This window comes from Haloplanus sp. GDY1 (genome assembly GCF_023703775.1).
Lineage (GTDB): Archaea > Halobacteriota > Halobacteria > Halobacteriales > Haloferacaceae > Haloplanus > Haloplanus halophilus.
Genome location: NZ_CP098514.1, coordinates 1 through 435,878, shown reverse-complemented (window position 1 = coordinate 435,878; position 435,878 = coordinate 1). Strand labels below are relative to the sequence as shown.

At 67.8% G+C, this 435,878-nt stretch carries 473 protein-coding genes, 9 tRNA genes, 1 other RNA gene and 3 pseudogenes (1 of these 486 running past the window's edge); 256 read left to right on the top strand and 230 right to left on the bottom strand.

Translation table 11 applies throughout. The features are described 5' to 3' along the window. Nucleotides 1–439: the final stretch of a DUF7847 domain-containing protein gene (locus NBT67_RS02400; protein ID WP_251343223.1), read on the top strand. Its footprint begins 473 nt before the window's first position; only the last 439 of its 912 coding nucleotides appear in the window; the start codon falls outside the window, past its left edge; it ends in the stop codon at nt 437–439. A 1-nt stretch (nt 440) separates the two neighbouring features. Here the strand turns inward: NBT67_RS02400 and NBT67_RS02395 are convergent, their stop codons facing one another. Then, nucleotides 441–938 (bottom strand): LabA-like NYN domain-containing protein, encoded by a 498-nt coding sequence (locus NBT67_RS02395; protein ID WP_251343222.1) that lies wholly within the window; start codon nt 936–938, stop codon nt 441–443. Nucleotides 939–1,032: 94 nt separating this feature from the next. Between NBT67_RS02395 and NBT67_RS02390 the strand changes: the two genes are divergently transcribed. The 3 genes from NBT67_RS02390 (at nt 1,033) to NBT67_RS17970 (ending at nt 2,054) form a co-directional block, all read left to right on the top strand. Beyond that, nucleotides 1,033–1,443, top strand: coding sequence for a DUF7548 family protein (locus NBT67_RS02390; protein ID WP_251343221.1), 411 nt, complete (start codon nt 1,033–1,035; stop codon nt 1,441–1,443). Between the two features lie 62 nt (nt 1,444–1,505). Beyond that, an RNA gene (gene ffs / locus NBT67_RS02385) (signal recognition particle sRNA) lies at nt 1,506–1,816 on the top strand. A 112-nt stretch (nt 1,817–1,928) separates the two neighbouring features. After that, nucleotides 1,929–2,054, top strand: coding sequence for a hypothetical protein (locus NBT67_RS17970; protein WP_256474681.1), 126 nt, complete (start codon nt 1,929–1,931; stop codon nt 2,052–2,054). A 65-nt stretch (nt 2,055–2,119) separates the two neighbouring features. Here the strand turns inward: NBT67_RS17970 and NBT67_RS02380 are convergent, their stop codons facing one another. The 3 genes from NBT67_RS02380 to NBT67_RS02375 all read right to left on the bottom strand — a co-directional run bounded on the left by NBT67_RS02380 (nt 2,120) and on the right by NBT67_RS02375 (nt 3,164). Then, nucleotides 2,120–2,509 (bottom strand): metal-dependent transcriptional regulator, encoded by a 390-nt coding sequence (locus tag NBT67_RS02380; RefSeq protein ID WP_251343220.1) that lies wholly within the window; start codon nt 2,507–2,509, stop codon nt 2,120–2,122. 10 nt (nt 2,510–2,519) lie between these two features. Beyond that, nucleotides 2,520–2,645: a hypothetical protein gene (locus NBT67_RS17965; protein WP_256474680.1), complete on the bottom strand. Its 126-nt coding sequence runs from the start codon at nt 2,643–2,645 to the stop codon at nt 2,520–2,522. Between the two features lie 192 nt (nt 2,646–2,837). Continuing rightward, entirely contained in the window at nt 2,838–3,164 is a 327-nt protein-coding gene (locus NBT67_RS02375) for a NifU family protein (protein ID WP_251343219.1), read from the bottom strand. A gap of 368 nt (nt 3,165–3,532) precedes the next feature. Between NBT67_RS02375 and NBT67_RS02370 the strand changes: the two genes are divergently transcribed. From NBT67_RS02370 to NBT67_RS02350, 5 genes are all read left to right on the top strand, one after another. Further along, nucleotides 3,533–4,174 (top strand): helix-turn-helix domain-containing protein, encoded by a 642-nt coding sequence (locus tag NBT67_RS02370; RefSeq protein ID WP_251343218.1) that lies wholly within the window; start codon nt 3,533–3,535, stop codon nt 4,172–4,174. A 158-nt stretch (nt 4,175–4,332) separates the two neighbouring features. Then, complete coding sequence (locus NBT67_RS02365; protein ID WP_251343217.1) at nt 4,333–6,642, top strand: MEDS domain-containing protein; 2,310 nt, start codon at nt 4,333–4,335, stop codon at nt 6,640–6,642. A 171-nt stretch (nt 6,643–6,813) separates the two neighbouring features. Continuing rightward, the gene (locus tag NBT67_RS02360) at nt 6,814–7,401 is read left to right on the top strand and encodes a HalOD1 output domain-containing protein (RefSeq protein ID WP_251343216.1); all 588 of its coding nucleotides are present in this window, start codon (nt 6,814–6,816) and stop codon (nt 7,399–7,401) included. A 109-nt stretch (nt 7,402–7,510) separates the two neighbouring features. Continuing rightward, entirely contained in the window at nt 7,511–9,388 is a 1,878-nt protein-coding gene (locus NBT67_RS02355) for a hybrid sensor histidine kinase/response regulator (RefSeq protein ID WP_251343215.1), read from the top strand. Between the two features lie 487 nt (nt 9,389–9,875). Beyond that, nucleotides 9,876–10,142 carry a hypothetical protein gene (locus NBT67_RS02350; RefSeq protein WP_251343214.1) on the top strand — a complete coding sequence of 89 codons (267 nt, stop codon included), beginning with the start codon at nt 9,876–9,878 and terminating at the stop codon, nt 10,140–10,142. Nucleotides 10,143–10,276: 134 nt separating this feature from the next. Here the strand turns inward: NBT67_RS02350 and NBT67_RS02345 are convergent, their stop codons facing one another. Beyond that, the gene (locus tag NBT67_RS02345; protein ID WP_251343213.1) at nt 10,277–10,924 is read right to left on the bottom strand and encodes a TetR/AcrR family transcriptional regulator; all 648 of its coding nucleotides are present in this window, start codon (nt 10,922–10,924) and stop codon (nt 10,277–10,279) included. A 493-nt stretch (nt 10,925–11,417) separates the two neighbouring features. On the opposite strand from NBT67_RS02345, the gene NBT67_RS02340 reads away from it, so the two are divergent. After that, nucleotides 11,418–12,803, top strand: a complete 1,386-nt coding sequence (locus NBT67_RS02340; RefSeq protein ID WP_343218038.1) for a COG1361 S-layer family protein — start codon at nt 11,418–11,420, stop codon at nt 12,801–12,803. Continuing rightward, a complete protein-coding gene (locus NBT67_RS02335) occupies nt 12,803–15,298 on the top strand; it encodes an efflux RND transporter permease subunit (protein WP_251343211.1) in 2,496 nt (831 codons plus the stop codon). Before NBT67_RS02340 ends, NBT67_RS02335 begins: the two co-directional genes overlap by 1 nt. 19 nt (nt 15,299–15,317) lie before the next feature. On the opposite strand, the gene NBT67_RS02330 is transcribed toward NBT67_RS02335, so the two are convergent. The 7 genes from NBT67_RS02330 to NBT67_RS02300 form a co-directional block, all read right to left on the bottom strand. Continuing rightward, nucleotides 15,318–15,812, bottom strand: a complete 495-nt coding sequence (locus NBT67_RS02330; RefSeq protein ID WP_251343210.1) for a DUF8154 family protein — start codon at nt 15,810–15,812, stop codon at nt 15,318–15,320. Then, on the bottom strand, nt 15,802–16,470 hold the full coding sequence (locus tag NBT67_RS02325) for a nucleotidyltransferase domain-containing protein (RefSeq protein WP_251343209.1): 669 nt from the start codon (nt 16,468–16,470) through the stop codon (nt 15,802–15,804). The genes NBT67_RS02330 and NBT67_RS02325 overlap by 11 nt, the downstream gene beginning before the upstream one ends. A 631-nt stretch (nt 16,471–17,101) precedes the next feature. Beyond that, nucleotides 17,102–17,172 (bottom strand) — tRNA-Gly (locus tag NBT67_RS02320). A gap of 49 nt (nt 17,173–17,221) precedes the next feature. Continuing rightward, nucleotides 17,222–18,250, bottom strand: coding sequence for an NAD(P)/FAD-dependent oxidoreductase (locus NBT67_RS02315; RefSeq protein ID WP_251343208.1), 1,029 nt, complete (start codon nt 18,248–18,250; stop codon nt 17,222–17,224). 66 nt (nt 18,251–18,316) lie between these two features. Further along, nucleotides 18,317–18,952: a class I SAM-dependent methyltransferase gene (locus NBT67_RS02310; RefSeq protein WP_251343207.1), complete on the bottom strand. Its 636-nt coding sequence runs from the start codon at nt 18,950–18,952 to the stop codon at nt 18,317–18,319. 45 nt (nt 18,953–18,997) lie between these two features. Beyond that, nucleotides 18,998–21,091, bottom strand: a complete 2,094-nt coding sequence (locus tag NBT67_RS02305) for a type II secretion system F family protein (protein ID WP_251343206.1) — start codon at nt 21,089–21,091, stop codon at nt 18,998–19,000. Then, nucleotides 21,088–22,713, bottom strand: a complete 1,626-nt coding sequence (locus NBT67_RS02300) for a type II/IV secretion system ATPase subunit (RefSeq protein ID WP_251343205.1) — start codon at nt 22,711–22,713, stop codon at nt 21,088–21,090. Before NBT67_RS02300 ends, NBT67_RS02305 begins: the two co-directional genes overlap by 4 nt. A 120-nt stretch (nt 22,714–22,833) precedes the next feature. Here NBT67_RS02300 and NBT67_RS02295 point away from each other — a divergent pair, with 120 nt between their 5' ends. After that, the gene (locus NBT67_RS02295) at nt 22,834–23,469 is read left to right on the top strand and encodes an RAD55 family ATPase (RefSeq protein ID WP_251343204.1); all 636 of its coding nucleotides are present in this window, start codon (nt 22,834–22,836) and stop codon (nt 23,467–23,469) included. On the opposite strand, the gene NBT67_RS02290 is transcribed toward NBT67_RS02295, so the two are convergent. Next, nucleotides 23,463–23,855: a DUF7522 family protein gene (locus NBT67_RS02290; protein ID WP_251343203.1), complete on the bottom strand. Its 393-nt coding sequence runs from the start codon at nt 23,853–23,855 to the stop codon at nt 23,463–23,465. The genes NBT67_RS02295 and NBT67_RS02290 overlap by 7 nt on opposite strands. 119 nt (nt 23,856–23,974) lie before the next feature. Between NBT67_RS02290 and NBT67_RS02285 the strand changes: the two genes are divergently transcribed. Next, nucleotides 23,975–24,376: a helix-turn-helix domain-containing protein gene (locus tag NBT67_RS02285; protein WP_251343202.1), complete on the top strand. Its 402-nt coding sequence runs from the start codon at nt 23,975–23,977 to the stop codon at nt 24,374–24,376. A gap of 20 nt (nt 24,377–24,396) precedes the next feature. Here NBT67_RS02285 and NBT67_RS02280 read toward each other — a convergent pair whose 3' ends face one another. Further along, nucleotides 24,397–24,735, bottom strand: a complete 339-nt coding sequence (locus NBT67_RS02280; protein WP_251343201.1) for a winged helix-turn-helix domain-containing protein — start codon at nt 24,733–24,735, stop codon at nt 24,397–24,399. A 152-nt stretch (nt 24,736–24,887) separates the two neighbouring features. Between NBT67_RS02280 and NBT67_RS02275 the strand changes: the two genes are divergently transcribed. Next, nucleotides 24,888–25,466 (top strand): response regulator, encoded by a 579-nt coding sequence (locus NBT67_RS02275; protein ID WP_251343200.1) that lies wholly within the window; start codon nt 24,888–24,890, stop codon nt 25,464–25,466. Nucleotides 25,467–25,525: 59 nt separating this feature from the next. On the opposite strand, the gene NBT67_RS02270 is transcribed toward NBT67_RS02275, so the two are convergent. Then, on the bottom strand, nt 25,526–27,067 hold the full coding sequence (locus tag NBT67_RS02270) for a bacterio-opsin activator domain-containing protein (protein ID WP_251343199.1): 1,542 nt from the start codon (nt 27,065–27,067) through the stop codon (nt 25,526–25,528). A 66-nt stretch (nt 27,068–27,133) separates the two neighbouring features. Beyond that, nucleotides 27,134–28,138, bottom strand: a complete 1,005-nt coding sequence (locus tag NBT67_RS02265; protein ID WP_251343198.1) for a sensor histidine kinase — start codon at nt 28,136–28,138, stop codon at nt 27,134–27,136. Between the two features lie 359 nt (nt 28,139–28,497). Here NBT67_RS02265 and NBT67_RS02260 point away from each other — a divergent pair, with 359 nt between their 5' ends. After that, a complete protein-coding gene (locus tag NBT67_RS02260) occupies nt 28,498–28,956 on the top strand; it encodes an RDD family protein (protein ID WP_251343197.1) in 459 nt (152 codons plus the stop codon). Nucleotides 28,957–28,960: 4 nt separating this feature from the next. On the opposite strand, the gene NBT67_RS02255 is transcribed toward NBT67_RS02260, so the two are convergent. Continuing rightward, a complete protein-coding gene (locus NBT67_RS02255) occupies nt 28,961–30,598 on the bottom strand; it encodes an ATP-binding protein (RefSeq protein WP_251343196.1) in 1,638 nt (545 codons plus the stop codon). Between the two features lie 345 nt (nt 30,599–30,943). Here NBT67_RS02255 and NBT67_RS02250 point away from each other — a divergent pair, with 345 nt between their 5' ends. Further along, the gene (locus tag NBT67_RS02250) at nt 30,944–31,897 is read left to right on the top strand and encodes a transcription initiation factor IIB (RefSeq protein ID WP_114449882.1); all 954 of its coding nucleotides are present in this window, start codon (nt 30,944–30,946) and stop codon (nt 31,895–31,897) included. Here the strand turns inward: NBT67_RS02250 and NBT67_RS02245 are convergent. Then, a complete protein-coding gene (locus tag NBT67_RS02245; RefSeq protein WP_251343195.1) occupies nt 31,894–33,522 on the bottom strand; it encodes a flippase activity-associated protein Agl23 in 1,629 nt (542 codons plus the stop codon). The two genes, NBT67_RS02250 and NBT67_RS02245, sit on opposite strands and share 4 nt — an antisense overlap. A gap of 82 nt (nt 33,523–33,604) precedes the next feature. Here NBT67_RS02245 and NBT67_RS02240 point away from each other — a divergent pair, with 82 nt between their 5' ends. From NBT67_RS02240 to NBT67_RS02230, 3 genes are all read left to right on the top strand, one after another. Beyond that, nucleotides 33,605–34,981 (top strand): phosphohexomutase domain-containing protein, encoded by a 1,377-nt coding sequence (locus tag NBT67_RS02240; protein ID WP_251343194.1) that lies wholly within the window; start codon nt 33,605–33,607, stop codon nt 34,979–34,981. Nucleotides 34,982–35,128: 147 nt separating this feature from the next. Continuing rightward, nucleotides 35,129–36,490, top strand: a complete 1,362-nt coding sequence (locus NBT67_RS02235; protein WP_251343193.1) for a geranylgeranyl reductase family protein — start codon at nt 35,129–35,131, stop codon at nt 36,488–36,490. A gap of 44 nt (nt 36,491–36,534) precedes the next feature. Beyond that, the gene (locus tag NBT67_RS02230; RefSeq protein WP_251343192.1) at nt 36,535–37,239 is read left to right on the top strand and encodes a hypothetical protein; all 705 of its coding nucleotides are present in this window, start codon (nt 36,535–36,537) and stop codon (nt 37,237–37,239) included. A 24-nt stretch (nt 37,240–37,263) separates the two neighbouring features. Here NBT67_RS02230 and NBT67_RS02225 read toward each other — a convergent pair whose 3' ends face one another. Continuing rightward, nucleotides 37,264–38,556: an amidohydrolase gene (locus NBT67_RS02225; protein WP_251343191.1), complete on the bottom strand. Its 1,293-nt coding sequence runs from the start codon at nt 38,554–38,556 to the stop codon at nt 37,264–37,266. Nucleotides 38,557–38,675: 119 nt separating this feature from the next. On the opposite strand from NBT67_RS02225, the gene NBT67_RS02220 reads away from it, so the two are divergent. Continuing rightward, nucleotides 38,676–40,214: a Na+/H+ antiporter NhaC family protein gene (locus tag NBT67_RS02220; protein WP_251343190.1), complete on the top strand. Its 1,539-nt coding sequence runs from the start codon at nt 38,676–38,678 to the stop codon at nt 40,212–40,214. Further along, nucleotides 40,211–40,471, top strand: a complete 261-nt coding sequence (locus NBT67_RS02215; RefSeq protein ID WP_251343189.1) for a DUF7513 family protein — start codon at nt 40,211–40,213, stop codon at nt 40,469–40,471. The genes NBT67_RS02220 and NBT67_RS02215 overlap by 4 nt, the downstream gene beginning before the upstream one ends. Nucleotides 40,472–40,474: 3 nt before the next feature. Here the strand turns inward: NBT67_RS02215 and NBT67_RS02210 are convergent, their stop codons facing one another. Further along, on the bottom strand, nt 40,475–40,807 hold the full coding sequence (locus NBT67_RS02210; protein WP_251343188.1) for an uS10/mL48 family ribosomal protein: 333 nt from the start codon (nt 40,805–40,807) through the stop codon (nt 40,475–40,477). A gap of 109 nt (nt 40,808–40,916) precedes the next feature. On the opposite strand from NBT67_RS02210, the gene NBT67_RS02205 reads away from it, so the two are divergent. Together NBT67_RS02205 and NBT67_RS02200 are read left to right on the top strand one after the other, a co-directional pair. Further along, nucleotides 40,917–41,381, top strand: coding sequence for a bis(5'-nucleosyl)-tetraphosphatase (locus NBT67_RS02205; protein ID WP_251343187.1), 465 nt, complete (start codon nt 40,917–40,919; stop codon nt 41,379–41,381). A gap of 52 nt (nt 41,382–41,433) precedes the next feature. Next, a complete protein-coding gene (locus tag NBT67_RS02200) occupies nt 41,434–42,453 on the top strand; it encodes a DUF5787 family protein (RefSeq protein ID WP_251343186.1) in 1,020 nt (339 codons plus the stop codon). 13 nt (nt 42,454–42,466) lie between these two features. Here NBT67_RS02200 and NBT67_RS02195 read toward each other — a convergent pair whose 3' ends face one another. Beyond that, the gene (locus tag NBT67_RS02195; protein ID WP_251343185.1) at nt 42,467–42,958 is read right to left on the bottom strand and encodes a DUF5797 family protein; all 492 of its coding nucleotides are present in this window, start codon (nt 42,956–42,958) and stop codon (nt 42,467–42,469) included. Beyond that, nucleotides 42,955–45,615 (bottom strand): heavy metal translocating P-type ATPase, encoded by a 2,661-nt coding sequence (locus NBT67_RS02190; RefSeq protein WP_251343184.1) that lies wholly within the window; start codon nt 45,613–45,615, stop codon nt 42,955–42,957. The genes NBT67_RS02195 and NBT67_RS02190 overlap by 4 nt, the downstream gene beginning before the upstream one ends. A 224-nt stretch (nt 45,616–45,839) precedes the next feature. Between NBT67_RS02190 and NBT67_RS02185 the strand changes: the two genes are divergently transcribed. Together NBT67_RS02185 and NBT67_RS02180 are read left to right on the top strand one after the other, a co-directional pair. Then, nucleotides 45,840–46,055 (top strand): heavy-metal-associated domain-containing protein, encoded by a 216-nt coding sequence (locus NBT67_RS02185; protein WP_251343183.1) that lies wholly within the window; start codon nt 45,840–45,842, stop codon nt 46,053–46,055. Between the two features lie 42 nt (nt 46,056–46,097). Continuing rightward, nucleotides 46,098–46,832, top strand: coding sequence for a DUF4396 domain-containing protein (locus NBT67_RS02180; RefSeq protein WP_251343182.1), 735 nt, complete (start codon nt 46,098–46,100; stop codon nt 46,830–46,832). A gap of 87 nt (nt 46,833–46,919) precedes the next feature. Here NBT67_RS02180 and NBT67_RS02175 read toward each other — a convergent pair whose 3' ends face one another. Next, entirely contained in the window at nt 46,920–47,339 is a 420-nt protein-coding gene (locus tag NBT67_RS02175) for a universal stress protein (RefSeq protein ID WP_251343181.1), read from the bottom strand. A gap of 108 nt (nt 47,340–47,447) precedes the next feature. Between NBT67_RS02175 and NBT67_RS02170 the strand changes: the two genes are divergently transcribed. The 4 genes from NBT67_RS02170 to NBT67_RS02155 all read left to right on the top strand — a co-directional run bounded on the left by NBT67_RS02170 (nt 47,448) and on the right by NBT67_RS02155 (nt 50,362). Then, nucleotides 47,448–47,681: an LSM domain-containing protein gene (locus NBT67_RS02170; protein ID WP_251343180.1), complete on the top strand. Its 234-nt coding sequence runs from the start codon at nt 47,448–47,450 to the stop codon at nt 47,679–47,681. After that, nucleotides 47,678–47,851 (top strand): 50S ribosomal protein L37e, encoded by a 174-nt coding sequence (locus NBT67_RS02165; RefSeq protein ID WP_049936239.1) that lies wholly within the window; start codon nt 47,678–47,680, stop codon nt 47,849–47,851. Before NBT67_RS02170 ends, NBT67_RS02165 begins: the two co-directional genes overlap by 4 nt. Before the next feature lie 158 nt (nt 47,852–48,009). Further along, nucleotides 48,010–49,488, top strand: coding sequence for an amidophosphoribosyltransferase (gene purF, locus NBT67_RS02160; protein WP_251343179.1), 1,479 nt, complete (start codon nt 48,010–48,012; stop codon nt 49,486–49,488). 94 nt (nt 49,489–49,582) lie between these two features. Continuing rightward, complete coding sequence (locus tag NBT67_RS02155; RefSeq protein ID WP_251343178.1) at nt 49,583–50,362, top strand: halocyanin domain-containing protein; 780 nt, start codon at nt 49,583–49,585, stop codon at nt 50,360–50,362. 66 nt (nt 50,363–50,428) lie between these two features. Here the strand turns inward: NBT67_RS02155 and NBT67_RS02150 are convergent, their stop codons facing one another. The 3 genes from NBT67_RS02150 to NBT67_RS02140 form a co-directional block, all read right to left on the bottom strand. Then, nucleotides 50,429–51,088: a helix-turn-helix domain-containing protein gene (locus tag NBT67_RS02150; protein ID WP_251343177.1), complete on the bottom strand. Its 660-nt coding sequence runs from the start codon at nt 51,086–51,088 to the stop codon at nt 50,429–50,431. A gap of 81 nt (nt 51,089–51,169) precedes the next feature. Beyond that, complete coding sequence (gene nirK, locus NBT67_RS02145; protein ID WP_251343176.1) at nt 51,170–52,264, bottom strand: copper-containing nitrite reductase; 1,095 nt, start codon at nt 52,262–52,264, stop codon at nt 51,170–51,172. Between the two features lie 184 nt (nt 52,265–52,448). After that, on the bottom strand, nt 52,449–52,853 hold the full coding sequence (locus tag NBT67_RS02140; protein WP_251343175.1) for a MoaD/ThiS family protein: 405 nt from the start codon (nt 52,851–52,853) through the stop codon (nt 52,449–52,451). 123 nt (nt 52,854–52,976) lie between these two features. Between NBT67_RS02140 and NBT67_RS02135 the strand changes: the two genes are divergently transcribed. Both NBT67_RS02135 and NBT67_RS02130 read left to right on the top strand, forming a co-directional pair. Beyond that, complete coding sequence (locus NBT67_RS02135) at nt 52,977–53,354, top strand: winged helix-turn-helix domain-containing protein (protein WP_251343174.1); 378 nt, start codon at nt 52,977–52,979, stop codon at nt 53,352–53,354. Continuing rightward, nucleotides 53,351–53,626 (top strand): DUF7521 family protein, encoded by a 276-nt coding sequence (locus tag NBT67_RS02130; protein ID WP_251343173.1) that lies wholly within the window; start codon nt 53,351–53,353, stop codon nt 53,624–53,626. Before NBT67_RS02135 ends, NBT67_RS02130 begins: the two co-directional genes overlap by 4 nt. A 5-nt stretch (nt 53,627–53,631) precedes the next feature. On the opposite strand, the gene NBT67_RS02125 is transcribed toward NBT67_RS02130, so the two are convergent. Both NBT67_RS02125 and NBT67_RS02120 read right to left on the bottom strand, forming a co-directional pair. Next, nucleotides 53,632–55,122 carry an outer membrane protein assembly factor BamB family protein gene (locus tag NBT67_RS02125; RefSeq protein ID WP_251343172.1) on the bottom strand — a complete coding sequence of 497 codons (1,491 nt, stop codon included), beginning with the start codon at nt 55,120–55,122 and terminating at the stop codon, nt 53,632–53,634. Between the two features lie 45 nt (nt 55,123–55,167). Further along, nucleotides 55,168–55,728 carry a DUF420 domain-containing protein gene (locus NBT67_RS02120; RefSeq protein WP_251343171.1) on the bottom strand — a complete coding sequence of 187 codons (561 nt, stop codon included), beginning with the start codon at nt 55,726–55,728 and terminating at the stop codon, nt 55,168–55,170. Between the two features lie 160 nt (nt 55,729–55,888). On the opposite strand from NBT67_RS02120, the gene NBT67_RS02115 reads away from it, so the two are divergent. The 6 genes from NBT67_RS02115 to artA all read left to right on the top strand — a co-directional run bounded on the left by NBT67_RS02115 (nt 55,889) and on the right by artA (nt 60,446). Beyond that, nucleotides 55,889–55,973 (top strand) — tRNA-Leu (locus NBT67_RS02115). Nucleotides 55,974–56,119: 146 nt separating this feature from the next. Further along, nucleotides 56,120–56,458 carry a DUF7471 family protein gene (locus NBT67_RS02110; protein WP_251343170.1) on the top strand — a complete coding sequence of 113 codons (339 nt, stop codon included), beginning with the start codon at nt 56,120–56,122 and terminating at the stop codon, nt 56,456–56,458. Then, nucleotides 56,455–56,970, top strand: coding sequence for a winged helix-turn-helix transcriptional regulator (locus NBT67_RS02105; RefSeq protein ID WP_251343169.1), 516 nt, complete (start codon nt 56,455–56,457; stop codon nt 56,968–56,970). Before NBT67_RS02110 ends, NBT67_RS02105 begins: the two co-directional genes overlap by 4 nt. A gap of 54 nt (nt 56,971–57,024) precedes the next feature. Then, nucleotides 57,025–58,314, top strand: a complete 1,290-nt coding sequence (locus NBT67_RS02100; RefSeq protein WP_251343168.1) for a DUF7405 family protein — start codon at nt 57,025–57,027, stop codon at nt 58,312–58,314. Nucleotides 58,315–58,372: 58 nt separating this feature from the next. Then, the gene (locus tag NBT67_RS02095; protein WP_251343167.1) at nt 58,373–59,452 is read left to right on the top strand and encodes an iron transporter; all 1,080 of its coding nucleotides are present in this window, start codon (nt 58,373–58,375) and stop codon (nt 59,450–59,452) included. Between the two features lie 49 nt (nt 59,453–59,501). Next, a complete protein-coding gene (artA, locus tag NBT67_RS02090) occupies nt 59,502–60,446 on the top strand; it encodes an archaeosortase A (RefSeq protein WP_251343166.1) in 945 nt (314 codons plus the stop codon). 301 nt (nt 60,447–60,747) lie between these two features. Here the strand turns inward: artA and dph5 are convergent, their stop codons facing one another. Continuing rightward, nucleotides 60,748–61,542 carry a diphthine synthase gene (dph5, locus tag NBT67_RS02085; protein ID WP_251343165.1) on the bottom strand — a complete coding sequence of 265 codons (795 nt, stop codon included), beginning with the start codon at nt 61,540–61,542 and terminating at the stop codon, nt 60,748–60,750. Nucleotides 61,543–61,569: 27 nt separating this feature from the next. Continuing rightward, complete coding sequence (locus NBT67_RS02080; RefSeq protein ID WP_251343164.1) at nt 61,570–61,725, bottom strand: DUF7563 family protein; 156 nt, start codon at nt 61,723–61,725, stop codon at nt 61,570–61,572. A gap of 95 nt (nt 61,726–61,820) precedes the next feature. On the opposite strand from NBT67_RS02080, the gene NBT67_RS02075 reads away from it, so the two are divergent. Together NBT67_RS02075 and NBT67_RS02070 are read left to right on the top strand one after the other, a co-directional pair. Continuing rightward, the gene (locus NBT67_RS02075) at nt 61,821–63,779 is read left to right on the top strand and encodes a protein kinase domain-containing protein (protein WP_251343163.1); all 1,959 of its coding nucleotides are present in this window, start codon (nt 61,821–61,823) and stop codon (nt 63,777–63,779) included. Between the two features lie 76 nt (nt 63,780–63,855). Beyond that, on the top strand, nt 63,856–64,293 hold the full coding sequence (locus tag NBT67_RS02070) for a universal stress protein (protein ID WP_251343162.1): 438 nt from the start codon (nt 63,856–63,858) through the stop codon (nt 64,291–64,293). Between the two features lie 222 nt (nt 64,294–64,515). Here NBT67_RS02070 and NBT67_RS02065 read toward each other — a convergent pair whose 3' ends face one another. Continuing rightward, a complete protein-coding gene (locus NBT67_RS02065; RefSeq protein WP_251343161.1) occupies nt 64,516–65,814 on the bottom strand; it encodes a hypothetical protein in 1,299 nt (432 codons plus the stop codon). A gap of 283 nt (nt 65,815–66,097) precedes the next feature. On the opposite strand from NBT67_RS02065, the gene NBT67_RS02060 reads away from it, so the two are divergent. Beyond that, a complete protein-coding gene (locus tag NBT67_RS02060) occupies nt 66,098–66,448 on the top strand; it encodes a nuclear transport factor 2 family protein (RefSeq protein WP_251343160.1) in 351 nt (116 codons plus the stop codon). A gap of 12 nt (nt 66,449–66,460) precedes the next feature. On the opposite strand, the gene NBT67_RS02055 is transcribed toward NBT67_RS02060, so the two are convergent. Both NBT67_RS02055 and NBT67_RS02050 read right to left on the bottom strand, forming a co-directional pair. Beyond that, complete coding sequence (locus tag NBT67_RS02055) at nt 66,461–66,739, bottom strand: HalOD1 output domain-containing protein (protein WP_251343159.1); 279 nt, start codon at nt 66,737–66,739, stop codon at nt 66,461–66,463. 182 nt (nt 66,740–66,921) lie between these two features. Next, nucleotides 66,922–67,341, bottom strand: a complete 420-nt coding sequence (locus tag NBT67_RS02050; protein ID WP_251343158.1) for a VOC family protein — start codon at nt 67,339–67,341, stop codon at nt 66,922–66,924. Between the two features lie 155 nt (nt 67,342–67,496). Here NBT67_RS02050 and NBT67_RS02045 point away from each other — a divergent pair, with 155 nt between their 5' ends. Beyond that, nucleotides 67,497–67,661 (top strand): ribbon-helix-helix protein, CopG family, encoded by a 165-nt coding sequence (locus tag NBT67_RS02045; protein WP_251343157.1) that lies wholly within the window; start codon nt 67,497–67,499, stop codon nt 67,659–67,661. A gap of 79 nt (nt 67,662–67,740) precedes the next feature. Here the strand turns inward: NBT67_RS02045 and NBT67_RS02040 are convergent, their stop codons facing one another. Beyond that, on the bottom strand, nt 67,741–68,097 hold the full coding sequence (locus NBT67_RS02040; protein WP_251343156.1) for a DUF555 domain-containing protein: 357 nt from the start codon (nt 68,095–68,097) through the stop codon (nt 67,741–67,743). Between the two features lie 149 nt (nt 68,098–68,246). Between NBT67_RS02040 and NBT67_RS02035 the strand changes: the two genes are divergently transcribed. Then, a complete protein-coding gene (locus tag NBT67_RS02035; protein ID WP_251343155.1) occupies nt 68,247–68,846 on the top strand; it encodes a DUF7344 domain-containing protein in 600 nt (199 codons plus the stop codon). Here the strand turns inward: NBT67_RS02035 and NBT67_RS02030 are convergent. The 11 genes from NBT67_RS02030 to NBT67_RS18255 all read right to left on the bottom strand — a co-directional run bounded on the left by NBT67_RS02030 (nt 68,837) and on the right by NBT67_RS18255 (nt 75,300). Beyond that, nucleotides 68,837–69,388, bottom strand: coding sequence for a hypothetical protein (locus NBT67_RS02030; RefSeq protein ID WP_251343154.1), 552 nt, complete (start codon nt 69,386–69,388; stop codon nt 68,837–68,839). The two genes, NBT67_RS02035 and NBT67_RS02030, sit on opposite strands and share 10 nt — an antisense overlap. Beyond that, nucleotides 69,381–70,448: a DUF3179 domain-containing protein gene (locus NBT67_RS02025; protein WP_251343153.1), complete on the bottom strand. Its 1,068-nt coding sequence runs from the start codon at nt 70,446–70,448 to the stop codon at nt 69,381–69,383. Before NBT67_RS02025 ends, NBT67_RS02030 begins: the two co-directional genes overlap by 8 nt. A 63-nt stretch (nt 70,449–70,511) precedes the next feature. After that, nucleotides 70,512–71,108: a rubrerythrin family protein gene (locus NBT67_RS02020; protein WP_251343152.1), complete on the bottom strand. Its 597-nt coding sequence runs from the start codon at nt 71,106–71,108 to the stop codon at nt 70,512–70,514. Between the two features lie 5 nt (nt 71,109–71,113). After that, the gene (locus NBT67_RS02015) at nt 71,114–71,437 is read right to left on the bottom strand and encodes a 2Fe-2S iron-sulfur cluster-binding protein (protein WP_251343151.1); all 324 of its coding nucleotides are present in this window, start codon (nt 71,435–71,437) and stop codon (nt 71,114–71,116) included. A 297-nt stretch (nt 71,438–71,734) separates the two neighbouring features. Beyond that, nucleotides 71,735–73,069: an MFS transporter gene (locus tag NBT67_RS02010; RefSeq protein ID WP_251343150.1), complete on the bottom strand. Its 1,335-nt coding sequence runs from the start codon at nt 73,067–73,069 to the stop codon at nt 71,735–71,737. 51 nt (nt 73,070–73,120) lie between these two features. Then, complete coding sequence (gene lysW, locus NBT67_RS02005; protein WP_157690977.1) at nt 73,121–73,285, bottom strand: lysine biosynthesis protein LysW; 165 nt, start codon at nt 73,283–73,285, stop codon at nt 73,121–73,123. 49 nt (nt 73,286–73,334) lie between these two features. Further along, nucleotides 73,335–73,622 (bottom strand): DUF4242 domain-containing protein, encoded by a 288-nt coding sequence (locus tag NBT67_RS02000; protein ID WP_251343149.1) that lies wholly within the window; start codon nt 73,620–73,622, stop codon nt 73,335–73,337. Between the two features lie 67 nt (nt 73,623–73,689). Next, entirely contained in the window at nt 73,690–73,893 is a 204-nt protein-coding gene (locus NBT67_RS01995; protein WP_251343148.1) for a DUF8132 family protein, read from the bottom strand. Nucleotides 73,894–73,918: 25 nt separating this feature from the next. After that, nucleotides 73,919–74,197, bottom strand: coding sequence for an acylphosphatase (locus NBT67_RS01990; RefSeq protein ID WP_251343147.1), 279 nt, complete (start codon nt 74,195–74,197; stop codon nt 73,919–73,921). Nucleotides 74,198–74,234: 37 nt separating this feature from the next. Continuing rightward, nucleotides 74,235–75,110 (bottom strand): DUF5794 domain-containing protein, encoded by an 876-nt coding sequence (locus NBT67_RS01985; protein ID WP_251343146.1) that lies wholly within the window; start codon nt 75,108–75,110, stop codon nt 74,235–74,237. Nucleotides 75,111–75,117: 7 nt separating this feature from the next. Then, complete coding sequence (locus NBT67_RS18255) at nt 75,118–75,300, bottom strand: DUF8099 family protein (protein WP_484494552.1); 183 nt, start codon at nt 75,298–75,300, stop codon at nt 75,118–75,120. Nucleotides 75,301–75,568: 268 nt separating this feature from the next. On the opposite strand from NBT67_RS18255, the gene guaB reads away from it, so the two are divergent. The 3 genes from guaB to NBT67_RS01970 all read left to right on the top strand — a co-directional run bounded on the left by guaB (nt 75,569) and on the right by NBT67_RS01970 (nt 78,151). Continuing rightward, complete coding sequence (gene guaB, locus NBT67_RS01980; RefSeq protein WP_251343145.1) at nt 75,569–77,065, top strand: IMP dehydrogenase; 1,497 nt, start codon at nt 75,569–75,571, stop codon at nt 77,063–77,065. 113 nt (nt 77,066–77,178) lie between these two features. Further along, entirely contained in the window at nt 77,179–77,763 is a 585-nt protein-coding gene (locus NBT67_RS01975) for a HalX domain-containing protein (RefSeq protein WP_251343144.1), read from the top strand. A gap of 178 nt (nt 77,764–77,941) precedes the next feature. Continuing rightward, complete coding sequence (locus tag NBT67_RS01970) at nt 77,942–78,151, top strand: hypothetical protein (RefSeq protein ID WP_251343143.1); 210 nt, start codon at nt 77,942–77,944, stop codon at nt 78,149–78,151. Here the strand turns inward: NBT67_RS01970 and NBT67_RS01965 are convergent. From NBT67_RS01965 to NBT67_RS01950, 4 genes are read right to left on the bottom strand one after another with little or no spacing between them, the layout of a single operon-like run. After that, nucleotides 78,148–80,268: a CHAT domain-containing protein gene (locus NBT67_RS01965; RefSeq protein WP_251343142.1), complete on the bottom strand. Its 2,121-nt coding sequence runs from the start codon at nt 80,266–80,268 to the stop codon at nt 78,148–78,150. The two genes, NBT67_RS01970 and NBT67_RS01965, sit on opposite strands and share 4 nt — an antisense overlap. Nucleotides 80,269–80,327: 59 nt before the next feature. Further along, nucleotides 80,328–81,044, bottom strand: coding sequence for a DUF7504 family protein (locus NBT67_RS01960; RefSeq protein WP_251343141.1), 717 nt, complete (start codon nt 81,042–81,044; stop codon nt 80,328–80,330). A 55-nt stretch (nt 81,045–81,099) separates the two neighbouring features. Next, nucleotides 81,100–82,239, bottom strand: coding sequence for a pyridoxal phosphate-dependent aminotransferase (locus NBT67_RS01955; protein WP_251343140.1), 1,140 nt, complete (start codon nt 82,237–82,239; stop codon nt 81,100–81,102). Then, nucleotides 82,236–82,724, bottom strand: coding sequence for an Lrp/AsnC family transcriptional regulator (locus NBT67_RS01950; protein WP_251343139.1), 489 nt, complete (start codon nt 82,722–82,724; stop codon nt 82,236–82,238). Before NBT67_RS01950 ends, NBT67_RS01955 begins: the two co-directional genes overlap by 4 nt. A 115-nt stretch (nt 82,725–82,839) precedes the next feature. On the opposite strand from NBT67_RS01950, the gene NBT67_RS01945 reads away from it, so the two are divergent. From NBT67_RS01945 to NBT67_RS01900, 10 genes are all read left to right on the top strand, one after another. Then, nucleotides 82,840–84,639 (top strand): vWA domain-containing protein, encoded by a 1,800-nt coding sequence (locus tag NBT67_RS01945; protein ID WP_251343138.1) that lies wholly within the window; start codon nt 82,840–82,842, stop codon nt 84,637–84,639. Continuing rightward, the gene (locus tag NBT67_RS01940) at nt 84,639–87,008 is read left to right on the top strand and encodes a VWA domain-containing protein (protein ID WP_251343137.1); all 2,370 of its coding nucleotides are present in this window, start codon (nt 84,639–84,641) and stop codon (nt 87,006–87,008) included. The genes NBT67_RS01945 and NBT67_RS01940 overlap by 1 nt, the downstream gene beginning before the upstream one ends. After that, nucleotides 87,005–87,643, top strand: coding sequence for a chromosome partitioning protein (locus NBT67_RS01935; RefSeq protein ID WP_251343136.1), 639 nt, complete (start codon nt 87,005–87,007; stop codon nt 87,641–87,643). Before NBT67_RS01940 ends, NBT67_RS01935 begins: the two co-directional genes overlap by 4 nt. Beyond that, nucleotides 87,643–88,593, top strand: a complete 951-nt coding sequence (locus NBT67_RS01930) for a DUF7502 family protein (protein ID WP_251343135.1) — start codon at nt 87,643–87,645, stop codon at nt 88,591–88,593. Before NBT67_RS01935 ends, NBT67_RS01930 begins: the two co-directional genes overlap by 1 nt. Then, complete coding sequence (locus tag NBT67_RS01925) at nt 88,590–89,540, top strand: AAA family ATPase (RefSeq protein ID WP_251343134.1); 951 nt, start codon at nt 88,590–88,592, stop codon at nt 89,538–89,540. The genes NBT67_RS01930 and NBT67_RS01925 overlap by 4 nt, the downstream gene beginning before the upstream one ends. After that, nucleotides 89,537–90,397, top strand: coding sequence for a DUF58 domain-containing protein (locus NBT67_RS01920; RefSeq protein WP_251343133.1), 861 nt, complete (start codon nt 89,537–89,539; stop codon nt 90,395–90,397). The genes NBT67_RS01925 and NBT67_RS01920 overlap by 4 nt, the downstream gene beginning before the upstream one ends. A 40-nt stretch (nt 90,398–90,437) precedes the next feature. After that, the gene (locus NBT67_RS01915; RefSeq protein ID WP_251343132.1) at nt 90,438–91,460 is read left to right on the top strand and encodes a PfkB family carbohydrate kinase; all 1,023 of its coding nucleotides are present in this window, start codon (nt 90,438–90,440) and stop codon (nt 91,458–91,460) included. Between the two features lie 44 nt (nt 91,461–91,504). Beyond that, complete coding sequence (locus NBT67_RS01910; protein ID WP_251343131.1) at nt 91,505–91,930, top strand: EamA family transporter; 426 nt, start codon at nt 91,505–91,507, stop codon at nt 91,928–91,930. Nucleotides 91,931–91,996: 66 nt separating this feature from the next. Further along, entirely contained in the window at nt 91,997–92,548 is a 552-nt protein-coding gene (locus NBT67_RS01905; protein ID WP_251343130.1) for a thioredoxin family protein, read from the top strand. Nucleotides 92,549–92,585: 37 nt separating this feature from the next. Continuing rightward, nucleotides 92,586–92,909: a thioredoxin family protein gene (locus NBT67_RS01900; RefSeq protein ID WP_251343129.1), complete on the top strand. Its 324-nt coding sequence runs from the start codon at nt 92,586–92,588 to the stop codon at nt 92,907–92,909. A gap of 13 nt (nt 92,910–92,922) precedes the next feature. Here the strand turns inward: NBT67_RS01900 and NBT67_RS01895 are convergent, their stop codons facing one another. Both NBT67_RS01895 and NBT67_RS01890 read right to left on the bottom strand, forming a co-directional pair. Further along, on the bottom strand, nt 92,923–93,354 hold the full coding sequence (locus tag NBT67_RS01895) for an RNA-binding protein (protein ID WP_251343128.1): 432 nt from the start codon (nt 93,352–93,354) through the stop codon (nt 92,923–92,925). A gap of 18 nt (nt 93,355–93,372) precedes the next feature. After that, a complete protein-coding gene (locus NBT67_RS01890; RefSeq protein ID WP_251343127.1) occupies nt 93,373–93,564 on the bottom strand; it encodes a DUF1918 domain-containing protein in 192 nt (63 codons plus the stop codon). 155 nt (nt 93,565–93,719) lie between these two features. On the opposite strand from NBT67_RS01890, the gene NBT67_RS01885 reads away from it, so the two are divergent. Genes NBT67_RS01885 through NBT67_RS01875 form a run of 3 tightly spaced genes read left to right on the top strand, consistent with a single transcriptional unit; the run spans nt 93,720 to nt 95,631 of the window. Beyond that, on the top strand, nt 93,720–94,247 hold the full coding sequence (locus tag NBT67_RS01885; RefSeq protein WP_251344401.1) for a TlpA family protein disulfide reductase: 528 nt from the start codon (nt 93,720–93,722) through the stop codon (nt 94,245–94,247). After that, a complete protein-coding gene (locus tag NBT67_RS01880) occupies nt 94,244–94,909 on the top strand; it encodes a cytochrome c biogenesis protein CcdA (protein ID WP_251343126.1) in 666 nt (221 codons plus the stop codon). The genes NBT67_RS01885 and NBT67_RS01880 overlap by 4 nt, the downstream gene beginning before the upstream one ends. A gap of 47 nt (nt 94,910–94,956) precedes the next feature. Continuing rightward, nucleotides 94,957–95,631 carry an SCO family protein gene (locus tag NBT67_RS01875; protein ID WP_251343125.1) on the top strand — a complete coding sequence of 225 codons (675 nt, stop codon included), beginning with the start codon at nt 94,957–94,959 and terminating at the stop codon, nt 95,629–95,631. On the opposite strand, the gene NBT67_RS01870 is transcribed toward NBT67_RS01875, so the two are convergent. Further along, on the bottom strand, nt 95,628–96,602 hold the full coding sequence (locus NBT67_RS01870) for an aldo/keto reductase (protein ID WP_251343124.1): 975 nt from the start codon (nt 96,600–96,602) through the stop codon (nt 95,628–95,630). The genes NBT67_RS01875 and NBT67_RS01870 overlap by 4 nt on opposite strands. 108 nt (nt 96,603–96,710) lie before the next feature. On the opposite strand from NBT67_RS01870, the gene NBT67_RS01865 reads away from it, so the two are divergent. Continuing rightward, complete coding sequence (locus NBT67_RS01865) at nt 96,711–98,201, top strand: cryptochrome/photolyase family protein (RefSeq protein WP_251343123.1); 1,491 nt, start codon at nt 96,711–96,713, stop codon at nt 98,199–98,201. 72 nt (nt 98,202–98,273) lie between these two features. Here NBT67_RS01865 and NBT67_RS01860 read toward each other — a convergent pair whose 3' ends face one another. The 3 genes from NBT67_RS01860 to NBT67_RS01850 all read right to left on the bottom strand — a co-directional run bounded on the left by NBT67_RS01860 (nt 98,274) and on the right by NBT67_RS01850 (nt 99,712). Beyond that, complete coding sequence (locus NBT67_RS01860; RefSeq protein WP_049938024.1) at nt 98,274–98,468, bottom strand: cold-shock protein; 195 nt, start codon at nt 98,466–98,468, stop codon at nt 98,274–98,276. A gap of 142 nt (nt 98,469–98,610) precedes the next feature. Continuing rightward, entirely contained in the window at nt 98,611–99,192 is a 582-nt protein-coding gene (locus NBT67_RS01855; RefSeq protein ID WP_251343122.1) for a peroxidase-related enzyme, read from the bottom strand. A 31-nt stretch (nt 99,193–99,223) separates the two neighbouring features. Beyond that, complete coding sequence (locus tag NBT67_RS01850) at nt 99,224–99,712, bottom strand: metal-dependent hydrolase (RefSeq protein WP_251343121.1); 489 nt, start codon at nt 99,710–99,712, stop codon at nt 99,224–99,226. Nucleotides 99,713–99,790: 78 nt separating this feature from the next. On the opposite strand from NBT67_RS01850, the gene NBT67_RS01845 reads away from it, so the two are divergent. After that, complete coding sequence (locus NBT67_RS01845; RefSeq protein WP_251343120.1) at nt 99,791–100,903, top strand: mechanosensitive ion channel family protein; 1,113 nt, start codon at nt 99,791–99,793, stop codon at nt 100,901–100,903. An 82-nt stretch (nt 100,904–100,985) separates the two neighbouring features. On the opposite strand, the gene NBT67_RS01840 is transcribed toward NBT67_RS01845, so the two are convergent. Beyond that, nucleotides 100,986–103,463 (bottom strand): DUF5059 domain-containing protein, encoded by a 2,478-nt coding sequence (locus NBT67_RS01840; protein ID WP_251343119.1) that lies wholly within the window; start codon nt 103,461–103,463, stop codon nt 100,986–100,988. Between the two features lie 162 nt (nt 103,464–103,625). Between NBT67_RS01840 and NBT67_RS01835 the strand changes: the two genes are divergently transcribed. Together NBT67_RS01835 and NBT67_RS01830 are read left to right on the top strand one after the other, a co-directional pair. Beyond that, the gene (locus NBT67_RS01835) at nt 103,626–104,228 is read left to right on the top strand and encodes a hypothetical protein (protein WP_251343118.1); all 603 of its coding nucleotides are present in this window, start codon (nt 103,626–103,628) and stop codon (nt 104,226–104,228) included. Nucleotides 104,229–104,275: 47 nt separating this feature from the next. Next, nucleotides 104,276–105,073: an RIO1 family regulatory kinase/ATPase domain-containing protein gene (locus NBT67_RS01830; protein WP_251343117.1), complete on the top strand. Its 798-nt coding sequence runs from the start codon at nt 104,276–104,278 to the stop codon at nt 105,071–105,073. Between the two features lie 205 nt (nt 105,074–105,278). Here the strand turns inward: NBT67_RS01830 and NBT67_RS01825 are convergent, their stop codons facing one another. The 4 genes from NBT67_RS01825 to NBT67_RS01810 form a co-directional block, all read right to left on the bottom strand. Next, a complete protein-coding gene (locus NBT67_RS01825; protein ID WP_251343116.1) occupies nt 105,279–106,088 on the bottom strand; it encodes a carbon-nitrogen family hydrolase in 810 nt (269 codons plus the stop codon). Next, complete coding sequence (locus tag NBT67_RS01820) at nt 106,085–106,510, bottom strand: SRPBCC family protein (protein WP_251343115.1); 426 nt, start codon at nt 106,508–106,510, stop codon at nt 106,085–106,087. Before NBT67_RS01820 ends, NBT67_RS01825 begins: the two co-directional genes overlap by 4 nt. A 37-nt stretch (nt 106,511–106,547) precedes the next feature. Then, a complete protein-coding gene (locus tag NBT67_RS01815) occupies nt 106,548–106,772 on the bottom strand; it encodes a DUF7123 family protein (RefSeq protein ID WP_114586681.1) in 225 nt (74 codons plus the stop codon). Nucleotides 106,773–106,845: 73 nt separating this feature from the next. Beyond that, a complete protein-coding gene (locus tag NBT67_RS01810; RefSeq protein WP_251343114.1) occupies nt 106,846–107,028 on the bottom strand; it encodes a DUF7525 family protein in 183 nt (60 codons plus the stop codon). 97 nt (nt 107,029–107,125) lie between these two features. On the opposite strand from NBT67_RS01810, the gene NBT67_RS01805 reads away from it, so the two are divergent. Next, a complete protein-coding gene (locus NBT67_RS01805; RefSeq protein WP_251343113.1) occupies nt 107,126–108,265 on the top strand; it encodes an acyl-CoA dehydrogenase family protein in 1,140 nt (379 codons plus the stop codon). A 43-nt stretch (nt 108,266–108,308) separates the two neighbouring features. Beyond that, on the top strand, nt 108,309–108,572 hold the full coding sequence (locus NBT67_RS01800) for a DUF7111 family protein (RefSeq protein WP_251343112.1): 264 nt from the start codon (nt 108,309–108,311) through the stop codon (nt 108,570–108,572). A gap of 67 nt (nt 108,573–108,639) precedes the next feature. On the opposite strand, the gene NBT67_RS01795 is transcribed toward NBT67_RS01800, so the two are convergent. Both NBT67_RS01795 and NBT67_RS01790 read right to left on the bottom strand, forming a co-directional pair. Continuing rightward, the gene (locus tag NBT67_RS01795) at nt 108,640–109,116 is read right to left on the bottom strand and encodes a GNAT family N-acetyltransferase (protein ID WP_251343111.1); all 477 of its coding nucleotides are present in this window, start codon (nt 109,114–109,116) and stop codon (nt 108,640–108,642) included. Between the two features lie 80 nt (nt 109,117–109,196). Further along, nucleotides 109,197–109,877: a protein sorting system archaetidylserine synthase gene (locus tag NBT67_RS01790; protein WP_251343110.1), complete on the bottom strand. Its 681-nt coding sequence runs from the start codon at nt 109,875–109,877 to the stop codon at nt 109,197–109,199. Nucleotides 109,878–109,974: 97 nt separating this feature from the next. Between NBT67_RS01790 and NBT67_RS01785 the strand changes: the two genes are divergently transcribed. Beyond that, nucleotides 109,975–110,394 (top strand): cupredoxin domain-containing protein, encoded by a 420-nt coding sequence (locus NBT67_RS01785; RefSeq protein ID WP_251343109.1) that lies wholly within the window; start codon nt 109,975–109,977, stop codon nt 110,392–110,394. Here the strand turns inward: NBT67_RS01785 and NBT67_RS01780 are convergent, their stop codons facing one another. The 5 genes from NBT67_RS01780 to NBT67_RS01760 all read right to left on the bottom strand — a co-directional run bounded on the left by NBT67_RS01780 (nt 110,395) and on the right by NBT67_RS01760 (nt 114,203). Further along, nucleotides 110,395–111,630 (bottom strand): ATP-binding protein, encoded by a 1,236-nt coding sequence (locus NBT67_RS01780; protein ID WP_251343108.1) that lies wholly within the window; start codon nt 111,628–111,630, stop codon nt 110,395–110,397. It abuts the gene before it with no gap. A gap of 83 nt (nt 111,631–111,713) precedes the next feature. Further along, a complete protein-coding gene (locus tag NBT67_RS01775) occupies nt 111,714–112,358 on the bottom strand; it encodes a 30S ribosomal protein S3ae (protein ID WP_251343107.1) in 645 nt (214 codons plus the stop codon). Next, nucleotides 112,351–112,587: a KEOPS complex subunit Pcc1 gene (locus NBT67_RS01770; RefSeq protein WP_251343106.1), complete on the bottom strand. Its 237-nt coding sequence runs from the start codon at nt 112,585–112,587 to the stop codon at nt 112,351–112,353. Before NBT67_RS01770 ends, NBT67_RS01775 begins: the two co-directional genes overlap by 8 nt. Beyond that, nucleotides 112,584–113,735 (bottom strand): exonuclease RecJ, encoded by a 1,152-nt coding sequence (locus tag NBT67_RS01765; protein ID WP_251343105.1) that lies wholly within the window; start codon nt 113,733–113,735, stop codon nt 112,584–112,586. The genes NBT67_RS01770 and NBT67_RS01765 overlap by 4 nt, the downstream gene beginning before the upstream one ends. After that, entirely contained in the window at nt 113,736–114,203 is a 468-nt protein-coding gene (locus NBT67_RS01760) for a 30S ribosomal protein S15 (protein ID WP_251343104.1), read from the bottom strand. A gap of 260 nt (nt 114,204–114,463) precedes the next feature. On the opposite strand from NBT67_RS01760, the gene NBT67_RS01755 reads away from it, so the two are divergent. Next, nucleotides 114,464–114,535, top strand: a tRNA-Ala gene (locus NBT67_RS01755). Between the two features lie 566 nt (nt 114,536–115,101). Here NBT67_RS01755 and NBT67_RS01750 read toward each other — a convergent pair. The 5 genes from NBT67_RS01750 to NBT67_RS01735 all read right to left on the bottom strand — a co-directional run bounded on the left by NBT67_RS01750 (nt 115,102) and on the right by NBT67_RS01735 (nt 120,143). Further along, entirely contained in the window at nt 115,102–115,500 is a 399-nt protein-coding gene (locus NBT67_RS01750) for a PIN domain-containing protein (protein WP_251343103.1), read from the bottom strand. After that, entirely contained in the window at nt 115,497–115,694 is a 198-nt protein-coding gene (locus NBT67_RS01745; protein WP_251343102.1) for an antitoxin VapB family protein, read from the bottom strand. The genes NBT67_RS01750 and NBT67_RS01745 overlap by 4 nt, the downstream gene beginning before the upstream one ends. Before the next feature lie 59 nt (nt 115,695–115,753). After that, nucleotides 115,754–115,864 carry an HNH endonuclease gene (locus NBT67_RS18135; protein ID WP_425498928.1) on the bottom strand — a complete coding sequence of 37 codons (111 nt, stop codon included), beginning with the start codon at nt 115,862–115,864 and terminating at the stop codon, nt 115,754–115,756. Nucleotides 115,865–116,181: 317 nt separating this feature from the next. Beyond that, the gene (locus NBT67_RS01740; RefSeq protein ID WP_251343101.1) at nt 116,182–118,794 is read right to left on the bottom strand and encodes an outer membrane protein assembly factor BamB family protein; all 2,613 of its coding nucleotides are present in this window, start codon (nt 118,792–118,794) and stop codon (nt 116,182–116,184) included. 566 nt (nt 118,795–119,360) lie between these two features. Then, nucleotides 119,361–120,143 (bottom strand): SIMPL domain-containing protein, encoded by a 783-nt coding sequence (locus tag NBT67_RS01735; RefSeq protein WP_251343100.1) that lies wholly within the window; start codon nt 120,141–120,143, stop codon nt 119,361–119,363. A gap of 245 nt (nt 120,144–120,388) precedes the next feature. On the opposite strand from NBT67_RS01735, the gene NBT67_RS01730 reads away from it, so the two are divergent. The 3 genes from NBT67_RS01730 (at nt 120,389) to NBT67_RS01720 (ending at nt 122,537) form a co-directional block, all read left to right on the top strand. Next, on the top strand, nt 120,389–121,585 hold the full coding sequence (locus NBT67_RS01730; RefSeq protein WP_251343099.1) for a cation:proton antiporter: 1,197 nt from the start codon (nt 120,389–120,391) through the stop codon (nt 121,583–121,585). Nucleotides 121,586–121,665: 80 nt separating this feature from the next. Further along, the gene (locus NBT67_RS01725; RefSeq protein ID WP_251343098.1) at nt 121,666–122,172 is read left to right on the top strand and encodes a cation:proton antiporter regulatory subunit; all 507 of its coding nucleotides are present in this window, start codon (nt 121,666–121,668) and stop codon (nt 122,170–122,172) included. Nucleotides 122,173–122,219: 47 nt separating this feature from the next. Continuing rightward, nucleotides 122,220–122,537, top strand: a complete 318-nt coding sequence (locus tag NBT67_RS01720) for a cupin domain-containing protein (RefSeq protein WP_251343097.1) — start codon at nt 122,220–122,222, stop codon at nt 122,535–122,537. Here the strand turns inward: NBT67_RS01720 and NBT67_RS01715 are convergent. After that, nucleotides 122,534–122,722, bottom strand: a complete 189-nt coding sequence (locus NBT67_RS01715) for a hypothetical protein (RefSeq protein WP_251343096.1) — start codon at nt 122,720–122,722, stop codon at nt 122,534–122,536. The genes NBT67_RS01720 and NBT67_RS01715 overlap by 4 nt on opposite strands. A gap of 177 nt (nt 122,723–122,899) precedes the next feature. Here NBT67_RS01715 and NBT67_RS01710 point away from each other — a divergent pair, with 177 nt between their 5' ends. Together NBT67_RS01710 and NBT67_RS01705 are read left to right on the top strand one after the other, a co-directional pair. Further along, nucleotides 122,900–124,513, top strand: a complete 1,614-nt coding sequence (locus NBT67_RS01710; RefSeq protein WP_251343095.1) for a long-chain-fatty-acid--CoA ligase — start codon at nt 122,900–122,902, stop codon at nt 124,511–124,513. A 42-nt stretch (nt 124,514–124,555) separates the two neighbouring features. Then, entirely contained in the window at nt 124,556–124,975 is a 420-nt protein-coding gene (locus tag NBT67_RS01705) for an OsmC family peroxiredoxin (RefSeq protein ID WP_251343094.1), read from the top strand. A 4-nt stretch (nt 124,976–124,979) separates the two neighbouring features. Here NBT67_RS01705 and NBT67_RS01700 read toward each other — a convergent pair whose 3' ends face one another. Beyond that, entirely contained in the window at nt 124,980–125,486 is a 507-nt protein-coding gene (locus NBT67_RS01700; protein ID WP_251343093.1) for a gamma carbonic anhydrase family protein, read from the bottom strand. A 108-nt stretch (nt 125,487–125,594) separates the two neighbouring features. Between NBT67_RS01700 and NBT67_RS01695 the strand changes: the two genes are divergently transcribed. Further along, nucleotides 125,595–126,080 (top strand): pyruvoyl-dependent arginine decarboxylase, encoded by a 486-nt coding sequence (locus tag NBT67_RS01695; protein WP_251343092.1) that lies wholly within the window; start codon nt 125,595–125,597, stop codon nt 126,078–126,080. A 15-nt stretch (nt 126,081–126,095) separates the two neighbouring features. On the opposite strand, the gene NBT67_RS01690 is transcribed toward NBT67_RS01695, so the two are convergent. Next, complete coding sequence (locus NBT67_RS01690) at nt 126,096–127,082, bottom strand: hypothetical protein (protein WP_251343091.1); 987 nt, start codon at nt 127,080–127,082, stop codon at nt 126,096–126,098. A 269-nt stretch (nt 127,083–127,351) separates the two neighbouring features. After that, nucleotides 127,352–127,846, bottom strand: coding sequence for a DUF309 domain-containing protein (locus NBT67_RS01685; protein ID WP_251343090.1), 495 nt, complete (start codon nt 127,844–127,846; stop codon nt 127,352–127,354). 91 nt (nt 127,847–127,937) lie between these two features. On the opposite strand from NBT67_RS01685, the gene NBT67_RS01680 reads away from it, so the two are divergent. Continuing rightward, on the top strand, nt 127,938–128,816 hold the full coding sequence (locus NBT67_RS01680; protein ID WP_251343089.1) for a M14 family metallopeptidase: 879 nt from the start codon (nt 127,938–127,940) through the stop codon (nt 128,814–128,816). Here NBT67_RS01680 and NBT67_RS01675 read toward each other — a convergent pair. Both NBT67_RS01675 and NBT67_RS01670 read right to left on the bottom strand, forming a co-directional pair. Then, nucleotides 128,759–129,208: a UPF0179 family protein gene (locus tag NBT67_RS01675; RefSeq protein ID WP_251343088.1), complete on the bottom strand. Its 450-nt coding sequence runs from the start codon at nt 129,206–129,208 to the stop codon at nt 128,759–128,761. The two genes, NBT67_RS01680 and NBT67_RS01675, sit on opposite strands and share 58 nt — an antisense overlap. Before the next feature lie 25 nt (nt 129,209–129,233). Next, a complete protein-coding gene (locus tag NBT67_RS01670) occupies nt 129,234–129,614 on the bottom strand; it encodes a DUF5820 family protein (protein ID WP_251343087.1) in 381 nt (126 codons plus the stop codon). A 418-nt stretch (nt 129,615–130,032) separates the two neighbouring features. On the opposite strand from NBT67_RS01670, the gene NBT67_RS01665 reads away from it, so the two are divergent. From NBT67_RS01665 to NBT67_RS01650, 4 genes are read left to right on the top strand one after another with little or no spacing between them, the layout of a single operon-like run. After that, complete coding sequence (locus NBT67_RS01665) at nt 130,033–132,099, top strand: PrkA family serine protein kinase (RefSeq protein ID WP_251343086.1); 2,067 nt, start codon at nt 130,033–130,035, stop codon at nt 132,097–132,099. Next, a complete protein-coding gene (locus tag NBT67_RS01660; RefSeq protein ID WP_251343085.1) occupies nt 132,096–134,345 on the top strand; it encodes a PrkA family serine protein kinase in 2,250 nt (749 codons plus the stop codon). Before NBT67_RS01665 ends, NBT67_RS01660 begins: the two co-directional genes overlap by 4 nt. Next, entirely contained in the window at nt 134,336–135,649 is a 1,314-nt protein-coding gene (locus NBT67_RS01655) for a YeaH/YhbH family protein (protein ID WP_251343084.1), read from the top strand. The genes NBT67_RS01660 and NBT67_RS01655 overlap by 10 nt, the downstream gene beginning before the upstream one ends. After that, nucleotides 135,646–137,652 carry a SpoVR family protein gene (locus NBT67_RS01650; protein ID WP_251343083.1) on the top strand — a complete coding sequence of 669 codons (2,007 nt, stop codon included), beginning with the start codon at nt 135,646–135,648 and terminating at the stop codon, nt 137,650–137,652. Before NBT67_RS01655 ends, NBT67_RS01650 begins: the two co-directional genes overlap by 4 nt. Here NBT67_RS01650 and NBT67_RS01645 read toward each other — a convergent pair. From NBT67_RS01645 to NBT67_RS01630, 4 genes are all read right to left on the bottom strand, one after another. After that, complete coding sequence (locus NBT67_RS01645; protein WP_251343082.1) at nt 137,649–138,236, bottom strand: DUF7344 domain-containing protein; 588 nt, start codon at nt 138,234–138,236, stop codon at nt 137,649–137,651. The two genes, NBT67_RS01650 and NBT67_RS01645, sit on opposite strands and share 4 nt — an antisense overlap. A 146-nt stretch (nt 138,237–138,382) precedes the next feature. Further along, nucleotides 138,383–139,096, bottom strand: coding sequence for a helix-turn-helix domain-containing protein (locus NBT67_RS01640; RefSeq protein WP_251343081.1), 714 nt, complete (start codon nt 139,094–139,096; stop codon nt 138,383–138,385). Between the two features lie 231 nt (nt 139,097–139,327). Further along, nucleotides 139,328–139,402, bottom strand: a tRNA-Glu gene (locus NBT67_RS01635). 151 nt (nt 139,403–139,553) lie between these two features. Further along, nucleotides 139,554–140,093, bottom strand: a complete 540-nt coding sequence (locus tag NBT67_RS01630) for a hypothetical protein (protein ID WP_251343080.1) — start codon at nt 140,091–140,093, stop codon at nt 139,554–139,556. A 156-nt stretch (nt 140,094–140,249) separates the two neighbouring features. Between NBT67_RS01630 and NBT67_RS01625 the strand changes: the two genes are divergently transcribed. Then, nucleotides 140,250–140,567: a hypothetical protein gene (locus NBT67_RS01625; protein WP_251343079.1), complete on the top strand. Its 318-nt coding sequence runs from the start codon at nt 140,250–140,252 to the stop codon at nt 140,565–140,567. On the opposite strand, the gene NBT67_RS01620 is transcribed toward NBT67_RS01625, so the two are convergent. Further along, nucleotides 140,564–141,010 carry a hypothetical protein gene (locus tag NBT67_RS01620; protein WP_251343078.1) on the bottom strand — a complete coding sequence of 149 codons (447 nt, stop codon included), beginning with the start codon at nt 141,008–141,010 and terminating at the stop codon, nt 140,564–140,566. The two genes, NBT67_RS01625 and NBT67_RS01620, sit on opposite strands and share 4 nt — an antisense overlap. A gap of 331 nt (nt 141,011–141,341) precedes the next feature. After that, nucleotides 141,342–141,412, bottom strand: a tRNA-Gly gene (locus tag NBT67_RS01615). 496 nt (nt 141,413–141,908) lie between these two features. Between NBT67_RS01615 and NBT67_RS18130 the strand changes: the two are divergent. The 30 genes and pseudogenes from NBT67_RS18130 to NBT67_RS01460 all read left to right on the top strand — a co-directional run bounded on the left by NBT67_RS18130 (nt 141,909) and on the right by NBT67_RS01460 (nt 162,019). After that, nucleotides 141,909–142,576 (top strand): annotated as a pseudogene (locus NBT67_RS18130) (RNA-guided endonuclease InsQ/TnpB family protein). A gap of 190 nt (nt 142,577–142,766) precedes the next feature. Further along, the gene (locus NBT67_RS01600; protein ID WP_251343076.1) at nt 142,767–143,615 is read left to right on the top strand and encodes an RNA methyltransferase; all 849 of its coding nucleotides are present in this window, start codon (nt 142,767–142,769) and stop codon (nt 143,613–143,615) included. Nucleotides 143,616–143,619: 4 nt separating this feature from the next. Further along, nucleotides 143,620–144,636 carry a 50S ribosomal protein L3 gene (locus NBT67_RS01595; RefSeq protein ID WP_251343075.1) on the top strand — a complete coding sequence of 339 codons (1,017 nt, stop codon included), beginning with the start codon at nt 143,620–143,622 and terminating at the stop codon, nt 144,634–144,636. 3 nt (nt 144,637–144,639) lie between these two features. Then, entirely contained in the window at nt 144,640–145,386 is a 747-nt protein-coding gene (rpl4p, locus tag NBT67_RS01590; protein WP_251343074.1) for a 50S ribosomal protein L4, read from the top strand. Continuing rightward, nucleotides 145,383–145,637 carry a 50S ribosomal protein L23 gene (locus tag NBT67_RS01585; protein WP_251343073.1) on the top strand — a complete coding sequence of 85 codons (255 nt, stop codon included), beginning with the start codon at nt 145,383–145,385 and terminating at the stop codon, nt 145,635–145,637. Before rpl4p ends, NBT67_RS01585 begins: the two co-directional genes overlap by 4 nt. A 2-nt stretch (nt 145,638–145,639) precedes the next feature. Continuing rightward, nucleotides 145,640–146,362, top strand: a complete 723-nt coding sequence (locus NBT67_RS01580; protein ID WP_251343072.1) for a 50S ribosomal protein L2 — start codon at nt 145,640–145,642, stop codon at nt 146,360–146,362. Beyond that, the gene (locus tag NBT67_RS01575; protein ID WP_251343071.1) at nt 146,362–146,784 is read left to right on the top strand and encodes a 30S ribosomal protein S19; all 423 of its coding nucleotides are present in this window, start codon (nt 146,362–146,364) and stop codon (nt 146,782–146,784) included. The genes NBT67_RS01580 and NBT67_RS01575 overlap by 1 nt, the downstream gene beginning before the upstream one ends. A gap of 3 nt (nt 146,785–146,787) precedes the next feature. Beyond that, a complete protein-coding gene (locus tag NBT67_RS01570; RefSeq protein WP_251343070.1) occupies nt 146,788–147,252 on the top strand; it encodes a 50S ribosomal protein L22 in 465 nt (154 codons plus the stop codon). Next, the gene (locus tag NBT67_RS01565; RefSeq protein ID WP_251343069.1) at nt 147,252–148,196 is read left to right on the top strand and encodes a 30S ribosomal protein S3; all 945 of its coding nucleotides are present in this window, start codon (nt 147,252–147,254) and stop codon (nt 148,194–148,196) included. Before NBT67_RS01570 ends, NBT67_RS01565 begins: the two co-directional genes overlap by 1 nt. Further along, nucleotides 148,196–148,408 (top strand): 50S ribosomal protein L29, encoded by a 213-nt coding sequence (gene rpmC, locus NBT67_RS01560; protein ID WP_251343068.1) that lies wholly within the window; start codon nt 148,196–148,198, stop codon nt 148,406–148,408. Before NBT67_RS01565 ends, rpmC begins: the two co-directional genes overlap by 1 nt. Then, nucleotides 148,408–148,791, top strand: coding sequence for a ribonuclease P protein component 1 (locus NBT67_RS01555; protein ID WP_251343067.1), 384 nt, complete (start codon nt 148,408–148,410; stop codon nt 148,789–148,791). Before rpmC ends, NBT67_RS01555 begins: the two co-directional genes overlap by 1 nt. Further along, nucleotides 148,782–149,108 carry a 30S ribosomal protein S17 gene (locus tag NBT67_RS01550; protein ID WP_251343066.1) on the top strand — a complete coding sequence of 109 codons (327 nt, stop codon included), beginning with the start codon at nt 148,782–148,784 and terminating at the stop codon, nt 149,106–149,108. The genes NBT67_RS01555 and NBT67_RS01550 overlap by 10 nt, the downstream gene beginning before the upstream one ends. Continuing rightward, on the top strand, nt 149,108–149,506 hold the full coding sequence (locus NBT67_RS01545) for a 50S ribosomal protein L14 (RefSeq protein WP_251343065.1): 399 nt from the start codon (nt 149,108–149,110) through the stop codon (nt 149,504–149,506). The genes NBT67_RS01550 and NBT67_RS01545 overlap by 1 nt, the downstream gene beginning before the upstream one ends. Continuing rightward, on the top strand, nt 149,503–149,859 hold the full coding sequence (gene rplX, locus NBT67_RS01540) for a 50S ribosomal protein L24 (RefSeq protein WP_305881852.1): 357 nt from the start codon (nt 149,503–149,505) through the stop codon (nt 149,857–149,859). The genes NBT67_RS01545 and rplX overlap by 4 nt, the downstream gene beginning before the upstream one ends. Beyond that, complete coding sequence (locus tag NBT67_RS01535; protein ID WP_305881851.1) at nt 149,856–150,569, top strand: 30S ribosomal protein S4e; 714 nt, start codon at nt 149,856–149,858, stop codon at nt 150,567–150,569. The genes rplX and NBT67_RS01535 overlap by 4 nt, the downstream gene beginning before the upstream one ends. Continuing rightward, the gene (locus tag NBT67_RS01530) at nt 150,566–151,087 is read left to right on the top strand and encodes a 50S ribosomal protein L5 (protein WP_251343064.1); all 522 of its coding nucleotides are present in this window, start codon (nt 150,566–150,568) and stop codon (nt 151,085–151,087) included. Before NBT67_RS01535 ends, NBT67_RS01530 begins: the two co-directional genes overlap by 4 nt. Beyond that, entirely contained in the window at nt 151,084–151,281 is a 198-nt protein-coding gene (locus tag NBT67_RS01525; RefSeq protein WP_251343063.1) for a 30S ribosomal protein S14, read from the top strand. Before NBT67_RS01530 ends, NBT67_RS01525 begins: the two co-directional genes overlap by 4 nt. Nucleotides 151,282–151,283: 2 nt before the next feature. Next, nucleotides 151,284–151,676 carry a 30S ribosomal protein S8 gene (locus NBT67_RS01520; RefSeq protein WP_114449696.1) on the top strand — a complete coding sequence of 131 codons (393 nt, stop codon included), beginning with the start codon at nt 151,284–151,286 and terminating at the stop codon, nt 151,674–151,676. A gap of 1 nt (nt 151,677) precedes the next feature. Continuing rightward, entirely contained in the window at nt 151,678–152,211 is a 534-nt protein-coding gene (locus NBT67_RS01515) for a 50S ribosomal protein L6 (RefSeq protein WP_251343062.1), read from the top strand. Beyond that, complete coding sequence (locus NBT67_RS01510; protein WP_251343061.1) at nt 152,212–152,928, top strand: 50S ribosomal protein L32e; 717 nt, start codon at nt 152,212–152,214, stop codon at nt 152,926–152,928. Beyond that, nucleotides 152,925–153,383 carry a 50S ribosomal protein L19e gene (locus NBT67_RS01505; protein WP_251343060.1) on the top strand — a complete coding sequence of 153 codons (459 nt, stop codon included), beginning with the start codon at nt 152,925–152,927 and terminating at the stop codon, nt 153,381–153,383. The genes NBT67_RS01510 and NBT67_RS01505 overlap by 4 nt, the downstream gene beginning before the upstream one ends. Beyond that, nucleotides 153,383–153,943, top strand: a complete 561-nt coding sequence (locus NBT67_RS01500; RefSeq protein WP_251343059.1) for a 50S ribosomal protein L18 — start codon at nt 153,383–153,385, stop codon at nt 153,941–153,943. Before NBT67_RS01505 ends, NBT67_RS01500 begins: the two co-directional genes overlap by 1 nt. Beyond that, nucleotides 153,933–154,589, top strand: a complete 657-nt coding sequence (locus tag NBT67_RS01495; protein ID WP_251343058.1) for a 30S ribosomal protein S5 — start codon at nt 153,933–153,935, stop codon at nt 154,587–154,589. Before NBT67_RS01500 ends, NBT67_RS01495 begins: the two co-directional genes overlap by 11 nt. Further along, nucleotides 154,589–155,053 (top strand): 50S ribosomal protein L30, encoded by a 465-nt coding sequence (gene rpmD, locus NBT67_RS01490; RefSeq protein WP_251343057.1) that lies wholly within the window; start codon nt 154,589–154,591, stop codon nt 155,051–155,053. The genes NBT67_RS01495 and rpmD overlap by 1 nt, the downstream gene beginning before the upstream one ends. After that, nucleotides 155,050–155,541, top strand: coding sequence for an uL15m family ribosomal protein (locus tag NBT67_RS01485; RefSeq protein WP_251343056.1), 492 nt, complete (start codon nt 155,050–155,052; stop codon nt 155,539–155,541). Before rpmD ends, NBT67_RS01485 begins: the two co-directional genes overlap by 4 nt. A gap of 4 nt (nt 155,542–155,545) precedes the next feature. Continuing rightward, nucleotides 155,546–157,015, top strand: coding sequence for a preprotein translocase subunit SecY (gene secY, locus NBT67_RS01480; RefSeq protein ID WP_251343055.1), 1,470 nt, complete (start codon nt 155,546–155,548; stop codon nt 157,013–157,015). Nucleotides 157,016–157,053: 38 nt separating this feature from the next. Beyond that, a complete protein-coding gene (locus NBT67_RS01475) occupies nt 157,054–157,674 on the top strand; it encodes a hypothetical protein (RefSeq protein ID WP_251343054.1) in 621 nt (206 codons plus the stop codon). Then, nucleotides 157,671–158,861, top strand: coding sequence for a tyrosine-type recombinase/integrase (locus tag NBT67_RS01470; RefSeq protein ID WP_251343053.1), 1,191 nt, complete (start codon nt 157,671–157,673; stop codon nt 158,859–158,861). Before NBT67_RS01475 ends, NBT67_RS01470 begins: the two co-directional genes overlap by 4 nt. Nucleotides 158,862–159,422: 561 nt before the next feature. After that, nucleotides 159,423–159,842 carry a hypothetical protein gene (locus NBT67_RS01465; RefSeq protein WP_251343052.1) on the top strand — a complete coding sequence of 140 codons (420 nt, stop codon included), beginning with the start codon at nt 159,423–159,425 and terminating at the stop codon, nt 159,840–159,842. A gap of 14 nt (nt 159,843–159,856) precedes the next feature. Next, nucleotides 159,857–162,019 carry an ATP-binding protein gene (locus NBT67_RS01460; RefSeq protein WP_251343051.1) on the top strand — a complete coding sequence of 721 codons (2,163 nt, stop codon included), beginning with the start codon at nt 159,857–159,859 and terminating at the stop codon, nt 162,017–162,019. A 95-nt stretch (nt 162,020–162,114) separates the two neighbouring features. On the opposite strand, the gene NBT67_RS01455 is transcribed toward NBT67_RS01460, so the two are convergent. Further along, complete coding sequence (locus tag NBT67_RS01455; RefSeq protein ID WP_251343050.1) at nt 162,115–162,279, bottom strand: hypothetical protein; 165 nt, start codon at nt 162,277–162,279, stop codon at nt 162,115–162,117. Between the two features lie 107 nt (nt 162,280–162,386). After that, on the bottom strand, nt 162,387–162,929 hold the full coding sequence (locus tag NBT67_RS01450; protein WP_251343049.1) for a hypothetical protein: 543 nt from the start codon (nt 162,927–162,929) through the stop codon (nt 162,387–162,389). A gap of 716 nt (nt 162,930–163,645) precedes the next feature. Between NBT67_RS01450 and NBT67_RS01445 the strand changes: the two genes are divergently transcribed. Together NBT67_RS01445 and NBT67_RS01440 are read left to right on the top strand one after the other, a co-directional pair. After that, a complete protein-coding gene (locus tag NBT67_RS01445; RefSeq protein WP_251343048.1) occupies nt 163,646–165,175 on the top strand; it encodes a hypothetical protein in 1,530 nt (509 codons plus the stop codon). Then, on the top strand, nt 165,172–165,897 hold the full coding sequence (locus NBT67_RS01440) for a hypothetical protein (RefSeq protein WP_251343047.1): 726 nt from the start codon (nt 165,172–165,174) through the stop codon (nt 165,895–165,897). The genes NBT67_RS01445 and NBT67_RS01440 overlap by 4 nt, the downstream gene beginning before the upstream one ends. On the opposite strand, the gene NBT67_RS01435 is transcribed toward NBT67_RS01440, so the two are convergent. The 3 genes from NBT67_RS01435 to NBT67_RS01425 all read right to left on the bottom strand — a co-directional run bounded on the left by NBT67_RS01435 (nt 165,824) and on the right by NBT67_RS01425 (nt 168,103). Continuing rightward, on the bottom strand, nt 165,824–166,687 hold the full coding sequence (locus tag NBT67_RS01435; protein ID WP_256474672.1) for a DNA adenine methylase: 864 nt from the start codon (nt 166,685–166,687) through the stop codon (nt 165,824–165,826). The genes NBT67_RS01440 and NBT67_RS01435 overlap by 74 nt on opposite strands. Further along, nucleotides 166,680–167,627: a DNA-methyltransferase gene (locus tag NBT67_RS01430; protein ID WP_251343045.1), complete on the bottom strand. Its 948-nt coding sequence runs from the start codon at nt 167,625–167,627 to the stop codon at nt 166,680–166,682. Before NBT67_RS01430 ends, NBT67_RS01435 begins: the two co-directional genes overlap by 8 nt. A gap of 125 nt (nt 167,628–167,752) precedes the next feature. Further along, nucleotides 167,753–168,103: a DUF7970 domain-containing protein gene (locus NBT67_RS01425; protein ID WP_251343044.1), complete on the bottom strand. Its 351-nt coding sequence runs from the start codon at nt 168,101–168,103 to the stop codon at nt 167,753–167,755. Between the two features lie 281 nt (nt 168,104–168,384). Here NBT67_RS01425 and NBT67_RS01420 point away from each other — a divergent pair, with 281 nt between their 5' ends. Continuing rightward, nucleotides 168,385–170,058: an aldehyde ferredoxin oxidoreductase family protein gene (locus NBT67_RS01420; protein WP_251343043.1), complete on the top strand. Its 1,674-nt coding sequence runs from the start codon at nt 168,385–168,387 to the stop codon at nt 170,056–170,058. 28 nt (nt 170,059–170,086) lie between these two features. Here the strand turns inward: NBT67_RS01420 and NBT67_RS01415 are convergent, their stop codons facing one another. Then, the gene (locus tag NBT67_RS01415; RefSeq protein WP_251343042.1) at nt 170,087–170,368 is read right to left on the bottom strand and encodes a ubiquitin-like small modifier protein 1; all 282 of its coding nucleotides are present in this window, start codon (nt 170,366–170,368) and stop codon (nt 170,087–170,089) included. 81 nt (nt 170,369–170,449) lie between these two features. On the opposite strand from NBT67_RS01415, the gene NBT67_RS01410 reads away from it, so the two are divergent. After that, entirely contained in the window at nt 170,450–170,686 is a 237-nt protein-coding gene (locus NBT67_RS01410; RefSeq protein ID WP_251343041.1) for a MoaD/ThiS family protein, read from the top strand. Nucleotides 170,687–170,734: 48 nt separating this feature from the next. Further along, nucleotides 170,735–171,466 carry an N-acyl homoserine lactonase family protein gene (locus NBT67_RS01405; protein ID WP_251343040.1) on the top strand — a complete coding sequence of 244 codons (732 nt, stop codon included), beginning with the start codon at nt 170,735–170,737 and terminating at the stop codon, nt 171,464–171,466. Here NBT67_RS01405 and NBT67_RS01400 read toward each other — a convergent pair. The 3 genes from NBT67_RS01400 to NBT67_RS01390 all read right to left on the bottom strand — a co-directional run bounded on the left by NBT67_RS01400 (nt 171,463) and on the right by NBT67_RS01390 (nt 175,764). Then, nucleotides 171,463–171,954, bottom strand: coding sequence for a macro domain-containing protein (locus tag NBT67_RS01400; protein ID WP_251343039.1), 492 nt, complete (start codon nt 171,952–171,954; stop codon nt 171,463–171,465). The genes NBT67_RS01405 and NBT67_RS01400 overlap by 4 nt on opposite strands. Before the next feature lie 40 nt (nt 171,955–171,994). Further along, on the bottom strand, nt 171,995–173,896 hold the full coding sequence (locus NBT67_RS01395; RefSeq protein WP_251343038.1) for an SLC13 family permease: 1,902 nt from the start codon (nt 173,894–173,896) through the stop codon (nt 171,995–171,997). Nucleotides 173,897–174,003: 107 nt separating this feature from the next. After that, nucleotides 174,004–175,764, bottom strand: coding sequence for a PAS domain-containing protein (locus tag NBT67_RS01390; RefSeq protein ID WP_251343037.1), 1,761 nt, complete (start codon nt 175,762–175,764; stop codon nt 174,004–174,006). A 137-nt stretch (nt 175,765–175,901) separates the two neighbouring features. Here NBT67_RS01390 and NBT67_RS01385 point away from each other — a divergent pair, with 137 nt between their 5' ends. From NBT67_RS01385 to NBT67_RS01365, 5 genes are all read left to right on the top strand, one after another. Then, nucleotides 175,902–177,131 (top strand): Tm-1-like ATP-binding domain-containing protein, encoded by a 1,230-nt coding sequence (locus NBT67_RS01385; protein WP_251343036.1) that lies wholly within the window; start codon nt 175,902–175,904, stop codon nt 177,129–177,131. 155 nt (nt 177,132–177,286) lie between these two features. Next, complete coding sequence (locus NBT67_RS01380; RefSeq protein ID WP_251343035.1) at nt 177,287–177,490, top strand: hypothetical protein; 204 nt, start codon at nt 177,287–177,289, stop codon at nt 177,488–177,490. Nucleotides 177,491–177,581: 91 nt separating this feature from the next. After that, complete coding sequence (locus tag NBT67_RS01375) at nt 177,582–177,923, top strand: DUF8159 domain-containing protein (protein WP_251343034.1); 342 nt, start codon at nt 177,582–177,584, stop codon at nt 177,921–177,923. 1 nt (nt 177,924) lies between these two features. Then, a complete protein-coding gene (locus NBT67_RS01370) occupies nt 177,925–178,833 on the top strand; it encodes an alpha/beta hydrolase (protein WP_251343033.1) in 909 nt (302 codons plus the stop codon). Nucleotides 178,834–178,875: 42 nt separating this feature from the next. Next, complete coding sequence (locus tag NBT67_RS01365) at nt 178,876–180,099, top strand: ornithine cyclodeaminase, nickel-pincer nucleotide-dependent (RefSeq protein ID WP_251343032.1); 1,224 nt, start codon at nt 178,876–178,878, stop codon at nt 180,097–180,099. On the opposite strand, the gene NBT67_RS01360 is transcribed toward NBT67_RS01365, so the two are convergent. Continuing rightward, nucleotides 180,096–180,494, bottom strand: a complete 399-nt coding sequence (locus NBT67_RS01360; RefSeq protein WP_251343031.1) for a universal stress protein — start codon at nt 180,492–180,494, stop codon at nt 180,096–180,098. The two genes, NBT67_RS01365 and NBT67_RS01360, sit on opposite strands and share 4 nt — an antisense overlap. Before the next feature lie 82 nt (nt 180,495–180,576). Between NBT67_RS01360 and NBT67_RS01355 the strand changes: the two genes are divergently transcribed. Then, entirely contained in the window at nt 180,577–181,590 is a 1,014-nt protein-coding gene (locus tag NBT67_RS01355; RefSeq protein WP_251343030.1) for a DUF7490 domain-containing protein, read from the top strand. After that, complete coding sequence (locus tag NBT67_RS01350) at nt 181,587–181,922, top strand: DUF8060 family membrane protein (protein ID WP_251343029.1); 336 nt, start codon at nt 181,587–181,589, stop codon at nt 181,920–181,922. The genes NBT67_RS01355 and NBT67_RS01350 overlap by 4 nt, the downstream gene beginning before the upstream one ends. A 1-nt stretch (nt 181,923) precedes the next feature. On the opposite strand, the gene NBT67_RS01345 is transcribed toward NBT67_RS01350, so the two are convergent. Next, on the bottom strand, nt 181,924–182,742 hold the full coding sequence (locus NBT67_RS01345) for a ZIP family metal transporter (RefSeq protein WP_251343028.1): 819 nt from the start codon (nt 182,740–182,742) through the stop codon (nt 181,924–181,926). A gap of 49 nt (nt 182,743–182,791) precedes the next feature. Beyond that, on the bottom strand, nt 182,792–183,484 hold the full coding sequence (locus NBT67_RS01340; RefSeq protein ID WP_251343027.1) for an SDR family NAD(P)-dependent oxidoreductase: 693 nt from the start codon (nt 183,482–183,484) through the stop codon (nt 182,792–182,794). 146 nt (nt 183,485–183,630) lie between these two features. Here NBT67_RS01340 and NBT67_RS01335 point away from each other — a divergent pair, with 146 nt between their 5' ends. The 5 genes from NBT67_RS01335 to cruF all read left to right on the top strand — a co-directional run bounded on the left by NBT67_RS01335 (nt 183,631) and on the right by cruF (nt 188,551). Further along, the gene (locus NBT67_RS01335) at nt 183,631–183,771 is read left to right on the top strand and encodes a hypothetical protein (protein ID WP_251343026.1); all 141 of its coding nucleotides are present in this window, start codon (nt 183,631–183,633) and stop codon (nt 183,769–183,771) included. A gap of 73 nt (nt 183,772–183,844) precedes the next feature. After that, nucleotides 183,845–185,266, top strand: coding sequence for an FAD-dependent oxidoreductase (locus NBT67_RS01330; protein ID WP_251343025.1), 1,422 nt, complete (start codon nt 183,845–183,847; stop codon nt 185,264–185,266). 87 nt (nt 185,267–185,353) lie between these two features. Further along, nucleotides 185,354–186,856, top strand: a complete 1,503-nt coding sequence (locus tag NBT67_RS01325; RefSeq protein ID WP_251343024.1) for a phytoene desaturase family protein — start codon at nt 185,354–185,356, stop codon at nt 186,854–186,856. Then, a complete protein-coding gene (locus tag NBT67_RS01320; protein ID WP_251343023.1) occupies nt 186,856–187,695 on the top strand; it encodes a prenyltransferase in 840 nt (279 codons plus the stop codon). The genes NBT67_RS01325 and NBT67_RS01320 overlap by 1 nt, the downstream gene beginning before the upstream one ends. Then, complete coding sequence (gene cruF, locus NBT67_RS01315) at nt 187,688–188,551, top strand: bisanhydrobacterioruberin hydratase (RefSeq protein ID WP_251343022.1); 864 nt, start codon at nt 187,688–187,690, stop codon at nt 188,549–188,551. The genes NBT67_RS01320 and cruF overlap by 8 nt, the downstream gene beginning before the upstream one ends. Here cruF and NBT67_RS01310 read toward each other — a convergent pair. The 3 genes from NBT67_RS01310 to NBT67_RS01305 all read right to left on the bottom strand — a co-directional run bounded on the left by NBT67_RS01310 (nt 188,548) and on the right by NBT67_RS01305 (nt 195,236). Then, nucleotides 188,548–189,549, bottom strand: a complete 1,002-nt coding sequence (locus NBT67_RS01310; protein ID WP_251344400.1) for a phytoene/squalene synthase family protein — start codon at nt 189,547–189,549, stop codon at nt 188,548–188,550. The two genes, cruF and NBT67_RS01310, sit on opposite strands and share 4 nt — an antisense overlap. A gap of 69 nt (nt 189,550–189,618) precedes the next feature. Then, complete coding sequence (locus tag NBT67_RS18050) at nt 189,619–189,738, bottom strand: HVO_2523 family zinc finger protein (protein WP_305881850.1); 120 nt, start codon at nt 189,736–189,738, stop codon at nt 189,619–189,621. A gap of 134 nt (nt 189,739–189,872) precedes the next feature. Beyond that, complete coding sequence (locus NBT67_RS01305; protein WP_251343021.1) at nt 189,873–195,236, bottom strand: LAGLIDADG family homing endonuclease; 5,364 nt, start codon at nt 195,234–195,236, stop codon at nt 189,873–189,875. A gap of 492 nt (nt 195,237–195,728) precedes the next feature. On the opposite strand from NBT67_RS01305, the gene NBT67_RS01300 reads away from it, so the two are divergent. Beyond that, a complete protein-coding gene (locus NBT67_RS01300) occupies nt 195,729–195,926 on the top strand; it encodes a DUF8029 family protein (RefSeq protein WP_251343020.1) in 198 nt (65 codons plus the stop codon). On the opposite strand, the gene trpG is transcribed toward NBT67_RS01300, so the two are convergent. Genes trpG through trpD form a run of 4 tightly spaced genes read right to left on the bottom strand, consistent with a single transcriptional unit; the run spans nt 195,907 to nt 199,809 of the window. Then, nucleotides 195,907–196,551, bottom strand: a complete 645-nt coding sequence (gene trpG / locus NBT67_RS01295; RefSeq protein WP_251343019.1) for an anthranilate synthase component II — start codon at nt 196,549–196,551, stop codon at nt 195,907–195,909. The two genes, NBT67_RS01300 and trpG, sit on opposite strands and share 20 nt — an antisense overlap. Next, nucleotides 196,548–198,176, bottom strand: a complete 1,629-nt coding sequence (gene trpE / locus NBT67_RS01290) for an anthranilate synthase component I (protein WP_251343018.1) — start codon at nt 198,174–198,176, stop codon at nt 196,548–196,550. The genes trpG and trpE overlap by 4 nt, the downstream gene beginning before the upstream one ends. After that, nucleotides 198,173–198,814 carry a phosphoribosylanthranilate isomerase gene (locus NBT67_RS01285; RefSeq protein WP_251343017.1) on the bottom strand — a complete coding sequence of 214 codons (642 nt, stop codon included), beginning with the start codon at nt 198,812–198,814 and terminating at the stop codon, nt 198,173–198,175. Before NBT67_RS01285 ends, trpE begins: the two co-directional genes overlap by 4 nt. Then, the gene (gene trpD, locus NBT67_RS01280; protein WP_251343016.1) at nt 198,814–199,809 is read right to left on the bottom strand and encodes an anthranilate phosphoribosyltransferase; all 996 of its coding nucleotides are present in this window, start codon (nt 199,807–199,809) and stop codon (nt 198,814–198,816) included. The genes NBT67_RS01285 and trpD overlap by 1 nt, the downstream gene beginning before the upstream one ends. A 233-nt stretch (nt 199,810–200,042) precedes the next feature. On the opposite strand from trpD, the gene NBT67_RS01275 reads away from it, so the two are divergent. After that, nucleotides 200,043–200,117: transfer RNA gene (locus NBT67_RS01275), tRNA-Val, on the top strand. A 251-nt stretch (nt 200,118–200,368) separates the two neighbouring features. On the opposite strand, the gene NBT67_RS01270 is transcribed toward NBT67_RS01275, so the two are convergent. Continuing rightward, nucleotides 200,369–200,680 carry a hypothetical protein gene (locus tag NBT67_RS01270; protein WP_251343015.1) on the bottom strand — a complete coding sequence of 104 codons (312 nt, stop codon included), beginning with the start codon at nt 200,678–200,680 and terminating at the stop codon, nt 200,369–200,371. A gap of 349 nt (nt 200,681–201,029) precedes the next feature. Next, entirely contained in the window at nt 201,030–202,154 is a 1,125-nt protein-coding gene (locus NBT67_RS01265; RefSeq protein ID WP_251343014.1) for a C45 family autoproteolytic acyltransferase/hydrolase, read from the bottom strand. Nucleotides 202,155–202,407: 253 nt separating this feature from the next. Here NBT67_RS01265 and NBT67_RS01260 point away from each other — a divergent pair, with 253 nt between their 5' ends. Next, nucleotides 202,408–203,553 carry a CBS domain-containing protein gene (locus NBT67_RS01260; RefSeq protein WP_251343013.1) on the top strand — a complete coding sequence of 382 codons (1,146 nt, stop codon included), beginning with the start codon at nt 202,408–202,410 and terminating at the stop codon, nt 203,551–203,553. Here the strand turns inward: NBT67_RS01260 and radB are convergent. Further along, nucleotides 203,548–204,282 carry a DNA repair and recombination protein RadB gene (gene radB, locus NBT67_RS01255; RefSeq protein ID WP_251343012.1) on the bottom strand — a complete coding sequence of 245 codons (735 nt, stop codon included), beginning with the start codon at nt 204,280–204,282 and terminating at the stop codon, nt 203,548–203,550. The genes NBT67_RS01260 and radB overlap by 6 nt on opposite strands. Nucleotides 204,283–204,404: 122 nt before the next feature. Here radB and NBT67_RS01250 point away from each other — a divergent pair, with 122 nt between their 5' ends. Further along, nucleotides 204,405–205,133, top strand: a complete 729-nt coding sequence (locus NBT67_RS01250) for a RuvC family protein (RefSeq protein WP_251343011.1) — start codon at nt 204,405–204,407, stop codon at nt 205,131–205,133. Here NBT67_RS01250 and NBT67_RS01245 read toward each other — a convergent pair. Next, the gene (locus NBT67_RS01245; RefSeq protein ID WP_251343010.1) at nt 205,130–205,513 is read right to left on the bottom strand and encodes a Rid family hydrolase; all 384 of its coding nucleotides are present in this window, start codon (nt 205,511–205,513) and stop codon (nt 205,130–205,132) included. The two genes, NBT67_RS01250 and NBT67_RS01245, sit on opposite strands and share 4 nt — an antisense overlap. A gap of 31 nt (nt 205,514–205,544) precedes the next feature. After that, nucleotides 205,545–206,852 (bottom strand): nickel pincer cofactor biosynthesis protein LarC, encoded by a 1,308-nt coding sequence (gene larC, locus NBT67_RS01240; RefSeq protein ID WP_251343009.1) that lies wholly within the window; start codon nt 206,850–206,852, stop codon nt 205,545–205,547. A gap of 186 nt (nt 206,853–207,038) precedes the next feature. On the opposite strand from larC, the gene NBT67_RS01235 reads away from it, so the two are divergent. Together NBT67_RS01235 and NBT67_RS01230 are read left to right on the top strand one after the other, a co-directional pair. Continuing rightward, nucleotides 207,039–209,267 (top strand): CDC48 family AAA ATPase, encoded by a 2,229-nt coding sequence (locus NBT67_RS01235; RefSeq protein WP_251343008.1) that lies wholly within the window; start codon nt 207,039–207,041, stop codon nt 209,265–209,267. Between the two features lie 241 nt (nt 209,268–209,508). Next, nucleotides 209,509–209,627 (top strand) — tRNA-OTHER (locus tag NBT67_RS01230). 29 nt (nt 209,628–209,656) lie between these two features. Here NBT67_RS01230 and NBT67_RS01225 read toward each other — a convergent pair. Continuing rightward, on the bottom strand, nt 209,657–209,815 hold the full coding sequence (locus tag NBT67_RS01225) for a DUF7563 family protein (protein WP_251343007.1): 159 nt from the start codon (nt 209,813–209,815) through the stop codon (nt 209,657–209,659). 86 nt (nt 209,816–209,901) lie between these two features. On the opposite strand from NBT67_RS01225, the gene NBT67_RS01220 reads away from it, so the two are divergent. Further along, a complete protein-coding gene (locus NBT67_RS01220; protein WP_251343006.1) occupies nt 209,902–210,441 on the top strand; it encodes a CBS domain-containing protein in 540 nt (179 codons plus the stop codon). Between the two features lie 111 nt (nt 210,442–210,552). On the opposite strand, the gene purM is transcribed toward NBT67_RS01220, so the two are convergent. Continuing rightward, on the bottom strand, nt 210,553–211,524 hold the full coding sequence (purM, locus tag NBT67_RS01215) for a phosphoribosylformylglycinamidine cyclo-ligase (protein ID WP_251343005.1): 972 nt from the start codon (nt 211,522–211,524) through the stop codon (nt 210,553–210,555). Nucleotides 211,525–211,607: 83 nt separating this feature from the next. Here purM and NBT67_RS01210 point away from each other — a divergent pair, with 83 nt between their 5' ends. Both NBT67_RS01210 and corA read left to right on the top strand, forming a co-directional pair. Continuing rightward, nucleotides 211,608–211,772 (top strand): hypothetical protein, encoded by a 165-nt coding sequence (locus NBT67_RS01210; protein WP_251343004.1) that lies wholly within the window; start codon nt 211,608–211,610, stop codon nt 211,770–211,772. Next, a complete protein-coding gene (corA, locus tag NBT67_RS01205; RefSeq protein ID WP_251343003.1) occupies nt 211,769–212,764 on the top strand; it encodes a magnesium/cobalt transporter CorA in 996 nt (331 codons plus the stop codon). The genes NBT67_RS01210 and corA overlap by 4 nt, the downstream gene beginning before the upstream one ends. On the opposite strand, the gene NBT67_RS01200 is transcribed toward corA, so the two are convergent. From NBT67_RS01200 to NBT67_RS01170, 7 genes are all read right to left on the bottom strand, one after another. Beyond that, on the bottom strand, nt 212,765–213,508 hold the full coding sequence (locus tag NBT67_RS01200) for a proteasome assembly chaperone family protein (protein WP_251343002.1): 744 nt from the start codon (nt 213,506–213,508) through the stop codon (nt 212,765–212,767). 43 nt (nt 213,509–213,551) lie between these two features. After that, nucleotides 213,552–214,961 carry an MATE family efflux transporter gene (locus tag NBT67_RS01195; RefSeq protein WP_251343001.1) on the bottom strand — a complete coding sequence of 470 codons (1,410 nt, stop codon included), beginning with the start codon at nt 214,959–214,961 and terminating at the stop codon, nt 213,552–213,554. Further along, nucleotides 214,958–215,551: a TetR/AcrR family transcriptional regulator gene (locus NBT67_RS01190; RefSeq protein WP_251343000.1), complete on the bottom strand. Its 594-nt coding sequence runs from the start codon at nt 215,549–215,551 to the stop codon at nt 214,958–214,960. The genes NBT67_RS01195 and NBT67_RS01190 overlap by 4 nt, the downstream gene beginning before the upstream one ends. A gap of 155 nt (nt 215,552–215,706) precedes the next feature. Then, nucleotides 215,707–215,904 (bottom strand): helix-turn-helix transcriptional regulator, encoded by a 198-nt coding sequence (locus NBT67_RS01185; RefSeq protein WP_251342999.1) that lies wholly within the window; start codon nt 215,902–215,904, stop codon nt 215,707–215,709. A 1-nt stretch (nt 215,905) separates the two neighbouring features. Further along, entirely contained in the window at nt 215,906–216,325 is a 420-nt protein-coding gene (locus NBT67_RS01180) for a DUF2178 domain-containing protein (protein ID WP_484494551.1), read from the bottom strand. Nucleotides 216,326–216,511: 186 nt separating this feature from the next. Further along, nucleotides 216,512–217,141 carry a zinc metalloprotease gene (locus tag NBT67_RS01175; RefSeq protein ID WP_251342997.1) on the bottom strand — a complete coding sequence of 210 codons (630 nt, stop codon included), beginning with the start codon at nt 217,139–217,141 and terminating at the stop codon, nt 216,512–216,514. Next, complete coding sequence (locus tag NBT67_RS01170) at nt 217,138–218,817, bottom strand: TraB/GumN family protein (RefSeq protein ID WP_251342996.1); 1,680 nt, start codon at nt 218,815–218,817, stop codon at nt 217,138–217,140. The genes NBT67_RS01175 and NBT67_RS01170 overlap by 4 nt, the downstream gene beginning before the upstream one ends. Nucleotides 218,818–218,869: 52 nt before the next feature. On the opposite strand from NBT67_RS01170, the gene NBT67_RS01165 reads away from it, so the two are divergent. From NBT67_RS01165 to NBT67_RS01155, 3 genes are all read left to right on the top strand, one after another. Continuing rightward, nucleotides 218,870–220,198, top strand: a complete 1,329-nt coding sequence (locus NBT67_RS01165; protein ID WP_251342995.1) for a glycerate kinase type-2 family protein — start codon at nt 218,870–218,872, stop codon at nt 220,196–220,198. An 89-nt stretch (nt 220,199–220,287) separates the two neighbouring features. Then, on the top strand, nt 220,288–220,587 hold the full coding sequence (locus tag NBT67_RS01160) for a DUF7552 domain-containing protein (protein WP_251342994.1): 300 nt from the start codon (nt 220,288–220,290) through the stop codon (nt 220,585–220,587). Then, nucleotides 220,584–221,357: a DUF7260 family protein gene (locus NBT67_RS01155; protein WP_251342993.1), complete on the top strand. Its 774-nt coding sequence runs from the start codon at nt 220,584–220,586 to the stop codon at nt 221,355–221,357. The genes NBT67_RS01160 and NBT67_RS01155 overlap by 4 nt, the downstream gene beginning before the upstream one ends. A 66-nt stretch (nt 221,358–221,423) precedes the next feature. Here the strand turns inward: NBT67_RS01155 and dpsA are convergent, their stop codons facing one another. Further along, complete coding sequence (gene dpsA / locus NBT67_RS01150) at nt 221,424–221,972, bottom strand: DNA starvation/stationary phase protection protein DpsA (RefSeq protein WP_251342992.1); 549 nt, start codon at nt 221,970–221,972, stop codon at nt 221,424–221,426. Between the two features lie 179 nt (nt 221,973–222,151). Here dpsA and NBT67_RS01145 point away from each other — a divergent pair, with 179 nt between their 5' ends. Genes NBT67_RS01145 through NBT67_RS01135 form a run of 3 tightly spaced genes read left to right on the top strand, consistent with a single transcriptional unit; the run spans nt 222,152 to nt 223,829 of the window. After that, entirely contained in the window at nt 222,152–222,784 is a 633-nt protein-coding gene (locus NBT67_RS01145) for an ArsR/SmtB family transcription factor (protein ID WP_251342991.1), read from the top strand. Nucleotides 222,785–222,827: 43 nt separating this feature from the next. After that, a complete protein-coding gene (locus NBT67_RS01140) occupies nt 222,828–223,289 on the top strand; it encodes a bifunctional nuclease family protein (RefSeq protein WP_251342990.1) in 462 nt (153 codons plus the stop codon). A gap of 57 nt (nt 223,290–223,346) precedes the next feature. Further along, a complete protein-coding gene (locus NBT67_RS01135; protein ID WP_251342989.1) occupies nt 223,347–223,829 on the top strand; it encodes an acyl-CoA thioesterase in 483 nt (160 codons plus the stop codon). Between the two features lie 3 nt (nt 223,830–223,832). Here NBT67_RS01135 and NBT67_RS01130 read toward each other — a convergent pair whose 3' ends face one another. Next, nucleotides 223,833–225,290, bottom strand: a complete 1,458-nt coding sequence (locus NBT67_RS01130; RefSeq protein ID WP_251342988.1) for an ATPase domain-containing protein — start codon at nt 225,288–225,290, stop codon at nt 223,833–223,835. A 123-nt stretch (nt 225,291–225,413) separates the two neighbouring features. Between NBT67_RS01130 and NBT67_RS01125 the strand changes: the two genes are divergently transcribed. Continuing rightward, nucleotides 225,414–226,910: a PAS domain-containing protein gene (locus tag NBT67_RS01125; RefSeq protein WP_251342987.1), complete on the top strand. Its 1,497-nt coding sequence runs from the start codon at nt 225,414–225,416 to the stop codon at nt 226,908–226,910. Here NBT67_RS01125 and NBT67_RS01120 read toward each other — a convergent pair. From NBT67_RS01120 to NBT67_RS01090, 7 genes are all read right to left on the bottom strand, one after another. Beyond that, the gene (locus tag NBT67_RS01120; protein ID WP_251342986.1) at nt 226,907–227,365 is read right to left on the bottom strand and encodes a DUF7992 family protein; all 459 of its coding nucleotides are present in this window, start codon (nt 227,363–227,365) and stop codon (nt 226,907–226,909) included. The genes NBT67_RS01125 and NBT67_RS01120 overlap by 4 nt on opposite strands. Before the next feature lie 74 nt (nt 227,366–227,439). Continuing rightward, nucleotides 227,440–228,126, bottom strand: coding sequence for a response regulator (locus tag NBT67_RS01115; protein ID WP_251342985.1), 687 nt, complete (start codon nt 228,124–228,126; stop codon nt 227,440–227,442). Further along, nucleotides 228,119–230,929, bottom strand: coding sequence for a PAS domain-containing protein (locus NBT67_RS01110; RefSeq protein ID WP_251342984.1), 2,811 nt, complete (start codon nt 230,927–230,929; stop codon nt 228,119–228,121). Before NBT67_RS01110 ends, NBT67_RS01115 begins: the two co-directional genes overlap by 8 nt. Nucleotides 230,930–230,963: 34 nt before the next feature. Further along, complete coding sequence (locus NBT67_RS01105; protein WP_251342983.1) at nt 230,964–231,344, bottom strand: DUF7522 family protein; 381 nt, start codon at nt 231,342–231,344, stop codon at nt 230,964–230,966. Next, nucleotides 231,341–231,553, bottom strand: coding sequence for a hypothetical protein (locus NBT67_RS01100; RefSeq protein WP_251342982.1), 213 nt, complete (start codon nt 231,551–231,553; stop codon nt 231,341–231,343). Before NBT67_RS01100 ends, NBT67_RS01105 begins: the two co-directional genes overlap by 4 nt. A 120-nt stretch (nt 231,554–231,673) precedes the next feature. After that, nucleotides 231,674–232,024, bottom strand: coding sequence for a helix-turn-helix domain-containing protein (locus tag NBT67_RS01095; RefSeq protein ID WP_251342981.1), 351 nt, complete (start codon nt 232,022–232,024; stop codon nt 231,674–231,676). Next, complete coding sequence (locus NBT67_RS01090) at nt 232,021–232,323, bottom strand: bacterio-opsin activator domain-containing protein (RefSeq protein ID WP_251342980.1); 303 nt, start codon at nt 232,321–232,323, stop codon at nt 232,021–232,023. Before NBT67_RS01090 ends, NBT67_RS01095 begins: the two co-directional genes overlap by 4 nt. A gap of 291 nt (nt 232,324–232,614) precedes the next feature. On the opposite strand from NBT67_RS01090, the gene NBT67_RS01085 reads away from it, so the two are divergent. From NBT67_RS01085 to NBT67_RS01075, 3 genes are all read left to right on the top strand, one after another. Continuing rightward, the gene (locus tag NBT67_RS01085; RefSeq protein WP_251342979.1) at nt 232,615–232,797 is read left to right on the top strand and encodes a hypothetical protein; all 183 of its coding nucleotides are present in this window, start codon (nt 232,615–232,617) and stop codon (nt 232,795–232,797) included. A 107-nt stretch (nt 232,798–232,904) separates the two neighbouring features. Next, the gene (locus NBT67_RS01080) at nt 232,905–233,072 is read left to right on the top strand and encodes a hypothetical protein (protein ID WP_251342978.1); all 168 of its coding nucleotides are present in this window, start codon (nt 232,905–232,907) and stop codon (nt 233,070–233,072) included. Nucleotides 233,073–233,078: 6 nt separating this feature from the next. Next, nucleotides 233,079–233,357: an amphi-Trp domain-containing protein gene (locus tag NBT67_RS01075; protein WP_251342977.1), complete on the top strand. Its 279-nt coding sequence runs from the start codon at nt 233,079–233,081 to the stop codon at nt 233,355–233,357. Nucleotides 233,358–233,429: 72 nt separating this feature from the next. Here the strand turns inward: NBT67_RS01075 and NBT67_RS01070 are convergent, their stop codons facing one another. Further along, on the bottom strand, nt 233,430–234,794 hold the full coding sequence (locus tag NBT67_RS01070; protein WP_251342976.1) for an aryl-sulfate sulfotransferase: 1,365 nt from the start codon (nt 234,792–234,794) through the stop codon (nt 233,430–233,432). Nucleotides 234,795–234,895: 101 nt separating this feature from the next. On the opposite strand from NBT67_RS01070, the gene ileS reads away from it, so the two are divergent. After that, nucleotides 234,896–238,087: an isoleucine--tRNA ligase gene (ileS, locus tag NBT67_RS01065; protein WP_251342975.1), complete on the top strand. Its 3,192-nt coding sequence runs from the start codon at nt 234,896–234,898 to the stop codon at nt 238,085–238,087. On the opposite strand, the gene aglM is transcribed toward ileS, so the two are convergent. Beyond that, nucleotides 238,088–239,380 (bottom strand): UDP-glucose 6-dehydrogenase AglM, encoded by a 1,293-nt coding sequence (gene aglM, locus NBT67_RS01060; RefSeq protein ID WP_251342974.1) that lies wholly within the window; start codon nt 239,378–239,380, stop codon nt 238,088–238,090. A 90-nt stretch (nt 239,381–239,470) separates the two neighbouring features. Between aglM and NBT67_RS01055 the strand changes: the two genes are divergently transcribed. The 4 genes from NBT67_RS01055 (at nt 239,471) to NBT67_RS01040 (ending at nt 244,333) form a co-directional block, all read left to right on the top strand. Further along, nucleotides 239,471–240,664, top strand: a complete 1,194-nt coding sequence (locus NBT67_RS01055) for a sugar phosphate nucleotidyltransferase (RefSeq protein ID WP_251342973.1) — start codon at nt 239,471–239,473, stop codon at nt 240,662–240,664. A 25-nt stretch (nt 240,665–240,689) separates the two neighbouring features. Next, nucleotides 240,690–242,495 (top strand): glutamine--fructose-6-phosphate transaminase (isomerizing), encoded by a 1,806-nt coding sequence (gene glmS / locus NBT67_RS01050; protein WP_251342972.1) that lies wholly within the window; start codon nt 240,690–240,692, stop codon nt 242,493–242,495. 36 nt (nt 242,496–242,531) lie between these two features. After that, nucleotides 242,532–243,722 (top strand): bifunctional sugar-1-phosphate nucleotidylyltransferase/acetyltransferase, encoded by a 1,191-nt coding sequence (gene glmU / locus NBT67_RS01045; RefSeq protein ID WP_251342971.1) that lies wholly within the window; start codon nt 242,532–242,534, stop codon nt 243,720–243,722. A gap of 62 nt (nt 243,723–243,784) precedes the next feature. Next, complete coding sequence (locus NBT67_RS01040; RefSeq protein ID WP_251342970.1) at nt 243,785–244,333, top strand: hypothetical protein; 549 nt, start codon at nt 243,785–243,787, stop codon at nt 244,331–244,333. Nucleotides 244,334–244,352: 19 nt separating this feature from the next. Here NBT67_RS01040 and NBT67_RS01035 read toward each other — a convergent pair whose 3' ends face one another. Then, nucleotides 244,353–245,570, bottom strand: a complete 1,218-nt coding sequence (locus NBT67_RS01035; protein ID WP_251342969.1) for an FAD-dependent oxidoreductase — start codon at nt 245,568–245,570, stop codon at nt 244,353–244,355. 228 nt (nt 245,571–245,798) lie between these two features. Here NBT67_RS01035 and NBT67_RS01030 point away from each other — a divergent pair, with 228 nt between their 5' ends. Next, a complete protein-coding gene (locus tag NBT67_RS01030) occupies nt 245,799–246,467 on the top strand; it encodes a phosphoglycolate phosphatase (protein WP_251342968.1) in 669 nt (222 codons plus the stop codon). Continuing rightward, nucleotides 246,464–246,985 carry an HPP family protein gene (locus NBT67_RS01025; protein ID WP_251342967.1) on the top strand — a complete coding sequence of 174 codons (522 nt, stop codon included), beginning with the start codon at nt 246,464–246,466 and terminating at the stop codon, nt 246,983–246,985. The genes NBT67_RS01030 and NBT67_RS01025 overlap by 4 nt, the downstream gene beginning before the upstream one ends. Here NBT67_RS01025 and cutA read toward each other — a convergent pair whose 3' ends face one another. Further along, nucleotides 246,986–247,297, bottom strand: a complete 312-nt coding sequence (gene cutA, locus NBT67_RS01020) for a divalent-cation tolerance protein CutA (protein WP_251342966.1) — start codon at nt 247,295–247,297, stop codon at nt 246,986–246,988. Next, nucleotides 247,294–247,500, bottom strand: coding sequence for an HEWD family protein (locus tag NBT67_RS01015; RefSeq protein WP_251342965.1), 207 nt, complete (start codon nt 247,498–247,500; stop codon nt 247,294–247,296). Before NBT67_RS01015 ends, cutA begins: the two co-directional genes overlap by 4 nt. A gap of 92 nt (nt 247,501–247,592) precedes the next feature. On the opposite strand from NBT67_RS01015, the gene NBT67_RS01010 reads away from it, so the two are divergent. Both NBT67_RS01010 and NBT67_RS01005 read left to right on the top strand, forming a co-directional pair. Beyond that, nucleotides 247,593–248,156 (top strand): class I SAM-dependent methyltransferase, encoded by a 564-nt coding sequence (locus NBT67_RS01010; protein ID WP_251342964.1) that lies wholly within the window; start codon nt 247,593–247,595, stop codon nt 248,154–248,156. 81 nt (nt 248,157–248,237) lie between these two features. Continuing rightward, on the top strand, nt 248,238–248,387 hold the full coding sequence (locus NBT67_RS01005) for a rubrerythrin-like domain-containing protein (protein WP_251342963.1): 150 nt from the start codon (nt 248,238–248,240) through the stop codon (nt 248,385–248,387). 10 nt (nt 248,388–248,397) lie between these two features. On the opposite strand, the gene NBT67_RS01000 is transcribed toward NBT67_RS01005, so the two are convergent. Then, on the bottom strand, nt 248,398–249,363 hold the full coding sequence (locus NBT67_RS01000; RefSeq protein WP_251342962.1) for a DUF368 domain-containing protein: 966 nt from the start codon (nt 249,361–249,363) through the stop codon (nt 248,398–248,400). Next, the gene (locus tag NBT67_RS00995) at nt 249,347–252,547 is read right to left on the bottom strand and encodes an oligosaccharyl transferase, archaeosortase A system-associated (protein WP_251342961.1); all 3,201 of its coding nucleotides are present in this window, start codon (nt 252,545–252,547) and stop codon (nt 249,347–249,349) included. The genes NBT67_RS01000 and NBT67_RS00995 overlap by 17 nt, the downstream gene beginning before the upstream one ends. Nucleotides 252,548–252,691: 144 nt before the next feature. Here NBT67_RS00995 and aglG point away from each other — a divergent pair, with 144 nt between their 5' ends. Continuing rightward, a complete protein-coding gene (gene aglG, locus NBT67_RS00990; protein WP_251342960.1) occupies nt 252,692–253,639 on the top strand; it encodes a glucosyl-dolichyl phosphate glucuronosyltransferase in 948 nt (315 codons plus the stop codon). A 261-nt stretch (nt 253,640–253,900) separates the two neighbouring features. On the opposite strand, the gene NBT67_RS00985 is transcribed toward aglG, so the two are convergent. The 4 genes from NBT67_RS00985 to NBT67_RS00970 all read right to left on the bottom strand — a co-directional run bounded on the left by NBT67_RS00985 (nt 253,901) and on the right by NBT67_RS00970 (nt 258,027). Beyond that, entirely contained in the window at nt 253,901–254,797 is an 897-nt protein-coding gene (locus tag NBT67_RS00985; RefSeq protein ID WP_251342959.1) for a glycosyltransferase family 2 protein, read from the bottom strand. Between the two features lie 104 nt (nt 254,798–254,901). After that, nucleotides 254,902–255,618, bottom strand: a complete 717-nt coding sequence (aglF, locus tag NBT67_RS00980; protein WP_251342958.1) for a UTP--glucose-1-phosphate uridylyltransferase AglF — start codon at nt 255,616–255,618, stop codon at nt 254,902–254,904. A 136-nt stretch (nt 255,619–255,754) separates the two neighbouring features. Next, a complete protein-coding gene (locus NBT67_RS00975) occupies nt 255,755–257,167 on the bottom strand; it encodes an oligosaccharide flippase family protein (RefSeq protein ID WP_251342957.1) in 1,413 nt (470 codons plus the stop codon). Between the two features lie 11 nt (nt 257,168–257,178). Continuing rightward, entirely contained in the window at nt 257,179–258,027 is an 849-nt protein-coding gene (locus tag NBT67_RS00970; protein ID WP_251342956.1) for a capsular polysaccharide export protein, LipB/KpsS family, read from the bottom strand. Between the two features lie 81 nt (nt 258,028–258,108). Between NBT67_RS00970 and NBT67_RS00965 the strand changes: the two genes are divergently transcribed. Further along, a complete protein-coding gene (locus tag NBT67_RS00965) occupies nt 258,109–258,447 on the top strand; it encodes a hypothetical protein (protein ID WP_251342955.1) in 339 nt (112 codons plus the stop codon). A gap of 224 nt (nt 258,448–258,671) precedes the next feature. After that, the gene (locus NBT67_RS00960; RefSeq protein WP_343218021.1) at nt 258,672–259,820 is read left to right on the top strand and encodes a glycosyltransferase; all 1,149 of its coding nucleotides are present in this window, start codon (nt 258,672–258,674) and stop codon (nt 259,818–259,820) included. A 233-nt stretch (nt 259,821–260,053) separates the two neighbouring features. Here NBT67_RS00960 and NBT67_RS00955 read toward each other — a convergent pair whose 3' ends face one another. After that, nucleotides 260,054–260,674: a formyltransferase family protein gene (locus tag NBT67_RS00955; protein ID WP_251342953.1), complete on the bottom strand. Its 621-nt coding sequence runs from the start codon at nt 260,672–260,674 to the stop codon at nt 260,054–260,056. A 202-nt stretch (nt 260,675–260,876) separates the two neighbouring features. Here NBT67_RS00955 and pseG point away from each other — a divergent pair, with 202 nt between their 5' ends. Together pseG and NBT67_RS00945 are read left to right on the top strand one after the other, a co-directional pair. After that, nucleotides 260,877–261,875: a UDP-2,4-diacetamido-2,4,6-trideoxy-beta-L-altropyranose hydrolase gene (gene pseG / locus NBT67_RS00950; RefSeq protein ID WP_343218020.1), complete on the top strand. Its 999-nt coding sequence runs from the start codon at nt 260,877–260,879 to the stop codon at nt 261,873–261,875. Nucleotides 261,876–261,911: 36 nt separating this feature from the next. After that, the gene (locus NBT67_RS00945; protein ID WP_251342952.1) at nt 261,912–263,162 is read left to right on the top strand and encodes a methionyl-tRNA formyltransferase; all 1,251 of its coding nucleotides are present in this window, start codon (nt 261,912–261,914) and stop codon (nt 263,160–263,162) included. On the opposite strand, the gene NBT67_RS00940 is transcribed toward NBT67_RS00945, so the two are convergent. From NBT67_RS00940 to NBT67_RS00915, 6 genes are all read right to left on the bottom strand, one after another. Then, nucleotides 263,153–263,836: a PIG-L deacetylase family protein gene (locus NBT67_RS00940; RefSeq protein ID WP_251342951.1), complete on the bottom strand. Its 684-nt coding sequence runs from the start codon at nt 263,834–263,836 to the stop codon at nt 263,153–263,155. The two genes, NBT67_RS00945 and NBT67_RS00940, sit on opposite strands and share 10 nt — an antisense overlap. A 94-nt stretch (nt 263,837–263,930) precedes the next feature. Beyond that, nucleotides 263,931–264,980 carry an N-acetylneuraminate synthase family protein gene (locus NBT67_RS00935; protein WP_251342950.1) on the bottom strand — a complete coding sequence of 350 codons (1,050 nt, stop codon included), beginning with the start codon at nt 264,978–264,980 and terminating at the stop codon, nt 263,931–263,933. A 73-nt stretch (nt 264,981–265,053) separates the two neighbouring features. Beyond that, the gene (locus NBT67_RS00930; protein ID WP_251342949.1) at nt 265,054–265,803 is read right to left on the bottom strand and encodes a cytidylyltransferase domain-containing protein; all 750 of its coding nucleotides are present in this window, start codon (nt 265,801–265,803) and stop codon (nt 265,054–265,056) included. A gap of 89 nt (nt 265,804–265,892) precedes the next feature. Next, nucleotides 265,893–267,080 (bottom strand): DegT/DnrJ/EryC1/StrS family aminotransferase, encoded by a 1,188-nt coding sequence (locus NBT67_RS00925; protein ID WP_251342948.1) that lies wholly within the window; start codon nt 267,078–267,080, stop codon nt 265,893–265,895. After that, nucleotides 267,077–268,021 carry a dTDP-glucose 4,6-dehydratase gene (locus NBT67_RS00920; RefSeq protein ID WP_251342947.1) on the bottom strand — a complete coding sequence of 315 codons (945 nt, stop codon included), beginning with the start codon at nt 268,019–268,021 and terminating at the stop codon, nt 267,077–267,079. The genes NBT67_RS00925 and NBT67_RS00920 overlap by 4 nt, the downstream gene beginning before the upstream one ends. Then, nucleotides 268,014–269,042 (bottom strand): SDR family NAD(P)-dependent oxidoreductase, encoded by a 1,029-nt coding sequence (locus tag NBT67_RS00915; RefSeq protein ID WP_251342946.1) that lies wholly within the window; start codon nt 269,040–269,042, stop codon nt 268,014–268,016. Before NBT67_RS00915 ends, NBT67_RS00920 begins: the two co-directional genes overlap by 8 nt. 416 nt (nt 269,043–269,458) lie before the next feature. Here NBT67_RS00915 and aglF (NBT67_RS00910) point away from each other — a divergent pair, with 416 nt between their 5' ends. From aglF (NBT67_RS00910) to NBT67_RS00875, 8 genes are all read left to right on the top strand, one after another. Beyond that, entirely contained in the window at nt 269,459–270,223 is a 765-nt protein-coding gene (aglF, locus tag NBT67_RS00910; RefSeq protein WP_251342945.1) for a UTP--glucose-1-phosphate uridylyltransferase AglF, read from the top strand. Nucleotides 270,224–271,590: 1,367 nt separating this feature from the next. Then, nucleotides 271,591–272,496: an S-layer glycoprotein N-glycosyltransferase AglJ gene (gene aglJ, locus NBT67_RS00905; protein WP_251342944.1), complete on the top strand. Its 906-nt coding sequence runs from the start codon at nt 271,591–271,593 to the stop codon at nt 272,494–272,496. 134 nt (nt 272,497–272,630) lie between these two features. After that, nucleotides 272,631–272,939, top strand: a complete 309-nt coding sequence (locus NBT67_RS00900; protein WP_251342943.1) for a hypothetical protein — start codon at nt 272,631–272,633, stop codon at nt 272,937–272,939. Between the two features lie 86 nt (nt 272,940–273,025). After that, nucleotides 273,026–273,631 carry a winged helix-turn-helix transcriptional regulator gene (locus tag NBT67_RS00895; RefSeq protein ID WP_251342942.1) on the top strand — a complete coding sequence of 202 codons (606 nt, stop codon included), beginning with the start codon at nt 273,026–273,028 and terminating at the stop codon, nt 273,629–273,631. A gap of 43 nt (nt 273,632–273,674) precedes the next feature. Then, complete coding sequence (locus NBT67_RS00890; protein WP_251342941.1) at nt 273,675–274,910, top strand: MFS transporter; 1,236 nt, start codon at nt 273,675–273,677, stop codon at nt 274,908–274,910. A gap of 50 nt (nt 274,911–274,960) precedes the next feature. Then, nucleotides 274,961–276,274: a phosphoribosylamine--glycine ligase gene (gene purD / locus NBT67_RS00885; protein ID WP_251342940.1), complete on the top strand. Its 1,314-nt coding sequence runs from the start codon at nt 274,961–274,963 to the stop codon at nt 276,272–276,274. Nucleotides 276,275–276,347: 73 nt separating this feature from the next. Continuing rightward, on the top strand, nt 276,348–277,157 hold the full coding sequence (gene dacZ / locus NBT67_RS00880) for a diadenylate cyclase (RefSeq protein WP_251342939.1): 810 nt from the start codon (nt 276,348–276,350) through the stop codon (nt 277,155–277,157). 1 nt (nt 277,158) lies between these two features. Continuing rightward, nucleotides 277,159–277,941 (top strand): mechanosensitive ion channel domain-containing protein, encoded by a 783-nt coding sequence (locus NBT67_RS00875; RefSeq protein ID WP_251342938.1) that lies wholly within the window; start codon nt 277,159–277,161, stop codon nt 277,939–277,941. On the opposite strand, the gene NBT67_RS00870 is transcribed toward NBT67_RS00875, so the two are convergent. The 7 genes from NBT67_RS00870 to NBT67_RS00840 form a co-directional block, all read right to left on the bottom strand. Beyond that, nucleotides 277,938–278,456 (bottom strand): acyltransferase, encoded by a 519-nt coding sequence (locus tag NBT67_RS00870; protein WP_251342937.1) that lies wholly within the window; start codon nt 278,454–278,456, stop codon nt 277,938–277,940. The two genes, NBT67_RS00875 and NBT67_RS00870, sit on opposite strands and share 4 nt — an antisense overlap. A 46-nt stretch (nt 278,457–278,502) precedes the next feature. Continuing rightward, nucleotides 278,503–278,676: a hypothetical protein gene (locus NBT67_RS00865; protein ID WP_251342936.1), complete on the bottom strand. Its 174-nt coding sequence runs from the start codon at nt 278,674–278,676 to the stop codon at nt 278,503–278,505. After that, nucleotides 278,677–280,374 carry a tRNA uridine(34) 5-carboxymethylaminomethyl modification radical SAM/GNAT enzyme Elp3 gene (locus NBT67_RS00860; protein ID WP_251342935.1) on the bottom strand — a complete coding sequence of 566 codons (1,698 nt, stop codon included), beginning with the start codon at nt 280,372–280,374 and terminating at the stop codon, nt 278,677–278,679. It abuts the gene before it with no gap. 45 nt (nt 280,375–280,419) lie between these two features. After that, nucleotides 280,420–282,501, bottom strand: coding sequence for a DHH family phosphoesterase (locus NBT67_RS00855; RefSeq protein ID WP_251342934.1), 2,082 nt, complete (start codon nt 282,499–282,501; stop codon nt 280,420–280,422). Nucleotides 282,502–282,554: 53 nt separating this feature from the next. Further along, nucleotides 282,555–283,148, bottom strand: coding sequence for a YIP1 family protein (locus NBT67_RS00850; RefSeq protein ID WP_251342933.1), 594 nt, complete (start codon nt 283,146–283,148; stop codon nt 282,555–282,557). 85 nt (nt 283,149–283,233) lie between these two features. Then, a complete protein-coding gene (locus NBT67_RS00845; protein ID WP_251342932.1) occupies nt 283,234–283,800 on the bottom strand; it encodes an NADPH-dependent FMN reductase in 567 nt (188 codons plus the stop codon). A 44-nt stretch (nt 283,801–283,844) separates the two neighbouring features. Next, nucleotides 283,845–284,627, bottom strand: coding sequence for a beta-ketoacyl-ACP reductase (locus NBT67_RS00840; RefSeq protein ID WP_251342931.1), 783 nt, complete (start codon nt 284,625–284,627; stop codon nt 283,845–283,847). Between the two features lie 145 nt (nt 284,628–284,772). Here NBT67_RS00840 and NBT67_RS00835 point away from each other — a divergent pair, with 145 nt between their 5' ends. From NBT67_RS00835 to NBT67_RS00815, 5 genes are all read left to right on the top strand, one after another. Further along, nucleotides 284,773–285,471 (top strand): DUF7124 domain-containing protein, encoded by a 699-nt coding sequence (locus NBT67_RS00835; RefSeq protein ID WP_251342930.1) that lies wholly within the window; start codon nt 284,773–284,775, stop codon nt 285,469–285,471. 41 nt (nt 285,472–285,512) lie between these two features. Next, nucleotides 285,513–285,767, top strand: coding sequence for a hypothetical protein (locus tag NBT67_RS00830; protein WP_251342929.1), 255 nt, complete (start codon nt 285,513–285,515; stop codon nt 285,765–285,767). After that, the gene (locus NBT67_RS00825) at nt 285,767–285,907 is read left to right on the top strand and encodes a hypothetical protein (RefSeq protein WP_251342928.1); all 141 of its coding nucleotides are present in this window, start codon (nt 285,767–285,769) and stop codon (nt 285,905–285,907) included. Before NBT67_RS00830 ends, NBT67_RS00825 begins: the two co-directional genes overlap by 1 nt. Further along, nucleotides 285,904–286,245 (top strand): hypothetical protein, encoded by a 342-nt coding sequence (locus NBT67_RS00820; protein WP_251342927.1) that lies wholly within the window; start codon nt 285,904–285,906, stop codon nt 286,243–286,245. Before NBT67_RS00825 ends, NBT67_RS00820 begins: the two co-directional genes overlap by 4 nt. A gap of 61 nt (nt 286,246–286,306) precedes the next feature. After that, a complete protein-coding gene (locus tag NBT67_RS00815; RefSeq protein ID WP_251342926.1) occupies nt 286,307–286,489 on the top strand; it encodes a hypothetical protein in 183 nt (60 codons plus the stop codon). On the opposite strand, the gene NBT67_RS00810 is transcribed toward NBT67_RS00815, so the two are convergent. Next, complete coding sequence (locus NBT67_RS00810) at nt 286,486–287,715, bottom strand: DUF7405 family protein (RefSeq protein WP_251342925.1); 1,230 nt, start codon at nt 287,713–287,715, stop codon at nt 286,486–286,488. The two genes, NBT67_RS00815 and NBT67_RS00810, sit on opposite strands and share 4 nt — an antisense overlap. Before the next feature lie 145 nt (nt 287,716–287,860). On the opposite strand from NBT67_RS00810, the gene NBT67_RS00805 reads away from it, so the two are divergent. From NBT67_RS00805 to NBT67_RS00795, 3 genes are read left to right on the top strand one after another with little or no spacing between them, the layout of a single operon-like run. Next, nucleotides 287,861–288,007 (top strand): hypothetical protein, encoded by a 147-nt coding sequence (locus NBT67_RS00805; protein WP_251342924.1) that lies wholly within the window; start codon nt 287,861–287,863, stop codon nt 288,005–288,007. Beyond that, on the top strand, nt 288,000–288,317 hold the full coding sequence (locus NBT67_RS00800) for a hypothetical protein (RefSeq protein WP_251342923.1): 318 nt from the start codon (nt 288,000–288,002) through the stop codon (nt 288,315–288,317). Before NBT67_RS00805 ends, NBT67_RS00800 begins: the two co-directional genes overlap by 8 nt. After that, complete coding sequence (locus NBT67_RS00795; RefSeq protein WP_251342922.1) at nt 288,310–288,552, top strand: hypothetical protein; 243 nt, start codon at nt 288,310–288,312, stop codon at nt 288,550–288,552. The genes NBT67_RS00800 and NBT67_RS00795 overlap by 8 nt, the downstream gene beginning before the upstream one ends. On the opposite strand, the gene NBT67_RS00790 is transcribed toward NBT67_RS00795, so the two are convergent. Both NBT67_RS00790 and NBT67_RS00785 read right to left on the bottom strand, forming a co-directional pair. Further along, the gene (locus NBT67_RS00790) at nt 288,549–289,175 is read right to left on the bottom strand and encodes a TorD/DmsD family molecular chaperone (RefSeq protein WP_251342921.1); all 627 of its coding nucleotides are present in this window, start codon (nt 289,173–289,175) and stop codon (nt 288,549–288,551) included. The genes NBT67_RS00795 and NBT67_RS00790 overlap by 4 nt on opposite strands. Then, nucleotides 289,175–291,307, bottom strand: a complete 2,133-nt coding sequence (locus NBT67_RS00785; RefSeq protein ID WP_251342920.1) for a hydrogenase iron-sulfur subunit — start codon at nt 291,305–291,307, stop codon at nt 289,175–289,177. The genes NBT67_RS00790 and NBT67_RS00785 overlap by 1 nt, the downstream gene beginning before the upstream one ends. Nucleotides 291,308–291,501: 194 nt before the next feature. On the opposite strand from NBT67_RS00785, the gene NBT67_RS00780 reads away from it, so the two are divergent. The 5 genes from NBT67_RS00780 to NBT67_RS00760 all read left to right on the top strand — a co-directional run bounded on the left by NBT67_RS00780 (nt 291,502) and on the right by NBT67_RS00760 (nt 297,397). After that, nucleotides 291,502–294,684, top strand: coding sequence for a formate dehydrogenase subunit alpha (locus tag NBT67_RS00780; protein WP_251342919.1), 3,183 nt, complete (start codon nt 291,502–291,504; stop codon nt 294,682–294,684). Between the two features lie 3 nt (nt 294,685–294,687). Continuing rightward, complete coding sequence (locus NBT67_RS00775; RefSeq protein WP_251342918.1) at nt 294,688–295,350, top strand: 4Fe-4S dicluster domain-containing protein; 663 nt, start codon at nt 294,688–294,690, stop codon at nt 295,348–295,350. Further along, nucleotides 295,351–295,731, top strand: coding sequence for a hypothetical protein (locus NBT67_RS00770; protein WP_251342917.1), 381 nt, complete (start codon nt 295,351–295,353; stop codon nt 295,729–295,731). Beyond that, nucleotides 295,728–296,720, top strand: a complete 993-nt coding sequence (locus NBT67_RS00765) for a cytochrome b/b6 domain-containing protein (protein ID WP_251342916.1) — start codon at nt 295,728–295,730, stop codon at nt 296,718–296,720. Before NBT67_RS00770 ends, NBT67_RS00765 begins: the two co-directional genes overlap by 4 nt. 311 nt (nt 296,721–297,031) lie before the next feature. After that, on the top strand, nt 297,032–297,397 hold the full coding sequence (locus NBT67_RS00760; protein WP_251342915.1) for a hypothetical protein: 366 nt from the start codon (nt 297,032–297,034) through the stop codon (nt 297,395–297,397). Here the strand turns inward: NBT67_RS00760 and NBT67_RS00755 are convergent. Continuing rightward, the gene (locus NBT67_RS00755) at nt 297,394–297,795 is read right to left on the bottom strand and encodes a hypothetical protein (RefSeq protein ID WP_251342914.1); all 402 of its coding nucleotides are present in this window, start codon (nt 297,793–297,795) and stop codon (nt 297,394–297,396) included. The genes NBT67_RS00760 and NBT67_RS00755 overlap by 4 nt on opposite strands. A 154-nt stretch (nt 297,796–297,949) precedes the next feature. Then, nucleotides 297,950–298,729: a helix-turn-helix transcriptional regulator gene (locus NBT67_RS00750; protein WP_251342913.1), complete on the bottom strand. Its 780-nt coding sequence runs from the start codon at nt 298,727–298,729 to the stop codon at nt 297,950–297,952. A gap of 256 nt (nt 298,730–298,985) precedes the next feature. Between NBT67_RS00750 and NBT67_RS00745 the strand changes: the two genes are divergently transcribed. Then, a complete protein-coding gene (locus NBT67_RS00745; RefSeq protein WP_251342912.1) occupies nt 298,986–299,516 on the top strand; it encodes a DUF7344 domain-containing protein in 531 nt (176 codons plus the stop codon). On the opposite strand, the gene NBT67_RS00740 is transcribed toward NBT67_RS00745, so the two are convergent. Beyond that, a complete protein-coding gene (locus tag NBT67_RS00740; RefSeq protein ID WP_251342911.1) occupies nt 299,513–300,160 on the bottom strand; it encodes a DUF2238 domain-containing protein in 648 nt (215 codons plus the stop codon). The two genes, NBT67_RS00745 and NBT67_RS00740, sit on opposite strands and share 4 nt — an antisense overlap. A gap of 1 nt (nt 300,161) precedes the next feature. Then, the gene (locus NBT67_RS00735) at nt 300,162–300,824 is read right to left on the bottom strand and encodes a hypothetical protein (RefSeq protein WP_251342910.1); all 663 of its coding nucleotides are present in this window, start codon (nt 300,822–300,824) and stop codon (nt 300,162–300,164) included. 84 nt (nt 300,825–300,908) lie between these two features. On the opposite strand from NBT67_RS00735, the gene NBT67_RS00730 reads away from it, so the two are divergent. Continuing rightward, nucleotides 300,909–301,172: a hypothetical protein gene (locus tag NBT67_RS00730; RefSeq protein WP_251342909.1), complete on the top strand. Its 264-nt coding sequence runs from the start codon at nt 300,909–300,911 to the stop codon at nt 301,170–301,172. A 32-nt stretch (nt 301,173–301,204) separates the two neighbouring features. Then, entirely contained in the window at nt 301,205–301,387 is a 183-nt protein-coding gene (locus NBT67_RS00725; protein ID WP_251342908.1) for a YegP family protein, read from the top strand. Between the two features lie 30 nt (nt 301,388–301,417). On the opposite strand, the gene NBT67_RS00720 is transcribed toward NBT67_RS00725, so the two are convergent. Continuing rightward, nucleotides 301,418–302,149 carry an SDR family oxidoreductase gene (locus NBT67_RS00720; RefSeq protein ID WP_251342907.1) on the bottom strand — a complete coding sequence of 244 codons (732 nt, stop codon included), beginning with the start codon at nt 302,147–302,149 and terminating at the stop codon, nt 301,418–301,420. Nucleotides 302,150–302,264: 115 nt separating this feature from the next. Here NBT67_RS00720 and NBT67_RS00715 point away from each other — a divergent pair. Both NBT67_RS00715 and NBT67_RS00710 read left to right on the top strand, forming a co-directional pair. Next, nucleotides 302,265–302,339, top strand: a tRNA-Glu gene (locus NBT67_RS00715). A 142-nt stretch (nt 302,340–302,481) separates the two neighbouring features. Continuing rightward, nucleotides 302,482–303,249 (top strand): DUF7847 domain-containing protein, encoded by a 768-nt coding sequence (locus tag NBT67_RS00710; RefSeq protein WP_251342906.1) that lies wholly within the window; start codon nt 302,482–302,484, stop codon nt 303,247–303,249. Nucleotides 303,250–303,313: 64 nt separating this feature from the next. On the opposite strand, the gene NBT67_RS00705 is transcribed toward NBT67_RS00710, so the two are convergent. Further along, complete coding sequence (locus NBT67_RS00705; RefSeq protein WP_251342905.1) at nt 303,314–303,640, bottom strand: DUF7521 family protein; 327 nt, start codon at nt 303,638–303,640, stop codon at nt 303,314–303,316. A gap of 1 nt (nt 303,641) precedes the next feature. Further along, nucleotides 303,642–303,989, bottom strand: a complete 348-nt coding sequence (locus NBT67_RS00700) for a winged helix-turn-helix domain-containing protein (protein WP_251342904.1) — start codon at nt 303,987–303,989, stop codon at nt 303,642–303,644. A gap of 240 nt (nt 303,990–304,229) precedes the next feature. On the opposite strand from NBT67_RS00700, the gene NBT67_RS00695 reads away from it, so the two are divergent. From NBT67_RS00695 to NBT67_RS00675, 5 genes are all read left to right on the top strand, one after another. Continuing rightward, nucleotides 304,230–305,171, top strand: a complete 942-nt coding sequence (locus NBT67_RS00695) for a DUF7847 domain-containing protein (RefSeq protein ID WP_251342903.1) — start codon at nt 304,230–304,232, stop codon at nt 305,169–305,171. A 97-nt stretch (nt 305,172–305,268) separates the two neighbouring features. After that, complete coding sequence (locus tag NBT67_RS00690) at nt 305,269–306,138, top strand: hypothetical protein (protein ID WP_251342902.1); 870 nt, start codon at nt 305,269–305,271, stop codon at nt 306,136–306,138. A 96-nt stretch (nt 306,139–306,234) separates the two neighbouring features. Continuing rightward, nucleotides 306,235–306,633, top strand: coding sequence for a hypothetical protein (locus NBT67_RS00685; protein WP_251342901.1), 399 nt, complete (start codon nt 306,235–306,237; stop codon nt 306,631–306,633). A gap of 59 nt (nt 306,634–306,692) precedes the next feature. After that, on the top strand, nt 306,693–307,745 hold the full coding sequence (locus NBT67_RS00680) for an outer membrane protein assembly factor BamB family protein (protein WP_251342900.1): 1,053 nt from the start codon (nt 306,693–306,695) through the stop codon (nt 307,743–307,745). A gap of 14 nt (nt 307,746–307,759) precedes the next feature. Next, nucleotides 307,760–308,221: a hypothetical protein gene (locus NBT67_RS00675; protein WP_251342899.1), complete on the top strand. Its 462-nt coding sequence runs from the start codon at nt 307,760–307,762 to the stop codon at nt 308,219–308,221. A gap of 88 nt (nt 308,222–308,309) precedes the next feature. Here the strand turns inward: NBT67_RS00675 and NBT67_RS00670 are convergent, their stop codons facing one another. The 4 genes from NBT67_RS00670 to NBT67_RS00655 form a co-directional block, all read right to left on the bottom strand. After that, complete coding sequence (locus NBT67_RS00670) at nt 308,310–308,699, bottom strand: DUF5658 family protein (protein WP_251342898.1); 390 nt, start codon at nt 308,697–308,699, stop codon at nt 308,310–308,312. 42 nt (nt 308,700–308,741) lie between these two features. Continuing rightward, nucleotides 308,742–310,388, bottom strand: a complete 1,647-nt coding sequence (locus tag NBT67_RS00665) for a S8 family serine peptidase (RefSeq protein ID WP_251342897.1) — start codon at nt 310,386–310,388, stop codon at nt 308,742–308,744. 6 nt (nt 310,389–310,394) lie between these two features. Next, nucleotides 310,395–311,003: an ArsR/SmtB family transcription factor gene (locus tag NBT67_RS00660; protein WP_251342896.1), complete on the bottom strand. Its 609-nt coding sequence runs from the start codon at nt 311,001–311,003 to the stop codon at nt 310,395–310,397. A gap of 70 nt (nt 311,004–311,073) precedes the next feature. Beyond that, nucleotides 311,074–312,231 (bottom strand): MFS transporter, encoded by a 1,158-nt coding sequence (locus tag NBT67_RS00655; RefSeq protein ID WP_251342895.1) that lies wholly within the window; start codon nt 312,229–312,231, stop codon nt 311,074–311,076. An 87-nt stretch (nt 312,232–312,318) separates the two neighbouring features. Between NBT67_RS00655 and NBT67_RS00650 the strand changes: the two genes are divergently transcribed. Together NBT67_RS00650 and moaC are read left to right on the top strand one after the other, a co-directional pair. Beyond that, a complete protein-coding gene (locus NBT67_RS00650) occupies nt 312,319–313,752 on the top strand; it encodes an NAD(P)H-hydrate dehydratase (protein WP_251342894.1) in 1,434 nt (477 codons plus the stop codon). Then, a complete protein-coding gene (gene moaC, locus NBT67_RS00645) occupies nt 313,745–314,242 on the top strand; it encodes a cyclic pyranopterin monophosphate synthase MoaC (RefSeq protein ID WP_251342893.1) in 498 nt (165 codons plus the stop codon). The genes NBT67_RS00650 and moaC overlap by 8 nt, the downstream gene beginning before the upstream one ends. On the opposite strand, the gene hflX is transcribed toward moaC, so the two are convergent. Beyond that, entirely contained in the window at nt 314,234–315,529 is a 1,296-nt protein-coding gene (hflX, locus tag NBT67_RS00640) for a GTPase HflX (RefSeq protein ID WP_251342892.1), read from the bottom strand. The two genes, moaC and hflX, sit on opposite strands and share 9 nt — an antisense overlap. A 177-nt stretch (nt 315,530–315,706) precedes the next feature. On the opposite strand from hflX, the gene NBT67_RS00635 reads away from it, so the two are divergent. Next, nucleotides 315,707–316,033 carry an FUN14 domain-containing protein gene (locus NBT67_RS00635; RefSeq protein ID WP_251344398.1) on the top strand — a complete coding sequence of 109 codons (327 nt, stop codon included), beginning with the start codon at nt 315,707–315,709 and terminating at the stop codon, nt 316,031–316,033. On the opposite strand, the gene NBT67_RS00630 is transcribed toward NBT67_RS00635, so the two are convergent. From NBT67_RS00630 to NBT67_RS00610, 5 genes are all read right to left on the bottom strand, one after another. Further along, a complete protein-coding gene (locus NBT67_RS00630) occupies nt 316,034–316,759 on the bottom strand; it encodes a ribosome assembly factor SBDS (RefSeq protein ID WP_251342891.1) in 726 nt (241 codons plus the stop codon). A gap of 180 nt (nt 316,760–316,939) precedes the next feature. Beyond that, nucleotides 316,940–317,392 carry a phospholipase D-like domain-containing protein gene (locus NBT67_RS00625; protein WP_251342890.1) on the bottom strand — a complete coding sequence of 151 codons (453 nt, stop codon included), beginning with the start codon at nt 317,390–317,392 and terminating at the stop codon, nt 316,940–316,942. Then, a complete protein-coding gene (locus NBT67_RS00620) occupies nt 317,341–317,754 on the bottom strand; it encodes a TrmB family transcriptional regulator (protein ID WP_251342889.1) in 414 nt (137 codons plus the stop codon). The genes NBT67_RS00625 and NBT67_RS00620 overlap by 52 nt, the downstream gene beginning before the upstream one ends. Before the next feature lie 410 nt (nt 317,755–318,164). After that, nucleotides 318,165–318,503, bottom strand: a complete 339-nt coding sequence (gene trxA / locus NBT67_RS00615; RefSeq protein ID WP_251342888.1) for a thioredoxin — start codon at nt 318,501–318,503, stop codon at nt 318,165–318,167. 98 nt (nt 318,504–318,601) lie between these two features. Further along, nucleotides 318,602–319,264 (bottom strand): 2,5-diamino-6-(ribosylamino)-4(3H)-pyrimidinone 5'-phosphate reductase, encoded by a 663-nt coding sequence (locus NBT67_RS00610; RefSeq protein ID WP_251342887.1) that lies wholly within the window; start codon nt 319,262–319,264, stop codon nt 318,602–318,604. A gap of 141 nt (nt 319,265–319,405) precedes the next feature. Here NBT67_RS00610 and NBT67_RS00605 point away from each other — a divergent pair, with 141 nt between their 5' ends. From NBT67_RS00605 to NBT67_RS00590, 4 genes are all read left to right on the top strand, one after another. Further along, nucleotides 319,406–320,677 carry a Single-stranded DNA binding protein gene (locus NBT67_RS00605; RefSeq protein WP_251342886.1) on the top strand — a complete coding sequence of 424 codons (1,272 nt, stop codon included), beginning with the start codon at nt 319,406–319,408 and terminating at the stop codon, nt 320,675–320,677. Beyond that, the gene (locus NBT67_RS00600; RefSeq protein WP_251342885.1) at nt 320,674–322,197 is read left to right on the top strand and encodes an RPA family protein; all 1,524 of its coding nucleotides are present in this window, start codon (nt 320,674–320,676) and stop codon (nt 322,195–322,197) included. The genes NBT67_RS00605 and NBT67_RS00600 overlap by 4 nt, the downstream gene beginning before the upstream one ends. After that, the gene (locus tag NBT67_RS00595) at nt 322,197–322,961 is read left to right on the top strand and encodes a metallophosphoesterase (RefSeq protein WP_251342884.1); all 765 of its coding nucleotides are present in this window, start codon (nt 322,197–322,199) and stop codon (nt 322,959–322,961) included. Before NBT67_RS00600 ends, NBT67_RS00595 begins: the two co-directional genes overlap by 1 nt. 66 nt (nt 322,962–323,027) lie before the next feature. Next, nucleotides 323,028–325,868 (top strand): DEAD/DEAH box helicase, encoded by a 2,841-nt coding sequence (locus tag NBT67_RS00590; protein WP_251342883.1) that lies wholly within the window; start codon nt 323,028–323,030, stop codon nt 325,866–325,868. Here the strand turns inward: NBT67_RS00590 and NBT67_RS00585 are convergent. Both NBT67_RS00585 and NBT67_RS00580 read right to left on the bottom strand, forming a co-directional pair. Further along, nucleotides 325,865–326,305, bottom strand: coding sequence for a GDP-mannose mannosyl hydrolase (locus tag NBT67_RS00585; protein ID WP_251342882.1), 441 nt, complete (start codon nt 326,303–326,305; stop codon nt 325,865–325,867). The two genes, NBT67_RS00590 and NBT67_RS00585, sit on opposite strands and share 4 nt — an antisense overlap. Nucleotides 326,306–326,314: 9 nt before the next feature. Then, entirely contained in the window at nt 326,315–328,498 is a 2,184-nt protein-coding gene (locus NBT67_RS00580) for an AAA family ATPase (RefSeq protein ID WP_251342881.1), read from the bottom strand. A 171-nt stretch (nt 328,499–328,669) separates the two neighbouring features. Here NBT67_RS00580 and NBT67_RS00575 point away from each other — a divergent pair, with 171 nt between their 5' ends. From NBT67_RS00575 to NBT67_RS00565, 3 genes are all read left to right on the top strand, one after another. After that, nucleotides 328,670–329,137 (top strand): NUDIX hydrolase, encoded by a 468-nt coding sequence (locus tag NBT67_RS00575; RefSeq protein WP_251342880.1) that lies wholly within the window; start codon nt 328,670–328,672, stop codon nt 329,135–329,137. Nucleotides 329,138–329,191: 54 nt separating this feature from the next. After that, on the top strand, nt 329,192–330,154 hold the full coding sequence (locus NBT67_RS00570; RefSeq protein ID WP_251342879.1) for a hydroxyacid dehydrogenase: 963 nt from the start codon (nt 329,192–329,194) through the stop codon (nt 330,152–330,154). Between the two features lie 114 nt (nt 330,155–330,268). Beyond that, nucleotides 330,269–331,087: a fumarylacetoacetate hydrolase family protein gene (locus NBT67_RS00565; RefSeq protein WP_251342878.1), complete on the top strand. Its 819-nt coding sequence runs from the start codon at nt 330,269–330,271 to the stop codon at nt 331,085–331,087. Here NBT67_RS00565 and NBT67_RS00560 read toward each other — a convergent pair. Next, nucleotides 331,084–332,376 carry a nickel pincer cofactor-dependent isomerase, group 22 gene (locus NBT67_RS00560; protein WP_251342877.1) on the bottom strand — a complete coding sequence of 431 codons (1,293 nt, stop codon included), beginning with the start codon at nt 332,374–332,376 and terminating at the stop codon, nt 331,084–331,086. The two genes, NBT67_RS00565 and NBT67_RS00560, sit on opposite strands and share 4 nt — an antisense overlap. A 192-nt stretch (nt 332,377–332,568) precedes the next feature. Here NBT67_RS00560 and NBT67_RS00555 point away from each other — a divergent pair, with 192 nt between their 5' ends. The 3 genes from NBT67_RS00555 (at nt 332,569) to NBT67_RS00545 (ending at nt 335,650) form a co-directional block, all read left to right on the top strand. After that, complete coding sequence (locus tag NBT67_RS00555; RefSeq protein ID WP_251342876.1) at nt 332,569–333,786, top strand: mandelate racemase/muconate lactonizing enzyme family protein; 1,218 nt, start codon at nt 332,569–332,571, stop codon at nt 333,784–333,786. Nucleotides 333,787–333,843: 57 nt separating this feature from the next. Beyond that, nucleotides 333,844–334,635 carry an SDR family oxidoreductase gene (locus NBT67_RS00550; protein ID WP_251342875.1) on the top strand — a complete coding sequence of 264 codons (792 nt, stop codon included), beginning with the start codon at nt 333,844–333,846 and terminating at the stop codon, nt 334,633–334,635. A gap of 76 nt (nt 334,636–334,711) precedes the next feature. After that, on the top strand, nt 334,712–335,650 hold the full coding sequence (locus tag NBT67_RS00545; RefSeq protein ID WP_251342874.1) for a hypothetical protein: 939 nt from the start codon (nt 334,712–334,714) through the stop codon (nt 335,648–335,650). Between the two features lie 198 nt (nt 335,651–335,848). On the opposite strand, the gene NBT67_RS00540 is transcribed toward NBT67_RS00545, so the two are convergent. Next, nucleotides 335,849–336,004, bottom strand: coding sequence for a hypothetical protein (locus NBT67_RS00540; protein WP_251342873.1), 156 nt, complete (start codon nt 336,002–336,004; stop codon nt 335,849–335,851). Between the two features lie 170 nt (nt 336,005–336,174). On the opposite strand from NBT67_RS00540, the gene NBT67_RS00535 reads away from it, so the two are divergent. Further along, the gene (locus NBT67_RS00535; RefSeq protein WP_251342872.1) at nt 336,175–338,565 is read left to right on the top strand and encodes an ATP-dependent DNA helicase; all 2,391 of its coding nucleotides are present in this window, start codon (nt 336,175–336,177) and stop codon (nt 338,563–338,565) included. Here NBT67_RS00535 and NBT67_RS00530 read toward each other — a convergent pair. The 4 genes and pseudogenes from NBT67_RS00530 to NBT67_RS00515 all read right to left on the bottom strand — a co-directional run bounded on the left by NBT67_RS00530 (nt 338,548) and on the right by NBT67_RS00515 (nt 343,439). Continuing rightward, nucleotides 338,548–339,843, bottom strand: a pseudogene (locus NBT67_RS00530) (RNA-guided endonuclease InsQ/TnpB family protein). The gene NBT67_RS00535 and the pseudogene NBT67_RS00530 overlap by 18 nt on opposite strands. A gap of 183 nt (nt 339,844–340,026) precedes the next feature. Beyond that, nucleotides 340,027–340,224, bottom strand: a complete 198-nt coding sequence (locus tag NBT67_RS00525; protein ID WP_251342871.1) for a DUF7576 family protein — start codon at nt 340,222–340,224, stop codon at nt 340,027–340,029. A gap of 58 nt (nt 340,225–340,282) precedes the next feature. After that, nucleotides 340,283–341,635, bottom strand: coding sequence for a CRTAC1 family protein (locus NBT67_RS00520; RefSeq protein WP_251342870.1), 1,353 nt, complete (start codon nt 341,633–341,635; stop codon nt 340,283–340,285). Nucleotides 341,636–341,720: 85 nt separating this feature from the next. Further along, complete coding sequence (locus tag NBT67_RS00515; RefSeq protein WP_251342869.1) at nt 341,721–343,439, bottom strand: MutS-related protein; 1,719 nt, start codon at nt 343,437–343,439, stop codon at nt 341,721–341,723. Nucleotides 343,440–343,581: 142 nt separating this feature from the next. On the opposite strand from NBT67_RS00515, the gene NBT67_RS00510 reads away from it, so the two are divergent. The 6 genes from NBT67_RS00510 (at nt 343,582) to NBT67_RS00485 (ending at nt 351,369) form a co-directional block, all read left to right on the top strand. Beyond that, nucleotides 343,582–344,343, top strand: a complete 762-nt coding sequence (locus NBT67_RS00510) for a hypothetical protein (protein ID WP_251342868.1) — start codon at nt 343,582–343,584, stop codon at nt 344,341–344,343. A 55-nt stretch (nt 344,344–344,398) separates the two neighbouring features. After that, nucleotides 344,399–346,495: a ribosome rescue protein RqcH gene (gene rqcH / locus NBT67_RS00505; RefSeq protein WP_251342867.1), complete on the top strand. Its 2,097-nt coding sequence runs from the start codon at nt 344,399–344,401 to the stop codon at nt 346,493–346,495. Between the two features lie 43 nt (nt 346,496–346,538). Beyond that, the gene (locus NBT67_RS00500; RefSeq protein ID WP_251342866.1) at nt 346,539–349,229 is read left to right on the top strand and encodes an outer membrane protein assembly factor BamB family protein; all 2,691 of its coding nucleotides are present in this window, start codon (nt 346,539–346,541) and stop codon (nt 349,227–349,229) included. 117 nt (nt 349,230–349,346) lie between these two features. After that, the gene (locus NBT67_RS00495) at nt 349,347–350,051 is read left to right on the top strand and encodes a DUF4013 domain-containing protein (RefSeq protein ID WP_251342865.1); all 705 of its coding nucleotides are present in this window, start codon (nt 349,347–349,349) and stop codon (nt 350,049–350,051) included. A gap of 77 nt (nt 350,052–350,128) precedes the next feature. Continuing rightward, complete coding sequence (locus tag NBT67_RS00490; protein WP_251342864.1) at nt 350,129–351,196, top strand: mRNA surveillance protein pelota; 1,068 nt, start codon at nt 350,129–350,131, stop codon at nt 351,194–351,196. Further along, nucleotides 351,196–351,369 carry a hypothetical protein gene (locus tag NBT67_RS00485; RefSeq protein WP_251342863.1) on the top strand — a complete coding sequence of 58 codons (174 nt, stop codon included), beginning with the start codon at nt 351,196–351,198 and terminating at the stop codon, nt 351,367–351,369. The genes NBT67_RS00490 and NBT67_RS00485 overlap by 1 nt, the downstream gene beginning before the upstream one ends. Here the strand turns inward: NBT67_RS00485 and NBT67_RS00480 are convergent, their stop codons facing one another. Together NBT67_RS00480 and NBT67_RS00475 are read right to left on the bottom strand one after the other, a co-directional pair. Then, entirely contained in the window at nt 351,370–352,371 is a 1,002-nt protein-coding gene (locus tag NBT67_RS00480; RefSeq protein WP_251342862.1) for an ornithine cyclodeaminase family protein, read from the bottom strand. It lies immediately after the preceding gene. A gap of 144 nt (nt 352,372–352,515) precedes the next feature. Beyond that, nucleotides 352,516–352,743, bottom strand: coding sequence for a DUF8015 family protein (locus NBT67_RS00475; protein ID WP_425498927.1), 228 nt, complete (start codon nt 352,741–352,743; stop codon nt 352,516–352,518). Nucleotides 352,744–352,977: 234 nt separating this feature from the next. Here NBT67_RS00475 and NBT67_RS00470 point away from each other — a divergent pair, with 234 nt between their 5' ends. Beyond that, nucleotides 352,978–354,225 (top strand): MFS transporter, encoded by a 1,248-nt coding sequence (locus NBT67_RS00470; protein ID WP_251344397.1) that lies wholly within the window; start codon nt 352,978–352,980, stop codon nt 354,223–354,225. Nucleotides 354,226–354,241: 16 nt separating this feature from the next. Here NBT67_RS00470 and NBT67_RS00465 read toward each other — a convergent pair whose 3' ends face one another. Together NBT67_RS00465 and NBT67_RS00460 are read right to left on the bottom strand one after the other, a co-directional pair. Beyond that, nucleotides 354,242–354,661: a DUF3054 domain-containing protein gene (locus NBT67_RS00465; RefSeq protein WP_251342860.1), complete on the bottom strand. Its 420-nt coding sequence runs from the start codon at nt 354,659–354,661 to the stop codon at nt 354,242–354,244. A 21-nt stretch (nt 354,662–354,682) separates the two neighbouring features. Then, nucleotides 354,683–355,375 (bottom strand): class I SAM-dependent methyltransferase, encoded by a 693-nt coding sequence (locus NBT67_RS00460; RefSeq protein ID WP_251342859.1) that lies wholly within the window; start codon nt 355,373–355,375, stop codon nt 354,683–354,685. A gap of 57 nt (nt 355,376–355,432) precedes the next feature. Between NBT67_RS00460 and NBT67_RS00455 the strand changes: the two genes are divergently transcribed. The 3 genes from NBT67_RS00455 (at nt 355,433) to NBT67_RS00445 (ending at nt 356,916) form a co-directional block, all read left to right on the top strand. Then, the gene (locus tag NBT67_RS00455; RefSeq protein ID WP_251342858.1) at nt 355,433–356,095 is read left to right on the top strand and encodes a GNAT family N-acetyltransferase; all 663 of its coding nucleotides are present in this window, start codon (nt 355,433–355,435) and stop codon (nt 356,093–356,095) included. A gap of 137 nt (nt 356,096–356,232) precedes the next feature. Next, a complete protein-coding gene (locus NBT67_RS00450) occupies nt 356,233–356,433 on the top strand; it encodes a dodecin (protein ID WP_251342857.1) in 201 nt (66 codons plus the stop codon). Nucleotides 356,434–356,514: 81 nt separating this feature from the next. Further along, the gene (locus NBT67_RS00445; protein ID WP_251342856.1) at nt 356,515–356,916 is read left to right on the top strand and encodes a universal stress protein; all 402 of its coding nucleotides are present in this window, start codon (nt 356,515–356,517) and stop codon (nt 356,914–356,916) included. A gap of 3 nt (nt 356,917–356,919) precedes the next feature. On the opposite strand, the gene NBT67_RS00440 is transcribed toward NBT67_RS00445, so the two are convergent. After that, on the bottom strand, nt 356,920–357,969 hold the full coding sequence (locus tag NBT67_RS00440) for a mechanosensitive ion channel family protein (RefSeq protein WP_251342855.1): 1,050 nt from the start codon (nt 357,967–357,969) through the stop codon (nt 356,920–356,922). 95 nt (nt 357,970–358,064) lie between these two features. Between NBT67_RS00440 and priS the strand changes: the two genes are divergently transcribed. From priS to NBT67_RS00425, 3 genes are read left to right on the top strand one after another with little or no spacing between them, the layout of a single operon-like run. Next, entirely contained in the window at nt 358,065–359,225 is a 1,161-nt protein-coding gene (gene priS / locus NBT67_RS00435; RefSeq protein WP_251342854.1) for a DNA primase small subunit PriS, read from the top strand. Next, nucleotides 359,222–360,193: a hypothetical protein gene (locus NBT67_RS00430; RefSeq protein ID WP_251342853.1), complete on the top strand. Its 972-nt coding sequence runs from the start codon at nt 359,222–359,224 to the stop codon at nt 360,191–360,193. Before priS ends, NBT67_RS00430 begins: the two co-directional genes overlap by 4 nt. Nucleotides 360,194–360,233: 40 nt before the next feature. After that, nucleotides 360,234–361,799: a M1 aminopeptidase family protein gene (locus NBT67_RS00425; protein WP_251342852.1), complete on the top strand. Its 1,566-nt coding sequence runs from the start codon at nt 360,234–360,236 to the stop codon at nt 361,797–361,799. Between the two features lies 1 nt (nt 361,800). Here NBT67_RS00425 and NBT67_RS00420 read toward each other — a convergent pair whose 3' ends face one another. The 4 genes from NBT67_RS00420 to NBT67_RS00405 all read right to left on the bottom strand — a co-directional run bounded on the left by NBT67_RS00420 (nt 361,801) and on the right by NBT67_RS00405 (nt 364,290). Then, nucleotides 361,801–361,950, bottom strand: coding sequence for an HVO_2901 family zinc finger protein (locus NBT67_RS00420; protein WP_251342851.1), 150 nt, complete (start codon nt 361,948–361,950; stop codon nt 361,801–361,803). A 256-nt stretch (nt 361,951–362,206) separates the two neighbouring features. Continuing rightward, nucleotides 362,207–363,625: a class II fumarate hydratase gene (locus NBT67_RS00415; RefSeq protein ID WP_251342850.1), complete on the bottom strand. Its 1,419-nt coding sequence runs from the start codon at nt 363,623–363,625 to the stop codon at nt 362,207–362,209. A 37-nt stretch (nt 363,626–363,662) separates the two neighbouring features. Next, entirely contained in the window at nt 363,663–363,932 is a 270-nt protein-coding gene (locus NBT67_RS00410) for a BolA family protein (protein ID WP_251342849.1), read from the bottom strand. A gap of 37 nt (nt 363,933–363,969) precedes the next feature. Continuing rightward, a complete protein-coding gene (locus NBT67_RS00405; protein ID WP_251342848.1) occupies nt 363,970–364,290 on the bottom strand; it encodes a ribbon-helix-helix protein in 321 nt (106 codons plus the stop codon). A gap of 88 nt (nt 364,291–364,378) precedes the next feature. On the opposite strand from NBT67_RS00405, the gene NBT67_RS00400 reads away from it, so the two are divergent. From NBT67_RS00400 to NBT67_RS00390, 3 genes are all read left to right on the top strand, one after another. Next, on the top strand, nt 364,379–365,293 hold the full coding sequence (locus NBT67_RS00400; RefSeq protein ID WP_251342847.1) for an HhH-GPD family protein: 915 nt from the start codon (nt 364,379–364,381) through the stop codon (nt 365,291–365,293). A 64-nt stretch (nt 365,294–365,357) separates the two neighbouring features. Then, on the top strand, nt 365,358–365,969 hold the full coding sequence (locus NBT67_RS00395; RefSeq protein WP_251342846.1) for a DUF1326 domain-containing protein: 612 nt from the start codon (nt 365,358–365,360) through the stop codon (nt 365,967–365,969). 12 nt (nt 365,970–365,981) lie between these two features. Continuing rightward, the gene (locus tag NBT67_RS00390; RefSeq protein WP_251342845.1) at nt 365,982–366,767 is read left to right on the top strand and encodes a DUF2182 domain-containing protein; all 786 of its coding nucleotides are present in this window, start codon (nt 365,982–365,984) and stop codon (nt 366,765–366,767) included. 39 nt (nt 366,768–366,806) lie between these two features. Here the strand turns inward: NBT67_RS00390 and NBT67_RS00385 are convergent, their stop codons facing one another. Both NBT67_RS00385 and NBT67_RS00380 read right to left on the bottom strand, forming a co-directional pair. Next, nucleotides 366,807–367,112 (bottom strand): GYD domain-containing protein, encoded by a 306-nt coding sequence (locus NBT67_RS00385; protein WP_251342844.1) that lies wholly within the window; start codon nt 367,110–367,112, stop codon nt 366,807–366,809. Nucleotides 367,113–367,147: 35 nt separating this feature from the next. Next, entirely contained in the window at nt 367,148–367,435 is a 288-nt protein-coding gene (locus NBT67_RS00380; RefSeq protein ID WP_251342843.1) for a DUF5789 family protein, read from the bottom strand. A 90-nt stretch (nt 367,436–367,525) separates the two neighbouring features. Here NBT67_RS00380 and fen point away from each other — a divergent pair, with 90 nt between their 5' ends. Further along, entirely contained in the window at nt 367,526–368,506 is a 981-nt protein-coding gene (gene fen, locus NBT67_RS00375) for a flap endonuclease-1 (RefSeq protein ID WP_251342842.1), read from the top strand. 51 nt (nt 368,507–368,557) lie between these two features. Next, nucleotides 368,558–369,712, top strand: coding sequence for an AI-2E family transporter (locus NBT67_RS00370; protein ID WP_251342841.1), 1,155 nt, complete (start codon nt 368,558–368,560; stop codon nt 369,710–369,712). Between the two features lie 162 nt (nt 369,713–369,874). On the opposite strand, the gene NBT67_RS00365 is transcribed toward NBT67_RS00370, so the two are convergent. After that, nucleotides 369,875–370,021, bottom strand: a complete 147-nt coding sequence (locus NBT67_RS00365; protein ID WP_251342840.1) for a hypothetical protein — start codon at nt 370,019–370,021, stop codon at nt 369,875–369,877. A gap of 83 nt (nt 370,022–370,104) precedes the next feature. On the opposite strand from NBT67_RS00365, the gene NBT67_RS00360 reads away from it, so the two are divergent. Beyond that, nucleotides 370,105–370,806 carry a DUF7117 family protein gene (locus NBT67_RS00360; protein ID WP_251342839.1) on the top strand — a complete coding sequence of 234 codons (702 nt, stop codon included), beginning with the start codon at nt 370,105–370,107 and terminating at the stop codon, nt 370,804–370,806. Here NBT67_RS00360 and NBT67_RS00355 read toward each other — a convergent pair. Next, on the bottom strand, nt 370,803–371,690 hold the full coding sequence (locus NBT67_RS00355; RefSeq protein ID WP_251342838.1) for a tetrahydrofolate dehydrogenase/cyclohydrolase catalytic domain-containing protein: 888 nt from the start codon (nt 371,688–371,690) through the stop codon (nt 370,803–370,805). The genes NBT67_RS00360 and NBT67_RS00355 overlap by 4 nt on opposite strands. Before the next feature lie 105 nt (nt 371,691–371,795). Here NBT67_RS00355 and NBT67_RS00350 point away from each other — a divergent pair, with 105 nt between their 5' ends. Together NBT67_RS00350 and NBT67_RS00345 are read left to right on the top strand one after the other, a co-directional pair. Next, on the top strand, nt 371,796–372,242 hold the full coding sequence (locus tag NBT67_RS00350) for a universal stress protein (protein ID WP_251342837.1): 447 nt from the start codon (nt 371,796–371,798) through the stop codon (nt 372,240–372,242). Between the two features lie 69 nt (nt 372,243–372,311). After that, a complete protein-coding gene (locus tag NBT67_RS00345; protein WP_251342836.1) occupies nt 372,312–373,055 on the top strand; it encodes a hypothetical protein in 744 nt (247 codons plus the stop codon). A 16-nt stretch (nt 373,056–373,071) separates the two neighbouring features. Here NBT67_RS00345 and NBT67_RS00340 read toward each other — a convergent pair whose 3' ends face one another. From NBT67_RS00340 to NBT67_RS00330, 3 genes are all read right to left on the bottom strand, one after another. Next, a complete protein-coding gene (locus NBT67_RS00340; RefSeq protein ID WP_251342835.1) occupies nt 373,072–374,211 on the bottom strand; it encodes a tubulin/FtsZ family protein in 1,140 nt (379 codons plus the stop codon). Between the two features lie 47 nt (nt 374,212–374,258). Continuing rightward, nucleotides 374,259–375,440: a tubulin/FtsZ family protein gene (locus NBT67_RS00335; protein WP_251342834.1), complete on the bottom strand. Its 1,182-nt coding sequence runs from the start codon at nt 375,438–375,440 to the stop codon at nt 374,259–374,261. A 113-nt stretch (nt 375,441–375,553) separates the two neighbouring features. Further along, complete coding sequence (locus tag NBT67_RS00330; RefSeq protein WP_251342833.1) at nt 375,554–376,801, bottom strand: serine hydroxymethyltransferase; 1,248 nt, start codon at nt 376,799–376,801, stop codon at nt 375,554–375,556. 164 nt (nt 376,802–376,965) lie between these two features. Here NBT67_RS00330 and tbsP point away from each other — a divergent pair, with 164 nt between their 5' ends. Together tbsP and NBT67_RS00320 are read left to right on the top strand one after the other, a co-directional pair. Next, nucleotides 376,966–377,784: a transcriptional regulator TbsP gene (gene tbsP / locus NBT67_RS00325; RefSeq protein WP_251342832.1), complete on the top strand. Its 819-nt coding sequence runs from the start codon at nt 376,966–376,968 to the stop codon at nt 377,782–377,784. A gap of 48 nt (nt 377,785–377,832) precedes the next feature. Further along, nucleotides 377,833–379,521 (top strand): YcaO-like family protein, encoded by a 1,689-nt coding sequence (locus NBT67_RS00320; RefSeq protein ID WP_251342831.1) that lies wholly within the window; start codon nt 377,833–377,835, stop codon nt 379,519–379,521. Here the strand turns inward: NBT67_RS00320 and NBT67_RS00315 are convergent. The 4 genes from NBT67_RS00315 to NBT67_RS00300 all read right to left on the bottom strand — a co-directional run bounded on the left by NBT67_RS00315 (nt 379,518) and on the right by NBT67_RS00300 (nt 383,271). After that, nucleotides 379,518–380,654, bottom strand: coding sequence for a DUF63 family protein (locus NBT67_RS00315; RefSeq protein WP_251342830.1), 1,137 nt, complete (start codon nt 380,652–380,654; stop codon nt 379,518–379,520). The genes NBT67_RS00320 and NBT67_RS00315 overlap by 4 nt on opposite strands. Nucleotides 380,655–380,705: 51 nt before the next feature. Then, on the bottom strand, nt 380,706–381,398 hold the full coding sequence (locus NBT67_RS00310; RefSeq protein WP_251342829.1) for a DUF4013 domain-containing protein: 693 nt from the start codon (nt 381,396–381,398) through the stop codon (nt 380,706–380,708). A gap of 47 nt (nt 381,399–381,445) precedes the next feature. Beyond that, nucleotides 381,446–381,853: a CBS domain-containing protein gene (locus NBT67_RS00305; RefSeq protein WP_251342828.1), complete on the bottom strand. Its 408-nt coding sequence runs from the start codon at nt 381,851–381,853 to the stop codon at nt 381,446–381,448. Between the two features lie 101 nt (nt 381,854–381,954). After that, on the bottom strand, nt 381,955–383,271 hold the full coding sequence (locus NBT67_RS00300; RefSeq protein ID WP_251342827.1) for a phosphoribosylglycinamide synthetase C domain-containing protein: 1,317 nt from the start codon (nt 383,269–383,271) through the stop codon (nt 381,955–381,957). Nucleotides 383,272–383,503: 232 nt separating this feature from the next. Between NBT67_RS00300 and NBT67_RS00295 the strand changes: the two genes are divergently transcribed. From NBT67_RS00295 to NBT67_RS00265, 8 genes and pseudogenes are all read left to right on the top strand, one after another. Further along, on the top strand, nt 383,504–385,177 hold the full coding sequence (locus NBT67_RS00295; protein WP_251342826.1) for a sensor histidine kinase: 1,674 nt from the start codon (nt 383,504–383,506) through the stop codon (nt 385,175–385,177). Between the two features lie 126 nt (nt 385,178–385,303). Beyond that, nucleotides 385,304–386,557, top strand: a complete 1,254-nt coding sequence (locus NBT67_RS00290; RefSeq protein ID WP_251342825.1) for an outer membrane protein assembly factor BamB family protein — start codon at nt 385,304–385,306, stop codon at nt 386,555–386,557. Beyond that, nucleotides 386,554–387,189 carry a hypothetical protein gene (locus NBT67_RS00285; protein ID WP_251342824.1) on the top strand — a complete coding sequence of 212 codons (636 nt, stop codon included), beginning with the start codon at nt 386,554–386,556 and terminating at the stop codon, nt 387,187–387,189. Before NBT67_RS00290 ends, NBT67_RS00285 begins: the two co-directional genes overlap by 4 nt. A 140-nt stretch (nt 387,190–387,329) precedes the next feature. Beyond that, nucleotides 387,330–387,641, top strand: a complete 312-nt coding sequence (locus NBT67_RS00280; protein WP_251342823.1) for a cupin domain-containing protein — start codon at nt 387,330–387,332, stop codon at nt 387,639–387,641. 181 nt (nt 387,642–387,822) lie between these two features. Beyond that, nucleotides 387,823–388,701, top strand: a complete 879-nt coding sequence (locus NBT67_RS00275; protein WP_251342822.1) for an SMP-30/gluconolactonase/LRE family protein — start codon at nt 387,823–387,825, stop codon at nt 388,699–388,701. A gap of 275 nt (nt 388,702–388,976) precedes the next feature. Further along, nucleotides 388,977–389,090 (top strand): annotated as a pseudogene (locus NBT67_RS18250) (GIY-YIG domain-containing protein); the annotation flags it as partial. Nucleotides 389,091–389,279: 189 nt separating this feature from the next. Then, the gene (locus NBT67_RS00270) at nt 389,280–389,849 is read left to right on the top strand and encodes a hypothetical protein (protein ID WP_251344396.1); all 570 of its coding nucleotides are present in this window, start codon (nt 389,280–389,282) and stop codon (nt 389,847–389,849) included. Next, nucleotides 389,846–390,160, top strand: a complete 315-nt coding sequence (locus NBT67_RS00265) for a hypothetical protein (protein WP_251342821.1) — start codon at nt 389,846–389,848, stop codon at nt 390,158–390,160. Before NBT67_RS00270 ends, NBT67_RS00265 begins: the two co-directional genes overlap by 4 nt. Before the next feature lie 412 nt (nt 390,161–390,572). On the opposite strand, the gene NBT67_RS00260 is transcribed toward NBT67_RS00265, so the two are convergent. The 7 genes from NBT67_RS00260 to NBT67_RS00230 form a co-directional block, all read right to left on the bottom strand. After that, a complete protein-coding gene (locus tag NBT67_RS00260; protein ID WP_251342820.1) occupies nt 390,573–390,845 on the bottom strand; it encodes a type II toxin-antitoxin system HicB family antitoxin in 273 nt (90 codons plus the stop codon). Between the two features lie 172 nt (nt 390,846–391,017). Beyond that, nucleotides 391,018–391,728 carry a GIY-YIG domain-containing protein gene (locus NBT67_RS00255; RefSeq protein ID WP_251342819.1) on the bottom strand — a complete coding sequence of 237 codons (711 nt, stop codon included), beginning with the start codon at nt 391,726–391,728 and terminating at the stop codon, nt 391,018–391,020. A gap of 8 nt (nt 391,729–391,736) precedes the next feature. Beyond that, the gene (locus NBT67_RS00250; RefSeq protein ID WP_251342818.1) at nt 391,737–392,753 is read right to left on the bottom strand and encodes a DUF7961 domain-containing protein; all 1,017 of its coding nucleotides are present in this window, start codon (nt 392,751–392,753) and stop codon (nt 391,737–391,739) included. A gap of 524 nt (nt 392,754–393,277) precedes the next feature. After that, complete coding sequence (locus NBT67_RS00245) at nt 393,278–394,390, bottom strand: tyrosine-type recombinase/integrase (protein WP_251342817.1); 1,113 nt, start codon at nt 394,388–394,390, stop codon at nt 393,278–393,280. Beyond that, the gene (locus NBT67_RS00240) at nt 394,387–394,557 is read right to left on the bottom strand and encodes a hypothetical protein (RefSeq protein ID WP_251342816.1); all 171 of its coding nucleotides are present in this window, start codon (nt 394,555–394,557) and stop codon (nt 394,387–394,389) included. The genes NBT67_RS00245 and NBT67_RS00240 overlap by 4 nt, the downstream gene beginning before the upstream one ends. Then, complete coding sequence (locus NBT67_RS00235; RefSeq protein WP_251342815.1) at nt 394,558–394,725, bottom strand: hypothetical protein; 168 nt, start codon at nt 394,723–394,725, stop codon at nt 394,558–394,560. Nucleotides 394,726–394,886: 161 nt separating this feature from the next. Beyond that, nucleotides 394,887–395,030, bottom strand: coding sequence for a hypothetical protein (locus NBT67_RS00230; RefSeq protein WP_251342814.1), 144 nt, complete (start codon nt 395,028–395,030; stop codon nt 394,887–394,889). Between the two features lie 62 nt (nt 395,031–395,092). Between NBT67_RS00230 and NBT67_RS00225 the strand changes: the two genes are divergently transcribed. Then, the gene (locus tag NBT67_RS00225) at nt 395,093–395,806 is read left to right on the top strand and encodes a DUF8102 family protein (RefSeq protein WP_251342813.1); all 714 of its coding nucleotides are present in this window, start codon (nt 395,093–395,095) and stop codon (nt 395,804–395,806) included. A gap of 37 nt (nt 395,807–395,843) precedes the next feature. Here NBT67_RS00225 and NBT67_RS00220 read toward each other — a convergent pair whose 3' ends face one another. Further along, nucleotides 395,844–396,296 carry a hypothetical protein gene (locus NBT67_RS00220; RefSeq protein ID WP_251342812.1) on the bottom strand — a complete coding sequence of 151 codons (453 nt, stop codon included), beginning with the start codon at nt 396,294–396,296 and terminating at the stop codon, nt 395,844–395,846. A 4-nt stretch (nt 396,297–396,300) separates the two neighbouring features. After that, nucleotides 396,301–396,540, bottom strand: a complete 240-nt coding sequence (locus NBT67_RS00215) for a hypothetical protein (protein ID WP_251342811.1) — start codon at nt 396,538–396,540, stop codon at nt 396,301–396,303. A gap of 185 nt (nt 396,541–396,725) precedes the next feature. Here NBT67_RS00215 and NBT67_RS00210 point away from each other — a divergent pair, with 185 nt between their 5' ends. From NBT67_RS00210 to NBT67_RS00180, 7 genes are all read left to right on the top strand, one after another. Next, complete coding sequence (locus NBT67_RS00210; RefSeq protein WP_251342810.1) at nt 396,726–397,373, top strand: SWIM zinc finger family protein; 648 nt, start codon at nt 396,726–396,728, stop codon at nt 397,371–397,373. Then, nucleotides 397,370–397,618, top strand: coding sequence for a hypothetical protein (locus NBT67_RS00205; RefSeq protein WP_251342809.1), 249 nt, complete (start codon nt 397,370–397,372; stop codon nt 397,616–397,618). The genes NBT67_RS00210 and NBT67_RS00205 overlap by 4 nt, the downstream gene beginning before the upstream one ends. Continuing rightward, nucleotides 397,611–397,832, top strand: a complete 222-nt coding sequence (locus NBT67_RS00200; RefSeq protein ID WP_251342808.1) for a hypothetical protein — start codon at nt 397,611–397,613, stop codon at nt 397,830–397,832. Before NBT67_RS00205 ends, NBT67_RS00200 begins: the two co-directional genes overlap by 8 nt. After that, entirely contained in the window at nt 397,829–397,966 is a 138-nt protein-coding gene (locus tag NBT67_RS00195) for a hypothetical protein (RefSeq protein WP_251342807.1), read from the top strand. Before NBT67_RS00200 ends, NBT67_RS00195 begins: the two co-directional genes overlap by 4 nt. Continuing rightward, nucleotides 397,963–398,205 carry a hypothetical protein gene (locus tag NBT67_RS00190; protein WP_251342806.1) on the top strand — a complete coding sequence of 81 codons (243 nt, stop codon included), beginning with the start codon at nt 397,963–397,965 and terminating at the stop codon, nt 398,203–398,205. Before NBT67_RS00195 ends, NBT67_RS00190 begins: the two co-directional genes overlap by 4 nt. After that, entirely contained in the window at nt 398,198–398,848 is a 651-nt protein-coding gene (locus tag NBT67_RS00185) for a hypothetical protein (RefSeq protein WP_251342805.1), read from the top strand. Before NBT67_RS00190 ends, NBT67_RS00185 begins: the two co-directional genes overlap by 8 nt. A gap of 80 nt (nt 398,849–398,928) precedes the next feature. After that, nucleotides 398,929–399,327 (top strand): DUF7718 family protein, encoded by a 399-nt coding sequence (locus NBT67_RS00180; protein ID WP_251342804.1) that lies wholly within the window; start codon nt 398,929–398,931, stop codon nt 399,325–399,327. 312 nt (nt 399,328–399,639) lie between these two features. Here NBT67_RS00180 and NBT67_RS00175 read toward each other — a convergent pair whose 3' ends face one another. From NBT67_RS00175 to NBT67_RS00160, 4 genes are all read right to left on the bottom strand, one after another. Then, a complete protein-coding gene (locus NBT67_RS00175; protein WP_251342803.1) occupies nt 399,640–399,921 on the bottom strand; it encodes a hypothetical protein in 282 nt (93 codons plus the stop codon). A 489-nt stretch (nt 399,922–400,410) separates the two neighbouring features. Next, nucleotides 400,411–400,839 carry an ASCH domain-containing protein gene (locus tag NBT67_RS00170; protein ID WP_251342802.1) on the bottom strand — a complete coding sequence of 143 codons (429 nt, stop codon included), beginning with the start codon at nt 400,837–400,839 and terminating at the stop codon, nt 400,411–400,413. Continuing rightward, the gene (locus NBT67_RS00165; RefSeq protein WP_251342801.1) at nt 400,817–402,313 is read right to left on the bottom strand and encodes a GNAT family N-acetyltransferase; all 1,497 of its coding nucleotides are present in this window, start codon (nt 402,311–402,313) and stop codon (nt 400,817–400,819) included. The genes NBT67_RS00170 and NBT67_RS00165 overlap by 23 nt, the downstream gene beginning before the upstream one ends. 152 nt (nt 402,314–402,465) lie before the next feature. Next, on the bottom strand, nt 402,466–403,551 hold the full coding sequence (locus NBT67_RS00160) for an endonuclease NucS domain-containing protein (RefSeq protein WP_251342800.1): 1,086 nt from the start codon (nt 403,549–403,551) through the stop codon (nt 402,466–402,468). 138 nt (nt 403,552–403,689) lie between these two features. Here NBT67_RS00160 and NBT67_RS00155 point away from each other — a divergent pair, with 138 nt between their 5' ends. From NBT67_RS00155 to NBT67_RS00115, 9 genes are all read left to right on the top strand, one after another. Beyond that, nucleotides 403,690–405,702: an N-6 DNA methylase gene (locus tag NBT67_RS00155; protein WP_251342799.1), complete on the top strand. Its 2,013-nt coding sequence runs from the start codon at nt 403,690–403,692 to the stop codon at nt 405,700–405,702. Between the two features lie 2 nt (nt 405,703–405,704). Next, the gene (locus NBT67_RS00150) at nt 405,705–406,550 is read left to right on the top strand and encodes a hypothetical protein (protein ID WP_251342798.1); all 846 of its coding nucleotides are present in this window, start codon (nt 405,705–405,707) and stop codon (nt 406,548–406,550) included. Next, entirely contained in the window at nt 406,550–407,200 is a 651-nt protein-coding gene (locus NBT67_RS00145; RefSeq protein WP_251342797.1) for an HFX_2341 family transcriptional regulator domain-containing protein, read from the top strand. The genes NBT67_RS00150 and NBT67_RS00145 overlap by 1 nt, the downstream gene beginning before the upstream one ends. A gap of 248 nt (nt 407,201–407,448) precedes the next feature. Continuing rightward, on the top strand, nt 407,449–409,008 hold the full coding sequence (locus NBT67_RS00140; protein ID WP_251342796.1) for a type I restriction-modification system subunit M: 1,560 nt from the start codon (nt 407,449–407,451) through the stop codon (nt 409,006–409,008). Continuing rightward, nucleotides 409,005–410,264 (top strand): restriction endonuclease subunit S, encoded by a 1,260-nt coding sequence (locus tag NBT67_RS00135; RefSeq protein ID WP_251342795.1) that lies wholly within the window; start codon nt 409,005–409,007, stop codon nt 410,262–410,264. The genes NBT67_RS00140 and NBT67_RS00135 overlap by 4 nt, the downstream gene beginning before the upstream one ends. After that, the gene (locus NBT67_RS00130) at nt 410,254–413,214 is read left to right on the top strand and encodes a type I restriction endonuclease subunit R (RefSeq protein ID WP_251342794.1); all 2,961 of its coding nucleotides are present in this window, start codon (nt 410,254–410,256) and stop codon (nt 413,212–413,214) included. Before NBT67_RS00135 ends, NBT67_RS00130 begins: the two co-directional genes overlap by 11 nt. Then, nucleotides 413,211–413,954, top strand: coding sequence for a M48 family metallopeptidase (locus NBT67_RS00125; protein ID WP_251342793.1), 744 nt, complete (start codon nt 413,211–413,213; stop codon nt 413,952–413,954). Before NBT67_RS00130 ends, NBT67_RS00125 begins: the two co-directional genes overlap by 4 nt. A 289-nt stretch (nt 413,955–414,243) precedes the next feature. Further along, nucleotides 414,244–414,837, top strand: a complete 594-nt coding sequence (locus tag NBT67_RS00120) for a site-specific integrase (protein WP_251342792.1) — start codon at nt 414,244–414,246, stop codon at nt 414,835–414,837. A 60-nt stretch (nt 414,838–414,897) separates the two neighbouring features. Beyond that, on the top strand, nt 414,898–416,076 hold the full coding sequence (locus NBT67_RS00115; protein ID WP_251342791.1) for a hypothetical protein: 1,179 nt from the start codon (nt 414,898–414,900) through the stop codon (nt 416,074–416,076). A gap of 595 nt (nt 416,077–416,671) precedes the next feature. On the opposite strand, the gene NBT67_RS00110 is transcribed toward NBT67_RS00115, so the two are convergent. From NBT67_RS00110 to NBT67_RS00060, 12 genes are all read right to left on the bottom strand, one after another. Beyond that, a complete protein-coding gene (locus NBT67_RS00110) occupies nt 416,672–416,968 on the bottom strand; it encodes a hypothetical protein (RefSeq protein WP_251342790.1) in 297 nt (98 codons plus the stop codon). Further along, nucleotides 416,965–417,354 (bottom strand): PEP-utilizing enzyme, encoded by a 390-nt coding sequence (locus NBT67_RS18125; RefSeq protein WP_425498925.1) that lies wholly within the window; start codon nt 417,352–417,354, stop codon nt 416,965–416,967. Before NBT67_RS18125 ends, NBT67_RS00110 begins: the two co-directional genes overlap by 4 nt. A gap of 624 nt (nt 417,355–417,978) precedes the next feature. Next, on the bottom strand, nt 417,979–418,200 hold the full coding sequence (locus NBT67_RS00105; RefSeq protein ID WP_251342789.1) for a cytochrome c family protein: 222 nt from the start codon (nt 418,198–418,200) through the stop codon (nt 417,979–417,981). Nucleotides 418,201–418,403: 203 nt separating this feature from the next. Continuing rightward, a complete protein-coding gene (locus tag NBT67_RS00100; RefSeq protein WP_251342788.1) occupies nt 418,404–418,817 on the bottom strand; it encodes a hypothetical protein in 414 nt (137 codons plus the stop codon). Between the two features lie 248 nt (nt 418,818–419,065). Further along, on the bottom strand, nt 419,066–422,770 hold the full coding sequence (locus NBT67_RS00095) for a hypothetical protein (RefSeq protein WP_251342787.1): 3,705 nt from the start codon (nt 422,768–422,770) through the stop codon (nt 419,066–419,068). A gap of 193 nt (nt 422,771–422,963) precedes the next feature. Next, nucleotides 422,964–423,038 (bottom strand) — tRNA-Val (locus NBT67_RS00090). A 41-nt stretch (nt 423,039–423,079) separates the two neighbouring features. Next, complete coding sequence (locus NBT67_RS00085; RefSeq protein ID WP_251342786.1) at nt 423,080–423,337, bottom strand: DUF7553 family protein; 258 nt, start codon at nt 423,335–423,337, stop codon at nt 423,080–423,082. Between the two features lie 57 nt (nt 423,338–423,394). After that, nucleotides 423,395–423,928, bottom strand: coding sequence for a cob(I)yrinic acid a,c-diamide adenosyltransferase (locus NBT67_RS00080; RefSeq protein ID WP_251342785.1), 534 nt, complete (start codon nt 423,926–423,928; stop codon nt 423,395–423,397). Further along, nucleotides 423,925–424,164, bottom strand: a complete 240-nt coding sequence (locus NBT67_RS00075; protein ID WP_251342784.1) for a glutaredoxin family protein — start codon at nt 424,162–424,164, stop codon at nt 423,925–423,927. Before NBT67_RS00075 ends, NBT67_RS00080 begins: the two co-directional genes overlap by 4 nt. Nucleotides 424,165–424,624: 460 nt before the next feature. Next, nucleotides 424,625–425,419, bottom strand: a complete 795-nt coding sequence (locus tag NBT67_RS00070) for a TrmB family transcriptional regulator (RefSeq protein ID WP_251342783.1) — start codon at nt 425,417–425,419, stop codon at nt 424,625–424,627. Between the two features lie 405 nt (nt 425,420–425,824). Continuing rightward, complete coding sequence (locus tag NBT67_RS00065; RefSeq protein ID WP_251342782.1) at nt 425,825–426,670, bottom strand: NAD(P)-dependent alcohol dehydrogenase; 846 nt, start codon at nt 426,668–426,670, stop codon at nt 425,825–425,827. 10 nt (nt 426,671–426,680) lie between these two features. After that, a complete protein-coding gene (locus tag NBT67_RS00060; RefSeq protein WP_251342781.1) occupies nt 426,681–427,196 on the bottom strand; it encodes a winged helix-turn-helix transcriptional regulator in 516 nt (171 codons plus the stop codon). A 149-nt stretch (nt 427,197–427,345) separates the two neighbouring features. Here NBT67_RS00060 and NBT67_RS00055 point away from each other — a divergent pair, with 149 nt between their 5' ends. The 5 genes from NBT67_RS00055 to NBT67_RS00035 all read left to right on the top strand — a co-directional run bounded on the left by NBT67_RS00055 (nt 427,346) and on the right by NBT67_RS00035 (nt 430,706). After that, on the top strand, nt 427,346–428,086 hold the full coding sequence (locus tag NBT67_RS00055) for an SDR family oxidoreductase (protein WP_251342780.1): 741 nt from the start codon (nt 427,346–427,348) through the stop codon (nt 428,084–428,086). 252 nt (nt 428,087–428,338) lie between these two features. Beyond that, nucleotides 428,339–428,839, top strand: coding sequence for an anthrone oxygenase family protein (locus NBT67_RS00050; RefSeq protein ID WP_251342779.1), 501 nt, complete (start codon nt 428,339–428,341; stop codon nt 428,837–428,839). 94 nt (nt 428,840–428,933) lie between these two features. Continuing rightward, nucleotides 428,934–429,509, top strand: coding sequence for a cupin domain-containing protein (locus NBT67_RS00045; RefSeq protein ID WP_251342778.1), 576 nt, complete (start codon nt 428,934–428,936; stop codon nt 429,507–429,509). Nucleotides 429,510–429,628: 119 nt separating this feature from the next. Continuing rightward, the gene (locus tag NBT67_RS00040; protein WP_251342777.1) at nt 429,629–430,345 is read left to right on the top strand and encodes a DUF4386 family protein; all 717 of its coding nucleotides are present in this window, start codon (nt 429,629–429,631) and stop codon (nt 430,343–430,345) included. 190 nt (nt 430,346–430,535) lie between these two features. After that, a complete protein-coding gene (locus NBT67_RS00035; protein WP_251342776.1) occupies nt 430,536–430,706 on the top strand; it encodes a DUF7838 family putative zinc beta-ribbon protein in 171 nt (56 codons plus the stop codon). A 6-nt stretch (nt 430,707–430,712) separates the two neighbouring features. Here the strand turns inward: NBT67_RS00035 and gcvH are convergent, their stop codons facing one another. From gcvH to NBT67_RS00005, 6 genes are all read right to left on the bottom strand, one after another. Beyond that, on the bottom strand, nt 430,713–431,096 hold the full coding sequence (gene gcvH, locus NBT67_RS00030; RefSeq protein ID WP_251342775.1) for a glycine cleavage system protein GcvH: 384 nt from the start codon (nt 431,094–431,096) through the stop codon (nt 430,713–430,715). Next, the gene (gcvT, locus tag NBT67_RS00025; protein WP_251342774.1) at nt 431,093–432,184 is read right to left on the bottom strand and encodes a glycine cleavage system aminomethyltransferase GcvT; all 1,092 of its coding nucleotides are present in this window, start codon (nt 432,182–432,184) and stop codon (nt 431,093–431,095) included. Before gcvT ends, gcvH begins: the two co-directional genes overlap by 4 nt. A 105-nt stretch (nt 432,185–432,289) precedes the next feature. After that, the gene (locus tag NBT67_RS00020; RefSeq protein ID WP_251342773.1) at nt 432,290–432,472 is read right to left on the bottom strand and encodes a hypothetical protein; all 183 of its coding nucleotides are present in this window, start codon (nt 432,470–432,472) and stop codon (nt 432,290–432,292) included. Then, entirely contained in the window at nt 432,469–433,593 is a 1,125-nt protein-coding gene (locus tag NBT67_RS00015) for an XdhC family protein (protein ID WP_251342772.1), read from the bottom strand. Before NBT67_RS00015 ends, NBT67_RS00020 begins: the two co-directional genes overlap by 4 nt. 52 nt (nt 433,594–433,645) lie before the next feature. Next, the gene (locus NBT67_RS00010) at nt 433,646–434,929 is read right to left on the bottom strand and encodes a VWA domain-containing protein (RefSeq protein WP_251342771.1); all 1,284 of its coding nucleotides are present in this window, start codon (nt 434,927–434,929) and stop codon (nt 433,646–433,648) included. Between the two features lie 6 nt (nt 434,930–434,935). Then, a complete protein-coding gene (locus NBT67_RS00005; RefSeq protein WP_251342770.1) occupies nt 434,936–435,856 on the bottom strand; it encodes an AAA family ATPase in 921 nt (306 codons plus the stop codon). Between the last annotated feature and the right edge of the window lie 22 nt (nt 435,857–435,878).

Here is a 435,878-nt window from a genome sequence, read left to right as displayed (position 1 = left end):
CGAGGACGCCGGTCCCGTCGACGCCGTCACCGAGAGCGTCGGCTTCGTGCGCTCGAACCTGGTCAGTACGCTCGGGTTCTCCGTCGTGACGGTCCTGCTCGGCGGCCTCGCGTCCCTCCCGGTGGCGGGCGTCGCGGCCTACCAGTTCGCCACCACCGACCCCGGGTCGGCGGGCGACGCTCCGGGGCCGATCGGCGGGGGGATGACCCCCGGGGGCGGCGCCGCGAACGGCAGCGGTGGCACGCCGCAGTTGGCCGACGCCCTCGCGAGCGGTGCCGGGCCGGGGCTCGGCCTCTCGACGCCGGAGGTGGTGGCGCTCTCGCTCGTCTCGGTGGCGGCGACGGCGGCGTTCGTCGCCTTCCGGCTGACCTACGCCACCGCGTTCTACCGCCGGAACGGACGGTCGGTCGAGGAGCGAGTCCTCGACGACGAGTGGTAGGCTACAGCAGGAACGTCTCCTCTCGTTCGGAGAGATCCATGAAGGAGTCGGCGGCGTCGACGAGTTCGTCCGCCGTCGAGGAGCCGAAGGCCATCACCTCGACGCGAACGCCCTCGTGGCGGAGGTGCGAGCAGAGCCGGGAGAAGTCGCCGTCGCCGGTACAAAGCACGACCACGTCGACGTGGTTCGCGAGCGTGACGGCGTCGAGGCTGATGCCGACGTCCCAGTCGGCCTTCTTCGTCCCGTCGCCGAACGTCTTGATGTCCTTGATCTTCCGCTCGAAGCCGATGTCCTCCAGCGCCTCGAAGAACCGTTCCTCCTCGGGCGAATCCGCGCGGATGACGTAGGCGATGGCCCGGACGAGTTCGCGGTCGGCGACGCCCTTCGAGAGCAGCGCCGAGTAGTCGATGTTCCGAGAGTAGAGGCTCTGAGCGGAGTGATAGAGGTTCTGCGCGTCCGCGAGCATGGCGACGCGCTGGTTGGCGTGGATGTCGGTCACGTTGGTGGACAGTGAACGCGTGCGACTAAATTCCTTGCTCATCCCGCGGCGACGATACGAGCGATTTAACCCGGCGGCGGCGACAGGAGCCGACATGCGCACCGAGCAGGCCGCCCCCGCGCTTGGCATCGCCGGCTGCCTCGCCGTCGTCGTCGCACTCGCCCTCCCGTTCGCCCTCTTCCCGGGGTGGGGGGCGGAACTGGCCCAGTACTACACGAGCGGCCCCCTCGGCGTCGGCGCCGTCCTCGCGTTCGCGCTCGTGGGCATCGTCGTCTTCCTCGCGGGCGCTCGCGGCCGAACCGATCCGACGACCGCGGCCGGCATCGCCGTCCCTCTCGGCGTCGTCGCTCTCCTCGTCGCGCTCTCGTGGGCGTTCATGGCACCACTCGATCCCCTCTTTGGCTTCCCGGCGTCGTGGATCAGGGACTTCCGGTGGGTCGTCGTCGCCGCCGCGGGGGTCGTCGCCGCCGCGGCCGCACTCTACGCTCGGGCCACGCTGGCCTGACCGACCGACGGCCCTCGAGGACCCGGAGTCGAAAGGCCCTTAAGAGGAACCGGCATAGGATCGGACGGACTAGGTCGGGCAGTTAGGCCCTGCTCCTCCGCCCGCACTACGGTCTTCAGCGGGGACCGAACCCGGGGGCGTCCGGTCAGACCGGATCGGGCCCCGGAAGCCAACGTGGAAGCCTCGTCCTTCGGGGACAGCGGTCCACGGCGCGCGTCTGCAGGGACGCTCCGTCGTGGTTCGTCGGCGGCACCGGGTCAGGCGCGGAAGCGAGCAGCCCATCGCCGGACGCCGGTCGCTCGAAGGATCGCGGGGTGGAGGAGGCGACTGGGACTCCCCGACCCGGAACGCCGGGCAATCCCGTCGTCCACATTCGTACCCGTTCTCCCACGGAGCGGCGTCCCCGTCACCGACACTGGCGAGCGTTGCCTCATCACTAATTATGAATCCAGTGGTACGCGTTACCAGTGCACGAGGAAACACGGATGAAACGAGAGGACATGGCGCTACTCCGCGACGAGTGCAGCGACGGAAACGACCGGGCCTGTGAGACGCTCGAACGACTCTGCGAGGACGGCCGCGACGAGGCGTGTCGATACGTGCCTCGCTGAGGCATCGAGTGCTCCGGGCCGTCGGCCGGTGACGCCGACCGGGGACGACCACGCCACCGGTCCGCTCACCCGTCGTCGGTCGACACCGACGTCGACTCGGCCTCGTAGGGAAGCAAGGCCGTGAGCCGGTTCGCGACCTCCGGGTCGATCAGCCCGGCCATCTCCATCGCCTCGGCCTCGTAGTCCTCCAGGTCCAGAACGTCCCGAAAGAACCACGAGAGGGTGACGTAGGTCTCGTGGAGGTCGGCCGCGCGGTCGCGTCCTGCCTCGGTGAGCGCCGCGCCCTCGTACGGTTCGTAGGTGACCAGTCCGTCGGCTGCGAGCCCCTGAAGCATCTGGGTCGCCGTCGCCTGTGACCGGCCGACGAGGTCGGCGACGTCGCCGGAGGAGACCGGGGGATCGCGTCGCTGTTCGACGATATAGAGCGCGAGGAGGTACCGGGCGGCGCCACTCATCGACCGGGCGCTACTCCCGCTCCCCGTTCCGGTCCGAGGCCGTCCCCTCGTCGTCCACATCCTCACGCCCCACGTCGAACACGCCGACGTAGAGCCCCGCCCATAGCCGCGCCCGTCGGCGACGTGGCCCGGTCATGGCCACGAATCCACCCCGGGCGCCAGCCCCCGATCCGTCGTGTGACAGCGCGCGATGCGCCTCGCCGTGACTACTCCGGCCATACTGAATGGGGCCTACCTAAACCGGAATAGGTTTTTCGGCTAGCCTAAAAACGTCGCGACGGATCCACGGCCGGGTGCGTGGTCCGCCGAAGGGATCGGGAGCGACCGCTCAGAACGGCGGCGAGTAGTCCTCGTACTCGTCCATCTCCTCCATCTCGTCGGTCTTGTCCGGCATGACGGCGGCACGCGGTCCGCCCGCCCGCCGAACCGTCACCGACGACACCTCGTCGAGTTCGTCCGGGAGTCGCCGCTCGATGGCCTTCATCGTCATCGGAGCGATCCCGCAACCGGAACAGGCGCCGCCGATGGCGACGGTCACCTCGCCGGTCTCGTGATCGACGTCCTCGATCTCGAAGTGGCCACCGTGTTCCTGAATCTGCGGGACGTTGTTGCTCAGGTAGTTCCGCGTCCGTCGTTCGAGGCTTTGAGCGCTCATACACGAGCCACTACGGACGGATATGTAATAAATCTGTGTTGTTTTACGAGCCTAAAATCCACGTAGAGAGTTTTTATCGGCCAAAAAACGCATATGCGAATATCCCTCGGCAGAAATCATGTCGTTCTGACAGTTCCCTCGGCGCCGACGGTCGTGTCCGCGCACGACTCGAACTACGCCGTCGTCGATGCCGATACTACGTCCCTTCCGTAAAACGACGGACTAACCGATGTTCACGTACGGTTAGTCACGCCGACCGAGTATCGCCGAACACCGATTCCGAGCGTTCGCCGTCGCGTGGAACCAACGTATCTAACCGCTACCGAACGGCCCGAAAGCACTTCCGCCCGTTCACCCATACAGCCGATATGGGTCTGGTGGCGGAGTTCGCCTTCCCCCCGGAGGCGTTCGCCCTGGGCGACGCGTTACGGCGTGACGGCGTCGAGCGCATCGAGTTCGTCTGCAACGTCCCGTCGCGGGCCGGGGTCGTACCCTACTGCTGGGTCCGGGGGTCGTCGTTCGACGGCTTCGAAGACGCCGTACGCGGGGAGCCGGCGATACGTGACCTCTCCGAGGTGGACGCCCTCGAACGCAGCCGCCTGTACCGCACCGAGTGGCGGCCCACGGGTCGCGGCCTCCTGAGCGCCGTCCGCGCCAGCGACGCGCTGCTCAGGAGCGCCGCGGGCGAGGATCACTGGGAGTTCGAAATCGTGTTCGACGAGCGCGACTCCCTGACGGCGTTCTCGGACCGCTGCTCGGAACTCGGACTGTCGTTCGAACTCCAGTACGTCCACTCGTTGAGGCGGCCGACCGAGGAGGACTACGGGCTGACCCCGGTCCAGCGACGGACGCTGATCCGTGCCGAGGAGGAGGGACACTTCGAGGAGCCCCGGAAGCTGACCGTCGAGGAACTGGCCGCGGAGATGGACCTCTCCCCGACGGCGGTGAGCGGGCGCCTCCGCCGGGGCGTCTCCAACCTGATACGGCGGACGATCCTTTCCACCGAGTGACAGTAGCGACCGAACCGCTCCGGGCGGACGACGCCCCGATCACACTTGAAGTGTTCAAGTGTAAACCCAAGCGTTCCTGTCCGGCCGTCGAGTACACTCGGTACCTCGCGGACTCGGCGGCACGGGGACGCGAGAGATGACAACTTCGTATCATTTGGATGGCTACCGAACACCACACGCACGAGCACTCGACTCTCGTCTACGAGTCGGCGTCCGAACTGGCCGACTCGCTCGGTCCGTACTTCCGACGGGCACTCGATTCGAACAGGAAGTGTCTCTACGTCACAGCCGACGGGCGGGACGGCACCCTCGTCGACGCGCTGTCGGACGTCGGCGTCGATTCCACCGACGTCTCCGTCCGTTCCGCGGAGCGGGTGTATCTCCGGGGGGGCGAGTTCGGCGTGGAGGCCACCATCGAGGGGTTCGAGCGACTGATCGACGAGGCGGTCGAACAGGGGTACGACGGGCTGTGTGTCGCGGCCGAGACGGCGTGGATTCCCGAACACGACGTGGACGTGGACGAGTGGTGTGAGTACGAGCGGCGGGTGAACAGGCTCTACCGAGACCACCCCGTGCGGGGTCTCTGTCTGTACGATCGATCCCGATTCTCCGCGGCGGTGCTCTCCGAGACGCTCCGTGCGCACCCGAAGCACGTGGACGGTGCGGCGGTGGGACCGAACGCCTACTACCAGCCGGGGACCGGGTCGTCGGGGCCGACCGCCGACGCCGACGCGCTCGATCGGAAGCTGCGGTCGCTCTCCCGGCACCGATCGCGGGAACGCTCGCTGAACGAACGCGAGCGGCGTCTCGCGGCCATCGATCGGACGATCGAGCAGGTCACCCGGGACGACGCGTTGCGGGACGCCCTCGGAGTACTGACGGACTCGCTGGACGTGTCGGCGGTCGCGGTGTGGACCTACACGGAGGAGACGGGCAGCCTCGAACCCCTCGCGGACGCGGCGTCGGATCCGCGGTTCGCGGAGGTTCCGCTCACCGACTCGCTCGCCGACACCCTCTGGAGCGCCTTCACAGAGGGCCGTCGGAAGACCGTCGATCGACTCACGAACGCGACCGGCGAGGCCCACGGGCTCGACGGCGTCGTGCTCCCGCTCGGGTCCCACGGCGTGTTGCTCGTGGCCGCCGACCCCGAACGGACCGTCCCCGGGACCGACCGCGACGTGTTCGATACGCTAGCCGGGGTCGTCGAACTGGCGCTCGACCGCCGATCGCGGGGGATCGACCTCCAAGACCGGGAGGCGGAACTGCAACGCCGGACCGAGCGCCTCGACCGCCTCGAACGGCTCACCGAGGTCTTCGACCGGGTCTGTGACGCGCTCGCGACGGCCGGCACGCGAGCCGAGATCCAGCGCGCCGTCTGCCGGGCGGTCGAGACGCTCGGCGACGTCGAGTTCGTCTGGACCGGCACCTACGACCGTGCCAGCGGCTCGCTGGAGCGGGTGTACGCGACCGGCGATCCGTCCGGCTACTTCGACGCCATCGGTCGGGAGCGGGCGATGGCCGGCAGCGAGCCGACCCGGACGGCGGCCGAGACGCGGGAGCGACAGGTCGTCGACGACGTCCGTTCGAGGACGCCGGCGGAACGGTGGGCCGGGGAGGCGCTGAAGCGGGGCGTGCAGTCCATCCTGAGCCTCCCGCTCCGGGACGACGGCGAACTGTACGGCGTCCTGACCGCCTACGTCGGCCGACCCGGCTGCTTCGAGGACGACGTCGAGGACGCGCTGGGGCGCATCGCCCGGCTGGCAGGCCGGACGATGAACGGGATCGAACGGAAGCGAACGCTCGTCGGGGGCCGGGTGACGGAACTGGAGATCAGGCTCCACGACACGGACCACGCCGCGATCCGGCTCGTCTCCGAACTGGACTGTCGGTTCGAACTCGAGGGGTTGGTCCCGGCCGTCGACGATTCGTTCCACGCCTTCGCCACCATCGACGCTCCTCCGGAACGGGTTCGGGAGGTCGGCAAGCGGACGCCGGCCGTCGACTCGGTGGAACTCGTCACCGAACACGACGGCGAGTTCCTCTACGAGTGTGCGATCACCGACGCGTGTTTCCTCGACGTCCTCCTCGAACACAACGTCGTTCCACGGTCGCTGACGGCGGCGGGCGACACCGCACACGTCGTCCTCGACGTGCCGGGCGAGAAACGACTCGGCGAGTTCACGGAGGCGTTCTTCGAGAAGTATCCCGACGCCGAACTCGTCGCGAAGAACGACCGCGAACGGGAGATTCGAACCCGAACCGACTTCAGGGCCGACCTCACAGCCGACCTCTCTGACCGGCAGCTGGAGACCCTGAAGACCGCGTACTACGGCGGCTACTTCGAGTGGCCCCGGGACAGCACCACCCAGGAGATCGCGGAGATGCTCGACGTGACCCACCCCACCATCAGCCGTCACCTCCGCGAGGCCCAGCGCAAGGTGTTCGCGGAACTCTTCGCGGAGCCGTGACCCGCCGTCGTGGCGGAGTCTCGGGGTGCCGGCAGGCCGATCCCCGTTCCGGGGTCGGCACGCGCCGTGCGGCCACGGGCTTACGAATGTAGAATGTCGGCTGGCCAAGGAACGTCCCACGTAGTGCCAACCGACTTTCGGTCGGCGCCACTCTCTCGGAGAATGGGACCGATGCACAGCACCCGTTCGATCCGACGGCGAGTCGAGACGGGGAGAGAAACGCCGACCGTCGTCGCGTCGGCCGTCGCCGACCTCCACGGGAGGGACGTGACCGAGATCGAGTCGCTGTACGAAGCCGTCGATCCCGACGCGCTCGGTCGGCTCTTCGCCCACCCATCGGAGCGCGACCGGGACGGAACCGGTCGCATCGTCTTCCCGATGAGAAGCGGGTGGGTCGCGGTTCGCGACGACGACTGGGTGGTCGCGAGCGACGACGACAGGGGGTTCCGGCCACCGAACCGGTCGTCGTCGGAGGGCGTCCATCGGACCCGGCACGACTGGGACGCCGGCAGGACCCTCTCGTCGTCCCTCCTGCTGGCCGTCGACGACGTTCCGGATACGGGCTCCCGGCAGGAACTGCTCCTGGAGGTGGTCGATCCGGACGCGCTCGACCGGGTCTTCCGACCGGTCGACGGGGACGTCCGCCGGGAGTCGGGGTGGCTGACCTTCTCCTTCCGCGGGTTCATCGCCACCGTGTCGGCGTGCGGACTCATCACCATCGCGCACGACCGTCGGGAGTTCACGGAGAGCGGATCGTGACCGTCACGATCCGACGCCCGGGGTCGGCAGCCCCGACCGAACCGGTGACCCCCGCATCGTTCGCGAAGCACCCGCTCCCCCACTGCGTTCTCCCCTCCGTCCCTCACCGATGTCCGATCCCTCACAGAGCGACGTCCTGGCGCTGGATATCGATCTCGAATCGCACGTCGATCCGCGGCCGGTCACCGTCCTCCACGTCGACGACGACACCGAATTCGCGGAGCTGACCGCCACGTTCCTCGAACGGACGAGCGAACGGCTGGAGGTCGTCGTCGAGACGAGCGCCGCCGACGCGCTCGACCGGCTGGACGGAACCGCGTCGGTAGACTGCATCGTCAGCGACTTCCAGATGCCGGGCACGAACGGCATCGAGTTCCTCAGGGCCGTCCGCGAGGACGACCCCCGTCTGCCGTTCATCCTGTTTACCGGCAAGGGAAGCGAGGAGGTCGCCAGCGACGCCGTCTCCGCCGGCGTAACCGACTACATGCAGAAGGGGTCGGGGACCGAACAGTACGAGATACTGGCCAACCGCATCGAGAACGTCGTCGAGGGCTACCGGTTCCAGTCCGCCGCCGCGGAGCGGGGCCGACGGCTGGAGACGCTCATCAGCAACCTCCCGGGGATGGTGTACCGCTGTGCGAACGAGCGGGGATGGCCGATGACGAACGTCGAGGGCGAGTGCGAGGAGATCATCGGCTACCCCCCGGCGGCGCTCGAACGCGGCGAGGTGTCGTTCGGCGACGACGTGATCCACCCGGACGACCGCGGCGTCGTCTGGGAGACCGCACAGGAGGCACTCGAAACGAACGAGCCCTTCGAACTCACCTACCGCATCGTCACCGACGACGGCGACGAGAGGGTGGTCTGGGAGCGTGGCCGCGGCCTGTACGACGAGGACGGCGACGTGACCGCGCTGGAGGGGTTCATCACGGACGTCTCGGAACGCGAGAACGCCGCGGACGGCCAGCGGAACGAACCGGACCGGCTCGCGACCCTCCGCCGGAACACGACGGACGCCGTCGTCTACTGTGAGTTCGACGGCGACGAACCGGTCGTCCGCGAGGTCGACGCCACGTTCGAGGACGCCTTCGGCTTCGACGCGGGGAGCGTCGTCGGCGAACCGCTCGAAGCGGCCATCGCCCCGCACGAGGGGTGCGACGAGATCCGCTCCATCTCCCGGCGGGTGAGACGTGGGGAGCGCGTCGAAACCGAGCTTCGATGCAGGACCGCCGACGGTCCCCGGACGTTCCATCACCGGGCCGTGCCGGTGGCCACCGACGGCGACACCGCCACCACCGCGTACGCCCTCTTCACCGACGCCGCGGAACAACGGGACGACGAACGGATCCGGAGACTCGAACACGTCGCCGAGCGCCTCTCGCACGACCTCCGGAACCCCCTGACCGTCGCGAAGGGGCGCCTCGAAGCCCTCCACCGGACGGGCGACGAGAAACACTTCGAGACGGCCGAGCAGGCACTCGCCCGGATCGACAGCCTGATCACCGACGTCCTCACCCTCGCCCAGACGGGCGAGCGGATCAGCCTGTGCCAGTGTGAATCGGTCGAGATCGCCGCCGTCGCGGACGACGCGTGGTCGCTGCTGCGGAGCGGCGACGCGACGCTGACCGTCGAGGGAACGACGACCGTCGAGGCGGACGCCAGTCGCCTCCAACAGGCCTTCGAGAACCTGTTACGCAACGCCATCGAACACGGCCCCGACGACGTCTCGGTGCGCATCGGCACCCTGCCCGAGGACAGCGGCTTCTACGTCGCTGACGACGGACCCGGGATCCCACCCGACCGACGGGACGTGGTGTTCGAGCCCGAATACTCGACGAAGGACGACGGGACAGGATTCGGCCTGGCGACGCTCATGCGCATCGTCGAGGCCCACGGGTGGCGCGTGCGCATCGTCGAGAGTCGGGCGGGCGGCGCGCGCTTCGAACTGTACGACGTCGACGGGGCAGGCGAGGAGTCGAGCGGGTGATCGCGTCGTTCGGTGACGGTTCGCGTGTGCGAGGCGAGTGGCCGGGCGTCCGGCGAGCGAACGAACCGAGCGAGGGGGACGTCGGTCGGCGGACGACGAGTGCGCCGGCCGGCATTTGAATCCGGGCCATGAGCTTGGAAGCCACCAACTATCAAAAATACGATATTTGACATCGCGTGGAAATTATTCCAAGATCGTGATCCTGAACCGAACTTGTGACCGGACATCCTAGCTTCTATCTCCCGCATTTATCCGATTTAGCGGGGGTGCTCCCGAATTCCCATAGTACTAGTCTTTCTTTATAAAAATCCGTACACTGAACCTCGGGCACATAGTCATCGAACCAGCCGTTTTCGGAGTGAAAACACACACAGTTCATTTCGTACACTGTTGTTCGTCCACTCCACAAGCCACGGGTTCCGCGACCTGTGACCGATGCACTAATATAGCCGCTTTGTAATTTACTAAGCACTCAGTCAAATACGAGATGACACGGAATTCCCCCTCAACCGGTTGTTCGAATGAGCCAGATGCCATCCTCGTCGAGATTACCGAGACTTTGGATGCGTGTGGAATCGAAGACGACACCTATCAGCTCTATGAGTACGTTGATGCAGAGGCGCTCGAACAACTGTTGGCGTCAGTAGATGGGGATATCGCCGTCCAGGTTACCGTCGAAGGGATTCGTCTTGAGGTGTCACCGGAGGGTGTGGATGTCCTCGTCGAGGATCACGCGGACTCCGCCGGGGAATAGTCAGTTCCGTTCCGAGAACACAGAGGCTTCGTGAGAGAAGGTGGAACCGGTCGTCGTAATGTGACCGATACTGGTCCGTCTCTTGATCGCCGGTAAGTTGAGCGATGGGGTAGCTACGGAGACTACGAAGTACTTCAAGAGGTGTCGTCTGACTCGTCTCCATTATGCCCGTGCTCCTCGTCGCGCAAGAGTCGGTACTGGATATAGTTATCCAGCTCTGATTGAATCGGTCGAGAGATGCCTGCCGTCACCCGATCAAATATTCCGCCACTAATGAGTGTTATCAGAAAGTCTGCGACCAGTTCCGGATCCGTCTCTCTAAAATCACCGGATTCGATGCCATCTCGTATTATTTCCTGTATCGTTTCACGGAAAACGTCTTGAGACTGATTGAAACACTCTCGAAATTCTTCGTCTTGTGCTGCCCGCATCCGCAATTCAGTCAGTACCCTTTCATAATCTCGGCTTTGTTGTTCGGTAGTTTCGGGGATGACCTGATCGAGGAGGTTTCGGAGTCGGGTTTCTGGATCTCCATCGTTAGAAACTGGCATTCCAACCTGTACGAACCGTTCAAGTAGGTAGTCAAGAAGATCCAAAAGAACGTCGTCCTTTCCATCATAGTGGTAGAAGACTAGTCCTTCAGACTTGGAAAAATGCTGGCTGATTCGGTCAATCGTGAGGTCAGCATATCCGTGTTCGGCAAGGGCATCAAACGTAGCTTTCAAGATCGCTATCTTGGTATCGTCAGGCTCATCGACAAAGAGCGGGCCCCGATTTTCCATACTGCCTGATTTCTCTTGCTCCTAATTAGCGATTGCCCTATCTGAATCACTTGGGTGTCGCGGTTGAGCCCATCTGGCCGTCTCCGTGGCGGAGATATCCACCTCCGGGAGCCGAAAGCCGTGTCTGACCCGACTAGCTCTCCCCTGCATGGCCACGCATTCTGCTGATCGAAACCGATACACTAATCCGTCCACTCAGTTTTTGATTGAATACTCAGTCAAATTCAAGATGACACGGAATACATCTCGTAACTCACGGTCGTTGGCCGTCGCTCTCACCACTGTTCTCGTCATGGGCTTCGTTGTCGGTGCGATCCCAGCTATTGCAACTGCTCAGGCATCACAGTCCGGAGATGTCGTTGGGCACCCGGAGATCACGTTTGCAGCTTCGTCCGGGACGCTTTCGGCTGGCACTACTGACGAACTCACGATTTCGGTCGTCAATCGTGGCTTGATCATCAAGCACGGTCCATCGCAGTACGAAGACGAGGTGATGACTGCGAGAGGGTTAACTTTCGAAGTCGATGACGAGAATGCACCAATCGACGTCCAAACCGGACAGGTATCCGTTGGAAACTTCCCACCAGGGAGTACGGAAAAAACACTCTCGATCACCGTTCCAGAAGATGCCGAACCGGGAACGTACCGACTCCCCGTCGAGTATGAGTATTCGCACACCCGTCACGTTCGCTATGGCCCCAGCGGACCCACCGAGGGAAGTGATTCTACGCGAACGAAGACGGACTCGATAACGATCCAAATCAAGGAAGACGCTCGGTTCGAAATCGTCGAAACGAACGCGGCGACCCAGGTCGGAGACGACAGCGATATTTCGTTCACGCTCCGAAATACTGGCTCGGACGTTGCGAGAGGTGCGAGCGTGAATGCAGAGTCCAAGAGTAGTTCCTTGACTTTCGAATCCGGCGACACGTCCTCGACGGCATCCGTCGGTGACTGGGAACCAGGCGAGAACCGGACTATCACGTACAATGCCGCGCTTGGTTCCGGCTCCGCCGTCCGCGCATACTCACTGGATTTGACGGTGAATTACGACGACACTGATGGGATTGGTCGTACATCCGACCCGATCACGACGACTGTCCAGTCGATTCCCGAGCAGTCGTTCGCCTTCTCGGACGTTTCCTCGTCGCTCCGAGTGGGCGAAGACGGAGCAATCACTGGCACTATCGAGAATACGGGCCCCAACACAGTACGGAGTGTGGCGATTCGTCCCGTCGACAATCCGGAGTCAGTCATCCCAAGCGAGGATTCCACTGCCGTTGGACCTCTCGATCCCGGTGAGTCCAAATCCTTCCGGCTCCCGCTGGAGATTACCAGTGAAGCCCAAGTCGGAGCGAAACTACTCAACGTAGATGTTCAGTATCGGGACGGGGACGGGGATCGACGGACCTACGACAAACTCGACCTCTCGGGCACTATCGAACCGGCCCGGGACGAATTCGAACTCGCAGTTTCGGACCGGACGATTACCGTGGGGAACTCACGGACCGTCTCGGTCGAGGTAACAAACAACCTCGATGAAACGGTCACCGACATCGAGGCGCGGCTGTTTGCCGACGACCCACTCAGCGCCGGTGCCTCGGACACGAGCTATATCGAGTCACTGGAACCCGGTGAGTCTGCGACGCTGGCTTTCCAAGTGACGGCGGCGTCCTCCGCGACAGCGGGGAGCACGTATCCGATCTCGTTCGACTTCCGGTACACGGATACTGATGGCAATACTCACCTATCGGATACGTTCAGGAAGCCGCTCGATGCGGCCCCTCAGAGCGGCGGGGGGCTGCCCATCCCACTCTTCCTGGGGTTGGGTTCGTTGGTGATCGTCTTCGGTGGTGTCGTCTACTGGAGGCGCAACTGATGTCACTGGCGGACGAGGTTGAAACGGCGACAGAACGCCTCAACACGACAATCGTGGACCGACCACGAGCGGTTATCGTCGTATTTCTGCTTGTTACGGGGGTCTTCATCGGCGGCTTAGGGTCTGTACAAGTGAGCGCCGGCGGCCTCGACTCGTTCACCGAAGGACTACCGGAACAGGAGGCCGAAGACGAAGTCACCGAGAAGTTCGAGGGGGCGTTTCAGGCTGACACGCAGGACACGACACAACTCATTCGGACGGACAGCAACGTCCTGACCAAAGGAGCACTCGTCCGTGACGCACGCCTTCTCGAGCGCGTTGCGGAACGTGATGACCTTCGGATGGAATCGGCTCGTGGCCCGGCTCCGATCATTGCACAGCATCTAAATCCGTCAGCGACAACGCCGGAAGCGTACCGGCGAACGCTCGAAGGTGCGTCCCCGTCCGAAATCAGACAGGCTGTTCGAGAGCTCGAAGGGGAGTCCCGACTTACCGGATTGGTCTCAAACGATTTCAATCCGACCAGCGTCTCGGCGTCTGCATCGATCACGACGATCTCGCATGACTTCCCCGAGAGTTTCGACGATCTGACTGCCGTCCAGACGGGTCTCCAAGCGGTTGCTAACGATATGCCGGGCGACGTTCGTGCGTTCGGGTCGGGGACTACCGAAGCGGAGATACGGCAATCGATGTCCGATTCGCTTCTGATCGTGATGCCAGTAGTGATACTACTGTTACTGTTCTTCTTGGTGGTCGCATACCGTGATCCCATCGACGTACTGCTGGGACTGGTCGCGCTCGTGATGACGATCATCTGGACGTTCGGATTCCTCGGATACGCAGGGATCCCGTTCAGCCAACAGATGATCTCGGTCCCGGTGTTACTGCTTGCTGTTGGCGTCGACTTCGGTATTCACATCATCAATCGCTATCGAGAAGAGACAGAACGCGGGTTCGAAGCGGTTGAAGCGATGCGAGAAGCGAACAACCAGCTCATCGTCGCGTTCATTATCGTCACCGTGACTGCAGTGTTCGGATTCGGTGCGAACGTTATCTCTACCCTGACACCGATTCGGAACTTGGGCATCGCTTCAGCAGTTGGTATTCTCTTCACATTCTTCATCTTCGGAGTGTTCCTCCCCGCGGCCAAGTTGGTGAGCGATGACGTCCGTACGCGTCTCGGGGTTCCGGAGTTCAACTCCACCCCGATTGCGTCTGAGGACTCCGTCCTCGGACGAGTGCTAGCGTTTCCCGCACAGGTGAGCCAGTACGCTCCGACGGTCATCGTCGTCGGACTACTCCTGTCAGGTGGTATCATGGGTGCGTATGGGTCCGGCGTCGGCACCTCGTTCGAAAACGAGGACTTCCTTCCGCCCGAGGAGATTCCAGCCTACCTCACGGAGTTACCTGAGGCCGTTAGTCCAGGTGAGTATACCATCACGTCGACGATCAACTTGCTCAACGACGACTTTGGGAGCGGCCAGAGTGACACTGTGACGATATATGTCGAAGGGAACTTCAAACAGGATCACGCCCTCGAAGCCCTCGCCGCTCCGAACGACAATCCTCCGGAGTCACTTGCAGTTGGACCCGGCGGGCAGGCAGAGACACAGAGCATCGTGACCGTCATCAGATCCCACGCGAATCGAAACGAAGAGTTCGCCGCCTTGGTCGCCCGGAACGACCAGAACGACAACGGGATTCCCGACCGGAATCTCGAACGAATTTACGACGAACTGTTCACCTCCTCGGCGAGTGAACGGGCCAAGCAATACCTGACCGAGGATTACCGGTCCGCACAGGTCGAATATCAGACTGACCCCGATGCCTTACAGACAGAGGTGACAACTGATGGGTCTACATTAGCAGACAGGCTCCAGTTCGAAGCGACGGCCACGGGGAGCGTCGTCGTCCTTGCGGCGGTGATGGATCGTATCTTCCAGTCGGCAATTCAGGGACTCGTCATAGCGGTCGGATTGACTGCTGGGTTCCTCGTGATCATCTACGGTGTCTTGGAACGGAAACCACTGCTCGGAGTGGTTAATGTCTTCCCGATCCTGATTGCAATCGCATTCTTGGTCGGGACGATGCGATATATGGGCATCACGCTGAACGCACTGACAGCAACGATCCTCTCTATCTCAGTGGGGGTTGGAATCGCCTACTCGGTCCATACGACCCACCGATTTATTGACGAATACGATGCGACGACAGGCGCACACGAAGCGATGATGGTAACGCTGACTGGAACCGGCGGCGCACTATTCGGAAGTATGCTGACAACCGCTCTGGGGACGGGCGCGCTCGCACTAGCCATTACCCCGATTCTCGGCAACTTCGGTGTCCTGATTGGCTTGAGCGTCACCTATTCGTTCTTGGCGGCGGTGATCGCACTCCCGCCTGCAGTGTTGCTCTGGGAACGAATACGTCAATATGATCTCGATCTATTGGTGCGTCTCCGTCCTAAAGCTCAATTCGATCGTGAGGAGGTGTAGTTCTGCGTTCACTGAGTTGTTATGATAGTGTACAGACGCATTCGTGGCCCTCTCCTGCGAGTTGGAGGACGTAGTGGTGAATCCCTTCGGCCAGTTCGAGCATCTTCTCGGCTCGGGCCTCGGTAGCTATGCCTTCTCGGTAATACGTGTCTGAACGGTTGTTCCGCCAGAGGTTCGTGAGCTTCCCGGCGAGTTCCTCGTCGTAGAGACCTGCATTCACGCCTCGGCTGTAGACGTTCTCGTGGTCGATATACTCGTCCTCGTGGAGAAGGTCGTTGTCGAGCAGGTAGAACTGGATCGTTCGCTCTATCGCAGCGAAGGAAGCCTCGACGATCACGGTGTAGTATCCGTCTTCTTCTCGGAGGAACTGTGCTGCGTCGATCAATCTACAGGCTTTCCGTAGCTGTAGGAGCGTGGCATCGTCTACGTCGAGCGCCTCCTCGAAACTATCGCCAGGTCTTTCGAAGAGGGTCTGCACGTCGTCGAGAATGTCCGCTATATCGCTATCTTCCACCGAAGACCGCCTCCCGTACGCCGTCGAGTTCGTCCGTCGAGTGCAGTACGATCCCTTCCGAGAAGATCTCTCGAAGCTTTTCGCCGTAGCTCGTGGCGCTTCTTGTGGACTCGACGAGGACCTGTAGTTCGTATCGTTCGCCGTCGAATTTCCGTTTCTCGATATCCTGCCGAACGTCTTGGAGGTCACGCCGGGCCGCCGTGAGATCGTCCGCTACTATGACTTGAATGTCGATGTCGCTAGCCCTGTCTGCGTTCCCGCGGGCGACGCTTCCGAACAGGACGATGCCGACCAAGTTCTCTCCCTGCCGATCTCTGGCTTCCCGTACGAATTCCCGTACCGGCTCTCTGAACGCTCGTTGTGGTATCTCGAGGTACTCATCGTCCGGTTTCTCGATACGCGAGTGGTCGATCCGAATCAGGGTTTTTCTCCCGTCGGTTTTTCTCTCGATGAGACCGAGGCCATCCAGCGTTTTTATCGCGTTGTCGACCGACTTACCGCCGTGACCCGTGACCTCTCGGAGCTCCGTCACTGCGAACTCACGATGCGGGTTTCGGTAAAGTAGTTCGAGGACGTCACCGGTTGCCCGGTACCGGAACACCTGTTCCTCCGGCAACGGCATCGTGAGAACGACACCCCACTCTTTTTCGTCACTCATAGAGACACGAGTCACTGTGAGTGACTTGAATTTAAATAGGTAAGGGATGGAATCGGTCGAGAGGTCAATTCAACGCATCCACTGTGTCCGGACGGATTCGATACGCTGCAGAACGGACACCCGAGTTCCTTCGTTTCGTCTTCGTCGTTTTCGAGGCCGTACTCTGCTTTGCTTCCGTTCTTGCTGTAGAAGCCGGAAACCAACCAGAAGACGCCGGTCTGCGGATGCGCCGGCCGGATTCGAACCACGGTCGTTCTGCTCACACCGTTCGCGTTCGCCGCGCGGGCTACGACTCGTTCCCACAGACGTAGCGAAGGCGATAGAGGACGACTTTGCTTCCGGTGTTCATCACGAACCTCGTTCGCTTGAATGCGGGATTGTACGCAACTCCCGTGGAAGCGAGGAAAAGATCGACGCCAACCATCATCGCGGCGATCTGGAACTCGCGGCTGGACTCGTTCGTTTCTTCGAAGCCTCACAGGAAGCCTCGATGAATCGTTGGGTAGGTTGAGTCCGAGTACCGCGAGCGAACGGAGTGAGCGAGCGGGCCGAGAGTCGACCATCGAGAGACTCGAAGGCTTTTGATCGAGCTTTTACAAGCGAGCGAAGCGAGCGCAGTAAAAGGTCGTAGTGCGCCGGCCGGGATTTGAACCCGGGCCATGAGCTTGGAAGGCTCAGGTCCTACCACTAGACCACCGGCGCCCAGGCGTCGCTTCAGGGTCGCGGAATAAGGCAGTTACGTTTGCCGCCGTCAGTCGTCCGCGGCCGCCTCGGTGGCTGCCTCCCGGAACGCCCGCGCGGTCTCCCGCAGCGACTCGGACATCGCCGGCACCTCGTCGGCGTCGACCGGACCCGCCGCCTCGATGTCGTCGACGCTCCGGGGGAACGGACGGAGGTCCATGTGGATCGCGATGCCGGCCTTCGCGCCCTGACCCATGGCCACGGGAATCTGGTTGTGGCCCTGCACCAGGTCGCCGACGGCGTAGACCCCGTCGACGCTCGTCCGGCCGTGGTCGTCGGCGACGACGGTGCCGTCGTCGTTCAGGTCACAGCCGAGGTCGGCCGCGAGGTCGTTGTTGTACTCGGACCCGTACATCGGGAAGCCGCCGCGGTACTCGCGGACGGTGCCGTCCTCGAACTCGAAGCTCTCCAGCCAGCCGTCGGGGCCGCGGTTCACGCCCGTCACGTCCTCGTGGATCACGTCGACGGGGTGGGCGCGGAGCATGCGGTCGGTCTCGTCGCCCCATGTGGGGTCGTCGCCGCGGGTGAGCAGGTCGACCTCGTCGGTGAAGTTGAGCATGATCATGGCGACGTAGGCGGCGCTGTCGCCGTGACCCATCACGTACACCGACTCGTCGACGAACATGTAGGCGTCGCAGTGGAGGCAGTAGTGGAGGCCGCGGCCGGTCGGGGGGAGCGGCGGGTCGGGTTTCGCGTCGGAGAAGCCGGTCGCGAGGACGACCCGGTCGGCACCGAACGTCGCGTCGTCGGCGTCGAGGGCGAACCGTCGGTCGTCGCCGTCGCCGATGGCGGAGACGAACCCGCGGTGGTAGGTCGCGCCGTAGGCCTGCACCTGCTCGCGGGCGGTCCGGAGGAACTCGACGCCGGAGACGTCCTCGGTGACGCCGATGACGTTGTGCGTGTCCTGCATCATCGCCGCGCGGCCGCCGCCGCGGTCCACGACGACGGTGTCCAGCCCGAGGCGGGTGGTGTAGAGTGCGGCGGTCAGGCCGGCCGGCCCGCCGCCGACGACCGCGACGTCGTAGTCGGTTTCGGTCATCGTGGCCCACTACCCCCGCCGGGGGGTTAAGTCCACCACGTCTGTGCGCGCTCCCGTCCCGACCGCTCACCCGCCGGGGCCGACCACCGCGTAGCAGTTGCCGCTCGACTCGAACCGCTCGTGGACGGTCAGGTCGCTCTCCCCCAGGTCGGCGTCGAACTCGTCGGGGTCGTAGATGTGGTAGTATCGCGGGACGGTTTCGCCGTCCGGCAGCGTCCAGTCGACGGCCGTGTCGAACCCCGTCGTCGCGTCGAAGCGGTCGTGGGTCGTACTCCAGACGCCGACGAGCGCCCGACCCCCCGGAGCGAGCACCCGCGCGAGTTCGTCGAGGCTGGCGACCCGCGTCGCCCGCGGGCGGAGGTGATGGAGCGTCGCGACGTACACCGCGAGGTCGACCCGGTCGGGACGGACCGGGAGACGTGCCGCGTCGCCCTGGCACAGGTCGGCGTCGAAGCCGCGCTCGACCGCCCGTCGGCGCGCCGTCCGCAGGAGGCCGCGGCTGGCGTCGAGGCCGACCACGCGGTCGGCGGCCTCGGCGAGCACCTCGGCGTGCCGGGCGTTCCCGCAGCCGACGTCGAGCGCCAGGTCGACCGCCGGCGCCTCGTCGACGAAGGACGTGATCTCCGGCCACGGATGCTCCCGCGTCGCGGCGAAGTGGTCCGCGATGCGGTCGTAGGTGTGCCGCGGATCGGGGCGGTCCATACGCGCCCCTGTACGTGGACGAGGATAAGGCCGTGGTGTCGTCGCTCAGAGCAGCGCGAGCGCGAACACGAGGTACGTCAGCGCGAGCAGTCCCGTCGCGTGTTTGACGCCGTCGGCGATCCCGCCCTCCGCGAGTTGGCCGGCGATGAGCCCCGAACAGACCGCCTGGATGGCGGAGATGTGGAAGAAGAGGAGTTCGTACGCGCCGGTGTTCACCTCGGTCCCCGTGAACGCGCCCGTCAGGCCGACGCTGGGGGCGTTCGACGGCGTCGTCACCGACGGGCCCGCGGCCTGCTGGACGGCGGGGATGAAGGCGACGGTCAGCGCGGCGATGATGCCGAGGAAGACGAACACGGAGATGTAGATGACGAGGATGTAGGTGAGCATCTCCTGGCGGCGCTCCCGGCGGAGGCGTCGCGTCTCCTGGGCCTCGTCGGCGGCGATGCGCAGCACCGGCGCGATGTCGCCGCTCGCGTTCATGGCGTTCGTGATCAGCGTGACCGCCTGGGAGACCATCCGGGCGCGGGTCCGGACGGCGAGTCGGCGGAGGGCGTCGGCGGCGTCCGCCCCCCAGCGGATGTCCCGCCAGGTGCGGTCGACCTCCTCCTCCAGCCCCCCGAGGTCGGTGCCGGCGACGCGTTCGATGCTCTCAACGACGGTCATCCCCGCCTCGTTGACGCTCGCCAGACGGTCGAGGAAGTCCGGCACGGCGCGCTCGATGCGCCGGATCCGGCGCTTGTGCGTCTCGTGAAGGAGGGCGAAGACGGCCATGACGAACACCGAGGCCTCGACGACCGGGTGGTCGAGGGTGCCGAGCGCCGACGGTCCGAGCGGGATGGGGACGGCCCGGTACAGCACCCAGCCGACGCCGAGCGGGACGGTCACCACGAAGCTGATCCAGGGTCGTTCGAGGACGCTCCGCACCGGATCCCGGAGCGACTCGCGGAGCGCGTGCAACCGGTCGTAGGCCGCGAGTCGCTCCGCGTTCCGGCGCTGTGCCGCCATCGCCGCCCCGCCGTCGGAGCGGGGCGTCGACGGTCTGCCGTCCGACGCGCCGACGCCCACGGCCGCGGCGACGTCGTCGCGAACGTTCGTCAGGGCGGTGTCGTGTTGCGTGAGGCTGTCGATGTAGACGACGAAGGCCGCCGACGCGAGCGGAATGCCGGCGTAGCCCACGATGCGGACGACGGTGAGCGTGTCCTCGATGACGAGGCCGATGACCACGAGGACGGTGATGAGAAAGAGCGGCCCGGCGACCAGCAGCGTGACGTACACCTCCGCCAGCGTCGAGACGAGTTCGAGATACTGCGCCTGCTGGGCCTCCGCCTCCTCCTGGTAGCGTTCGTACTGCTCGCGGAGAAAGGAGGAGAGGTTCCGGCCGCTGCCGAGGACGCTCGCCAGGTTGTCGGCGAACTCCTCCAGCCCCTCGCTGGGCGTCCGGTCGGCGGTGTGCCGGAGCGCGGTCAGGATGTCCGTCGAGAAGGCGTTCATGTCCCGCACCGCGACCCCGACCTCGCGGGCGGCCTCGCCGTAGATGTCGTCGTTGCGGGCGAGGGTGTCCAGCACGGACGGGAAGGGCATCCCGCTCCGCGAGAGCGCGTAGACGAACGCGATGGTCCGGGGGAGCGTCGCTTCGATCTCGCTCGCCCGCGCTTCGGCCAGTTGGCCGAGATACGCCCACCGCGCCCAGTAGGTGCCGAGCGCCAGCACCGATCCCAGGGTCGCCCCGAAGAACAGGAAGAGGACGAACAGGCCGAGCAGGGTCAGGTCCTGCAGGCGCGTCAGGCCGGCGAGAAAGGAGAGCGGCGGCGGAACGACCGCGAGGATGGCGGCCCGACTGATCGAGAAGACGTCGACCAGCCAGACGGCGGCGTAGACGCCGAGGATGGCGCCGACGACGCCCGCGAGGCCGCTGACGAACAGCGTCCGCGAGGCGAACACCCGGTGGGTGGTGCCGACGTGGGTGGCTCGCAGTCGCCTGACCTGCCAGGAGCGACGGGCACTCCCCCCCACGTAGTCGCCGAAGAGGGGGACGGCCAGTCGCGAGAGCAGCAGGTCCGCTCGCCGGCTCACCGGCGAGAGCAGGACTGGAAGCGCGAGAACGGCCACGACGACCAGGGGGAGGAGGGGAGCGATCACGACTCCGAGTCCGTCAGCCCGTCGAGTCGTTCGAGCACCCGTTCCGAATCCGCGTAATACTCGTTGACGAGGGCGGTGAACTGCCGGTAGTCGGTGATCCCCTGCTCCCGGAGGGCGGTGAGGAAGCGGCGCCGGTCACGCAGGTCCCGCAGCAGTTCGGTCCGCGACCAGCCGCGCTCGTCCTGGATCTCGTCGAGGAGGGAGCTGTCCTGCCGGTCGAAGGTGTCCGTGTCCGGCTCCCACCGGAAGGCGTTCGAGTAGTCGAGTTCGCCGGTTCGCTGGTCGATGCCACCGATTTCGCTGATGGCGTTGGACCGTCGCACCCGCTCGCCGTCGAGGCGGGTGAGCCGCTGGACACAGAGCAGGTCCAGCGACTGGATCATCGCCCGGGGCACGTTGATCGGCTCGTTCTCCAGTCGGTTGATCACCGTCTCGATGCTGTCGGCGTGCATCGTCGAGAACGTCGTGTGACCCGTGTTCATCGCCTGGAACAGCGTCACCGCCTCGTCGCCCCGAACCTCGCCGACGATGATGTACTCCGGGCGGTGACGGAGCGCCGAGCGCAGCAGGTCGTACATGTCGATGTCGGCGCCCTCGTGCATGCGTTCGCGGGTGACGCTGGAGAGCCAGTTGTCGTGGTACAGCGACAGTTCCCGGGTGTCTTCGATGGAGAGCACCTTCGAGCGCGGCGGGATGAACATCGACACCGCGTTCATCGAGGTGGTCTTGCCCGACGCCGTGCCGCCGGCGAAGATGAGCGACTTGTTGCTCTCGATGGCGAGCCAGAGGTACGCCATCTGTTCGACGTTGAAGGTGCCGTACTCGACGAGGTCGACGGGCGTGAACGGGTCGTCGGCGTACTGGCGAATGGTGAAGGCCGACCCCCGCGGGGTCACCTCCTCGCCGAGCGCGAGTTCGACGCGGGAGCCGTCGGGGAGGGTCGTCCCGACGACGGGGTCGCCGACGCTGATGTGACGGCCGGACTGCTGGGCGAGTCTGACCACGTAGTTGTCGAGTTCGTCGGGATCCTCGAAGATCACGTTCGTCTGGATGTCGGTGTACTGGTCGTGATAGACGAAGATCGGCAGGTCGTAGCCGTCACACGACACGTCCTCGATGTGCCCGTCGTGCATGAGGGGGTCGAGACGACCGAACCCGTCGAAGTCCCGGATCAGGTAGTAACGGAGTTTGTGGAACGTGTGCATGTCCACCTCCACGCCGTACTCCTCGAGGAGTGATTCGAGTTCGGCTTCGAGCACCGACTCGTCGGTGGGTTCGTCCGCCTCGGTGCGGAACAGGAGCGGGTCGCGGATGTCCTCCCGGACCCGCTCCAGGAGGGACTCCTCGAAGGCGTCCAGGTCGGGTTCGACCGCGTGGTACCTGTTCGCGCTCTCCTCGGAGTCGTGCGTGACGACGACGTACGCGAAGGGGGCGTTCACCCAGTAGCGGTCGAGTTCCTCGTGTCCCGAGGGGACGTCGAACGTCGCGAGCGGGCCGTCCTCGCCCGGACGAAAGGGACGGGCGTCGATCGTCGATCCGCGGAGCATCTCGTAGGTGCGGACGACCCGTCGCCGGAGTTCGTCGAGCGCCCCCTCGGTTCCCGACGCCGCGTCCCCTGACATCGTTCGTCGGCGCTATGCGAGGCACCGCCTTAAACGTGCGCCCGCGTGATCGGCCGTTCGGGGGCCGGCGGACGCGGACAACCCCAGTTTGAAGGCGCGGCGCGGCGTTGCCCACCCCAGATGGCATATTCGACTCCGGAGGTGTTGCCGGTCGACGAATTTGCCCCCGGTACCTCCCTGCTCATCTCTGGACCGCCGCTCACGCGCAAGCGGGAACTCATGATCCGCCTCCTCGGTGGCGACCCGGACGAGGAGACGATCATGGTGACGACGAAACTCGGTGCGGGCAAACTATTGGAACGCTTCCGCGAGTGGAACGGCGACCGACAGCCCGGACTGTTGCACGTCGTCGACTGCGTGACCAAGACGCGGGGCCTCGGGACCGTCCGCGAGACGGAGACCACCTCCTATCTCTCCTCGCCGCACGACATGACCGGCCTCAGCATCGAACTCTCGGGACAGTTCCGCCGAGCCCACGCCTCGGACCGGCCGATTCGGTTCGGCGTCCACTCGCTGTCGACGTTCCTGATGTACCACGACCTCCAGCGCGTCTACCGAATGTTGCACGTGCTGACCGGACAGATCGAGAGCGTCGGCGGGCTGGGCGTGTTCGTCGTCGACTCGCCGACCGACCGGGAGCAGAGCATCCTCACGCAGTTGATCGACGGCGTGGTCGAGACGCGGGAGACCGACGAGGACTGTGAACTCCGCCTGCGGGGCCTCGGCGGCCGCGCCGCCGGCTGGCGGTCCTACTGATCGCTCGCGCCGCCCCCGGACAGCGCGTCGAGGCCGACGTCGGCGAGGGTGTCGAGCGAGGGGGCGGCGGCGCTGTCGAACGTCACGGCGACGCCGGTGAACTCCTCGCGCGGGAAGTGGAGCATGATCGCCTTGTCGAACCGCCGGATGACGACGTTCATCTCGCCGTAGAGCCGAAACTGCTCCTGATTCGGCTGATCGCCGAGCCCCTCGACCACCAGCTGTTCGACCTTCGCGTCGAACTCCTCCGGCGAGTACATCTCGACCACGTCGTCCCGGGCGTAGACGACTTCGTGCTGGTCGCCCTCGTACCAGAGTGCCACCCGGAGCCGATCCGGTGCGACCCCTTGGTAGCGCTCGACGAGCGAGTTGACGGCGTCCTGCATGGCCGGGGCGACGGACGGTCGGAACTAATACCTTTGTGCCGCCGGCGGTCTCGCCGCGAAATTGTGTCATCTCTGCACAAACATTTTAACCGCGCGGCGTCTACCGTCCGGGGAGACCAATGCCGGATTCGATGGCCGAGCAACTCCAGCGGGATATGGAGTGTGAGGGGCTGTTGGAGTGTTTCCACGGACTCAAACAGCTCGACAGGGCGTGCTTCCAGGCCCTCGTCGAGGCCGAGGAGCCCATGACCGTCGACGAGATCGCGGAGGCGGTCGACCGGGAACGGTCCACGGCCTACCGCGCCGTCCAGCGCCTGCTCCAGACGGGATTCATCGGGAAAGAGCAGGTCAACTACGACCAGGGCGGCTACTATCACGTCTACTCGCCGACCGATCCCTCGAAGATCGCCGACGACATGCAGCGCATGCTCAACGACTGGTACGCCAAGATGGGCCAACTCATCCAGGAGTTCGAGGACAAGTACGAGGCCGCCGAGACGACACGGCCCGCCGAGGGGTGAGTCGCGCGGTGGGCGCGGCCTCAGTCCGCGACGCTGACTCGCGCAGCCATGTCGCCGTCGTCGAGGGTGATCGTGAGCGAGGTGGCGACGGCCTCGAACCGCTCCCGGTGGTGGCCGTCTTCGCAGATCGTCAGCTCGGTTCGGACGAGGCCAGCGTCGCGAAGGTCGTTGAGCCGGCGATAGGCGGTCGATCTCGAGACGTCGGCAGCGTCGGCAACGTCACGGCCGCTCCGTGGTCGCTCGGCGATGGCCTCGTAGACGCGCCGGGTGTACTCGTCGCCGAAGAGATCGAGTAGCTCGGCCTTCGTGAGGTCGTCGGTCGACCGCTTCGACTCGGGGATCGCGGGGTGAACGGACATACCGTTTGGGACGCCCTCCGTCCCCCTGGACACCGATGCTAGCTATGCAGACGTTCCTGCAGAGCAAACTCTAGGAGTGCAGACGTCCCGAGAGGCGAAAGGCATCAGTTATGTGGATTCGGCCACAACGCCCGCCCGAGCCAGCGACACAGATGCCCGGAAACGATGGCGCGGAGCGCGTACGTGCGCTCGTCGTCGACGACGAAAAGGAAGTGGCGGACGCGTACGCGTTGCGGCTGCGGGGACATTGTGAGGTCGAAACCGCATACGGCGGCGAGGAGGCGCTGTCGCTCGTCGACGACGTACCGATCGACGTCGTCCTCCTGGACCGGCACATGCCGGGCATGTCGGGTGACGACGTCCTCACGGAACTGGTCGAGCGGGGGTTCTACGGGCGCGTCGTGATGGTGACCGCGGTCGATCCCGGGTTCGAGGTCCTCGAGTTGCCCTTCGACGACTACCTGTGTAAACCGGTCGACCGCGAGGACGTGCGCGCCGTGGTGGATCAGCAACGCCAGATCCTCGCGTACGAAACGCTCGGCGAGTTCTTCAGCGCCGAAGCCAAACGCGCGGTGCTCGAAGCGGAGACGAGTTCGGAGAGGCGTCGCGACCACGAGGGGTATGCGGAGGTCGCGGAGCGAGCGGAGCAACTCGAACGACGGGCCCAGCGGCTGTTGTCCGACGACAGCATCCTCGCGCAGTTCGACCGAATCGAGCGCGAAGTGGTCTGAGCGACGGGGGCCGACGCTCCCGAAGCCGCGGGGCCGGCGCGGGTCCGATCCGGGGGCCGTCAGTCGGCGCCTGCACTCTCGTCGAGATACGCGTCGAGTAGCTTTCGCTGTCCGGCGCGGAGGTGGTGCAGGAGCGTCGAGCCAGCGATGTCGAGCGAGGCTGCGACTTCCTCCGCCGTGCTGCCCCTGGGGGATTCGAAGTAGTCAGCGAGGTAGGCGGTCCGGAGGACGGTCCGCTGTCGGTCGGTCAGCCGGTCGTCCAGCGCGTCCCGGAACTCGCGGGCGGTCGTGACCGACCGCTCCCGTTCCGCCTTCGCGACGAACTCCAGATCGTAGTCGCGGCTGACGGTATCCGCAATCCGCCGCACGTCGCCGTCGGGCGGAAGCTCGACGACGAGCTGTCCGGTTCCCCGCTCGAAGGTCGCACGCCGAACGGTTCCACCGAGGGACGAGACGGCGAGCAGCGGAGTCGACCCCAGTACCGAGAGTTCGACGGTACTCCCCGAATCGGACCCGCTGATGGCTCTGACGTCGCCGATACCGTCGATGTCGTCGGCAGCGGCCGCGACGGCGTCGGCGTCGGCTCCCTCGACCGAGACGAAACAGAGCAACGCGTCGTCCCCGAGGGGGACCGATCCGTCCAGCCGCACCGTCGAATCGAGCGCCCGACTGAGCCGGGACAGGACCGAGCTGTCACCGACCTCGAAGGTGAGCTCCGCGACGGTGTCGGAGAGCAGCAAATTCCGGTTGCGGGCGGCGGTGATCGCGAAGCCAGCGACGTCGCCCAGCGTCTCGAAGCTGGTTCGCTCGCGATCCGAGAACGCCGCCGTTCCGCTCGCGTACACGCCGACCACGCCGTGTACGTTCGTGCCGTACGAGAGTGGAATCGCCAGCGCGGATTGGACGCCGTCAGCAAACCCGGCCAACTGAACCGACTCGGGAACGTGAGCGTCGTCCGCCAGGGGTTGTGCGGTCCGGAGCCGGCCGGTTTCGACCGCCCGCTCCTCGGGCGTGGTCGCCGTATCGTCCGCGAGCGCGTCGCGGATGGCCGCGAAGGTCTCACCCGTCTCACCCGCCACGGCGTGGATGACAAGCTCGTCGCTGCCGATATCGCGCTCCCCGACCCAGGCGAATTCGTACAGGTCCGTGTCGCCGAGTTCCCGACAGACCGTCTCGGCGATCTCCTCGCGGGAGACGGCGCCGACGAGGTTCGCGAGGAGTTCCGAAAGCACGTCCTCGATGACGGCCGTTCGCTTCCGCTCTTGCCGTAGCCGTCCGAGTGACTGCTCGTGACGGCGCCGTTCCGTCACGTCCTGCACGTAGACGGCGACGCCGTCGTCACCGGGAACGACCGAGACGTCGAGCCACCGCTCCAGGTCGGGATAGTACTCCTCGAAGGACGTGTCGGTGACGGAGTCCCCCTCGAAGGCGATCAGGAGCGAATCTTCGACCGAGCGAGGAACGACCTCGGCGAGAGGGGCTCCGAGGGCGTCGTCCGAAACCCCGATCAGTGACCGAGCGACCTCGTTCACGCCGGTGACGGTCCCGTCCGGCGAGACGTCGAGTACACCGATGGGCGCGCGCCGAAGCCGGTCATCCATGGGTGATCGGAGGGTGTTCGGTCGACAATGGTCTGTCGGTTCCGGTGACAGGTTCGGGCATCGGTGCTAGAAACGGATCTCGAACCGCGCACCACCGTCCGTGGCCGTGGTGAGGGTGATCGTCCAGTCGTGGGCCGCCACGATCCGCTCGACGATCGCGAGACCGAGTCCCGTTCCGTCGTCCCGGGTCGAGTAGCCCGGGTCGAACACGGCCCCCCGCTCGTCCGGCGGGATGCCCGCCCCGTCGTCGGCGACGCAGAAGCCGTCCTCCAACGCGCCGACGGTAACGTGGACCCCGCTCTCCGGGGTCGCCTCCCGCTCCCGTTCCGCGGACCGGTCGTCGACGGCCGGTCCGTGTTCCACCGCGTTCCGGAACAGGTTCTCGAACAGTCGTCGAACGCGGTCCGAGTCGGCGGTGACGGTCGGGAGTTCGTTCGCCACCTCGAGAGTGGCTCGCCCGGTGTCGACGGACTCCCACGCGTCCGTGGCGGCGACGTCGATAGCGACGTCGTCCGAGGGATCCACGGCGGTACGGTTGCGCGTGATCGTGAGGACGTCCCGGATTATCCGCTCCATCCGGTCGTGGGCGGCGGCTACCGCATCGAAGTGTTCCGCGTCCCCGGTCTCTCGGGCGGCCCGGAGGTGTGCCTCGGCGACGTCGAGCGGGTTACGGAGGTCGTGGCTGATCACGCTCCCGACCCGGTCGATCGCAGGGGAGTCCGCGATTTCGGGGCAGTCGCTCACGTCCGAGAAGACGACGCGTCCAGTATCGTCGTCGGACGGGACGATCCGAGCGAAGAAGGGACCCACCTCCCCGACGCCGTCGAGATAGATGCCCGCGCAGTCGCCCCGGCGGAGATGCGTCACGGGATCCGCGTCGCCGGTCGAATCGACGACGCGACATCGCTCGAACACCACGCCGACCGGCTGACCGGCCGAGGGACCGTCGAAAGCCGCCTGGAAGGCGTCGTTCGTCGCCGTGATACGGGGCTCGTCGCCCTCGACGGCGTAGGCCAGGAGCGGATCGGGGTAGCCGTCGAACGTGATCGCCGCCCTATGCTCGTCGGTCATCGTCCCTCATCGACCTCCGGTGGCCTCGCAGCGAGTGTGCACCCATCGCGGTGACTGTTTCCCACGCCGACGACCGGAAGGGTTGTGGTATCCGCGCATACCGTCACGGTAGGTCGGAGACTGGTTTAGTGTTGCTTGCCGCTTCCGACTCGGAAACAGGGTGGCCGCGTTCTTCCCCGTCGGATCGGGGGCGAAGCCGCTCGGAACGGGCGTGGGCACGCAGGGCAGTCCGCGGGTCGACGGGCGTCGTCCCCACGTCGAACGGACGGTCCACGAGCCGTCGCGACGGGCGGCGTATGTCTGGGGCAGAAACGCTGCTCTCGGATGTTTATCCCCGATCGTCGACCTTTCGGGTAGGTATGGCAGCGACGGACCGTGCCGAATACTGCGGGATCGGTATTCGAGGTGTGGCTATCGGAATCGACTCGTTCGTCTGGTTCGCCCTCCTGTTCGTGGCGATCACCGTTACGGGGGTGGTCACCGGACAAGTCGAAACCGGGGCGCAGGGAGTACACACGAGCCTGAGCGGGACTCCCGGGTCGATAGCGCTTGGCCTGTGGGTCGTACTGACGCTCGGATACCACGCCCTCTGCGAGTGGCGATTCGGGAAGACGATCGGGAAAGCGCTCGTGAACATCCGCGTGGCGAGTACCGACGGCTCGGCGCCGTCGCTCGGGGCTGCGCTGATCCGAAACGTCGCGCGTCTCGTCGACTGGTTGCCCAGCCTGTACCTCGTCGGGATCGCCGGGATGGTTCTGTCGGATCGACGGCAGCGTCTCGGCGACAGGCTGGCCGGAACGACCGTCGTCAGCGACTGAGCGGCTACGGTGACGTCCCGTACAGGCGGACCGTGACGACGCTACCGGGATCGTTCCCCCGGAACTGAAGGTCGCCGCCGAGCTGCGTGACGGCCCAGTTGACGAACCAGAGTCCGAGTCCCCGTCCGTGTTTGAGCTGCGTCTCGGTTCCGGCGGCGAGGATCTCCTGTTCCCGTTGGGGGAGTCCCGGCCCGTCGTCCGCCACGACGAGTTCGGCTGCCGCGTCCGGACCGTCTCGGACCCGGACGTCGACCTGCGGCGTGTCCGCGTCCGAGTGGACGAGTGCGTTCTCGACCAGTTCGGAGAGAACCCGTCGGATCACGGTGCGGTGCGAGGAGATCCGCACCTCGTCGGGGCAGTCGAGCGTGATGTTACCGGAGTAGTCGTCGGTCCGGAACTGCTCGACCACGGAGGCTGCGACGTCCGCGATATCGACCGGCTCCGGCGGGTCGGTACTCGCGGTCATGACGTCTTCGGCGTCCCTGGCCTTGCTGCTGAGTTCGAGCAGGTCGGTCGCCCTCTCCCGGATGCCGGTCCGAACGTCGTCGTCGTCGATGTGGTCGGCGTACGAGAGCACCACGTCCAGATCGTTGCGCACGTTGTGGCGGAGCACCCGGTTGAGAACCGTGAGCCGCTGCTCTCGGGTCTGCCGGTCGGTCACGTCCCGGAAGAGCACCGTTCTGGCGACCTCGTCGGATCCCCCTTCGTCGACGGCGGAGACGCTGAACTGGAACTGGCGGCGGCCCTTCGTCGTCTGGAGGGTCACCGTGCCCGTGGCGTCGACGGGAAATTCGGTCCGATCGAGGCCGTCGATGACCGATCGGACCGGCTCGCCGATCAGCTCCGCCGCGGAGCGGTCGAACAACGCCACGGTCGCCTCGTTGAGGTCGAGAATGTGATCGTCCCAGTCGAGCACCACGACGGGCTCCTGGAGGGTTTCGACGACGCGGCTCCGCGCGACGTAGTCGGCCTTCGGAAAGCCAGTCATCACCGGATACCGCCGCATGGCGAGCGCCAGGAGGCCACCGGAGAGGACGAGCCCGACCGCCGCGCCGTTCGCGAGGCCGGAGTTGTTGCCCAGCAGACCGACGAGGTAGGGGGCGGCGACGCCGACCGTCAGCACCGCGATCTGGGTGTTGGACACGCGGGCGTGGCTGCCGCCGAGGTCGGCCAGGAGGTACGTCCCGTAGAGTGAGAGCGCCGACAGGTAGAGAATCTCGGTGCCGAGCATCGACGCGGCCACGTACTCGACGACCGATTCGGCGGGACCGACCGCGATGACGACGGCGATCACGAGAACCGGGAGCGCGATCCCGGCCAGCAGAGCGATCCGTCGCCACGTGAGCCCGGTTCCGCGGCCGGTGTAACTGAGTGCGTACACCGTCCAGATGCCGGGGATGACGAGGGCGGTCCCGAACTGGCCCAGCCCCAGGATCGTAGCGAGCAAACTGCCGTGGGACAGCCAGGGGAGATTCGCCCCGAACGCGAGGGCGGCCCACAGCGTCAGGGTGGCGAGGAGCGCGACGAACGGTTCGGCGCTCGGTTGCTCCCGGGACTGGAACGCCGTCCAGGTCAGCCAGCCGAGGAGGCCGACCGCCCCGGCGTTGAGAGCGAGTGCGCCCAGAGTGGCTACGAACGCCATTGCTCGAATCCTCTATGCGGGTCTACTCCCGAGGCGTTATGAACGCGGTGGTCGCTCGTCGCGCCCCGAGCGACCGGTGCGATTTCCGGCGCGACTGCGGCCGACCCGCCACCGCTTCGACCCCCCGATCCGGTACGAACGCCCGGAAGCCGGAACGCCGTCGAACGGAGCCGTCACAACGCGAACCGACGACCGAGGCAGTGCTCGAACGCGTCCGGTCACGCCGACCCGAGTCCCGCCGAACGGCGGTCGCGAGCGGTCGCCGCCCCACGGAGTCGGCCGATCCGGGCGCGATCTCTACAATCAGCCAAAGAATTAAATAGGAGGTTCGCCACGACACTTATAATGGAACGTCCGAGCCGCCAACGTCAGCGGAGCCAAGAAACCGAACAGGAAGCGGACGAATCCGTTGACTGCCCCGAGTGTGGATCCGACAACATCGTCACGGACGCGGACCAGGGGGAACTCGTCTGTGACGACTGCGGGCTCGTCATCGACGAACGACAGATCGACCGCGGGCCGGAGTGGCGGGCGTTCAACCACTCGGAGCGACAGAGCAAGTCCCGGGTCGGCGCGCCGATCACCGAGACGATGCACGACCGCGGGCTGACGACGACCATCGACTGGAAGGACAAGGACGCCTACGGGCGGTCGCTCTCCTCCGAGAAGCGCTCGCAGATGCACCGCCTGCGCAAGTGGCAGGAGCGGATTCGGACGAAGGACGCGGGCGAGCGCAACCTCCAGTTCGCGCTCTCGGAGATCGACCGCATGGCCTCGGCGCTCGGCGTTCCGCGCTCGGTCCGGGAGGTCGCCTCGGTCATCTACCGGCGCGCGCTCAACGAGGACCTCATCCGCGGGCGCTCCATCGAGGGCGTCGCCACGGCCGCCCTCTACGCCGCCTGCCGACAGGAGGGCATCCCCCGATCGCTCGACGAGGTGGCCGAGGTGTCACGCGTTCCGCAGAAGGAGATCGGTCGGACCTACCGCTACATCTCCCAGGAACTCGGCCTGGAACTCAAGCCGGTCGACCCCAAGCAGTTCGTCCCCCGCTTTGCCTCCGCCCTCGACCTCTCCGAGGAGGTCCAGGCGAAGGCGACGGAGATCATCGACGTCTCGGCCGAACAGGGGCTGCTGTCGGGCAAGTCGCCCACCGGCTTCGCCGCGGCGGCCATCTACGCCGCCTCCCTGCTCTGCAACGAGAAGAAGACCCAGCGCGAGGTGGCCGACGTCGCCCAGGTGACCGAGGTCACCATCCGCAACCGGTATCAGGAACAGATCGAGGCGATGGGCTTCCGCTAGCGGACGAACACGACGACGTCTCGGTTCCAGAGCGACAGGCGATACGTGCTCGTTTCGTAGCCGTCGAGGTGTGACGCGACCGTCGAGCGCTGGTCAGCGTCGGCGATCACGACCGGCGGCGGCCGCTCGACGTCCGCCAGTTCGTCCACGCCGCGGACGCCGTCGGTCTCCGCATCCAGCCGTTCGAGATACCACGACAGCGGGAGGCGATTCCCCCACGTGTCGCCCACCGGCGGCCGGTCGAAGTCCGTCTCGCCCGGGGGGACGAACGTCGAGCCGTAGAACAGCACGTCGGTCCCCTCGTTGCCCTCGATGGCGGCCGACACGTCGGCGACGAAGGGGTCGAGGTCGTCCGCCGGCTGGGCGTCGTGGACGAGCGGGTTCGCCGCACTCGTCGGCCCGTAGGCGGTGCCCGCGACGGCGACGCCGAGTTGTCCCACGACGGCGACGCCGATCAGTGCGGCGACGGCGACGCCCGTCGCGTCCGAGCGGTCGAGCGCGCGCGAGCCGTACCGGACGAGCATGCCGACGGCCACCGCCGCGGGGACGAGCAGCGGGGCGACGGTGTGGACGGCCAGCCACGCCCCGCTCTCCTCGGTGACGACGGGAAAGACGAGCAGCGACGCGCCCGCCCAGTAGGCGTGGAAGGCGACGACGGGGCGGGACGGCCCGCGGCCGTAGCGGTCGGCGAGAAAGCCCACGAGCGCGAGCGCGACGACGACGCCCGAGGCCGCGAGCAGCGTCTCCGCGTGGGCGCTCAGATACGGGAGGAGTTCGTGTTCGCCGCCCTGCCGCCGGCCGACCACGCGCACGCGATAGAACCTCCGAACCGATCCGAGGAAGGCCGCTTCCACCGTCGCGACCGAGGGGCGGATCGCCCCGCCCGCACGGGGCGCGTAGAAGAACAGGTGGACCGCCAGCAGGACGCCGAGCGCGCCGAACGCGGAACGGGTCGACCCGCGGAGGCGGTCGACGGCCCGTTCGAGCGCCCGGCGGGCGGAGGCCCCCTCGCCGACGAGGCGGTGGTGGTCCAGGGTGAGCGCCGCCGCGGCCAGCCAGCAGCCGAGGTAGCCGACGACGAACCCCGACGACGCCACCGCGAGGCCGAGGGCGGCGGCGCCGAGGTACCGGTAGCGCGGGCTTCCCCCGTCCAGCAGCCGGACCGCACACCCGACGACGACGAGGCCGAAGACGGCGAGAGGGACGTCGCCGCGGAGGAAGCGGCCGTAGTAGAGGAGCACGGGGCTGGCGGCCAACAGGGCGGCGACGGCCACCGTCTCGGCGTCGTCGAGGCGCGACCGGTAGAGCAGGGCCACGAGGGGCGAGAGCCCGCCGATCACCGCGACGGCGGCGCGGGCGGTGGCGTCCGTCGCCCCGACGAGCGAGAAGACGAATCGGTCGACGACGTAGAGGAAGGGACCGCCCGCCACCGGGCGGTACGCGAAGCGTCCGGAGTCGAGAAATCGGAGGCTCCAGTAGCCGACGCGGGCCTCGTCCCAGTGGAACGAGCGGGCGTCGAGGCCGACGAGACGGGCGACCAGGGCGACGACGGTGAGGGCGAGGACGGCGAGGGCGACGCGGTCGACCCGTGCCCTCCAGCCGTCCGGCGGCGCGGCCGCTGACATACCGGTCCATCCGCCGGGGCGCCGGTGAAGCTTTCGATACCGCCACCGACCGATACAAACCGGTGGCTCCCGGAGGGTCGGTATGGACCTGTTCGGGACGGCGGGCATCCGCGGCAGCGTGGAGACGGACGTGACGCCGGAACTCGCGGTGGCGGTCGGGCGGGCGGTCGGCCGCGACGCGGTCGACGGGACGGCGGCGACGGCGGAGGACCCCGAAGTGGTGATCGGTCGCGACGGCCGGACGACCGGCGCGGGCCTCGCCGCCGCCGTCGAGGCGGGCGTCCTCTCGGGCGGCGCCTCGGTTCGACGGATCGGCGTCGTCCCCACCCCGACGCTCGCCTTCGCCTCGCGGGGGCGGCGCGGCGTGATGCTCACCGCGTCGCACAACCCGCCCGGCGACAACGGCATCAAGGCCTTCGTCGACGGCGTGGAGTACGACGGCGACGCCGAGCGGGGGGTGGAACGGCGGGTCGAGGCCGGCGAAGGGCCGGTCGCGTGGGACGCGTGGGGCGAGCGCCGGGAGGCGTCCCCGCTCCCCGCCTACCGCGAAGCGGTCGTCGACTACGCCCGCGGGTTCGGCGCCTCCCTAGACGGCCTGCGGGTCGCCGTCGACTGTGGCAACGGCGTGGCCGCCCTCGCCACGCCGACGGTCCTCCGCGAACTCGGCGCGAGCGTCGTCACCCTGCACGCGAACGTCGACGGCCACTTCCCGGGCCGGGGGAGCAAGCCGACGCCCGACTCCCTCGCCGGCCTCCGGCGGTTCGTCGCCGACGGCGACGCGGAACTGGGGATCGGTCACGACGGCGACGCCGACCGGATCGTCGTCGTCGACGGCGAGGGGGAGGTGGTCCACGAGGACACGGTGCTTGCCGTCGTCGCCGAGCGCTACGTCCGGGCGAGCGACGCGACCGATCCGGTCGTCGTGACGACGCCCAACGCCTCCGCCCGGATCGACGAACGGGTCGCCGCGGCCGGCGGGCGGACCGAACGCATCGCCCTCGGCGCCCTCCACGAGGGGATCGCTCGCGTGCGGGCGGCGGGCGGAACGGTCGCCTTCGCGGCCGAACCGTGGAAGCACGTCCACCCCGACTTCGGCGGGTGGATCGACGGCGTGGTCAGCGCCGCCGTGATCGCTCGCCTCGTCGCCGCGGCGGGGCTCCCCGCGCTTCGGGAGCCGGTGACGGAACGCCCCTACCGGAAGGTGAGCGTCCCCTGCCCCGACGGGGCGAAGGCCGCGGCGATGGAGCGCCTGGGAACGGCGCTCCCGGAGGCGTTCCCCGAGGCGAGCGTCGACACCGCCCACGGGGTCCGCCTCGAACGACCCGACGGCTCGTGGCTGCTGGTCAGGCCGAGCGGCACCGAACCGTACGTCCGCCTCTACGCCGAGAGCGACGCGGTCGACGAACTCGTCGCCGAGGCACGCGCGGTCGTCGAGGCGGCGGTCGAGGCGGCGTCGTGAGCGCGTCGGGTGTCGCACGCCGAACGCGCGTTCCGTCGGATCACCGGCGACGAAACGGGATTGACATCCTCCCCACCCTGAAGGGCGGGGTTTTAGCCTTGCAACTTCCATAAAGAGTTTTCCCACCGCGGGCGCGACACCTCACCAATGACCACCCACGAGTGCGACGTCGTCGTCGTCGGGGCGGGGACGGCCGGCTGTTACGCCGCGGCCAGCCTCGCCCGCGACGGCCTCGACGTCGTCGTCGTCGAGCGGAAGGACGAGGCGGAGGCGGGGCACATCGCCTGCGGCGACGCCCTGAAGGGCGCCGACGCCTTCCCGGACGCCATCCCGAAGTCGCGGATCGAGGCCTCCTTCACCAACACGGGCGTCGATCACGGCCGGTTCGAACTCCCGGAGCACGACACGGTCCTCGATATCCCGGTCCCGGGCGAACTGGCCGTCATCGACCGCCACGAGTACGGCCGGCGGATCATCGACGGCGCCGAGAGCGCCGGCGCCGACTTCCACTACGACACCGTCGTGCAGGACGTCCGTCAGGACGGCGGTCGGATCACCGGCGTCCGCGCCGTCCGGCAGGGCGATCCCGTCACCTACGAGGCGGCGGTCACCGTCGACGCCGCCGGCGCCCTCTCGATCCTGCAGGACAAGGCCGACCTGGCGGACGCCACCTTCGACACCAACGTCTCCTACTCGCAGTTCTGCTCGGCCTACCGCGAGATCGTCGAGGTGCCCGAGGCGGTCGAGTGGGACGACGCCCTCGTGTTCAAGCCCACCCAGCGTGCGGCGGGCTACCTCTGGTACTTCCCGCGGACGAGCACGACGATCAACGCCGGCCTGGGCTTCCAGATGAACGAGGAACCCATGAAACTGGTCCAGGACCTCCGGGCGGACCTGCAGGACCGCCCCGAGTTCGCGGGCGCCGAGGTGCGGGACAAACTCGGCGCTGCGCTGCCCACCCGGCGCCCCTACGACTCGGCGGTCGCGCCGGGGTTCGTCGCCGTCGGCGACGCCGCCGGCCACGTCAACCCGACGACCGGCGGGGGCATCGCGGGCGCCGCCTACGCCGGCACCTACGCCGCCGAGGCCATCGTCGACGCCCTCGACGACCCCACCGAGGCGGCGCTCTGGGAGTACAACGAGCGCGTCATGGATCACTTCGGCGGGCGGTACGCCGGCCTCGACGTGTACAACGTGCTCTCGACGGCCGTGGACGTGGACGACCTGATGGGCCTGCTGGCGGCGCTCCCGGGCGAGAAACTCGCCGAGGCGCTGTACTCGGGGTCGACCTCCATGGGTCTCGGCCTCAAGCTCAAAAGCGCGATCAGGAGCTTCGGCTACTGGGGCACGATCCTGAACTTCTACCGGACGAAGAAGCTCGCCGAGGAGTTGATGGACCGGTACGACTCCTACCCGTCGGACCCCGCCGGCCTCGACGCCTGGCAGGCCGAGCGCGACGACCTGATGGACCGGGTGTACGAGACGACGGGCGCGGACCCGAAGTACTAGGCCCCGGCGGACAGCGTTACGTACCTGTGGATACTTTGTCACGTATGCGCCAGACACGACGGTGGTATCTCCGCGGCGTCGGCGGCGTCGGCCCCGCACTCCTAGCCGGTCTCGCCGGCTGTGCCGGCGAGGACCCCGCGCCGACCGACGGTGCCGACGATCCGGCCACGCCGACGGGATCGATCGACGAAAACGGGTCGCCGGGGCCGGACGCCGACGGCGTCCGTTCCTGTGGCGACGCCGTCGCCGAGACTCGACCGGCGGGGACCGGCGGCCCGGGCGTGACCCTCGTCGCCGTCGACGACTGTCCGGCCCTCCCGATCCGACCGGCCGTCGAGATCGTCCGCGAGGCCGCGACGCCCGAGCATCCGCCCCGACTCCGGACGCGGCTCGCGAACGCGGGCGACGAGCCGGTTCGCGTCGGCGAGGGGCGCGCGGTCCACTTCGAGTACGTCACGGACGACTCGGGCGCGCTCGTACTGCTCCCGGGCGAGCCCGGGCGCGACTACCCCGCCGATCCCGACTGTTGGCGGCTCACCGAGGGCGTCGCCGTCACCGAGGAGTACCGGACGTTCGAGGTGACCGCCGGCGGGTCGAGTAGCCGTCCGGTCGACCTCTACGCGACGCCCGACGGGGACGGCTGTCTTCCGGTCGGGGAGTATCGCTTCGAGACGACCGTCGCCGTGGTCTCCGACGCGGCGGAGCCGGAGTCGTCGGCACGGTGGGGGTTCTCGGTACTGCTGGAGTAGCTCCGGCGGCGTCCGCGCCCGTCGTCACGCCGACCCGGGTCGCTCGGCCCCGATCCGCTCGATGGCCTCCGACAGCACGTCGACCCCGATTCGGATCGTCTCCTCGTCCACGTCGAAGGTGGGCGTGTGGTGGCCGCCCGGGTGGTCGGTGCCGACGCCGACGTAGGCGGCGAGGCCGCCCCGCTCCTGGACGTGTCGCATCAGGTAGGTGGCGTCCTCGCTGCCCCCCAACTGGTCGCTGTCGAGAACCGACTCGACGCCGGCCGTCTCGGCGGCGACGGCGCCGACGACGGCGGCGAGTTCGTCGTCGCTCTCGCCGCCCGGTGCCCGACCCTCGTCGTGGATCTCCACCTCGCAGTCGTGCATCTCCGCGGCCGCGCGGAGCACGCGGGCCGCGTGGTCGTCCATGTACTCCATCAACTCGGTCGTCTCGCCGCGCACCTCGCCCTCGACGAACGCCGATTCGGGGACGATGTTCGAGGCGGTGCCGCCGCCGACGAGGCCGGCGTTGACGCGCGTGGCGCCGTCGTGGTGTCGCGGGATGCCGTAGAGGTTCTGCACCGCCGCCGCCATCGCCTGGACGGCGTTGCGCCCGCGCTCGGGGTGGCCGCCGGCGTGGGCCGAGGCGCCCGCGAACTCGGCGCGGAAGTGACTCACCGCGAGGAAGCCGTCGACGCCCGCGACCACCTCGCCGGTGGGGTGATCGAGCCCCACGTGGAGCGCGAGCAGGTAGTCCACGTCGTCGAGGTGGCCGCCCTTCGCCATCGGCTCGCCGCCGGCGATGGTCTCCTCGCTCGGCTGGAAGAACACCTTGAGCGTCCCCTCGAAGTCGCTCGCGGCGACGGCGTCGAGGACGCCCACCCCGATCGTCGCGTGGGCGTCGTGCCCGCAGGCGTGCATGAACCCCTCGTTCTCGGAGCGGAAGCCCTCGACCGCGGGGCGGTGGGGCGCCTCGTCGGCCTCCGTGATCGGGAGGGCGTCGATGTCGACCCGGAGGCCGACGGTCGGCCCCTCGCCCCGCCGGAGGACCGCCACGAGGCCGGTGTAGCCGCCCGCCAGCCGATCCACGACGTCGGCGCGGGCGCCGGCGTCGACGGCCCGCTCGGCCCACTCGTCGAGTTCGGCGTCGTCCGGCACGCCGCGGCGCTCCTCGGCGAGGACTTCCGGGCCGACGTGGAGTTCGTCGAGCGGTCGGGTCTCCAGTTCGTCGACGAGGCGGGCCGTGGTGTAGAACTCGCGCCAGCCCGGTTCGGGGTGTCGGTGGAGGTCACGGCGCAGGTCCAGTAGCGACTCGTACTCGGGGCCGTCTACGCTCATGTCCACCAGATGGCCGGCGGCGGGCATAAGTGGTCCCCCACACGGTGTTCGCGGTGGCGCGGCGGGCCGGGCGCGTTTCGGGCGTTTTAATCATCATGAATGATGACCCGCCGACCGGAATGAGCGACCCCGACCTCCCCGACGGTCCACCGACGGACTCGCGCATCGAGTTCTACGGCGGCCGGGCGATGAGCGCCCTCCCCCTCGCGGTCTTCATCGTCTGGGCCGTCGTCCAGAGCGGATTGCTCGGCATCGGCGACACCTCCGGCCTCGTCATCGGCATGCTCGTCGGCCTGATCGTCGGCATGCTGTTCGTGAGGGGCGACTGGAAGACCTACGCGGACGTCATCTTCGACGGGATGACCCAGCGCGTGGCCGCCACCGCGGTGGTGGCCTGGCTCTGGGCCGGCATGTTCGCCGACACCATCCAGGCCGGCGGCTTCGTCGACGGCCTCGTGTGGGCGTCGAGCGCCGCGAACGTCGGCTCGGCGCTGTTCCCGGCGCTCACGTTCATCTTCGCCGCCCTGCTGGCGACTGGCATCGGCACCGGCTACGGCACCGCCGTCGCCTTCACTAGCCTCGTCTACCCCGCGGGGATCCTGCTCGGGGCCGACCCCGTCCTCATGTTCGGCGCCATCCTCTCGGGCGCCGTCTTCGGCGACAACCTCGCACCCGTCTCCGACACCACCATCGTGAGCGCGGTGACCCAGGACGCCGACATCGGGGGCGTCGTCGCCTCGCGGTTCAAGTACGCCGTCGTGGCGGCCGTCCTCGCGCTCGCGAGCTACGTCGTCGCCGGGAGTGCGATGGCCGGCGAGCCCCTCGACGTGGGTGCGACGGCCGGCGCGGGGACCGGCCCCCTCGGCCTCGTCCACCTGCTCGCCATCGCCGTCGTCATCGGCACCGCGATACAGGGGCGTCACATCATCGAGGCCATCTCGTGGGGGCTGATCGTCTCCGTCGTCCTGAACCTCCTGCTCGGCCTCGCGCCCGCCTCCGCCATGCTCGTCTTCCGGTCGTCGGCCGAGTCGGGGGTCGCCGCGACGCTCGACGGCCTGCCCGTCGTCGGTGCGGTGATCGAGGTGTCGCCCGACGCCTCGGCGGCGGTGGGCGGCAGCCTCTACACCGGGGCGCTCGGCTTCTTCCCGCTGATCGTCCTCGTCCTCCTCATCGTCGGCGCCGCGCAGGTGATGCGGGCCGGCGGCGGCTTCGCCGCCATCGAGGAGTGGCTGCTGGAGAACGTCGCGACCACCGTCCGGCGCGCGGAGGGGACGATGGTCATCGGCACCGCCATCGTCAACGCCACCATCACGATCAACACGGCGGCGGAGATCGCCATCGCGCCCTTCATCCGCACGCTCGGCCAGCGGTTCAACATCAACGGCTACCGCCGGGCCAACATCCTCGACGCCAACACCTCCGCGCTGGGGTACATCTTCCCGTGGGGCGGCGGCGTGCTGGCGGGCTACGCGGCGATGACGCAGTTGCCCCAGCAGTTCGACTGGTTCACCGAGGCGATGCTCGCCAACCCCGCCGCGGTCTGGCCGTACGTCTTCCACGGCTGGTTCCTCGTCGCCGTCTTCCTCGTCGCGGCGGGGACCGGCTACGGACTCGAGTACGTCCCCGACCGCCAGAGCGAGGAGGTGGCCCGCGTATGAACGTCGGCAAGTTCTTCGAGGGCTGGACGTTCCGGACCAACCGGCCGACGTACGCGGCGGGGGACGAACTCACCGCGTTCGTCACCGGCTACGCCGACGGCGTCGCGCAGGTGCGGGTCGGCGACACGATCATCACCCTCCCCGACGCGGATCGGGGGCTGACCGATACGCTCGTCCGACTGCGGGTGACGGCGTTCGACGACGCCGAGTCGACGGGAACGGGCGAGTTGCTGGGCGTCGTCGACGCGGAGACGTAACCGCTACTCGGTTCGGTGGCCCAGCGGCTTCTTGCGGTCGACTTCGATCTCGACGTGGACGCTCTCGGGGAAGTCCATGTGCCCCACCCGTCGGGCCACCTCGTCGCTGCCGTGGATCTCCAGCCGCCGGGAGTAACTGGTGTACTCCCAGGGGTCGAACTGCTCGCCGGGTCCGAGGGTGCGATACTGCGGGACCGTGAGCCGTTCCGGCGGCGACGAGTGGGGGCCCTTGCACTGGGCGCCCTTGCGTTCGACCATCTCCTTCAGATCCGTGACGAGCGACTCCAGGACCTCCCGGTCGCCGCTCTGAAAGCTGAGTTTGGTGACGAAGGCCATCGTTACTACGCCCGTGTGCGCCCGAGACTCAAAAACGCACCCGTCCGTCCCCGCGGCCCGTTCGCCCCCGTCCGACATTCTATTAACCCGTGACCGTTTACTGCCGGCAATGACGGTCGAAGCGACCAGTGCTGGAGCCATCCTCTTCCGCGACACCCGTGGCCACCGGGAGTACCTGCTCCTGAAGAGCCGACCGGGGGACTGGGAGTTCCCCAAAGGCGGGGTCGAGGGGGACGAGGAGCTTCAGCAGACTGCGATCAGAGAGGTCACCGAGGAGGCCGGGATCGAGGACTTCCGGCTCATCGACGGCTTCCGCGAGGAGTACGACTACGTGTTCGAGGCCGGCGGCAACACCATCCACAAGACGGTCCACCTGTTCATCGCCCGCTCGTTCGAGGCGAGCGCGGAGCTCTCGAACGAGCACCGCGACCTCCAGTGGCGGGACTACGAGCAGGCGATCAACACGATCACACAGGACGGCCCCCGCGAGATTCTCGAACAGGCCCACGACTATCTCGACGAACTCGCGGCCGAGGCCGAGGCCGAGGAGGGCGAGCGGACGTACCTCGGGTGACCGCGCCGTCGTCACCGACACGCCTTAGCCCCCCGACCGCCCAGTCACGGCCGTGACCGGCTACCCCGGCGACGCCGAGTTCGGCTTCGAACTCGTCACCTGTCGGTGGGCCGAACGCGCCTGGCCCCCCGACCGCGAGGCCGACGCCGTGCCGGTCGTCGCCCGCCAACTCGGCACCCGGCGGCGCCGCTGGGACACCGTCGTGGTCGAGGCCGACCCCGAGGGGCTCGCCGCCCGCGCCGCCTTCGGGGCGGACACGCTCGACGCCGACCTGCTCCACGTCGTCCGTCACGCCCCCGCGGAGTGGGCGTGGTACCGCGACGCCCTCCCCCACCCCGGCTACCCGTGGCGCTACGTGCGCGCGGCGGTCCACCGCGCCGCCGACCGGGGCGTCGTCGAGAAGCGGCGGTCGGGCAACCGGATCGAGATCAGACGGATCGCCCCCTACCCCGACTGGGTGCGCCGGATCGTCGCCGTCGAGAACAAGCCCGACCTGGACGCGAGCGCGGCGCGGGCGCTCGCCGACCAGGTGACACACGACGTGGAGACGGCCCTCGCCGACGAGGTGTGGGTCGCCACCGCCGCCACGGGCGAGACGGTCGAACCCGTCCTGCTGGAGGACCTGCCCGTCGAGGCGGGCGTGCTGGCTCTCGACTTCGAGGGAGCGTGCGGGGACGGGGACGGCCGCGTCCCCGACGCGGCGGTGGTGTGGCACCCCGCGTCGCTCGATCCGGACGCGGACACGTCCCTGTCGGCCGACGAGAAGGCCGACAGGCGGCTCGAACTCGCCGAGCGCGCCTACGGGTCCGGTTGGCGGTCCTACGTCGACACGATGCGCCCCGACTGTCGGTGGTTCGAACTCCGGGAGCGCTCGGGGGCGTTCGTCCCCTGGTGCGTGGCCAAGGAGTGCCACCAGACCGCCGCCGAGTGTTCGGGGTCGTGTCCGGAGTTCCAGCCCGAACCGCCGGCCTGGCGCACCCGCGGGTGGCCCATCGGGGGCGGCCCCGGGAAGGCGATTCGGCGGCTGCTGGCGCGGCGACGGCGGCGACGGCGGCGCTACGGTAGCGACTGAAACGCGACCGCCACTAGACGACCTCCACGTCGACGTCGTCGCGCGCCACCGCGAGCTTGAAGGTGGGCACCGTGCGGTACACCACCTCGACGACGCCCTTGCGCCGGAGGCTCTGGAGCGCCTCGCGAACCGCGTCCACCTCGGGGTCGGCGTCGAACGACTCGCGGACCTTCTCGAGGACGCTCACGACGCTCTCGGAGCGTTCGTCGGGGCCGGCGACCACCTCGAACACCCACGCTTCGAGTTCCGGGACGCGGATCACCTGCGGGCCGTCCTCGCCGCCCTCCATGCCGGGTTCGACGCCGGTGAGTTCGGCCGCCTCGGGGGTCGCGCAGATGTAACTGTCGTCGTTGCGGTAGTAGTAGTCGCTCAGGTGGTCCTCCAGGTAGCCGTGGACCTCGCTGCCGCTGTCGAGTCCCCAGCGCTCCTGTAACTCCTTGTTCTTCGTCGGCTGGAGGCGGACGATATCCGCCAGTCGGTCGCGTTCCTCCGGGGACAGCGTCATCGGCCGGCGGTTCGGGAGTCTCCCATATCGGTGTTCCGTTCGCGGGTCGCGACGCCGCGGAGCCGACCGAGGAGCCGGTAGTCGTGGTCCGGGACGTACCGCCGGAACAGCAGGCTGTTGGAAAGCACCGAGACGCTGGAGAGGGCCATCGCACCCGCCGCGAGGACTGGCTGGAGCAGGCCCAGCGAGGCCAGCGGGATCATCGCGGTGTTGTAGCCGAGCGCCCAGACGAGGTTCTGCTCGACCTTCGCGAGGGTCGCCTCCGAGACCCGGACGGCCTTCAGGACGTCCAGCGGGTCGTCGCGCATCAGCGTCACGTCCGCCGCCTCGATGGCGACGTCGGTGCCCGAGCCGATGGCACAGCCGACGGCGGCGACGGCGAGGGCGGGGGCGTCGTTGACGCCGTCCCCGACCATCATCGCCGCGCGACCCTCCGCCTGAATCGCCTCGACGGCGTCCGACTTGTCCTCGGGGAGCACCTCCGCACGGACGTTTTCGGGGTCGATGCCCACCCGCTCGGCCACCGCGCGAGCGGTGCGCTCGTTGTCGCCGGTGAGCATCATCACGTCGATGCCCCGCTCGCGGAGCGCCCTCACCGCCTCCCTCGCGCTCGGCTTGACCGTGTCGGCGGCGGCGACGACGCCGAGCAGTTCGCCCTCGCCGTCCGCGGGCACGCGGGCGACCAGCATCGCCGTCTTCCCCTCGCGTTCGAGGCGTTCCATCACCTCGGCGGCCGGCGAGGGGTCGATCCCCGCGTCGCGGAGGAGCTTCCTGTTGCCGACGAACAGTTCGTCGCCCTCCACCGTCGCCCGGACGCCGTGTCCGGGCACGTTCTCGAAGTCGGCGGGGTCGTCGACCTCGACGCCGCGGTCCCGGGCGCCCTCGACGACGGCCCGGGCGAGGGGGTGTTCGCTCCCCCGCTCGGCCGTCGCGGCGACGCGGAGGACGTCCGCCTCGGTTCGGCCGCCGCGGGCCGCCAGCCGTCCGCCGTCGGCGGCGGCGTCGGGGACCGGTCCGTCGCCCTCGAACGCGACGACGTCGGTCAGTTCCATCTCGCCCTCGGTCAGCGTCCCCGTCTTGTCGAAGACGACCGTATCGACGTCCTTGGCGCGTTCGAGGACGTCGCCGCCCGTGAACAGGACGCCGTTCCGGGCGCCGATGGTCGTCCCCACCATCGTCGCCGCGGGCGTCGCCAGCCCCAGAGCACAGGGACAGGCGATGAGGACCGCCGAGGCGAAGACGACGACGGCGAACTCGAACCCCGAGACCGAGCCGCCGGCGACGGCGGGACCGCCGGCGACCAACCCCCACAGCGGGAGCCACTCGACGACGCCGGCGAGCGTCGCGGGGAAGAGGAACCAGGCGACCCCCCACAGGAGGGCGTTGGCGATGACCGCGGGCACGAAGTACGCCGAGATGCGGTCCGCGAGGGTCTGGATCTCCGGCTGTCGGGACTGGGCCTCCTCGACCGTCCGCACGATCCGCTGGATCGCCGTGTCCGCACCCACCTTCGTCGCTTCGACGACGAGGACGCCGTTCTCGTTGATCGTCGAGCCGATCACCTCGTCGCCCTCGCCCTTCCCGACGGGGACGGACTCCCCGGTGACCATCGACTCGTCGACGGCGCTCGACCCCTCGACGACGACGCCGTCCGTCGGGACCTTCTCGCCCGGGCGGACCCTCATCCGGTCGCCGACGGCGACGTCCTCCAGGGGGACCTCCTCCTCGGTGCCGTCCTCGCGGACGAGGGTGGCCGTCTCGGCCTCCATCTCCAGCAGTTCCCGCAGCGCGTCGCCGGCCTGCCCCTTCGACCGGGCTTCGAGGTAGTTCCCGAGCGTGATGAACACGAGGATGAGCGCCGCGGTGTCGAAGTAGAGGCCACCGGCGACCAGCCCGAGGAGGACGGCCACGGAGTAGACGTACGCCGTCGTCGACCCCAGCGCGATGAGGACGTCCATGTTGGCGCGGCCGTTCCGCACGAGCGCCGTGTAGGAGTTCCTGTAGAACGGCCGCCCGAGGACGAGCTGGACGGGCGTGGCGAGCAGGAACTCGACCCAGCCGAACCGGACGCCGAGGAGCCGGTCGGGGACGACGCCGCCGCCGAGCAGGAGTTTCTCCCCGAGGAGGAGCAACAGCGGAGCGGCGAGCGCGGCGCCGAAGGCGGTCAGCCGGAACTGCCTGCGGATCTCGTCCCGGCGCGCGACGTCGCGGGCGTCGTCCCCGCCCGCGTCCGCGTCCTCGCGAACCGGCGAGTACCCCGCGTCCTCCACGGCGGCGTAGAGCGCGTCGCGGTCGGTCTCCCCGGGGAGGTAGGTGACCCGTGCCTCGTCGGTGGCGTAGTTCACGTCGGCGTCGACGACGCCGGGGACGGCGTCGAGTGCCGCCTCGGTGGTCTCCGCGCAGTTCGCACACGACATGTCCGCGATGCCGACGGTCACCGACTCGGTGACCACGCCGTACCCCGCGTCCTCCACGGCGGCGACGATCTCGCGAAGCGACACCGCCTCGGGGTCGTACTCGACGGTCCCCTCGTCGGTGGCGAAGTTGACGGTCGCTCCGGACACGCCGTCGAGCGCCGACAGGGCGTCCTCGACCGTCGCCGAGCAGTCGGCACAGGACATCCCCGTGACGTCGAAGCGTGCGGTGCGAGCCTCCATGGTTGTTCACGGTAGGGGCTGCTCTCTTAGTTCGGTTGCGACTTCGACTGCGGTGATGTCTCCCCCTGTCGACTTTCGATTCGAAAGCGGCTCGCGCTGGCGGGCAGGCGTCGCCGCGCGGAGCGGCCGTCGGAGCGACGGACGGATCGGTCGCCGCGGTCCGCGGCGGGCTTGCACTCGAAACGGCAACTCACAAAGAGTGTCACCCCCTATCTCCCGTCGGGATGTCGCGAACGATCACCGTCGACGGGATGGCCTGCGCGAGTTGCGAACGGACGGTCGAGGGCGCTCTGGAAGCGGTCGACGGCGTCACGGTCGCGACGGCCGACGCCGACGCCGCGTCGGCGACCGTCGACGGGAACGTGGGTCGGGGCGCGCTCGTCGCCGCCGTGGAGGACGCGGGGTACGAGGCGTCGCCACCCTCGTTCTCGGCGCACTGAGCGGATCGACGGGCAGTCCCCCGCCACGCACACGGAGCAATCATGCCACTGGCACGCGTTCTCACGTGGATCGAGCGATCGTTCGAGCCGGTTCGTGAGCTACTGCGGCCGGTGCTGTCGGACCCGCTGGTGATCGGCGTCTGGGCGCTCCTGATCGTCACGTCCGTCGCCGTCCTCCTGTGGGACCTCCGCCGGCACAGCCGGGCGCTGCCCTCGCTGATGAAGGGCGTCTGGGCGCTCGTCGTGCTGTACTCCGGACCGTTCGGCCTGCTGCTCTACTGGTACGCCGGCCGGACGGGGATCAGCCACGACTCGCTGTGGCGCCGGGGCGTCCGCTCGACGGCGCACTGTTACTCGGGGTGTGGCGCCGGCGAAGTCGTCGGCATCACGCTGGCACAGGGCATCCTCGCCCTCGCGGTCGGGTGGGTCGCCGCCGTCACCTTCGGGTTCGCGTACCTCTTCGGCTTCGGGCTCACCGTCGGCCCCCTGATGCAGGAGGGCGTCGGGTTCCGCGAGGCGATGGCCGACGCGCTGTACAGCGAGACGCCGTCGATCACGGTCATGGAGGTGGTCGCCATCGGAGCCGACCTCCTGCTCGCGGCCGACACCCACATGGGACAGCCGCTGTTCTGGATGGCGCTGGCGCTCTCGCTCTCGCTCGGCTTCCTCGCCGCCTTCCCCGTGAACGTCGTCCTCGTCCACCTCGGCGTCAAGGAGGGGATGAAGAACCCCGCGGAGATGGACGCCGACGGCCGGTCGGGGGCGACGGCCGACTGAGTGATCCGACGCGCCGCCGCTCGCTCGTCGGACCCGAGCGGTTCTCGGCGCCGTCCGCCGGTGGTCACACGGTACCTGGACCCGGGGTCACCGAACGACGGTCACCGGGACGGGCGATCCGCGGACGACCTTCTCGGCGACGTTGCCGATGAACAGCCGATCGGACAGGCTGCCGCTGTGCGAGCCGATCACGACCGTATCGAAGTCCACGGCACGCTCGACGATGGTTCGGGCCGGATGTCCGAGTCGCACCTCGGTGTCGACGTCGACGCCGTACTCGGCTGCGACGTCGCGGGCGCGGTCGAGAGCCTCGCTCGCGCGCTCCTCCGCGGCCGCCTGCACGTCGTCGGCGAGCGCGAGGTCCGTCGCCGCCCCCATCATCGGCGACGGGCCGCCGCCGACGTGGAGGACCGTTATCTCGGCGTCGTCGAACGTCTCGAGCGCGTACCGGAGGGCGCCGGCGGCCATCTCCGAGTCGTCGACCGGGACGAGGACGCGAAAGGTCATAGGGGTGATACGCCGGACGGCGGAATAAGCGCTCCGACGGGGCCTCGTGCGGGCGATACGGTGTGACCTTCGGTACGTTTATTATTCCGACCCTCGGCCTTTGTGTGCATGGGCGGACGACCCCTCGACGTGCTGGAGGCCTCGTTGGACGAGGACGTGATGGTGTATCTCAAGGACGGCCGTGCGTTCCAGGGCGTCCTCGGCGGGTACGACCAGCACATGAACGTCGTGCTCGAACCTGGCGACGAGATCGACGAGGGCGCCCTCGGCGATCCGGACGTCGAGCAGGTCGACAACACAACCATTATACGCGGCGACAACGTCGTGACGATAAGTACATGACGGGAGCAGGAACGCCGAGTCAGGGCAAGAAGAACAAGACGACCCACGTCAAGTGTCGACGCTGCGGTGAGAAATCCTACCACGTCCGGAAGAAGGTCTGCTCGTCGTGTGGCTTCGGCAAATCGGCCAAGCGCCGCGACTACGAGTGGCAGAGCAAGGCCGGCGAGTAGCGTCGGTCCGACCGCGTCTTTCCCTCTCCTTCTCCGGACCTCGCGTGCCGTTCGGCGGTAGTAGACGCCCTCGAACGGCCGGTCGGCGATTTCGATGCCGATCGCCCGAACGGGCGCAATAGCGTGGCTTTTTACCCCGCGGTACACTACGAACGCCCATGGCAAACGGGCGGGACCACCGGACCCCGGACGGGATGACCGAGAAGTGTGGCGTCGTCGGGATTTCGCTCGCCGACCGCGACGCCGCTCGTCCCCTGTACTACTCGCTGTACGCGCTCCAGCACCGGGGACAGGAGTCGGCCGGCATCGTGACTCACGACGGATTCCAGCAACACAGCCACGTGGAGATGGGTCTGGTGGGGGACGTCTTCGACGCCGACGACCTCGGGCAGTTGAACGGGGCGGCGGGGATCGGTCACGTCCGCTACCCCACCTCGGGCGGCGTCAACGCCTGTTGCGCCCAGCCGTTCTCCGTCTCGTTCAAGTCGGGATCGCTCGGCCTCGCACACAACGGCAACCTCGTCAACGCCGCGGAGATCCGGGCGGAACTGGAGTCGCTCGGCCACGCCTTCACCTCCAACGGTGACACCGAGGTGATCGCCCACGACCTCGCGCGCAACTTACTGGAGGAGGACCTCGTCCGGGCGGTCAAGCGAACGATGAGCCGCATCCACGGCTCCTACGCCCTGACGATCATGCACGACGAGGCGGTGCTCGGGGTCAGGGATCCGGAGGGGAACCGGCCGCTGTGCATCGGGAAACTCGACGACGGCTACGTGCTGGCCTCGGAGTCGGCGGCCATCGACACGCTCGACGGCGAACTCGTTCGCGACGTGGCACCGGGGGAACTGATCGTCCTCGAACCCGACGGCTCCGGCTTCGACTCCTATCAACTCGTCGACCGCGACGCCACGGCCCACTGCTTTTTCGAACACGTCTACTTCGCCCGCCCGGACTCGGTCATCGACGACGGCCTCGTCTACGAGGTGCGCCGGAACCTCGGGCGCGAACTCTGGACCGAGAGCGGCATCGAGACGGACGTGGTGATGCCGGTCCCCGACTCCGGGCGCTCCTTCGCCTCCGGTTACGCCGAGGCCGCGAACGACGACGGCGCCGACGTCGAGTTCGCGGAGGGACTGATGAAGAACCGCTACGTCGGCCGAACGTTCATCATGCCGACACAGGACGAACGCGAGCGCGCGGTGCGGCTGAAGCTCAACCCGATCCGCAGCACCGTCGAGGGGAAGACGGTCACCATCATCGACGACAGCATCGTCCGGGGCACCACCTCGACGCAACTGGTCGACCTGATCCGCGACGCCGGCGCCGAGGAGGTCCACGTCCGCATCGGCGCCCCGCCCATCGTCGCCCCCTGCTACATGGGCATCGACATGGCGAGTCGCGACGAACTCATCGCCGCCGATCGGAGCGTCGACGACATCCGCGAGGCCATCGGCGCCGACAGCCTCTCGTATCTCTCCATCGACGCCATCGCCGGCGTCCTCGACCGCTCTCGGGGCGACCTCTGTCTCGGCTGTGTGACCGGCGAGTACCCCTACGACATCGAGGGCGAGCGGACGGACCGCGACGTCTCCCGGCCCGTCGTCGGGAGCGAGTCCGCGCCGGCGGACGACTGATCCGCCGTCGAGTCACCGAACTGACCGAAAAACCGGCAATTGGACGCGAAACCGGCAATATTTTTGAAGGGGTCGTGTGTAGGGGCAGGCGACCATGAGCGAGGAACGGAACGTGCGGCTGGGGCGACGGCGGCTGTTGCGGGCGGGCGCCGGTGCCGTCGGAGCCGGGCTGGTCGGTGCGGGAGCGGCCGGCCCCGCGGCGGCACAGTCCGGACCGTTCGGCGGCTGGATGAGCGACGTGAGCAACTACGATGGCGTCGTCGACATGACCGGTTCCGGCGAAGTGACCGTCGACGTCGGCGTCCAGGCCAACAACGCCGCGTACGGGTTCGGGCCGGCGGCCATCCAGGTCGACACCGGCACGACCGTCGTCTGGGAGTGGACGGGCGAGGGCAACCTCCACAACGTCGTCGCCGAGTCCGGCGGCGACTTCGAGAGCGAACTCACCCAGGAGGCCGGCTTCACGTTCGAACACACCTTCGAATCCGAGGGCGTGGTACAGTATTTCTGTCAGCCCCACCGCGCGCTCGGGATGAAGGGCGTGGTCGTCGTCGGCGACGCCGTCCCCGAGGGTGCCGAAGTCGTCGGCGGTGGCGGGGGCGGGGGCGGTGGCGGCTCCGGAAGCGGCTCCGGAGGCGGAAGTGGTAGCTCCGGCGGCTCCGGCGGCTCCGGCGGCGAGGGGAGCACCAGCGGCTCGGGCGACGGCGGCATGGGCGCGGGCGGCCGGATCATGTCCCTGACGATCGGCGGGTCGCTCGTCGCCGCGTTCCTCTCGCCCGTCGTCTTCGGCATCGTGTTGATGCTCAGGAACGCGGGCGGCGCCAGCCCGGAGGAGTCGGGCGTCGAGCACGGCGATCCGAGCCACGAGGACTGAGAGTAGCGATCGAAACGGGTCACACGTCCGATCGCAGTACGTCGTCAGATCCGTGTTGAGTGGCGTTCACTCGGTACTGTGGGCGCGCTCGTCGACGACGCTCGCGTCGGAGACGAACGCCCGGACGATGGCGCTCTCGGCCCGGTGGAGCCGTTCGCTGGCCGTCGACTTCGCGATGCCGAGATGCTCCGCGAGCGCCGTCAGCGTACACGTTCTCGGCGTGTCGTAGTAGCCCAGCTCGACCGCCGTCTCGAGCAGGTCGCGCTGGCGGTCGCTCACGACCGACTCGGGGTCCATCGAGGTGCGGACCGACCGCACGTCGAACTCCAGCCCGAAGGTGCGGAACTGCTCCGCGAGCGACGACAGCCGATCCCGGGAGGCGGTGATTTCGAGGTCCGCGACGCCGTCGACGATGGTGACGGGCGGTTCGAACGGCGCCCGCGAGTTGCGAACCGAGAGGAGAAGCAGCGGGTCGTCCGTCTCGAACTGGACCAGCGCCCGGTCGTCGCCGCGGTGGAGCACCTCGAACACCCGGACGCCAGCGGTCCGATCGAGCCGCGAGAGGACGGCCTCGAGGTCGGCGGCCGTGATTTCGACCAGGCCGACGCCCGTCTCGTCGTCGGGGAGCGCTGCGAGGACGCGGAAGGTCGCGTCCGGATACCGCGAGGAGAGGTCGGCGATCCAGACGTCCTCGGGGAGCGTCACCGCGAGTCGAGCCGTGGGCATGGCTCTCGGTAGACCGCCGAGGGGTTATATGCCCTCGGCTCGGCCGCCGACGGCGCGACCGGGGCGTCGCGCCCGGTCCCGTCAGGCGCTCGCCGTCCCACCCTCCCCGCTCTGCGGGTCCGGATCGAAGACGTCGGGGCGCTCCTCGCCCTCGGCGGTGACGATGGCCAGACAGCCGCGGCGGGCGACCCGACTCAGCGCGTGATCGACGAGCTTGAAGTTGCCCGGGACGGGGAAGGTCATCGTCGCGATGCACGTGCTCCCGGGGGCGACCGGCGAGGTCTGGATGTGGGTCTGGGGCTCGGTGGTGAGCGACCCCTGGGGCCAGAACTCCTCCCAGACGTTGCCGATGGGGTGGAAGCTGCTGGTGAGGTTCGGGCCGCCGGTGACGAAGTAGACCCGCGCGGTGTCGCCGGTCGACACCGTCGCCGCCGACCCGTGGACGCTCGGCGTCATGGCGTACTTCTCGCCGTTCATGACGACGTAGGTCGGGTCCTCCCGCTTCATCGCCGCCATGTCGAAGCTGTGGGTGCCCTCCTGTCCGGGTTGGCCGTCGGTGTAGATCTCGTGTTGGCCGAGGTAGAGTTCGTGGTCGACCGACGGCATCCCCTCCTCGGGTTCGACGAGGATGATCCCGAACATGCCGGCGCTGATGTGCATGTCGAGGTTCGGGACGGCGCAGTGGTAGATGTACGCGCCGGGGTAGGTGGCCTTGAACCGCAGGTGGGCCGTCTCCCCGGGTGCGGTCATCGTCGCCTCGGCGCCGCCGCCGGGACCCGCGGCCGCGTGGAAGTCGACGTTGTGCGGCAGGGCGTTGTTCGAGGGGTTCTCGAAGGTGAGGTTCACCGTGTCGCCCTTCCGGACCCGGATCATCGGCCCCGGCACCTGCCCGTTGTAGGTCATGTAGTCGAACGTGACGCCGGGTTCGATCTCGGCGGTCACCTCCTCGGGGCGGAGCGTCACGTCGACCTCCGCGGGTTCGCTCCGGTCGATCGGCTCCGGGATGTCCGTCGGGTCGGCCGCGATCCGGTCGACGCTCGGCGTGGACTGCTGCTCAACGCGGTCGCGCTGTTTCTCGGCGTCCGCCGTGGGCGCCCGAACGGTACACCCTGCCGCCGCCGCCGCACCGCCGACACCGAGCGCCTGAAGCGCCCGGCGACGGGTGGTTTCGAACATTGGGTGTCACCTCTATTCGGAGGATGGCAGGCCACGGGTATCAACCGCCGACCCGATTCCTGTGGGGTGGGTCCGTGGGCGAACCGGTTCGGGTCGCACGGAAAAAGGCAGGGGACGCGAGGGCGGAGACGGCCACACCGACGGGTGAGCCACCGACACCGAACCGCCGCGAGAACCCGCCGCGTCAGCAACAGAAGATGAAGGGGTAGACGAAGCTCACGCGGTCGCCGTCCTCGATCTTCGTGTCGAAGCCGTCGAGGACCTCGTTGAACTTCCCGTTGACCAGCACCCGGGCGTAGGGTTTGGTCTGCTCGCCCTCCGGGTTCTTGTGCCACGTGCCGGGGAGGTTCTCTGGCGGTTTCGCCCACCCGTCCGTCGTCGCCTCGGCCTCCGTCTCCGCGATCAGCATCTCCGCCAGCTCCGGGTGGTCGTCGAAGAAGGCCTCCAGCAGGTCACGGAGGGTGTCGCCCTCGAACGTGAACTCCTGGTGGGGTCGCTCCATGGCGTCGCGGACGTGCCCCGTCGCGCGCAGGTGGACCGTCGTCGTGTGCGGTTCGGCTCGGCGCTCCGACTCCGTGGTCGTGCTCATGACGACTGTCAGTACGCGCTCATCCACCGAAAACCTGTGTCCGAACATGTTCGACGGGGGTGTGAGCGGCGCTCGCGCCGTCCGCACCGGCGGGCCTAAGTGACTCCCTCGGCGAGGGTCGGTATGGTGCGCGATCCGCTGTCGGGCGACGACCCGCCCGACCTGCAGTCGGTGCTTGACGCGCTCGACGACGCCGACTGCCGGACCATCATCCAGCACCTCGACGAGCCGATGACGGCCACCGAGGTGTCGGAGGAGTGTGACATCCCCATGTCTACGACCTACAGAAAGCTCGACCTGCTGACCGAGGCGTCGCTGCTCGCCGAGGGGACGGAGATCAGACCCGACGGCCACCACGCGACCCGGTACGAAGTCGACTTCGACGCCGTCGCCATCGGACTGACCGAGGACCGGGAACTCGACGTGACCATCGACCGACCGTCCCGCACCGCCGACGAACGGCTCGCGTCGCTGTGGGGGGAGGTGCGCAAGGAGACATGAACCACCTCGACATCGCGCTCGTGGCCGTCAAGACCGGCACGCTCCTGCTCGGGAGCCTCATCACCTACCTCTCCCTGAAGGCGTATCGGCGGACGGGCGCGTCCTCGCTTCGCGCGCTCGCCATCGGCTTCGGGCTGGTCACCGTCGGCGCGCTCCTCGCCGGCGTCGGCCACCAGTTCACCGCGCTGTCGCTGGCCTCCTCCGTCGTCATCGAGAGCGGCCTCACGCTCGTCGGGTTCGCAGTCATCGTCTACTCCCTGTACGCCGAGTGACGCCCTCACTCGGGGTCGCCGAGCGCGTAGAGGCCGTCGTCGCCCACGGCGTAGACGCCCCCGTTCGCCACCGCCAGCGCGCCGAATCCCGTCGCCTCGACGTCGAAGGTCCACCGTGAACTCCCGTCGGCCGCGTCCAGGGCGTGGAGGCTCCCGGCCGTCGGATCGAGCGTTCCGGCGGTGCCCACGTAGACGGTATCGCCCGCCACCGCCGGCGCCCCGGGCGACCGGGACGTCTCGAACGCCCACCGCTCGCTTCCGTCGGCAGCGTCCAGCGCACACAGGCGTTCGCCCATCCCGACGTAGACGGTCCCGTCCGCCACCGCCGGCGCCCCGCCCACGCCCCCCGCCGTCTCCGCCGTCCACGACGTCGTCCCGTCGGCCGCGTCCAGGGCGCTGACGGCGCCGCGACAGGCCGCGTAGACGACGCCGTCGACCACGGCCGGCGGAATCAGGGACCGGTGAGCCATCTCGAACCGCCAGCGTTCGGCGCCGTCGGCCGCGTCCAGGGCGACGACCGCGCCGTTCGAGACCGTGGCGAAGACGCGCCCGTCGGCCACCGCCGGCGGGCCGCACACGGGCGCCCCGGCCCCGACCTCGGTCCGCCAGCGCTCGCTCCCGTCGGCCGCGTCGACGGCGACCACCGTCCCCGCCTCGTCGGTGGCGTAGACGACGCCCCCGTCCACCGCCGGCGGACCAAAGACCGCGTCCGGCGTCGCCGCCGTCCACTCGCGGCCGCCGTCGGCCGCGTCCAGGGCGAGCACGCCGTCCGGACTCGGGGCGTAGGCGGTGCCGTCGACCACCGTCGGGGTCGGCGTCACGTCGCCCCCGGTCTCGACCGTCCACCGCGCGCTCCCGTCGGCCGCGTCGGCGGCCACGACCGTCCCGCCGTCGCCGAAGTGGACCGTCCCCTCCGCGAACGTCGGGGACGCCTCCACCCCGCGGTGCCCGCCGGTGAGCGCGACGCGCCACCGGCCGGCGACGTCGCCGGTCGGTCCCGCCCCCTCCGGGGCGTATCCCGTGTTCCGCGCGTCGAAGCGCCACGCGGGCCACGTCCCGGCGGGTGGCGACGCCGTGCCGGGCGCGGGCGACGGCGTCGCCTCGGCCGTCGACTCGGACGCCGCCTCGGACCGACGGTCGGGGGCGACTCGCTCGTCGGCCGGCGCGGGGTCGACCGGGGTCGCGCCGTCGAGGGCCGAGAGCGCCTCGCGTGCGGCCTCGCTCACCGCGGGGTCGTCGTCGAGTCGCAGGTCGCCGAGGCGGCCCTCGGCGTCGACGAGGCCGAGGGTGGCGACCAGCCGACACGCCGCCGCCCGGACGGCGGGGTCGTCGTCGCCGAGGCGGTCACGGATCGCCGACGCCTCCCGGGCGACGTGGCGCGGACGGGTCTCGGCCAGCGAGGCGAGGCGGTCCATCGCGTCGCGGCGGGTCGCGGCCTCCGGCGACGAGAGCCGATCGGCCAGCGCCGACGGGGTCGGGTCCGTGTCGTCGGTCATCGGCCACCGATTGTGCCACCGCCGCCTTATGGGTCACGCCGCCGCTCAGTAGAGCACGTACAGCAGGGCGTAGACGGCGTTGCCGAGGACGAACGAGACCAGCCAGAGGCTCGCCGCCACGCGGCCGACGCGGGCGTGGGGCGTGTCGACGAGCGCCGAGACGGGGCGGGTCGTCGCGAGGAGGAGGACGTAGTACAGCAGCGGGATGCAGACCATCGCGAGGAGGACGTGGACGGCGAGGAGGGGGAGATACACCCACGTGTAGACGGCCTCGGGGCCGGGGAACGGGGCCGGTCCCTCTAGGATCACCTTGTAGAGGTAGAGCGCGAGGAAGGCGGCGAACAGGGCGGCCGAGGACAGCATCATCGCGCGGTGTTTCGCGAACTCGCGCCGGCGAGCGAAGACCACGCCGGCGAGGATAGTACCGACGGCGACGGTGCTGACGACGGCGTTGACGTGGGGGATGACCGCCAGCACCGTCTCGGGGGCGCGCGGAATCGCACCCCGGGGGATGGCACCGAGCGCCGCGCCGAACACCAGCGCGAGCGACGCGACGGTCAGGACCGCCGTGAGTTCCGGCACGCGGTTCCGGGCTCGTAGCGCCATGGGCGACCTTGGGCCGGCGAGCCACAAAACGGCAGCGGGTTCCGGCGGCCGGCGCCCGTCGACCGACGGCGGGCGACCGGAGGCGGGAGCGACGGGGAAAAGGAAAGCCATTTCAAATACCCCCGACAACGGTGGTATGCGTACCACAGAACCCGTGCGAGCGTGGGTAGCCAAGCTAGGCCAACGGCGCAGCGTTGAGGGCGCTGTCCCATAGGGGTCCGCCGGTTCAAATCCGGTCCCACGCATCGCATCGGCGCGAGCGAACGCGAGCGCCGACGGATGCAGGTGATTCCCGTTCGGGACATCACCCACGCACAACTTCTCCCGACGCAACGTCGCGAGCGGCCGCGCCGACGAAGCGTTCAGGTGGCTACGGCCCGAACGGGCGGGCATGTCGCTCCCGTTCGTGTCGTTACACGCCGTCGCGGGCGGCGTCGCGTCGGTCGGTCTCCTCGCCGTCGTCGCCGTCGCCGCCCTGGGGGCCGCCGTCCTCCTCGGGCTCTCCTTTGCCGCCTTCGTGCAGCGACGGTCCCGACCCTACCTCCTGATCGTCGCCGCCTTCGCCGCGTTGCTCGGCCGCTCGGCCGTCCTCGGGGTGAGCATGCTCGGCGTCCTCTCGCCGACGAACCACCACCTCTTCGAACACGGCCTCGACGTGGTGCTGGTGGCGCTGGTGGTCGCGGCGGTGTACTACGCCCGGACCGTCCGCCGGGAGGTGTCGGCGTCGTGACGAGGCAGCGCGAGCGCATCCGCCACCACGTCGCCGCCAACCCGGGCGTCCACTTCAACGAACTCGCCCGCGAACTCGACCTGGCGACGGGGCAGGTCCAGCACCACCTCAAGACGCTCCGGCGGGCGGACGACGTGGTCGCGGAACCGCTGTACGGCCGCACCCACTACTACACGCCCGAGTACGACGCGGCGGAGCGGGGCGCCATCGCCGTCCTGCGCCGCGAGACGGCGCGGGACGTGTTGCTCCACCTGATCGACGAGGGGCCCGGTCCGCCGGGGACGGTCGCCGACGACCTCGGAATCGCCCGGAGCACGCTGGAGTGGCACCTCGATCACCTGATCGAACAGGACCTCGTCGAGAAGCGCCGCGACGACCGCGACCGCGTGACGCTCGGGCTCTCGCGCCCCGAGGCGACCGCCCGGGCGCTGCGGGAGGTCGAACCCACCCTCCCGGAACGGCTCGTCGACCGGTTCACGCGGCTGGTGGACGGCCTCGTCTCGGAGGAGTAGCCTTCGAGAGCCGAACCACAATCCGCTTCCCGCCGAGGGCCGTAGTGGCGATGGATGTCCCCCGAAGGCGACCGCTCGCGACGGGCCGTCCTGAAGGCCGCCGTCGCGATGGGCGGCGCGAGCGCCCTGAGCGCCTGTCTGGACCGCGCCGGCGACGATCCGGTGCCGACCGGTGACCCCGAAGCCAAGCCGTCGAGCCAGCACGCCTGGCGCGAGTACGTCCGCCACGACGAACACGGCAACACGCAGCTTCCAGCCCACCAGATCCTCCTGTACCTCGACCTGCCGTTCGACGGGCCGCCGAACGCCGACGACCGGGCGGCGCTCGCGGCGTCGCTCGACGCGTTGGACCGAGCCTACGCGTGGAGCCACGAGGGGCTCCTCCACTCGATGGCCTACTCGCCGGCCTACTTCGACCGGTTCGACGAGTCGCTGCCCGAGGGGATCGACCTCCCGGAGCCGACGGCGCTGTCGCCGTTCGAGTCGCCGACCTTCGACCGGCAGGACGCGGTGCTCCACCTGGCGAGCGACCGGGCCGACGTCGTCCTCGCGGCCGACCGGGCGCTCCGGGGGGAGCGGGCGTCGGCAAACGGCGTGTCCGTCCCACCGCTCACCGAGGTGGCGACGGTGGCCTCCCGGCGGACGGGCTTCGTCGGCGCGGGACTGCCCGCCGAACACCAGGACGCCGCGGGGATTCCGGACTCGAAGCCCGTCCCCGAGGCGTCGCCGCTGTTCATGGGGTTCGAGGCGGGGTTCCGGGGCAACCAGGCGACCGAGTCGTACGTCACCATCGACTCCGGGCCGTTCGCGGGCGGGACGACCGAGGTGATCGCCAACCTCCGGCAACGGCTGGCCGACTGGTACGGCGAGCAGTCCTACGAGGAGCGGGTGATGGAGCTGTTCAGCCCGGGCCACGCCGCGGAGGGCCTCGTCGAGGGGGTCGGAAGCAACCTCGGGTCGTCGAGCGGGATCGACCGGTTCGTCGACGACGTCGCCGACCACGCCCGGGAGTACGGCCGCGTCGGCCACGCCCAGAAGGCGGCGCGGGCGAACCGCGACGACGAGGGGAACGTGCGCCTGCTCCGCCGGCACTTCGAGTCGACCGACGACATCGGCTCGGAGCAGGCGGTCGCGAGCCTGCATTTCCCGTCGCTCCAGCGACGCATCTCGGCGTTCGAGGAGGTCCGCCGCGCGATGAACGGAACGGACGTGACGGAGGTGACGCCGGCGGTGCGCCAGCGCGTCAACAACGGCATCCTGGAGTACATCTTCGTCCGCCGTCGGGGGTACTTCCTCCTCCCGCCGCGTCGACACCGGGCGCTGCCGACGCCGCGCCCGGCGTGAGGGCGGCGTTCGACGACCGGACCAGAACCGGTTTTCCCGGCGAGCCCCGAGCGGGGGTATGAAGCGCCGCGAACTGCTCCGAACGGGGGCCGCCCTGACGGGGGCGCTCTCGCTGTCGGGCTGTTCCAGCCTGGTCGAGACGCGGGCCGTGGGGGTGCCGCCCGTCCCGGAGGGCCGCCCCGACGGCGTCTACTACCCGAGTCACGTCGAGGGGATGTCGATGGTGGGGACCGCGACGAGCGGCGACTACGCGGCGGGGCTCATGTACAGTTACCCCCACCGGTTCTGGAACGTCACCGGGGAGGACGTCTCGCGAACCGACATCGAGAGCGACGACGCCGTCCACCTGATGGCGAGCGTCTGGGACCCCGAGACGGAGCAGGTCCTCCCGGACACCGGGCTGTCGGCGGAGATCTACCGCGACGGGTCGCTCGTCTCCCAGGAGGCCATCTACCCCATGCTCTCCCAGCCGATGGGCTTTCACTACGGGGCGAACTTCGGGCTGGAGGGCGATGGGACCTACGAGGTCAGGCTGAGCGTCGGGGCGATGGCCACGCGGCGGACGGGCGCGTTCGCCGGCCGGTTCGCGGAGCCCGCGACCCTGTCGATTCCCTTCGAGTACAGCCAGTCGGCGAAAGAGGAGATCAGCTTCCGCACCCTCGACGAGGAACGGGTCGCCACGTCCGGCGCGGTCGACCCGATGCCGATGGAGATGCTGCCCTCGTCGTTCGCGCCGCTCGAATCGAACCTGCCGGGACGGGTCCTCGGGTCGGGGACGAGCAACGACGCCCGGCTGGTCGTGACGGCTCTGGAGTCGCCGCCTGCGGGCGTCGACGCCGAGGGCACCTACCTCGCGGTGTCGGCACGCACGCCGTACAACCGCATGGTGATCCCGGCGATGGGGCTGTCCGGTCGCCTCGAACGCGACGGCGAAACGGTGTACGCGGGACCGCTCGACCGGACGCTCGACCCCGACCTCGGCTATCACTACGGCGCGGTCGTCGACGGCGTCCAGTCGGGCGACACCCTCACCGTCTCGGTGACGGTCCAGCCACAGACCGCCCGACACGAGGGGTACGAGACGGCCTTCGGCGGCCTGATGGGCGGCATGCCCGACGTGACGGTCCGCGTCCCCTGATCGCGTCGTAACGGCAAGGGATTTATCGATCCGCGCCCTTGTCCCGACCATGGCAGGCCCCTTCACCGACGCCCTCGCGTGGGTCGTCGTCGGTCTCTTCCTCGCCGGTGCCCTCCTCCGGAGTCGGGAGCGGTCGGGCGCCCGGGCGGTGACGGTCGCCGCGTGGGCGGTCTTCGCCGCCTTCTGGGCCGCGCTCGTTCCCCACTTCGCGTTCGAACAGAAGAGCTTCGTCGAGGGCTTCCTCTCGCTTGCGGCCGTCCCCGCGTCGCTGTACGTCGGCTGGCTCCTCCACGACGGCCGGGACTCGCTGTTCGTCCTGTCGAAGGCCGTCGCCGTCATGGGCGTGGTGTATCTCCCCTTCGAGACGATTCCGGCGCTCACGGTCGGCGGCCTCGCGCTCCCCTCGCCCCGTCACGCGCTCATCGCCGTCGTCACCGACCAGACGATGTGGGTGATGGAGACGCTTGGCTACTCGCCGACGCTCGTCGAGGGCGACCAGGGCTACCTCAACACGTTCAAGTTCGTCACCGACGGCGGACACGTGATCCTCTTCTCGCTCATCCTCGCGTGTACCGGCATCGGGAGCATCTCCATCTTCGTCGGCCTCATCGCCGCCGTCGACGCCCCCCTGGGTCGGAAACTCCGGGCGCTCGCCATCGCCGTGCCGATCATCTACGTCCTCAACATCGCGCGGACGACGTTCATCGGCCTGATGTTCGGCAAGCAGTACATGCAGTGGTTCGTCGACGAGGTCCTGTTCCTGTTCGGAGGGACCGACCCGTACAAGGTGTCCTTCTACCTCTCGGATCGCGTCATCAGCCAGGTGCTCGCGGTGGTCGCGCTGATCGGCGTCACCTACCTCGTCGTGCGCGAACTGCCCGAACTCCTGACCGTCGTCGAGGACGTCCTCTACGTCGTCACCCGCGAGGAGTACGACCTCCGGGAGGCGCTCGACCTGCCCGAGCGAAGCGAGGTCGGTCCGGGCGCGGACTGAGACGGGTCCCGGCGAGGGGGTCACACCGACCACGTCGGAAAAGAGGGAGACGGATACAACGCTTTCGTGGGCAGGGTGAAAGTTCCTGATCGCGATATGGCATGTCGCGGCGACGGGTGTCACCCGGCATCAGCGCCTGCCGACCCCGTCCGTCTCCCCAGTGGGGACGTCCGGGTTGAAATATTTAAATTTTTACTAAATTACCGGGGACCGAACACATGAATGTCGCCTATTTTCGTTATATTTCTACGATCGTCACGATTTGTTCCAGCAACTGTCGAACGGTCCGGACCGTCTCGGATCACGCGTCCGGAAGCAGGTCGGGCGGCGCCCCCGCGAGCGTCCGGAGCGCGTCGGCCTCGACGTGGTGGACCTCGCCCGGCAACACCAGCAGGTGCAAGGGGGAACCGAAGTCCCGATCCGCGAGCGCCCGGAGGCGGTCGGCGACGACGACGGGGTCGGGACTCCCCGCGCGGGCCACGGCCACGCCGAGGGAGTCGGGCCACTCCCCGGCCAGCAGGTCGGCGGCGACGTCGGCGGTCATGAACGTCTCGCCCGCGTCCGCCCCCCGGCCGTCGTCGACCTTGATGTCGAGGTAGACGAGGGTGTGGAGGCCGCGCTCCCGGTTGGCCTCGACGGCGTCGACGACGGAGGCCGGCACGTCGTCGCCGCCGTGGGCGCGCGGGAAGGGGAGGGTGACGGCCTTGCCGAAGCGGTAGTTCTGGAGGCCGGTGAGGCCGCTGGCGGCGGACTGCGCGGTGACGCCGTGGACCACTCGGGTGTCGATTCCCCGGTCGACCGCGCGCAGGCGGAGGTCGACGTGGGTGGTCGAGATCATGGCGTCGCCGGCGGTCATGAAGACGACGTCGTCCGACTCGGCGGCGTCGAGGATGGGCGCGGGGTCCCGCTCGACGCCCGCTCGGTCCCGCACCTCGATGTCGACGCCGTGGTGGGCTTCGAGGGCCTCGACGCTGGTGCCGACGAGGCGACTGGTGTAGAACTCGGCGAACGCGCGGTCGGCCGCGCGGAGGGCGTCGCGTCCCTCGACCGTGATCGACCGCTCGTCGTAGAGGCCGAGGCCGACGAAGGTGAGCATACGGGCCGTGGGACGCGGGCGAATAAATCAGGTGCGTCTCGCGCGTGCCTGTCGCACGTCCGCGCCGTCGCGGACCAGATCCTCACAGTTCGGACAGACACGCGGTTCGGTCATGCCGGTCGGGGCGAACACCCGGACGTAGTCGTCGGTGACGAAGGCGCCACAGTTCTGACAGCTCGGCATACGTGCGCATGAGTGCGGGGCACCGTCATGTACGTTACGGCCACACACGGAGACCGCGACGGAATTAATACGCCACGACCGCGAACGACGACCCCATGACGGATTCGCGGGTACCGGATCTCTCGACAGTGTCGAGTCCACCACGTAGGGAACTCACCTACGAAGACATCGAGATCGTCGAGCGGATCGGGCACGGGGGAGAGGCCGTCGTTTCGAGAGCCGACGTCGTCGGGGGCGATCCGCCGGAGCGGATCGCACTCAAGGAGCCACTGTCACCGGAGACGGTGACCGTCGACGCGGTCGAGGAGTTCCTCGCGGAGGCCGAACGGTGGGAGACCGTGGACTCGCGGGAGCGACGGAAGCCCCGTTGGTCGGAGTTCGAACACGTCGTCGGCGTGATCGACACGGGGGAGAGTCGGCCCTGGATCGCACTGGAGTACATGGACGGGGGGAGCCTCGACGGCCGGCTGGAATCCGCGCCCGACGGGCTCCCACTGCAGAAGGCGCTCTGGATCGGTGAATGTGTCTGTCGCGGTGTGGCGGTCGCCCACGGATACGGGATCGCTCATCTGGACCTCAAGCCGGCGAACGTGCTCTTCCGCGAGACCCCCGGGGACTCCTGGGACGTGCCGAAAGTCGCCGACTGGGGGCTCGCTCGCGTCCTCGCGGAGCAGAGCGGAGCGACGGACGGCCTCTCGGTCACGTATGCGGCACCCGAACAGTTCGAACCCGCGGACTTCGGCGATCCCGATACCCTGACCGACGTGTACCAGATCGGGACCCTTCTGTACGCGATGCTCACGGGCGACCCGCCGTACACCGGCACCCGACTCGGCGTACTTCGGGACGTCGTCGGATCCGAAGCGCCGCCGCCGCCGAGTGCCCACAGGGAAGACGTCACGGCGGCGATGGACGCCGCGGTCCTCCACGCGCTCGAACGCGACAAGACCGCCCGATACCGGTCGGTCGAGAACTTCGCGGACGCGCTCCGGGCCATTCGAACGGGGAACCGGCCGGATCGATTCCTTCCGAACTTCGACAGCGACGGATCGGAGCCATCGGGGGGCGCCGCCGGCGGGTCGGTGTCGACCCACCGGGACCGGGACCGGGACGCCGGGTCGGCGGTATCCCCGTCCGACACCACCATCACGACCGTCGGCGTCGGCGATGCCGGCAGCAACACGGTCGATCGGCTGGACAACATGGGCGTCGACGGCGTCGAGACGGTCGCGATCAACACCGACAAACAGCACCTGCAGACGATCGATGCCGACGCGAAACTCCCCGTCGGCAAGTCGCTCACGCGGGGGAGCGACGCCGGCGGGGAGCCGTCCGTGGGCGAACGCTCGGCCGAGTTGGCTCGGGAGACGATCGAGAACGTCCTCGACGGGACGGACCTCGTGTTCGTCACCGTCGGGATGGGCGGGGGGACCGGCACCGGTACCGCCCCGACCGTGGCCGAAATCGCGAACGAACAGGATGCCCTCGTCGTCGGGGTGGCGTCGACGCCGCTCGACGCCGACCGCGACGAGGTGGCACGGAGAGGGGTCACGGAACTCCGCTCGGAAGTCGATTCGCTCGTCGTACTCGACGACGACCACCTGATCGAGCACGTGCCCGACCTGTCGACCGACAGGGCTCGGTCCGTGATGGATCAGATCATCGCGGAGACGGTCAGGGACGTCGGCGGAGCCGTCGCCCAGACCTCGCTCGTCGAACTGGATCTCTCGGACGTGGCGACGGTGCTGCAGGATGACGGCGAGGCCGCGATCTTCGTCGGCGAGACCGAGAACGGGGACGAGACCGGAGCCGTGGACGATGCGCTGAAGCATCCCCTCGTCGACGCCGACTACCGGAAGGCATCGGCGGCGCTCGTCCACGTCACCGGCGGTCCCGACCTCACGGCCGGCGAGGCGCGGGACCTCGTGAACGAGATCGCCGACCGGGTGGATCCGGGCGGATCGGTAGTCTGGGGCGCCGAACGGCGGCCGGCGTACGAAGGAAAGACCCGTCTCTACGTGCTCCTGACCGGGATCGACGGAACGCCCGCGTGACGGGGATCGGTGGTCGCGCGAACGCGCCCTGCCGGGGCCGCCTCGTTTCAAGTGATCCCGCATCCAACGAACGATCATGTACGACGCGATACTCGTCCCCACGGACGGGAGCGAGGGAGTCGACCGGACGCTCGATCACGCGATCGAGATGGCGCGCAACCACGGGGCGACGGTCCACGCGCTCTACGTGGTCGACCGGCGGTTCGAACTCGCGGCCGACGAGGACCGCGAGGAACTGATCGCGCAGTTGACCGACCGGGGCGAGGACGCCGTCGCCGCCGTCGCCGAGCGCGCGGGCGAGGCCGGACTCGACGTCGTGACCGACGTGCGCGAGGGGGTGCCCTACAAGACCATCCTCGGCTACGCCGACGAGGCCGGAATCGACGTGATCGCGATGGGCACCCACGGGCGGACGGGACGGGACCGCCTCGCCCACCTCGGGAGCGTCACCGACCGCGTCGTCGAGAACGCCACCGTCCCCGTGTTCGTGGTCAACATCGGCGACGCGGACTGAGAGGGTCGGGGGACCGTCTGCCGGTCGCGCCGCCGGCCCGACTCGCGCCCCCCTGCGTCGACGACGGCCGCGCCGGGCGAGTCCGCCAGGCTCAGGTCGCGCCGTGTGCTCGTCGGGGTCGTCTCGATGGCGACGTTCCCCGGCGGATCGCACCGGTGGGAGCCGAGGGCGTCGTCGAGCCCCGTCCGTCGACTCGGCAGGGGTTCCGATACCGAGGGATCGCTACCCCCCGGAGGGCGGCGACGCGAGCCAGGTCGACGCGAGTCCGGCGGTCCACTCCGGCCGGCGCTCCCAGGGGACGTCCGCGGGGAGGGCGGTAATCACCGAGGCGCCCGCGCGGAAGCGGTAGGCGTAGACGGTGACGTCGTCCACGTCGTAGAACACCCGGTCCCACCGGCGGCCGGCGAAGGAGGTGGTGCCGGAGGCCGACACCGGTCCGTCCCCGGAGACGGCCGTCCGGGCGGCCTGGGGAGAGGCGAAGCGCTCGACGTAGAGCGGTTCGGCGGTGAACCCGGCGTCGATGGTGCCGACCATCATGGTGACGCCGTACTCGCGGCCCTCGGAGCGGACCGGCCCGAAGAGGTCCGTGAGGACCGGCCGGTAGTCGTCGAGTCGTTCGCGCCACGACGCCGTGTCCTCGAGGAGGGCCACCCCGTCGTCGCCGTAGGCGTAGAGTTCGTTGTACTGAGGCTCGTTCGAGTGCTCGTTGAGCGGGTGGGGCGTCGAGTGGTCGTGGGCGTGGGTGTACGTCCGGTGACCGCTCGGGAACTCGTGGGTGTGTCGGGCGACGCCGTCGGTGGCCGTCGACTCGGTGCGGTCGGGGTGGGCCCAGGTGACGAAGTCGTCCTCGGCGCTCGCGAGCGCGACGATGTGGTTGCCCGAGCCACCCGGGACCAGCATGTCGTACAGGGGCCCGTAGACGGGGCGCCGCGAGAACTCGTTGTCGACGTACGGGCCGGAGACGACCCGCTGGTAGAACGACCCGGCGCGGGAGATGGCGGCGTTCTGCAGGCGCTCGTCGCCGCGGGTGACGCCGCGTTCGAGGTCGCGGACGTAGACGTTGTCGCCGATCCGCAGGGCCGGCGGGACCGCGAAGTGGTCGACGAGGTTCGCCTGGACGTACTCCGCGACGTGGGTGGTCGCCTCGCGAAGCGCCGTCACGTCCGACTCGGTCAGTTGCTCGGCGGTTTCGAGGTCCTCGACGACGCCGAAGACGCCGCTGACGGCTCGCTTGAGCCCCAGGATGGCGTCGTCGTACTCCGTGCGGAACCACTCGAACTCGGCGAGGACGTTCCCGGTCGCCGCGGCGAGGTCGGCGTGGGCGACGGGCGTGGCCGTCGCCGTCGCCGTCTCGGTCGCCGTCGGTTCCGCGGCGGTGGGTTCGGGCGTCGCCGAGGGGGCGGAGCTGTCGGTCGGTTCGGTGTCGGCGGTCGTCCCCCCGGAGTCGCCGAAGCAGCCACCGAGGAGGCTCGACTGTGCGAGGGCGACGGTCGCGAGGATCCGACGGCGTGTGGGGGGCATTCGCCGAATCCAGAACCGGCGAGCAGTTAGCTCTGGTGGCAGAAGTATCATCGTTGAGAACCCGACGGCCGAGCGTCAACGTCTTGAATCGTGGTGCCGTAGGGCCGCGCATGACGTTCCCACCGATGACGACACCGGAAGGGCTCTTCGAGTACATGGTGGCGTTCCTGCTCCTCGCCGCGGTGCTCGCCATCTCCATCCTCTATTTCGCCTAGTCACCGACGGCGGCGGCCGGGCAACGTTCATGTCAGTGTGCCCGAAACGGGTGGTCGGTGAGACACCGATGACGACCACAGAAGACGTACTCGACCACCATCTCGACGCTTTCACCGCACAGGACCTCGAGGAGACGCTCGCGGACTACACGGACGACTCCGTGGTCATCACGAACGTGGGGACGTTCCGCGGCCTCGACGAGATCGAGGAACTGTTCGCCGGGCTGTTCGAGGAGTTCGCCCAGGAGGGGTCGCGGATCGACCTCGACCGGAAGACCGTCGAGGGGGAGTACGCGTACATCGTCTGGAACGGGGAGACACCCGACAACGACTACGAGTTCTGCACCGACACCTTCGTCGTGGAGGACGGAGTGATCCACCGGCAGACGTTCGCCGGCAAGATCGAACCGAAGTCGTAGCCGACGGGCGGGTCACGGCGGCCGGACGAGGATGCGGCCGTCGCCGTGGACGGTGACCGCGGCGTCCTCGACGTCGAACGTGACCGTCGTCGAGGGCGACGACCCGGCGACGAGGGCGTCCAGCGCGTCGGGGTCGACGTAGTCGAACAGCGGTCGGTCGCCCACCTCGACCGTCTCCGTCAGCGTCTCGGCGACGGCGACGCTCGGCGAGCGGTTCGTCCCGTCGAACCGGGCCACGTACGCGTCGCGATCCTCGTCCCAGCGGGCCGCCGCGGAGTCCGCCTCGCTCATCGGTGTCCGGAACGCACCCCTCGCGCGGGGGCGCGAGCGTCGGTGCGACTGGCGGGCGGGGCGATTCCGGCGGCGAACCGCCGTGGAGGACTGTGACTTTGGTGGTGCATGCTGTGGGGCGGGTCGGCTCTCCGTCGCCCGCCTAGCCGCTTCCCCGGGATATGTCTTTTGGCCAACGTGTCTCAGACCTCCAGAAGCTCGACGAGGTTCCCCTCCGGGTCGCGGAGGAAGCAGATCCGCGAGCCGGTCTCCGTCGTCCGGGGTTCGCTCAGGGTGGTGACGGAGGGATCGAGGTCGGCGTAGAAGGCGTCGACGTCGTCCACGGCGAGCCCGAGGTGTTTCGCGCCCGGCTGGTTCACCGCGTCGCCGGTGGCGTCGTCGCCCTCGGGGTCGTACTCGATCAGTTCGATCCGTGCGCCGTCGGCGTCGAAGTGGGCGAACCGGCCGGTGGCGCCGTCGACGTCGACGGCGTCCGCGAAGGCCTCGTCCGAGACGTCGAAGCGGTCGGGGGTGCCGAGTCCGAGAGCGTCGCGGTAGAACTCGACCACGCGGTCCAGGTCGGCCACGGTCACGCCGAAGTGGTGGGCTACGAGTCGGGTCACGTCATCGGGCGCGGCGGCCGGTGACATAGCGGCTTCGATACGGCGCCGCCACGGCCGGCGGCCGGTCCGTCGCGGGCGCGGGACACGGAGTCACACGAACGCCGGACGGTCGTCTGACGGAGCTATTTGTAGCCCTCTCGCGTGTCGACTACCACATGGACGAGGGAGACGGACTCGCGGAGATGGAGACGGTCACCGTCGAACTGGAGGAGGAGACGCTGGACGCCGTCGACGACATCGCCTTCGCGGACCACCGGGACAACCGGGCGGCGGCGATCAGGACCCTCCTCGACGAGTGGCTGAAGACACGCGACGAGTGAGGACGGGGAGCGGACGCCGACGTCGGCGCCGCTCGCGGGAAATCGGCGGACAGCGACGGGTGTGTGGCTGACCGGGAGGTCAGTCCTCCTCGGCCTCGGTCTCCACGACCTCGATCACCGACAGCGGGACGTCACGCAGGGCACCCCCGACCTCGCTTTTCGCGATGCGGGTGGCGTGGTTCTCGCCGTCGGCGTTGAACACCTCGATTTCGAGGAGGAGACCCACCAGCGCGGTGTCGGCGGCGATGAACGCCGAGTCGAACGGTTCGCCGCAGGCCGGACAGGGCGTGGCGCCGACCTCCACCTCGACGTACTCCTTGTCCTGTTCGTTGAGGCGCTTGCCGGCCTCGCTGACCGCGACGCCGATGGCGTCGTCGACGTCCTCGACGTCCCTGACCAGCCAGGCGGCCTCCATCGCGACGAGATAGTTGCTCATACGCCCGGCACGCCGCGGAGTACCTCGTGTCTTGTGGTTCGCGGCTCCCGGACCGGTCGCCGGTTCGGACGCCAAACGTGTCAAAGAATATGAATTTGGAGTACGAAGTTTAATTGCCCGGTAGCCACCAACGACGTATCGAATCACCGATGCGTGGACAGAGGGGGGCGGTGTCGATGGAGGACGACGACGCGGAATCGGCCGCCGAGCGGCCGGCGAAACCGACGGAACAGGAGGTGTTCGACATCCTGTCGAACCGACGTCGTCGGTACGCGCTGTACGCACTCCTGCGCGACGAGACGGCGACGATCGGCTCGCTGGCCGACCAGATCGCCGCTTGGGAGAACGAGTGTAATATCGGTGACGTGACGTCGGCGGAGCGAAAGCGCGTCTACACCGCCCTGCAGCAGTCCCACCTCCCGAAACTGGAGCGGACCGGGCTGATCAGTTTCGACCCCGACAGCGGCCGCGTCGAGCCCACCGAGGCCGTCGAGGAACTGGACATCTACCTCGAAGTCGTCGGCGAGGAGCAGCTCTCGTGGGATCAGTACTATCTCGCCCTCTCGGCGGTGTCGGCCGGCGTCGTCGTCGCCGTCTGGCTCGGCATCCCGCCGTTCGGCTCCCTCCCGCCGCTGTTCTGGATGACCGTCGTCGTCGCGCTGTTCGGCGTCTCCGCGGCCGTCCACAACTACCGCTCGACCGGCCTGGCCGGCGCCGCCGAGCCGCCCGAGGTGTCGCGTCAGTCCTGACGGCCGGCGACGAGGAACAGCCCACCGAGGAGGAGGAGTCCGGCCGCGGGCGTCGCGTACCGGAGGACGGGGAGGAGCGCCCCGGCCGCTCCCACGCCGAGGGCGAACAGGACGGCCGGCCCACAGCAGGTCGCCCCGGTCAGCAGGGCCGGAACGCCGGCGAGGGCGCCGGCCGAGCCCTCGACGCCACAGGCCGCCGGGGAGCGCCAGGCGACGAGGCCGACGGCGAGGTTGCACCCGACGAGGACGGCCAGGACGAGGGCGACGCCGACGTCGAGCGGCGACACCAGCAGCGCCACCGGTTCGAGCGCGACTCGCGCGACCGGTTCGAACGAGAACGGCCGGGTCGGCCGCAGCGCCCGCGAGAGCGGGTCCGCGACCACCCGAACCGAGTGCCCCCTGGCGCCGAGGGCGAGGTGCCCGACGGACGCGAGATACAGCGGCGGATAGCCGACCAGGCCGAGCAGGAACGCCGCCCGCCCGTCCGGTCGACGGAGCGCGGCGAACACGCCACGCAGGGTGGCCGACGTCCGGTCACGCATGGAGGACCGTCCCGGGGTAGAAGCCCGCCCACGCGAACCACATCGCCTCGACGGCCGGCCACCGCGCGAACGGGAGCGCGGCGGCCGGACGGGCGGCGCCGTCGACGACGACGCCGTCCTCTCCGGCGGTCACCGTCGCGGCCGGGGGCACTCGGTACCCGTACGCCGCGTCGAGGGCGTCGTCGTGAGCGATCACGAGGCGCTCCCCGTCGATCGAGAGGTCGACCACGCCCCGCCGTCGGAGTCGCGTCCGGGTGACCGCCGCGGCACCGTCGTGGGTTCGGACGCCGACGACGACCCGCTTGGCGGGGAGGCGGTCGTCGCTCGTGAGCGGCGGGAACATCGTGTCGTCCCGAGCGTAGTAGCCCCGCCTCGGCCCGTAGGACCCGTAGGGATCGACGCCGTAGTTGCGGACGTAGCCGGTCTCCCGAGAGAGCACCCCGCCGTCGGGATGCCGGGCGCGCCACCGCCCCCAGGTGGTCCACCGGAGGTCGAACTCCCGCAGGGGCCGACCGGCGAGCGGCCCCGAGACGGCGACCCCGAGCATCTGTGGCCACCGACTGTCCGTCGCCCGGTCGTACATCACGAGGTTGCTGTTGACCAGATCCCCCGAGACGCCGAAGGTGGTCGCTCCCCGCTCGAAGCCCATCGCCGTCCCGGTGAGCGGGCAGTACGTGACGCTCACGGGAACGCCGTCGAGGCGGTCGTTGACGATCTCGTGGTGGACGAGGACCGCTCGGGGGTAGGCCGTCGCCGTCCCGCCGCGGACGACGCCGAAGACGACGTCCTCGTCCCGGAGGAACGAAGCCGACGACGCGTCGACGACGGTCGGGTCGTCTATCGCGGGGATGCCGTCCTTGCTCACGCCGCCGGAGACGACACCCTCGCGGATCCGGTCGCGCTCGTAGGCGAGATGCGGGGATCGGTCGGCGGCCGGCGGTCCGCCGGCGGGCGCCGACGCCGCGGGCGCGTCCGACCCCGCCCCGAGACAGCCGGCCAGAGCGGTCGCCGCGCTCCCGGCGAGCGCCATCGCCCCCCGCCGCGTGGTTCGGTATCCCATACCACCACGAGGGCACCGAGCCCGAAAAGCGTATCACGGCGGTGCGCGCCGGGCACACAGCGGCTACGCGTCCCGCAGGTCGTCGGCCGCGAGGCGGACGGTGTAGCCCGCGACGGCCAGCGCCGCGTCCCAGTCCTCGCCGCCGGCGCGGGCGTCGAGGACGTCGAGTCCGTCGTCGAGACAGTCGGCCGTCTCCGCCCGCAGCGCGCGAAGCAGGGCCTCGGCGTCGGCGTCGCGTCCCTCGAAGAAGTCGAGGAGGGCGCCGTGGGTCCGGAGGCTGACGAGCGTCCGGCCGACCATTCCGCCGGCGACGCGGTGGATCGGCTCCTCGCGACCCCGGAGGTAGGCGTGCATCGGCCCCGGGCCGTCGGGGGGGTGGCCCCTCGGCTCGTCGAGGCACTCGCGAACCCGCCGGAGGTGGTCGTCCTCCCGGGCGGCGACGGCCGCGTACGTCTCCCGGAGGGCGTCGTCGGCGGCGGTGTCGGCCCACTCGCGGAACGTCTCGCGGGCGGCGTACTCGCTGGCGGCGGCGGCGCGGAGCAACGGCTCGGATCGGGGCTCGCCGCCCGAGAGCGCGACGAGCAGGTCGCGGGAGCCGAGCAGGTCGAGCGCTTCGGCGTAGTCGGCCTCGATCCGCGCCCGGAGGTCCGCGGCGTCCATGGGCGTCAGTCGTCGGCGGCGGCGGCCGCGTCGGTCGCGGCGTCCTCGATGCTCGGCGGGTACTTCCCGCGGTCGAGCACCAGGTCGCTCTGCGGGCGGGCCATGCAGGTCAGGGCGTACGACTCCGCCTCCTCCTCGGTCAGCGCCCGGGCCGCTGGCTGGGCCACCTCGCCCTCGACGATCTTCGCGGAGCAGGCCAGACACATCCCGACGCGACAGGAGTACTCCTGTGCGATCCCGGCGTCGATACACGCCTTGAGGATGGTCCGCTTGTCGGACACCCGAATCGTCTCGCCGGTGCCGACGAACTCGACGGTGTACTCGGTCATGCGCCGACCTACGCCGGACCCCGGCAAAACTCTTTATTCCCGTCCGGGCGCGCGGAGCCCCGACGGGAGCGCCGGTCGCCTACGTCGCCAGTCCGAGAGGACAGTTCGTCCGTGAGGACCACTCACACGCCGGCGAACCGGCGCGTACGACCTCCGTCTGACACAAGATATATACCAGTTCGGGCCGGGCTACGTAACGAGACGCAGGAGTTCGGGGGCAGTTGGTAGGGGTACTTTCGGCCCCCGGATGCCTGCGGGTGGTCTTTTATCGGTGTCACCCCGACAGCCGACGGCTCGTCACGCGTCCGACCCCGTCAGGTCGGTCGTCAGGAGGACGGCGGCGCTACAGCCGACGAGGAGGCCGGCGGCGCCGAAGGCGACGGCGTAGCCCGCAACGCGGGCGAGGGCGCCGCCGAGGACGCCGCCGACGCCGGCACCGACGCCGGAGAGCGCGGTGTAGACGCCGAGCGCCTCGCCCCGGAGGGGGGCGGGCGCGGCACGCGAGACGAGAGCGGCGCCGGTCACCGCGACGACGGCCCACGTGAGGCCGACGACGGCGAACCCGAGGGCGAGCGAGCCGGTTCTGAGCCACCAGGCCGCGAGGCCGCCGGCGAGCCCGAACGCGGGAAACAGGAGCGTCCGAACGCCGAGCGCCCGAACCTGGAGGGCGGCGGGATCGATCCGCGCCGTCAGTCGGCCGACGGGGACGAACACGATGGCGCTGACGGCGTTCGAGACGATGAACAGCCCGAAGATGAGGGTATCGGGATACTGGAGGTCGGCGAGGAAGACGGGCAGGGGGCCGAAGAACACCGAGAACGCGGTGCTGAACAGGGCGGCGACGAGGAAGTAGCGTCGCAGCCCCGACGGGAACCGGGACAGGAGCCGACGGGGCGACGGACGGCGGACGCGGACGGCCCGGAGGGGAACGAACGCGACGAGTTTTGCGTACCGACCGCCGGCGACCAGTCGGCCGAGCGCGCTCGACCGCCCGAGGCGGCGGGGGGACGTCGTCGTCTCCGGCGGGAGCCAGTAGAACGCGAGCGGGGTGGCGACGACGGACGCGGCGGCACAGAGGAGAAAGAGGCCCCGCTGGGCCGCGACGACGGACGGTCCGACGGCGCCGACGCCGAGCCAGAGGGTACCGCCGACGAGTCCGCCGACCCACCCGTACCGCTGGAAGGCGTTCAGCAGGCCGATCCGCTCGCCCCACTCGCGTTCGGGGGTGCCCTCGATCATGAACAGCGTCACGACGGGCGAGGCGGCGGAGACGACGAACCACAGGGCGGCGTTCAGGAGGACGACGGCCCGCGGCGAGGTCAGGCGGGGAAAGAGCGCGAGGACGACGCCGGCGCCGAACAGACCCCCGAGGACGAACCCCCGGCGGTTCCCGGTGCGGTCCGCGAGCCGACCCCAGACGAGCGCCCCGGGGACGCCCGCGAGCCCCGCCGCCGCCTCGACGAGGCCGACGACGAACGGGTCGGCGCCGAGGGCGACGGCGTACAGCGGCACGAGGAGGGAGGCGGCGCCGACGGCGGCGTAGCCGAGCGCCCAGGCGTACAGCCACCGATCGGAGGCGTGTCGGCTGAGTCCGGCGACGAACCGGCGAACGGCGGTGAGGGGGGTGGGCACGTCTCGATTGGCGGTGCCACAGAAGGAAGCGGGCAGGTCCGGCGGCCGTTACTACTCGCCCCAGTCCTCTTCGAGTTCCGGGGCGGCGTCCAGTTCGACGGGGTCGAGGCCGACGACCTCGAGTTCGGCACCGCAGGTCCCACAGTCGACGATCTCTCCGACTTCCAGATCCTCGTGCAGGGTCACGTCGGCCCCGCATTCGACGCACTCGGGCATGGTTCGCCCGACGCTTGGTCGTGGGGGGACTTGAAGGATGCCTTTCGCGTCAGTCCTCGCCCGCGAGGGGTTCGCCCCGCTGATCGATCCGCGTCGCCGGGAGGCCCGCCCGCTCGGCGTGTTCGCGCACCGCGTCCTCGCTCTCGGCGCGGTAGTGACAGAAGGTCCCCGTCACGTCGCCGTCGTCGTTCGTCAGTACCTCTGAGTCGACCCACTCGATGTCGACGCCCTCGGAGCGGAGTTCGTCGAGCGTCTCGCCCGACTGCTCCGCGGCGGCGTGGAGGTCGTCGCGGCTGATCGCCTCGTCGAGCTCACGGAGGATCAGGAAATCCTTCATGTACGACGAGGGGAGTCCGGGGCGACAATAAAACTACCCCCGGCGTCGGGGACGCCCGCACCCGCCCTCACAGTCGGGCGTAGCGGGTCGCGCCCCACGCCGCCACGGTGACGCCGACGACGAACGCGCCGAGGGTCGCGAGCAGCGCCCGCGGCGCCAGCGTGGGGCCGCCGAGGAAGGGGCCACGGACGACGAGATAGCCCGAGCCGAGGACCACGGCGAGTCCCACGACGCCGACGGTGCCGGCGACGAGTCTGACGACGGACGTCACCGTGACCGCTCCGGGAGTGGAAGACTCATCGGCGGACGGAGAACCCGGACTCGCCCGTCGGCTCCTCGTAGCGCACGTCGACGTCGCGAACGTCGGCCGCGGGGCTGCCCGTCCGACACCACTCGATCATGGACTCGACGGCGTCCTCGTCGCCCTCGAAGACGGCCTCGACGCGGCCGTCACGCAGGTTGCGCACCCAGCCGTCGACGTCCCTGGCCCGCGCGGCGTCGCGGGTGTTCGCCCGGTAGTAGACGCCCTGGACCCGCCCGGAGACGAACACGCGGGCCCGAACTCGGTCGGTCATGGATGCCCGTTCGAGACCCACCGGTAAAAATCCGAAGTCACAGCCACGGCGCGCGGGACTCCTCCTCGACGGGGAACGGCGAGGACCGCCCCTCGTCGTCGGCGGCGGGCGGCGCGTCGCCCCCCTCGTCGGCACCCGCGTCCTCGGCCGCGTCGTCGTCGTCGTCCTCGTCGCCGAGGGGCGAGCCGTCGGGGTCGAAGGAGAACACGGCCGTCACGCAGAGGACGCCGAGCGCGACGGGCGCCTCGGTCGGCATCAGGCCGAGTACGGAGAGCGCGAGCATGCCGAGGGCGACGGCGCTCCCGAACCGGAACAGGTCGAGGTCGACCGACTCCTGCAGGACCGGCCCGAGGGCCGCGACCAGCATGGCGAAGCCGACGCCGACGGCGGCGGCGGCGACGCCCCGGACGACGAGGCCCGGATCGCTGACGAACGCCACGGACGCCCCGGCGGGCTGGAAGCTGGCGATCAGTCCCAGACCGATGATGACGGCCGGGCGGGGGAGGTACTCGCCGACGCGGGCGCTCGCCGTCTTGGCCGCGACGGTCAGGATGACGAGGCCGGCGAAGCGCTGGAAGACCGCCATGTCGACGAGGTTCCGGACGGTGGGCGCCAGCGCCGCCTCGACGGCCGCCGCCGGGAGCAAGACGAGCCCCAGCAGCGCGATGGTGCGCATCCGCTCGCGGGGCGAGCCGTCCATCTCGGCGAGGACGACGGCCACGGTGGCCGAGCCGCCGAAGATGAGCAGGCCGGTTTCGAGGATGCCGAACGGGTAGGTGAGCGCGCCCGCCAGGATCAGGGCCGGGAAGATGCCGTCGATCAGCGGGAGCATCATCACCGTCGCCAGCAGCTTCGTCGCACCGCCCACCTGTCGCTCCAGGCGGAGTGCGACCGGGTGCTGAGAGACGCTCATACCACGGTCAGCGGCCGTAACCATCGGCCGACCGGTGGTGTAACGCCCTCGACCTGTCGCCGCGGTCGGTGACGTTTCCGTCGGTTCCGAAGCGTTTGAAGGTGGCCCGCGCTGTAAAGGAGATGCCGGAGTCCTGAACGGAACTCGTCCGAGCGGCAGTGCGCGTGGCGGTGGAACGCTTCGAAGCCATGTGGGAAACGTGGGTCACTGAGATATTAAACGTTGCGTGGGAGGGGGACACACGACCGCCGATTCGTCCACGGGAAGGCGTGTCACGTTGTGAGTCGCCGCGGAACCGGGACGGGGGGCGGACGCGTGTCCAGTCCGACGCCGGCTGAACGCGTGTGACGTCGACACACGCCCGTCTCACGGGGGGCAAGGAGGAAGCCCACGGCTAAAGCCGTGGGAGGAATCCGACGTCTCGCAACGCTTTTCCGGGCGGCGAGACGACGGATTACATGGCGAACGACGTTCCCGATTCGGACCCCTTCTCGTCCAAACTGCAGGTACCGGAGGCGCTGACCTTCGACGACGTGCTCCTCCGCCCGATGGAGAGCCACATCGAACCCGACGAGGCGGACGTGTCGACGCGGGTCTCCACGAACGTCACCCTCAACATCCCCATCCTGTCGGCCGCGATGGACACGGTGACCGAGAGCGACCTCGGGATAGCGATGGCCCGCAACGGCGGTCTCGGCGTCCTCCACCGCAACATGGACGTCGAGGAGATGGTCGTCGAGATCGAGCGCGTCAAGCGCGCCGACGAACTCGTGATCCGGCGGGACGACGTGGTGACGGCCAGCCCGGATCAGACCGTCCGCGAGGTGGACGAGATGATGGAACGCGAGGGGGTCAGCGGCGCGCCCGTCGTCGACGACGGGGACGTGGTGCTGGGGATCATCTCCGGGACGGACATCCGACCCTACCTGGAGGTCGGCGAGTCCGACGAGGTGCGCAAGGCGATGACCGACGAGGTCATCACCGCCGACGAGGGCGTGACCGCGCGGGACGCCCTCGAACTCATGTACGATCACAAGATCGAACGCGTCCCCATCGTCGACGACGAGGACCGCCTCGTCGGCCTCGTGACGATGCAGGGGATCCTCCAGCGGCGGGAACATGAGAACGCCGCGCGCGACGACGACGGTGCGCTGCGGATCGGGGTCGCCGTCGGCCCGTTCGAGGACGACCGCGCGGTCGCCGCCGACGACGCCGGCGCGGACGTGCTCTTCATCGACTGTGCGCACGCCCACAACCGGAACGTGATCGACAGCGCCCGCGCGATCAGCGAGACGGTGGCGGCGGACGTGGTCGTCGGCAACATCGGTACCCGTCAGGCCGCGGAGGCCGTCGTCGACTTCGCCGACGGCGTGAAGGTCGGCATCGGGCCGGGATCGATCTGTACGACGCGGGTCGTCACGGGCGCGGGCATGCCACAGATCACCGCCGTCTCGGAGGTGGCGGACGTCGCCAGCCGCCACGACGTGCCGGTGATCGCCGACGGGGGCATCCGCTACTCGGGCGACGCGATCAAGGCCGTCGCCGCCGGCGCCGACGCCGTCATGCTCGGATCGTACTTCGCGGGAACCGAGGAGGCACCCGGTCGCGTGATCACCATGAACGGCAAGAAGTACAAGCAGTACCGCGGCATGGGATCGGTCGGCGCGATGCGCTCGGGCGGCGGCGACCGCTACCTGAAGGAGGAGGACGACGACGAGGGGTTCGTCCCCGAGGGCGTCGAGGCGGCCACCCCCTACAAGGGGACGCTGGCGTCCGAACTCCACCAGCTCGTCGGCGGCATGAAGTCGGGGATGGGCTACGTCGGCGCGGCGACGATCCCCGAGTTCAAGCAGCGCTCCCGGTTCGTCCGCGTCTCGGCGGCCGGACAGACGGAGGGCCACCCCCACGACGTGATGATCACCGACGAGGCGCCGAACTACAGTCCCCAGGAGTGAGCCGGTGACGCCGTCGGATCCGGCGGCGTGGGGGGTTCCGCAAAGGGTATTTTGATATACTCCGACGATACATGAACAGTCGTGAGTGGTCGCACTCCCCTCCGGGAGGACACATGAGCGAGGAGAACCCGCTCGTCCTCGTCGTCGAAGACGAACGAGACCTGGCCGAACTCTACACGACGTGGCTCGCCGAGTCGTACCGTGTGCGGACGGTGAACGACGGCCGGGCGGCGCTGGATGCGCTCGAGGACGAGGTGCGCGTCGTCCTGCTGGACCGACGGATGCCCGACCTCTCGGGGGACGAGGTCCTCGATGCGCTCCGCGAGCGAGGGCTCGACTGTCGGGTCGCCATGGTCACCGCCGTCGAACCCGACACGGGCGTACTGGAGATGGGCTTCGACGACTACCTGGTCAAGCCGGTGTCGAGGGAGGAACTCACGCGGACGGTGTCGAACCTGCTCGTCCGCGACGAGTACGACGAGGGCGTGCGCCGACTCTTCTCGCTCGCCTCGAAGAAGGCCCTGCTGGAATCCGAGCGGAACCGGAAGGAACTGGAGGGCTCCGAGAAGTACCAGCAACTCCTCGACGACATCGAGCGGCTCCGGGACGAACTCGACGACAAGCTCGCACGCCTCAGCGAGACGGACGACCTGACACGCGTCTATCAGGACATCGCTCGCGACGACGGCGAAGAATAATTAGATACCCTATACGTTCGCGCTCCACTCCCCCGTTTTCCGCGTCTCCCTCCCCTCACTCCGTCGATCTGGGGTTTTCCTCATTTTATGTCAGTAGTCAATTGCTTTAATTGATTATATTTACTATCAGATATTCTCGAAAAATTATAATTCGTTGCCGGCGGACGGATGAGTTGCGATGTCCGAAAGTGATAGCGGCACGGTGGCAGCGTCCCGAGAAGAGAGCGGTACCGTCGCGGACGGCAACGGCGGTGGCATCTCCGGTCCCTACAACGCCGACGGCAACGGCGGCGGCATCTCCGGCCCCTACAACGCCGACGGTAACGGCGGCGGCATCTCCGGCCCCTACAACGCCGACGGCAACGGCGGCGGCATCTCCGGCCCCTAAAGATCGGACAGGTCCAGTTCGTCGCTCCAGACCAGCGAGCCGTCGATTTTCACCGGCACCGTCTCCAGGGAGAGAAACTGCTGCAGTTCCTCGCGGGAGAGTTCGAAGGTTCTGGAATCGCCCGACCAGAGGTGGTACTCGTCGACGTCGTCGATCCACGGGATCACGAGGCTCCCCATGCCGAACGAGGTGGAGGGGTGAGTCTGCCAGTTGAGTTCGTAGCCGTCCCCGCGGCTGTTGACCACACAGACGTTCGGGGGGCCGCCGTCGGTCTGGGCCAGCGACAGGCTACTGTCCCCGATGACGGTGTACTGCTCCCCGATGATCGAGTCGCCGCGTGCGACTTCGAGGGCGCTCCCGACGGTGAATCCCTGATTGAGCAGGCGCGCCAGCATCCGACCCATCCGGACGGCGCCGCTGTTGATGACGTCCGAGAGGGTGACGATGCCCGCGATGGCGCCCGCGTCGATGAGGGCCGAGCCCTGCTCGTAGGACTGGCACGCGTTGAGCAGGAAGGCGTCGAGCCCCGCGCGTTCGAGCGTCGTCGCGTCGAGTTTGCCGTCCGCACACTCGAAGCCCGCCGCGTCGATGTGCCCGATGTAGTGGAGGAGATCCGACTCCGCGGAGAGCACCTCGCGCAGATCCTGCCGCGTCAGGTCGTGGTGGACGGACACGTCGAAGGGGAGTTCCTCCCGCGAGCCGTACACCTCGTCGACCACGTCGCGTTCGTCGGCCATGCGCGAGTCGTTGCAGACGACCGTGATGCCGATGTCCCCGTCGGCGGGCGTCCGATCGAGTCGGTTGTAGAAGGCGGCCGTGGTGGCCTTGCTGGCGCCGATGGGGGCGCCCTCGCCCACCCACGACTGTTCGAGCGAGTCGGCCGTCTCCGGCTGGACGTACGACCGCGCGGACTCCTCGGCCGCCGCGCTCCGGGTGAACGTCGCGTCGCGGAAGAACTCGTCGGCGGCGGCCGTCTGGACCTCCGAACTCGGCTCCGGCTGATCCTGGGGCGTCCGGACCACCGCGAGGTCGTTCGTCACGAACGGCAGCAGTTCCACGTTCTCCGGTGTGGGCGCGACGTGGGACGTCAGCCGCCACTCCGGGAGTTCGTCCTCGACGGCGCCGAAGGGAACCGAGAGGTACTCCTCCAGTTGGGTCGCGAGCGGCTGGTCGTACAGCCACCCGAAGTCGAGGTCGAGGTCAGTCTCGACGGCCGACCGCTCGTGGAGGTCGACCGAGTAGTACCCCTCGGTCCGCGTCACGCAGTCGAGGAAGAAGGTCTGCTTGAGGACGCGTTCGACCTCCGTCTCGAACCCCCGCATCGTGTCGAGGTCGTGTTCGAACCCGGAGTCGGTCACGAGTCGCGGGCGGTCGCCCGGCACCACGTCGGCCGCCAGGTAGTACGCGAGCGGGGTCGCCACGTAGATCGATCGATACGCCGGCGGGAGTTCGAGCCTGATTCCCGTCTCGGGCGACACCACGCCGTCGGGGACCTCGAACCGGTCGCCGAGTTCGACCAGCGGCGGGTGCCCCCGGAGCGTCGGATAGGATCGCTCCGGCGAGACGGTCTTGAGCGCCGAGGAGAACTCCGAGACGGCGGCCATCACGTCGACGGGGTCGTCGGTCGTCGTGAGGGTGGCGGCCGGACCCTCGTGGTGCGAGCGGGCGCCCACCCGGACCTCGCGGGTGCCGTCGAACTCGATGTGGGTGCGTGTCACGTCCGAGGCGACCGTGACGGGACCCTCGATCCGGAGGTAGATCTTGATCGGGCCACAGAGTTCGAGGCTGTAACTCCCCGGCGGGAACTCCTCGTAGGCGAAGTGTTCGGTCTCGGCCAGCATCTCGCCGCTCTCGTCGCGGACGCAGACGGAGACGACGGTCGGCAGATCGATCTCCGCGGCGTCGACGGCCACGGCCGCGTCGATGGGGAACCGATGACCGGCGGGGTCCACCGGCGTCGGCGAAACCGGACGGTCGGTGAACAGCCGGAACTGGTTGCGCTCGATGAGGTCGGTGACGACCAGTCCCGGTTCGTCGTCGAGCGTGGTAAACGACACTTCGAGGGGGTCACCGTCCGTCTCGACGGCGGACCCGTTCGGCCGCTCGGTTCGACTCATCGTATGGTAGAGTCAGTCGTGGTACACAAAAGCATATTGTTGATTACTTGTCAATACTGTTACGTCGGATCGCCCACGGGGAGCCAGTCCGACGTGATGTCCCGATCCCGGAAGTGCCACCGCTGATCCAGGCTGCCTCCGTCGATCCGGAGTTCGACGGTGGCGTCGAACAGCGGCTGGAACAGCCTGACGACCTCCGCATCGACGTCGCGGGGGAGCCTGAAGTGGACCAGTCCGGACACCGCCCGGGCCTGTGCGACGACCACGTGCAGGAACCGAAACGCCGTCTCGCGGCCGTGGGCGGAGAGCAGGGTCGGGAGGCACTCGAAGCCCATCCGGAACTCCGCGGGGTCGAGGCCGCCCGCGAACAGGTCGAACTCCTCGATCACGTCGGCGATCGTCGTCCCGAGTTCGTGGATCGACCCGTCGATGACGTGCGTCCGGGGAGTCACCTCGTCGAGCGACGCTCCCCCCGCGGCGGCGCTTCGCGCCTGCTCCCCCCGGGTGATCAGCCGTGCGTACTCCGAGGAGAGCGGCCCGGTTTCGCGGAGTCGGCGCACCGCGCTCTCTCGGTTCGGCTCCGGCGTCACGACGAGTCGGCGCCGCGGGGGGTCGGCCGCCGGGTCGCCGAGCATCGTCGCCGACGCCTTCGCGAACATCTCGTCCGGAACCGTCCCGACGACGAGCAGCGCACTCCCCTGTTCTTTCAGCGTCGCTAACGCGTGCGCGAAGCTAATCCCCTCGTCGTCGGGTCCCATCCCACCACCCGCGACCATCACCTTCGTTCACGGAAGGGGCACTGATAATACTTCTTATGTCTCGAAACCGACCTCACCGACCGTCGAGGAACCGCTCGATGCGGTTCATCGCCTCCTTGAGATCCGACATGCCCGTCGCGTAGGAGACCCGGAGGTGGCCGTACCCCTCCTCGCCGAAGACGCGTCCGGGCACGACGGCGACCCCCTCCTCCTGGAGCAGGTCCTCCGCGAACTCCTCGTCGTCGTACGGGGCCTCGGGGAAGGCGTAGAAGGCACCGGTCGCCTCGAAGCAGTCGAGGCCCACGTCCCGGAACCGGGAGATGACGAACCGGCGCCGACGGTCGTACTGCGTCCGCATCTCCTCGACGTCGTCGTCGCAGGACTCCAGCGCTTCGAGCGCGGCGTACTGGGCGGTCGTCGGCGCCGAGAGCATCGTGTACTGGTGGATGCGGTTCATCGCGTCGACGACCTCGCTCGGCCCCAGCGCGTAGCCGAGTCGGAGGCCGGTCATGGCGTAGGCCTTCGAGAACCCGTTGAAGACGACGGTGCGCTCGCGCATCCCCGGCAGGGTCGCGATGGAGGTGTGGTCGTCCTCGTAGGTCAGGGCGGCGTAGATCTCGTCGGAGAGTACCGTCAGGTCGTGTTCGCGGGCGAAGGCGGCGATCTCCGCCAGTTCGTCCGCACTCGCCGTCGCCCCCGTGGGGTTGTTGGGGTAACAGATCATCAGGGCCTCGGCGTCCGCGGCCCCCGCCCGCTCCAGGTCGTCGTAGGTCATGACGAAGTCGTTCTCCGCGCGCGTCGTGACGGGGAGGGGGTCGCCGCCGGAGAAGCGCACGCCCGGCCCGTACGAGATGTACGCCGGCGACTGGACCGCCACGGCGTCGCCGGGGTCGACGAGGGCACGGAGGGCGAGGTCGACGGCCTCGCTCGCGCCCGTCGTCACGAGCACCTCCGTCTCGGGGTCGTAATCGAGGCCGTACCGCGGCACGTGGTCCGCGATGGCCTCGCGGAGTTCGAGCATCCCCCGGTTGGTGGTGTAGGAGGTCCGCCCCCGTTCGAGGGAGTGGATGGCGGCCGCCCGCGCCTTCCACGGCGCGCTGAAGTCGGGTTCGCCGACGCCGAGCGAGATGACGTCGTCCATCTCCTCGGCGAGTTCGAAGAAGCGGCGGATGCCGGACGGGGGCGTCGACCTGGCTCGCTCGGAGAGCTTCATGGGGAAACCGAGAGGCGGTCGTCCTCGTCGCTGTCGGTGAACTCCAGCCCGCGGTTCTTGTAGGTGTCCATGACGAAGTGCGTCACCGTCTGGGTCACCTCCGGAATCGGCGCGATCTGTTCGGAGACGAACATGGAGACGTCGCGCATGGAGTCGCCCTCGACGGTCACGTCGAAGTCGTAGTCGCCGGAGACGAGTCGGAGCGCCGTCACCTCGTCGAACTTCGCGATCCGGCCGGCCACGTCGGCGTACTTCGTCTCGCGGTCGAGTTCCAGGTTGAGTTCCACTTCGGCCTCGACGTGGTCTCGCTCGACGCGGCTCCAGTCGACGACGGCCTGATAGCCCAGGATCGCCCCCTCGCCTTCGAGGTCCTCGATCATCGCCTCGACGTCGGCCTCGTCACAGCCGAGCTGCCGCGAGATGGTCGCCGTGCTTTCACGGGCGTCCTCGAGGAGTATGTCGAGTAGCTCCAGCTTGTCGGCCATACGCTCCCGTCGGCGCCCTCCGTGAAAGGGTTTGCTTACGCGTCAGTATCCGTCCCGAACGATGGTGACGATGCCGCGGCGAAAGACCGATAGGCAGCGGTGACGTGGTGCGGATATGGCCCTCTCCGACGTGTTCCTCACGCCGCTGGGGCTGCTCGCCCTGCTCTCGGTGGTCCCCATCGTCGTCCTCTATCTCGTCCAGCCCGACCCGCGCCGGGTCGAACTGCCGACCCTCCAGTTCCTGCTCGACGACGACGAGCGGGACGCCTCGAACCCCCTGCTCGAACGGCTCAAACGCAACCTCCTCTTGCTCCTGCAACTGCTCGTCCTGGTCGCCCTCGCGGTGGCGCTCGCCGGTCCCTACGTCTCCGTCTCGGAGAGCCAAACGGTCGAGGAGACGGTGATCGTCCTCGACGGCAGCGCGAGCATGGGCGTCGAGACGGACGGCGGGACGCGCTTCACCGCCGCCGTCGCCGCCGCCCGGGAGGAGACGACCGGCACCAACGCCGTCGTCTTCGCGGGCGCCGAGAGCCGGATCGCGCTCCGGTCTGGCGGCGACACCGAGGTGCAGGCGACGCTCGACGAACTCGCCGTGACGGACACGACGGCCGACCTCGGCGCCGCCATCTCGCAGGCCGCCTCCATCGCCGGCGAGAACGCCCGGGTCGTCGTGTTCAGCGACTTCGCGGACGACGCCGGCTGGGCCGACGCCGTGCGGTCGGCCCGCGCCCGCGACCTGCAGGTCGACCTCCGGCAGTTCGCGGGCGGCGGCGACGGCAACGTCGGCATCGTCGACCGCTCCTTCTCGGGGCGGAACGTCACCGTCGCCGTCAAGAACTTCGGCGAGTCGACGGTCACCCGGTCGGTGTCGCTGGGCGGCCGCAGTCGCTCGCTCGAACTCGGCCCGGGCGGCGTCGAGCGGGTGAGCCTCGTCGTCCCCGCGGGCGGTGGACAGGTGCGGCTGACCCCCGGCGACGCCTTCCCCACCGACGACACCGCCTACGTCGCCGCCCCCTCGGACCCCACCGTGGACGTGCTCCTCCTGACGAACGACCCGAACCGCTATCTGACGACCGCGCTCTCGGTCGTCGAGGAGGTGGAGCTGACCGTCGACGAGCCCCCGACGACCGTGGCCGACGGGTACGACGTGATCCTCTACAGCAACCTCGAACCCGAGAGCCTCCTCCGGGGCAACGTCGAGGCGGGACGTGACGTGATCGAAGCCGGCGGCGGCGTCGGCGTCCTGGCCCAGCCGAGCCCGCCGGAGACCTACGGTGACCTCCTCCTGCTCGCACCGAACGGGACGGGGACGAACCCGTCGGTCGGGCGGGTGGCGACGACGGAACTCACCCGCGGCATCGACTTCCCGCCGCCGGGGACCTACCTCCAGGGGTCGCTGCGCTCGGGGACGGCGGTGGTGGGAACCGCCGGCGGGACGCCGCTGATCGCCACCGAGACCCGCGGCCCGGGGCGGGTCCTCTACTACGGGTACGTCACCAACGACGACCCGTTCCGGTTCAACTACCAGTACCCCGTCTTCTGGAAGCGGGCGGTGTTCCACCTCGCCGGCCGGGAGTCGCTGTCGGCGCTCAACCGCGAGGCCGGGAGCCGACTCCGGTTCGCCAACGAGACGCGGGTCGAGACGCCCGACGGGGCCGTCTCCGCGCGCGTCGTTCCGCTCGACGCCGTCGGCTTCTACGCCGTCGGCGACCGCCGGATCGGCGTCTCGCTGTACAGCGAGGCGGAGTCCGACGTGGACGCCGTCGCCCTCGACGAGCGCGCGAGCGAAACCGGGGTCACGAGCCGCGAGGAGGAGCGACAGGTGCCCCGCCCGCTGACCTGGCTCGTCGGGCTGGCGGCGCTGCTCGTGGCGCTCGGAGAGGTGGCCTTCCTCCGCCGGCGGGGTGATCTCTGATGTACGCGCTCGCCGTGCGGACGGCGCTCTCCGACGGCACCGTCGTCGGCCTCGAACGGCCGCTGGTCCTCGCCGCCCTCCCGATGGCCGTCGTCGCCCTCGCCCTGCTGATCCGCTATCGTGCCTCGGGGACCGCCTCGACCCGAAGCCGCCGCCTCCTGCTCGCCTCGCGGGTCGTCGTCGCGACGCTGATCGTCGTCGCGGCCGCCGGCCCCTTCACCGTCGTGACGATGGAGACGCAGGGCGACCCCCGGGTGTCGCTGCTGGTCGACCGCTCGAACAGCACCGCCGTCTCGCCGGACGTCGCCGCGGACCTCGCGACCGGCATCGAGGAGGAGGGCGTCCCGGTCACCGTCTCCACAGTCGCTCAGGGGACGAACTCCCGGATCGGCGACGGCATCGCCGCCAACCTCCGCGAGAACGGGTCGGTGGTCGTCGTCTCCGACGGGCAGGTGACCGGCGGCGGGAGCCTGACGGAGACGGCGGAGTTCGCCCGCTCGCTCAACGCCACGATCAGCACCGTCGCCACGGAGCCGACCCGCACCGAGCGGTACGTCACGCTCACCGGGCCGAACAAGGCGAGCGTCGGCGTCGAGAGCCGGTTCCTGGTTGAGGTCTCCGGCGTGGAGGCGACGGCGCCGGTGTCGGTGACCGTCTCCGTCGACGGCACCCCTGTCACCACCGAACAGGTCGACGGCACCGGGAGCGTCCCCGTCTCGTACACCTTCTCCGAGACGGGGAGCCACCGGATCACCGCCGAAATCGACGGACAGGACGTGTACGCGATCAACGACGTGGCCCGCAAGACCGTCCGGGTCGTCGACCAGCCGCGCGTCCTCTATGTCTCCCGGACCAACTACTCGCTGCGAAACTACCTCGACCAACTGTACGACGTGGAGACCGCGGAGTCCGTTCCGTCGGACCTCAGCCCGTACTACGCGGTGGTGGTCCAGAACGTCGCGGCCGGCGACATGGGCAACGTCGACGAACTCCAGCGGTTCGTCATCGACGGCGGTGGCCTCCTGATGGTCGGCGGACCCAACAGCTTCGAGAACGGCAACTACGCCAACTCCTCGGTGGCGTCGATGCTCCCGGTCACCTTCGGCCCGTCGGCGCCGGGGAGCGCCCGCATCGTCATGCTGATCGACGTCTCGGGGAGCGCGGGCAGCGGCATGCGCATCCAGAAGGCCATCGCGCTCGACGCCCTCTCGCAGCTCAACGACGACAACGTCGTCGGCGTCGTCGGCTTCAACTATCAGGCCTACGGCGTCGCCCAGCCCGCTCCCCTGAGCGACAACCGCGCCCGCCTCGAGGACCGGATCAGACGCCTGCAGGCCGGCGGGGCGACGAACATCGCCAACGGCCTCCGGGGCGCCGAGGAGATGCTCGGCGGGCAGCGCGGGACGGTCATCCTCGTCAGCGACGGCGGCGACACCGAGAGCCGGTCGGCCGTCGTCGCCAACGCCCTCGGCAGGGGGGGCATCCGAGTCATCGCCGTCGGCGCCGGTCGGAACGTCAACGAGCGAGTCCTGCGACGGATCGCCGAGGAGTCCGGCGGCAACTACTTCCGTGCGAGCGAGACGGACCGCCTGCGCCTGCTGTTCGGCGGCGGCAGCCGCCAGTTCCAGGGCGAGGGACTCACCGTCGTCGACTCGGGGCACTTCATCACCAGCGGCGTGACCCTGGAGTCCAACCCCGGATCGATCAACGACGTGTCGATGCGGCCGGGGGCGGACTTCCTCGTCGCGGGGCCGGACGGCACCCCCGCGGTCGCCGCCTGGCGGTACGGCCTCGGCCGGGTCGCCACCATCACGACCTACGGGCCGAACGGGGGGCTCGACGGCCTGCTCGGTCGGCCGGACTCCCTGATGATCACCAAGTCGGTGAACTACGCCATCGGCGACCCCGAGCGCAAGGCCTCGGGCGTCACGGACATCTCGGACACCCGGGTCGGCGAGCCGACGACGGTGATCTACCGCGGCGAGAGCCCGCCGAGCGGGGCCGACCTCGCCTTCAGCGCCGTCGACGAGGGCGTCTACCGGGCGCAGGTGACGCCGACCGAGGTCGGCTTCCAGTCGGTCGCCGGGGCGACCTACGCGGCGAACTACCCCGCCGAGTACGCGGGCTTCGGCACCTCGTCGGCGCTGACCGACGCGGTGCAGGCGACCGGCGGCCGACAGTTCCAGCCGGGACAGACCGCGGAAATCGCCGACTTCGCCCGCCAGCAGTCCACCCGGGTTCGCGACGTTCGCCAGTCCTGGGACTGGGCGCTGCTGACCGCCGCCCTCCTCCTCTTTCTGACCGAGGTGGTCGTCCGGCGGCTTCAAGTGTACAACGGTCGTACCCGAAGTGAGAGTGGTCTGCCATGAGCCTCATCGGCCGATCGATCAACGTCGCGCTCGCCCTCCTCGTCTGTCTGGCCGTCGCCGGCACCGCCGGCGCGACGCTGTACTACCAGGAGTCCGTCGAGGAACTCGACGCCGAGAACAGTCAGCTTCGCCAGCAGAACGACCGCCTCCGCGAGGACCTCCGAACGACCGAGAGTGACCTCCAGCGGGCACGGGAGCGGCTGCGCGAACTCAACGAGAGCCTCAGCACCACCCGGAGCGACGTGAGTCAGGTCTCCGAGAACCTCCAAGAGACCGAGGGGCAACTGGAGTCGACCCAGCAGGAACTCTCCTCGACCCGACAGGACCTGCAGGCCGCCCGACAGCGGGTCCAGGACCTACAGGGCGAGGTCTCCACCCTCGAGGACCGCAACCAGGACCTCCGCTCGCGGGTCGGGACCCTCGAAGCCGACAACGAGGACCTCCGCGAACAGCGGGACGAACTGCAGGCCGACGTCGAGGACCTGAACAGCGAGGTGAGTCAGCTGGAGGACGAAGTGAACAGCCTCGAAGAACGAAACGACGAACTGCAGGCGGAGAACCAGCGGCTTCGCCAGGCCTTGCAGGAGGCCTGTGCCGCGATCCCTCCGAACGCGAGTAGACCCGCGGAGTGCTAATGTCGGACGCGAACACCACCACGACCGGTCCGGAAGCGAGCGCCGACGGCGAGGCCGCTGAGACGGCCGCCCCCACCGAGCGAAAGCTCCGCCGCGCCCTCACCCAGATCCGCCGCGAGGGGCTGAAGGTGGCCGTCATCTACGCCGTCGCCGACGCGGCGCTCGCCACCCTGCTCGTGAACCTCGTCGCGTCGTTCGCCGGAGTCCCGTATCTGCCCGCGCGGCTGCCGATCCCCGAGGCGGTCCTCTCGGCGCTCCGGAGCGCGGGCGTGACCCTCGCGGAGCCGACGGTGTCGAGCGGCGCCGTCGTCGGCGCCGGCCTCGGCCTCCTCGTCTTCGCCACCGAGGTGACGTGGCGGAGTCGGCGGCCGCTCGTCGAGCAGTTCGCGGCCGCCAACCCGTCGCTCTCGGAGTCGCTGCGGACCGCCCGCGACGCCGTCGACCGCGGCCGGGAGTCGCGGATCGTCCTCCGACTCTACGAGCAGGTGCTCGACGAACTGCAGGAGGCGTCGAGCGTCGGCCTCATCAGCGTGCGCCGGGTGGCGGTGACGGTGGTCGTCATCTCGCTGCTCAGCGTCGCGACCATCCAGCTCGCCGTCGTCGACATCACCCTCGCCGGCCTCGGGGGGCCGGCGGAGCCGGAGGGGCCCGGCGGTGGCACCCAGCAGGACTACACCGGCCTCCAGGACGGCTCGTCCATCCTCGGCGAACCGGAGGACGTCCCCGCCGGCTCCGAGGAACTGGACGCGAGCATCGACACCACCGGCTCGGGGAGCGGCGAGGGCTCCGACGTGGATTCCGCCGCGGCCTACGCCGACAGCGGCTTCGACTCGTCGAGCCCCGTCGAGAGCCAGCGGGCGGGCTTCAGCGAGGGGGAGAACCTCGAAGACGCGGAGCTGATCCGCGAGTACAACCTGCGGATCCGACAGGAGACCGATTCCGATTCATGAGCGAACCCACGACCGACATCGACACGCTACAGGAACGTCTCGGCCTCGTCCGTCAGGAGGTCGGCAAGCGCATCGTCGGCCAGCGGGAGGTCCTCGAACGACTGCTCGTCTGCATCATCGCCGACGGCAACGCCCTCCTCGAGAGCAACCCCGGCCTCGGGAAGACCACCATGGTCCGCACCGTCGCGGACGTGACCGACCTCGACTTCTCCCGGGTGCAGAACACCCCGGACCTGATGCCGAGCGACATCACGGGCACGGAGATCATTCGCGAGGCCGGCGGCGAACGCGACTTCGTCTTCGAGAAGGGACCCATCTTCGCGAACGTCGTCCTCGCCGACGAGATCAACCGCGCGACGCCGAAGACACAGGCCGCGCTGCTGGAAGCGATGCAGGAAAAGCAGGTGACGGCGGCGGGCGAGACCTACCAGCTTCCGCGCCCCTTCTTCGTCCTCGCGACGCAGAACCCCATCGACCAGGAGGGGACCTACCCGCTCCCCGAGGCCCAGACGGACCGCTTCCTCCTGAAACTCGTCCTCGATTACCCCTCGTTCGAGGAGGAGCGGGACATCGTGAACCTCTACACGGAGGGCGGGACGGTCCCGCCGGTCGAGAAGGTGCTCACCCGCGAGGAGATCAAGGAGATCCAGTCGCTCGTCCGGGAGGTGCCCGTCGCCGACGACGTCCGCGACCGGGCGATCCGGCTGGTTCGGGCGACCCGCGAGGCCGAAACCGTCGACTTCGGGGCGAGCCCCCGGGCGAGCATGGGGCTCATCCTCACCGCGAAGGCCCGGGCGTTCCTGCGCGGGCGCAACCACGTCTCCTGGGAGGACGTCGAGGCGATGGCGCCGCCGGTGCTCCGCCACCGCATCCTGCTCGACTTCCGGGCGGAGCGCGAGGGGCTGACCACCGACGACGTGATCGCTCGACTGCTCGACGAGGTATGACCATCGACCCCGACTTCCTCGACGAACTCGACCGCTTCGAGGCCTCCCTGAACCAGCAGTCGACGGCGATCAAGAAGGGCGAACAGGAGTCGCCGAGCGTCGGGGAGGGGTTGACCTTCAGCGACTACCGGCGCTACTCCCCGGGCGACGACACCCGCCTCATCGACTGGCGGCTCTACGCCCGCACGGAGGAGTTTTTCATCAAGCAGTACGAGGAGGAGCGCAACCTGACGGTGCACGTCCTGCTGGACGCGAGCGCGTCGATGGACTTCGGCGACGGCGACGAACACAAGTTCGAGTTCGGCGCGAAACTCGGCCTCGGCTACGCCTACCTCACCGCCGAGGAACACGACGACTTCCGGTTCTCGCTGTTCCGGGATCGGACGGAGCGGATCGACACCGGGAAGTCAACCCGGGGGGAGGTGCTGGCGCTCGTCGACCGCCTCAACGAGACGGCGCCCGACGGCGAGGCGGACTTCGAGTCGGCGCTCGGGGAGTACGCGGGGTCGATCCGCTCGCGATCGCTGGTGATCGTCGTCACCGACTGCATCGGCGACCTCGACGGCCTGGAGACGGGAATCGCGTCGCTCGCGCGCAACGAGGTGGTCCTGATCCAGACCCTCTCGCCGGACGAACTCGACCCGGAGGTCGGCGGCGACACCATCTTCGAGGACCTGGAGTCCGACCTGACCCGGCGGACCTACTTCGGCGGCCGCCTCGCCGAGCGGTACCGCTCCCGCGTCGACGAGTTCGTCGACGACGTGGCCGACCGGGCACAGGACCTCGGGATCACGCACGAACTCGTGGCGACGGACGAGGACTTCTTCGACGCCTTCTCGTCGGTGTGGATCGGGTGAGGCCGTCGGAGTTTTGCGCCCGGACGCCGTAGCGCGGGGAGTGCCATACGCCGACCTCGTGACCCGTCTGCGTGCCGGCCTCGAACCGGTGACCGTCGGCGCCTTCCCCGACGGGAGCGTCGACGACTACTACCGCCTCCGCGACGGCGAGTCGACGCTCGCCTCGCGGGCGGCCTTCGCCGCCGCCGTCTCCGAGGGCCGCGACTCCTTCGGCCTCGACCACGTGACGACCGACGCGGGCGGACAGGCGGTCAACGCGGCGCGACAGGCGGCCGCCCTCGGCGACGACGTGACCCTCGTCGGCCACCTCGATCACCCCGTCTTCGACTTCGACTTCGAGACGGCCTCGATGGGCTCGCCCGCCCGCGTTCGGGTCTGCCTGTTCGACGCCGACGACGTGATGTTCGTCGAGGAGTCCGCAGACCTCGCGGCGTGGACGTTCGCGGACCTCCGGGCGGCCCTCGGGGAACCGATCGACGCGTTCCTCGAACGCGACGCGCTCTGCTGTACCAACTGGGCGTCGACGCCCGGACTCGGAGCGGCGATGCGGGACGTCGGCGCCCGTGACCCCGACGGCGGCGTCTGCTGTGTCGATCCCGGCCCGCTCACGACGGCCGGGGCGCGCGACCTCCTCGCCGCCCTCCCGGCGCTCGGCGACGCCTACGACCTGGTGTTGAGCGTCAACGACGCCGAGGCGGCGCGACTGGCCGAGGCCGTCGGCGACGGGGCGGGCGGGGAGCCGACCGACCCGGCGGCCCTCGACGCCGTCCGGACCGCGGCGGGCGCGGCGGGCGTCGTCGTCCACGGTGTGGAAGACGCCGTCGCGGCGACGACCGGCGGCCGGGTGTCGGTCCCGACGCTCGACGTCTCGCGGGCGCTGACCGAGACGGGCGCCGGCGACCGGTTCAGCGCCGGACTGGCGCGGTCGCTCGCCGCGGGCTGGGACTGGCCCCTCGCCGTGGCGGCGGGCAACGCCTGTGCGTCACACTACGTCTCGGGGCAGGGGACCGCCACGCCGGCGTCGCTGGCGGCCCACGTGTCGACCCACGGGCCACCGGCGTAGGCGGAATCGAAACCCTATACTGTCAGCCCCGCGGCGTAGTCGGCATGGGCTATCTCCAGTGGGCGCTCGTGGCGCTGTTGTCGTACTCGGCGGTGGCGCCGCTGGTGGGCTTCGCGACGACGGGCGATCCGAAGATCCACAGTTTCGTCGCCGCGCTCGTCACCAACGGCATCCTCCTCGTGGCCACCGTCGGCGTCGTCCTCTACGAGGGGCAGTCGGTGTCGTCGTTCGTCGGCCACCCCAAGGCGCCGTATCTCTACCTCGCGGGCGTCTTCCTCGCGGTGGGCATCCTCGCGTACTACCGCGCGCTCTCGCTGGGTCCCGTCAGCGCGGTGGTCCCCATCTTCGGGACGTTCCTCGTGCTCAGTTCCGTCCTCGGCATCGTCTTCCTCGACGAGTCGCTCACCCCCCGAAAGGTCGCGGGCATCGGCTGTGCCGTCCTCGGCATCTACCTCGTCTCCGTCGAGTGAGGGGCGTCGCGGTCGGTGGTTGCCGCTGGCGGGGAGTATTTGCGCGACGCGCCGTTATCCTCGCCCATGGCACTCCAGGAATCCGACTCGGAACTCGAACCCGGCGACCCGGCACCCGACTTCGAACTCCCCGGCGTCGACGGCGGGACGTACACGCTCGACTCCTTCGACACCGACGCCCTGCTGATCGTGTTCACCTGCAACCACTGTCCGTACGCGCAGGCGAAGTTCGACCTGCTGAACGACCTCGCGGCCGAGGCGGACGTGACCGTCGTCGGCATCAACCCCAACGACGCCGAGGAGTACCCCGAGGACTCCTTCGAGAAGATGCGGGAGTACGTCGCGGACGGCACCGTCGCCTACGACGCGTACCTCCGCGACGAGTCCGCCGACACCGCACGCGCCTACGGCGCCGTCTGCACGCCCGACCCGTTCCTCTTCCGGCGCGAGGGCGACGAGTACCGACTGGCGTACCACGGCCGCCTCGACGACGCCATGGGCCCCGACGAGGAGGCCACCGAGTGCTACGTCCGCGAGGCCATCGACGCCGTCCTCGCGGGCGAGGACGTGACCCTCGACCCCGGGCCGTCCCGTGGCTGTGGCATCAAGTGGCCGTAAGCGAACGACGTAGGTTCCTCGGTCACCTGGAACGGGTATGCAAGGGACGGGAACGGACGTGACACGCGTCCGGACGGCCGCCGAACTCGCCGCCGCCGTCGACGAACACGACCGCCTCCTCGTCGAGTTCTACACCGAAGGCTGTGGCGCCTGTGCCGCGATGGACCCGGTCCTCGGCATCGTCGCCCGCGCCACGGGCGTTCCCGTGGTGACGATGAACCCGCGCGACGACCCGGCCCCGATCGACGAGTACGGAATCGGGAGCGTGCCGACCCTGATTCGCTTCGAGGACGGCGACCCGATCCGACGGCTCTCGGAGGGGTTCGTCGGCGCCGAACGCGTGATCGAGTTGCTGGACTAGTCGCGGTGCCGGACTAGTCGCGGGCGGCCTCGAACGCCTCGCGGGCGTTCTCGACGGCCGACTCCCGCTTGGCGGGGTAGGCTTCGACCTTCCCGCGGAGGGTGATGCCGTCGCCCCGTCGCACCGCGCCGCGGAACGCGGCCTGCTTGTCGAGCGTGAGATAGAGCGAGCAGTCCTCCGAGACCCGATCGTCGAGTTCGGCGAGGAAGGCGTCGTACTCGGGGAGGTCGACGAGTTTGTCGAGGACGTACCGCACGTCGTCGGCGTTCTCGAGGCGGGCCGAGAGGACGACGATCCGGTCGCCGTGGTGGCCCGTCGTCACCTGTCGCTCGACGTCGTGCTCCTCGGGGAGGTAGGTGCGGAGCGCCTGCTCGACGCGCTTCTCGTCCTCGGTGGCGTAACGGAACGTTCGGAGGTCGACGTAGTGAAAGGGGACGTTCGACATGCGGGGCGGCCGTCCGGGTTACTCGTCGTCGGACTCGGCGAGTTCGAGGGCGTCCTCCGGGACGCCGGTCTCCTGTCCGTCCTCGAAGCTGACCGTGTACGTGGCGTCGCCGAACATCGTCTCCATCACCTGCGTGACCGTCCCCACGTCGCCGTCGTACTCGCTGTGTTTGTCGTGGAGGACGACCGAATCGTCTTTCTCGAAGCTCATGTGACGACGTTCCGCGGGCGCGCATAAAAGCGCGCTGATACCGGGTCGGGGGCGCTCGACGACGCGGGCGACGCCCTTCGACGGGCGCACCACGGCACACTTATTCGTCGGGGGCGAAGGCCGGGACGATGAGCGACGACGGCAACGGCCGGACGCTGGGCCGCCGACACCTGCTGGCCGGACTCGCGGGGGCCGGTCTCGTCGGCGCGGGCGTCGTCGGGACGGGCGTCGCCGGTCTCGGGGGCGGGAGCCGGGGCGCGAGCCTGCCGGTCGAAGTGACCACCCTCGACGCCCCCGGATCGACCGCCGGCACCCGGCAGGTGCCCGCCCCCGGGAGGCCGACCGTGATCGACTGCTTCGCGACCTGGTGTGGCCCCTGCGTCGAGCAGATGGCCGCGCTCGGGACCGTCCACGACCGCTACGCCGACCGCGCCGCCTTCGTCTCGGTCACCAACGAACGGCTCGGTGGCGGCCTCACCCGCGAGGACCTGCGGGCGTGGTGGCGCGAGAACGACGGCGACTGGTCGCTCGGCCACGACCCCGAGGGCGACCTGCTGGCGGCGCTCGGGGCGAGCGGTCTCCCCTACCTGGCCGTGACCGACGCGACGGGATCGGTGGTCTGGACGCACGGCGGCGTCGCGTCCGTCGAGACGCTCGACCGCGAAGTCGCGTCGACACTGTGACGACCGACGCCGGCTTCCTCGGCACGCTCACCTTCGCCGTCGGCGCCGGCCTGGCCACCTTCTTCGCCCCCTGTGCCTACCCGCTCCTGCCCGGGTACGTCGGGTACGCCATCCGGAGCGACGAAACCGGGATCGGGGGGGCGGCCGCCCGGGGCGTCGCCGCCTCCGCCGGCGCCGTCGTCGTCCTCGCGGCCCTCGGTGCCCTCCTCCTCTCGGTCGGCGGGCGACTGGCGCGTCACCTCCCCCTGCTCGAACCGCTGGTCGGCCTGGCGCTGGTCGGCCTCGGTGTCCTGCTGGTGACCGGCCGGGCGCCGACGCTCCACCTCCGGCTGCCGGCCCGCCGGACCTCGGTTCTCGGGTGTGCCGTCTTCGGCGGCGGGTACGCCCTCGCGGCCGCCGGCTGTGTCGTGCCCGTGTTGCTCGGCGTCGTCACCCAGTCGCTGACGCTCCCGCCCACGCGGGCGGCCGTCGTCCTCGGCGGCTACGCCGCCGCCACCGCCCTGCCGCTGACGGGCGTGACGCTGCTGTCGGCGGTGGGGAGCGACGCCGTCCGCGCGTGGAGCGACCGGGTCGGCGCCGTCAACCGCCTCGCCGCCGTCGTCATGATCCTGGCCGGCGTCGCACAGGTCGTCGCCTCGCTTCGCTACCTCGGGGTCCTCTAGACGGACGGACCACACGCGTTTTCACCGTACAGCCCCCGCGGTACGGTATGGACCGACGCACGTATCTCCGGGGGCTCGGACTGGCGGGGCTCGGAGCGACCGCTGGCTGTGTCGGCGGCAACCCGAACACGACGCTCGGGAAACCCGACCGGAAGGGCGGCGTGACGAGCGAGGCGCTGGCCTATCCGGCGTGGGGGGAGCGGGTCCCGGACGTCACCCTCCCCGACCCGCTCTCCGGGGAGTCGGTCGCCCTCCGCGAGGTCGAGGACCCGGCGTTCGTGAGCTTCTTCTACACCAACTGCATGAGCGTCTGCCCCCGCCTGGTCTCCGCGCTCCGCGAGGTCCAGATCCACAGCGTCCGAAACGACTACGCCGACGAGGTGCGCTTTCTCCCCATCACCTTCGACCCGCAACGCGACACCGCCGAGACCCTGCGAGCCTACGCCGAGGACATGAACGTCGCCCTCGACGCCGGCAACTGGAGTTTCCTCCGCCCGTCGGGCCGCGAGCGGGCGGCGGCGGTCCTCGAGGACGAGTTCGGCTTCGTCTTCCGCCGAACCGATCCCGAGGACGGGGGGAAGTACATGTTCACCCACATCGGCCTCGTCCTCCTGGTGAACGGCGACGGCTACGTCGAGCGCGCCTACCGCGGACAGGAGGGCCGCGAGGGGCGGTACATCGAGGACCTCCGGACGGTTCGGACGGGCGGCGGCCTCCTCTAGTCGTGCCCGGAGACGGGGACGGGTTCGTACGGCTCCTCCAGGTACTCGATGTCGCTGTCGCTCAGATCGATCTCCAGGGCCTCGACGGCGTCCTCCAGGTGCTCGACGGAGGTGGTGCCGACGATGGGTGCGTCCACGACGTCCTTGTGCAGCACCCACGAGAGGGCGATCTGTGCCATCTTCACGCCCCGCTCCTCGGCGAGTTGCTGGACGCGTTCGTTGATCTCCCGACCGCCCCCCTCGCGGTAGGGGTGTTCGTACAGGTTCTCCTCGGCCTCGCCGCGAGCGGTCGCGTCGACGTCCTCGGCCGGCCGGGTGAGGTAGCCGCGGGCCATCGGTGACCACGGCATGACGCCGATTCCCTCCCGCTCGCAGAACGGCAGCATCTCGCGTTCCTCCTCGCGGTAGACGAGGTTGTAGTGGTTCTGCATGGTGACGAAGCGGTCGAGCCCCAGACGGTCGCTCGTGTGGAGGGCGTCCGCGAACTGGTGGGCCCACATGGAACTCCCGCCGATGTACCGCACCTGTCCGCGACGCACCGCGTCGTCGAGGGCGCGGAGCGTCGTCTCGATGGGCGTGTCGTAGTCCCACCGGTGGATCTGGTAGAGGTCGATCGTGTCCATCCCCAGCCGGTCCAGCGAGTTCGACAGTTCCTGTTCGACGGCCTTCCGCGACAGGCCACCGGAGTTGGGGTCGTCCTCGTCCATCTGGAAGTAGCACTTGGTGGCGACGACCTGCTCCTCGCGTCGCCCCTCCAGTGCCTTCCCGAGGATGCGCTCGGACTCGCCCTTCGAGTACATGTTGGCGGTGTCGAAGAAGTTGATCCCGAGTTCGATCGCGCGGTCGACGAGTTCGATTCCCGCCTCCTCCCCGAGGACCCAGTCCCGCCAGTCGTCCGATCCGAAGCTCATGCAGCCCAGACAGAGGCGCGACACCTCCATCCCGGTGTCACCGAGAGTGGTGTACTCCATGTACCTGCCCTCGGCGGCGGCCGACAAAAACCTACGGCGTGAGCGACCCGGGCCACACCGTTTTGTCGGACAGGTCCCAAGGGCGGCCATGACCACGGGAGCGTCGCGGTGACCGTCTGGCTCCTCGGCGACCAGCTCCACCCCGAGCATCACGTCCTCGACGGCGCGGATCGCGTGCTCGTGATCGAGGCGGCGGCCTTCGCCGACCGCCGCCCCTACCATCCACAGAAACTCGGCCTGGTGTTCGCGGCGATGCGTCACGCCCGCGACCGGCTCCGCGAGGCGGGATACGCGGTCGACTACCGCCGGGCCGAGACCTTCGGCGACGCGCTTGACGAGCATTTCACGGCGCGCCCGGGCGACGACTTGCGGTGTATGCGCCCGCCGAGCCACGGCGCCGCCGATCGCCTCCGCGAACTCGTCGCGGCGCGGGGTGGCACCCTCTCGGTCGTCCACGACGACCGCTTTCTCTGTTCGCCCGAGGCGTTCGACGAGTGGCACGAGGGCGAGGGGTTCCGTCACGAGGACTGCTATCGCTGGCTGCGACGCCGCGAGGACGTGCTGATGGACGGCTCGACGCCCGCGGGCGGGGAGTGGAACTACGACGAGTCGAACCGGGAGACGCCGCCGGCGGACTGGTCGCCGCCGCCGGTGCCCCGGTACGAGCCGGACGGCCTGACCCGCGAGACCCTCGACTGGGTGGCCGAGCGGTTCGACACCTGGGGAGAACTGGCGGGGTTCGCGTGGCCGGTGACCCGGGCCGAGGCGCTCGACGCCCTCGATCACTTCGTCGAGCACCGTCTCGCGGAGTTCGGGCCGTATCAGGACGCGATGGTCGGCGGCGAGTGCGCGCTGGCACACTCCCTGCTGTCGTCGTCGCTGAATCTGGGGTTGCTCGGGCCCCGGGAGGTGATCGACGCCGCGGTGGCGGCCTACGAACGCGACGAGGCGCCCATCGAGAGCGTCGAGGGGTTCGTCCGACAGGTGCTCGGGTGGCGCGAGTTCCTGCGGCACGCCTACCGACGCACGATGCCCGACCTGACCGAGCGTGACCTGCTGGACCGGTCCCGGGACCTCCCGCCCCTCTACTACGACGCGGAGACGGACATGCGGTGTCTCTCGGAGGCGGTGGGGCACGTCCACGACCACGGCTACGCCCACCACATCGAGCGGCTGATGCTGCTCGCGAACTTCGCGCTGATCTACGGCGCCGACCCACACGAACTGAACGAGTGGTTCCACTTCGGGTTCGTCGACGCCTACCACTGGGTGACGGCGCCGAACGTCCTCGGGATGGGGACGTTCGCGACGGACGCGTTCACCTCGAAGCCGTACGCCTCCTCGGGCAACTACGTCGACCGGATGAGCGACCACTGCGCGGACTGTCCGTACGACGTGGATTCGACGACCGGGGCGGGAGCGTGTCCGTTCAACGCGCTGTACTGGGACTTCCTCGACCGTAACGAGACGCGGCTTCGCGGGACGGGACGGATGGGACTGATGTACGCCCACGTCGACCGCAAATCGGCGTCGGAGCGGGCGGAGATCAGCGAGCGTGCCAGGACGGTGCGCCGGCTGGCGCGCGAGGGTCGGCTGTAGCCGTGGCTCACCGGCGAATTAAAAAGGAAATTCTGATCCAGCGCCGTTTCGAGCGGTCGGGATGACCCGGACTTACAGTCGCTGGAGGTTGGTCGCCCGCGGGCCCTTGTCGGCCTGCTCGATGTCGAATTCGACTTCCTGTCCCTCTTCGAGGTCCGGGCCGCCGATGTCCTCCATGTGGAAGAACACGTCTTCGTCGGAATCTTCGGTCTCGATGAACCCGTAACCGCCAGTGTCGTTAAAGAACGCAACCGTACCAGTCGCCATTGCGTTACGAGTGACGAAAAGCAGAGGCATAAGGTTTCCGGCACGCGCCGAAAAACGGTAGAAATTCCAATGATTCGGCGTGAAAGACACGAATCCGGCCGTCGAGTGGGGGGTGGCGTGACGCGCGTTCGGATCCGGCCGCTCAGTCGTCCCGCTCCCCCCGGCCGAGCGTGTGGAACTCGTCGTTCGGGCGCATGTCGGCGAAACTCGCCAGCCGGTTGCTGAGGTTGAAGAAGGCGGTCACGGCGCCGACGTCCCAGATTTCGCGCTCGGAGTAGCCCGCCTCGGCGAGGGCGTCGAGGTCGGCCTCGGTCACCTCGGCCGGCCGTTCGGTGAGCTTCACGGCCACGTCGAGCATGACCAGGCGCTCGTCGCTCACGTCCGCGGTCCGGTAGTTGGCGACGAGCTGGTCCGCGAGGGTCGGATCGTCGGCGTAGAGGCGAACCAGCGCGCCGTGGGCGACGTTGCAGTAGTAACAGTGGTTGACGCCGGAGACGGCGACGACGATCATCTCCACCTCCTCGCGGTCGAGGCTCGTCCCCTCGACGAGGGCGTCGTGGTAGTCGACGAAGGCGCGGAACTGGTCGGGCGCGTACGCGAGCGCCGCGAAGACGTTCGGGGTGAAGCCCGCCCGCTCCGTCTCGGCGTCGATGCGTTCGCGCAGGTCGTCGGGCAGGTCCGCACGGTCCGGCACCGGGAAGCGGGTCATCGCGTCGTCGTTCATACCCCCCGCCTGGGGCGGGGAGGACAAAAACTCACGCCACCCGCAGGGCGACGACGCCCGCGGCCGCCGTCGCACACACTCCGACCGCGAGGAGGACGTAGTTGGCGAGGGCGTCGTCGGCGCGGGTGAGGGAGACGGAGTAGTCCCGACTCGACAGCGGCCAGAGGAGGGGGACGCCCGCGGGCGTCAGGGCGTCCGCGAGGAGGTGCGCGAGGATGCCGAGGGTCCCGATGCCGAAGCCGAAGGCGACGAACGTCGTCCGGTCGCCGCCGAGAACCGACGCGAGGCCGACGCCCGCACCGGCGCCGACGGCACCGACGAGGACCGCGAAGGCGAGGGTGTGGGTGGGACCGCGATGCGAGACGACCGGGAGGCGGTGGTCCACGTCGGGGAGGGTCGACAGCCAGAGCATCGCGCCGCCGCCGACGACCGCGAGGTCGGGGCGCCCGGCGAGGACGAGCGCCAAGCCGACCGGTGCGAACACGAGCAGGGAGACGCCCCAGTGGCCACGTCGGTACACGCCCGAACGTGGGACGGGGGCGACCAGAACCTTTCGGCCGAGGGATACCGTTATCGCTCCCGGGCGCGTCTCTCGACCGTGATCGACCGATTCGTGGCCGGACTCGACGCGCTTCCCGCCTGGCAGGCGACCGCCGTCGTCCTCGCCGTCTCCCTGGGGAGCGCCCTCCTCCTCGAACTGGTGGGCGTCCGACTCGCCCGTCGCCTCACCCGCCGCACCGAGACGGCGCTCGACGACGTCGTCTTCGAGGAACTCCGGGTGCCGCTGGTCGTGACCGTCGCCCTCGCCGGGGTGTACCTCCTGACGCGCGTCGACTCCGTCTCGACGACCACGCTCGTCGACGCCCGGACGCTGTCGCTGTTTTTCGGCCGCCCCTCGCTGTCGATCATCGTCCTCGTCTGGGCGCGGGCGCTCAACCGCGTCGTCAACCGCCTCGTCGAGGCGGTGAAGGACCGCGGCGACCGCTTCGACTTCGCGCCCGTCCTCTCGAACGTCTGGACGCTCGTGGTGCTGGTGGGAACCGTCGCCGTCCTCCTCTCGCTGTGGGAGTACGACGTGTCGCCGCTGCTCGCGGGCGCGGGCATCGCCGGCATCGCCGTCGGCTTCGCCGCCAAGGACACCGTCGCCAACTTCTTCGGCGGGATCGCCCTCTACTTCGACGACACGTACAAACTGGGCGACTTCGTCGTCCTCGACTCCGGCGAGTCCGGGACGGTCGTGAAGGTGGGCGTCCGCTCGACGACGCTGCTCACCCGGGACGAGGTGCTGGTGACGGTGCCGAACTCCGTGTTGAACGCGACCCGGGTCACCAACGAGTCCGCGCCGGGGCGTCGCCGGCGGGTCAGGGTGCCCATCGGCGTCGCCTACGGCACCGACATCGACGCCTTCGAGGAACTGGTGGTCGAGTTGGCGCTGGCCGAGTCGCTGGTTCTCGACGCACCCAGGCCGCGGATGCGGCTCCGCCGCTTCGGCGACTCCGCGCTGGAGTACGAACTCCTGGCGTGGGTGAACGGGCCGACCCGGGCGTCACGGGCGCGTCACGAACTCAACCGCGCCATCTACGGTGCGCTGGCCGACGCGGACATCGAGATTCCGTACCCGCGCAGCGACGTGACGGTCCGGTCGGCGGGGACGGCCGCGGCGGCGGACCCCGCCCTCGACGCCGACGGCGGCGCCGCTGGCGGTCGCTAGGTTCGAAGGAAGTGGAGGGAGTCACCGATTGCCCACGGTGGCGGGGAGTGGTTGTGACGGTCAGGGCCGGCCGTCGGGTCGGTCACTCCTCGACCGTGATCGATCCCTCCATCCCCGCCATCTCGTGTGGAATGCAGAAGTAGGCGTGTTCGCCGGCCGTCTCGAAGGTGTGGACGTAGGACTGCCCCGACGCGACGTAGCCCTGCCCCTCCTCCCACCCGGAGCGGGCGGCGTCCTCGGAGTCGAAGCCGCCGGAGGCCCAGTAGGTCGCGCCCTCGGGGACCTCCCCCTCGTAGGCGGTGACGCTGTGGGGTTCGCCACCGGCGTGAGTCCACGCCACGGTGTCGCCGACGGAGACGGTGAGTTCCGCCGGATCGTAGGCGACGGCCTTCATGTCGACGACGTGATCGGCGTCGTCGGGGACGCCGGAGACGACGTTGGGGCCGCCCTCGAAGTCACCGGAGCCGCCGCCGGCGTCGCCGCCACCGCCGGCGGTCATCTCCGGCGCCTCGCTCACGGCGCCGGCGACGGCGAAGAAGGCGGTTCGGGTCGCCCCCGCGAACCGTTCGGCCGCGGCGTCGACGTCGCCGCCCTCCTCCAGGGCGGAGACGTACCCCGTGAGCGCCGACTCGAAGGTCTCGTAGGCCTCGTGATCGCCCTCCTCTAGGTCCTCGTGGACGCGGGCGTTCTCGAAGCCGGCGAAGACGGCGCTCACGAGCGGCGCGACGCTCCCGCCGCCGCCACCGCCGCTCTCGACGACGGCGTAGACGGCCGCGGTCGCCTCGTCGGCGAAGGCCGTGGCGGCGTCGTAGGCGTCGGCGTCGCCGGTCGTCGCCGATCGAAGGGTGCCGAGTGCCTCCTCGAAGGCCTCGTAGCGCTCCTCGCTCGCCGACTCGACGGCCTCGTGGAAGCCGTTGGCGCCGCCCTCGAAGTAGCCGAAGGCGTCGCCGGCGACCGTCTCGGCGCGACCGGTCGCGCCGAGCGTCGCGAGGACGCCCGCGTCGCAGGCGCGGCCGGTCAGGTACGTCGCCGCGGCGGCGCCCGCGACGGGGGTCGATCCGGCGCTGGCCTCGAACTCGACGAGGGCGTCCATCGCGCCGGAGACGTGGGTGCGCACGGCCTCGTCGTCGCCCTCGCGGAAGGCGTCGGGGAGCGCCGCCAGGTGGTCCTCCTCGAAGGTGTGATAGAGGTCCTCGCTCGTCGACTCCAGGGCCTCGTGGAAGCCGGCCTCGTCGGCCTCGAAGAGCGCGAAGAGGTTCTCCGCGACGGTCGCCGCGACCTCGCCCTCGCCCTGGCGGTACCGTTCGTGGGCGTCGCCGAGGCGCGCACGGAAGAAGCCGGATTCGAGGACGGCACCGGACTCGCCGGCGAGCGTCGTGATGCCCGTCGTGAGGGCCTCGTGGACCGTCGTCACGGCCTCGTCGACGCCCTCGTCGTCGCCGTTCTCGACCGCCGAGACGAGCGACTGGAGCCCCTCGTTCTCGAACCGCTCGTACGCGGACTCGCTGGCCGCCTCCAGGGCCTCGTGGGCGCGGGCGCCCTCGAAGTGCTGGAAGATGGACTGGGCGGCCGCGCGCGCCGCCTCGGTCTCACCCGCGTCGTAGAGCCACGCGGCGTCGCGGACGCGGACCCGGTAGCCGTTCAGGCCGGCCGCGTGCGCGAGGTCGAGGCCCGGGCCGCCGAGGTCGGCCGCCACGTCGGCGTCGAAGCCGACCGCACCCATGAGCGAGAGGTGACCGATCCCCGCGATGGGTTCGGAGACGAGTTCGTAGGCGGCGTCGACGACGCCCCCCGAGGCGGAGAGCGCCGCCTCGTGAACCGCCTCGGCGTCGCCGGACTGGGCGGCGGAGATGGCCTCCTCCAGTCCGCCCTCGAAGGCCTCGTAGGCCTCGCCGCTCGCGGACTCGATGGTGTCGTGGACCGCCGCCTGCTCGAAGTCCGAGAGGACGGCCTGTCCGACCGTCGCCGCCGCGTCGGTCATGCCCACCCGGGCCAGCGCGTCGACGTTCCGGACCCGGGAGGCGTAGACGTACAGCGTGAAGACCTCGCCGACCGACTCGGTCGTCCGCGACTCCTGTGCCGAGCGGAGGTGGGCCGCCGCGGCGGACAGGGCGCCCGTCCCCTCGTCGACGGATCCGCCCTCGAAGGCCGAACGCGCGTTCCCGAGTTCCGTCTCGAAGGCCTCGTAGGCCTCGGCGTCCGTCGACTCCAGGCCCTCGTGAGCGCCGTACTCGCCGGCGGCCTCCTCGAAGCGGGCGAACACGTCGCCGACGAGCGTCGCCGCCGCGGCGGCGTCGCCGGCACGGCCGAGCGCGGCCGCGTCGTGCAGCCGCGCACGCATGACGGTCCACTGGGCCGCGAGCGCCGTGTCGGCGGACGCCTCCGCCGCTGCCGCGGTCGGCGTTTCCGTTGCGGTCGGTTCGGGCGTGTCCGTCGCCGTCTCGGTCGACGTCGCGGTCGGGTCGGACTCGTCGCCGCTCTGCCCGCCACAGCCGGCCAGTCCCACGCCGCCGAGGGCGACGCCGGTCGTCCTGAGCAGTCGTCTTCTCGTCTGTCGCATGGGTTTTAGGCTAGCCTAAACCCACAAAAGGGCTCCGGTTTTTAGGCCAGCCAAAAATCGTTGCTCGGTCGCACCGGATCGGCCGTCGCGGCGGCCCCGGCCGGCCGCAGGGGAACCGATCGGCCGAAAGCGTAAGGACGGGGGCGTCCCTGCACTCGGCCGATGAACGAGGTGGGCGGACGCGGGGACGGCGACCCGCTCGACGCCGGGGCGACGCACCACTGTTACGCCGGCGAGGACGTCGTCGCGGAGGCACCGCTCGGTGCCGGGTGGGCGGCCGTCACCACCCACCGGGTGCTCGCGTACAACCCCGCGGCCGACGGCCGCCGGTTCGAGGCGGTCGACCGGCCGAACGTCTCGTCGGTGAGCGTCGACGCCGCGGGCGACCGGCGACTCCTCGGCTGGGGGCTCCGTGCGCTGCTCTACGGACTGGCCGGCGTCGGCGGCGGGGGCGTCCTCCGGGCGACGAACCTCGTCGGGACGCTGTCGATGGAGGCGGGGGCGACGGGCGCGGCCCCCGTCGGGAGCGTCCTCGCGGTGACGGACGCGCTGGCGGCCGCGCTGGCGACCCTCGCGACGCTGCTGCTGGTCGGCGGCCTCGCGCTCGTCGCCGCGAGCCTCGGGCTGTTCGGCCAGTACCTCCGGACGCGCCAGCCGGCCCTGGTCGTCGAGCGCTTCGGCGACGACCCGGTCCGACTGTCCGCGCCCCGGGCCGACGGCGAGCGAGCGGCGCGCTCCCTGTCGGGGGCGCTGGAGGAGCGGTAGCCGGGCCGACCAATGATATATCCCTCCCGGTCGCGTACGGAGTGTCGATGGAAGTCAGGCGGTTCCTGCGCGGTCGGATCGACGACGACCGACTCGATCGGGTGATCGCGGAGGTCGCGGAGCGATACGGCCGCGAGGATCCGTCGGTCAGGTGTCTCGACGCCGACAACTGGCTGTCGACGCCGGTCGTCCTCGACGAGGACCTCTTCCTGAAGGTGATCTCCAAACAGAACTCGCTGGTCCACGCGCTCATCACCACCGGCCGGAACCTGGGCGTCTTCTCGACGGGCACCGAGGGCTTCTTCGAGCACTTCGGCACGCCGTACGGGATGGCCGAACACGAACTGGAGGCGACCGAGCGGATGCGCGACATCGGGCTGAACGCGCCAGAACCGCTCGAAGCGCTGGAAATCGACGGACTCGGGGTGGTCGTCCTCGAATATCTCCCCGAGTTCCGACCGCTCGACGAACTCGACCGCGAGGCGGAACTGGAGCTCGCACCCGAGCTGTTCGCCGCCCTTCGGCGGCTGCACGACCACGGGCTCGCCCACGGCGACCTCCGGGCGGAGAACGTCCTCATCCTCGACGGCGACCTCTACTTCATCGACGCGACGAACGTCGGGACCGGCGGCGAGGACGACGCCCGCTCCTACGACATGGCGTGTGGGATGGCGGCGCTCGAACCCCTCATCGGGGCGGCGGCGACGGTCGACGCCGCCGCGACGGCCTACACGACGGAGGAGCTGCTGGCCGCGCTCGACTTCCTCGATTTCGTCAACATCCGCCCGGATCACGACTGCGACGCCGCGGCGCTCAAGGGCGAAATCGAGAAGCGGGCCGCGTGATCGAACGGGTGGACGAGAGGGGGCGGGAGTTGTGGGCCGGAACGCCCCTGCCGGGCGAGGGGGTTCCGGCCCGAGGCGAGCGACGACGTGGTGGATTTTGGTTGCCGATTCTCGACGAGAAAAGCGTCGATACCTCGGCAGGCCAGGGTAACGCCCTCTCGGTGATAAAGGCACCGGCCCGGCCGCGGTGGGGCGGGTTCGGACCTCACTCGCGCCGGTCGCGCAGCGCCGGGAACTCCTCCCGGACCGCGTCGATCCGGTCGGGGTCCAGATCCGTGACGACGAGGGTGGACTCGTCGCCGGCACTCGCGAGCGTCGTCCCCCAGGGGTCGTAGACGGTGGAGCGACCGAGGAGGGTGGCGTCCTCGAACGTCGCGGCGCCGTTCGCGGCCGCGACGTAGGTGAGGTTCTCGATCGCGCGCGCCCGCGAGAGGGTCTGCCAGTGTTCGACGCGGGGGTAGGGCCACGCGCTCGGCACGCAGACGAGCGTCGCCCCGCGGTCCGCGAGTCGGCGATAGAACTCCGGGAACCGGAGGTCGTAACAGACGGACACGCCGACGGTGAACCCCTCGAACTCGACGGTCGCGAGCGTCTCGCCCGGCGTGAGCAGTCGAGCCTCGGCGGACTCGTAGCCGAAGAGGTGGTGTTTGCGGTAGACGGCGCGACGGTCACCGTCGCGGTCGTAGAAGACGGCGGTGTTGGCGAGGCCCTCGCTCGCGGGGGTGTCGGCCCCGGCGGCGGCGCTCTCCGCGAGGTCCTCGACGTGACTCCCCGCCAGCAAGCCGACGCCGTGGTCGGCCGCGAGGTCGGCGAGACGGGAGAACGTCGGGCCGTCGATCCCCTCCGCCGTCCGTGCGTAGGCGTCGAAGGCGAAGAAGCCGACGGTGAACAGTTCCGGGAGGACGACGAGGTCGGCGCCGCGGTCGGCGGCGTCGGCGACAGCCCGTTCCGCCCGGTCGACGTTCTCGTCGACGTCGCCCGCCGTCTGGTCGAGTTGGGCGAGCGCGAGTTTCATGCGGGCAGTTCCAGGTCCCGCCGGAGGGCGGCTTCGAGGTTGTCGAGTTCCGCGTCGAGACGACTCTTGAAGAAGCGCTCGACGCCCGGGAGGCGGCCGTCGACGACGAACTCGTTGTGGAGACGCACGCCCGCCGCCGTCTCCTCGATGCGGTGTTCGCCGGTGACCCGCATGACGCTCGACCGGCCGACGAACTTCACGTACCGGGGTTCGTCACGCTCAACGTCCTCGGTCTCGACCGTCGCGGTGCGGTCGACGAGCGGCAGGTCGAGGTCGATCTCCCAGGTGGCGCGGTTGCCGTCGACCTCGTAGTCGCGGACGACGCTGATCGCGGCGGCCCGCTTGCCGGGGTCGGCGATGAAGTTCCAGACCCGTTCGGCCGGTGCCTCGAACTCGAACGCCCGACGGACACGCACGGTCATACCCTGGAGTTCAGTCCGACGCTAAAAAATCCGGGGGTCACCCCTGCGTGACGCGCCAGGTCGTCGACCGGGCGCGTCCCCACTTCTCGATCTCGACGTCCTCGGACTTCTCGGCCAGACGCGGGAGCCGGGAGCCGACCTGTTTGGCCGTCAGCCCGATTGCGTCGGCGATGTTCTTCGCGCGGAAGTAGCGCTCACCCCGGGAAACGCTGTCGTGGAGGTACGCGAGGATTCGCCGTTCCTCTTCGGTCAGGGAGGTCATCGTTCACTCACGGTAGGGGATTCAGCGTCTTAACTCTTTCAAGCCCCCGCGAGGGCTGCCGGAATCGACGGGGTCAGGCGTAGGCCTGCACCGACACGACCGCCAGCAGGGCTGCGCCGACGGCGAGAGCGAAGCCGCCGGCCTTGGTCAGTCGTCCGGGCGCGGCGAGCATCGCCAGCGCGCCGACGAGCGCGAGGATGGAAAACAGCACGCCGAACCCGACCCCTCTGTCCGTCGCGGCGACGTCGTGTGCCATATCCTCCCCTCCGTCGGGGCGCACTTAGCTCATTCGACTCCGCCGTCCGACCGCGACACACGGACGATATAAGACGCCGGCGCCCCGTACGACCCGTATGGATTTCAGCCTCAGCGCCGAGCAGTCACAGATGCGGGACATGGTGGCCGACTTCGTCGACGAGGAGGTCGTCCCCGTCGCGGACGACATCGACGAGGCCGACGAGTTCCCGGCCGACCTCGTCGCGGAGATGGCCGACCTCGGCCTCATGGGGATGCCCTTCGACGAGGAGTACGGTGGGGCGGGGCTCGACTACCACGCGTACGCCGCCTGTCTCGCGGAGATCAGCCGCGGGAGCGGCGGCCTCGGCACCGTCGTCGCGGCCCACACCAGCCTCGCCGGCGGGATGCTCGACGCCTTCGCGTCACCCGAGGCGAAAGCGCGGTTCCTGACGCCGCTGAACGAGGGGACCGACGTCGGCGCCTTCGCGCTCTCGGAGGCGGGCGCCGGGAGCGACGTGCCCGCGATGGAGACCGCCGCCGTCCGCGACGGCGACGAGTACGTGATCGACGGCGAGAAACTCTGGATCTCGAACGGGTCGGTCGCCGACACGGTGATCCTCTTCGCGAAGACCGACCCGGATGCGGGCCGGAAGGGCATCTCCTCGTTCGTCGTCCGCCCCGACGAGGACGAGGGCTTTCACGTCGAGGGCACCGAACACAAACTCGGCGACAAGGGCTGCCCGACGGCGGAACTCCGCTTCGACGGCCTCCGGATCCCGGCCGACCGACGGATCGGCGAGGAGGGCGAGGGGTTCGTGCAGGCGCTGAAGACGCTCAACGCCGGCCGTATCACCATCGCCGCCCGCGGCGTCGGCATCGCGCAGGCGGCGCTCGACGAGGCCGTCGCGTACGCGAACGAGCGCGAGCAGTTCGGCCAGCCCATCGGCGACTTCCAGGCGATCGGCCACAAACTCGCGGACATGGACACGAAGCTCCAGGCGGCGCGCCTGCTGATGCACCGCGCGGCCGATCGGAAGATGCGCGGCGAGCGGTTCGTCAAGGAGGCCGCACAGGCCAAACTCTACGCGAGCGAGGTGAGCCGCGAGGTGGCCAACGAGGCCATCCAGATCCACGGCGGCTACGGCTACACGAAGGACTTCCCGGTCGAGCGGTTCTACCGCGACGCCAAACTCAACGAGATCTACGAGGGAACCAGCGAGGTGCTCCGCAACACCATCGCCGACGAACTGCGGTGAGACAGGTCGAAAGGTTCGACTTGCCGGGGTCCCAGGGTCGCGTATGACCGAAGACGACGACGTCACCGCCCGCTACGACGAGACGGGCGGCGAGCGCGTCCTGACGTTCGAACGCGACGGGCGGCGGGCCGTCCTCGCCCAGAACGGCGAGGGGTACGCGATGGTGGCGGTGCGCCGCGCCCCCGAGGGCGAGGAACTGGAGCGGTACTACGGGTTCGACATGGCGCTCGACCACGCGGCGGAACTACTGGGGGTTCGGGTCGCGGACCTGCCGGTCCCCGAGGCGGCGGCCGACATGGGGATGTGAGGCCGTCGAGCGGTGAGTTCGGGCAAGCCGTTCCTGGGACCGCCGCCGAACCGGCCACGGAGACCACCTACAGCTCCTTCGTCAGTTCGATGGCCGGAATCTCGGGGGCGTCGGGACCGCTCGCGTCGATTTCCCGGCGCCGCTCGAACCCGAGGGCTTCGTAGAAGCCGACGGCGTTCAGCGACGCGGGAACGCGAAGCCGCTCTACGCCCTCCCGGCGGGCGATCGCTTCGAGTTCGTCAACGATCGCCCGTCCGATCCCCCGTCCGGCGTAGTCGGGATCGACGAACGTCGCCGCCAGGACGTTCTCGTCGAGGTGGACGCTTCCCCAGCCGACGATCGTCCCGTCCGCTTCGGCGACGATCGGACGGGTCGACTCGCCGGCGAACTCGGCGTCGAGGACGGCGGTGTCCGGTTCGGCCGGTGCCAGGTGAGCGAGCTGTGCCTCCGTGTAATGTTCCCGTGCGTTCCGCCGGAGCGACGCCGACTGGATGCGGGCCATCTCGTCGGCGTCCGCCGCCACCGCCTCCCGAAGAGAGACCATGACGGGAGACTACCGAACGACTACGGAAAAAATCCCCGCGGTCGGCGTCCGAACGCGGGCGCCGACGGGGGCGGGTCCGCCTATCCGGTCCAGTAGAACCGCGGACCGAGCGCGAGGTACGCGAGCGAGAGAAAGAGGAGCGCGAACGCGAACACCTCGCCGGGACGTCCCCGGAGGAGGATGGCGAGGGCCTGCACGAGTCCCATGACGAGGGCGTCCTGCGGGTGGAGGTCCGGATACGTGATTTGTGTCACCATGAGCACCGCGAGGAGCCCGGAGAGCGCGACCAAGAGGGCGGGGCCGACGAAGCCCGCGAGGACGCCCGCCGAGAGGATCGTCGCCGCGAGCGTCGAGGGCGCCCCCTTCGTCTCCGAGGCGTCGCTGTCGTAGGCGGTGTAGAGACCGAGGCGGGTCACCGCCATCGCGACGTAGACGGCCGGGAGGAGGAGGCCGAGGGCGTAGAGGAGCGGCCGGTCGGCGAGCGTCCACGCGTCGGCCGCCCGCGACGCGATGAGCATGGCGGGCGCGACGCCGAAGGAGGCAACGTCTGCGAGCGAATCGAGGTACGGACCGGCGGGCGTTCCCCCGCGCTTGCGGGCGATGACGCCGTCGAGGCCGTCCGCGACGGCCGCCAGGAGGACGATCCGGGCGGCGAGCGGAGCGTTCCCAGTCGCGACGAACGCGGCCAGGAAGCCGAGCATCGCGTTGCCGACCGTCACCGCGTCGGCCAGCCCCAGACGCCCGACGAACCGCGGTTGCATAGCCCCAACCTCTGCCACCGAGAATTTACGTCTTTATATCGGTGGGCTTCGACCGTCGAACCAGTCGACATTTATTCGTCGCCCTCCACCGTCCGATATGCGCAGACGCCGGCTTCTCGCCACGCTCGGGTCGGGACTCGCCGCGGTCGGAGCCGGGTGTACCGCCCTCGGCACGGTCGGCGGGGGCGTCGACGGCGACGTGGGGATGACCGCGGAGGCGTTCGAACCGGCCCGCATCACGGTCGCGCCGGGCGAGGAGGTCGTCTGGTACAACAACAGCGTCCGCGCCCACTCCGTCACCGCCTACGACGAGGGCATCCCCGAGGGGGCGGAGTATTTCGCCACCGGCGGGTACGACTCCGCGGAGGCCGCCCGCGAGGCGTGGGACGGCATGCACGGCGCCATCACGAACGGTCAGACCTACCGCCACACCTTCGAGGTGCCCGGCCGGTACAACTACTTCTGCATCCCCCACGAGCGGGCGGGGATGGTGGGGACCGTCGTCGTCGAGGAGTGATCACGCAGCGGGCAGTTCGAGGACGACGGTCGTGCCCTCGTCCCCGGTCTCGACGTCGATCCGGCCGCTCGACACCCGAACGATCCAGTTCGTGAGCCACAGCCCCAGCCCGGTGCTGTGGGTGAGTTGTGTCTCCACGCCGGTTTCGAGGACGCGTCGCTCGACCGGCGGGAGTCCGGGACCGTCGTCCGCGACTCGGAGGGTGACCCGGTCCCCGCCGCCGGTCGAGAGGTCGACCGTTACGCGAGGCGTCGCCGAGTCGGCGTGTTCGACGGCGTTCTCGAGGACGTTGTCGAGGGCCTGCGGGAGGAGTTCGTGGGCGCGAACGGCGGCGCCGTCGGGGAGCGACGTCCGCACCACACACGCCGGATGCGCCCGCCGCAGTCGGTCGACCCGGTCGGCCACCACCTCGGGCAGGTCCATCCGAACCGTCTCCGCCCGGTCGGCGTCGGCCACCCGCTCGATCCGCCGGGCCGTGTCGCTCAGGTCGACGATGGCGTCGAGTCGCCGGCGGGCGACCCGCAGGCTCCGCCGTGCCTCGTCGTCGTCGGACACGTGGTCCGCCAGCCGGTCGACGTGACCCCGGACGACGTTCACGTCGTTCCGGACGTTGTGACGCAAGACCCGATTGAGGACCGCGAGACGCTGCTGGCGGCCGCGCCGGGCCGTCACGTCGAGAACGACGAACGCCGCGCCGGGGTCGCCGTCGTGGAGCGGCGCGGCCCACACCCGGGTGTCGACGAGCGAGCCGTCGGGGCGGCGGTGACGGGCGTCCTCGCCGACGATCCGCTCGCCGTCGTCGAGTCGGTCGAGGAAGGTGTCGAAGTCCGCGGTGTCCGTGTCGTCGGCCCAGGTGACGCCGAACGACTGGCCGAGGGCCGCCGACCGCTCCAGGCCGAAGGTGCGCTCGGCGGCGGGGTTCCAGAGCTGGATCCGCCCCGCGCCGTCGACGGCACAGATGGCCACGGGCGCCGCGTCGATGACCGTCGAGAACTGCTCGACGAGGTCCTCGACGGCTGCCGTGAGCACGTCCACCTGCTCGTCGCTGTCGAGGTGGCGGTCGAGCGCGGTCAGCAACTCCGCGAACACCGTCCGGGAGAGGCGTTCCCGGTCCGTCGCTTCGGCCTCGTCGACGGCCGCGTAGGCGTCGAGGGCCGCCCGCTCCACCTCGGCGTGGCCACGGCGAGTCAGCGCCCGAAACACCGCGCCGGCGATCTGATCCGTCGGCCCATCCATTTAGGGACACCTAAAAACTGGTCGGCGATAAGCGTTCGGCTACGCGGTCGCGGCGCCCGTCGAAAAAGATCGCGGCTCGGACCTCAGTCCTCGTCGACGGCGACGTCTTCCTCGTCGACGTCGACCGCCGCCTCCTCTTCCGCGGCGACCTCCTCGGGTCGCGCTTCGAGGGTGAGCTTCTGGACCTCGACCCGGCGAAGCGGGTAGATGGTCTTGGCCTCGCCGTAGATGGCCGAGGAGAGGCGCCCCTCGACACAGCTCTCGACGAAGGACTCGAAGTCGCGCTCGGCCGCCGCCTCCTCGACGAGGTCGATCATGACCCGCCGGATGGCCTGCTCCTGGCTGCGGTCGGCCTTCTTCGTCGTGAACGCGACGGGCTGGACGCGAACGCGGTAGTCGTCCGTCGTCAGGACCGTCACGGTCGCGTCGATCTTCGAGGCGCCGCGGCGCACGAGGCTCCGCAGGTAATCCCGCGTGAGTTCGTGCTTCACGAACTCCGTGTAGGCGGAGTCCGACCCCACGTCCGTGATCTTGAACGTGAGCTTGGTGTTGTTCGCCCCGGCGTCGTCGTTGAGTTCGCCGAGGGTCGTCTCGATGGTTCGTCCGATGATCTTCTCCGGTTCGTCGGCAACCGTCTGGCCGAGTTCCGCCCGGTCGTACTGCTCCGGGGCGAAGATGGTGTACCAGCGCTTGCCGCGTTTCTGCTTGGATACTGAGCGTTCACTCATGGTTGTGTCCGTGTTCGCGTGCCGTTCGTGCGACGGTCTCCGCGACCGTCAGGTTCACCACGTAGTCGTCCACGGTCGACTGCAGACCGCCCGCAGTCTCGCGCTCGACGACCGTGCGGACGACGTCGTCCGCCACGCTCGTCGACATCGACGGCGTGTTGTCCGGCCGGAGTGCGGCCGCCACCGTCGAGGCGTCGTCGTGGGTCGTCTCCACGCAGGCGCGTCTCATTCCAGCGCCTCCCTGAACGCCGTGATCAACCGCGATACTTCGACCGCACCGCCGAACCGCGCCGTCGCCCGCCGGGAGCCACCGACGCTGCGTCCGTCCGCGTCGACCGCTCGCACCGCCTCGGCCATCGCCCGGTCCAGGGCGGCGTCCGCCGTACTCGCCGCCGCGGCCGCGTCGTCTCCGACGGCCAGGGCGACGGGTTCCGGCGATCGAAAGTCCCGACAGAGTCGAGCGACCGTCCCGAGTCGTCCCGGATTACCCTCCTCGACGCGGGCGACGAAGACGCCGTCGTATCGGCCCGTCGTCGCGTCCGCGAGCGCTCCGTGGACCGCACGACCGTGGGCCCGCCAGGCGTCGAGGGTCGCCACCCGCGCCGCGTCGCCGTCGCGGATGGCGAGGGCGACGCCCGACCCCGGCCGCTCGCGCGCGGCCGCGTCGAGGGCGTCGCCGAAGCCGCCGACCGTCGCGAACCGACCGTCGGGGGTCGCGTACGGGTGGAGCGCCCGCTCGACCGCCTCGGCGGCCCGCGCCGACGACGCCGACGCCTCGACCGCCAGCCACGAGGCGAGGCGGCGACGCTCCTCGTCGCTCGGCTCCGCCGACACGCCCAGGTCCGCGAGCGTCGCCTCGGCCGCTTCGGGATCTCCGGACGGCGACGCCGAGACCAGCGTCGAGTGTGCGAGCCCGTCCGCCGGATCGGGCGTCGGAATCGCCACACCCGGTCGGCGCTCGACCGCGGTTCGTCGCTCCGCGGATTCCAGCAGCGACGCCGCGTCGCCGACGGGGCGGCCCGCGGCGGCGACGCCGGCGAGCGCCAGAACCGGATCGGGGTCGACGCCGAGTTCGCGCGCCGCCGCCGCGGCCCCGACGCTCACCGGCCGGTCGTCGCCGGCGAGTGAGAGGTCACCCCCGCCCACGCCGAGGCCGACGACGAGGTCGTCGCCGTCGCCCGGCAGCGGGTCGGGCACCGGATCGACGCGCACCTGGAACGGGGTGGATCGCTCCCCGAGCGCCCGCGCGAGGACGCCGCTGGCGGCCAGCGAATCGCCGTCCGCGGCCGCGACGACCCCGACGAAGGGGGCCTCGCGGACCGCGGCGGCGAGTTCGCCGGCGTCGGCGTCCTCGACGGTGGCGGGCGCGGTGGACATCTACTCCTCCAGCAGTTCGACGGCGACGTCGTAACTGTAGGTGAAGTCCTCGTCCAGCGCGTCGCCGCGGTAGTAGTCCACCAGGCGACGGATCTTCGACTCCGTGTTCTGGAGCGCGCGCTTGTTCTGGTGGTCCTGGGGGTTCTCGTCCATGTGCTCGCGCAGGCGAATCGCCCGCTCCATCAGGTTGCGCAGGTCCTCGGGCAGCTCCGGCGCGGCGTCGTGGGCCTCCAGGATCTCCGTGATCTTCCGGCCCGTCGCCAACTTCACGTCGGGGATCGGCGTCCCCTTCACGCCCTCGTCACGCAGTTTCATCCCGATGACGCTCGGGTCGTGCCCCTGCTCGGCGAGTTCGACCACGCGCGCTTCGATCTCTTCCTCGTCTACGTCGCTCCACTCCGGAGGGTCGTCTGCCACCGGCTTGTCCGAACCGGACGAGCCACGGCGGCGGGTGTGCATTCGTGCCATAGATTGATTGGAACCGCACAGACCGCAGAAGCGTATCCGTGACCGGCGGCTGCCGGTACACGCACTACCGCAATCCCAAGCCCTGCGGGCGAGTCGGATTTGCGGTCGTGCCGTTCCCGTCTGACCCTTTACGGTCGCGCACTAAACGGTTTCGAATCCGCGGGGATTCGACACCAACGCGCCCGTGCGACGGCGTCTCGAACGCGACGGCCGATCCGAAGGCCTTATTATCCGGACCGCGGTACGGTTCGATGCGACGCGGGCTCGTAGATCAGGGGTAGATCACTCCCTTGGCATGGGAGAGGCCCCGGGTTCAAATCCCGGCGAGTCCATCGGAGTGACCGAGTTTTACGAGGGAGTGAGAATGGTCGAGCCGGGATTTTAATCAGGGAAGTCGGAGCGCCGAGCGGAGCGAGGCGACCGTCTTCCCGTGGTTCACAATGCCGGCGAGTCCATCCACCTTCGGTGGTCAGCGGATTGGACGGACGGCGTAGAGTTCATTTTAAAGAAACCACTCTCCAAGCGCCGCTCAACCGCCAACGTCCGGCAATATTTGCACCCGCGATTTCCTACCGTCTCGGTGGTGCCCCCCATGCCGTATGCGAGTTACATCCAGTGAAATAAGCGAAATGACAATAAACGTACGGTACGCGATATCGCGCTAATCATTTGTCAACTGCGTCAGTATGGATGTAAGTGGCTGGTTCCTCATTGAGGAGCGTCTGATTCCATATCCGTTACTGCGACGAAAGATCGGAACTACTGGTGAGATCCGTCCTGCCCTCTATGCCAACTCAACTCCGATGGTATTCCGCGGCGACGGCGGCTTCCGAGGTGACACGACATGCTACAATCCCACAGGGGTAGCTCTGGAACAGGTTTCCAACTGGCGCCGTTCTCAGTCTTCAGCGCGGAGGTTCGTCACGTCCATCACGTCGGATAGGTGTCTGGTTTCGAAGTCGCTGTCGGCGACGATGAGTTCATCTCCCGTGGACCGCGCAGTCGCGGCGATCAGGAGGTCGCGGGCAGCCATTCGTTCGCCGTCGTCCAGCAGCCTGTCTTGCATCCGGCCGGCCTCCATGGCGATCCGCTCGTTCAGGTCAAGTGAGCGAACGCCACCGAACTCCTGCCGAACGCCGACAACATCGGGTTCTCCCGAGCCGACTTCCCCGTCGATCACCTCGAAGACGCAGAGCGACGACGTAAGGTAGGGCTGCCCGCGGTCTTCGACGTACTCGACGACATCCGGGACGCCTTCGAGCATGTCGACGATAACGGAGGAATCGAGGAAGGTCACCGTTCGAAACTCTCCCGAGAACGCTCCACAGCCTCCCGTGCGCGGTCGGCTTCCTCTTCACTCCACGCGCCGACGTTGATGGGTTTCTCGCTCTGTGCGAGTCGTTCGAGAAGCTCATCAAACGTCTCGTCATCACGCTTCAGGCTCTCCAGCATCTCTTTTGTGTCGTCCGAGACTCGAATGGACGTACTCATGTGTATGCAGACTGCATACAGACGCATCTAACTTACGCCGGTCGGCGGTGAAAGGTCGGTTAGAGCCAGTCGACGTTCTCCTTCTCGGCATGACATTCGCGACAGAGTGTGATTAGGTTCTCTGGGTCATTTGCTTCCTCGAACGAATCACACACCGCTTTTGGCTTAATGTGGTGCTACAATCCCACAAGGGTAGCTCTGGAACGCGAAGATACCTCGTCTGGAGAGCGTCGAGTCCCGTTTAAACAGACGGGTGAATTCGCGACACTCAGTGCCGGTTTTTCGACGGGAGCTGCTTCCGGGAGTGACTCCCTCGATACGGGTCGATCGCCGGATCCAGAGGGGTTACGAGCGATCCGAATCGTCGACCGACGACCGATTCAGGTCGCCGAGCGGGTATAGCGATTCGGATGGTGCCCGCTCCCGGTGCCGGTCCCGGCCTCACAGACGAATTCCGACAATCGTCGTGCGGAGTCGTGCCGGGAGGTCACCGTGATGCCGATGCCGACCTCCGTTCGCCGCCCGCCTCCGCGAGCGCGTACAGGGAACCGTCCCAGGTCGCCGCGTAGACGGGTCCGTCGGAGACGGTCAGGCCGACGACAGCTGTTCCGTCAGTGCCGAGGGACCATCGCCGCTCCCCGTCCTCCGCGCCGACCGCGTACACGCCCTCGTCGGTGCCGACGTACACGCCGGTAGTGCCGACTGCGGGCTGACTGACGACCCGCCCGCCCGGTTGCACCCGCCACCGTGGCTCGCCCGTAGCCGCGTCGAGCGCGTGGAGGCCAGCCGCGCCACATCCGACGTAGACCGCCCCGTCCGCGACCGCGGGGGAGACATCGACGGCGTCGTCGAACTCCGTCCGCCAGCGCGACGTGCCATCGTCCCCGGCCAGAGCGACCACCGTTCCGGCGACCGTCCCGAGGGAGACCGTGCCCCCGGCGTATGCGGGCGGCGATCCCACCGGCTCCCCGAGGTCGTGCCGCCACTCCTCCGCGCCACTCGCTGCGTCGACCGCCACCAGTCGTCCACCTCCGGTTCCGAGGTAGACGGTGTCGTCGGCCACGGTCGGGAACGCCTTCCCGTCGTGATCGAACGCGGACCGCCATCGGACGGTGCCCCCGGCCGCGTCGATTCCGTACAGGACGCCGGCCCCGTTCCAGACGGCGACGGTGCCGCCAGCGGCGGCGAGTCGGGTGTCGGGCGCCGCCCGGTCGTCGGGATCGAACACCCACCGGGTCGTACCACTCTCGGGGGCCACGGCCACCACCCGCCCGTCCCGACAGCCGACCAGGAACGGCCCCGCGGCCGCGGTGACCGCGGACGGCTCCGTCGGGTCCAGTTCCCGCCGCCATTCGGACTCGCCGCTGTCCGCGTCCACCCCCAGCAGGTCGCCGCCGTCGGTCGCGACGCAGGCCCGCCCTCCGGTGACGGCCAACCCGCCCGGAACGGGCCTCCGAACCGGGGTCCGCCACACCTGTCTCGGCACGCCGAGTCGCTCGCGAGCGGCAGCCGGAACGGACGACCGCGTCGCCCCCGGTGCCGGCTCGGCGTTGCCGATCGTCGTGAGTGTCTCGCGGGTCGCCTCCTCCACGGACTCGGACGGTGGCTGCTCCGCGAGTCGAGCCAGCGGCTCGATGGCCGGGCCGACTTGGCCGGGAGCCGCCTCGCCCAGACGCTCGATGGCCCGCGCCGCGTCGATGACGGTGACAGCATCGTCGGCGTCGAGCGCCGCGACGAGCGCGTCGACGGCGGGTGCGACCGCCCGGGGATGCTCGGCGGCGACCCTCCGGAGGGCGGACGCGGCTGCCGCCGCCAGCGGCTGTTCGGGGTTCACTGGATCCCCCACGGCTGGTGGTTCGGGGGGGTCCCCGTCACGGACCTCACTCGCCAAACTGTCCCCGAGCGCCCCGACGGCTGGTACCGCCTGTTCGGGGGCTGCCGCGGCGACCCCCGTCAATCCCTCGGCAGCGTACGTGCGCACGTCGTGATGGTGGTCGGTGAGCACCGCCGAGAGCGCGCCGACGATGCCGGCGTCGGCGAGCCGGTCGTCGGCTACCGCCCCGATGGTCGGCGCCGGTGGACTGGGACTTCGCGATATGGAGCGCTCCACGTCGAGGTCGTCCGGGCCCGGTACCTCGATCGTCGCGAGGGTCGCGGCAGCCGTCCGGCGGACCTCGTCAGCCGGATTCGACTCCAGTGCCGTTCCGAGCGTGGCGAGGGCCGTAGTGGCCCCGGCCGCGTCGGTCGCCGCGATCTCCCCGAGCGCCGCGACAGCCTCGGTACGCACGTCGGTGGCCTCGTCGAGGAGCACGAGTCGAAGGGTCCGGAGCGCCGGCGGGGCGTGCTCGGGTGCCGCGGTCGCCGATGTCCCGAGCGCGTCCACGGCTGCCCGACGGACCGCGGATGACTCGTCGGCGAGCGCCGGCCGGAGGCGACGCCGAGCCTCGCGGGCCGCTGCCGCGTCGATCGTCCCGAGGGTCCCCAGAGCACCGAGACAGTCCGTCCGCGTCGACTCGGTCCACCCCCGCGACGGCGTCGGTTCGAGCGCCCGGGCCACGACCGATCGCCGTTCGGGTGCCGCCTGGGCGACCGTCACCAGTCCTTTCGCCGGGACGGTCCCGGCCCTCTCCGGTTCGACATCGATCCGGTCGACGAGAGCCTCGATCGCTGTCACGGCGGCGGTGTCGGGGGCGTCGGCGGCGAGCACGGAGAGCCCCCTGATCGCCCCGTGCCGAACCCGGGCCAACTCGGCGTCGAATAACTCCCGAATCAGGCCGACGGCAGCGGACGCCTGAGCGGGGGCCACGGTAGCGAGGCGGGCGGTGACGACCGCCGCGGCTGTCCGAACCTTCACCAGGTCGTCGTCGAGTGCGTCGGCCAGTAGCGACAGCAGTGACTCGGCGCTGGCGTCGAGTTCGAGGGACGGAGCCTCATCGAGAATCGCGTTCATCGCGACGAGTCCGCGCTTGCGGATCACCGGCTCGGAGTGAGCGAGTAGCGAGCCGAGCGTGCGCAGGTCGTCCACGTCACCGCTACGTGGCTCCTCCGCCGCTCGCTCCATCGCGGCCCGCTGTTCGGGTGTCAGGTCGTTCCGGGGCATCCTTCTCGGCTACCGTGGATTCGCCCCGGCACGTTAGAAGCACCGCTCACCGGGACGCGATCGGTCGGGGACCGTCGACGCCGGCTCCGACGCGAGCGCCGATGAAGGACCGGGAGTCGACGAGGGGATGCTCGGGAGCGCGACCAGAACGCCGCTCGACACGCTGGCCCATGCCGCCGGAGCGCTGGCACTGGGTTGCCCTCGCTGCTATGGGCGGGGCTGTAGTGATCCAGGGTGCGCTGGATGTGACTGCCGGCACATCGTTTCCCAAGGCCGCTGTAATGGTGCTCGCGGGGTCGTCCTCGTCGGAAGTGGGATCGTCGGGGTCGTCCGTCCACACGAGACATCGTTCCGGTCGCACCCATCTCGGCTCGCAAAATCGGGGAGTTGGGCTCTGTAGCCATATGTCAGAGGCACCCGTCCCCCCGTATCGACCATCTCCCGCTAACCGGATATAACGACCTGTCCCCCGGATAATCAACAACCCAAACGAATGCCCTCCTCGTTCCGGAGGACCGCAGCGACGGGGGGACCTCGGGCGAGTGGGAGCGGGTCGGGGAAACGGCTCACTCGCCCGTCGCGTTCCCCTCGGGTCCCGCCTCGTACACCACCCGAACGGTCGTCCGCACGGTGACCGGCCCCGATTCGATGTCCGTCGGCGGGGCGCCGGTGGCGGCGGGCGTCGCGGTCATGTAGGCGGCCTCGTCCACGGGCCGGGGAACGCCGGCCTCGGTCGTCTGGATCACGTTCACGCCGGTGACGGAGAGGTCGGCGTCGGCCGCGAGCGACTCCGCCTTCGCCCGCGCGTCGGCCATCGCGGCACTCCGGGCCCGGCGTTCGAGTTCGCGACGGCGCTCGGTGGAGAGCGTGAAGGTCACGTCGTCGATTTCGGTGGCACCGTTCGCGACGGCGGTGTCGACGACGCCGCCCACGCGGCCGGGGTCGGTCACGGTGATCTCGAAGGAGTGCGAGGCGCGGTACTGGATCCGGGGTTCGGCGCCCTCCTCGGGCGGTCGGCGCCGATCCTGGTAGATGTCGTATCGCTGCGTGACGATCCGATCCTCGTCGACGCCGGCCTCGCGGAGGGCGGAGCGCATCCGCGAGGTGTTGGCGGCGAGTCGCTCGCGGGCGGTCGCGGCGGTGTCGCCGGTCGCGACGACGGACACCCGGACGACTGCCTGGTTCGGTTCGGCGTCGGCGCTGCCGGTGCCGGCGACCTCGATGGTGCTGTCGGAGTCCGGGGTCGTCGGCGAGTCGGCCGTCGCGGCGGGCGAGGAGGTCCCGGCCGAACAGCCGGCGATCACGAGCAGGACTGCGAGTCCCACGGTGAGGAGTGCGTGTCGTTGCATCACGGATCGGGCTCCGTCCCGGGACCACAAAGCCTTCGTGAAGACACAAACGGCTCTTTGAGAGTCGCCGCGCCGGCGGTCGACGGGAGATTGATACGGGAGGGCCGGTTCGAGTGTACGCATGGAGACGGCGTCCGCCGGCGGGTCGAAGCGAAGCCGGCACCGCACCGGTACCGCGTTCCCGGGCGCCGGGGCCCGGACGACGTCGGGACGGCTCGGAGTGCCGACGGAAGGGGGGCGCGTGGATGGCTGAGACGGCGCTGCTCGAAGTCGGGGTGATGTTCGCGGCCATCGGGGCCGTGGGCGTGCTCGCCGCTCGCGCGAACCTCTCGCCGATCCCCTTCTACATCGTCGCGGGGATCGGACTGAACGAGTTCGTCCTCGGCCGGGTCGGCCTGCCCGCCGTCTCGGCGGGCGAGTTCGTGACCGTCGGCGCCGAACTCGGCATCGTCTTCCTCCTCTTTTTCCTCGGCCTGGAGTTCAACCTCGACAGGCTGCTCGCGGACCGTGCCCGGATCGGCGCGGCGGGCGTGGCCGACTTCGTCGTCAACTTCGGGGTCGGGCTGGCGCTCGGCCTCGTGCTCTTCGGCGGCCTCCTGCCCGCGCTGTTGGTGGCGGGGATCGTCTACATCTCCTCCAGCGCCGTCATCACCAAGTCGTTGCTCGATCTGGGGTGGATCGCCAATCCCGAGAGTTCGCCGCTGCTCGGCGTCCTCGTCTTCGAGGACCTCGTGATCGCGGTCTACCTCGCCGTCGTCTCGGCGCTGGTTATCGGCGGGGGGAACGTGGAGGCGGCGGCCCGGTCCATCGGCCTCGCGCTCGGGTTCATCCTCCTGCTCGTCGCCCTCGCGGCCCTGGGGACGCGCTTTTTCGAGCGCCTGCTCGACACCCCCTCCTCGGAGTATTTCGTCCTGCGTGCGGTGGCGGTGACGGTCCTGCTGGCGGGGGCGGCACTCGCCGTCGGCGTCAGCGAGGCGGTCGCCGCCTTCTTCGTCGGGATGGCCTTCAGCGCGACGGAGTACGTCCACGACCTGGAGGCGTCGCTTTCCTCCCTCCGGGACACCTTCGCCGCCGTCTTCTTCTTCTGGATCGGCCTCGTCACCGACCCGTTCGTGATCGTCGGCGCACTCGACGTGATCGCCGTCGTCGTCGCGGTGACGGCCCCCACGAAACTCGCGAGCGGCTTCTACGGCGGCCGGGTGTACGGCCTCGACGACCGCCGGTCGCTCCGGGTGGGGCTGGCGATGGTCACGCGCGGGGAGTTCTCGCTGATCATCGCCGCAGTCGCGCTCGCGGGCGCGGGGACGACGCTGCCCCCGGAGACGGCACGGACCATCTACGCGGTGGCGGTCGGGTACGTCCTCGTCATGAGTACGCTGGGCACGACGCTGATGGGGGCCTCGGATCGGCTCGAACGGCTGCTGCCGTCGGTGGGGAGCTGACGCGACGGGGGACCGGCCGACGTGACGACGGCGGCTCGACCCGACGACAGGTTTAGGCATCGAGGGGGCGGAGTGTCGGTATGCGGGTGTACGAGTCGGAGGTGCCCGGCGTCGGCCGCAAGTTCGAACTCGAACTCACGGGCGAGCGAAGCGTGGTGGTGGTCGTCCACCACGACGGCCGCTGTGAGCTCTTTCGTCGGGACGGCCCCGACGCCGACGGCGAGAAGATCCTCGACCTGAAGGGCGAACAGGCCAACCGACTCGGCTCCATCCTCGAGGGGGCGTACTTCGAGTCCGTCGACGTGGAGTCCCTCTCGGTGCCCCTCGGCGAGGCCATCATCGAGTGGGTGGAGGTGACGCCGTCCTCGCCGGTCGCGGGCAAGACGCTCGCGGAGTCGCGGATCCGGAGCGAGACGGGGACCTCCATCATCGCCATCCAGCGGGGGGAGCGGACCATCTCGAACCCGCCGCCCGAGACCGAACTCGACGCGGAGGATCTGCTCGTCGCGGTTGGTACCCGGGAGGAACAGGCCGAACTCGTCGACCTGGTGGAGGGCGCGTCCGACTCGGAGTCGCCGCCGGAGTGAGGGCTGCCGACGGCGGACTTTTGTCGTCGCCGACCCAACGCTCCTCCATGGCACACACGCTCGTCGATTACGAGGACGTCGACCCGGTCGGTGGCGGTCTCCACTTCCTGCGCGACGCGCTCGACTGTTCGAACCTCGGCGTCTCGGTGCTCGACGTCGAGGCGGGCTGGAGCGGCAAACCCCACGACCACGAGGACGACGGTCAGGAGGAGGTGTACGTCCTGGTCGAGGGGGCGGCGACGGCGACGGTCGAGGGGGAGACGGTGTCGATGTCGGCGGGGGACGCCCTGCGCGTCGACCCCGGGGCGACCCGGCGACTCGACGCCGAAGAGGACTCCCTGTTCGTCGTCGCGGGCGCGCCCTAGAGGCGCGCCTCCAGGTCGACGAGGGTCCCCTGGTCGTCCACGTCGGCGTCGACGAGGTGCCGCCGGCTGATCGACCGGGGGCGCTTGGCTCGCCGGCGGCCCAGCCACCGCCAGCCGAGGTCTCGCAGCTGCCGACGCTGTGCGCGGTCCAATCGTGATCCGTGGGTGTCGCTCGTATCGTTCATGGCTCGGTCGCCCGGACCACCTCGTCGTCGGTCGATCCGGGCCGGACGTCGCCCACTCCGGACCCGATCGACTTGAATCTGTGGGTAACTGTCACACGGTATCAGTGATCGGTGTCGGATGGCCGTTCCGGTGTGTACACAAAAACAATTATAGACTCGCGCGGACACCTTCTCGTCATGCAGAAACCGCTCCTGGTGACCGACTTTCTCGACAGAGCCCGGGACTACTACGGCGACCACGAGGCGGTGGTCGCGACGACGGGCGAACGGTACACGTACGACGAGCTCGGCGCGCGGGCGGATCGGTTCGCCGCCGCCCTCCAGAGCCGCGGCATCGAGAAGGGCGACCGAGTGGCAGTCCTCGATCCGAACACGCACTTCCACCTCGAGGCGGCCTACGGGATCATGCAACTCGGCGCCATCCACACGCCGCTCAACTACCGTCTGACACCCGAGGACTTCGAGTACATCCTCGGGGACGCGGACGTCGACGCCATCTACGCCGACCACGAGTACGCCGGAAAGGTGGAGGCCGTCCGCGACGACGTGCCGACGGAGACGTTCGTCACGAACGACCCCGAGGCCGTCGACGGCGACTGGGAGGACTTCGAGGACCTGCTGGCGGCGGCGGAGAGCGACTACGACCGCCCGGAGATGAGCGAGGACGAGGTCATCACCATCAACTACACTTCGGGGACGACCGGCGACCCCAAGGGCGTGATGCGCACCCACCGGTGTGAGACGCTCCACGCCTACCTGACGACGATCCACCAGGACATCTCGGACGACGACGTCTACCTCTGGACGCTCCCGATGTTCCACGTCAACGGCTGGGGGCACATCTTCGCGATCACGGGCATGGGCGCGAAACACGTCTGCACCCGCGGGATCGACGCCGAGTGGATCTTCGACACCGTCGTCGAGGAGGACGTCTCCTACCTCTGTGGCGCGCCGACGGTGCTGAACATGCTGAGCGACTACTACCGCGACGCCGACGTGGCGACGAGCGGCGACAACGACGTGCGCATCGCCACCGCGGGGTCGGCGCCGCCGGAGGCCACCATCCGCACCGTCGAGGACGAGTTCGGCTGGTATCTCACCCACGTCTACGGCGCCACCGAAACCGGTCCGCTGGTCACCACCTCCGACGCCCGGCGCTTCTTCGACGACGACAGCGCCGACCGCTTCGCGGTCAAGAAGCGACAGGGGCTCGGCTTCCTCGGCACCGAAATCCGCGTCGTCGACGAGGACGGCGAGGACGTGCCCCGGGACGACGAGACCATCGGGGAGGTGGTCGTCCGCGGCAACCAGGTGATGGAGGGCTACTGGGAGAAACCCGAGGCGACCGAGGAGGCCTTCAGCGAACGCGCCGAGGGCTACTACCACATGGGCGACCTGGCGACGGTCGACGAGAACGGCATGATCGCCATCCAGGACCGGAAAAAGGACATCATCATCAGCGGCGGGGAGAACATCTCCAGCATCGAACTGGAGGACACGCTGTTCGAGCACCCGGCGGTGTCGGACGTGGCGGTCATCCCCGCGCCGAGCGAGCGGTGGGGCGAGGAGCCGAAGGCCTTCGTGGTCCCCGAGAGCGGCGACCCGAACGACCCGGGGGTCACCGCCGAGGAACTGATCGAGTTCACCCGCGACCACCTCGCGGGCTTCAAGGCCGTCAAGCGGATCGAGTTCGTCGTCTCCCTCCCCACGACGGCGACGGGAAAGGTCCAGAAGTACGAACTCCGGTCCCAGGAGTGGGAGGACGAGGATCGGATGATCGGCGAGGGGTGAGGGAAACTAACTTGAGTCGACCGGGAGTAGGGGCGGGACGCCATGCCAACCAGAACCGCGGAAGCGACGTGGGAAGGCGACTTGCAGACGGGCGGCGGGACGGTCGCCCTCGGCAGCGGCGCGTACGAGGGACCCTACTCGTTCGGCTCCCGGTTCGAGGACGCCGAGGGGACGAACCCCGAGGAACTGATCGGCGCCGCCGAGGCGGGCTGTTTCGCCATGGCGCTCGCGAACGCCCTCGCGGAGGACGGCTTCACGCCCGAGCGCATCGACGCCGAGGCGAGCGTCCACCTCGACGCCGGCGACCTCACCATCGACGAGATCGAACTCGTGGCCGAGGGGACCGTCCCCGACGCCTCCGAGGCGGAGTTCCGCGAGTACGCCATCGACGCCAAGAACAACTGCCCGGTGTCGAAGGCGCTCGCCGGCCCGAACATCGAACTGACCGCCGACCTGCGCTGAGCGGTCAGTCCTCGTCGACGACGGTCGACGTCTCGGCGTAGACGTCGGCCTTCTCGACGTAGCGGTCGGCCGCCTCCGACCACGACGAGTCGGGAATCTCCTTGATGACGTCGGCGGGCGTCCCCGCGACGAGCGTCTCCGGCGGGACCTCGGTCCCCTCGGTGACGACGCTCCCGGCCGCGACGATGGCGCCCTCGCCGACCGTCGCGTCGTCGAGGACGACCGCCCCCATCCCGACCAGTCCGCGCTCCTCGACGGTCGCCGCGTGGACGATGGCCGTGTGACCGACGGTGGCGTAGGGGCCGACGACCGCGTCCTCGTGACAGACGGCGTTGTCCTGGACGTTGGCTCCCTCGCTGATCACGATGGGCTGGTCCCCCCGGAGCGTGGCGTTCGGCCAGACCGAGGCGTCGCGCTCGACGGTCACGTCGCCGACGACGACCGCCGCGTCGTCGACGTAGGCGTCCTCGTGAACCGTCGGTTCGACGCCGTCGACTGCTCTGAGTACCATGCGTACGCGTCAGTCGGGGGGCGTTAAAGTCCCCCCGACCGACGGCGGGGGCGCCGACCGACGACGGGGACGGCAACCCCTTTCACCCCCCGATACCGAAGCGTCGGTATGAGCGACGCCATCGAGGTCGTCTGGGGCCGCGGCGACGCCACGACGCCGCTGAGCGCGTTCGACGCGGCGCTCGCGGACGCCGGGATCCACAACTACAACCTCGTCACCTACTCCTCGATCGTCCCGCCCGAGCGGTCGGTCGTCCGCCCCGGCCGGAGCGAGGCCGACTACGGCGTCGGCGCGCCCGTCGGAACCGTGCTCGCGGCCGCCGAGACGGCGCAGTCGAACGAAACCGTCGCCGCCGGTCTGGGTTGGATCCGCGCCGAGGAGGGCGGGGTGATGATGGAGAGCACCGCGGGATCGGCGGCGGCCGTCCGGTCGGACCTCCGGGAGAAACTCGCGGACGCCCGCCGACTGCGGGACTGGCACTGGGAGGACGAGGAACGGCTGGAGGTGCGCGAACACGCCGCCGACCGGACGGGCGCGGTGGTCGTCGCGGCCGTCTACGGCGCGCTCTCGTACGCCGACGCGGACGTCCGGTAGTCGCGGCCACGGGTCTCACGGGGCGGACCGGTCCTGCATGGCGTCGAGCGCCTCCCTGGCCGCCCGACTCACGGCCGGATCGGGGTCGAGCCGGAGGTCCCGCAGTCGGTCGACCGCGTCGGTGCGGTCGAGCAACTCGGGGCGCTCTCGACCGGCGGCTCCGAGGAGGCGGACCGCCTGATCGAGGTCCGTGCCGTCCGCCAGCCGATCCACCAGCGTCGACACGTCGGCCGGATCGAGGTCGGCGGCGACGGCGGTCCGCGTGTCGTCGAGCGGGTCCGCGCCGTCGTCTGGCGTCGTCCGCTCGTCGTCCCGAGCCGCGGCGACGGCCGTCTCCTCCCCGCCAGTCGCTCCGGGTGCGCGCTCGTCCCCGTCGGCGCCCCCGGCGCCGGTCACGACCGCCTCGGACTCCCCTTCGCCGACCTCGATCCCCGAGTCGGTCGCGGTCGGGGGCGTCCGTTCGTCCACGTCCGGGCGGTCGTCCACGTCTGGGCGGTCGTCCACGTCCGGGCGGTCGTCCACGTCCGGGCGGTCGTCCACGTCCGGGCGGTCGTCCACGTCCGTCCGCGTCGGGGTCGCGCTCGATGCCGGCGCGGACCCCTGGCCATCCGACCGGCCGTCGGCCGCGTCCGGTGACGGGGTCGTCCCCCCGTCGATTTCACCGGGCGGTGGCGTCAGTCCCCCGTCGACGGTTCCGACCGCCCCGTCGTCGCGCGTGGACGCCGCCCCGTCGTCGGACACGGACGCCGTCCCCTCCGTCCGCCCCGGCGCCGACGACGCCCCGTCCGACGGGGGCTCCCGCGCCGCCGACAGCTCCGAGCGGTCCTCGTCGGTCGCGCTCGGGGCCGGCGTCAGCCCGTCGGCGTCGGCCGCGTCTCCGGAGGTGCCCGCGGAGACGACCACGATCGCCGCCGCGACTACGAAGAGCACCATCAGGAGCAAGACGGAGCCCGCCGACTGCAGGGGCACCATCGGAAGCCCCGCCACCGGCGATCCGGTCACGGCTCACCCCCGAGTGGGCCGACGGCCGACCCCGGAGTGGGGGCGCGTGCCGACCGTCGAGTGCGGTGAGTGGAGACGATGCGAACCGGCGGCGGAGCCGTCCCGTCCATCGTGAGACGTGTTCGAACCTCGGAAGTTATAACTTTCCCAATACGTGGGCGTACCGACGGTCGGGTGCGTGATCGACCGCTCCGACGGATCGCCGTGAGTTGGGCCCGGCCGACGAGCGTGTGATCGGCGACGGCCAGCGAACGGGACGGCGGTCCGCCTCACTCCAGCCGCTCGGCGTACTCGTAGTCCGCGTCGGTCGCCTCGGGACGCCCCCCGTCGAGCGTGATCCGCCACCCGTCCACGGCCGCGGGGTCCGAGAGCGCCGCCCGGAGCCGCGTCCGCACGTCGTCGACGTCGACGCCGTAGTAGTCGCCCGGTACCCCGTGGAGGTACTCGAGTGCCGTCTCGAACAGCGAGCGCATCCCGTCGTCGTTCTCGAAGTCGACGTGTTTGTACGCGCCGGCGGCGACCTGCACCATCCCGTGCAGGAAGGCGCTCTCGGTGGTTCCGCTCCCGTAGTTGTACCACTCGTCCTCGAAGCAGTCGTGCGACTCGTGGAAGGCGCCGTCGTTGTAGAGCCGGACGCCGTGGACCACGGCCCGTCGGAGCGTCCCGTGTTCCCAGCCGTTCGACTCGCCCCGAGCCGCGCTCCACCCGGTCGGATCGCCGGAGACCGGCGGCCCGACGCTGTGGTCCCGGGTGTGGTCGTCCATGGAGGCTCCAAGACGAGCCACGGGCCTAACACCTGCGGTGGGACGTGACGCGACGGAAACGCACTTCAACGCCCGCGACTAGGGGCCTGTAATGAGGATACGAGAGTTCGGCGACGACCCGGACGTGGCGGTCGTCGCGGCGGTTCACGGCGACGAGCCCTGCGGCTCACGGGCGGTGGAGGCGATCCTCGACGACCCCCCGGCGTTCGAGCGTCCGGTGAAGTTCGTCGTCGCCAACGAGCGCGCCCTGCAACGCGGGGTGCGCTACCTCGACGACGACCTCAACCGGGCGTTCCCCGGGGACTCGGCGGCGGAGAGTCACGAGCGACGACTGGCGGACAGGCTGCTGGCGGAACTCGACGGCTGTACGACCCTCGCGTTGCACTCGACGCAGTCGTACGCCGACCCCTTCGCCCTGGTCGACGCCGTCGACCCGGAGACGGCGGCGCTGTGTGCGCACCTGCCCGTCGACGCGGTGGTGGAGACGGCCGCCTACGCCGGCGGTCGGCTGATCGACTACCCCGGAACCGTCGAGGTGGAGTGTGGGCTCCAGTGGTCCGAGGCGGCCGCGGAGAACGCCCGCCGGCTGATCGACGCGTTCCTCGTGGCGACGGACGTCCTGCCCGCGTCGTCGGGGATCGATCCCGACCCCGACCCCGACCTCGACGTGCCGATATTCCGTCTCACCGGGCGGGTGCCGAAGGCGCCGGCCCAGGAACACGAGGTGTTCGTCGAGAACTTCGAACGCGTGCCCGCCGGCGTGCCGTTCGCGTCGGCCGACGGCGACGACCACGTGGCCGACGAGCCGTTCTACCCCATCCTGATGTCGGCCGAGGGCTACGAGAGCGTGTTCGGGTACGCGGGGGAGCGGGTCGGGCGCCTCGCGGACGTGATCGGGGACGACCCGGACCGTCACTCCTCGCGTGGTGCGAGTTCGACCAGCGTCAGATCCCGGTCGAGCATACAGTAGTCGTGGGGCGGGTCCCCGACCACCTCGTCGATGCGGTACTCGACGTCGAAGTCGACCCCGTCGGGGACGCAGTAGGCGTGGCTCGGACAGTCCGTGTAGGGACACGACCCCGCGAGTTTCGCCTTGCTACCCGCGTAGGCGACCTTCGAGGGCACGTTCGCGGGGACCGACGCGGGCTCCACCTCGACGGCACGCACGCCCCCGTCGTGGACCGCGCAGTCGAGCGTCTGGGCGTTCTCGCGAACGTCCGTGATCCGGTAGCGGGTACCGGGGGAGAGGTCGAGACACTGCCCGCGGTACGGACAGCCCTCGCAGGCGCTCGATTCGCCGCGGAAGACGAACTCGCGGCCCACCTCCGCGAGGCGCGTTCCGATGAGCGTGACCTCGGACATGGACGGGGGTTCTCGTCCCTGGCGGTTAAGCCTCGCGACCGAGCAGGTCGTCGAGGCGGTCGAAGTACGCCTCGCGGGGGACCTGATAGGCCTCGCGGTAGTCGACGTCGCCCGCGGCGAAGGCCCGGGCGAACTCGACGGCCGTCTCGACGGCGTCGTCGCGGCTGTCGGCCGTCCCCGTCCGCGCCTCGATTTCGGGTTCGAGATACAGCGTGATCGTCCAGCCCTCGTCCCCGCCGGCCCCCGGGCGGCGCCGGGGCGACCCCGGCGAGAGGTAGACGGTCGGGAGACAGGGCGCCGGAAAGGCGTCGGTGTCGAACACGTCCGGACGGTACGCCAGGATCGCCCGCCCCCCGGGTTCCTCGTGCCACACGGTCCAGCCGTCGGGGAGCGATTCGAAGGTCATGTCCGTCTCTTCGTCCCGACGAACCTATAGGTCGGTGATCGGCGGCGACCGTCGGCGGCGCCACCGTCCCCGGGGACCCTCCTTCACCGTTCGTCCGGGTGGACGCCCGATCGAACGGGGTCGACCGCCGTCGTACCGGCCGTGACCGAGCGCCCCGGAGCGGGCGCGCCCCCCGTGGACGTGGGGGAACCCGCCACCTTAGCAACAAGACTTATGTACGTGTATTACTGACATGGTTTATAGTCTCGGTTACCAGCGGGCCGAGCAGCCGTCGACCGAACTCCCCCGCCGCCCCCACGTCTCCCGACGACACTGCGACCACCCCGTGGTCGCTACCGGGTCGTGGTACGTGTACCCATATCACGGTATCGGCGGAGGTCGCTCGGCGACGCTCCCGGAGCCGAGACACGAAGAGACAATGACGAAGGAAACCCTCGAAGACCTCAGCCAGCACTACAAGGAATCGGTTCCCGCGGACCTGCGCGAAGCGAAGCGCTTCGACTGGTATCTGGACGAGGTGTACGACGATCCGCGGATCGCTCGCAACGCCCACCAGCGCGTCGCCGACATGTTCGACTACTACGGGACGGAGTACGACGAGGACGCCGGCGTCGTCGAGTATCTCATGGCCTCGGAGGACCCGTTACACGACGGGGAGAACACCTTCTACGGCCGCGAGGTCCACGAGTCGATCCACGAGTTCGTCAACAAGGTGAAAAGCGGCGCCCGCGGGCTGGGACCGGAGAAGCGCATCAAACTGTTGCTCGGGCCCGTCGGCTCCGGGAAGTCGCACTTCGACTGGATGGTCCGTCGGTACTTCGAGGATTACACCATGCACGACGACGGCCGGATGTACACCTTCCAGTGGGTGAACCTCTGTGACATCGTCCGCGACCAGGACCCCGCGGACGACACCGTCGTCTCGCCCATGAACCAGGATCCGCTGGTCCTCCTCCCACAGGAACAGCGCGACCGGGTGCTCGAGCGGCTGAACGGCGCGCTCGACGCTCCCTACACGATCCGCAACGAGCAGTCGCTCGACCCCGCGAGCGAGTTCTACATGGATCGGCTGCTGGCCCACTACGACGACGACCTGAAGGCCGTCCTCGACAATCACGTCGAGGTCGTCAGGCTGGTCGCCTCGGAGAACAAGCGCCAGTGCATCGAGACGTTCGAACCCAAGGACAAGAAAAACCAGGACGAGACGGAGTTGACCGGCGACGTCAACTACTCGAAGATCGCCATCTACGGCGAGAGCGATCCGCGGGCGTTCGACTACTCCGGGGCGTTCTGTAACGCCAACCGCGGCCTGTTCAGCGGCGAGGAACTGCTGAAACTCCAGCGGGAGTTCCTCTACGACTTCCTGCACGCCTCCCAGGAACAGACGATCAAGCCGAAGAACAACCCCCGGATCGACATCGACCAGGTGATCGTCGGCCGCACCAACATGCCCGAGTACCGGGACAAGAAGGGCGACGAGAAGATGGAGGCCTTCAACGACAGGACGAAACGGATCGACTTCCCGTACGTCCTGGAGTACAGCGAGGAGGCCGAGATCTACCGGAAGATGCTCCGGAACGCGGACGTCCCCGACATGCACATCGAGCCCCACGCGATGGAGATGGCGGGGTTGTTCGGCGTCCTCACCCGCATCACGGAGCCGGACGGCGAGAACGTCACGCTCGTCCAGAAGGCCAAGGCCTACAACGGCGAGATCGACGAGGCCGACGACGTCGACGTCAAGAAACTCCGCGAGGAGGGCGAGAAGCGGGCCGACATCGCGGAGGGGATGGACGGCGTCTCCGCGCGGTTCATCGGCGACGAGATCGCGGAGGCCATCATGGACGCCACCCACCGCGACCGGGGGTACCTCTCGCCGCTCTCGGTGTTCACCCACTTCGAGCGCAACCTCGAGAACCACGGTTCGATCCCCGAGGAGAACGTCGAGCGCTACCACCGCTACCTCGAACTCGTCCGCGAGGAGTACAAGGAGCGGGCCATCGAGGACGTGCGCCACGCACTCGCGTACGACGTCGACGAGATCCGTCGGCAGGGCGAGAAGTACATGGATCACGTGATGGCGTACATCGACGACGCCACCGTCACCGACGAACTCACCGGCCGGGAGCAGGAGCCGGACGAGACGTTCCTGCGCTCCGTCGAGGAGAAGTTGGAGATTCCGAGCGACCGCAAGGACGACTTCCGCCAGGAGGTGTCCAACTGGGTGAGCCGTCGCGCCCGCGAGGGCGAGGGCTTCGACCCGCAGGACAACGACCGCCTGCGCCGCGCCCTCGAACGGAAGCTCTGGGAGGACAAGAAACACAACATCAACTTCTCGGCGCTGGTGTCGGCGAACGAGCTCGACGACGACGAGCGCAGCGCGTGGGTCGACGCGCTGATCGAACAGGGTTACTCCCGCGAGGGAGCCACCGAGGTGCTGGAGTTCGCGGGTGCGGAGGTCGCAAAGAGCGAACTGGAAGGATGACGAACGACTACATCCGCGCGGGCGACGAGGAACTCTCGGGCGCCTACGAGGAGCCGATGAGCCTCGCCGAGTACGTGGACGCGGCGATCGAACAGCCGTCCATCGCCTCCCACGCGCCGAAGTACCTGCTCGAGGCCATCGAGTCGATGGGCACCCGGACGGTCATCGAGGAGGGGGAGGAGCGCGAGCGCTACCGCTTCTTCGACGACCCCGCCAACGACGGCGAACACGCCATCCTCGGCAACACCGAGGTGCTCAACGGCTTCGTCGACGACCTGCGGACCATCGCCGCGGACCGCGGCAAGAGCGAGAAGATCATCTGGTTCGACGGCCCGACCGCGACGGGGAAGTCGGAGCTCAAGCGGTGTCTCATCAACGGGTTGCGGGAGTACTCCAAGACCGACGCCGGGCGTCGCTACACCGTCGAGTGGAACGTCGCCAGCGGCACCGAGGAGCGGGGGCTGAGCTACGGCGACGAGATCGACCGCGAGGACGACTGGTACGAGAGCCCCGTCCAGTCCCACCCGCTGTCGGTGTTTCCGGAGGGCGTCCGCGAGTCGATCCTCGACGACCTGGAGGGATCGCTGCCGACGCGGGTCGACGCCGACCTCGACCCGTTCTGTCGAGAGGCCTACGACCACCTGGAGGAGCGCTACCGCCGCGCGGGGGGGACCAACCTGTTTTCCTCCATCACCGACCCGCGACACCTGCGGGTGAAAAACTACGTCGTCGACGTGGGGCGAGGGATCGGCGTCCTCCACTCGGAGGACGACGGCTCGCCGAAGGAGCGGCTGGTCGGGTCGTGGATGCCCGGGATGCTCCGCGAACTCGACTCCAGAGGTCGAAAGAACCCGCAGGCCTTCTCCTACGACGGCGTCCTCTCGCAGGGCAACGGCCTGCTGACCGTCGTCGAGGACGCCTCCCAGCACGCGGACCTCCTGCGGAAACTGCTGAACGTCCCCGACGAGGGACGCGTGAAACTGGACAAGGGCATCGGGATGGACATCGACACGCAGTTGCTCATCATCTCGAACCCCGACCTCGACGTGGAACTCGACAAGTACGCCGACCGCAACGGGCGCGACCCGCTGAAGGCGCTGAAGCGGCGCCTCGACAAACACGAGTTCGGCTACCTCACCAACCTCTCCCTGGAGGCGGAGCTGATCCGCCGCGAGCTGACGGCGGAGACGGCCGTCTGGGAGGCCGAGGGGTACGCGGACCTCGAATCCCGCGTTCGCGAGGGGCTGACGCTGTCGATGCGCGACGGCACCGGCGGGGTCGTCGAGCGGGAACTCGCCCCCCACGCCGTCGAGGCGGCGGCGCTGTACAGCGTCGTCACCCGCCTCGACGGCGAGGACGTGCCGGGGAACCGGAGCCTCGTCGAGAAGGCCCTGCTCTTCGATCAGGGCTACCTGCAGGAGGGCGACGAACGGGTCGACGCCGACGAGTTCGAGTTCGACGGCGACGACGGGAGCCACGGGATTCCGGTCACCTACACGCGCGACGTCGTCGCCGACCTGCTCCAGACCGACGCCGACCGGCACCACGACGGCCTCCCCGTCGAGCGGGTGGTCATGCCGGACGACATCCTCGACGCGATGGCCGACGGCCTGAGCGACGCCCCCGTCTTCTCGCGGGCCGAGGCCGCCGAGTACGAGAACCGGCTCGCGGTCGTCAAAAGCTACGTCTTCGACCGGCAGGAGGCGGACGTCCTCGACGCGCTGCTGGCCGAGAAGGGGGTCGACGAGGAGACGGTCGCCGAGTACGTCGAACACGTCTTCGCGTGGGCGAACGACGATCAGGTGGCGACCGACCGCGGGGCGGTCGACCCCGATCCGCTGTTGATGAAGGTGTTCGAAACCGAACACCTCGGCCGGTTCGGAACCGGCGCGTACGACGGCGCGGAGCCCGTCGAGCGGGTCGAGGAGTTCCGCCGCGAGAAGGTGATCACGGCCATCAACCGCTACGCGTGGGAGAACCGCGACGAGGACTTCGCCATCGAGAACGTCGACGTGGCGGACATCCCGGTCATCCGGGCGGTGCTCGACGCGCACGACTGGGGCGACGTGAAGCGGCTGTTCGAGGAGTTCGACCCCGCACAGTGGACCGACCCGCCCGCGGGGACGGAGACCGAACGGCTCAAGGAACGCACGCTCGCGCACCTCCGCGAGAACGGCTACTCGCCCGCCTCGGCGGAGTTGACGGGCCGCAAGGTGATGCGTGAGGTGAGCTACCGATGGGACTGAGGGAGGACCTCGACCGGTTCCGCGAGGTCGGCGAGCGGCGCCGCGAGGACCTGGAAGAGTTCATCCGCTACGGTGACCTCGGCGGGAGCGGCCCCGAGAGCATCCGGGTGCCGATCAAGGTGGTCGACCTGCCGGAGTTCGCCTACGACCCCCGGGACCGCGGCGGCGTCGGGCAGGGACAGGACGGCACGCCGGACGTGGGACAGCCGGTCGGCGAGCCCCAACCCGACGACGAGGGCGACGAGGACGGCGACCCCGGCGAGGAGGGTGCCGACCACGAGTACTACGAGATGGACCCCGAGGAGTTCGCCGAGGAACTCGACGAGGAACTCGGTCTCGACCTCGAACCGAAGGGCAAGGAGGTCGTCGAGGAGGTCGAGGGCGACTTCACGGAGCTGACACGCGCCGGGCCGAACAGCACGCTGGACTTCGAGCGCCTGTTCAAACAGGGGCTGAAGCGGAAGCTGGCGATGGACTTCGACGAGGAGTTCGTCCGCGAGGCGATGCGCGTCGCGGGGGCCACGCCCGGCGAGGTGTTCCGGTGGTGTCGCGGGGAGAACGTCCTCGTCTCCCGCGCGTGGATCGAAGACCAGTGGGACTCGATCCCCGACGAGGAGCGCGGCCGGTGGGAGAGCTTCGAGGAGATGACCGAGACCGTCGAGCGGACCACCACGCTCGAACGCATCCGCCGGGAGGGGCTCCGGGAGGTGCCCTTCCGCCGCGAGGACGAGCGCTACCGCCACCCCGAGGTGATCGAGAAGACGGAGAAGAACGTGGTGGTGGTGAACATCCGCGACGTATCCGGAAGCATGCGCGAGCAGAAGCGCGAACTCGTCGAGCGGACCTTCACGCCGCTGGACTGGTATCTGACCGGCAAGTACGACCGCGCGGAGTTCGTCTACATCGCCCACGACGCCGAGGCCTGGGAGGTCGAACGCGAGGACTTCTTCGGCATCCGCTCGGGCGGCGGCACCCGCATCTCCTCGGCGTACGAACTCGCCGCGGAGGTCCTGGAGGAGCGCTATCCGTGGGCTGAGTGGAACCGCTACGTCTTCGCCGCCGGCGACTCCGAGAACTCCAGCAACGACACCCGGGAGAACGTCGTGCCGCTGATGGAATCGATTCCGGCGAACCTGCACGCGTACGTCGAGACCCAGCCCGGGGGGACGGCGATCAACGCCACCCACGCCGAGGAGGTCGAACGCGCCTTCGAGGACGACGGCGCCGTCGTCGTCGCCTACGTCTCCGACCCGGCGGACGTGACCGACGCCATCTACGACATCCTGAGCACGGAGGACCAATGAGAGACGACCGCATCGACGCACGGAAGGAAGCGAACCGGCTGACCGAACCGGTCGAGGAGGCCGCGGCCCTCGCCCGGAAACTGGGGCTCGATCCGTATCCGGTCAACTACTGGATCGTCGACCACGACGAGATGAACGAACTCATCGCCTACGGCGGGTTCCAGCGGCGCTACCCCCACTGGCGGTGGGGGATGGCCTACGACCGCCAGCGCAAACAGGATCAGTTCGGCATGGGGAAGGCCTTCGAAATCGTCAACAACGACAACCCCGCCCACGCCTTCCTCCAGGAGTCGAACTCGCTGGCCGACCAGAAGGCGGTCATCACGCACGTCGAGGCCCACGCCGACTTCTTCGCCAACAACGAGTGGTTCGGCCTGTTCGGCGACGGCCAGGGCGACGAGCGCGCCGATCTGGACGCCGCGGCCATGCTCGAACGCCACGCCGAGACCATCAGAGGGTACGTCGAGGACCCCGAAATCGACCGCGACGAGGTGGAGCGATTCATCGACGCCGTCCTCTGTCTGGAGGACACCATCGACCAGCACCGGGCGTTCGCCCGGGCCGACGAGCGACGCGAGCGCGACGCCCCGACGGACCTCCGGGAGCGACTCGACGAACTCGACGTCTCGGAGGACGTGCGCCGGCAGGCCTTCGACGAGGAGTGGCTGGAGGAACTCGCCGAGTCGGAGCGGGCGGCGGCCAAACTGGAGGAGCCACACACGGACGTGCTGGCCTACCTCCGTGAACACGGCAAGCGGTTCGACGAGGAGTCGGGCAAGGCCGAGGCGTTCGAACCCTGGCAGACGGACGTCCTCGACGTCCTGCGGACGGAGGCGTACTACTTCGCGGGCCAGAAGATGACGAAGGTGATGAACGAGGGGTGGGCGGCCTTCTGGGAATCGACGATGATGAGCGACGAGAACTTCGCCGGCACCGACGAGTTCGTCACCTACGCCGACCACATGGCGCGGGTCCTCGGCTCGCCCGGCCTCAACCCCTACAAACTCGGGATGGAACTCTGGGAGTACGTCGAGAACGTCACCAACCGCCGCGAGGTTGCGGATCACCTCCTGCGGGTCGAGGGCGTCACGTGGCGGAACTTCCACGACGTGATCGACTTCGACGAGGTCGAGGACCTGCTGGCGCCCGACCCGGCGGTCGCCACGATCACGCCGGAGACGCTCGCCGACCTCGACCCCGAGGATCCGCGGGTGGACGCCGAGTCGCTGGAGCGGGCGCGGGCCGGCGAGGTGGACGTGGAGCGCTACCCGTGGAAGGTGCTCACGACCGAGGGGCTGGCCGAACGGCACTTCTCGCTGTGCAAGCCACAGAACCGCGGGTTCCTCCGTCGGATCCGGCGGTCGGAACTCGAACGCCTGGCGCGGTACATGTTCGACGACGCGAAGTACGACACCGTCGCCGAGGCGCTGGCGGACGTGGACTACGGCGTCGGCTGGCGGCGTATGTTCGAACACCGGGAGAGCCACAACGACGTGACCTTCATCGACGCCTTCCTCTCCGAGGAGTTCGTGACCGAGAACGACTACTTCACCTACGAGTTCTCGCAGGCGACCGGCGACTTCCGCGTCGCCTCGGACGACCCCGAGGACGTGAAAAAGAAGCTCCTCCTGCAGTTCACCAACTTCGGGAAGCCGACCGTCGCCGTCTACGACGGCAACTTCGACAACCGCAACGAACTCCTCCTGGGCCACCAGTACAACGGCATCGACCTCGACGTGGAGCAAGCCAAGCGCGTGCTCGAACGCACCTACGAACTCTGGGGCCGGCCGGTCAACCTCATGACCATCGTCACGGAGTACGACGAGCACGAACTGGAGATCGCCAGACGGCGTAACCGCGAACCGACGCCGACCGAGGTCGGCAAGCGCATCCGGTACGACGGCGACCGCTTCGAGACCCACGACCTGGATCCAGAACTGGAGGAGCGGATCGCCGCCAACGACATCGACTACGACACGAAACCGGACGACTGGCTGAGCTAATCGTCGTCGCCGAACACGTCGAGGGGGGTGTTGCGGCCGCCGATCCGGTTGCGGCGGGCGAGATACGAGTTGGCGCCGGCCGAGACGACAAAGAGGATCACGATGACGCCGGCGAAGGCCAGATCCGGGAGCGCGGAAAACGGGAACACGTCCAGCCACGCCGCGAGGAGAAAGAGCAGGGCGACCGCCGAGAGGCCGAGATAGAAGTCACACCACGGAACGTCGTGTTCGCCGACCACCTCCAGATACACGTCGAGTTCCGACGCCCGGTCGGCGAGGCTGATCGTCCCCCGGTCCCGGTCGTAGTCGACGATGCCGGCCTCGTCGAGTTTCGGCAGGTGTGTCTGGTGGAGCGACGTGTAGACGCGCTTGCGCTGCTTGTAGTTCAGGTCCGCGACCGACACGTCGTTCTCCCAGGCGGCGATCCGTTCGGCGAGGTCCCGAAGCTCGACCGTCCCGGGGTTCCGGTGGAGGTAGTAGAGCACGTATCGCCGGCGCTGGTTGCTCAGCATCGAGAAGATGGTGTCTTTCGACAGCCGGTCCGGCTGCGAGCGTTCGCGACGACGAGGTTCTTGTGCAGACATGTGTGGCATCCGGGAGACGAGGCTCGAATTCCAGCGAACGAGCGGGTCCTGCGTGTGCAAGTCTCGACCGCGTCACGTACCTCATAGTTTCGTTCCGTTGATAAAGTCACTCCTTGACCGTCCAGAGTGACAGCCGAATCCGAGCGTCAGGCCGAAGAGGGGGCGGTGCTGTCCTCGGCGAAGACGGTGACGAGCTTTCGCTCGGCCACCCGGAGGTGTTGTGACAGCGTCGCGGGGCTGATGTCGAACTCGTCCGCGAGTTCCTCGCAGGTCGTCTCGCGCGGCCGCTCGTAGTGACCGGCCTCGTAGGCAGCGAACAGGATCTCACGCTGTCGATCCGTGAGCCGGTCGTCGACGGCCATCCGGAGTTCCTCCGTCGTGAACAGCGGGGCCGAGGACTCCTTCGTCCGCTTGGCGATCAGTTCCGCCGACGGGTGGTCGTCGAGGAAGTCGTCGACCACCTCGGCCGCGTCCCTGTCGGCGGGGACGTCGGCGGCGATCCGTCCCTCCCCGTCCTCGCTCACCACCGCCTGGGGAATGGCACCCAGTTCCGCCAGCCGCCGGGCGGGACAGAACCCCGACACGAGGAACTCGAACAGGCCGCCGGACTCGTACCGGGAGAGCAGACTAGCTTCGACGAGGTCGTTCGACCGGGCGAGTTCCAGAACCCGGTCGGCGTCGGCACCGATCACGCTGAAAAACTCCGCGTAAGTGCCCGATCCCCGCGGGAGCATCCGCTCGAGTTCCACCCGACAGTCCTCCTCCCGCGTGATTCCGACGAACGGATAGGCCGGATCGGAGACGGAAAACCGGACCTCGACGGGGTTCCGCGGGTCGGAGGGTCGTTCGGTATCACTCATCAAGCGACGTTGACGCCGCGAGCTAATAGAATTATCCATCGCCGTAATTACGTAACGAAAGGGGGGAGACGGGGACCGGTGTCGCACGAAACTGTCGTGGTGCGCTTCGCCCGCTCACGGACGTTCGCTCGCAGGAGTGCTCGGTCAGGGATTTGAACCACGGTCGCGGCGAAGCCGCTCCCTGATTCAACTCCTTCCCTGCGTGTGCTTCACTCACTCCGTTCAGAATCATGCTCGGTCAGGGATTTGAACCCTGGTCGTCGGCTCGAAAGGCCAACATGATTGGCCGGACTACACCAACCGAGCGCGTTTTCGAGGATGGGACGGCTATTGATAAATCCGTCTCTTTCCGTCGACCGGTCCGGGTATCGGCGTCACGAACCGACGCGTTCGGCGGCGTGAACCGCCACGCTGCAGCGGATAGGTCGGGGTCGTGCGGCCGCGCCCGCGGGGGCGTCTACGCGGAGACGAGTTCGAACGTCGTCGTCAGGGAGTCGGAGGTCCGGTGCAACTGGAGTTCGCCGACCGCCACCGACGCCGTCAGGTCCCCGGTCGGCCACGCGTCAGTCTCGAAGGCCATCGCGTCCTCCCAGGTGTAGAGCCCGGCCGCATCCACGCGCCGGTCGACGTCCCGGAACCGCCTGACGACGAGGTCGTCGTCGTGAATCACGTCGACGCCCTCCTTCAGGTTGATCGTCCCCTCGGGGATGCGGATTCGATACCGGAAGGCGACGACGGCGGGCTGGCCGCGCTGGAGCCGGTCGATCCGGTTCGCGGTCAGGTCGCCGGGCTCCGACCACGTGGAGACGAGCGCCACGGCGAGCAACTGGGGCTGGTACCGGCGCTCCGGCGGCGTTCGCGTTGGCGTGGCAGTCACGGTGGGGGTGGCCGTCGCCGTCCGCGTCGGCGACCCGGTCGCCGTCGCGTCCGTCTCGCCGGTCGAGCCACACCCCGCCAGCCCCGCACCCGCCGCCGCCAGGAACGCGCGCCGATCCATGCCCGTCCCTGTGGGAGTGAGGGGCATAAGGGTCACTACCGACGACGGGCGGGCGACGACGGGCGGGAGGCGACGCGGACGTGCCACACGACCCCGCGACCGTCCCCCTGCGAGTGCAGGCAGAAGCGACAGCAGTGCGGACGGCGTCGTTCGGCCGTGCTCGTATACCTGCATCAGTACCGCGAGGACGACGCGAACGAGACGGTCCGCTCGGGGTCGGAGGTAGCCCCCGAAATCGACGAGGAGGAGTACTTCGACGTCGACGACCTCACTCTCGACGAGTGGGAACGCGTCGAGCGCGGCGACCGGATACTCCAGCGACGAACGCTCGACTACGAGGACGTGACCGCCGTGTCGGTGCCACGGGACGGCGACGGCGACCTGCCGGGCCGCACGCTCCAGCTTCGAACGGGGACCGAGACGGAGTACGTCGACAACGCCGTCCTGATCGAGGCACAGGACAACGATCCCTAGGGCGACGTGCGCGTGAACGACCACTCACAGCGGTCGTGCTCGCGGCTCGGATCCGGAATGCACTGCCCCACCAGCATGTGACCCGGCGACACCTCCACCGTGATCCCGAAGTTGGCTCCCGGCGGGAACCGCACGCTCCGGTTCGGCCCGAACGAGAACTGGACGGGACAGGAGTTCGCGGCGATCACCAGGTCCCCCGAGACGTCCAGTTCGTTGCCGGTGGTGTTCGCGTGAAGCGGGAGCGGATCCGTCGGACACTTCTCGACCTCCTGTCCGCGCACCGTGTTGCCACCCTTCGTATCGAGGGTGGCGTCGTCCGTCGCCGCCGCCACGTCGATGGGTGACGGGGCGAGTTCACCGGCCCGAATCGCGACGGGAACGCTCGGCGTCCCTCCCGCGTAACAGCCACCGTCCGTCAGCGATACCGTCTTCTCTTCGGTCATTGTGGTTCCTCGACAGAACGAATTCTGCCGAAACCACTTCGCTCCGGGACGTATTAGTTGTTTCGTCTACATTTCGGCGGCCGACGGGTCGGGGGCAGGCCGATCGCCGCGTGGGCCGTGACTCGTCCAGTTCAGATCCCGAGGAGACGGTCGGAACCGATCGCGTCGCTCGCGGTCGTTGGGTTCCCGAACATGCGCTGGCCGGGATTCGAACCACGCCGAGACGTTCCTGCTCGCATCGCTCGCTCTACTCGCTGATTCAAATCCACAGGAGACGATTTTGAGGATTCGGGACGGCTCGCTACGCTCGCCGTCTGTCGAATCCTGAAAATGCGCTGGCTGGGATTTGAACCCAGGTTGTGACCATGGCAAGGTCACGTGATACCACTACACTACCAGCGCGATGCCGTCGTTTGTGCGACGTGATCGGGTGCAGTACGTCGCGTATCACACAGTAGGAGGATGGTCATATAAAAATCCGTCCTTTGCGACCGCCTGTGTCAGCGCGACCCAATCACATGATCGAGGAGGTAGTCGAATAGATGAACACCCCAATAAAGGCCAACTGATTGAAATACAGTAGATAACGGTGATTGGGTATTAAATTCCCAACGAGAAAACAGACCCCATAGCCGAACATGAGTCCCTTCATTGAGACGCTTGAACGAGTCCCCTCTACTGGATATGCGACAGGGATACTGATTGCCACACTCGTCTATTGGCAGATCCATGCTCACTTCCGAACGCGCCGGTTTGACAGAGAGCCTTTTATAGGAAGTGCGAGGCGAAACCCCACGGCATTAGCCGTGGGATGAAGTCGACAACTGGAAATCAAACCACGCGACAGTGGCAGGCTTACTCCCCAATGCTCAAGAAGTAACAGTCTCACAAATAAGATATGGAGGTGCGGCGTACCGTCGCCGTTGCGCTTGATGTGGGCAGGGACGATGCCGTACTCCCCGAAGACACCGTCGACACCTTTCTCTGGTCGGCGCAGTACGTCGTTGATCACGCGTTCGAAGGCGAGTACGTCACCACCAGCAAGACGACGCTGGACAAGGAAACCTACGACGACGTGCGAGAGAAAACGGACGGCTTCAACGGTGGGCTGGTACAGGCCGCTCGGAACAAAGCGGCTGAAGGTTTGAGGACCTGACCGACATCCGTGAGCGAACTGGTGCGTCGTGGGGACACAAATGGGCGTTCGACCGCCTGTACGACTACGTTGAGTACAAAGCCGAAGCACACGGCATCACGGTCGATCAGGTAGACCCCGAGAACACATCGCGTCGTTGCTCGCACTGCGGGTTCACACACCCCGACAACCGCGACAACGAGGACTTCGAGTGTCTGAAGTGTGGGTACGAGAACCACGCGGATTACAACGCCGCGAAGAACATCGGTTTGCGGTATCTCCGTCGGAACCAAACTGGGAACGGCGGAGGCGCACCCTCGGGCGTGCGCTTAAACAGCGGGACGTTGAACGTGAACGGAGGCTATTCTCCTGCCTCATCCGAGGCCAGAACGGGAGTCCATGCTGAATCCCACGACTGGAGTCGTGGGTAGCTCGATAAGGGTTCCGGAATCCGGGCCAACCAGGGGGCAGCGTGGGGACGGCCCTCGTGAGAGAACCTCCCACGAATCGGCGTCTCGGGCAGTGTGACGGCCTCACAGCCGCCACGAGTTTCGCTACCCTTTTACCGGAGGATACGGTACGACTCGCACAGTCTAGTGACGTGACGCGGAAAGGCCCGGCATGACGCTCAGCGTGCTCGTGCCGTCTTCCCTCGTCCGGGAAGCCGAGGACAAACGCGAGGCGACTCGCAAACTCGGTTACGTCGCCCGCGCGGCGACGGTGTTCCGGGCGGATCGGCTGGTCGTCTTCCCCGACGCGGAAGGCGAGCGGCGCTGGGGAGGCGGGTTCGTCGAGGTCGTCCTCCGGTACGCCGCCACGCCCCCCTACCTCCGAAAGGACGCGTGGGGGACGCGGGACGAACTGGAGTACGCCGGCGTGTTGCCGCCCCTCCGCGTCTCGTCACGGACCGGCTCCGGACCCGAGCGTCCGGGGTCGTTACAAGAGGGAATCGTGACCGAGGTCGGACCTGACGGCCGCGTTCGGGTCAATTGCGCACTGCAACACCCGATCTCCCTCCTCCTCCCCGACGGGATGGAGGTGAGCGAAGGAGAGCGCGTCGCCATCAGGATCTCTTCGAGAGAGCCGGTCCGCGCCCGGATCGTGGACGAACCCCCACCGGGGTTCGGGATCCGGCGTGCGGACCTGTCGGAAGCGCTGGCCCGCCCCGACGCGGGGCTACGGATCGCCACGTCCCGCCACGGGACGTCGCTGTCGGTCGAGCGGTTGGCCGATATCGTGGGCGGCTCCGGGGGCGACATGACCGTCGCCTTCGGGGCGCCCGGGCGCGGGCTTCCGGCCATCCTCGACGTGCCTGTCGAGGACGGGGTCGCCGTAGCCGGCGACACGGACGTCGAACCCGGACCGGGGTTCGACCTCTGGCTGAATACGATTCCGCGACAGGGAAGCGAGACGGTGCGAACGGAGGAGGCGATGTTCGCGTCGCTCGCACCCCTGACACTCACGGAGTAAATCCATGCCACAACCAAGCAGACCACGAAAAGGCTCGATGGGATTCGGCCCGCGCAAGCGCGCGGCCAGTGAAGTCCCGCGTATTCGCTCGTGGCCCGACGACGACGGCGCCCCCGCGCTGCAGGGCTTCGCCGGCTACAAGGCCGGAATGACCCACGTCGTCATGGTCAACGACGAGGCCAACTCCCCCCGCGAGGGGATGGAGGAGTCGGTTCCGGTGACCGTCGTCGAGACGCCGCCGATGCGGGCAGTCGCCCTGCGAGCCTACGAGGATACGTCGTACGGACTGAAGCCGGCAACCGAAGTCTGGACCGACGAGTTCCACCCGGAACTCGACCGGACGCTCGACCTGCCGGCCGAAGACAGCTTCGAGGCCGACGCCGACGCGCTCCGCGAGGCCGTCGAGAGCGGTGCGGTCGACGACCTGCGGATGATCACCCACACGGTGCCGAGCGAACTGGCGAACGTCCCGAAGAAGAAACCCGACGTGATGGAGACGCGCGTCGGCGGCGGCTCGCTCGACGAGCGCGTCGACTTCGCGCTCGACCTCGTCGAGGCGGGCGGCGAACACGACATGTCCGACGTGTTCCGCGCCGGCGAGTTCATGGACGCGAGCGGCATCACGAAGGGGAAGGGCACCCAAGGCCCCGTCAAGCGCTGGGGCGTCCAGAAGCGGAAGGGCAAGCACGCCCGCCAGGGGTGGCGCCGACGGATCGGCAACCTCGGGCCGTGGAACCCGTCGCGCGTGCGTTCGACCGTCCCCCAGCAGGGGCAGACGGGCTACCACCAGCGGACGGAGCTCAACAAGCGCCTGATCGACATGGGCGACGGCGACGAGGCGTCCGTCGAGGGCGGCTTCGTCAACTACGGCGAGGTCGACGGCCCGTACGCGCTCGTCAAGGGCTCGCTGCCGGGTCCGGACCAGCGGCTCCTCCGCTTCCGCCCGGCCGTCCGACCGAACGAACAGCCGCGCCTCGACCCCGAGGTGCGCTACGTGTCGACCGCATCCAACCAGGGATAACCAATGCAAGCAACAGTACGCGATCTGAACGGCGAGGATGCGGGCACGGTGGACCTCCCCGAGGTCTTCGAGACGGCCTACCGGCCGGACCTCATCAAGCGTGCCGTCCTGGCCGCACAGGCGAACCGAAAGCAGTCGTACGGTGCCGACCCCTACGCCGGGCTCCGAACCCCGGCGGAGTCCTTCGGCAGCGGCCGCGGCATGGCCCACGTCCCCCGGGAGAACGGGCAGGGCCGCCGCGTGCCCCAGACGGTCGGCGGGCGCAAGGCGCACCCGCCGAAAGCCGAGAAGGACCAGGGGAAGGGAATCAACGACAAGGAGCGAAAGCTCGCGATCCGCTCGGCCGTCGCGGCGACGGCCGACGTCGAGCGCGTGGCCGAGCGCGGTCACGAGTTCGACGAGGACCTCGACCTGCCGCTCGTCGTGAGCGACGAGTTCGAGGACCTGATCAAGACCCGCGAGGTCGTCGACCTGCTCGAAGCGCTGGGCGTCCACGCGGACGTCGAACGCGCCGACGACGGCCGAACGGTCAAGGCCGGGCGCGGCAAGACCCGCGGCCGGAAGTACCGCGAGCCGAAGTCGATCCTGTTCGTGACGAGCGAGGAGCCGTCGAAGGCGGCACGCAACCTCGCCGGCGCGGACGTGACGACGGCCCGCGAGGTCAACGCCGAGGACCTCGCGCCCGGCACGGACGCCGGCCGGCTCACGATCTGGACCGAGAGCGCACTCGCGGAGGTGGCCGACCGATGAGCGGGATCATTCGGAATCCGCTGGTGACCGAGAAGGCGATGGACCAGATGGACTTCGACAACAAGCTCCAGTTCATCGTCGACATCGACGCCACCAAGCCGGAGATCACCGACGCCATCGAGTCGCGCTACGACGTGACGATCACCAAGGTGAACACGCAGATCACCGCCCGCGGCGAGAAGAAGGCGGTCGTCTCCCTCTCCGAGGACGACGACGCACAGGAAATCGCCTCGCGAATCGGGGTGTTCTAACGATGGGACGACGCATTCAGGGCCAGCGGCGTGGTCGCGGTGGGCCGACGTTCCGTGCCCCCAGCCACCGCTACAAGGCCGAACTCGAACACAAGAAGGACGAAGAGCGCGACACGATCTCGGGAGAGATCGTCGACATCGAACACGACCCGGCCCGCTCGGCGCCGGTCGCGGCCGTCGAGTTCGAGGACGGGGACCGACGCCTCGTCCTCGCGCCCGAGGGCGTGACCGTCGGCGAACGGATCCAGGTCGGCGTCTCGGCGGAGATCAAGCCGGGCAACACGCTCCCGCTCGCCGAGATTCCGGAGGGTGTCCCGGTCTGTAACGTCGAGAGCAGCCCCGGCGACGGCGGCAAGTTCGCCCGGGCCTCCGGCACGAGCGCGCAGCTCATGACCCACGACAAGCGCGTCGCGGTCGTGAAGCTGCCGAGCGGCCAGGTCAAGCGGCTCAACCCGCAGTGTCGCGCCACGGTCGGCGTGGTCGCGGGTGGCGGACGCACGGAGAAGCCGTTCGTCAAGGCCGGCAACAAGCACCACAAGATGAAGGCCCGCGGCACGAAGTGGCCGCGGGTCCGTGGGGTCGCGATGAACGCCGTCGACCACCCGTTCGGTGGCGGCGGCCGCCAGCACCCCGGCAAGCCCAAGTCCGTCTCGCGGAACGCCCCGCCGGGACGGAAGGTGGGCGACATCGCCTCGAAACGCACCGGACGCGGAGGTAACAACTGATGAGTTCCGAATACCGAACCGGCCGCGAGGGTGAGTTCACCTACCGCGGTCACACGCTCGACGAGCTGCAGTCCATGTCGCTCGACGAGGTCGCGGAACTGCTCCCCGCTCGACAGCGGCGAACCATCACTCGAGGCCTGTCCGTCGAACACGAGAAGCTGCTCGACCAGGCCCGCGAGGCCGGGGAGGAGGAGACGGCCAACGACCCGATCCGCACCCACCTCCGGGACATGCCGATCCTCCCCGAGTTCGTGGGGCTGACCTTCTCGGTCTACAACGGCCAGGAGTTCAACCGCGTCGAGGTCGACCCCGAGATGATCGGCCACTACCTCGGCGAGTTCCAGCTCACCCGCACGTCGGTCGAGCACGGACAGGCCGGCATCGGCGCGACGAGATCCTCGAAGTTCGTGCCACTCAAGTAACACATGGGAATCAACTACAGCGTCGAGGCCGACCCGGAGACGACCGCCAAGGCGATGCTCCGAGAGCGGCCCATCAGCATCAAGCACAGCAAGGCCATCGCCCGCGAGATCAAGGGCATGACCGTCGCCGACGCCGAGGAGTACCTGAACGACGTGATCGACGAAAAGCAGTCGGTCCCGTTCAGACAGCACAACTCGGGCGTGGGTCACCGGAGCGACATCGACGGCTGGGACGCCGGTCGCTACCCCGAGAAGGCCAGCAAGGACTTCCTGAGCCTGCTCGAGAACGCGAGCAACAACGCGGACGAGCAGGGGTTCGACGGCCAGTCGATGTCGATCAAGCACGTCGCCGCCCACAAGGTCGGCGAGCGGGAGGGTCGCAAGCCCCGCGCGTTCGGTCGCGCGGACCCGTGGAACACCACGCTCTGTGACGTCGAACTGATCATCGAGGAGGAGGAGGAGGACTAATGGCCGACGAACACCAGTTCATCGAGAACGGACTCCAGCGCTCCCAGATCGACGAGTTCTTCGCGGACGAACTCGGCCGCGCGGGCTACGGCGGCATGGACGTCGCCAAGACCCCGATGGGGACCCAGATCGTCCTCAAGGCCGAGAAGCCCGGCATGGTCATCGGCAAGGGCGGGAAGAACATCCGCAAGGTGACCACCGAACTCGAGGAGCGGTTCGACCTCGACGACCCCCAGATCGACGTACAGGAGGTCGACGAACCGGACCTCAACGCCCGCATCGTCGCGGACCGACTGGCCAACGCCCTCGAGCGTGGCTGGTACTTCCGCAAGGCGGGGCACACGACCATCGACCGGATCATGGAGGCCGGCGCCCTCGGCGCCGAGATCGTCCTGTCCGGGAAGGTCACCGGCGCGCGGAGCCGCGTCGAGAAGTTCAACCGCGGCTACATCAAGCACAACGGCGAACCCGCCGAGTCCATCGTGGACGAGGGCCAGGGCGTCGCCGTGATGAAACTCGGCACCATCGGCGTGACGGTGAAGATCATCCCGCCGGGCGCCGAACTGCCCGACGACTTCGAGATCGCCGAGGACGCCGACGTCGAACCCGTCGAGCAGGCCGCGGAGACCGGCGGCGGCGTCGAGGAACTCCTCGAGGAGGAGCCCGAGGAAGTCCCCGAGGTCGGCGCCGACGAGGAGGTCGAGGTGCCGACCGAGACCCCCGAGGACGTCGACGAGGGCCTCGACGAGGAGATCGTCGAGGAGGTCGTCGAGGAGGAACTCCCCGACGAGGGGAAAGCCGAGACCGCCGAGGTCGAAGACGAGGACGCCGCCGACGACTTGGACGAGGCGGTCGACGAGGAGGTCGACGAGGAGACGATGGACGAGGCGGCCGACCTCGTCGAGGAGATGGAAGCGGAAGACGACGAGGAGGGTGACGCGTAATGGCGATCCTGCACGTCGAGGAGATCCGCGACATGACGCCGGCCGAGCGCGAGGCGGAACTCGAGGATCTCGAGACGGAACTGCTGAACGCGAAGGCGGTCCAGGCGGCGGGCGGGATGCCCGAGGACCCCTCGCGGATCGGCGAACTGAAAAAGACCATCGCGCGGATCAAGACGATCCAGCGCGAAGAAGGCGACCTCGACGGAGACTAATGCCACTCACACCCGAGACCCTACCCCGACACGAACTCGTCGGCCTGCGCGTGCGGGTCGTCGAGTCGACGAACCCCGACAGCGTCGGGATCGGCGGTCGCGTCGTCGACGAGACGATGCGAACGCTCGTGATCGAGGGGGATCGGGTGCGGCGCGTCCCCAAGCGTGGGACGACATTCGAGTTCGCCCTGCCGCGCACAGATGAAGCCGCCGACGCCGAGAAGGCGTCGGGGACCACGCTCGAACTCCCGTCGGAAACTGCCGGCCGAACCGGTCAGTCTGCCGGTTGCGAGGGCGTGGCCTACGTTACGGTGGATGGCGCACGACTGCTCTCACGACCCGCCTTGCGAACCGAGAAGGCAGGTGTATCCACATGGCGATAGGACTGAACGTAACCGAACCGGAGGAGGCCTGCGCCGACCAGCACTGTCCGTTCCACGGCTCACTGTCCGTGCGCGGGCAGACGCTGGAAGGCACGGTCGCCTCCACAGCGATGGAAAAGACGGTCGTCGTCGAACGCGAGTACGACGTTCGCGTTCCCAAGTACGACCGGTACATGAAACGCCGGAGTCGCATTCCGGCCCACGCACCCCCGTGTCTGGGCCTCTCGGAAGGCGACCGGGTCCGCATCGCGGAGACGCGACCCCTCTCGAAGACCAAATCACACGTGGTCGTCGAGATTCTGGGAGGTGACGAGTGATGGAGGCGCTGAAGGCCGACGTCACCCGTGGCCTCGCCAAGGGGTCGCTCGTCAACTGTGCGGACAACACCGGAGCCCGCGAACTGAAGATCATCAGCGTCGCGGGCTACTCCGGAGCGAAGAATCGACACCCCAAAGCGGGAATCGGCGACAAGGTGACCGTCTCGGTCACCAAGGGCACGCCGGAGATGCGCCGGCAGGTGCTGGAGGCGGTCGTCGTCCGCCAGCGCAAGCCCATTCGCCGCCCCAGCGGCACGCGCGTGAAGTTCGAGGACAACGCGGCCGTCGTCATCGACGACATGGAGGAGCCTCGCGGGACCGAGATCAAGGGTCCCGTCGCGCGTGAAGTCGCCGAACGCTTCGGGAGCATCGCATCGACTGCGACGATGATCGTATGACTCGACAGCCACACAAAGAGCGCACACGGAAGCGAAACGCGCCCCTGCACGAGCGTCAGGACCAGGTTCGGTCGACCCTGTCGACGGACCTCCGCGAGGAGTACGGCCAGCGGTCGGTCCGCGTCAACGCGGGCGACACCGTCGAGGTGCTCCGCGGCGACCACGCCGGCGAGGAGGCCGAGGTGCTCGCGGTGGACCTGACCGACGAAGTCGTTCACGTCGAGGACGTGACCGTCGAGAAGGCCGACGGCGAGGAAGTGCCCCGGCCCCTCGACGCGAGCAACCTCCGCGTGACGGAACTGAACCTGGACGACGAGCGCCGGCAGGCGCGCCTGGAGGCAGATACCGAATGACTCGACACCAGAAACGACTCTCGGTCCCGAAGTCCTGGCCGGTCGAACGGAAGACCGCGACCTGGACGGTCAAGGCCGGCGCCGGCCCGCACGGCGAGGCGGGGGTTCCCCTGCTGATCGTCCTGCGGGACGTGCTCGGCTACGTCGACTCGCGGAAGGAAGCGAACTACGCCCTCAACCAGGACAGCGTCCTCGTCAACGGGGACGCCGTCTCGGACGTCGAGCGCCCGATCGGGATGTTCGACATCCTGGCGTTCACGCAACGCGAGGAGTTCTACCGCGTGTTCCCGGACGAGGGCGGTCGGCTGGCGCTGACCCCGATCGACGCCGACGCGGCCGACAGCCGCCTCGGCAAGGTCGTCCGGAAGACGCAGGTGTCCGGCGGCGACTTCCAGTTCACCCTCCACGACGGCACGAACGTGCGCGTCGGCGAGGACGAGGCTGGCGAGTACGCCACCGGCGACTCCCTCGTCGTCGACAACGAGACCAAGGAGATCGTCGCCCACTTCGTCTACGAGGAGGGCGCCCTGGTGACGGCCGTCGCCGGCGGTCACGCCGGCGAGATCGGCGAAATCGACACGATCACCGTCACGCCCGGGAGCGGCGACAACGTCGTCACCGTCTCCCAGGACGACGGTGGGTTCGAGACCGTCGAGGACTACGTCGTCGTGATCGACGAGAACTTCACCGACGGGGAGGATGACGAATGAGCGAAACCGCCGAATTCCACGAGATGCGCGAACCGCGGATCGAGAAGGTCGTCGTCCACATGGGCGTCGGCGAAGGCGGTCGCGAACTCGCCGACGCCGAGGACATCCTCGAGGACGTCACCGGACAGCAGAGCGTCCGGACGACGGCACGGGGGACGGTCCAGGAGTTCAACGTCCGCGAGGGCGACCCCATCGGCGCGAAGGTCACCCTTCGGGGTGACGACGCCGCCGAGTTCCTCGAGACGGCACTCTCGCTGGTCGACCTCTCGGCCTCGCAGTTCGACGACACGGGCAACTTCAGCTTCGGCGTCGAGGAGCACACGGAGTTCCCGAGCCAGGAGTACGACCCGAACGTCGGCATCTACGGGCTTGACGTGACGGTCAACCTGGTTCGGCCGGGATACCGCGTCTCCAAGCGGGACAAGGTGTCGCGCTCCATCCCGTCGAACCACCGACTCGACGCGTCGGACGCGGTCACCTTCGTCGAAGCCACCTTCGACGTGGAGGTAACGGAATGAGCGAAAGCGAAAGCGAATCAAGTCAGGACGGACGCGACGTGACCGGAGAACACGCCACGCCCCGCACGGACGAGCGCCACCAGTGCCGTCGGTGCGGCCGCAAGCAGGGACTCGTCGGCAAGTACGACATCTTCCTGTGCCGGCAGTGTTTCCGGGAGGTCGCCCGCGACATGGGATTCAAGAAGTATCGATAACAATGGCAGGGAACGATCCCCTCTCGAACGCGCTCTCGGGGCTCGACAACGCCGAGAGCGTGGGACATCTGTCCCACACGGTACAGCCCGCCTCGAACGTGATCGGCTCCGTACTCGAGGTCTTCTACGACCGCGGGTACATCGACGGATTCGAGTTCGTCGACGACGGCAAGTCCGGTCGCTTCGAGATCGAACTGAAAGGCGCGATCAACCAGTGTGGCGTCGTCAAGCCCCGCTACTCCGCGGGCGCGGACGAGTTCGAAAAGTGGGAGAAGCGGTATCTCCCCGCCCGCGACTACGGGGCGCTCGTCGTCACGACCAGCCACGGCGTCATGAGCCACTACGAGGCCCGCGAACAGGGCATCGGTGGCCAGGTGATCGCATACGTATACTAACATGAAAACGGAAATCGAGATTCCGGACGACGTGTCCGCCGAGGTCGACCACCTCGATCTGACCGTCGAGGGACCGAACGGGAGCGTCACGCGACGCCTCTGGTACCCCGACGTGTCGGTCGCGGTCGAGGACGACCACGTGGTCATCGAGAGCGAGGCCGACGACGCCAACACGCGCGCGACGGTCGGCACCTTCGAGAGCCACGTTCGGAACATGCTCCACGGCGTGACTGACGGCTGGGAGTATCGGATGGAGATCTTCTACGCTCACTTCCCGATGCAGGTGAACGTGGACGGCGACGAGGTCGTCATCGAGAACTTCCTCGGCGAACGCGCGCCGCGGACGGTGCAGATCCGCGGCGACACGGAGGTACAGGTCGACGGCGAGGAGATCACCCTGACCGGCCCCGACAAGGAGGCCGTCGGACAGACCGCCGCCGACATCGAACAGTTGACGCGGGTGCCCGACAAGGACACCCGGGTCTTCCAGGACGGCGTCTACATCACGCAGAAACCGCAGGCAGGTGGGGCGTAGATGAGCGAAAGCGAAGACGACATCGAGTCCATCGAGGACATCGGCGGCGTCGGCCCCTCGAAGGCCGAGGCGCTCCGCGAGGCCGGCTACGAGTCCATCCAGGACCTCAAGGCCGCGAGCCAGTCGGAGCTAGCGGACATCGAGGGCGTCGGCAACGCGCTGGCCGCCCGGATCAAGGCCGACGTCGGCGGCCTCGAAGTCTCCGAGGAGACCGACGCGGAGGTCGAAGAGGAGACCGAACCCGAAGAGGGAACCGAGGAGACGGAGACGGAACTCCGGCCCCGCGGTCACGCCGACAAGACGCCGGACCTGGACGACGAGGCCGCCCGCGCGCTGGTGCAGAAGCGCCGGGAGGGCAACCCGCAGTTCAACCGCCAGGACCACCACAAGAAAAAGCGCGTCGACCCCTCGTGGCGGCGCCCGCGCGGCCAGCTCTCGAAGCAGCGCCGCGGGATCAAGGGCAAGGGCGCGACCGTCGAGGCGGGCTACCGCTCGCCGACGGCCGCCCGCGGCCTGCATCCCAGCGGCTTCGAGGAGGTCCGTGTCCACAACACGGACGACCTGGAGGGCGTCGACCCGGCCACCGAGGCCGTTCGCATCGCGAGCGGCGTCGGCGCGCGCAAGCGCGAACGCATCGAAGACGTCTGTGAGGACCGCGAGATTCGCGTCCTCAACCCGACGTACATCGAAGTCGAAGTCGAGGAGGAAGCCGAATGACGGATCTGAGCGCACAGAAACGGCTCGCCGCCGACGTCCTCGACGTGGGCAAGGACCGCGTCTGGTTCGATCCGGACGCCCAGAGCGAAATCGCGGAGGCGATCACCCGCGAGGACATCCGTGACCTGGTCGATCAGGGCACGATCCAGCAGAAGGGCTCCTCGAACAACTCGCGCGGCCGCGCCCGCGAACGGGCGGAGAAGCGAGCCTACGGTCACCGAACCGGCGCCGGCTCCCGACGCGGGACCGCCGGTGCCCGGAAGGACAGCAAGGAGGACTGGACGAGTCGCATCCGCGCCCAGCGGCGTCGCCTGCGCGAGTTGCGCGACGACGGCCCGCTGGACCGCTCCCAGTACCGCGAGCTCTACAACAAGGCTGGCGGCGGGGAGTTCGACAGCGTGGCGCGACTCGAAGCGTACATCGAGAACAACTACGACGTGGAGGTGAACGACTGATGGCAACAGGCCCACGATACAAGGTCCCCATGCGGCGTCGCCGCGAGGACCGAACCGACTACCACCAGAGGTTGCGCCTGCTGAAATCCGGCAAGCCTCGCCTGGTCGCTCGCGTGAGCAACAGGCACGTCAGGGCGCAGCTGATCACCCCCGGTCCCGACGGCGACGAGACCCACGCGGCCGCGTCCTCGGAGGACCTCGCGGAGTACGGCTGGGAGGCCCCCACGGGCAATCTCCCGAGCGCGTACCTCACGGGGTTCCTCGCGGGGAGCCGCGCCGTCGACGCCGGCCTGACGGAGGCCGTCCTCGACATCGGGCTCAACACCGCGACCCCCGGGAACAAGGTGTTCGCAGTACAGGAAGGCGCTATCGACGCGGGACTGTCGATTCCGCACAGCGAGAGCGTCCTCGCGGACTGGTCGCGAAACCGCGGCGAGCACATCGCCGAGTACGCTGCCGAGCGGGACGAACCGCTGTACAGCGGCGACTTCGACGCGACGGAACTCCCCGAGCACTTCGATACCGTGCTCGAAGCACTGATGGAGGACAATGAGCAGTAACGACTACGGCGACGGCTGGGAACCGCGTACGCGGCTCGGCCGCAAGGTACAGGACGGCGACGTAACGTCGATGAAGGAGGCCCTCGAGTCGGGGCTCCCGCTGAAGGAAGCCGAAATCGTCGATCAGCTCCTGCCGGGGCTGGACGACGAGGTGCTGGACATCAACATGGTCCAGCGCATGACCGACTCCGGACGCCGGGTGAAGTTCCGGTGTGTCGTCGCGGTGGGCAACCGCGACGGCTACCTCGGCTACGCCGAGGGCCGCGACGATCAGGTCGGCTCGGCCATCCAGAAGGCCATCGACGTGGCGAAGCTGAACATCATCGAGGTGGACCGCGGCTCCGGGTCCTGGGAGGACCGCGCCGGCGGCGTCAACTCCCTGACGCGGAAGGCGACGGGCAAGGCCGGCTCCGTGACCGTCGAGGTCATCCCCGCCCCGCAGGGGCTGGGGCTGGCGGCCGCGCCCACGGTGCGGAACATCCTCGAACTCGCGGGCATCCAGGACGCCTGGACGAAGTCGACGGGCAACACCCGGACGACGGTCAACCTCGCGAAGGCGACGTACAACGCGCTGCGGAACGCCTCGCAGTCGCGGACCCCCCAGCGGGCCCGCCGGAAGCAGCGCGAAACCGAGGTGAGCGAGTGATGGAGGCGCTCGTCCAGCTCCGCGGCGAAGTCAACATCTCCGGCGACGTGCAGGACACGCTGCAGATGCTCAACCTGCACGCCGTCAACCAGTGTACGCTGGTTCCCGAGACTGACGCCTACCGCGGCATGATCACGAAGGTCAACGACTACGTCGCCCACGGCGAACCGTCGGCCGACGTGGTCGCGACGCTCATCCGTCGGCGCGGCGAACCCGAGACGGGGACCGCCGACGTCACCGACGAGTGGGTCGCGGACAACACCGACTACGCCGACGTCGACGCGCTGGCGACGGCGCTGGTCGACGAGGAGACGACGCTGCGCGAGCAGGGTCTCGCCCCGTCGATCCGGCTCCACCCGCCGCGCGGCGGCCACGACGGCCTGAAGCACCCGACCGTCGAGAGCGGGCAGATCGGCAAGCACACCACCGAGGAGATCGACCGACTGCTGGAGGCCATGCGATGAGCGACAAGAAAAAGCGCCAGCGCGGCTCGCGGACCCACGGCGGCGGCAGCCACAAGAACCGGCGCGGCGCGGGTCACCGTGGCGGCCGCGGGCGTGCCGGTCGCGCCAAACACGAGTTCCACAACTACGAACCGCTCGGCAAACACGGCTTCACGCGCCCCGACGAAGTGCAAGACGAGGTGCGCGAGGTGACCGTCCAGGAACTCGACGAGGACGTCGCGCTCTACGCGGCGGAGGGCCTCGCCGAGGAGACGGACGGCGGCTACCGCCTCGACGCCCGCGACGTCGCCGACGACGGCTACGACGCGGACGTGGTGAAGGTGCTCGGCGACGGACAGGTCCGTAACGAACTGTCCGTCGTCGCCGACGCGTTCACCGCGAGCGCCGTCGAAAAGCTCGAATCGGCCGGCGGGAGCGCCGAACTCTCGGACCGCGCCGAGACGGCCGACGACGAAGCCGACGACACCGAGGAGTCGGACGAGGAGTAAACCCATGGGATGGAAGGAGACCGCCGAACCGGTGCTGACGCGGATGCCCTCAGTCACGCGGCCGGAGGGGCACGTCCCCTTCCGGCGAAAGCTCGGCTGGACCGCCGGCATCCTCGTGTTGTATTTCTTCCTGACGAACGTGCAGCTGTTCGGGCTGAACGCCGGGGCGTCGAGCGACCTGTTCGGCCGCTTCCGGTCGATCCTCGCCGGATCCCAGGGCTCGATCCTCCAGTTGGGGATCGGTCCCATCGTCACGGCGAGCATCGTTCTGCAGTTGCTCGGCGGTGCGGATCTGCTCGGGCTCGACACGGACGACCCCCGCGATCAGGTGCTGTATCAGGGCCTCCAGAAGCTGCTGGTGGTCGTGATGATCTGTCTGACCGGGCTGCCGATGGTCTTCGCCGGCAACTTCCTGCCGGCGGATCCGGCGGTCGGGCAGGCGCTGGGGATCGGGGTCGGCGGCGTGCAGACACTCCTGTTCTTCCAGATCGCCGTCGGCGGAATCCTCATCCTGTTCATGGACGAGATCGTGAGCAAGTGGGGCGTCGGCTCCGGGGTCGGGCTGTTCATCATCGCCGGCGTGAGCCAGCAGCTCGTCGGCGGACTGTTCGCGTGGGAGGGCCTGGGCGGCACGCCCGGCTTCTTCCCCACCTGGTTCGCCATCCTGACCGGGAGCCAGGAGATCGCCTCGCCGCTCACCGGCGAGGGGCTCCAGGCGCTCCTGCTCGGTCAGGGGCAGTTGCTCGCGCTGGTGACGACGGTGCTCATCTTCGCCATCGTCGTCTACGCCGAGAGCGTCCGGGTCGAGATCCCCCTCTCGCACGCCCGCGTCAAGGGCGCCCGCGGTCGCTTCCCGGTGAAGCTCATCTACGCGAGCGTCCTGCCCATGATCCTCGTCCGCGCCCTGCAGGCGAACATCCAGTTCGCCGGGCGCATCCTCAACAGGACGTGGCAGCAGATGCCGGCGTGGCTCGGCACCTACAGCAACGGCCAGCCCGTCTCCGGGCTCTTCTACTACCTGGCGCCCATCCAGACCCGAACCGACTGGATGTGGTGGCTGGCCGGCACGGCAGCCGAACCCTGGCAGATCATGATTCGCGTGAGCGTGGACCTCACGATCATGGTCATCGGCGGCGCCATCTTCGCCATCTTCTGGGTGGAGACCACCGGGATGGGCCCGGAGGCGACCGCCCAGCAGATCCAGAACTCCGGGATGCAGATCCCCGGCTTCCGGCGTAACCCGCAGGTCATCGAGAAGGTCATGGAGCGGTACATCCCGCAGGTGACCGTCATCGGCGGCGCCCTCGTGGGCCTGCTCGCGGTCGGCGCCAACATGCTCGGCACCATCGGACAGGTCTCCGGGACCGGTCTCCTGCTCACCGTGAGCATCACGTACAAGCTGTACGAGGAGATCGCCGAGGAGCAGCTGATGGAGATGCATCCGATGATGCGCCAGATGTTTGGGTCTGATTAAAACGAGATTTTAATATCTCATCCCTCCTCTGGAGGGTCATGGCAGACCCGGAGGATGACGACGCCCAATCCTATATCGGATTCAACATTCGAGAATCCAAGAAAAAAGACTGGAAAGACTGGCTCGACGAGCACGAGCTCCACGCGGGATACACCGACCTCATTATCACGGCAGTCAACGAGTATATCCGACGCTTCGACGAAGGCGACTTCTCCCAAAAGGCCAGTCCACCAGCTGATGCAGTAGAGGTCGACCTCGACCCGGTACACGAACGGCTAGACCGACTTACTCTCACGGTCAATGAACTGGCCGAGGAAATCCGCGAACTCGACACAGCCAGTGGCTCGGTGGGAGGGGTTGACCCGAGCAGCGAAGCGATACTTGAATTGATGAGTGACATTGAGGGACTCCTTCCTCAGGCTGAGGATGAAGAGTCATTCATCGTCACGATGGAATCACCCCGGCCTCTTACTGACGACCCCGCTGAGCAAGCACAGTTCACGGGTGACCCGTCTGATATTCTGACCGCTCTTCAACAGGAAGGGTATGATAATCTCACTGAGAGCGACGTGAGAACTGCATGTGCCCGACTGGCGCGTGAAGACCGAATCAAATCAATTGTACACGAAGGAACCCGGCATTACGTGGAAATCCTATGACTGACCTGAGTGATAGAGCTAACAAACTCAAAATTCGGACGGACGAGGAATCAGAACTCTTCACGGAACTAAAAGAGAAGAACGGGTCCAAGCAGTGGGAAAAACAGGAACTCGATGAGGATGTACTGAAGCTGCTGACGAAGTACCTGACCAACATTCGGATTCGCGACGATGCCCTCGACTACAATAACGACAATACGTACAACACGCGCAAGTCGTGTATTATCACGTGGGCACGCTGGTGTGCCGGTCAGGGTGTCGATATCTGGGCTCCAGAGTGGGAGAACATGGCCGAGTACGTGGACTCAATGTACGACAGTGTTTCACACCCGTATCTGGGGTCTCGGGTCACCACGGTAGTCGTCTTCTATCTCTGGGCGTCCACAAGAGGTTACGTTGCCGAGAATCCATACGACGGCTATGAACTTGATGAGCACTACAATAAGCCAGTATACCGGAACACGCCAAAACAAATCCTCGTCCTGAGGTCTAGGGGAGAAGTTGAAGAAGAAGAAGTCGTCGCAGTTTCTCCTGAGACAGTACGCAAGATATACAACAACGCGGTAGCGCCGAAGATACAAAACGAGCTCATCATCCGGTTACTCTGGGAGACAGGTATCCGCAGCTCCGAATTATGTAATATCCGTATCGGAGCCGACGAAGATTGGGACTGGGAGGAGAACGAGCTCAAAGATATTGACCGAAAGAAACGAAAAATCAAAATCAAGACAGCGAAGCGGAAGCCGGACGATACAGATATCTGGCGGGATGTGTACTACTCCGAACAACTGGACTACTTACTCCACCGGTACATTCACGGCCCTCGTGATTCCCACAGAGATAGCGACAGCCAGTACCTCTTCATCACCGACCAGAAGCCCCAGATGCGCCCCTCATTCGTCTCGCGCAAAGTCAAAGAATCCGCGTATAATGCCGGCGTGAACGAGGTGCTGTACACGGATGCAGCGGAGAAAAGACGGCATCTAATCACGGGTCACACTCTCCGACACTCGTACGCAACTTTTCGAGCGAACAAAACATCGATGAAGTTGCATATTCTGGCACAGCTCATGGGTCACAGAAAAGTTGACACGACAAGGAAGTACATCAGCAAAGACCCGGACGCGGAGCAACAACAGAGTAAGGACGCCTTTGCCGACCTCCGTGCCCACCTCGGATATAGATAGCCTCAGCATCGCGAAACCTGTTTATGCCAGCGCAAGTCCCCTTACTACCTCTTACTAGGCGATTATGTAGTACATGTACATGAGAGGATGTACATTGTACTGGTATCTGGAGGAAGGGACCCCTCCGCTATCTCTCCCCATCAGGAGCTAAGGCAGTCGATTGTCCCATGGTGGGACAACGCCTTTAGTCGGCTGCATCATCTATATTATACGTATAAAATGAAATTGAAAGAAACGGATATCAAGGAAAGGACTCGAAAAGACCTCACCGACAATCGTCCTCGACTCCCGCACGACTGGATGTCCAATTGGGCAGAGGCGTCAAGCTACGTCTTCGACCTCGTAGAGAGTGCCGATGGCGAGAGGATGATTCTCATCAGTTTTGAGTGATTAATATGCGATTTCAAAAGGCTTGGAACCCAGTAGAAAGTGCGACAGAAGGCCACATAGCAGTATCGCCAACCAACGGTGCTAACCGTGTCTGAGCAGATGCGGTTCGACGCTCGGTCCGAGTTACAGAAGCAACAATTCAGGCGTGCGTGTGACGCGGCTGGTGTCAATATGTCCGACGTACTCCGGGATGCGATGGATGCGTTCATCGATATGCACTCGCTCGGTACTGACCCGGAGTCGCTTGAACGGCAGGCGATTGAGCTGGAACAAGAGGCTGAGGAACTCCGCTCCGAAGCGCACGAGCTTGACGCCGAGCGCGAGCAAGCGTTGATGGACGCGGAGTCTGCACGTCGTGAGGCTGACCAACTACGTCGTGAAGCATCCGAACTCCGCGCGTCTGCGAACAAGTTTGAGGATGACGTACTCGACCTCGCTGACCTCCTCTGTGAGAATCCGAACCTAAAGGTATTCAGCGACCACGCTAAGGTTGTCGAAATCGCGGACGCACATGAGAAAACTCCGGAACAAGTGTTCGAAGCGCTCGTTGAGGCTGGTGTATCTGAGACCCGTGTAGTCGGTGGTGTCTGATGGCTCGACCAAGTATGCAAGACCTCCGTGCTGTCCGCTGGGATAGCGAGGAAGACCCTGCTGAGCCAACGATGGGCATTGCTGGTTACTTAGCGAATGAGTGTGCTGAGGATATCGTCGACATATTCAATGGTGAATCGTTGGTCCTGAAAGTCTCGTATGCGGAGATGAAGCCGTATATCGATTCGCTTCCGGATGACGCTCAGAAACTCATCTCTGAGTCACGTGACATCCGGGATGTCGTCTGGCACGCTATGCACGAGCTCGTCAAGGTCAATCGATGGGCAACGTCTCATGGTCTGAATATCAAGCACGAGGACCTGATTGTTAGTCATGCAAGCATCAAGACAACACCTCTCCACGATGAAGTATCGGTCATCTTGATTGATGAGCCGCCGGTTACTGATTTAGGAGCAGACTTGTCGCGCCGTATCGGTGATTATGTGTCGGTAGAGGGTATTGTGCGGCACATCAGCGACCCCGCTGGGCGAGTCACGACGTACTCTTTCTATTGTGCGTGCGGCAATGAGGTGAGGGTCAAACCTGTTGGTCGGTTTGCCGCGCCGAAGGCGAATAGTATCGAGCAATGCTCAGTTTGTGAGAAGAGTGGCAAGTGGAGCGTACACCTCGGAGATTCGCGGACGGAGAGCTACCAGCAACTGAAGGTGCAAGAGGCTCCGGAGTCTTCTCGCGCGACTAACCCGCGCGAAATCAGTATTGACCTTCTCGGTAACGACCTGATTGACGTGTGCAGCCCGGGGGACCGCGTAAAGGTATCCGGGAGAATTCGCGGGGAGCTCTCAGCGAAATCAAATCTCGTTGAGGTGTGGCTTGAGGCTGAGTCTGTCATTACGCAGGACGGGTCGTTTGAGGAGGTCAAACCGACTGATGAGCAGGTCGAGCTCATCGAGACTATCGCTGCACGTGAGGACCTCATCGATGTGCTGACGCGGTCTATCTCACCGAGTATCTATGGGAACGAGATGCCCAAGCTGGGGATTATCGCGACTCTCGTTGGCGGCCAGACGTGGTGGACTGTCGATGGGGAACGTCAGCGCGGAGAGTCCCACCTGATGTGTATCGGTGACCCTTCAACGGGGAAATCTGAACTCATCAAGTTCGCCCACGATATCGCGCCGCGAGCGATGTTCGCGAATGGGAAGAACAGCAGTGCTGCTGGGCTCACGGCGGCGACTGTTCAACGGGATATTGGTGGTACGAGTGAGTGGACGCTCGAAGCCGGTGCACTGGTGCTCGCAGACCAAGGGGTAGCTGTCATAGACGAGCTCGACAAAGCCGATGAGGAGGACGTGTCGGCTCTCCACGAAGCCATGCAGCACGGGCAGGTCCACATCAGTAAGGCAGGTATCAACGCGGACTTGCGCACTCGCACAACGGTGGTCGCGGCGGCGAATCCGAAGTATGGTCGGTGGGACCAGTCTCAGCCTCTTGCGGACCAGTTCGACCTTGACCCATCGCTGATTTCAAGGTTCGACCTTGTGTTCGCATTTTCTGACTACACGGACAATGACCGTGATGCGAAGATTGCCCGGAGTCAACTCCGTGCGCGCAAGAATGGGTCGACTGAGGCTCCGGTGTTTGACCCGGATAACCCGACGATGCCTGAGCCAGATGCGGATATCCTGCCGAAGGACTTCCTCCGGCTCTACATCGCCCACGCTCGGTCCCTTACGCCAGAGATGGATGACGACGCAATGGACCTCCTCGAAGACTTCTACGTCGAATTGCGGAACAGTCAGACTCACCAGAGCATACCAGTTACGGCGCGGAAAGTCTCAGCGATGGCCCGACTCGCTGAGTCGATTGCTCGGCTCTATCTATCTGAGACAGTAACAGTTGAGCACGCATCACGTGCAATCGATTTAATCGTCCACTCCCTCCGTGATGTCGGCATTGACCCGGACACCGGGATGCTTGATGCGGCTATCATCGAGTCTGGTGTGTCCACGTCTCAGCATGAACGGTTCGAACTCGTGGAAGAGATTCTCCGTGTGCTTACTGATGACGGTCGTGAAGCTGTCTCGCGAGATGCGGTCGTCGCATACGCCCGCGAGGAACTCGAAATCGAGGAGAAGAACACTGCTCATGTACTCTCGAAACTCGCTGAACAGGGAGAAATCTTCGAACCCTCTGAGGGACAGGTCGCGTTGGCCTGATTCCGAGCAGCACTAAGTCTTTGCTCGGGCTGTCCGTTTTAGAAACTCTATTCGATATCAAAGGCGGGGCTGCCGTCCCTCCGATTCCTGCTTGCTCACACGTCCATATGACTGATGTCGACGCTGTCGAAACCGTGCTCGCGCATTAGGTGCATGACTGCGCCCATGCTGTTGTAGGTCTCGTCACAGTGTCGGCAGTAGTGTTTCCCCGGTGCTCGGAGGTCGTAGTAATCATGATACCAGTCTTCGGTTTCTAACATACCTTAGCCGACACTGAGCGTACGCTTTGGTGTTCGGTCGTGGATTGAGTATTGGAGCCGCCTGTTGCGCCCTCCCAGTCTCCCACAGAGCTCACCAGACGTGTTCCTCACTCCAGAGTGACCGAGTGATGTTTCTTCGCGCTCTCGTCAAACTGCTTGATTTCGTCCTTTTCGATATCAAACTGGTCAAGGTCAATAGCAAGGTCTCCAGAGAGCGCTCTGTTATGCCGGATTGACTCGGCCCGAAGGGCACGAACGATGGGAATCAGATAAGATGACAGCCATTCTTGCGTGCCGGCAAGCTCCTTCGCGAGGGCATCGTTCTCGGCTTTGACCTCGTCAAGTTCTTCGGCGAGTTCAGTGTTGTCTGGGGCGAGCTTACGCTTGTACGGCTCGCCTTGGAGAAACCCTTTATTGATTTCTTCGTACGCCTTCTCAGTCAATTTCGCGACCTTCATTCCCGCACCGTTGTTGCCCATCATATCTGTTTTCTCAACCGTGATGAAGTCGTGTTTTTCCAACTTGCTGAATTGATGATGGCGCTGGTTCTCGGAGAGGTCAGTGGCGAGGCGGATTTGGCGCATCGATGCGACTCCATCGTTCTCGTAGACGGCCAGAACGAACGCTTTCGTCTCTTCTGTCGTTCTCATACTCTAAGTCTGCTGGCAGATTGCAAAGGATTATCGAGGCTGTCAAGGCACGGTCTGACAGGGTCAGCAAGTCTGTAATTTCGATGGACGAATCCAGCCCGTCACACGGTCGATATTATTTATCGACAAGCCCCCGTAGGGGCACCCCCGTCAATGCTCGTCTACCACGACATGAGTGAGCGTGAGTAGAGACAAGTCCGGTAGAACGACGAAATCCATCATCAGGTATCTCTCGATTAGCCATCATCAGGCCATCGACGAATACCCATCATCTGGTATCCAACGTACTCAGGACAGTCCTCCTTGCGCGATGACCATGTTGTGAGTTCAAGCTTAGGACGGGGGTGTGTAGCCCGGAGGGGGCGCAGTCGGAAATCCAGCGCGTGTGTCGCAATCGACGAACAGGCCATAGTCGAGAGGCTCATTGATGGAATAATGGCTGACGAGGACCCGAATCGACTCCTGTCAGACGACCTCTGTGAGGCCCTTGCGTAGCCTCCGATGAGGAAAAATCAGCGACAGAGTTGCTTCGCGAACTCCGTGAGCGTAACAGGAAGAGGTTATCACGGTTCCTGAACCGGGATGGGTAGTGCCGACCATACCTGATGAGCAAATGGGTGGGTGCTCGGCTGGAAGGCCATTTTCTACTTACTCAGCACAAGGTATCGGGCGTTCGCAACGCCATATTTATCAGATGAAGATATGACAATGCCGATATGGGTCAACATCTGCTTGAAGAAGAGTCAGTTTTCGCTTTTCGCGTGTACGGCGACAATATCCTTGAAACAGAATTAATCCCAGACTGGATTCGCGAATGTCCGGATGGACTCGAATTTCACGAGAAACTACCGCCCACGGATAGGCCGATTTACCTCTTCTCCGAATCGAATGACTCCGAGCCATTCTATGCGTTCCAATTATGTCCCGGTTACGACCGTTGGTCGAGGTCTCCGCTACAGGGGCAATTCAGCGAGAAGCCCGACATTCTGGTAAATCAAGTAGAAGAAGATGGGTCAGAGGGCGATACTGTCCTCGCAATTGAATCCTGTGATGCTATTCAAGCTGGTAATCAGGCATGGCAACGGTTTCGACGAGCCGCGGATGCAGCTGAGGCAGGCGTTCCCTATCTCTATGTTGCTCCACTTCTTGACTGGGAACACGACTCTGAAGGATTTGAGCTAAAAGGTCCGAGGTATCAAAGCTCTCAAATCACTCTTGGCCAATTGACTTTGTCCAATTATCTCGGAGTGCCCTCTCTGCAAGTTTACGAAATTAGCAGTTGGTGTGATTACGCTGCACAAGAAGGCTATCCGCTTCCGAGAGGATATGACGATTTTAACGGTTTACAAGCAGGACAGGAGTTCATCGTATCTTTATTTAGACAAATAGCCGGAGAGGAAGACACGTCTAGTGCGTCTTATGAATCGGCAATCGAATCTATACTGACGGACATGTTTGAAATTGCTCAGAAGTACGTTGATTACAATCAGACATTCCTACCCATTCATAAGTATCAACCTCTAATTGCTGGAAACCCCGAAGAATCTGCAGAAATCGTCGGAGAAGCACTAGCAGAAAATCGACCAGTCCGAGACGAACACGCTCTGCATAAGATTTCTCTTGAAGACTTTGCTAATGATGGTGTTGTTTTCCGAAAGGCAGCACAAAGTCGAACATGTACAGATAGATTCTACGACAAGTTCCTTAGCAAGATAAACTGGAAAAGCTCGGAGACGAAGGACTACAAGATTGAGTATTTAGATACATGGGGTGTAGACGCGACCAAATCCGACTATACTTCGGACGAGCTTGATTCATTAGCTGAGAGTTCTCTTGGAGATATTCCGGTCAGTTATAAAGAAGCACCATCGGAAGCAGCAGCCATTGGGGCCCGGGAAAGCTTTCGAGCACTCGTTGAGGAGGTTTATCCAGATATTAATACCCCGATTCTTGACTGGATAACCCGAGACGACCGCATTGACGACCCTATCTTCTTCGTCCCCTTGTACGGGTACAAGCCATCGGGAGACTCACGTCCGGACCGAGGTCTTCTCCCACTCCTCCACGCAATGTTCCCACAGGTCGCGACACAAGAAAATACGTTCATCATCATGTATAGCACGAATACTCCTGAGAACTGGAGAGATTTGCTTGAAAGAGGCCGGAATGAGCTCTGGAACGTAATCTCCGAGTACGCAGGGGCAATTATTGTTGACCCCACGGAATCGGGGGTGGTTCTTGAATGACGGATTCAATCGACACACTCCGTGATTATATTCCGGAAAGACACGGGGAACAAGGGGTTGATGCCGCTATCCATGGCGCTATTGAAGGGACTACAGAGATACACGAGGTCTTCTGTAATCCACCGGGGGGTTCGTGGACCGAATTCGATATAATCCATCCTCCTGATGGAATTGTTTCACGCTGGGACCATATTCCCCGGCGACCTCCACGTGTAAAGAGGCCAGACCAAGTGTTCCAATATGTTGATGAGGACACCTTATCTCTCCTAACAATCGAATCAAAGTACGATAAGAGTGACCTCACCGAGGATATCGGAAGTCGGCTAGTCGGCTATTTTGAAGGCCACGAAAACTATACCGGGCTCCGAGAGCGCCCCTGCTGGCACAAGCAAGATTCACGAGGTAAATGGAAAGTAGTGCCAGAGGATGCCTCGGATGATGAGAGATATTGGTTTCGCGACTACCCCGATGTCGAATACTGGTCGGGATTTATGTTTGCCAATTCTCCCATAGGCTTGAACGATACGAGTGAAATAACCGTGGCTCTTGACGACACTCTGTCGGACTCAGACGTTGACGTAGCCCTCAGCGTTTCTTGGGTTGATGAACACCAGTATCCCAAGCTATACTTGAAAGGGACTGACGAATTCAGAAAGAGTGCAATTTCGACTGCTCTTCAGGAGACTCTGGAAGCTCATAATTCAGATATAGAGACTCTTTGACCTCGGCCACCTCCTGTCCCATGACTTTCTTGAATGATGAGTTCCCTGAAGTCAATAGTAAATGTTCTTCAAAAGCCCATTCAGGGAGGTCTACGGTATAATCTGTGTCACCAGACTCTCCATCGTACGAGAGTGCGTAGTTGACCCCTCTCTCATTCAGGTCTTTTAGATAATCTATGAATCGGTCGTAATCAATCGAACCGTAGTAGCGGCTTGTTGTATTAAAATACGGAGGGTCGAGATAGACAAAATCATCTTTAGAAGCGCTCTCAGTAGTTTCTTCGTAATCTGTGTGATGGAATCCGACGTTCTGGATTTTTCTGGACCATTCTGTAATAATTGGCCCGAGCCGCTTTGGGTTTATGCCCGGTCGTGAGAGGTGGAAGGAGTTGTTGAATTCACCATCGCTATTGAAGCGAATTAACCCGTTAACGCAGGTTCGCGAGAGAAAGAAGAGATGCTGGGGTTCCCGTGTCTCATTGAACTTGTCACGAATTTCGTAGTAAACATCCGGACCTTCATCTTGGAGACGCCTCCACTCCCGGCGGTAGTACGAAATCAATTCATCAGGGTCATCGCGAATCAGTTTCCAAATCCCGATTAGTGGTTCACAGATGTCACCACAAATAGCGTCAGAAGGGTCCAGTTGATACAGAATTGACCCGCTTCCGATGAAGGGTTCAAAGTACGTGTCGAATTTGTCAGGGAAGGTTGACACGATTTCCTCGGAGATAGTTCGTTTACTACCGGTCCATTTTATTACTGGTTGGAAGTTAGTTGAGCTAGTCATACTGGTCGAGAGTTCCTTGATTCTCCGAGGTCGCGTTCTGTAGTTGTTCCGGCTTATCTTCCGCGTTTTTGAGACGAGTGCGGGCGAGCTCGGCGTGTTCGGATTCTACCTCATATCCAAGATAATCCCTACCATTCAGTTTAGCAGAGACACACGCGGAACCTGACCCCGCAAACGGGACCAAACATAGGTCACCTTCATTGCTTGCGGAGATGACGAGTCGCTCCAATACACGTAGGGGTTTCTGCGTCGGGTGCTTACCGAACTCCAGTTCTTCTTTCGATTTATTGTTCGGGATATCCCATACTGTTCGAACCTGCTTGTCCTCATCGTTGATGTTATCCTCCGGAAATTCACGGGCTTTCATCAACTCATAATTGAAGGTATACTCCCTGTTATCGGGGCCGCCAGTATGACCCCAGAGAAGTGTCTCATGACTAGCGGTGAAGCGCCTTCCTGAAAGATTCGGGAATGCATTTCGCTTGAACCAGATAATTTCGTTTATAATTTCTATTCCTAACTTTTGGTAGAGTACGTTCACAACCCCGATGTTGTGATATGAGCCGAATGTCCAGATTGACCCGGTTGGTTTCAGCACACGCCTGACCTCCGACAACCAACTCCGGGTGAACGCTGCGTACTCCTCTAATCCCATATCATCCCAGTGTTCCATCGTCTTGTCCCACTCACCACCGAAACCATCTAAATCGGCCTCGTTGTCCCAACTCCAATCTGCCCCTTTCGAGAGATTATAAGGCGGGTCTGCAATAACTAAGTCAACTGAATCCGCAGGCAATTCAGCCATCCCCTCTATACAACTCTGCTCCTGTATGGTGTTTCGTAACCGCTCTGGAACAGCTGAAATAGAATCACTCATGATGTGGGGGTCTTGGCTAAGAAAGAGGGTGGTTGTTTCATAAATATGCCCTTCCGAGAGCACCGACGAGTGCTAAGTGAGCAGACCAGTTCAGATTTTCTTATGTCCGAAGGTTCAAGCGAATCAATCATCTCAGCAAGCTCAGGAACGGTTTCTCATCCCTTCAGTGAAGTGCGCTTTCGAGCCGTTTATCCCTCTCGTGCTTTGGTGACGGCTTCTTCGGGTGAGATTCCGAAGCCAACATCGGCCGCAACCTCGGGGAGCTCATCGATGTGGCGGAGCGCGAGCATGATAAGCAACTCACCTGTATCCGCCTTGTAGACTTTCTGGTCAAACCCGGAAGAGAGTTTGTGGTGGATTTCTTCGAATCCGCGAGAAACATTCCCTCTGAGGTGGAGGTGGTGCTGCTCTCGACCATCATGAGCGCCAGACCGGTTAAGCTGGTATGTCGGTTCTATACACGCGTCGTATAGCTCGGTTCCAACATCGATTTTGAGTTGGCCGTTTTCATCACCGTTTGGTCCAGTTTCTGAAGCCATCACGATTGAGGTGGTTACGTAGTAACTTAATTACCGATGGTGAACCTTTGGAATATTAGTGTAGCTGCAATACAGTATTTAAACAAGATTTTAATTGAGACATATGATGCGCCAGATGTTCGGCTCGGAGTAACCCCTCCCCCTTCCTCGATTCCGCCGACGCCGCCCAGCGGCCGCGCCGTCGGCGCTCTCGCACGAGCGGCGTCGTGGCCCGCGACGGGGGCGAGCCGACCGCCCGCCGCCGCACAACCTTTTACCGAACGGGCCGAAACGTGGGCACGATGAACCACGCGAAGGGACCGCTTCTCACCATCGACGTCGGCGCCCGACGGACTGCAGTCGACGACGTGACGACCGTTCGGGAGTCGTTCGTCGGTGGCCGAGGGCTCTGTACGAAACTCGCACACGACCGCATCCCGTTCGACGCCGACCCGTTCGGGCCGGAGAACCGCGTCTACTTCGCCAGCGGCCCGCTCCAGCAGTCGGAGATGTCGTTCACCGGGCGGATGAACTGCACGGGGCTGTCGCCGCTGACCGACGGCCTCCTCTCGACGAACGCCGGCGGATATCTCTCGCGGAACTTCGTCGACACGGGGTACTCGGCGGTGGAACTCGCGGGGGCGGCCGACGAGTTGCTCGTGATCCACGTGACCGACGACGGCGTCGAGTTCGTCGAGGCGCCGGAACTGGAGGGGGCGACGGTTCCCGAGGTGACGGGGTACGTCGACCGGGAGCGCGACCTGGGCGCCGAGAACGTCCTCTGTATCGGTCCCGCGGGCGAGAACCGCGTCCGCTACGCCTGCGTGATGACCTACGAGAGCCGGGCGTTCGGCCGGGGCGGGATGGGGGCCGTCCTCGGCTCGAAGAACGTGAAGGCGATCACCTTCGAGGGCGACGCCGCGCCGGCGGTGGACCTCCCCGAGGACGTCCAGCGGGAGGTCCACGGCGCCGCGGCCACCTCGGACGACCTGATGCGACGGCAGGGGACCACCGGCGGGACGGAGTTCATCAACGACAACTTCTCGCTCCCGACGCGCTACTTCGAGAAGTACGGCTTCGAGCACGCGGATCGGATCGGCGGCGACGCCGTCGAGGAGAAAAAGTACAAGAAGGGGTCGTGTTCGATGTGCGCCTTCGCCTGCAAGCTCCCGACACGCGACGAGGAGACGGGACTGGAGACCGAGGGGCCGGAGTTCGAGACGGTCTTCTCCTTCGGGAGCAACTGCGAGGTGGACGACGTCGTCGACGTCATGAAGTCGAACGAGCTCTGTGACGTCTACGGGCTGGACACCATCTCCTGTGGCAACGCCGTCGCGGCCTACCTCGCGTCGGAAGACGAGTTCGGCAACGCCGAGTTGGTCCACGAGACGGTCGAGAAGATCGCGACCCGCGAGGGGATCGGCGACCTCCTCGCGGAGGGCGTCTCCCGCGCCGCCGACGAACTCGGCGTCCGGAACTACACGGTCAAGGACATGGAGTTCGCCGCCCACGACGGGCGCGTCCTCCACGGGCAGGGACTCAGTTACGCCGTCGCCAACCGCGGCGGCGACCACATGTACTCGACGACGCTCCGCGTGGAGTACAGCGGCGACGTCGACCCAGAGACCCTGGAGGGGAAGCCGGAACTCGTGATGCGCCGCGAGAACCACGCGGCCTTCCGCGACTCGGGGATCGTCTGTGCCTTCGCGGGCGGCACGGACCACGTGACCGAGGAGACCCTGGAGCGACTCTTCGAGTGCGACTACGAGGACCTCCAGCGGGTCGGCGCGCGGACGGTCGAACTCGAACGGCACTTCAACAACGAGCGGGGGATGGACCGCGAGGCGGACACGCTCCCCTACGACCTCACGGGGATCGAGGCGGCGCTGGACGAGTATTACGAACTCCGCGGGTGGAATCAGGACGGGACGGTCCCCGACGGCGGGGGGAGGGTGGAGGCCGTCGCGGACGACTGACGGGCGGGGCGCGACCGCCCGGGTCGGCTCATCCCCCGACGACCGGTGGGGCGACCCGGACGACGTCGCCGTCGGAGAGCGCCGTCCCGTAGCCGTCCAGTTGCCGGACGTTCCGGCCGTCGACCGTCACCGTCACCCGCCGGGCCCAGTCGCCGTCGTCGTCCCGGAGTGCGTCCGCCAGGCCGTCGAAGCTGGCACAGAGGGCGTCGAACGCCTCGCCGACGGTCGGCGTCCCGTCGAACGTCCGGGTGACGCGCTTTCGCCCGACGGCGTCGCGCATCGGCCCGAAGAAGTCGAAGTGGACCTCCATCGTCGGGAGGAGGAGCCCGGACCGCCTTGTAACTGTCCCCGTGGCGGGCGACTTATGGTCGACGGCCGCCCAACCAGGGCCGTGCGAATCGAGGTCCGATGCTACGGCGAGGTGGCGGCGGCGGTCGGGGAGTCAACGGTTTCGCTGTCGCTCGGATCGGGGGCGAGCGTCGGCGACGCCGTCGCGGAACTCGGCGTCGACGAGGCGGACCCGTCGGGCGGCCTGGTCGTGATGCGGAACGGGCGACACGCCGACCCGGACGAGGCGCTGTCGGACGGCGACACCGTCGCGCTGTCGCAGGCGCCGATGCGCGAGTGATCCGAGCGGGCTGGTGGGTTTATGACTCCCGCGCGCCAGTGGCGAGGCATGACGGCCACGGTCACGCCACGGTGCTGTGGATCGATTTCGATGGACGCGAGCGTGCTGGTCGAGGGGTCCGAGGGGGTCGTGGAGGCGCCGTCGACGGTCTTTCTCGTGGAGGGGGCGGAGACGCTGCTGATCGATACGGGGTTCGGCCCGGTCGAGTTGATGGCCGAACGCCACCCCGCGTTCGACTGTCGGCGCGAACCCGGGCAGTCCCTCGGCGCCATCCTCGACGACGAGGGGTACGCGCCCGCGGACCTCGACGGGGTGGTGTTGAGCCACCTCGACTGGGACCACTGTTACAACCTCGACCGCTTCGACGGCGTGACGGACGTCTACGTCCAGCGGCGCGAACTGGAGTACGCCATCGCCCCCTATCCGATGCACGCCGACCGCTACGAGGCCAAGTCGCTGGGGCGGGAGCCGCCGTGGCTGACGGTGGATCTGACGCCGCTGGACGGGGAGACGGAGCTCTGTCCGGGCGTGACGGCGTTCCCGACGCCGGGACACACGGTCGGTCACCAGTCGGTGGCCGTCGAGACGGACGCGGGGACGACGGTCGTCGCCGTCGACGCCGTGCCCACCTTCGAGAACGCGCCCGACGACGGGCCGCCGACCCGGGGGCTGGCGATGGACGACTTCGCGTGGTGGGAGAGCGCGACCGAGGTGCTCGACCGGGCGGACGAACTCCTCCCGGGCCACGAGTGGGGGATCCTCGACGCCGACCCGCCCTAGGCGATCCGTTCGAGCGTCCCGTAGTCGTCTTCGGAGTAGGCGATCACCCGCACGTCGTCGAGCGTCGTCGGCTCGTAGTCGCGGATCACCCCGCAGACGAGTTCGGCTCCCCGCTCGAAGTCGAAGCCGGCGGCGCCCGTCCCGAGGACGGGGACGACCAGCGACTCACAGCCGAGTTCGTCCGCCCGCTCCAGCGCGTTCCGCGTCGCCTCGCGGATGCTCTCGACGGTTGCCCGCCCGTCGCCGTAGTGGGGCATCGCGGCCGCGTGGATCACGTGATCGGCGTCGAGGTCGTAGGCGTCGGTGACGGCGACGGCGCCGAGGTCTATCGGTCCCTTCGAGACGGCGTCCTCGTTGATCGGACCGTTCGCCCCCCGACGGAGCGCGCCGGCGACGCCGCTGCCCATGCGGAGGCTGGTGCCGGCGGCGTTCACCAGCGCGTCGGCGGACTGTGCGGCGATGTCGCCCTGGACGACGGTGAACTCCATACCGGGCCGTACGCGGCGGGCGAGCAAAAGTCCGGGGCCGTCAGACCCCCCAGAAGAGGGCGATACCGACGACGGTGACGACCGAGAGGAGAAGCTGGAGCGGCGCCCCGACGCGGATGTAGTCGGAGAACCGGTAGCCGCCCGGCCCGTAGACGAAGAGGTTGGTCTGGTAGCCGACGGGCGTGAGGAACGCCGTCGACGCCGCGAAGGTCACCGCGAGGACGAACGCGAAGGGGCTGGCGTCGACGCCGTTGGCCGCCTCGACGGCGACGGGAAGCATCAACACGACGCTCGCGTTGTTGGAGATGACGCCGGTGAGCAGCCCCGTCGCCATGTAGAAGACCCAGAGGACGCCGACGACGGGGAGGAAGGCCCCCGTCGCGGCGACGAGGCCGCCGAGGAAGTCGGCGCCGCCGGTCTGTTCGAGCGCGATGCCGAGGGGGATGATGCCGGCGAGCAGGAAGATCACGTCCCACTCGACGGCGTCGTACATCTCGGTCGGCTTGAGCACGCCGGCTCCGACCATCGCGACGACGCCGGCGAGGGCGGTCACGAGGATGGGCATCGAGAGCGCGGCGAGCGCCGCGAACGCGTCGACGCCGGTCAGGCGGGCGAGGGCGCCACCGACCGTCCCCCAGGGGACGGCCGCGAGGCCGACGACGCCGGCCATGATGGCGGCGGCGTGTGGGATCCGATCCGTGCGGTAGTCGGGGTGGTCGGGTTCGTGGGCGACGATGAAATCGTCGGTGCTCGCGAGGCGGTCGACGCTGTCCGGCGCCGCCTGGACGAGGAGGGTGTCCCCGACGCGGATGCGTCGGCGGTCCATGTGGTCGCGGATCGTCTCGCCGCGACTGCGGAAGGCGAGGACGTTGGCGTCGTAGCGCTGCCGGAACGTCGAACTCGCGAGCGACTCGCCGGCGAGCGGCGACCCCCGGGGGATGACGACTTCGACGAGCGTCTGGACCGCCTCCTCGGGGTCGAGTTCCGCCTCGGTCCGGGGTGGGTCGCCGGTGAGGGTGACCGTCTCGCGGTCGAGCAACTGCTGGACGGTCGCCCGGTCGGCGCGGAGGCGAAGCAGGTCGCCCGCACGAATCCGCACCCTGCCGTGAGGTTCGACGAACTCCTCGCCCTCGCGGACGACCTGGAGGATGTCGGCGTCGAACTCGACGCCGTCGAGGGCGGTGTCGACGGTCTTGCCGACGAGCGGCGACGCCTCGCCGATCGCGATTTCGGTCAGGTACTCCTCGATGGCGTACTCCTGTACGTAGTCCTCCTCGACGGGGACGCGCTCGGGGAGGAGGCGGTGACCGACGGTCAGCAGGTAGAGGCTGCCGACGACGAGGACGACGACGCCGAGTTTGGTGAACTCGAACATGCCGAACGGACGTCCGAGGAGACGGGCGGAGACGTCGCTGGCGAGGATGTTCGTCGAGGTTCCGATGAGGGTGAGCATGCCCCCGAACATGGAGGCATAGGAGAGCGGGAGGAGGAGTTTCGAGGGGGAGGTCTTGCCCGCGTGGGCGAGGTCCGTGATGACGGGGACGAGGATGGCGACGACGGGAGTGTTGTTGATGAATCCAGAGACGGGACCGGCGACGCCGATGGTCGCGAGTAACTGCCGGTCCCGGTCCTGACCCGCGAAGGCGGCCATCTTCCGGCCGAGGATCTGCACGAGCCCCGTCCGGCTGATCCCCGAACTGAGGATGAGCATCGCGAGGACGGTGATGGTCGCGGGGTTCGAGAAGCCCGAAACCCCCTCCGCGGTCGAGATGTGAGTGAAGTTGACGACGCCGTCGTCCCCCAGCACCATCAGGACGACCATCACGAGGACGGCCGTCACGTCGACCGGGAGCAGTTCCGTCACGAACAGGACGAGCGCGAGGACGACGATGCCGAACACGACGAGGGTATCGGTCGTCAGGGTACCGGCGTCCGTGACCACGGCGAGCGGACCGGCGGGGACGGATCCCGCGGGGGTTGGGGCGGGGACGGACACGTCTGCGAGGAATCGAGGCGGGCGACGGGTTTCAAGATGTCGAAGGCCCGGGGTCAGGATTCGGTCGCGTTCGGTCCCTGGCGAGCCCCCTCGACGCCCCGGAACTCGAAGCGTGCGCCGCCGTCGGGACTGTCGACGATCTCGACGCTCCAGCCGTGGGCGTCCGCGATCTCCCGAACGATCGAGAGGCCAAAGCCAGTTCCCGAGGGAAGCGTCGAGTAGCCGTCGTCGAACACCTGATCGCGTCGCTCCGCGGGGATGCCGACGCCGTCGTCCGCGACGTAGAAGCCGCTCCGGGACTCCCCGTCGGCGGCGGCCGTCGCCCCCCGAGCGAAGTCGCCGAGGACGCCGACGGTGACCGTCACGCCGTCGTCGGTCTCCGACCGACTGTTCGTGGAACCGTGTTCCACGCTATCGCCGGCCGCCGGCCGGCTGTCAGTCGAGCCGTGCTCGACACTATCGTCGGTCTCCGACCGACTGTTCGTGGAACCGTGTTCCACGCTATCGCCGGCCGCCGGCCGGCTGTCAGTCGAGCCGTGCTCGACACTATTCCGAAACAGATTCTCCAGCAGTCGGCGCAGCCGACCCTCGTCGGCCAGGACGGTGCGAGTGCCCACGACTCGCAGGTCGGCGTCGAGCGTCTCGACGTGCTGCCAGCAATCTCGGGCGATCCGCGCCAGATCGAGCGCCTCGGCGTCCTCGTCGGTCACCGTCCCACCCTCGCGGGCGAGCGTGAGGAGGTCGTCGATCAGCGCGGCCATCCGGTCGTGGGCGCGGGCGACCGCGTCGAGGTCGTCACTGTCCCGCGTCTCCCGCGCCAGTTCCAGGCGGCCGCGGGCGATGCCGAGCGGGTTGCGGAGGTCGTGAGCGACGATGTTCGCGAACCGCTCCAGGCGCTCGTTTCGGCGCTGGATCGCCCGCTCGGATTCCAGTCGCGACACCGCGCCGGCGACGAGTTTCGCGAGGACGCCCGCGATCTCCAGGTCGGTGTCGTCGAAGGCGGCCGGGTCGGTGTCGCCGATGCTCATGACCCCGTAGTCGCCGACGGGAATGTACATCCCGGTCCGGAGGTCGCCGCGGTCGTACCCGTCGTCCGTCTCGTCGAGTTCGTCGTAGATCAGGGGCTCGCCCGTCCGGTACACCCGTGCCGCGGGCGTGTCGCCGTCGATCCGGTAGTTGGGTCGCTCGCCGGCCTCGGCGATCGACTCCTCGGTCGCCACGGCCGTCCGCAGGATTCCGTCGGCCTCGTCCGCGAAGCGCAGGGTGGTGATCGGGTAGCCGAGCGTGTGTTTCGCGGCGTCGGTCGCGATCCGAGCCACCTCGGTCGACGAGTCGGCGTTCATCAGCTCCCGGCTGGCGTCGTGGAGCGTCTCGAAGCGACGCTGGCGCGCCGCGAGTTCGCGCTCGCGCTCCTTCAGTTCGGTCACGTCGTGCTGGAAGCCGACGAAGTGCGTGACCGTCCCGTCGTCGTCGGTGATGGGCGTGACCTCGACGTGGTTCCAGAAGGGAGTGCCGTCGCGACGGTAGTTGCGAAGCACCGTCGAGACGGGCTCCGCGGCCTCGATCCCCGCCCGGAGTTCGGCGACGCGCTCCGGGTCCGTCTCGGGACCCTGGAGGAACCGACAGTTGCTCCCGAGAACCGCCTCGGGATCGTAGCCGGTGAGGCGATAGAACGCCTCGTTGGCGTAGACGATGGGATTGTCCGCGGCCGTCGGATCGGTGACGACGACGCCGAGCGGGGCGGCGGCGAGTGCTCGCCGCTTGACCGCGTCGCTCACGCCATCGCCCGCCGACACGGAGTCGCTCCCGTCCATTCGTCCTACACTGGTTCGAGTCGTTTGATAAGCCTTGGCCCCCGAACCTCGCGTCTGAGACTCGCGGCGTCCGAGGCCACTGACTTTTTCCTCGGGGGGCCGTTGGTGTGACCGACCCGCGGGAGGGACGAACACGCATGAGCATCGTCATCGTCGGCACGCTGGACACGAAAGAGGAGCCGCTCGGGTTCGCCCGAGAGGTGATGGAGCGGGCCGGGGCCGAGACCCACGTCGTCGACGCGGGCGTCCTTGGTGACCCGGGGGTCGAGCCCGATACGACGGCCGCGACGGTGGCGGCGGCGGGCGACGCCTCGCTCGACGCGCTCCGGACGGCTCGCGACCGGAGCGACGCGATGGCGGCGATGGGGCGGGGCGCGGCCCGAATCGTCACTCGCCTGCACGCCGAGGGGCGCCTCGATGCGGTGTTCGGCCTCGGCGGGTCGGGAAACACCTCGGTGGCGTCGCGGGCGATGCGGGCCCTGCCGGTCGGGGTCCCGAAACTGATCGTCTCGACGATGGCCTCGGGGAACGTGGCGCCGTACGTCGGCACCCGTGACGTGGCGATGCTGCACTCCGTGGTCGACATCGAGGGACTCGACCCGATCTCGCGGACCGTCGTCGAGAACGGGGCACGGGCCGTCGTCGGGATGACGGGGACGGACGCGAGCGTCGAGACCGACCGTCCGACCGTCGCGATCACGATGTTCGGCGTCACCACGCCCTGCGTCCGGACGGCGCGGGAGTACCTCGACGACCGCGGATACGAGACGCTCGTCTTCCACGCCACCGGAACGGGCGGTCGGGCGATGGAGGAGCTGATCGCCGACGGCGTCGTCGACGGCGTCCTCGACGTGACGACGACCGAACTGACCGACGAACTGGCAGGTGGCGTCCTCTCGGCGGGACCGGACCGCCTCCGGGCCGCGGGACGGCGGGGGATCCCGCAGGTCGTCGTCCCCGGCGCGACCGACGTGATCAACTTCGGCCCGCCGGAGTCGGTGCCCGCGTCCCTCGACGACCGCCGGCGGGTGGCCCACAACCCACAGGTGACGCTGGTGCGCACGGCGGCGGACGAGGCCGCGGCGGTCGGCGCCGACATCGCCGCGAAACTCGGCGACGCGACCGGACCGACGGCGCTCGCCCTGCCGCTCGGAGGCACCTCGGAACTCGCCGTCGAGGGCGGACCCTTCCACGACCCCGAGGCGGACGCGGCCCTGTTCGACGCGCTCCGGGACGGCATCGACGACGACGTGGAGCGAATCGAGATGGCGACGGACGTCAACGATCCGGCGTTCGCGCGACGGATCGCCCGCCGACTCGACGCCTACCTCCGGTCGAGCGGAGCGGCTCCCGCGTGTGATTCGTAACCGTGTGACGCGGTCGTTTCCCAGTAACGATCATGAAGATTTATTATCGATGGCTGCTATGGTGGATTCACGATGCAACGCGTCGTACTCGTATGCTGATTTCGGCCCCGCGAAGCAGTGACGCCCGGCAACCGACCCAGCATACGACACACCCAATGAGCACGTCCCGACGCACGACACGGAAGAACCGCTCGACCATCACCATCGACCCCGTCATCCCGCTCCAGCCGCGGTCCGGATCGGGTCCGACGACCGACGGCCGGCGCGACCGGCCGGAACCGACGCGCGGGCCCGAACCGGCGACGAAGATCCCGCTGATCGACGGTGGCGGCCTCGGCCCGAAGCCCGGCGCGAACTGACCGATCGTCACGTCTCCGTTTTTCGACCCGCGAGCGACGCGTCCGCCCCGGATCCGGCAAGGGTTTTGACCGCCGAGTGCGAGAGACGACCATGGACGAATCCGAACTGGAGGAGGAACTGCGGAACGTCGGGGTCGACGTCCACGACATCGAGACGGTCGATCCGGTGGACCTGTCGTACATCACCGCCTATCCGGGCGAGGAGGTCAACCACATGGAGATGGGGAAGGTGTTGAACGGCTTTCTCGACCTGGCGCGGGAGGACGAGTGGGAGCCGAAACGGGTCGAGGCGACGGTCCTCCGGTTCGAGGACGAGGCGATGAACACGTGGTACGCGAAAGCGGAGTGGTTCGAGGGACTGCTCGAGTATCGTCTCTCGGAGACCGAGTTCTCGACGCACGTCCTCGAGACGCTCGACGAGGACGTCGACTGAGATGTCGGCGACGGCCACCGATCGGTTCGCGTTCGCGACGACGGCCCTCGAATTCGAGAGCGAGGGGCGGACCTGCCGGGGGCGGCTCTACCGCCCGGACCGGCCGTCGACCCCGCCGGTGATCGTTCTCGGACCGACGTTCGCGGCGGCGGCCACCTTCGGCTACCCGCGGTACGCCGAGCGGTTCGCCCGCGCCGGCTACGCCGCCTTCGCCTTCGATCACGGTGGCTTCGGGGAGAGCGAGGCGGACGGCCCGCGCAACCTCGTCGATCCGGCCGCGCAGGTGGCCGACTGGGGCGCGGCGGTCGACCGGGTCCGAACCCTCGGCGGTGAGCGCCGCCCGGTCGTCCTGTGGGGGTTCGGCCTCGGCGGCGGACACGTGATCCGCGTGGCGGCCGACCGCCGGCGGGTCGCGGCGGCCGTCGCCGTCTCGCCGCTGGTCGACGGACGGGCGTTCGCCCGCGCCCGGTCGTCGCGCTATCTCGCCCGGGCCGTCGCCGCGGGCGTCGGCGACCGCCTCGTGGCACCGCTCGGTCGCTCGCGGTCGGTCCCCGTCGTCGGCGGCCGCGACGAGTTCGGCGTCGTCCCCCGGGACCCGACCGGCGAGGCGTACCTCGACCTCGTCCCGCCGTCGAGCGACTGGCACAACGAGACGCCGGCGCGGAGCCTGCTCTCCCTGTTCCGGTATCGCCCGATCGAGGACGCCGCCGACGTGACCTGTCCGACCTTCCTGCTGGCGGCCGGCGCGGACGACGTCGCCCCGCCGGAGGCGGTCGCGGCCGCCGCGGACCGCATCGACGGCTCGACTTACCTCCGGATGCCGGTCGGCCACGTCGACCCCCTCGGCGCCGCCTTCGAGACGGCCGTGGCCCACCAACTGGCCTTCCTCGACGACGCCGTCGGGGCGTGACGCCCGCAACGCCCATACCCCGGACGGGCGTAGTCGGTGACAATGACCCACACACGGACGGTCGAACTGGAGGGGCACATCATCGACTCGGGGACGATGGGCCGGTGTTTCGCCCTCGTGATGGAGATGGGCGGGGAGTTCGAGGTGGAGCAGTTCGACGTGGGCCGCCGCGAGGACGAGGAGTCGTACTGTCGATTGCAGGTGTCGGCCGCGGACCCCGACCGCCTCCAGTCGATCCTCCACGAACTCCACCAGAACGGGGCGAACCTCACCGACCCGGTCGACGCGACGCTCGAAGCCGCGCCCGCCGACCGGGTGGTGCCCGCCGGCTTCTACTCGACGACCAACCACCCGACGCAGGTGCGATACGAGGGGGCGTGGCTCGACGTCGAGAACGTCGAGATGGACTGTGCGGTCGTCGTCGACCCCGCGGAACCGCGGGCGTACACGGCCGTCCTGAACGCCGTCGAGGCGGGCGACCTCGTGGTGACCGGCGAGGCGGGCATCAGGGTCGACCCGCCGGATCGACCCCGGAGCGGCGGCGGCCACTTCGGGTTCATGCAGGGGGGCGTCTCCAGCGAGCGCCCCTCGGAGTCGCTCATCGAACGAGTGGCGGGGGCCGTCGTCGAGACGACGGAAAGCGGGGGGACGGTGCTGGTCGTCGCGGGGCCGGCGGTGATCCACTCGGGGGCCGGCGACGCCCTCGCCCGCCTCGTCCGCGAGGGCTACGTCGACGCGCTCAGCGCCGGCAACGGCTTCGCCGTCCACGACATCGAGCGCGCGCTGTACGGGACGTCGCTCGGGATGGACATCGAGACGCTGGAACACCCGCGCAAGGGTCACAAACACCACATCTACACGATCAGCGAGGTGATCCGCGCGGGCGGTATCGCCGAGGCCGTCGCGGAGGGACTGGTCGACGAGGGCGTGATGTACGAGTGCGTGGTGAACGACGTGCCCTACGTCCTCGCCGGGTCGATCCGTGACGACGGCCCGCTCCCCGACACGATCACCGACGCCGTCGAGGCACAGAACGCCATCCGGGAGCAGGCCCACGAGGCGGACCTGGTGGTGATGCTCTCGACGCTCCTGCACTCGGTCGCCGTGGGCAACTGCCTCCCCTCGACGACGAAGGTGGTGTGTGTCGACATCGACCCGGCGACGGTGACGCAGTTGCTCGACCGCGGGAGTTCGCAGGCCATCGGCATGGTGACCGACATCGGGACGTTCGTGCCGACGCTGGCCGAGAAGATCCTGGACGACTAGCCGCCGAGCGGGACGACGGCGACGGGCCGCGACGACCGGAGCAGGACCGACTGCGCCGTGCTCCCGAAGACGACCTTCCCGGTGGGGTTGCGTTTCCGCACGCCGACGACGAGTTCGTCCGCGGCCACCGACTCGGCGTGCGCGAGGAGGTCCTCGGCGGGGTCGTTGCCGCGGACGAACTGGTGGGTCTCGACCGCCGCGCGGGCACCGAGGCGCGACGCCACGACGTTGAGGGCGTCCTCGCCGTCACGGACCGCCTCGGCGTCGGTGCGCTTGCCGCCCCACAGGGAGTTGACGGCGTGGACCGTATCGTCGGGGGCGAGACGCCCGTCGAGGTAGTCACACAGCGCGGCGCTCGTGTCGACCGTGTCGGTCCCCAGGACGTACGTTCGCATGGGGGAGCTACGTCGCCGGGAGGCATAAATGCGGGTTTCAGCCTCCCCAAAGCATTTGCTCGGTCCCCGAGTTTCCCCGTCCATGCGTCGCGAAACCGCGCTGGCCGCGGGGGCGGTCGGCGTCGTCCTCCTGGCCGTCGTGGCGGCGGTTCTCGCCCCCGGTGCCCTCGCCGACCCCAGCGAGGAGCGACCGGTTCGTCCCGGGCCGGTCACCATCGCCGACATGGACATCTCGGCGGGTGACGTGACCGGCGACACGGTCGCCCTGAACGTGACGACGCGCCTCTCGCACCGCGGGCCGCCGGCACGGAACGTCAGCCTGCGGGTGCAGGCCGTCGACACGGAGTCCGGCCTGGTCGAGACGGCCCGAACGGTTAGCGTCGGCAACCTATCAGCGGAGCGCGAGGTGGCGGTGCCGACGACCCTGACCGTCGAACGCGAGGGGGGCTACCGGATCCACGCGGTCGTCTACCGCGACGGCGAGCGGATCGACAGCGGGGCGCGAGAACTCCGCGGCCTCGAGGCCCTCCAGCCACCCTACGCTCGGAGCGACGTCCGGTTCGCGTCCGCGGACGCGCTCCCGCCGGTCTCCTTCTCGGTCGCCGAGGCCGAGGGGAACCGGACGACCCTCGCCGTGCAGTCGGCACTGACCAACGGCGGCGACGAACAGCCGGAGGACCTCCGGGTCACGGTGACGCTCCGACAGGCCGACTCGAACATCGTCGCCAACCGCACGTCCGTCCAGGTGGGATCGATCCGCCCCGGACGCACCGAGACGGTCGAGACCCGGCTGACCGTCCCCGCGGGCTACAACTACTACATCGACGCGGTGCTGTGGAAGGACGGCGTCGTCATCGACAGCGCCCGCGGGGCCGCGAACCTCGACCCCACGGAGACGATCAGCGTCAACGAGACGCGCCGCGAGGTGGAACTCGAAGTCGGCGACTTCACCCGCGGCGAGGGTGCCGACGGCGACCGGCCCGTGCCCGAGGGGACGGGGATGCCGACCGCCAGCGGTGGTTCCGGCTTCGGCGTCGGCGTGGCCCTCGTCGCCGTCGTCGCCGCCGCACTTCTCGCACGGAGGAAACGTCAATGAGCGAGCGCAACACCGACACCGAGACGAGCATCGACGACGACACCGACGACCGTTCGGAAGCGTCCCGGACGGGTGACGGAGGATCGGAGACGGGCGGCGACGAAGACTCGGGCGCCCGGGTCCGGCGATACGCCAACTACGCGGTGCTGATCGTTCTCGGCTTGCTCGCGTTCGTCGCCGTCGTCCGACTGTACCTCAGCGTGTCGAACGTCATCGCGACGTGGATCACCGACGAGTACCGCTCGCTGTTCCAGGCGGCGTTCAACCTCGTGGTGTTGCTGGCGGCGGGCGTCGGCATCTCGTATCAGCTTCGACGGCTCTACGGCTCGTAACCTACGAGACCAGGAGCCACGCGACGAACACCGCGACGCCGCCGAGGCCCGTACTGAGGACGGCGTGGACCCGCAGTCGGTCCAGCAGGGCGTGAGCGTCGCCCGACACCGTCAGCAGTTCGTGGACGTCGCTGCCGAGTTCGCACCGCGGCAGGAAGTCCATCGCGACGTGGAGGAAGATGCCGGCGGCGAACCCGAAGACGACGCCCCGGACCGTCGGGACGGTGGGCAGGGCGACGGCGCTGGCGAGGATGGCCGCGATGCCGACGCCGGCGGCCGGCAGGAGCAGGACGGTCGGGTCGCGGTCGTTCGTCACGAGGCGGCGCGCGGCCGCGTAGCCCGCCGGCCCCTTGTGGGAGACGATGGCGAGGCCGAGGATCGGACCGAGCTCGGGCATGTTGCCGTAGACGACGCCGATGATGAGTCCCGCCGAGAAGGCGTGAGCGGTGAGTTCGGTCACGGTGCGGTCGAAGGGCAAGTCGAGGTGGGCGAGTCGGTGGCCGACGGTGTGACCCGCGAAGCCGATCAGCAGACCGGCCGCGACGCCGAACCCGCCGAAGGTGGCGTCGTGGGCGATGGCCTGCGGGACGAGGAAGACGGCGGCACTGGTCACCATCGCGCCGCTGGCGAGGCCGTATCCCCAGACGAGGGTCCACGGCCGCCCGCCGAGCGACCGCCGGCCGAGCGGGATGCCGAACGCCATCGCGGCGAAGGCGACCCACGAGATGCCCAGCAGTTTCCAGGTCCCCTCGGTCACCGCGAACCAGGACAGCCCCACGAGCGCCGCGGTGGCGACGGGACCGACGAGTGAGCGTCGCATATTAACAACGAAACCAATGATATTAATAATACGTTCGGTTCGCCGATCGCTACCGCGTCGCCGACTTCCACGCCCGCAGGTCGACGACTTCGCCGTCGACGGCCTCCGCGTCGGCGTCGCGGGCGGCCCAGACGAACATCGGCGCCACCTCGTCCGGGTCACGTCCCGTGCCGTCGCTCAGGTCCGTGGCGACGTAGCCGGGGTCGACGACGCCGACCGCCTGCTCCAGGTCGGCCGCGAACCCCCGGACCAGCGCCTCGGCGCCCGCCTTCGAGACGGCGTAGGCGCCCATCCCGGCCGTCGACTCGCGGGCGACGGCCCCCGAGGGAACGAGGATCCGACCGTCGGGAGCGAGGTGGGGCAGGGCCTCCCGAACGGTCGCGAAGACGCCCCGGAGGTTCGTCCGCACGGTGTCGTCGAAGCGGGAGTACGACGCCTCGTGGAGCGGACTCGCCCCGGGGTCGCCGTGGTTGACCGCGGCGTTCGCCACCACCACGTCGATGCCGTCGACCGCCCTGGCGGCCGCCTCCATCAGGCGTTCGACGTCGAACTCGTCGCGCACGTCCGCCCGAACGGCGCGGGCCCGACCGCCAGCGTCCGCGATGTCCGCGACGACCGACTCCAGGGCGTCGCGGCGTCGCGCACAGCAGGTGACGTCCGCACCCTCGGCGGCGAACGCCGCCGCGACGCTCGCCCCGATTCCGCGACTGGCGCCCGTGACCACCGCACTCGTGTCGTCCATGTCCGATCGTTGGACGGCACGGGTATGAATCCGTGGACGGGTGGCGGTGGTCGCGTGTGAACGTTGCTCAATAACGGAAGTTAATTTGCTATACGCAAAGTTAAATTCAGAATTTTTAAACCAGTGCGGCCCCGAGTCGGGAATACATGAGCAACGCACCCAACACGGGTAGCGGCCGACGTGCCGACGACGGTCCCTACCTGCCCGGGATGCCCCGTCTCTCGAACACCCCCGGTCGCGTCGAGCGGTTCCTGACGCGGCTGTTCCGCCGCCGCGGTCGGTTCTGAGGTCGGTTCTCGGTCGCGCACGCTCGGTGCGCACGCGGTACACGTTTTTGACGGCCGTCGCCCAACGACGGGTATGGCACGCGATCCCTTCGTCGTCGTCGGTGGCGACGCCGCCGGTCTGAGCGCGGCGAGCAAGTTCCGACGCGAAACCGACCGCGAGGTCGTCGTCTTCGAACAGGGGCGGTGGGTCTCCTACGCCCACTGTGGGGAACCCTACTTCGTGAAGGGATCGGTCGAGCGGCTGACCGACCTCCTCTCGCTGTCGCCGTCCGAGATCGCCGACCGGGGCATCGACCTGCGCCGCGAACACGAGGTCGTCTCGGTGACCCCCGAGGACCGCACCGTGACGGTCAGGGGGCCGGGGGAGCGGTTCGAACAGCCCTACGGCGAGTTGCTGGTGGCGACGGGCGCGAGCGCGTCGACCGGGCCGTTCGACACCTCCCTCGACGGCGTCTTCACGATCCACGGCCTCGACTCCGCCGCCGCCCTCGACGCCTATCTCACGCCGCCCGCGGCTTACGACCGGGAACGGCTCGGCGACGGCCCCGTCGACGAGGCCCGCGTCGAACGCAACGCGGCGCTCGACCCGCCGGAGCGGGCGGGGATCGTCGGCGGCGGCTACGTCGGCGTCGAGATGGCCGAGGCGCTGACTGCCCGCGGCCTCGACGTCCACCTCTTCCAGCGCTCCGATCGCCTCCTCGGCCCGTTCGGCACGGCCGTCGGCGACCGCGTGGCCGCCCACCTCGAAGAGCAGGGGGTGACCGTCCACACGGGCCGCCCGGTCGAGGGGCTGCGCGGCGACGGACGGGTCGAGGCGGTCGAACACGACGGCGACCGGCTCCCGGTCGACGCGGCGGTCGTGGGCATCGGGGTCGAACCGAACACGGGACTGCTCGACGGCACCGGCGTCGACTGCGGCCCGTCGGGCGCGGTCCGCACCGACGCCTACGGCCGGACGACCCTCCCCGCCGTCTACGCCGCGGGCGACGTCGCGACGGCACGGCACGCGGTGACCGGCGAGGAGACGTGGGTGCCGCTCGGACTGACCGCGAACCGCGCCGGCCGGGCGGTCGGGGCGACGGTCGCGGGCGATCCCACGCCCGTCGGCGACGTGGCCGGGACGGCGGTCGTGAAGGCCTTCGAACTGGAGTGTGGGCGGGTCGGCCTCACCGACGAGTCGGCGGCCGAGGCGGCCGGCTTCGACCCCGCGAGCGAGACGATCACCGCGGGGTCGCGCTCGGGGTACTACCCCGGCGGCGACGAGACGACGGTCACGCTCGTGGCCGACCGGACGACCGGTCGGGTCCTCGGGGGCGCCATCGCGGGCCGCGACCGGGCGGCGATCCGGATCGACACGCTGGCGACGGCCATCGAGAGCGACCTGACGGTCGGCGAACTCGAACGGCTGGATCTGGCGTACGCCCCACCGTTCAGCCCGGTGTGGGATCCGGTACTCGTCGCCGCCAAGGTCCTGCACGGCCGACTGGACGGGTGACAGGCATCCGGGACGCGGCGCGGGCGGGCGATCACCGTCGCGGTCGGCGGCGGGCAGTATATACGGATCACGTCCATACGGGAGGGCATGAACGACAGCGCGCCGGTGGGCGACGCCGACGGTCGGTCGGTCGTCGTCGTCGGCGGCGGGTTCGGCGGCCTCTCGACGGCCTGTTACCTCGCGGACGCCGGGGCGGACGTGACCGTACTGGAGAAAAACGAGCAACTCGGCGGCCGCGCGAGCCGCCTCCATGCGGACGGGTTTCGGTTCGACATGGGGCCCTCCTGGTATCTCATGCCCGACGTCTTCGAGGACTTCTTCGGCGACTTCGGGCGGCGCCCGGAGGGGTATTACGGTCTCGAACGCCTCGACCCCCACTATCGCATCTTCTTCAAGGACGGCGACCGGGTCGACCTGGTTCCCGACCTCGAGGAAAACCGGGCGACCTTCGAGGCCTACGAACCCGGCGCGGGCGAGGCGCTCGACGACTACCTGGCGCAGGCGGCCTACACCTACGAGGTGGGCATGGAACACTTCGTCTACGAGGACCGCTCCCGCCTCCGCGATTTCGTCGACCCCGACGTGCTCCGCTACGCCCGCGGTCTCTCGCTTCTGGGGACGATGCAGGACCACGTCGAGGACTACTTCGACCACCCCAAACTCCAGCAGATCGTCCAGTACTCGCTGGTCTTCCTCGGCGGCGCGCCGAACAACACGCCCGCGCTCTACAACCTGATGAGCCACGTCGACTTCAACCTCGGCGTCTACTACCCCGAGGACGGGATGGGGGGCGTCGTCGACGGCGTCGTCGCCATGGCCGAGGAACTCGGCGTGGACTTCCGGACCGACCACCCCGTCGCCGAGATCAGGGGCCGGGAGGGCGCGTTCGCCGTCCGCACCGAGGACGGCCGGGAGTTCTTCCCCGACGAGGTGGTCTCCGACGCCGACTACGCCCACACCGAACAGGAACTCCTCGTGCCCGAGGACCGCCAGTACGACGCCGACTACTGGGACTCCCGCACCTACGCGCCCTCCGCGTTCCTACTCTACCTCGGCGTCGAGGGTGACGTCGAACCGCTGGCCCACCACACGCTCGTCCTCCCGACGAACTGGGACGACCACTTCGAGACCATCTTCGGCGACGACCCCACGTGGCCCGAGGACCCCGCCTACTACCTCTGCGTTCCGAGCGAGACGGACGACACCGTCGCCCCCGAGGGCCACAGCAACCTGTTCGTTCTCGCGCCCATCGCGCCCGGCCTCGACGACGGGCCGGAGCGCCGGGCGGCGTTCCGCGACCTGCTGCTGGAGGACATCGCCGACCACACCGGGGTCGACCTCCGGGACCGGATCGTCGTCGAGGAGACCTTCTCCGTCTCCGAGTTCGCGGACCGGTACAACAGCACGAAGGGCACCGCCCTCGGCCTCGCGCACACGCTCCGTCAGACCTCGTTGCTCCGGCCGCCACACGCCTCGACCGAGGTCGACGGCCTCTACTTCACGGGGTCGTTCACAACCCCGGGCATCGGGGTTCCCATGTGCCTCATCAGCGGCCGCCTGACGGCGGAGACGATGGCGAACGCCCGATGATGCCGGACGACCGCCTCCGCTACCTGCTCCGGACCTCGCGGCCGCGGTTCTGGCTCTATCTGGCCGGCCCGGTGGCGGTGGGGGTCGTCTACGGCGCACGCTCGACCGCGGCCCTGTTCACCCCCGCGACGCTCGCGCTCTTCGCGTACTTCCTGCTCCCCGCGAACGTCCTGCTGTACGGCGTCAACGACGTGTTCGACGCCGACGTCGACGCGGAGAATCCGAAGAAGGAAACCCGGGAGGTTCGGTACGGCGGCGACTCCCTGATCCCCGCGGCCGTCGCCCTGTGCGGCGCGCTCGTCGCCCTCCCGCTCGCCCTGGTTCCCCGGGTCGCGTGGCTCTGGATCGGCGGCTTCCTCGTCCTCGGCGTCGCCTACAGCGCACCCCCACTCCGCCTGAAGACGCGGCCGCCGCTGGACTCGCTCTCGAACGGCCTGTACGTCCTGCCCGGCGCCGCCGCCTACGCCGCCGTCGCCGGCTCCCATCCTCCCGTCCTGGCCGTCGGCGGCGGCTGGCTCTGGTCGATGGCGATGCACACCTTCTCCGCGATTCCCGACATCGAACCGGACCGCCGGGCGGGCATCGAGACGACCGCCACCCGCCTCGGCGAGCGGCGGACCTACGCCTACTGTGCCGCCTGCTGGACGCTCGCCGCCGTCGCCTTCGGCCTCCTCGACCCCCGACTCGGCCTCCTGCTCGGCCTGTACCCCGTTGCCGTCGCCCTCGTGGCGGGGACCTCGGTCGACGTCTCGCGGGCCTACTGGTGGTATCCGGCCGTGAACACCGCGGTGGGCGCCGTCCTCACGATGGGCGGGCTCTGGAGGCTGGCGCATGGGTAGCGAGGACGGCGGCGACGGGGCGGTCGCCGCCCCGACGACGGCGGCTCGGTCGACGCGGCCCGAACTGCAGGCCCGACTCGACGACCTGATCCGGGAGAATCGGGTCACCGTCGCCGTCGTCTTCCCCGTGGTCGGGGCCGTCCTCCTCGTCGCCAGCGCGGAGAGGCTGCTCCCGCCCCCGCTGGCGTTCGATCCCCTCCTGATCCTCCTGGGGACGCTCGTCATGCGCTCGCCGCTGCTGGTCGGCGTGGCGCCGCTGATCGACCGCCGGGGCGCGATCGGCGTGGCCGGGCTCGCGCTCTACGCCTACGCCGTCGAGTTCGTCGGCCTCCGGACGGGGTGGCCCTACGGCGACTTCCACTACGCCGTCGACCTCGGACCGACCGTCGCGGGCGTCCCCATCGGTCTGCCGGTCTTCTTCCTGCCGCTAGTGTGTAACGCCTACCTGCTCTGCGTGCTCCTGCTCGGGGCGCGGGCGGGAACGGCACGGGTGCGCCTGCCCGCGGTGATCGGCACCGTCGTCGCCATGGACCTCGTCCTCGATCCGGGGGCCGTGGCGCTCGGGTTCTGGACCTACCCGGGCGGCGGTCCCGTCTACGGCGTCCCGCTGTCGAACTTCGCGGGGTGGGTGCTGTCCGCGACGGTGACGGTCCTCGTCCTCGACGCCGTCCTCGACCGGGCGGCGCTGCGCGCGCGCCTCGAAACCTGCGAGTTCGCCCTCGACGACCTGGTGAGTTTCGTCCTGCTCTGGGGGGCGATCAACGTCTACTTCGGTAACTGGGGTGCGGCCGCAGTGGGGGGCCTGTTCGGGGTCGGCCTGCTCCGCACCGACCGCTTCGACGTGCCGACGGGCTAGGTCAGCCGGCGGATCCCCTCGACCGCCCCGTGAACGAGGCGCCGCCCGAACCCGCGGTTCGTCCCGCGGTCGCGGTCGGGGTCCGGATCACCCGTCGCGTCCGACACCGCGCTCACGCGCCGGAACACGGTTTCGGGGTCGCGGTTCCACGCCCAGTGCCAGCGCGTCCGGGCGACGAGCGCCAGCTTCCGGACCCGGCCGATGCTCGGCGTCGCCGAGAGCACGTCGTAATCCCGTCCGCGGATCAGTCGGTGGTGGTCCGCGTACAGCACCGCGGCGACCAGCACCGGGAACTGGCAGTCGTCGGGGAGATACTCGATGCCGGCGACGCCCTCGCGGTAGCGCGCCTCCGTCCGCCGGAGTTCCCGCTCCATCGCCCGCCGGAACTCGTCGGTCGCCTCGAAGTTCCGGAGGTCCGCCTCCGAGACGCCGTATTCGTCCAGCGTCTCCTGTGGCAGGTAGATCCGATCCCGTTCGACGATGTCCTCGCGAACGTCACGCAGGAAGTTGGAAAGCTGGAACGCCTCGCCGAGCGCCGTCGCGTGGGGGAGCGCCCGCTCCGGGCGCTCGGGCGCCATCACCGCCGTCATCATCCGACCGACCGCGGCCGCCGAGCCGTCCATGTACGCCCGAAGTTCCTCGAAGGTCTCGTAGCGGTCCTTGGTCACGTCGGTCAACATCGCGTCGACGAACGTGTTCACGTCCGCGTCGCTGATGCCGTGTCGCTCGCGAAGGTCGGCGAAGGCCGCGAGGACGGGGTCGTCGGTCGGCTCCTCGCCGAGCGCCGCCGCGCGCAGCCGCTCCAGCTCCGCGCGTTGCTCCGCCGGCGGGACGCCCTCGGCGTCGTCGACCACCTCGTCGGCCACCCGGAAGAAGGCATAGAGGACGTACGTCGCCTCCCGGACGCGTTCGGGGAGGAGTCGCGTCGCGAGGTGGAACGTCTTGCCCGTCCGCCGCTGGATCGCCTTCCCGCGAGCGACGCCGTCGTCGCTCACCATGGGTTCGCTCCGGTCGGCGCGCACGCGCACCAGCGGTTCCCGGGTTGGGAGTGTTCTCGGCTCGTCATGTCACCAGAACGTGTCGCTGCAGTCGTAGACGACCCCGTGGTTCGGACAGACGTACTTGCAGTGACGACGGCGCATCGCCGTCTCACAGCGAGGGCAGGGACGTCCACCTGACGCTGACATGTCACTCCTTCAGGTCCACATCGACATGACTGTTCCGCCGGCGTCGCCCGGACTGTCGGGGTCGGAACGTTCGATCCCCGGCGGTGCCCGTTTCGGAACCCGATCCCGTCGGGAGGTGCGGTCAGCCGATCAGGTCAACACTCCGACCAGCCACAGGACTCGCAGGTCTTGCAGCCCTCGGAGTAGTAGAGGCTCATCGCGCCACACTCGGGACACTCGGGGCTCTCGCCGGCGGCGAGGAGGTCCGCGGTGTCGTCGTCGGCCGCCGCGGCCGCGCCGCCGTCGGCCTCGGGGCCGCCGTCCATCGCCTCCGCCTCCGCCTTCTCCAGTTCGGTGAGGTTCTGCTGTTTCGGGTACGGCTTGTCGATTTCGCCGTCGAGGTAGCGCCGCATCGCCGTCCCGATGGCGTCGGGGATGGAGTTGATCTGTTCGCCCTTGTCCCAGGCCACCTTCGGCGACCGGATGCCCTGGAGTTCCGAGGCGATCTCCCGGGGGTCGACGCCCGAGCGCAGGGCCGTCGAGATGGTCTTCGCCAGTGCCTCGGTGAAGGAGGCGGTGAAGCCACCCGAGTTGCCGATGTTGGCGAACAGTTCGAACGGCCGACCGCCCTCGTCCTCGTTGATGTTGACGTAGAGCTTCCCGTAGCCGGTGTCGATCCGCTGGGTGACGCCGTGGAGGACGTCCGGACGCGGCCGCTTCGTGCCGAGTTCGCGCTCGCCGTCGGCGGCCGCGAGCAGGTCCGAAAGCTGGGTGTCGAGGGCGGCCTGCACGTCCTCGTTGTCGAGGAAGCCCTCGATGCCGCCGAACACCTCCTCGATCTGCTCGACCAGCGCCTCCGCGGCCTCGCTCTCGTCGGCGAACTCCGTGTTCTTCGCGCGGGTGGTCAGCACCTGCTTCGAGCGCGTGCCGTCGCGGTAGACGGTGACGCCCTTCCCGCCGTGGTCGTAGATGTAGCGGTACACCTCGTCCATGTCCTCGACCGTGGCGCTGTTGGGGAAGTTACAGGTCTTCGAGATGGCGGAGTCGACGCCCTCCTGACACGCACACTGGACCGCGGCGTGTTCCTTCCCGGAGAGGTCGCCGGTGACGACGAACAGTTCGCCGATGGCGTTCGGGACGGTGTCCAGCCCCTCGACCCCGTCGAACTCGTTTTCCGCCATCTGCTCCTGGGCCTCCTCCTTCACCGCGTCGATGTCGAGGTCGTTCGCCTCCAGCGTCCGCAGGAAGTAGTCGTCGAACTCGACGAGCATCTCGTCGCCCTGCACGTCGTCGGAGACGTTCTTGTAGTAGGCGACGTTGTAGATGGGTTCACAGCCGCCGGTGGTGTTGCCGACCATCGACGTCGTCCCCGTCGGTGCGATGGTGGTGGTGTTGTGGTTGCGGATGGGGAAGCCCTCGGCCCACTCGTCGGCGTCGAGGCCCGTGTGGTGTTCGAACCACTCGCGGTAGCGGACGGGGTCGGCGAACTTCGAGTCCCCCCAGTCCTCGAAGGCGCCGCGCTCCTCGGCGAGTTCGTGGGAGGTCCACTTCGACTCGTGGTTGATGTGGGTCATCAGCTGGCGGGCCACCTCGTTGCCCGTCTCGCTGCCGTAGCGGATGCCGAGCTGGACGTACAGCTGTGCCAGCCCCATGACGCCCAGCCCGATCTTGCGCATCTCCCGGACCTTCCGCTCGATCTCCTCGACCGGGAAGTCCGACATCGTGACGACGTTCTCCAGGAAGCGCGTGCCGTACGCGATGCGGTGGTCGAAGGCCTCCCAGTCGACTGCCTCGTCGAGGAACGCCTCGACGGCCGCGGACTGGGAGTCGTACTCGTCGGCGTGCTCGTCGGCCCACACGCGCCAGTCGGGCGCGTCCAGATCCGCGAGCGTCGAGAGGTTGATGTGGCCGAGGTTGCAGGCCTCGTACTCCTCCAACGGCTGTTCGCCGCAGTTGTGGACCACGAGCCCGTTGGCGACGAAGGAGTTCGTGTCCGGTTCGGTCAGGTCGTACACCGCCTCGTGGCCGTCTCGGTCGACGGACTCGACGGTCGCCTCGAATCGCTCGCTGTACGGCCCGCGGTCGTAGCCGTCGAGCCGCTCGTCGAGCGCCTCCGTCTTGTAGTCCAGCAGGAAGCCGATCTCGTCGCGGAACCGTTCGAGGTTGTCCTTGACGACGACGAGTTCGTGCTGGGCCTGCGTCTCGTACTCCTTCGTCCCCCCGCGACCGTCCGAGAGTTCCGTCGTGCCCGCGTCCTCCCGGTTCTCGTACACCTTGCTCGCGATGCCGAAGTTCAGGAGGAGTCGCTGAACGTCGCCGAGCAGGTCGGCGTCGGCACTCCACAGCCGAACGGAGACGCCCTTCTCGACGGTGCCCTGGACGCTCCCGTCGGCGGTGAACAGCGCCCGCAGGAAGCCACGGGCCATCTCCTCGCTCCCTCGCATCACGGCGTCGGGAACGCTGAGTTTGTCCTCGACGAGCCCGGCCTCCTCGGCGTACTCGTAGAGCCGCGCCGAGCGAATCCGCTGCTCGACCGCTCGCGCCCCGCGATAGTCGTCGCCGCGACTGATCTCGTTGACGCCGACCTCGTAGTCGGCGTTTCCGGTCGGTTCCCGGACGACCGCGTTCACGTCCTCGGCGAACGCCTCGGACACCTCGGCGTCCTCGTCGTAGAAGTTCAGGACGGCCCGCTCCTCGTCCCCCTTCAGGTGTCCGTCGCCGACGAGCCAGCCGAGGACGCGGCCCTCTTCCGCGCTCCCGTGGCGACCGAACGCACCCTTGCGGTTCTGGATGTGAACCGTGTCGCCGGCGTCGAGGTCGACCGCCTCGGTCCAGCCGTCGTCGGTCATGACGCGGTGATCGGCGGTGAGGCGGAGGGTGTACCCCTCCTCGGTCGTCAGTTCGTACACGTCCTTCTCTCCGGTCTTGTAGACGCTACTCGCCTCCTTCAGCGTCTCCTCGTCGAGTCGGCCGTCGACGACCACGTCGCGGGCGACGCCGCTCTCGTACAGTTCCTCGGCGGTGACCAGCCCGTTCTCCGTGCTGACCAGCGTGTCACCGGTCACACAGGGGTTGGTGGCGAGGATGCGGTGATCCGGGTTCTCCTCCACGTCGAACGAATGCTGCTTGTTCACCCGCTCCAGATAGATGACGCCGGGTTCGCCGTTCTCGTGGGCGCCCTCGACGATGTCCTCCCAGAGGACTTCGGCGGGCATCGACAGTTCCTCGCCCACCTCGACGTACTCGCCGAGGCCGAACATCTCGTACAGTTCCTTCGTCTCGGGCGTCGCGACGTGGGGGTCGCCCGTGCGCGGGTTGGTGAACGTGAACTCCTCGCCCGCATCCAGGGCCGCCATGAAGTCGTCGGTGACGCCGACCGAGATGTTGAAATTCGAGAGATGGCCCTCGACTGCGTTGCGGAGGTGTTTCGGCACCTTGCCCTCGTCGTCGATGAGTTCGCGGGCCTCCTCCAGGGCGTCGGCGAAGGTGGTGTGGGTGTAGTCGTCGGGGTCGTTGAGACGGAGGGTGTGGGCCAGCGAGACGTCCTTGTTCTTGGCGTGAATGAACTGGATGACGTCCGGGTGCGAGACCCGCATGACGCCCATCTGGGCGCCGCGGCGGGCGCCGCCCTGGGCGATGGTCTCGCAGTTGTGGACGACCACGTCCTCGGCGACGTAGGTGTGGGTCCCGTCGACCTCGACGTTGTGGACCGACCCCTCGTACGCGACCCGCTCAACCGAGTCGACTGCGACGACCTCGCGACCGTGTGCCCGCTGCGTCCGGTCACGCGGCTGGAAGTCATCCGGAACGTCATCGAACAGGGGTTCGAGCGGGGTGCCGAGCGCCGTGCTGACGCTCGCGCTCACCCAGTAGGACGGCTTCCGATCCTCGGGGGTGCGGCTGTGGCGGGAGAACTGGACGCCACACCGGAGGCCAGCTTGGAAAACGAAGTCGACAACCTCCTCACAGGTCAGTTGGAGCTTCGCCCGCTGGCTCTTGCCACGGGTTTCGAGCGTGCCGTCACCGTCGAACAGCGCCTCGATGACCCGCGCCTGCGTCTCGACTGGAGCGTTCCACAGGAAGTCGGGGACCCGCTTTTCCGACGCGCCGGTGCCGAACAGCCCCTCGACGAGCTGGGCGAGGCTCGAACTTTCGGCGTGGACGTGGAGGGTGTTGCGCTCCTCGACTCGTTCGGTTCGCGCCGTCACGCCGAAGGACACGAGGGCGTCGAGTATCTCTTCGGCCGCCTCGCCCTCGTCGGCATGGAGGGTGAACGTGACCTCGTTCGGAATCCCGCGCCGGTAGACGACACACCCCTCCGCGAGGTACCAGCCGGCGAGCGTCGCGAGGTCGGCGACCGGGACCTCGGTCTCCACGGGATCCGGACGCGGCCCCCTGTCAGCGGCGTAGTACTCGCCGTTGATGCTCACGCCGCCGTCGGCGAACGTCATCGGGCCGGACGCAAGCGTCGATAGGTCCGCGGTCGCGTCGAGCTCAAGGTCGTTGCTCTCGGTCGCGTGACCGAGCACGAGCAGATCTCCCTCGTCGAGATCGCGGGCGTCGACCCACTCCACCCCGTCGTCACGGGCCACCTTGAACGGGTGTTCGCTCGTCGCTCGGATGGGCTCGTTCAGCCGGTCCGGCGTTACCTCGACGAGCTCCTCGTCGACTCCGCGTTCCATCGTCTCGACGACGGGCTGTGTCTCGCCCGTCTCGTCGATCACCAGGTCGCCGACGCGGAGGTCCTCGACGTTCCGCTGGCCGTCGGGCGTGAGCACGCTCGTCCCCGGCGGGAAGCACATCTGGTCGAAGGTCCGCATGAAGGTGATCGGTCCCGACGCGATGCCGCCGGTGGAACCCACGGGGTCGCCGTAGGGGCGAAGCCGCCAGAAGGCGTAGCCCATGCCGCCCCCGGACTGGAACACCTGGGCGGCCTCCTTGGCGGTCTGGTGGATGTCGTCGATGTCGTCGTCGGGCGAGTCGACGAAGCAGGCCGAGAGCTGCTGGAGTTCGTCCCCGGCGTTCATCAGCGTCGGCGAGTTGGGCATGAATGAGAGGTCGCCCATCAGCCGTTCGAACTCCTCGCGGGTCTCCTCGACGGCCGACCGGACCTCGTCGGGGAGTTCCGGCACGACCGTCTCGTAGGCGAACTTGTTGACGTTGTACTCCGAGAGGGTCGTCTCGGCGTCCGCGTCGGCGGTGGTCCCCGCACCGAACACCTCGGCCGCGAGTTCGTCACGGCGCGGGTGATCGGGCTTCAACTGGTCGGGCGTGACCGTGATCTCGACGTCCTGCTTGCGCGCCTCGAACACCGCCTCGGCGAGGGCGATGTTCTTGGCGACGCGCGGGAAGAGGTCCTCGGGGTCCTCGATCAGGTCCCCGTCGGCGTCCTTCCGGAGGTAGCGCGCGGGCAGGATGTTGTGGTAGGCGTTGGCAGTGAGACGCTCCTCGAGCGTGTCCCCGTCGGTGCGTTTGATCGGTAACTCCAGTTCGTCGGTGTCGATGTCGTACGTACTCATGTGTCGGTCGTCCTCGTCGCGTCGCGGTTCCCCCCACCCCGAACGGGCGTCGGGCGTGGTCCGGTGACTGGTTCGAATCGGCTCATCTGTGACGGTTGCTGTAAGTGGAATCGGCGGGTAAAGGCTTGCGTTCGGGTCGCCAAACTATCCGATTCCTGTCTACTTCACGGTATCGGCTACGGCGGCGGTGCCGCGTACACGCCTCCATCATCACTTCCCGACACACATAACGGTGTGTAGACCGGAGTGGAAGTGAAATATTTCGGATCGAATCGCCCGATGGGAGCGGGGAATCCACCCGAACGGAAGGGGGGTTTCGACGGGCTCCGATCGGCGTCGCCTGACAGAGAGGTGTCACGGTACCGTCACGCACGTGCCCGCTGCGGGCGAGACGGCGCCGGAGATCCCTCCAGATTCTGATAATCCGAATCCGGTGGCGGAGTCGAGTGGCCGCCCACAGACTTATGCGCCCGCTGTGAGTCCATGTCTGATATGTCGCTCACGCCGCAGGTACTCCTCCAGTTGGGCGGTGCGCTCGGCGGACCGCTCGGACAGATCCTCCTGACAATCGTCGCGGTCGGCGTCGTCATCCTGGTCGGTCGCGTCGTCCTGAAGATCGCGTGGCGGCTGGTGACCATCGCCGCCGTCCTGATCGGTCTCGCGCTGCTGGTCACGACGTTCCTGCTGTAGCGTCCGGCGTCCGCGCCGCCCGCAGGAAGTTGTCGATCACGTCGTGGCCGACGGCGGTCAGGACGCTCTCGGGGTGGAACTGCACGCACTCGATGGGGTACTCCCGGTGGCGGATCCCCATGACGAGTTCGTGGTCCGCCCCCTCGGCGTCGGTGTGGGTGGTCGTCGCCGTCACCTCGAAGGCGTCGGGGACGCTCGTCGCCACGAGCGAGTGATAGCGGCCGGCCCGGAATCCCTGATCGAGGCCGGCGAAGACGCCCTCGCCGTCGTGGTCGACGGGGAAGGCCTTGCCGTGGATCGGTTCCGGAGCGTGCCCCACCGTCCCGCCGTAGGCGTAGACGGCGGCCTCAAGGCCGAGACAGACCCCGAGTGTCGGGACCTCCCGGCTCACCTCCCGGAGGACGGCGTTGGTCACGCCCACGTCGCGGTCGTTCTTCGGGTGGCCGGGGCCCGGACTGACGACGATAGCGTCGGGGTCGACCGCCCGAACCTCGTCGAGCGTCGCGGTGTTTTTCAGCACCTCGACCGTGATCGGCCCGCCCGTCAACGGGTCGGGGTGATCGGAGATGTACTCGACCAGGTTGTACGTGAAGGAGTCGAAGTTGTCGATCACGAGGACCTTCATCGGCCGGCCTCCGGTTCGGGGGCGGTCGTCTCGATGCGTTCGAGGGCGTCGAGGACGCCCCCCATCTTCTGTTCGGTCTCCTCGTACTCGCTCGCGGGGTCGCTGTCTGCGACGATGCCCGCGCCCGCCTGCACGGTGATCCGATCCTCGGCGCCGCGTTCGACCGTCGCCGTCCGGATGACGATGGCGAACTCGGCGTCGCCGGACCAGGAGTAGTAGCCGACGCCGCCGCCGTAGACGCCGCGTGGATCGCGCTCCAGCGCGTCGATTATCTCCATCGCCCGCACCTTCGGCGCGCCGGTGAGCGTCCCCGCGGGGAACGTCGCCCGGGTGGCGTCGAAGGCGTCGAACGGGGGCGAGCGCTCGCCGCCCGCGCCCGGGTCCGATCCGGTGGCGAGCGTGCCCGTCACCGTCGACTCGATGTGCTGGACGTGGGAGTACTTCAGCACGTTCATGAACTCCTCGACCCGCACCGACCCCGGTTTCGAGACGCGGCGCACGTCGTTGCGCGCCAGGTCGACCAGCATCGTGTGTTCGGCGCGCTCCTTCGGGTCGGCGAGCATCTCGCCGGCGAGGCGTCGGTCCTCGACCGGCCCCGACCCGCGGGGACAGGTGCCCGCGATGGGGTTCGAGACGACGCGCGTGCCACGCACCGACACCAGCGTCTCGGGGCTGGCGCCGACGATGGAGCGGTCGCCGTGGCGCAGGAGGTACATGTACGGCGAGGGGTTGACCGTCCGGAGCGACTCGTACAGGCCGAGCGGGTCGACCTCGCCCGTGAGTTCGCGCTTCCGGGAGACGACGCCCTGGTAGATGTCGCCGTCGAGGACGTGCTCCTTCGCCCTCCGCACCGCGTCCTCGTACGCCTCGCGCGGGCCGGCGGTCTCGCCGGTCTTCTCGAACCCCCCGGTCTCGGGGGCGTCCGCGTCCGCGAGCGCCGACTCGACGTCGGTCGCCTCGTCGAGGAGCGCGTCGTACACGGCGCCGGGGTCGGCGTCCGGATCCACGACCGGCGTGAAGACGAGTCGGACCGTCCCCTCGGCGTGGTCGAAGGCGAGCGTCCGCGTCGTGAGGACGAACTCCGCGTCGGGAACGATCGGATCGGGGCGCTCCACGCCCACCTCGTCGAGCCAGAGGTCGTAGACGGCGTCGTACGCGAGAAAGCCCACCAGTCCGCCGTCGAGGTGCTGGCGGTCGGCCGCCGGGAAGCCCACCCGATCCAGGTCGGGGAGCGCGGTTCGGAGCGCGTCGAGGACGTCCGCGTCGGCGTCGTCGCCCGCGACGCCCGCCGTCTCGGCGACGACGTCGGCAGCCGACCCGCCCAGCGACTCGACCGTCACGTCGGTGCCGGTGACCGAGACGACGGCGTCGGGGTCGTAGCCGACGAAGGAGAACCGGGCGTGGCGGTCCGTCCCCTCGCCGGAGGTGAAGGCGCCCTCGGGGTCGCTGGAGGGGGTCTTCTCCGCGCTCTCCAAGAGGAAGCCGTAGTCGCTGCGGTCGTCGAGGGCGGCGTAGGCCGACAGAGGCGTCGTCTCGACGTCGAGCGTGACGGCGAGACGGGCGACGACCGGGTCGTCGCCCCCGATCCGATCGACGAAGGTCGCCCGATCGGTGTCGGGCGTCACGCCGGCACCTCCACGTCGGCGTTGCGGACGAACGCCCGGACCGCCTCGTGATCCTTCTCGCCGCCGCGGCGCTCGACCCCGCTCGAGACGTCGACCGCGTACGGACCGACCGTCCGGGCCGCCTCGGCGACGTTCTCGGGCGTGAGGCCGCCGGCGAGGACGACCGGCGCCGAGAGGTCGTCGACCAGGTCGGCGGCGGCGCCCCAGTCGTGGGTCTCGCCCGTGCCGCCCGCACCCGAGTCGGTCGTCGAGTCGATCAGGACCGCGTCGGCCACGTCGTCGTGCGCGCGGGCGCGAGCGATGTCGGCCGCGTCGACGGCCGTGATCACGTCCGTCCGGGCCTCACGGCGGACGTACCGCACGTCCTCGACGTCGAAGCCGCCGTGGATCTGGACCGCGTCGGGGGTGACGGCGCCGGCGAGTTCGACCGCCCGGGACGGCGAGTCGGGCATCGTCACAAGCACCGTCGAGAGGAAGGGGGGTGCGGCGGCGACGAGGTCGGCCGCCCGGTCGGGAGCGACCTCGCGGGGCGTGTCGACGGACACCTCGGTGACGATCCCCACCGCGTCCGCCCCCGCCTCCGACACCGCCCGCAGGTCCGCCTCGGTCGTCACGCCACAGATCTTCGACCGGACCATCAGACACCCCGCAGGTCGTCGAGTTTGGCCGCCGCGGCGCCCGAGTCGATGGCCTCGCGGGCCGCGTCGACGCCGCCCGGCAGGTCGTCGGCGACGCCCGCGACGTAGAGCGCCGCCCCCGCGTTCGCGAGGATGATGTCGCGTTTCGCGCCCGTCACCTCGCCGGCGACGATGCCGCGGAGGTCGGCCGCGTTCTCCTCGGGGCTGCCGCCGGCGACGGCCTGGATGGGCGCCCGCTCCAGCCCCAGGTCGGCCGGCGTCAGCGTGTACTCCGTCACCTCGTCGCCGTCGACCTCGGCGACGGTCGTGACGTCGTGAATCGTGATCTCGTCCATGCCGGAGCCGTGGACCACCATCGCGCGGTCGACGTCCATCTGAGCGAGCGCGCGGGCGAGGACGGGCACGAGGTCCGGATCGTAGACGCCGACAACCTGCGCGTCGGCGCCGGCAGGGTTCGTCAGCGGCCCGAGGACGTTGAACACCGTCCGCATCCCGAGTTCCTTCCGCGGGCCGATGACGGCCTTCATCGCCGGGTGAAAGACGGGAGCGAGCATGAAGCCGATGCCGTCGCGCTCGATGGCCGCCTCGACCGCGGGCGGTTCGGCCTCGACGTTCACCCCCGCCACCTCCAGTACGTCGGCGCTTCCGGACGTCGAGGAAACCGAGTAGTTCCCGTGTTTGGCGACGGCGGCGCCCGCGCCCGCGGCGACGACGGCGCTCGTCGTCGAGACGTTGATCGTGTCGTAGTCGTCGCCGCCGGTGCCACAGGTGTCGACCAGCGGCGTCCGGTCCGGGGAGATGGTCCGCGCCGCGTCGCGCATCCCCTGGGCGAAGCCCGCGATCTCCGTCTCCGTCTCGCCTTTCGACCTGAGCGCCGCGAGCAGCGCCCCGATCTGGGCCTCGGTCGCCTCCTCGAAGACGGCCCGGGCCGCCGCCCGTGCCTCCTCCCGTGTCAGATCCTCGCCGTCGGTGACGCGCTCGATGTAGTCCTGCATGGATGAACACCAGTGTATTAGTTCGGGTTACAATGGACAAATCTATACATCATCTTAACCCTTTCGTCCGGCGGACGTCGGGAGCGGCGTCCACTCACGACTCCCGGACGGCGGCGCGCTCCGTTCGAACCCCGCGTTTAGTTCCCCCGAAATCGCCGCGCCGGGCGGCGTTCCGAAAGGTTCAATTACCGGCCGCCGGTACGTGTGAGTGCGTCCGAAAGCACGTCACGACCGGGTTGGTGGTCTAGTCTGGTTATGACACCTCCTTGACATGGAGGAGGCCGGCAGTTCAAATCTGCCCCAACCCATTCGGATTCTATCGATTTCGGAGGAGGCCGGCATTCTCGGCGAGCGAAGCGAGCCGGGAAGCAGCGGACGACCCGAGGGAGTCCGCCAGCGTTCAACTCTGCCCCAACCCATTCGGATTCTATCGATTTCGGAGGAGGCCGGCATTCCCGGCGAGCGAAGCGAGCCGGGAAGCAGCGGACGACCCGAGGGAGTCCGCCAGCGTTCAACTCTGCCCCAACCCGTCTTCGTTGTTCACACCGGCGAGCCGCGGCTATCCACCCGCCATCTCCTGAAACACGGTGGGTGGAAGCTGTAACTGCGTCAGCACGAACGCCGAGAGGGCGACGATGGCGACGACGCCCGCGACGAGGACGGCGTCGACGGTTCGGGTCCACGCCCGTCGGGCGGTGACGTAGCCGGCGGCGAGTTCCAGTCCGCCCGCGAGGTAGCCGACGGCGCCGCTCCCGGCGGAGCCCGCGGCGATGGCTCGTATGCCGAGCGTGAGCGCACCCGTCGCGGCGACGAGTCCGATCCACGGGCACAGGTGACGCAGAACCCGCCGCCGTCGCTCGTCGGAGTCCATCACCGACACGTCGCCCCGTGCCGCAGTAAAAACGTTGGCCCGATTCCCCGTCCGGAGCCGACCGGCGACCCCGACGTCGAAAGGGAGGTCCCACATGGGACGATGGTGCAGGGAGTAGTTGGGACCCGGACGACGGTTCGTCGGATGAGTGCTTCGTGGGCGATGACAATACGTTCGCCGACCCACTCGGGCGGAGTCCCGTGGGCCGGTCGGTCCGATCCCCCTCGAAGGTCCCAGGTCACCGGGGCCGAGCGACGACGGCGAGGCGGGAGCCGATCCGTTCGTGTGGGAGGGTTCGACGTCGTTCGGGGCGAGGTCGGGGGGAACGAAGCACCGCTGGCCAGCGGAGCTAGCCCCCGACCTGGAACTCGACGTACTCGTGCCCGCAGGGCGGACCGTTGGTGCCGAGCAGGCGCTTCTCGGTGAGGTCCATGACGAAACTGCCGCCGGTCTCGAGGCGATCCAGTTCGTGGTCGTCGCCGTCGGGATGGCGGCAGATGCTGTTCGGGTGGCCGAAGTGATCCCGGAGCGCGTTCCGGATGGTCGCCTCGTCGATCCGGTCGGTGCCCTCCGTCAGCAACCGCCGGAGTCTGGGTGCGCGACACAGCGTATCGGGGAGGAGTTTCTCGAACTCGCTGTCCATCGAACTGGTGTCTTCGACGTGGTTGGTGTGAACCAGGACCCCGTCGTCGGGGTACAGGTAATTGGCCCTCTCGGGGGCGAGTTCGAGGTCGATCAGCTCCCCGCTCTCGTGGCCGACGATGACGTTCGCCGAACAGACCCGGTCCTTGACGAGCACCGCTTCGATGGCAGCGTCCATCCGCTCGGATTCGAGGACCTCCCGGAAGCGGACGTGGTACGGCTTCCGGAAGGGTTCCTCGCCGTCGCGTTCGGTGATGAGGCCGTTGACCGTCATGCCGAGTCCCGCGTCGTTCACGCCGATCTTGCCGCCGACGATCCCGGCCTCGGTCATGGCGACGTGATCGGCACCGTTCTCGGGTTCGACGTCCATGACGAACGTTTCCAACCCCGGCATCCAATCCCAGTTCTGGCCGAGGTACGTGTGCCCGGTTTCGGACCGTGAGTTCCGAATCCCGAACGCGGTACACGCGTCCGGTTTGTCCTCGTTGAGTTCGTCCGCGGCCTGCTTGAACGCGCTGTACATCACCTCGTAGCGTGCGTTGAGGATCGTCACGTCCTCGATCGAGAGGCCGCTCCCCTCGGCGACGCCGCGCATCTCTTCGGCGTACGCCTCGTTTTCGTCCTCGATCAGCGGGACGAACTCCTCGGCCTGTTCGTAGACGGTCGCCTCGTCGGTGCCCTTGTGCTCGAACACGTCGAGGTAAATTTCGAGGTTCGTCTCGATTTCGTCGGCGAACGCCTCGCCGTGGGTGATGCCCCGTTCGCGCGGTGGTCCGGTGAGTTTCAGTCCCCGAAGCGGCCCGTATTTCGACGGGTCCGTTTGCTTGGACATTACACACCACACGCCCATCCGAAGTCAAAAAACTTCGGAGTAGCGACCCTGTCTAGCCGGAGCGTCCCGCAGCCTCGGCTCCGATCGACACCTCACGGCAGGTCGGTGCCCCGGCCCGTTCCGATCCCGCGAGGCCGTTTTCGGTGGGGTGGACGGATCTCGACACGGAGGTTACCACGGGTGACGCCACCGGTTACCACGGCGCCACGCTGAAGAAACAAGTTTCAAGCCACCGGATGATCCACGTGTACCTATGGATATTGCCGATATTGCGACCCCCGAGTACATCGAAGTCGACGCGGACGAGCGGTTGGGAAAGGTCCGCTCGATTTTCGATCGCGAGAACCCGAAGGGACTCATCGTCACTCGGGACGGCGAGTACGCGGGCGTCATCGGCGAGCGCGACCTGATTCGATCCCGGATCGAAGACGACACGAAGGCCAGCGTGCTGATGAAGTCCGCCCCGCGGGTGGACCGCACCGAGGACGTCCGCGAAGTCGCGCGGGTTCTCGTCGAGGGCGGCACCAAGGTCGCCCCGGTCTACGAGGGCGAGAACCTGTGGGGGATCGTCACGGCCGACGCCATTCTGGAGGCGGTGCTCGACAGCCTCGACGCGCTGACGGTCGAACAGATCCAGACCGAGGAGGTGATCTCCGTCGGCGAGAAGTCCCACGTCGGGCAGGCGATCAACCGCCTGCGCGAACACGGCATCTCGCGGCTCCCCGTCGTCGACGACGACGGTTCCCTCGTCGGCGTCCTGACCACCCACGACATCGTCGACTTCGTCGTCCGCGACGCCGACCGGCAGGGCCGCGGCGACCGGCGGGGCGACCTCGACCGGATGCTCGACCTCCCCGTCTACGACCTGATGACCAACCCCGTGTTGACGACCACGTCCGACGCCACCGTCGAGGACGCCGTGCGGACGATGCTCGACAACGACGTGTCGGGGCTGATCGTGACCCCGAGCGAGGAGGAGGACGACCTCGTGGCCGGCGTGTTGACGAAGACCGACGTGCTGCGCGCGCTCACGTTCACCGAGGAGGGGCAGATGGACGTCCAGATCACCAACGTCGCCCTGCTCGACACGATCGCCCGCGAGGAGATCGTCGAGGGCATCACCGACGTGGCCGACAAGTACCAGGAGATGCAGGTCCACCACGCCCACGTGCGGTTCCACGAACACAAGGAGAAGCTCCGCGGCACGCCCCTGATCCAGTGTCAGATCCGCCTGCGGACCAACCGCGGCCAGGTCGCCGGCTCCGGCGAGGGGTACGGCGCCGATCACGCCTTCCACGTCGCCGCCGACACGCTGGAGCGCAACGTCCTCGAGCTGAAGGGCCTCATCGCCGACGAGCAGTACCGCGGGCAGTTGCTCCGGAAGCTGGGCGAGCTATAGGCTCTCCTCGCCTGCCGCCAGCCCGTCGCCGGTGATGCGGAACGAGGCCGTCTCGCCGGCGGGCCTGGATCGGTGTTTCTCGAGCGTCGCCCGGCGGTTGCCGCCGCGGAACCGGTCCAGTCGGAGCACCGTTCCCGTCCAGTGATTCAGGGTGTGACCGCCGAGCGCCCGCGCCCGGTCGGCCTCGGGATCGGTGAACACCTGGTTCGTGACGACGGCCGCGAGGTCGTGTTTCCGCGCGAGCGACAGCAGGTGGGTCACCTGCCGGCCCACCCGTCGGAGGGTCTCGCCCTCGTCGCCGTCGGTGCGTTCGAGCCGGTAGAAGCCGGTGGCGCTGTCGAGGACGATCAGCTCCGCCCGCGGCGCGAAGTCGGCGGCGTCGCGGACCGCCTCCTCCTGTTCGGCGAAGTCGTGGACCTCGGTGACGACGATGCGGGAGGTGATCGCCTCCAGGTCCTCGTCGGGCACCGACGACGGCCCCGAGGTGCGGCGCTCGCCGTCGGTCACCGCGGCCGCCGCGAGCTGTCGGAACCGGTCGACCGAGAGCCCCTCGGTGTCGACGTACACCGCGGTGCCCCCCTCGGCGGCGACCTGGACGGCCGCCGAGAGCGCGAGGTTCGTCTTGCCGGCGGCCGGCGGGCCGTACACCTGGGTCACGGTCCCGCGCTCGAGGCCGCCGCCGAGCAGGTCGTCGAGCGGTTGACAGCCGGTGGAGACTGGCTCGGACACACCCCCAATCGGTCGGTCCGGATCATAAACCCTCGACACCGACCCCAGGCCGATCCCGACGCCGCCGTCGGCCGACGGCTCGGGCACGACACGTTTTACCGCCCCGACGGCGAAGGTGAGCCGTGATCGTCGTCGCCACCGCGGATTTCGAGCTGTACCACGAGGTCGTCGACCGCCTCCGGGAGCGCGGCGTGACGTTCACGACGGTCGAACCCGACGCCGAACTCCCGGACGGCGCGTCGGTCGTCGTCACGGCGCCGGACGACGACCTGGCCGACCGGTCCGCGGCCGACCGGGTCACCGCGACGGCGGACGAGGCCAGACGCGCCGTCGACGAGGCGCTCGCGCTCCTGCGCGGCAGCGAGGGGCGAACGGTGGTCGGCGTCGACCCCGGCACCCGCCCCGGCATCGCCGTCCTCTCCGGCGAGACGGTCGTCGCCGCCTTCCACGTCCCCCTCGCGGACGCCGTCGACGCGGTCCGCCGGGAGGTGGCGGACGCGGTCGACCCCCTCGTTCGGATCGGCGACGGCGCCCGCTTACAGGGCGCTCGCCTCGTCAACGACCTCGACGACGTGCCGGTCGAACTCGTCGACGAGACGGGCACGACCCCCTACCTCGGCACCGGCGCGCGGGGCATGGGCGACGTACTCGCCGCGGTCAACATCGCCCGCCTGGAGGGCGAGCGGATCGACTCCCGGGAGATCGAACCCACGGCCGGCGAACTCCAGCGGATCAAGGATCGCTCCCGCCGCGTCTCGACGGACGACCGCACCATCGACGACGCCCTCGCCCGGCGGGTCGCGGCCGGCGACCTCACCGTCGAGGAGGCGCTGGACGAACACCGCGACTAGAGCCGGGCCGTCGCCTCCACCTCGACCAGCAGTTCCGGCTCGATCAGCCGCTCCACCTGCACCATCGTCGTCGCCGGCCGGGCCGCGTCGAACGCCTCGGCGTGGGCGCGGCCGACCGCCTCCCAGTTCTCGACGTCGGTGACGAACAGCCGGGTCCGGACCACGTCCGCGAGCGACGCGTCGAGCGCCGAGAGCGCCGCGGCGACGTTCTCGATCGCGCGCTCGGTCTGGGCGTAGGGGTCGCCGACGCCGACCACGTCGCCGCCGTCGTCGGTCGCCGTCGTCCCGGAGACGTGAACCTCGTCGCCGACGCGGACCGCCCGCGAGTAGCCCACCGTCGACTCCCACTCGGTTCCCGAGGTGTAGCGTTCGCGCTCCATGACGGGTCGTCGACGGGAACGCCCGAAACGCTTACTCCGGGCGGACCGCCGCCTCGGCCCGCCGCATCACCTCGCGAACCGGAAGGTCGACCTCGCGGGCGACCGCGAGGGCGTCGTCGTACTCCGCGCTCACGTCGTAGGTCGCTCCGTCGGCGTCCGTCGCGACCTTCACCGCGACGTCGTACGCCTCGCCCGCGACGGTCAGCGACGCCGTCTCGAGGGTCCGGTCGGCGACCCAGCGGTGGCCGGCGCTCGCCTCCCGCACCCCGAGGGTCCCCGTCTCCTCGGCGAGGCGGCGGGCCACCCGCTCGGCGTCCGCCGGATCGACGACGACCTTGACGAGGTGGCCCGGCCGCGACTTCTTCATCGTCGTCGGCAGGACGGACACGTCGAGCGCACCGGCCTCGGCGAGCGTCTCCTGGAGGCTCCCCAGCACCTCGGGCGTGGCGTCGTCGAGGTTCGTCTCCAGGACGGCGATGGACTCCCGGCGCAGGCCGCCGGCCCCGTCGCCCACGAGCGCCCGGAGGACGTTCGGGGTGTCCGGAACGTCGGCGTCGCCCGCCCCGTAGCCGACGGCGTCGGCGTCGAGGGTCGGCAGGGAGTCGACGCCGTCGGCGAGTTCGGCGAGGATCGCCGCGCCGGTGGGGGTGAGGAGTTCCCGCTCGACGGGGCCGCCACGGATCGACCAGTCGGCGTCCGCGACGATCTCCGTCACCGCGGGCGCCGGCACCGGGTAGGCGCCGTGACTCATCGACACCGTCCCCCCGCCGACCGCGACGGGCGTGGTCACGACCCGCTCGACGCCGAGGTCCGCGAGGAGGAGACAGACCCCCACGACGTCCGCGATGGCGTCGTCCGCACCCACCTCGTGGAAGGCCGTGTCGTCGAGGTCGGTGCCGTGGACCGCCGCCTCCGCCTCGCCGAGACGGCGAAAGACCGCGAGCGCGTCGCGTTCGACGTCCGACGGAAGGCCCATCCCCTCGACGACGGCGACGACCTCGGGGTAGGTCCTGAGGGGACCGGCCCCCTCGGCGTGAGTGTGGTCGTGGTCGTGGTCGTGACTGTGGTCGTGGTCGTGACTGTGGCCGTGATCGTGACTGTGGTCGTGATCGTGCGCGCGCGTCCTCCCGCGCTCGTCGTCGTCGGCTCCGTCGTCGAGGACCACGTCGACGGTCGTCGCGTCGATGCCGGCCCTGGTCGTCGCCCCGACGACGTAGCGAACGTCGAGTGCGGCCTCGACGGGGTCGAGTGCGGCCGGATCGGCGCCGGCGGCGATCAGGGCCCCGAGGACCATGTCGCCGCTCGCCCCCATGCGACCGTCGAACGCGAGCGTGTGCATACCTCGTCGCTCGGGTTCGACGGGCAAACGGCTTGCGACCGCCGCCGGATCGGCAAGGGTTTGTACCGCCGCGCACGTATGCTACATCATGACACAGTGTGCCGCGAAACCGGCCCCCCGGATCCCGGGTAACAACAAACTTATCCCCCGCCACCGCCCAAACATCACCATCCTCGCGGGTACATCATGAACGAAGTGCAACTCGAAGTGGCGAAAGCGTACCCGAACGACTCGGGACGCGGCATCGCCAGACTGGACCCCGACACGTTGCTCCACCTGAAGCTGTCTCCGGGTGACATCATCGAAATCGAGGGGGCCGACACGACGGCTGCGAAGGTGTGGCGTGCCGACCGACAGGACTGGAACACCGACACCGTCCGGATCGACGGCTTCACGCGGCAGAACGCCGACGTGGGGATCGGCGAGCGCGTCACCATCCGGAAGGCCGAGGCGACGAAGGCCGAGAAACTCGTCCTCGCGCCGCCGGAGGAGGCGAGCGTCCAGTTCGGCTCCGACGCCGCCGGCATGGTCAAGCGACAGATCCTGAAGCGCCCGGTGGTCGAACGCGACATCGTGCCCGTCATGAGCAGCACGAACCACCCGTTCATGCGCTCGCCCGGGCAGGCCATCCCGCTGATCGCCGTCGAGACGGACCCCGACGGGGTCTGTCTGGTCACCGAGGACACGGAGGTCGAACTGCGGGAGGAACCCATCTCCGGGTTCGAGAAGACCGGCGGCGGCATCACCTACGAGGACATCGGCGGCCTGCAAAACGAGATCCAGCGGGTCCGGGAGATGGTCGAACTCCCGATGAAGCACCCGCAGATCTTCAAGAAGTTGGGGATCGAACCCCCGCAGGGCGTCCTCCTCCACGGCCCGCCGGGGACGGGCAAGACCCTGCTCGCGAAGGCCGTCGCCAACGAGACGTCCGCGAGTTTCTTCTCCATCGCGGGCCCCGAGATCATCTCCAAGTACTACGGCGAGTCCGAACAGCAGTTGCGGGAGATCTTCGAGGACGCCAAAGACGAGTCGCCGTCGATCATCTTCATCGACGAACTCGACTCCATCGCGCCCAAACGGGAGGACGTGACCGGCGAGGTAGAGCGCCGGGTCGTCGCCCAACTGCTGACGATGATGGACGGCCTCGAAACGCGGGGCCAGGTCATCGTCATCGCGGCGACGAACCGGGTCGACAGCGTCGATCCCGCCCTGCGCCGGCCGGGTCGCTTCGACCGCGAGATCGAGATCGGCGTCCCCGACGAGGAGGGCCGGAAGGAGATCCTCCAGATCCACACCCGCGGGATGCCGCTCTCGGACGACGTGAGCCTCGATCACCTCGCCGACGAGACCCACGGCTTCGTCGGCGCCGACATCGAGAGCCTCACCAAGGAGGCGGCGATGAAGGCGCTGCGGCGCTACCTCCCCGAGATCGACCTCGACGAGGAGGACATCCCGCCGAGCCTGATCGACCGCATGATCGTCAAGCGCGACGACTTCGGCGGCGCGCTGGGCGAGGTCGAACCCTCCGCCATGCGGGAGGTGCTGGTGGAACTCCCGAAGATCACGTGGGACGACGTGGGTGGGCTGGAGGAGCCGAAACAGAACGTCAAGGAGGCCGTGGAGTGGCCACTCTCCTCGCCCGAGAAGTTCGACCGCATGGGGATCGAACCCCCCAAAGGGGTGCTCCTGTACGGCCCGCCGGGGACGGGCAAGACGCTGATGGCGAAGGCCGTCGCCAACGAGACCAACGCCAACTTCATCAGCGTTCGCGGCCCGCAACTCCTCTCGAAGTGGGTCGGGGAGAGCGAGAAGGCGATCCGGCAGACGTTCCGGAAGGCCCGACAGGTGGCCCCGACGGTCATCTTCTTCGACGAACTCGACTCGCTCGCCCCCTCGCGGGGGAACGAGGTCGGGAACAACGTCTCCGAGCGCGTCGTCAACCAGCTGCTGACCGAACTCGACGGGCTGGAGGAGATGGGCAACGTGATGGTCATCGGCGCGACCAACCGGCCGGACATGATCGATCCCGCGCTCCTCCGCTCGGGGCGGTTCGACCGCCTCGTGTTCATCGGCGAGCCCGAACAGGAGGGTCGCGAGCAGATCCTGAAGATCCACACGCAGCACTCGCCGCTGGCGCCGGACGTGAGCCTTCGCGAGATCGCGGAGATCACCGACGGCTACGTCGGCTCCGACCTGGAGAGCATCGCCCGCGAGGCGGCGATGGTCGCGCTCCGCGAGGACGACGACGCCGAGGAGGTGGAGATGCGCCACTTCCGGCAGGCGATGGAGAACGTCCGCCCCACGATCACCGACGAGATCATGGACTACTACGAGCGCATCGAGGAGCAGTTCAAGGGCGGCGGCGGCGAGAGCTTCGCCGAACGCGGGAGCGGCGGTCGCATCGGCTTCCAGTAGGGTCGCTCCGTGGGGGCACCGGCGCTTTCCCCCTCTCCGGGATCCGGGACGCCACCGCTGCCGACCCGGTGTTCGTCGGCGCCGACGAGACTCCGCTGAAACACGCCGGCGACCGCGACGGCACCGACGTGGGTTCGACCGTCGAGACAGCGGGGGCGACGAACACCGAGTCGGGTCGCGGACGACGGCCCCGGATCCCCCCGGCCGGTGCGTATTAGTGACTCGTCGCCGTAGCGGGGATGGAAGGGTGGCTCAGTGGTAGAGCGCACGCCGTCGGCGGCCCCCCGCGGGTCGGCGACGGGGTTGTCGGCCGTTCAGGTCGGCGCATGGCTTCGCGTGGTTCGATTCCCGCCCCTTCCATCGTAGACGGGAGCGCGGCGACGACGGAGCTAGGAGTTACGGGGAGAGCGGGCATCGCGGACGTCCGCACCGTCACGGACCATATCTTCACAGCGGGGACAGACGCGCGGGTCCTCGACGCCGTTCGGCGTGAACACCCGGGCGTAATCTCGCGTGACGAAGGCACCACAGTTCTGGCACTCGGGCATCGGAGTGAAATCGCGTCAGATTTTACATAAGTCTTGGGGGCCCGTCGGTCGAAAGTAATTTTAATAACCGGTGGTTATTCGGTTTCATGGACCTCCCTACGCCACAGGATCTGCGGGAACGGCGGACGTCGCTGGACCTGACACAGAGTGCGCTCGCGGAGATGGCCGGCGTCTCCCAGCCGTTGATCGCGCGCATCGAGGGCGGGGACGTGGATCCCCGACTCTCGACGCTCAGGCGCATCGTCGACGCCCTCGACGAGGCCGAGGGCAGCGTCGTTCGGGCCGAGGACCTGATGAACGAGGAACTGGTCAGCGTCGCGCCGGACGACTCCGTGGCCGACGCCGAACGGCGGATGGAGGAGGCCGCCTTCTCGCAGTTGCCCGTGTTGCAAAACGGACTTCCCGTCGGATCGATCAGCTTCAGCGACATCCGACACGAGGGGGAGAACGTCGGCCAGAAGGCCGTCGCCGAGATCATGAGCGAGCAGTTCCCCACCGTCTCCCGCGAGGACTCGGTCGACAAGATCAGCAACCTGCTCGACTACTACAAGGCGGTCATCGTGACCGAGAGCGGGGAGGCGGTCGGCATCATCACCGAGGCGGACATCGCGGCCGCACTTTCCTGAGGTTTTTGAGCGGAGGCGGGGCCACGGCGGGACGTGTCCTGACCGCTCGTCCGGGGCCGGTCCGCCGTCGCGTGTCGATCCCGTCCCGGAACCGCCGCCGACACCTGCTCGCTACAGCTCCAGTCCCCGGATCGAGACGCCGTCGCCCGCCTCGACGCGGCCGATCACCCGCCCGTCGACCGCGTCGGCGAGGGACTCGGCGTCGTCCGGATCGAGCGCCGCGACGAAGCCGGTCCCCATGTTGAACGTGCGGTGCATCTCCTCGTCGGAGACGTTGCCGGCCTCCTGGACGAACCCGAAGACCGGCTGCGGATCGAACGGGTCGTCGATCACGTAGCGCGCGTCGCCGAGACGCTCCAGGTTCGTCCACCCGCCGCCGGTGACGTGGGCGGCCGCGTGGACGCCGTGGTCCCGCATCGGGTCGAGGAGGTCCGTGTAGATCCGCGTCGGTTCGAGCAAGGCGTCGCCGAGGCGGTCGTAGTCGCCGAACGGACAGGGATCGGTGTACGCGCCCCGGCGCGTGACGGCCCGACGTGCCAGGGTGAGGCCGTTGGAGTGGATGCCCGACGAGGGGACGCCGACGAGGGCGTCGCCGACCTCGGCGCTCCCCGGAAAGATCCCCTCCTTGGCCGCGAGGCCGGCACACGTTCCCGCGAGGTCGAGGCCGGAGACGACCTCCGGCATCACCGCCGTCTCGCCGCCGACGAGTTCGATCCCCGCCCGGTCGGCGCCCGCCGCCAGCCCCTCGCCCACCTGCTCGGCGAAGCGCTCGTCGGGTTCGTCGACAGCGAGGTAGTCGACGAACGCGACCGGCCGGACCCCGGCAGCGACGAGGTCGTTCGCGTTCATGGCGATGCAGTCGATGCCCACGGTTGAGTAATCGGAGAGCGCCTCGGCGACGAGGAGCTTCGTCCCGACGCCGTCGGTGGCCAGCCCCAGATACCGGTCGCCGATGTCGAGCAGGCCCGCGTAGTCGCCCTCGCTCTCGCCGACGGCGCCGACGAGGGCGGCCGTGGCCGCCTCGCTCTCGGCGATGTCGACGCCCGCCGCCGCGTACGTGAGTTCCTCGTCGTCGTCGCTCATGCGCCAGACCCCGTGGGCCGACGGCAAAAGCACACCGCTTGCGGCGGCCGACCTATTTGGTGGTCGCCGTCCGAGGGAGAGCCATGGATCGAACGTTTCCCGCCGGCGCCGTGCTGTCGGTCGCCGGCATCTGTGGATACCTGACGGGAGTGGTCGTCGCCTACCCGGGGCGGGCCTTCTCGCTCACCGCGATCATGGTCGGCATCACGCTCGCGGCCATCGGCGACCGGCGGGAGGCGGACGGATGACCGTCCGGGCGGTGATCTACGACCGGGGGATCGTCGAGACCCGCGGGGGAACGGACGCCGACTCGCTTCACGAGGCGCGGACCGCGACGGGAACGACGTGGGTCCGCGTCTCGGCGCCGACCGACGACGAGCTCGACCGGGTGAGCGCCGCCTTCGACCTCCACCCCCTCGAAATCGAGGACGTGCGGAGCGACGTCGGTCCCAAAGTCGAGGTGTTCCCCGACCACACGTTCGTCCTCGTCAAGACGGCCCGCCTGCGCGGCGGCGAGACGACGTTCGAGGAGGAGATCCGCGACCAGCCCGTTGGCCTGTTTTTCGGCCACGACTGGATCGTCACGGTGGCCGCCGAGGAGACGGCGGCCGTCGGGGCGGTCTGGGACCGGGTGAACCGCGAGGAGCCGCGGCTGCTCGAACGCGACGCCGACTTCACCGCCTACCGGGTGCTCGACGCCATCGTCGACGAGTACTTCGGCATCCTCGACGAGATCGGGCGCGACATCGAAGCCGTCGAGGATCGCATCATCGACGACCCCGACACGGAGACCCTGGAGATCCTCAACAGCCTCCGGCGCGAACTGCTCTCGATCCGGCGGATCGTCTGGCCGACCCGCGACGCGGTGAGCGTGCTGGCGCGCGGCGACGCCGACCACGTCCGGGAGTCGACGGAGAAGTACTTCCGCGACGTGTACGACCACCTCGTCCAGCACGTCGAACTCGTCGAGACCTACCGGGACCTGGCGAGCGGCGCACGCGACATCTACCTCAACACGCTCTCGCAGTCGACCAACGAGGTGATGAAGCGCCTGACCGTCGTCGCGACGATCATCCTCCCGCTGACGTTCGTGGTCGGCGTCTACGGCATGAACTTCGGCGGCGGGCCGTACAACATGCCCGAACTCGGCTGGCGCTTCGGCTACCCGGCGGTGTTGCTGGGGATGGCGCTCACGTCGGGGATCATGCTCCAGTACTTCCGGTCCGAGGGCTGGCTGTGATCACATGTACATCCGATCCTCGGGGATCTGCCGCTCGTCGACGTCGGCGAGGCGGGCGGCGAGGTCCTGGTAGTACTGCTCGACGGTGTGAGCGAACTCCTCCAGCGGGGCGGCGTCGACGCCGAGGTCGTAGACGCGGTCGAAGGCCTCGATGAGACGGATCGCGGCGGGGACGTCGGGCACCTGGGCGTGGACGGGCGTGATGAACACGGCCGTCCGGAGGTTGGACTCGATGCCGCGGTACATGAGCGCGCCGTTGACGCCGTCGAGAAAGCCCTTGCCCATCGGTTCGATACCGGCGTCGGCGAGCCGTCGCTCGCGGTAGTCCTCCGAAGCGACGTAGAAGGTGTCGTGAGCGTCGGGGCCGTGCGCGTAGGGAATTCCCGAGAGCACCACGATTTCGGTCACGCCGTGTTCGTCGGTCCAGTCCAGCAGCGCCTCCGCGAAGGGGTCGGCGGCGGGCGTCGGCAGAAACAGTTCGTTGACGAAGACGGTCAGATCGAGGTCGGGCCGGGAGAAAAACCGCGAGTGGTGACGCGGCTGACCGTTCTCGAAGGGGGTGATCGAGGGCAACGAGTCGGCGGTGACGTGACCCGTCTCCTCGAGTTCGAGGTGCTCGACGAGGTAATCCGCGGCGGTCAGGCCGGCGAGGCCGAACGCGGAGAAGCCGGCGACGACCGTCGTCGACGGTGCTGTGCGGTCGGAGATGTGAAAGGAGTGATCGTGTGGTGTCCCATCTGACATGTACGGGTCGTACGGCGGAGTCGCACTTAGACGTTACCGGCGGTCAGTCGTCGGCGGGATCGTCGACGAACTCGACGGCCGGGCCGCGGGCGTCACCGGAGCGCCAGGTTCCCCGTCGGAACCAGACGTAGGCGATGACCGCGCCGACGACGTTCGAGATGAGGAAGGACACCCAGATGCCCGGCGGACCCATGAACCGGGAGGCGACCCAGGCGATAGGGAGACGGACCCCGCCGAGCATCGTCACCGCGATGGCGGCGGCGGTGAGCGTCCGGCCCGCTCCGCGGAAGCCCCCGTTGTACGACCGCATGATGCCGATGAATCCGAAGGAGGGAGCGACGTAGCGGAGGAACGTGGCACCCACCTCGATCACGGCGTCGTCGTCCGTGAAGAGCGCGACGATGGGGTCGGCGAAGAGGAAGGTGATCACGCCCGCGACGGCGAGGACGACGAACGTCGTCCGCGCGGCGACGCGGGCGGTCAGGGCCGCGCGGTCCGGCTTACCGGCGCCGATGTTCTGTCCGGACATGGTCTCGACGCCGCGGGAGACGGCGATGGCGGGCAGGAAGATGACCGAGAAGACCCGGACGCCGATGCCGAACGCCGCCACGACGGGCGTGGAGAAGGTGCCGACGATGAACATGAGCAGGTTGATGGCGACGGCCTGTCCGGTGCCCTCGACGGAGGCGGGGACGCCGATCCGAACCAGTCGCCGGCCGTACCCGAGGTCGGGGACGACGTTCCGGAGCCGGATCCGGACGCCGCGCCGGCCGGTGAGCATGATCCACAGGCCGACGACGAGCGCCAGCCCCCGGGAGAAGACGGTGGCGATGGCCGCCCCCTCGATGCCCCACTGCGGGAACGGCCCCCATCCGAAGATGAGGATCGGGTCGAGGACGACGTTGAGCGCGACGGAGCCGAGCATGACCAGCATCGGGGTGATGGTGTCGCCGTACCCCCGCATGAGCGAGATGAAGACGAAGAAGCCGAACATGAAGAAGATGCCCAGCGAGATGATCTCCATGTAGCCGGTGGCGAGGCGCAACACGTCGGGGGCGGGACCGAGGAGGGCGAGGACGTCGCCGACGAAGACGTAGGCGACGGCACCGAGGAGGAGGGAGGCGACGCCGGCGAACCCGACGGTCTGGGAGGCGGCGTACTCGGCTTCGCGCTCCTCGCCCGCGCCGGTGTACTGCGCGACGAGGATGCTCCCCGCCACGGCCAGCCCCATCCCGAGCGAGATGATGAGAAAGACCATCGGGAAGGCGAAACTGATCGCGGCGAGGGCGTCCGTGCTGTACTGCCCGATCCAGAAGGTGTCGGCGAGGTTGTAGGCCGTCTGGAGCAGGTTCGTGACGACGATGGGGAGGGAGAGATAGAGGAGCGGCCAGCCAACGTCGCCGTCGGTCAGGTCGAACTCCTCGCGGGACTTGAACAGGTCGCGAAGGTTCATCGGTCGGCCTCCAGGGAGTCCGCGACGAAGTCGTCGATGGCCGCGCGGACGCCGTCGTCGGCGCCGAGGGCGACCCGGCGGGAGTGGGCCCCGTTGACGAGGGTCACGAGGAGCGTCGCCGCAGTCTCCGGGTCGGCGTCGGTGCGGAAGGCCCCGGCGTCGACGCCCTCGGCGACGAGGCGGCGAATCTCGTCGGCGAGGTGGGTGTCGAAACGCTCCAGTCGCTCGCGAAACGCCTCGTCGTGGGGAGCCTGGGCTTTCACCTCGAACAGCGCCGTGCGGAGTTCGCGGTGCGCGTCCGTCCGCGGCGGGTCGAGGGCGGCGTCGATCAGCGCGTCGAGACGGGCACGCGGCGAGCCCTCCTCGGGGGCCGCGACGCGGTCCGTGTAGGCGTCGTAGAGGTGGTCGAGGAAGGCGAGCAGGAGGCCGCGCTTCGTGTCGTAGTGGTAGTGGAGGGCGGGCTTGCTCTTCGACCACTCGTCGGCGATGTCCTGCATCGTCAGGTCGGCGTACCCGTGGCGACAGAGGGCTCGATAGGTCGCACACATGATGTCGTCGGTCGGTTCGGGGACCGGGTCGTCGCCGCTCACAGCATAACTGACCGGTCAGTCAGCAAAAGGCTTCGGAAACGGGACCGGAGCCGGGTCGGCAGCCGTCGGCGGGTGCCGACGCGTGAGGGAGCCGCCCGGATAGCCCGCCGACCGCCGCGAGAGCCACGCGAGACGCGGTTCGTCGCCGCGGCGGTTCAGTCGAGCGAAGGGTCGAAGATGTCCTCGATGTGGCAGTCGAAGTACGCCGCGAGTTCGAACGCGAGTTCCAGCGACGGGTCGTACCGGTCGCGCTCGATGGCGTTGATCGTCTGCCGGGTGACGTCGACGGCGTCCGCGAGTTCCCCCTGACTCAACCCCTCGTCCGCACGCCGGGTCGAAAGATCGTTCCGCATGCTAGGCGCCCCGCTGTACGAGTCCAAAGCAGAACCCGTACAGGAGAAACAGAGCGGAGGCGACCAGTATCCCGCCACCGGCCGCTCCCGTGAGTTCGACGTACCCGCCGGCATCGAGAACGTAGAGCGGCGGCACGATGCCGATGCCGAGTGCCATGGTGATCCCCATCGCCAGACCACTCGCACGGTTGTGCAACTCGTAGTCCCGTTCGTCCTGAAGCCGGCTGTCGCTCACTCGCGGGGCCGCGAAGGCGATACCGCCGCCGATCCACGCGCCGAGCAGGTAGACGACCGTTCCGGCGAGGTATCGGTCGATCACCATCCCGACGAGCAAGCCGAGGATCCCGACCCCGATCACACCGTAGACGACTCGTCTGTACGTTCGGCGGGAAAATCCCGTATCAGTGTTCGTCGCGGACATGTGTAAAGTACCTTTTACAGTAAAACGTACTTTACACCCGATGTTAAGCGTTCCGCCTCGTCGGTCGGGCGGGACGCCCCACACGAAGGCGTCGCCGTCGGTCCGGCAGGGACGAGACCCGCGGCCGGCACGCTCGTCGAAACACCGTTCGTTCGGGGGCGTGGAGTCCGCGCGCGCCGCCGGGGGTCAGAACCCGATGCCCAGCACGAACACCACGAACACGGCGGCCGCGGCGGCGGGGAGGAAGGTGAGCGCGAAGACGCCCTTGCTCCAGTCGAGGACGGTGCGGCCGTCGAGCCCCCCGAAGGGGACGAGGTTGAACGCCGCCAGGAAGAGGTTGATGGCGACGCCGCGGGCGCCGAGCAGCGAGAGGAGCGGCGACCCGGCGAGGAGGCCGGCGACGTAGACGGGCGCGAAGACGAGGGCGAGGAGGCCGTTCGTGACGGGGCCGGCGAGGGCGATGAGCCCGTGTTCGCGCGCGGTGAGCCGGCCACGGTGGTGGACGGCGCCGGGCGCGGCGAAGAGGAAGCCGACGAGCGCGCTCATCACGGCCAGAAAGAGCATCCCGTAGTCGGCACGGAACTCGGCGATCTGATCGAACCGGACCGCGACGACCTTGTGTGCGAGCTCGTGGAGGAGGAAGCCGAAGCCGGCGGTGACCAGCGAGACGAGCAGCGGCCCGACCACCCCCTGATCGAGCAGCATCGAGACGGCGCGGCTCCCGCCGCCGGCGAAGAAGATGGCGAAGGCGACGCCGAGGACGACCCACGCGACGGTCAGGTCGCGGAGCTCGTGGGAGCTGAACCGCAGGTTCACGAGACGGTCCTCCAGAGGAGTTCGGCGCTGTTGCGCGCGCCCTCGACCATCAGCCGCGTGACCCCGTCGATGCCGCCGATCTCGGTCGCGAACAGCGGCAGGACGTAGACGGCAAAGAGGAGGCTGGCGATCATGCTGCCGACGTTCGTCATGGCGACGATCATGATGAGCCTGAACAGGGGGACCTCGAACATCTCGCCGACGAGCTGGCGGATCGGCTTCTCCTCGTCGCTGAGGAGTTCGTTCAGCCGGCCGATGTCGGCGACGTTGACGGGGGTGTGACGGAGTTCGACGTAGCCGGTGAACCACCCCGGCGCGAGCAGGGGGTTGACCGAGGTCATCCAGGCCACGAGGCCGCCGACGGCCGTCGACGACCACCGGGCGCCGGCGAGTCTGGCGAGGCCGGCCGCGAAGACGCCGTTGACGACGAACCACGCGGCAAAGAGACGCAGGAGAAAGCCGTCGCGAACCCCCGCCATGGCCAGCAGGACGAAGAAGGCGACGAAGCCGACGGAGACGAGGACGCCCGCGGCCTTCAGCCACGGCACGCCGCCGCCGGAGTCGGTGCCGACGAGGGACTCCCAGGGTGGGAGCGTCTCGGGGGCGTCGAGGTAGGTCTCGATCCCCTCGCGGTGGCCGGCGCCGACGATCGCCACCACGTCCTTCCCCGCGTCCCGCAGGGAGACGAGTTCGTGAGCGATGTAGGCGTCGCGCTCGTCGATGAGCGCGCGGGCGCCGGCGGGGCTGAAGGAGCGGAACTCCTCCATCATGACGCTCACCACGTCGGCGTCGGTGAGTTCCTCGACGTCGAAGTCGTCGAGGTCGTCGGACTCGGCGGCGCCGTAGCCGGCGCGGTCGGCGAGAACGCCCGCGAGCAGGCCGACGGACACGCCGCCGAGGAGGCCCAGGGTGAGGCTCCCGACGACGCGGGGGAGGAGGGAGCCGAAGGAGGCGACGACCCCGTCCGCGAGTCCGAGACCGACGCCGCCGATCAGGCCCGCGGCGGCGCCGCTGCCGGCGGCCGCGACGAGCGCCTCGTCGGGGCCGAGGGCGACGTCGGCGAGGGTGTGGACGACGAGGCCGACGACGACGGCGATCAGGACGCCCCCCGTGATCCGCGAGAGGAGGGGCGCCGAGACGCCGAGCGAGGGGCCGAACAGGCCGAGCAGCGGGCCGGCGATCACGCCGGCGAAGACGCCGAGCGCGAGGCCGATCCCGCGGGCGTCCGTCACGCCGAAGGCGAGGCCGCCGACGAGGCGCAGTTTTTCGAGGACGCCCATCCGCGCCCAGAACCGCTGGATCGTCGTCTGGATGTCCCGGTCGACCAGGGCCACGTCGATGCCGAGTTCCTCGGCGGTGTCGACGGCGGCCATCATGTCCGCGCCGGGTTCGATGTCGAACCGCTCGCCGAGTCGCGACTGGACGTAGGAAAGCATCCAGTAGGCGAGAAACTGGAAGACGGTGTTGCCACGCAGGAGGTCGCCGGGTTCGATGTCGTCGGGCGTTTCGCCCTGCATCTGGCGGTAGCGGCCCTCGTCGAGTTCCACCGCGACCACGTCCGGCCGCTCGGCCTCGATGGTCTCCTCGACCTCGCGGACGCTGTCGGCCGAGACGTGAGCCGTGCCGACGACGCGAACGCGGCCCTCCCGGCCGGTCGACGTCCCGTGGTCGCTCATTACCGGCCGCTACTGGGGCACGCTTTTTACCCTTGTCGGAGAGAGGCGGAGTATGGTCTCCATAGAGAACGAAGCCGCGCTGGCATCGACCGGCGGCCGAGAGACGGCGCTCGCCTGTATCCGCGCCGGCATCGAGGCCGCCAGACCCGAACGCGTCGTCGCCGAATCCGTCCACGTCGACGAGGAGGAACGACTCCGCGTCGGCGAGGCGACCTACGACCTGTCCGGGGTGGACCGCATCGTCGTCGTGGGCGGCGGCAAGGCGGCCGACGGCGTCGCGGCGGCGCTGGAGGACGTCCTCGGCGACCGGATCGACGCCGGCGCCATCGTCACGCCCGACGCCGGCGACGACGGCCGGATCGAGCGGTGGCACGGCGAACACCCCGTCCCCAGTCAGGAGGGCGTCGAGGGGACCGACCGCATCCTCGATCTCATCACCGAGACGGACGACCGGACCCTGGTGCTGGCGATCATCACCGGCGGCGCGAGCGCGCTCCTCCCCTCACCGGCGGAGGGCATCTCGCTCGACGACCTCCAGACGACCACCGACGCGCTCCTCAACGCGGGCGCCGAGATCGGCGACCTCAACGCGGTGCGCAAACACCTCTCGACGATCAAGGGCGGCGGCCTCGTCGAACTCGCGGCGCCCGCCCGCGTGGTCGGCCTCGTGTTCAGCGACGTGGTCGGCAACGACCTGAGCGTGATCGCCAGCGGACCGACGGCACCGGACGAGTCGACCTACCAGGACGCCCTCGACGTCCTGAAACGCTACGACGTCGACCCGCCGGCGCCGGTTCGCGACCGACTGGAACAGGGGGCGGCCGGCAACCTGCCCGAGACGCCGCGGACGGACGACCCCGTCTTCGACCGGGTGCGGAACCACGTCATCGCGGACGCCTTCACGGCGATGGACGCCGCCCGCGAAGTGGCCGAGGATCGGGGGTACGACACCTGCATCCTCTCCTCGTCGGTGCGGGGCGAGGCCCGCGAGGCGGCACTGACCCACGTCGCCGTCGCGGAGGAGATCGGCGCGACGGGCAACCCCGCCGAGGCGCCGGTGGTCGTCCTCTCGGGAGGCGAGGCCACCGCCACCGTCCGCGGCGACGGCGTCGGCGGGCCGAACGCCGACTTCGCGCTGGCGGCCGCCGTCGAACTCCCCGAGTCGACGACGCTCGCCTGCGTCGACACCGACGGCCACGACGGCAGCAGCGACTTCGCGGGCGCCATCGTCGACGCCGACACCGTCGACGACGTCCGGGCCGCGCGCCGGGCGCTCGCGAACAGCAACGCCTACGGCTTCCTCGGGGGGCGCGGAGCGGTCCTCAGCACCGGCGCGACGGGCACGAACGTCAACGACATCCGCGTCATGGTCGTCGAGTAGTCGGGCCGACGAAACGCTTATCATGTTTTAGGTTAGCCTAAACCATATGGTCGAGGCGTGTCCCGGCGTACCGAACCGGAGGGAGGACCGTGGCGCTCCGTGAGACGCGGTGTCGAATCGAGGCGCTGGCCGAGGGCGGTCGCTACCGCGTGGCGTCGGCCCGCACCGGCGAGGAGCCGGTCCCGGTCGTCGGACTGCGGTATCCCGACCGCGAGACGGCCGCGCGGGCCGCACGGCTGACCCGCGCGTACCGCGCGGCGCTGCGGCGGTGGGATCCCGCGTTGGCGTGGGTCGAGCCGGTCGTCCACGAGTGTCGGCCGACCGACGAGGGCGAGCGGTCGACCGCGGGGACCAGACGGGAGGCGGCGTCGACGGGGGGCGAGCCGTGACCGTCGAGACGCACGTCCCGGCGGCCAGGGAGCGCGTCGCGGACGAGCGCGAGGCGGTGCGGGCGAAACTGGCCGCCTACGACGACTTCGTCGACCGGGTTCGCGACGTGTCGACCGGCGGGACCGGCGGCGAGGCGCCGAGTTCGGTCGGGACGACGCTCGCGGCGACGACGCGCCAGCGAGGCGGGTGTGCGGCCGTCCGCGAGGCGTTCGACACGACGGTTCGGGGGGTGGACGGCGTCGACGACGACGAGTCCGTCTTCGAGACGCTGGCTGCCGAACTCGGCGAGGAGATCGCGGTGGCGCTGGCGCCGACGACGGGGTCCGCGCTCACCCCCCAGTACAGGGAGCAGGTGATCGAGGCGGCGACCGATCGACGGTGGCAGCTCCGGACGATGGCGACGGCGCTGGAGCGCGAGGCCGCGGCGCTCGACGCCGCGAGCGAGGCGTTCGCGGCGCTCCGCGAGTGGTTGATCGAGGCCGACGAGACGCCGCTGACGGCGCTCGGGTTCGACGACCTGCGGGAGCGACACGCCCGCCTCGGCGACCACATCGACCGGTGTGAGGCCCAGGCCCGGGAGCGACAGGCGTTTCTCGACGGATCGACGAGCGAACACGCGAAGGTCGGCCTCGGCCACCGCTGTCTCGTTTCCTTCCTCTACAGTGACCTTCCGGTCGAGTACCCGGTTCTGGACGGCGTGGCGACGGCGGTGGCGACCTGCAAGCGGTGTCGGCGCAACGTGCGGGCACAGCTCACCCGGTGTGCGTAACCGACACCGACGAAGAGAATCGAGAACGGAACGGCCGGTCGCCGTCCGTCAGCAGGGGCGCCGATCTCAGTTCGTGGCCGAATCGAGGACGAGCGTGTCGTCTTCGAGGTAGTGTTCGAGGTGGTGGGCGTGTTCCTCCATCTCCACGAGCTGCTCGCGGAGCATCTCGGCGGTGGCGTGGTCGCCGAAGCCCTCGGCGAGTTCCACGTGTTCGCGCACCGTCTCGATGATGTCGCCGTACATCTCCATGTCGTGCCGGAGCGAGGTCCGGATGTCGTAGACGTCGTCGTCCTCGGGCTCGACGGGCGCGTTCTCCTCCAGCCGCTTGCCGCCGGCGAGCGGGACGCCGCCGAGCGCCTGGGCTCGCTCCGCGAGTTCGTCCGCCGCTTCCTCGGCGTCCTCGGCGGCCTCGCCGAGGTACTCGTGGATGTCGAGGAACTCCGCGCCCTCGACGTTCCAGTGGTGCTTTTTCAGCTGGTGGTAGAGGACGTACGTCGCCGCGAGGTCGGTGTTGAGCGCCTCGACGAGCTGTTCGACCTTCTCCTGTTCGAGGCGGAGCGCTTCGCTGGCTTCGACCGAATCGGCCTGCCGTCGGACGGATTCTTGCGTGTTCATCGCGGTTTCGCGTAGGGGCTCCACCCACTTACCCTTTTTCGCTGTGAGCCGTTGTCACGATTCGAGACGCCGGATATCGGCCGATTAGAGCCATCTCCACGGCGATCCGCGTCGGGGGGTCGAGGGACCGATCGGACGGGAGAGGAAGCTTTGTACCCCGGGGAGTCGTAGCGGCGTCCATGGCAGATTTGCTGCCCTCGCGTCCCGACACCTCCGCGGCCGAGCAGACCGATCCGCGCGTCGTCGGTCTGGACAGCGAGGACGCCGACGACCTGTTGTCCGCGCTGTCCTCGGACACCGCCCGCGAGGTGCTCGCGACCCTCCACGACGAACCGGACACGCCCGCCCGCGTGGCCGAGCGCGTCGACACGTCCCTCCAGAACGCACAGTACCACCTCGGCAACCTCGAAGAGGCGGGGCTCATCGAGGTGATCGACACCGCCTACTCCGAGAAGGGCCGGGAGATGAACGTCTACGCCCCCGCGGACCGCCCACTCGTGGTGTTCGCCGGGAGCGAAGACGAGAGCAGCGGCCTCGAGAGCGCGCTGAAGCGCCTGCTGGGCGCGGTCGGCCTGCTCGGCGTCGCGAGCCTCCTCGTCCAGTGGCGCTTCGGCGACCTGCCCGGGCTGGCACGGACCGGTGGCGCGGGCGCCGCCGACGGCGGCGACGGCGGCATGGGCACGATGAGCACCGAGGCGACGACGACGGCGGCCGACGCCGCGGCCGCGGGGCTCCCACCGGGGCTCGTCTTCTTCCTCGGTGGCCTCGCGGCCATCGTCCTCGTGGCCGCGGCGTTCTACGTCCGTCGCTAGGTGGCCCCGTAGCTATTCATACTCCGCGTACGAACGGGCGGGTATGGAGCACACCGCCGAGGTGAGCGGCATCGGCGTGGGCACGAGCGAGGACGGATCGAACGTCCCCGCGGTTCTCCTCGCCGCCAGATCGGAGTACCTCCCCATCGTCATCACGGCCGACCAGGCGCGCGCGATCCAGCTCGGACTGTCGGGGGAGCCGTTCGAGCGACCGCTCACACACGACCTGCTCGTCGAGATGCTGACGGAGTTCGGCGGCGCCGTGGACGGCATCCGCATCGACGACCTGGCGGACGGCACCTTCTACGCCAAGGTCGACGTCGAACGGTACGAGGAGGGCGAGCCCCGGAAGTTCGTCTTCGACGCCCGCCCGAGCGACGCCATCGCGCTGGCCGTCCGGGTGGACTGCCCCATCACCGTCACCGACGGCGTCCTCGACCGGGCCGGCCGCCCGGAGGACGAGTTCGAACCCGAGCGGATCGACGACTTCGACGACGAGCGGTGAGCGGGCCGCCCCGACGAACCGGGGGGACTTTTGACGCCCCCCGACGACCCTCACGCCATGACGGAGACGGCGACCCTCGCGGAGTCCCACACCGAGATGACGGAGATCGTGCTCCCGAACGACACGAACACGCACGGCCGGGCGCTCGGGGGCGCCGTCCTGCACTGGATGGACGTCTGTGGCGCCATCGCGGCGATGCGGTTCGCCAACGAGGGGGTCGTCACCGCGTCGATGGAACACGTCGACTTCAAGAGCCCGATCGACATCGGAGAGGTGGTGGTCGTCGAGGCGTACGTCTACGGGACCGGGCGGACGAGCATCGAGGTGAACGTCGAGGTACGGGCGGAGAACCCGCGGGAGGACACCGAGCGCGACACCACCTCCTCGTTTTTCACGTTCGTGGCCGTCGACGACGACGGCGACCCGACGCCCGTCCCCGACCTCGGCTGCCCGACCGAGGCCGAGCGCCGACTTCGGGACGCCGCGCTCGACGACCGGGCGACACAGCTCGAACGGCTCGTCGAGCGGATGGAGTCCTGAGGGTCAGCCGTCGTCGGCGTCGTCGATGAGCTCCGGGGTTCCGCGAAGGATCCCGCGCATCCGCGAGAGCGGCTCGCCGACGCGGATGCCGTCGCCGGTGATCTCGAACTCCCGGAGGGTCCGCTCGAAGTCGCTCGTGCGCTTTTTCAGGACGCCGATGGCCTTCCGGAGTTCGCCGTGCAGTTCGAGGTGGCGCAGGAAGACGAGGTTGTCCGCCAGGTAACTGATGTTCTCCTGGGTCGCGGTGAACTCGCCGGTGATGGCGCTCGTCTCGTCGACGAAGATGGTGGTCACGCCCGCGTTCTTCAGGTAGCGACCGAGCGCGTGCATCCGCTGCAGGACCACGTCGCCCTCGCCACGGAGCGTCAGGCGGTAGCCGGCGATGCCGTCGACCATGACGATCCGCGTGTCGTTTCGCTCGACGTCCTCGCGGACGGTGTTCGCGAACTCCTGGGGTGACAGTTCCAGCGCCTCGACCTCGCGAACCGAGAGCGTGCCTTCCTCGATCATCTCCTCGACGGGGATGCCGACCGACTCCGACCGCTCGACGAACGTCCGGGTGGTCTCCTCGAAGAGGTAGATCACCGACCGCTCGCCGCGACTGGCGGCTTCCTTCATGAACTGGGTGCCGAGCGTCGTCTTGCCGACGCCGGTGGGGCCGCTGATGACGCTGACCGTCCCGCGTTCGAGGCCCCCGTGCAGGAGGTCGTCCACCTCCGGGATGCCCGCGGAGAGCTGTTCGAACGGGTAGTCGGCGGCGTGGTCCCCCGGCTTCAGCGTCGGGAAGACGTGGATGCCGTCGTCGGCGATCCGGTAGGCGTGGTCCCCGCCTCGGGTGCTCGACCCGCGGAACTTGGGGACGGTGACCGTCCGTCCGTGCGGGGCCGACCCCAGTTTGATCGTACCGTCGGCGATGAACTCCAGGTCCTCGGTCGGCAGGTCGGGGAGGTGCTGTACGGTGAAGGCGACGGTCGCCCCCTGTCGCTTGAGATAGCGCATGAACCCGACGACCTGCTTGCGGAACTGGTACTGATCGGACGTGAGATAGCGGAGTTGCGTGAGCGGATCGACGACCACCCGATCCGGGTCGACCGACGACACCGCGTCCACGATTTCGGTCGTGACCGGTTCCTGTTCCACCTCGGCCGCCGCGAACACGTCGTAGGTGTCGTCCTCGGTGAACGCCTCCGCGGTCGGGCTCAGATCGAGAAACTCGATGGCGTCCGTCTCGAAGCCGAGCGCGGCCGCGTTCGCCCGCAGGTCGTCGAGGTCCTCCTCCAGGTTGACGAACAGCCCCGTCTCGCCGTTCGCGAGGCCCGCCTCGAGGAAGTGAAACCCGAGGATGGTCTTCCCGGAGCCGGCAGGCCCACGGAGCATGTAGTTGCGCTCCGGAATGAACCCGCCGTGCAGGATCTCGTCGAGTCCCTCGATGCCCGTCGAGAGCCGACTGGTCGACGCCATGGATGTGCCGGATACGGCACTCGGCCTCATAAAGGACAGGAGTGGTGACAGCGGAGTATCAGAAGCCAACAATTACGGAGCCGTGGCCCATGAGAGTCGATACCACCGCTTTCGTCTGCCAACATGTCACAGGAACTAGGCCATGGGGACACGGCCGATCGGGGAGGCGGTAGCCGGCGGGCGGGCGACGAGCCACGCGTGTTGCTGTTCATGGGCCCCGGTCGCAACCGTGACCTGCTGGCGGAGACGCTGGGCCGCCGGTACCGGATCGAGACGGCGACCGATCCGGCAGCGCTCGGGGCGGAGTACGACTGCTGCGTGTTCGACCGGGGTGGGATCGACCGGACCGAGTTCGACCGCATCGCGGACGTCGCCGAGGCCGGTCGCGGGACCGAAGACGCCTTCCTGCCGTTCGTGCTCCTGGTGTCCGCCGACGCCGCGGACGCCGTCGGCCCGGCCGTCTGGGAGTACGTCGACGACGTGATCGAACTCCCGGTCGGGAAGGCCGAACTCCTCTCCCGGATCGACAACCTGATCCAGCGACGACTGACCGCGGTCGAACTCGAAGCCCGGTCGCGGGAACTCGAGGAGACGGTCGCCGAACTCCGCCTGAAGGAGCGGGCGATGGACAAGGCCCCGGTCGGCATCACCATCACCGATCCGGACCGCGACGACAACCCGATGATCTACGCGAACGAGCGGTTTCAGGAGCTGACCGGGTACGACGAGGAGGAGGTCGTCGGCCGGAACTGTCGCCTCCTGCAGGGCGCGGACACCGACCCGGAGACGCGCCGGACGCTCCGGGAGCACATCGCCGCCGAACGGCCGGTCTCCGTCGACATCGTGAACTACCGCAAGAACGGCCGGCGGTACTGGCAGAAACTCGACGTCGCGCCCGTCCGCGGCGACGACGGCACCGTCCGGAACTTCGTCGGCTTTCAGACGGACATCACCGACCGCAAGATCAGGGAGCGACGGCTCCAGGTGTTGAACCGCGTCCTCAGCCACAACCTGAAGAACAAGATGAACCTGATCGAGGGCCACGTCGCGTTGCTGCGGGAGGAGGCGGACGTGGACGGCTCCCTGGACTCGCTCGGGGTGATCGAGCGGGCGGCCGTCGACCTCATGGAGCTCGCGGAGTCGGTGCGGCGGATCGACCGGGTCATCTCGATGGCCGAGTCGGCCGGCGAGCCCGTCGTCCTGAACGACCGCATCGAGCAACTGGTGAGCATGTTCGAGGATCGCTACCCCGAGGCGACGTTTTCGGTCGCCCTCCCGGACGAACCGGTCGAGGTGGCCGTCGGCGGACTGACGACCGCCATCGAGGAGGCGATGGAGAACGCCGTCGAACACAACCGCGGGCGACACCCCTCCGTCGAGGTCCGGATCGGGACGCGCGGCGGGGAGTGGGTCGACGTCGAAATCGAGGACGACGGCCCCGGCATCCCCGACCGCGAGGTCGAGGTCCTCGACGGCGGCGAGACGCCGCTGAACCACGCGGAACGGTTGGGCCTCTGGCAGATCCACTGGATCGTCAGGAAGGCCGGCGGGGAGTTCTCGGTGGCCGAAGCGGACGCGGGCGGCACCGTCGTCACGCTCTCGGTGCCGCTCGGCGACTAGTCGAAATCCGGCAGGTCGTCGGGCGCCTCGTACTCCGTCTCCCAGTCGATGTAGTCGTCTTTCAGCACGTCACACACGATCTGTCCGAGTTCCGTCATCGCCGCGTTGATCCCCGAGACGGTCCCCCACGAGTCCAGGTCGGGGTGGTAGTTCCGCTCCTTCCAGTCCTCGGGGATCCCCGGCGCGTGGTAGCCGACGCGCTCCGCGAAGGAGTCCCAGAAGAAGTCGAACTGCGCGATCATGTCCAGGTCAGTGACGACGTCGAACTCCGACTCGTCGAGGGGCGTCCCGTCGGCCCACTCGGCGAACGCGTCCGCCCACGCCCCATCCCGGAGGAGCGCCTCGATCTCGTCCCGCTTGTAGTCCGTGTCCCCGACCACGTCGGCGTCCTCGTACTCGTTCGGATCGATCTGTTCGAGTTCTGGTGGATCGGGAACCGCCACGTCGAGGGACATGGCTCACGTTCGTCGACCGCGGGCATAAAGCTGTTCGGCGTCCGCTCGGTCGAGGCTCCCCGGAGCCCCGACACTCACGCCGCGTCCGACCCCTCCGACGGATCGGCGGCCCTCACGACGGCCCCGCAGCCGAGACACTTCACGGCGGCGGGGCCGAGTTCGACGACTCCGACGCGCTCCGCGTCGCCGCGACGCCGGCCACACTCGGGACAGGCCTCGATCCCGTGTCGGGACGCCGCGGTCCGCAGTTCGGCGCCGAGGCGGTCGAGTCGCCGGTCGATGCGGGTTTCGAGGGCCGCGTACCCGGGATGGGAGTCGAGTTCGGGGGCGGCGTACGACTCCTCCAGCGCCAGTTTGCGGGAGACGAGCGCCAGGAGGGTGCGCGTGTCCTCGTCGGTTCGCCCCCGGAGGAGGAGGTCGATCACCGTCTCCGCCAGCGTCTCCCGGAAGACCGGTTTGGTCAGATACGCGTCGGCCGGCAGGTCGTCGTCGGGATGCGGTGCCACGCAGGTGACCATGGCGACCCGGCAGTCCTCGTGGGCCCTGATCCACTCCAGCACGTCGTCGCCGGAGCGTCGCGGCAGTCGGCGGTCGAGAAGCGCCACGTCGACGTCGCCGTCCATCCGATCGATCGCCTCCCGACCGTCCGCGGCGGTGCGTACCTCGTGTCGGTCGGACAGCCACGTGCGGTACAGGTCGACGAGACCCGGTTCGTCCTCGGCGATCACGACGGTCCCCGACAGGGGTGTGGCCTCACGCACCGCCGCCACCCCCCGTCGGCGTCCCGCTCCCGCCCGCGGCCCGCGTGGGGACGGCCGCCGTCGGCGCGTCCGGCGAGTCGTTGGCGACGGGGAGGGTCACCGTGACGGCCGTTCCCCGGCCGTCGGTCGTCTCGAAGTCGAGGAATCCCCCGACCGACGACACGAGCCAGTTGACGACCCAGAGGCCGATCCCGCTCCCGTGTGACAGGGCCGCCTCCTCGTCGCGCCGGAGCGCCTCGAGTTCGTCGCTCGGGATGCCCGACCCCCAGTCGACGACGTCGAGCGCGACGTGATCGGCGCTCACCCGCTCGCTCCGCACCGCGACGTCGGGGTCGGCCGACTCGGCGTGGACGACGGCGTTGTCGAGCAACTCCCGGAGGACGAAGACCACCGCTTCCAGGGACGCCTCGACGGCGGCCTCCGGGAGGTCGTCGACGTCCACGTCGACCGACGGGTGGTCCGACTCCACGTCGGCCACGGCGGCGTCGACGGCGGCCGACACCCGGCAGACCGAGTCCTCCCCCGAGTCGCCGGTGATCAGTTGCCGGATGCGGTTGGCCTTGTCCCCGATGGACACGAGGCCCTCCGTGGTCTCCCGGATCCGGTCGGTGTACGTCCGCAGTTCGTCGACGGACTGCTCCACCGCCCCGTCGCTCCCGGGGGCGGCGTCGAGGCGGTCGAGTTCCCGGTCGATGGCGTCGGCGAAGCCACGGACGACGTTGAGGTCGTTCCGCAGGTTGTGTCGCAGGATGCGATGGAGGACCGACAGCTGCTGTTCCCGGTGTGTCCGGTCGGTGACGTCGCGGATGGCCCCGGCCAGACGGACCACGTCGCCGTCAGACACGATGGCCTCGCCGGCCACCTCGACCCGCCGCTCGTGTCCCGTCGCGGTGACGAGGCGCGCCTCCAGCTCGTACGGCGCCCCCGTCGCCCGACACCGTTCGAGCGCCTCTGTGACGTCCGACCGGTCCTCGGGGTGGAAGAAGTCGACGGCCTCCTCGAGGGTGGGCTCGTAGTCGTCGTCGGTCCCGTAGATGCGCCGGGTGCCGTCGGTCCACGTCAGCGCCTCAGTCTCGACGTCGAGTTCCCACCCGCCGACGGTGGCCAACTGCTCGGTCCGCGCCAGCCGCTCCCGGCTCCGTTCGAGTTTCCGCTCCCTCGACAGTCGCTCCAGCGCCGCCTCGACGGTGTTCGCGAGGCCGTCGAGTAGCTTCCGGACCTCGTCGTCGAACCCCGAGGCGGAGTGGACGCCGACGTGTAACTGCCCGAACTCGCCGAGTGGCGCGATCAGGAGCGCCCCGAGCGGCGTCTCCGGGTGGCCGGTCCCCTCGGCGGTCCCGTAGTCCTCGACGACGGTGGTCTCGCCCCGCCGGAAGGCCGCCATCTCCGTCGTGTCGTCCGCGATGGGGTCGATGTCGTCCGCCCGGAGCGACCCGTCGAGCGCCGTCGCGGCGTCGGACGCCGCCAGCGGGACGAGTTCGTCGTCGGACTCGTCGTACGACCACACGACCGCCAGCCCCTCGTCCAGCACCGTCTCGACGACGTCGACGGTCACCTCGGCCAGTTCCGCCTCGGACTCGGCCTCCCAGAGCCGCCGGTTGGCGTCCGTGAGCGCACGGAACCGCGCCGCGTGTTCCTCGCGTTCGGTGACGTCCCGCCCCTCGGAGACCAGCAGGGTGACGGTCCCGTCCTCGTCGGTGACCGGACGGATCGACAGGTCGATGACGGTCTCGCTGTCCGCGCCGCGAACCGTGAGTTCGTCGCGGACGTACTCGCCGTCGGCCGCCCGGTCGACGGCCTCGCGCGCACGCCGCCGGGTCCCCTCGGAGCCGCTGAACCAGTACGTGTCCCACAGCTTCCGGCCGGTCACCGCCTCGCGGTCGACGCCGCCGAACTCCAGGGCCGCGCGGTTGGCCTCGATCAGCGTCCCGTCCGGCTCGAGCAGCCCCATGAACCGGGCCGTGCCGTCGAAGACCGCCGCCATCCGCCGCTCGCGAGCCTCGCGTACCCGACGCCCGAGTTCGTACGTCACCCACCGACCCGCCAGTTCGAGGAAGAGACGCTCCTCGTCGGACGGCGATCGGTCGCGGGAGCCGGTCGAGACGAAGGCGAGGGTTCGGTCCGGACCGCCGTCGACCCCGATCCGGGGGCCGAGCGAGACGGTCGCGTCGTCGCCGAGGTCGACCGCCGACACGGCACGGCCGCCCTCCGCGGCGGCGCCGTCGAGCGAGAGCCGTTCCTCCGCGGCGAAGGGGCCGTCCTCGGCGCTGGTGTACTCGATCGCCGCCCGATCCGCCCCGGGGTCGTGCCGGGCGAGGAGGCCGACGTCGTGGCCGAACCGCTCGCAGCCGAGGTCGAACAGCGAGTCGAGGCGCTCCGCGAGCGGCCGGCTTCCGCCGGCCACGACGTCGGCGAGTCGGGAGAGCCACCGCGCGGGGTCGGCGCTCGACGTGACCTCCTCGGGAGCCCAGACGACCGACGAGGGCTCGCCGTCGTCGCCGGGGATCGGGGCGCATCTCGCCTCGACGGTGCGGGTGCGCCCGTCGGTCGACAGGTCGTACGTCAGCGTCCGGACCGCGTCCGCCTCGACCGCCGCCCGGATCGTGGCGAGCCATCGCTCGGCCGTCCGCTCGGGCCACACGTCGAACACGGTCCGACCGAGGAACCGCTCCGGATCGGCGTCGACCGCGCCGTCGCCGAGGACCTCGAGGAACCGGCCGTCGGCGTCGAGGACGAACCCGCGGTCGGGGAGCGCTCTGACGAGCCCGCGGCTCAGCGCGTCGGCGGATGGCTCCCGACTCATCGGTCGCCCCCGCCCGATGCTCGCCGACGCCGGTTCACGGTTCCACCACCCGCTCCGACTGCTGCGGTGCTCCCGCCTCGACGATGGCCTCGCACGCCCGCACGAACCCGGGTTCGACGGCGGTGTGCGGGTCGAGGCTGACGAGCGTGCCACCCTCGTCGTGGGGGAACCTGACGATCACCGCGTCCTCCGGGACGTGGAGCGTCGTCTCCGCGGCGGTCCGCTCGCGGTCCCGCAGGCGCTCGGCGAGCGCGTGGAGCGCCAGGTCGGTCCGATCCCCGTTCGCGAGGTCGGGTCGCAGGGAGAGCCACGCACTGCCCTCGTCCCGGTAGCGAACGATCCCGCGCAGGGCGCTCCCGACCTCCCCCTCGACGAACTCGACAAGCGAGACGTCACCGACGTCGGACACGGTCACTCACCCCCGCCCTCCTGTGCGCCCGCGCCACCGTCGTCGACCGTCGCGAGACGGACGATGTCGACGCCCCAGTCGTGGTCGCCGGGACCGCGACAGGGCCAGTCACGCTCCACGACGACCCCGTTGCGATGCGCGGTGCCGACGACGGTTTCGAGTGCCTGGCGAAGCGATTCCTCGTCGGTCGGCTCGTCCGGTGGTGTCCAGTCCATGCGTAGCGGAGCTCGGCCTCCACGGGTCCCGACGGCCGACGACGTGTGAGGGTCCGAGTCACGTCTCCGTGGTATCGCCGCTTCCGGAAGGTGTCGCGGGTTACACACGTCAACCCCTTTTTACCTGGACCGGGTCGTCCGGAGCGTGTGGTCGACCACGGCCTCGACGGCCCGGCGAATCCGTTTCGACGCGGCCTGTGGCGAGACGTCCAGTTCCGCCGCGAGTTCGGAGACGGTGGTCTCGCGTGGCACCCCGAAGTAGCCCGCGTCGTGGGCCAGTCGGAGGATCTCGCGCTGTGGGTCGGTGAGGCCGTCCCGCGTCTCGGCGGGGACGTCGGAGCGTCGGATCGTCCGGACGGTGATCGAGACGCCGCTCTCCGTACAGGCCGACTGGAACTCGCGGAGGTCCTCGGTCTCGCTCGCGAGCAGTTCGAACTCCCAGCCGTCGGGGGTGCCGCTGGCCTCGGTCACCAGACAGTCCCGACCATGAGGATCGAGAGGAGGTCGTCGAAGGGCGCGACCCACTCGATTTCGTAGAGCGCGCGGCCGGCCCGTTCGTCGAACCGCGTCGTGTCGCCGACGCGCGGGTGGTCCGCGAGACACGACTCGACGGCCGAGAGGTCGTCGGCCTCGATCCAGACACAGGGGATGAACTGCTCGTCCGTGGGGACGAACTGCGTCAGTTCCGCGTAGTAGTCGTCGAGGTCCGAGAGGACGCGCCCGAGGACGAACTCCTCGGCGGGGAGGTCGAACCGCGCCACGACCGTCACCGGTGCCACCCCCGGGAGGCCGAGGCCGCGCGGTGCCGTCGCCGCCGCGAGGGGGGGCGACCGGCGCCGGACCCGCGGTGTCGGCGTGGATTCCGGGGAGTGCCGAAGGAGGGCCTGTGAGTCAAGTTACACACTCCGTTGTCCCGGAAACGTGTGTCCAATCTTATCAATGCTCGCATGCCGGCATTCGATACCGACAGCGTCCGAACGTCCGGCCGGGACGGGCGAGGCCACGGGAGCGGAGAGCCGGCACTCCGAAACCGATTTAACGGTTTAGGTGAGCCTAAAATCATGATCACCGAACCGAGCGGGGCCGGCGCACCGACGCGACTGTCTGCGGTACGGCGGGGCGACGCTCAGTGGCGGGTTGCTCGCGGGCTGTGCGGGGGCGTCGCGCTCGCGGTCGACGCCGAGGTGGAACGGACGGATCACGGGCCGCGGGTGACCCCGCTCCGGGCCCGGGAGGGGGGCTGATCCCGGACGAGCGAGCCGTGGCCCACGGCGCAACCGGTACGGGGTCCAGCGGCCCACGCCGACCCGAACCGCACCCTTTTTGTTTTAGGTATGCCTAAACGCCACCGATGGACGTCGACCCCCGGTCACACGCCGACGGAGAATCGGAACGGGACCAGCCATCCGGCCCCGAGATCGCCGTCTGTGAGGGCGGTCCCGAGACGGCGGTGTTCCTCGAATCGGGGAACACGGACGGCTGGATCGCGAGCGACGTGACCGTCGACGTGCGTCGGTGATACCTCATGTCTGACACCGAGCGAACGACGATCAGAGCCGGCCGCGAGTTCGAACAGGAGTACCGCCTCGACGCGAGCGAAGCGGGGGCGTTCCTGATCGACCTCGGCGAGCAACTCCGCGACGGCGACGAACTGACACTCGGAACCGACGAGTGGGAACTGCCCTTCGCGTTCGGCGACCCCGTCGAACTCGAGATCGACTTCGAGGGCGTCGGCGACCCCGAACTCGAGGTCGAACTGACGCTCCCGGGACGGACCGACGAGAAGGCGCCCGACGTCGAGTAGTGCTGCGGCCCCGATCGGCGGCGGACGCTCGCCGGCCCCTGGTGGGCGGACGTGTCGTCTCCGGCGTCGCCGTCAGCCGCGACGCCCCGCGGTGACCCGCCCGCCCCACCGCCAGTACGCCTCCGTGGCCAACCAGGCGATGCCGACGCCGGCGGCGAGGAGGGCCGCGAGGAACCCCCAGGGCGACAGCCAGACGGGGCGGAACCACGGCGCCCGGTGTCCCCACCACGCCGCGAGGTGGGTCCCCGGCGCTTCGACGGGCGTCCCGTCGCTGACCCGGTCGAGCCACGCGTCGGGGGTTCGGCTCCCCGCGCCGGGGGACTCGCCCGCGCCACCGTGGACGACGTGGGTTCCCGTCGCGTTCAGTTCCCGGGTAGTCGGCCCGTTCGACCCGTCGCCGGTCCCCAGTCGCTCGGCGTCGTAGGGCGCCCAGGTGGCGTAGAACTCCCAGACGACCTCCCCGGTCGGCGTCACCTCGATCACCCGGTGGCCGAGGCTGTCGACGACGAGCGTGTTGCCGTTCGGCAGGCGGTCGGCGTCGCGGGGCCACGTCAGGTTGCCGGTGAGCGTCCACGTCCGCTCCCAGTCGTCGCCGCGGCGGGCGTACTCGACCACGCGGTCGTTCTCGCTGTCGGCGACGAGGACCGTCGGGGTGCCGTTCCGGCCGCGCAGGTAGTCGGGGTTGTGCTGGGCGTGCAGGACGTCGGTCTCCCCGTCGCTCCCGAGGCGCCACTCGATCTCGCCGGTGGTGCGGTCGAGCATGAGCACCTGATCGAAGTTCCGCGGCGAGACCAGGAGGCGGTCCTCCCCGACGGGGTCGACGTCGTTGACGTGGGTCCAGTCCGGGTCGTCGACGCCGCCGGCGGTGTCGTGCGGGAAGTGTTCCGCGAACCGCCACTCCCACGTGACCTCGTCCCGGGAGCGGTTCCAGACGACGACCCGGTCGCCGCTGGTGCCGTTCGTCACGTTCGCTCGCATGTGGGCGACGACCAGGCGGCCGTCGTCGAGGCGGTCGACGTCGTGGGTGTCACGGAAGGGGAGTCGCTCGGTCCAGACGCGTTCGCGCGTCTCGCGGTCGAGTTCGTAGACGAGCGTCGTCCCGCCGCGCGGGTTCACCACCAGCAGATTGCCGTTCGGCAGCGGGTCGACGTCGTAGAACCAGCCGGGGTTCTCGCGACTCGACCGGCGCTGCCACGCGAGCGAGCCGTCGGGCTGGATCGAGAGGAGCCGTGGCGGACGCGCGAAGTCGTAGGTGCCACCGAAGTGGACGCCCTGCGTGCTGACGACCGTCGCGTTCCGGGGTTCGCGCTCGACGGTCCCGGGACCGAGCGCGCCGTCGTCGACCGGGTCGTAGGCGAGGGACGAGCCGGCCGAGGCGAGGAGCAACACGAGGAGGGCGAGCGCGAACGCCTGCCGGGGACGGAATCGACTGTCCACGGTCCGGCTGTGGGCTGCCGGTACCTGAAACCTGTGGTCGTCGCGACGGCCGACGGGACCGTGACCACCGTTTTGATATACGCGCGGAAACTGGGTCGGGTATGGACGACGTCAGCGACCAGTACGCCCCCGAGGACGTGGAATCCTCGGTGAACGACTACTGGGACGAGCACGACGCCTACGAGGCGGCCAAGGAGGCCCACGCGGACGATCCGCCCTTCTTCTTCGTCGACGGGCCGCCGTACACGAGCGGGCAGATGCACCTCGGAACGGCGTGGAACAAGACGCTGAAAGACGCCATCATCCGCTACAAGCGGATGGAGGGGTACGACGTGACCGACCGGCCGGGCTACGACATGCACGGCCTCCCCATCGAGGTGAAAGTCGAGGAGGAACTCGGCTTCGACTCGAAGAAGGACATCGAGGAGTACGGGATGGAGGCGTTCATCGAGGAGTGCAAGTCCTTCGCGGAGCGCAACCGGGAGAAGATGGACGAGGACTTCCAGTCCATCGGCGCGTGGATGGACTGGGAGGACCCCTATCGAACCGTTTCGCCGGAGTACATGGAGGCGACGTGGTGGGCGTTCAAGCGGGTCCACGAGAACGGCCTCGTCGAGCGCGGCAAGCGGGCGATCAACCAGTGTCCCCGGTGTGAGACCGCCATCGCCGACAACGAGGTCGAGTACCACGAGATCGAGTCCCCCTCCATCTACGTGAAGTTCCCCCTCCGGGAGCGCGAGGGGTCGCTGGTCGTCTGGACGACGACGCCGTGGACGATTCCGGCCAACGAGTTCGTCGCCGTCGACGCCGAGATGACCTATCGGGCGGTGGAGGCGGTGAAGGGCGGGGAGACCGACCGACTGTACGTCGCCGACCCCTGCGTCGAGGACGTCCTCCGCGAGGGGCGCTACGAGGAGTACGAGGTAATCGAGGAACTGACCGGCGAGGAGATGCTCGGCTGGGAGTACGACCACCCGCTCGCCGCGGAGGTGCCCGACCACGCCGACGGCGAGGGAACCGGGCAGGTGTACGCCGCCGACTACGTGGAGGCGGACCGCACGGGGCTCGTCCACTCCGCGCCCGGGCACGGAGAAGTGGACTTCGAGCGCGGGCAGGAACTCGGGCTGGAGGTGTTCTCCCCCGTCGCCGGCGACGGCACCTTCACCGACGAGGCCGGCGACTACGCCGGCCAGTTCGTCCGCGACGCCAACGACGACATCATCGCCGACCTGGAGGCCAAGGGCCTCCTGCTCGCCTCGGGCACCACCACCCACCGCTACGGGCAGTGCTGGCGCTGCGACACCGACATCGTCTACCTCGCGACCGACCAGTGGTTCATCACCGTCACCGACGTCAAAGACGAGTTGCTCGAGAACATCGAGGACAGCGAGTGGCACCCCGACTGGGCGCGTGACAACCGGTTCCGGAACTTCGTCGAGGACGCCCCCGACTGGAACGTCTCCCGGCAGCGCTACTGGGGCATCCCCCTGCCCGTCTGGGTTCCCGAGGGCGACCCCGATCCCGACGCCGAGGACATCCTCGTCGTCGGGACGCGGGAGGAACTGGCCGACCGTGCGGACCAGGAGGTCGACCCCGAGACGGTCGACCTGCACCGGCCGAGCGTCGACCCCATCACCATCACGGAGGACGGCACCACCTACGAGCGCGTCCCCGACGTGTTCGACGTGTGGATCGACTCCTCGGTGGCGACGTGGGGCACGCTCGGCTACCCCGGCGAGGCGGACGACTTCGAGGAACTCTGGCCCGCGGACCTCATCGTCGAGGCCCACGACCAGACCCGCGGCTGGTTCTGGTCGCAACTGGGGATGGGGACGGCCGCGCTCGGCGAGATCCCCTACGAGGAGGTCGTCATGCACGGCTTCGCCAACGACAGCGAGGGCCGGAAGATGTCGAAGTCCCTCGGCAACATCGTCACGCCCCAGGAGGCCATCGACCGCTACGGGCGCGACCCGCTCCGGGCCTACCTCCTCGGTCACGACCAGCACGGGGTCGACCTCTCCTTCGAGTGGGAGGGCCTGGAGGAGACCCAGTCGACGCTCAACATCTTCTGGAACGTCTTCCGCTTCCCGCTGCAGTACATGGCCCTCGACGGCTACGACCCCGCCGAGGCGAGCCTCGACGACGGCGAGTTGACCGTCGTCGACGAGTGGGTGCTCTCCCGGCTCCAGTCGGTGAAAGCCGAGGTCGACGACGCGTGGGACGAGTACGCCGTCCACGACGCGCTCAACGCCGTCCTCGAGTTCGTCACGGAGGACGTCTCCCGCTTCTACGTCAAGGCGACCCGCGAGCGGATGTGGGAGGCGGCCGACTCGGCCGGCAAGCGCGGCGCCTACGCGACGCTTTCGACCGTGCTGGACGAGACGATCCGGCTGCTCGCGCCGATCACCCCCTACCTCACCGAGGAGATGTACCGGACCCTCGACGGGAGCGCGACGACGGTCCACCAACTGTCCTACCCGACGGTCGACGAGGCCCGCCACGACCCCGAACTGGAGCGGAACGTGGCGGTCCTCCGGGCGGTCGAGGAGGCGGCGGCGAACGCCCGCCAGCAGGGAGGCCGGAAGCTCCGCTGGCCCGTCCCGCGGATCGTCGTCGAGACCGAGGACGAGGCCGTCGCGTCGGCGGTTCGCTCGCTCTCCGACCTGCTCGCCGACCGGGTGAACGCCCGGTCGGTCGCGGTGGTCGACGCCTTCGACGAACTGGTCGAGCGGGCCGACCCCGAGATGGGCGAGATCGGCCCCGCCTTCGGCGGCGACGCCCAGGAGATCATGGCGGCCGTCGAGGGGCGCCGCCGCGAGGACCTGGCGGCAGACGCCGGCGAGGAGCCCTACGCCGTCACCGTCGACGGCGAGCGCTACGGCCTCTCCGAGGGGATGGTGTCGTTCCGCGCGGAACCGCCCGAGGACGTCACCGGGACGGACTTCGACCTGACGGTCGACGACGAGGACCGCGTCGGCGGCACCGTCTACGTCGACACCTCGCTCACCGAGGACATCGAGGCCGAGGGCTACGCCCGGGACGTGGTGCGGCGGATCCAGGAGATGCGCAAGCGCCTCGATCTGGACGTGGACGAGCGCATCCGCACGCGGGTCGACGTCGCCGACGACCGGGTCGCCGGCTTCGTCGACGAGCGGCGCGACCTGATCGCGGAGGAGACCCGGACCGCGGAGTTCGACGCCGACGCCGACGATCTGACCGAGGAGTGGGACGTGGAGGGCGTCGCCGTCACCATCGGCATCGAGCGCCTGGAAGCCGAACAGCGGGCGGCGTAGCTACCAGGTCAGCCCCTCGTAGGTGATCCCGTCGCGGCGCTCGATTATCCGCCGGCCGTCGATCACCACGTCGCCGGACATCAGGTCGAACTCCAGGTCGAGGTCGGCGAACGCCGGCCAGTCGGTGACGACCAGGGCCGCGCGCGCCCCCGAGAGGGTGGGCGACGCCGAGGCGAGATACTCCACGTCGGGGAAGCGCTCGCGCATCTCGTCGACGGCGCCCCGGTTCGGGTCGTAGGCGATGACCTCTGCACCCCGCTCCTGCAACCCCTCGATGATCGGAATCGCGCGGGAGTTGCGCACGTCGTCCGTGCCCGGCTTGAACGCGAGGCCGAGGACGGCCACCCGCTCGCCCTCGACGTCGACGTGGTCGTCAAGCAGGTCGAGCATCCGCCGGGGCTGGCGGTCGTTCACGTCGATTGCGGCCTGCAGGAGGGCGGGCTCGTACCCCGTCTCGCGGGCGGCGGCGACGAGCGCCGCCAGATCCTTCGGGAAGCAGCTTCCCCCCCAGCCGACCCCGCTCCGGAGGAACCGCTCCCCGATGCGGTCGTCGAGGCCGATGGCGTCGGCCACCTCGTAGGCGTCGACGCCGTACTCCTTGCAGATGTTCCCGAGTTCGTTGACGAGGCTGACCTTCGTCGCCAGGAAGGCGTTGTTGGCGTACTTGATCATCGCGGCCTCGCGGGGGCCGGTGCGAACGACGGGGACGTCCTCGATCAGCGGGGCGTACACCGCCTCCAGCGCGTCGAGCGCGCGGTCGTCGGCCGTCCCGAAGACGAGTTTGTCCGGGTTCCGGAAGTCCTCGACGGCGCTCCCCTCGCGCAGGAACTCCGGGTTGACCGCGACGGAGAAGTCCTCGCCGGCCCGCAGCCCCGACTCCCGCTCCAGCGCCGGCCGGATCACGTCCTCGGTCGTGCCCGGGAGGACCGTGCTCTTGACGACGACGGTCGGGGGGGACTCGAAGTCGGGGAGGACCGCCCCGAGCGACTCGGCGCCCGCCTCGACGTAGGCGGTGTCGATGCTCCCGTCGTCGTTCGCGGGGGTGGGGAGCGCGAGGATGACGACGTCCGCGGTCGCCAGATCCTCGTAGTCGGTGGTCGCCCACAGCGACTCGCCGGCGTGACGGTCGAGCAGGTCGTCGAGGCCGGGTTCGGAGATCGGCGACTCCCCCTCGTTCAGCCGCCTGACCACCGACTCGTCGACGTCGACGTTGATCACGTCGTGGCCGAAGTCCGCGAGACAGGCCGCGACGGTCGTTCCGACGTATCCGCTACCGACGATACCGATCTTCATCACCTACGCAGTGAGACGGCGGAGCAAAGAGGATTCGGATGGACGACCGTGCGGATCAGTCTTAAGAGGAGCCACCGTGAACGGGTGTTCATGCAACTCGACTCCGCGGTGGTCCTCGCGGCTGGGGAGGGGACCCGCCTGCGGCCGCTGACGAAATATCGGCCGAAACCCCTGTTGCCCGCCGCGAACCGCCCGATCCTGGAGTACGTCCTCGACGCGCTGGTCGACGCGGGCGTCGAGGACCTGCACGTCGTCGTCGGCTACCGGCGCGACCGGGTGCAGGACCACGTCGGGGCGACCTACCGCGGTCGCTCCGTCACCTATCACGTACAGGAGAAACAGCTCGGGACGGGCCACGCGGTGTTGCAGGCCCGCAATGCCCTCGACAGCGACTTCCTGGTCGTCAACGGCGACGAGGTGGTGACGGGGGAGATGGTGGAGGCGGTGATCGACGCGCACACGAGAAGCGACGCCGCGACCCTCGCCGTCGTCGAGAGCGACCGGGCCCCGGAGTACGGCGCCGTCCGCCTCGACGGCGACCGGGTGGTCGAACTCGTCGAGCGTCCGGACGACGACTCCTACCGCCTGCTGAACGCCGGCATCTACGCCTTCGGGCCGTCGATGCTGGCCGACATCGAGACGACCGAGCGCCGGGCGGGGGAACTCCGTCTGACGGACACGCTCGCCGAGCGGATCCGGGGGGAGAACGCCGTCCGCGGCGTTCGGATCGGCGGCCTGTGGTCGACCGCCACGTACCCGTGGGACCTGCTGACCGTCGCGCGCGACCTGCTGGCGGAGGGGCTGGTCGACGAGCCCGAACGCCGGCGGGGAGTGTACGTCGACGAGACGGCGAGCGTCCACGACGACGCCGTCCTCCGGCCGCCGGTCGTCGTCGGCCCCGACGCGGTCGTCGGCCCCGGATCGGTGATCGGCCCGGACAGCGCGCTCGGCCGGCACACGACCGTCGGCGCGGGCGCCGTCGTCGAGGGGTCGGTCCTCGACATCGACACACGGATCGGGCCGAACGCGACGGTCGTCGACGCCGTCACCGGACAGGGCGCGGTGGTCGGCCCGGGGGCGACGGTCCCCGGCGGCGAAGCCGATGTTCGCGTCGGGAGCATGATCCACGAGAACCGCCGTCTGGGCTGTGTCGCCGCCGACCGAGCACACGTCGCCGGCGGGGCGAGCGTCGCGCCGGGCACGCTCCTCGGCACCGGCGTGCGCGTCGGCGTCGGCGCGCACGCGAGCGGCGTCGTCCCCGAGGGGACGGAGGTGCGGCGATGAGCCTCGCCACGGGAGGGGGTCGCTGATGTGCGGCATCGTCGGCTACGTCGGCGACTCCGGGTCGACGCTGGACGTGCTCCTCGGCGGCCTCTCGAACCTCGAGTACCGCGGCTACGACTCCGCGGGCGTGGCCGTGGGCGGCGAGACCCTCAGGGTCGAGAAGCGGGCGGGCGAACTGGAGACCCTGGAGGCGGCGGTCGGCAGCGCGGACCGGCGGCGATTCGAGGGGCCAGTCGGCCTCGGTCACACCCGCTGGAGCACGCACGGCCCCCCGACGGACGAGAACGCTCACCCGCACACCGACGAGGACGGCCGGGTCGCGGTCGTCCACAACGGGATCGTCGAGAACTACCGCGACCTCCGGGACGAACTCGAGGCCGAGGGCGTCGCGTTTACCTCGGAGACGGACACGGAGGTGGTCCCGCACCTGATCGCCCGCGAACTCCGCGGGGAAGCCGACCCCGAGGCGGCGGTCAGGGCAGCGACCGAACGACTGGAGGGGAGCTACGCGCTCGCCGTCGTGATCGAGGGGATCGACGCCCTGTTCGCTGCCCGACAGGACTCGCCGCTCGTCCTCGGGGTCGGCGAGGGGGAGTCCTTCGTCGCCAGCGACGTGCCCGCCTTCCTCGACCACACCCGCGACGTGGTCTACCTCGACGACGGGGAGTTCGTCCGACTCGACCCCGGCGGATGGACGGTCACCGACGCCGAGGGGCGGCAGGTCGAGAAGCCCGTCCACACCGTCGAGTGGGAGGCCGAGGAGACCGGCAAGAGCGGGTACGACCACTACACGCTGAAGGAGATCCACGAGCAGCCACGCTCGCTCCGGCAGTGTCTCAGCGGCCGTCTCGACGAACTCGGCGGCCGAGTCACGGTCGAGGAACTCGACGGGATCGACGCGCCCGCGTCGGTGCAGTTCGTCGCCTGCGGAACCTCCTATCACGCCGCGCTCTACGGCGCGCAGTTGCTTCGCGACCGGGGGACTCCCGCGACCGCCCACTACGCTCACGAGTACGCCACCGCGCCGGCACCGATCGCGGACGGGGACCTGGTGATCGGCGTCACCCAGAGCGGGGAGACGGCGGACACGCTGAGCGCGCTCCGGGAGGCCGCGGGTCGCGGCGCCGAGACGCTCGTGCTCACGAACGTCGTCGGCAGCACCGCCGCCCGCGAGTGCGACCACGCCGTCTACATCCGCGCCGGGCCCGAGATCGGCGTCGCCGCGACCAAGACCTTCACCTCGCAGCTCGTCGGCCTGAACCTGCTCGCCGCGCGCCTCGCCGGCGGCGACCGACAGCGCGACCTCGTGGACGCGCTCCGGCGCGTTCCGGACGACGTCCAGGCGGTCCTCGACGAGAGCGGGGCCGCTTCCGTCGTCGAGGCGTTCGCCGACAGTGAGGCCTTCTTCTTCCTGGGTCGCGGACTCGGCTACCCCGTCGCGCTGGAGGGCGCGCTCAAGTTCAAGGAGATCACCTACGAACACGCGGAGGGGTTCGCGGCCGGCGAGCTGAAACACGGGCCGCTGGCGCTGGTCACCGGCGAGACGCCCGTCTTCGCCGTCGTCACGGGCGACGGCGAGGCGGCGCGCAAGACCATCGGCAACGTGAAGGAAGTCGAGGCGCGGGACGCGCCGGTGGTCGTCGTCACCGACGGCGCCGCCGAGGCCGGTCGCTACGCGGATCACGTCCTCGAAATCCCCGAGACCGACCCGCGGCTGGCACCCCTGCTGGCGAACGTCCAGCTCCAGCTCGTCGCCTACCACCGGGCGGCGAGGCTGGATCGCTCCATCGACAAGCCCCGACACCTGGCCAAGAGCGTCACCGTGGAGTAGAGAAACCCCTTTGTCGGCGCTCGCCCTCTCACCGCTATGCAGACAGTCGTCCTCGCGGCCGGCGAGGGGACGCGGCTGCGCCCGCTCACCGACCGTCGGCCGAAACCGACCGTTCCGGTCGCCGACCGCACGCTCGTCGAACACGTCGTCGACGCGGCCGAGGCGGCGGGCGCCGCTCGGGTCGTCGTCGTCGTCGGCTACGGCGCCGACGCCGTCCGTGACGCCCTCGGCGACCGCACGACCGTCGAGTTCGTCACGCAGGAGCGCCAGCGCGGCACGGCCGACGCGGTCCGGGCGGCCCGCGACCGCCTCGACGACGCCCCCTTCGCCGTCCTGAACGGCGACGTGCTCTACGACCGCGCGTCGCTCTCGCGGCTCTACGACGCCGGCCCCGGGGTCGGCGCCGCACGGGTCGACGATCCGAGCAACTACGGCGTGCTGGAGACCGACGGGGACGGCCGCGTCCGCGGCGTCGTCGAGAAGCCCGACGACCCCGCCTCGGACCTCGTCAACGCCGGCGCGTACGTCTTCCCGGCGGCGGCGCGGGACTGGCTGGACGTGGGCGAGAGCGACCGCGGCGAGTTGGAACTCACGGACGTGCTGACCAGGGCCTGCGGCGCCGTCGAGATGCGAGCGGTGACCGTCGAGCGCTGGCTCGACGTGGGGCGGCCGTGGGAACTCCTGGCGGCCAACGAGTGGAAGCTGGGCGAGTTGGATCGCCGGATCGAGGGGGAGGTCCACCCGGACGCCGACCTCCGGGGCCCAGTCGTCGTCGAGGACGGGGCGTCCGTCGACGCGGGGGTGGTGATCGAGGGGCCGGCGCTCGTCCGCGCCGGCGCGTCCGTCGGCCCGAACGCCTACGTCCGCGGCGCGACGCTCGTCGGCGAGGGGGCGACGGTGGGCCACGGCGTCGAGGTGAAAAACAGCGTGCTGATGGCGGGCGCGACGGTCGGGCACCTCTCGTACGTCGGCGACAGCGTCCTGGGGCGGGACGTGAACTTCGGCGCCGGAACGACCGTCGCGAACCTGCGTCACGACGACCAGCCGGTGGTCGTCCGCGTGAAGGGCGACCCCACCTCGACGGGCCGGCGGAAGTTCGGCGTCGTCTGCGGCGACGACGCCAAGACGGGGATCGAGACGGCGCTGAACGCGGGGGTCGTCCTCGGCACCGGCGCGCGGACGACGCCGGGCGAGACGGTTCGACGGGACCGCGATCGGTCGGCCTGAGCGAGCGGCACGAACGTTTATTGACAGGTAGGGAATACGTGGACGGGAGAGCCGACACGCCCATGGCTCAGTACGAACCGTTCGAGGAGGGGGTCGAGGCCCGCGGGAGAGTCATCATCGCCATCGAATCGGGGCTCTCGCGGTTCCGCGAGGAGTACCGAACCCGGGTGCGGGCGGCGCTGTCCGAGAAGGGCATCGACGATCCCAATCCCGACGACTGGTATCCACAGGGGGCCGAACTCGACGTGCTGGCGACGATCGCCGAGGAACTGGAGCCACACCTGCTGGATCGGCTGGGCGAGCAGATCCCGGCGGTCGCGAGGTGGCCGAGCGGCGTCTCGGGCGTCGCCGAGGGCCTGCGCTCCATCGACGACGCCTACCACCGCAACCACCGCGGCGGCGAGATCGGTCACTACCGGTTCGAGAAGGTCGCGGACGGGCGCGGCCGGGTCGAGTGCCGGAATCCGTATCCGTGCCCGTTCGACCGCGGGCTGATCCGGGCCGTCGCGAGGCAGTACTCCCCCGTCGAGTCGTTCGTGTTCGTCGAGGAACGGGGGGAGCGCTGTCGTCGGGAGGGTGCGGACCGCTGTACGTACGTGGTCCACTGGTGAGGGCGGCGGCCGCTCGCGGTCAGCGGGGCGTCCCCTCGCCCACGCCGTCGGCCGGCGCGTCGACGCCGAATTCGCCGACGAGGTCGTCGAGGCGGTCGGGGTCGTCGTGTCCGGGGAGCGGCCGGTCCGCGGTGCGACAGGTGGCCGAGACGCCGAGGCGGTCACACACCCGGTCGGCCGTCGCCTCGGCCATCCGACGGTAGGTGGTGAGTTTGCCCCCGACGACCGTATAGAGCCCCTCGGCGCCGTCGGCGGCGTGATCCAGCAGGGCGAACCCGCGGGAGATGGCGCGGGCGTCGTCGGGGTCGTCCGGGGCGTACAGCGGCCGGACGCCCCAGTACGTCCGGACGGTCGGCGCGTCGGCCACGGCGGGGCACATGGCCGCACACTCCGACACCGTGCGCTCGACCTCCGCGGCCGACCGCTCGAAGTCGTCGGGGTCGTCGACAGCGACGCTCGTGGTGCCGAGTACCACCTCGTCGGGGCGGGGGACCACGATGTCGCCGTCGGCCGGCGGCCGACACCGGTTCAACACGGCGTCGACGCCGGGGTTCTCGACGGCGACCATGACCCCCCGCGTCGGGCGCATGGGGACCGAGACGCCCGCGAGGCGGGCACACCGCTCGGCCCACGGGCCGGTCGCGTTCACGACGGCCGCCGCCTCGACCGTCGCGTCGAGGTCACCGCCCACCTCGACGCTCCGGACCCGACCGTCGTCGACGCTGATCGACTCGACCGGCGCGCCCGTGTGGATCGTCGCGCCCGCCTCGCGGGCGTCGACGGCGTTCGCGACGACCAGTCGCGCGGGCGAAATCACGGCGTCGGGGACGGCGAGGGCGCGGGAGACGGCGGGACTCGCCGCCGGCACCCGGTCGCGGAGTTCGTCGCCGTCGAGGACCGTCGCCCCCATGCCGAGGTCGGCACAGGCCCGGCGCTTTCGCTCGAAGTAGTCGGGGTCGTCGCCGTCCAACTGGAGGAAGTAGCCGCCGGTCTCGCGGACGCAGGCGGGCGCCACCTCCCGGAGGATGCGGTTCTCGGCGAGGCAGGCGGCGGCGTCGTCGGGGTCGGCCTCGGCGTACCGGGCGCCGCTGTGGAGGACGCCGTGCGAGCGGCCGGTGGTGCCGGCCGCGAGGGGACCACGCTCCACGAGCGTCACGTCGACGCCGCGGAGCGCGAGGTCCCGGGCGACGCCGACGCCCGTCGCGCCGCCGCCGATCACGAGGACGGTCGTTCGCATACGCGAGCGTGGGGGTGCCCCTCACTTCACGGCACCGGTGGGGCCACGGCACTGGCGGGACCACGGCACTGGCGGGACCACGGCACTGGCGGGACCACGGCACTGGCGGGACCACGGCACTGGCGGGACCACGGCACTGGCGGGACCACGGCACTGGCGGGACCACGGCACCGACGGGGGCGAGTCCGTGACGCGTCGCTTATCACGCCCCCGGCGCAGAGTGGGGGTATGGCTCCGCCGCTCGTGCTCGACATCGACGGGACGCTGACGAGGCCCGAGGGAGGGATCGATCCGCGGGCGTTCGAGGCGCTTCGCGGGTGGGACGCGCCCGTCGTCCTCGCGACGGGCAAGGCGTTCCCGTATCCGGTCGCGCTCTGTCACTTCGTGGACATCCCGGAGCGGGTGATCGCGGAGAACGGCGGCGTGGTCTACGCCGACGACGAGGTGACCGTGACGGTGGACGAGGCCGACCGCCCCCGGACGGCCGCGCGGGCGTTCGTCGACCGGGGCGGTGACCTCGGGTGGGGGGCGGCCGACACGGTCAACCGGTGGCGTGAGACGGAGGTGGCGATCCGTCTCGACGCCGACGAGGCGCTCCTCCGGGCCGTCGCCGAGGAGTTCGGCCTCGAGGTGGTCGACACCGGCTACGCCTACCACCTCAAGGCGCCGGGGGTCGAGAAGGGCGACGGCCTCCGGTCGGTCGCCGAGACGCTCGGCCGCGACCCCGCCGAGTTCGTCGCCGTCGGCGACAGCGAGAACGACGTCTCCACGTTCGAGGTCGCCGGGCGGTCGTTCGCGGTGGCGAACGCCGACGACCGGGCGCGGGCCGCCGCGGATTCGGTCACCGAGGGGACACACATGGACGGGACGCTCGAAGCCCTCGCGGCGTGTTCGTGACGCCGAGCCGTCGCCGCCTCGGGACCAGCCTCTACGCCGGCGTCCTGTTCACCGTCCTCGGCGCCGTCACGTGGGCGAGCGGCCAGCCGTTCGTCTTCCCGAGCCTCGGCCCCTCGGCGTTCGTCCTCGCGTTCGAGCGCCGGGGCGAGCGCACCCGGACCTACCGGGTCGTCGGGAGTCACCTGATCGGCGGCGTCGCCGGCCTGCTCTCCTACACCCTGTTCGGCGCCGGCGTGACGCTCACGACGACGCCCGCGGCGCTCTCCCCGGGCGCCCTCCACCTCGTCGGCAGCGGCGTGCTGTCCATCGTCCTGACGGCGTGGGGGATGATCGCCACGGACACGACCCACGCCCCCGCGTGCGCGACGACGCTCATCGTCTCCCTGGGCCTCCTCTCGACGCCCCGGCAGGTGGCCATCATCGTCGCCAGCGTCGTCGTCCTGGTCGAGGTCCACGGGGTCGCCATCCGGGCGTTCGAGCGACTGGTCGGCGACACCCACCCGGCGTACGCCGAGTGATCACTCCTCCGCGACGGCCTCGGCACACCACGACGCGAACGGTTCGTGGGCGTCCGCGACGTCGACGCGCTCGACGCAGGGTACGTCGTAGGAGTGCCACTCGACGATCCGGTCGACGAGTTCGTCGAACCGGTCCTCGGTCGTCTTCGCGAGGAGGATCGCCTCGTCGTCCTCCGCGACCGAACCCTCCCACCGATAGATCGAGGTGCAGGGGACGAGGTTGACGCAGGCGGCGAGTCGCCGGTCGACGAGTCGGCGCGCCAGTTCCCGCGCCTCCGCCGGCGGCGCGGTGACGAGGGCGGTGGTGGTCACGCGTCGGCGTCGGCGGCGTCCCCCTCGATGGGGACGAACGTGCCGTTGATGTCCCACTCGTGGATGCAGTACACCTCGCCGACGAGTCGCTCGCCGCCGTCGTCGACGGCGATGCGCCACGTGCTCGTCGCGTCGTTCCAGACCTCCCGCCGGCCACAGTCCTCGCACTGGCGGGCGGTGGGTTTCCTGATGGTCACGCCCATGGCCGAAAGAGCGGTTGGCGGGGATTTAACCCTACCGTCGGGGCACCGTCGCCGCACGTGGGACTTATGCCCACCCGGACGCAGCGGGGCGTATGGGCTTTCACACCTTCGACAGCGACCGGGCCGACAAACTGGAGGACGCCGCGACCCGGTACCGCTACTGCTCGCGCGAGGAACTCCACGCGCTCCTCGCGCCGGATCCGGGCATGCGGGTGGCGGACCTCGGGAGCGGCACCGGCTTCTACACCGACGACCTGGCCCCGCACGTCGGGACGGCCTACGCCGTCGACGTGCAGGCCGAGATGCACGACCGCTACCGCGAGAAGGGCGTCCCGGACGGGGTCGAACTCGTCGAGGCGGACGCCGCCGACCTGCCGTTCGGCGACGGCGAACTCGACGCCGCCGTCTCGACGATGACCTTCCACGAGTTCGCGGATCCCGAGGCGATGGCCGAGGTCGCTCGCGTCCTCCGCCCGGGGGGCCGCCTCGTCACCGTCGACTGGGACCGGGCGGGCGCCGGCGAGGCCGGCCCGCCGCGCGAGGAGACCTACGCCCTCGGCGACGCCGTCGCCCTCCAGACCGACGCCGGCTTCGCTATCGAGCGCGCGGCGTCCCGCCCCGAGACGTTCGTCTGTGTCGCCCGCCTCGACGACTGAGCAAACGTCCGTCGACTCGTCCACGTTCACTACTCCGATCGAAACAGTAATTTGACTGTACGGTGTACGACCGTCGTGAGTATGAGTCACAATCGCATAGATCCGTACACTCCGGCGGGCGGCTACTACGAGTGCCGGTCGTGTGCCCACCGGGAGGCGAGCGAGCAGCGCCTGACGGTCTGTCCGGAGTGTGGGGCGGAGGTGCGGAACCTGGCGGTCACGCGGGAGTGAGCCGTCGGGATCAGATCTCGATGCCGTCGGTGTAGCGTTCGAGCGCCGCCACGAGGACGACGCCGACGACGGCCGCGAGCGCGAAGGCGAGGATCGCGTCGGTCGTCCACCCCCCGGGCGCCAGCGCCTCGCCCGCCTCGACGACCGGGGCGCGGAGCGCGCCCACGACGAGGCTCACGAGGAAGGCGAGCGTCGCGTGGCGGTAGCAGTCGAGTGCCCAGCGGACGGCGTGGGCGACGGTGAACAGGCCGACCAGGGCGCCGACGCCGAAGGCGACGACGGTGGTCGCGGGGCCGACGGCGGCGGCGACGGTGCCCCCGACGACGAGTCCGAGGAGCGCGTCGACGAAGGCCGTCAGCCGCTCGATCAGGAACTCGTACTGTCCGAGGATGACGAGGATGAGCGACCCCGAGATGCCGGGCAACACCATCGCGCTGATGGCGACGGCGCCGACGGCGACGGTGACCAGCGGCGTCGAGGGGAGCGCCGTCCCCGCGCGCCCGGCCGAGAGGAAGGCCAGGAGGAAGCCGGCGACGGCGGCGCCGACCCGTCCCGGCGTATCGAGGGTCGCCTCGCCCGCGAGGACGACGGCCGAGGCGGCGATCAGGCCGAAGAAGAAGCCGAACGTGACGACCGGTTCGGCGTCGAGGGCGACGTGGAGCACCCGCGTCGCCACGAGGACGGCCGTGAGAACTCCACCACCGAGTGCGCCGAGAAACCAGCCGTCGACCGCCCGGAAGGCGGCCCGGGCGTCGTCGCGGCGGCCCGGCAGCGGCGCGGCCAGGAGCGACCACACCCGTTCGGGCGTGACGGCGGTGATGGCGGCGATCAGGCGCTCGTAGATGCCGGTGATGAGGGCGATGGTGCCCCCCGAGACGCCCGGGACGGCGTCGGCCGCCCCCATGCAGATCCCCTTGAGGTAGACGACGACCAGGGGACGGAGGCGTCGCTCCATCCCGTCAGGTCCGGACGGCATCGGGTGCGCGGAGCGCCGACGGTCCGGTCGGCGACGCGTCACTGTCGGTCGATCCGTCGGGATCCTCGCCGTCGGTCGACCCGTCCGCCGGCGCGACCGGTTCGGCCGGGTCGAGCGACTCGGCGGAGTCGTTGCCGGGACTGAGCGAGATGTTCTGGAGCGGGTTGCGCGCCTCGAACGTCACCGGCTTCGGCTCGGCGACGTCGCCGTTGACCCGGCCCTCGCTGACGTTGACCTGGGCGCGGTACTGGACGAGCGAGCCGTTGTCGTTCAGCAGCGCCGTCTGGAGCAGGTACGGCCCCTCCGCGCGGACGCTGACGTTCGTGTACCCGTTCTCGGGGCCGTACTCGTCGTACCCCGTCGTGGAGTAGGGGAGCGTCATCGAGAGTTCCCCGTCGGCGTTCGTCCGGGCCTCCTGGCGGTAACTGAACGTCTGGTTGGTCGTCGGGACGTGCATCGGCACCGTCGCGCGAACCGTCGTGTTCGGGGGCAGGTCGTCGGCCGTGACCGTCGCTCCCGGCACCTTCTCGAAGGTCTTCACCCACGAGGGCTCGTAGATGGTCTGCGAGGACGGCGGCACGCCCGTCGTGGCGAAGGTGCGACGCGCCGACGCCTGGTACTGCGAGGAACTGGTGGCGTTCGACTCGCTCACCGTCACCAGCCGGTAGTGTTCGAGCGCCGGCACCCGCTCGGTGGGGTAGTGGCCGACGCCACCGATCTGTGCCGAGCCGTCCTGCTCGACGTACGACCGCGCGGCCGACACGTTGTCGAACTGGCGGAGCAGCGTCCGGTTCTGGCCCTGCGGGCCGGCGCGGATGGAGACCGTCTCGCCGGCCTGGGTCTCGGCGCGTCGCTGCTCCCAGTCGACGACGACCGGTTGCGGCTGCATCGCGCTCCCGTGGTAGGCGTACAGGCGCACCATCAGGCTCTCGTAGTACCGCTGGCTACGCATGTAGAACAGGCTCCGGAGGTTGCTGGAGTACACCGGGCCGTAGAAGTCGGCCTGGGAGACGTTCCCCCGGTCGTAGAAGACGACCGGCGCCCCGAACTTCGACTGCGGGTTGACCATCTGCCAGTCGACCATCACGTACCGCGTGCCGGCCGCCTCCTGATCCCGCTCCCCGAGCGCCTCCTGGGCGGCCGACTCGTTCGCCGCGAGCAGGAAGTTCGCGGCGTCGGTGGCGCCCTGCTGGAACGGGTTGGCGTTCGGGATGCGGTGGCCGCGAACGGTGATCCAGTGGCCGTAGTCCCACCACGACTGGACGCCGTAGGCACCCGCCGGGTAGTCGTAGTCGTCCGTCAGGTCGTAGGTGCCGTAGTACTCCATCTCGTTGTTCGCACCGCCCAAGGTGCCGGGCGCGGGGGTGTTCGACTCCATCCACTGGAGCGACCCCTCCCACTCGGTGATGGCCCCGGGACCGCCGCCCTGTGCCGCCTGCCAGGCGGTGTTGCTCCGGTCGAACGACGGGTTGCCGGAGTTGCGCACGTTCATCGGCACGAGCAACACCGGGGTGATCATCAGCATCGCGGCCGCGAGCACCGCGAGCACCTGATACCCCTGCAGGTTCCGGAGCGCGTCGACGGAGCCGACTCGCAGGTCGAGCGAGTTGAGTAGCTGGCCGATCAGGTAGGCGTTCGCGACGGCGACGACCGGCGCGAGGTAGTAGTTGAACCGGATCTGCGTGAACGCCGCCGAGGTGATGAAGGCCGCCCAGACGACGAAGAGGAGCTTCTCGGCGTCGTAGTTGGTCTGGAGGACGGCGCCCAACAGGATCAGCGCCACCAGCGCGACGCCGACGAGTTCGGAGACGACGCCGACGGCGTCGGCGACGGCCTGGAACGGCGCCGGGACGACGAACAGCAGTCCGAGCAGGGCGAGCGAGCCGGCGGCGTAGGCGACACGTTCCGTCTCGCCGTCACGCACCAGCGGTTTCGCGAGCAGCCAGATGACGCCCACGACGCCCGTGAAGAGGGTGAAGCCGTAGTCGGCCATGATCCGGCCGGTCGGCGTCATCGCGTTCTGCTGGAGGGAGTCGGGCGAGAGGTACGGCTGGGCCTCCGCGATGGTCCGGGTGGCCGCGCCGGCGCTGAAGCCGATGAAGCGGAGGGCGTTGGTGCGGATCGTCCCGAACAGGTCGGGGAGGGCGACGGCGACGACGCCCACGGCGACGCCGATCAGGCCGACGACGGCGACCGGGTAGTACTCCCGGTCGAGGTTCCGGTCGTCGAAGACGCGCGCCAGCCCCGCGAGGAAGGCGGCGCCGGCGGCGACGCCGAGCGCCACGACCGGCTGGAGGAGGCCGAAGTCCGTCGGGCCGAAGCTCGCCTCCTCGAACTGGAGGAGCATCAGGATCGCCGCCACGACCATCGACACGACGCCGACGAACGCGACGGGTTCGGGGGAGCCGCCGGTGACGTAGTCGCTGACGAGCTGGTAGACGAGGTAGGTGCCGAAGATGCCGACGAGCAGGACGCCCGGCGGCCAGACCCACATGTAGACCGCGACCGCCGCGCCGGCGGCGACGCTCCAGACGAGCGGTCGGCGGAGCGCGTCCAGGTCCCGGTCGACCACGAGCTCCCAGACGGGTTTCTCGCGCGTGGCCACGGCGAGGGCGATCATCAGCCCCAGGACGGCGATGGTCTGGAACAGCGGCTCGGCGACGTTGTGGTCGGCGAAGCCGACGAGGCCGCGCTGGAGGAACTGGCCGGGGAGGAGCAGGAGGACGACGGCGCCGAAGACGCCGGCGGTCCGGCCCGCGAGGCGCTTGCCGACGGCGTAGACGGGCACGGCACAGAGCGCGCCGAACACCGCCGGGGCGACCAGCAGCGTCTTCGCGATCAGGTCGCTCGACGGGCTGCCGAGGCCGACGACCAGCGCCGCCGTCGCGATGATCTGGTCGTACAGCGTCCCGAACTGGGCGGCGTTCGTGCCGTACGGGAAGTTCGTCCACGGATCGTACGGCATCGTGAACGGCCAGTGACGCACCGTGTACTCGACCGTGCGGAGGTGATACCAGGCGTCGTTGCCGGAGAAGTACACCGTTCCGTCCCGGACGTAGCTGTCGTACTCCTGGAGACGGATGGCGAGCATTCCGGCGACGACGAGGACGAGCGTGGGGACGTGATACCAGTCGAAAAAGAGGTCTGCGACCGACGAGGACCCCTGACTCTGATCGTCGCTCATTGGCCGAACGGACTTGGATTACGGGCATAAACCTTGTTATCTTTCGATGGCCGGAACGGCTTTGGGTGCCGAATTGCGGCCGTGAGAGGACGGCTCGACCACCAACGAAAACGCTTATTCTCGCCTCGGCGGAACGTCCGGGCGATGCAGGTGTCGGTCGTCGTCTGTACGTACGCGATGGATCGGTACGAGGCGTTCACCGAGGCCGTCGAGAGCGCCCTCGCACAGACGTACGATCCGCTGGAGGTCGTCCTCGTCGTCGACGGCAACGAGGCCGTCTACGAGCGGGTGCTGGAGGACTTCGGCGACGTCGAGAACGTGCTCACACACTGCAACGAGGAGAACCACGGCATCTCCTACTCCCGGACGAAGGGCGCCGAACTCGCCTCCGGCGAGGTCGTGGCGATGATCGACGACGACGCCGTCGCCCACGAGGACTGGATCGCCGAACTCGTGTCGACCTACGAGGAAACCGACGCCGTCGCCGTCGCCGGCGACGTGCGCCCCGACTGGCAGACCGAGAAACCCGACTTCTTCCCCGCCGAGTTCTACTGGCTCGTCGGCTGCGTCGAACCCGGCTTCGCCGACGACGGCGAGGAGGTGCGCAACGGCTACGGGTCGAACATCTCGTTCCGACGGGACGTCTTCCTCGAGGCCGGCGGCTACGACACCCACACCGGCCGCCGCGGCGACAAACACATCCAGGCCCACGAGGCGCCCGTCTGTATCCGGATCCGCGAGTTGACCGGCCAGGGCGTCGTCTACACCGACGACGCCGTGGTGGATCACAAACTGTTCGACTACCGCGGGGAGTTCACCTGGCTCGTCGCCCGGTCGTTCTGGCAGGGCTACTCCAAGCGCGTGATGAGCCTGCTGTATCCCGACGAGGACGGCGACGAGACCGACTACCTTCGCTTCCTGTTTCTGGATCGGGTGCCGCGGCGGGTGAAGGGCTGTGTGACGAAGCCCTCCGTGGCCGCCGTGTTGCAGATTCTGACGATTTTCGTTTTTACTGGAGCGGTGGGACTAGGGTATCTCTACGCCTTCCTGACGCCCGGGTTGCTGGAGAAGGTGGAGACGGTCGAGGAGTAGGTCGTACCGCTGTCGATCACTCCCTCAACGAGCCGGGCCGCGTTCACACTTTCGTGCTCGCGTCACGATGCGCCGTCTCGCTCGACGTACAGCCGGTAGTATCAATCGACGGTTCGTTCGAGACGCCTGGCGTTGCGGTCGCGGGCCACTCCGATGGCTTCGCGTGTCTTCGTCGCCGTCTCCGCGCTCCACGCGTTCCAGAAGTCCGCGATGTCGCTCATGCAAGCAAACACGGCCCGACCGACAAAGCCGTACCGTTCGCTACAGCGACGGCGGCCCGTCCACGTCCGCCCCGGTGTCGGACGGCGACAGGAGTTCTCGTGCGTAGCCGCTCGCCCGGGCCGCCGTCATCGCCGTCGAAAGGGCGCCGAAGGCGAGGCGGTCGTCGATCGACAGGTCGGCCGTCTCCACGTCGAGAGGCTCGTGTCGCGGGGGGATCGGCGGCTCGCCGTACCGCTTGGGATAGTACCGCTGGAGCTGGCAGTGACCCCGTCCGACGCGGACGTTCTTGCCGTAGAGGGAGCGAAGGGAGGTGCGAACGGGGTGGGAGGCGACGGCATCGGCGCAGTAGCCCATATCATACTCCGTGGCGTCGACCCGGTTCCCAAACTCCATGTCACCGCCCGAGATCAGGCGCGGGTCGAACAGGCCTACGTCCGCGAACACCTCGCGGCGGACGAACAGGGCGCAGGTGGGGACGTAGCGGTGACGGTCGAGGTACTGCTGGATCGGAAAGCCCGTGTGGGCGTTGTATCGGGCGGTTCGGGTGTGTTGGCCGTCGGGAATGGTGAGGTCGACGCGGCAGCCGAGGTAATCGAGGTCGTTACGCTCCAAGTGTGCAAGCGCGCGGTCAAAATAGTTGTCAGCCACGGTCACATCGGCGTCAAGGAAAGCGATCACGTCCGCGTCGACGTGGCGGATGCCGGTGTTGCGGGCGGCGTAGGAGGACTGGATGGTCGATTCGGAGCGACAGCACAGGTCGATGTGAGTCGGGGCGAAGTTCTTGACGACGCGGTGAGTCTCGTCGGACGATCCATTATCTACGACTGCCACGGATATGTCAGGTACCCACTGCGAATCTAGAGAGTGTAGCGTTCGCTTGACCCCTTCCGGGTCGTTGTACACCGGAACGACGATAGTGAGCGGCCGACCACTCATATCGACTCCCGGCTTGACAACACTCGTCCCATTGGTTCGTCGAGTCGTTCGCCGAAGATTCTTATTAGGCTGCTGGTACCGCCGTAACCTGCGTCGGATCGGTCTTACTCCTCGTTCTCGATCCGTCGCTCCGCTTCGTCGCGATCCTCGGGGTAGCCGATGTCGATCCGCCACCCTTCGATGCCGATGGCGTCGATGGTCCGGCCCGAGCGGATGAGCAGGTCGATGGCCTCGCTGATCTCGTACTCGCCGCGGTTCGAGGGCTGGACGAGTTTGCAGGCGTGGAAGATGGCCGGCGTGAACGTGTAGAAGCCGGTCATCACCAGGTTCGAGGGCGGGTCCTCGGGCTTCTCGACCACCTCCGTGATCTCGCCGTAGTCGTTGGTGACACAGACGCCGTAGCGGGAGGCCTCCTCCCACGGCACCTCCTCAACGAGGAAGGCGGCGTCGGCGCGATCTTCGCGCTGACGGCTCACCACGTCGCCGAGGTTCGCCCGGAAGACGTTGTCCCCGAGCATGAGCATGAAGTCGTCGTCGACGTGCTCCTCGACCGTCAGGAGGGCGTGGGCCAGTCCCTTCTGCTCGCGCTGGTGGGTGTAGGTGATGGGGACGTCACCGAAGGAGTCGCCGTAGTGGCTGATGATGTCCTGTTTGCGGTAGCCGACGACGACGACGAGTTCCTCGGCGCCGAGGTCGACGAGCTGTTCGAAGCAATGTGTGAGGATCGGTTTGCCCGCGACGTCGACCATGCCCTTGGGTTTGTCCTCCGTGAGGGGGCGGAGGCGGGTGCCCTCGCCGGCGGCGAGTACGACTGCTTGCATGTCCCCATCTCACTATCTCACGGGGCTAAATAGCTTTCAGTTCGACGCTCGATTGGGCGGCAACGGTGGCGACGGTGACTCGTGGGGATTCGATGACAGAGAACTGAGATCAAGATCACTCGCATGATAACGGGTACTACACATCCGAGGAGAGGACGTTGCTGACAACGGCCGTTCGGAACGTATCGGAGAGGGCCAGCAACACGAAGAGATACACGATTGCTCCCAGACAGATCAGTCCAAGGTTCCAAATCAGTGTGGACGGGACAAGACCCATCCCAACGAAGACGACGACGCCCATAATCACCGCTGAACCAGCCTGCCGGGCAAACTCATCGAACGGGATGACGAACGGGACTTCAGAAACTGCCAGGGAATATGCGTATCCGCCGCTCAGGAGTACCGCAACCGTTGTTCCTGCTGCCGCCCCCATGATTCCGAACTGGTCGATCAGCACGACGTTTGCGACGGCGTTCGTCCCAACGAACAGGAGGTTCGACCGCATCGTGAGTTCAGGACGGTCAACGGCGTTGAGCGTGTTTGTGAACTGAGATTCGAAGCTGGCAACCAACCTTGAACAAACAAGCACGATAAGCGTGGTGTAGCCGGCAGTGAACTCGGCACCGTAGAGAGAGAGAACGAATTCGCCGAGGAGCACGCTCCCGACAAGTCCTGGAATGATGAACAACCCCGAAAACGAGAGCGAGAGTTCGGTATAGGTCGCGATCCGGTCGCCGTCATTCTCTGTTGAGGCTTGACTCATTTCGGGAAACATGGCGCGGCCGACCGAAGCGGTGAAGATAGCGAAGATCGCAGCCACATTCCACGCAATCTCGTAGACGCCGATCTGTGAGTTGGCGACAAACCATGCTAGAATGATCGTGTCCATGGAGAGAAACGACCGCCCCTTGACGGGCGAAATCCACGAGAACTTCGCGAAGTCGATCAATCGTCGAAAGTCCGTCCGGTTTGGGGTCGTGACTCGCTTTGTTACGAATTTCAATCCGATGACGAGGGCGATTATCTCTCCGAGCACGAAGCCGAAAAAGAGACCGAAGAGACGATAGCCAGCGAAGGTAAATACAATCTGCACGACCGAGCGAACCCCCACGTTTGCCGGATCAAGAAGACTCGATATGTGAACCTTGTGACCACCGTCGAGAGTTGCCTTGACGAACTCGAAAGCGACGTTCGTCCACAGGGCGACGAGTACGATCATCGCGATCGGTGCACCCACGTACCGGTTCAAGGAACCGCTGAATAGAACGACGCCCGCGGAGAGTACGACCAGCGTGGCGAGTTGCAGGACGACCGACGCGGTCCACACGTGATCAGACCGGCATCCTTCGCTCAACCGCTTTTTCAATGCGTTGTGGATCCCGATATCCCCCAGCACGCTCAGCCAAATGATAATGGAGACGGACAAAAAGTACGTCCCGAGGACCGACGCACCCAAGACGTTGGCCAGATAGAGATTCGCTAAGAACCCCATGAGAGAGAGGGAGAGTTGCGAAAGAAAATGAACTGCGGATGTCTGACCGATTTTCATCGTAGCGGAAGTTACGCGATGTACTCAATAATGGAGGTGGCTAGACGTCTCACGTTTCCATCCGCAGGATCGCCCCACACCCCGGGAACGCTTCCCGAGAGGATACCGTGAGCGAATTCGACAACTTCGGATTCGGTCAGCCCGTCTGATGCTACCGCATCTGCTAGGGTTTCGGGCAGAGATGTCATATTATTTACGTCGTACGTGTATCCCCGGTGGCTGTAGAAGGCATCGCCCAACGTGACGACGGGTTTTCCGTGAATGAGTGCCTCATATCCGACGGTATTGTTCAGCGTGACGATTGCTGACGCCTCCTCAACGACGTCGTGGGCGTTCGTGCCCGGATGGAGTGCCGTCGAGTGACGGGCGATCGCATCGATGCACGAACGCGGCTGTGAGCCCAGTTGCTGTGGATGGTCCTTCACAGCGAGTTCATATCCCGCGGGTACCGAGCGAAAGAGGTACTCCACTAGCCAACTTTGATTGTAGAACGGCTTTGCCCGAACCGTGACACGTGACTCTCGAAAGAACTGCAGCGGGAAAAACACGAACTCTTCAGAGTCTATGAATTTGGTCGATTCGTCCGCAGAGAGATACCGATAGTTTGCGTACCTCTTTAGCAGTTGCCTGACGACGTTGTGCTGGAGCCAGTGTTTGATCTCTGGAACGACTTCCTTCCTCTCGGCAGTGATACGTTTAATTTTGTTGTAGACATCCACTGCTACCGAACCGTCGTCGCCATCCAAGTTACCTTCGTTGCTCCCCACGACGGGTGAGTCCGTTCTCGTATTCCGAATCAACTCGCGAGCACGCTCCCTCTCATCTGTCGTCAGTTCTTCGAACGGCTTCGTTTCGAACATGTCCCAAGTTACCGATTCATCTCGATAGAGGCTCGCTCGTCCTGGTATCGGAGAGAATCCAACCCACACTGATGCTACGTCGTGTGCGTCCGCGACGCGCTGGAGGGCTCGTCTGAGCACCTCCCCACCTACGTGTTGCACTGGGAGGCCGGCGTCGGTCCTCGTATAGTACTCAACCAAATAGTCAAGCGACTTGTGGAGCAGCCGTCTGTATCGGTTGAAGTCCAAGTCGGCGCGTCCGGCGAGAGGATCGGCGCGATAGCTCGGGACAGAGTAGGCAAAGTCATACACCATCTGCGGGAACACTTCATCTCGGACGCTCGAAATGCCAACCTTATCACAGATTTCTTCAAGCGACCGTTGAGGTTCGTGGTCCAGATAGTCAGCGAGAATCCGAGACTCTGGGACGTATTCGGCTAGCTCACGGAGAGCACGGTCGTTTTTCGGAAGATAGTCAATCTCGAATCCCCTTTCTTCAAGAGCGGTCCCTAGGCGCCCCACGAACGAGGGATCCCGATGGGGCATAACGGGGATCAATAACCGCCGAGTCATGGCTACAGCATGTCGAACGATATTGAAGACTGTTGCTTTTCTGTTCAGATCTGACGAACTCGTGTCCTGACGCTGGCGACGATAGGTCCAGGATGCGAGCGATAGAAATAGCTCCGAACCATTCGGCGGGACAGAGAATGCATCTCGCTATATCGACGACATCGTTGCGAGTCGGGGGGGCTGAACGTGTCGCAGTGAACCTCTCGACGGGGTTGGTGGAGCGTGGGCACGATGTCGACCTCGTCCTCGTGAGCGCCGAAGGACAGTTACTCGGTGAACTCCACGAGGATGTGAACGTCGTCGACCTCTCCGCGCGTCGAGTCCTCACCGGTGTGCCCTCGCTACACCGATACCTGCGGCGTGCAGAACCGGATCTCCTCTATTCGATGATGCCCCACAACAACGTCGCAGCGGCCATGGCGCTTGCCACGAACGAGGACATCCCGTTCGTTCCGAGCGTCCACAATATGCCGTCGAGTGAGCTTGGATCGACGAAGGACGTGCTGCTGTTCCTGGCTGCCCGATCCGTTTACCAGAACGCAGACCACTGTGTCGCGGTGTCCGCAGGTGTACGGAACGATCTAGTGCGGACCATGGGACTCTCTCGGGAGGATATCACCGTCATCTACAATCCGATCGTCTCGGATCGCCTCAAACGGCAGGCAAGCCGGGATCCGGAGCATCCCTGGTTCGACGAAGCCGACGTGATTCTCGGGGCTGGCCGTCACATCGAACAGAAGGGATTCGAGACGCTGCTTCGTGCGTTCGCTATCGCACAGGAAAACGTATCGCGGGAGCTACGATTGATAATCTCCGGTCAGGGACCGAAGACGGAGGAATATTGTCGGCTTGCCGATAGTCTGGGAATCGTCGAGGATATCGATTTTCCTGGGTTCGTCGACAACATTTATGCGTATTTGGCCTCGGCAGATCTGTTCGTCTTGCCCTCGCGCTGGGAGGGGTTCGGAAACATCCTCGTTGAGGCGATGGCCTGCGGGACACAAGTCGTCGCGACCGACTGTCAGAGCGGTCCAGCTGAAATCTTAGAGGAGGGTGCGTACGGACGTCTTGTACCTGTCGACGATGTCCATGGCTTGGCAGATTCGATGGTGGCGCAGTTGGAAGACGACAGATCGTTCGACGTCCGAAAGCGGGCATCGGCATTCGGGATCGATACAGTGGCCGAAGCGTACGAGGACCTATTTGCGGACCTGGTTGAGAGGAAGCCACGAAATGGGTAACCGACAATCCTCGCGGCGAGACGCTAATAGATTGTCCTTGCGGTACCCAACCAAATACAACCTGGAGAATCTACCAGATGGTGTTCTGGACCGTCGGATTTGGATTCGTGCGAGCTTGAGGGATAGACGAGGGTCTCTCCTCCCTCAGCCCCGGTGCTTGGATGGCTGTTTCCGTGCTGGGGAGCAACGGACCACTTCACGAAACCCTCGTCGCCTCCAGGAGTGCATCTCTGTCAGTAGGATTCGAGGAATCCTTCTCGTGCCTCCTCGTCCCCTTCCTCAGCGGGTCGAACGTCGATGTCAACGTAATACCGCTCCCCGTCGATTTCTACGGTGGCGTTGTCGAACGGCGGGAACGTCAACGCCCGGAGTCGGGTCAGAAAGTCCCCGGCGCGAACCTCCTCGTCGGGGTCGATTTCGCAGAGTCGCTGAAAGTCCTCGATGGTGTGGTACGTCCCCTCGGCGTCCGTCTGCGGTGTCGACTCCACGTCGCCAGCGACGAGGTCGGGCCAGACGTCCGTGAACAGATCGAACTGTTCCGCTTCGAGTCGTCGATAAAGATCTTTCCCGGTGTCGGAAAACGACGTGTCGACCTCGCGGCGAGCGATGATCTCACCGGTGTCGAAGTCGGCATCCATGTAGTGCAGGGTGACGCCGGCTGGCGTGTCCTCGACGATGCTCCATACGTTCGGACTCATCCCCCGGTTGTACGGCAGATACGCCGGATGGAGATTCACACAGCCGTGGTCGGGGATATCGAGTATTTCCGCCGGAACGAGGTGATCGAACCCAACGGACACGACCATATCGGGGGCAAGTTCACGGACGAGGTCGAGTTGCGTCCGCTCGGTCACGAGAGCCGCGACGTCGGCATCCTCGCGGTCACACAACCACTCGTAGATTCGGAAGCCGACATCGTTGAGTCCGAGGAAAACGACATCCATAGCCGACGTTGCAGAGCGGCGGGTTTAGCTATTCTGCTCTCGGTGGTGCCATAACAGGGGTTGAGGAGCGGAATCCCACCGGCTTATACTTGCCGCCGTCGAACGGTGAGACGTGCACGTGGTGATTCGAGCGGACGGCGGCCCCAATATCGGGTATGGACATCTCGTCCGGACGAGCGCACTCGCGGGGGAGGCACGCTCTCGCGGGCACGAGGTGACGTACGCGACGACGACGCCAACTGCTGTCAAGGACACGTGTCCAGACGGCGTCTCGGTGGTGGCGCTCCCGACACGGGGAGAGCCCGGACCGTTCGTCGACTGGATTCGCGCCGTCGATCCGGACGTGGTGTACGCCGACGCCTATCCGGTCAACACCAGATATCAACGCGCCGTCCGACGGCACGTCCCTCTCGTAGTCGCTGGGGACGACGCTCGACACACCATCTGTGCGGACGCGTTCGTAAACGGGAACATCTACGCCCCGGACCTTGACTACGACTACACCGGTGCCGAACCGACGTGGTGTCTCGGGAGCGAGCATCTGCTCCTGCGGGACGAGGTGACGCGCCTCGCTGGTGAAACGCCACCGTGGCGCGAGACGGTGTCCGAGGTGCTCGTCACGATGGGTGGGAGTGACATTCGCGGGCAGACGCCCATGGTGATCCGAGCGCTCGACGGATTGGACGCGTCCGTGACCGTCGTGATCGGCCCGGGGTTTTCCAACGGCGACGCCGTTCGGCGAACCGTCGACGACGTCGCCCTCAACTGCACCGTGGTTGAGACGCCACCGAACCTGCCGGAACTGATGTTCGACGCCGATATGGCGGTGACCGCCTGCGGGAGCACGAGCTACGAGTTGCTTGCATTAGGGGCGCCCTCCGTCGCCGTCGTCCAAGCGGAGAATCAGCGACTGATCGCGGAGGCCCTTGCCGAGCGGGATCTCGCGACCGTACTTCCCATGAATGCCGACGCGTCGAATCTGCGAACTTCGATCGACGGCCTGATTGACGACCCGGTTCGGCGGCGTCGATACAGAGAACGGGGGCAAAGTGTCGTCCCCGGAACCGGACGGAAGACCGTCTGTGACGCCGTACTCGGTGCCGTGGAGTGATCAATATTTAACTGTGTTGCCGCCTCCGATCGGAGCATGCGGACCGTCATCGTCGGGAATCGGGCACTCGCGCGACACGTCCTCTCGTTCTGTCTTGACACCGGCTGGAATATTGTCGGCGTGGTGACGCCGGATGAAGACGCTGCTCGAAGGCAGGCGAACTTCAGATCAGTCGCAGATCTCGTTGCCGAGGTGGACTGCAAACTGATCAAGACGGACGACATCAACGACGAGCGTACGTACCGTCGACTAGACGCGTTGGACTCCGATGTGTGTCTCTGTCCCGGTTGGGAAGATATCCTCAACGAACGAACCTTGGAGATACCGACGATCGGGTTCTTCGGGTTTCATGCGAGTCGATTACCTGAAGGACGTGGCGGCGCACCGGTCAACTGGAGCCTCATTCACGGTGCATCCGAAATCTGGCTCTCGTTTTTTTATTACACGGCTGGTGTCGATGCTGGCGACGTGGTGACACAGCGATCCGTACCCGTCGATGCTCGTGATGACATCGGAACCGTCTTGGACGCACTCGCGGTTGCCGCCCGCGACATCCTTGAGGAGATCCGTCCCTCGCTTGAACGAGAGAGAATCGATGCGACGCCACAGAACCCTGCTGAAGCGACTTACCGCCCTCGTCGCCAACCGCAGGATGGACTCATCGATTGGACGCAGTCACCGAGTGAGCAGACTGACTGGGTACGTGCCCAGACACGCCCCTACCCGGGTGCGTACACCTTCTATAACGGCCGCCGGATTCGAGTCTGGCAGGCTGAGCAGGTGCGAAAAACATCCGACAACGGCAGCCAAGGTGAGGTCCTCGCTATCACGGAGGGAAGCGGCATCGATGTGGCCACGGGCGACGGGGTCTTTCGAATTGAACGACTGCAACCTGAACGAGGTCCGGAACGGTGGGCGGACAGGTATGCAGCCGACACCGGAATCGAGGTAGGGAGCCGATTCGGTCGCCATCACGCACCATCGGACTGGATCTACACCGGAATTCGGGGTCCGGACGGGGGGACCAGCTACCGAACCAACCTCAACGTTGGGGAATTCGGTGAACTAACACTTATTTGTCATACTAGCACTCAACGCGAGCTGGAGGTGTCAGTGACATTCGACGGGGAGGTGCAGTTGACTGACGCGACGACAGTGGCGGACACGTACGATACTACCGTTTCGTACGCGCATACGACCTCCGGAACGTACACGCTCAAGGTGACGTACGTGATCGACGGACAGCAGGTCGATACGCGAGTTCTCAAAGTGTTCGTTCAGGAGTAGTGTCGAACTTCCCGGAGGAGTTCAAGCGGTTCCGCGGCAGGAACCCCACTTTTCGCTCCCCAGACCGACGCGTTCTGGTGGACGGTTCGGGGCGTGCGCGGATGCGGCGGTGTTCGAAGTTCGTTCTCGTACTCGTTAAGAGCCGTCAGCTTCCGGTCAAGATGCTCCGTCACATCCACGAACGTCGTTGGCTGAAAAGCGTTAGTCGACTCCGGGACGGACCACTCGGTCGCAGAGAGCGTCTCGAATGCGTACACTCGGTTGACTCCTGACTCCTTGAGTGGTCTAGTCGCGGTGACCGTCGCGCGGCAGGTCAGTTCGTGATCGACGTTCAGATCACCGTAGTGATGCGTGTAGAGGACGTTCGGATCACAGCGTTCAATCTCCGCTTCGACGGTCTGTACCATGTCGAGCAAGGGTGCAGTATCGAATCGGTTGTCGGGAAAGCTGTGGAAGGTCACTGTCGCACCGAGGTGGTCGCATGCCCGGCGGGCGTTGTTTCGTCGCTGGTCAATCTCGGCCGACGCAGCCTCCGTATCGTCGTAGCGTGATGTTACGCCATCCGAAAGGATGCAGACGTGGACATCCTCGCCGGCGTCGGCATGGCGGGCAAGTGTTCCACCGATACCCAAGACTTCATCGTCGGGGTGAGCGACGACACAAAGAATGGTCATGCAACCTTTATCGCTACAAATGAGTAAAATCTACGGGTTGTGACAGGGGGCGCCGCGACGACTCCCGTCTCAAGAACGCGATGCAGCTATGCAATCAGTTCGCCACGTCGTCCCAGGAGATACCTTCGTCTTTCGAGACGAGTCTTGCCGCCGTCTCACCGAGGAGTTCGTCGTAGAACTTCGGATGCAATCCCTTCGATCGCTGGCCGGATCGGAGGACGCCGATGTTGTCTTCGGTGAATTGGTCCCCTGCCTCGATGTCGGCCGTCGCGTGAATCCGCCGCCGGGCGATGTCGTACAGCTCTGTCTCCACATCGAGGACGCTCTTCTCGTCGCTGCCCAACACTCGCTCCGTGTCTCGAATCGCCGTCACCATCGCGTCGAGCTCGTCCGGTTCGAGAGCGAACTGGTGGTCGGGGCCGTCCATCGTCTTATCGAGCGTGAAGTGTTTCTCGACGACGCTCGCTCCCAGAGCGACGGCCGCCGAGGGTGCAGTAACTGGATCGAGAGTGTGATCGGAGAGCCCGGCTGGCACGTCGAACTCTTCGCGGAGCGTCTGGATAACTCGGACGTTGATCTCTTCGAGCGGTGTCGGATACGCCGCGACGCACTGCAACAGAGCGAGTTCCGTTGCGCCCGCGTCCCGGAGCGTCGCCACCGACTCCCCGACCTCGTCAAGGTCGTGGGCGCCCGTCGACATGACGATGGGCTTGTCCGTCTCCGCGAGGTGGCGCAGAAACGGGTGGTGACTGCTCGTGTACGACGCGACTTTCCACGCGGGGACATACTCGGCCAATTCCGCCGCGGAGCGTTCGTCGAACGGAGTGGACATGAAGTAGATGTCGCGGTCCCGGCAGTAGTCGTGGAGTTCCGGAATCCACTCGTACGGCATCTCCATCGACTCAATGACGTCGTAGATGCTCCGGTCGTCGTCCAGGTACTCGACGCCGCCGCTGTCCTCGACGTACATATCTGACGCCCTGAACGTTTGGAACTTCACGGCGTCGGCCCCGGCCTCGACGGCGACGTCGATGAGTTCCTTCGCTGTTCCCAGGTCGCCGTTGTGGTTCGAGCCAGCCTCGGCGATGACGAAGGTCGGTTCGGTCGGACCGACGGAGCGGTCGCCGATGTCGAAAACTCCCATAGCTAATGCAGTGTCGATGGAGAGCAAAAATCCTCGTACTCGTGCCGGATCGTTGCGTGGCCCCTACGAACGCTCAGACCTCTTTCTGTTCGATGGCCGAATTCAGCTCGCTGAGCTCCTCGCTGTCGATGTATCGAATGGCCTCACGGACCGGTAACACGCCGTCGAACGAAACGCTCTCGTAGACGGCACGCAGAAGTTCGTAGTCGTCGGCCTCGTCGAGAGTCAGTCGCAGATCGGTCCGGTCACGCATCCATGGTTCGTCGAACACGGCGTCGGACGCTACGTTCACCAGATCGAACTGGTCCTCATTCTGGTGGTAGTACGGGGTGACGTGTTCGAGCTGTGACGGCGTGCTCGCTTCGGTATGAACCCGTTCGAAGCTCTCGGCGGTGAACGCCTCAACGTCGAGTCCACGCGGGAAAGAGCGGTTGAGGATGTTCGCGGCGTAATCGGCATCCGTATTTACGAGACACTCGACTACGGTGTCGACGGTTTCTGGATCGAGAAGTGGACAGTCGGCCGTGATGCGGACGACGATATCGGCGTCGGTAGCGGTGGCCGCCTTGAACAGTCGGTCGAGCACGTTAGTCTCGCTGCCCCGCGTGACTGTCGCCCCGGAACGAGCCGCGTATCGAGCGACGATGTCGTCCGCACCCGCCGTAGAGGTAGCGACGACGACTTCGTCGATGGTCCGGGCTGTCTCGACCCGCCGAACGTCGTGTGTGAGAACGTGATCGCCGGCCAACGGGAGCATCACTTTCCCGGGAAGACGGGTCGAACCCATTCGGGCTTGGATCGTGGCGACGACCTTCTCATCCATACCTCCGAACTTCGAGACAGGAGTGATAAATCGTTTCGGTACGGTCGGAATCCCCCGTCTCGAACGCTCCCGTCATGCGGCGCTCGGGATCAAGCCGTGTGATGCCGATGAATCCGCCGGACTGCCCGAACCACGTCCTCAACGTCTTCGTCCGACATCTCCGGGAAGAGCGGTAGACTCACTAGTCCCTCGTACACTCGCTCGGCTTCGGGGAACATCCCGCGTTCGTAGTCGTACTCGCGCTGAAAGAACGGATGGTAGTGGAGCGGCACGTAGTGAACCTGGACACCGACGTTCTCCGCGTGCATCGCGTTCACGAACTCGGTGCGGTCGCAGCCGAACCCGTCGCGAATTTCGACGGCGTACAGGTGGTACATCGGATCGGCAGTCTCACAGTTGGGGGGCGTCCGAAGCCCCTCAATGTCGGCGAACGCCTCGTCGTAGCGAGCGGCGATTTCGTCGCGCCGCCGCTTGAACGCCGACAGCCGGTCGAGTTGTGCCAGCCCGAGCGCGGCCTGCATATCGGTCATGTTGTAGTTGTAGCCGACGCCGTCGACGACCTGATACCACGGTTCGTCTTCGTGGCCGGGAACGTCGTACGACATGTCGAAGGTCCGAAGGCTTCGGACGCGTGCGGCGAGTTCGTCGTCGTCGGTGACGACCATTCCGCCCTCTCCCGTCGTGATGTTCTTGACCGGGTGGAAACTGAAGATGCTCAGATCCGCCTGAGCGCCGATGGGGTCGCCGCGCCACGTTCCGCCGAAGGCATGGCAGGCGTCCCAGAGGAGCGTCAAGTCGTGGTCGTCGGCGATGTCGAGGAATACGTCGATGTCGGCCGGGTACCCGGCGTAGTGCATGGGCACGATGCCAGCCGTATCCGGACCGAGTCGCTCTCTGACCGCATCCGGATCGAGCGTCCGCGTCTCCGGATCGATGTCAGCGAAGACCGGCGTCGCACCGGTGTATGTCGCCGCGTGAGCCGTCGAGGCGAACGTCAACGGCGTCGTCACCACCTCGTCTCCGGGGCCGAATCCGGCCGCCAGCCCGGAGAGGTGGAGTGCCGCTGTGCCGGACGTGACGGCGACGGCGTGGTCGATGCCGACGTGAGCCGCGACGCGCTCTTCGAACTGATTGACGGTCGGTCCGCGTGTGATGTAGTCGCCGTCAAGTGCGTCGACAACGGCCTCCTTCTCGGCGTCGGTGATGCTCTGCCTCCCGTAGCCGAGAACGTCCGTTCGGACCGGTCGCCCACCGTACTTCGCCGGAGACTCGGTCATGGTTCACCGTTCCGCATCCACGTCCGCAAACGATCGACACCCTCTTGCAGCGACACCTCCGGTGTCCATCCGAGCAGGTCACGTGCCTTGCTCGGATCGCACTGGAGGCGCTGGACTTCGCTCTGGGGATGGTGATGTTCGACGTGTTCGATATCGGTGCCCTCCGTAGCCACGAGGTCAGCGAGGTCGTTGATGGAGATCTCCTCGCCAGTTCCCGCGTTGATCACCTCACCGACAGTGTCGTCGCTGAACGTCGCATCGACGATGAACCGAGCACAGTCGGTCGCGTAGAGGAGGTCCCGGGTCTGGGTCCCGTCGCCGAAAATCTTCAGGGTCCGGTCGTCTAAGTCACGGTCGACGAAGATGGAGACCACCCCGCCTGCCATCCCCGTCTTCTGGAACGGCCCGTACGTGTTGAAAGGACGCAGAATAGTCACTGGAAGGTCGTAGCCGTGATAGTAGGACTCGGCCATGTTCTCACTGGCCAGCTTCGACCCGGCGTACGGCGAGGCGGGTTTCACAGGGTGGTCCTCGTCAATTCCCTCGCCCGCGTTGAGCATGTCGTAGACCATGCAGGTTCCCACGAGGCCGAGCCGGGTTTCCTGCTCTCGACAGGCTTCAAGGACATTCTGGGTACCGACGACGTTCGTCTGGAAGTGATCCATTGGGTCGTCGAGACTCTCTTGTACGTCAATTTCGGCCGCGAGATGGATACAGGCGTCCACCTCGTCGTCGAAGAGCGATTCGACAACAGTCCGATCACGTACGTCTCCATCGACGATCGAGAACCGCTCGTCGTCGAATTCAGCAATATTCTCACGGCTCCCGTTAGAGAAGTCGTCCAGTCCTCGGATGGTGACACCCCGATCCAAGAGTTCGCTTACGACCCAGCGGCCGATAAACCCTGCAGCGCCAGTGACGACGACAGTACGCTCACTCATCGGTTGGAACCTCCATCTCTCGCTTAAGAATCGCAACGATTTCGTCTTTCGTCAGCGGTTCCGCGTTCTCTGAGGAGCGAACGATAGTCTCTGCCGAGTCGAATCCCTCAATCCCCGGATAGTCCAGATAATCCGTTCGTTCGCTCGTCTCCGGAGGGATCGCGTACAGTTCGTCGTTCTCCAGCGCGCGAGCCGCTTCGCGCTCGGTCATGAGCTTCTCGTCCAGCGTCTCCCCGATTCGCCGGCCAATTATCTCGACATCGATGTCTTCCGGATCGTGCCCATAGTGCGGTCCGAGCCACGAGATCATCGCCTCCGCGAGGTCCTCGATTCGAATGGCCGGCATCTTCCGGACGAACACCTCGCCACCCTGCGTGTACTCCGCCGACCGCAACACGAGATCGGCGAGGCTCTTGAACGAGAGGAAAAATCTGGTCATTCGGCGGTCGGTCAACTTGACTGGACCGCCCTGTCGGATCTGTTTGTGGAAGATCGGAATGACGGACTGCGAGGAGTTGAGGACGTTGCCGAAGCGCACCGATGCGAGTGAGAGGTCGACGTCGCCACGGTACTTGTTCCCGGCCGTCACGAGTTTTTCACCGAGGAGTTTAGTCGTACCCATGGTGTTGGCGGGATTGACCGCCTTGTCACTGCTAGTGAACACCAGCCGTTCGACTTCGGCGTCGATGGCCGTGTCGACGACGTTCTGCACCCCCAAAACGTTCGTTTTGACGGCCTCGAAGGGGTTGTACTCCGAGATGTCGACGTGTTTCATCGCGGCCGTGTGAAGCACCACGTCAACGTTCTGCATGGCCCGCATGAGACGGTCTTTATCACGTATGTCGCCCGCGAGGAACCGGCACCGGCCGTCGTCGAATTCGGCGCGAAGGTCGGCGAGTGCGGGTTCGCTGTTGTCGAGCAGACGGACCACGTTCGGATCTTCGTCAAGGAGGTTTCGTGTCAACACGCGGCCGACCGACCCGGCTCCGCCAGTTATCAACACGTTCTTGCCGTCGAACATCTCTTGTCTGGCGATTTGAAGGCGACCGAATTAGGGGTGTCGGATCAATCATCGCGGACGAGACCATTCCGTTATACTGGAATCAGTGAGATGAGTAGACTCACCAAACTTCTTCACATACGAATGACAATCACGGCTACGGATGCGAACCTTTCGACTCATGTGTCGTCAAAACCTCACCCACAGTGACGGAAATTGACGTTCCCAGAGGGTCGTCGCTATCGACGACGAGCTTCAGGCGATTCCAGACACCCGGTGCATCCTTTCTCGAACATTCGCAAAGAAGCCAGGTCTGCTTGACAGGGGTGAGGACCAAATCCCCACTCGATTACGACTGACTCGTTGGCACGGATCGTGGATTCCTAAAGCAGATTCTGACGTAGCGAAAGATCAAGTGGATTCGCTCGACATATCACATGAAAGCAGTCATCCTCGCCGCCGGCAAGGGCACCCGTCTCCGCCCCCTCACCGAGGACAAACCCAAAGTCCTCGTCGAAGTCGACGACAAACCCCTGATCGAGTACGCCTTCGACTCCCTCATCGACATCGGCGTCTCCGAGTTCGTCGTCGTCGTCGGCTACAAGAAAGAGCAGATCATGGAGCGCTACGACGACGAGTACCGCGACGTCCCTATCACCTACGCCCACCAGCGTGAGCAACTCGGCCTCGCCCACGCGCTCCTCACCGCGGAGCCGTACGTCGACGACGACTTCATGCTCATGCTCGGCGACAACGTCTTCGACGCGAACCTCGGCGACGTCGTCAACCGCCAGGCCGAGGACCGCGCCGACGCCGCGTTCCTCGTCGAGGAGGTTCCGTGGGAGGAAGCGTCCAGATACGGCGTCTGTGACACCAACGAGTACGGCGAGATAACCCGCGTCGTCGAGAAACCCGACGACCCGCCCTCGAACCTCGTGATGACTGGCTTCTACACGTTCACGCCAGCCATCTTCCACGCCTGCCATCTCGTTCAACCCTCCGACCGCGGCGAGTACGAACTCCCCGACGCTATCGATCTCCTGATCCAGAGCGGGCGCACCATCGACGCCATCCGGATGGACGGCTGGCGCATCGACGTCGGGTATCCAGAGGATCGTGAGAAGGCCGAGGAGCGCCTTACTGGTGCGGATAGCGGAGTGGAAGCAGGCGACGACGTGAGTGCTGAACCCGGCACTCAGTAGTGGAGACCAAGGGTACATCCGCAGACCAACACACGAGCGGAACGAGTCGAATAGGCTCATCCCGGCCGTTGCAGTTCGGTGGATGAGTCACGAACCCACCAGTCCTCTGCGCTACCCCGTCGTATGCTGACCGCCAGCGCGGTCGCTGCAGAATCGAATAGCCGGACCTGCTGCTCGCTGGTGACTGTCGAAGAAAGTCGCCATACTGAGATCCCAGGCGGAGCTGCAGCTAGAGGCGATCTCTCTGCGGCAGGACGTCGGGGCGGGGGGTCCTAATCGGGGGGCTGTGCCCGCAAGTTAGGGCTAGGCGGGTTGCTAAGATAGCTATGAAGATGTTCCGGAGGTCGTGTGTGGGGACGCAACGGCCGAAAAATCGGTAGAAAGTGATGTGCCGCCAGGGATTGGGACGGAGGTACTCCGAGCGGACTGGGCAAGCGACGGCTGTTGAGCGGTTCATAATCGGGTCCCGTCTGCTGATTGGGGACGGTAACGGTGACACCGAACGTTGGAGTGGGTTGCAGTTCAGTGTGCACCCCCTCCACCAAATCGGATTCAGAGTGCCTGGGTCTGCGCGACGGCACAGGTATGCAGCCTGCAGCGAGACGCAACAGCGTGGTGAAGCGTGCGTGAGTACTGGCGGATTGCGATGTGTGCAGTCCTGGGACACGCTTGCCGACACGTGGAGCCAGATGTGAACTGTACGGGAATCACCGTGGTGGGTGGGGACACGTGGCCGGTACCACGGGTCCGACAGCAGTGAATACGATTGCGTTGCCGAGGCGGTGGGGGGCCTTCAGCAGGGGCTCTCCCGAAGAGCGCCTGGATGCTCCCCAGATTGGCGTTCGCTGGGGCCTCAACCAGGAGCGAAGACCGCTGAGGGGGTTTGCGTTTCGCCTGTTCGCCAGCGATCTGGTCGCTCCATAGCCATCCAAAACACAGAGACAATACCTCCTTGCGGCCGTATAGGCCGATTATGAAGAGATCCTAACGCCTTCTCTCCGGACTAGGAACTGTCTCGACGACGGAGCACGCCCTGTCCAGAGTAGGATACTCCTGAACTGAGAGAGACACGACCAACGACACCGCCAACGGATCGGTGTTGCAGACACGACCCAGGGACGGTGGGATCCACGGAGTCAACGCCGAAAACTGCAACAGGATTCGGATCACGGTGTCAAATCACTCTCACCGGCTGCTGCGTCATAGTCGGGCCTCGGCCACAGCCAAAGCCACGATTGGGCCTCACGTTCCTGTCAATCGGTCTTCGACAGCGCTCTCAAAAACTCGCTAGCGCACATGCTATGAACGATGCGGCAAGACAGGATGGGAACGATTTTTGCACTCCCCCGGAGAGGCCAAGTATAACGATGCCCGACCTCGACGCCGTCACCGTCCTCGTCCCCACCCTCGACGAGGCCGAGACCATCGGCGACGTCGTCGCGGACTTCCGCGACGCTGGTTTCGCGGACGTCCTCGTCGTCGACGGCGGCTCCACCGACGACACCCGTGAACGCGCCGCGGAGGCCGGCGCCCGCGTCGTCGAGCAGACGGGCACGGGCAAGGGCCAGGCGGTCCGGGAGGCGGTCCGCGAACACGTCGACGCGGAGTACGTCCTCATGCTCGACGGCGACGGCACGTACCGCGCCGCGGACGCCGACGCCCTCCTCGAGCCCCTGCGCTCGGGCGAGGCGGCGCACGTCATCGGGGACCGCTTCGCCGACATGCGCCCGGGGGCGATGACGCGGCTCAACCGCGTCGGCAACCGGCTCATCAACGCGGCCTTCGGGTTCATCCACGGCGAGTCCTTCGGTGACATCCTCTCGGGCTACCGCGCGTTCACCGTGGAGTCCTTCGAGCGGATGCACCTCACGGCCGACGGCTTCGGCATCGAGACGGAGATGGCGGTCGAGTGTGCCAAACGCGGGATTCCGACGACGGTGGTGCCGATCACGTACCTCCCCCGACCCTCGGGGTCGAACACCAACCTCCACCCCATCCGCGACGGGGGGATCATCGTCCTCGAACTCTACCGCCGGGCCAAGACGAACAACCCCCTCTTTTACTTCGGGAGCATCGGGACGGTGTCGACCGTCTCGGGGGTCCTGATCGCCGCCTACGTGGGCGTCGAGTGGGTCACGCGCCGCGTCTCCCACGAGGTGATGGCCGTCGTCGCCGCCTTCGCCATCCTGGTCGGCGTCCAACTGCTGATGTTCGGCGTCCTCGCGGATCTGATCCTCTCGCTGCACCGCGAGCGCCTGCGCGAGGGGGAGTGAACGGGGCGAATCGACCGGCTCCGAGGGGTCGCGGAACACCGATTAAACCGGTTCAAACCGGGTTAAACGACCGGGGTCGTTTTCACGTCCACACGTTTGATTAGGCTGACAGGAGTAGCGGCGGCGGGACCGAAATGGTGCAGCACACGACGCTTGCGGCCGTGGTGGTGCTCGTCGCCGTGATACTGCTGGCTGTGGCGGGTGGGAGAGCGGTCGGGACCGGAACCCCGGGCGACGAGGAGGGTGCGAGCGACGAGGCGAGGGCGGAGGACGGGGCGGCCAGGGGGACCGACGGGCGCGAGGGGCGGCGAATCACCGAGGCCGACCGCGAACGGATGCGGCGGCATCTGGCCAAGCCCCAGCGGCGACGGAGCCCGGACGACCTGTTGCCGGCGGAGAGCGAGGAGGCCGACGCCGCGGAGGCCGACGCCGAGGAGCCGTGACTTCTCCCACGACTAAAGTCGTGGGCTTCCCTCACGGAGGGTAATGCGACCGAAAGTACAACCCCCTGCCGGTCGTTCCCTCCGGCATGCGCGAACTCGACGAGACCGATCTGGAGATCCTGCGCTCGCTGATGGGCGACGCCCGGAAGCCGTGGGCGGAGATCGCCGAGGACGTCGACCTCTCCCCGCCCGCGGTGTCGGATCGCGTGGATCGCCTCCGGGAGATGGGCGTCATTCGGCGGTTCACCGTCGACGTCGATCGCTCGAAACTCCGGGAGGGCGTGCCGGTGCTGGTGCGCATCGAGGCGCCGACCGCCGCGGTGGACGACGCGCGGGCGTCGTTGCGGGACGCCGAGGCGGTCGAACACGTCTTTCTCACCGCCGAGCGCGACCTGCTCTGTCACGCCCGCATCCCGGACGGGAACGTCCCACGGTGGCTCGACGCGACCTTCGCGGACGACGCCGTCGACGACTACGAGGTGACGCTCCTGACGGACGGCGAGTGGACGCCGTCGGTCGGAGGGACCGGCTTCGCCCTCTCGTGTGCGGAGTGTGGAAACACGGTGACGAGCGAGGGGACGAGCGCGCGGATCGGCGGGGACCTCCACCTGTTTTGCTGTCCCTCCTGTGAGAGCCGGTTCGAGTCGCGATACGAGCGGTTCGAGGCGGGGGCGGCGGACGGCGCCGAGTAGCGTCCCGAACCGTTGATTACGGTGCCGTCCGTCGGCCCGGGCGATGACGGACGACGGCGACGTCCCGTGGCGATCCCCGAGACTGTATCTCCTGTTGGCGATTGCGGCGGTGGGGCCCCTCGACGTCAACATCATCGGCCCGGTGCTCCCGGCCATCGCCGAGGCGTTCGACGTCTCCAGCGCGCGGAGCGGCCTCGTGATCACCGCCTTCGCGGCGCCGGGTGCCGTCCTCGCGCCCGTCGTGGGGATGTACGCCGACCGGTTGGGCCGTCGGCGGGTGATCGTCCCCTGCCTCCTGATCTTCGGCGTCGCGGGCGTGGCGGTGACGCTGACGACGGAGTTTTGGACCGTCCTCGCCCTCCGGGTGGTCCAGGGCAGCGTCGGCGGGAGCATCCTCGCCTCGCTGGCGATGGCGCTCGTCGGCGACTACTACGACGGCACGCGGCGCAACGCCGTGATGGGCGTCGTCAGCGCCTGCGTCTCCGTCAGCGCCGCCGCGGGGCCCGTCCTCGGCGGGGTGCTCGCCGTCCGGTCGTGGGACACCCCCTTCTACCTCTACGGGACGAGCGTCGTCGTCGCGGTGCTGGTCTACGGCTACCTCGACCCGCCGACGGAGGCGGACGGCGGGGGAACGGGCGCGGAGTCGGGGACGACGTCGGAGGGCTCCTATCTCCGGGCCGCGGCCGCGTCGCTCCCGACGCGGGAGGCGCTGACGGTGTACGGCGCGACGCTCGTCGGGTTCGCGCTCTTCTTCGGCGGCGTCCTCACCGCCGTCCCGTTCCTGCTGGAGGGACGGTACGGGCTGGCGTCGGGTCGGGTGGGTGCGCTGGTCACGGGCGCGCTGTCGCTCGCGGCGGTCGTGGCGGTGTTCAACGGCCGGTTCGCGCGGTACCTGTCGAACCTGGGGCTGATCGCGGCCGGCTTCGTCGGCTACGCGGTCGGCCTCGTGGGCGTGTGGGCGGCCGGGTCGGCGGCCGGCGTGCTCCTCGCGCTCTGTGTGTTCGGCGTGGGTCACGGCCTCGTCCTGCCGTCCGTGGCGTCGGCGCTGTCGGCGCTCGCCGGCCCCGAGTTCCGCGGGGGCGTCATGAGCCTGCGGACGAGCGTCGTCCTCGGGGCGGGGGCGCTCGGGCCGCCGCTCTTTACCCTGCCGGCGGCGCGGGTGGGGTACGGACTCCCCCTGGGCGTCGCGGGCGTCGCCGCCGGCGTCGTCGCCGTCGCCCTCTTCGTCGCCGCCGGCGGGCGGTCGGGGGTCGCCGGATCGCCGGCGAGCGGTCGGTGAGCGGCGCGGCGAAGGGCAACGCTTAGGCGGCTTCGCGGGGGTCAGCCTGTATGTCCGAGACAGTGCTCCTCGTCGGCGGCGGCGGGCGCGAACACGCCATCGCCCGCGCCGTCGCGCCGGACTGTGAGCTCTACGCCTGTGCGAGCAACCGCAACCCCGGCATCGCCGACCTGGCCGAGGGGATGCGAACGGTCGACGAAACCGACGCCGACGCCATCGTCGACGTCGCCACGGAGGTGGGCGCCACGCTCGCGGTCGTCGGCCCCGAATCGGCGCTCGCGGCCGGCGTCGCCGACGCCCTGAACGACGCGGGCGTCTACACCTTCGGCCCGACGGCCGAGGCGGCGCGCATCGAGACGGACAAGGCCTATCAGCGCCGGTTCATGCGCGAAGCGGGGATTCCGGGCTGTCCGGAGTTCGAGACGTTCGACGACGTGGCGGCCGCCTGCGAGTACGTCGACGCCTACGACGGCGACCTGGCGGTCAAGCCCGCGGGCCTCACCGGCGGCAAGGGGGTCCGCGTCACCGGCGACCAGGTGACGAAGGCGGAGGCCAAGGCCTACCTCCGCGAGTCCGACTACGACCGCGTCGTGCTGGAGGAGCGCCTCGTCGGCGAGGAGTTCACCGTCCAGGCGTTCGTCGCCAACGGCGACGTGCGCACGACGCCAGCCGTGCAGGACCACAAGCGCGCCTACGAGGGCGACGAGGGGCCGAACACCGGCGGCATGGGGAGTTACAGCGACGCCGACCGGACGCTGCCGTTCATGGACGACGCGGACTACGAGGACGCGGTCGCGGTACTCGAGGCGACGGTCGACGCGCTCGACGACTACACGGGCGTCCTCTACGGCCAGTTCATGCTCACCGCCGAGGGCGTGCGGGTCGTGGAGTTCAACGCCCGCTTCGGCGACCCCGAGGCGATGAACACCCTGCCGGTCATGGAGACGCCGTTCCTCGACGTGCTGACGGCCGCCCGGGACGGCGACCCGCTCCCCGACCTCGAGTTCTCGCCGCGGGCGACGGTCTGCAAGTACGCCGTCCCGGCGGGCTACCCGACCGATCCCGAGGCCGGCGCCCGGATCGAGGTGGACGAGGGGAGCGTCGAGCGGGCGGCCGCCGAGAACGGTACCGAGGCGGGCGAGGCGCTGCTGTTCTACGCGAGCGTCGACGCCCGCGCTGACGGCCTCTACACCACCACCTCGCGGTCGTTCGCGGTCGTCGGCGTCGACGGGACCATCGCGGACGCCGAGGCCATCGCGGACGCGGCGCTCGCGGCCGGGGGCAACGGCCTGCGCGTCAGGGAGGACATCGGCAAACCGGAACTCGTCCAGCGGCGGATCGATCACGTCGAGCGACTGCGGTAGCGGATCGAGAAACGCATGACGGGCGTGTGACGGTCCGCAAACCTTTATTTCGCCGCGTCTCGACGTTCCGTCAATGGCGACGTTACGGGATGCTCTCGACGACCTCGTGGCGGACATCGACGGTCTGTTTCTGTTCTCCCCGTCGACCTCCTACTACGAGCGGTTCGACGACGTGGACGTGAGTCGGGTGGTGATCGCCGCCGCGAACGACGTCGGCGCGGACACCTTCGTGGAACTCCCGCTGGCCTTCGACAACACGCGCGACCGGATCAAGTTCGGCGTCGAAGGGGCGATGGAACGGGGGTACGTCGCGGAGGGGGACACCGTCGCCTGCACCGTCGAGATGTTCGGCGAGGACGCCGACTGTCTGGTCCGGGTGCGCGTCGACGAGACGATGCGCTCCGGCATCTACGACCTCTTCACCGACTCGCGGGCCGAACCCGGCGTCATCCGCGACGTGTTCGAGGTGGCCATCGACCTCGGGAAGAAAGGCCAGAAGGGCAAGCCCGTGGGCGCGCTCTTCGTCGTCGGCGACGCCGGCAAGGTGATGAACAAGTCCCGCCCGCTCAGTTACAACCCCTTCGAGAAGTCCCACGTCCACGTCGGCGATCCCATCGTGAACGTGATGCTCAAGGAGTTCTCGCGGCTGGACGGTGCCTTCGTCGTCTCCGATTCGGGGAAGATCGTCTCGGCGTACCGCTATCTGGAGCCGTCCGCGGAGGGCGTCGACATCCCGAAGGGACTCGGCGCGCGCCACATGGCCGGCGGCGCCATCACCCGGGACACCAACGCCATCGCCATCGTCCTCTCCGAGTCCGACGGGATGGTCCGGGCGTTCAAGGGCGGCGATCTGATCCTGGAGATCGATCCGGAGGAGTACTGAGATGCAAGGCGGTTCGGTGCGGGAGGTCCTCGCGGCCGTCCCGCTTCGCTTCTGGCTGGCCGTGGCGACGCTCGTGCTCGGCCTCCTGTTGGGGTGGTTGACGCGGGTCGTCACCCGCCGGCTCCTCCGGCGGGCGGGCGTCCCCGGCGCCATCGAGGGGACGGCCTTCGAGCGGACGGCCCGCGAGTTCGGCACCTCGACGGTGTCGATCCTCGCGGCCATCGCGGGCTACTTCGTCTTCGGCATCGCGGTGTTCGCCGCCGTCGCCGTCGCCGAAATCGAGTACGTCGCCCAGTTCTGGAACGCCGTCGCCGGCTTCCTCCCGCAGCTGTTTTTCGCCATCATCGTCCTCATCGTCGGCGTCGTCCTCGGCGACAAGGTGGAACTTCTCATCTCCGAGCGGTTCCGCGGCGTGAAACTCCCGCAGATCAACGTCCTCCCCCTCGTGGCGAAGTACAGCGTCTTCTATCTGGCCGTGCTGATCGCCCTCGGCCAAGTGGGCGTCGCCACCGCCGCCCTGATCGTCCTGCTCGCGGCCTACGTCTTCGCGGTCGTCTTCCTCGGCGGCCTCGCGTTCAGGCAGTTGCTCGCGGCCGGGGCGGTCGGCTCCTACCTCCTGCTCCACCAGCCCTACACCATCGGCGACGAGATCCGCGTCGGCGAGGTCCGCGGCATCGTCCAGGAGATCGACCTGTTCGTCACGCACGTCGAGGCGGACGGCGAGGAGTACGTCCTCCCGAACAGCAAGGTGTTCGCGGACGGGTTCGCGCTGATCCGGGACTAGTCGCCGACGCCCCCCTCGACCGGGGTCGCGGGGACGCCCGCAACCGTCGTCCCCGGCGGCACGTCCTCGGTCACCAGCGAGTTGGCGGCCACCTTCGCGTCCGCGCCGACCTCGACGCCGGGGAGGATAACCGCCCCCGCGCCGATCAGCGCGCGCTCGCCGATCACCACCTCGCCGGTGCGGTACTCGTCTTGGAGGAACTCGTGACAGAGCAGCGTCGCGTCGTAGCCGACGATGGCGTCCGCCCGGAGGGTGATCAGTTCCGGCCAGAACACGTCGGGGGTCGCCTCCAGGCCGACCGCCACGCCGGAGTCGACCGTGGCGCCGAGTCGTCGGAGGACCCAGTTTTTCAGCCGCAGGCTCGGGGCAACCCGGATCAGCCAGACGGCGAGGTAGTTCACGACGACCCGGAGCGGCCCCTTCGCGTCCGTCCAGCGCCACAGCGAGTTGTGGGGGCCGGCCGTCGGGGTGCGGTCGAGGCGGTCGTGTCGCCGGCCGGCGTCCGAATCGGTCACGGCCGCCCTTCGGGGGCCGCCGCCTTGAATCCCGTTGCCCCGCCGCTCAGTCGCGGGCGAACGCCCCGGCGAGGAGATACGCCGACGGCAGCACGCCGAGGAGGACGCCGAGCCCGACGACGATCCAGGCGTAGGGGTCGGGCGGCCCGAGGGCGACCGCGACGGCGGCCGGCACCGCCGAGAGCAGGAGCGCCCGCAGGAACCGCTCGGACGAGGGCATCTACCGCGCCGACGGGCGACCCCGGCGGCCGAGGTCCTTCGACACGTACGGGCCGTCCTGGTGGTAGCCGAGCTTGTCGCGGTAGTACCGCCGGACGCCGATGCCGCTGATGACGCTCACCTTGTCGTAGCCGGCCTCGGCGGCCAGTTCCTCCGCGCGGGCGAGGAGGCGGCGCCCGTAGCCGCGGTGTTGCCAGTCGCCCTCGCCCTCCTCGCGGATGCCCGCCTCGCTCCCGTAGACGTGGAGCTCGCGCACGAGGGCGGCGTCGTCGAGTTCGCGACGGACGGGGTCGTTCGGAAAGCGGAGGCGACAGAAGCCGATCAGGAGGTCCGCCTCGGGGTCCTCGAAGCTGAGGAAGTGTTCGGTGCCGCCGCCGGCCTCGTAGGTCAGCACGTCGAGTTCGACCCGCTCGGGGTCCGGATCGGCGTCGTTGTGCCCCACCTCGCGGGCACGGATGTCCCGTTGCGTGATGCCCTTCTCCGCGGCCCGCTGGGCGGCCAGTTGCCGGAGGTTCGACTTCCAGACGCCGGCGTCGATGTGGTCGGCGGGGATGTCCCGCTGCACCCGCTGGAGGCGCGTGTACTTGGGGATCATCCCCATCACCTCCGCCACGAGGTCGGCGGCGGCCTCGTTGTCCAGCGGGTCGAACTCGTCGCGGCGCCACATGTCGTAGGTCCGGGTGCCGCGGACGACGAGCGTCGGATAGATCTTCAGGTAGTCGGGGCGCCACCGGGGGTCCTCGAACAGTTGCCGGAAGTCCTCCAGACACATCGCCTCGGTCATGCCGGGCTGGCCCGGCATCATGTGAAAGCCCACTTTGAACGCGGCGTCGCGCAGGCGGCGGTTGGCGTCGATGGAGGCCTGCACTCCGTGGCCGCGGTGCATCTCGCGGTTGATCCGCTCGTAGGTGGTCTGGACGCCCACCTCCACCTTCGTCCCCCCCAGCCGGAGCATGCGGTCGATCTGTTCGGGGCCACACCAGTCGGGCTTGGTCTCGAAGGTGGTGCCGACGTTGCGGACGTCGGCCGTCTCGTTCTCGGCGATCACGTCCTCGAGGTAGCGGAACTCGACGGACTCGGGGTCGGGCGCGAAGCTCCGCCCCTCGGCCGGGTTCGGCGTCGAGTCGGCGTCGTAGTCGTTCAGCGCTTCGAGCGCCCGCTTGACGAACCACTCCTGGTAGTCGTGGCTCCGCGCGGTCATCGTCCCGCCCATCAGGATGAGTTCCACCTTGTCGACCGGGTGGCCGATGTGTCTGAGCTGTTCGAGGCGGAGCGTGACCTGGCCGTAGGGATCGTAGTCGTTCTGTTCGCCCCGGGCCGCGGCCGGTTCGTGGCCCGTGTAGCTCTGGGCGCTGTCGAACTCGGAGGCGGGGCCGCCGGGACAGTAGAGACACTTCCCGTGGGGGCACATGTGCGGCGCGGTCATGATGGCCACGGGCGAGACGCCCGACGCGGTGCGGACGGGCTTGCGGCGGACGACCGCCTGCACCTCGTCGCGGCGCTCGTCGGGCGCGTACTGGAGGATGTGGGCGTTCTTCGGTACCTTCGAGGCGCCGTGTTCGGCGCAGGCGTCGAGTTTCGCCGACTCCAGGTCGTCGCGGTCCAGGTCGCCCGAGAGGATGCGCTCGACGAGGTCCTCACACACCCGGTCGAACGCTTCGTCGGTCGTGGCGGCGACGCCCTCCCCGGAAGCAGTCATCGTCCCCGTGTCGTCGGGTCGCGAGGTTAAGCGTGTCGCTCGGCCCTACAGTCGGTCGACCGCGGCGTCGACGACGGCGTCGACGGCGGCGTCGCGGCGGCCCGACAGGAACTCGATCCGGCCGTCGCGGACGCTCGCGGCCGTGATGCCGGCGTCGGGGGCGCGATCAGCGGCGTCGCCGGCGACGCCCCGCACGTCCAGGTCGTCGTCGCTCCGCAGGTAGAGTTCGTCCGTGCCGACGCCGACGGTCAGGTGCGCGCCCGCCTCGCTCCGGCGGCGGTGGAGTTCGTCGAGCAGCAGGCTCGTGGGCGGGAAGTCGAAGCGGTGGGTGTAGGCGTCGGTGTCGAGGACGTCGACGGTGACGCCGCCCTCCTCGCGGCGGTCGAGGTTCGCCGTCGCGGTGTCGACCTCGGCGTCGAGTTTCTGCCGGAACTGCTCGCTGATGTGGCCGGCGAGGCCGCCGGCGTCGTCGAACAGCAGGTCCGTGATGAGTTCGCGCTTGTCCTCGTAGGACTGGTAGTACGCCTCCAGCGCGATGGCCTCGCGGAGTTCGCGCGTGCGGTCGGCGTCGTACCCCGCCTCGGCGGCGAGGTCGACAGCCGACTCGGGGGCGTCGTCCCAGTAGGAGATGGCCGGCAGGTGCGAGAGGTCGTCGGCCACGTCGGGGCCGACCGTCGCGGCGAGGGTGGCCGCGAGCGCGCCGGTCGAGAGGTCGGCGGCGGGGACGCCGGCCAGGCCGGGGTTGACGATGGCGTCGCAGTCGTCGGCGACGGCGGCGTCGGCCACCTCGGCGTCGACGACGACGCGCCGGGCGCCGTAGATGCCGAGCAGTCCCAGCCCGTCGCTGGACTCGACCGTGCTCCCGGTGCCGACCAGCAGGACCAGCGGGAGTTTCTCGTCGTGGCGGTCGCGGTCCTGGAGCATGCGGGTCACGTCGTTGGTGGCGTCGTCCATGTCGTAGACGGAGCCCTCCAGGGGCCGGCGGGTGAAGTAGTGGTACTCGGCGTCGGCGGCGGCGTGTTCCTCGCGGATCAGGGGGAGGACCGCGCGCTCGATGGCGGCGCCGGCGACGTAGCCGTCCGCGGTGGCGGCGTGACGGACCACCACGGGACGCGATTCGAGGACCGCGCGTCGGATCGTCTCGGCGGCGTCGATCAGCGACTCCTCGACGGCGTCGAGGGCGTCGTGCTCGATCAGCGTCGTCACCGACTCGGGGCGGGCCTCGGCCGTCAGCGCGTCGGCGAGGCGTTCCTCGACCGCCGCGGCCTCCTCGTCCTCGAGGATCGTCAGCGCCTCGGTCTCGACCTGGAGTTCCTCGTAGCGGCGTTCGACCTCGCCGTCGAGGCGGACGACGTTCCCGACTTCGGCGTCGGGGTAGGCGCGGACGCCCGCCTCGACGAACGCCGCGCAGTCGACGACGCCCGTGCCGTCGCGGAGTTCGAACACCGTCGGGCCGCTGGTCTGGCGGACGCCGACGAGTTCGCCCTCGAGGCGAACCGTCTCGCCGACGCGATCCTCGAGCGACTCGACGGGGACGCGGTCGGGGGTGGCGTCCGCCTCCGTCGCGTCCGCTCCCCTCGGGTCCGCGTCGGCGGCGTCCGACTCGCCGGCGTCCGACTCGCCGGCGCCCGTCTCGGCGGCGCCGTCAGTGGCCGACGCCGCGTCGTCGTCGGACGCCTCGGTGTCGTCGGACGCGTCCTCGCCGTTCAGCGCCTCGTCGTCGCGGGGGGTCGGCGTCGTCCTGACGGGGCCACCGTCGTCGGCGTCGTCGGTCGATTCGTCGATCCGTTCGCCGTCGGCGTCGCCCTCGGGGTCGTGGACCTTCGCGCCGCGGAACTCGCTGCCCGACTGGCGGATCGACCACGCGAGGTCGACGTTGCCGTTGTCGCGAACGTTCTTCACCTGGACGAACACGGTGTCGCCGGGCTCCCAGTCGAGGCTCTCGAGCCGGCGGTCGAGTTCGCTCCGGTGGAGCAGGCCGGTCACGCCGGGGGAGAGGTCGACGAACACGCCGAAGTCGGCGAAGCCGTCGACCGTTCCCTTGTAGTACCGTCCCGAAACCAGTTGGTCCGGGCTGGAGCCGCGGAAATCAAACCAGACGTCCTCTTCGTGGGTGATCCAATCCATTGGAGGAATCGAACAGCCGCAACCTAAAACGATTGTCGAAACTACTCGACGCGTTAGATGATGTACCAGGCCCGCAGCAGGGCGGCGAGGGCGCCGAAGCCGCCGAAGCCGTACCCGAAGAGGAGCGCGGCCGGGAGCGCCCCCGCGAGGGTCGCCCGCCCCACCGTCGTGTCGTGAACGACCGCGAGGCCGACGACCAGCAGCGCGGCCCCGTAGAGACAGGCGGCAACCCGGAGTTCGAGGACCGGAACCGCCGCGAGCGGCGCGGGCGCCGTCGCGTAGGCGATGACCTGTACCGTCTCGCTCACGCCCGCCCGGTCGCGGACCGTCGCCATCAGCGCGAGCGTCTGGAGCGCCGCGAGCAGGTGGAGGACGGCGGGTGCGACCAGGAGGGCCACGAGGAGGACGACCACGGCGGCCCGGAGCGCGCCGGTCGCGGGGAACCGCGCCGGGTCGAGAAGGGCGAGGCCGAGGGCGTAGGCCACGGCCGTCACGACGGCGAAGACGAGGCCCGGCGCCTGATCGCCGGGCGCGACCCCGTGACTGAAAAAGCGCCGGGGGCGCACCACCACCTCGACCCACGCGCGGGCGACGCCGCGCGGCCCGCGGTCCCGCCCACCGCGGGGGTTCTCGACCCACGTCGTCACGGACGTGTCTGTGCGGGCGCCCGACAAAGGGATTCCCATTCGGACGGCCGGTGAGCGCCGGCGGCGACGGGCAGGAGCGTGTGCATCAACCCCCCACGTTCTGGTCGCTCTCGAAGGTCGCCGGGTCGGGTTCGATGGCGGCGTACTCGACGACGCGGCGGCCGAGCGTGGCGACGCGCGTCTCGAGACGCTCGTCGACGAGGGCGCCGTCCTCGAACGCCGCCGACGCGTTGGGGACGGCCGCCTGATGGGGGAGGACCCACGCGTCGAGGGCGCGACAGACGGAACGGAGGTGTTCGAGCGCGGTGATGGGGAAGGCCCCGCCCGCGACGCCGAGCAGACCGACCGTCTTGCCCTCGAACTCGTCGAACCCGCAGTGATCGAGGGCGTTTTTCAGCACGCCGGAGTAAGAGCCGTGGTACGTGGGCGTGCCGAGCAACACGGCGTCGGCCCCGCGAACCCGGCGGGCGAAGGCGTCGGCGTCGCCCCGGTCGTCGACGTCGGGGTTCAGGGGCGGCAGGTCGAAGGTCCGGAGGTCGAGCATCTCGGCCTCGGCGCCGACCGCCTCGGCGGCGTCGAGGGCGCGGGCGAGCGCCAGGCGCGTGTAACTTCGCTCCCGGAGGCTGCCGGGAATCGCGGCGACGGTGACCATGGGTCACCGTGGCACGCCACGGGCAAAGGTGCCGCGGTGGGTGGTCACCACTCCAGGCCGCCGTTGACGCCGAGCACCTGGCCCGTCATGTAGCTCGCGTGATCGCTGGCCAGAAAGCGGACCATGCCAACGATGTCCTCCGGTTCGGCGAACCGGTCGAGGGGGATCTTCGATCTGATCCGCTCCTGGACGCGTTCGGGGACCTTCTCCAGCATGTCCGTCTTGACGAACCCGGGGGCGACGCAGTTGGCCGTCGACCCGTCGCCGGCGAGTTCGAGCGCCAGAGTCCGCGTGAAGGCGAACAGCCCGCCCTTGGAGGTGGCGTAGTTCGCCTGGCCGTAGTTCCCCTGCTGGCCGACCACGCTCGAGATGTTGATGAGGCGGCCGTGCTCCGCCGACCGGATGTCCTCGAAGAAGGCCTTCGTGCAGTTGAACGTCCCGCCGAGGTTGACGTCGATCACCTGCTGCCAGTCCTCGTGGGTCATCTCCTCGAACTTCCGGTCGATGGTGATGCCGGCGTTGTTGACGAGGACGTCGACCGATCCGAGTTCGTCGTGGACCTCCTCGGCCATCCGCCCGACCTGCGTGGGGTCGGAGACGTCCCCCTGGGCGGCCATCGCCGTCTCGCCCGACTCCTCGATCCGATCCACGACCGCGCGGGCCTCGGCGTCGGAACTGCGGTAGTTCACGGCGACTTCGCCCCCACAGCGCGCGAGTTCGAAGGCGATCGACCGACCGATGCCCCGGGAGCCACCGGTGACGACGCAGGTTCGACCCGCCAGGGGTCGGGGGTCCAGCGGTTCCAGCCGTTGAGTCGTTTCGGACATGCGTTCCACAATGGATCGTAATGCTTGTTAACTATTTGCGACATCCGGGGGGCCGTCGGGCGATAGCTTTTATTGTGGTGACTGGTAACGTGTGGCTAGCACGGCTCTGCGGTGGGGGAATCCGCGGACGGGTGACTTCGAGACTATGACCGACCGCATCGACCTAGACGACGTCGACACGGAGGAGGAGGGATCGGCCGAGGAGCCGAACCGCGGGGACTGGTTCTGGCGGGGGGAGGGCGACCCCGACGAGGAACCGGCCGGCGGGTTCGCGACGGCGGACACGCCGCGGGCGGACGAGGCCGACGGCCCCGCGGCGACGCCGCGGGTGCCCCGACAGGGTGACGACAGACCCGTCGGCATCCCCGTCGAGGGCGGCGGCGCCGGGAGTTCGCCGGCCGGGGACCGCGAGGCCGCCGAGGGGGGCGTGCCGGACGACGAACCCCGGGCGACGACGGGCGCGGCCCCGCACGGCGACGACGCCGACGACATGACGATGGCGCTGACCTACCGGGCGGCGAAGCGACTCGCGCACCCGGCCGCGGCCTTCGCGGACGCGGGGCGGTGGGCGGACTGGGTCGGCATCGTGGGCCGGGTGGAGACGCCGGTCATCAACCGCTTCCAGCGCGACCACGGCGTGGACGCCGACTTCTTCAGCGGCACCGGCACCGGGCCGGGCGAGCGCCTCTCCGAGGTCGGCCCCCGGTCGATGTTCTACGCCGACCGGATGGTGGTGGTCGGCGTCGCCGGCGAGGACGAACGCGTCGCCGCCGAGGCCGACTGGGAGTTCGTCCCGCTGGCGGAGGCGGCCGAGAAGGCCGGCTGGGACCTCGACGGGGAGTAAGCTTTTGACGGTCGGGATACAATTCCGTGTGTCGAGTTACCATGGGACTCAGAACGGCGTTCTCACAGGCGGGCATCGTCACCGTCGGCGTCCTCGCCGCGGGCGTCTGGATACTCCTGACGATCCTCCAGGTGTACGAGCGACTCGGGCCGCTGTCGAGCGGCGGCGTCGGTCAGACGCCGATATCGGGGCTCGTCGGCCTGGCCGTGATGGGCGGCCTGCTGGTGGTGATGGCGCTGCTCTACAGCGAACTGGGCGAGACGGAGCCGTCACCCGATCCCTGGCCGCCCGAGTGATGCGCTACGAGTGTCGCGAGTGCGGGCACTTCGCCCGCTTCGAGTTCGCCGAGCGCGACGTGTTCGCGACGACCTGTCCCGCCTGTGAGTCGTACGCGGAGTTCGAACCGGCGTTCCAGGGGGAGGGCGTCTCGTTTTGAGCCTGACCGTCGAGATGAGCGACCGCTTCCTCGACGCGGCCGACGAGTGGGCCGAGGCGCGGATGGAGGACCGCGAGGCCGCCGTCGAGACGAAAGTCGAGCAGGCGCTGCTCGAAATCGAGTATCTGGTCACGGGCGCCACCGAGATCGCGTTCGACGTCGACGTGGAGCGCGAGGTGATACGCTACACGCCGAGTGCCGACCTCGCGGACCTCCTCTCGGAGCAGGCCGCCGAGACCGGCCTCGACGAGAGCACGATCCTCGGCCTCCACGTCGACCTGTTCGTCGGCGCCTTCTCCGGCGACGACGACCGCCCGCCGAACGCGCCGCCGGTGTAGGCGACGGTCGCCCACCCCGGCGACAACTTTACTATCGCGGCGCCACGAGATGTGGTATCGCATGGCACGAGAAGACCTGAACTGGCGTCCGAAGGGTGCCGTGGAGACGTACAAGGGGGAGGAGGTCTGGGAGTACAACATCGGCCCCCACGAGCGCAACGTGGGCGAGGTCGACGGCGACATCGCGCTCGAGGACATCGTCGAACCGGTGGAGCAGGACTCCGTCATCAAGGACGTCGACTAGAGCAGGGGAAAGGCGCGCTCGTCGCGCGGCGGAACGTAGAAGTTCGCCCGCGACTGCACGTCGACGAAGTTCAGAATGCCGTTGTTCTCGCGGTCGGTGATGGCCTCGCTGTCGTCGCGGACGTACCAGCCGTTCATCGCCCGGCGCGTCCGCCGGAAGTGGTCGAGCGTCCGCTGGAGCGAGAGGAAGTGGACGCCGGCGTGGCCGCCGTCGGTCGTGTTGAAGTCACGCCGGAGGAGCAGCGGTTCGCCCTCCCGTCGGACCTGCGCGACCTTCTCGTGGTGTCCCACCACGTCGAACTCGCGGGCGTGCTCTCGGACGGCGTCGGTGAAGGGGACGTTCGCGCCGAAGTCGGCGATTTCGGCGGGATCGAACTCCGGCGAGAACATCCGCGCGACGCGGCCGGCGTCGTCCAACCCCTCCCACCACGTGTCGAGGTCCTGTGTCAGGTGTGCGACGTGGAGGGTGGTCCCGCCGTCGAAGCGGCCGCCGTCGATGGCGACCCGGTCCTCGCTCGCCTGCGTGCCCTGCCGGTCGGAGAAAAAGCCCATGAACGTCGGGTCGTCGGCCGAGAGCGCGCCGGCGGGGATGCCCTCCACGTCCGCGTGTTTCGCCGGGAGCCCCTCGCCGAGGAAGCCGGTGCGGCGCTCCGCGACCGAGAGGACGTCACCGAGGGGATGGTCGACGGGCTGGCCCTGCAGCGTCGTCGCGGCCCCGAACATGGCGTTCTCGACGGCCGAGAGGTGAGAGGGGACGTCGCTCTCCAGCACCAGCACGGCGTCGAACGAGAGGAGCGCGGGGTCGTCGGTGCGGGAGACGACCCGTGGCTTCGAGATGGGCGCCCGTCCCAGTTCGCCGATGCGCTCGAAGTAGTCGGTCCCCCAGGCGAGGAGGTGAAACAGGCCGTCTCCACGCCAGTCGAAGGCGGCCTCGACGGTTCGCATCGCGCGCTCGACCGTTCGGGCCGCCTCGACCGAAGGGTCGACGTCGAGGCGCAGGAGCAACACGCGCCGGTATCGCGGCTGCAGGTCGTTGCCCGCCGCGTCGGTCGGCAGGTAGGGGCCCTGGACGTACTGTCGGGCGGGCAGCGAGTCGGCGTGGGGGTTGGGCGGCAGGCCCGTGTCGACGCCGTCGCTCGCCGATCCGAGGACCCGCGCACACCCCGAGAGACCGAGGGTGCCGGCCACCGCCCCGAGGCGTGCGAGTGCCGACCGTCGGGAGGTCATAGGCGTGCCCCATGCAGGGCGCCGAGCGTATTAAGACTCCCGCGTCCGAGGCCGTCCGTCCCCGCCTCGACACGCCTCGCGGGCGGATCGACCCGAGGCTATTTACCGCTGAGCGCCCCAGTATCCGGTCACGAGGAGAGTTCACATGCACCAGAGTTTCGGTGCCACGTACGGTCCACTGCCGCTTCGGCTCGCCGTCCCGCTGTTGCTGGTGGGCGCCGGCGTCGCGGCGGTCGTCGTCTACGACATGTACCGAACGTACGCACCGGCCATCGGGGGTGAGGATGGCTGAGACCGAGTCGGGCGAGCGGGACGCCGTGGGGGCGACGGGCGGCGGCGCGGATGCGGCGGGCGGGTCGACGCCGGCGCGCGCGCTCGGCTACCTCCGCGGCGTGACCTACGGGCTGGGGACGCTGCTGGTGCTGGCGCTGCTGACCGTCGGGACCGTGGGAATCATCGCCGAGATCAAGGGCACGTGGCACTGGGCCATCCACCTGGAGTCGACGATCAGCTTCATGGGCGTGTTCGTCGCCGGGGTGCTGGCGCTGTTGCTCCCCTCGGCGGCCCTCCTCCTGATCGGGCGGGTGGTGATCGATGACTGACCTGTCCCGACCGGCGACGCTCCTGCGGCGCCTGACCGTCCTGTCGGTCGGGAGTCTGGTGCTGGTCGTCCTCGGCGCGGCGACGGTGGCCGTCCTCGCCGAGTTCGCCAAGACCTGGCGGTGGTACTTCAGGATGGAGCAGGCGATGGCGCTGGCGGCGCCGGCGGTGCTCGTCCTGCTCGGCCTCTCCATCGTCGGGCTGGTCGGCGTCGTCGCCCTCGCCGACCGCGACTAGCCCAGCTGGGCGACGAGTTCGTCCTCGAAGGCGAGCAGTCCCTCGTAGATGCCCGCGACCGCGACGTAGAGCCGGCTGTCGGTCTGCTCGCGTAGCTCCGTCGTGAACGGCTCGACCCACCGCAGGGCGTGTTCCTCGAGGAAGACCCGCTCGAAGCCGACCGCCTCCTCGGCGCCCGCCCGCTGCCTGTCGATCAGGTGGCGGAGGAAGGCGAGTTCGACGGCGACGAAGTCGTTCTCCTCGGGGTAGTCCTCGGGCGGCGACCAGCCGGCGGCGCCGTAGCTCGCCTCCACGTCGGCGAGGCCCTCGCCCATGAAGTCGGTGTCGTCGCGGTAGTACGTCTCGTGGGCGACCACCGGCGGTCGCGGGCCGACGAACACGCGCGTGTACTCGCGTTCGACGTCGTCGTGGACGGCCCCGGGGTCGCGGCCCTCGTTCTCGGCGACGAAGGCCCGCAACTCCGCGAAGCCGTGGTCCAGGGGCTCGTTCACCTCGCCCTCGGGCGTCCGGAACTCGCCGGAGAGCAGGCGTTCGACGAACGCCTCGTCGGGGACGTCGTGGAGCGCCTCGATCAGGAAGTCGACGAGTTCGAGTCGCGAGGCGTAGAGGGCGTCGTCGTCCATCAGCGGCCACCCTCCTCGAACAGCAGGGCACCCCGACAGTCCGCACAGTAGTCGAAGACGCTGTGGTCGCCGTCCGGCGCGATGCCCTCCACCAGGCCGCCGACCTGGTCGGCGACGTGTTCGGCCGTCCCCTCGCTGGCGAAGGGCTCGCCACAGCGGACGCAGGCTCGCATCTCGCCCTCGTAGACCGTCTCCCAGCGCTCGCCGCCGCGGTTCTCGGGCAGGCGCGTCAGGTCGAGGCCGTCCCGCATGGTGATGGCCGTCTCCGGACAGCCGTCCTCGCAGAGCCCGCAGTTGACGCAGTCCTCGTGGCTGAACTCGAGGTCGGCGTCGTCGGTGCGGCGGATGGCGTCGGTCGGACACAGGTTCGAACAGGTGGGCGTCAGGTTGCAGGCGTCGGACACCTCCATCCAGCCGAAGTCCGTCAGGCCGCGGATCACGTCGCGTTCGGGGTCGACGTGGTCGAGGACGGCGCGCACGCTCTCCAGGGTCCAGTCGTGACTGTTGAACGGCGGGTTGGGCTTGTCGTCCCTGACGGTCCCCGTCGCCTCGTGGTCGCCGGGGGGGACCGGCGTCGCGTCGAGGCCGACGACGAACCGGGAGAGGTCCTCGACGAAGGCCCCGGGTTCGGCGGGGTCCGGCGCGAGGAAGGTGACGCGCTCGCCCAGGCCGAGGTCGGTCGTCGCCCGGTCGAGACGGCGGACGAGGTCCCGCTTGGGGTCCGGGCCGGCGTGGAGACAGTCGCCGCCACAGCCGACGACCGCGACGCCGTCGGCGCCGGCCGCCAGGGCGTGGAGGACGTGCGCCTCGCCGACGGTGTCGGTGCAGGTCACCCGCACGGGCAGGATGGGGGGGTAGCGCAGGTCGTCGTCCTCGCGGGCCAGGCGGCCGCACCGACGGAGGGCGTCGGCGGCGCGTTCCGAACAGACGAAGGCGACCACGGGCGTGTCGATGCCCGCGTCGGCGCCGCGGCCGCCGAGGAGGCCGCCGCCGTCCGCGTCGGCCTCGGGGTCGAGGAGCGCCTCCACCTCGCGGGCGATGCGCTCGTTCGAGGGGTCACGGAGGGTCGTCGCCCCGGTGGGACAGGCGCTGGTACAGGCGCCACAGTCCTGGCAGGCGACGAGGTCGAAGGACACCTCGTCGATCCGGGGGCGGGAGACGGCGCCGTGGGGACAGGCGTCGACGCAGGCGTTACAGCCGACCTGACTCGACTCGCCGGCGGCACAGACGGCCATGTCCAAGTCGAGGTGCTGGGGCTTCTCGATCCCGCCGAGCAGGTCCTCGACGGCCGCGATCGTCGCGCCGTCGACGGGGCCGGTGTAGAGGCCGACCCGGCCGCCCCGGGTGGTGCCGGTCGCGGCCGGGTAGATCACCTGATCGGCTTCGAGCGTCCGCTCGACGCCGTCGAGGTCGATGGCGTCGACCGGACAGCAGTCGACCCACTCGCCGTCCGGCGCCTCGGGGGCGATATCGACCGGGCTGCGCGTCACCGTGCCGTCCGGCCCCTCGCGGACGCAGTCCAGACACGAGATGCAGTCCTCGGTGACCCGGGCGCGCAGTTCGAGTTCGAAGCCGCCGTACTCGCCGACCACGTCGACGACGCGGCCGCGGGCCAGGTCGACGCCCGAGAGGTCGGCGTCGGCGTCGTCGAAGTCGGCGCCGTCGGCGACGAGCGTCACGTCGGCGGTGTCCGCGAGGGCGGCCGCCGTCTCGGGGTCGCCGACGACGGCGACGGCGTCGCCCGCGTCCCGCGAGACGGTCCGGGAGACGGGTTCGTGGTCGATGCCGGCCCGGCGGGCGTTCAGCAGGCGGGCGGTCTTGGCCGTCGCGGCGTCCCGGTCGTGGACCCACGCCGCGCCCTCGCGGTGGTCGACGAACGCGGTGGCGTCGGGGTGGAGTCCCTGCTCCACGGCTGCCTCGCGGATGCGCTCCTGACAGCCCGAGTCGGGCGTCGTCACCAGGAGTTGGTCGAGGTCGTACTCGTCGATGAGGTGGACCATCCCCGGGAGCCCCTCGCCACAGAGGTGCGAGGAACTCGCGACGACTTCCACGTCGCGGACGCCGTCCCTGACGCCCTCCAGGTCGATGTCGCACGTGTCCACACAGGAACACACCATCGCGCCGACGTTCATACCCGTGTCAAATGGTACCACGGACATAAGAGTTGCTGCGAACCAAACTTCACTTTCAGTTTCCGTAACCACCACTTTCGTTCGAACAATTTAGGTCAACCTAAAAGCATTAATTTATATAATGTCATCCCTATGCCTCATAGTATATGCACGTGTGTGAATGACACGCGCATACCGAGGGGACGATACACACCATGAGCACTGAACCAGTCTCGATAGACCTCGACAGGCGCTCGTTCATGAAGGCGAGTGCTCTGGCCGGTGCCGTCGCTCTCGGCGGTGGCGGTGCGGGACAGGCGCTCGCACAGACGGGGAGCGAAGACCAGTCGGCCGCCGACACGGAGGGGGAGCTCACGAAGACCATCTGTAACTTCTGTGCCGTCGGCTGTGGCTTCAGAGGCGAACGGGTGGGCGACGCGTTCGTCGGCCAGGAGCCCTGGGAGGAACACCCCGTCAACGCGGGATCGCTCTGTTCGAAGGGCGCGGCGATCCTGGGTAGCGAACACTCCGACCGTCGCCTGAAACACCCGATACGGAAGGTGGACGGCGAGTGGGAGAAGGTCTCGTGGAACGACGCCTACGAGCAGATCACCAGCGAGGTGGAACGGGTCTGGGAGGAGCACAGTCGCGAGAGCGTCATGCTGCTCGGCAGCGCCCACCACGCCAACGAGGAGGCCTACGCCAGCCGGAAACTGGCGGCCTTCATGGGTACCAACAACATCGACCACCAGGCGCGGATCTGTCACTCCACGACCGTCGCGGGGCTGGCGAACACGTGGGGCTACGGCGCGATGACGAACACCATCAACGACTATCGCAACTTCGAGATGGATCTCATCATCGGCCAGAACCCCGCCGAGGCCCACCCCATCGCGATGCAGCACATCCTGGAGGGGCAGAAACGCGGCGGCACGGTCGTCGTCGTCGAACCCCGATACACGAAGACGGCGGCCCACGCGGATCACTTCTTCCGGATGCGCCCCGGCACCGACGCGGCGCTGATGATGGGGCTGATCCGCTACATCCGCGATCAGGGCGAACTCGACCAGGACATGCTCCAGGGGCGGGTGATGGGCTGGCCGGACCTCGAAGCCGAACTCGACCGCTACGACCTGGAGACGGTGTCGGATATCACCTGGCTGTCGGTCGACGAACTGGAACAGCTCGGCGACCTCGTCATCGAGAACAAGCCGCACGTCCAGATCGAGTGGGCGATGGGCGGCACCCAGCACAACAACGGCACCCAGCACATCCGCTCGTACGCGGCGCTGTCGCTCGCCACGGGGTCGGCGGCCCGGTCCGGCGGCGGCCTGCAGGTGATGCGCGGCCACTCCAACGTCCAGGGGGCGACCGACCTCGCGGTGGCGAGTCACATCCTCCCGGGGTACTACGCGAACAGTTCACCCGGGTCCTGGCGCTACTGGGCGGACGTCTGGAATCAGAGCCCGTACACGAGCGGGTCGACCTCGTTCCCGGACCTCTACGACCGGTTCGAGAAGATGCCGGCCGAGAAGTACGTCCGGCAGAGCCCGACGACCGAAGGAGTCGACGACATCGACGAGGCGATGCCGAGCGAGCGGTCGATGATGTTCCAGAACGGGCTCACGGTCGCGCGGTGGTTCGAGGCCGCCCTCGACCAGGAGGACCGGCTCCAGCAGACGCCGATCTACCAGCCGGACAAGGTGAAGATCGCCTTCTTCTGGGGGCACTCGGTCAACTCCATCAGCGAGATGGAGAAGGCCAAGATGGCGATGGAGGAACTCGACTTGCTGGTCATCGTCGACATGTTCCCCTCGGGGGCGGGCGCGCTGCCGGAACGCGAGGACGGCGTCATCATCCTCCCGGCGGCGAGCCAGTACGAACACTGGCGGTCGGTGACCAACTCCCACCGGTCGGTACAGTGGTCCGAACCGGTGCGACCCCCGTCGCACAACAGCCGGCCGGACATGCGGATCATGCAGGAACTCGCGGACCGCCTCGGCTTCGGCGAGCACTTCGACTGGGGCTCCGGTCCCGAACTCTACAACGGCAAGAGCACCTACGAGGAGTGCCTCCGCGAGATCAACATCGGCGTGCGGACCATCGGCTACATCCAGGACCCCGAGCGCCTCGAACTCCACCGCGAGTACGACTGGGCGTTCAGCCAGGAGGACCTCAAGGGGGCCACCGGCACCCCCGTCGAGGACGAGTTCTGGATGCTGCCGTGGCCGTGCTGGGGCGAGGGCCACCCGGGGACGCCGATCATCTGGAACGACGACATGGATCCGCGCGACGGCGGCCAGGACTTCCGCGCGCGGTGGGGGGTGCAGGCGCCGACCCCCGACGAGTGGGCCGGCGACGACTACCCGATGCAGGAAACCGTCGATCAGCAGGGCGAGGAGGGACTCGACCTCCTGCGCGATCCGTACGAACCGGACTGGTACGACGGCACCATCCAGGGGGTCCCACAGTATCCGGGCTTCGCGACGACGATGCCCGACGACCTCACCAACCCCGACGCGCTGACGCTCCCCTACGAGTACGCGTTGCGCGAGGACAAGTCCGTCTACGACACCGCGGTCGACATGAACGAGAAGTACGAGTGGGCGGACTTCGACGAGGAGTTCTACGAGCAGTACGACTACAAACAGCCGGACGCGCCGACCGGCAGGGGGCGGGCGCGGGGCGTCGTCTGGAACTTCCTCGACACGGTGCCGGTCCACCGCGAACCCCTGGAGAGTCCACGGCCCGACCTGGTCGAGCAGTGGCCCGCGAACGGCCAGCAGATCAACTTCTACCGCCTCGACCAGAACAACGCCCGCGAGCAGACGCGGGTGATGCGGACCATCCAGGAGCAGGGCCTCAACACCATCATGACCAGCGGCCGGCAGGTCGAACACCAGGGCGGCGGCTCGGAGTCGCGCTCCAACACCTACCTGGCGGACCTCCAGCCACACATGTACGCCGAGATCCATCCGTCGATGGCGGAGAACCTCGGGATCGACGGGGGTGATCTGGTGGTCGTCTCCTCGGCCGACCGGGGCTCGATCCTGGTGAAGGCCCGCGTGACCTACCGACCGAGCGAGCGCGAGACGTTCCTCCCCTTCCACTGGGCGGGGATGTTCCACGGGGAGAGCATGGAGGAACGCTACCCCGAGGGGAACATGCCCTTCGCCATCGGCGAGAGCGTCAACACCATCACGTCGCGCGGCTACGACGTCGAGACCCAGATGCAGGAGACGAAGGCCGCGATGGTGAAAGTTCAGCCCGCCACCCAGTCGCTGGTGGACGAACTGAACATGGACGTCGACCTGTCCAGCTTCACGTTCCCGCAGGACGAGGACGGGTTCGGCCAGCAAAAGGAGTTCGACGTCCGCGACTACAACGCGGTGCAATAACTCATGTCCACGAACCAAGAGCGGATGCGCGAGGGCGTGATGAGTACGGGCGACGGCGCCCGTATCTTCCCCGACGTCGAGGCCTGCATCGACTGCGGCGGCTGCGTCGTGGCCTGCAACCGGACGTGGGACACGCCGAAGGACGAACAGCGGATCAGCGTCTCGACGATGCTGGAGGGTCAGGAGGGTGCCCAGGGACTCAACGCCCACAGCGCCCGCGCCCTCGAACAGAACCGATCGCCCGGCGAGACGAGCGTCCCGATGCAGTGTTACCACTGCGAGAACGCTCCCTGCGTGTCGGTCTGTCCGACGGACTCGCTGTTCAAGAAGGAGGACGGCTTCGTGCAGGTGCAGGACGACCTCTGTGTCGGCTGTCAGTACTGCCTGTCGGCGTGTCCGTTCGGCGCCCCGCAGTTCCCGGAGTCGGACGACGGCGCCGCACGGATCTTCGGCACCGGCGGCACGATGGACAAGTGTACGATGTGCGAGGAGCGCCAGGACGTCGGCAAGGGACCGGCCTGTGCCGAGGAGTGTTCGACCGACGCCATCCTCGTCGGCGACGCCGACCAGATCTCGTCCGAACTGGAGCGGCGGGACAGCGGCACGTTCTTCAACGACGTCGCCATGGAGATCATCTTCGGACAGGAGGACGCGGAGGCGTTCTGAATGAGCTACGAAAGTGACCTTCCCGAGACCAGCAGTTACAGTCCGACGGCCGTGGCGATCAGCGCCGTGGGCGGGATCGCTCTCGCGCTGGTGTCCGTCTGGTGGGCCGCCGGAACGGCCGTCTTCTACGAGGGGCTGTTCCGCATCTCGCCGACGGTCGACGGCGGCGGCGTCGGCACCGACTGGGTCGTCGGGAACACGGTCCCCTGGCTCGACTTCCTGATCGCCTTCATCCACGCCGCGGACGTGCTCATGGGACTGTTCATCCTCCTGATGGTGTTCGTCCACTGGGGTGCGTTCCGTCGCCTCGCCGCGCAGATGCAGGACCCGGAGGAGGAGCGTCGGGAGGCCGTCGCGACCGACGGAGGTGAGACCGAATGACCAACCTCGATCACGGCAAGTTCACGCGGGTGACGACCACGTTCCACTCGCTGCTGGCGCTCGACGTGTTCCTCCTCTTTTTCACCGGCTACAGCCTCACCTTCAACGACGAACTCTGGTGGCTGCTGACGCTGATGGGGGGCGCAGAGGGCGTCACGGCCCTGCACCGGGTCGCGGGGTTCGGCCTCATCTCGCTCATCGGCTTCTGGGCCATCCTCATGCTCACGACCGACACCGGCCGGAGCAACTTCCGGGCGATCGTGCCCACCGGCGACGACGTGCGGGCGTTCATCCAGGACGTGCAGTTCGTCCTCGGCAACGCCGACGAACGCCACCCGAACGCCAAGCAGTTCGCCGGCGGCGACCACGAGTCGATCCCCCTGCTCTCCTACATCGGCAAGGGCGTCGTCTTCATCTTCGCCATCGAACTGTTCCTCCTGACGATCAGCGGCCTGCTCATCTGGAGCAAGACCGGCCTGATGCAGTACTTCGGCACGAAGACCGCCGCGATGGCGTTCGTCGTCTTCCACGGCCTCCTGGGGGTCATCATGCTGATGGGGGTCATGTTCCACGTCTTCGAACACGGCTTCCACCCGGCCTTCTACCCGGTCGAACCGAAGGCGTTCATCCCCCGCGAACTGATCCCCGAGACCCACGCCGACGGCGACATCTCCGACCTCACGCTCGCGCCGTCGTGGAACACCGTCAGCAACGTCATGGGCGCGCTCACGGTCGTCGGCATCGTCAGCGTGATGATCGGCTCCATCTTCGACGAGGGGTATCCGGTGCCACGGGAACTCACCGTCGGCGGCGGGCCCGAACACCTCCTGCTCACCGTCGGCATCAACGCCGGCATCTTCGTCCTCTTCGTCGGCCTCGTGCTGTCGATGTACGGCAACCTCCTGCGCGTGCGCTGGGAGCGCCGCCTCGAGGAGGAACGCGAGAGCGGCCGAACCACCGCCACCGACGGCGGCACGCCGGACGACTAGCCGACGCCGTCCCGCCGGCCCCGGCCGCCCGTGAACGATTTCGTGCGTCCGTTGTCGACTCTCGGGGCGTCGGTCATGTCCCGCCGGTTCGTCCTCCCTCTTGCTCGCCGCGCTCGCGCTCACCGCCGGCTGTGCGTTCCTCGGGCCGACCCCGGAGAGCTACGCCAGCAGTTACGAGTACGGCGTCGGCGTCGACGCGACGGGGACCCTGGAGGACGTGACGATTCGTCCCGCTCCCCCAGGTCGGCGGCGCCGCGACGTACGACCCCGCCGACCCCGACCACCAGAAGGTCGACCGGCGGACGGTGAGCGTGAGCGTCACCCGGACGGCCGACTACCCCATCGAGACGCGGACGCCGGTCGGCGAGTCGCCGACGTTCTACGGGACGGGAGCGGTGACGCGGGACCTGACCGAATGTCCGCTCCCGAACCGTGGCGAGACGACCTGTTTCGCCTACGACGCGCCGGCGTATCTCTCGTACGACGCGCCCGCGAACGCGAGCGTCGCCGGGAGCGTCGTCCTCGTCGGCTCGAACGAGTGGTTCGCCGGCGGGTGGACGGGGAACGGCTACGCCGACCGGGTCTCGTTCGACGTCACCGGGCCACGCGACGGCTGGGTGACCGCCAACGGGACGACCGAAGTCGGCAGGGGGACGTACCCCTCCCCGGAGCGTTAGGCCGAGAGCAGTTCCGCCCCCTCCGTCGAGAGGTCGACCGTCACGTCCTGTCGGGTCTGCTCGCTCATCTGATCGATGTTGCGGGTCAGGACTTCGAGGATGTCCTTCGGCTCCGGGTAGACGAGGAAGTTGCCGTCGTCGTCCTCCATCACGAGCTGCGTGTCCGAGAGGCTGATCCGGTCGTCCTCGATGCTCGCGACGACGACGGGGAGCGCCTCGGCGCCGCCGGGGTCGCCCTCCGACACCATCGTGATGTGGAGTTCGTCGAGGCCGATGAGGTCCTTGTACTCGCGGACCCGACGCGCACAGCGGACCATGTCCCGCGTCACGGCCGTCTTTCGCTCGTTGCCGTGCTCCCCCTCGTGACACAGCTTGCAGACCCGGAGTTCCATGCGCATGGTACACACGGAGTGGGGCAGAAAAATAAACCCTCGGCGGGGAGCGTCGGCGAGCCGCGCGACCGCCGGAGGGCGTCGCCGGCCCCGCGTCCGGGAGCCCCGGACGCGGCACTCCCCGGCGCCGTCGGCACGAGAGGTTCCACGCGCTCCGCGGTCACCGCCCGGTGAGCCGCGACGACCGCTCGCGGACGTCACGGAGCGTGCGCTCGGCCCAGCCCACCGCCTCGGGGCGGTCGGTGCCGAGTAGGGCGCGAACCCGGTCGGTCGTCTCGTCGTGGATGGACAGCCGCACGCTGGCGTCGCCGTCGGTTTCGAACAGATACAGCCCCGAGTGGAGCGGCTCGGCGTACTCCCGGACGGTGACGCGCTCCAGTTCGAGGACCTGCTCCAGGTCGGCCCCGTGATAGGAGCGCAACACGGCCACGGAGTCCGGACAGAGGGTCGCGTCGACGGCGAGCGACCCGTCGACCATCCGCTCGCGGACGTCGGCGGAGAAGGCCGGTCGGATGGACCCGCGGACGAGTCGGCACCGATCCGCGTCGAGGAACGCGTCGATCAGGCGTTCGCCGGGGGCGTGGGCGTCGTCGTCGGCCGTCACCACCTCGGTCGCGCCGAAGAACGTCGGCGGCGGGCGGATGGGTTCGTCGAGGCCCTCGAGATACGGCGCCAGCGACAGCAGTTCGTCGACGCTCGCCGCCGCGTCGCGGTAGAGCGCCGCGATCAGGTCGCCGGCGACGGTCGAGCGAATCCGACCGTCCGTCTCCGCGACGAGACCGAGCGTCGAGAGCTCCGCGACCGCGCGGTCGACCGTCGACCGCGAGACCGACAGCGCCGACACCAGCGCCCGCTTCTCCCGTGGCCCGTCGCGCAGTTCCCCGAGCAGGTCGGCGCGCCGAACCACGAGGTCCCAGACCTCCGAGGGGTCGCTGGACATGGATCGTTCCCGACTGCCGGCCCCACGGGCATAACCCTTCCCTCCGTGCGTGACGTGCGGCGCATCGCTCACGTGACGCACACCGACCGGGTGATCGTGCACGCAGTGAGCGGCGAGCGGTGTCGAGCGGACGCCGTGAGAGAGCCGCGACGGCGAGGCAGGAGATAACACTATGGCGCCCGAACGCGGGTGTAAGGGTATGTATCGAGGGGACCGGGGAGCGATCGGTGGCGGTGGGGAGCGAGCCGGGTGATCGATGTCACCGCAACTCTTTCCGGCCGACACCGACGAACTCACCAGGGACGCGCTGTTCTCGATGTTGCGAAACGAGCGCCGCCGGGAGGTCATCCACTACCTCCGGGACCACGAGGGACCGGTCGACCTGCGGGAGTTGAGCGAGTACATCGCCGCCATCGAGAACGACTGCGAGCGGAGCGCGGTGACGTACAAGCAGCGCAAGCGGGTGCAGACCGCCCTCTACCAGATGCACCTGCCCAAACTCGCCGACCAGAACATCGTCGACTACGACCGACGCGCGGGACAGGTCGAACTCGCCGACGGGGCCGAGGACTGCCTCCCGTATCTCGACGCCGTGACGGACGGCAACCACTTCCGGTGGTGGCGGTGGTACCTCATCGTCGCCGCCGTCGTCTCGGTCCCGGTCGGCTTGGCCGCCCTCGGCGTCCGGCCCTTCGCTTCGGTGTCGGGGCTCGGCTACGCCGTCGTCGTCTGTACGGCCTTCGCCGCCGTCTCCGTCGCACAGGCCGTCACCGAGCGCGGCCGTTAGTCGAACCGCTCCGAGATGGCGCCCGCCAGATCGGTCAGGTGGGCCGTCCCCCACACGGCGACGACGACGCCGCCGAGCGTGTCGAACAGGAGGTCGAGCATCGTGTCCTCCAGGCCGTACTGGACGAGGACGCTCCGCGTGCCCGTGAGTTCGGCGACGACCGTCACGCCGAACTCGATGACCTCCCAGAAGACGCCGAACGCGAGGACGAACAGCAGGATGAACACGAACATGAACCGATCGGGCAGCGAGACGTCGTCCGAGTGGAGTTCGACGGCGCGGGCGGTGGCGTACCCCGCCGCGGCGACGACCGACGAGGACAGCGTATGCGTCAGGTGGTCCCACCACGGAACGCTCCGGTAGAGGTTGACCGTCGACCCGGGCAACCCCGCGGTGCCGAGCGCGTGGAGGAACACCGCGGCGGTGATCCAGAGCGTCAGCGCGGGATCCATCGGGAGGTGATAGTCCCGCTCCAGCACCGCGGGGAGGTGGGTCACGCCCAGGCCGATGGCCGCGTTGACGACGATGCCCGCGTTGCCGTCGTAGAGGCCGACGAAGACGAGGCCGACGAGCGTCGCCTGCATGGCCCGCGAGAGCTGTCGTTGCCGGCGCTGACTCAGGCCGAGGTGGTCGCGCAGGCGCATCTCAGTCCTCACCCCCGGCGCGCTGGGTCGGATACCGGGGACCGGCGTCCGCGAACCGCCGGAAGTAGTACTCGAAGACCACGCCCGCGACGGCGCCGGCGACCGTCGCGGCCACGAAGTCCCACATGAGCGCCTCCTCGATCACGTGTTCCGGGCGGCCGTCGAGCAGGATGGTCGTCCCGAGGAGGACGTCCGAGAGCCACCGGGCCTCGGCCCACAGGCCCGCGGTGGCGACGGTGGCGATGACGACGAACACCACCGCGAAGGAGTGGGTCATCCGCACGGGCGTGAACACGTCGAGTTCGACCGCGAGAATGAGCGCGGCGGCGGCGACGGCGACGTACGTCGTGATCCGCCCCGTAAGCGTCACGTCGCCGACCGTCTGCCCGACGACGAGGAGTCGACCCAGCGCGGGGACGGAGGCGAGCGCGAGCACCTCCCACGGCACCATCGCGTCGACGCGACGGAAGGCGACCGCCGGCGCGACGGCGAGGGCGACGAGGACGAGCGTGAACCCGGCCCAGAGCGGTCGCCCACCGGCGACCGCCACGCCGACGGCGACGGAGAGGACGCCGACGAACCCCCAGCCGAGGGCGGCGTTGAGTCCACGACGCTCGAACAGGTCCCGAAGCCCCGGCGTCGATCCGGGATCGAGGCGCGGCATGCCACTCCGTTCGTCGCTGGCGAGGAAAACGCTTCGGGGCCGGGAGGCGAAGATACAAGCCGTCCCCGCGACCATCAGTACGTGATGTCGAACGATCCGTCCGGGGAGCCCTCGGCCGACGGGCAGACGTGGCTCCACCTCGTCGACGACGTGCTCGACACCGCCATCGATAGGGAGGAGGACCTGGAGTGTACCTTCGAGGACGTCACCGTCGACGTCCCCCTGCGGATGGACTCGGACTCGGAGTTCGCCCGCTGGCACCTCGACGGCACCGTTCGGGTCCACGTCGACGGGATGCGTGGCCCCCTCGCGGACTGGCTCCGCTGGTGGTCCAGACAGCTCTCGTAAGGCGTTTCGTCGTCGCGCCCGTCCGGTCGAACATGCCCGAAGCGACGTTTCAGGTGTTCGAAACCGACGCCGGCGAGTTCCGCTGGCGGCTCCGCGACGACGACGGGTCGATCCTCGCGACGAGCGGGGAGGCCTACCCGACGAAGGGGGCGGCGACCCGCCGGCTCCAGCGCGTCAAGCACACGGCCCCGACGGCCGGCGTCGAGTCGGTCTGAGACGGATTATCGTACCGATCCACCGTCCGACTACCAGCCCTCGAACTTGTCGCGGCGGTAGACGTCGATCTCGTGGACCGTCGAGTGGTCTTGTGCGGCGGCGAAGCCGACGGCGTCCGCGATCTCCTCGGGCTCGCTCACCTCGCCGGGGTCGAACCGCTCGGCGAAGGCGTCGCCGTCCTCGTCGCCGAATTCCGTCCGCACCTCCGTCGGGTTGACGACGGTGACGCCGACGCCGTCCGGCCCGACCTGCCCCTCGACGCTGTGGGCGAACCCGCGCAGCCACCACTTCGTCGCGGCGTACACCGGGTTCCCCGGCCGGGGGTACTGCCCCGCGAAACTCCCGACGAAGATCAGGTTGCCGTCGGACGCCGTCAGATGCGGGAGGGCCGCCCGCGTCGCGAAGAAGACGCCGTCGACGTTCGTGTCCATCATCGCGCGGTACTCCTCGGTCGAGAGGTCGGCCACCTCGCCGCCGCGGCCGAGTCCCGCGTTGTTGACGAGAACGTCCAGCCCACCGAACGCGTCGACGGCCGACTCGATCAGCCCCTCGACCGCCGCCTCGTCGCGCACGTCCGTCGGAACGACGAGCGTCTCCGTCCCGTACTCGGCTTCGAGATCCGCGGCGATGGCGTCCAGTCGCTCCTCGCTCCGCGCGGCCAGGGCGACCCCTGCCCCCCGGCTCGCTAGCTCGTGGGCGGTCGCCTCGCCGATTCCCGAACTCGCACCCGTCACGACGGCCGCGCTGTTGTCGAGACTCATGGTCGTCGAAGCCCTCGTTCCCGAGCCCCTTTACTCCCCGCCCGTCCGATATAGTGGAGTTTAAATATCGTCACACCCTCGCTGTTGGTGTGATCGGCGCGCGGTGCGTCGACGGGCTCCGATAGTGTAGTCCGGCCAATCATATTGCCCTCTCACGGCAATGACCTGGGTTCGAATCCCAGTCGGAGCATCTTCCTCCCGATCCCTCACCGGTTAGTTCGTCGGCGGTGTGCGACCGTCACACTCAGTGCTCGATCGACGGACTGCGGCGTCTTTTCCGAGTCGGAAAACGTGTGTCGGGGGTTATACCCCGAGGCGCCCGTCTTCCGTCCATGGGAGTCCTCCAAGCACTCCGCCGCACACCGGGGGCGCTCGCGCGTGCCCCCGGCCTGTTGGTCCCGCAACTGCTCGTGTTCGTGCTGCTGTTGCCCCAACTGCTGTTGCAGTCGACGTACCCGACGGCGTCGGTACTCCTCTCGTTGGGGTCCTCCGCGGTCCTGCTCGTCGGGATGCCGTTCGTGCAGGGCGGCATGCTCGGGATGGCCGACGAGGCGCTCACCACCCGAAGTTCGCTGTCGCGGTTCGTCGCCGAAGGGAAGGCCAACTACCTCCGGCTGCTGGCCGCCTACGTCGTCCTGCTCGTGGTCAACGGCGTCCTCGGTGCCATCGGGTTCGCGGCCGGCGTCGGCGCGTTCGTAACCCACGACGCCGTCAGGATGGCGTTCGTCGCACTCGCCGCCGTGGCGGGGCTGACGTATCTCGTCGTCGCGTTCTTCGTCCAGTTTTACGGCCAAGCCATCGTCGTCGACGGGACGACCGTCATCGCTTCGTTCAAGCGGAGTTATCGCGTGGTCCGGGCGAACCTGCTGGCGACGGTCGGCTACGTGCTTCTCGCGCTGGTGATCGGCGCGCTCTCCGGCGGCGTCTACGCCGGCGTCTCGGTACTGGCCAGTCCCGAAGCCGCCGCGACGTACGGCCTGCCGGCGCTCTCGACGCCCCTGCTCGTCGGCGTGGGGCTACTCGCGGCAGTGCTCGGCAGCGTCGCCTCGGCGTTCATGCTGACGTTCTCCGTCGCGGTCTACGACGAACTCGCCGACTGACGCCCGGTCGGTCGACACCCCGTCCGTCCCCGGGATCGGCGTCGGCCGTCCCGTCGTCTCGGAGTCAGGGTCGACGATAGAGCGAGTAGAGGATGCAGACCAGCCCGGAGACCTCGATGAGTCTGTTGAAAATCGGGGCGTAGTAGGTGTAGACCACCGGGTCGAAGCGGAGCGCGGTCCCGACGGACGCGACCGTCAGCGACACCACGAACGGGACGACCGTGAGCAGGATCAACCCCACCGCGAGCCACAGCATCGGCTGGCTCCGGTTGCGTCGGTACCCACGGTAGGCCTGGAAGACGATGGCGAGGCCGAGCACCAGACCCAAAAGCGTCACCGCCAGCAACGCGAGGTAGTTCACGTACAGTCCCGTGCTGATGGTTCGGAGCACGTCAGATCCCCTCCCAGAGGTCGGTGAAGCGGTCGGCCGGGTCCTCGGTCGCCTCCGCTTCGACGGTCACCGAGAGGTCACCCTCGTCCAGTTCGACGGTGAGGCTGTCGAGCCGTGCCTCGAAGACGCTGTAGTGGTGGCCGTCCTCGCCGATTTCGGTTCGTTCGGCCAGCAGGTCACAGTCGACGAGGCGCTCGGTGCGCCGGTATATCGTGGGCAGGGAGGCATCGCATCGGTCGCTCAGGGTTTTGGCGGACATCGGTTCGATACTCGTCCGAGTGAGGATCGCCCGCGCATACTCGTCGTCGAGGAGCGCGAATAGTTCCTCGGTGGAAGGACCCTCACTCACGTCGGAGCCTTCAGCCCGGACCAATTAATACCCTCCACTCGTTTTCCGGGCCGGAAAGTCTACACCCGCGCTTTACCGTCCGGCTGCCCTCCCTCAGCGTGCCGGTCCCCGCCCCGACCTCCCCCGCTTCGCTCCGGCCCTCCGGGACCGGTCCGTCCCCCGCGGTTCCACCCGCGCGACGGTTTCCGAGCCGGAAAAGAACCCGCGGGTTTGAACTCTCGACGCGGTGAACCCCGGCCCATGGGTCTCCACGTTCGGCAGGTCGTCGCCGGCGGTCTCGAACGCGCCCTGACGCGAAACGGTGCCCTCCTGATGACGACCCTCTTCGTCGCGAGCGTCCTCCAGAGTGCGTTCGTCTGGGTGTTGGCGACGACGTACGTTCCCCTCGGGATGGCCGGGGCCGCGGCACCGTCCGGGGCGCCGGCGCCCGGCACGACCCTCCCGACGGTGGTGTCGGCGACCGCTGCGCTCCTCGGTGGGATCACCGGCGGCGTGCTGACGATCCCGATACAGATCGTCGCCGTCCGCACGCTCGTCGACGACGGACGCGACCGTCTCCCGGAGCTGTTGGTGTTTCGCAGACTCGGATGGACGACGCTCCGATACTTCGTCGCCACGCTGCTCAGACTCCTCGCCATCTTCGCCCTGACGTTCGCCGGCGTGATCGCCGTCTTCCTCGGGACGATAGCGGTCGTGGCCGTGCTCCCGCAATCGCTGCGGACGGCGCTCACCGGATCGGCGTACACGCCGCTTCTCTTCGTCCCGGCGCTGGTGGTGGTCCTGCTGCCCGTCGCGTTCGTCCAGTTGAGTTTCTCGTTCGTCGGGCAGGAACTCGCCGTCCGGGACGCGACGGTTCCGACGGCGTTCGTCCGGAGTTGGCGCGTCGTCGCGGGGAACCGGCTTCGACTGGGAGCGGCGGTCGTCGTCCCCTACGGGATCAACCTGGGATTCAGCCTGCTGATCGGGGAGTTCGTGCCGGAAGCGACGTTCCGGTCACCGGTGGCCCTGCTCGGTCAGACGGCGCTGGCGCTCGAGTCGTCGGTCGTCTCGATACTCATCCTCGGCATCACCTCCCAGGCGTGGATCCAACTGACCGGTGTCGACGGTCCGCTGGAGGACTACTGGGCCGGGAGCCCGGACGGGCCGGACCCCGACGGCGAGGGATCGGCGACGGCCGACTGACGCCCGGCGTCGCGGCGAGCCGGTGTGACGAGTCGCCCGCCCGGCACGGGGGCGTCCCGCCGGGACAACAAAGGGGCCGGCCCGCCACGTTCGGCGTATGCCCTCCAGACGAGCGGTGGCCGTCAGTCTCGCCTTCGGCCTGAGTCACGCGGCGGTGCTACTCGCCGTCGCCGGTCACCTCGGCTACGCCGTCGGCCCGTCGAACTACTCGCTCGTGGGGGTCGGGTGGCGGTACGGCGGGCTGGTCGTCGTGTCGGCGCTGCCGGCGTATCTCGCGGTCCGGTACGGCCTCCTCGCGCCCGCCGTCGCGCTCGTCCTCACGACGGGCTACGTCCTGGGGATGGAACTCACGCCCCCCGGTCCCACCTTCCGGGACGTCGCCGAACTCGAAGGGCTCGCCGAGCCGACGGGTATCACGGTCGTCGAAGACGGACTCTACGTCGTCCGCTACATGACCAACGCGTCGGTGTGGACGGTCGGGTTCCTGTTTCTGGGGGTCGTCGAGTACGTCGTCCGGCGTGCGTGGCGTCCCCTGCCGTCGGTTTCGGACGCGGCCCCGCGGCCGTCGCTGCCCGCCCCGCGGCGACGCGCGGCCGCCGTCGCCGCCGCGGGCGGACTGCTCCACGCCGCCGTGATGGTGTGGTTCGCCGCTCGCCTCGGAGTGACGCTCACCGGTGGGATCGGGTGGGTGCTGTATCCGTTCGGTGCCGTCGGCATGTGGCTGCTCGCGGCGGTTCCGCTCTACCTCCTGGTTCGGCACCTGCTGGTCGCCCCGGCGACGCTGCTCTCGGTGTTCGTCCTCGTCGACGCGAGCGCCGAGTTCACCGCGAGCGTGGAGGATCCCCACGCGCTCTACTTCGGTGGCTGGTTCCTCTACCTGGGCGTCCTCCTCGCCGTGGCGGGCGCCGAGTACGGCCTCCGCCGACTCGACGTCGCACACCGGATCGCGTCGCGGCTGCGACGGTGACGGCGTGTCGCGGGCGCGACGGCCCGGCTCGCGCCCACGTCTCACCCGGGGCGACGTGGAGAAACGTTGATACGGCGACGACGGATACCGACGTGCATGCCAATCTCCGACGACGAGTGGGACGACGGGTCCCGGGCGGATAGTGCGACGGCCGCGGGGACCACTCCCGTCGGCGACTACGAGGACGAGAAGGAGTTGATCGTCGCGTTCCTCTCGGAGAACGTCGACAACGCGTACACGCGCACCGAAATCGTCCGCGGCGTCGACTTCGGCAACGACGCCCGCCCCGAGACGATCCGCGAGGTGCTGACCGAGATTCAGGACGAACTGGTGGATCTGGCGGGCGACGTCGTCGCCAGCGGCATGCTGATCGACGACGTCGACGAGGCGCTCGACGAACTGGTGGCCGAGGGAACCGTCGCGGAGAAGGAAGTCGAGACGGGCGACGGGACGACCACCTACTACAGGCTCAACACCGACGACGCCCGGGAGTGACGTCTCCGAGAGAGCGACCGACAGCAACGTTCTTTTCCGGCGGAACACATCTCCGGACCATGGTCTCCCGCAGAACCACCCTCCAGGCCGTCGGGAGCGTCTTCGCCGGCGTCGGCGCCGGTTGCATCGGGTCGTCCGGACCCTCGTCGGATCGGATCCGCTGGCGGCGGAGCATCCGCGGCACGCCCCTCCTCGACGGCGGCGTCCTCTACGCGATGGATCGCCTGACGCTGTACGCCCTGTCGCCGGCCGACGGAGGCACGCAGTGGACGGCCGAGTACAGCGAGAGCGAGTTCGACCGCCGGCTCTGCCTGCGGAGCGACATCGCCGTCGACGACGGCCGGGTCTACGTCCCGGGCTGTGACGGCCTCCGGGCGCTTCGGCGGCCGGGCGGCGAGCGGGCGTGGTTCGTCGGGTCGCCGCTCAGGGGGGGCGTCGCCGTCGGCGACGGGCGGGTGTACGCGAACGCCGACGACCTGCTCGCCGTCGACGCCGAGGCCGGCACGGTGGACTGGCGCGTCGACACCGGCGGCGAGCGCCTCACGACGCCGGCCGCGACGGCCGACGGCGTCGTCTTCACCAACCGCGTCGACGGCGTCGTCACGGCGTTCGATACCGACGGCGAGCGTCGGTGGCGGTATCGGACCGACGCCGAGACCCGGAGCCCCACGGTCGAAGGGGAGACGGTGTACGTGGCCACGTCGACGGAGCCGGGTCGGGCGGGACGGCTGATCGCGCTGAACCGCGCCGACGGCTCCGTCCGGTGGGCGGTCGACACGCCGTCGCCGAAGCGGGGGACCCGACCCGTCGTCGACGGGGACGCGGTGTATCTCGGCTGTAGCGGGCGCGACCACGGGACGCTCGTCGCGCTCGATCGGTCGGACGGCGCCGAGCGCTGGTCGTACGCCGACGAGAACAGCACCGTCTACCAGCCGGCGGTGACCGACGACGCGGTGTACGCCGGCTCGAACGACGACCGGATCTACGCGTTCTCGCGGGCCGGCGAGCACCGGTGGCAACTGGAGACGAACAGCACCGTCGGAACGGTCGTCGCCGGCGACGACGCCCTCTACGCGGCGAACAACGAACGGCTGTTCGCCATCGAGCGCTGAGGGCACACCGACCGATGATCGACTCCCACGACGCGACTCGCGCGATTCTCCGCCGGCTACTCCTCGGCGAGCAGGTCGACCGCACCCTCGAGGTCGTCGGCGCTGCCGCCGTCTTCCTCGGCACGTTCGCCGCGTACGCGACCGGCGTGTTCGCCGTCGCGGGCGGGGTCGTGTTGCTTCCCGGTGACGCGACTGCCCTCGGCATCGTCGTCGCTGCCGGCGTCGGGTATCGGAACGGCGGACTCGTCGCTGCGTGGGTCGCGCCGTTCGCAGCCTACCTCGGGTTCGACGCCGAGTGGGCACTGCTCGGCCTGTCCAGCCACGGTCTCCCCGGACGGCTCTCGTTCCTGTTCGACCCGACCGGTCTCGCCGTCGCCGCCGCCGGGGCGCTCGTCTTCGGAACGGCCGGGTTCGCCGTCGGCTCCCTCGTCCGGGCGTCCGTCGACTACGTCCGCGAGGGAGACGCGACCCCGTGAATAGCCGCCCGCGTCGCCACGGCCGGGATCCGGGGCCGACGACACGTTCACACTCCCGGATCGGTGAGTCGTCGCCCGGCGGCCGCGACTACGGGGGTCCGAACAGCCCTCGCCCCAGCACGATCACCGCGAGGTTGTTGGCGAAGACGGCCAGGCCGACGGCGACGAGGACGCCCAGCCACCCCTCGATCAGGAGCGCGAAGTAGTGGTCCGCGGGCGGCGGCGTCAGCCGCAACCGGTCGAGGAGGAGGCGGAAGAAGCCGGTGACGACCACCACGACGGCGAGGTGGGCGCCGATCACGACGAGCGTGGACCGGCCGACGAGCCACCGCATCAGCGGGTTGCTCTCGGCGCCGCGGCCGACGAGCCGTGCCGCCGCGAGCGTCGTCAGCAGGTCGACCGTCAGCAGGAGGAAGAGCGCGACGGCGATCCAGTCCCAGTACTCCTCGATCCGCGACTCGGTGACGTCCGGGGTCACGGAACCCCTCCGGGCCGACGCGGCGACCGTCGGGCCACGGCGTCAGGCCCGGTCCCGCCGGGCCGACCGGTCGTCGCGCTCGGAGTCGCCGGCCTCGCCGGAGCCGCCGGCGCGACGCGGGTCGTCAGCCTGGCCATCGTCCCGTCGTTCCGTTCGGTCCCGGTCGTCCTCACCGTTCCGGTCGCTCACGCCGTCCCGGGAGCGGCCGTCCCCGTCGGCGCCGACGGGTCGCGAGCCGTCGTCGCGGCCGCCCGAGCGGGTGGCGTTGCCGTCGGCCGAGCGGTCACGCGTCGACCGGTCGTCGGCCGTCCGCCCGTCCGTCACGCCGGCGTCGACCGAGCGGTCGTCGGTCGCCGGGTCGCCGGCGGCCGTCCCGCCGGTCGCGTCGTCGCTCGCCGCCTCGACGGCCGCGAGGGCGTCCAGCGAGTCGCCCTCGCCGTCGGCGGTGCGTTCGAGGATGGTCTCGACGCGCTCCGGCGAGGGGTCGCGGCCGGCGGACTCCATGAGCGCCGCGGTGCCGGCGACGTAGGGGGCGGCGGCCGAGGTGCCGACGAGGTCGGACGCGGCGCGCGTCCGGGCGTCCCCCGGCGCGACCAGGTCGACGGTGCCGTTCGCGGAGCGGGAACTGTAGCCGGCGAGTTCGCCGTCCGCGGCCGCGCCGACGGCCACGACGCGGTCGCCCGTCGCCGGCGCGACCATGCTCCCGTGGGCGGTGGCGTGTTCGAGTTCGTGGCGCGCGGCGAACACCTGGATCCGGGCCGGCCGGAGGGGGGAGTCGTCGGCCACGTCGTCGGCGTAGACGGCGAGGTAGTACCGGCCGCGCGGGACGGCCACGTCGACGCCCTCGACGGTCAGTCCCGGGCCGCTCTCGTCGGCCGCCGACTTCGCGACGACGCGGTCGGGCGCGTTCGGGAGGTTGCGATAGAGATAGAGGTCGTAGTCGGCGCTCGACTGCCAGCGCAGGCGGGCGACGACGCGGCCCCGGATGGGGTCGCCGTCGGCGAGGTGGTTCGCCGCGTCGTCCTCGGCGAAGGTGACCCAGCCGTCGACGGCCCCCTCGCCCGCCCAGTGACGGTTGGCGTAGTTCCCCGCGGAGGTGACGAACACCACGCCCTCGTCGGTCGCCCGCTCCGCCGCGGCGGTGATCCGACTCCCGTCGCCCGCGACGCTCGGGAAGTAGCTCCCGGAGTCGACGACGACGTCGACCCCGCGGTCGGTCAGCCACTCGACGGCCCGGGCGTACTCCGCCGGCGTCGGCGTCCGGCCCACGCCGACGAGGTAGAGGTTCGCGGAGGGGGCCGTCTCCGAGACCACCTCGGCGACGGCGGTGTCGTGAGCCGTCGCCCCCGCCGGGCCGCCGATCCGCCGTCGCTCGACTACGTGGGGTGCGATCACCCCGTTGCTCGCGTCGAAGCCGCGGCCGATGACGCCCACGTCGACGCCGGAGCCCGTGAGGCCGCGAGCGTGGACCGCGTCGGCCCGGACCGACCGGAGCGCATCGGCCGTCGCGCCGGCGCCCGACGGGTGTCGCTGGACCGCGGAGCCGATGGTCGTGCCGACCTCCCCGCCGCCGTCCGTGGCCGCGGTCGCCGGCGGCGTGTCGGTCGCACCCGCCGGTACCGGCTGGACGGCCGCGAGAACGACGACGAGCGTGAGGAGGGCGACGCGTGCGCGGGGGGCGTCGAACATGGCGGATCAGCGGGCGTAGTAGTCCCAGACGACGAGGGTCGCGACGATCAGGAGCCCGCCCGCGAGGAAGGCGAGGCCGGGGGGAAGCAGCCCCAGCAGGGGCCCCGTCGCGTTCCCGACGCCGTCGCCGACGCGGGGCGCGGTCCCGGGGCCGCCGAGGTCGACGACGCCGGCGCCGAACGCCCGCTGGACCGCGAACGCCCCCACCGCGAGGACGGCGAGGACGCCCACGAGCCGATCCAGCGAGTCGAGGAAGCGCTCCTTGTCGGCGTCCGACCCCACGCAGACGACGAGCGAGTCCTGCGTCGGGGCGTACACCTTCATCTCGCGTCCCTTCACCGAGTAGCGCGTGTCCGCGACTTCGACCAGCCCGGCCTCTTCGAGGTTGCCGAGGTGGTGACGGACGTTCTGGAGGGACGTCGACACCGACTCCGCGAGTTCCGACGCCGTCGCGGGGCGATCCTCCAGGGCGGTCAGGATCGAACGGGCCGTCTCCGAGGAGATCGAACCGATGAGGTCCTCGGCGTCGTCGTCCGTCAGGGACAGGACGCGGAGTTCACCGTCCCCCTCCGCGCTCACGTCCCCCTCCAACTGTGACGGTAACAGCCCTGACATCACGCCGTGAGTTACCAATCCAGGGTAAAAATCCTTCGCCAGAATCTCATTCAGTAACCTAGTTGATACTTCACTCGGCGGTGGGGAAGGCACCGCGCAGATACAGGGCCGCGAGGAGCGCGAGGAGCGCGAGGAGGCCCAGGGCGAACCCCCGGAAGATGGCGTCGAAGGGGTAGATCTCGCCCAGCAGTCCGACCGCGCCGCTCCCGGTGGCCTGCACGAGGAGCGCGAGGCCGCCGTAGACGGCGTAGGCGCTCCCGCGGTTGTCGGGCACCGTCCCGAGGACGTAGGCGTCGAGGGCGGGAAAGAGGCTGTGGGCGACGAGGCCGAGCGCGACGCTCACCGCGACGAGGGCGGGGAGCGACCCGGCGACGGTCAGCGCCGCGACGCCCGCGGCGACGCCCGCCCCGAGCGCCAGGATGTAGGGCACGTGTGGGAGCCGGTCGGCGAGGCTGCCGCCCAGCCAGAACGCCGGCAGCCCGGCCGCGAAGGCCACCGTCAGGAGCGTCCCGGCGCGCCCGGCGACCATCCCCTTGGTCGTGACGAGATACGTGACGTAGAAGTTGAACACGCCCTGCCAGACGAAGCCGGCGCCGCCGACCATCACGACGGCCGCGAGGATGACCCGCCAGTGGGCCAGCGCCGCGAGGAAGTCGTGGTCGGCGCCGCGGGGAACCCCGCCGTCCCGCCGCCGGGAGACGACGAGAAACAGGAGCGAGAACGTCGCGCCGACCGCCGCGAGCAGCCAGAAGACGGCCCGCCACGATTCGGCGGCGACGAGGGCGACGGTGAGCGTCGGCGCGACGACGGCCGCGGTCTGCGCCGCCGTCCCGTGGACCCCGGCCATCTGCCCGACGCGGTCGGGGTAGAGGTCGCCGATGAGGGGGACCGCCGACGCGTAGTACGCCCCCGAGGCGACGCCGACGGCGAAGGCGCCCACCTGCAGGAGGGGCAGCGAGTCCGTCGTCGCCGTCAGCGCCGACGCGACGGTGAGGAGGAGGCCCGCGCCGAGGACGATGCGCCCCCGCGGAATCCGCGTCACGAGGTAACCGACCGGGATCCGCGGCACCGCCGAGCCCACCCAGACGAGCGTCGCCACGAGGCCGACGGCGCCCGTCCCCACCTGGAACGTCGTCCGGAACGTCTCCAGGAGGGGGGCGAAGGCCACCCGCCCGAAGTTGGCACAGAGGACCAGCCCACAGAGCGTGCCGAAGAGCCGACGGGTCACGTCCCCGGCGTTCGACGGGGGGCGGTACAAGGGTTGCGTTCGACGCCGGGGCGAATAGTATAACGGCCGCGGGGGCGAAGCCGGGGTATGATCTCCGCAGACCGGATGGCGGCCGTCGACGAGAACGCGGCCGCCCTCGGGGTGCCGCGCAAGCAGTTGATGGAGTCGAGCGGCAACGCCGTCGCGGGGGTGGTGCGCCGGGTCGCCGACCCCGGTGCCGCCGTCGCCCTCGTCTGTGGCCGCGGCAACAACGGCGGCGACGCCTTCGTCGCCGCGCGCTTCCTCGACGACTACGACGTGACCGTCCACCTGCTCGGCCGCCCGGAGACCATCGGCACCGACATCGCCCGCGAGAACTGGGACGCGCTCGTGGCCGCGGAGTACGACACCCGGGTCGTCGCCGATTCGCGGAGCCTGGACCTCGGCGACCCCGACGTGGTCGTCGACGCCATGCTCGGGACGGGCGTGACCGGCGCGCTCCGGGAACCGGAACGGTCGGCCGCCGAAGCGATCGACGACTCGTCCGCCACCGTCGTCGCCGTCGACGTGCCCTCCGGCGTCGACGCCGACACGGGCGAGGCCGCAGGCACCGCCGTCGACGCCGACCACGTGGTCACCTTCCACGACGAGAAGCCCGGCCTCGACGACTGGGCGGTGACCGTCGCCGACATCGGCATCCCCGAGGCGGCGGAACTGTTCACCGGACCCGGGGACCGAAACCTGCTCTCCCGCCCCGGCGACGCCCACAAGGGCGACTTCGGCGAGGTGCTGGTCGTCGGCGGGGGGCCCTACACCGGCGCGCCGGCCCTCGCCGCGGAGGCGGCGATGCGCGCCGGCGCCGACCTGGTTCGGGTGGCCTGCCCCCGCGCCGTCGCCCGCGAGGTGCAGGGGTTCGAGGCGGGGCTGATCCTCCGGCCGTTCGACGGCGACCGACTGACGGCCGAGAACCTCGACCACGTCCGCGGCCTCGCGGCCGACCACGACGCCGTCGTCTTCGGCCCCGGCCTCGGCGACCACGAGGCGACCCTGGCGGCCGTCGGGGACTTCCTCGCCGACTTCGACGGCCGGGCGGTGATCGACGCCGACGCCCTCGCGGTCGTTCCGGACGTCGACACCGAGGCGACGCTCCTGTGTACGCCCCACGGGGGCGAACTCCGGGAGATGGGCGGCCCGAGCGCGGACGACTGGCGCGACCGGCTCGACGCGGTGTCGGCGTTCGCCGCCGAACTGGGCCACGCGCTGCTCGTGAAGGGCGCCTACGACGTGATTTCGGACGGCGAGACGTCGCGGGTGAACCGCACGGGCAACCCGGGGATGACCGTCGGCGGGACGGGCGACGTGCTGGCCGGCGCCGCCGGAGCGCTGCTCGCCACGCAGGACCCCGTCGACGCCGGCGCCCTCGCCGCCTACGCCAACGGCCTCGCCGGCGACCGGGTGGTCGACCGACAGGGGTACGGCCTGCTGGCGAGCGACCTCCCCCCGGAACTCCCGCGGTCCCTGTGGGGTGAGGGCGATGAGTGACGAGGACGCCGGCGCCGACGACCTGACCCACACCGACGAGTCCGGATCGGTGCAGATGGTCGACGTGGGCGACAAGCCCGACACGGCCCGCCGGGCGGTCGCCGAGGGGACGATCCACCTCCAGCCGTCGACGGTCGACGCCATCCGCGAGAACGACGTCGAGAAGGGCGACGTGCTGGCGACGGCCCGCGTCGGCACCGTGCAGGCGGTGAAACACACGTGGGAGACGATCCCGATGTGTCACCAGATCCCGATCACGAACGTCGAGACGGACTTCGAGGTCGGCGAGGACCGGGTGGACCTCGCCGTCGCCGTCGAGACGACGGGCAAGACCGGCTGCGAGATGGAGGCCCTGGAGGGCGTGACGACCGGGCTGAACGTCGTCTGGGACATGGTCAAGGCGGCCGAGAAGGACGCGGACGGCGAGTACCCCGACACGGCGATCAGCGACGTGCGGGTGACCGAGAAGACGAAACGGCGGTTAGACTGACTCGACGGCCGCGAGGTTCCCCGCCTTGGCGCGGGCGCGCTCCACCACCGACGGCGGCGCCTCGAACTCCAGGACCACCTGCTCGCCCTCGTACTCCTCGGCCTCGACGTTGCCGTGGTCGTGGACCCAGGAGACGAGGCTCATGGTGTCGTCGGCCATCGGGAGGACGAGCCGTTCGAACTCCCAGTCGGGGAGTTCCCGCTCGATCCGATCCCGGAGTTCGTCGACGTTCTCGCCGGTCAGCCCCGAGACGGCGACGGGGTTGGGCGCGAGCGCGGACAGCGCCTCGCGCTTCTCGGCGAACGCCTCGTCGTCGACCCGGTCGACCTTGTTCAACACCGTGACGATGGGCGCCTCGTTGCGCTCGTACAGCGTGTCGTGACAGGTGACGAGTTTCTCCCGCATCTCCTCGACGGGTTCGCTCGCGTCGACGACGAGGAGAACGAGGTCCGCGTGGTAGACGGAGTCGAGCGTCGACTCGAAGGACTCGACGAGCCAGTGGGGCAGGTCGGAGACGAACCCGACGGTGTCGGTCAGCAGGACGTCCCGGCGTCCGGTGTCGGCGCGGCGGGTGGTGGTGCCGAGGGTGGTAAAGAGGCGGTCCTCGCTCTCGGCGGTCGTGTCGAGGTCCGGGTGTCGGTCCTCGTTCTCGTCGACGTCGAGGTCCTCGGCCAGGCGGCGCATCAGCGTCGACTTGCCGGCGTTGGTGTAGCCCGCCAGCGCCACGAGGTCGAACCCCGATTCGCGGCGTCGCTCCCGGCGGGTCTCCTCCTTCTCCGCGATGGAGTCGAGTTCCCGCTTGATGTCGGCGATCTGGTTTTTGATGTCGCGCTCGCGGCTCTCGTCGTACTCCCCGAGGCCCATGAACCCGGGGCGCTCGTCGCGCTTCGCGAGGCTGGTCTTGGCCTCGGCCCGCGGGAGTTCGTAGCGGAGTTCCGCGAGTTCGACCTGCAACTGCGCGGTGCGGGTCTGTGCCCGCTGCCCGAAGATGTCCAGGATGAGGGTGAAGCGGTCGACCACCTCGACCCCCTCGGGGAGTTTCCCCCCGATGTTGTACGTCTGGTAGGGACCGAGCCGGTTGTCGACGATCACCGCCTCCGCGTCGCGTTCGGCCGTCAGCGCCGCCAGTTCCTCGACTTTCCCCTCGCCGAATCCGTAGGCGGCGTCCTCCTCGCGGGTCTGCGTGAGTTCCCCGACCACCTCGTGGCCCGCGGCGCGCGCGAGGTCCCGGATCTCCTCGGTGTCGGCGTCACCCCGATCCACCCGCTTGGCGACGACCGTCCTCATCGGTCCACCCGCCCCGTCGGAGCCGTATGCGTTCCCTGCACGTTCTACCGGCGAGGTAGGCGCTCGAACCACTTAAACTCCGCTCGCGTCGGCCTCGGTTCCCCGGTCCATCCGCGCACGGCGAGACGCCACAAACGACTTACCCCCCCACGACACACGGGAGGTATGGACGGGTTGATGTTCGCGTTGCAACTGGGGATCGATCCCCAGCAACTGGGGATCGAGTTCGGGAGCGGCGCCGTCATCGGGGGCATCGTCGGCTTCGCGGCCAAGAAAGTCGCCAAGATCGTCGCGCTGATCGTCGGCCTCGAACTCGCGCTGTTCAAGTTCCTCGAATCCCGCGGGATCCTCTCGGTGGACTGGGCGGCGCTCTCGGCCGGCCTGCTGAAGACGGGGGAGAGCGCGGCCGGCGGCCCGCCCGGCTGGGCGTCGACCATCCTCTCGACGCTCTCGGTGTCCGTCGGCTTCACCGGCGGGTTCCTGCTCGGGTTCCGGAAGGGATAGTTACCGGACGTTGAGGTCGTCCTCGTCCTTGACGATCCGAGTCTCGGCCTCGCCGCTCGTCACCTCGTTCACCAGGTCGTAGAAGTCGTTTTGCATCCCCGCGGGGAAGGTGAGGACGCCGATCCACGAGCCGTCGGCCTGCCACTCCTCGCGGTCGAGGTCCCCGAACTCGCGGATCTTCGCCTGGGCGCTCCCGGCCTTGTCGGCGGGCACCTGCACCGCGACGGTCACCTCGGCGAAGCGGATGGGGATGACGGGTCTGAGCGCGTCCAGCGCCTCGTCGACCTGCGACTCGACGCGCTCCATGGGATCGACCCGGAAGCCGGCCTCCTCCAGCGCCCGCTCGATCCGCTCGGGCGGGTGGGGGGCGTCGTCCATCTGCGGGTTGACCGCGTTGCGCGCGATCCGGTTGATCAGCTGCTTGCGCTTTTGCTCTTGCATCTCGCGGCGCTGCTCGGCGGTGATCTGGATCTCGCCGCGCTTGACCACCTCGGGGATGATCGCCATGGGATCGGTCGTCCCGAACACCTCCTCTAAGTCGTTCTCGGCGGGGCGATCACCGCGGGAGGCGTCCTCGAAGACGTCCTCGGCGGCGATGACGTCCTCCAGATCCCCCTCGAACTCGCCGCGCTTGATGGCGAGGGCCGCGTCGGGGTCGATCAGTACCTCGAAGCGCTCGCCGTGGGATTCGAGGCGTGCGGTGACGGCCTCGTCGAGCGAAATCATACCGCGAGGTAGACCCTCCGGGGGTATATACTCTCGGCTCGGGGGCGCTTCCGTCCGGTGGCGAGGGCGTCCGCGGACCCGTAGCCGGCATCGGCGGAGTTCGTCGACGCCTCCCACAGGGATCGCGGTCCCGTCCCCAGCCGTGGTCGCCCGCCACCCGGCCGGCGCCGACACGCGCCGTCAGTCGGGGTGGCCGAACCCGGTCGCGATCAGCCGGCGAGCGACCGCGACCAGGCCGTTGTCGAACCCGCGCCCGAACACCGCCCGTTCCCGGTGGTGCTCGTTCCCCGACGCTTCGGTGATCGAACTCACGAGGATGGTCCGTCGGTCGACCAGCAGCAGCCGGCTGATCTCGGTGTCGTCGCCGGGGACGGCCGACTGGCTCAACCACTCCAGCCCGGAGACGTACGTCTCGATTCCCGGGAGCGCGTCCGCGAGTCGATCCCGCACCGCCGCGTCCGGCGTGCCGACCACGACGTCGATGCCGCGGTCGTCGGCCCCCCGAAGGCCGTCGATCAGGTCGTCCGTGAGGGCGGATTCGGTTCCGACGACCAACAGCACCTCCGACTCGGCGCCGTCGATCAGCTTCCGGAGCCGGGACTCGATGCTCGTCTGCCCCTCCAGCGCCCACACCTCGTGGGTGACCTCCCCCTCCCCCCCTCCCCCGATTCGACCGGATCGAGGTTCGAGAGCGCCTGCCGAAGCCGTCCGATCCGGGTCTCGTAGGCCGCCCGGAGCGTCTGGACCGCCTCGTCGATCGGGATGGCGCGAAACTGCTTCGGACTCGAATGCTGGGTCTCGACGAGCCCTCTCGACTCCAGTACCCCGACCGCGTCGTACACGCGCGTTCGCGGTACCTCCGACGTCTCGCTGATCTCCTTCGCCGTTCCCCGTGGGCGTCGCGAGAGTGCGACGAAACACCTGGCTTCGTACTCCTGAAGCCCCAGTTGTTGAAGCAGTTCGATCGCGTCTCTGTGTGCGGCTGTCGCATTCATGGGTCCCAACCTGACGACGGAGTGCCCCGTCGTCCGTCAGGCGAGGCGGCCACGAGGGAAAGATATTTCGTCTGACGGGACTGGCGGGGCGTCCACCGGTCGGCGGCGTCTCCCGGTCGCCGCGGAATCGGCGTTCACCTGGCTCTGCACGACAGTTCTTTGCCGGACCGCTCCAATGTAGGTATGCACGCCCGGCCGGAACGGGTCCCAACCTCACCGACGGGGCGTGCCGAACCCTCCTCGGAGGGTTCGACCGTCGACGGCCGCGACGCTCCCGGGCGGGGCGCTCCGCCGCAGAACCGTCGAGGGCGATGTGTGGCGGCGACCGCGGCCGCTCGCGTCGTCGGCCGTGACCGTTCCGAGACGGCCACCGTCCAGGGCAGCGACCGTCTCACCGACGGCCGGCGTTCTCAGGAGAGGTCTTCGACGATCTCGATCAGGTCGGCCTTGTCCTGCACGCCGATCAGCCGCTCGGCCTGCTCGCCGTTCGCGTAGAACTCCAGCGTCGGGACGCTGCGGATGCCCCGCTCCTGGGCGAGTTCCTGGAGTTCGTCGATGTCGACCTTCAGGACGACCGCGTCGGTCTCGGACGCGATCTCCTCGACCGTCGGCTCCAGCATCTTGCAGGGGCCACACCAGTCGGCGTAGTAGTCGACGAGGACGACTGCGTGTTCCGAGAGGAGGTCGTTCAGGTGGTCGGCGTCTTCGACGTGGATGGGTTCGGACTGCTCCGCGGTCGACTTGCTCATACCACTCCGTACCCACGCGAACCCCTTAACGGTTGAGTCGTTCGGGCGTTCCGACGCACGACCGCGGAGCCGGGGAGCGGACGGCGACGACCGCCGAGTCAGGGGCAGCGATACCGCAGGACGACCCCGTCGTCGACCCGGTTGACGCCCACGAGGTCGAGGTCCGGGAACGCCTCGACGAACCCCTCGCCGTCGGCGAGCGTCGGCGCCTCGCGGCCGCCGATCACGAGCGACCCCACGAAGACGCTGAGTTCGTCGACGAGGCCGGCCTCGAACAGCGAGAAGACGAGTTCGCCGCCGCCTTCGGCGAGCAGGCGGTCCACGCCCTCGCGTTCGAGTTCGTCGAGGGCGGCGGCGAGGTCGACCCGATCCTCGCCGGCCTCGACGACCGTCGCGCCCGCCTCGCGGAGGGGGGCGAGGCGCTCCTCGGGCGCCGCGGCGGAGACCAGCAGGTAGACGTCGGCGTCGTCGTCGAGCAGCGTCGCGTCGGGCGGGGTGCGAGCCCGGGAGTCCGCGACGACGCGTGCCGGATCGGCGGGGCGGCCGTTGCGCAGGCGCTCGATCCGTCGGTCCTCCGATTTCACCCCGAGCTGTGGGTCGTCCGCGAGGACCGTCCCGACGCCGACGAGCACGGCGTTCGCCGACGCTCGCAGACGGTCGACCCGGTCGAAGTCCGCCTCGCCGGAGATGCGGACCTGCCGGCGCTCGCGGGTCGAGAGCTTTCCGTCGACGCTCGTCGCCGCGTTGACGACGACTTCCATACGCCCCCCTTCGGTCCGGGGGAGTTACGGCTTTCGGTGACCGGTCGGCCGCGACGAGGGGTGGGGATTTCCGTTCCCGTCCCCAGCGCGACGACCGGCCGATGTGTCGTTTTTTATGATCGCGCGACCAACCTCCCCCCGATGCAACTCGACGACCATGCCGAGGACCTCGCCTCCGACCTCGGCGTAGACAAAGCGGAGGTCAAAGAGGACCTGCAGAGCCTGCTCGAGTACAACGTGCCCATCGAGGAAGCCAAGGGGAGCGTCCGCCGGAAGCACGGCGGCGACGACGGCTCCGCGGCGACGCCGACGGCGAAGTCCCTCGACGACGTCTCCCCCGACGACGGCTCGGTGACGGTCACCGTCCGGGTGCTGACGAAGGGCACCCGCTCCATCCGCTATCAGGGCGAGGACCGGGTCATCAGGGAGGGCGAGTTCGCCGACGGCACCGGGCGCATCTCCTACACCGCGTGGGAGTCGTTCGACTTCGAGCCCGGCGACTCGATCACCGTCGGCAACGCGAACGTCCGCGAGTGGGAGGGCGACCCCGAACTCAACCTGGGGACGAACACGACCGTCGCGCCCGCGTCGGACCCGGTCGAGACGCCCCACGAGGTGGGCGGCGAGCGCGACCTGATCGACCTCGAACCCGGCGACCGCGGGCGGACGGTCGAGGTGACCGTCGTCGAGGTGGAGCGCCGGACGATCGACGGCCGCGACGGCGAGACGGAGATCCTCTCGGGCGTCGTCGCCGACGAGAGCGCCCGACTCCCGCTGACCGACTGGGACCCCCACGCCGACGTCGAGGCCGGCGCCTCGCTCCGCCTCTCGGACGTGTACGTCCGCGAGTACCGGGGCGTGCCGCAGGTGAACGTCACGGAGTTCTCGACGGTCGAGACGCTCGACCGGACGGTCGAGGCACCCGACTCGGCGCCGCGGATGGGGATCGGCGAGGCCGTCGCCACCGGCGGCCTGTTCGACGTGGAACTCCTCGGCAACGTGATCGCGGTGCGCGACGGGTCGGGGCTGATCGAACGCTGTCCGGACTGCGGCCGGGTCGTCCAGAACGGCCAGTGTCGCGCCCACGGCGAGGTCGAGGGCGAGGACGACCTGCGGGTGAAGGCCATCCTCGACGACGGCACGGGGACGGTGACGGCCGTCCTCGGCACCGACCTCACCGCCGCGGTGTACGGCGGCGGCGTCGAGGACGCGAAGGCGGCGGCCCGCGACGCCATGGACAAGGAGGTCGTGGCCGACGAGATCCGCGACCGGATCGTCGGCCGGGAGTACCGGGTCCGGGGGTCGCTCTCCGTCGACGAGTACGGCGCCAACCTCGACGCCGAGGAGTTCGTCGAGAGCGCGGACGACCCGGCCGACCGGGCGAGCGAACTGCTCGCGGGGGTGGCGCGATGAGCGCCGGCGACGACTCGGGGCCGGGACGCCGCGAGGTGGCCCACCGCCTCTTCGCCGCCGAGTTCGACGACGCCACCGTCTCCTACGCCGAGAGCGACGAGGAGCGCGCGCCGAAGTACGTCGTCACGCCGACGGGCGCGCGGGTGAACCGGCTCTTCGCCGTGGGCGTCCTGACGGAGGTGGAGTCGGTCAACGAGGACGTCCTCCGCGCCCGCGTCGTCGACCCGACGGGCGCGTTCGTCTCCTACGCCGGCCAGTACCAGCCTGACGCCGCGGCCTTCTTCGAGCGGACGGACCCGCCGGCGTTCGTCGCGCTCACCGGCAAGGCACGGACGTTCGAACCCGACGACGGCGACCGGATCTACACGTCGGTGCGCCCGGAGAGCGTGGCCGAGGTGGACGCCGAGACGCGCGACCGGTGGACCGTCTCCGCGGCGGAGGCCACGCTCCGCCGGATCGCGGCGATGGCGGAGGCCCGGTCGCTCGACGCCGAGGGCGACGCGCTGGAGGCGGCGCTCGGGGAGCGCGGCTACGACGCCTCGCTCTCCGCGGGCATCCCCATCGCCCTCGACCGCTACGGGACGACGACCGCCTACCTCGACGCCCTCCGGGAGGTCGCCCTCGACGCGCTGGAGGTGGTCGCCGGCGACCGAGACGCCGTCCGGTCGCTCGACCGGGCGCCGGACGACGCGGGCACCTCGTCGCTCGGCCCGCTGCCGGCGGCGGTGACCGGCGGCGGGGGCGAGGCCGCGACGGCCACCGAGACCAGCGACGAGGCGGCGGCCGCCGAGACGTCGACGGAGCCCGTCGACTCGACGCCCGAGGGCGAGGCGGCGTCGACCGGGACCGCCGCGGACGCGGAACCCGACGCGGACGCGGAACCCGACGCGGACGCGGAACCTGCCGCGGACACCGAACCTGCCGCGGACGCGACGGCGACGGACCCCGACGACGGGACCGCCCCGGACGCCGCGTCGACCGAGGCGTCCGCCCCGGACTCGACGGCCGACCCGAGCGTCGACGACGCGTCGGTCGGCGGGACCGACGACGCGGGGAACGACCTCGGCGACTTCGACGACGACGACCTCTACGAACTCGACGAGGAGGAGCGTCGGGAGGTCGAGGAGTCCTTCGACGTGGGCTTCGAGAGCGGGGTCGACGTCGACGACCCGGGCGAGGCCGACATCGACGTCCCGGGACCGGAGGACGTCGCGGGGTCCGGGGCGGCGTCGGACGAAGCCGAGGAGGACACCGCAAAAGCGGCCGACCCGGACGGGGCAGCCGCGGACGAGGCGGCCGCCGAGAGCCCGGGGACGGCCGCCGACGTGGACCTCGAGGCCGTCGCCGTCGAGGCGATGGCGGACCTCGACGACGGCGACGGCGCGGACCGCGAGGCCGTGATCGCGGCGGTCGTCGAGGAGTACGGCGCCGACCCCGGCGCCGTCGCCGACGCCATCGAGGACGCGCTGATGAGCGGGAAGTGTTACGAGCCGAGCGAGGACAGCCTGAAAGCGATCTGATGGCGCTGGTCGAGCCGGTTCCGGGGGCGCCCGCCGCGACGGCCGACTGCGGCGACGAGCGCGCGCTCGTCGTGGCGGACTACCACGCCGGCATCGAGGCCGGCCTCCGGTACGAGCGCGGGGTGGAACTCCGCAGCGACGCCGACGGCCGCCGGGAGCGCCTGCTGGCGCTGGTCGAGCGCACCGATCCGGATCGGGTGGTCGTCCTCGGCGACCTGGTCCACCGCATCGGCGACCCGGGGGCGGGCGAGCGCGACGAGGTCGTCGCGCTCCTCGACGGCCTCGACGTCCCCCTGACGCTCGTCCCCGGCAACCACGACGGCGGCGTCGCCGACGCCTACGGCGACCGGATCGACGTGACCGATCCCGCCGGCGTCCGCCGCGGCGACGTTGGCTTCGTCCACGGCCACACCTGGCCCGACCGGGCGGTGCTGGGCGCGTCGACGGTGTGCGTGGGCCACGAACACCCGCAGGTGCGACTGGAGGACGAGGTGGGCGGCGGCCGCGCGGAGAAGGCGTGGCTCCGCGGACCGCTACGGATCGACACCTTCGCCGACCACTACGGCGTCGCGCCCGAGGCGCTCGCGCCCGCCGACCACCGGCCGGAACTCGTGGTCTTCCCCGCGTTCAACGACCGCTCGGGGGGGACGTGGATCAACGTCGAGGGCCAGGAGTTCCTCGCCCCCTTCCTCCCGGCTGGCGTCGGCGACGCCGACGCCTACCTGCTCGACGGGACGCGACTGGGGTCCTTCCGCCGGGTCTGACGGAACGCGGCAGCCGCCACGACCCGAAGCGGTGTCCTTAATCGGTTCGCGCGGGTACCGTGACCGATGGCGGACCAGGAGGCCGTCGGCGGGATGGACGCGTTCACCCACCTCGGCGAGCGGGTGCGCTCGGCGCTCTCGGAACGCGGCTTTTCGACGCCGACGGAGCCACAGCGGCGGGCGATCCCACCCATCGCGGCCGGCGAGGACGCCCTCGTCCTCGCGCCGACGGGGACGGGCAAGACGGAGACGGCGATGTTGCCGGTGTTCGATTCGATCCACCGCGCCGAGGACCGGTTCGGGATCTCGGCGCTCTACATCACGCCGCTCCGGGCGCTCAACCGCGACATGCGCGACCGGCTGGACTGGTGGGGCGAGTACCTCGACGTCGAGGTGGACGTGCGCCACGGCGACACCAGTCAGTACCGGCGGGGCAAGCAGGCCGACGACCCGCCGGACGTGCTGGTGACGACGCCGGAGACGCTGCAGGCGACCCTGACGGGCGAGAAGTTGCGAACGGCGCTCTCGGACGTGGAACACGTCGTCGTCGACGAGGTTCACGAACTCGCCTCCTCGAAGCGGGGCGCGCAGTTGACGGTCGGCCTCGAACGCCTGCGGGACCTGGCCGGGCCGTTCCAGCGCATCGGCCTGTCGGCCACCGTCGGCTCCCCGGGCGAGGTGGGGCGGTTCCTGACCGGCGACCGCGACCCCGCGCTCGTCGAAGTCGACGCGGGGACGAACGTCGAGTTCCGGATTCGGGAGCCCGAGGTGACCGAGGAGGACGAGGCGCTGGCGGGGAAGCTGGCGACGGACGTGGCGGTCGCCAGCCACGTGCGGGCGATCCGCGACGTCGTCGCGGACAACGAGTCGACGCTGATCTTCGTTAACACGCGCCAGACGGCCGAGGCGCTGGGGTCGCGGTTCAAGCGCCTGGAGGAGCCCATCGGCGTCCACCACGGGTCGCTCTCGACGGAGGCCCGAATCGAGGTGGAGGACGCGTTCAAGGCGGGCGACCTCGACGGCCTCGTCTGCACCTCGTCGATGGAACTCGGCATCGACGTGGGGCGGGTGGACCACGTGATCCAGTACGGCAGCCCCCGCGAGGTGGCCCGGCTGCTCCAGCGGGTCGGCCGCGCGGGCCACCGCCGCGACGCCGTCTCGGAGGGGACGGTCCTCACGAGCCACCCGGACGACACGCTGGAGGCGCTGGCCATCGCCCGCCGGGCGGTCGACGGCGCGGTCGAACCGGCCGCGATCCACCACGGCAGCCTCGACGTGGTGGCCAACCAGATCGTCGGACTGGTGATGGATCACGGCGAGATCGACGCCCGCGAGGCCTACGAGACGCTGACGCGGGCCTACCCCTTCCGCGACCTCACCGAGGCCCAGTTCCGCGAGGTGGTGCGCGAACTCGACGCGAACCGCCTCCTGTGGCTCGAGGAGGACGCCGACCGCCTGGAGAAGTCCGGCGGGACGTGGCAGTACTTCTACGCCAACCTCTCGATGATCCCCGACGAGGAGACCTACGAGGTGTACGACCTCTCCTCGCGGGAGACGGTCGGCACCCTCGACGAGCGGTTCGTGCGGAACTTCGCGGCGCCGGGCGAGACGTTCATCCAGCGCGGGGAGATGTGGCGCATCACCGAGATCGACGACGAGGAGACGCGCGTCGAGGTGACGCCCATCGAAGACCCCGCGGGCGAGGTGCCGTCGTGGACGGGCCAGGAGATCCCGGTGCCGGCGGCCGTCGCCGGCGAGGTGGGCGAGATGCGGGACGTGGCGACGCGGCAGTTCGAGGGCGGCGCCGACCGGGCGGCCGTCGCCCGCGAGTTCCTGTCCCGGTATCCGGGCGACGAACACACCGTGAGCGAGGCGCTGGCGCCCGTGGATCGACAGGTCGAGACGGGCGCGCCCACGCCCACCGCCGACCGCCTCGTCGTCGAGGGGCAGGGCCGCGGGGTCGTCCTCAACGCCCCGTTCGGCCACGAGGTAAACGAGACGCTCGGCCGCCTGTGTTCGGCGCTGATCGGCCAGAAGACCGGCTCCTCGGTCGGGATGGAGGTCGACCCCTACCGGATCGAACTCGACGTCCCGGGGCGCACCGGGCCGTCGGACGTGGTCGAGGTGCTGGAGACGACCGATCCCGACCACGTCGAGGGCCTGCTCGAACTCGCCCTGAAGAACTCGGGGACGCTGAAGTTCACGCTGGCGCAGGTGGCCGCGAAGTTCGGGGCGCTCAAGCGCTATCAGGGGTCGGGGCGGTTCGGCGCCGACCGCCTGCTGGCCGCGCTGGAGGACACGCCGGTGTACGACGAGGCGGTCAGGGAGGTGTTCCACAGGGACCTCGCCGTCGAGGAGGCCGCCGAGGTACTGGAGCGGATCCAGTCGGGCGCGGTCGACGTCGTGACCGCCCGGGAACACACGCCCATCGGGACGGGCGGGCGCTCCAGCGGCCGGGAACTGCTCGTCCCCGAGAACGCCGACGCGAGCGTCGTCCAGACGCTGAAAGAGCGCATCCGGAACGACCGGGTGATCCTCGCCTGTCTGCACTGCACGGAGTGGACGCGAAAGACGAAGGTAAAGCGGGTGCCGGACCAGCCCCGGTGCCCGGAGTGTGACTCCACCCGGGTCGCCGCGCTCAACCCGTGGGCCGAGGACGTCGTAACGGCGGTCCGGGCCGAGGAGAAAGACGACGAGCAGGAGCGCATGACCGAGCGCGCCTACCGGTCGGCCAATCTGGTCCAGAGCCACGGCAAGCAGGCGGTGATCGCGATGGCGGCCCGCGGCGTCGGCCCGCACAACGCCGCCCGGATCATCGCCAAACTCCGCGAGGACGAGGACGACTTCTACCGGGACATCCTCGAACAGGAGCGCCAGTACGCCCGGACGCAGTCGTTCTGGGACTAGGCGTCCCGCAGGTAGGCCTCGACGTACGGGTGGAGGTCCGGGAACGGCGGCTCGACGAGTCGGAGCGCCGAATGCTGGGCGTCGGGTGCGAAGGCGTCGCTCACCGGACGAACGACGAACCCGACGGCGAGGTAGTGTTTCGAGTCGACGTCCGGGACCTCGCTCTCGTCGTAGAGATGTTCGTAGGCGCCCAGCCGGTCCTCGATCCGCACGTCGACCCCGAGTTCCGCCTCGGCGATCCGGTGGACCGCGTCGGCGAGCCGTTCGCCCTTCCGCACCCGGCCGCCGGGGACGAACCACTCGCCGCGGGCCGGGGCGTTCTCGCGCCTGCCGAGGACGACGCCGCCGTCGTGACGGACGACCAGGTCGACGGAGGGGATCGGGACGTTCGCGACGATCGTCCGCCAGTCGTCGTCGGGGATCGGCCGGTCGGTCATCGCCTGGGGCTACGACGAGACGCGACTTGAATCCCGCTCCGGGAGCGACGGGGCCACGGCCTCCAGCGCCGCGTCGAAGTCGGCGGCCGTCAGCGACACCTCGTCGGCGTGGTCGTTGGCGTCGGCGCCGGGGTAGGCGTCGGCCACCGCGCGCACGGCGAGCATGGCCGCCTCCCGGCAGACGGCGGCGAGGTCGGCCCCCGAGTAGCCGGCCGTCCGCGCGGCGACGGCGTCGAGGTCCACGTCCTCGGCCAGCGGCTTTCGGCGCGTGTGCACGTCGAGGATGGCCCGCCTGGCGGTCTCGTCCGGGCCCGGCACCTCGACGTGTGACTCCAACCGACCCGCGCGCAGGAGCGCCGGATCGAGGGCGTCCTTCCGGTTCGTGGCCGCGAGGACGATCAGGTTGGGGTTGTCGGCGACGGCGTCGAACTCCGTCAGAAGCTGGGAGACGACGCGCTCGGTCACGTCGCTCTCCCCCCTGTTTCGGTCGGTCGCCACGGCGTCGATTTCGTCGAAGAAGACGATGGCTGGCGCCGTCTGCCGGGCGCGGTCGAACACCTCGCGGACCGCTTTCTCGCTCTCGCCGACGTAGCGATCCAGCAGCTCCGGCCCCTGCACGCGGACGAAGTTGACGCCGCTCTCGGCGGCGACGGCGCGGGCCAGCAGCGTCTTTCCGGTCCCGGGCGGTCCGTAGAGCAGGACGCCCGAGGGCGGGTCGGCGTCCGCCGCCTCGAACAGCGGGCCGTAGGTGAGCGGCCAGGTGACCGCCCGCTCCAGGGTCGCCTTGGCCTCGTCGAGGCCACCGACCGACTCGAACCCCTCGGTCGGCGCCTCGGAGACGTACTCGCGCATGGCGCTGGGATCGACGGCGGCCATCGCCGCCTCGAAGTCGTCCCGGGTGACCGCGATGTCGGCGGTGGCGGTCCCCTCGCGGCGGGCGCGCCGGAGCGCCGACATGGCGGCCTCCGTCACCAGCGATTCGAGGTCGGCGCCGACGAACCCGTGGGTCCGGGCGGCGAGGCGGTCCAGATCCACGCCGTCGGTCATGGGCATCCGGCGGGTGTGGACGTCGAGGATCTCCCGACGGCCGGCCTCGCCGGGGACGCCGATCTCGATCTCGCGGTCGAACCGGCCCCCGCGTCGGAGCGCCGGATCGAGGTCGTCGACGCGGTTGGTCGCGCCGATGACGATCACCTCGCCCCGCGCCTCCAGCCCGTCCATCAAGGAGAGGAGTTGGCCGACGATCCGGTCTTCCATCCCGCCGCCGTCCTCGCGTTTCGGCGCGACCGAGTCGATCTCGTCGAAGAAGACGATGGCCGGGGCGTCCTCGCGGGCGCGCTCGAACACCCGTCGCAGTCGCTCCTCGCTGTCGCCCTTGTACTTCGAGACGATCTCCGGGCCGGAGACGGAGATGAAGGTGGCGTCCACCTCGTTGGCGACGGCCCTGGCGATCAGCGTCTTCCCGGTTCCGGGCGGGCCGTAGAGCAGGACGCCCTTCGGCGGGTCGACGCCCAGCCGAGTGAACAGTTCCGGCTCCGAGAGCGGGAGTTCGATCATCTCCCGCACCAGGTCGAGTTCGTCGTCGAGGCCGCCGATGTCCTCGTAGGAGACGCCGGTGGTGGGGCGCGCCACCGCGCCGCCGGGGGCGTCGTCCCCCGCCGCCGACCCCTCGGTCCCCGACGCTCCGCTGTCGCCAGTCGAGTCGCCGCGCAAGCGCAGGTCCGTCCCCTCGACCACCCGGACGGCGCCGTCGGGGCGGGTCTCCCGCACCACGAACGCGTCGGCGTCGAGGCTCTCGACGCGCACCCGGTCCCCGACGCGGAGCGGCCGGCCGTCGAGCGCCCGCCGGAGTTCGCGCCGCGTCGCGTCGCGGACCTCGACGCCCGCGGGCGACGAGAGGGTGACCGTCTCGGCGTCGGCGACGTCCGCCGTCCGCACGCGGACGGTGTCGCCGACGGCGACGCCGGCGTTGGCCCGCGTGCCCGCGTCGACGAGGACGGCGTCGTCGGGGACGCCGGCCCGCGCCGGCCAGAGTTTCGCGACCGTGGTCCGCTCGCCCTCCAGCAGGACGGCGTCGCCGCTCAGGACGCCGAGGCGTCGCCGGGCGGCCTCCGGCAGGCGCGCGATGCCGCGGCCCGCGTCGCGCTTCTCGGCACTGTGTACCGTGAGTTCGATCCCGGCGCTCTCGCTCATCGCCCGCCGGTAGGGTCGGCCGACCCTTTACCCTTCGCTCCCGGTCCGAGCGGGTGCCCGCCCTCACGCGAACGGCCACCCGTTCCGACAGGTGTGGACGGATGCCGTCCTAATACACCTAAAGGCGACTGTATGAGAACTGTTAACCGTAACGGCAGATACACGTGTGATATGTCATCACGGGACGTAACGTACGTCGAGAAGGTCTGTGCCTACATCACCCGCGACGAGTCGGAGGTCCTCGTCTTCGAGGGGCCGGGTCACGACGGCCTGCAGGTTCCCAAGGGGACCGTCGAACCCGGCGAGCGGCCCCGCGAGGCGATGGTCCGGGAGGCGATCGAGGAGAGCGGGCTGGCGACGTTCGGAGGGCTTCACCACCTCACGACCGACGTCTGGACCCGTCGGCGGTCGCCGCCGAAGCGGTACGTGCGAAACTTCTATCACGTCCCCGTCCACGAGCCACGCGACTCGTGGACCCACACGGTCACGGGAGCGGGTCCGGAGCGCGGGACGGCGTTCGAGTTCTTCTGGGTCGACCTCCCGACGGACGCCGCCTTCGCCCTCGACCTCGACGACTACCTCCACGCGCTGACCGGGGCGGCCGACGACCGGACGGACCCCGGCGTGGTGGCGGACTGACCGCCCGCCGTCGGGCACACGTACGCTTTTCAGTCCCCCGTCCGCGTAGGGAGTATGACCGACGACGAGTGGGAGGTACTGCTCCCCGCCACCATCGACCCGAGCGGTCCCGACGCCATCGCCGACGTCGCGACGTTCACCGCGATGGACGACTACCCGGATCGAGCGGCGCTCCGGGCCGATATCGACCGCTTCGAGGCGATCATCGTCCGGGTGTCCGACCTCCCGGCGGACCTGCTCGACGCCGCGACGAACCTGCAGGTGGTCGCGAAACACGGCGCCGGCCTGGACAACGTCGACGTCGAGGCCGCGACGCGCAACGGCGTGGTCGTCGCGAACACGCCGGGCGCGAACTCGCGGGCGGTCGCCGAACACGCGATGACGCTGCTGCTCGCCGTCCGGCGGAACGTCCTCCCGGCCGACCGGGCGGTGAGAGGCGGCGACTGGGAGCGCCACCGGTTCGAGGGCCGCGAACTGGGCGGCGACACGCTCGGCCTCCTCGGCTTCGGCGACGTCGCCCGCGAAACCGCCGGACTCGCCCGCGGGTTCGACGCCGACGTGGTCACCTACGACCCCTTCGTCCCCGCCGAGTCGGTGCCCGAGGGCGTCGAGATGGTGGCGGCGAAAGCTGACCTGTTCGAGCGCGCGGACGCGGTGTCGGTACACACGCCGCTGACCCCCGAGACGCGGGGCGCCGTCTCGACGGCGGAACTCGACGCGCTGGGGAGCGACGGGGTCCTCGTCAACACCTCGCGCGGCGGCGTCGTCGACGAGGCGGCGCTGGTCGACGCGCTCGAATCGGGGGTCGTCGCGGGCGCCGGCATCGACGTGTTCGCGACGGAACCGCCGGCCGACGACCACCCGCTGCTGGACCGCGAGGACGTCGTCCTCACGCCGCACCTCGGGGGGCTCACCCGCGGGGCCATGGAGCGGATGAGTCGCCGGGCCGCCGCCAACGTGCGGACGGTCCGCGATGGCGGGATACCGGAGTCCGCGGTCAACGCCGAGCGCCTGTAGTCCCCGCCGTGTGCCAAGGTTGATTAGCGCCGACCGAGGGGGTTCGGGTATGGCTCTCACCACCCGAGAACGCACCGACGCGTCGACGACTGCGGCCGACCGGAGGGCCGCGTGATGCGGTATCTCGCCCGCACCGCGAGCGGCGACCCACACCTCGGCGACGACGAGGGGTTCGTCCCGCTGTCGGCGGCCTATCCCGGGGCGACGTCCGTCGCCGACGTCCTCCCGGAGGCCCCCGACGGCCTCGTCGACCCGGACGGGACCCCGGCCGGTCGGGTGCCCCGCGACCACCTGACGTTCGGGGCGGCCCTGTCCGACCCGGGGAAGCTCTTCGGCATCGGCCTCAACTACGCGGCACACGCCGCCGACCTCTCCGAGGAGGCGCCGGACGAACCGGCCAGTTTCTTCAAGCCGGCCACCGCCGCCACGGGGCCGGGCGGGCCGATCCGGCTGCCGCCGACCGACGTCTCTGAGCGGGTCACGGCCGAGGCGGAACTCGCCGTCGTGATCGGACGGACCTGCCGCGACGTCGGCGTCGACGAGGCCGACGACGTCATCGCGGGGTTCGTGCCCGTCATCGACGTGACCGCCGAGGACGTCCTCCAGCGCAATCCGCGATTCCTCACCCGGGCCAAGAGCTTCGACTCCTTCCTCGTCCTCGGGCCGCACGTCGCGGTGCCGGAATCCGGACGTGACCTCGCGGACGTCGAGGTGCGAACCGTCGTCGACGGCGAGGTGACGGCGCGGAACGTCGTCGGCAACATGCACTTCTCGCCCCGCGAACTGGTCGCGTTCCACTCCGAGGTGATGACGCTGGAACCCGGCGACGTCATCTCGACGGGGACGCCCGGCGCCGAACCCGTCGCCCACGGCGATCACGTCCGGGCCGAGGTCGACGCGTTCGGGGCCGTCGGGGCCGACGTCGTCCGCTAGTCGACCGGTTCGAAGACCGGCTCGCCGTCCTCGAAGGACAGCGACAGCCACTCCTCGACGGTCACGCCCGCGGGCGCCTCGCGGGCGAGCGCCTCGGAGACGCGGAACTCGGAGAGGTGGCCGGTGTCGCGGATCCAGGCGATCCGAACCGTCTCGGGGTCGGAGACCCCGACGGTCGAGAGCGCAGCGGCGACGGCGCGTTCGTCGTCAGGGAGCACGACCGGAATCGCGGCCTTGCGCAGCGAGTTGCTGGTGAGCGAGTTGGTGTACACCTGATCCAGGTCGAGCTGGTCGACGACCCGCCGGGTCGTCACGTCGGCCAGCCCGATGCCGCTGCCGTTGCCGTGGGTGGCCTCGGTCAGCCCCCGGACGACGATGCGGTCGACGTCGGGCGAGTCGGGGTCGTCGGCGTTCAACACCCGGTACCGCCCGATCACGTTGGTGTCCATGCCCGCGCCGGAGACGTCCTTGCCGATGCGGTCGACGACGAGGACGTCGAGGTCGTCGTACGGCAGCGTGGGCATGTACTCGTCGGCCTGCTCCTTCAGGGGCTCCTCGGCGTCGGGCAGGGCGTCGGCGGGGAGGCCCTCGATGGCCGCGGTGCGGTCGTGGAAGTTCTCGACGATGGCGAGGCCGCCGAGCAGCGGCACCGCCTCGCGGATCACCTCGAACGCCGCCTCGATGACCGGCACGTAGCCCGTCCCGAGCGCGTGTTCGTGGGCCACCTTCGCCCCCTCCCGTTTCCCGAGGCCGATGGCCGTCATCTTGGTCGGGCCGCTCTCGAAGCGCCCCGTGAAGTTCGTGTGTGCCTTCACGCGGTTGACGACGAGGACGCCGTCGGCCTCCAGCGCGGCCGTCGAGAAGGGGACCGGCGCGCCCACCTCGGACTCGCCGAGCACCTCGGTGTCCATCCGGGCGTCGATCCGGCAGTCGAGGGCGTCCTCGGTGAGGCCGAGGGCGGCGAGCGTCTCGCGTTGCCCCTCGGCGGTCGCCCCGCCGTGACTCCCCATCGCGGGCACCACCACGGGCTCGAACCCCCGGGCGCGGAGTTCGTCGACGACCGTCCGCGCGACGGGCACGACGTCGTGGATGCCGCGGCTGCCGAGTCCCACCGCGACCGTGGCGCCGTCCGGCAGGGCCGAGAGCGAAAGCGCGTCGAGTTCCTCGCGGGTCCGCCCCGTCACGTCGTCCAGTGCCGGCGTCTCGGGCGCGTAGCGCACCGCCGCGAACCGCGGGAGCGTCGGCGCGGAGAGCGCCTCGTCGACGACGTCGCCGTCGGGAAATCGCATGGGAGAGGGTAACGGGAACGGCGTGTAAACCCTGTCGGTGGCCGTGAGGCGGCCCCGTTCACGTAGACATTTAGTACCACACGCCGAACCCCCGGCCATGGCAGCCACAGACGCCGAGCGTGGTTCGGCAGCGACGACCCTCGAAGCGCCCGCATCGGTCGACGGGGACGGACTCGGGAGGCCGCGGTAACCATGCGCGACTACGGCGACGGGAGCACGCGGCGTGCCGACGGTCGGGACGTCCGGATCACGGGAATCGAGACGGCCGTGATCGAGGGGAACTTCGACTGGAACCTCGTGCGGATCCACACCGACGCCGGCGTGACCGGCCTCGGGGAGTCCTACCGCGGCGGGGCGATCACCGACATCGTGGACTACATGGCCGACTTCCTCGTGGGGGAGAACCCCCTCGACGTGGAACGGCTCTTCCGGCGGATGATCCAGGAGACGTCGGGACACGGCGGCACGACGGGGAAGGTCGTGACGGCGGCCTCGGGCGTCGAAATCGCGCTGTGGGACCTCGCCGGCAAACTGCTGGACGTGCCCACCTACCAGTTGCTCGGCGGCAAGTACCGCGACGAGGTTCGGATCTACTGTGACTGCCACGCCGGTGAGGCCTACGCCGTCGACACGGGCTACACCGAGTACGGCGAGACGGAGTCCTACCGACCCGAGGCGTACGCCGAGACGGCGCGGGAGGCGGTCGAGATGGGCTTCGACGCGATCAAGTTCGACCTCGACACGCCCGCGGACAACGACCCCGACCCGTTCAACGGTCGCCTCTCGGCGGCGGACGTGGCCGACAAGCGCGAAATCGTCGAGGCGGTCCACGAGGCTGTGGGGGGCGACGCCGAAGTCGCCTTCGACTGCCACTGGGACTACGCCATCGACAGCGCGAAGCGCCTCGCCCGCGCGCTGGAGCCGTACGACCTGCTGTGGCTGGAGGACGTCGTGCCCCCCGAGAACGCCGACGCCCAGCGAGAGGTCGCTCGCTCCACGTCGACGCCGCTGGCGACGGGCGAGAACCGCTTTCGCGTCCACGAGTTCTCGGACCTGCTCTACGACTTCGCGGTCGACGTGGTGACGCCCGACCCCACCACGTGTGGCGGCCTCGCGGAGTCCCGCGCAGTCGCCAACCGGGCCGAGGAGAACTACATCACCTTCTCGCCGCACAACGTCTGCAGCCCCGTCGGGACGATGGCCTGCGTCCACCTCGGCGCCTCGGTCGCCAACTTCGGCTACCTCGAGTATCACGCGCTGGAGGTCGACTGGTGGGACGACCTGCTGGTTCGATCGGACCCGCTCATCCGCGACGGCCGCATCGCCGTGCCCGAGGCGCCGGGCCTCGGCGTCTCCCTCGACGAGGACGTCGCCGCCGCCCACGCCACGGGCGACGGCCTCTGGTCGTAGCCGCACGGCTTACCGCGTCCGGACGGATTTATACGTTCCCGACCGGAGGGCACGGGTATGGACCTCGAACTCGAGGACACGAGCGCACTGGTCACCGCATCGAGCAGCGGCCTCGGCAAGGCGTCCGCGACGGCGCTCGCCCGGGAGGGGGCGAACGTCGTCGTCAACGGCCGCGACGCCGACCGCCTCGACGACGCCGTCGCGGAACTCGACGACGTCGGCGCCGGCGAGGTCGTCGGCGTCCAAGGCGACCTGACCGAGGAGGACGACATCGAGCGTCTCGTCGAGCGCACCGTCGAGGAGTTCGGCGGCCTGGACACGCTGGTCACGTCCGCTGGCGGCCCGCCCTCCGGCCCGTTCCTCGAGACGACCGACGAGGACTGGTACGACGCCTACGACCTCCTCGTGATGAGCGTCGTCCGCACGGTTCGCGAGGCCGCGCCCCACCTCCGGGAGTCCGACCACGGGACCATCACCTGCATCACCTCGCGGTCGGTGAAGGAGGCCATCGACTCGCTGGTGCTCTCGAACTCGGTGCGGATGTCCGTCGTCGGCCTGGAGAAGACCCTGTCGCAGGAACTCGCGCCGGACGTCCGCGCGAACGCGGTCCTCCCCGGCCCCCACGAGACCAGCCGGATCGAGGACCTGATCGAACAGGCCATGGAGCGCGGCGAGTACGACAGTTACGAGGCGGGGCTGGCCGACTGGGCCGAGGGCAACCCCCTCGAGCGCATCGGCGACCCCATCGAACTCGGCGACACCGTCGCCTTCCTCTCCTCGCCCCGCGCCGGCTACATCAACGGCGTCGCCCTGCCCATCGAGGGCGGCGTGGGCGCGTCGAATCTGTAAGCCAGGCGACGACCGGGATGGCGGTGTCACCGCCGCAGTCGACAGGGACAAATGGTCGGCGACGCCCGTTCCACCCATGGTCCCCACCCGCCGACGCCTCCTCCGAACGGCCGCCGCGACGACGGCAACCGCCGTCGCCGGCTGTGCCGCGACCGACTTCACCGGCTCCGAACCGGCCGCCGAGTACGTCCTCACAGTCGACTCGGCCGGCGCCTCGCCGGTCGCGCACGCCATCTACGAACCAGACGACGGCGCGCTGTTCGGCGACCCCGCGCGGGCCGCACTCGACGGGATCCTCCCCGACGGCCGACACACGACCTACGGCTACGAACCGCTCCCCGACGGCGCCTACGTCCACCGCGACGGCACGTACTACCGGATCGCGTCGGTCGTCACCGGGCGGAAGCGACTCCCCCGACTGCTCGTCCGCGTCGACCCCCTGCCGGAGGATCGAGTCCCCGAGGACGCCGTGCTGATCGACACGCTCCCGCGGCCGAGCGCGCGAGCCCTCAAGATGCTCCACACCCACGCCCAGACCGACGGCGAGACGGGGACCGCCGACCTGCTCCGGGGCGACGCCTACGTCCTGCGCCGGCCGGCGGAACGGGAGAGCCGACTCGCGACGGGCGACCTGGACGGTCGGGTCGTCACGATGACCGAGAGCGGGTCGTGGGCCTACCGGGTCGAGGTCGCCCGCGAGCGGATCGTCGAACCGGCCCACACGGCGCTCGCGCTCCCGGTCGCCGACTCCCGGTCCGAGTTCCGGGACGTCGTCTTCGCCGCGCGCGTCGACGCCGAACTCGCGCCGGACGCGCTCTCCCGGGAGTCCCGGGAACGCCTCGAGCAGGCCGTCGCCCGCGGCACGTACGCCGAGACGGAGCCGGTCTCGGAGCCGTTCGACGCCCTGCTCGACGCGCTCGGCCTGGGCGCCGTCGACGACGCCGTGAACGGACGGCTCCTGTGGTACGACGGCGAACTCCACCGGTACGGCCTGTACGTCTCGGAGCCGTCGTAGGCGGGGGCCGTCCGACCGGGCAGGGGCGACCCCGCCGTCCTCCTCGGCGTCACGCCGCCCGTCCACGACGTCCGGGCCGTCGACGCCGACTCCCGCGGCGAGGAACCGACCTCGTTCCTCCGGAACTTCGCCCTCCTCGGTGCCGCCCTCTTCGGGTGGGCGAGCGAGCGACGACGAGGACAGGGCCGGCCGCCCCAGTCAGGAGCGATACGCGTGCAGGGCGAGCAGGAAGACGAGCAGCAGCGGAACGAGCGGCGCGGCGGCCTCGAGGGGAACCAACAGCAGCACGAGTCCGGCGGTGACGACGAACTCGACGGCCACCAGCACGCCACCGACGTCGGCCGGACCGGTCATCGTCCGGCGGCCCCCGCGGGTGGTCGCTCGGTCCCGGTCATGTGTCGTGTGAACGGCGGCCGCGGAGGGATGAGTCTTGTGCACGGGGCCGTAGCGGTCGACGACGCGAGCGATCCCGACGACGCGGAGCCGAGCTTTTTATCCGGGGACGTCGCCAGCCTGTGAGTAGCATGGGCGACACGTGGCGGACGGTGTTCGGCCACGAGGAGCCGTACCCCGAGCAGGCCGACGGCATCGAGACGGCCATCGAGACGGCCGACCGGGGCGGGTTCGCCGTGATCGAAGGTGCCTGCGGGACGGGCAAGACGATGCTCGCCCTGACCGCCGGGATCGACCGGGTGCGCGACCCCGACTCGTCGTTCGAGCGGGTGGCCGTCCTCACGAGCGTCAAACAGCAGCTCCGCCAGTTCGAGGCGGACGTGACGACGATAAACGAGAACCTGCCGGCGGACTGGCGGCCCGTCTCGGCGCTGACGCTGGTGGGCAAGGCGGACGTCTGCCCGTACAGCCGGGAGCGCGTCGCCGGCGTGGACGAGACGACGGTCTACGAGCGGTGTGACGGGCTCCGCGAGCGGACCCGCAACCTGACGGGACAGGAGGGACCGACGACGGCCGCGGCGCTGGCTTCCGACGCCCGGCAAACGGGGGCCGGCCACCTCGACACCGGGAGCGGGAGGACGGTCGACTTCCTCGAAACCGCCGGCGAGCCGACGCCCTACCCGCCCGACACCGCCGAGTACGAGGACACGGAGTACTGCCCCTTCTACGCGCGGTATCTGGAGGACCTGCCGGAGGACGGCGACCCCGTCGAGGCCGTCCCCTTCGACTTCGCGGACCGGGGGCTGCTCGACACGGAGGACCTGGTCGCCCTGTCGGCGGGTCACGGCACCTGCCCCCACTCGATGCTCGGGGCGCTCATTCCCCACGTCGAGGTGGTCATCGGCAACTACTACCACGCCTTCGACCCGCAGACGGTCGGCTCCTTCACCGGCGCGCTCCTCGACGAGTCGACCTTCGTCGTCTGCGACGAGGCGCACATGCTCGAACCGCGTGTGCGCGACCTGGTGAGCGACGGGGTGGGCGACGCCACCCTCCGCGACGCGGAGTCGGAACTGACGCGGGTGATCCAGGCGGTGGAACTCGACGAGGGGGGAGCGGGTGCAGCGGCCCGGACGGGGTCGGCCGGCGACGCCCGGGACGCCGACCTGGTTCGCGGCGAACTGGAGGAGGCGGACGTGAGCCTCGCGGAACTGAAGGCGACGCGGTCGTTCGTCCGGGACCTGCGCGGAGAACTCGACCGACAGGTTCGAGCCCACCTCGACCGCGAGCGACCGGGCTGGCGGGCGTCGATGGACGACCTACCGGACGACGAGATCCCGCTTCGGGACCCGGAGGAGCCGGGGGTCGACGCCATCACGGAGTGGGCCGACGGGGAGTACGGCGACGACGTGTGGGCCCGCGCCGAGACGGTCGGCGCCGTCGCCGCGCGCGCCCTGAACGAACTGGACGAGGCCGACCGGGAGCGCGCGGCGCCGACGGTCGGCCGCGTCCTCGGGGCGTGGTACCGCGCGGACCACACCCGCTACTTCCGCTCGGTCGACCTCTCGCGGACGTGGAACGAGTCGGAACCGGGGGACTCGTGGCGGCGGGCCTACAACGCGCGTCTCTCCCTGCACAACTGCGTCCCCGGCGAGGCCATCGCCGACCGCCTCGACGACTTCGGCGGCGGCGTGTTGATGTCGGCGACGCTCGAACCGCTCGACGTGTTCCGGACGGTGACGGGCCTCGACGCCCTCGCCGAGGACGGCCGGCCGGTCGTCGAGCGGACCTACGGCCTCACCTTCCCGGAGTCGAACCGCGCGAGTTTCGCAGTGGACGCGCCGGCCTACACCCACGAGAACCGGGGCGCGGTGGGGGCGGACACCGACGCCCGGCGGGTGTACGTCGACGCCGTCGCCGAGGTGGCCCGCCGGGACGGGAACGTCCTCGTCGGGATGCCGAACTACGCCGAGGCGGAGTGGATGGCCGGCCGCCTCGACGAGCGCCTCGACTCCCCGGTCCTGCTGGACGAGTCGAGCGACGACGGCGCGACCGAGCGGCTGAAATCCGACTTCTTCGCCGGCGGGTCGAAGACGCTCGTGACCAGCCTCCGGGGGACGCTGACCGAGGGGGTGGACTACCGCGGCGACCGCCTGCACGCGGCGGTGGTGTGTGGCGTCCCGCTGGTCGACACGACGCGCCCGCGGACGCGAGCGGTCGTGACGGCCTACGACCGGGCGTTCGGCACGGACGGGAACGGCGGCCGGAGCGGCTTCGAGACGGCGCTGACGGTGCCCGCGGTCCGGAAGGCCAGACAGGCCATCGGTCGGGTCATCCGCGGCCCCGAGGAGCGGGGCGTCAGGGTACTGATCGACGCGCGCTACGCCCGGGACCGCTGGAACGGCGTCCGGGAGTACTTCCCCGAGTGGGAGCGCGAGGAGTTCGGGCCGGTGAGCCCGGATATGCTGTCGCTGGGGCTGGATCGGTTCGAGGAGAGCGGCGGGTCAGTTACCCACGACTGAAGTCGTGGGCTTGTCAGTGGACTCCCCTTCTGCCGACGCAAGGTCGGAGGCGTGGAAATCGCCGTTCAGGTTCAGCGTCCCTGACGGTAGCGCACACTGACAGGGTGCGCCTCCACTCGAAGACTTCTGCCCCGGGTGGAGACGTTTGAGAAGTTTGCGCGCAATATTCTTGCTCGCGTTATAATCCGCGTTCAGTTCGTACTCACACTTCTGACAGACGAACTGGGATTTCGACCGCCGATTGCTCTCGTGCGTAAATCCGCACGACGAACACCGCTGGCTCGTGTATGCGGGACTCACCTGCTCCACCTCGATGCTGTCCATCTCGGCTTTGTACTCGACGTACTGGTAGAGGCGTCGGAATGCCCATGCGTGGAATCGCTTCGCACCAGCCATCCGGTCGCGAATATCGGTCAGGTTCTCGAACGCGACGTGTGTACACCCATGGTCGCGGGCTTCGTCGAGAATCCGGTTCGATGCGCGGTGGAGTTCGTCCTGCATCCAGCGGTGTTCGCGGTCGTCCATCGACTGAATCGATAAGTGGGCCGACCGCGTTCCCGCCTGTTGCATCGAGCTGCGCGTCTTCTCGAACTCTCGGCGCCGATGATTCATCTAGTCGGCGTTCCCGATGAACGCACCTGTGGAAGTCACGGCGAGCGAGCCGTCCACGTTCAGGTCAACGCCAAGGACTGTTTGGTGCTTGGCGTTGGATGACGCAGTAGCGGACTGCTCTTGGTCGTTGCTTCCAGTTCGGCGCATTCGTGCGTGGAGGTAGAACGACTCCGTTGAGGGGTCGTACTGCAACGTGGACATACGGAACTCGTAGTCCTCGTTCAGCACATACTTGCCAATCGGTGTCTCCTCTGGTTCGGCGGGAAGCACGTAGTCACACTCGACGCGACCAGTCACCGTAGACAGCGAAACGTGGTCGCGGTGGAACGTCGCTGACCGCTTGTCGTAGACGACGCTCCACGCATCGAAGTGTGGTTGACTCGTCTTCTCGTCCTTCTTGAGTCGAGCGACACCGCTTTTCGTGGCCTCGATAGCACGTCGAATCCCCTTCTGGACGAGGTTTGCAGTCAACTCCGTTTCGTCTCGGAGTTGGTCGTAGAGGGCGTTCTCGGCTTTCTGTTTCGAGGTTACGCTGTCGTCGTTTGGATATCTCCACGCCCACTCTGCGGTCGTGTTCGCACAGTGGAGGAACTGGGTTTTGGTTTGATGGAGGTCGTCGCACCGCTCGTCTAGAACGTCGAGTTTGACTTTGACGGTGCGAATCATGCCCCCATCCCTATTTCACATCTCGGGCTTATTTTTTATGAATTCTATGGCTGGCGTGGGGAAGTCGGGCTGCTATCGCTCGTGGGTTGATGCAAGCCTTGTTGGATTCCTCCCACGGCTAAAGCCGTGGGCTTCCTCCTTGCCCCCTGTGAACCGGCCCCACACCGACCGGACGGCCGCCGATCAGCGACTCGGTCGCCGGCCGCTCCAGGCCTCGCGGCACTCGTCGTCGCAGAAGTGGAGGTGTTCGACGGCCCCCTCGTCGACCCACGAGACGACGCGGTGGTTCGGCTCCTGTACGATCTTCTTCCCGCAGGTGTGACAGGTGGGTGCGGTGCTCTCGTCGACGTCCTCGCCGATGTCGGATGTGGGGTCGATCATGTTTCCAGTCAGTAGCGGGGACCTCTCCTTAAATCCCGCTACCTCGACCGGCGGGCGGTCAGCCGCCGGGGTGGGTCGGGCGGAGCGTCGCACACGCGGGCGGGTCGGTGATCGTCCGCTCGCGGCCGTCGGGCCAGCGGACGGCGACCTCGTGGGGGGTCGACGATCCGAGGCCGAAGTGGGCGACCGGTTCCATCTGGCAGAGGTAGCCGCTGCCGGCGTCGACGATGCGGACCTGCCGCCCGGCGTCGGTGCGGAGGGTCACGCGCGCGCCGCGAGCGGGGGCGCCGGCTGGCGTGAGCGGCCGCACGCGGAGCCAGTCGCCGTCGTTCGGTGCGCGATAGAGCGAGAGCGACTGCGGTTCGGCCTCGCCGTGGACGACGAGGAGTTCCAGCGTGCCGTCGCCGTCGAGGTCGGCTACCGCGGCGCCGGTGCCCATCCCCTCGGGTTCTGAGGCGTCGCCGATCCCGGTCTGTGTCCACCCGTCGTCGTACGTGAGCAGGCGGTTGGGCGCGCCGAGGCAGTTGACGAACAGATCCAGGCGGCCGTCGTTGTCGAAGTCGGCGGCGACGACGGTGCGGACCCGCGCCGGGCGGGCGAGGTCGGCCGGCGCCGCGTCGCGGAAGGCGTCGCCCTCGCGGGCGAACAGCCGGTTCGCGCCGTTCCAGTTGCCACAGACGATATCGGGCGACGTCGCCCCGTCCGGCGCCACGAGCGCCGCACCGCGGGCGTTCTCCTCCGAGTCGGCGACGCCGTACTCCCGGGCCACGTCGACGTACTTCCCGCCGACGTTCCGGAGCAGGAGGTTCGGCCCGCGCTCGGCGCCGACGAACAGGTCCGTTCGCTCGGAGATGATGGGACCGGCGGCGACCGACCGGCCGCCGGTGACCACGTCGAGGCCGACCGCGTCGGCGAGGTCGGTGATGCCGCCGTCGTCGCCCACCTCGTAGAACCGGGCGGGGGCGCCGTAGCCGGTGACGAACAGGCCGTACCGGCCGGTGCCGAGGCGGTCGACGGCGGCGACCGAGCGGCCGACGCGGTAGTTCTCCCGCCCCCGGTTCACCGGGTCGGCAAAGAGGTCCCGCCACCGGGCCCGGTCGCACTCCGGGTCGAGGAGGAGGTCGGCCTCCGCCGAGGTGCCGCCGAAGGCGGCGACGTTGTGGACGTACACCTCCTCGCGGCCGTCGGCGTCGAGGTCGGCCGCGGCGACGCCGATGGCGTGGCGCCCGTCGTCGGCGAGGACGCCACAGGCCGTGTCGACGACGGCGTCGCCCTCGAACCGGAGGACGCGGTTGGCGTTGCCGAAGCCGGCGACGAAGACGAGCGGACCGTCGGGGCCGGGCGTGACGGCCGCGCCGTACCCTCGAAACGGGGGATTGTCGGCGAGCAGGCCCGAGCGGTCCTCGAACATATCTCCCCCAGACGACGCGGGGTTAAGAGTCGCACGCTCCGACGGGCCACGACGGCCCTGCATACTGGGGGTCCCGACCGGGCCGTCACTCCTCCCACGCGTCGGCGAGGGTGCGCTGGACCGCCTCCTCGCCGACGGCGGCCGCGAGGTGTTCGAACCCGCCGCGCTCGGCCCGGTCGCTCGCGTTGGCGACGAGCCGCGAGACGATGAACTCCGGCGTGGACTTGCCGACGGTGCCGAAGCGGGGCTGGTAGTCCACCCGCAGGTCCAGGTCGGGCGTGAGTCCCTCGGCGAAGATGCCGTCGACGCGCGCGGCGTCGGGGAGCGGGCTCAGGTCGTCCGCGAGGTGAGTGACGTAGACCCCGAGGGCGCCCCGGTCGACGGTGAGGTCGACCAGCCCGTTCAACAGGTCGGCGGCCCGGCCGGGCTCCGTGATCGCCTCGAACTCGTCGACGAGCATGAGCGTCCGCCCGTCGTCGGTCAGGGGCGGGACGATGGACTTCAGCGTCGACTCCAGCACGCCGGCGTTGAAGCTGGCGTGCCGGCGGTGGAAGACGACGGCGTCGAAGGAGCCGACGGCGGCGCGGTCGGCCGGGACGGGCAGCCCCATCGCCGCGAGCAGGGCGATCGTACAGCAGGTCTCCAAAAGCGTCGTCTTCCCGCCGCTGTTGGCCCCGGTCAGGACCGCCACGCGGTCGCCCGTCGGCGGCGACAGGTCGTGGTCGCCGACGGCGTAGGTGACGGGCTCCGGATCGGACAGGAAGAGGCTGCGCGCCCCCTCGACGGCGAGGCAGTCGCCGCCCAGGGTCGGCCGGACGAGGCCGTGTGCCTCCGCGAAGCGGGCCAGCGAGAGGTCGAACGCCACGTCGTCGACGGCGGCGAGCACCCGGTCGACGTCCTCGCGGGCGTCGGCCACCGAGGCACGGAGGTCGTCCTCCACCTCGCGTTCCCGCTCGGCCGCCCGGCGCTCCAGGTCGTCGACGAGCGCCCGGAGCGCCGTGCTCACGAAGTCGGCGGCGTCGTGGGCCTCCGCGGGCGCGGCCTCCTCGATGGCCGACCGCGAGAGCCGCGTCTCGCGGTCCACGTAGTCGGCGAAGGCCCCCCGGAAGTCAGCCAGATCGCGCACCCCGGTCTCGCGGACCCGCTCCAGGACGTCGAACGCGGAGTTCTCCAGGTCGCGGGCGTCGGCGAGGCGGGCCCGCAGGTCGTCGAGGCGGTCGTCCGCCCCCTCGGCGACCCCCTCGGCGGTGACGTACTCCAGTGCCTCGGCCGCCTCGCGGAGGGCCTCGGGATCCACGTCGCCGAGAGCGTCGAAGGCCGCCCCGCCGAGGCCCGCCTCCCGGAGCGCGAGGGCGGCGTCGACGGCGGCGCGCTCGGAGCCCTCGGCGGCGTCGTACGCCTCGAACGCGTCGATCACGGCCGCCCGCCCCGCGTCGTCGAGGGCGGTCCAGGCCTCCCGGGCGGCGTCGACGTCGTCGAGGCGGTCCTCGACGGCCGCCCGGGAGGAGAGCGGCGTCAGCACACGGATGCGGTCGGCCGCGTGCCGGGTGAGGGCGTACTCGCTCGCGAGTTCGAGCAGGTCGTCGTACACCTGTCTCGTGTCCCGGGTGGCGAGGGCGTCCATCCCGGCCTCGTCGTTCGCCCGGCGGAGGATGCGCGTCGCCCGGCCGCGCGTGATCCCCGCGTCGGTCAGCGCGCGCACGTCCGCCGACTCGATGGCCTCGACGGCCGCCGCCTCACCCAGTTCCTCGCGGAGGCGCTCGCTCGTCTTCGGGCCGACGCCCCAGTAGTCCTCCAGTCGCATACCGAATGGACTCGGGCGGAGGGGTTATAGTAGCCGGCGTCGAGCGCCGGCCCTGCACACGCATGCAGCGGATTGACCCGTCCCGAGCCGTGAGTGCCCGCCGATGCGCCCTCCGACAGGACGCCCCGCCGACGACTGACCCATGTTCGGGGATCGAACCGGACCGCGAGCGGCGGCGCTGGCGGTCGTGATCGTCGTATCGACGGTCGCCGGACCGGTCGCCGGTGCGGCGACGGCGAGCGGAATCGACGGCGAACACGTGGACGACGGCGGCAGCGAGGACATCATCGTCGCCGAGACGACCGTGACCGAGGCGTTCCGCGACGCCGACGTGCGGGCGGTGACGGTCGTGTTCGACGAACCGACGACCGGCGCCATCGCCATGGAACCGGTCGACAGCCTCCCCGCGGACGTGTCCGCACCCGAGGGGGAACTGCTCGCGACCGTCCGGATCGGCGTGCCGGACCTGGCCGACGGCCGGGATCCGCGCGTGAAGATCACCCTGCCGCGGACGGAGTTCACGGCGAACGACGCGCCGGCCGAAACCGTCAGGATCGTCCGCCTGAGTAGCACCAGCCCGGCGGACCGGCTCGAAACGTCGGTCGCGAGCGGCGACGGGGAGACGGTGACGGTGGCCGCCGAGACCCACGGCTTCTCCCTGTTCGCGGTGGTCCATCCGGAGACGACGGCCACCGCGACGCCGACAGCCACCCCCGAACCGACGGCCACGGGAACGCCGACGCCGACCGCCACCGCGACGCCGACCGCCACCCCCGAACCGACGGCCACGGGAACGCCGACGGCCGAGCAGACGGCCGGTGACGGCGCCGGCTTCGGTCCGACCGCGACGCTCGCCGCCCTCGTCGTCGCCGGCCTGGCGGCGCTGGGCCGGCGCCGCGGCTGAGCCGCCCCGCCCGCACAACGACACGCCTTTTCGGCCCCGCCCGGTAAGGCGGGGTATGGACGCGAAGCGGGAACTGACCAGCGTCGACCTCGCCGCCCTCGTCACCGAACTCGGCCGGTACGAGGGGGCGAAGGTCGACAAGGTCTACCTCTACGACGACGACCTCCTGCGGTTCCGGATGCGCGATTTCGACCGCGGCCGCGTCGAACTGCTGATCGAGGTGGGCGACGTGAAACGCGCCCACGTCGCCGACCCCGAACACGTCGCGGACGCGCCGGGGCGACCGCCCAACTTCGCGATGATGCTCCGGAACCGCCTGAGCGGTGCCGACTTCGCCGGCGTCGAGCAGTACGAGTTCGACCGCATCCTCGTCTTCGAGTTCGAGCGCGACGACGAGAACACCACCGTCGTCGCCGAACTGTTCGGGCAGGGCAACGTCGCCGTCCTCGACGAGAGCGGCGAGGTGGTGCGGAGCTTGGAGACCGTGCGCCTGAAGTCGCGGACGGTCGCTCCCGGATCGCAGTACGGCTTCCCGGACTCGCGGGTCGACCCGCTGACCGTCGGCTACGACGGCTTCGTCCGGCAGATGCAGGAGTCGGACACGGACGTGGTGCGCACCCTCGCCACCCAGCTCAACTTCGGCGGCCTCTACGGCGAGGAGGTCTGTTCCCGCGCGGGCGTCGAGAAGACGCTCGACATCGCGGACGCGGGCGAGGCGGAGTACGAGGCGCTCTACGACGCCATCGGCCGCCTGGCCGACCGGCTCCGCGAGGGCGACTTCGACCCGCGGGTGTACCTCGAGGACGACCGGGTCGTCGACGCGACGCCGTTCCCCCTCGAGGAGCGGGCGAACCTGGAGGCCGAGGGCTTCGACTCGTTCAACGCCGCCCTGGACGACTACTTCCACCGCCTGGAGCGCGAGCCCGAGGAGGAGGCGACGGGGACCGAGCGCCCGGACTTCGAGGCCGAGATCGCCAAACAGCAGCGCATCATCGAGCAACAGGAGGGCGCAATCGAGGGGTTCGAGGAGCAGGCCGAGGCCGAGCGCGAGCGGGCGGAGGCGCTGTACGCCCACTACGACCTCGTGGACGAGATCATCTCGACGGTGCGGGCCGCACGCGAGGAGAGCGTCCCGTGGGAGGAGGTCGAGGAGACACTCGCGGAGGGCGCGGAGCGGGGAATTCCGGCCGCCGAGGCCGTCGTCGACGTGAACGCCGCCGAGGGCGAGGTGACGGTCGACCTCGACGGGACCGAGGTGCCGGTCGACCCCTCGATGGGCGTCGAGAAGAACGCCGACCGCCGGTATACGGAGGCAAAGCGGGTCGAAGAGAAAAAGGAGGGGGCCCTGGAGGCCATCGAGAACACCCGGGAGGAACTGGCAGCGGTCAAGCGGCGGCGCGAGGAGTGGGAGGCCGACGACGAGGACGACGAGGACGACGAAGACGACGAGGACCGCGACGTCGACTGGCTCTCGCGGTCGTCCATCCCGATCCGGAAGCCCGAACACTGGTACGAGGAGTTCCGGTGGTTCCACACGAGCGACGGCTTCCTCGTCATCGGCGGCCGGAACGCGGACCAGAACGAGGCGCTGGTGAAAAAGTACATGGACGGCAACGACCGCTTCTTCCACGCGCAGGCCCACGGCGGCCCGGTGACGCTCCTGAAGGCGACGGGGCCGAGCGAGAAGGCCCGCGAGGTGGACTTCCCCGACAGCAGTCTGGAGGAGGCCGCGCGGTTCGCCGTCTCCTACTCCTCGGTCTGGAAGGACGGCCGCTTCGCCGGCGACGCCTACGTGGTCGACCCCGAGCAGGTGTCGAAGACCCCCGAGAGCGGCGAGTACATCGAGAAGGGCGGGTTCGTCATCCGCGGCGACCGCACCTACTTCCGGGACGTGTCCGCGAGCGTCGCGGTGGGGATCCAGTGCGAATCCGAGACGCGGGTGATCGGCGGGCCGCCGTCGGCGATCGAACCGCGCGCGGAGACGTCGATCCGGCTGGAACCCGGGAAGTTCGCGCAGAACGACGCCGCCAAGCGGTGTTACCGGGAGTTCAAGGAGCGGTTCGCGGACCAGTCGTTCCTCCGGAAGGTGGCGAGCCCAGACAGGATTCAGGAGTTCCTGCCGCCCGGCGGGAGCAGCATCGTCGAGGAGTAGCGGAAAATCATTTAGTTCCCGCGCGCACCAGGGTAGCACATCGATGGGTGGGGCGTGGACGCGGCGGGAGGCGTTGCGGACGATGGGCGGGACGGCCGTCGGAGGAGCGATGGCGGCGGCGACCGGCGTCGCGAGCGGGCAGCGTGCCGACTCCTGGCCACAGTTCGGATACGGGGCGGCGAACACGGGATACGCGCCCGAGAACGCGGGACCGGTCGGCGGCGTGAGCGAGTCCTGGCGGGTCGAGCGGTCCGGCACCGTCACGTCGCTCGCCGTGGCGAACGACACCGTCTACGTCGCGACGTCGGACGGCCTGTACGCGCTCGACTCGCTCGGCGGGAGCGAGCGCTGGCAGGTCGGCACTGAGTCCGTCGTCCACAGCGCCGTGGCGGTGTCCGGCGACACCGTTCACTTCGCGAGCGACGAGACGGTGTACGCGCTGGACGCGAGCGACGGGAGCGAGCGCTGGCGAGTGTCGGTCGACGGCGGGATCTCGGCCGGCCCCGCGGTGACGGACGACACCCTCTACGTCTGTACGACCGACGTGTACGCGCTGGACGCGAGCGACGGGAGCGAGCGCTGGCGGTTCGACGCGAACGAGCGGATCCGCCGGACGCCGGCGGTCGCCGACGGCACCGTCTACGCGGGTGACGACGGCGGGACCCTCTACGCGCTCGACGCCGACGGCGGGAGCGAGCGGTGGCGCGTCACCGTCGACGGCGGCGTCGGGACGCCCGCGGTGGCGAGCGGCGTCGTCTACGCCGGCGGCTACGAGTCCCCCCTGTACGCGCTGGAGACGGCCGACGGGAGCGAGCGGTGGACCGCCGAGACGGATCGCGGGTACCCGTCGCCCTCGGTGGCCGACGGCACCGTCTACGTCGAGCGGAACGGTGGCGTGAGCGCGCTGAACGCGGCCGACGGGAGCGAGCGGTGGTCGTTCGGGATGGACGGGCTCACCGGGAAGCCCGCCGTGATCGACGACACCGTCTACGTCGGCGGGACCCAGGGCGTGTACGCCATCTACGCGAACGACGGGGACAGAAACTGGCGGTTCGGGCTGCCCGACTGGGCGCGCGCGCCGGTCGTCGCCGACGGGACGGTCTACGTCAACGACGCCGAAGACAGGGTCTACGCGCTCGAGGATGGACTCGACCGCGTCGGATCGGCGGGGGCCGACCTGCCGGTGCTCGGTCCGTCCGGGGAGCTGCTTCTCGAGCGGGTGTGGCCCGGCGTCGTGGCCAGCGTCTTCGTTCTGTGCGCCGGGGTACTCTGGTGGGGCCTCCGAGGCGGGGGCGACGTCGACGCGGACCGCCCCCGCGACGACGACCGACCCACGGCGCTCGAACGCATCCGCGACGACGACGGCGACGAAGGGGAGCCGGACGGCATCTCGTGGCCCGAGGAGGACATCGAACGCCTCCGGAACGACGCGGACGAGGGGGGCGGTGCCGGGACGGCGGGCGAGGCCGGCGAGGGAGCAGCCGAGATGGCCCCGGAGCCCGACCCCGCCGCCGACCTGATCGACGACGGCGACGGCCTCGAAGTCGAGGCGACGAACCTCGTCGCGGCCGGCGAGTACGACCGCGCGCTCTCGCTGGTGGACGACGCCCGGGCGGCGTACCGCGAGGCCCGGGAGGCGGCGAGCGGGAGCGACGCCGTGGACGCGGCGACGGTCGAGGAGCGGCTCGACCGGCTGGCGGGGACCGAACGGGAGATCTACGGGGCGCGATTCGCCGACGACCCCGGCTCGCTCCGGGAGGCGGTGGGCCGCGCGGAGGCGCTGGCCGACCGGGCGACAGAGGAGGGGTTCGACGACCGCCGCGAGGCGGCGGCACGCGACCGACGCCGGGGGGACCTGCCGGCCGAGGCCGGGCGTGCGGACCGCCCCGGACCACCCGAATCGATCCCGCGCGCCCCCGACGTGACCGTCGACTACGACGCGCTGACCGACGAGGAACCCATCGGCGCCGGCGGCAACGCCGACGTGACGCGGGCGACCCTACCCACCGCAGACGGCGAGGTGACGCTGGCGATCAAGCGCCCGCGGATGCAGGGGACGCTGCACACGGACGCAGTCGAGCGACTGCTGGAGGAGGCGGAGACGTGGGACAGACTCGGCGGCCACGACCACGTCGTGGGGGTCGTCGACTACGGCGCCGAACCGCTCCCCTGGATCGCCATGGAGTACATGGACGCGGGCGACCTGGGCGAGCGAGCGGGCGCCATGGAGTTCGAACAGGCGCGGTGGACCGCCGTCGCCCTCGCGAAGGGCGTCCGCCACGCCCACCGGCACGGTGTCGTCCACCTCGATCTGAAGCCGGCGAACGTCCTCTTTCGCTCCGTCGAGGGGGCGTGGGACGTCCCCAAGGTGGCCGACTGGGGGCTCTCGAAGCACCTGCTGGAGCACTCCAAGAGCGTCGAGGGGCTGTCGCCGGGGTACGCCGCGCCCGAGCAGTTCGACGAGGAGTACGGCGAGGCCGACGACGTCACGGACGTCTACCAGTTGGGCGCCGTGCTGTACGAGCTGTTCACCGGCGAACCGCCGTTCGAGGGCAAGCCGGCGAAGGCGATGCACCGCGTCCTGCACGAGGAGCCGACGCCGCCGAGCGCGGTGGCCGACGTGCCGGAGGCGCTGGACGACGTGCTCCTGACCGCGCTGTCGAAGGAGAAGGCCGACCGCTACGAGTCCGTCCTCTACCTCCGGGACGGGCTTCGAAACGTGCCGGCGGAGTGAGCCGACCACCCCGTCGACGCCGCGGGGAGCGAGCGACTGTCAGTCGGGGTATCTTTAATACCATCAGACGCGTTATATGTCCGAGCAACCGCGGATCGGTCCGTCCTGCTCGCCACCATGATCAACGAATCACTCACCTACCTGCGCACGAGCGACGACTGGGTAAAGACGGTCCTGATCGGCGGCCTCCTGACGTTCTTCGGGTTCCTGCTCGTTCCCGTCGTGTTCGTCGCGGGCTATCTCGTTCGCGTCCTGCGGGCGACGATGCACGGCGACGACGCGCCGCCACGGTTCGAGGACTGGGGTGACCTCGGGCGCGACGGCCTCTACGCCGTCGCCATCGCGTTCGTCTACGGGATCGTCCCCGGCCTGCTGATCGGCCTGACGGCCGCGTTCGCGGCGCTGATCGCCGGGCCGGGGCCCCGAAGCGGCCTGCTCGTCGGGGGCGTGACGCTGGTGGGCGGCCTGCTCGCCCTCGTCGTCGGCCTACTTGCGGCCTACGTCGTCCCCGCGGCGGTCGCCAACTACGCCGAGTCGGGGTCGGTCCGGGCCGGCTTCGCGGTCGGTGACCTGCGTCCCGTCCTCACCTCGGGGACCTACGCGACGGGGTGGCTGCTGGGCTTTGCCGTCCTCCTCGGCGCGGGGGTCGTCACCGGCCTCCTCAGCGTCGTGCCGCTGCTCGGGACGTTCGTCGGGGCGTTCGTGAGCTTCTACGCGGTCGTCGCGGCGTACTACATCGTCGGGCACGCCTGGGGCGACACTCGCGGGCTGACGGTCCACGACGACGACGGCGAGACGGGGGCGGAGCGGCCCGCCATCTGATCGGGACGGAGCGACTTTTTCGGCGGAGAACGAGGTCGAATGGCAAGGTATGTGGCCGTGGGCGGCGAGCGTTCGGTATGCGAATCCAGAGCCGTGGTCGCGGCGAGGAGGGACGGACCCGGCTGACGGTCGTCCCCGAGAACGTCGACGACCTCTGGCACCTGTCGTACGTCCTCGAACCCGGCGACGAGGTGGCGGGGGACACGAGCCGACGCATCCAGCGCGACGACGACCAGATGCGCGACACCGGCGGCGAGCGCGAACACATCCACGTCACGCTGGAGGTGGAGGACGTGGAGTTCGCGCGCTTCGCCAACCGCCTGCGCGTGGGCGGCGTCATCGTCGGCTGCTCCCGGGAGGACCAACTGGGACATCACCACACGCTGAACGTCGAGGAACACGACGAGCTGACGATCGAGAAACGTTTCAAGCCGGACCAGATGGAGCGCATCGAGGAGGCGGAGGCGGCGGCCGAGAACCCCGACGTCGCCATCGCGACGGTCGAGGAGGGGGAGGCACACGTCCACACCGTCGCCCAGTACGGCACCGAGGAGTACGCCTCGTTCACCCGGCCGACGGGCAAGGGGGAGTACGCCCGCCCCCGCTCGGAACTGTTCGCGGAACTGGGCGAGGCGCTCGACCACCTCGACCCCGACGCGATCATCCTCGCCGGACCCGGGTTCACGAAGGGCGACGCCCTGGATCACTTCGAGGAGGAGTTCCCCGAGGTGGCCGAGAAGACGTCCACCGTCGACACCTCGGGCGTGGGCGACCGGGGCGTCCACGAGGTGCTGAAGCGGGGGGCGGTCGAGGACGTCCAGGCCGAGACGCGCATCGCCCGCGAGGCCGAACTCATCGACGAGTTGACCGAGCGGATGGCGACGGGCGAGAAGGCGACCTACGGCCCGGAAGCGGTCGCCGAGGCCGCCGAGTACGGCGCCGTCGAGACGCTGTTGGTCCTCGACGACCGACTGCGCGAGGAGCGCGGGGGGCGCGGCGACTGGGACGTCGACGCCGACGAGGTCATCACGTCGGTGGAGCGCCAGGGCGGCGACGTCGTCGTCTTCTCCGGCGAGTTCGAACCGGGACAGCGACTGAAGAACCTCGGGGGAATCGCGGCGCTGTTGCGATACCGACTGGAGTGATGCGACGCTCCCGACTCGCCGGACAGGCGTTTCTCGGCCTCGCGAGCCTCCTGTTCGTCGGAAGCGCGGCGGCGGTCCTGCTGGGCGTCATCGGGGTCGACACCCTGTTCACGGTGGGCGTCGTCGCGCTGTGCTGTCTCGTCGGCGGCGGGATCCTCGCTCGGCCGCGCTGACTACTCCCGGCCGGTGAGCGCCTCGCTCGCGGGCGCGAAGGGGAGTTCCTGGCCCAGCCCCTCCTCGCGCGCCTTCTCGTAGAGCATCGCGGCGGCCGCCGTCGTCTCGATGCCCGTCCCGCCGCTGTCGAAGACGGTGATCTCCTCCTCGTCGGTGCGGCCCGGCGCCTCGCCGGCGACCACCTCGCCGAGTTCGGCGTGGCAGTGGTCCGCCTCGACGGCTCCGGACTCGACGGCGTGCATGTACGCCCCGGCGTCCCGGGTGAGTCGACCGCGGAGGTCGATCACGTAGGTCGACCGCGCGACCGTCCGGTCGTCGAGTTCGCGCTTCTCGGGGTGGTACTGGCCCATGGCGGTGACGTGCGTGCCGGGTTCGAGCAGGTCGCCGTCGAACACCGGTTCGGGGGAGTCGGTAGCGGTGACGACCACGTCGGCACCCTCGACGGCGGCGGCGCTGGAGGAGACGGCGGCCACGCTGGCGTCGAGGTAGCGGTCCATCTCGCCGGCGAAGGCCTCGCGGCTGGACTTGGTCGGCGAGTACACCCAGACGGTCTCGACGTCCCTGACGGTGTCGATCGCGCGCAACTGCCCGCGGGCCTGCGCGCCGGCGCCGAACACGGCGACCGCCGAGGCGTCCGGGCGGGCGAGGGCGTCGACGCCGACGGCGCCCGCGGCGCCGGTCTTGAACGGGTTCATGCTCGCGCCGTCGAGGAGGGCGAGGGGTTCGCCCGACTCGGCGTCGAACAGCGGCGTGACGAACCACGCGTCGCCCTCGCCGAACCCGGCACTGTACGTGTAGCCGCCCATCGCCCCGGTGTCGGGGAGGACGGCGGCGTAGGAGGTGAAGAGTCCGGGTGGCTCCTCGTTGTACAGCGCCGTCCGGGGTTCGGCGGGCGCGCCCGCGCCGCGCTGGCGGTATCCCTCGCGCACGGCGTCGACGTACTCCGCGGGGGTCGCCAGGCCGGCGACCGCCTCGCTCGAAAGGAACAACGCGTCGGTCATACCCTCCCCTGTGCGCGGCGGGCAGTTATACTATTGGCCGAGCGAGCGGGCGGCGACGAGGGACGCGAACGGACCTCCGTCCGTTTCGGGAGCAGACTCCACCTAAGCAGCAGCGGGCGGGGCGGTCGAACGACGTCGACGCAATCAGTCGGCGTTGACTGGACCGTGGTCCGACGCCGAGCGGACCGACCCGCTCTCCTCGGGTGCGACCGGACCGTTGACGAACATGGCGTGTCCCACGACGAGCGCGGCCGCGGCCGCACCGACCGACACCGCCGTCAGATAGCCGACGCCGACGGCGGCGAGGACTGCGGTGATGCCAACGAGGGTGACGGGAACGAGGCCGAGGACGTAGTCGTAGTATCCGGTCATAGGTACCATCCGTACGATACTATCGGAGCCGCTCACATAATTCTTTCCCGTAGGCACTGCGAATCCCAGTTGCAGCTTTTTCGAAACCATCTCATAAGTTTTCCATGATAGATGCGGACGTACTATCCACACCGACGATGATTATGTTCAGTCAGTCATCTAGTAGGAATTAAGTCGATCGGCGTCGTGTGAGCGACCGTGAACGGGAACGACCGGGCGATCGTGGGGCTGTCGATGGTGGCACACGGGCTGGTCCACACCTACGAGCTCTCCATCCCCATCTTCGTCTCCATCTGGCTCGCCGAGTTCGAGGTCATCGGCGTCGCCGGCGTGGAGTTCGGCGTCACGCAGGCGACGCTGGGGCTGATCGTCACCGCGGGGTACGGCCTGTTCGGCGTCGGCGCCCTCCCCGGCGGCGTCCTCGTGGACCGACTCGGGTCGCGACGGCTGATCGCCGCCTGTCTGTTCGGCATGGGCGGGTCGTTCCTCCTCCTCGGCGTCGCCCCGGACCTCGTCGTGGTGACGCTTGCCCTCCTGCTGTGGGGACTCGCGGCGAGCGTCTACCACCCCGCCGGCCTGACGCTCATCAGCAAGGGCGTCACGGAGCGGGGCACCGGCTTCGCCTACCACGGCGTGGCCGGCAACGTCGGCATCGGCCTCGGGCCGCTCCTCACGGCGCTGCTCCTCCTCGTCTTCGACTGGACGGCGGTGGCGGCGGTGCTCGCGGTGCCGGCCCTCGTCGCCGGCCTCTACGCGCTGCGCGCGGAGTTCGACGAGACGGCCGCCAGCGACGGGATGGGCACGGACGGTGGCGTCGACGCCCGCACGGAGGGCGGCGTCGACTCGCTCGCCGAGTTCGTCACCGAGTCGAGAAGGCTCTTCGCCGGCGCGTTCGTCGTCGTGTTCGTCGTCGTCATGGCCAACGGCCTGTACTACCGTGGGGTGTTGACGTTCCTCCCGAACCTGCTGGAGGGACTCCCCGGCTTCGATCCCGTGCCGCTCTCCGCGTTCGTGCCGGGCGTCGAGTCGGGGCGCACCCTCAACCCGGAGCGGTACTTCTACGCCGGCCTGTTGCTCGTCGGCATCGGCGGGCAGTATCTCGGCGGGAAACTCACCGATCGCTTCCCCCCCGAGTACGGCATCGCCGCCGTCTTCGCCCTGCTCGCGGTCCTCGCGCTCGCCTTCCTGCCGGTGGCGGCGCTCGGGTTCGGCCCCCTGCTCGTCTTCGGGGCGCTGTTCGGCGCCACGCTCTTCACCGCCCAACCGCTCTACCAGGCGACCGTCGCCGATTACACGCCCGCCGGCACCCGCGGCCTCTCCTACGGCTACACGTACCTCGGCTCGTTCGGCGTCGGGGCGCTCGGCGGCGCCGTCGCCGGCGCCGTTCTCACCTACGCGGACCCCGGGACCCTGTTCGTCGTCCTCGCGGGGTTCGCGGCCGTGGCGTCGACCCTCGCGGTCTACCTGATCCGGCGGGATTGAGCGCCGGGGGGTGTGTCTACCGCAGTTTGAAGAAGGCCGTCCGCCAGAGCGCCAGCCCCACGAGGCCGACGCCGAGGGAGACGGCGACGAACGTCAACTGGACGCCGCCGCGGACGAACGGCGTCGCCCGGATTCCCAGCGCGATGGCGTCCGCGACCAGCCACGACCGGAGCGCCAGCGGGACGGCCGCCTTCGACGACTCGGCGGCACCCGGGGCGTACGCGCCCAGAAGCGGCGCCGCGACGATCCACCCGATCAGGAAGGGGCCGACGGCACCCGCCAGATACCCGGGGTTCGCGGCGACGAACGCGAAGCCGTTGTGATGGACCGTACCCGCACTGAAGAGGACGGCGACGACGATCAGGTCGCCGACCGCGAGCGGCGTCGCACGGCCGTCGAGACGACGGTCGAAGAAAGCTGCGACTGCGTTGGCCATACCCGCGCTTTCGACTGGGGCCTAATGGCTCCCTCGCTTCTTCCCGACCACCGTGTACGCGAACCCCCGGTCGAGGACGGACGGGGTCAGTCCCGCCGCCGCCACGGCGCTCGCCGTCGCGTCGGGGCCGCGGAACGTCGAGTCGAAGCCGACGAGTCGCTCCGCCGCGACCAGCGCCCGCCCCCGGACCGTCCCGGGATCGAACTCCCGGATCACGAGGACCCCACCCGGTCGGAGGACCCGCGCCGCCTCCGAGAGCGCGGCCCCGGGGTCCGGGAGGTGATGCAGGGCGTCGAGGACGACGACGGCGTCGACGGCCTCGCCGTCTGCCCGAGGGGGCTCCGGTCCCTCGCTGTCGACGGCCTCGCCGTCTGCCCGATGGGACCCATCACCCTCGCTGTCGACGGCCTCGCCGCGGAGGGGGAGTCGCCCCGCGTCGGCCTGTACGGCCGCCGACCCGCGGCGGGCCGCCCGGCGGAGCATCGGTCGCGAGGCGTCGACGACCAGGGTCTCCGGAGCGCGCCACCCCGTCCCCGGTTCGCTCACGGCCCGCGCCGCCCGGCCGGTGCCGCCCGCCAGGTCCAGTACCCGCTCGACGGGGCGGTCGGCCCGCGCGAGTCCGGCCCAGAGCGGTTCGGGATCCGTCGCCGGCGCGAGTCGGTCGTAGAGGGTCGCGACGCGGTCGAAGAATCGGACGTCGCCGGAGCCGTGCATACCGGGGACTCGGCGGCCGAGCGCCAAAGGTTTCGGGGGCGCGGGCGAAGGGTACCCATGGAGTTCGCCTGCCTCGGGTGGCCGCCGAACGCCCCGACGCTCCGCCTCGACTACCGGCGGTTCGCCTACGCGGGCAAGTTCGTCCTCGGATCGACGGGCAAGGCGGTGGTCCGCGATGGTGTGGGGGACGAGGAGCCACGCTCCTCGGAAACCGACCGCGAGGAGCCACGCTCCTCGGAAACTGACCGCGAGTTCGACGACGGCGTCCTCGCGGCCGCGTCGTTCAGCGCCGACCGCACGGACCCCGACCGCCTCGTCGTCCGCTACGTGACCGTCCGGGACGACCGGCAGGGGGAGGGCCTCGGTGCCCGACTCCTCGCCTTCGTCGCCGGCCGCGCCGCCGCGCGTGGCTACGACCGGGTCCGCATCGCCGTCAACAACCCCGCCGCCTACCGGGCCGCCTACCGCGCCGGCTTCGCGTTCACCGGCGCGGAGACGGGGCTGGCCGAACTCGTCTGCGAGCGACCGGCGGCGCGGCCAGCGACGCGGGACGTGGGCCGATACCGCGACGGGCTACGACGGTATCGCGAACGCGACCTGGACGACGAGCTGGCGGCCCGCCTCGACGACTGGCTCGACGACCCGCCGGCGGTCGTGGATCCGCCACCGGGGGTCGACGCCGCGGGCGAGCGGGTCGCGCGCCGGGACCGGTCGGAGTAGAGCGACCCCGTTCGGAACGCGAGGGGCTCCGACGACGCCGGGAGGGTTCGGGGGATCGCCCGCGTCTCCGACCGCAACCCGCGGGACGGGCGTGGATTTAAGTCGTGCGTGGGTCAACGTATCGAGGGGTTCGAGCCATGGTTTTCAAGAAGATCACGCTGATCGGCCGGAGTTCGGACAGCTTCGACGACGCGGTCGACGACGCCATCGACCGCGCGGACGAGACGCTGAACAACGTCAAGTGGATCGAGGTCGACGAACTCGGGGTGGAGGTCGCGGCCGTGGAGAACCGCGAGTACCAGGCAGAGGTCGAGGTGGCGTTCGAACTCGAGAACTGACCGCGGTCGGGAGTCCCCGCGGGGGGCTCCCAACTGGCCGGATCGAATACATTGAAACCGCCCGGTCCACTCATTGGTTCCATGACGCTGGTGGTCGTCCCGGTCCGGTACCCGCTCAGCAGACACTCCCGGGCGACGCTCGCGGAGGCGATCCGGATCGCCGAGGACCGCGGCGCCGACCTCACGGTGTTGCACGTCGACCTCTACCAGGAGGGCCGGGAGGTGACGCGGACGGACCTGAAGCGCGCGGTCGAGGCGGAGTTCGGCCACGTCGACCGCGCCCGCTACGTGGTCCGCCGGGGATTCCTCGTCGAGGAGACCATCCTCGACGAGGTGGCCGCCGAGGACGCCGACGCCGTCGTCATCGGCTCGAAGCAGGTCGGCCGCTGGCGCCGCACCTTCGCCCGCTTTCTCGACGACCCGGACATCGATCAGTTCCTGCGGGAGAAACTCGACTGCGACGTGATCACCGTCAGCGCGTAGGGGTCACTCCGGCGGCGGTCCGTCGGGGTCCGCCTCCGCGTCGGCCGCCGGATCGGCGTCCGTCACGCCGCTGGCGGCCGCGTCGCCCTCCCGGCCGGTCGGGCCAGCCGTCCGCTGGGGGGCGGTTCCGGTGCCCTCCTCGACGGCGACCCGCGCCTGTCCGCTGTTCTCGTCGAACAGGAGGTGCTGGTGGGGGTAGGCGATCTCCACGTCCGCCTCGGTCAGGTTCTCCCAGATGCGCTCGCGGACCGTGGACTCCACCCGCGGGATCTTGTACGGCGTTCGCACCCAGAACCGGACGACGAGGCGGACGCCGCTGTCGGCGTAGGCGTCGATCAGGCAGGTCGGTTTCGCGGGGTAGCGCGCGCTCCCGATGCGGATGTCCGGGCCGCCCTCGATCACCCCCTCGCAGTCCCGTGCGGACTTCTCCATGATCCGCCGTGCCGCGTCGAGGTCGCCCTCGTAGGTCACGAGCAGGGGGATCGACAGTCGGGTTCGCTCGTCCTCGGCGGAGAAGTTGGTCACGTCGCGCTCGCGCATCGACGAGTTCGGGACGACGAGAAAGGTGTTGTCGAGGGTGAAGATCTTCGTGTAGCGGAGGGTGATGTCGTCGACGAACCCCCGGCGGCCGTCCTCGAGTTCGATCATGTCGCCGATCTCGTAGGGGTTGTCCGCGAGGACGAACACGCCGTTGATGATGCTGCCGACGATGGGGGCGAGGACGATACCGAGGACGGCGGAGAAGACGGTCACCGAGAGGACGATGTCGCCGATGCCGAGGCCGACGATGCTCCCCGCGACGAACGTCGCGGCGACGACGGTCGAGACGCGGAGCAGGCCGAGGACGGTCTGGGCGACGCTCTGGCGCTGGAACCGGCGAGCAACCGGTCGGCCGAGCAGCCGGACGAGGAACTTCGAGAGGACGACCCCCCCGAGGACGATCAGGACGGCGACGGCGACCCGGACGGAGGCGAAGCCCCACAGCCACCGGAGCCACTCCCACGTCCCGATCGGTGGTGTCGTCCCCGCCAGTCCGATCGCCCCGAGGTCCATGTCGGTCCCTCACCGGCGCCGAAAAAAAGGGTTTCCACGGCGCGCCGCCCGCCGATCACAAGCTACTATACCGTCCCCGGCCGAGACCGTACCGGATGGACCGACGGACGCGTGAGTACCTCTCGGGGCGCTTCGGCGACTACTACCGCGGCGTCGATCCGACGCTGCCTCCCGATCCGGAGCGGCGGGAGTGGGGCCACATCCCCTGGACGGACGGCGCGGCGACGACGATGGTCCGCCACCAGTCGATCTACGACCTCGGCGAGGTGCCCGACTTCCTCGAACGCGAGGCGCCGCGTCACGTCTACTTCTCGGCGGCGCGCTACGACGACCCGGGGGCGGCGGAGATGGACGCGAAGGGCTGGCAGGGCGCCGACCTCGTGTTCGATCTGGACGCCGACCACCTCCCGAGCGTCGACCCCGAGGCGGCGACGTACGCCGAGATGCTCGCGGCCTGCAAGGACGCCCTCCGACGGCTGCTCGACCTGCTGGAAGACGACTTCGGGTTCGAGGACGTGACCGTCGTGTTCTCGGGGGGCCGCGGCTACCACGTCCACGTCCGCGACGAGGGACTGGCCGGCCTCGACTCGGCCGCGCGGCGAGAGGTCGTCGATTACGTCCGCGCGGTCGACCTCGACGTCGAGGGACTTGTGCGGACGCGGGCGGTCGACGGGGTGACGCGGCGCGAACTCCGCACCGAGGGCGGATGGGGCCGGCGCACCCACCGCCGCCTCCGCGAGTTCGTCGAGGAGTTGCGGACGCTCGACGAGGACGAGGCGACGGATCGCCTCACGGCGTTCGACGGCATCGGCGAGAAGGGCGCGGCGACGCTGCTCGACGCCTTCGTCGACAACGACCGCGCGGTCGAACGCGGCAACGTCGAGGTGGGCGGGCCGGGCGCGCGCACCCTCGTCGAGGCGCTGGCGACCGAGACGGTCGCGGCGGAGACGGCGCCCATCGACGAACCCGTGACGACGGACACCCACCGCCTGATCCGCCTGCCGGGGAGCCTCCACGGCGGCAGCGGCCTCGTCGTCCGGCGGATCGACCGGGACGCCGTCGACGACTTCGACCCGCTGGTCGACGCCGTCCCCGAGCGGTTCACCCGGCGCTCCGTCCGGGTCGACGTGACCGATCCGGGGCGGGTCGAACTCGACGGCGACACGTTTACGTTGGACGCGGGAGAGCAAACGGTACCGGAGTGCGTCGGCGTGTTCCTGATGACGCGCGACCGGGCCCGGAAGGTCAAAGAATGAACGTGGAGGAACTGCGCTCCGTACAGCGCACCGAACGGCAGAAAGACAGCCTCCAGCACCTCCGGGACTCGTTTTACCGCGACGTGGCGGACTACGTCGCCGAGCGCAAGGCCGAACGCGAACGCGTCGCCGAGGAAGCCGACGATCCCTTCTCCTCGCCGGAGGTGAGCCGCCTCACGGACGAAATCGAGACCGCCGAGGAAGTCGTCGAGAGCATCTACGAGCGCCGGATCGGAAAGATCGTCAAGCGGGCGACCTTCGCCGCCGCCGGCATGGCGACCGAGGACGAGGGCCTCACCAGCGAGGAGCGCGACCTCTTCGAGGATCTGGTCGCACGCATCGAGACCAACCGCGAGACCGTCCTCGACACGCTCGCCGGGGACGTCGAGACCGACGACGCGGACGACGCGTCGGACGCGGGGCCGGCACCCGGGGCCGCCGATCCCGCACCCGATCCGGAGCCCGCGTCGTCGGCGACGGATCCGACCCCGCCGCCGGAGGCCGACGACCCCGCGGCAGATCCGACCCCGCCGCCGGAGGCCGACGACCCCGCGGCAAATCCGACCCCGCCGCCGGAGGCCGACGACCCCGCGGCAGATCCGGGGCCGGCGCCCGATCCCGACGACCTCCTCGCGGAGGCGATGGGCGGTGACGGCTCGCGCGACGGGGCCGGGGCCGGGTCGGGGTCCCCCGCGGCGACGTCGGCCGACGGGGCGGCACGGAGCGACGAGGACGGCCCGGAAGTCGAGGCGCCGACGCCGGGCGGCGCGGACGGGACCGAACCGACGCCCGACGGCGGCGAGGCCGCCGACACCGACCGCACCACCCTGCGGATCACCCGCGACGTGGGCGAGATCTTCGGCGTCGACGAGCGGGAGTACGACCTCGCGAGCGAGGACGTGGTGACGCTGCCGACGCCGAACGCCGAACCCCTGCTGGATCGGGACGCGGCCGAGCGCCTCGACTGACCGGCCACAGATACTTGCCCGACGGTTCCCAATGCGCTCCATGACAGGCCGTCGGCTCGGGGTGTCGGGAACGCTGCTCGTGACCGTACTGCTCGTCGTCGCCGGGGCGGCGCCCGCGCTCGCGACGGTAGACGGCACCGGCCCGTGGACTGCCGCGGCGACCGCGCCGGGCGACGGCGCGGTGGCGCCACAGGGGGAGCGCCCGACCCTCGACGAGCGCATCGTCGCCTCGCGCAACGCCGAACCCGGGAGCGTGACCCTCACCTTCGCGTACCGGGTGCCGGCCTCGGTGACGGGGCTTCGGGTGATCGTCCCCGTCCTCTCGATTCCCGGCATCACCGTCGCGGGCACCGACGGCTTCGAGCGAACGGAGTCGACGCGGTTCCGCTGGGACGCCGAGACGGAGCGCCCGAGCGTCTCGCTCCGGTTGGCGGTGGGCGACGAACTCGGGAGCGGCGTCCGCGGCGTCGAGCGCGGCGACTGGGCGCTCGTCTCACAGCCCAACACCCGCGTGCAGGTCCGCGCGAACGAGCGCCCGATCCGGACGACGTCCTTCGGCGTCGCGGCCGCGGAACCGGGGTACGCGAGCAGCCACCTCGCCTACCTCGGCCCCCACGACGTCCGGAACGTGACCGCCGCCGACGAGCGAGCGACGTTCGTCCTCGGGGCGGAGGGCGCGGATCCGACCCGGGCCACTGCGTTCCTGCGCACCGCGAACGAGCACTTCGACTTCGGCGTCCGGCGCGACCGGATCACGGTGTTCGTCCTGCCGGTGGGCGACGACGCGACGACCGGGGTGGACGCCGCCACCGTCGACACGGCGTTCTGGGTGGGCCAGTCGGGGCTCCGCATGAACCACACGGGCGCGGTGTTCGCCCACGAGTACGTCCACACGCGCCTGGGGACGGTCGGCGCCGACGACGCGGCGTGGCTGACCGAAGCGAGCGCCGAGTACTACGGCCACCTGTTCGCCCTCAACGACGGCGTCGGCGGCTACGAGTCGTTCCGGTCGGGCCTCCGGGCGACCGAGTACGCCCCCGATCGGCGGGCGGTCGTCCTCACCGACCCGGAGACGTGGACGGGGACCACCGCCCACTACGACAAGGGGGCTCACGTCCTCGCCGCGCTCGACGCGGAGATCAGGCGACGCACCGGCGGGGAGCGGACCCTGCGTGACGTGTTCGCCGGCCGGTCGGAGCCGTTCCGCGACTACCGCGCGTTCCGGGCGGCGGTCGTCCGCGTCTCGGGCGACGACTCGCTGGGGCCGTGGCTGGATCGCTACGCCACCACGAACGCCCTGCCGCCGCTTCCCGAGGACCCGCGGTACTACGTCGCCGAACCGTCGCTCGACCCGGACGGCGACGGGGTGGCGAGCGGCATGGAAATCGACCGCGGCCGGCACCCGTTCGTCGCCGGCGCGGGGCCGGCGGGAGCCGTCGACGCGCCGACGCGGACGGCGGACCCGACGACGGGCGCCGAGGGGACGAACGCGGACGTGACCGGGACGCCGTCCGGAACCGAGGGGTCGGCCCCCGGCTTCGGCGTCGGTGCCGCCGTCGCGGCGCTCGCGGCGCTCGCGGCGCTACTCGTCGGCCGAGGGCGATAATTCAGGCCCGCCGCAGTCCCTCGCCGAGGCCGGTCGCCTCGCCGCACTCCGGACATTCGTACGTCCATCCGTCCTTCGTGGCGCGGCCCTCCGGGAACTCGGCATCGCACTTTCGACAGACGAGGAGGTCCCGCCGGGTAGAGACGTGCATCTGCGGCATAGTCGGAGCATCGACAGCATCCACTATGAACGTGTCGCTTCGGTTCCATACCTGACGGATTCGCGGTCGGAGTGGTGGTCTCTCCGTTCCGTCCGCGGGTCTCGGGTTCGTCGGGTTCTCGAAACGCGGCGACGTCTCGGGGCTCCGGATCGGTCGCCCGGCCGTCGTCTCGAAGGGAGCGCGGTCCGTCGGCGCCGGTGTGGCGTCGGGGCGCCGTCACGACGGGAGCCGGGTACAGCAGCGCCGCTCACTCGTCGTCGGCGCTCAGGATACCCCGGTGGGTCATCCGCTCGGGGTCGAGCACCTCGTCGGCCTCCGCCTCGGTGAGATAGCCCTTCTCGATCGCCACCTCGCGGACGGTCTTGTCCTCCTTCAGCGCCGTCTTGGCGACCTCGGAGGCCCTGTCGTAGCCGATGGCGGGGTTGAGCGCCGTCGCGAGCGCCATCGATCGCTCGACCGCCTCGGCGCAGTGGTCCTCGTTGGCCTCCAGTTTCGCGACGAACTTCCCGGCGAACGTCTCGGCGGCGTTCGCGAGGAGGTCCGCGGACTGCAGGAAGTTGTGCGCGATGACGGGCTTGTAGAGGTTGAGGTCGATCTGGCCGCCCGCGGCGCCCGCGGAGACGGCGGCGTCGTTACCCACCACCTGCGTGTGGACCTGGTTGACCGCCTCGGCGACGACGGGGTTGATCTTCCCGGGCATGATCGACGACCCCGGCTGGTTCTCGGGCTGTTCGATCTCGCCGAGGCCGTTCCGCGGCCCGGAGGCGAGCAGGCGGAGGTCGTTCGCGATCTTGTTGAGCGAGCCGGCGACCGTCCGCAGGGCGCCGTGGGCCTCGCCCATCGCGTCGTGGGCGGCCTGGGCCTCGAAGTGGTCGTCGGCCTCACGGAACTCGATCCCCGTCTCCTCGGCGACGTACGCCGCGGCGCGTTCGGGGAACTCGGGGTGGGTGTTCAGCCCAGTCCCCGTCGCGGTCCCGCCGAGGGCGAGTTCCGAGAGTCGGGGGGCGACCGACTCGCAGCGCTCGATCCCCTTCTCGACCTGGGTGCGGTAGCCGCCGAACTCCTGGCCGAGACGGACGGGCGTGGCGTCCTGCAGGTGGGTGCGACCGGTCTTGACGACGCCGTCGAACTCGTCGGCCTTGGCGTCCAGCGCGTCGGCCAGCGTCTCCAGGGCGGGGATCAGGTCCTTCCGCACCGCCTCAAGCGCGGCGACGTGCATGGCGGTGGGGATCACGTCGTTCGAGGACTGCCCGAAGTTGACGTGGTCGTTCGGGTGGACCACCCGGTCGCCGACCTCGCTCCCCAGCAGTTCGGCCGCGCGGTTGGCGATCACCTCGTTCGCGTTCATGTTCGAGGAGGTCCCCGATCCGGTCTGGAAGACGTCGACCGGGAACTGGTCGTCGTGGTCGCCGGCGATCACCTCGTCGGCGGCGGCGACGACGGCGTCGGCCACGTCCTCGTCGAGCAGGTCGAGGTCGCGGTTGGCCCGCGCCGCCGACTTCTTGACGACGCCGAGCGCGCGGACGAACCGCCGCCCGAACCGCTCGTCGCTGATTGGGAAGTTCTCGACGGCACGCTGGGTCTGGGCGCCCCAGTACGCGTCCGCGGGGACCCGAATCTCGCCGAGGCTGTCCCGTTCGACGCGGAAGTCAGGGTCGTCGCTCATGCGCGAGCGAAGGGGAGCCGCCTCGTAAAAGCTACCGTTACGCCTCCGGCCCGTGTTCCTCGTACGCCTCCGGCGTGTAGGTCTTCATCTCCATGGCGTGGATGTCGGTCGTCATGTGACCCTCCAGCGCGTCGTAGACGAGCTGGTGTTGCTGGACCAGGGGCAGCCCCTCGAAGGCGGGCGAGACGACCACGGCGGCGAAGTGGGCGTCCTCGTGGTCCTCGTCGGGCACGCGGGGCTTGGTGACCGTCGCGTCGGCGTCCTCGATTCCCTCCTCGATGAGTCGTTCGACCTCGGCGGTGTCCATACCCCTACGGCGGCGGCCGGCGCACAAAAGTTACCCGCTACATCTGGTAGCGACGCTCGTCGTCGCGCTGGGGGTACTGGTCCGCGCCCGTCATCTCGTCGTAGGTCATCCCCGAGAGGTACTCGTCGTAGGTCACGTCGTACCCCTGCCGGAGGTGGAAGTCCAGGTCGCCGGTGTCGACCGTCGAGCGGTAGAGTGCGTGGATCGCCCGCCGGACGAGTTCGCCCTCGTCGGCCCCGATGGCCGCCGAGAGCATCGCGAGTTCGTTGCGCGTCTCGCGGTCCAGTTCGACGGCGAGTTCGTCGCCCAGCGCGCCGTAGGCGTCCTCCACGTCAGCGGTGAGTTCGTCGAGACCCATGCCCCGGGAAAGGTCCGGCCGCCGAATACGGCTTTCGGCTCCCCGGCGAACCAGCACGCCTAACGGGCCGCGACGCAACCGTCCGACGATGAGCGAGGACGACGCGCTGCCGGAGGACGTCGAGGCCGTCCGCTCGGCGCTCGTCGAGTGGTACGAGGCCGACCACCGAGAGTTCCCGTGGCGGCGGACGACCGACCCCTACGAGATACTCGTCTCGGAGGTGATGAGCCAGCAGACCCAACTCGACCGCGTCGTCGACGCGTGGGCGGCCTTCCTCGACCGGTGGCCGACCGTCGAGGCGCTCGCGGCCGCCGACCGGAGCGACGTGGTGGGGTTCTGGTCCGACCAGCGCCTCGGCTACAACAACCGCGCGCGCTACCTCCACGAGGCCGCCGGGCAGGTCGTCGACGACTTCGGCGGCGAGTGGCCGGAGACGCCGGCGGCCCTGCAGGACCTGATGGGCGTCGGTCCCTACACCGCCAACGCCGTCGCGAGCTTCGCGTTCGACAACGGCGACGCCGTCGTCGACACCAACGTCAAGCGCGTCCTCTATCGCGCCTTCGGGATCCCCGACGACGACGCGGCGTTCGAGCGGGCGGCGGGCGAACTCATGCCCGACGGCGAGTCCCGCGTCTGGAACAACGCCATCATGGAGTTAGGGGGCGTCGCCTGCCGGCAGCGGCCCCGGTGTGACGAGGAAGGATGCCCGTGGCGCCGGTGGTGTCACGCCTACGAGACGGGGGACTTCACCGCGCCCGACGTGCCGACGCAACCCGAGTTCGAGGGCAGTCGGCGCCAGTTCCGCGGGCGCGTCGTGCGCGTCCTCGGCGAACACGGCGCCCTCCCCCTCGACGAACTCGGCCCGCGGATTCGCGTGGACTACGCGCCGGAGGGCGAGTACGGCCGGGAGTGGCTCCGCGGACTCCTCGCGGACCTGGCCGACGACGGCCTGGTCGAAATCGAGGACGGCGACGACGGTGCGGTGGCGAGACTCGGGGAGTAGCGGGGACGAGCGGACCGAAAAGGCCTTGTCACCTGGCAACGTATCCCAATGAAGTGTTAGTATAATGACCAGTGACTGGACCATCGCGGGCGACTACGTGGAAGCGTGCAACTGCGACGTCGCCTGTCAGTGCATCTGGATGGAACCGGCCGACGACGACGGCTGTATCGCCTCGCTCGCGTGGCACATCCGCGAGGGCGAGTACGGCGACGTGGACCTGAGGGCCCGCTCCGTCGCGATGCTGATCACGGCCGAGGAGGGGGTCATGTTCGCCCCCGAAACCGGGTGGGACGTCGTCCTCGTCGTCGACGAGGCGGCCGACGACGAGCAGCGCGCGGCCATCGAGGACGTCTTCCTGGGTCGGGCCGGGGGCATCTGGGCGGCCGTCGCGGACGCGCACGTCGAGAGCGTCGAGGTGACCACGGCGCCCATCGAGTTCGCCCGGGACGGCGACGAGTTCTCCGTCTCGGTCGGCGACATCGCCACGATGGAGGCCGCCGGAGCGCCGGGGTTCAACGGCGAACTCGGTCGGGTCTCGCCGCACCCACTCACGAAGAGCCAGGAGATGATCGCCGGCAAGTCGACGACGGCGACCGCCTCGTACGGCGACGGCTTCGACTGGGACGTCTCCGGAAACAACGCCTACCTCGGCGACTTCGAACTCGCCAGCGCCTGACGTCGACGGCCCATGGCACGCGCCACTCCGGGGCGGTTCGTCCCCCGCCGGGTCCCCGTCGTCGCGCTCGTCACCTACGGTATCGCCCTCCTCGCGTGGCTGAGCCTCGTGGGGCGGTGGCTCCCGATGCCGGGGTCGGTGCCGGGACTGCGGATGTCCGACCCCGGAGCGCCGGAGGCGATGGCGCTCTCGAACGGTCCCGTCGGCGTCGGCCTCTATCTGTTCATGTGGGGCGTGATGATGGTCGCGATGATGTACCCTTCGTCGGTGCCGCTGTTTCGGCTGTACTACAAGACGCTCGACGGGACGACGACCGGGGGGAAGGCCGCACGCGTCGGCGCCTTCATGGGGACGTACGCGCTCGTGTGGACGCTGACCGGGGTGGTGCCGCTCGCCGTGAACGCCGTCCTCCCGATAGCGACGGTCGCCAGCGAGCGCGGGGCGCTCCTGTTCGGGGGGACCCTCGCCGTCCTCTCGGCCTACCAGCTCTCGCCGTACAAGCACCGGTGTCTGAAGTACTGTCGGACGCCTCTCGGCTTCCTGATGGAGTACCACGAACCGGGGGTCCGCGGCGCGGCCGCGATGAGCCTCAGGTTCGCCGTCTTCTGCGTCGGCTGTTGCTGGGCGCTCTTTGCCGTCATGGTCGTCGTCGGCTCGATGAACCTCCTCTGGATGGCCGGCCTCACCGTGGTGCTCTCGCTGGAGCGGACGGTGGGATGGGGTGACCGGCTGGCGCGGGGGGTCGGCGTCGTCGCCGGCCTCGGGAGCGTCGCCCTCCTGTTCGTCGCCCTGTCGTGAGACGGGGGCGTCCACCCGGCGCGCCGGCCCTCGCGACCCTCACAGGTCGGTCACGAGTTCCGAGAACGTCTCCGTGTCGACGACCTCCATGGTCTGGACGTCCAGCCCGTGTCGTTCGAGGATGACGTCGGCCTGGAACGCCGTCTCGGTGCCCGACCCATCGAAGATCACGAGGAAGTCGTGTTCGCCGAGCGCCGCGTACGCGTCCTCGATGGACGCACCGATGCGGTCGAACTCCCGGGTGATGTCCCCCCAGACGGACGCCAGCTCCTGCATGTTCTGGACGTTCGGGTCCGCGACGTCGATGAGCGCGACGTAGGTCGTGAACGTGGGTTGCTGTGACATGGGTGACGTGTGCCGAGTTTTGCCGCGGTCGCCCGTCACACCGAGAGTTCGGTGGTTCGAACCGCCGTCCGCGACCGGTCGTCGTAGCGCTTGCGGCCGACGTGATCCGCCGGCAGGTTCGCCATCACGGTGCTGTGGAGGTCGGCCGCGGACGCGTATCTCGTCGCCGAACTCCGCTCCAGAACCGTGCGGACGTCGGTCGTCTCGCCGTTCGGGGAGTCGATGCCGACGTCGCCGACGGCGTCGACGACGGCCGCCTCCTCGGCCGGGAAGTCGCACTTCCGAGCGAACAGCTCACGGGTGTCGGAGGGTCGAAGAATCATGGGGTCGTGCCTCGTCGTTCCGGACGGATACATGTTGGGCCGGGGACCGAACCCGGACGTTGAAAGCCCGCGCCCGCGTACCGGGTGCCGATGGGCAACGCAGACCTCAGGCAACTCGCCGCCCTCTCGGACGTCTCCTGGGACGAGGTGGCCGACAGCGTCGTCGCCGTCGACGCGCACAACTGGCTGTATCGCTACCTCACGACGACGGTCAAGTGGACGAGCGACGACGTCTACACCACCGCCGCGGGCGAGGAGGTGGCGAACCTCGTCGGCGTCGTCCAGGGGCTCCCCAAGTTCTTCGAACACGACCTGACGCCCGTCTTCGTCTTCGACGGCGGCGTCACCGATCTGAAGGACGACGAGGTGGCCGAACGGCGCGAGCGACGGGAGCGCGCCGAGGAGCGGCGGGCCGAGGCCGAGGCGCGCGGCGACGCCGTGGAGGCGGCCCGCCTCGACGCCCGAACCCAGCGGCTCACCGACGTGATCCTGGAGACGACGCGCGAACTGCTGGCGCTGCTCGACGTGCCCGTCGTCGAGGCGCCCGCCGAGGGGGAGGCACAGGCGGCCCACATGGCCCGCCGGGGCGACGCCGACTACGCGGGCAGCGAGGACTACGACACCCTGCTGTTCGGCGCGCCGCTGACCCTCCGCCAGCTGACGAGCAAGGGCACCCCGGAGCTGATGGACCTGGACACGACCCTCGACCGCCACGGGATCACGTGGGAGGCGCTCATCGACGTGGCGATCCTCTGTGGCACGGACTTCAACCCCGGCGTCGACGGCGTCGGCCCGAAGACGGCGCTCCGGGCGATCCGGGACCACGGCGACCTGTGGGCCGCCCTCGACGCCGAGGGCTGGCGGGTGGAAAACGCCGACCGGGTGCGAGCCCTCTTCCGGAACCCGCCCGTCACCGACGACTACGACCTGGACCTGGACCTCGATCCCGACGTGGCCGCCGCGCGCGAGTACGTGACCGAGGAGTGGGAGGTTGACGCCGACGAGGTGGAACGCGGGTTCGACCGGATCGAGGAGTCGCTGGTGCAGACGGGGCTGGATCGCTGGACCTGACGGGGCGCTCCGCAGGGGGATTTTTCTCTCCGGCCCACGAGGGTCGTCACCATGTCGGAGTTCCGGCTCTCCCGGTTTCGGCTCGGGTGGTGGAGCCTGGGGTTCACACTCGGGGCGGCGCTGCTGTACGTCGTCTACTCCTTCGTCGGCACGTTCGTCTTCGGCGTGTTCATCTACTACGCCACCCGGCCGATCTACCGGCGCCTGCGTCGGGTGATCCGCCCGCCGAGCCTCGCGGCCGCCATCTCGCTGTTCGCGCTCGCGCTCCCCGCGCTCCTGTTGGTGGTCTACGCCCTCAGCATCGCGCTCAACGAACTCCTGAAGTACGTCAACTCGGGCGCGTTCGACCCGGCGCGGTGGCCACTACTCGATCAGGAGACGCTGGCTCGGATCGCCGATCCGGCGACGCTCATCTCCCTCGACCCGGAGCAGTACCTCTCCGTCGAGCGCCTGCAGTCGCTGTTCTCGTCGCTGGGGTCGGCCGCCGACACCGTGGCGTTCGTCGGCGTCGGCGCCGTCCACCTGTTCGTGATGCTGGCGCTGGCGTTCTACCTGCTCCGGGACGGCGGCCGACTCTCCCGGTGGGCGCTCGCGCGGTTCGGCGACGACCGGGGGATCCTGGAGGCCTACGGCCGCGCCGTCGACCGCGACTTCAAGGGCATCTTCTTCGGCAACATCCTCAACGCGGTGCTGACGGGGAGCATCGGCGTGCTGGCGTACTCGATCCTGAACGTCTACGCGCCGGCGGGACTCCGGATCCCCGCGGCCCCGCTGGTCGGACTGCTCGCCGGCGTCGCGAGCCTGATCCCCATCGTCGGCATGAAACTCGTCTACGTCCCCGTCGCGCTCTACCTCGCCGGGATCGGACTGCTGACCGATCCGACCGGCCTCTGGTTCGTCGCCGTCTTCGCGCTGGTCTCGTTCGTCGTCGTCGACACCATCCCGGACCTCGTCCTCCGACCGTACGTCTCGGGGCGGAGCCTCCACGTCGGGAGCCTGATGATCGCCTACACCTTCGGCCCCCTGCTTTTCGGCTGGTACGGCATCTTCCTCGCGCCCATGCTCCTCGTGTTGGTCGTGCACTTCGCCCGACTGGTGTTGCCCGAACTCCTGGGGGCAAAGCCCATCCAGCCGTACGCGGTCGATCCGGGGAGCCTGGCCGACGTCGATACCGGCGAGGCCGAGGACGCCGCCCCGCAGGACTGACGGACGCGGGGCTCGTCGAATTGGTACAAAAGGAAAGCAAGCCACGCGAAAATCGCGTGGAAGCTTGCCGCCCTGAATTGGTCCCCGCTGACGCTTCGGCCCTCCAGACGAAGCGTCACCTGACAATCCGGAGTCCGATAGTATAAAACTACCGCCTCGTCGCTACATGTGTTCCTCCTCCAACACCCAGCCGAGCGCTCGCTTGTAGTGAGTGAACAGCTGTCTGACGCCCTCGTGTCGCATCTCCTCGTCCGCGAGCTGTTCGGCGAGGAACTCGTACTGCTCGCGGACGTCGCGTTCGTCTCGCATGGCGTCACGTGGTGGTTCCGGCTACCTGTATCCTCGGTCCGGCGGAACGCCGACCTTTTGTCGCCGCCGGGCGAACGCGACCCATGGAGATTCGCGGCCGACGGGAGTGTCAGGACTGCGGCTGCCGGTGGTCGTACTACGAGACGGGGAGCGTGTCGTGCCCGGACTGCGGGAGCCTCCGGAGCGTCGGCGTCGACGACCGCACCCTCCACACGGACGCCCCGGCGACGCTCGACCTGACGCCCTACCGGAACGCCGCGGCCGACGACGAACTCGCCGACGCCGTCGACGACTGCAAGAGCGACCTGCGGAGCTACCTCCGGCGGCGCGGCTTCGTCGACGGCGGCGAACTCCGCCCCCTCGACGAATCCGTCGTCGCCGCGGCCGAACTCCTGCAGGTCGTCGACGCGTTCGACCGCCTCCGCGACCCGACCGACGCGGAGTACACCTACCTCCTCGCCCTCCTCCGGGACGCGGATCGGGGGGAGCGACCCGGGCCGGCGGCGGTCCCCGAACGGCTGGCGGCGGCCCGCGGCCTCGGCGACGCGAAGGCCGTCGACGCGTACCGCCGCGACCTGCTCTCGTGGCTGGACGAACACCCCGACGCCGAGGCCCGCCGGACCCTCGGGACGGTCCGCGAACGGTGCAAGCGAGTGGAGGCGCTCCAGGGCGACGTGTCGCCGTCCGAGGCCGAGTCGCTGGTCCGGGCGGCCCGCGAGGTGGGTTCCTACCTGATCGAGGGCGACGAGTCGGCGCTCGCGTCCGCCCGCAACCGGCTGGACTAGGGGAGGGAGACCGGCACGTCGGCCTGCCGGCTCGTCGCCTTGACCGTGTTGTAGAGGAGCATCGCCCGCGTCATCGGTCCGACGCCGCCGGGGACGGGCGTGATGGCCCGCGCCGTCGCCTTCGCGCTCTCGAACTCCACGTCCCCGACCAGCGTCGACTCGCCGTCGCGTTCGACGCGGTTGACGCCCACGTCGATCACGACCGTTCCGTCCGAGAGCATCGACCCGTCGACGAGTTCGGGCACGCCGACCGCGGCGATCACCACGTCCGCGCGCCGGGTCTTCTCGGCCAGGTCGTCGGTCCGGGAGTGACAGACCGTCACCGTCGCGTTGCCGTAGTCGGCCTTCTGGACGAGGAGGTTGGCGAGGGGTTTGCCGACGATGTTCGACCGACCGACGATAGTCACGTCGGCGCCCTCCGTCGCCACGTCCGCGGCGTCGAGGAGTTTGAGGACGCCGTGCGGGGTGCAGGGCTTGAACACGGGGTCGCCGGCGACCAGTCGGCCGACGTTCTCGGGGTGGAAGCCGTCCACGTCCTTCGCGGGGTCGATGGCGCGGATCACGTCCCGGTCCTCGATGTGGTCCGGGACCGGCATCTGGACGAGGATGCCGTTCACGTCCGGGTCGGCGTTCAGGTCGTCGACCGTCCCGAACAGTTCCTCGGCGGGCGCCTCGGGATCGAGTTCCACGTCCCGGGCCTCGATACCCACCTCCGCGCAGTCCTGCTGTTTCATCGAGACGTACGTCTCGCTGGCTGGGTCGTCGCTCATGAGGACGGTGGCGAGCGTCGGCGTGACGCCTGCGTCGTCGAGCGTGCCGATGGCATCCGAGAGGCCGTCGCGGACGTCCGCCGCTACCGCGTCGCCGTCGATAACGTGAGTCACGTCCGAACCGGGACCGCGTGTGGTCTTCAAGCCTCCGCTTGACGCAGTATCGCCCCGTGGGAGTCACGGTGGGGGCTTTTCACGCCGGCCGCCGAAGCCCCGACCATGTACGAGCGCATCCTGCTCGCCACGGACGGAACGGTCGCCTCGGACGACGCGACGGCCCACGCCATCGGGTTGGCCGACCTCCACGACGCCATGCTGCACGCGCTCTACGTCGTCGACAGCGACGTCTACTCGGCGTACAGCGGTGACGAATACGTCGACGAACGCGAGGGGCCGGAACACGGGCTGGAGGAGGTGGGCGAGGAGGCGCTGTCGGCGGTGACGACCCGGGCCGCCGACCGCGGCGTCGAGGTCGTCGAAGCGCTGCGTCACGGCCGTCCCCACGAGGAGATCGTCGACTACGCCGACGAGGAAGGGGTCGACCTGATCGTCCTCGGGACGCGTCGCCACCCCGAGGCGTACCGGAGTCTGCTGGGCTCCGTCACCGACCGCGTGGTCCGACTGGCCGACGAACCGGTGGTGGTCGTCAAGACGGACGTCGCGTGAGTAACGTTCCGGCGAACGACCGCGTCCGAGCGAAAACTGTTAACGGCCCCTATCGAGTAGCGTGACCCGATGACGGACTCCCAACTCGTCACGGCCATCAAAGCCGACTTCATACGGTTACTGACCGCTTGGCGACAGGTTCTGTTCTCGGCCGACTCGGACGGGCATCCGGTTCGGGGTCGCTGGCAACCCCAGACGACCCGGGACCGGCTCGCGTTCTGGACCTGGAGCGGGCTGGGAGCCGTGTTGATCGTCGCCGCGTACCCGTTCGCGGTCGCCGGGTTCTGGGCCCGGTACGTGACCCGACAGCTCAACCGCATCGCGACCGGGCTGGGACTGGTCGCGCTCGTCGCCGTCGTGGCCGTCGCCTGGAGCGCGCTGACGGCGCTCGCGTGGGGCCGGTTTCCGGCCTCGGGGTTCAAGGCCGTCCTCACGGCGAGCGTGGTCGCGACGGGGTCCACCGCGCTCGCGTGGGGGACCGCCAGCGTCGGCGGTCGGCGCCTGACCCTCGCCGCCGCGTACCCGTTCGTCGTCGCGGCGATCTGTCTGCCCCCGGTGACGGCCGCGCTCTTCTCGCCCACGCTGGGCGAGGTCATCCTGCCGCGGAGTACGTCACTGGCCGCGTGGCTCCTCGACAACGTCCTGGCGGTCGGTAACCTCAACGCCGTCCTCCGGCGGGAGTTCAACCTCTCCGGGATCGCGTTCGTGGGAATGTGGGCCGGACTCGCCGTCCCCATCGGGTGGGGGCTGGGCCTTCTCGTCGCGTTCGCGAACGCGGTTCGCCCCCGCAACGACGGGGACGGGCGCAGGTGAGTCCGGCGGGGAGCGGTCAGTCCGACTCGTCGGCCGCCTGGACGGTCCGACTGCGTTCGTACTCGACGGCCTGCCGTTGCATCGCGTCGATCCGCGGGACCTCGGTGACGTTGGACAGCAACACGACCGCCGAGACGGTCGAGGAGCCCGTCCGCGGGTCGTCGCCGGCGAGCACCTCGACCGTCTCCGTCTCCTCTTCGAGCCACTGGCGGGCGCTCTCGAAGCCACGCCGGGAGAGTTCCTCCGGCGGGCCGGACAGCACGACGAGCACTCGCTCGGCGCTTGACACCTCGCACGGCAGCGTCAGCCGCGAGTTGAGCGCCTGTCGGACGAGCCCCTGAATCTTCCCGGCGTCGGTCCGGTCGTCCGACTCCTCGTCGCCCCGGTCGCCGGGGAGGAGCGAGAGGACCCACGACAGAAATCCGCCGCCGTCGTCGAGATCGGTCTCGGCGTAGCCGACCGAGGTGACCCCGCCCGGCGAGAGCGTACGGATGATGTCGCTGGAGTCCATCGTGTTCGCCCCGATGGAGTCGGGGTCGGACTCCTCCCTGGCAAACAGCGAAACGATCCGGCCGGCCAGTTCGCGGTTCGCCCGTTCGTACTCCTCGTCGACGTCGGCGGCGTCGGGGTCGAGCCAGCGGTCGTTGTCGAACAGGATGACGCTGTCGGCCGCCGGGACGATGGACCTGAGCGACCGGGCGGCGTTCAGCGCCGCGCGGTCGGGCGCCTTCGCGGCCGGAAGGACACCGAGGACGTACACCGGTTTGTCGTACAGCTCCTGGAGCCGCTCGACGAGGACGGCCCCCGCGCCGCTGCCGGTGCCGCCGCCCAGACACGCGACGACCAGCACGCCGTCGAGCTTGCGCATGGGGATCGAGTCGAGCGAGCGTTGGATCTCGGGGAAGTCGGCGCGGACGACCTCGACTGCGAGCTCCTGTGCTCCGTCGACACCCTCGTCGACCTCGCGGTGCGTGTCGCCGATCGTCACGTGCTGGTCCGGGGAGACGTGCTCGAAGTCGTCGTCGACGGTCCGTGAGATGTCGATCGTGAGCAGATGCCCGTAGCACAGCTGCCGATCGCCGGACGCCTCGAGGCCGCGAATCGTATCGACGAGGCGGCTGCCGCCACCGCCGACGCCGACGAGCGCGAGCTTCATCGGTTCCCTCGTCGATGGGCAGGGGTGCGTTCGGTTCGGTTCACGGTTCAGACTACGGGGTCGAGGTCGTCGTTGTCGTCCGTGATCAGGTCGTTGATCTTCTCCTCGCGTTCGGCCTGTTGCTCGGCGATCTGTTCCTGTGCGTCGATGGCCTGGTTCTGGATCGTGTCGATCCGCGGGGCCTCCGAGACGTTCGAGAGGAGTACGGCGGCGGCGAGTTGCGACGAGCGTTCGCGCGGGTCGTCGCCGACGAGCACCTCGACCGTCTCGGCCTCCTGTTCGAGCCACTGGCGGGCGCTCTCGATGCCCTTCCGGGAGAACTCCTCGGGCGGGCCGGACAGCACGACCAGCACCCGCTCGGCGCTGGACACCTCGCACGGCAGCGTCAGCCGTGAGTTGGTCGCCCGGCGGACGAGCGCCTTGATCTTCGTCGCCTGGCTGGCGTCGTCGAGGTCGTCCTCCTCGCTACCGCTGCCGCCCCACCTGTCGAGCAGCCCCTCGGGCTGTGCGTCGACCGCCGTGGCGGCGTAGCCGATGGAGGACACCCCGTCGGTGTTGAGCGTGCGGATGATGTCGCTCGAGTCCATCGCGTTCTCGGCGACCTCCGAGTCGTCTGTCTCGCCCGCGGCCAGCAGCGTCACGATCCGGGACGCGAGCTCGCGGTTCATCTGCTCGTACCCCTCCTCGATCGTCTGATCCCGAGCGCGCCAGGCGTCGTTGTCGAAGCCGATGAAGTTGTCCGTCTTGTTGACGAACGACTGGAGGGACCGGGCGGCGTTCAGCGCCGGTCGGCCACCCTCGTACTCGCCGGGGAGGACGCCGAGGGCGTACACCGGCTCGTCGTACATCTCCTGGAGGGCGTCGATGACGACGGGGCCACCGCCGCTTCCCGTGCCGCCGCCGAGGCCGGCGGCGACGAGGATCGCGTCGACGTTGTGGATCTCGATGTCGTCGAACGCCCGGCGGAGTTCGTTGATGTCCGCGGACATGACCTCCGCACCGATCTCCACGTCGCCGCCGACGCCGTGCCCTTTCGACTTCTGGTTCGTGTCACCGACCAGAACGCGCCGCTCCTCGGGGATGTACTCGGGCTTGGCGAGGTCCGTCCGCGCGGTGTTGATCGCGTGGACGTGTCGACAGAGGTTCCGGTTGGTTTCGGACTCGAACTCCACCATCCGATCCACGATCTTGCTTCCGGCGTTTCCGACACCGATTGTAGCGAGTTTCATGACTCTTGGTTCGGTTGTCTGCGTTGAGGGGTATAGTTAATTTGGTTCGGAACTGATACGTCCCGAGCGCGAGTCGTCGGGGGCGGACGACCCCCGCGGCCGTCGGAGCCCCGCTACTCGTACAGCGGGTGGGCCGCACACAGTTCGTCCACCCGGTCGCTCACGTCGTCGCGGACGGTCCCGTCCTCGGGCGCGTCGAGGACGCGGGCGATCAGGTCGGCCACCTCGCGGGTGGCCGCCTCGTCGAAGCCGCGGGTCGTGAGGGCGGCGGTGCCGGCGCGGATCCCGCTGGGGTCGAACGGCGACCGGGTTTCCCCCGGCACCGTGTTGCCGTTGAGGACGATGCCCGTCGCGGCGAGGGCGTCCTCGGCGTCGCCGCCGGAGAGGTCGGGGTGGGAGTCACGCAGGTCGACCAGCACGAGGTGGGTGTCGGTGCCCCCGGAGACGAGCGAGAGCCCGTGGTCCGCGAGCCGGTCGCCGAGCGCGCGGGCGTTGGCGACGACCTGCTCCGCGTACTCCTCGAACTCGGGGTCGAGCGCCTCGCCGAACCCCACCGCCTTGCCCGCGACGTTGTGCATCAGCGGGCCGCCTTGCACGCCCGGGAACACCGCGTCGTCGACGGCGTCGGCGTGTTCCTCGCCGCACATGACGATGCCGCCCCGGCCGGCCCGGATCGTCTTGTGCGTACTCCCGGTCACGAAGTCGGCGACGCCGACTGGCGAGGGGTGGACCCCCGCGGCCACCAGCCCGGTGATGTGGGCGATGTCGGCGACGTGGTAGGCGTCGACGGCGTCGGCGACGGCGTCGATGCGCTCCCAGTCGACCTGCCGAGGGTAGGCGGAGAAGCCGGAGACGATGGCGTCGGGGTCGAACGCGTCCGCACGCTCGGCGAGGCCCTCGTAGTCGAGATAGCCCGTCTCGGGGTCGACGCGGTAGTGGTCCACCTCGTACAGTTGCCCGGCGAAGTTGGCGGGGTGGCCGTGGCTGAGGTGGCCCCCGTGTTCGAGTTCGAGCGAGAGGATGCGGTCGCCGGGGTCGAGGACCGCGAGGTAGACGGCCATGTTCGCCTGGGTCCCGCTGTGGGGCTGGACGTTGACGTGGTCGGCCCCCCACAGCTCCCTGGCCCGCTCGACGGCCAGTTCCTCGACGGCGTCGGCGTACGCGCACCCGGCGTAGTAGCGCTCGCCGGGGTAGCCCTCGGCGTACTTGTTGGTCAGGGCGCTGCCCTGCGCGTCGACGACGGCCCGACTCGCGTGGTTCTCCGAGGCGATCATCGAGAGCGTGTTCCGCTGTCGCTCGGCCTCGCCGACGAGCGCCTCCGCCACCGCGGGATCGGTCGCACGGACGTGGTCGTGTTCCATGGGTACACGCGGCCCAAGCGACGCATAAAGCTGTCTCTCCGCTCTGGACCCTCTGTGCAATTCTGCCGACGAGAAAAAATTAATCAACTGTCTGGACAGAAATTACTCTGTTACGGAGACCGTTGGTCGTTAAAATTAAATACGGATGTGGCGATATTCACGCCATGGTCGCCGGGGAGAACCTACACGGACGGGAGTTCGAGGAGGTACTCGCAACCGTCTTCGAGTCCGCCGAAGAACTGTTGCTGGTCGACCCGACGGCGGAGGCGGTGCGCGCGCTGACGGCCGTCACGACGGCGGCGGCCGATCCGCCGTCGGTGCGGATGCTGGCCGACTCGCGGCTGTTGAAGGAGGTGATGGACGACTTCGTGGTGGCGAGCAACGCCGCCGACCACGTCGACGCCGGCACGCTCTCGATTCGGACGGGCGGCACCGGCAGCACGAACGCGCTCGTCGTCACCGAGGGGGCGGTGTGGGCGCTGGTCTCCGTCGGCGACCGAGTGGCCGCGCTCGGCACCGACGAGTCGGAGTTCGTCGACGCCGTCCGCGAGACCTACGGGGCCCAGTGGGACCCGGCGTCGGCGTTCGACCTGCGGACGCCCCCGCTCTCGACGGTTCGCGAGACGCTCGGCGAGGAGATCGGGCAGGACGTCCGCGCCGACTTCGACGCCGCGCTCGACGCCCTGGACGAGGCGCGCGACGCCGCGAGCGAGTTCGACGAGGTGACGCTCACGCTCCTCGTGGCCGCCCACAACGACGTCCTCCTCTACGACATCAGCAAGTGGGGCGAGGACGTCGGCATCGCGAGCAAGGCGACGTTCTCCCGCACCAAGACCACGCTGGAGGAGGAGGGGCTCATCCGGACCGAGAAGGTCCCCATCGACGTCGGCCGCCCCCGACTCCGCCTGAAACTCAACGAGGACCGCTTCGACGAGGTGACGCCGGCGGAACTCGCCGCGGTCACGCTCAACCACTCCGCCTGAACTCCCCACTTCCGACCACTTTTCCCCACGGCGGGCGTCGGCCGTCCCATGCAGATCGGTATCGCGGGGAGCGGGCCGGCCGCGGAGTCGTTCCGGGCCGCCCTCGACGACATCGACGCGACGGCGACGACGGCGGCGCCCGGCGAACTCGGCTCGTACCCGCTCGGCGTCGTGATCGCGCCGGCGGGCGCGCCGGCGTTCGAGGCGGCCGACCACGCGGCGAGTCGCTGGCTCGCCGTCGAGATCGGCGGCCTCGGCGGGACGCCCCGTCCCGACCTCGACGCCGCGGTGACCGTCTTCGCCGGCGGCGTCGGCCACCGCGACCTGCGGGCGCGCGTCGAGTCGGCGGGCGGGGAGGACGGTGACGGCCAGCCCTCGGGGGACCGGAGCGCCGTCCGCCTCGCGGGGGCGGTGGCCGGCCACCGCGCCGTCTCCCTGCTCTCCGGGGCGGATCTCGGGGGGACGGTCGTCGAGGTGCCCGGCGGCGAGCGGCGCGTCCTCGCGGTGCCCCGTCCCGAGGCCCGGGACCGCGACCTGCGGCGCACGCACCGTGAGGCGTCGCTCGACGACGCCGTGACCCGGGCGGAACGCGCCGTCGACGACCGGGTCGGCCTCCTCACGCAGGTGGGCGAGCGCGAGTCCTTCCCGGCCCCCTACTATCTGGCGGCGACCGCCGACACGACCGCCTACAGCGACGCCCGGGCGGCGGCGTACACCGCCGGCGTCGACGACGACTGGGACCGCGCCTACGTGAAGGCCCTCGGCGAGGGCCTGGAGCGCTACTGCGCCGGCGTCTATCGTGCCGAGGAGTTCGCGACGGCGCCGCCGGCGGCGCGGGAGCGGGGCGTCTCGCCGGCGGCGTTCGTCCGTCCGGACGACCGGGCGGTCGACCCCGACGCGCCCATCGAGTGGGTCGCGGGTGAGGACCTGGCGACCGGCGACCCCGTCTCCCTGCCCGCCGAGTTCGTCCACTACCCGCCGCCGGCCGCCCGCCACCGCCCGGCGATCACCACCGGCCTCGGCCTCGGCAACGCGGGCGTCGAGGCGCTGCTGTCGGGGCTCTACGAGGTGATCGAGCGCGACGCCGCGATGTGTGCGTGGTACTCGACGTACGAACCGCTGGGGCTGTCGGTCGACGACGACGGGTTCTCGAGGCTCGTGGACCGCGCCCGCGCCGAGCGCCTGACGGTGACGCCGGCGCTGATCACCGGCGACGTCGACGTGCCCGTCGTCGCCGTCTCGGTCCACCGCGAGGAGGGCTGGCCCCGCTTCGCCCTCGGGTCGGGCGCCGACCTGAACGCGACGGCGGCGGCGCGGTCGGCGCTCGCCGAGGCGCTCCAGAACTGGATGGAACTCCGGGCCATGGGACCGGAAGACGCCGCCGAGGAGGAGGGCGCCATCGCCCGGTACGCCGACCTGCCGCCGGAGGCCCGGGAGTTCACCGACGCCGGCGACGGCGTGCCCGCGGCGACGGTCGGTCCCGACGCGGTGCCGGACGGCGAAGCGGAACTCGACGCCGTCGTCGAGCGGGCGGGCGCGGCGGGGCTGTCGACGTACGCCGCACGGGTCACGACGCCGGACGTGGCCGACCTCGGCTTCGAGGCGGTGCGCGTTCTCAGCCCCGAGGCCCAACCGCTGTTCGTCGACGACCCCTACTTCGGCGACCGGGCCGAGACGGTGCCCCCCGACCTGGGGTACGAGCCCCGACTCGACCGGCCGTTCCACCCCTATCCCTAGACGCCGAACGTCGCCCGGAGCATGTCCCGCGTGCCGGGACCCAGCCCCACCGCGAGGATGGCGATCAACAGCAGGATGGTGTACTGCGGGCTCTCCTCGAAGATCCGTTCGTCGAACAGCCAGACGACGAGCGTCGCCGCGACGAGTTTCACGACGAGGAACGGCCAGGTGTCGCCGGTGAGCGCGAGCACCGACGCCGGGAGCGTCGCGGCCGTGATGTCGACGATGGCGCTGTTGACCGGGTGCTTGGGCACCAGGTTCGGCCCGGCGCCGAGCGCGACCATCCAGTCGAGGCCGACGACGTTGGCGACGCCGTCGACGGCGTGGCCCCAGACGACGACGAAGCCGATCCGGCCGGTGCCCGCGTTGACCGCGGGGGCGTAGCGCTCGACCAGCCACCAGGTGCCCCCGGCCGCGGCCGTCGCGCCGGCGAGGGTGACGATCAGCACCTGCGGGTGGAAGGTGCCCGGGCCGTCCGGCGAGAGGGCGCTCCACAGCAGGAAGGCGAGCGTCGCGACGAGGACGACGACGCCCGACCCGGCGAGCGGCCGGGTGTAGTCCTCGACGGCCTTGCTGCGCTCGAGGGCCACGCTCCCGACGAGCGCCAGGAGCGTCACCGCGAAGACGGTGAAGTAGATGATCGGGCTGATGATGAGCGTGTTCAGCGGGTAGTCCACGAGCGCCGCGGGGCCGGCGGTGTCGGTCACGTCCTCGACGACCCGGAGCGCCCCGCCGAAGAAGACGAACGGCAGGAGGGCGTAGAAGAGCTCCCGGTCCGAGCCGACCTCCAGTCGCCGCAACACGAAGACGAGGCCGGAGAGCGCGATCAGGAGGACGATCACGTACCCGACCTCCGAGACGAGCGTGTACCCCGGGTACGCGACGGGTTCGGCGGCGGCCCGGCACGCCGCCGCGTCGTAGAGGTACCGGGTGGTGCCGCCCTCGCGGATGGCACAGACGGCCGCGTTGGCGTCGGCCTGCACCGGCCCCCAGAAGAAGTGCCAGACGAAGCCGTCGTAGACGGCGCGTGGGAAGGCGAGCGACCCGCCGATCAGCGCGGCCAGCAGGGTGAGGACCGATCCGAGCCAGAGCCGCGCCGGTTCGACGCCGAGGCGTTCCGCGACGGTGGGCATACGGGAACCCCGACGGCGCCGCGTTTCAGGGTTGTGGTTGCCGGTCGGGGCTCAGGCGGTCGACGGCGACGCCGACTCGACCGCACCGTCGAGCCCCATCGCGTCGGCGAAGCCCTTCCCCCAGACCCAGGCGGCCGCGACCTGTGCGTAGAAGCCGACGAACACGCCGACCACGGGGACGAACCCGAGGAGTCCGGCGACGACGCTCGCCGCGAGGAGGAGCGCGACGCCGTAGAGCCACGCGACGGCGTAGGCGCCGTCGAGGGCGACGTCCCGGAGCACTCCGGTGTCGAACGCCGCGCCGGCCGTCCCCTCGCGGGTGTAGTTGGCGACGCCGATCGGCGTGACGTAGCCGAAGACCAGGGCGAGCGCCGCCGAGAGCGCGAGCCCCGCGAGCAGTCCGAACAGCCCGACTCCCACGCCGACCTCCGACCCGGTGAGCAGCGCCAGCACCGAGCCACCGACCGTCAGCGCCGCCACGAGCAGCGGGACGAACTGGTAGACGAGGACGATCAGGACGGCGACGACGCCGTCGCGAAGGAGCGTCCACCAGTCGTCGAAGACGGGTGGTTCCCTCCCCTCGGCCATCCCGTCCCGGAGGACGCGAAGGAGGTAGCCGTACAGGAGAAAGGCGGGCACGATCAACACCGACAGCGCCGTCAGCAGGCCACCGACGAGCAGGGTCTTCGCCCAGTCGTCGCCGGTCGCCGGGTAGCGCACGAGTCGTTCGAGGTCGACGGCCATACACACGAACGAACCCGACGGGTAGTAACTCTTGGTCCCCGTCGGGCCTACGTCGACCCGGTCGGCGCCTCGGCGGCCGACAGCGCCTCGGCCAGGTCCGTCGTCGTCAGGATCCCCACCCCGTTGCCGTCGGCGTCGGTCACCGGCAGGTGGCTGACGTCCGCCTCGACCATGCGGCGGGCGACGGTCGAGAGCGGGTCGTCGGGGCTGACCGTCTCCACCGTCGTCGTCATGTACTCACCGACGGTCGCCTCGTCGGTCGGTCGCCCGTCGGCCGCGACCCGCAGCGCGTCCGTCGAGGTGAAGATGCCCTCCGGACGGCAGCCCTCCCCGACGACGACGAGCGATTTGATCCCCGCTTCGAGCATCCCCTGGGCCGCCTCGTCGACCGGGGTCTCCGCGTCCAGCGTGAGCATCGGTGCGGTCATCGCGTCCGCGACCAGCGTGGATGTCATGCGTTGGCGTTGAACGCGCGGAGTGATAACGGTTGTTCCGTACGGGCGTCGAGCGTGCTACGGCGGAGCGGAGCGATGGCGTCGTCCCCGCCCCTCCGGTGCTACGGCTGCGGCCCGAGATACCCCCACGCCTGCAGTCTGTCGCCGTCGCCGTCGGTCCAGCGCTCGCCGATGTCGTCGCGGTAGTAGAGGTTCGGGATGACGATGTTGTCGACGCGCTCGTAGGCCCGTTCCCGCGCGTTCTGCATGGTCTCGCCCTTCCCGGTCACGACGAGGGGCATGCCGCTCTCGCCGGCGACCCGCCACTGTCCGTCGACCCGTTTCGTGTCCTCCAGGTGGATCCCTTCGCGGCTCTCGGTGTCGAAGACGACCGCGGCGTTGCGGGAGTTCTCGTCGTAGGTCTTCTCGTCGTCGAACGGGAACGGCGGGAGGACGACACGCACACCGATCTGGTAGCCGTTGTGCACCGCCAGTTCTGGGTCGTTTCCGTGTGCGAGGTCGTAGAAGAACTGCCCGGTCGCGGATTCGAAGGACTCCTCCTGCAGCGCGATGGTCGGATACCCGAACCGCGGGGTGAACTCCAGCGGGTAGATGCCGGTCTCGTTGACGATGCAGTTGAGGTCGATGCTCCCGACGTAGCCCTCCTCGGCGAGCCAGCCTTCGAGCTTTCCGAACGTCTCCTCGAACAGCTTGTTTCGCCCGCCCCAGAACATCGACGTGCCCATCTCGCCCGTCGACGGGCCGATGTTTCCCGGGAACAGTTTCTTGTGCTCGAAGTTGAAGTTGACCTGGTCGATGAACCGCTCACCGTCGAAGAACCCGCAGATGGCGACCTCGACGCCCTCGACCTTCCGCTGGAGCTGGAAGCCCTTCATCCGGTGCCCCCACGCTTTCTCGTAGGCTCGAAGGACGTCGACGACGTCGCTGCCGTCGTCCTCGTTCCCGACGTAGAGGAGTCGCTTGACGTTCTGGACCTCCCCGAGCGGTTTGATCACGTACGGGGCCGGATTCGCCTGGACGTGCTGGATGCCGGCGTCGAAGTCCTCGAAGACGTGGTGCTCGACGGTATCGACGCCGTGTTCCTCGAGGACCTCCATCGCGTAGCCGCGGTCCTCTTCGAGGCGGTCGGTGTTCGGCGTGCCACCCACGACGGCCTTCCCCTGCTCCCGGAGGTCCCGGGCGAGCGCGCCGGTTCCGACGTCCGAGCCGACCCAGATGTCGTCGAAGACGATGACGTCGGCCCACTCCACCTCCGCACGCCAGTCGTCCGTCTTCGGGACGAACCCGTTGCCGATCTCTTTGTCCGATTCGGCTTCGATGTAGTACTTCACGTCGTGGCCCTCCTCGTGGACTTGCCACGCGAGGTCGGTGATCAGTGCGGCGTCGGCCGAAACGAAGAGGAAGTGATTGGAGTCCATCGTGGTGGTTCGGGCGAAATGTACCGGTGCGTTCGGCCCGGACGTATAATAGCTCCCGGGAGTGGCAACCGGCGGTGACGGCTGCGTCGACCCAACGGGAAACGCGCGTACACGCCGCGGTCGGCCCGGATACGGCCACCGGCCGCTCGCGGATGGCGAGGAGTGCACTTGAGCGGCCGGACCGCAGCGCCGTCGGGCCGGGCTACCCTAGCAATTAACCGTGTCCGGAGTGGTGGACCCCCACACGGACGGAATGAATCCGGTACTGCTCGGTCATCTGTTCGTGTTCGGCCTTTCGGGACTCGTCTGTCTCGCCAGTATCCCCCGGGCACGGGGGATCCAGCACGCCGGAACCCGAACGGGGCTCGTCGGACTCCTCCTCTCGGTCGCGCTCTGGTCGGGCAGTTACGTCGGGTATCTCCTCGCACCAACCACGTCGAGCAAACTCGGATGTTATATCCTGGGTTTCAGCTTCGCACTCGTCGCCGTCGGGGCGTTTCTGTACTTCTGTGCCGCGTACACGGGGCGCCCACCCCGCCGCGCGCCGTACCGGAAGGCGATCGTCGGCGTCTTCCTGCTGATTCTCTCGCTGAAGATCACGAACCCACTCCATCGACTGTATTTTACGTCGACGTGGGCGACGGACCCCTTCCCACACCTCGCGATCCAGCACCAGTTGCTCTACTGGATCGTCCTCGGGGTCTCGTATGCCCTCGTCGCGGTCGGCTTCTTCATGCTCGTCGAGCAGTTTTACCACACCGGAACGGATAGCCGTCCGCTCGTGGTCCTCGCGGGGATGACGGGGATTCCGGCGATCGCCACGATCCTGGGCCCCCGGATCGATTCGCTGCTGCCCCTGATGTACGAACCGCCCGGCGTCGCCATCTTCGCGGTCGGAACGCTGTTCGTCTATCTCCGCCGCTTCGAGGCGATTCGACTGACGGGCGAGACGAGTGAACCGGCGATCTTTCTCGATTCCGAGTCCCGGATCCGGGACTACAACCAGGCCGCAGAGGAGATCGTTCCGGCGTTACGGGGGTCGACCGGGAGGCCACTCGAGGAGGTCGACCAGTCACTCGTGGATCGCCTCGCCGACTCGGAGATCCTCACGCTCACCCGGGACGACGACGTACGCCACTACCAGATCTCACACACCCCGTTCACCTCGGGAGAGGTGATGACGGGACAACTGATCACGATCACCGACGTCTCTGCACGGGAGGAGTACCGACAGCAACTCGAGGCGAAAACCGAGCAACTCGAGGCACTGAACCGGGTCGTTCGCCACGACATCCGTAACGACATGGCCGTGATTCACGGGTGGGCGAGCACGCTTCACGAACACGTGGACGACGACGGTGCAGAGGCGCTCGAACGGGTGATACAGAGAGCCGAGCACGTGATCGAACTCACGGACACGGCCCGGGAGTTTATCGACTCACTCTCCGGGGATCGGACCGTCGAGGTAACGGCGGTGGATCTGGGACACCACCTCCGGACGGAACTCACGGCCGTCCGGGAGTCGTATCCGGACGCGCAGTTCACCGTCCACGGGAGCGTTCCCGACACGGCGGTACGGGCCAACGAGATGCTGTCGTCGGTCTTCAGAAACGTCCTCGAAAACGCCGTGCGCCACTCCGACGTCTCGACCCCCGAGGTCGACGTCTCCTGCGAGGAGGACGGAGACACGGTCAGGGTTCGGATCGCCGATAACGGGCCGGGCGTTCCGGACGATCGGAAATCGCGGATCTTCGGGAAGGGTGAGAAAGGGATCGAAAGCCCCGGCTCCGGAATCGGCCTCTATCTCGTGTCGACGCTGACCGAACAGTTCGGCGGACGGGTCTGGGTCGAGGACAACGACCCCAGGGGCGCAGTCTTCGTCGTCGAACTCGAGAAACACGGGTAGCGTTGCCCGCGGGACGCTCTCGCGTGTCTTCGGCGCTCCGTCGCCGTCGTCTCGACGCCCGTGTCCCGGTGCCGAGCGTGAGACGATCCGGGACACCTTTCACGGAGGTGTCACAAGGGGGGACCGATGCCCTCCATCGAACGCAGGACGTTTCTCGGTACGCTCTCGGCCGGGGTCGTCGCCGGACTCGGCGGCTGTTCGTCGTCGTGTCCCGACGGCGAGCCCCCGGAGCCGACGACGACGTTCGGCACGGGCGAGGCCGCCCGGGGGTTCGACACCCTCCCCGGCGGGGCCTGGCCCGCGCCGAGGTTCGACGCCGCCAACACGGGCTTTGCCCCGTCGCGGCGGCCGCCGACCGACGGCCCGACGCTCCGCTGGCGAACGACGCTTCCCGCCCCGTCCGTCGACGACGTCGCGACCGACGTGAGCGCGCCGACCGTCGCCGACGGCCGGGTCTTCATCACGACCGGCGCGGGCGCGTTCGCGCTCTCGCTCCGGGACGGCCAAGAGCGGTGGCACGACGACTCACTCGCGCCGGCGTCGGTCGCGTCGTCCCGGGGATACGGGCGCGAACTCGCGCCGCCCGTCCTCGACGACGGCACCGCGTACGTGCCGACCGCCGACGGCGTCGTCGCCCTCCGCACCGACGACGGGACGGAACGGTGGCGTGCCACCGACGTCACGCCTGCCGGTCCGCCCGTCGTCGCCGACGGCGCGGTGTTCGTTCCCGGCCGCGGCGAACTGGTCGCCCTCGACACCGCCGGCGGGAATCGGCGCTGGGCGGCCGCGACGTCGGGCGGGTCGCTCCCCGCGGTGGCCGACGGCACCGTCGTCGTCGCAGGCGAGGAACTCCGCGCCCTCGACGCCGCGACCGGCGACCGACTGTGGTCGTCGTCGGTGCGCCCGGAGTCCGACCCCGTCGTCGCCGACGGCACCGTCTTCCTCGGAAGCTACGAGGGGGTCGTCGGCGTCGCCCTCGACGACGGGTCGGAGCGCTGGAGCGTCGACCGGGGCGGCGGCCGCACCTACTCGATGCCGGTGGTCACCCCCGAAACCGTCTACGCCGTCGAGCGGCCGGGCGAGGCCGGCGACGCGACGTTCGCGCTCGACCGGCGCGCCGAGGGCGCCCCCGAACCTCGCTGGTGTTCGTACGTCGGCGACGGTGCGGTCACCGCCGCCGCCGGCGGGCACGCCTTCGCCACGGGGTCCGGGTCGGGCGACCGACGGGCGCCCCCCCGCTTGCTCGCCTTCACCGCCCGCTTCGGCGAGGCGACGTGGGGGTTCCGGAGCGTCGAACCCCTGCTGGCGCCGGCGGTCCTCGACGGCGGCGTCGTGACGGCGACGCGACGCGGGACCGTCGTGGCCGTGGGGGGTGAGTGACCGTGTGGACCCCGGGCCACCGGTTCGTCGGCGGCCTGACCGCCCTCGGCGGCCTCCTCGCACTCGTCGCGAGCGTCCCGACCCGGTGGGTCGGCCCGATGCCGACCGACTCCTACGTCTTCGACCCGCCGCGGTTCAGCGCCCTCTGGTTCGAGCGGGCGGTCGTCCCCGCCGTGGCGCTGGCCGCGGTGCTACTGACGGTGCTCGGTCTGATCGCCCTCTACCGGCGCGACCGGGAGCGACTGGCGCGCTGGCAACGCTGGACCGCGGTCGTGGCGCTGATCGGGGCGGGGATCGGAACGCTCGCGACGGTCCTCCTGGTGACCGCCGGCAGGGGGACGATGGGCGACCCGACCAACACGCTGAACGCGCTGCTCGGCGCCGCACTCGCCCTGCTCGCCCTGCTCCTCCTGTTTCCCGGACTGCTCGCGTGGGGGGTCGGCTACCTCCGTAGCGACAGGCCGGTCCTCGGCGCCGCGGTGGCCGGGGGGCCGGTCCTCCCGGTGCTGGTCGTGGCCGTGAGCATCGCCCTGGACGTGGACGGGAGCGCCGCCGGCTCCCTCCCCGTGGTGCTCCCGGCCGCGGCCGCCGTCGCCGTCGTGGGACGGGACCTCTGGATGCGGGCCGGGTGAGGCGGCGGCCGACGAGCGCCGCGTCGGGGCGGTGTCCGGCGCCGACCGCCGCCGTCACTCCGGCACCATCGAACGCGGCGGCGCGTTCGCCCGACCTCGACGAACGGTTATGTCGTTTCGGAAGCCTATCATCTCGGGTCATGGCAGAACGGCTGGATCCGGGGTCGTACATCGGCTTTCACGGCCACTTCGAGAGCGAGGGTCCGACCGAGGAGAGATACTGGGTGTTGAACGGCCACGCCCGTCTGCAGGCCGAGTACCGGGACGTCACGATGCGTCAGTTCGACTGTGCGTTCGTCCCGACCGGCCGTATGCACACGGTCGGGAACACCGGTACCGAGCGGGTCTGGGTGGCGGCGTGGCCGTCGAAGGGGGCGAGGACGGTGCGTTCGACACCGACGACCTGGAGACGTCGGAGCGACCCCGCATGCAGGAGGGGTTCCGGCGCGTGATGGCCGCACGGGAAAAACGCGGACTGCCGCTGCCGCCCGACGTCGAAGTCACGTTCGAGTAGCGACCGGGGGTGCCGCCGACCGGTATCGAACCCCCGGAAGGGCGACGGGGACGAGTGGCCGAGGCGCTCGGTGGAGCCGTGCGGGTGATTCAACACCGTGGCCGTGTTCAGTACCGACCGTGAGTACCGATATCGCGATCGTCGCCGACTACGGCTGCCAGGTGGCGGAGGGGCCGATCTGGCACCCCGACGACGAGGCGCTCTACTGGATCGACGTCCCCGCGGGGTCGCTGTTCCGATACCGTCCGGCGACGGGCGAGCACGCGCACGTGTTCGAGGCCGACGTGATCGCCGGCATCACGGTGGAGGCGGACGGCAGCCTGCTGCTCTTCGAGGACGGCGGAGTCGTCCGTCGTCTCGATACGGGGACGTGGGAGGCGGACCCGGTCCTCGAACTCCCCGAGGAGTCCGATACCCGATTCAACGACGTCGTCGCCGACCCGGCGGGGCGCGTGTTCGCCGGGACGATGCCGACGGAGAGCCGTCCCGGTCGACTCTACCGGATCGATCCCGACGGCACGTACCACCGCCTGGTCGACGATCTGGCCATCCCGAACGGACTCGGGTTCACGCCCGCCCGGGACGGCCTGTACGTCACGGAGTCGGAGGCGCGTCGCATCCGGCGATACGCCTACGAGGAGGCGACTGGGCGGCTCTCGGATCGCACCGCGTTCGCGGCCGTCGACCGCGACGGCCTTCCGGACGGACTCACCGTCGACGCGACCGGGGACGTCTGGTCGGCGGAGTGGAACGGCGGGCAGGTGGTCCGGTACGACGACTCGGGAGCGGTCGTCGAGACGGTCGCCTGCCCCGCGGAGACGGTGTCCAGCCTGACCTTCGGCGGCGAGAACTACGAGACGGCGTACGTGACGACGGGGCTCGGTTACTACGAGCGGCGTTCGAAGGGCGAACTGGGACCCGCCGCGGGCGCGCTGCTGGCGGCGGATCTGGGCGTCGAGGGTCGCCCCGAGTTCCGGTCGCGGCTGACGTGCCCGTGAGGCGCCGTGCCGTCGGGAGCGGTGGGGTCGCGGCAGCGACGGCGGCACCGAACCACGGCCCCTCCGCGCGGTGGGAACGGCGCCACCGACCGAATCTTGATCTGCCCGCTCCCGGAACTGGGCGAACATGGCAAGCGCGGCGGCCGACCTGACCGAGCCACAGGTGTTCGCGCACACGGAGCGACGGCTCCTCCCCGACGTCGACGAGGGATACGTCGTCGTACGAACGAGAGACGCCTGACCCGCGCAAGGATCGGTTAGGACAGTACAGCCGGAGCGCGAAAATCCGTGAGTCGCCGTTGTGGAACGGAGACCACGTCAATGAGGAGTACGACCCTGCGTGTCTCGATGTGCCGCAGGAACGGAGAGTGCTGACAACGTCGGCCTGAAGCCTGCATTTTCACGGTATTTCCATGGGTGGCGGCGGTCGTGAGAAAGCGGCATACAACAGTGTTGCTGCCAGAGGTAGTCGAAATCGTCATCCAGGATTCACCGGGATTGCATAGTACTGTTCTTACTTACAGAACCAACAGTAGGACAAGTTTTAACATAATATAGAGAGTACTGTCAGAGTGAGGATGACCGTGACAATGGAAACAATTGGCGACGGCCTCACGTTCGAGCGTGAGGTTTCAGAGAGTACCGCCCTCAAAATAATGGAACTCACACTACGTGACGACGTAGAAACTGGCCAGGGATCAGTCGCCGTCTCCCTCAGCGGGGAGGGCATCGGGTTCGACAAAGAGGTGTCCGAGACCACTGGTGTCGAATTACTGGACGTGGCTGTTCACGATGGGAGACAGACTCTGCTTGAGGAAGAGACCGGCAGCGACGGGCTCCCGGATGACTTCTTCGACAGTCTATCGAAGAAGCAACGAATCATGCTGAAGGTCCTACTGGATGCTGATGGGGAGTGGCTAAAGGGAAAGGAGATTCGGCGGAGGATGAGGGAAGACTACGATGCAGATGTGGGGCAGAGTGGACGTGCATCGGCGGGTATCATCGCAGGACTCACGCGGAAGTACGGTGAAGACCTACGACGGGATGTGATCGAGGGACGGTGGGCGGACGAGACTCACCAGAACTCCGAGCACAGAATCGGTGACAAGTACAAAGAGGAGATCAGGAAGGGACTGGAAGAACAATGACCGTACCGGACGACTTTTTCGAGAGATTGTCGCCGAAGAAAAATGCATTACTGAAGGTATTGCTGGACGCCGAAGGGGAGTGGGTGCGTGGTGTCGATATCCGTCAGCGCATGCGGGACAACCATGGGCTGTCCGTCCCGCACGACACGGGAGCGCTGAATATACATCTCAGCCACTGGGTTCAGTGGTACTCCGAAGAGTTCCGGAGGGACCTAATCCCCGGTCAGTGGGAGGATGACTCCCACACGCACGTGGAATTTCGAATCGGGGAGAAGTACGAGGACGAACTCCGTGACTGGTTCGGAAAATAGACGTAGTCAAGTCTTTCTCGGGGACGAACGGTGTTGCCGATTATAAAATCGGGACAGAGGCGTGACGACACTGATGTCGGCCGCTTTCACGGCGTCGACAATCTGAACGACGAGATTACGGCGGTCAACGATGAAGTGCTCGGGTCGGAACAGGGACTGCCGATGTTGGTGGGTGGCTACGAAAAAACACTCCGGAGTGTCGCTAGCTGTGGGACTGAGGAATCGGTGGATCTGGTCGCAGAGTCCATCAAAGAGCATTCGAACTCACGAGGATCGCCCGGAAAACCAGACAGTGCGACGGGACGCACGAATGCTCCTCACGGAACAAGGAATCGCTCCGGATTCCGATCTGAACCGGGCTTGAATCCGAACGAATCCAGAGCTTGCGAATATCCCCAACTGGAGATTCGAATTACTTGAGAACGTCCGGCAGGTCGCCGCGACCCGGTGTGTTCTCGTCGGGATCGATTCCGAGTTCTCGCAGCTCCTCCTCGGTGGGTTCACGCCCACCGTCGTTTTCGATCGCGTCGACGACGGCATCGAGGTTTTCGAGGGCCTCGTCTCGCATTTCGTCCTGAGCGGACACCTCGACTTCGAGGTCTCGGGCGGTCCAGGTCCCGTCCTCGTTGTGGGTCAGGGTGATTCGCGATTCCCGGCCAGGTCCGTGCCCGGAATCGATACTCATGCCCAAGCGTACATCCGGAGAACGGATAAATTCCCCTTCCTCTCTCCGTCGGTGCGTCGGCGTTCTGAGCGAGATTCTCCGGAGTCGCTGCTCTACAGTACCGAATGAAATCTCCGTCTCAGAACATCGTTTGTATCAGCTAACGAGGGTGCAATAGAGCAGAGAGTGCTAATTACGGCGGCCCTGTTTCTTCGATAGCTCCGGCTAACCGGTCGAGAAAGGCCGGGTCAGAGGATTCGTCGACGTGGTCGACGTTCCACAGACCCGAATTTCGGATCTTCTCGCTCGGGCTGTCGGTACCGAGCCATCCGTCGGCCCGTGGATCGATCGCTTCCCGGCGGTAATTGCTCGCGAGGGCGATGGTGTTTCGTTCGACGTAGGCTCGGTCGCTGTCGGAACTCGGTTCGTCGTCGATCTTCACCCAGAGGAACGGGAGTTCACGGATATAGTCGCTGACGCGTCGCTCCAAGTCGAGCTCCGCGAGACGCCGGTCACGGCTAGCGCTGCTTCCGTGCCCCCATTCGGGATAGTCGTCGTGGAGGTCGTGACGTTCAATGAGTGCTTCGCCGACCCGTTCCCGAAAGACCGACCCACGATGGTTACCGCCGTCCTCGTACGTTCCGCTCAGGGCACCACGGTGCGTTCGAAGGCGATTCCAGAGGGACGTGTCGCTCCCGTCGGAGACTGCGTGCGTGCCGACCCGCGTGAGGCGGCGCTTGTCGCCGTTCGTGCGGTACTCGTCGGTGGCGAAAAAGAAGTAGACACCGCGGTCCGGCCAGTCCATGTAGCCGTCGCAGTCCCCGAGTCGCTGCATCCCTCCCACCTGTCGTTCGAGGTCGTCCAACAGCGAGTACAACCGGTCGAGTAGCGCGTTGCGTTCCATACGAGGTTCTACTCGGCCCACTCCAAGTCAGAGGGGGCGTACGAGTACTGTTTGATTCCCTCGCCGTCACAGTGTGATTCCAGAGCGCCCGGAAACATCTCCGGATCCTCAAGCTGTCCAGTGTAGACCACCGACACCGGCTCTGAGGTGGCGCCGTCAGTACGGGCGACCACGACGGCCTCGTCGGGATCGTCGTGACTCGCCTTGACGACCCGGTCGCCCGGCGTGAACGGATTCTCGGCGAATTCCAGGTTCGTGTGCTTGTACGTGTACAGCTTGATGTCCTGGTCGTCGCAGTACGACGAGAGGAGGGCCGGGTCGATATCTCGCCAGTTGCTCGGCCCTTGATCGAGGCTACTGGGGAACGCGACACAGACAGCCTCGCCGTCCATCGACTGGCCGTAGACGCCCACGTCCTTCTCCGGAGGGAGTACTTCGACGACGACCGCCACAGATGCATCTTCGTCACCAGCTTTGATGACGCGGTCGCCCGGCGAAAACGGGTTCTGTGGCTTCTGGTTCATGTGGGCCGTGTTCGGGCCGAGATCCATCAGCTCGTTCATCGGGCGAGCGGCGAGGTGGTCCAGTTTCGTCGGTTCGTCGCCCGAGTACGCTTCCTGGGTCGACACTTTCGATGTGAGCGTCTCGACGCGCTCCCAGCCGAGGAGGATGAGCCCGTCCTCGTTGTCACGGTGCCACACCATCACGATGATTTCGTCGTCAGGGTCCTGATCGAGGAGTTTCGACGGACGGAACGCGGAGACGTCGCGGGAGGTCTTCACGTCGATTTCGTAGCCGAACACCTCGAAGTCGTACGCGGAGAAGCTCTCGGGGTTGCACTTGCGAATCGCCTCCTCGTTTTCCCACTCCCACATTTCGACGGGAAGGTACTCCCGACAAAACTGTTCGAACGCGAGTTCTCCGAGGTTGCCGCGGCGTTTGGTGGGGACGTCGTCGGCGTCCTGCTTCACGGCCTGGTGGTGGGCGCGCTTGCGGTCGACGTCATCAGGGGTGTAGAGGTACACTGTGATGACATCTGAAAGTGACAAAATGAATGTATCGGCAGCTGACGTGCGAGTCGAATCCGTCAGAAGGAGTTACCGAACTGGACGCCGGAGAAATAGAGGTCCGGTATCTCATCAACTGCGAGCCATAACGCGGACATCTATTTCGAGTCGGAATTCTATGCCCAATAGGAACGGAGCGATACCAAAGACGCCCGCCCTGTGAACTTATAGCCCACCACGATTTCGATGGATGCGAGTCCCGGACGGAGGCGAGAGCCGCACACCAACATGGGTTCCGAAAATTCAGCGGGTACTCGAACGCCGACTGAAAATCCAGTTCTGTTCTACAGAGTCTAAAACGGAAGAGAATTGGTTTTACCAATCGTTCGGATTACGGATAGATTAGGGCGGATTCGAACGCTGTCGGACTCCCTCCGGTCGTCCGCTGCTTCCCGCCTCGCTCCGCTCGGCGGGAACGCCGGCCTGCTCCAACTCCTTCACGAGCGTCAGGAAAGCGAATGGGTTGGGGCGGATGCGGGTCGTCATTCGTCAGCACCTCCGTTATCGGTGTCAGCATCCAGATCCAGCTGATCCAAGTGCTGACGCCGGCGTTTCTCCATTTCCTCGAATTTCGAGGGCTTATCGTAGTGTTCCTCGATGACACTTGGGGAGCTGTTCACCCGCTTCGAGACGACGTCGACCGGCACGCCCCGGTTGCGCTGCCAGGTGATCGAGCCGGTCCGCACTTGGTGGGGACTCCGGGATGAGGGGCACTGCGAGATCTTCGAGTAGTCGACGAACTCGCACGTCTCGCGTTCCCGACCGTGCGGACACTCGGTGTAGTGGCACGGGACCGTCGCGAGGTACATCCAGATCCGGAGCGTGTTCGTCGTCGGCCGCCCGAGTTGGCTCGCGAACAGCGGCCGGCGGTTGTGGTCGTCGAACGCCTCGTGACGCTCGCGAGCGAGGTACTCGTCGAGGATCTCACACACCGCCTCGGGGAGGCCGACGAGGCGCTCCCCGTCGGTGCTGTTCTTCAGCGGTGTTTCCTTCCGCGGCCGGTGGTGGAAGGCGACGTACTGCTCCTCGGCGTCGTAGTCGTCGACGTCGAGGCCGCGCAGCGCGCCGAGGCGGGCGCCGGTGTGCCACGCGACTTCGAGGACGGCGTGGCCGCGGGTCGCCCGCTTCTCGGGGTGAGTGCGGTAGTGCTGAAGGAGCGCCTCGGCGACCTCGGGCTCCAGCATCGACTCGTCGACGTGGGCGTCCCGAGGCACCTTCGGCGGCGTCACCTTCTCCGGGAGCGCATCGTCGACGAGTTCGATGTTCGCACAGTACTCGAGGAAGTTCGCCAGTGTCTCCAGTTCCCGCTTCAGCGTCAGCGGCTCGATTCCCTGGTTGCGCCGGTGGGTCTCGTAGGACTCGATATCCCACCCGGTCAGGTCACTGATCGAGTCGATGCCCTCGTGTTCGGTCCAGTCGACGAACAGTTTGAGCCGGTAGGCGTACGAGGAGACCGTCGACTCGGCGCGGTCGACGCGGAGCTTCCCGAGCCACCGTTCGAGGGCCTCCCGCGGCGTCAGGTCGGGGATGCGGCTCCCGCCGTCGGCGGTGCCGGCGATCCGGACCCGGTAGCTGTGGCGCGCGGTCCCGCTCACGCCTCGTGCACCTCCCGAAGGAAAGTGACGCGGTGGGTCGGACAGAGGATAGGCGTTTCGTCGACGTCGTCAGGCTCGACGCGGGCAAGGAGGGCGGTGGCCCCGCACTCGGGATAGCCACACTCCTTGGCATCGGGTAGCGGCGTGATCGTAGCATCGGTCGGCATCTACGAGCTCACCCCCATCGCGTGCTTGCAGGCGTAAGGATCAGCCTCGTCGGTAGTGACAACGTCCTCGAGTTCTATACTCGTCGGACAGTCGAGGTGGTTGTACATATCGATCCAACTGCTCGACCAGTCCGTGTCGATCGTGGTAGTTTCGTGTTCAGCGCTCATCGGTGGCGCCGGTTGCGGCCCGGCGAAAGCCGGACGGCGCCGAAAAGTCCTTGTCGCACCAACCCGTAGGTCGACGCGACGAGGCCCGCCCGGCGTCGTCGTTGGTGTAGTTCGCCGCGAACAGGGCTGGTTTGGGTCCCGTCCCTGCCGCGGCGTTCAGTTCAACAGTCATGAGAGTCATCCTTGTGCTCCTGCAGTAGGCGCTCCAGTACGTCCGAATACCGCTCCTGCCCGCGCTTCAGGGAACGGAGTTCGTCCCGAAGCGCGGGGTCGACGGAAATGGTCGTGTACTCCTGCGCCGTCATATACCCCTATTAGGCCCCCTTGGACATAATCATTATGTGCGTCGGCATAATCGGATTTAGATATGGTTGTCGATAGAGACCGGGGGATCCTGACGCAAGGCGACCGGGAGTATCTCGCTGGCGAGAGCAGCATTGACCCGAAATCACAATCTGAACGGAATGCCCGCTCGCGGATTCGGAACCGCGTCCGAAACGGGCTTCTCGACTTCCGATACTTGTCCGATCCGGAGTACTTCGAGGATCGCGACCTCGACCTACTTCGTGAGTATGTTGACGAGGATGGCGAGGCAGTGACACAATCAGTGTACCAGCTCGATGCCGGCGTCTCACACGAGCCCATGCTTGATCCGGAGGTTGAGCAAGCGCTCGCCGAACTCGTTGCGTTCGCCTTCCGTGTGAGCCCGTCGACGATCGAGACAATTGTTGAACAAGGCGTGAAACGGGGCGTGCAACGGCTCTTTCCCGAGGCCGAGGTCGGGGACGTCCAGGTCCCGATCGAGGATCCGGAAGGGATCACCGACCGCATTAAGGGGCTAATCAAGGATGACACGCCTCTGACTGAGACCGAGATACGGGTGGCGCTGGAGCAGGACGTACGACCGGCCGAGGAGATCGCCGCCCACGTCCGAAAGCATGGGACGCGCGAAACTGGGGGTAGCAGATCCATCGATAGAGGTCCGGCAGGGATGTTCGATCCGAAGAACGCGACCGCGGCGATGCTGGGTGTTGATCCGTACAGCAGCATCGACGAGGACGAAAACGGGGAAACCGAGTAAACCACCGACGCGGACACTTCTCGTCGATAGGCGTCGATCATCTTCTAAGAAATCCTCGGAGAGGTCGGAAAATACCTCTCTCCTTGGATTCGAAGTCGGCCAACGTAACGGACTCATCCGCGGTCAGTTTCTTCCAAGCTTCTGGGTGGTGGATGGCGTTCATATCGCTCGCACTGATCGTCAGTCCTCCACCCATACCCAACAGAATCAGCCACGGGATGTGTAACCACAAGCCAGCAAACAGCGGTATCCAGAAAATCATCCCGACGATGCCCGTGACTCGAACCTGCCAATCCGTCATCGCCTTCGGCGTTTTAAAGTCTACCTGAGTCGGATAGAGGCCGAACGTATACCGACTATAGAACGTCCCTCCGCCGAATATTTTACCAAAGACGAAATGCCAGAGTTCGTGAACGATTCCGCCGAGAAGAATCCATCCAATCCACCTCGCTGCCAGTATTACGTTCTCAATTATGACGTTCGAAGGCATGGCGTCATTCCTCGTCGGCGTTGTCGCACACCACCTCGCGGAGTTCGTCGCCGAGCGTGTCGTGGGTGTCGAGCGCGGGGAGGTCCCTCTCCAGCAGCTCGATCTTGTTTCTGACCCGCGAGACGACGACGCCGTAGTACTTCTCGGTGACGTCCTCGCCGTTGTTCTCCAAGATCTCGCGCTCGCGCTCGGTGAGGAGCGCCCGCCGGTTGTCGGCCATGTGTTCGGTTGCTTGAGCCGCCATATTACTGCTTGTGGTAACCCATGCTTGTAAAACCGTACTTGGTAGCCTACCACATCCAGTAGACTTATGATAAAGACTACCGTATACGGTAGTGTAGACAGAGCCCGTTCCTTGGGGTGCTTCTTCTCAGAGAAGTGCCCGGGTGTTGGAGCACCCGAGCGGGGCTGTCTCGCCAGAGAGCAGCCATGTCAACCGATGTTTCCGGGTCACTTGAACGTGACCTCACGACAGACCGTACCGACCTGGAGCAGCGCACGCGCCGCGCCCTCAAGCAGTACCTCACCGTCCTCGACGACATCGACGAGGCAGCCGGCGCCGACGACCTGTACGTCATCATTTCTGAGAGCGGCTCGCAGTACTGCGTCGATGCCCGTGACGGCAGTTGCACCTGTCCCGACGCGGAGCACCGCGATCCCGAGGGCGGCTGTAAGCACGTCCGTCGCGTGGCCTTCGCAATCGGCGCCGAAGCGATCCCCACGGCGGCCGACCCCGACGCGGTCGACGATCAGCTCGGCGCCCACGTCGACGGCCCCGTTCGGTGGGCGTGCGAACACGGCCGCGAGTTCTGTGCCGAGGCACCTGTCACTCGCGAAGACGCCATCCGGTGTTCGGACTGCGAGATCGAGGCCGTGGCCACGCCTGCCGAGCGCGTCGTCGCCGACGGCGGGATCATCGAGGCCGGCGACGAGGGCGAGATCCTCGACGAGGAGGACGGTCGTCCCGACGACTGCGACTGCGGCGACTGGAACGATGGGATTGGCCTGCCATGCTGGCCCTGCTACCGTGAGGGCTTCGAGTCGCCGGCCAGCGCCGGCGAGGAGGGCGACCGATGACGCGCCCGACGACGATCGAGGCCGTCGACACGATGGTCGGGATCACTGACGGCCGCGTGTCGATGTCGGCCCAGGATGACGCCACGCTGTACGTGGACACGCCCGACCGCCAGCCTCTCGCCGGCATCGAGACCCACGCCACGCTCCGCGTGAAGGGCGACGACTACCAGGCGACGGTCGAACTCACCCACGACGGCGCCGCGGCGCTGCACGCCGCCCTCCTGGAGGCCGTCGACGATGGGTGACCTCACGGCACCGGACGAGGGCACCGCCTCGTCGCCGCGGGCGATCGCCGACGAGCTTTCCGAGGCCCTCGTCGCGTTCGATCACGTCGACTACAACGCGGTCACTGCCGACGAACTCCGGGAGCTGCTCGACGCTCGCGACACGGTCGAGGAGCTGTGTCTTCGGTATCGGCGCCAGCAACCCCAGCGTGGCAGCCAGGAGGCCGACTCGTGACGACCCGCACCCGCACCGAACGCGACGAGTGGACCCTCGCCGGGGAGCTGGCCTCGGGGATCCCGCGGGCACGGGTGGCGCTCGCCCTGGCCGGCGCGAAGGCGAATCACGAACGCGCGGAGGGCATCCGATGAGCGTCGTCGACGTCGATCCCGAGCGCTTCGAGGGCGACCCGCCGGCGGTCGTGCTCACCTTCGGCGGCCATGGTGGTCGGGTCTACCACCGCGTTCACGAGACGCTGGAGGGTGAGCACCTGACGGCGTGCGGCCAGCAGGGGCGCAATCCCTACCTGAAGGAGCGCGCGGTGATCAAGAGCCACTACACGCCGTGTCGGCGGTGCTTTCCCGACGGCCTGGAGGACGCCGATGAGTAGCCGCCTGCGCGCCGAGGCGACTGCGTCCGCGCTCCCGCCGGCGACGACACCCATCGGTGTCGACGTGGGCGAGGACCCGCTGTATGCCGTCGCGACGCCCGGGACGGCGCCGAGTGAGGCGCGGATGATCAGCGGCGACGGCCTCGGGAGTACTGTCGACGCGCTCGTCGAGACGATCCGCGTGCTCCGATCCGGCGCGCCCGTTGCCGACGCCGTCGAGGCGGAGGTCGTCGCGAGCTACTGGCGGGAGCTCCGGAGCATGGTCGATGGGGCGGTCCCGGCTGTCTTCGAGTATGCCCGCGACCACACGGCGCCGGTGCTCGTCCTGGAGGACCTCGGTCACGACCTCCCGACGCTGTGGGCACTTCGCGACGCCGAGTGGTTGGCCTGGAGCCCCTGGATCGTGACGCTCGTTCAGGCCCGCCTCGTTGACGCCGCCGCCGCCGGCATCCCGATCCGATGGACGCCGCTGGACGGGACGACGCGGACGTGTCACGCCTGCGGTGAGCGCGGCGAGCTCCCGGGGTTCGGTGCCGTGTTCCGCTATACGGCCTCATCGTGCCCTGTGGATGTCGTCGACCGCGATAGTGGTGCCGCAGTGTCAATCGCGAAACAGGGGATGACCCTCGGGATCGACGAGTAGACCTGTCATCTCCCATCGTCTATTTGATACACGTCCGGCACGCTTTTCTTGCCGACCCGTCTCGGCAGATGATAGAACAGATGACAGACGCCGACCCCCGAAGAAACAACCCGGACACGGACTACACCGACTTCGTCACGTACCCAGACTCCCAGATCCGGACGGAGATCGGCATTCAGGAGGGGGCTGTCCGCTGGTTTCGCGTTCAACTCGAATATAATGCGGCTTCGGATCCGTACTTAAACTACGACTGGCGGCAGGTGGCGGGATTCGACCATCATCCACGGACTAACTGGGGGCACGACATTACCACCGAGCGACTACACCTCGACATATATCGCAATGGGCGGAAAGAGGACGTCAAGCATGGCTTCCCTGAGGTCACACTGAACGAAGCACCACGCTACTGCGAGCAGTTTCTACGAACCCATGCTGACCGCTATATCGGACAATTCGAGCGATGGCACGACTTCAGGTGAGATTCGGCAGAAAGACTTAGCGTTCGTCCTCGGGGACCGACTCAAGATCGTCAGGATCCGGCATCTCTACACCCTCGGATGGCGTGAACTTCTCGATCGGTTCACCCGTCTCTTCGGCCAGTTTCCGCGCGGCCGACTTATTCCGCTGCGTTGGCATGACTAACCGGTCTTAGTATGACTATGTGTATAAGTAGTTTGGAACCTTTCTGATATATCAGAAAATAACTATCATTTGATTGGGTTACATCGTCGGTGTGTTGGAAAGAATATCTGATTCTATATGTTTGACATTAATATTAATCACAGCCCTTGTCACCGCCGAACAACGCGGAATGGCTCGAACTCCGCGGACGACTGCTCCTCCTTCGCCTCGGCCTGCCGTTCGCGACGCCGGCGCTGTTGCTCCTGTTCGGCCAGGTAATCCAAGCGTTCACGCGACCGGATGTCGACGCCAAACTGGAGGCCCCGGGCGAAGTACGGCCCGAGCTTATACCAGTCCGGCGCGGTCGCGATCTCCTCAAGTTCCTCGTCGTCGAGGGTCTGCATGAACGCACGCTGCTGCTGCCGTCGACGGTCGACGTCTGTCGCGGACATGGCTCCGGGTAGGCACGCGACGCCTATCAAACGGGGCGACGTTTTACGCCGGGTTGCAGGGGACGGTGACCGTCCCCTGCCACCCCCTCGACTCGGAGGGGGTCGCGAAACTGCGGGGGGTGGTGAAGGGTGGTGACCCACGTGGTGAGAGGGCGGTGCCGGGGGTGGTCCCCGGGGTGGTGCCACCTGCCACCACCCGCAGGGGGATGGGAGGGGGATGGGCGAAGGTCGGGGCAGGGTTGGGCCCGGGGATGGGGCAGGGATGGGCCCGACCCCGCCCATCCCCGAACGGTTTCGACCCCCCAATCATCCCCCTTCAGCAGTGACGGGGGTCCCACCGTTGTAGTATGTGTGAGGAGGGATACGACCGAACGTCTATTCAGGGAGATTAGCGCTGATGGCTAACCGTGGCGAAATGTATAGAGATTATACGCTCTCAGGTGGAGCAGTTGGAACGAAAAAACGTAGCAGAAGCGCTACGTCGGATTACTAATCGCTCCCTGATTTAGGATCAGTAGCGATTAGTGAGTCATACTCGCCTCGAAGATACTGGAAGGACACAGGCGGGCGGAAGTCATCAAGGCGTTGTTGGGGGTCAATAGATTCAGTGAAGCGACGAACATCCGCCACCTCGAAAGCATACCCTGTCTCAGTGTTTGCGAAGTAGTCCATGAACCGTGATCGTTGATCAATCCCGGAATCGGAGCCGAATTCGCGCCAGAGTTCGGCTGGCGTACCCTCGGATACGCTGCTTAGCGAGAACGATCCCACAATCTCTTGCACGGGAGAGGAGGCGTACATGTAGATCGTCTCGATAATAGATGGATCGCGGAAGGCGGTCTTGCGGAACTCATACCTCTTCTCGCGGCCAAGGATCTTCTCTGCAAATTCGGGCTTAATTGACAGTAAAACGTCCATCTATGCCTCCGTTCTCGCGGATATACTGGTAGCTCGATTCATCGATTTCTTGTATAGATTGGAGTGGTCCTGATAAAACGTCTTCATCCAGCAGCACCTGATAGTGGAGTGGATTCTCAAGCTCGAAGTGCCATTTGAATAATATTACTGTCGTAGGAGACTCTACCATCTCAGCGATCTCCCGATCCGTGAATACGGATCGTTTGCCTACCAGTTCCTGTACGGCCTCGGCTTCGGTCACTTCGTACTCCACTTGCTCACAGACCCCCAAAGAGGTGATCTCCATATGGTCGTGTGTCCGGTAGAACAGTAGAACGTCGTCCTGTTCGATCTGTCGAGTATTCGCGTGGGAGAGGTATGCCTTCTTGATGGCGTTACCTTCGGAGAGAAGCTGTCCGGAGAATTCTGTTAATTTCGGTTGCCGGTTTTCGTAGGTCGGAAAGAGTCGTCCGTGGAACTCAGGTTGAGTCGGGATCAGAAACTTACTCACTGAGGGACCATCGTAGAAACTCGGATAAAATCGAAAATGAACCTCCGAGGGATCGGGATCATCTCCCGGCCCAGGAGTTAGCCGCTTGACGAAGACCGTCTCACCGGTGGCGGTCTGTGACGCTCGGCCGAATCCATACTGGGAAATCAACTGTACCAGATAGTCGTCTTCCTTGATATAGTGTGTGAGATATATCTCCTCGAGTTCGTGTTGGATGGCTTCGCGTATGGCGATACTCACCAAGAGTTCCCCGATTTTTGAACCGCGTCGATGGGAAGCGACCTTGAGCGTACAGATCTTCAGTCGATCTCGCTTGCCGAGCTCAGGCTCCTCACCGATATGCTCCGCTTCGTTCGGTTTTAGGATAAGAACAGCGCCGAGTGTGCCGTCCTCATTCCAGTTCACGTAGACATCTCGTTCGTCGGGGATGCTCTCGAACCAGTCTCGGAAGTCGTAATCCTCTTTCAGCGAATCGAAAATTGGATCGTCGACATCAAGATCCGCGACCTGTTGTTTCTGAATCGATGGCGGCCCCTCGTAGGCCGCAGGGTCTTGTTTGAACCGCTCTCTGGCCTCCTCGATACTCAATACGCTCTCTTTGATACCGAGTTCGTCGGCCTTTCGATGCATGTCCCCATCTTCGGTGATGAGAATATCGGTGCGGCCCTTGAATACCGTATAGAGGAGTGCGTTGTCTACTTGCTCGTTGAAGCTATCCGCTTCAGGGACGTGGTTGCGGAACTCCGTCGATGAAGGATTCGGATACGGAGGGAATCCTAATTCGGCGTAAGTTTCGATCTTCGATTCGTCCGTTTCACGCCGTTCATCGTTCTCGTAGTTGCGGATCTCCTGTTTCGAGTGAGGGTGGATCAAGATGGTGTGTCCTTCCGTCTTCAGTAGCTTCTCGAGTTCTTGCAGTGGTTCTGGGACCGTCCAGTCACCCTCTCGTTCGATAAATACGTTCGTATCGATAAGCACCTCCATCTCGTTCACCTTTCTGACATGTGGTTAGAAACCGACGGAACAGATTGTAATAAAAGATTGGACCTGTGAACTCAGTATTCCTTGATAACAGGCCTTTTCATAGCAAAACGGCTCTGATTATCTTGACGTGAAGCTAATTCTGGAGCAGTTTCCTACTCATCGAGATCGAAGTGCTGGTAGAGTCGATCCAACGTGAATTGATTCCTCAGCTTCGTCACCGTATTCTGATTTGCGTACATCCCCGTCTCCCAGTATGCCTCGTCAACTGGACGGGTATCAATCCATTCGACCCCTACGAGATACTCCCGCAGAGACTCATCCTCAGAGTTCTCACCCATTGCACTGGCATCTAATTCGGCGTCAAGGATCTTCTTTGAATCTTCGTCAGTCTCAATCTCAAATTCTGTGACCGGTGTTTTCGGCTTCGTTACTGTGCCGACACCGACGTACCCCTCTGTAGGTATGTGAACGAAGATACGGTCGTCAATAGAGAGTTGATCCAAGGTGCGGCTATACCACTCTCCCTGACCGCCAGACACAAACCCATATTCACGAGCGTCTGACCACGATCGGTTCTTGCCCTGTCCAAAAGCAACGTAGTAATCGCGTCCGTTCCATGCCTCTCGTTTGCTTGGGGGCTCTGGCGTCTCTTGAGGATCGATAAGCCAAGTCCGACCAATATACTCCCGACCGTCGTCCTCGTAGTAATTGAAACGGACAGCATTGACCGGCACGCTGTATTCTTCTGCAAGATACTCTACGATCCGTTCCGTTGCAGCATCCAGTTCTGAGGCAACAATAGTGAGGCTGTGAGTTTGATTGATGTCTTCTGGGACACCAGAAGCGCCTTCGGGCCTCGCAGAACTGAACTTCTCGCTGAATGCTTCCTCAAACTCACGAGTATCATCAAAGTCTTCGTAGAGATCGGTAACATCGTCGTAGGTCAGATGACGAACCCACGACGCGTAATCAAGGGCCTGCGCTACAACATCTCTCGGTGTCCGATCACGCTTAAGTTCAATAATGTGGAGGTCTCCTTCAGCGTCGATACCCAAGAGATCGAGGCGCTTTCCACTTGAGGTCCGGACCTGTTGTCCCACGATAAGGAGATCTCGTCCTAACAGATTCGGATCTTCGACCAGTAGTTCCTCAAGTCGAGACTCATCGTCAAGTTTGTTCGAGGAGAGCCGCTGGAAGTCTGGTCCATCAATCCGCCAGAGTCCGAACTCTATTGGCACGCTTTTTCTTCCCACACGCGCTATGTTATATTTGGGGCAGAAGGGGAAGGATTTACGCAATAGATTCGCTAAAATGTCCAAACTCAGTTTTGAATATCAAAACCAAATTCTATGTAGTCAACATCAAAACTGGTTGGTATGCGTGATCAAGAACTCGTCCGGAAAACTGTTGAAGATCTTACAGAGGTTTACGGGGAGGATAGAGTCGTAGTCGAGCCGTTTGTTGAGGATCAGCTGAGTTTCCGGCCGGACATTGCCGTCCTTGACGAAGATCTGGACGGGTTCTATGTAGTCGTTGAGTGCAGCACCGTTATTTCGGAACATAGGGAACGAGAAGATCTGAAAGAACTCCGTCGCCTGATGAACGACTCGGGGGCATCATACGGCGCACTGGTTTCCGAGTCCTTCGAATACGTGTTTAAATTGGTTCGGAGTGAAGAAGGCAAGCAAGTAGAGCGCGAACTCGCCAGATTCCCCTGTGATGACGGGCAGGAACGACGGGCCTTAGAATCTGCAGAAGAGATCCGGATGAAGTTCTGGCGGCTTGCCGATTACTTCAGAGGGAAGATCGGTAGAGACATCGAGACTCAGCTTTACCACAGCCTGTTCCGGAAGCTGGTCGCTGAACGACACAACTACGACCTGGATATCGACACCCTCTCCGAGGAAGATCTGACGGAGATAGACGAACTGATTGAAGAGAAGTATCCGCCCTTCAAAGCCCAAAACCATCCCCATGATATCGAGTTTCAGAGACAGGTGTTGAATACGTTCTACGGCATCGACCTGGATAAGACACCCCCGAAACTCGCTGAAGCGTTCGTAGGGCTTGAAGAGCAATCCAAAAGAACCGCGCCCAAAACCACACCTCTCTGGCTGAGCAAAGCCTTTCTCGACCTATCAGAGACAGGTGAAGGAGACGTTATCCTCGATCCTGCCGCAGGCTACGGGAATATACTCCGGGAAGCCAATACTCGAGGTGCGGACGCACACGGCGTTGAAATCAATGTCGATGCTGCAAACAGCGCCGTCTTCCTCAACGAATTGTTCGGCACTAATGTCTCCTACTCGATGGGCGACTACCTGAAACTCTCACAGGTAGATCACAGCTTGCCAGCGGAGTTCGACCAAGTCTTCATCGACCCTCCGTTCAACCTACAATACGAGAAGCCGGAGGGAACACCGGCCCGGAACGGTGACGAAAAATTCGTTCTGGACTCACTGGAACGGCTCAAGCCTGGCGGCAGTCTAACAGTTATACTGCCGGTTGGGAAATTGTATAAGAGCAGATCTTCCGACTTTCGAGAGACACTCCGCTCAGAGTACACCATAGAATCTCTGATCGAGATCCAGCCCCCGATCTATGACCATACTGGTATCTCTACGGTAATACTGCAAATAGCAAACGAGCCGTCTTCACCGAGCGACGAGATCTCCTACGCTATTGTCGACAGTGACGAAGATCCGGAGCAGAAAGTCCCGGAGGTCGTAGATGACATCCGGCTCGGCAAGGCCGATACGCTGGAGCTTGGTAGACTGGAGGGCAGATCCTATCTTCCCAGTGAAATCATCCAGATGGACAAGACCAGCCGTGAGCTGCAAAAGCAGTACGCCGAAGTGCGGGAGATTCAGGATATTGCTGAGGAAATCCGGGGCGGCACCAAGAAGCCGGATCAGGTCTTCGAGGAAGAAGGTAAAAGCCGGCTTCCGTACGTCAATATCCGAGATATTCAGCAGGAACAATACTCTGAGTTCCTCAACGTCGACGGGAATATCGTCAGAGCGGACAAAACGGACGTCCTAGTTTCTGTCACCGGGGCAAAGATCCACGTCCACCATCCCGAGAGGGAAATAGCCCCAAGCTCGATGTGGGCTGTCGTCCGCTTCCGTACCGAAGAAGAGGCACTGGTGTACGCCCACTTCCTGGATACTGACCTGGCTAAAAACCAGTTAGAATCGATGCAGGGCGGAGCGACAATACAGCATATCCCGATCCGACGGCTGCGGGAACTGCTGGTACCAGAGTTCTGCAAGAAAGAAATTCAGGAGATGGCAGAGGCCATCCGGAAGCGCTTGGAGAAGATCGCTGACTTGGAACAGGAACAGGCGCAGCTCCAGGACGATGTCGAAGGCCTCTTCGGAGGTGAATAGATATGAGCCAGTCTTCTGCTCCGCCCACTAACGAGGAGATGATCGAAGAGCAGATCGACAAATGCTTCGACCTGCTGGCAGACATCATCGAACCTCGGATAGACGTCGATAGCGACGACGACGTCTACCAGAAGATTGACGAGTACTTTGGCTGGGTTAAACAGTCTACGCGGGATACGTTCCAGGATCGGTTTAATACAGCACAGCTGTACAACTACCTGCGATACGTCTTCCTTGGTCTCGCCGATGAACAAGGATATCGTGACAGGCTGCAGCGGGAAGTCGGTGGGGAAATCCGAAATGAGGACAACGTGGTAAATGCTTACCGCTGGTTCAAGACGTACTCAACGGTACTCCTCAACGAGGAGGTGGATATTTCATACACATTCGCCCTGGAGAACCTGAACGAGTACCGGGAAGACCAGATCGCTCATCCGAAGGAACTTCCGTCACCCGACCAGCAGGCCGATCCTGTACTCCTGAGTTCGCTTCTTCTCATCTGGAACGCACTCGAAGGTGTAATCCGGACTTGGGGACGGATTCTGGAACTGGATGATGAAACATACGAAGATCGCCGTCGTCTCCTCAACGAGGGTCACAACTTCCATATTGGATTTGTAGACCACGTGGAAGGGCGGGTTAGTTACATCACTTCGTTCCAAGAAGGTGAGGCGGGACAGAGCATCCGGATGGAGCCGCAGCACGTCGAGTACTTCCCGTCAGAAGGAGACGTAGTCATCCTGAAAGCTAAACAAGAGTACAATCATGACGACGAACCGTTCTCCAGCCTCACGCCAGACATCGAAAACAACAACAGGGTTAAAAAATTCGTCGAGAGCGATATATAATGAGTTTGCATATCGTTCCACATGGGCAAACAACCGTCCATATTAAACGAGGGCTGCAAGCCTATGGATCAGCTGATAAAATCAATCTCTTGACCAGCGAGAAATTCCGGTCGGTCGGTAATGAACTGGCCGAAGAACTCACAGAGTTCGGGTACACTGTCGAGATAAACCTCGTAGATGCTTTCGATCTACGAGATGTCGTCGACACGGTTGTGAGTGTTGCCAGAGAAAATCCGGATCAAGAAATCTACGTCAATATTACGGGCGGTACGAATCTAATGGCTGGAGCGGCTACGGCTTCGGCCTTCTTCATCGGAGCTACTCCATACTATGTCCTGGAGCCACAGACCGGGGAGGAGTCGGTCGACGATTTGGTCATGAAGCTACCCTCACCCACCCAACCGCTAACATTCGAGATTGAAGGACTTCAGCTCGACGTTCTTCAAACACTCGGTAGATGGGACGAAGAGGGACGGAAAGGCGTGATTCTCCGTGAAATAGGAGAAGAACTCGGAGAATCCTCTCAGAAGATTAGCTACCATATCAACCAGTTACAAGAGAAGGGGCTTGTCGAATCAAATATAGAAGGACGAACCAAGCACGTCTACGTAACAGATGTCGGTCGATTGTACCTGCAGTGGACTAATTAGTGGTAGAAAATCCTCTTTTGATAAGGCCGAATAAACCCAATCTGATCAAGACCGGGGGGACTGGAAGATCTACCTCAGTAAGTTCATCAGGTATTCGGCAAAACTCCCTCATGCGATTATATCAGTTACCGGCCGGATTCAGGCTATCGTGTGCTTATAGATCGTCCCCAGAGAAAACCGACCGACTGCTGTGCGGGTTCGATTACTGCGACGTTGCTGTTATTACGCCGGCGCGTATCTGCTGGAATATGTCTAATAGCGACCAGGCCACCCTGCCTGGAACAGAATCTGATATACTCACTCTCGATACGCTCGAAAACCATCTGTGGGCGGCCGCAGACAAACTCCGTGGAAGCATCGACTCGGCCGACTACAAGAACTACATCTTCGGACTGCTGTTCCTCAAGCGGGCCAACGACCGCTTCGAGGAGGAGACCGAGGAAGTCGCCGAGGAGCTCGGAATACCGGTCAAGACGGCCAGAGATGATCGAGACCTCCACGAGGAGTTCTGGATCCCGGAGCGTGCTCGATGGGATCACATCAAGGCTCAAGAGACCGACGTTGGCGCGGCACTGAACAAGGCACTTGCGGCGGTCGAAGACGAGAACGACGCCATCGCGGACCGCGTGCTCACCACAGTCGACTTCAACGACAAGGAGCGCCTACCCGACTCACTGCTCTCGGATCTCGTCTCACACTTCTCGAAGCATCGCTACCGGAACGAGGATCTCGAAGATCCCGACATTTTCGGGCGGGCCTACGAATACCTCATCCGCGAGTTCGCGGACGACGCCGGCAAGAAGGGCGGCGAGTTCTATACGCCGCGTGAAGTCGTCCGGCTGATCGTCAAGTGCGTGAATCCGGAGCCGGGCCATCGTGTGTACGACCCTTGCTGTGGCTCCGGCGGGATGCTCATCTACTCCGCTGAGCACATCCGTGAGCAGGGTGGCGACATGACGGACATCTCGCTGTACGGCCAGGAGAAGAACCTGAATACGTGGGCCATCGGCCAGATGAACGTCCTGCTCCACGAGCTCTACGACGCCAAGATCGAGAAGGGCGACACTATCACCGACCCCAAGCGCGTCACCAAGCACGACGAGCTGGAGGTGTTCGACCGGGTCATCGCGAACCCGATGTGGAATCAGAAGGAGTGGAACAAGGACTGGGTGCAGGACAACGAGCCGTACAACCGCTTCCCGTACGGGCTCCCGCCGTCGAACCGCGGCGACTGGGCGTGGATTCAGCTCATGATCGCCTCGCTCAACGAGACTGGAAAAGCGGGCGTCGTGATGGACAATGGGGCGCTATTCAGATCGCGATCGGAGTGGAAAATTCGCAAGCCATTGATTGAGGATGATCTCTTGGAATCAGTCATCACACTTCCTGAGAAATTATTCTATAATACAAATTCTCCTGGGTGTGTATTGATATTCAACAAAGACAAACCAGAAAGTCGCCAAGGCAAGGTACAATTCATTTTTGGAGAGCAGAAACATCTACAAACTTCTGGCATCCAGATATATGACGACGAATCAACTCAGAACGTGCTCACTGAAGAGGGGGTCGAATATCTTGCGGAGACGTATATGTCTGGTAGGGAAGAAGAGCACCACAGTCGTTTTGTTGATATTTCTGAGATAGAAGAAAACAATTGGAATTTGAATATTTCCAGATACGTCGATACTACAACACCCTCGGAAGAGATCGATATACATGAAAAATTACAGAATCTGAAACAAATTGAGGAAGATCGAATCGCAGCTACTGAGGAGATGTATGAATCTCTTGAGAGGTTAAATAGATGAAAATCCAAGAAATCGGAAATAGAGTCGAATTAGAGGGTGAATGGACTAAGACGAGGTTAAATAATATCGCTACAAAAATCAAGGGAACAAAACCCGAAGAAGTTACAGAAGAACCGGCGGATGGGTTAGAGCCATATATAACAGCGGAGGCGTTTGAAGGTGAAATAAATTCATATGCTGACCCCGAAAGTGGGAAGCGCTGTTATGAATCCGATGTTCTATTGGTTTGGGACGGGAGCGTTGGGAAAGTTCTCAAAGGGTTCAATGGCATACTGGGATCAACAATGGCGGCGTTACGTTTCGATGAAGACAAAGTTGACCCACGGTTTGCTTATTATTATCTCTATGAGCACCGTGAGCAAATAGCAGCTTTGTCGGAAGGTACGACCATTTTGCACGTGCCTAAAGACTTTATGGAAATATTTGAAATTCCCACTCCTCCTCTCGATGTACAAACCCAAATCGCCGATTTTCTCGATCTCCTCAACAACATCTCCTCACAGACGAGCAATATTAAAGAAGAAACTCGACAACTGAAGCGCGGTGCAATAAATAAGGTGCTTAGAAGAGGCTTAGAAAATCACCAGGCAAAAGAAGTTAGATTTGGACCAGTTCAGCGAACTATTCCAAAAAAATGGGAAGTGAAATCTTTAGAAGAAGTCACGCTAGAGGGCAAGAATGGCTTAAGAGGCGGGCCACCTGGCGGGAAAATAAAGAAAGAGGTCCGTACAGATAGTGGTTATAAAATATACGTCCAAGAAAATATCATAAACAGAGATTTTGACATCAGAGAGGATTATATACCTGAATCAGAGTATCAGGATCTCGGGTCGGTCTCTACCCATCCGGGTGATATTTTAGTTACAACGGAAGGTTCGATTGGTAGGGCTGCGGTATTACCGGATGATGCTGAAGACGGAATCATCAACAACCATTTAGCTAGACTGCGAGTAGACCAATCAGAGTATTCCCCGAATTACATCGCGGAGGTGATTGATGCCTCGGATTTGGTTAAATCACAGATCACCTCGCTGAGTAACAATTCAGGCCGACCGGGAATCAATCTAAAAATAGTCAAGCAGATAAAAATACCAATACCAAGTTATTCTGAGCAGGTAGAAATATCAAATCTATTTGATTCGATAGACTCAAAGATGGAGAAGGAATGGATGTTCAGTGACGAAATCGATTCGCTCAAAAAAGGAGTAAGAGGCCAGCTCGTAGAAGGAAATCCAGTATTCACTAATGACAAATGAGTACGCCGAGTCTGAGCGCCCTGCCCTCAACGTGCTCCAGCAACTTGGCTGGGAGGTCGTCGATCAGCAACAGTCCACCTGGGTTGATCCCCGCGAGACCGAGTCCTCGGCTGTACTCGAACCACGGCTACGCAACGCTATCAAACGCCTGAATCCCTGGCTCAACGAGAACAATCTGAACAAGGCTGTCCGCGAGATCACGCAGGTCGCAGGGACCAGCACGATGAACGAGAACGAGCAGATCCACGAAAAGCTCGTTCGACACATCTCCGTCGAGCAGGATCGCGGTCACGGCAAGCAACACCAAACGGTCCAGTATATCGACTACGAGAATCCCGAGAACAACGACTTCTTCGCACTCAACCAGTTTCGGGTCGCGGGGCCGGTCGAGGTCGTCAAGCCCGACATCGTGTTGTTCGTCAACGGCATCCCGCTGGGTGTCGTCGAATGTAAGAGCCCTCAGATCCCCGAGCCGCGTGCAGAGGCGCTCGATCAGCTCACTCGCTACCAGAACGAACGCGACGGTGAGTCAGAGGGTGCTGAGGAGCTGTTCCGGTACAACCAGTTCTCGGTGGCCGCCTGGATGGAAGGCGCGGTCATGGGAACGTACGGAACGCCGAAGGACCAGTACAAGCCCTGGCGTGACGCCTACCCACTGGAAGACGACGAACTCATCGAGCTGTTCGATCTCGATGGCTATCTCCCGGATCAGTACCGGATGCTGTACGCGCTGTTCGAGCCCGAGCGCCTGCTCGACCAGTTACGACACTACACAGTGTTCGAGAACCGGCAGAGTGGCGCGATCAAGATGGTCGCCCGATACCAGCAGTACCGGGCGGTTCGGAAGGCACTCGAACGGATAGACAAGCGAGGTCGTCACGAGGCACAGGGCGGTGTCGTCTGGCACACTCAGGGCTCGGGGAAGTCGCTCACGATGCTCTTCCTCGCTCTGAAGCTGCGCCGGAATGAGGACGATCCGACACTTCTGTTAGTCACGGATCGCCGGGCGCTCAACGACCAGATTCACGCAACGTTCGAACGCTGTGGCTTCCCGAATCCGAAGAAAGCCGAGAGCATCGAGGACCTCCGCGACCGACTCTCCTACGACGCGGGTGAGACGATCACGACGCTGATTCACAAGTTCCAGACCACGGACGACGAAGAGGAGTTTCCGGTACTCTCTCGCAACGAGAACATCTACGTGATGGCCGACGAGGCCCACCGGACGCAGGACAAGGAACTCGCGAACAACATGCGGACGGCGCTCCCGAACGCCTTCTACGTCGGATTCACCGGGACGCCCATCGAGAAAGACGAGCGCAACACCCGTCGGACGTTCGGGAACTACATCGACACGTACACCATCGACCAGTCGCTGGAAGACGGCGCGACGGTCGAGATCCTGTATCAGGGTCGTCTCGCAGATATCCACCTCGAAGGTGAGACGCTCGACCGCCTGTTCGATCGCATCTTCTCGGACAAGACGGACGAGGAGAAGGCGGAGATACAGAAGCGATACGCTCGCACACAGGACCTCGCTGAAGCCCAGCCTCGAATCGACCGGGTCGCGCTGGACATCATCGAGCACTTCGAGAACGATGTGCCCGAGCCGTTCAAGGGCATGGTCGTCACAACGAGCAAGGAGGCGGCGATCCGGTACAAGGAGACCCTCGACGATTTGAACGGCCCGGAGTCGCGAGTCATCGTCTCCGAGGGTCACAACGACCCAGAGCACATCAAGCAGTGGACGCCCAGCGACTCCGAGAAGAGTCAGTACAAGGAGTCGTTCGTCGATCCGAACGGCGAGGTAGAACTGCTCATCGTCTGTGATATGCTCCTGACCGGGTTCGACGCGCCGGTGGCTCAGGTGATGTATCTCGACAAGCCTCTGCGAGAGCACAGCCTACTACAGGCGATTGCGCGCGTGAACCGGCCATTCGAGGAGAAGACCCACGGGCTCATCATCGACTACTACGGCGTCTCGGACGAGTTGAAAGAGGCGCTCGCGATGTTCAGCTCCAAGGACGTGGAGCGAGCGATGGTCCCGGTCGAGGACAAACAGCCCGATCTTGAGGCGGCCCACAGCAAGGCGATCTCGTTCTTCGACGATCTCGACGACGTCGAGCAGTGTGTCCAGTCGCTCGAACCAGACGACCGCCGGATCGAGTTCAAGAACGCGTTTAAGCGGTTCTCGAAACTGATGGACATCGTCCTTCCAGACCCGATGGCGAACCCCTATCGAGAGGACCTTGATCGGATCAGTACGATCTACGGGAAGGCGAAGGAGCGGTACCGCGATGAGACGATGAACCTCGAAGGCGCTGGAGCGAAGGTCCGCAAGTTGATTCAGGATCACATCACCTCACGGGGTATCGAGGTGCTGAACGATGAACCCGTTTCGATCATGGACGAGGTGGAATACGACGCGAAACTTGAAGGCTTAGAGAGCGACGAAGCCCGGGCGAGTGAGATGCAGAATGCGATCAAGCACGAAATCAACGTTCGGTTCGACGAGGACCCGGTACAGTACGGCTCTCTCAGAGACCGGCTCGAGGAACTCATCGAAAAGTACCGGGAGGGGCGTTACGACGAGCGCGAGACTATCGAGGAGCTTCGGGCACTGATGGATGAGATTCGCTCTCGCGACAAGCAGGCGCGGAACAAAGGACTCCGTGACGAGACGGATCTCTCGTTCTACCACGCTATCGAAGACGTGCTGAGCGAGCACGAGGCTGACGAGGAAGACCTCATCGAGCTTACGGCTAATCTGGTTGGAACCGTTGAGGAGTTCGTGACGAAGGTCGAATGGAAGGAGAAGACACAGCTACAGAACCGGATGCGGAAGGAAGTGACGGGGGAGTTGTATCGGTCTGAAATCGACATCTCGGGTGACGAGCGCCGGGAGCTGACTAACCGGGTCATCGAACTCGCACGGAATCATTACCAATGAGTGAACGCCTCCAGCGCCGGTATCATATCGGTCAGACGGTCGTTCCCTATACGATCGACTGGTCGGAAAACCGGGAGACGATGGAGTTGTCGATCGACAAGTCTCTGGAGCTGACCGTAACGGCCCCCATGACTGCGACGACAGAGGATGTGGAGGTGGTACTTGAGTCTCGCCAGGAGTGGCTCCTTGAGAAGCTCTACGGGCTGAAAGAGCAGGAAGGGCCGCCGTATCCGAAGGAGTACATGACCGGTGAGAAACTCCAGTACCGGGGACGACAGTACCCGTTGGAGGTCGTCGAGGCGGATGTTCCCGAACCGACATTGTCGTTCGACGAGCAAACGTTCACCCTTCGTGTCCACCGCTTCGATGGAGGCGTGGATGATGTGAGCGTTCGCCGAAAGCACCAAGCAGTGGTTGACTGGTTTATCGAACGGGCGGAGGAGGAACTCCCGACCCGAGTGTCACGGTTCGACTCGCGATTGGGGCTCGACGACGTGCCCGTATGGGTCGGAGAGATCGACGGTCGATGGGGTGAGTATGAAGACGGAACGGTTCGTCTCAATTGGCGGTTGATTCGTGCACCTGTTCGAATCCAAGATTACGTCATCGTCCATGAGTTGGCCCATTCAGTACACAATGAGCACTCCGGCGCGTTCTGGAATACGGTTGGTGCTCTCATCCCGGATTACGAGGATCGCCGCGAATGGCTCCGAATACAGGGCAACTCTCTAACGATCTAATTGCTGCTCAGGTTCATCTTGTCCTCTTTGCATTTTTAGCACCCAACTTGTTGGATGATCGCCGCGACTGAAAGGCAAGAAGAGGATAAGAAGGCTCGCACGACATTGATGTCACAGATGTCCGTAGATTGTTTTAAATATCAGTGATCGGTACTGAATGACGCTTTATCACTCAAAGCGTCACTATCACACCACCGAGTTGACTGAAAGCGTCGAATACGGGCGTCTCGAAGCTCAAGAATATATCATAATAAGGACTAAACGCGAGACCTTGTTAGCATAAAGCGTCATGCGAATAGAGGAAGAAAAACAGTCGAAGGTGTGGCTCACCGTCGACGACGTCAATCGCCTCCGCCGTGTCGCCGCATCTCGCCGGGACGAGTTGATAATCGACCTCGGGGCGCGAGTCGGCCTCCGCGCGTTTGAGATACCGCAAGCGACTCCCAGCGGCGTGAAACGGACGAGCGACGGGCACCACTATCGGATCCACATCCCGGAGGGGAAGGATACGAAACACGGCGAAGGAAAACCCCGCGACGCGTACCTCCCTGAATCGCTGGAGCGTCGGCTCCATTCGTACGCTCGCGACGAAGACCTCAACGACGACGACCCGTATATCAAGCTCTCGACGCGGGGTGTTCGGGCAGTGGTGAAACGAACCGCCGAGGCGGCGGCCGAGGAGTACGGTAACGATGACTGGAAAAAAGTATCGAGTCACGATCTCCGCCGCCACTTCGCCCAGCGACTTCTCGTCGACGAGGACATGAATCCCCGCGTGGTGATGGATGTTGGTGGGTGGAATTCGTTTCAAGCTATTGAACCGTATCTAAATACACCTACCGAGCGCGTGATTAACGAGGCGTTCGACAAAGTCGACCTATAGGATATACCTGACAGACATTAGCCAAGGAAGTATATTTTATCCACATGAGGCGCATCCTACGTGGGTATCAGAAACTTCAGACGGGGATATTTATTTGTTGAGGATGATCTGTCGGTAATGGATAATATAGAAACTGCGGTTGGGATGTGTCGGGATCTTGCCGATTGTACACCTGGATTGGAAGTTGTTAATTCGGGTCCGGTCCATCTTGAACTTACTCGGCCTGGCATTGTTGCGTATCTGTACCCGATCAGCGACAAGAGTACAACCAATATCTCAAACTCACCTGCTCTTTTCAATCCGGTGCTTGAACTGGCCGAAATCGATAAGAAACCAGTAATTCCGTGGCTTTCGCCTCGGCAACACCAACTTTCGACTTACAAAGCTACGCCGGATGAACCAATCGTGGTATCATTCGTTTCGGGAGAATATACCGGAAAGAGGGTGGAAGAACTCTCTGAACGAAATATATCCGCAGAACAACGACTCATCATCCCGCTCTATGACAAGGTGGGAGAACCACTCTTTCATCGTTTGACATCGTACTACTTGGCACGCGAAGGATGGCTTGTTGCGAGCGAACATCAATATCCGATTCACACAGGAACTGTCCCGTCTGATAGTCCTTGGACAGTGCGTGGTACTCCAGATATCGTCGCCTGGAAATCGCCGTTTCTCCAGACACTGCGTAATGAGGGGCTTATCCGGAATGGAGCGACACTACAGGAATTGGCGTTTTTGAGCACTCAGAATCATTCGGATTTGCACGAAAGACCCGAAAGTCAATCAGTAGTTGACACAAAGACACTCGTTGCTGAAGTGAAGGGGTCGGATCGCTCCCCGGGCGATCTTGATCAAGTAAACAAATACATTCGAAGCCGATTCTACGATGTCGCTTATGGCGTCATACCCCATCACTCAAACAAGACGAGTTCTGCTCATGGGCTCATTACCTGTGACGAATCAGGCTTCCAAATGATTCCAGATCCGATTGAGAATGATACTGGCCGTCAAACAAGCCATGCTGAAGAAGACGAGAAGGAGTGGTTTCTTGACCTGATGGATGGGGTAGCGGCACAGACACTACTGTGCAATCTGAGCTACGAAGAACTTATGTCATTTGTGGAGGGATCAAGAGATTGGAGGCCTGAACAGCCCTACGATCTTGTAGAGAATCTCTGGGAAAGACCGCTTAGTGACGTGGCATCCGAGGTCGCAACAACTCTCACAGAACAATAGAAAGGCCCGACGAGATATGACCGAGGAACCTCCAATTCCAACACGAAAGGCACCGGATGACCTTCCAGACGCGTTACCGATACCGCCGCCCACATCGGACGAGCTATACCAACTCTTGGAAGTCTGGAAGAATGTGAGTTCCATCAACTCCTTACGAGCAGGGGATTGGAATGGAACAACACGAAGTGAATACATGCTATGGACTACTGAAGACAATCGACAGTTCCGAGTGATCTGGGATTCAGAGGAGGATACATACTTAGTTTCTGAACGAACAAAGCCTCTCTAACCTTCCGATTCGTCACCGCTCACTTCTCGCTATTCAAGCGTTGCTGGATTTTGCGCGCTGTATCTCGCACTGCCTTGCTGAACTATAGACCGCATATCAGCATTCGTCGGCGCCTTCAACAGACGACACCCCAAGGTGAACACACATCCGCATCCGGCATGTCCTCCAGTATCCTTTCAAGCGTTAGTGTTGAGATGATATCAGAGGACACCGATAGTCTGAGTCTCATTCATCTGTTATCCCCAGCCGTTTCGACGTAGATGGGTGTTAGTGACATCTCTATCTTTTCTGTCGACACGACGCGAGTCAAACTTGCGATAACGACTTCATTAGATCTGCGTTGCGTCCTTGATCTGAGAGGCGGTATCGGTGCGGATTATTGCTTGCTTTGTACACTCTCTTCAGGTAGCCTTGATCGTATAGACGCCACAATCGCCAGCCAAGTCTCACATCGGGATTGAGTCCGTTGAAATCTTCATTTACGAATTCATCGTTGATATCCTGATACAGGATTCCATCAATATCGCGCTCAAAGGGCTCTTTTTTCACTTGTTCTCTCGCGACGGCTTTCAGTATCTGTCGATCAGTGTCGTCCAAACTCATGACTGGTTTCTTTGCTGGGAGAGATCCGATGACCTATGTCGAAGTATCCACTGAGCGTTGGAATCAACCGTAATCTGATCGCCAGTCTCAACAATAGAACGAATCTGAGGGCAATTAATGATGGCTGGAATCCCTAACTGTCGTGCGTACGTCGGTCCACGACCCGTTAGTCTCTCTTCATCATAGACGACAAATCCATCGGCGTCATCCACCAACTCACACATGGCTGGCAGTAGGTCTGGCATTACAACGATATCGCCCGTCTGAACATCTTTGACACCGCTAAGATGATCACTACGGAGTTGCTCTCCCCGTGGTCGATCAGCCTCAATACACTGCGCAGATCCCGTCGCCCGGCCAGGACTGCCAGTTTCCCCCAGAATCATAGAAGCCCCAGTGTGATGCATACCCTTGATCGTTACCACTGGTAATCTTCCTCCTCAATCGCGTCTTCATCAAGGTATCTAATCTCCTCTGCCGTCGGGAACAGCCGTTGGGGTGCGGTCAGATTTCCCGTATCAGACGAAGGGATACCGACCTTGACCGAGACCACATCACTATCAGATGAAATATCTCGAACATCGTACCGGACGTGCTGTTGATTGAGATCTGCCCGAAGCATCGCTCGCGCATGTTCCTCTGGATCTTGAGAGCCGTTCCAAGGATAGCTTACGCGGTAACCGTACACCGTTGGCGATGGCGGTGGAGTTCGTTCATTCGGATCTGCGGGCCGACATGTCTTCAGTCGTGCTCCCGAGAGTAATGGGTGAGGGTCATTATTGTTTAACAGTGCGATGCGAACTTTTGGGACAGGTTTCCGTTCAAGTTGCTGTGCAAAGGTGACATCTTGGAACGTGATGTGCGACCGTCCCTTAGCACCCATAATGGGTTCTCGAATCCACGATCTATACCCCTGTTTGATATCTTGAGGCGTGTGTGACTCTCGCTCATCAACTACCTCATCGTGATTGACGACGACAGTGGCCTCCATTACTGGCCGAGAAGTGTGGTCAGTCACGGTCTATCTCACCGTTGTTTATTTCTCGAATTTTTTCGCGCGCGAGTTGTTGCGGTTCTTCGTTTGAGGACTGATTTGCGATTTCGACCAGTGCCGGAATCGCATCTTTCCCAAAGGTTGCCAGCGTTTCAATCGCATCAAGTCGATTCGCCCCATATGACGAGAGTGCGTTTTCTTTGAGTCCCTCGACGGGATCGGTAGTATTCTCTGTCATCGACAGATTGTATATACCACAAACAAAAAAGTGCTATTGTTGAATAAGGTTTGGAAGCTATTGGATAAAATTTGGAAGTCATTGAGTGGAATTTCTAAGCCATAGAATCGAATAGATGATCTTCCTAAGGAGTCGTAGAAGGTAGAGATAACGCCCTGACTCTATGCTGGGCTGATCGATGTGAAGTCGGTAGAGAGACTATATTAAAACTGTTCGCGAACCGTTTTTACGAACTCTCGTATCTCAGCAGGATTCTCGGCTGCGGTCTCGTCAATCCGCCACCGATCTTCCTCGGTTTGAATCAGGCCAGATCCTCTGAACTGAAAGTACGACTTCTCAGAGTTCATCCATCTGTAAATCAGATATCCGCCGATCGCAAGGAGAATTAAGCTGACTGCAAAGGTTTCTGGTCCTCCGAAAGGCAACAATATGAGGACACTGAGCACTATCGCAAAGCCACCATATCCCCCGATTTTGTCGTTACGTCCGGTGTTAACCAGACTAATGGCCGATATTTCATCAAACGAGACGTCGTGGAGCTGTTCACTACCGCTCGAACCTGTTTTGTATTTTAGTACCCGTCGGTCAGTACACACCCACGCCCAGTAATCTGTCATGCAGTACTCTCGTACCTCTTCATCTCGCATCAAATGTTTTTTCACAGACATTATTTGTGTCTCTTCACTCCAAGCATGTAGGAACCGTGATAGTCATCCAAATTAAATATTTGGCCGAGTGTTGTAGGGAAGTCTCACGTTAGTAAGGACGACCTTGTCAACACGGGATACTACGGAAGTCGCTATAGCGGATCGTTTGCTTATTCGCGCCGCTATCAGAGGCAGTTCACAGAGTCGCCAAGATCGGATTAGTCGCCGTCGTCAGGCGGCCGATCACCCCCATTTGGAGCGGAAAACGCTTGGTCAACATCGGCACGAAGGTCAACGAGTTCACTCGCGCGGCGTAACCACTCGGCCGCCGAGTCGATTTCGGTTGCGAGAGCCGCCAAGCGGCGCTTTACCGCCACTTCGACATCGGCGTTATTCGTTAGAACCTCTAACGCCCGTGTCAAAGTGGCGCCGTCGGCTGAATAGGGCACGCCTTCGCGGGGTGCGTAGTCGCCGGCGTCGACGAGTCCGAGCTCCTCCAGGTCCTCGATCCAGCGCCGGACCGTCCGCTCACACACGTCGTGCCCGGTGACGCGAGCGACCCGGTGGACCTCCCGGATCCGGAACCGGACGCCGTCGCCGTCTCGTTCGACGAGCGCGGCGGCGCGGAAGCCGTCGGGTCCCTCACCGGCGGCGATGTTCGCGAGCGTCCCGGCGAGGTCGAGCGCCCCGTCGGTCACCGGCAGCATCGCGGCCGGCGTCTCGGCAAGCTCCTCAAGCGTACTCACCTCATCGATTGGGAGCGATGTCGGGACGTTCGTGAGGAGTTCGACATGGACGGGATTGTCGGGATCAGCGAGCAGCGGCCGCACCCGGTGGACCACCTGTTCAAGCTCCTTCTCCCGAGCCTCGCGGAACAGCGCACCGACGAGGCCTGTGTAGTGCTTGGTCGCGACGGCCCGCCCACGCCCCTCGTCGTCGGTGTACCGGAGTTTTCGGTAGATAGGCGGATTCCGACAGTCCTCACGCGTGGAGTACTCAACGCCCCCAACGCGCAGGTCGTCACGCCCCTGCGCGAGGAGTTCAGCCTTGCGGCGGAGATCCTCAATATTAGGGTGGGGCGCACCGACGACGATGACGGCGTCGCACTCCTCGAAGTTCAGACCACGGGCGGCATGAAAGTGGATGGACCGAGCATTATCCGGAAGATCAAGCAGCTCCAACACGTCTTGGCGGCCGACGACGAGCGGGTGGTCGTAGACGACCTCTGCGCGGTCGAGGCAGGACTGCACATGCCGAGCAGTCGACCGATCCTCGTCGACAGCCTTCCGGAGCGTCGAAGCGTGGTACTGTCCGTCGAGGATCTGCGTGACGTGGGCACCGGGCAGAGAATACTGCTCGGCGCCGGCGATGTGGATGTCGTCCTGGTCAGCGCCGTAGAGCGCGGCGATCCGCTCAGGGGTCGCCGTCGCGTCAAGTACGAGCGGGTCAGTTGGTAGCTCGTCGACTCGCGGGAGCCGGCGGCGGACGAGGGCCGGCTCCTCGGCCGGGTCACGCGGCTCGGCGTCGATCCAAGCCAGAATCCGCGCCAGCGTGGGGTTACCGCCCGTGAGGGTGCGCTCCTGTTCGCTCCAGGCGCACTCGGGGCAGTGCCGTCCGCCACCGCCGAACTCCAGTTCCGAGGTACACACCGGACAGCGGTCGAGGTCAAGCGGACGCCCGGCAACCGTCCGGACGAGGTCCTCGTCGAGGCCGGCGGCCGCCGCGGCGGCGAGCAGCGCGTCGAAGGCCAGCGGCGTCCCGTCCCACTCCCGATCCGGGTCTCGAATCGCACCGAGGTGGTGATCGAGGAACGCCCGCCGTGCCCTCGCGAGCGCTTCGGTCGTTCGACCGTCCTCCTCATCCGCCTCGACGTACTCAATGTAGTGTCCGGCGGCAGCGTCGTGCCTCTCGGAGCTGTCGACCACCGGAGTTGGCGGCGTGATCGCGTCGAGCCCCTCGCCCGCCACCAGCGCGTCAGCAACATCGCGAGCAAAGCGGCCGACTCGCCGGAGCGTCTCCCCAACGCGGTCGCGGCCGTTCCAGTCTTCGAGGGTGTTCGCGAGTCGGACGAGATCGCGGACCGTCAGCCGCCGGTCGTCGGCAAGCACGCCCGGGCTTTCGTCAACGAGGACGTCCCGCGGCTCGTCGCCAGTACTGCGGACTGTTTTGAGCTGTTGGTACTCGTGGACACCGACAACAGCGTCGGTGCCCTCGAGTTCGGCGAATTGGTGGGTCCAAGCACACCCGTCGCCCCCGTGCGGTTTGAGGATGAGATGGGCGCGGACCGGCCCAACCTCGGCCGCCAGGGCTTCGAACTCCTCGCGGTCGGCGTGTCCCTTGGGAAGGTTGTAGATCGGGCACATCCGTGGGCAGTTCGACGGGTCGCCATGCTCGTCGCACACTTCGCCCTCGTAGGTGGCGCGGGCGCAGTCGTCCTCACGGGGCTGGGAGGCACCACGGAGGTGGAGGTCGACGTCGGGCGTGATCCCGTCGGCGCGGTGTTCGTGGGCCTTCGCGTGCTTGTCGAAGAGGGACGCGAGCGGGCGGTCGCGATCGTCGGCCGCGAGGTTGGCCGTCGTCGTCTTACCGGCGCCGGGATCGTGGGCGCAGACGGTCGGCGCGTCGTCGCGCTCAACGAAGCCGTCGTAGATCGGGCCGCGGAGCTGCTCGCGAACGACGTCAATATCGACCGACTCCAAGTCGTCAGCCGGCGGCACACACTCGACGACGCGAGGGGTACTCGCCGACTCACTCGATTCGTACTCGGGGATATGCGCCCCCCGCTCCCGTAGCGCGTCGACAGCGTCCCAGAACGCCTCACCGCTGGGGTACTCGTCGACGCGGGAGATGATCCGCTCCTCAAGGGCGACGACTTGGAGGGCGTCGAGGCCGACCATGCCCTTCCGGTAGACCCATCCGTCACCGACTTCGGCGAGGCGGGTGCCCGACTTCGACTGTGCCCACGACGGATCCATCGACTTCGTCCCGTCGGCGCGTTCGTGGGTGACGGTCGACCGAAGCCGGATGTCGCCCGGTCCGGTGTGCTGGATCGCGTCGAGAACGTCTTGGAAGTCGTCGGTCGTCTCGATGTCGCCGATCTCCTCGGCGCTCTTCTCGGGCTCCTGTAGGAGTTCATCGGGCGTGCCCTCGGCGACCGTCGCGAACTCTTCGGCCAGTTCCTCAAGGAACGCCTGGCAGTCCGTCGTGTAGTCGGGTGTTCCCGCAAGGTGGGTGCCAGTCATCGCGGAGTAGCGGGCAGAGTCGTAGACCTCGATCTCCGCGTCAGGGAACCGCTCGTCATGGGGAAGCGCGGCCTCGACGACTTTCACGCCCTCGGGGAGTTCGCCCCGACAGAAGATGTGGACGCCCGTCCCGCTCGTCGAGACATCGGCGTAGGAGTCGGCTCGATCGACATGTTTGTCAACGGTGGGGTGGATCGCTCCAGTCTCGGGGTCGCGGACGTCGTCGTAGTCGATGAGGACGTATGGATCACCCTCGTGACCGTACTCGTCGTTATTCGGGTTTTGAATGACGAACGCGACACCGAAGCCGTCCCAATCGGCGGCGTGTTTGACCGTACTGAAGTCGCTCCACACGCCAGGATCCTGCGAATCGACGAACCACTCTGGGTGGTCACGATGGACGTATGGCGCGCGGGGAACCTTCCGCCCGTCCTCGGTGGGGAGCCACGCGAGCCACTGGTGGACATCAAGGAGGTCGTCAGGGTACGTGTCCTGCTCGACGCTCGGGACGGGGTAGGACTCCGAATGCGGACTACCGAATTTATCTGCCGCTGTAGGTTCTGAGGAGGTCTCAGCCGTCTCGACGGCGTCGGTGCAATCCAAACAGAGGTATTCCCCACCGAACGACTGGGTCGCGGGAGCCCCACACCGGAAGCACTCCGCGGCAACCTCGTCGTTCATGGGTGGCACCTCCCCTCGGTCTGCGCCGAGCACTCCTGGTCATCGGAGAGAATGAACTCGCCACAGTATTCACAGATCGGCGGGTCGAGTTCGACGACCTCGCTCACGCCGACCACCTCCAGAACCGCTCGGGAGTACTGACAGGTCGGCGTTCAAGCGCTCGTGCTATGCGTCGAAAAGTCGTATAAGAGGATGGGTTGGGGCGGATTCGAACCGCCGGCCTGCTCCGTGTGAAGGAGCCGTCATAACCGGACTAGACCACCAACCCGGCAGCACGGAGGTACTGCCGACGCCGACTTAAGGGTTGTCTTACTCCGACGACCGGTACTGGCGGATGCGCTCGCGAGCGTCCTGGATGGCCGTCTTCGTCTCGCCCTCGGCGCGCGCCTCCAGGTTCTTCAGGTCGTCCTGCAGCTTCTCCAATCGGGACGGCTCCGGCTCCTCCTCCTTGCCGGTGAGCTCCCGGAACCGGGCTTCGAGGGGGTCGAGTTCCTCCATCACGCCCTCCTTCGCGTGTTCGCCGGCCCGTCCGATGTAGTACAGCGCGTCTTCGAAGTGCTTGTTCATATATGACCGAACGGGAACGACAAATATAGCTTTTGTGGGGTGTGATCGCCCGCGGGCTCAGTACGTCGGCCGATCCTCGCGGACGCCGTCGCGACGGTTCACCAGCCGAGCGAACGTGAAGAGGGCGTCCGAGAGCCGGTTCAGGTAGGCGATGGCCTCGGCGTTCACGGGGTCGGTGCCGGCGAGGTCGACCGCCCGCCGCTCGGCCCGGCGGACGACCGTCCGGGCGTGATGGAGGGCGGCGCCGGCCTCGCTTCCCGTGGGAAGGACGAACGACTCCAGCGGGTCGAGTTCCTCGTCGGCCTCGTCGATCCAGCCCTCCAGTTCCTCGACGTGGGCCTCGCGGACGACCGGGTCGTCGTCGTCCGGGTCGGGGTTGGCGAAGTCCGCCTGCACGACGTGGAGGTGGTTCTGGATCCGTTCGAGGCGGTCGTCGACGTCGTCGTAGCCCGTCGGCCGGATCGTCCCGAGGAGCGCGTTCGCCTCGTCGACGGTGCCGTAGGCCTCGATCCGGGGACTCGTCTTCGAGACGCGTGACATGTCCCGGAGGTCGGTCATGCCCTCGTCGCCGCGGCCGGTGTAGATCTTCATGCGAGGGTTCGCTCGACGTACTGCAGGATGTTGTCGCTCTCGGCCATGGTGACGCCGTGGTCGTCGTCCACGAGGACGGGGACCGCCCGCTGGCCGCTGACCCGCTTGACCTCGTTCCGTTCGGAGTGCAGCGCCTCCACCCACACCGTCTCGTACTCGACGTCGTTGGCCGACAGGGCGTCGTGAACCGTCTCGCAGTACGGACAGCCGTCGAGCGCGTAGAGCGTGATCGCCATACCGTCCGTTGGATCGCTGCGGGCAAGTAGCTTGGCCCGGCGGGCGGCGACCACCGACCCCGTCGGACGAGCGGATACCGGTCCGGAAGTCGAGAGCGATGCGTCGACTGCGAGAGCGACCGGCCCTGGAACCGATCGCGTTCCGAACCGCACCGGTCGGGGATCCGGGGTCCCGACGCGGGTGTCGGCGTCGTCTGTCGAGTCTCCGGTTCTCCTTCCCCAGGAGGTCGTCGTGGGCGTGGAGTTCCATGCTTCCGTCCCGTTCACTGAGGGCGTCCGTCGAGCGGCGTATCGAGTGCCCCTGCGTGGAGCGTTCTCCACGGAGGTGCCAGATCGGTGATCGGCCGATCGGCGGCCGCGGAAACAACGGCGGAAGAGACCAGTACGGGTTCCGTTGCCGACCCTTCGAGCGGTGTCCGGACGGTACTGTTGTGAGTATCCGAGTGACTGCTCGCTGATTTTACTCGCGACCGTCGTCGAGTTGCCAGGTGAACAGGGCTTTCAGCACGACGACGAGGCTGTTCATCTCGCCCGTGCCCCAGATGGCGGTTTCGTCGCGCGGTTCGGGCGGGTGGTCACCGTCCCCGTCGACGAGGACGCTCACGAGGGTCTGCTCCTGGTCGACCATGAGGAGGCGTCCGGCGGGCGTCTCCGACCAGTCCCACAGCGACTCGAACAGTTGCGCCTCGGGGACCCGCCGTTCGAGCCGATCTTCGGCGGACTGGGACATCTCGGCGAGGCGGATCGACACCCCACGGTCGCTCGCACGGGAGATGTGTGCCGTGATCTCCTCGGTTAGGAGCTCCTCGGCAGTCATGTAGACGACCTCGTCGTCAGCCGTCGAGATGAAATCGACCACGCGCTCGGTCACGACGTCCCGGCCGGTCACCGTCCAGACGCCGCGCTGTTCGGTGGTACGGCCCGCGGTTTCGAGCCGATCGAGCGCGCCCGTCAGGGCGGTCACTCGGTGGTCGTACTCCTGTTCGAAATGCCGACCCGTCGTCTCCGTCGAAATGGCCCAGAACCGCTGTGGACTCGACTGCTTCACGTCGACGAGACCGCGGTCACGGAGTTCGTCGACCGCGTCGTACACCCGCGTTCGGGGGACGTCGGCGACGTCACTCACCTCCCGAGCAGTCCCTTCGCCGAGGCTGACGAGCGCGACGAACGTCCGGGCGGCGTAGGTACTGAGGCCGAGTGCCTTCAGTTGCTCGACGGCCGTGGATCGTGCCTGATCGGGTGGGTCACCGGACATCGGATCGTCACCGGTCCCGTGAAAACCACCTGATAGGTGGTTTCCGGTGTGTAGCGACAGAGAGGTTGGGACCAGATCTGGGGCTACACACCACGCTACCGTCCGTACTACCCGCACATAGTTGTGTTGTGATTAATTGAGTGAACAAATAACCAACACTGCTTTCGCTGGCCTCGAAACGCGTGGATACTGCACAATCGTGTGACTATCGGAGTTACTGGGTCTAGCCCAGTACGACACAGTGAACTACCCTACCCGCTCACGGCAGACGCCGTTCGCTCCTTGAGGGGAGGGCTTCCTGCTTCCACGACGCGCTTTGCAGATCCAGGCGTATCCACAGGGAGCGCAGTCTCAACAGGCGGGTTCACGCGGGGGGTCGAGACTACACCGGATTCATCGGGGAGTTCAGATGGTCTCTTCCGATGTGATTACGACCGTTCCCTTCGCGCGACCGTCCTCGACGTATCGGATAGCCTCGGGAACTTCACGCAGTTCGTATCGTCTATCCATAACGGGCGTGAGGTCACCGGATTCAAGCAGCTCCGTCACGAACGCCAAATCGTCACGATTGACCGTTAGATTGAAGCCTCCGAATTTTCGGTTGCCAGGCATCGAGAGCACTGGACCGAGGATCAGCGCCCGCAGGAATCGCTCGGTCGGCCCGCCCACCATGACGTACCGTCCCGTCGGGGTGAGCGCACGCCGGTAGGCGCTCATCGAATGGGAGCCCGCCGTATCGAGGATGAGGTCGTACTCCACTCCTGCAGTGGTGACGTCAGTCTCGGTGTAATCGATGACGTGGTCGGCGCCGATCGAGCGGACCAGTTCCATCTTCGCGGTACTACAGACCCCGGTGACTTCGGCTCCGAGGTGTTTTGCGATCTGCACTGCGAACGTCCCCACACCGCCGGACGCCCCATTGATCAGGACGTGTTCGCCGGCTTGGAGCCCCCCGGCATCGCGGAGCGCCTGGAGGGCGGCGACGGCCGACGTCGGGGCCGCCGCTGCGGCCTCGAACGGGACCGTGGCCGGCTTCGAGACGAGTGCCGTCGCCGGCACGCAGACGTACTCGACAAACCCACCGAACCCGTGTTCAGAGAGGTCCGCGAGAACCTCGTCGCCCGGCTTGAAGTCGGTGACGTCCCGGCCGACTGCTTCGATTCGACCCGCGATGTCGACGCCTGGGGTCGGGAACTTCGGACGGCGATAGCCGCCGTAGATGAGCCGGACGAGGAACGGCGTTCCGCGCATGAGGTGCCAGTCACCGGCACCGACAGACGCGGCGATGATCCGAACGCGTCGCCTCGTTTTCGGTGGATCCCACGTCCGAGAGGACGCGATCGTGGCGTGCTGCCCAGGCGTAGAGGAATTGGAACGCGGGGGCAAGTTCCCTTGCCATGGCTGTCAGTTCGTACTCGACGCGAGGCGGGCTCTCATCGTACGAATGCCGAGTTACGAGCCCCGATTCAACAAGTTCCTTCAGTCGTTGTGAGAGGACTTTCGGTGAGGCGTTGGTTGCCTGCGCCAGTTCTGTGAATCGAATCGGTTGCTGTTTGCGTGAGAAATAATACAGGAGTGACATCGCGTGTGCACTGGCGAGCAGTTTGAGGAGGGTACTGACTGTCCCATGGAGTTGCTCCGGTGCCCTCTCAATGGATGGTACTCCTTCGAGTAGATAGGCATACTCCTCTATCACCGCAGTCGAATCTATGCGTGCGGGTGCCCCCGGGTATTCGGGCGGAGAGTGACGAGGACCCAACTCGTCTGTCGGTCTCATACCGGTTGAAACGCGCCACGATGAGATATAGACGCTGTATGGTAGAGGAACCTGCGGAACGGGGATGAGTACTTTCCGCTGAGATAGTTGCTTTCCTTCGAGATACTGAATGGTTCTTTGCTCAGCCGCACGTCAGGTGCAGGTGACACATGGAGCAACGAACCCCATCGAAAGTACTTGTCGCCGGAGCAAGTGGCAGAACTGGCCGTGAGGTTCTCAGTGAGCTGGCCGGTCGACCAGTCGACGTTCGAGCGATGACTCGGTCGGCAGACAATCGCGAGTCGCTGGTGGCCGACGGCGCTGACGAGGTCGTCGTCGGGGACCTGTTGAACCCGACGGACGTGCAGAACGCGCTCGAAGGCTGTGATGCAGTCCTGTGCGCTGCAGGGTCGAGCCTGACTACTGGGCTCACTCGACCCAGCCGCAGGGTCGACGGGGACGGTGTGGTGAACCTCGTCGAAGCAGCCGCTCGTGAAGGCGTCCACACCTTTGTCCTGCAGAGTTCGATCGGCGTTGGTACGTCTCGTCTGGGAATGCCGCTCTGGGCTCGGTCGGTCATGCTCCGCTGGGCAGTCAAAGAAAAAGCCTATGCGGAACGAGCACTTCGCGAATCGGGACTCGGGTACGTGATTTTCCGTCCCGGATGGATGAACGACGATCCAGCGACAGGGGACGTCCTCGTCGCGGAGGGCTCGGAGAAGATGACTGGATCAATTCCGAGAGCGGACGTCGCCCGTCTCATGGTCGCGGCGCTGTACACGCCCGAGGCGATTGATCGAACGTTCGAAGTCGTCGCCCGAAAGGACGCGGAGAAGGTCGCCACGCCTACCCTCGTCGACGTCGAGTGGAACCAACAAACCGGTCTGAAGGAGACGACTGTGAAGGCGTAGTGTACTGGATGCCCAACTGCATTCGCGCTATCAATCAACAGAGAACCCTAACGGCCCAGCCATGAGTAATACAAACCGCATTGCGAGTAAGCCCGGATTTGATCCTAATGGTGTGTGGAGCGGTCGTACTCGAGAGACGACCGATGTTGACCGCACGATAGGCCCGAGTAGCGATAGCCATAGCTTCGCCGGTACGCCCAGCAGCCAGCGTACCGGAGACAAATGAAATCCTTCGCAGCGCTTCAAGTGGACGTGAGCGTCCTGTCGGGACGGCCTCTCGTCTTTTTGCTCGTGGTTTCGGCGGTTCTCGGTGGGCTCATGGCCGGGTTTTTCTTTGCCTACTCGGCGAGCGTCGTGCTGGCACTACGGACGCTCTCGGCATCGGAGTACACGACAGTAATGCAGGAAATCAACGAGAAGGTCCTAAACGTCGTGTTCGGCGTCGTGTTCTTTGGAGCCGTCGTCGTACCGATCGGTGGCGCGATTCTCGTGGTACTCCTGGGAGACTGGACGACGCTGTCCGGACAGCTGTTCCTTGCAGGGGTCATCGTCTACCTCGTCGGAACCTTCCTCGTGACTGCGCGAATCCATATCCCGATGAACGACCATATCGCCACTTGGTCTCCGACGGCGCCACCGGACGAGTGGGCCACAGTTCAGGCACGCTGGAGGCAATGGAACCACGTCCGGACGACGGCCGCGGTCGTCTCGTTCACACTCTATCTCGCCGCGATCGCCTCATTCGGGGCATGAGCAGAGCTCTCGTAGGGAGAGACCCCGCTCTCGGGACTGGCTGTCGAACGCTGTGTACGAAAGAGCCACTCTGTCAGGCCCCCTCCTTACCCGAATGAATCGCCCACTGAGTGGCACCGACCGTCCGTACCGGCCAGTCGACACTGAAACCGGCGGAAACGACTATCCGGTTACTGTCGAAGATCTGTCGACCGGGGTCCGTATCACCTTCCTCAAGCGAGGCGTCGATGAACAGGGATCGTATCTGCTGATGGACGGTATCCTCCCTCCCGGAATCGACAGTGGACCGGCCCGTCTCCATCCACGGTCGGAGGCACGGTCGGAGGTGATCGACGGACGCGCCGTCGTCACCGTACGCGGCGAGGAGACGGTGTTGCTGCCCGGCGAATCGGTCGTCCTCGACGAAGGCGACCCCCACACCATCCGCAACGACGACGAGAGACAGCTGGTCGTTCGCACGACACTCCGACCACCGGGCGAGTTCGAGACCGCGATCCGGACACTGTACGGACTCGGCGCTGGCGGTCGACCGAACCCACTCAGCATCGCTGCAGTGCTGTACCGACACCGGGAGGATGTCCGGCTAGCGAGCGTTCCCTGGCGTCTCCAGCTCCCAATCCTTCGGGTCCTCACCGCGGTTGCCAGGGCTTTGGGACGTGACCCAACGTAGACTCGGTCGGGTGCGTCTTCGAGCGTAGTTGCAGATCGGGTTCTCGACCCACGAGACCTCGGAATAGGAACTGTTCAGGTTATGCTTTCAGCGAGCATTAACGTATTTCGTGATGAACAATGGCGTCAGCGAGTAGTACGGCGATAGAGAGGACCGAGCCATCGGTCAAGCCGGGACGATGGAACCTGCAGACGGTCGGTGGCCTCGCCGCTCTGACCGAAGCAGCAATCTACGTCGCGGGAATCGCGTATTTCTTGATCATACTGGACTATGCGAACGTCACGGCTCCGCGACAGCAGGTGGAACTCTTCGTCGCGAACCAGACGAGTCTATACGCAGTGTCCCTGCTCATCTACGTGGTGTTCGGCATCGTATTGATCGCTCTGGTCCTGGCACTCCACGACCGTCTGAGGTCCGGTTCCCCGTCGCTGATGCAGGCGGCAACCGCGTTCGGGCTGATCTGGGCCGGGCTTGTGATCGCCAGCGGCATGATTGCGAACATTGGGACGGCTACGATCGTTGACCTCTACGCTACTGATCCGAGCCAAGCGACGACTACTTGGCTGGCGATCAATCCGGTCGTCGAAGGGCTGGGCGGCGGCAACGAAGTCGTCGGCGGCATCTGGACGTTGCTCGTAAGTGTAGCGGCGTTACGAGCAGGCATGCTTCACCGGGCACTGAACTATTTCGGTGTCATCGTCGGTATGGCGGGGATCCTCTCAGCTATCCCAGCACTGGGCGAGATCGGCGGTGGAATCTTCGGGCTGACCCAGATCGTCTGGTTCGTCGGACTGGGGATTGTCCTATTGCAGACGAGTCGCCGGAAGATGAAGTAGTACCCACCTCAAATCGTATTGCAGTTTTTGACAGACATCGTACTATCAATTCGCACAGCGATGCACAAGGCGTATGCATTGAGACGAGGAGTCGCAACTTCGTTTCACGCGGCTTGCTATCGCGACATGCGGTTTATCGCCGATTTCGGGAACCAGTATCTTCAATGTGGGCTGGGGCCGAGGAACGGCCATGAGCCTGCAGATGACCCACGACTGCCCGGCGTGTTCGAACGACCAGTTCTGGCGGACCGCGAGCACGACGCTGCACCTGGGCGAGAAGACGAAGTGGACCTGCACCGAGTGCGACTACGGGCTAGTCCGGATCGACGGCATCGACAGCTCCGAACACGCGGATTTCTGAGGACGGCTACTCGATCTTTTCGCGGTACTCCTCGGCGGTCAACAGGCCGTCGAACTCCTCGTCGGAACTCGGCTCGACTTCGAGCATCCAGCCGTCGCCGTAGGGGTCCTGGTTGAGCAGTTCCGGCGCGTCGAACAGGGCCTCGTTGACGCCGGTGACGGTCCCCGAGACGGGCGAGACCAGATCCGAGACGGCCTTGATGCTCTCGACCACGCCGAACTCCTCGCCGGCGGACACCTCGTCGCCCTCGGCCGGGAGTTCGACGAACACCACGTCGCCGAGTTCGTCCTGTGCGAAGTCCGTGATGCCGACGCGAACCGTCCCGCCGTCGGTCGTCGTCCACTCGTGCGATTCCAGATACCGCCGGTCTTCGGGTACGTCGAAGCTCATGTGTCGATGAATGGGGGCGTCACTACGTTTGCCTGCTTCGGTTCGCCCCGAACGAGGACCCGGACGCGGGTCCCGGGGGGTGCCTCGTCGGCCGAGAGGTAGCCGAGGCCGATCGGTTCGCCGAGCGTGGGGCTCATCGTCCCGCTGGTGAGGTGGCCGAGACGCTCGCCGTCGGCGTCGACCACCTCGTAGCCGTGCCGCGGGACGCCACGCTCCAGCAACTTCACGCCGCGGAAGCGTTCGTCGACGCCCTCCCGCTCGACGCGTTCGAGGGCGTCCCGGCCCACGAACTCCGTGTCGAGGTCGACGGTCCAGCCGACCCCCGCCTCGTACGGCGTCCGGGGCTCCTCCTCGGGGTGGAAGTCCTCGCCCGAGAGGAGAAAGCCCATCTCCAGTCGGAGCGTGTCGCGGGAGCCGAGCCCACAGGGCTGGCAGTCGAGCGCCGACCACACCGTCTCGGCGTCGTCCCACGGACAGAGGAACTCGAAGCCGTCCTCGCCGGTGTATCCCGTTCGGGACGTGAAACAGCGAACCCCGCTCACGTCGAGGAAGGTGGCGTCGAACCGGGAGACGTCCCGCGTCGCGCCGTCCGTCGCCTCGGCGGCGATGTCCTGGGCGTCGGGACCCTGGAGCGCGAACATGGCCCACTCCTCGGTGGTGTTTCGCACCGTCGCGTCGAGGCCCCACTCGTCGCGGTGCTCGATCCAGCGGTCCTCCATCTCGGCGTCGTGTCCCGCGTTGGGAACGAACAGGTAGTGTGGACCCCCGTCGTCGGGGAGCCGGAACACCATGGTGTCGTCGAGGATGATCCCCTCCTCGTCGGTGATACACGAGTACTGCGTGTCTCCCGGGTCGAGTTCGCTCACGTCGTTCGTGGTCAGGCGGTTCGTCAGCGCCAGCGCGTCGGGGCCGGTCACCTCGATTTCGCCCATGTGCGACACGTCGAAGCGCCCAGCGGACTCCCGGACGGCCGCGTGTTCGGTTCGGATGGAGTCGAACTCCACCGGCATCTCCCACCCGCCGAATTCGGTGAACGACGCACCCTGCGAGGCGTGCTGCTCCCGCAAGGGTGGTTTCCGTAGGCCCATAGCGGATCCACGTCGCCTCGTGACCTAATGCTTTTGTCCGCTGTGGAACGGGCGATCATTGGATAAACCACATACCGCGATAACAAATCGGATCGCGGGCGGGAGTCAGCGACGGACCCGCATCGGGTCGCCGGCGACCATCACGAGGTCGCCGGTAGCGGGGTCGCGAAGCGAAAGGGTGCCGGACGCACACCGCGCGGGAAAGACGGGCGCCTCGGGGATGCCGTAGTCGGACGGCTCGTGGAACCGGGCGGCGAGCACCCACCGTCTGGCGAGCATGCCGCTCATGGCCGGAGCCGGGCGAGCGAGGACGGTCGGAGATGCGTCGGCGTCCGCCCGAACCGCACCGCGAGCAGTTCGGCGACGATGCTGTGGGCGATCTGATACGGCGTTCCGCCGCCGAGGTCCAGGCCGACCGGGGTGTAGAGCCGGTCGAGTTCCGCCTCGGTCACCTCGCGGCCGTCGGCGTGCCACTCGTCGAGGATCCGCTCGAACCGCTCGGTCGGCCCCATCAGTCCGACGTACGGTACGTCGGTCCGCAGGAGTTCGTCGACGGCGATGGCGTCGTCGACGAAGTTGTGCGTCATCACCACGGCGTAGGTGTCGGCATCCAGGTCGAGTTCCTCGCGAACCGCCGCCGGCGACAGCGAGCGGACGGCGTCGGCGGCGGGGAAGCGCTCGCGCTTCGCGTCGGCCCCGCGAAAGCCCGCGACGGTGATCCGGAAGTCGCTCCGGTGGGCGAGTTCGGCGACCGGGGCCACGTCGTGCCCGGTGCCGAAGAGCACCAGTTCGGCGGGCGGGGTGACGCAGTCGACGAACACCTCGGTCCCGTCCGCGCGGACCGTTCCCGAATCCCGCTCGGCGACCACCGCGCCGGCGGCCGCGGCCAGGTCGTCGTCGAACCACGCAGGCGGGTCGGTCGGCGCCTCCCCGTCGACGACGGTCACTCTGTCGCCGACGGTCGCCGTCCCGTCCGTGCCGACGACGGTGTAGACGACCGCGTCGCTCCCGTCGTCGTACGCGTCGACGACCGGCCGGTAACCCTCGTCGATCGGTTCGAGCAGGATGTCGATGACGCCGTTGCAGCCGACGCCGAGCCCCCACACGTCGTCGTCGCCCGTCAGGTCGAACCGTTCGACGCGGGAGCGTCCGGTCTCGCGCACCTCCCCGGCGAGGTCGACCACCACGTCCTCCAGACAGCCGGCGGTGATGCTCCCCACGCCGGCCTCCCGGTCGACGAGCATCTTCGAACCCGGGCCGCGGTAGGCGCTCCCCTCGACGTCGACGATGGTCGCGAGGACGGCCCCGTCCCCGTCGATGCCGCGGCGGATCGCGTCCATCACCGCCGTCTCGGGCGCGCTCCACTCGTCGTCGAGGCTCACGACCGCCCCCGAGCCGTCGGCGGCCATCCGTCTCGGTCGGTCGGTCGGCAGTTCGGCGTCCGTCTTCGTGTGCTGTGTGTCATCGTGTATCGTTGCGTCGCCAGTCGTGTTCGTAGCCGACGGGCTGCCGTCGGCGTCGAAGCTGTCGGGCCAGATCGAACAGGTCGGCGGGGTCGGCGAAGGCGAACAGGCCGTCGAGGTAGGACCGAGCGACGACCATCCCGCGGGTCGCCGGCTCGTAGGCCGTCGAGGCCGCGAGCGGATTGAGCCAGAACACCCGTCGCGCCCGGCGGTCGAGCCACGCCATGCCGTCTTCGAGGCGGTCGAGGTCCCCGGTTTCGAGGCCGTCGCTCACGATCAGGACGACCGTCTCGCGGTCGACGGCCGTCGGCGCGCGGTCACGCACCGTCGTCAGCGCGTCCCCGATCCGGGTCCCGCCGCCCCACGCGGCTTCGAGGCGGTCGAACTCCTCGAGGACCGCCGCCGTCGAGTCGGCACCCAGCGCCCCCGTAACCTCCGTCACGTCGGTGTCGAAGAGGAAGGTGCGCACCGACCGCCACTCGGCGTCGAGCGTCCGGAGGACGTCGATCAGGAAGTCGCGGTCGACCGTATCGAGGACCGACCGGCTCACGTCGACGAGGACGAGGCCGCGGACGGTCGTGGGCTGGGCCGCCCGTTCGGGCACGTCCATCACCACGCCGCCGGTGGCGTGACTCCGGCGCATCGCCCGCCGGAGGTCGGGCCGACCGTCCGCCGCCCTCGCCGACCGTCGCCCGGGCCGGTCGGCGAGGGCAGCGGTGAGCGCGCGCACCGCAGGCCCCGGATCGTCCCCGAACGAGGGGCGCTCGGCCTCGATGGGGGCCGACGAGCCGGTCGGACTGAACCGGGCCGGCGAGTCCGTCGCCTCGGGGGCGCGGGAGCCGTCGTCGGTCGGGCGCCGCGAGACCGACCGTCCCCCGTCCCCGTCGTGGGGCTCGCGGTCGGCCGTGGCCTCCTCGATTGCGGGGTCGCCGGCGGCCGCGTCCGACGAGAGGCCGCCGTCGAGATCCGAGGCGTCGACGCCGCCCGCCGACCCCTCGTCGAGGGCGGCGCTCACCGCGCCCCAGAACCGGTCGAAGAGGCGGTCGAACGCCTCGGCGTCCTCGGGGCGCGAAAGGAGGGCCGACCGGAGCGCCGTCCGCGCCGTCGACCGCTCCGCGACGCCCACGACGGCGAGCGCCTCGGCACCGACGAGCGCACCGTCCGCCGGCACGTCGACGCCGGCCGTCCGCAGGTCGCTCACGAAGCGAACCAGGGCGGTTCGGACCCGGTCCTGGACGTCGGCGAGGGGCAGCGCGTCGTCGCCGGGGCTGGGGGCGTTCATCGGGGGTCAGGTGGCGTCGGCCTCGTCGCCTGCCGCCGCGAGGAGGGCGGACACGAGGTCGTCGTCGAGTCGGTTCACGTCCTCGGCCTCCTTCAGGAGGCAGCCGACGGTCGTCCTGATGTCGTCCGCGGTGAGCGGGGGCTCCCCCTCGGCCGTGCCATCGTCGAGCGCGTCGAGCGCCCGCGCCCAGTCGAGCGTCTCGGCGACGCCCGGCGGTTTGAGCAGCGGTTCCTCCCGGAGCCGGGCCGTCACCCCACAGACCGCCGCCGCCACCGCGTCGTCGAGTTCCGGCACCTTCCGGCGCACGATGTCGCGTTCCTTCTCGACGCTCGGGGGTTCGACGTGGAGGTAGAGACACCGGCGCTTGAGCGCGTCGCTCAGGCCCCGGGTCCGGTTCGACGTGATGACGACCACCGGCGGCCGGTCGGCGCGGATCGTCCCGAGTTCGGGGACCGACACCTGGAAGTCCGAGAGCACCTCCAGCAACAGGGCCTCGAACTCCTCGTCGGCGCGGTCCACCTCGTCGATCAGGAGGACGGGCGGCCGGTCCCCCTCGTGACGGAGGGCGCGAAGCAGCGGGCGCTCCAGCAGGAACTCCTCGGTGAACACGGAGTCGCCGCCCTCGCCGGACTGGACGGCCAGCAGTTGCTTGGTGTAGTTCCACTCGTAGAGGGCGCTCTCCGCGGCCAGCCCCTCGTAACACTGGAGGCGAACGAGGTCGGTCCCGAACCCCTCCGCGAGCACCTTCGCGAGTTCGGTCTTGCCGGCTCCGGGTTCCCCCTCGACCAGCAGGGGTCGCCCGAGTCTGAGCGCGAGCAACACCGTCGTCGTGATCTCGTCCTCGGCGACGTAGTCGGTCGCGTCGAAGACCGACTGCAGTCGCTCCCTCGTCAGCGTCTCGAACGCGTCGTGAGTGTCCTCTGTCATCGTAACTGTGGGGCGGTCTCGG

Bases quoted from the DNA above. Each gene is read 5' to 3' on its own strand.
- NBT67_RS00855 (WP_251342934.1), bottom strand. From the start codon at position 282,501: ATGGATTGGATCACCCACGAAGAGGACGTCTGGTTTGATTTCCGCGGC.
- NBT67_RS00710 (WP_251342906.1), top strand. From the start codon at position 302,482: ATGGGAGTCCTCCAAGCACTCCGCCGCACACCGGGGGCGCTCGCGCGT.
- purD (WP_251342940.1), top strand. From the start codon at position 274,961: ATGTCCGAGACAGTGCTCCTCGTCGGCGGCGGCGGGCGCGAACACGCC.
- NBT67_RS00425 (WP_251342852.1), top strand. From the start codon at position 360,234: ATGACAGGCCGTCGGCTCGGGGTGTCGGGAACGCTGCTCGTGACCGTA.
- NBT67_RS01875 (WP_251343125.1), top strand. From the start codon at position 94,957: ATGGACCGACGCACGTATCTCCGGGGGCTCGGACTGGCGGGGCTCGGA.
- NBT67_RS00600 (WP_251342885.1), top strand. From the start codon at position 320,674: ATGAGCGCCGGCGACGACTCGGGGCCGGGACGCCGCGAGGTGGCCCAC.
- NBT67_RS01365 (WP_251343032.1), top strand. From the start codon at position 178,876: ATGACCCACACACGGACGGTCGAACTGGAGGGGCACATCATCGACTCG.
- NBT67_RS01440 (WP_251343047.1), top strand. From the start codon at position 165,172: ATGACGGATTCAATCGACACACTCCGTGATTATATTCCGGAAAGACAC.
- NBT67_RS00680 (WP_251342900.1), top strand. From the start codon at position 306,693: ATGGTCTCCCGCAGAACCACCCTCCAGGCCGTCGGGAGCGTCTTCGCC.
- NBT67_RS01920 (WP_251343133.1), top strand. From the start codon at position 89,537: ATGACCATCGACCCCGACTTCCTCGACGAACTCGACCGCTTCGAGGCC.
- NBT67_RS01835 (WP_251343118.1), top strand. From the start codon at position 103,626: ATGAACGAGGTGGGCGGACGCGGGGACGGCGACCCGCTCGACGCCGGG.
- NBT67_RS00975 (WP_251342957.1), bottom strand. From the start codon at position 257,167: ATGAAAATCGGTCAGACATCCGCAGTTCATTTTCTTTCGCAACTCTCC.
- NBT67_RS18050 (WP_305881850.1), bottom strand. From the start codon at position 189,738: ATGTCAGCGTCAGGTGGACGTCCCTGCCCTCGCTGTGAGACGGCGATG.
- NBT67_RS02240 (WP_251343194.1), top strand. From the start codon at position 33,605: ATGGACCTGTTCGGGACGGCGGGCATCCGCGGCAGCGTGGAGACGGAC.
- NBT67_RS02230 (WP_251343192.1), top strand. From the start codon at position 36,535: ATGCGCCAGACACGACGGTGGTATCTCCGCGGCGTCGGCGGCGTCGGC.
- NBT67_RS01100 (WP_251342982.1), bottom strand. From the start codon at position 231,553: ATGGACTGGACACCACCGGACGAGCCGACCGACGAGGAATCGCTTCGC.
- NBT67_RS02365 (WP_251343217.1), top strand. From the start codon at position 4,333: ATGGCTACCGAACACCACACGCACGAGCACTCGACTCTCGTCTACGAG.
- NBT67_RS02120 (WP_251343171.1), bottom strand. From the start codon at position 55,728: ATGGCGCTACGAGCCCGGAACCGCGTGCCGGAACTCACGGCGGTCCTG.
- NBT67_RS02045 (WP_251343157.1), top strand. From the start codon at position 67,497: ATGGACGAGGGAGACGGACTCGCGGAGATGGAGACGGTCACCGTCGAA.
- NBT67_RS02130 (WP_251343173.1), top strand. From the start codon at position 53,351: ATGAACCACCTCGACATCGCGCTCGTGGCCGTCAAGACCGGCACGCTC.
- NBT67_RS00080 (WP_251342785.1), bottom strand. From the start codon at position 423,928: ATGAAGATCTACACCGGCCGCGGCGACGAGGGCATGACCGACCTCCGG.
- NBT67_RS00445 (WP_251342856.1), top strand. From the start codon at position 356,515: ATGACGCTGGTGGTCGTCCCGGTCCGGTACCCGCTCAGCAGACACTCC.
- NBT67_RS01975 (WP_251343144.1), top strand. From the start codon at position 77,179: ATGAGCGAGGAGAACCCGCTCGTCCTCGTCGTCGAAGACGAACGAGAC.
- NBT67_RS01380 (WP_251343035.1), top strand. From the start codon at position 177,287: ATGAGCACGTCCCGACGCACGACACGGAAGAACCGCTCGACCATCACC.
- NBT67_RS00395 (WP_251342846.1), top strand. From the start codon at position 365,358: ATGACCAGTGACTGGACCATCGCGGGCGACTACGTGGAAGCGTGCAAC.
- NBT67_RS02060 (WP_251343160.1), top strand. From the start codon at position 66,098: ATGACGACCACAGAAGACGTACTCGACCACCATCTCGACGCTTTCACC.
- rpl4p (WP_251343074.1), top strand. From the start codon at position 144,640: ATGCAAGCAACAGTACGCGATCTGAACGGCGAGGATGCGGGCACGGTG.
- NBT67_RS17965 (WP_256474680.1), bottom strand. From the start codon at position 2,645: ATGACCGGGCCACGTCGCCGACGGGCGCGGCTATGGGCGGGGCTCTAC.
- NBT67_RS00130 (WP_251342794.1), top strand. From the start codon at position 410,254: ATGACAAATGAGTACGCCGAGTCTGAGCGCCCTGCCCTCAACGTGCTC.
- NBT67_RS01745 (WP_251343102.1), bottom strand. From the start codon at position 115,694: ATGAGTACGTCCATTCGAGTCTCGGACGACACAAAAGAGATGCTGGAG.
- NBT67_RS00490 (WP_251342864.1), top strand. From the start codon at position 350,129: ATGCGAATCCAGAGCCGTGGTCGCGGCGAGGAGGGACGGACCCGGCTG.
- NBT67_RS00365 (WP_251342840.1), bottom strand. From the start codon at position 370,021: ATGCGAGACGAACGCGACGTCCGCGAGCAGTACGAGTTCCTCGCCGAA.
- NBT67_RS00175 (WP_251342803.1), bottom strand. From the start codon at position 399,921: ATGTCCGCGACAGACGTCGACCGTCGACGGCAGCAGCAGCGTGCGTTC.
- NBT67_RS02390 (WP_251343221.1), top strand. From the start codon at position 1,033: ATGCGCACCGAGCAGGCCGCCCCCGCGCTTGGCATCGCCGGCTGCCTC.
- guaB (WP_251343145.1), top strand. From the start codon at position 75,569: ATGGCGAACGACGTTCCCGATTCGGACCCCTTCTCGTCCAAACTGCAG.
- NBT67_RS00545 (WP_251342874.1), top strand. From the start codon at position 334,712: ATGGTCCCCACCCGCCGACGCCTCCTCCGAACGGCCGCCGCGACGACG.
- NBT67_RS01335 (WP_251343026.1), top strand. From the start codon at position 183,631: ATGAGCAACGCACCCAACACGGGTAGCGGCCGACGTGCCGACGACGGT.
- NBT67_RS01730 (WP_251343099.1), top strand. From the start codon at position 120,389: ATGGCTGAGACGGCGCTGCTCGAAGTCGGGGTGATGTTCGCGGCCATC.
- NBT67_RS01870 (WP_251343124.1), bottom strand. From the start codon at position 96,602: ATGGAGTACACCACTCTCGGTGACACCGGGATGGAGGTGTCGCGCCTC.
- hflX (WP_251342892.1), bottom strand. From the start codon at position 315,529: ATGAGGACGGTCGTCGCCAAGCGGGTGGATCGGGGTGACGCCGACACC.
- NBT67_RS02140 (WP_251343175.1), bottom strand. From the start codon at position 52,853: ATGAGCACGACCACGGAGTCGGAGCGCCGAGCCGAACCGCACACGACG.
- purM (WP_251343005.1), bottom strand. From the start codon at position 211,524: ATGAGCGACGACGACGAGGAACTCACGTACGCGGCGGCGGGCGTCGAC.
- trpG (WP_251343019.1), bottom strand. From the start codon at position 196,551: ATGAAGGTCCTCGTGATCGACAACTTCGACTCCTTCACGTACAACCTG.
- NBT67_RS02205 (WP_251343187.1), top strand. From the start codon at position 40,917: ATGACGGTCGAAGCGACCAGTGCTGGAGCCATCCTCTTCCGCGACACC.
- NBT67_RS01860 (WP_049938024.1), bottom strand. From the start codon at position 98,468: ATGGCGACTGGTACGGTTGCGTTCTTTAACGACACTGGCGGTTACGGG.
- NBT67_RS02215 (WP_251343189.1), top strand. From the start codon at position 40,211: ATGAACGTCGGCAAGTTCTTCGAGGGCTGGACGTTCCGGACCAACCGG.
- NBT67_RS00170 (WP_251342802.1), bottom strand. From the start codon at position 400,839: ATGGACGTTTTACTGTCAATTAAGCCCGAATTTGCAGAGAAGATCCTT.
- NBT67_RS00240 (WP_251342816.1), bottom strand. From the start codon at position 394,557: ATGCCGACCGATGCTACGATCACGCCGCTACCCGATGCCAAGGAGTGT.
- NBT67_RS00770 (WP_251342917.1), top strand. From the start codon at position 295,351: ATGAGCTACGAAAGTGACCTTCCCGAGACCAGCAGTTACAGTCCGACG.
- NBT67_RS00385 (WP_251342844.1), bottom strand. From the start codon at position 367,112: ATGTCACAGCAACCCACGTTCACGACCTACGTCGCGCTCATCGACGTC.
- NBT67_RS02315 (WP_251343208.1), bottom strand. From the start codon at position 18,250: ATGACCGAAACCGACTACGACGTCGCGGTCGTCGGCGGCGGGCCGGCC.
- NBT67_RS00810 (WP_251342925.1), bottom strand. From the start codon at position 287,715: ATGACCTCCCGACGGTCGGCACTCGCACGCCTCGGGGCGGTGGCCGGC.
- nirK (WP_251343176.1), bottom strand. From the start codon at position 52,264: ATGTTCGAAACCACCCGTCGCCGGGCGCTTCAGGCGCTCGGTGTCGGC.
- NBT67_RS01555 (WP_251343067.1), top strand. From the start codon at position 148,408: ATGCCACTCACACCCGAGACCCTACCCCGACACGAACTCGTCGGCCTG.
- NBT67_RS02150 (WP_251343177.1), bottom strand. From the start codon at position 51,088: ATGCCCACGGCTCGACTCGCGGTGACGCTCCCCGAGGACGTCTGGATC.
- NBT67_RS01965 (WP_251343142.1), bottom strand. From the start codon at position 80,268: ATGAGTCGAACCGAGCGGCCGAACGGGTCCGCCGTCGAGACGGACGGT.
- NBT67_RS00180 (WP_251342804.1), top strand. From the start codon at position 398,929: ATGACAGACGCCGACCCCCGAAGAAACAACCCGGACACGGACTACACC.
- NBT67_RS00265 (WP_251342821.1), top strand. From the start codon at position 389,846: ATGACCGTACCGGACGACTTTTTCGAGAGATTGTCGCCGAAGAAAAAT.
- NBT67_RS01450 (WP_251343049.1), bottom strand. From the start codon at position 162,929: ATGAGAACGACAGAAGAGACGAAAGCGTTCGTTCTGGCCGTCTACGAG.
- NBT67_RS02295 (WP_251343204.1), top strand. From the start codon at position 22,834: ATGGCATATTCGACTCCGGAGGTGTTGCCGGTCGACGAATTTGCCCCC.
- NBT67_RS00925 (WP_251342948.1), bottom strand. From the start codon at position 267,080: ATGACCGAGTCTCCGGCGAAGTACGGTGGGCGACCGGTCCGAACGGAC.
- NBT67_RS00040 (WP_251342777.1), top strand. From the start codon at position 429,629: ATGGCGTCAGCGAGTAGTACGGCGATAGAGAGGACCGAGCCATCGGTC.
- NBT67_RS01765 (WP_251343105.1), bottom strand. From the start codon at position 113,735: ATGTCCACCGCGCCCGCCACCGTCGAGGACGCCGACGCCGGCGAACTC.
- NBT67_RS00520 (WP_251342870.1), bottom strand. From the start codon at position 341,635: ATGTTCGAGGACCGCTCGGGCCTGCTCGCCGACAATCCCCCGTTTCGA.
- secY (WP_251343055.1), top strand. From the start codon at position 155,546: ATGGGATGGAAGGAGACCGCCGAACCGGTGCTGACGCGGATGCCCTCA.
- NBT67_RS02185 (WP_251343183.1), top strand. From the start codon at position 45,840: ATGTCGCGAACGATCACCGTCGACGGGATGGCCTGCGCGAGTTGCGAA.
- NBT67_RS00205 (WP_251342809.1), top strand. From the start codon at position 397,370: ATGACGCGCCCGACGACGATCGAGGCCGTCGACACGATGGTCGGGATC.
- NBT67_RS00725 (WP_251342908.1), top strand. From the start codon at position 301,205: ATGCCCGAAGCGACGTTTCAGGTGTTCGAAACCGACGCCGGCGAGTTC.
- NBT67_RS01945 (WP_251343138.1), top strand. From the start codon at position 82,840: ATGGCCCTCTCCGACGTGTTCCTCACGCCGCTGGGGCTGCTCGCCCTG.
- NBT67_RS00335 (WP_251342834.1), bottom strand. From the start codon at position 375,440: ATGAAACTCGCTACAATCGGTGTCGGAAACGCCGGAAGCAAGATCGTG.
- aglF (WP_251342958.1), bottom strand. From the start codon at position 255,618: ATGCAAGCAGTCGTACTCGCCGCCGGCGAGGGCACCCGCCTCCGCCCC.
- NBT67_RS02190 (WP_251343184.1), bottom strand. From the start codon at position 45,615: ATGGAGGCTCGCACCGCACGCTTCGACGTCACGGGGATGTCCTGTGCC.
- NBT67_RS01720 (WP_251343097.1), top strand. From the start codon at position 122,220: ATGGCACACACGCTCGTCGATTACGAGGACGTCGACCCGGTCGGTGGC.
- aglM (WP_251342974.1), bottom strand. From the start codon at position 239,380: ATGAAGATCGGTATCGTCGGTAGCGGATACGTCGGAACGACCGTCGCG.
- NBT67_RS00010 (WP_251342771.1), bottom strand. From the start codon at position 434,929: ATGAACGCCCCCAGCCCCGGCGACGACGCGCTGCCCCTCGCCGACGTC.
- NBT67_RS01585 (WP_251343073.1), top strand. From the start codon at position 145,383: ATGAGCGGGATCATTCGGAATCCGCTGGTGACCGAGAAGGCGATGGAC.
- NBT67_RS01345 (WP_251343028.1), bottom strand. From the start codon at position 182,742: ATGCGACGCTCACTCGTCGGTCCCGTCGCCACCGCGGCGCTCGTGGGG.
- NBT67_RS01080 (WP_251342978.1), top strand. From the start codon at position 232,905: ATGGACGTCGACCCCCGGTCACACGCCGACGGAGAATCGGAACGGGAC.
- gcvH (WP_251342775.1), bottom strand. From the start codon at position 431,096: ATGAGCTTCGACGTACCCGAAGACCGGCGGTATCTGGAATCGCACGAG.
- NBT67_RS01485 (WP_251343056.1), top strand. From the start codon at position 155,050: ATGAGCGACAAGAAAAAGCGCCAGCGCGGCTCGCGGACCCACGGCGGC.
- NBT67_RS00060 (WP_251342781.1), bottom strand. From the start codon at position 427,196: ATGAGACCGACAGACGAGTTGGGTCCTCGTCACTCTCCGCCCGAATAC.
- NBT67_RS00750 (WP_251342913.1), bottom strand. From the start codon at position 298,729: ATGTCCAGCGACCCCTCGGAGGTCTGGGACCTCGTGGTTCGGCGCGCC.
- NBT67_RS00070 (WP_251342783.1), bottom strand. From the start codon at position 425,419: ATGTCCGGTGACCCACCCGATCAGGCACGATCCACGGCCGTCGAGCAA.
- NBT67_RS00685 (WP_251342901.1), top strand. From the start codon at position 306,235: ATGCCAATCTCCGACGACGAGTGGGACGACGGGTCCCGGGCGGATAGT.
- NBT67_RS00235 (WP_251342815.1), bottom strand. From the start codon at position 394,725: ATGAGCGCTGAACACGAAACTACCACGATCGACACGGACTGGTCGAGC.
- glmS (WP_251342972.1), top strand. From the start codon at position 240,690: ATGTGCGGCATCGTCGGCTACGTCGGCGACTCCGGGTCGACGCTGGAC.
- NBT67_RS00185 (WP_251342805.1), top strand. From the start codon at position 398,198: ATGAGTAGCCGCCTGCGCGCCGAGGCGACTGCGTCCGCGCTCCCGCCG.
- NBT67_RS00515 (WP_251342869.1), bottom strand. From the start codon at position 343,439: ATGCGACTGGAGGACTACTGGGGCGTCGGCCCGAAGACGAGCGAGCGC.
- NBT67_RS02355 (WP_251343215.1), top strand. From the start codon at position 7,511: ATGTCCGATCCCTCACAGAGCGACGTCCTGGCGCTGGATATCGATCTC.
- NBT67_RS01785 (WP_251343109.1), top strand. From the start codon at position 109,975: ATGCGCAGACGCCGGCTTCTCGCCACGCTCGGGTCGGGACTCGCCGCG.
- NBT67_RS00145 (WP_251342797.1), top strand. From the start codon at position 406,550: ATGAGTTTGCATATCGTTCCACATGGGCAAACAACCGTCCATATTAAA.
- NBT67_RS00390 (WP_251342845.1), top strand. From the start codon at position 365,982: ATGGCACGCGCCACTCCGGGGCGGTTCGTCCCCCGCCGGGTCCCCGTC.
- NBT67_RS00020 (WP_251342773.1), bottom strand. From the start codon at position 432,472: ATGAGCGGCATGCTCGCCAGACGGTGGGTGCTCGCCGCCCGGTTCCAC.
- NBT67_RS01170 (WP_251342996.1), bottom strand. From the start codon at position 218,817: ATGAGCGACCACGGGACGTCGACCGGCCGGGAGGGCCGCGTTCGCGTC.
- NBT67_RS01735 (WP_251343100.1), bottom strand. From the start codon at position 120,143: ATGCAACGACACGCACTCCTCACCGTGGGACTCGCAGTCCTGCTCGTG.
- NBT67_RS01515 (WP_251343062.1), top strand. From the start codon at position 151,678: ATGAAAACGGAAATCGAGATTCCGGACGACGTGTCCGCCGAGGTCGAC.
- NBT67_RS02335 (WP_251343211.1), top strand. From the start codon at position 12,803: ATGTCACTGGCGGACGAGGTTGAAACGGCGACAGAACGCCTCAACACG.
- NBT67_RS17970 (WP_256474681.1), top strand. From the start codon at position 1,929: ATGAAACGAGAGGACATGGCGCTACTCCGCGACGAGTGCAGCGACGGA.
- NBT67_RS01505 (WP_251343060.1), top strand. From the start codon at position 152,925: ATGACGGATCTGAGCGCACAGAAACGGCTCGCCGCCGACGTCCTCGAC.
- NBT67_RS01390 (WP_251343037.1), bottom strand. From the start codon at position 175,764: ATGGACGGGAGCGACTCCGTGTCGGCGGGCGATGGCGTGAGCGACGCG.
- NBT67_RS00075 (WP_251342784.1), bottom strand. From the start codon at position 424,164: ATGGCGATCACGCTCTACGCGCTCGACGGCTGTCCGTACTGCGAGACG.
- NBT67_RS01985 (WP_251343146.1), bottom strand. From the start codon at position 75,110: ATGAGCGTCTCTCAGCACCCGGTCGCACTCCGCCTGGAGCGACAGGTG.
- NBT67_RS00940 (WP_251342951.1), bottom strand. From the start codon at position 263,836: ATGACCATTCTTTGTGTCGTCGCTCACCCCGACGATGAAGTCTTGGGT.
- aglG (WP_251342960.1), top strand. From the start codon at position 252,692: ATGCAGGTGTCGGTCGTCGTCTGTACGTACGCGATGGATCGGTACGAG.
- NBT67_RS01550 (WP_251343066.1), top strand. From the start codon at position 148,782: ATGGCGATAGGACTGAACGTAACCGAACCGGAGGAGGCCTGCGCCGAC.
- NBT67_RS01535 (WP_305881851.1), top strand. From the start codon at position 149,856: ATGACTCGACACCAGAAACGACTCTCGGTCCCGAAGTCCTGGCCGGTC.
- NBT67_RS02035 (WP_251343155.1), top strand. From the start codon at position 68,247: ATGCGTGGACAGAGGGGGGCGGTGTCGATGGAGGACGACGACGCGGAA.
- NBT67_RS00595 (WP_251342884.1), top strand. From the start codon at position 322,197: ATGGCGCTGGTCGAGCCGGTTCCGGGGGCGCCCGCCGCGACGGCCGAC.
- NBT67_RS00920 (WP_251342947.1), bottom strand. From the start codon at position 268,021: ATGAGTGAGCGTACTGTCGTCGTCACTGGCGCTGCAGGGTTTATCGGC.
- NBT67_RS00610 (WP_251342887.1), bottom strand. From the start codon at position 319,264: ATGGAAGTCGTCGTCAACGCGGCGACGAGCGTCGACGGAAAGCTCTCG.
- NBT67_RS00560 (WP_251342877.1), bottom strand. From the start codon at position 332,376: ATGCGATTTCCCGACGGCGACGTCGTCGACGAGGCGCTCTCCGCGCCG.
- NBT67_RS00475 (WP_425498927.1), bottom strand. From the start codon at position 352,743: ATGACCGGATACTACGACTACGTCCTCGGCCTCGTTCCCGTCACCCTC.
- NBT67_RS01800 (WP_251343112.1), top strand. From the start codon at position 108,309: ATGACCGAAGACGACGACGTCACCGCCCGCTACGACGAGACGGGCGGC.
- NBT67_RS02370 (WP_251343218.1), top strand. From the start codon at position 3,533: ATGGGTCTGGTGGCGGAGTTCGCCTTCCCCCCGGAGGCGTTCGCCCTG.
- NBT67_RS00155 (WP_251342799.1), top strand. From the start codon at position 403,690: ATGCGTGATCAAGAACTCGTCCGGAAAACTGTTGAAGATCTTACAGAG.
- NBT67_RS00720 (WP_251342907.1), bottom strand. From the start codon at position 302,149: ATGAGTCTCGACAACAGCGCGGCCGTCGTGACGGGTGCGAGTTCGGGA.
- NBT67_RS00460 (WP_251342859.1), bottom strand. From the start codon at position 355,375: ATGCACGGCTCCGGCGACGTCCGATTCTTCGACCGCGTCGCGACCCTC.
- NBT67_RS02125 (WP_251343172.1), bottom strand. From the start codon at position 55,122: ATGACCGACGACACGGACCCGACCCCGTCGGCGCTGGCCGATCGGCTC.
- NBT67_RS01910 (WP_251343131.1), top strand. From the start codon at position 91,505: ATGGGCTATCTCCAGTGGGCGCTCGTGGCGCTGTTGTCGTACTCGGCG.
- NBT67_RS01840 (WP_251343119.1), bottom strand. From the start codon at position 103,463: ATGCGACAGACGAGAAGACGACTGCTCAGGACGACCGGCGTCGCCCTC.
- NBT67_RS01360 (WP_251343031.1), bottom strand. From the start codon at position 180,494: ATGCGAACGTACGTCCTGGGGACCGACACGGTCGACACGAGCGCCGCG.
- NBT67_RS00485 (WP_251342863.1), top strand. From the start codon at position 351,196: ATGCGACGCTCCCGACTCGCCGGACAGGCGTTTCTCGGCCTCGCGAGC.
- NBT67_RS01270 (WP_251343015.1), bottom strand. From the start codon at position 200,680: ATGGACTCCGACGAGCGACGGCGGCGGGTTCTGCGTCACCTGTGCCCG.
- NBT67_RS00755 (WP_251342914.1), bottom strand. From the start codon at position 297,795: ATGCGCATGGAACTCCGGGTCTGCAAGCTGTGTCACGAGGGGGAGCAC.
- NBT67_RS02310 (WP_251343207.1), bottom strand. From the start codon at position 18,952: ATGGACCGCCCCGATCCGCGGCACACCTACGACCGCATCGCGGACCAC.
- NBT67_RS02265 (WP_251343198.1), bottom strand. From the start codon at position 28,138: ATGACCGACGAGCATAGGGCGGCGATCACGTTCGACGGCTACCCCGAT.
- lysW (WP_157690977.1), bottom strand. From the start codon at position 73,285: ATGCCCGAGTGCGTCGAATGCGGGGCCGACGTGACCCTGCACGAGGAT.
- NBT67_RS01990 (WP_251343147.1), bottom strand. From the start codon at position 74,197: ATGACCGACCGAGTTCGGGCCCGCGTGTTCGTCTCCGGGCGGGTCCAG.
- trpD (WP_251343016.1), bottom strand. From the start codon at position 199,809: ATGCAGGACTACATCGAGCGCGTCACCGACGGCGAGGATCTGACACGG.
- NBT67_RS00620 (WP_251342889.1), bottom strand. From the start codon at position 317,754: ATGAATGCGACAGCCGCACACAGAGACGCGATCGAACTGCTTCAACAA.
- NBT67_RS01530 (WP_251343064.1), top strand. From the start codon at position 150,566: ATGAGCGAAACCGCCGAATTCCACGAGATGCGCGAACCGCGGATCGAG.
- NBT67_RS00890 (WP_251342941.1), top strand. From the start codon at position 273,675: ATGACGGACGACGGCGACGTCCCGTGGCGATCCCCGAGACTGTATCTC.
- NBT67_RS00210 (WP_251342810.1), top strand. From the start codon at position 396,726: ATGTCAACCGATGTTTCCGGGTCACTTGAACGTGACCTCACGACAGAC.
- rplX (WP_305881852.1), top strand. From the start codon at position 149,503: ATGACTCGACAGCCACACAAAGAGCGCACACGGAAGCGAAACGCGCCC.
- NBT67_RS00300 (WP_251342827.1), bottom strand. From the start codon at position 383,271: ATGGACTCCAATCACTTCCTCTTCGTTTCGGCCGACGCCGCACTGATC.
- NBT67_RS00730 (WP_251342909.1), top strand. From the start codon at position 300,909: ATGTCGAACGATCCGTCCGGGGAGCCCTCGGCCGACGGGCAGACGTGG.
- aglJ (WP_251342944.1), top strand. From the start codon at position 271,591: ATGCCCGACCTCGACGCCGTCACCGTCCTCGTCCCCACCCTCGACGAG.
- NBT67_RS02040 (WP_251343156.1), bottom strand. From the start codon at position 68,097: ATGAGCAACTATCTCGTCGCGATGGAGGCCGCCTGGCTGGTCAGGGAC.
- NBT67_RS02015 (WP_251343151.1), bottom strand. From the start codon at position 71,437: ATGACCGAGTACACCGTCGAGTTCGTCGGCACCGGCGAGACGATTCGG.
- NBT67_RS00900 (WP_251342943.1), top strand. From the start codon at position 272,631: ATGGTGCAGCACACGACGCTTGCGGCCGTGGTGGTGCTCGTCGCCGTG.
- NBT67_RS02135 (WP_251343174.1), top strand. From the start codon at position 52,977: ATGGTGCGCGATCCGCTGTCGGGCGACGACCCGCCCGACCTGCAGTCG.
- NBT67_RS01710 (WP_251343095.1), top strand. From the start codon at position 122,900: ATGCAGAAACCGCTCCTGGTGACCGACTTTCTCGACAGAGCCCGGGAC.
- NBT67_RS02250 (WP_114449882.1), top strand. From the start codon at position 30,944: ATGGAACGTCCGAGCCGCCAACGTCAGCGGAGCCAAGAAACCGAACAG.
- NBT67_RS00675 (WP_251342899.1), top strand. From the start codon at position 307,760: ATGATCGACTCCCACGACGCGACTCGCGCGATTCTCCGCCGGCTACTC.
- NBT67_RS01350 (WP_251343029.1), top strand. From the start codon at position 181,587: ATGAGCGAGCGCAACACCGACACCGAGACGAGCATCGACGACGACACC.
- NBT67_RS01185 (WP_251342999.1), bottom strand. From the start codon at position 215,904: ATGCGGAACGATCTTTCGACCCGGCGTGCGGACGAGGGGTTGAGTCAG.
- NBT67_RS01470 (WP_251343053.1), top strand. From the start codon at position 157,671: ATGACTGACCTGAGTGATAGAGCTAACAAACTCAAAATTCGGACGGAC.
- NBT67_RS01695 (WP_251343092.1), top strand. From the start codon at position 125,595: ATGAGCGACGCCATCGAGGTCGTCTGGGGCCGCGGCGACGCCACGACG.
- NBT67_RS00580 (WP_251342881.1), bottom strand. From the start codon at position 328,498: ATGAGCGAGAGCGCCGGGATCGAACTCACGGTACACAGTGCCGAGAAG.
- NBT67_RS01795 (WP_251343111.1), bottom strand. From the start codon at position 109,116: ATGGTCTCTCTTCGGGAGGCGGTGGCGGCGGACGCCGACGAGATGGCC.
- NBT67_RS00370 (WP_251342841.1), top strand. From the start codon at position 368,558: ATGTCGGAGTTCCGGCTCTCCCGGTTTCGGCTCGGGTGGTGGAGCCTG.
- NBT67_RS00875 (WP_251342938.1), top strand. From the start codon at position 277,159: ATGCAAGGCGGTTCGGTGCGGGAGGTCCTCGCGGCCGTCCCGCTTCGC.
- dacZ (WP_251342939.1), top strand. From the start codon at position 276,348: ATGGCGACGTTACGGGATGCTCTCGACGACCTCGTGGCGGACATCGAC.
- NBT67_RS00380 (WP_251342843.1), bottom strand. From the start codon at position 367,435: ATGATTCTTCGACCCTCCGACACCCGTGAGCTGTTCGCTCGGAAGTGC.
- NBT67_RS00320 (WP_251342831.1), top strand. From the start codon at position 377,833: ATGCAGATCGGTATCGCGGGGAGCGGGCCGGCCGCGGAGTCGTTCCGG.
- NBT67_RS00290 (WP_251342825.1), top strand. From the start codon at position 385,304: ATGCCCTCCATCGAACGCAGGACGTTTCTCGGTACGCTCTCGGCCGGG.
- NBT67_RS02375 (WP_251343219.1), bottom strand. From the start codon at position 3,164: ATGAGCGCTCAAAGCCTCGAACGACGGACGCGGAACTACCTGAGCAAC.
- NBT67_RS00430 (WP_251342853.1), top strand. From the start codon at position 359,222: ATGAACGTGGAGGAACTGCGCTCCGTACAGCGCACCGAACGGCAGAAA.
- NBT67_RS00800 (WP_251342923.1), top strand. From the start codon at position 288,000: ATGGCTGAGACCGAGTCGGGCGAGCGGGACGCCGTGGGGGCGACGGGC.
- NBT67_RS00690 (WP_251342902.1), top strand. From the start codon at position 305,269: ATGCCCTCCAGACGAGCGGTGGCCGTCAGTCTCGCCTTCGGCCTGAGT.
- NBT67_RS01135 (WP_251342989.1), top strand. From the start codon at position 223,347: ATGACGGAGACGGCGACCCTCGCGGAGTCCCACACCGAGATGACGGAG.
- NBT67_RS02235 (WP_251343193.1), top strand. From the start codon at position 35,129: ATGACCACCCACGAGTGCGACGTCGTCGTCGTCGGGGCGGGGACGGCC.
- moaC (WP_251342893.1), top strand. From the start codon at position 313,745: ATGAGTGACGAGGACGCCGGCGCCGACGACCTGACCCACACCGACGAG.
- NBT67_RS00590 (WP_251342883.1), top strand. From the start codon at position 323,028: ATGGCGGACCAGGAGGCCGTCGGCGGGATGGACGCGTTCACCCACCTC.
- NBT67_RS02275 (WP_251343200.1), top strand. From the start codon at position 24,888: ATGCCCGGAAACGATGGCGCGGAGCGCGTACGTGCGCTCGTCGTCGAC.
- NBT67_RS01830 (WP_251343117.1), top strand. From the start codon at position 104,276: ATGGAAGTCAGGCGGTTCCTGCGCGGTCGGATCGACGACGACCGACTC.
- NBT67_RS01565 (WP_251343069.1), top strand. From the start codon at position 147,252: ATGGCCGACGAACACCAGTTCATCGAGAACGGACTCCAGCGCTCCCAG.
- NBT67_RS01245 (WP_251343010.1), bottom strand. From the start codon at position 205,513: ATGGAGCGCGAACGCTACACCTCGGGAACCGAGTGGGAGTCGACGGTG.
- NBT67_RS00740 (WP_251342911.1), bottom strand. From the start codon at position 300,160: ATGCGCCTGCGCGACCACCTCGGCCTGAGTCAGCGCCGGCAACGACAG.
- NBT67_RS00360 (WP_251342839.1), top strand. From the start codon at position 370,105: ATGGAGATTCGCGGCCGACGGGAGTGTCAGGACTGCGGCTGCCGGTGG.
- NBT67_RS02155 (WP_251343178.1), top strand. From the start codon at position 49,583: ATGAGCGAGGAACGGAACGTGCGGCTGGGGCGACGGCGGCTGTTGCGG.
- NBT67_RS00570 (WP_251342879.1), top strand. From the start codon at position 329,192: ATGACCGACGACGAGTGGGAGGTACTGCTCCCCGCCACCATCGACCCG.
- NBT67_RS00970 (WP_251342956.1), bottom strand. From the start codon at position 258,027: ATGTTCGAAACGAAGCCGTTCGAAGAACTGACGACAGATGAGAGGGAG.
- NBT67_RS00440 (WP_251342855.1), bottom strand. From the start codon at position 357,969: ATGGACCTCGGGGCGATCGGACTGGCGGGGACGACACCACCGATCGGG.
- NBT67_RS00340 (WP_251342835.1), bottom strand. From the start codon at position 374,211: ATGAAGCTCGCGCTCGTCGGCGTCGGCGGTGGCGGCAGCCGCCTCGTC.
- NBT67_RS02030 (WP_251343154.1), bottom strand. From the start codon at position 69,388: ATGCGTGACCGGACGTCGGCCACCCTGCGTGGCGTGTTCGCCGCGCTC.
- NBT67_RS01220 (WP_251343006.1), top strand. From the start codon at position 209,902: ATGGACCTCCCTACGCCACAGGATCTGCGGGAACGGCGGACGTCGCTG.
- NBT67_RS02080 (WP_251343164.1), bottom strand. From the start codon at position 61,725: ATGCCGAGCTGTCAGAACTGTGGCGCCTTCGTCACCGACGACTACGTC.
- NBT67_RS00085 (WP_251342786.1), bottom strand. From the start codon at position 423,337: ATGAACAAGCACTTCGAAGACGCGCTGTACTACATCGGACGGGCCGGC.
- NBT67_RS00305 (WP_251342828.1), bottom strand. From the start codon at position 381,853: ATGACATCCACGCTGGTCGCGGACGCGATGACCGCACCGATGCTCACG.
- NBT67_RS01580 (WP_251343072.1), top strand. From the start codon at position 145,640: ATGGGACGACGCATTCAGGGCCAGCGGCGTGGTCGCGGTGGGCCGACG.
- NBT67_RS02260 (WP_251343197.1), top strand. From the start codon at position 28,498: ATGGCAGCGACGGACCGTGCCGAATACTGCGGGATCGGTATTCGAGGT.
- NBT67_RS00105 (WP_251342789.1), bottom strand. From the start codon at position 418,200: ATGACAGAGAATACTACCGATCCCGTCGAGGGACTCAAAGAAAACGCA.
- priS (WP_251342854.1), top strand. From the start codon at position 358,065: ATGGACCGACGGACGCGTGAGTACCTCTCGGGGCGCTTCGGCGACTAC.
- NBT67_RS01955 (WP_251343140.1), bottom strand. From the start codon at position 82,239: ATGAAGCTCTCCGAGCGAGCCAGGTCGACGCCCCCGTCCGGCATCCGC.
- NBT67_RS01700 (WP_251343093.1), bottom strand. From the start codon at position 125,486: ATGGTACTCAGAGCAGTCGACGGCGTCGAACCGACGGTTCACGAGGAC.
- NBT67_RS01495 (WP_251343058.1), top strand. From the start codon at position 153,933: ATGAGCAGTAACGACTACGGCGACGGCTGGGAACCGCGTACGCGGCTC.
- NBT67_RS01180 (WP_484494551.1), bottom strand. From the start codon at position 216,325: ATGTCCGCGACGAACACTGATACGGGATTTTCCCGCCGAACGTACAGA.
- NBT67_RS01705 (WP_251343094.1), top strand. From the start codon at position 124,556: ATGCCAACCAGAACCGCGGAAGCGACGTGGGAAGGCGACTTGCAGACG.
- NBT67_RS01940 (WP_251343137.1), top strand. From the start codon at position 84,639: ATGTACGCGCTCGCCGTGCGGACGGCGCTCTCCGACGGCACCGTCGTC.
- NBT67_RS01650 (WP_251343083.1), top strand. From the start codon at position 135,646: ATGAGAGACGACCGCATCGACGCACGGAAGGAAGCGAACCGGCTGACC.
- NBT67_RS02350 (WP_251343214.1), top strand. From the start codon at position 9,876: ATGACACGGAATTCCCCCTCAACCGGTTGTTCGAATGAGCCAGATGCC.
- NBT67_RS02360 (WP_251343216.1), top strand. From the start codon at position 6,814: ATGCACAGCACCCGTTCGATCCGACGGCGAGTCGAGACGGGGAGAGAA.
- NBT67_RS02180 (WP_251343182.1), top strand. From the start codon at position 46,098: ATGCCACTGGCACGCGTTCTCACGTGGATCGAGCGATCGTTCGAGCCG.
- NBT67_RS01770 (WP_251343106.1), bottom strand. From the start codon at position 112,587: ATGAGACGCGCCTGCGTGGAGACGACCCACGACGACGCCTCGACGGTG.
- NBT67_RS00260 (WP_251342820.1), bottom strand. From the start codon at position 390,845: ATGAGTATCGATTCCGGGCACGGACCTGGCCGGGAATCGCGAATCACC.
- NBT67_RS00420 (WP_251342851.1), bottom strand. From the start codon at position 361,950: ATGCACGTCTCTACCCGGCGGGACCTCCTCGTCTGTCGAAAGTGCGAT.
- NBT67_RS00470 (WP_251344397.1), top strand. From the start codon at position 352,978: ATGGTGGCACACGGGCTGGTCCACACCTACGAGCTCTCCATCCCCATC.
- NBT67_RS00995 (WP_251342961.1), bottom strand. From the start codon at position 252,547: ATGAGCGACGATCAGAGTCAGGGGTCCTCGTCGGTCGCAGACCTCTTT.
- NBT67_RS01790 (WP_251343110.1), bottom strand. From the start codon at position 109,877: ATGCAACCGCGGTTCGTCGGGCGTCTGGGGCTGGCCGACGCGGTGACG.
- NBT67_RS01320 (WP_251343023.1), top strand. From the start codon at position 186,856: ATGCCGGACGACCGCCTCCGCTACCTGCTCCGGACCTCGCGGCCGCGG.
- NBT67_RS01810 (WP_251343114.1), bottom strand. From the start codon at position 107,028: ATGGCACACGACGTCGCCGCGACGGACAGAGGGGTCGGGTTCGGCGTG.
- NBT67_RS00415 (WP_251342850.1), bottom strand. From the start codon at position 363,625: ATGAGCGACGACCCTGACTTCCGCGTCGAACGGGACAGCCTCGGCGAG.
- NBT67_RS00350 (WP_251342837.1), top strand. From the start codon at position 371,796: ATGTACGAGCGCATCCTGCTCGCCACGGACGGAACGGTCGCCTCGGAC.
- NBT67_RS00935 (WP_251342950.1), bottom strand. From the start codon at position 264,980: ATGGGAGTTTTCGACATCGGCGACCGCTCCGTCGGTCCGACCGAACCG.
- NBT67_RS01435 (WP_256474672.1), bottom strand. From the start codon at position 166,687: ATGACTAGCTCAACTAACTTCCAACCAGTAATAAAATGGACCGGTAGT.
- dpsA (WP_251342992.1), bottom strand. From the start codon at position 221,972: ATGAACACGCAAGAATCCGTCCGACGGCAGGCCGATTCGGTCGAAGCC.
- NBT67_RS01960 (WP_251343141.1), bottom strand. From the start codon at position 81,044: ATGGTCGCGGGTGGTGGGATGGGACCCGACGACGAGGGGATTAGCTTC.
- NBT67_RS01340 (WP_251343027.1), bottom strand. From the start codon at position 183,484: ATGGACGACACGAGTGCGGTGGTCACGGGCGCCAGTCGCGGAATCGGG.
- NBT67_RS00165 (WP_251342801.1), bottom strand. From the start codon at position 402,313: ATGGAGGTGCTTATCGATACGAACGTATTTATCGAACGAGAGGGTGAC.
- NBT67_RS01445 (WP_251343048.1), top strand. From the start codon at position 163,646: ATGGGTCAACATCTGCTTGAAGAAGAGTCAGTTTTCGCTTTTCGCGTG.
- tbsP (WP_251342832.1), top strand. From the start codon at position 376,966: ATGGTCGCCGGGGAGAACCTACACGGACGGGAGTTCGAGGAGGTACTC.
- NBT67_RS01145 (WP_251342991.1), top strand. From the start codon at position 222,152: ATGGCAGATTTGCTGCCCTCGCGTCCCGACACCTCCGCGGCCGAGCAG.
- corA (WP_251343003.1), top strand. From the start codon at position 211,769: ATGACCGTCCGGGCGGTGATCTACGACCGGGGGATCGTCGAGACCCGC.
- NBT67_RS00745 (WP_251342912.1), top strand. From the start codon at position 298,986: ATGTCACCGCAACTCTTTCCGGCCGACACCGACGAACTCACCAGGGAC.
- NBT67_RS02285 (WP_251343202.1), top strand. From the start codon at position 23,975: ATGCCGGATTCGATGGCCGAGCAACTCCAGCGGGATATGGAGTGTGAG.
- NBT67_RS02100 (WP_251343168.1), top strand. From the start codon at position 57,025: ATGTCCCCCGAAGGCGACCGCTCGCGACGGGCCGTCCTGAAGGCCGCC.
- NBT67_RS18125 (WP_425498925.1), bottom strand. From the start codon at position 417,354: ATGATTCTGGGGGAAACTGGCAGTCCTGGCCGGGCGACGGGATCTGCG.
- NBT67_RS02225 (WP_251343191.1), bottom strand. From the start codon at position 38,556: ATGAGCGTAGACGGCCCCGAGTACGAGTCGCTACTGGACCTGCGCCGT.
- NBT67_RS00860 (WP_251342935.1), bottom strand. From the start codon at position 280,374: ATGACTGCTTCCGGGGAGGGCGTCGCCGCCACGACCGACGAAGCGTTC.
- NBT67_RS00945 (WP_251342952.1), top strand. From the start codon at position 261,912: ATGCGGACCGTCATCGTCGGGAATCGGGCACTCGCGCGACACGTCCTC.
- NBT67_RS00055 (WP_251342780.1), top strand. From the start codon at position 427,346: ATGGAGCAACGAACCCCATCGAAAGTACTTGTCGCCGGAGCAAGTGGC.
- NBT67_RS01855 (WP_251343122.1), bottom strand. From the start codon at position 99,192: ATGAACGACGACGCGATGACCCGCTTCCCGGTGCCGGACCGTGCGGAC.
- NBT67_RS01575 (WP_251343071.1), top strand. From the start codon at position 146,362: ATGAGTTCCGAATACCGAACCGGCCGCGAGGGTGAGTTCACCTACCGC.
- NBT67_RS00095 (WP_251342787.1), bottom strand. From the start codon at position 422,770: ATGAACGACGAGGTTGCCGCGGAGTGCTTCCGGTGTGGGGCTCCCGCG.
- NBT67_RS01400 (WP_251343039.1), bottom strand. From the start codon at position 171,954: ATGGAGTTCACCGTCGTCCAGGGCGACATCGCCGCACAGTCCGCCGAC.
- NBT67_RS00840 (WP_251342931.1), bottom strand. From the start codon at position 284,627: ATGTCCGAAACGACTCAACGGCTGGAACCGCTGGACCCCCGACCCCTG.
- NBT67_RS00005 (WP_251342770.1), bottom strand. From the start codon at position 435,856: ATGACAGAGGACACTCACGACGCGTTCGAGACGCTGACGAGGGAGCGA.
- NBT67_RS01260 (WP_251343013.1), top strand. From the start codon at position 202,408: ATGGATATTGCCGATATTGCGACCCCCGAGTACATCGAAGTCGACGCG.
- NBT67_RS02220 (WP_251343190.1), top strand. From the start codon at position 38,676: ATGAGCGACCCCGACCTCCCCGACGGTCCACCGACGGACTCGCGCATC.
- NBT67_RS01715 (WP_251343096.1), bottom strand. From the start codon at position 122,722: ATGAACGATACGAGCGACACCCACGGATCACGATTGGACCGCGCACAG.
- NBT67_RS01815 (WP_114586681.1), bottom strand. From the start codon at position 106,772: ATGACCTCCCTGACCGAAGAGGAACGGCGAATCCTCGCGTACCTCCAC.
- NBT67_RS02055 (WP_251343159.1), bottom strand. From the start codon at position 66,739: ATGAGCGAGGCGGACTCCGCGGCGGCCCGCTGGGACGAGGATCGCGAC.
- NBT67_RS00845 (WP_251342932.1), bottom strand. From the start codon at position 283,800: ATGGTCACCGTCGCCGCGATTCCCGGCAGCCTCCGGGAGCGAAGTTAC.
- NBT67_RS00960 (WP_343218021.1), top strand. From the start codon at position 258,672: ATGCGAGCGATAGAAATAGCTCCGAACCATTCGGCGGGACAGAGAATG.
- NBT67_RS01000 (WP_251342962.1), bottom strand. From the start codon at position 249,363: ATGCCGTCCGGACCTGACGGGATGGAGCGACGCCTCCGTCCCCTGGTC.
- NBT67_RS00405 (WP_251342848.1), bottom strand. From the start codon at position 364,290: ATGGGTCTCGACGAACTCACCGCTGACGTGGAGGACGCCTACGGCGCG.
- NBT67_RS01970 (WP_251343143.1), top strand. From the start codon at position 77,942: ATGTCCGAAAGTGATAGCGGCACGGTGGCAGCGTCCCGAGAAGAGAGC.
- NBT67_RS01325 (WP_251343024.1), top strand. From the start codon at position 185,354: ATGAACGACAGCGCGCCGGTGGGCGACGCCGACGGTCGGTCGGTCGTC.
- NBT67_RS01120 (WP_251342986.1), bottom strand. From the start codon at position 227,365: ATGTCCCTCGACGTGGCGGTTCCCGATCCACCAGAACTCGAACAGATC.
- NBT67_RS01680 (WP_251343089.1), top strand. From the start codon at position 127,938: ATGAGGATACGAGAGTTCGGCGACGACCCGGACGTGGCGGTCGTCGCG.
- NBT67_RS01775 (WP_251343107.1), bottom strand. From the start codon at position 112,358: ATGAGTGAACGCTCAGTATCCAAGCAGAAACGCGGCAAGCGCTGGTAC.
- NBT67_RS01165 (WP_251342995.1), top strand. From the start codon at position 218,870: ATGGTCTCCATAGAGAACGAAGCCGCGCTGGCATCGACCGGCGGCCGA.
- NBT67_RS01760 (WP_251343104.1), bottom strand. From the start codon at position 114,203: ATGGCACGAATGCACACCCGCCGCCGTGGCTCGTCCGGTTCGGACAAG.
- NBT67_RS00930 (WP_251342949.1), bottom strand. From the start codon at position 265,803: ATGGATGAGAAGGTCGTCGCCACGATCCAAGCCCGAATGGGTTCGACC.
- NBT67_RS00410 (WP_251342849.1), bottom strand. From the start codon at position 363,932: ATGGACACCGCCGAGGTCGAACGACTCATCGAGGAGGGAATCGAGGAC.
- NBT67_RS00140 (WP_251342796.1), top strand. From the start codon at position 407,449: ATGTCTAATAGCGACCAGGCCACCCTGCCTGGAACAGAATCTGATATA.
- NBT67_RS01130 (WP_251342988.1), bottom strand. From the start codon at position 225,290: ATGGCGTCGACCAGTCGGCTCTCGACGGGCATCGAGGGACTCGACGAG.
- NBT67_RS01055 (WP_251342973.1), top strand. From the start codon at position 239,471: ATGCAACTCGACTCCGCGGTGGTCCTCGCGGCTGGGGAGGGGACCCGC.
- NBT67_RS01420 (WP_251343043.1), top strand. From the start codon at position 168,385: ATGAACCACGCGAAGGGACCGCTTCTCACCATCGACGTCGGCGCCCGA.
- NBT67_RS01355 (WP_251343030.1), top strand. From the start codon at position 180,577: ATGCGTCGCGAAACCGCGCTGGCCGCGGGGGCGGTCGGCGTCGTCCTC.
- NBT67_RS01235 (WP_251343008.1), top strand. From the start codon at position 207,039: ATGAACGAAGTGCAACTCGAAGTGGCGAAAGCGTACCCGAACGACTCG.
- NBT67_RS18255 (WP_484494552.1), bottom strand. From the start codon at position 75,300: ATGGCTTCGAAGCGTTCCACCGCCACGCGCACTGCCGCTCGGACGAGT.
- NBT67_RS01935 (WP_251343136.1), top strand. From the start codon at position 87,005: ATGAGCCTCATCGGCCGATCGATCAACGTCGCGCTCGCCCTCCTCGTC.
- NBT67_RS00805 (WP_251342924.1), top strand. From the start codon at position 287,861: ATGCACCAGAGTTTCGGTGCCACGTACGGTCCACTGCCGCTTCGGCTC.
- NBT67_RS00735 (WP_251342910.1), bottom strand. From the start codon at position 300,824: ATGCCGCGCCTCGATCCCGGATCGACGCCGGGGCTTCGGGACCTGTTC.
- purF (WP_251343179.1), top strand. From the start codon at position 48,010: ATGGCAAACGGGCGGGACCACCGGACCCCGGACGGGATGACCGAGAAG.
- NBT67_RS00450 (WP_251342857.1), top strand. From the start codon at position 356,233: ATGGTTTTCAAGAAGATCACGCTGATCGGCCGGAGTTCGGACAGCTTC.
- NBT67_RS01455 (WP_251343050.1), bottom strand. From the start codon at position 162,279: ATGTTAGAAACCGAAGACTGGTATCATGATTACTACGACCTCCGAGCA.
- NBT67_RS01015 (WP_251342965.1), bottom strand. From the start codon at position 247,500: ATGGGCGTGACCATCAGGAAACCCACCGCCCGCCAGTGCGAGGACTGT.
- cruF (WP_251343022.1), top strand. From the start codon at position 187,688: ATGGGTAGCGAGGACGGCGGCGACGGGGCGGTCGCCGCCCCGACGACG.
- NBT67_RS00310 (WP_251342829.1), bottom strand. From the start codon at position 381,398: ATGGCCGTCGACCTCGAACGACTCGTGCGCTACCCGGCGACCGGCGAC.
- NBT67_RS01900 (WP_251343129.1), top strand. From the start codon at position 92,586: ATGCAAGGGACGGGAACGGACGTGACACGCGTCCGGACGGCCGCCGAA.
- NBT67_RS00660 (WP_251342896.1), bottom strand. From the start codon at position 311,003: ATGTCAGGGCTGTTACCGTCACAGTTGGAGGGGGACGTGAGCGCGGAG.
- NBT67_RS01075 (WP_251342977.1), top strand. From the start codon at position 233,079: ATGTCTGACACCGAGCGAACGACGATCAGAGCCGGCCGCGAGTTCGAA.
- NBT67_RS00765 (WP_251342916.1), top strand. From the start codon at position 295,728: ATGACCAACCTCGATCACGGCAAGTTCACGCGGGTGACGACCACGTTC.
- NBT67_RS00825 (WP_251342928.1), top strand. From the start codon at position 285,767: ATGCGCTACGAGTGTCGCGAGTGCGGGCACTTCGCCCGCTTCGAGTTC.
- NBT67_RS01630 (WP_251343080.1), bottom strand. From the start codon at position 140,093: ATGGATCGGCGCGCGTTCCTGGCGGCGGCGGGTGCGGGGCTGGCGGGG.
- NBT67_RS01510 (WP_251343061.1), top strand. From the start codon at position 152,212: ATGAGCGAAAGCGAAGACGACATCGAGTCCATCGAGGACATCGGCGGC.
- NBT67_RS00795 (WP_251342922.1), top strand. From the start codon at position 288,310: ATGACTGACCTGTCCCGACCGGCGACGCTCCTGCGGCGCCTGACCGTC.
- NBT67_RS00120 (WP_251342792.1), top strand. From the start codon at position 414,244: ATGCGAATAGAGGAAGAAAAACAGTCGAAGGTGTGGCTCACCGTCGAC.
- NBT67_RS00575 (WP_251342880.1), top strand. From the start codon at position 328,670: ATGTCATCACGGGACGTAACGTACGTCGAGAAGGTCTGTGCCTACATC.
- gcvT (WP_251342774.1), bottom strand. From the start codon at position 432,184: ATGGGCCTACGGAAACCACCCTTGCGGGAGCAGCACGCCTCGCAGGGT.
- NBT67_RS00200 (WP_251342808.1), top strand. From the start codon at position 397,611: ATGGGTGACCTCACGGCACCGGACGAGGGCACCGCCTCGTCGCCGCGG.
- NBT67_RS01545 (WP_251343065.1), top strand. From the start codon at position 149,108: ATGGAGGCGCTGAAGGCCGACGTCACCCGTGGCCTCGCCAAGGGGTCG.
- NBT67_RS00280 (WP_251342823.1), top strand. From the start codon at position 387,330: ATGGCAGAACGGCTGGATCCGGGGTCGTACATCGGCTTTCACGGCCAC.
- NBT67_RS01595 (WP_251343075.1), top strand. From the start codon at position 143,620: ATGCCACAACCAAGCAGACCACGAAAAGGCTCGATGGGATTCGGCCCG.
- NBT67_RS01465 (WP_251343052.1), top strand. From the start codon at position 159,423: ATGTCCGACGTACTCCGGGATGCGATGGATGCGTTCATCGATATGCAC.
- NBT67_RS00135 (WP_251342795.1), top strand. From the start codon at position 409,005: ATGAAAATCCAAGAAATCGGAAATAGAGTCGAATTAGAGGGTGAATGG.
- NBT67_RS02340 (WP_343218038.1), top strand. From the start codon at position 11,418: ATGACTGCGAGAGGGTTAACTTTCGAAGTCGATGACGAGAATGCACCA.
- NBT67_RS02300 (WP_251343205.1), bottom strand. From the start codon at position 22,713: ATGTCAGGGGACGCGGCGTCGGGAACCGAGGGGGCGCTCGACGAACTC.
- NBT67_RS02020 (WP_251343152.1), bottom strand. From the start codon at position 71,108: ATGGACGCCGCGGACCTCCGGGCGCGGATCGAGGCCGACTACGCCGAA.
- NBT67_RS01085 (WP_251342979.1), top strand. From the start codon at position 232,615: ATGATCACCGAACCGAGCGGGGCCGGCGCACCGACGCGACTGTCTGCG.
- NBT67_RS01525 (WP_251343063.1), top strand. From the start codon at position 151,084: ATGAGCGAAAGCGAAAGCGAATCAAGTCAGGACGGACGCGACGTGACC.
- NBT67_RS00035 (WP_251342776.1), top strand. From the start codon at position 430,536: ATGAGCCTGCAGATGACCCACGACTGCCCGGCGTGTTCGAACGACCAG.
- NBT67_RS01375 (WP_251343034.1), top strand. From the start codon at position 177,582: ATGGACGAATCCGAACTGGAGGAGGAACTGCGGAACGTCGGGGTCGAC.
- NBT67_RS01265 (WP_251343014.1), bottom strand. From the start codon at position 202,154: ATGTCCAAGCAAACGGACCCGTCGAAATACGGGCCGCTTCGGGGACTG.
- NBT67_RS00315 (WP_251342830.1), bottom strand. From the start codon at position 380,654: ATGCCCACCGTCGCGGAACGCCTCGGCGTCGAACCGGCGCGGCTCTGG.
- NBT67_RS02065 (WP_251343161.1), bottom strand. From the start codon at position 65,814: ATGCCCCCCACACGCCGTCGGATCCTCGCGACCGTCGCCCTCGCACAG.
- glmU (WP_251342971.1), top strand. From the start codon at position 242,532: ATGCAGACAGTCGTCCTCGCGGCCGGCGAGGGGACGCGGCTGCGCCCG.
- NBT67_RS00915 (WP_251342946.1), bottom strand. From the start codon at position 269,042: ATGTTCGACGGCAAGAACGTGTTGATAACTGGCGGAGCCGGGTCGGTC.
- NBT67_RS02210 (WP_251343188.1), bottom strand. From the start codon at position 40,807: ATGGCCTTCGTCACCAAACTCAGCTTTCAGAGCGGCGACCGGGAGGTC.
- NBT67_RS02025 (WP_251343153.1), bottom strand. From the start codon at position 70,448: ATGGGATACCGAACCACGCGGCGGGGGGCGATGGCGCTCGCCGGGAGC.
- NBT67_RS01330 (WP_251343025.1), top strand. From the start codon at position 183,845: ATGGCACGCGATCCCTTCGTCGTCGTCGGTGGCGACGCCGCCGGTCTG.
- NBT67_RS00605 (WP_251342886.1), top strand. From the start codon at position 319,406: ATGCAACTCGACGACCATGCCGAGGACCTCGCCTCCGACCTCGGCGTA.
- NBT67_RS00565 (WP_251342878.1), top strand. From the start codon at position 330,269: ATGCGGTATCTCGCCCGCACCGCGAGCGGCGACCCACACCTCGGCGAC.
- NBT67_RS00635 (WP_251344398.1), top strand. From the start codon at position 315,707: ATGTTCGCGTTGCAACTGGGGATCGATCCCCAGCAACTGGGGATCGAG.
- NBT67_RS00780 (WP_251342919.1), top strand. From the start codon at position 291,502: ATGAGCACTGAACCAGTCTCGATAGACCTCGACAGGCGCTCGTTCATG.
- NBT67_RS00255 (WP_251342819.1), bottom strand. From the start codon at position 391,728: ATGGAACGCAACGCGCTACTCGACCGGTTGTACTCGCTGTTGGACGAC.
- NBT67_RS00110 (WP_251342790.1), bottom strand. From the start codon at position 416,968: ATGAGTTTGGACGACACTGATCGACAGATACTGAAAGCCGTCGCGAGA.
- NBT67_RS01030 (WP_251342968.1), top strand. From the start codon at position 245,799: ATGGCTCCGCCGCTCGTGCTCGACATCGACGGGACGCTGACGAGGCCC.
- NBT67_RS02070 (WP_251343162.1), top strand. From the start codon at position 63,856: ATGTACGACGCGATACTCGTCCCCACGGACGGGAGCGAGGGAGTCGAC.
- NBT67_RS01305 (WP_251343021.1), bottom strand. From the start codon at position 195,236: ATGAGTACGTACGACATCGACACCGACGAACTGGAGTTACCGATCAAA.
- NBT67_RS01670 (WP_251343087.1), bottom strand. From the start codon at position 129,614: ATGACCTTCGAATCGCTCCCCGACGGCTGGACCGTGTGGCACGAGGAA.
- NBT67_RS01475 (WP_251343054.1), top strand. From the start codon at position 157,054: ATGGCAGACCCGGAGGATGACGACGCCCAATCCTATATCGGATTCAAC.
- NBT67_RS00270 (WP_251344396.1), top strand. From the start codon at position 389,280: ATGACCGTGACAATGGAAACAATTGGCGACGGCCTCACGTTCGAGCGT.
- fen (WP_251342842.1), top strand. From the start codon at position 367,526: ATGGGCAACGCAGACCTCAGGCAACTCGCCGCCCTCTCGGACGTCTCC.
- NBT67_RS01285 (WP_251343017.1), bottom strand. From the start codon at position 198,814: ATGGTCCGGTCGAAGATCTGTGGCGTGACGACCGAGGCGGACCTGCGG.
- NBT67_RS00125 (WP_251342793.1), top strand. From the start codon at position 413,211: ATGAGTGAACGCCTCCAGCGCCGGTATCATATCGGTCAGACGGTCGTT.
- NBT67_RS02170 (WP_251343180.1), top strand. From the start codon at position 47,448: ATGGGCGGACGACCCCTCGACGTGCTGGAGGCCTCGTTGGACGAGGAC.
- NBT67_RS01425 (WP_251343044.1), bottom strand. From the start codon at position 168,103: ATGGCTTCAGAAACTGGACCAAACGGTGATGAAAACGGCCAACTCAAA.
- NBT67_RS01805 (WP_251343113.1), top strand. From the start codon at position 107,126: ATGGATTTCAGCCTCAGCGCCGAGCAGTCACAGATGCGGGACATGGTG.
- NBT67_RS00345 (WP_251342836.1), top strand. From the start codon at position 372,312: ATGACGGACTCCCAACTCGTCACGGCCATCAAAGCCGACTTCATACGG.
- NBT67_RS00500 (WP_251342866.1), top strand. From the start codon at position 346,539: ATGGGTGGGGCGTGGACGCGGCGGGAGGCGTTGCGGACGATGGGCGGG.
- NBT67_RS00815 (WP_251342926.1), top strand. From the start codon at position 286,307: ATGGCACGAGAAGACCTGAACTGGCGTCCGAAGGGTGCCGTGGAGACG.
- NBT67_RS01660 (WP_251343085.1), top strand. From the start codon at position 132,096: ATGACGAACGACTACATCCGCGCGGGCGACGAGGAACTCTCGGGCGCC.
- NBT67_RS00985 (WP_251342959.1), bottom strand. From the start codon at position 254,797: ATGAGTGGTCGGCCGCTCACTATCGTCGTTCCGGTGTACAACGACCCG.
- NBT67_RS00215 (WP_251342811.1), bottom strand. From the start codon at position 396,540: ATGGCGGCTCAAGCAACCGAACACATGGCCGACAACCGGCGGGCGCTC.
- NBT67_RS01225 (WP_251343007.1), bottom strand. From the start codon at position 209,815: ATGCCCGAGTGCCAGAACTGTGGTGCCTTCGTCACGCGAGATTACGCC.
- NBT67_RS01125 (WP_251342987.1), top strand. From the start codon at position 225,414: ATGTCACAGGAACTAGGCCATGGGGACACGGCCGATCGGGGAGGCGGT.
- rpmD (WP_251343057.1), top strand. From the start codon at position 154,589: ATGGAGGCGCTCGTCCAGCTCCGCGGCGAAGTCAACATCTCCGGCGAC.
- NBT67_RS00835 (WP_251342930.1), top strand. From the start codon at position 284,773: ATGACCGACCGCATCGACCTAGACGACGTCGACACGGAGGAGGAGGGA.
- trxA (WP_251342888.1), bottom strand. From the start codon at position 318,503: ATGAGCAAGTCGACCGCGGAGCAGTCCGAACCCATCCACGTCGAAGAC.
- NBT67_RS00775 (WP_251342918.1), top strand. From the start codon at position 294,688: ATGTCCACGAACCAAGAGCGGATGCGCGAGGGCGTGATGAGTACGGGC.
- NBT67_RS02380 (WP_251343220.1), bottom strand. From the start codon at position 2,509: ATGAGTGGCGCCGCCCGGTACCTCCTCGCGCTCTATATCGTCGAACAG.
- NBT67_RS00830 (WP_251342929.1), top strand. From the start codon at position 285,513: ATGGGACTCAGAACGGCGTTCTCACAGGCGGGCATCGTCACCGTCGGC.
- NBT67_RS01415 (WP_251343042.1), bottom strand. From the start codon at position 170,368: ATGGAGGTCCACTTCGACTTCTTCGGGCCGATGCGCGACGCCGTCGGG.
- NBT67_RS00525 (WP_251342871.1), bottom strand. From the start codon at position 340,224: ATGATCGACCCCACATCCGACATCGGCGAGGACGTCGACGAGAGCACC.
- NBT67_RS01620 (WP_251343078.1), bottom strand. From the start codon at position 141,010: ATGACCGAAGAGAAGACGGTATCGCTGACGGACGGTGGCTGTTACGCG.
- NBT67_RS01645 (WP_251343082.1), bottom strand. From the start codon at position 138,236: ATGTCTGCACAAGAACCTCGTCGTCGCGAACGCTCGCAGCCGGACCGG.
- NBT67_RS00045 (WP_251342778.1), top strand. From the start codon at position 428,934: ATGAATCGCCCACTGAGTGGCACCGACCGTCCGTACCGGCCAGTCGAC.
- NBT67_RS00865 (WP_251342936.1), bottom strand. From the start codon at position 278,676: ATGCCCTCGTCCGAGCGGTTCCTGCGGGCGCTCCTGCTCTCGGCGGTG.
- NBT67_RS02110 (WP_251343170.1), top strand. From the start codon at position 56,120: ATGTCGCTCCCGTTCGTGTCGTTACACGCCGTCGCGGGCGGCGTCGCG.
- NBT67_RS01300 (WP_251343020.1), top strand. From the start codon at position 195,729: ATGTCGCTCACGCCGCAGGTACTCCTCCAGTTGGGCGGTGCGCTCGGC.
- NBT67_RS01200 (WP_251343002.1), bottom strand. From the start codon at position 213,508: ATGTCAGATGGGACACCACACGATCACTCCTTTCACATCTCCGACCGC.
- NBT67_RS00585 (WP_251342882.1), bottom strand. From the start codon at position 326,305: ATGACCGACCGGCCGATCCCCGACGACGACTGGCGGACGATCGTCGCG.
- NBT67_RS01010 (WP_251342964.1), top strand. From the start codon at position 247,593: ATGGGCTTTCACACCTTCGACAGCGACCGGGCCGACAAACTGGAGGAC.
- NBT67_RS02000 (WP_251343149.1), bottom strand. From the start codon at position 73,622: ATGAAGGATTTCCTGATCCTCCGTGAGCTCGACGAGGCGATCAGCCGC.
- NBT67_RS01655 (WP_251343084.1), top strand. From the start codon at position 134,336: ATGGGACTGAGGGAGGACCTCGACCGGTTCCGCGAGGTCGGCGAGCGG.
- NBT67_RS02280 (WP_251343201.1), bottom strand. From the start codon at position 24,735: ATGTCCGTTCACCCCGCGATCCCCGAGTCGAAGCGGTCGACCGACGAC.
- NBT67_RS00540 (WP_251342873.1), bottom strand. From the start codon at position 336,004: ATGACCGGTCCGGCCGACGTCGGTGGCGTGCTGGTGGCCGTCGAGTTC.
- NBT67_RS01640 (WP_251343081.1), bottom strand. From the start codon at position 139,096: ATGAGTGATACCGAACGACCCTCCGACCCGCGGAACCCCGTCGAGGTC.
- NBT67_RS01405 (WP_251343040.1), top strand. From the start codon at position 170,735: ATGACGGCCACGGTCACGCCACGGTGCTGTGGATCGATTTCGATGGAC.
- NBT67_RS01825 (WP_251343116.1), bottom strand. From the start codon at position 106,088: ATGAAACTCGCGCTCGCCCAACTCGACCAGACGGCGGGCGACGTCGAC.
- NBT67_RS00695 (WP_251342903.1), top strand. From the start codon at position 304,230: ATGGGTCTCCACGTTCGGCAGGTCGTCGCCGGCGGTCTCGAACGCGCC.
- NBT67_RS01780 (WP_251343108.1), bottom strand. From the start codon at position 111,630: ATGGATGGGCCGACGGATCAGATCGCCGGCGCGGTGTTTCGGGCGCTG.
- rqcH (WP_251342867.1), top strand. From the start codon at position 344,399: ATGGACGCGAAGCGGGAACTGACCAGCGTCGACCTCGCCGCCCTCGTC.
- NBT67_RS00785 (WP_251342920.1), bottom strand. From the start codon at position 291,307: ATGAACGTCGGCGCGATGGTGTGTTCCTGTGTGGACACGTGCGACATC.
- NBT67_RS00495 (WP_251342865.1), top strand. From the start codon at position 349,347: ATGATCAACGAATCACTCACCTACCTGCGCACGAGCGACGACTGGGTA.
- NBT67_RS00455 (WP_251342858.1), top strand. From the start codon at position 355,433: ATGGAGTTCGCCTGCCTCGGGTGGCCGCCGAACGCCCCGACGCTCCGC.
- NBT67_RS00465 (WP_251342860.1), bottom strand. From the start codon at position 354,661: ATGGCCAACGCAGTCGCAGCTTTCTTCGACCGTCGTCTCGACGGCCGT.
- NBT67_RS01905 (WP_251343130.1), top strand. From the start codon at position 91,997: ATGGCACTCCAGGAATCCGACTCGGAACTCGAACCCGGCGACCCGGCA.
- NBT67_RS01460 (WP_251343051.1), top strand. From the start codon at position 159,857: ATGCAAGACCTCCGTGCTGTCCGCTGGGATAGCGAGGAAGACCCTGCT.
- NBT67_RS01385 (WP_251343036.1), top strand. From the start codon at position 175,902: ATGAGCATCGTCATCGTCGGCACGCTGGACACGAAAGAGGAGCCGCTC.
- NBT67_RS00480 (WP_251342862.1), bottom strand. From the start codon at position 352,371: ATGACCGACGCGTTGTTCCTTTCGAGCGAGGCGGTCGCCGGCCTGGCG.
- NBT67_RS00150 (WP_251342798.1), top strand. From the start codon at position 405,705: ATGAGCCAGTCTTCTGCTCCGCCCACTAACGAGGAGATGATCGAAGAG.
- NBT67_RS01040 (WP_251342970.1), top strand. From the start codon at position 243,785: ATGGCTCAGTACGAACCGTTCGAGGAGGGGGTCGAGGCCCGCGGGAGA.
- NBT67_RS01370 (WP_251343033.1), top strand. From the start codon at position 177,925: ATGTCGGCGACGGCCACCGATCGGTTCGCGTTCGCGACGACGGCCCTC.
- NBT67_RS01035 (WP_251342969.1), bottom strand. From the start codon at position 245,570: ATGCGAACGACCGTCCTCGTGATCGGCGGCGGCGCGACGGGCGTCGGC.
- NBT67_RS00895 (WP_251342942.1), top strand. From the start codon at position 273,026: ATGCGCGAACTCGACGAGACCGATCTGGAGATCCTGCGCTCGCTGATG.
- dph5 (WP_251343165.1), bottom strand. From the start codon at position 61,542: ATGCTCACCTTCGTCGGCCTCGGCCTCTACGACGAGCGGTCGATCACG.
- NBT67_RS01950 (WP_251343139.1), bottom strand. From the start codon at position 82,724: ATGGCCGACAAGCTGGAGCTACTCGACATACTCCTCGAGGACGCCCGT.
- NBT67_RS00220 (WP_251342812.1), bottom strand. From the start codon at position 396,296: ATGCCTTCGAACGTCATAATTGAGAACGTAATACTGGCAGCGAGGTGG.
- NBT67_RS01195 (WP_251343001.1), bottom strand. From the start codon at position 214,961: ATGAACCTTCGCGACCTGTTCAAGTCCCGCGAGGAGTTCGACCTGACC.
- NBT67_RS02325 (WP_251343209.1), bottom strand. From the start codon at position 16,470: ATGAGTGACGAAAAAGAGTGGGGTGTCGTTCTCACGATGCCGTTGCCG.
- NBT67_RS01685 (WP_251343090.1), bottom strand. From the start codon at position 127,846: ATGGACGACCACACCCGGGACCACAGCGTCGGGCCGCCGGTCTCCGGC.
- NBT67_RS01675 (WP_251343088.1), bottom strand. From the start codon at position 129,208: ATGTCCGAGGTCACGCTCATCGGAACGCGCCTCGCGGAGGTGGGCCGC.
- NBT67_RS00630 (WP_251342891.1), bottom strand. From the start codon at position 316,759: ATGATTTCGCTCGACGAGGCCGTCACCGCACGCCTCGAATCCCACGGC.
- NBT67_RS02345 (WP_251343213.1), bottom strand. From the start codon at position 10,924: ATGGAAAATCGGGGCCCGCTCTTTGTCGATGAGCCTGACGATACCAAG.
- NBT67_RS01930 (WP_251343135.1), top strand. From the start codon at position 87,643: ATGTCGGACGCGAACACCACCACGACCGGTCCGGAAGCGAGCGCCGAC.
- NBT67_RS00230 (WP_251342814.1), bottom strand. From the start codon at position 395,030: ATGACGGCGCAGGAGTACACGACCATTTCCGTCGACCCCGCGCTTCGG.
- NBT67_RS00510 (WP_251342868.1), top strand. From the start codon at position 343,582: ATGTTCGGGGATCGAACCGGACCGCGAGCGGCGGCGCTGGCGGTCGTG.
- NBT67_RS01820 (WP_251343115.1), bottom strand. From the start codon at position 106,510: ATGACCGTGCGTGTCCGTCGGGCGTTCGAGTTCGAGGCACCGGCCGAA.
- NBT67_RS01500 (WP_251343059.1), top strand. From the start codon at position 153,383: ATGGCAACAGGCCCACGATACAAGGTCCCCATGCGGCGTCGCCGCGAG.
- rpmC (WP_251343068.1), top strand. From the start codon at position 148,196: ATGGCGATCCTGCACGTCGAGGAGATCCGCGACATGACGCCGGCCGAG.
- larC (WP_251343009.1), bottom strand. From the start codon at position 206,852: ATGCACACGCTCGCGTTCGACGGTCGCATGGGGGCGAGCGGCGACATG.
- NBT67_RS00650 (WP_251342894.1), top strand. From the start codon at position 312,319: ATGATCTCCGCAGACCGGATGGCGGCCGTCGACGAGAACGCGGCCGCC.
- NBT67_RS01895 (WP_251343128.1), bottom strand. From the start codon at position 93,354: ATGTCGAACGTCCCCTTTCACTACGTCGACCTCCGAACGTTCCGTTAC.
- NBT67_RS01570 (WP_251343070.1), top strand. From the start codon at position 146,788: ATGGGAATCAACTACAGCGTCGAGGCCGACCCGGAGACGACCGCCAAG.
- NBT67_RS02175 (WP_251343181.1), bottom strand. From the start codon at position 47,339: ATGACCTTTCGCGTCCTCGTCCCGGTCGACGACTCGGAGATGGCCGCC.
- NBT67_RS01925 (WP_251343134.1), top strand. From the start codon at position 88,590: ATGAGCGAACCCACGACCGACATCGACACGCTACAGGAACGTCTCGGC.
- NBT67_RS00100 (WP_251342788.1), bottom strand. From the start codon at position 418,817: ATGACAGATTACTGGGCGTGGGTGTGTACTGACCGACGGGTACTAAAA.
- NBT67_RS02095 (WP_251343167.1), top strand. From the start codon at position 58,373: ATGAAGCGCCGCGAACTGCTCCGAACGGGGGCCGCCCTGACGGGGGCG.
- NBT67_RS02195 (WP_251343185.1), bottom strand. From the start codon at position 42,958: ATGACGCTGTCCCCGGAGGAACGCGACCGACTGGCGGATATCGTCCGC.
- NBT67_RS01210 (WP_251343004.1), top strand. From the start codon at position 211,608: ATGGATCGAACGTTTCCCGCCGGCGCCGTGCTGTCGGTCGCCGGCATC.
- NBT67_RS01890 (WP_251343127.1), bottom strand. From the start codon at position 93,564: ATGAGCTTCGAGAAAGACGATTCGGTCGTCCTCCACGACAAACACAGC.
- NBT67_RS02075 (WP_251343163.1), top strand. From the start codon at position 61,821: ATGACGGATTCGCGGGTACCGGATCTCTCGACAGTGTCGAGTCCACCA.
- NBT67_RS00400 (WP_251342847.1), top strand. From the start codon at position 364,379: ATGAGCGAGGACGACGCGCTGCCGGAGGACGTCGAGGCCGTCCGCTCG.
- NBT67_RS01740 (WP_251343101.1), bottom strand. From the start codon at position 118,794: ATGCCCCGGAACGACCTGACACCCGAACAGCGGGCCGCGATGGAGCGA.
- ileS (WP_251342975.1), top strand. From the start codon at position 234,896: ATGGACGACGTCAGCGACCAGTACGCCCCCGAGGACGTGGAATCCTCG.
- NBT67_RS00790 (WP_251342921.1), bottom strand. From the start codon at position 289,175: ATGGACGACGACGCCCTCTACGCCTCGCGACTCGAACTCGTCGACTTC.
- artA (WP_251343166.1), top strand. From the start codon at position 59,502: ATGGCAGGCCCCTTCACCGACGCCCTCGCGTGGGTCGTCGTCGGTCTC.
- NBT67_RS00550 (WP_251342875.1), top strand. From the start codon at position 333,844: ATGGACCTCGAACTCGAGGACACGAGCGCACTGGTCACCGCATCGAGC.
- NBT67_RS00330 (WP_251342833.1), bottom strand. From the start codon at position 376,801: ATGGAACACGACCACGTCCGTGCGACCGATCCCGCGGTGGCGGAGGCG.
- NBT67_RS02165 (WP_049936239.1), top strand. From the start codon at position 47,678: ATGACGGGAGCAGGAACGCCGAGTCAGGGCAAGAAGAACAAGACGACC.
- NBT67_RS00190 (WP_251342806.1), top strand. From the start codon at position 397,963: ATGAGCGTCGTCGACGTCGATCCCGAGCGCTTCGAGGGCGACCCGCCG.
- NBT67_RS00225 (WP_251342813.1), top strand. From the start codon at position 395,093: ATGGTTGTCGATAGAGACCGGGGGATCCTGACGCAAGGCGACCGGGAG.
- NBT67_RS00555 (WP_251342876.1), top strand. From the start codon at position 332,569: ATGCGCGACTACGGCGACGGGAGCACGCGGCGTGCCGACGGTCGGGAC.
- NBT67_RS01140 (WP_251342990.1), top strand. From the start codon at position 222,828: ATGGAGCACACCGCCGAGGTGAGCGGCATCGGCGTGGGCACGAGCGAG.
- NBT67_RS00665 (WP_251342897.1), bottom strand. From the start codon at position 310,388: ATGTTCGACGCCCCCCGCGCACGCGTCGCCCTCCTCACGCTCGTCGTC.
- NBT67_RS01600 (WP_251343076.1), top strand. From the start codon at position 142,767: ATGACGCTCAGCGTGCTCGTGCCGTCTTCCCTCGTCCGGGAAGCCGAG.
- NBT67_RS00535 (WP_251342872.1), top strand. From the start codon at position 336,175: ATGGGCGACACGTGGCGGACGGTGTTCGGCCACGAGGAGCCGTACCCC.
- NBT67_RS02290 (WP_251343203.1), bottom strand. From the start codon at position 23,855: ATGCAGGACGCCGTCAACTCGCTCGTCGAGCGCTACCAAGGGGTCGCA.
- NBT67_RS02255 (WP_251343196.1), bottom strand. From the start codon at position 30,598: ATGGCGTTCGTAGCCACTCTGGGCGCACTCGCTCTCAACGCCGGGGCG.
- NBT67_RS01005 (WP_251342963.1), top strand. From the start codon at position 248,238: ATGAGTCACAATCGCATAGATCCGTACACTCCGGCGGGCGGCTACTAC.
- NBT67_RS01520 (WP_114449696.1), top strand. From the start codon at position 151,284: ATGGCAGGGAACGATCCCCTCTCGAACGCGCTCTCGGGGCTCGACAAC.
- aglF (WP_251342945.1), top strand. From the start codon at position 269,459: ATGAAAGCAGTCATCCTCGCCGCCGGCAAGGGCACCCGTCTCCGCCCC.
- NBT67_RS00015 (WP_251342772.1), bottom strand. From the start codon at position 433,593: ATGGCCGCCGACGGCTCGGGGGCGGTCGTGAGCCTCGACGACGAGTGG.
- NBT67_RS02270 (WP_251343199.1), bottom strand. From the start codon at position 27,067: ATGGATGACCGGCTTCGGCGCGCGCCCATCGGTGTACTCGACGTCTCG.
- NBT67_RS01665 (WP_251343086.1), top strand. From the start codon at position 130,033: ATGACGAAGGAAACCCTCGAAGACCTCAGCCAGCACTACAAGGAATCG.
- NBT67_RS02245 (WP_251343195.1), bottom strand. From the start codon at position 33,522: ATGTCAGCGGCCGCGCCGCCGGACGGCTGGAGGGCACGGGTCGACCGC.
- NBT67_RS01110 (WP_251342984.1), bottom strand. From the start codon at position 230,929: ATGAGTCGGGAGCCATCCGCCGACGCGCTGAGCCGCGGGCTCGTCAGA.
- NBT67_RS00065 (WP_251342782.1), bottom strand. From the start codon at position 426,670: ATGCGCGGAACGCCGTTCCTCGTCCGGCTCATCTACGGCGGCTATCGC.
- NBT67_RS01725 (WP_251343098.1), top strand. From the start codon at position 121,666: ATGCGGGTGTACGAGTCGGAGGTGCCCGGCGTCGGCCGCAAGTTCGAA.
- NBT67_RS01310 (WP_251344400.1), bottom strand. From the start codon at position 189,549: ATGGTGAGCGACGACGGCGTCGCTCGCGGGAAGGCGATCCAGCGGCGG.